The organism is Pseudomonas sp. NLJ1 (assembly GCF_049486705.1).
GTDB lineage: Bacteria > Pseudomonadota > Gammaproteobacteria > Pseudomonadales > Pseudomonadaceae > Aquipseudomonas > Aquipseudomonas inefficax.
On sequence record NZ_CP137735.1, the window covers coordinates 284,231 to 737,658 of the forward strand.

Sequence of the window (453,428 nt, forward strand, 5' to 3'; positions counted from 1 at the left end):
AGCATCGAGCTGGACGCACCGCAGGCGTACTTCGTCCCCAACTCGCAGCTCAAGGCCCTGCGCCGTGAAGCCATCGAGGCATTGACTGCTGCACGGGTTCAGGCACACCCGCGTGGCGGGCGCAAGGCCGAGACCACGCCACCGCCGGTATACCCCGAGTCGCACCTGTCGTTCCTGGCCAACGTGTACAACCAGAAGGCTCGCGACTTCTACCACCGCCACGGCGTGCAGCTGATCGACGCGGCCTACGAGGCCCATGAAGAGCACGGCGAAGTGCCGGTGATGATCACCAAGCACTGCCTGCGCTTCTCCTTCAACCTGTGCCCCAAGCAAGCCAAGGGCGTGACCGGCGTGCGCACCAAGGTGGCACCGATGCAGCTGATCCAGGGTGATGAGGTGTTGACCCTGAAGTTCGACTGCAAGCCGTGCGAAATGCATGTGATCGGCAAGATGAAGAGCCACATCATCGACCTGCCGACCCCGGGCAGCGCGGTAGCCCAGGTGGTTGGGCATATCAGCCCGGAAGACCTGCTGAAGACCATTCCGCGCGGGCCGCATTGATCATTAGCTTGCAAGGGCCCTTTCGCGGCTAAAGCCGCTCCCACAGAAACTGCGCCAGTACCTGTGGGAGCGGGTTTACCCGCGAACACCGGCGTAGCCGGTGCCATCCACCGCGGCGCCCGGTTCGCGGGTGAACCCGCTCCCACAGGGATCAGCGCATCTGATGCTTGTGCAGCAGCCGATAGAAAGTCGGCCGCGAAATACCTAGCACCTTCGCCGCCACGCTCAGGTTGTTGCTGTGCCTGCTGAGCACATCACTCAGCGCCTGGCGCTCGGCCCGGTGCTTGTACTCCTCCAGCGTGCCCAGGGGTTGCTGTACCTGGTCGAGGGTCTGCAACCCCAGGTCCTGTGCCTCGATTTGCCGGCCTTCGGCCAGCACCAGCCCGCGTCGCACCCGGTTGGCCAACTCGCGGACATTGCCCGGCCAGTCATGCCGGCCCATCGCCGCCAAGGCATGGTCGCTGAACGAGCGCGGCCTGCGCCCGGTTTCCAGGCTGTAGAAATGAGCAAAATGATTGGCCAGCATCGACAGGTCGCCATGCCGGTCGCGCAAAGGCGCGGTCACTACCTGCAACACGTTCAGGCGGTAATACAGGTCTTCGCGAAAGCGCCCTTGCTCGATGGCCCTTTCCAGGTCCACGTGGGTAGCCGCCAGAACGCGCACATCCACCGGGATCGGCTGGCTGCCACCCACGCGCTCGATGTGCTTTTCCTGCAGAAAGCGCAGCAGATTGGCCTGCAACTCCAGCGGCAAGTCACCAATTTCGTCGAGGAACAACGTGCCACCATGAGCCGCTTCGATGCGCCCGGCCTTGCGCTGATGAGCACCGGTGAAGGCGCCCTTCTCATGGCCAAACAGTTCCGACTGGATCAAGTGCTCGGGAATGGCCCCGCAGTTGATGGCAACGAACGGCTGCTCGCTGCGTTGCGACTGGCGGTGCAGGGTACGGGCCACCAGTTCCTTGCCGGTGCCGCTCTCACCGCAGATCAGCACTGGCGACTCAGTAGGCGCCAGCTTGCCCAGCAGCTTGCGCAGATCGCGGATCGGGCGGCTATCGCCGAGCAGCTCGTGGCTCGTTTCATCCACCCTCGCCACCCCTTTGCCGCGCAGGCGCGCCATGCCGAAGGCGCGGCCCAGGGTAACCTGCACGCGGGAAACGTCGAACGGCAAGGTGTGGAAATCGAAGAACCATTCACAAACAAAATCGCCGACCGCCGGCATGCGCAGCTGTTCGGCGCTGAGCACTGCAATCCATTCGGTGTGGCTGCGCTTGATCAAGTCCTTGACCCCGTCGGGGCGCCTGAGGTGCGACGCCTGCAAGCGCAGCAGGCCCACATCGCAAGGATGATCCAGCGCGGCACCGAGCATGCAGCTGTGTACATCCCAGCCTGCGCTGCGCAAGCCAGGCAACAAACGGTGGCAGTCATCGCAGGGGTCGACGATGAGCAAACGGCGTTGGGCGGCAGGCTGCTGCATGACCGATCCTTGGCGCCAGTTTTCGGTTTTTTGAAATAAAACAGCAAGTTGTGGCGCCCGATTAACAGTAGCAACGAAGTTGACGGTTCCCAGTACCGTCTGTCTGCCGAATCAATTTTTTACAATACGTGACGGGAATTTTCGCACTTTATCGACATCACATGGCGGCATGGGCAAGAACGGATTCGACCTTGGCAAATTTTTTTACAACCAATGTGTGACTCGCACCCGGACAACGAGCATCAGTACACATAACCCCGCGCTGCACTTCGCGATAACCGAGGCGACTATGAAGCAACGCGGACTTCACCTGGATGTTTGGGACCATAGAGAGACCGAACCATGAATGCCCCGCTCCGTGTCAACGAAGCACTGCTGATTGCCGACCACGCCTTCGAACCCTTCCAGTGCGTAGCCTGGGATGCACCCAACGGTACTGGTGAACTGAGCCTGGCAGTGATCGACCGGACCAGTACCCGCATCGGCAGCAAGCAAGTGTCTTCGCGCATCTACTCCGACCCGGCCCAGTGGGCCAGCCTGATCGAGGAAGTGCGTGCCGAACTGTGCGAAAAAGGTTACGACCTGCAACCGTGGTCAATGCCGAAATAATATCGGCCGGCAAACCAAGTGCGTGCACCGCCACGCACTTGTACAACTTCCGGGTTGCTGTTCTGGCAACTTTTCTTATTGCGACATAGCGTCGCATCGATACTTTTTCAATCCACCAACCTGAACTGTTGCAGGTGCTGGTAATCAGCCTGAAGTTGTTGCGCCAGACGCTGCGCACGGCCCAGGCGCACCGGCGCCAGTTCCATATCCACCAGCAAAGTGGCACACGGCATTGGTTGCACGGCATTCCAGTGCTGCAGGCGACCGTCGGTAAACACCAGGCAGCGCAATGCTTCTTCAGGGTGTGCCCGTTGCCGCGCCTGCAACCAGTGCCGAGCTTGTTCCAGTGCAGCGATCAACGGCGTGCCGCCACCGGCACCCAAGGCTTGCAGCCAGGGTTGCAAAGCGGCCGAGGCCTTCAGGCCGTGGCGCTGCCACTGCGGCGTGCGCCCGCTGGCGGTAAGCAGGGCCAGCCGCGCGCGTTGGCGGTAGGCCTGGTCGAACAGCGCTGCCAGCAGCCCTTTGGTTTGTGCCAGCGCCTGGTGGCGGCGGGTCGAGGCCGACGCATCGACGATTACCAGCCACAGTTCTGCAGGCCTGGCCTGGCGTTGCTGCCAGCACAGGTCCTGGCGCTGGCGTGGCCGGCCCTTGAGCAGAGTCGGCAGCCAGGCCACCCGACCGGCCGCAGCACTGTGCGCCCGGCCTCGGCTGGCCCCGTACTGCTTGCCTGCGCCTGCTTTGGCATCCGCCCCTTTGGCAGGTGGCAGGGGGATGCTCAGGGCTTTTTTGCCCAGTTCGGCACCTCGCGGCGGGCGCCGCTGGCCACCGGCTGCGCTGGCATTGCGCCCCAGTCGCCCTGCCCGCCCTGTGCGCCAGGGTTGCCCGCGCCTTGGCGACCGGGTGGTTGCTCAGGCTGCTGCGGCGCCGAAGGCGGGTTGGCCTGGGGCGTAACGCGCCGGCGATGGCGCAAGGCGAACTCGGCCACTGCATCGACATCGGCCTCTTCGATGGCCTCGCCTCCACGCCAGGCGCAGTGGGCGCGTGCGGCGCGCAGCCAGACCAGGTCGGCGCGCAGGCCGTCGACCCCGGCGGCGTAGCAGCGTTCGGTGATCCAGGTCAGCGCTTGGTCGTCCAGGGCAATATCGGCCAAGGCGTGACGCGCCGCCTGGCAGCGCTCGCGCAATTGCGCCTGAGCCTCGGCCCATTGCGCGCAGAAGGCCTGCGGGTCGCTGTCGAAGGCCAGGCGGCGGCGAATGATCTGCTGACGCGCCTCAGGCTCGGGCAAGCCTTCCAGGGCCACGTTGAGGCCGAAGCGGTCGAGCAACTGCGGGCGCAGTTCGCCCTCCTCCGGGTTCATGGTGCCGATCAGTACGAAGCGGGCATTGTGCCGATGCGAGATACCGTCGCGCTCGATACGGTTGGTGCCACTGGCCGCCACGTCGAGCAACAGGTCGACCAGGGTATCGGGCAGCAGGTTGACCTCATCGACATACAGCACGCCGCCATCGGCCTGGGCCAGCACCCCCGGGGAAAACTGCGCCTTGCCCTGCCCCAGTGCGGCATCCAGGTCGAGGGTGCCGACCAAGCGTTCTTCGCTGGCGCCCAGTGGCAGGGTGACGAACGGGCCCTCACCGAGCAGGTCGGCCAAGCCTCGGGCCAGGGTACTCTTGGCCATGCCGCGCGGCCCCTCGATCAGCACACCGCCAATCTTGGGGTCGATGGCGGTCAGGCACAGCGCCAGTTTCAGGTCGTCGGCACCGACCACGGCTGCCAGTGGAAATTGCACGGGTTCACTCATTTCAAGCCTGTTCCTCGCCGTCGAGCAGTTGTTCCTCGAGGGCTTCGCGGTAGTCGCCCGGCGCCTGCCACAGGCCGCGCTGCTGGGCCTCCAGCAAACGCTCGGTAAGGTCGCGCAGGGCCTCGGGGTTGTGCTCGCGCATGAAATCGCGGGTCGCCGGGTCGAGCACGTAGGCATCGGCCAGCGCCTGGTAATGATGGTCGTCGATCAGCTGCGTGGTGGCATCGAAGGCGAACAGGTTGTCGACCGTCGCCGCCATCTCGAAGGCACCTTTGTAGCCATGGCGCTTGACCCCGTCGATCCACTTCGGGTTCAGCGCGCGGGCGCGGATGACCCGGTTCAGTTCTTCCTTGAGGGTACGGATGCGCGGCCGGTCGGCCTGGCTATGGTCACCGTGGTAACTGGCGACTGCCGCGCCGGACAAGGTTTCCGACGCCGCCAGCATGCCACCCTGGAACTGGTAGTAGTCATTGGAATCGAGCAGGTCGTGTTCGTGGTTGTCCTGGTTCTGCAGCACCGCCTGCACCTTGGCCAGGCGCTGGGCGAACTGGGCGCGGGCCGGGGTACCGTCGTCGCTGGCGCCGTAGGCATAGCCGCCGTGGTTGAGGTAGACCTCGGCCAGGTCATCGCGGCTGTGCCACAGGCGCCCGTCGATGGCGTTCTGCACCCCGGCGCCGTAGGCCCCGGGTTTGGCACCGAACACCCGCCAGCCGGCCTGGCGGGCGGCCTGCTCGGGGTCCACGCCCTGGTCCTGCAGCGCGGCCCGCTCGCTGCGCACGCGGGCGGCCAGGGGGTTGAGATCGTCGGGTTCGTCCAGTGCCGCCACCGCCTGCACTGCGGCATCGAACAGGCGGATGAGGTTGCCGAAGGCATCACGGAAAAAGCCGGAAACGCGCAAGGTCACGTCCACCCGCGGGCGGTCGAGCAGGCTGAGCGGGAGGATCTCGAAATCGTCGACCCGCTGGCTGCCGCTGGCCCACACCGGCCGCACGCCCATCAGCGCCATGGCCTGGGCGATGTCGTCACCGCCAGTACGCATGGTTGCCGTGCCCCACACCGAAAGGCCGAGCTGGCGCAGGTGGTCGCCGTGGTCCTGCAGATGGCGCTCCAGGATCAGGTTGGCCGAGGCGAAGCCCAGGCGCCAGGCGGTGGTGGTGGGCAGGTTGCGCACATCCACGGTATAGAAGTTGCGACCGGTGGGCAGCACGTCCAGGCGCCCGCGGCTGGGCGCGCCACTGGGGCCCGCGGGCACGAAACGCCCGGCCAGCGCCGCCAGCAGGCCATTCATTTCGGCGCTGCCGCAGGCGTCCAGGCTGGGGGCTACCCCTTCGCGCAGCGCCTGCACCACATCGTGCACCGGCTGCCATTCGCTCTGGGCTGGTAACTGTATTGTTCCGCCCAGCGCCTGGTCGATTACTTGCAGCGCCAACAGTTCGAGGCGTTCGCGGGTATCGCCACAGGTGCGCCAGGGCTCGCTACTCACGGCCTGCAACAGCTCGGGGCGTGCGCCCTGCCACGGCTGCCCGAGTTCGCAATCGAGCGGGTCGAAACCCGGAACCAGCGCCTTGGCCAAAGCCCGCAGCAGGCTGGCATTGCCGCCGCGACCGTCGCCACGCTCGACCCGCACCAGCGCCAGCAGGGTATCCAGGCGCAGCCGGCCTTCCGGGGACTGGCCGAACACATGCAGGCCATCGCGAATCTGCGATTCCTTCAGATCGCACAGGTAGGTGTCCAGGCGCGGCAGCCACACGGCGGCATCGTCCAGCTGACCTTCCAGCTGCAGTTCGCGGTCGATGTGGTTGGCCTTGACCAGCTCCAGAATGTCGCGCTGCAACTCGCGCGCGCGCCGCGGGTCGAGCAGCTGTGCTTCGTAGAACTCGTCGGCCAGTTGCTCCAGGTGGCGCAACGGGCCATAGGTTTCGGCACGGGTCAGCGGCGGCATCAGGTGGTCGATGATCACCGCCTGGGTGCGGCGCTTGGCCTGGGCCCCCTCACCCGGGTCGTTGACGATGAACGGGTAGATGTTCGGCAGCGGGCCGAGCAAGGCGTCCGGCCAGCACTGCGCCGACAACCCGACGCCCTTGCCGGGCAGCCATTCAAGGTTGCCGTGCTTGCCGACGTGGATCACCGCGTCGGCGGCAAAGGCATGGCGCAGCCAGAAGTGAAACGCCAGGTAGCCGTGCGGCGGCACCAGGTCGGGGTCGTGGTACACCGCGCTGGGGTCCACCTGGTAGCCCCGCGCCGGCTGAATGCCGACGAAGGTCAAGCCAAAGCGCAGGCCGGCCACCATCAACCGGCCACTGCGGTACATCGGGTCCTGCTGCGGCGGCCCCCAGCGCTCCAGCACGGCCTGGCGGTTGGCCTCTGGCAGGCGCTCGAAGGCGGCCTGGTAATCGGCCAGGCTCAGGCTCTGCGCGCAGGGGCGCAGGTCCAGTTGGTCGAGGTCGTTGGTCACGCCGCCGAGCAACTGGTGGATCAGTTGCGTGCCACTGCCCGGCAAATCGGCCAGCGGATAGCCTTGGGCCTGCAGGGCCTCGAGGATGTTCAGCGCGGCCGCTGGCGTATCCAGACCAACGCCGTTGCCAATGCGGCCATCCCGGGTCGGGTAGTTGGCCAGCACCAGGGCCACGCGCTTCTGCCCATTCGGCAGGCGCGCCAGCTCGACCCAGCGGCGAGCCAGCTCGGCGACAAAATCCATGCGCTCGGGGTGCGCGCGGTAGCAGACCACGTCAGACTGGCTGCGCTCGCTGCGCCACGCCATGTCCTTGAAACTGACCGGGCGGGTGATGATGCGCCCGTCCAGTTCGGGCAAGGCAATGTGCATGGCCAGGTCACGCGCCCCCAGGCCCTGCTCGCTGGCCTCCCAGCCGGGCTGGTTGTCTTGCGCGCAGATGGCCTGCAGTACCGGGATATCGCGACGGAACGGGCGCAGGTTGGGGCGCTCGGGGCTGGACAGGGCAAAGCCGGTGGTGTTGACCAGCACTTCGGCACCCACCTCGTCCAGCCAGGCTTCGACCTGCTCCAGGCAGGCGCTTTCCTTGAGGCTGGCCACGGCGATCGGCAACGGGTTGAGCCCGGCGGCCTGCAGGCGCTGGCAGAACACATCGATGAACGCGGTGTTGGCCGCCTGCAGATGGGAGCGGTAGAACAGCAGCGGCGCCACCGGCTGTTCGGGGTGCCACTGCGGGTACCAGTCCTCCAGCGTGGCGCTGCCCTTGGCCGGGTGATACACGGCGGTGCGCGGCAAAGGCTGCGGCTCGTCCCAGGCATAGTCGCGGCCCAGCCACTGGCTGGCCAGGCAGTTGAACAGGTTGATGGCGTTGGCCTTGCCGCCCTGGCGCAGGTAGTGCCAGAGGCGTTCGGCCTGCTCGCTGCTGACATTGCCCAGGCTGGTCAGCTCCGGGTCCGGACGGTCGTCGCCCGGCACCAGGATCAGCTGCACGCCACGGCCGGCCAGCTCGACCAGTTGCTCGACGCCATAGCGCCAGTAGCCTGCGCCACCGTGCAGCGACACCAGGATGACCTTGGCATGGCGCAGTACCTGGTCGACATACAGGTCGACCGAGGCATGGTTCTGTACCTGCATCGGGTTGGCCAGGCGCAGGCTGGGGTAATCGTCGGGCAATTGCTCGGCGGTGTCGGCGAGCAATGCCAGGTGCGAATCGCCGCTGCAGAGAATCACCAGCTCGGCGGGCGTCTGGCCGAGGTCGGCAATGCTGTCATCCGGCACGAAGCCGCCGGGCTGGGTCCGCAGCAGGTGCATGGGTCAGGCGCCCAGGGCCTGGCGCAGGCGCGCTTCCAGCTGGGCGGCATCGAGGTCCTGGCCGATCAGCACCAGGCGGGTGATGCGCGGCTCGTCGGCGCGCCAGGCGCGGTCGAAGTGCTTGTCGAAACGGGTACCCACGCCTTGCACCAGCAGGCGCATCGGCTTGCCGGGGATGGCCGCGAAGCCTTTTGCGCGCAGGATGCCGAACTCCACCACCAGCTGGGTCAGGGCGTCGAGCAGCAGGCTTTCGTCGGCTTCTGGCAGGTCGATGGAGATGGAGTCGAAGGCGTCGTGGTCATGATCGTCATGGTCATCGCCGTCATGGTGCGAATCATGGTGGGTACGGCGGCCATCGATGTGCGCCTCGGACTCGGCGCCCACGCCCAGCAGCACCTCCAGCGGCAGCTTACCGCTGCTGGCTTCGATCACCTTGACCGCCGGCGGCAGCTCTTCAGCCACCTCGGCGCGGACCTTGGCCAGCCCTTCGGCGTCGATCAGGTCGGCTTTGTTCAGCACCACCAGGTCGGCGCTGGCCAGCTGGTCGGCGAACAGTTCGTGCAGCGGTGATTCGTGGTCCAGGTTGGGGTCGAGCTTGCGTTGGGCATCGACCTGGTCCGGGTAGGCGGCGAAAGTGCCGGCGGCCACGGCCGGGCTGTCGACCACGGTGATCACCGCGTCGACGGTGCAGGCATTGCGGATTTCCGGCCACTGGAAGGCTTGTACCAGCGGTTTGGGCAGGGCCAGGCCGCTGGTTTCGATGAGGATATGGTCCAGGTCGCCACGGCGTGCCACCAGCTCGCGCATCACCGGGAAGAACTCTTCCTGCACGGTGCAGCACAGGCAGCCGTTGGCCAGCTCGTAGACGCGGCCGCTGGCTTCTTCTTCGGTGCAACCGATGCTGCACTGCTTGAGGATTTCGCCATCGATGCCCAACTCGCCGAACTCGTTGACGATCACCGCAATGCGGCGGCCCTGGGCGTTGTCGAGCATGTGGCGCAGCAAGGTAGTCTTGCCCGAGCCGAGGAAGCCGGTGACGATGGTGACGGGGAGCTTGGCCAGTGTTTTCATGTCGCATTGCCCTTGGCAGATTGGCGCGGGCATGCAGGACGACAGCCGCGGGCCATGCCGGCCGGGCTTGTTCGCCACCGGATCACCCCGCCCGGTTGAAAGTCGAAAACGTGACGAGGCAGGTCTCCTGGCTCGCACCGTTCCATGTGCCCGCTGGTGCAGCAGGCTGGCGGGATGACGCCTTCCCGCGCGCGGGCGCAGTGGCTGTGTCGATCCGTTGTCGGTGCTTACAGTTGCGGGGGCAGCCGCGGCTTGTACCGCGTTCCCGTCTTAGCTTCGGCCTGGCCGAAGAACCTCGAAGTGGCAAGGCTACGCAGTGGCTGGCGGGTGGTCAACCATTGCTGTCGGGCTGGCCGACAACAAGTGGCGCAACTGCGTTACAGTGGTGGCTTTGAGCAGCGAGGCCCACCGGTGAAACCCCTGAACAAGCGCGATATGGCACGCCTGGAGCGTGAACTGGTGGTTTGCCTGACCGAAGCCTGCGAAACCGCCAAGGCCGAGATCGTCGGTTTCAGCTGGCTTACCCACCGTCTCGCGCCCGAGGATTTTCCGGCCAGCCTGCGTATTACCTGGGTGTTCGAGCGAGAGGCCGACAAGGCCGCCGCCGTGGCGGGCGACGCGAAGGTGCGCATGCTGGCGCTGACGGGCCTTGCACTGGAGCAGGCCGGCATTCAGCTGGATCATCCGGCCTGGCATGTGCGGTTTGACAGTGAAGAGGCTTGCCAGCAGAGCCACGGGGGTGACTGGAGCAAGCGCTTGATGGGGCGCTGAACCAGGGGCATGCGCGGTCCTACAGGTCCAGCGCACACCTTAAGGGTGCCGCCGGCAATGTGGGAGCGGGTTCACCCGCGAACACGGGCGAAGCCCGTGCCATCCACCGCGTCGCCTGTTTCGCGGGTGAACCCGCTCCCACAGGGCCCGCGGCGCACTCGTGGAACCAGCCTGGGCTTGCAGGCCTATGGCGGCAACTACAGCTTCTATTCGGCCCAGAAAGCCAGCCAGACGGCGCTGGCCCAACAGCAACTTGCCAGGCTGAAACAGCAGCAGCAACGCCAGGCGCGCGAACTGCAGCGCACTACCAGGCCACACCAGCGTGCTCGATCACCTGCGCCAGGCAAACCCGACACTGGCCCAGGGCGACTTGCGCAGCCGCCTGGCACAACTGGGCCTGGATGCGGCCCGCATCGAACTGCCCAGCGGCCTGCTAAGCGGCGGTGAGCGGATGAAGGCAGCACTGGCCGCCGTGCTGTACCGCGAACGGCCACTCGACCTGTTGCTGCTGGACGAACCCGGCAACCACCTGGACCTGCCGTCGCTGGCCGCACTGGAACACATGCTCGGGCAGTTTCGCGGGGCGCTGGTGGTGGCGTCCCACGACCAGGTACTGCTCGACCAGCTGGCGCTGGACGAGTACCTGCACCTGTAGAAGCTGCAATGAATGCATTGCAGGCTATCAATTCGTGACTGGCCGTTCCCGATCTGCCACGGATGTATTATGGTGGCGTGGTGCGCATATAACAGCAGCCCGAGCAATCGGGCACTTGCAAGACAATGAGGGTGTCATGAGCAACGAAAGCATTAATTGGGACAAGCTCGGTTTCGACTACATCAAGACCGACAAACGCTACCTGTCCGTATGGCGCAATGGCGAGTGGGACAAAGGCACCCTGACCGAAGACAACGTACTGCACATCAGTGAAGGCTCCACGGCCCTGCACTACGGCCAGCAGTGCTTCGAAGGCCTCAAGGCCTACCGTTGCAAGGACGGTTCGATCAACCTGTTCCGCCCGGACCAGAACGCCGCCCGCATGCAGCGCAGCTGCGCCCGCCTGCTGATGCCGCAGGTGCCGACCGATGTGTTCATCGAGGCGTGCAAGCAAGTGGTCAAGGCCAACGAGAAGTTCGTACCACCGCATGGCAAAGGCGCCCTCTACCTGCGTCCGTTCGTGATCGGCACCGGTGACAACATTGGCGTGCGCACCGCCCCCGAGTTCATCTTCTCGATCTTCGCCATCCCGGTTGGCTCGTACTTCAAGGGCGGCATGAAGCCGCACAACTTCCAGATCTCCAGCTTCGACCGCGCGGCTCCCCAAGGCACCGGCGCGGCCAAGGTCGGTGGCAACTATGCCGCCAGCCTGCAACCGGGTGCAGAAGCGAAGAAGGCCAACTTCGCCGACGCCATCTACCTCGACCCGCTGACCCACACCAAGATCGAGGAAGTCGGTTCGGCCAACTTCTTCGGCATCACCGCCAACAACGAGTTCGTCACCCCGAAATCGGCTTCGGTGCTGCCAGGTATCACTCGCCTGTCGCTGATGGAACTGGCGCAATCGCGCCTGGGCCTGACCGTGATCGAAGGCGATGTGGAAATCAACAAGCTGGACCGCTTCATCGAAGCCGGCGCCTGCGGTACCGCTGCGGTGATCACACCGATCGGCGGCATCGAGTACAACGGCAAGCTGCATGTATTCCACGACCTGGAAAAGGTCGGCCCGGTTACCCAGAAGCTCTACAACGAGCTGACCGGTATCCAGAGCGGTGATGTGGAAGCACCGGCTGGCTGGATCGTCAAGGTCGCCTGAGGCGCTTTAGCGGTTTGAAGGACGGGGCATGCCAGCGATGGCATGCCCCGTTTTTTTTCGGCTGACCCGGTCAACTTCGGATGGCACCGGCTGCGCCGGTGTTCGCGGCTAAAGCCGCTCCCACAGGTACAGCGCATGCCTGAAACCAGCGCCGTCCCTGTAGGAGCGGCCTTGTGTCGCGAAAGGGCTGCGAAGCGGCCCCAGGATATCCGCACAATGCACAAATCGAGGTACGGCGCAGGCAGGTAGTTCTCATGCAAGGCGACGCTGCATCAGCAGGTGCCGGGCCTTGTCGAAAGCCCAGTTGTACAGCACGGTGTAGGGCAGGATGATCACGAAGAAGCCCAGCTCCACCATGAACGCCTGCAGCAACGAAATCTCCAGCATCCAGGCCGCCACCGGCAGGCACCACACCACCAGCCCGGCTTCGAAGCCCAGGCCGTGCACGAAGCGTACGCTGGCCTTCCAGTGGATGCGCTCGACCTGCACGTAGCGATCGACCAGCGCGTTGTAGACCATGTTCCACAGCATGGCGATCACCGACAGGGTCACCGCCAGCGCTCCCGCCGTCGCCAGCGACTTGCCCATGATCCAGGACAACAGTGGCGCACACAGCAGCACGGCGAACACTTCATAACCGACGGCATGAACCAGGCGTTCGCTGAAAGACACGTTTTTCATTGCAAAATCCATCCATTGCGTGAGTCGTGCTTCCCATCTTCTTTGATAGAACTGATACTCGCGACATAGCTACCATCGGTTTTATCAATACCATGCGTTATTCACCCGAAGCTCTGGTCGCCTTTGTCGAAGCTGCATCGCTGGGTTCGTTTTCCGCTGCGGCGCGCAAGTTGCGCAAAAGCCAGTCCACCATCAGCATCGCCATCGCCAATTTCGAGGTCGATGTAGGTTGCCCGTTGTTCGAGCGTGGCGGCCGTCATCCCACCCTGAACGAGGCTGGGCGGCAGGTGCTGAGCCATGTCGAGGCGATTCTCGATGCCAGCGCCCAGCTCGATGCCCTGGCGGTAAGGCTGGCGGAAAACGTCGAGGCACTGGTCTCGGTAGTGATGTCGGACAGCTACAGCGTTACCTTCCAGGGCGCGGTAATGGCCCGCTTCGCTCAGCACTACCCGCATACCGAGCTGCGCTGCGGCCCGTCGGAAGATGCCGATGTGATCGAGCTGATCCAGCAGGGCCTGGCACATATCGGCATTCTTGCCACCCAGCCCAGCTATCCCGCTGACGTTGCCGTGGCACGCTTGCCCGAGCAGGCAGAGTTTGCAGTGTATGTGGCCAGCGGGCATCCGTTGGCGGCTTTGCCTAAGGTGCAGTCGCAGCACCTGGAGAACGTAAGGCAGCTGTATATAAAGACCTATGCTCCAAGCTTGCACCAGGGGCGTGGCCAGGCCTGGTCGGCACCGGACTACCTCACTCTGCTGGAATTCGCCGTGCGCGGGTTCGGCTGGGCCGAACTGCCCAGGGCATTGGTGGCTCGGTTTGGCAGTGGGCTGGTGGAGCTGCAGGTGGCCGGGTACCCGCGACGGGTTGACATGGATGTGGCCTGGTCGAGCCGTCGCGCGCTCGGGCCGGCCGGGCAGTGGCTGGTGCGACAGATGCTGGGGCAATAGGCCTTTGTCGCCTGCAAGATCCAGGGGCTGCTGAGCAGCCCGTCGCGACGCAAGGCCGCTCCTACAGGGCAGTAAAGCGAAAAATCCTACAACATTTTAGGAAGCCCATCGCTCCCCCGCGAAGGTGTTCCTCGCTAGTGTTTTGGCCGTTGCGTCAAATCACTGGAAAAGGAACTCCTGATGAGCATCAGCAAAACCATCCACATCGCCATGCAGGAAGAGATCCCCAATACCTACGGCACCTGTAATGCCTGCGAACGCTCCGGCCTGCCGATTCTGCTGCTGCGCGAGGCCTACGCCCCACGCCCGGATACAGGGCGCCCCTATCGCCTGGCAGACGATAGCGAAATCATCTTCCACCCGATGCACACCGACCAGTTGCGCCTCCTGCGCCAGGGTTATGTCTACGTACTGCTCGACCAGGAAATCTGGCAGGCCTACGAGGTAGCGGCGGAAGGTACCTTGCAGCGCTTTCCGGTATCGCAGATGCCCTTGGGGCCACCCAGGTCGTTACCCAAGGTATGCGCCACCGAAGGCCACGATGTGATCGCCTCCTTCATCAACATCGATACCCTGCTCTACCGCAAGGCCTGGATCGCCTTCGCCAACGACCCCTGGCCCCGTGCGGTACTCGACCGCTATCGGCAAGGCATTGCCGACAGTGACCCGGGCACCCTCGCCCGCTTCGTCGAAGTGGACCTGAACACCGCACGCAACGACCCTGCCAGCCTCGGCATCGCCATGACCGACAGCTTCCGCTTCGGCCTGGAGCAGGTGCTGGAGTTCTCTACCTTTTCCTCCGCCAGGTTCACCAGCGCTCATGGCTTTTACAGCCGCCTGGGCCGCTGGCATGAAACCCGCACCCATGTACGCAATGTCATCCAGCAGGAACAACTGCCCAATGGCCTGCTGGCGCTGACGCTGCCCGACCCGGTCGGCATGGTCATGGAGCTCAACGCGCAACGCACTGGCTGGGTGCAAGCCCTGCAGGAATGGCGGGCGCAGCCGCAGCGGCACTTCGAATACTTCACCTCGCAAGCACTACTGGGCATCCGCGAACTGCACGCGGCCACGGCGGCCGCGCAGGGTGCCGAGGACGCGCAGCGGGAAGCCCGGCAGGTCAAGCAGTGGAACGACAGCCCGATCGCGGCCAAGGCGTATCTGCCGCCGGTGGACATCGACGCGCAGACCGCACGCAACATCGCGCGCAAACAGCAAGAAGCGCGCGAGCGGCTGGAAGAGCGTTACGACGAAAGCGCCCGCGCCGCGTTCCAGGCCGATTACGACCGCGAACTGACAAACTGGCAGTCGATGATCGACCAGGTTGGCGATCTGTATGCGCGCCACTATGCCAAACGGGCGTTTCAGCAAATCGGTTACCACGACTATGACGCGAGCTCCCCTGTTTCGGTCGAGTACTTCATCCAGATGATGGCCGCCTGCCTGGCCGGCGGGCCCACTGAACCCCTGCCTCAGGAGGGTCAGCCGCTCGGGATCACCCAGCATATCTGGCAGCAGTTGCTGGAAGACGACCGCAGCCTGCTTTACCAGGCGCTGCTGGCCAAGAACCAGAAGCTGATGCAGCAGGTGACCAGCGCGCTGGCCGGGGACGACTTCGGCAAGGTGTACGACATCATCAAGGGCATCGCCGGCACCGCCGATGGCCAGTTGCTGATGATCAAGCCGATACAGGATGCCGTTGGCCAGTTGCTGGCCGCGACCAACAGCGCAGGGAATGCGCTCAGCCAGCACCTGAGTGAACGGACCAAGACCCTGATCGGCCATGTGCATCGCTCGGCGTTTGCCCTGTTCGCCGGGCAGCAGGTAACGCCGTTGCGCGTGTCGCTGACAGTGGGCGAGTACATGAGCCTGCTCAATGAAGCCCTGGAGGCGCGGACCGACGCGTTTCTGCAGCAGGTAGACAAGCAGTTCCGTGATCCCCTGGGCCGCAAGGTGCGGGCCATGGTGCTGAGTGGGGCGATCAATATTGCGGCAGCGGGTAACCGTAGCCAGATGATCGAGGTGATGCTCTGGACGCTGGAAAGCGCCGAGAGTTTGCAGGCGCGGCTAGTTCAATTGCGGGCAAGTGCCGTATCGAGAGCCACTATGCTGGCGCGTACAATTACTGTCGGTACAAACACTTTTCGGCTAAGTGCAGAGGCGGCTCGTAGTTTGGCAAGCGATACGACTAATAGTTTGCGGAGTGCTGTAACAAACACGACAAGCGCCAGCCTGATGCTTGGGCTAGGCGGAATATGGTTCCATCAAGATAGCCTGCGCAAAAATTATCAGGCGCTACTTAAAACTTCCAACGTAGACTCGGAAGCGATCGCCGCAATATGGTCTTCTTCCCTTGGTGTGCTGGGAACAAGCGTAGAGAGTGTGGGACTTACCGCACAGTTACTTCGCCCGAAAAAGCTATGGCCAAGCGCTATTAGCACTGTGAATTTAGGTGAGCGCATCGCTAAGTTCGGTGGCGTCATAGCAGCACTCGCGGGGGTATCTGACGCAGCACAATATGCCTTCGCTGCGCGAAGATCAGCTGACCAGGGGGACGTTGCGTCCGCCCAAACCTATGGTTATGCAAGCGCCATTGCCTTTGCCACGATCTTCCCGGCGGGCTATGCCGCCCTTGTCCCAGGCACATTGCTAGGGCCGCTGGGGATCGCGATAATCTTGGGCTTGACAGCATACGCATTGGCGACCAGGGCGAAGCAAAAAGAATCCTCCGCGACAGAACTATGGGCTCGACGTAGCAGATGGGGGTTACCACCCGAACATCGGTATTGGTGTGAGGCAAAAAGTATTGATTTGGCTATTGGCGCTTTGAATGCCGCAGCTCTTGGCATGAGAGCAGAGGCCTCGATAAAAATTGGCTTCAAACAGGGGGGAAGTGAATCAGTAACCAGTGATAGCAGTACGGTGGCAGCAGGCTTTGTACTGAACGCGTATTTGAGCATGCCAAATTTCACGGTGGGTACTTCACGTTATCAATGGAAGCTGGACTTGCATCGAACCGGGGGAAGCAAAGGAACCATCACCCTATCAGGAGACAGCACTAGATTAGTATTGCCATCAAGCTCAGCACTGAGTGTTGCCGGTGTTTTTGCAGACGACATACTAAACAGCCTACACAAAAGCGTCGACACAGAAAGCAGGATCCTGAACATCCAAGGGGCATTCCCCTTGACAGATCACCACAACGTTACCTCTCTGGAGTTGAGCCTGATTTATTGGCCTGATCCTGATGACGAGTCGGCTCGTGCACAGATAACAATGACAGAGAACAGCATCAGATCTTTGGAGCACCTCAATTGGCCTCCCCATTACTAATCCCTCCTTGCGCGGGCTGGAAGGAGGATCTGCCTGGCCCAGCCACTCCTCCAGTCGTTGACAGGAATTTGGGCAGGCAGATACCAAACCATCAAGATACGATTTACCTTGAAGTGCCTCGCCACCCTATTTCACCTAGAGGTATCCTCTCGGCGCTCTCTCTACCTGCGGCCATATTTACGCTGCAGGTTCCTCATATGATCTTCAAAAGCTGGAGTATTGGCAGCATTGAGCTAGTCATTATTGGAGTTTTTGTGCTGCTCCTTGGCGTTTGGTGTACGTTTTTTGGATTCCAAGTTGATATATGTCCCCCTCGCGACCTACCCATCAGGTTCAACCGTGCGCGCCAGAAAATCTACGCCTACAACTTCAAACGCCAATGGTGGAACCCCCTCGACAAAGGCCAGGTCGTGCCGGTCAGTTACGACTGGTCCCAAGTCCGTGCCGAGCGCTGGTCACAAGCCGGCGCCCTGCCAAACGGCGGGATCATTTTCAAATGGGGTGTCATGCTGTCCATCGTTGCGCCAGGCACGAACAACGTCATCGACCGTTTTCACCTGAGCACCATGGGTGCCGACCAACATGCCTGGGCCTACATCTGCACCTACATGCAGGAAGGCCCCTCAGCCCTGCCACCACCCGGGGAACCCAAGGATCACAACGATGTGCTCTGGTGTGAGTTCGCGCTGCGCCTAGCACCCCGAGTAGTGTGGCCAGCGGAAATGGATCTGGAGTCGAGAACCGCCCCCTGAGCTTACTGTCTTGCGCTGCTCGCTCCGGCCCAAACCCAGGTAGGCCAGCTTCCACCGGTACTACGCGTGACTTGAAGACAATGCGGTCAATGTGGGAGCGGGCATGCCCGCGAACACCGGCGCAGCCGGTGCCATGCATCGCGCTGGATTCTTTGCGGGCACGCCCGCTCCCACAGGGGTTATATGGTCGGCGCCGTGGGGTCGTCCCCCAGCTACTGTCGCAGATGCCCGACCACGATCCGCAGGTAATGGGTGTCATCCGCGACGGGAGCTCCAGCATCCAAGGATCATTGCCACTGTCCGACCACCACACGATTCAGGCCACCGGATGCGCCCAATTTATTGCAAAAAGAAAACAATCTACGTACCAGCAGGAATGACAAACAATGAGCCGCCCAAGACTGCCCCCCCCTGCACTGGCTGGCAAGAGGACTTGCCATCGCCCTTCGATGCACCGACTTTAGAACCTGGCTTGGCTCCCCATACGCCGAACTTTCAAGATGATATTTACCTCGAGATTTGTCGCTCAGCAATGGCGTATCGTGGGATCGTTTCGATATTGGCACTTATCTTTCTGATTTCGATCCTGGTTGACCTTCCTTGGGTGATCAGGCATACAAACCCAACGGACATCGAGAGTGTTCTTCAGGAAATCATCATGCTCTCATTGTCAGCATGGTGCACTGTTGTCCTGTTCCGGGCAGATCTCTCAGCGCCCCGAGACCTGCCCATTCGATTCAACCGGGCCCGTAATAAAATCTACGCCTACAACTTCAAGCATCAGTGGTGGAACCCCTTCGACAAGGGCAAAGTCGTACCGGTCAGTTACGACTGGTTCCAAGTCCGCGCCGAGCGCTGGTCCCAGACCGGCGCACTGCCAAACGGTGGATTAATTTTCAAATGGGGTGTCACACTCTCCATCGTTGCCCCAGGCACAAACAATGTCATCGACCGTTTTCCTCTGGTCACGATGGGCGCCAATGAGCATGCCTGGGCCTACATCTGCACCTACATGCAGGAAGGCCCCTCAGCCCTGTCGCCACCAGGCGAACCCAAAGACCACAACGATGCGCTGTGGTGTGAGTTCGCCCTGCGTTTGGCACCGAAGGTAAACTGGCCGTCCGAGATGGATCTGGAATCGAGAACAGCCCCATGAAGCGTGGCGGGGTAATCCGAGCGGCTCAATCCCCCGTCGGCACGTCTACCACCTTCCAGCTGTCATCCGGATCGAAGCGTTTCATCTCTTTGGCCAGTTTGTCGCCGTGCGGCCCGAGATCTTTCTCGAATACCTCGCCGTCATGGCTGATCATGAAGCTCATCACCCCGGTATCGTCGTACTTGGCCGGCCAGGCAACCATGGCGAAGCCGCGGCTCATCTGGTTACCGATCAGGTAGCTATAGGCACCGCCTGGAGCGGATGGGCCTTGTGCGTCGAGGATGCGGAAGTGGTAGCCATACCAGGCGTCGCCGACCATGTCCTGGCCGAACAGCGGGCCCAGCGGGCTGACCTGGCCATCGCCGTCGTCGTCCCAGTACAGCCCGTCATGCTTGCCGGGCTCGCTGAATATCTTCTGCGCGTACTCCAGCGCACCGTTGCCGTTGTGGTCCTGGGTGGCGTAGTCCATCTGCGCATCGTGGTAGGCCAGCATCGATTGCATGGCACCCAGTTCATTACGGCCAATACGCCGGGCACGGATTTCGGCGCTGCCGGCCTTGAGGTCGAAACGCCAACCCTCGCCGCCTTTGGTCAAAGGTATGGGCAACGTCCAGTGATCACTGCCCACCGCGAGGATGGCCTTGTTTGCCCCCGACATGTCGATGCTGTGCTGCGCGCGATACTGCGCCAGGAAGGTGTCAACATCACTGCGTTGCACACCGCCGCGCGGTATGTAGGTACGCCAGTCATCGCCCAGCAATCGGGCCAGGCGGGCTTCATCAGGTTTCTCCTCGCCCAGCGCCGCAACAAAGGATTCCACGGCCTTTTCCGGTGTCGGGAAGGCCTCTTGCGCAGCCGTCTGGGTTGACCAGGCCAGGCCGGCTGCGATCACCAGCGCCGCTATCGATTGACGGTTCATCGGCGGCCCCCTCCCCCGCGGCGTGCGGGCGCACTGGGCCGGGAAATCTGGTGCCCGGCGGCACGCGATGCGCTCGGGCGCTGGGCGAACGACTGGCTGGTGCGACCACGATTGGCCTGCGCACTGGTGCGTGAGGGTGAACGCACGCCGTCAAAAGCATTGTTACGCGCCCGGCCGGCGGTATTGGAAGGCCGGTTTTGCGCAAGCTGCCGCCCCTGGCCTTCGCCCTGCCTGCGCTGGTTCACCTGGTTGCTCTGCTGCCGAGCCTGGGTGTTGCGGGTTTCCTGCCGGCGGTCGGTTGCCCTCGGGTTGTCGCTACGGGGCTGCATGCGGTTGCCGATAGAATTGCCCGCCTGCGCCTCGCGCATCTGCTGGCGTGCCTGGCGGTTGCTGGTGGCTGGCCGTTCGATGCCAGCCCGGTCCATCGACGCCCTGGCCTTGTCCCGCGCCTGGGCGCGCTGGGCGTCGTCACCGCGGAAGGCAGTACGCTGGGTAGCGCCGTCCAGTTGGCGACCGTACTGCTGGCGGCTGCGGGAGTCGCGGTACGGTACGCCGTCGCGGTTGGCGGCGTTGTGTTGCCATTTGTTCTGGTTGTTGGTGATGCGGTTGTTGGCGTTGATGTTGTTGTAGCGGTTGACGTCGATGTCGATATCGTTGTTGCCCCAGTCACAGTCACCCCACAGCGAGGCAACGATCGCCACGCCGGTACCGAAGGCCAGGCCTGCCACCAGCGCGGAACCGGGGTAGTACATGGGTGGTGGCGGGTAGTATGCCGGCGGCGAAGCCGGGTAGGCCCAGGTGCCGTAAGTGGTGGTCGGGTTATAGCTGGGCACATACACCACTTGGGGGTCGGCCGGCTCGATGATGATGGTGGTGGGCGGGCTGCTGGCTGTAACCACCTGGGCGCTGCTACCGCTGGAGGCCGGTGCCGGTGCCGGGGCGGCCTGCACGGTCACGTTCTGGTACTGGTTGCTTTGCAGGTTGCCGGCGGCCTGGGCCTGGTGACGCAGGCGCTGCACGCCGCCCATGACATCGTCAGGCTGCGCGAGGAAGGCGTCGCCCAGGCGCTGCACCCAGACCGGGTCCTGCCCCAGGGTTGCCAGCACCTGCGGGAAGGCCACCAGCGCTTGTACGCTTGGGTCCCATGGCTGGTTCGCCACCTTCTTGACGGCATCGTCGCCGGTGGCCTTGGGGTTGGCCTTGGACCAGGTCACCGCTTCGCTCACTTGCCCCGGATAAGTGGAGGCCATCAATACCTGTGCCAGCAGCGCATCGGGGTACAGCGCGATGGGCGCAAGCATCTGGTCCAGTTGCTCCTGGGTGAACACCGGGTCCTTGGCCGCGACCGTGTCGGCTTGTGGTGCCGGGTCCGGGGCGGGTACATCCTCTGCCTGCACCGGAGCAGGCGCGGCATTCAGATACAGGATTACCAACAGGACCGCTGTCAATGGGATGCGCATCGCTTCTCTCCATGAGATCAGACCGCGTGGGTTAAGGGTAGCAATGGCGCTGCTTTTGACCAGATGCGAGTGCGCGAAATTTTCGTGTTCCAAGGGTGGGAGTGGTTGCTGCCTTTGAATCCATGACAAGGCTGGGCTGAGATCTGTAATTGACTGTACCGGTCCTTTCGCGGGCACGCCCGCTCCCACAGGTACTCCACATTATTCAAACCCGTGTTGAACCCATCGATAGTCACTATCGAGAATGGCAATTTCTGCCGAACGACATGGCCGAATAACCTAGCTCCATCGACTCGCCGCCCACCACCCCGGCCCCTTGGAGCTACCTGATGAACACCTTGGCCCGCCTGCTGTCCGCCACCCTTGCCGCTATTGCCATCGCCATCATCAGCGGCTGTGCCAGCCACCCCGAACTGCGCCCCTACACCGCCGAAGAAACCCGTCAACTGCAACTGGAATCCTTGCAACGCCGTGGCCTGTCGCTTGACGACTACGAGCAGCAACGGCGGGTAATCCAGCGTGCCGGCAACCTGCCTGTGGTGACCGAAGCTGCCGACGCCGACCGTTCGACCAAAGGCTGAGTGGGCCAGCCAGCGGTTCCCTCCCGTTACCTGCACAGGTATGCTCTACCGCTCAATCGCAAGCCTTCCAGGACGGAGACCATGACCAGGCCCCTTCTGTTGCTGAGTGCTGCACTGCTGTTCAGCCCCGTGCTACTGGCCCAACAGATCAAACGCGAACTGGGCGGCTTCGACTTCACGCTCGGCACCACACCCTCACGCAGCATGGCCCAAGGGCTGATATCTCCCAGCGCCATCGGTGCGTTCCACGGCGGCCTCGACTTCAGCCACCCCAACGGTTGGTACCTCGGCCAGTACGCCCCGAGCATGGGCGTGACGCCCGACTCCACCTTGAGGCTGGACAGTTACCTGGGCTACAAGCACCAGTTCGACAGCAGCCTGGGCTACGAGGTGGGGTTGATCCACTATAGTCAGCCAAACATCGCTGGCCCCGACAGCTATGCCCTGTACGGTGGCGTTTCGGTGCTGGGCAGCCGTTTCGGTGGGGCGCTACGCGACAACCCCGATAACCGCACCGGCACGCTGTTCGCCGACTTCGGCCAACTGCCGCTGTTTGAGGTCGACCTGAGCGTCAAGCTAGCCCATCACCGCCTGGGTACGCCATTCACCATTGATGGTGGCAGCCAGGTGCATGCCTTTTCCGATTGGTCGCTGGAGCTCTCCCGACCCTGGCTCGGCATCGACCTGAACCTGATCTACAGCAACTCCAACCTCAGTGGTGGCGGGTGTGATGCGTATTCGGGCATCAACACCTATTGCGACAGCATGGTCACGCTCAAGGCGCAACGCAGTTTCTTTTAACGCCGCGATGCCAGCGCCAGGGCAATACCGCCCAACACCACCACGCACGCCACCAGCAAGCGCAACGACAATGGCTCGCCGATCAGGCCAACCCCGCCCAACGCTGCAATCACCGGGACGCCAAGCTGCATGGTCGCCGCCTGCTGCGCGCTGATTTGCCTGACCACGCTGTACCACACGGCATAGCCCGCACCCGAGGCCAGCATCCCGGAACCCAGCGCATACAGCAAGCCAAGCGGGCTCAGGTGCCAGCCGGCACCCATTAACAACATCGGCGACAGCAATACCAGGCACGGCAGGCTCCGGGCGAAATTGCCAGCGGTGTCGGCCAGCGGCCGGGGTGAGCCTTTGCCCAGCAGCGTGTACACGCCCCAGGCCACGCCGGACAGAGCCATCAACAAGGCGCTGGCGAAGGGGGGCGCCGCGGTACCGGGCAGCAGCAGCACCAGCAGGCCGGCAAAGGCGATCAGCATGCCCAGCAGCATCCGCGCGGTGACAGGTTCGCCTTTGTACCAGGCGAAGCCGAACATGGTGATCTGCACCGCGCCGAACAGCAGCAAGGCACCCGCGCCTGCGCCCAACTGCAGGTACGCCGCAGAAAACAGGAATGCATAGAGGAACAGCGCCAGGCCGCCACGCCAGCTGCCCCCCATGGCAAGCGCGGGTTTGCGCAGGCGGATCAACAGCAGCAGGAACAGTGCACCACTGGCCAGCCGCACCACGGTGAAGGACGCCGGGTCGATGGCCCCATCCTTCAGCGCGAGCCGGCAGAACACCGAGTTGGCAGCGAAGGCCGCCAGGCTGAAAAGTGCAGGCCAGACCCAGGCCCGGGCCTTGCGGCCGGTGAGCGTTGTGGTGCCGGTGCTCATGGTGTGGTCACCTCTGAGATCAATGGTTGCCATGCTGGTAGGGCGAGCACCGATATACAACATAGTGTTTATCTGACGCCAGCACCGAATCGCCCGGGCCTATATCGCTGCCAACGCCTCGATCTCCACCAGCATGCCGTCCAGCGCCAGCCGGGGTACCGGTATCAGCGTACAGGTCGGTTTCATGCCTGGGCCCCAGGCCTTGTCAGCCTCGGCTACCCACTCATGCAGGCGCGTTTCGGAATGCTCGACGATCAGCAGGGTCAGCTTGAACACCTGGGCCAGGCTGGCGCCTTTCGACTCCAGGGCAATCTCCAGGTTGGCCAGCGCCTGACGCGCCTGCTCGGCGAACAGCGGTGACAGCCGCCCGTTGCGATCCTCCCCGCCCTGGCCGGCGATGAACAGCAGGCGGCTGTCGGCACGAACCTCGGCGACATGGGAATAGGCATTGCCGCTGGGGTCGTACAGGCCATCGGGATTGCTCAGCTGGAACGCGGTTGAATGGCTCACGATAAGCCCTCGATCAGTTGGAGGAGGGACGGAGTATCGAACCTTGAGTCAACTTGAGGTCAAGCGCGGCTTTCAGGAACAGGCTTGCCCGCGAAGCAGGCGCCAGGTGTAAGACGTTTCGCACAGCGCGCTGGCTTCCTTGAACCACGCGTCTGTATGCGCAGTGGCCGCCAGGCGCTAGATTGCAAGGCCCCGGCATGGAGGCCTGCATGCAACAAGGAAAACACCATGAGCAAACATCAATTTCTACTCGCCTACACCATCAAGCCACGCGATCCGGATGCGGATGAATATGATGCGGCACAGGCACGCCAGCATTTGCGCGAGAACATCGGGCTGGATACCGTCGAACACATCGAAACCACCCTTTTGGGGCAGGTTCAGCTAGACAGCGTCACACCTGTTGGCCGGGCCAACGAGGCCGAACGGTGGATCCGCGATCTAATCCACGCGGAGCTCAAGCGCCTGCGTGTGCTGACGAGTGTAAAATTCTATGGCTGCCTGATGGTCGACGGCCTGGGGTCGGCGATCCGTTTCAGCATCGTCTAGCGCAAGGGCCGGCATCAGGCGCCCCCGCGCCTGATGTCGCGCACTGTCATTTTTCCTCCAGCACCGCCCTGCCCTTCACCGCCCGGGGGCCACGCCAGGCCCAGAACAGCAAGCCTGGGAATGGCGCGTAGACCACGAATACGATCCACAGCATCTTGCGCTCGGCGCGCCGGTCACTGCCGATGATGTGCCAGATGGCCCAGATTTCCAGCAGAATCACAAAGGCCGCGATGATGATCCAGATCGTTCCGATTTCCATGAGCGCTCTCCCATTTGGCATGTAATGGGTTGGGTTGCAGAGGCTGCCGAGGGTTCAGATTGATTTGCCTGGCGGCATGGCACCGCGGCCCTTTGTAGGAGCGGCCTTGTGTCGCGATGGGCTGCGCAGCAGCCCCAGGATTTTTGCCCTACAAAGGACCGCAGGGGGCTGCTGCGCAGCCCATCGCGACACAAGGCCGCTCAGGGTGCAGTAACCGCTCTCAATGCCGTGGTGCAGTCTCCAGCGCCGCCTTCAACGCCGGCGCGTCGGCAAATGCCCGCTGGCTCACCAGCTTGCCCTGTTCCAGTTGCAACCACTGCACCTGGCCATCCTGCCCGGGATAACGGCTGGCCACCCGCCCGTCGCGGTCGAGCAGCACCCGGTAGTTGTAATCGCGCATGACGGGGATGGCGAACAGCTTGCTGATCAGCGCCGGCATGCGCTGGATGTCGGCAACGAACACCGCATTGCGCGCTTCCAGATACCCCTCGGGCTGGTCGGCCAGCGCCGCCTTCACCAGCTTGGCACCATCCATGTCGCGCGCCACCAGCAAGATTTGCGTACCGGCGTCGAGGCTGCAGGCCTGGTCGTGCTGGTCGAGCAGCGTCCACGGCGCGAGCCTGTCGCCCGGTTCCAGGGCATTGGCCAGCAATGGCATCAGGCAAAGCAACAGGGCAGTGGCGTACTTCATCAAGGGCATCCTCAGTGACGGGAGCATCAGCATAGCGGCAACGGGCCAGGCCAGACAGGTTGTCTGAACACGACCTGGAACACGACACGGCCACCCGGGAGATTGTCTTTCCCCCGGCCACCCGCCACACTCTCGAGGCCAGCCAGCAAGCGGAGTCCAGAGTGCCCACGCCACGCCAGTTCAGCAAGAAGACCAGTACCAGCAACATGCTGCGGCTGAAGTCCACCAGCGCCAATGCCCAAGCCCCCTATCGGGTCGATTTCGTATTGCTCGAACACTTTTCGATGGCCAGCTTCACGGTGGCCATGGACGTGCTGGTCACAGCCAACCTGCTGCGCGCCGACAGCTTCCGGTTCACCCCGCTGTCGCTGGATGGCGACCGCGTGCTCAGCGACCTGGGGCTGGAGCTGGTGGCCACCGAGTTGTCTGCCGAGGCGCTGAATGAGCTGGACCTGCTGGTGATCTGCGGCGGCCTGCGCACGCCATTGAAGTACCCCGAGCTTGACCGCCTGCTGGGCGATTGCGCGGCCCACGGCATGGCCCTGGGCGGGTTGTGGAACGGCGCGTGGTTCCTCGGCCGCGCCGGGGTGCTGGACGACTATGGCTGCAGTATCCACCCCGAACAGCGTGCCAGCCTGTCCGAGCGCAGCCCGCAGACGCGGATTACCCCGGCCAGCTTCACCCTCGACCGCGACCGCCTCAGCGCTGCCAGCCCCAATGGTGCCATGGAGCTGATGCTTGGCCTTGTGCGCCGGTTGTATGGCGACGGCCTGGCCGAAGGCGTCGAGGAAATCCTGTCGTTCTCTGGTGCCCGCTACCGCCAGGTCGGCCCGGGCGCGAAGAAGTCCATGAGCCTGCATTTGCGCACCATCGTCGAACTGATGGAGAACAACCTCGAGGAAACCCTCAGCCTCGACCAGCTGGCCGCCTACAGCGGGCGTTCGCGCCGGCAGATCGACCGCCTGTTCCAGGCCCAGCTGGGCACCTCGCCGCGCCGTTACTACATGGAGCTACGCATCACCAAGAGCCGCCGGCTGTTGCAGTATTCCGACCTGTCGGTGATGGAGGTGGCAGTGGCCTGCGGGTTTGTTTCGGTGTCGCACTTCAGCAAGTGCTATGCGGCCTACTTTGGCTACCCGCCGTCGCGTGAGCAGCGGTTGGGCGAGTGAGCAGCAAGGCTTCATTCATGTGTCGCCTGAGCCGGCCCTTTCGCGGGTAAACCCGCTCCCACAGGTGCTGTGCAAATCTTTGGGACAGCGGTGATCCCGTGGGAGCGGGTTTACCCGCGAAGAGGCCGGCCCAGGCAATGGAAAACTTTCAGGGGCGGCGCTCGATCTGGATATACCGCAACACCGCATCACAGATCATGGCCTTGTGACGCGCCTTGACCTGCTCGTCGGACAGGTCGATCTGGAAGATCTCGCCAAAGGTGTGGCGGTTCGAAACCCGATAGAAACAGAACGAGCTCATCAGCATGTGCAGGTCGATGACCTCGATGCCGGCGCGGAACACACCTTCCTGCACCCCACGGCGCAAGGTATTGCCCAAGGCCTCGAGCACCAGGCTGCTCATTTCGCGAATCGCCGGCGACTGCTTGACGTACTCGCCGTAGTGGATGTTTTCGGTGCAGATGATCCGCACGAAATCGACGTTGCGGTCGTGGTGATCGAAGGTGAACTCCACCAGCCGGCGGATCGCCTGCTCGGCCGGCAGCGACTCCAGGTCCAGGCTTTGCTCGGTCTTGCGGATATCGCCGTACAGCTTGATCAGGCACTCGCAGTACAGCTGCTCCTTGCTGCCGAAGTAGTAGTAGATCATGCGCTTGGAAGTGGCGGTGCGCTCGGCAATGGCGTCGACGCGGGCACCGGCCAGCCCTTGCTGGACGAACTCGTTGATGGCGGCCTGGAGGATGTCCTCGCGCGTTTTCTCGGGGTTGTTCTTGCGCGTCTTGCGCCCCCCTTCGGTTTCAGGCTGGCCGAGGCTGACTACGGAATCACTCATACCCACTCACAGGCTGTTTATTGGAATGGGGGGATTATCCGTGAGCGCAGCCATGCAGGGAAGCGCGCTGTTGGTCGGGTGGCCACCAGCCACGGCTACTGGCCATCTGCAAACGGCGCCTGCCCAGCCAGGCGCCGGGTCAGTCGCGCTGGGCGGTATTGCGCTCCAGCGGCGGTGTCAGGTGCAGCACGCGGTTGCGCCCGCCTTCGGCCAGCAGGTAGCCCCCCTTGCCATCGGCGACGATCGACTGGGGCGCCTTGAGGAACGACAGCACGGTCTGTCTCGAGCCGTCGGCATCGATGCGCAGCAGCCGGGCTCGGTGGGTGTTGTCTTCGCTGATCCACAGGCCGCGCTGGTCGCAGAACAGGAACGTCGGGTTGCGCAGGCCATCGACCACCACCGGGTCCCGGCCATCGTGGGACAGCGCGCGGACCTTGCCGTAGGCCTTTTCGGTATACAGCAAACGCCCATCGCTGCAGCGGGTCAGGCCTTCGGTTTCGGTCAGGCCGGAGCGCAGCACATCGAGCTGGCCGCTGCGCCAGTCATAACGCATCAAACGGCCATTGCCCTTGCGGTCCTCGATGGCGTACAGGTGCTCACCGTCGTTCCACAGGCCCTGCACGCTCTCGCCGTCGAACAGCCGCGTGACCTGGCCATCGCGGGCCAGGCTGACCGGGGCCAGCCCGCCTTCCTGGCTGAACACCCAGCCACCCTGCGCTGCCACCATGCCGTCTGGCTTGGACAAGTTGTCGATGACTACCACCCGGTCGCCTTCAGCGGTAATCCTGAGGATGCTGCCACGGCCATCATCCAGTTCACGGCTGACCAGCAGGCTGCCATCGGCTTGCGGCAGCAGCGACGCGGCCTTGGTCACATCGCGGTGCAGCACCTCGACGTCCCAGCCGGAGGCAGCCTGGACCGGGTAGAAACTCTGCCAGGCAAAGAAGCCCAGGGTGGCGGTGAGCAGGCCGGCGGTTGCGGCCAAGGCAATAGGAGTGCTGCGCTTGCGCAGGATGTGCAACATGTAGGGCTCCTCGGGAATGCCGGGGAGCCTAGCAAGCGAATGTGAAAAAAATGTCGAAACGGACCAATCGTTACAAAACAAAAGGATATAAAAATAACAAAACAATCTAACCAACAGGAATATAAAAATTGAAAGCCAAACGCCACCTCCTTAGTCTGGGCACATCGTTTCCCTTCCAGCTCAAGGAGCAATGCCCATGCCCGCCCGTGCCTTCTCCCCCCTGCGCCGCCTGTTGATCGGCGGCTTGCTGGCCAGTGTCGCCAGTACCCTGTTGCCCTGGTCCCAAGCCCTGGCTGACGAAACCAGCACTCTGCGCATCGGTTACCAGAAGTTCAACAGCATCAACATCCTCAAGGGCAGCGGCGCCCTGGAGAAGGCCCTGGCGCCACAAGGGGTGAAAGTCAGCTGGCACGAGTTCGCCGCCGGCCCGCAGTTGCTCGAAGCCTTGAGCACTGGCGCCATCGACCTCGGCCATGCCGCCGACGCACCCTCGGTGTTCGCCCAGGCCGCAGGCAAGCCAGTGGTGTACCTGGCCGCCGAGCAACCCTACCCACGCGGCATCGGCCTGGTGGTACGCGAGCAGGACCACCTGGCCAGCGTGCAAGACCTCAAGGGCAAGCGCGTGGCCACTGGCCGCGGCTGGAACGCCCAGTACCTGCTGGCCGTTGCCCTGCAACAGGCCGGCCTCAGCTATCAGGACATCACCCCGGCCTATGTCAACAACGCCGCCGATGCCGTGGCCGCCCTGCAATCGGGCAGCGTCCAGGCCGTGACCCTGTGGGACCCGTTCCTTGCCGCGGCAGAAAGCCAACCGGGCCTGAAGAACCTGCGCGATGGCAGCGGTCTGTCCAACAACCGCACCTTCTACCTGTCCACCGCCAGCTTCGCCGACCAGCATCGCGCCTTGCTGAAGACCTTCTTCGCCGAGCTGGGCAAGGTCAGCCAGTGGGCCAATGCCAAGCCTGCCGAAGTCGCCGCGCTGCTGGCTCCGCAACTGGGGATCAACGCCAGCGTGCTGCAAGTGGCCAGCGAGCGGCGCAACTACAACGCCGTGGCCATTACCCCGCAGATCGTTGCCGAGCAACAGAAGCTGGCCGATACCTTCCAGGGCCTAGGCCTGATTCCACGCAAGCTGCAGGTAGCCGACGCGGTCTACCCGGCTTCCGTGTTGCCTTGAGCGGAGCACGCCCACCATGCCCCGCCCGATCCGCTTCAACGCCTTCAGCATGAATGCCGCCAGCCACCAGTCCCCCGGCCTGTGGCGCCACCCACGTAACACCAGCGTTGCCTTCAACCGCCTGGACTACTGGACCGACCTGGCCCGCCTGCTTGAACGCGGCCTGTTCGACGCCCTGTTCATCGCCGATGTGCTGGGCATCTACGACGTCTACCAGGGCGGCCCCGAAGCCGCCCTGCGCGGTGGCGTGCAGGTGCCGGTCAACGACCCGCTGCTGCTGGTGCCGGCCATGGCCGGGGTTACCGAGCACCTGGGCTTCGGCGTCACCTTCTCGCTCACCTACGAACACCCCTACCCCTTCGCCCGGCGCATGTCCACGCTCGACCACCTGAGCAATGGCCGGGTCGGCTGGAACATCGTCACCGGCTACCTCGACAGCGCCGCGCGCAACCTGGGCCTGGCGCGCCAGCTGGGCCACGACCAGCGCTATGACCTTGCCGAGGAATACCTGCAGGTGCTGTACAAACTATGGGAAAAAAGCTGGGAGGAAGACGCGGTGCTGCTGGAGCGTGACAGCGGACGCTATATCGAACCTGCCCGAGTGCACCCCATCAACCATGTGGGTGAACACTTCCAGGTGCCAGGCATGCACCTGTGCCAACCTTCGCCGCAACGCACGCCAGTACTGTTCCAGGCCGGTGCTTCGGCACGCGGCCAGCAGTTCGCGGCGCGGCACGCCGAGTGCGTGTTCATCAGCGGGCCGACGCCCACGGTACTGCGCCGCTACGCCGACGGTATCCGCCAGGCCAGCGAGGTGGCCGGGCGTGGCCGGGACGAGGTGCTGATCTACGCCCAGGCGCTGTTGATCGTTGCCCCCACCCGTGAGGAGGCCGAGGCGCGCTTCGCCGAGTACCGCAGCCATGTAGACCTGGATGCTGCCCTGGCGCTGCTGTCGGGCTGGACCGGCATCGACTTTGCCGGCCTCGACCCCGATGCGCCGATCGAATACGTCGAGAACGATGCCGGCCGCGCAGCCCTGGCCGCCTTCACCGCCGCCGACCCGAACCGCCGCTGGACCGTGCGCGAGGCTGCCGAATTCATTGGCCTGGGTGGCCGTGGGCCGGTGCTGGTGGGTGCTGCCAGCGAGGTGGCCGACCAGCTGGAAAGCTGGCTGGACCAGACCGGCATCGATGGCTTCAACCTGACCTACGCAGTGCAACCGGACGACCTGGCCCATGTGGTCGAGTTGCTGGTGCCCGAGCTGCAACGCCGTGGCCGCTACCCGCTGAGCTATGCCGAAGGCACCTTGCGCCACAAGCTTTTCGGCCAAGGCGACCGCTTGCCGGAAGAGCACGCAGGCCGACAAGTACGCATTCAACCGGCAAATACCGGGTATTCCAACATTTAATTTGTGGATGGCACACACTCGACCCTATTCTGTCGCCACATCCCCTGCGCCGCACCGGCCGGTGCGGTTCACGGCATGGGGAGAGAACAACAAGTCGAGATCGTCCATGTCGAACCATTCCTACTTCGCCCCCCACGGTGGGCACCCGGCTCAGACCGAGCTGCTGACTGACCGTGCCATGTTCACCGAAGCCTATGCCGTCATCCCCAAGGGCGTGATGCGTGACATCGTCACCAGCCACCTGCCGTTCTGGGACAAGATGCGTATGTGGGTCATCGCTCGCCCGCTGACCGGTTTTGCCGAAACCTTCTCCCAGTACATCGTCGAAGTGGCCCCGGAAGGCGGTAGCGAACGCCCTGAGCTGGACCCGAACGCCGAAGCCGTGGTGTTCATCGTCGAAGGCGAACTGGACATCACCGTCGAAGGCAAGCACCACACCCTGGTACCGGGCGGCTACGCCTTCCTGGCCCCAGGCGCCGAGTGGAGCCTGCGCAACAACAGCAAGTCCAACGTCACCTTCCACTGGCTGCGCAAGCACTACCAGAAGGTCGAAGGCCTGGACGTTCCCGAGTCGTTCGTTACCCACCGTGACAACGCCACCGTCATCGAAATGCCGGGCACCGAAGGCCGCTGGGTCACCACCCGCTTCGTCGACATGGCCGACATGCGCCACGACATGCACGTGAACATCGTCACCTTCCAGCCGGGCGGCGTGATTCCGTTCGCCGAGACCCACGTGATGGAACACGGCCTGTACGTGCTGGAAGGCAAGGCGGTGTACCGCCTGAACCAGGACTGGGTCGAAGTGGAAGCCGGCGACTTCATGTGGCTGCGCGCCTTCTGCCCGCAAGCCTGCTACGCCGGCGGCCCAGGCAAGTTCAGCTACCTGCTGTACAAGGACGTGAACCGTCATGTGCACCTGACGCTGAACCCTAAGCGTTAAGCCCAGGCTGATGCCCGAAAGCCCGCCAACCTGGCGGGCTTTCTGTTTGCCGCGCATACTGAAACACCCATCCCCGCGCGGTACCAGCCATGAACCGCTGCCTGCTGCTCGCCGCCCTGCTGCTGTGCACGCCCGCCCCGGCCGCCGATGACTGGAACCTGGCCTACGACCGCGAAGGCATCCGCGTGTATCTGAGCGCCGCCCCCGACTCGCCCTACCAGCAATTCCGTGGCATCAGCACCATGAATGCCAGCGTTCGTACACTCACCGACCTGCAGGAGAACCTGCGGGTGGCCTGCAAGTGGCTGTACGCCTGCGCCGAGATGCGCTTGCTGGATGTACAGGGCGAAAACACCTGGATATACCTGACCACCAACCTGCCGTGGCCGACGATGCCGCGCGACATCGTACTGAAGGTGACCACCGAGCGGCTTGACGACGGTACCTTGGTGCGGCACCTCAGCGCCGATCCGGGCCGTTTGCCCGAAGAGCCCGGGCTGATCCGCGTGCAGCACTTGTCGGGCGAATGGATCATGAAGCCGCTGGGCAAGCGCAAGACCGAGGTGATCTACCAGTTGCAAGCCGACCCGGCAGGGGATGTGCCGGGTTGGCTGGCCAATCGGTTCGTGGTGGATGCGCCGGTGGTAACCCTCAGAACCCTGAGGGCCGTAGCCGAGCGTCAGCCATGAGGCCCACTTCGCGGTAGTCAAGCGCCCCGGCAAATGCTTGCCGGAGAGCCGCCCGCCAGAATGCCCGGGCTTCAGTCAAACTCGAAGGACGGGTTGCAATGACCGACTTCAGTCGGGTAGGTGCCGTCGGGGCAGGGTGTGCTTGGCACGCCAATGCTGCGGATGGTCCGGCGCCGGGCTTCAGGCTGCTCGGTAGACGCTGCAGTCGTTTCGCTGACAGCAGTATCCGCATCTTCAGGCTCGTTGCCATGGGCTACCTGAACCAGGCCCGCGGCGGCCAGCAAGGTTATGAATGCAATCTTTTTCATAGGGTCTCCGGAATGAGATCAAAGGGGGGCGGAGCAGATCCTATGCTCGGCCCAGTCTGGATGGCTTTAGCCAGAGTCCCCGCAAATCAATCAGAAACCCGCCCCTGCCTTGTGGGAACGATCGAGGCAACAGTCATAGTCCCAAGGCAATCGACGCGTCACCGAACCCCGCTACCGCATTTGCAGCGCTCAGATGCCGCCACCCGCCAACAATTGCGTCATCACTTCGGCCAACGCCTTGACCATCACATCCGCCGTCGGCCGGTGGACGATGACAATTTCATAGCTGTCGACCTCCGGCAGCCCTTGCCCTGCCCCCAGCACCCGGTGCTCGCCAGTCGCCGCCCGTGGCGGCAGCAGGCTGATGCCCATGCCATCGGCGACCGCGGCCTGGATGCCGCTGAGGCTGGAGCTGGTGAAGCTGATGCGCCATCGCCGGCCCATGCCTTCGATGGCGGTGATCATGTCGTCGCGGTACAGGCCGCGGGGCGGGAAAGTCACCAGCGGGATCGGGTCCAGTTCGAAGGCCGGTGTGCGCGCGCTGTCGATCCACTGCAGGCGCTCGGGCCAGCAGGCCACGCCTTCGCGGCTGTTACGCCGCTGCTTGAGCAACACCAGGTCGAGCTCGCCGTTGTCATAGGCCTGGCTGAGGTCGCGGCACAGGCCGCTGGTCACTTCCAGCTTCACCTGCGGGTGCAGCCGGCTGAAGGCCGACAGCGCATTGGTGGTACGCCCGCCCACGAAGTCCTCTGGCACGCCAAGGCGCACAGTCACGCCAACCATCGCCCCGGCCAGGGCTTCGAGCATCTGGTCGTTGAGCGCCAGCATGTGCCGGGCGTAGCCGAGCAGGGTCTGCCCGGCATCGGTCGGCAGCACATCGCGATTGCCGCGCACCAGCAGGCGGTGGCCAACCATATCCTCCAGGCGGCGCACCTTCTGGCTGATGGTCGATTGGGTGGAGTGCAGGCGGGCAGCAGCCGTGGTGAAGCTGCCGCAATCGGCCACCACGACAATGGCGCGCAGCAGGTCGAGGTCGAACAGGGCCCTATTCGATTTCAAGCTGATTGACATCTTGATATTCAACTTCTGAATGGCAAGACTGACTTCTATCACGCCACCTGCTGCACCGCAACGCGCACTGCTAGTCGCCGACCGCTACCCCTTCGCGCCGAGGGTCGGCACCGCCCAACCAGCCCTTGCCACTGCGCTGGATGATCTGCATACCGCTGGTCATGGTCATCGGCGTCACCTCATGCCCCCAGGCTGCCAACTGCCGGATCAGCGCCGGGCTGGCCAACCCCGCCTCCACTTCGGTGCCGGCATTGCGGCTGCCGAAGTTGGGCAGGCCGGCGGCCTGCTGCGGGTCGAGCTGCCAATCCAGCAGGCCGATCAGCGCCTTGTTCACGTAGCCGATGATCTGCGAGCCGCCAGGCGAGCCCAGGCTGGCCACCAGCTCGCCGGAGGCTTGCGAGAACACCAGGGTCGGCGCCATGGCCGACAGCGGTCGCTTGCCCGGTTGCACCCGGTTGGCCACGGGCTTGCCTTGTTCCCGGGGGATGAACGAGAAGTCGGTCAGGTGGTTGTTGAGCAAAAAACCCTTGACCATCAGGTGCGAGCCGAACGCCGCTTCCACCGAAGTGGTCATGGCCAGGGCCTGGCCGCTATCGTCCACCGCGCTGAGGTGGGAGGTGGAAATGCGCAGTGGCGAGCGGTCGGGCGCCAAGGCCAGGTCGGCGCCCTGCGGCTGGCCCGGGCGGGCGCGCTTCATGCTGTACTCGCCAACCAGCGCTGCGCGGCTGGCCAGATAAGCAGGGTCGGTCAAGGCCTTGAGCGGGACCGGCACGTAATCGCTATCAGCCAGGTATTGGGCGCGGTCGGCGTAGGCCAGGCGTTCGGCCTCGGCAACCAGGTGCACCGCCAACGGCGGCGCCTCCAGGCCAGCCGGGGACGAAGTCGCTACAGGCCGCAGCGCCGACAGATCGCGTTGTGGCGAGGCGCGCTGCACGGCTTCGAGAATTCCCAGAGTCTGTAGCACCGTCACCCCACCCGATGATGGTGGCGGCATGCCGCAGATGCGCCAGGCCTTGTAAGGCCCGCATACCGGCTCGCGTTCCTTGGCCTGGTATTGCTGCAGGTCCTGTAACGACAGATAACCGGCATTGGCGTGGCCACGGACCTTGGCCACCATGGCTTCGGCGATTTCACCGGTGTAGAACGCATCAGCGCCCTGCTCGGCAATCTGCTCGAAGGTTTGCGCAAGCTCGGGGTTGCGCAAGGTAGTCCCGACCGCCAGCGGCTTGCCCTGTTCATCCAGGAAGTAGCGGGCCATGGCCGGTGACCGGGCGATGAACGGGTCGCCCGCCACCAGGGCGTGAAGGCGTTCGGAAACCGCGAAACCGTTGCGTGCCAGGGCAATGGCCGGGGCGAACAGGTCGCGCCAGGGCAGCTTGCCGTGCTGCTCATGGGCCAGCTTCAGGGCACGCAGAATTCCCGGTACACCCACCGAACGCCCGCCGATCTGCGCAGCCCTGAATGGCATCGGTGAACCATCGGCTTGCAGGAACAGGTTTTCCGTCACCGCCGCCGGGGCTGCCTCGCGGCCATCGAAGGCCTGCACGCGCTGGCCATCCCAGTAAAGGATGAACGCTCCGCCGCCGATGCCGCTGGATTGCGGTTCGACCAGGGTCAGCACCATCTGCATGGCGATGGCCGCGTCGATGGCACTGCCACCGGCAAGCAGCATCGCCCGCCCCGCTTCGCTGGCCAGCGGGTTGGCAGCTGCGGCCATGTGCCGGCTGGCATGCACTGGTTGCAGGCCAGTGCGGTAGCCGGAGGCCAGTTCCGGTGGCGCCGGCAGCACCTGATCGGCGCAGGCCCAGCCACTGGCGGCTACCAAGCACAAGGCGCCCATCAGGGGGGCGGGGAATGTCATCGTTAAGCTTCCTGCCATTACCTATTCAGCAACGCACTGTGGGTCATGCACAAACTTGACTTCAAGCCCTGGCGTGTTTTTTCTAGGATGCGGGCAGGACACCGAGGAGCTTGCTGGAGGCGGTGATCCTCGGCGACGGTGGGCCGCGGCATGTAGAGACCGTGCGCCGGCTGCTGGCGGCCGGGGCAGATCGGCAGATTGCCGACAAGGATGGAGTGACTGTGCTGGAGCATGCGCGGCAGCGGGGGTATCGGGAGATGGAGGCTTTACTCGCCCGCTGATTTCAAGCCAGGCAATGCCCTTGTAGGAGCGGCCTTGTGTCGCGAAAGGGCCGCAAAGCGGCCCCGGCAATTTTGCAGGAATGCGAAGATCCCGGGGGCGCTTCGCCCCCCTTTCGCGACACAAGGCCGCTCCTACAGGAATTGCGCGTTGGCCAGGCTTTCACCTGCAGGTCAGGCCACTTCTTCGAACGGCAGCCCTACATAGTTCTCGGCAATGTTCACCAGCCCCGCCGGCGAGGTCAGGAAATACTCGCGGTCGGCCTCCTGCATCTTCTGGTCCCAGGCGTCCTTGTGGCTGCCGAAGTCATGCAGCAGCTGGGTCATGAACCAGCTGAAGCGCTCGCCTTTCCAAACCCGGCGCAGGGCCAGCGGCGAATACTGCTGCAACAGGTCGGTGCGCCCTTCGCGGTACACCTTTAGCAGGATGCGGTACAGGTAGTTGACGTCCGATGCCGCCAGGTTCAGGCCCTTGGCACCGGTCGGCGGGACGATGTGCGCGGCGTCACCGACCAGGAACAGGTGGCCATACTGCATCGGCTCGACCACCAGGCTGCGCAGCGGCGCGATGCTCTTTTCCAGGGCCGGGCCGGTGACCAGGCGTGCAGCCACGTCTTCGGGCAAGCGTGCCTTGAGCTCCTGCCAGAAACGCTCGTCGGACCATGCCTCCACCTGCTCTTCCAGCGGCACCTGCAGATAGTAGCGGCTACGGGTGTGCGAACGCTGGCTGCACAGCACGAAACCCCGTTCGTGGTGGGCATAGATCAGTTCGTGGTTGACCGGCGGCGTGTCTGACAGCATGCCCAGCCAGCCAAACGGGTAGACCCGCTCGTACAGCTTGAGGATGCCCTCGGGGATGCTCTGGCGGGAGACACCATGGAAGCCGTCACAGCCGGCGATGTAGTCGCAGTCCACCCGGTGCACCTGGCCGTCTTTTTCATAGGTCAGGTAGGGCCGTTCGCCCTTCAGTTCGTGCGGCTGGACGTTGCTTGCCGAATAGACGATCGGCGCGCCGCTGGCTTCACGTGCCTGCATCAGGTCACGGGTGACTTCGGTCTGGCCGTACACCATTACCGTCTTGCCACCGGTCAGGGCCTTGAGGTCCAGGCGTTGGCGGCGCCCGCCGACCAGCAACTCGACACCCTCGTGTACCAGGCCCTCACGGTCCATGCGCTCGGCCACCCCGGCTTCACGCAGCAGGTCGACCGTGCCTTGCTCCAGTACCCCGGCACGGATGCGACCGAGCACGTATTCGGGCGTCTGGCGTTCGACGATGAGCGTATCGATACCGGCCTTGTGCAGCAGTTGGCCGAGCAGCAGGCCAGACGGACCTGCACCAATAATTGCGACCTGAGTTTTCATTGTTGTTGTCTCTGTGCGGACGATGCCGGCCCTGGACTGGCAGTGGGGCGGCATCTGCTGTTAGGGTTTGCCTTTGCATTTTTACTGGCAAAAACAGCCATGGAAGTGTGCTATTCCATGTATAACCTGCACTTTTACAAAAAACGTTCGATTAACGGACAGGCCTGTACGCATGAAATTCACCCTCCCCGGCGTCCCCCTGTTCAAGCTCTATGGCGAAAACCAGGCCTGGCCCGGCACCGATCTGCTGCACTGCGAGTCGATCCCGGCGCGTAGCCGTTTGCACCACTGGGAAATCAAGCCGCACCAGCATGCCGAGCTGTTTCAGTTGCTGTATGTGCAGCGTGGCCGGGCCGAGGTGGAGATCGAGGGGGGGCGCAGCGCCATCAGCGAAGCGGCGATCCAGGTGGTGCCGCCAATGACCGTGCACGGCTTTCGCTTCAGCGCCGACATTCAGGGGCATGTGTTGACCTTTGGCACGGCACTGGTGGCCAACCTGGAGCAGCGCCTGGGTGCGCCGCTGGCAGTGCTGGCAAAGGCGGCCTGTTACCCGCTGGGCCGCGACCGGGTTCGCCTGCGCAGCCTGATCGAGACTCTGCAGCAGGAGTACCAGGGCAACGCCCCGGCGCGGGCGGCCTTGCTCGAAGCACTGGTGACGGCGCTGATGGTGTGGATCAGCCGCCGCCAGCAACAGGGGCAGGCGCCGCGCAACCGCGATGAACGGGACCGCCAGTTGCTGGGGCAGTACCTGCGCCTGGTCGAGGCGCACTACCGTGAGCACCTGTCGGTGGAAGACTTTGCCGCGCGGCTGAATATTCCGAGTTTGCAGCTGAACCAGCTGTGCCGGGCGCTGAGTGGGCAGACCGCATTGCAGGTGGTGCACCAGCGGTTGCTGCTGGAGGCGCGGCGCAACCTGATCTATACGCGGATGAGCATCGGGCAGTTGTCGGATAGCCTGGGGTTTACCGACCCGACGTATTTTGCCCGGTGGTTCAAGCGGTTGAGTGGGCAGACGCCGAATGGGTATCGCAGGTCGGGGTTGTCTGAGTAATTTTTCGCCTGTGCTGGCCTCTTCGCGGGTAAACCCGCTCCCACATCCTCAAGACCTGTGCACTTCCTGTGGGAGCGGGTTTACCCGCGAAGAGGCCAGTACTGGCAACACTCATCTCGCGCCCCTGCTTGACGTATACGTCAACCTGCCCTCAGGATACCCGCATACCCCACGCCGAGCCCCAGCATGAGCACCCAGACCTACAGTATTTCCGACCTGTCCCGCGAGCTGGACATCACCACCCGCGCCATCCGCTTCTATGAGGAACAGGGCCTGTTGAGCCCCGAGCGCCGTGGCCTGGAGCGTATCTACTCGGCGCGTGACAAGGTCAGTCTGAAGCTCATCCTGCGCGGCAAGCGCATCGGCTTTTCGCTGGCCGAATGCCGCGAGCTGATCGAGCTGTACGACCCCTCCAGCGGCAACCTCAAGCAGCTCAACAGCATGCTGGCAAAAATCGCCGAGCGCCGCGCCCAGCTGGAACAGCAGATGCTCGACATCCACCAGATGCAGCTGGAGCTGGACACCGCCCAGGAGCGCTGCGAACAGGCGCTGGCTGCCACCCTGAACAACAACGACAACCGCTGAACGCCACAGGAAACCCGCCATGCCCTTGCCCAAACACGTCCGCCTGGTCGAAGTTGGCCCCCGCGACGGCCTGCAGAACGAAGCCCAACCCATCAGCGTTGCCGACAAGGTGCGCCTGGTGGACGACCTCACCGAAGCGGGCCTGGCCTATATCGAAGTGGGCAGCTTCGTCTCGCCCAAGTGGGTGCCGCAGATGGCCGGCTCCGCCGAAGTGTTCGCCGGCATCCACCAGCGCCCAGGTGTCACCTATGCGGCGCTGGCCCCCAACCTGCGCGGCTTCGAGGACGCCCTGGCCGCAGGCGTGAAGGAAGTGGCGGTGTTCGCGGCCGCCTCCGAAGCCTTCTCGCAACGCAACATCAACTGCTCGATCAGCGACAGCCTCAAGCGCTTCGAGCCGATCATGGAAGCCGCGCGCAACCACGGTGTGCGCGTGCGCGGCTATGTGTCGTGCGTACTCGGCTGCCCCTATGAGGGCAAGGTCAGCGCCGAGCAGGTCGCCCCGGTGGCCCGCGCCCTGCACGACATGGGCTGCTACGAAGTATCGCTGGGCGACACCATCGGCACCGGTACCGCCGGCGAAACCCGGCGCCTGTTCGAGGTGGTCGCGGCACAGGTACCGCGCGAGCAACTGGCCGGGCACTTCCACGATACCTATGGCCAGGCCCTGGCCAACGTGTATGCCAGCCTGCTCGAAGGCATCAGCGTGTTCGACAGCTCCGTGGCCGGGCTGGGCGGCTGCCCCTATGCCAAAGGCGCTACCGGCAATATCGCCAGTGAAGACGTGGTGTACCTGCTGCAGGGGCTAGGCATTGAAACCGGTATCGACCTGGACCGACTGATCGCCGCCGGCCGCCGCATCAGCAGCGTGCTGGGCCGCGACAACGGGTCGCGGGTAGCGCGGGCGCGCAGCGCGCAATAGGTCATACAGGTGTCACATTGGTGTGGGTGGAGTGTTACCGCCCCCACGTTTTGCAGCAAAAAATCGGGTAACAGGGAAACAAATCGGCAAAATTTCAGGCCGATCGATCTCGACCAAAATCGCTAAGTGCTTGATTTCAAAGGGATTGAAAAAGTTGGCACGCACCCTGCTATATCTCTGGCACAACAACAAAAAGAATGTGACACCCAATAAAAACAACAGGTAACGGCTCTGACATAACAAGAACAACACGGCAGAGGCGTAGCAAGCAGATTTTTTTGGAGTAGACACGCTTTTCAGGGGTACGCCCCGCGGTCTGGCACAGAACAATAAAACTACCTCAAGGTAGCGGCAGCCAGGTTCGGATCAGCAATGATGAAGGCAGGTCAGCGCTCAAAAAAATACGTTTGCTCTTGACCCCGCATGGGGGTCGCCCGCAACACCAGGACAGGCTGACAAAAACAACAACAGGCCGGTCCCAATAATAAAAAAAGAGCAGGCAACAACGCTTTGAGGGGAGCTTCGGCTCCCCTCAGTGCTTCCTGCCCTCTTCCTCCTCCTGCTTTCCCTCGTCCTGCCCTTCGAGCTTGTCCACCAGCAACGGCATCGTGCCCAGCACCAGCAGGGCCAGTATCGTGCTGATCAATGCCGTGGCTTCGCGGCCCATGCCGGCTGCCGTACCGATGGCGGCGGTCATCCACAACCCGGCGGCAGTGGTCAGGCCCTTCACATGGCTTGCGTCCTGGCCGTTCCCCTTGAGAATGGTGCCCGCACCAAGAAAACCGATACCGGCGACAATGCCCTGGATCACCCGGCTCAGCGCCTGCTCATTGGCCCCAGCCATGCTCGGCGCCAGCACGAACAGCGCGGCGCCCAGCGAAACCAGCATATGCGTGCGCACCCCGGCGGCCTTGCCCTTGTGCTCGCGCTCGAAGCCCAACACGGCGCCGAGCAGGGCTGCCATCAACAGGCGGACGAGGATTTGCGTGACTTCGCGAGCGTCGGTGATATCGGCGAATTCGGCCTGGATCGCTTGCCAGATGAGGTCCATTGCGGTTGTTCCCGTGCCTGACATTGGTGTTGCCAGGCCCGGCCTCTTCGCGGGTAAACCCGCTCCCACTGGGATCGCAACACCTGTGGGAGCGGGTTTACCCGCGAAGAGGCCGTGCCTGGCATCTACAAAGACTGACCTATGAACACAGCGCAAAGTGCCGCTCAGCTTCCTGATGCAGCAACCGCCCTCCCCCTGTGGTCCCACCCTGTAACCACTCCCAGGAGGACCACCCCATGCCCGTTGAAATCGACGAATCAACCCGCCGCTGCACCCTCATCGGTGAAGACCTGCGCGTCGAGGGTGATGGCCCGGACATCGAAATCGTCACCGACGAACAGCTGCGCATGTCAGTGGCCCTGCTCGCCGGCCAGCGCGTGCCCATTACCGAAGCAGAGGCCGATGCACTGACCGTCGCGGGTGCGGTGGATAGCCGCAGGCATCTGAAGGCCAGCACGCCAGGCTCGGTAATCTGAGGCCTGGCGGGGCTTGCCCGCAAATCTGATACGGTTTTTATCGCAAAATCTGAGCCTGTGCTGATAACAGCCTCAGGGCCATAGTGCTCATGCCTGATCGAGGCCTGATGAGCACCGAGCCATGAACGATAGAATCCCTTTCACAGAGATCGCCACTGCCCCAGCCAGCCCCCAGCTGCACCGCGCCGACAATGGCATCCATACCCGCAGCTTCACCGGGCTGTACCGCAACCTGCGCATCGGCTTTGCCGGCGCCCTGTTCGTGCTGTTCTTCGGCACCGCCTGGCTGAACTGGAACGGCCGCCAGGCCGTACTGTGGGACCTGGGCAACAGTAAATTCCACATCTTCGGCGCCACCTTCTGGCCGCAGGACTTCATCCTGCTGTCGGCGCTGCTGATCATCTGCGCCTTCGGCCTGTTCGCCATCACCGTGTATGCCGGCCGCGTGTGGTGCGGCTACAGCTGCCCGCAGAGCACCTGGACCTGGCTGTTCATGTGGTGCGAAAAGCTCACCGAGGGCGACCGCAACCAGCGCATCAAGCTGGCCGCCGCGCCCTGGAGCCTGAACAAACTGGCCCGGCGCACGCTGAAGCACAGCCTGTGGCTGGCCATTGGTGTGCTCACCGGGCTGACCTTCGTCGGCTACTTCACCCCGATCCGCCCACTGGCCGCGGAACTGTTCACCTTGCAACTGGGCGGCGTGGCGCTGTTCTGGGTGCTGTTCTTCACCGCCGCCACCTACATCAATGCCGGCCTGCTGCGCGAAGCGGTGTGCCTGCACATGTGCCCCTATGCACGCTTCCAGAGCGTGATGTTCGACAAGGACACCCTGGCGGTCGCCTATGACCCGCGTCGCGGCGAAGCCCGTGGCCCGCGCAAGAAAGGCACCGACCTCCGAGCCCAGGGCCTGGGCGACTGCATCGACTGCACCTTGTGCGTGCAGGTGTGCCCGACCGGCATCGATATTCGCGATGGCCTGCAAATGGCCTGCATCGGTTGTGCGGCGTGCATCGATGCCTGCGACGGGGTAATGGACAAGATGGGCTATGCACGTGGCCTGATCGGCTACAAGTCCGAACGCAGCCTGCAAGGTGGCACCACCCATTGGCTGCGCCCGCGCCTGCTGGGCTACGCTGCCGCGCTGGCGGTGATGATCGCGGCGCTGGTGGTGGCCTTGCAAATGCGTCCGATGGTGTCGCTGGACGTGATCAAGGACCGCGGCCTGTTCCGCGAGAACGCTCAGGGCCAGATCGAGAACATCTACCTGCTCAAGGTCATCAACAAGACCGAAAGCACCCGGCACTACGAGCTGCGCCTGCTCGACGCCGACGGCTTCAGCCTGCAGGGCAAGACTTCATTCATGATCCCTGCCGGTGAAATGAGCGAACTGCCGGTGTCGGTGGCGATGCTCGCCGAGCGCCCGGCCAGCAGCTCGCAGGCGCTGAGCTTCGAGATCAGCGAGCGCGACGACCCCGCCATCCGCAGCGTGGCCCACAGCCGCTTCGTCGCACCGATGAACCGGTGATCCCTTACACTGACTCCACCTTGCCTGCCAGGCTTCGACAGAAGGCCAGAATGAAACGCTACGAACGCTTTGCCGACGACATCGCCGAACTGATCCGCTCCGGGGTGCTGGGCCCCGGCCAGCGCGTGCCCTCGGTGCGCTATGCCAGCCAGACCCACGGGGTCAGCCCGTCCACCGTGTTCCAGGCCTACTACTTGCTGGAGCGGCGCGGGCTGATCCGTGCAAGGCCGCGCTCGGGCTACTTCGTCAACGCCCATGCCCCGCGCCAGTTCAGCGAGCCGCAGGCATTGCAACCGGTCAGCGAGTCCACCGACGTGGACGTCAGCGCGCTGGTGTTCTCGATCCTCGACTCGATCAAGGACCCCAACACCGTGCCGTTCGGCTCGGCCTTCCCCAGCCCCGAGCTGTTTCCGCTGCAACGCCTGTCGCGCTCGCTGGCCAGCGCCAGCCGCAGCATGGACCCGCGCATGGTGGTGACCGACCTGTCACCCGGCAACCCGCAGCTGCGTCGGCAGATTGCCCTGCGCTACATGGTCGGCGGGTTGATGCTGCCCATGGAGGAGCTGCTGATCACCAACGGCGCGCTGGAAGCCCTGAACCTGTGCCTGCAGGCCGTCACCCAGCCCGGTGACCTGGTGGCCATCGAAGCCCCGGCCTTCTATGCCTGCCTGCAGGTACTGGAGCGGCTCAAGCTCAAGGCCGTGGAAATCCCCGTGCACCCGCGCGAAGGCATGGACCTGGGCGTGCTGGCGCAAACGCTGGAAAAGCACCCGGTAAAGGCCGTGTGGTGCATGACCAACTTCCAGAACCCAGTGGGCGCCAGCATGCCGGAAGCGAAAAAGCAGGCACTGGTAGAGCTATTGGCGCGCCATCAGGTGCCTTTGATCGAAGACGATGTGTACGCCGAACTGTACTACGCGCAACAGGCCCCCAAACCGGCCAAGGCCTTCGACACCCAGGGGCTGGTGATGCACTGCGGCTCGTTCGCCAAAAGCCTGGCGCCTGGCTACCGCATCGGCTGGGTGGCGGCCGGGCGCTTTGCGCAGAAGATCGAGCGGCTCAAGCTGATGACCTCGCTGTGTGCCTCGATGCCGGCCCAGGCGGCCATCGCCGATTACCTGCAGCACGGCGGCTACGACCGCCACCTGCGCAAGCTGCGCTATGCCCTGGAAGGCCAGCAGGCCAACATGCTGGCAGCCATCGCCCGGCACTTTCCGGCGCAAACGCGAGTCAGCCAACCGTCCGGCGGCTACTTCCTGTGGTTGGAGCTGCCCGAACGGATGGACGCCCTCAAGCTGTTCCACATGGCCTTGGCCCAAGGCATCAGCATCGCACCCGGCCCGATCTTCTCGCCCACCCGGCGCTTCGGCAACTGCATCCGCCTGAACTACGGCAGCCCCTGGCATGAGGATGCCGAACGGGCCATGGAAACCCTGGGGCGGATCATCCGTTCGTTCTGATGGCGGGCGCCGGGTGAACGACTATCGTTGCCCGATCCGCTACCCCCCGCGTTGACTGGCTATTCGCCAGTTACCGAACAGGCTAAAGTCTGGGCTTCATCTTTGTCGGACTTCGGCATGCCCTCCCGCGACCTGCTTTCACTGCGCCAACAAGTCGAAGCCCTGCAGCAGCAGAACGCGTTGCTGCAGGCCCGCCTGGCAAGCCATCAGCAACACGACCAAAACTTCTATCGCTCGTTGTTCGACACCATGGACGAAGGCTTCTGCATCATCGAGTTCTTCGACGGCCCGCACGGCCCGCTGAGCGACTATGTACATGTGCTGGCCAATGCGGCCTATGCCAAACACGCCGGCATCCCAAACGTGGTGGGGCAGAAACTGCGCGAGATGGTGCCCGATGAGGCCGACGACTGGGTCGCTCGTTATGGCGCGGTGCTGCGCACGGGCGAGCCACTGCATTTCGAGCAGGAGCTGGTCGCCACCGGTCGCGTGTTGTCGGTGACCACCTTCCGGGTAGAGCCTGCCGAAAAGCGCCAGGTGGCGGTACTGTTCAAGGATGTTACCGAACGACGGCGGGCCGAGCTTGCCCTGCAGCGCCTGAACGAGGAGCTGGAAGAACGGGTGAATGCGGCATTGGCAGAACGGGCCAAGGCCGAGGAGGCCCTGCGCCAGGCACAGAAGATGGAAGCCGTGGGCCAGCTCACTGGCGGCATCGCCCACGACTTCAACAACCTGCTGGGCGGTATTCGGGGAGCTCAGGAGCTGATGCGCCAGCGCCTGGCCCAATCGCGTTTCGACAGCCTGGAACCCTTGCTGGAACTGTCCAGCGGTTCGGCGCAGCGGGCCTCCTCGCTGGTCCACCGGCTGCTGGCATTCTCCCGTCAGCAGACCCTGCAGCCCTGCTCCACGCAAGTGGCCGCGCTGGTGTGCGGCATGGAAGAGCTGCTGCGCCGCACCATCGGCCCCGCCATCACCCTGGCCAGCCATTTCCCCCGCCAGCTGTGGCCGACCTTCATCGACCCGCCACAACTGGAAAGCGCCCTGCTCAACGTGTGCATCAATGCCCGCGATGCCATGCCTGCCGGCGGCGTGATCGATATCCACGGTGACAACCTGCTGCTCGACGACGAGCAAGCCCGCGCACTGGAACTGCCAGCTGGCGAATACGTACGGCTGAGCATCATCGACAACGGCAACGGCATGTCGACGGAGGTGGCCGAGCGCGCCGTCGACCCGTTCTTCACCACCAAACCGATGGGCCAGGGCACTGGCCTGGGCTTGTCGATGACCTACGGTTTCGTGCGCCAGTCGGGCGGGCAGCTCCGGGTATTGTCGACGCTGGGCGAAGGCACCCGCATCGAGCTGCTGCTTCCCCGCCACCACGAGCACCCCGAAGCCCCGGCACCCATGCCACCGCGCACATCGCCGGAAAAAAGCAGCACAACCACTCAGCGTATCCTGCTGGTCGAAGACCAGGCTGCCTTGCGCGTGGTCGTCTGCGAGGTGCTGGAAGAACTGGGTTATCGGGTTGATGCATTCGAAAACGGCCCGGCCGCCCTCGCCCATCTACAAGCTGGCGAGCGGCCAGACCTGCTGCTGAGCGATATCGGCCTGCCCGGCGGCCTGAACGGCCGCCAGTTGGCTGAACGCTGCCGCGAGCGCCACCCCGACCTGAAGGTGCTGTTCATCACCGGCTACGACGAAAGCGCGGCGCTCAGTGACGGCCAGTTGTTGCAAGGTACTCAGGTGCTGACCAAGCCGTTCGAGCTGCAAGTGCTGGCCGAACGAGTAGGCATGCTGCTGGAGGATTGACCGGCGCGTTCAGCGCCCGCCGCCCAGGTCGATGAAGCTGCCGGTAGAGTACGAGGCTTTGTTCGAGAGCAGCCAGAGGATGGCCTCGGCCACTTCTTCGGGGTGCCCGCCGCGCCCCATCGGCAAGCCGGGTTCCAGCTTGCTGACCCGGTCGGGGTCGCCCGACAGCGCATGGAACCCGGTGTGGATGTAGCCTGGCCGCACGCCGTTTACACGCACACCCTCGCCTGCCACTTCCTTTGCCAGGCCAATGGTGAAGGTGTCGAGAGCGCCCTTGGAAGCGGCATAATCCACGTATTCGTTGGGCGACCCCAGGCGTGCGGCAACCGACGACACGTTGACGATGGCCCCGCCCTGCCCTCCGTGCCGGCGTGCCATGCGCAGCAGGGCGTGCTTGGCGCAGAGCATGGGGCCGACGACGTTGGTCTTCATGATCTTGAGCAGACGGAATTCGGACATGTCCTCGACCCGGCTTTGCTGGCCGATGGTGCCGGCATTGTTGACCAGCGCGGTCACCGGGCCGAGTTCTTCGTCCACGCGCTGGAACAGCTGGATGACCTCATCCTCGACACTGGCGTCGGCGCGCACGGCGATGGCCTTGGCGCCCAGCTCGCGGACCTGGCCGAGGACGGTCTCGGCGGCCTGGTCGTCGGCGTGGTAGTTGATGCAGATGCGGTAGCCCTCGCGGGCGGCCAGCAGCGCCGTGGCGGCGCCGATGCCGCGGCTGGCACCGGTGATGACGATGACTTTCTCCATGGATCTGCCAATCGTTTGGGAAGGGAGCATCGACAATAGGGGAAAAGGCTGCGCGTGGGAATGACCTTCCTTCAGCTACGGCCTTGGCGTGCCCTGCGTGGGGAACAGCGTCTCGAACCGCGACGTGGCCCGCGCAGCGAAACCCAGCCCCTGGTGCATGATGAAATAGGCGGCGATTTCATGCCGCTCGGCGAAGGCATAGCCTTCCTCCGGGCCGAGCACCATCAACAGTGTATCCAGGGCATCGGCACGCAGCACCGAAGGGTCGACCACCGACACTGCCGCCAGCGCGTGCTTGACCGGCCTGCCGACACGCGGATCGAAGGTGTGCGAATAACGCTGGCCACCTTCCTCGAAATAGTTGCGGTAATCGCCGGCAGTGGCAACGCCGTAGCCATCCAGGGCGATGGCGCGCTCCACTTGCTGCTCGCCCTCGCCACTCGGTACTTCGAGGGCGATGCGCCAGGGCGAGCCATCCGGCTTGCGGCCGACGCCCTTGAGTTCGCCGGTGATCTCGACCAGATAGGCCTGGATACCCAGGGCCGCAAGCCGGTCACCCACCCGATCCACTGCATGACCGGCGAGCATGCTGTCGAAATCCAGCTGCGCCGCCACATCCTTGCACAGCGTTTCGCCAACCAGGTGCAAATGCTGCAGGCCTACCCGTGCCTGCTCCCGTGCCAGCGTGCTGGCGTCCGGCACCTGCCTGCCGCGTGACTGCGGGCCGAAGCCCCACAGGTTCATCAGTGGCAAAACGGTCAGGTCGAAAGCCCCGCCACTCTCACGGAACAGAGACACACCGTACACCAGCAAGTGCTGCATCTCTTCCGGCACCGCCTGACAGGCGCCGGCCGGCAGAGCGTTGAAGCGGGAAACCACGGAATCAGCGCGCCAGTTGGAAAACTGCTTGTCGAGCGCCTCCAGTATCAACTCGACTTCGGCCTTTACCTGCCGCGCATCAGGCGTCTGCGCATTGGGTACGTACTGGATCGAATACGTGCTGCCCATGGTCGGCCCGCCAAAGCGTTCGATCCTTTCGCCGCAGCCATACAGCACCGTCACCAGCATCACCAGCAGGCTTGCGCGCATCATTCGACACCTCGCAGACTCTGGCCGCCCTTTCGCGGCGCAGGCTATTTCACCAGAATTGCGAGATGGCAATTGGCCTACCGTTCATCAGCAAACCTGGTCAAAAATCGAACAAAATCATCATTGAACACTCTGATCTGCGCGGGTGATCAATCATCCCCCTCCCTTTCCGCTTAACGTCCCGGACGCAATAAAACCATCATGTGCATAAGCGCATAGGGGCGTTCTTTGCCCAAAAATTGGAGGACAGTACATGTCTAGCCATTCGTTGCAGAGCGTCGAACGCCTGCAGAGCCGCATCCGCGCCCAGCGCCTGCCGCAACACAAACCTTTCTGGCAGCGCCTGCTGGCCATCGCCTCCTTTTCTCAGCGTAGTTGGCACGGAGGGATCGAGCTCAGGGGATACAAGGAACTGTCCAACGCCACGCCGATTGCCCCGGTCGCGGTCGGAAAAATCCAGCTGGCGATTCCGCTCGGGCGGGGTCGGCGGTTTGTCCAGCCTTGCGTGCAGCCGGGCCAGCATGTACGCAAGGGCGAAGTGATCGGTATTGGCGACAACACCACCGCCTGGGTGCACGCCAGTACTTCTGGCGTCGTGGAACGGATCGATCATGTCTTCGCGGCCGACTCGGCCGAGCCAGTCATGGCCGTCATCCTGAACGCAGATGGCCTGGATGAGTGGATCGAACGCCCGGTGCCGGGCCTGCCACAGACGCCAGAGGCGCTGGTCGAACGCGCATTGCAAATGGGCATAGTCGGCCTTGGTGGGGCGGGTTTCCCAACGGCCCTCAAACTGGCCGGCGCACGGCAGCCCGATCTGCTGCTGATCAACGGTGCCGAATGCGAGCCCTTCCTTACCTGCGATGACCGCCTCATGCGCGAGAATGCCGAAGCGTTGATCGAGGCCGCCGATCATGTCGCCGCGCTGCTGGGAATAACGACAACCCGTTTCGGCATCGAAACCAACAAGCCGGAGGCGATGGCCACGTTACGTGCCGCCGCTCGCCAGGCGCGCACCCGGGTCGAGATATGTCCGCTACCGGAGCGTTACCCGGCAGGTGGGCAGCCGCTGATGATCAAGAGCCTCAGTGGCCGCAACCTGGCCCCGGGGAGCCGGCCCGCCGATATCGGCGTGCTGGCGCTGAATGTCGCAACGCTCTACGCGCTGGGCCGGGCCGTGTTCCAGGGCGAACCACTGACCAGCCGCGTGCTGACGCTGACCGGTGACTGCGAACGCCCGGGCAATGTGCGGGTGCCGGTGGGTTACCCGGTCAGCGAACTGCGCGCGATTGCTGGCGCGTCCGCCACGGGGCAGTTGACCCAGGTTGGCGGCCCGATGATGGGGCTGGCGCTACCGGACGCCAACGCCTTCGTCAGCAAGACCAGCAGTTGCCTGATATTCGGCGCCGAGCGCTACCTGCCGGCTGCTCGCCCCGCCGGCAATTGCATTCGCTGTACGCGCTGCGTGGATGTCTGCCCGATGTCGCTCAGGCCGCTGGACCTCTATGCTGCCGCCGAGCGCCTGGACAAGGCCAGCCTGCAGGAACTGCGCCTGGATGCCTGCATCGAATGCGGCAGCTGCAGCAGCATCTGCCCAAGCAGTATCCCGCTGCGCGAACGCTTCCGCCAGAGCAAGACGGAGGTCCGCGCATGAGCCTGATACGCCACCCCATCCCGCAACGACTGCGCACGGTGATGCTGCTGGTCGTGTTGTGCCTGCTGCCGGGCACCGCCCTGTATGCCTGGCAATTTGGCGTCGTGGTCTGGTTGCAAGTGTTCTGGTGCGTGCTGTTCGCCCTGGGCTTCGAAGCCGCCCTGTTGCGCCTGCGCGGGCAGGACGTACGCGAGGGTTTGAGCGACCTCAGCTGGCTGGTGCTGGGCCTGATACTGGCGCGGGCATTGCCGCTGATGGTGCCGTTGTGGATGATCGCCCTGGCCAGCTTTGCCGCTATCGCACTGTGCAAGCACGCCAGTGGAGGCCTTGGCCGCAACCGTCTCAACCCGGCCATGGTAGGGCTGGGGATCGTTGCCATCTGCTTCTACCAGCAGTTGTACCCCGCGCCATCGAACCATGCCCCCTGGACCGCAACCCTGGACGCCAAGGCGGTTCTGCTCCAACAGCTACAGTTGGTGCCACGCCTGGATCTCGATGCGTTCGCCGGCGCCACTCAACTGGCGCAGAACGATTTCATCCACGTCACCCACAACCTGTCGGGGTTTGGCTACATTGCCGGCGGTTTGCTGCTGGCTTTGCTGCGGGTGATCCGCATCGAGATTCCGCTGGCGATGCTCGCCAGCACAGTATTGCTGTGCATGGCCGCCGGCCACAGCCTGCAGGAAGCCGTGTACAACCTCAGCCTCGGCGGCTACCTCTTCACCGCCTTCTTCATCGCCACCGATCCGGTCACCAGCCCCAATACCCGCGCCGGTCGCATCCTCTTCGGCGTGACCGTCGGCACGCTGACCGAGCTGATTCGCGAATTCGGGCTGTATGCCGATGGCCTCTGCTTCGCAGTGCTGGCCGGCAACCTGCTGGTGCCACAAATCGACCGGTTGGTGCTGCGCATGCAGCGGCCCTGGTACGCAGCAGCCAGTGCCTGACATGGCATTTGCCAAGGGCCAGAGCCTGGGCCCTGTTCTGGCCCGGCTCAATGCCCTGCCGACGCCGGCCCCGCCTTGGCGGTAAAGGGCGGTTTGGCAAACCACACCAGCAGGATCAGCCCGGCGAACACCCAGGTCATCAGGGTGAAGTAGTCCACCGTCGACATCATGTACGCCTGCCCGTTGAGTATCTGCTCCAGCTGCGCATGGCTCTGCGGGCTGGCCCCGCCCAACTGCTCCAGGGTATGCCGCGTGGCCGGGTCGAACTGGCTGATGTGCTCGCTCAGGTAGGCATGGTGCTGGTCCGCCCGGCGAATCCAGATCCAGGTGGTCAGCGACGCCGCGAAACTGCCGCCCAAGGTACGCAGGAAGGTCGCCAGGCCCGAGCCATCGGCAATCTGCTGCGGTGGCAGGTCGGACAGCAGGATGCTCAAGGTCGGCATGAAGAACAGCGCCACACCAATGCCCATGAACAGCTGCACCAGCGCCACATGCTGGAAGTCCACCTCGCTGGTGAACCCGGCACGCATGTAGCAGCTGCTGCCGATCGCCAGGAACGCCAGCCCGGCCAGCACACGCAGGTCGAAGCGGTGCGCGTACTTGCCCACGAACGGCGACATGAGCACCGGCAACAGGCCGATCGGCGCCACCGCCAGGCCGGCCCAGGTAGCGGTGTAGCCCATCTGCGTCTGCAGCCACTGCGGCAGGATCAGGTTGATGCCGAAGAACCCGGCATAGCCCCCCACCAGCACGATGGTGCCGACGCGGAAGTTGCGGTGCGCGAACAGGCGCAGGTTGACCACCGGGTGACGGTCGGTCAGTTCCCAGATCACGAACACCGCCAGGAACACCAGCGAGATCAGGCTGCCGACAATGATGAACGACGACTCGAACCAGTCCAGGTCATTACCCTTGTCCAGCACCACCTGCAAGGCGCCGACGCCGATGATCAGCGTCAGCAGGCCGATGTAGTCCATCGGCTGGCGACTGGTGACCACTGGCCGGGTGCGCATCTGCTGGCGCACCACAGCGGCGGCGAACAGGCCGATGGGCACGTTGATGAAGAAGATCCACGGCCAGCTGTAGCTGTCGGTGATCCAGCCCCCGAGAATCGGCCCGGCAATCGGCGCCACCACCGTGACCATCGCCAGCAGCGCCAGGGCCATGCCGCGCTTGGCCGGCGGGTAGACGGCGATCAGCAAGGTCTGGGTCATTGGGTACAACGGCCCGGCCACCACGCCTTGCAACACGCGAAAACCGACCAGCTCCGGCATCGACTGGGCGATACCGCACAGGAACGAGGCCAGCACGAACAGCAGCGTGGCCCAGATGAACAGCTTCACCTCGCCAAACCGCCGGCTGAGCCAGCCGGTCAGCGGCAGCGCGATGGCATTGCTCACCGCGAACGAGGTGATGACCCAGGTACCCTGCTCGTAACTCACCCCCAGGTTGCCGGAAATGGTCGGCAAGGCCACGTTGGCGATGGTGGTGTCGAGCACCTGCATGAACGTCGCCAGCGACAGGCCGATGGTGGTCAGCAGCAGGCTCGGCGGCGTGAACTGGGCAGCAGCGTTGTTGCTCATCGCTGGGCCGTCTTGCCGGTTGCGCTGTTTTCGTGGATCAGCCGCGCGATAAGGTTGTCGGCTTCGACCAACTGGCGGTCATACACCTGGGTGGTGTAGCTGGCCTGCTGCGGTGGCTGCTGGGCCAGGGTCGGGCCGCTCTGGTCGTGCAGGTCGACCTCGACCACGGTGGACAGGCCGATACGCAGCGGGTGGTCCTTGAGCTGGTCGGGGCTGAGGTGGATGCGCACCGGCACGCGCTGGACGATCTTGATCCAGTTACCGGTGGCATTCTGCGCCGGCAACAGGGCGAAGGCGCTGCCGGTGCCGGCGCCAAGGCTGTCGACCGTGCCGCTGTACCTGACCTCGCTGCCGTACAGGTCGGCGCTGATCTGCACCGGCTGGCCAATACGCATGTCGCGCAGCTGGGTTTCCTTGAAGTTGGCGTCGATCCACACCTGGTCCAGCGGGATCACTGCCATGGTCGCGGTACCCGGTTGCAGGCGTTGACCCAGCTGCACGGTACGCTTGGCGACGTAACCGGTAACCGGTGCCACCAGGGTGGTGCGGGCATGGTCGAGGTAGGCCTGGCGCAAGTCGGCGGCGGCGGCCATTACCTCGGGGTGCGAGGACACCACGGTGTCGTCGACCAGGGCGCTGCTGGTGCTGAGCTGCTGGCGTGCACTGTTGACCGCGGCCTCGGCCACGCTCAGGTCATCGCGGGCGTGGGACAATTCCTCCGCTGCAATCGCGCCGCTGTCGGCCAGCACCTTGCGCCGGTTGAAGTCCTGCCGGGCCTTGCGCAGCTCTGCCTGGCGGGTTTCCAGCTGGGCCTTGAGCGCGTCGACGTTGCTGTACAACCCGCGCACCTGGCGCACGCTGCGCGCCAGCCTGGCTTCGGCAGACTGCAGGGCCACCTGGCTGTCGGCCGGGTCGAATTGCAGCAATACCTGGCCGGCGTGGACCAGGTCGCCATCATCGGCACCGATACTGGTGACGGTGCCGGTGATCAGCGGCGTGATCTCCACCACGTTGCCGTTGACGTAGGCGTCGTCGGTGCTTTCGTGCCAGCGCCCGACCAGGCTGTACCAGGCCCAGGCGCCGGCGCCGGCAACGATCAGCAGCAACAGCAGGCCGAGCAGCCAGGCCTTGCGCTTGCGCGACGGTTCGGGCGCGGCGGAGGGAGTCGGGGTGTCTGCGGGAGTGGCCATGACAATACCTTGGATAATTCGTGACAGGGATCAACGATCGCCGAAGCGGCGTATCGTCAACGGGTCGCCAGCAGCAAGCAGGACCTTGGCCAACAGGCCTTCCAGGGCCTGGAGCTCTTCGGCTGCCAGCGCGCCGCACAACTCGTTCATGGCTGCCGCGCCGATTTCCGGCAGGCGGTCAGCCAGGCGCTGGCCGTCGGCGGTAAGGGCCAAGCGCACCTGGCGACGGTCGTCGGCGCAACGGTTGCGCACGATCAGTTCCTTCTGCTCGAGGCGGTCGAGCATGCGGGTCATCGACCCGCTGTCCAGGCCCAGGTAGCGGCACAGCTCGGCCGGGGTGTCGACCTGGTACTGGGTGACGATGATCAGCACCTTGAACTGCGCGGCGGTGACGCCTTCGGATTCGAGGTGCCAGTCGAGAATGCGGTCCTTCAGGATCGCTGCGCGGCCAAGCAGCATGCCGATGGCACAGGTCTGGAAGTTTTCGGGGGAAAAATGGGCCATCGGCAACTGCTCGGGTAATTGTGTGAAAATATTACTGCCTAGGCAGTGAATGTCAAAGCTTTGATTAGGTTGCTATGGAATATTTCATGATACCCCCTTGCACGGCCCCTGTAGGAGCGCCCCATCGCGACACAAGGCCGCTCCTACAGGGCTTTGCGCCAGCCCCTGCTACAGTGTGCGCAGGCCCAGTGCCTCCACCGCCCCGCAGGCAATGGCCATGCCCACCAGCTCCGCCAGGCTATCGGCCTGCAACCGTTTCATCACTCGCCCCCGGTACAAGTCCACCGTCTTCACGCTGACGCCCAGCCGCTCGGCAATCTCGCGGTTGCTCAACCCCTGGGCCAACGGCACGAACACATCACGCTCGCGCGGGGTCAGGCCATCGATGCGCGCCTGCACCCGGGCCAGCGCCTGGTCGTCCCGGCGTGCCCGCCCGACGCTTTCCAGCGCGGCCTGTACGCTGTCGAGCAGCAACTGATCGTTGTAGGGTTTTTCGATGAAGTCGCAAGCGCCGGCCTTGAAAGCCCGCACCACGATCGGCACATCGGCATGGCCGCTGACGAAGATCACCGGCAAACCCAGGCCACGCTCGCGCATCGCCTGCTGCACCGCCAACCCGCCCAACCCTGGCATGCGCACATCCAGCAGCACGCAGGCCGGGCCATCGTCGACGCAGGCGTCGAGAAACGCCTGCCCGCTGGCGAACGGCAAGGCCTGCAAACCTACCGACTGCAGCAGCCAGACGGTTGAATCGCGCATCCCCTGATCATCATCGACCACATACACTTTCGCTTGCACCGCCTTCTCCCCTTATCCCCTGCTGACCGCCAGGCGGCAGCACAGTACCAGACCGCCATTGTCACCGGCTCGCGCCCACAGGCTGCCGCCAAAGCCTTCGATCAGGCTGCGGCTCATGCTCAGGCCCAGCCCCAGGCCGTCGGCCTTGCTGGTGGTGAACGGCGTGAAGATTTCATCCAGGCGCTCGGGCGCAACGCCCGGGCCCTGGTCGGCCACCTCGACCAGCACGCCGTCGCCATCGCGCGCGGCGCCGAGCAGGATACGTGACGGCCGCTCGCCATGCTGCTCGCGGTTGGCATCGATGGCGTTGCGCAGCAGGTTTACCAGTACCTGCTCCAGCAGTACCCGGTCGGCATACACCAAGGGCAGTTGCGCGCTCATGCGCAACTCGACCACCACCTGGTCACGCGCGGCCTCCCATGCGCACAGGCGCATGGCTTCGCCGGCCACCTCGGCCATGTCCAGCGCCTGCAGACGGCGCGGCCCCTTGCGCAGGAATGCGCGCAGGCGGCGGATCACCTCGGCGGCATGGGTGGCCTGTTCGCTGATGCGCTGCAAGCCCTGCCCCACCCGCTCGCGGGCCTGCGGGTCGCGCTCCAGGCCCTGCAGGTAGCGCTGGCTGGCGTTGGCGTAGTTGACCACTGCGGCCAACGGCTGGTTGATTTCGTGGGCAATACCCGATGCCAGCTCGCCCAGGGTGGCCAACCGGGCACTGTGCGCCAGGCTTTCCTGGGCCTCGATGCGCAGGGTGATGTCGCGTGACACGCTGACCACCTCCACCACCGCGCCGGTGTACGTTTCGCGGATGGCCCGGCTGGCGATTTCGAACCAGCGGTAGCCGCCTGTGGCCTGGCGCACCCGGCAGGTCATGGTGTGGTAGCCGTCCTGGTCCAGGGCGGCGGCGGCCTGGCGCAGCACCTGGCGGCGCTCACGCGGGTGCAGCAAGTTACGCACGGCCATGCCGCGCAGCTGCTCGGGCCACAGGCCAAGCAGGCGGAATGCCGCCGGCGAGGCATCGAGGAAACGGCCGTCGGGGCTGTGCCGGGAGATCAGGTCGGTGGTGTTTTCGATGATCAGCCGGTACAGCCGCCGGGCGCGGCTGGCCTCCCGTGCGCCATGGCGCTCGTCGCTGGCGTCTCGGCAACGCGCCAGCACCCGTTGGCCCTGGTCGTCAGGGATGAAACTCCACAGTACGATGCGTTCACCGACCTGCACTTCGACGTCGGCGATCGCCCGGCGCTGGCGCAGGCATGCGCGCACCAGGGCGGCGCAGTTGCCCGGCAGCCAGCTGGCCAGTGCCGGGCCTTCATCGACCCAGGCCTGCAGCGCCGGGTTGAGTGCCAGTGGCCTGGCGTCGCTGGCCAGCATCAGGCTGGGTTGCGGGTCCTTGGCGAGCAAGGGATAGGCTGTGTTGTCCACGGTAGGCGGCTCGTTGTTATAGTAGTTTTACTATATTGCTATAGTCGATATTCCTAATACCATAGCGACTCGCGTAAAACTGCGACAAGGGGGCGATCCAACATCCGCCTCCCTGCACCCTGAACAGAGCTAACAATCAGCCACCGGGGGCCAAGCGCACAGGTTGTGCCTGCCTCCCTTACAGGATCACCGCATGTCGATCTATGCCCAGGGCCTGATGCCCGCTGCCGTCAACCACGTCGCTCTCACCCCGCTCAGTTTCATCGAACGCACCGCTGCCGTATACGGCAATTACCCGGCGGTGATCCACGGTGCCATCCGCCGCAACTGGCAGCAGACCTACCAACGCTGCCGGCGCCTGGCCAGCGCCCTGGTGGGCCGGGGTATCGGCCGTGGCGACACCGTGGCGGTGATGTTGCCCAACATTCCGGCCATGCTCGAAGCCCATTTTGGCGTGCCCATGACCGGTGCCGTGCTCAATACCCTGAACGTACGCCTGGACGCCGAGGCCATCGCCTTCATGCTGCAGCATGGCGAGGCCAAGGTGCTGATCACCGACCGCGAGTTCCATACCGTCATCGAAGCGGCCCTGGCCTTGCTCGAGCACCCGCCATTGGTGGTGGATGTGGATGACCCGGAGTACGGCGAAGGCCGTGCGGTCAGCGAACTGGATTATGAAGCGTTCCTCGCCGAAGGCGACCCGGACTTTGCCTGGGAATGGCCCGATGACGAGTGGCAGGCAATCTCGCTCAACTACACTTCCGGCACTACCGGCAACCCCAAGGGTGTGGTCTACCACCACCGTGGCGCTTACCTGAACGCGCTGGGCAACCAGATGGTCTGGGCGATGGGCCACCGCCCGGTGTACCTGTGGACCTTGCCGATGTTCCACTGCAACGGCTGGTGCTACCCGTGGACCATCACCGCGCTGGCCGGCACCCATGTGTTCCTGCGCCGGGTCGACCCGCAGAAGATCCTGACCCTGATCCGCGAGCACCGGGTCAGCCACCTGTGCGGCGCGCCGATCGTGCTCAACGCCCTGGTCAACATGCCCGAGGCAGCCAAGGCGGCCATCGAGCACCCGGTGCAGGCCATGGTCGCTGGCGCCGCGCCACCTGCCAAGGTCATCGGCGCCGTGGAAGAGATGGGCATCCAGGTTACCCACACCTACGGCCTGACCGAAGTCTACGGCCCGGTCACCGTGTGCGCCTGGCATGACGAATGGGATGAACTGTCGCTGGAAGAACGCGCGCGGATCAAGTCCCGCCAGGGCGTACGCTATCCGACACTCGACGGCCTGATGGTCGCCGACCCGCAAACCCTCGAACCGGTGCCGCGCGACGGCAACACCCTGGGCGAGATCTTCATGCGTGGCAACACGGTGATGAAGGGCTACCTGAAGAACCCTGAGGCCACCGTCGAAGCCTTCCGTGGCGGCTGGTTCCACACCGGTGACCTGGCCGTGTGGCATGCCGACGGCTATGTCGAGATCAAGGACCGGCTCAAGGACATCATCATTTCCGGTGGCGAGAACATCTCCACCATCGAGGTCGAGAACGCCCTGTACAAGCACCCGGCGGTGCTGGAGGCCGCAGTAGTGGCGCGCCCGGATGAAAAATGGGGTGAAACCCCGTGTGCCTTCGTCGCCCTCAAGCCGGGCCGCGAAGACACCCGCGAAGCCGACCTCACCAGCTGGTGCCGCGAGCACCTGGCCGGGTTCAAGGTGCCGAAGACCGTGGTGTTCGGCGAATTGCCCAAGACCTCTACCGGCAAGATCCAGAAGTACGTGCTGCGCGACCGGGCCAAAGCCCTCTGAACCCGTAGCGGCCTCTTCGCGGGCATGCCCGCTCCCACAGGGATCGCACCAGACCTGAACCCTGCACTGTACCTGTGGGAGCGGGTTCACCCGCGAAGAGGCCCGCCCAGATTTCCCACTTTTTCAAGAGCCCCCAATGACCACCTACACAGCCCCCCTGCGCGACATGCGCTTCGTCCTGCATGACGTGTTCGACGCCCCGGCCCTGTGGGCCCGCCTGCCTGCCCTGGCCGAGCGCATCGACGCCGATACCGCCGATGCCATCCTCGAAGAAGCAGCCAAGGTCACCAGCCAGCTGATTGCCCCGCTCAGCCGCAACGGCGACGAGCAAGGCGTGCGCTTTGCCGCAGGCGAAGTCACCACCCCTGACGGCTTCCGCGAGGCCTGGCACACCTACCGCGAAGGCGGTTGGGTCGGCCTGGGCGGCAACCCCGAACATGGCGGCATGGGCATGCCGAAGATGCTCGGTGTGCTGTTCGAAGAAATGCTCTACGCCGCCGACTGCAGCTTCAGCCTGTATTCGGCATTGAGCGCCGGCAGCTGCCTGGCCATCGATGCCCATGCCAGCGAAACGCTCAAGGCCACCTACCTGCCGCCCCTGTACGAAGGCCGCTGGGCCGGCACCATGTGCCTCACCGAACCCCATGCCGGCACCGACCTGGGGCTGATCCGCAGCCGCGCCGAGCCCCAGGCCGACGGCAGCTATCGCATCAGCGGCAGCAAGATCTTCATCACCGGCGGCGAACAGGACCTGACCGAAAACATCGTCCACCTGGTGCTGGCCAAGCTGCCGGATGCGCCAGCGGGCGCCAAGGGCATCTCGCTGTTTCTGGTGCCCAAGTACCTGGTCGAGGCCGATGGGCGCCTGGGAGCGCGCAATGCCGCCCATTGCGGCTCGATCGAACACAAGATGGGCATCAAGGCCTCGGCCACCTGCGTGATGAACTTCGATGGTGCCGTCGGCTACCTGGTGGGCGAGCCGAACAAGGGCCTGGCGGCGATGTTCACCATGATGAACTACGAGCGCCTGTCCATCGGCATCCAGGGCATCGGTTGTGCCGAGGCGTCCTACCAGAGCGCCGCCCGCTACGCCAACGAACGCCTGCAAAGCCGCGCCGCCAGCGGCCCACAGGCACAGGACAAGGCTGCCGACCCGATCATCCACCACGGCGATGTGCGGCGCATGCTGCTGACCATGCGTACCCTCACCGAAGGTGGCCGGGCGTTTGCCGCCTACGTCGGCCAGCAACTGGACCTTGCACGCTACGCCGAAGACGCCGCCGAGCGCGAGCATGCGCAGCGCCTGGTGGCGCTGCTGACGCCGGTGGCCAAGGCGTTCTTCACCGACAACGGCCTGGAAAGCTGCGTGCTTGGCCAGCAGGTGTATGGCGGCCATGGCTACATTCGCGAATGGGGCCAGGAGCAGCGGGTGCGCGACGTGCGCATCGCGCAGATTTACGAAGGCACCAACGGCATCCAGGCCCTCGACCTGCTCGGGCGCAAGGTGCTGGCCGACGGTGGCCAGGCGCTGGCCAGCTTTGCCGCCGAGGTGCGGGCCTTCAGCGTGAATGCGCCGCTGCACCGTGAAGCCCTGCAAGCGAGCCTGGCGCGGCTGGAGGCCACCAGCGCCTGGCTGCAGGCGCGGGCTGGCGAAGACGCCAACCTGGTCAGCGCGGTGGCGGTGGAATACCTGCAGCTGTTCGGGCTGACGGCGTATGCCTACATGTGGGCGCGGATGGCGGCGGTGGCGTTGGCCAGGCGTGACGAGGATGCTGCGTTTCATGGGGCCAAGCTTGCGTGTGCGGAGTTCTTCTTCCAGCGGGTGTTGCCGCGGGGGTTGGGGCTGGAGGCGAGCATTCGGGCGGGAAGTGGCAGCCTTTATGGGATGACAGCCGAACAATTCTGATCTTCCTGCTCCGGCCTCATCGCCGGCAAGCCGGGCTCCCACAGGGATCGCGCAAGCCCAAGGCCTTGTGCAGTCCCTGTGGGAGCCTGGCTTGCCGGCGATGGGCTGCAAGGCAGCCCCAAGGATCTCAGCAATTTCTTACATGCGCGAAGGGTTCTCAAACGCCGGAAAACCATCATCAATCCGACGAAAACCGGCACAACTGATAGTCATTCGCCATTACCTCGGTTCTCGGGAACCCTCCTGCAAGGGTAGAATGCGCAAAACCCGGAGCCGCAATGAACCACGACCGCCTCAATCCCAGCCCAGACGATGCCATCACCGACGCCGCCGCGAACTGGTGCATGCGCCTGCACGCCGAAGATTGCACGGCGGCCGAGCGCGAGGCGTTCGCCCGCTGGCTGGCGGCCGACCCGCGGCACGCCGAGGAATACCGGGCAATGCTGGAAATCTGGCAAACCGCCGACCTGCTGCCGCGCAATGCCACTGTCATCGACTTCAACCCGCCCGTGCAAAAGGCTGCGCGCCCGGGCAACTGGCGGCCGCTGGCATCCGCCGCCGCGATCGCCCTGGCGGTGCTGCCGCTGGCAGGTTGGGTGGGCTGGGAACAAGGCTGGCTGCCCAATCACTACCAGCACTTCGAAGCCGACGAGCACATGCAGACCGTGCAGCTGAGCGATGGCAGCACGGTGCAGCTCAACCTCAACACCGAGCTCACCTACCTCAACTACAAGGACCAGCGCCAGGTCTTGCTCAAGCGTGGCGAGGCGTTCTTCAAGGTACAGCACGACAGCAGCCACCCGTTCATCGTGCATGCCGGTCGTGGCCAGACCCGCGTCACCGGCACCCAGTTCAACGTGTGGAAGTACCAGGACCAGGTCAAGGTCACCCTGGTGGAAGGTTCGGTACTGGTATCCAGCGACGGCAGTGCCAGCGGCTACCGCCTGGGCCCGGGGATGCAGGCCAGCTACCACAAGGGCGACTTCGAGCCGCAACTGGAGCAGAGCGACGACTACGGCAACAGCCTGGCCTGGCGCGACGGCAAGCTGGTGCTCGACAACCTGAGCCTGGAAGAGGCCCTGCCGGTGATCAACCGCTACCTCGACGCACCGCTGCTGCTGGCCGACGCCAGCACCGGCCGCATCCGCATCAGCGGCATCTACAACACCCGCGAGGTGGGGCGCCTGGTCAACAACCTGCCCAAGGTGCTGCCGGTCTACCTGACCCGCAGCAAGGACGGCAGCACCGTCCTCAACCGCATCTCGCCGCCGCCCGACAAGGGCTGACGCCCTCCCCGTCTTACAGCGTCATCGCCGCCAACCAGCCGAACGCCAGCAGTGGCAGGTTGTAGTGGATGAAGGTAGGCACCACGGTGTCCCAGATATGGTGGTGCTGGCCATCCACGTTCAACCCCGAGGTTGGGCCCAGGGTCGAGTCCGAGGCAGGCGAGCCCGCATCACCCAGGGCACCGGCGGTACCGACGATGCACACCGTGGCCAGCGGGTCGAAGCCCAGCTGCACGCACAGCGGCACGAAGATCGCGGCCAGGATCGGCACGGTGGAGAACGACGAGCCGATGCCCATGGTCACCAGCAGGCCCACCAGCAACATCAGCAAGGCACCAATGCCCTTGCTGTGGTCGATCCACTGTGCCGAGGTTTCCACCAGGCTCTGCACTTCGCCGGTGGCCTTCATCACATCGGCGAAGCCTGAGGCGGCAATCATGATGAAGCCGATCATGGCCATCATCTTCATGCCTTCGGTGAACAGGTCGTCAGTGTCCTTCCAGCGCACGATGCCCGACAGCGAGAAGATCAGGAAGCCGACCATGGCGCCGATGATCATCGAGTCCAGCCACAACTGGACGATGAACGCCGAGGCAATCGCCAGCCCGGCCACCAGCAGGGTCAGCGGGTTGTACTGCACGCTCACCTGCTCCACCTGCTCGATGCGTGCCAGGTCGTAGTCACGCTTCTTGCGGTAGCTGATGAATACTGCCAGCAACAGGCCAGCCAGCATGCCGGCGGCTGGGATGGCCATGGCGTGGGTGACATTCACGCCACTTACGTCGACACCCGCGCGGGCAACGTTGGCCAGCAGGATTTCGTTGAGGAAGATGTTGCCAAAGCCCACCGGCAGGAACATGTACGGGGTGATCAGGCCGAAGGTGATCACACAGGCGATCAGCCGGCGGTCGATGCGCAGGCGGGTCAGCACGTACAGCAGCGGCGGCACCAGCAAGGGGATGAAGGCAATGTGGATAGGCAGGATGTTCTGCGACGACACCGCCACCACCAGCATCAGGCCCACCAGCAGCCATTTGACCTTGCCGCCATTGGCATGGCCCTGGCGGTCGATCATGGCCAGGGCGCGGTCGGCCAGGGCATGGGCCAGGCCGGACTTGGCGATGGCCACGGCAAAGGCGCCCAGCAGTGCATAGGACAGGGCTACCGTAGCCCCGCCGCCGAGGCCGCCGTTGAAGGCCTTGAGCGTACCCTCGATACCCAGGCCACCCACCAGCCCACCGGCCAGGGCCCCGATGATCAGGGCGATGACCACGTGCACGCGGGACAGGCTGAGTATCAGCATGATGCCGACCGCGGCGATCACTGCATTCATGGTTGGCTTACCTCATTGCGACAGAAAAAAAGCGCGCACTGTGCAGCAGTGGGCGGCGGATGTCAAAAACGCCATGTTGCGGCGCATTACCAATGCCTGGTGCGGCCCGGCGGTTAAATTGAACGTTTGAATAAAGAAAAGCCCGCGATGGCCGACACAATCGTCAGCCACACTCTTATTACAAGGGATCCGCCCCCATGCCTTTGCGCCAACTTTCCATCCAGTGGAAGATCACCCTGCTCGCCGGTCTCTGCCTGGCCGGCATCGTCACCCTGCTCGTCGGCCTGTCGCTGTACCGCATGGACCACAGCTCGGACCTGGTCAAGGCCAGCAGCATGCAGATGCTGACCGAGTCGGCGCAGTCGCGCATAGAGTCGCAGGGCGAGGTGCAGGCGCTGAACATCCGCCGCCAGTTCATGGACGCCTACCAGTACGGCGCCGGTTTCGCCCGCCAGGTGCTGTTCCTGCGCGAGCAGGCGGAAAAGCGCTTTCTCGATGCCTTCGACCTGCGCGAGGACATGACCCGCCAGGTGCGCGCCGCCCTGCAGGCCAACCCTGAGCTGCTCGGCCTGTCGCTGGTGTTCGAGCCCAACGCCCTGGACAACAAGGACAGCCTGTTCGCCGGCAAGGCGGAACTGGGCAGCAACGAAACCGGGCGCTTCGCCCTGTACTGGTCGCAACCGCGTGTCGGCCAGCTGACGGCCATGGCCCTGCCCGAGCATGACATGGCCAACACCGAGATCGGCCCCAGCGGCCAGCCAGCCAACACCTGGTGGGTGTGCCCACGCACGTCCGGCAAAGTGTGCGTGGTGGAACCCTACTTCTACGACATCGATGGCCAGCAGGTGCTGATGACCAGCATCGTCTTCCCGCTGGCGGTAGACGGCAAGGTGATCGCCACCCTGTCCATCGACATCAACCTCAACAGCCTGCAGGCACTGAGCCAGGAGGCCAGCCGCGGCCTGTACGAAGGCCGCACCACGGTCGGCATCCTCAGCCCGGTCGGCCTGCTGGCCGGCTACAGCGCCGACGCCAGCAAGCTGGCCCAGCGCTTCGACCAGGTCGACACCGCCAAGGGCGCCGAACTGGTGCGCAAGCTGGCCGACGGCAAGATGACCATCGTCCACGACCAGCAGCGCCTGAAGGTGCTGGCCGCATTCCGGCCGATTCCGGATGCCCAGCCTTGGGGCGTGCTGCTGGATGTGCCGGAAAACGCCCTGACCGGCCCGGCCGAAGCGCTTAAACAGGAACTGGACGCGCTGAACACCAGCGGCACCCTTCTGGAACTTGGCCTGGGCCTGGCGGCGGCGATTGCCGGCCTGCTGATGGTGTGGCTGATGGCCCGCGGCGTTACCCGGCCGATCCTCGGCGTGGCAAGCATGCTCAAGGACATCGCCAGCGGCGAAGGTGACCTGACCCGCCGCCTGACTTACCAGAAGCAGGACGAACTGGGTGAACTGGCCGGCTGGTTCAACCGCTTCCTCGACAAGCTGCAGCCGACCATCGCCGAGGTCAAACGCTCGGTGCAAGCCGCCCGTGGCACCGCCGACCAGTCTTCGGCAATTGCCACCCAGACCAGCGCCGGCATGGAGCAGCAGTACCGCCAGGTCGACCAGGTGGCCACTGCCTCCCACGAGATGAGTGCCACCGCCCAGGACGTCGCCCGCAGCGCCGCCCAGGCCGCGCAGGCCGCCCGCGACGCCGACCAGGCCACCCGCGAAGGCCTGGCAGTGATCGACCGCACCACCCACAGCATCGATGCCCTGGCCGCCGACATGAGCAACGCCATGGCCGAAGTCGAGGGCCTGGCGCAGAACAGCGAGAAGATCGGTTCGGTACTGGAGGTGATCCGTTCGATCGCCGAACAGACCAACCTGCTGGCGCTCAACGCCGCCATCGAGGCGGCCCGCGCCGGTGAAGCCGGCCGGGGCTTTGCCGTGGTCGCGGACGAGGTGCGCAACCTGGCCCAGCGTACCCAGGAATCGGTGGAAGAAACCCGCCAGGTGATCGAGGCTTTGCAGAACGGTACTCGCGAAGTGGTCGGGGCCATGGACAACAGCCACCGCCAGGCCCAGGGCGGCGTGCAGCAGGTTGGCCAGGCCGTCACCGCGCTGCAGCGCATCGGCCAGGCCGTGACGGTGATCACCGACATGAACCTGCAGATCGCCTCGGCCGCCGAGGAGCAGAGCGCGGTGGCCGAGGAAATCAACAGCAACGTGGCGACCATCCGCGACGTCACCGAGTCGCTGTCCGGGCAGGCCAACGAGTCGGCACGGGTCAGCCAGTCACTGAACAGTCTGGCCAACCAGCAGCAGGCGCTGATGGACCAGTTCCGCGTGTGACTGGATCAGGGCCGGCCCTGCCGGCCCTGGCTCAGGCCTCGAACCTGCCCCCGCCGAGAATGCGATCCAGCAGCACCAACGCGCCATGCACATTGGGCCTGGCGCCCATCGGCAACACGTCGGTGCCGGGCAACGTGGCATCGTGATACCCGGACGCCATGACCAACTGGTGCATCTGGTTGCCATTGAGGTAGATGTGGTGGTGCTCCATGGCATAGGACTGGATCAGGCTCAGTGTGCCGCACACCATCGGCGTCGCACTGGACGTGCCGCCGTAGTTGTCTGTGTAGTCCCGATCATCGCCGGACAGGTCCTGCAAGCTGCCATAGGAAAGCGTGACTACGCTGTCACCCCAGGCATTGAGCATGCGGTAAGGGTAATGGTGGTTGGAGTAGGCGTGGGGCTTGCCGTCATACGAGTGGCTGGCGCCCACCAGAATGGTACCTGAATCGCCATGGTCATCGAAGTAACGCCAATTGGCCAGGTCTACGCCTTGCCCCGCCTGGGTACCTCGTTCCGCAAGGGTCTTGCTGCTGCCATTGGCTGCGGCATTGACCACCACCGCACCGCGCTGACTCAGCTGAAGCATGACGGTCCACCAGGCCTTGTCGTGCAAGGACGGCAGCATCGTGCTCAACACATCGATATTTGCAGTCTGGCGATTGATGCCGACAATATCCCCAGGCTCCACATTGCGCAGCAGATCCTTGAGCGCCTGGAAATTGCCCTGGGCGTCTTGCGCGCGGTTGTTGTACAGGTACAGCTCGCTGTCATGGCTGATTCCGGTAACCCCCATGCCGTTGCGCGCGGCCAGAATCACCCCTGCCGAAGCCGTGCCATGGCTGGGGTCATGGTTGGGCTCAAGCGAGATGACTTGCAGGGCGGGGTTGCCGCGCAGGTCTTCATGCTGCGGGTACAACCCACCATCGCTGAAGTGGATACGCGCCCCCTTGCCCGTCACCTTGTTGGCCCAGGCCTTGCGCACATTCAGGCCCTTCCACCGGGGGCCGGGTTCGTCGAGGTAGTTCTGGCGTGATTCGAAGTCGGGCGTGGGCTGAGCATTCTCATAAGCCCTGTTGCCTGCCACCACTGCAGTACCTGTCAGCAAGGTTGCCAGCACCCCCGCCAGCACGAACGCGACAGGGTGTGGTTCCGAAGGTGGCGGCGACATCTGCATGGATACGACATAGTCCAGCGCGGCCAACGACTTGAGCAATGCCAGATAGGTGTCATTGAGCATGCCGGCAGGCTGGTCGAGGTAATAGTGCTGACGTAGTGCCAGGAGCCTGTCATCGTCCACTTCATGCTCGTCCAGCACCGGCCTGAGCGCGATCACCGACTTCAGGTTCGGCCAATAGCGAACCAGCGTCGAGCCCGAGCCTGGCTCCAGGTCGTCAAGGAAGTGCTCATACCCACCGCTAGCGAACTCGATGACCAGTGTCGGGTACGAGGTACCTGGCGCCAACGTGGGAAGCGTTTGCTGAGCGTGATCAGCCACGTCCGCGGGGCCTGCCGCCCGCTTGCGACGCTTGGCGGCAGAAGGCAACGGGACCTTGTCGAGCACGCTGCGGTTGATCTCCTCGACCGCGATATCGAGTACCAGCGGCGGCATGTCGATGACACCGGCCGGCCCGACAGGCCGGTTCATCGCCCGGGCATGTTCATCTCGCAGCACCACCCTTGGCCGGATGGTGTAGATCCCCGCCTCCTCCTCGGCGAACAAAGTGGCTGGGCAGCCGTGGTCACTCGTTTTGCCGGTGTGTGCCTGGGAATAGGCCGAAACCCCTCGGAACGACACCGGGCCATCCGGGCCGGCCCGCTCCAGTTCGTAGCGAATGCGGTTGACCTTGTGCAGGTCTGTGCCAATGCAACGAACATGCAGCTTTCCATCGAATCGGAAGTTGCGGTAATAAATAAAATTCAAGTCCAGCGTCATCAGGAATGCCTCGCAGAATGTGCTTGCCAAACGGCACTGCGCACCTTTGCAAACCGCTGCTCCCACTCGCAGCAGGAGCCCGTTCCATGCTGCTGTCGGCAACGCCTGGGAGGGGTCGTCTACACTTGCCCGCACCTACCCCACGGCAATCGACGAAGGCCCCGATGAAGAAAATTCCAACGCTACTGGCCGGTCTGCTGCTGGCGGTGGGCATGGCCAGCACCGATAGCGCCGCTTCGGCGGAACGGACCACGCCCATTCACTTTGGCGCCATCGGCTGGGAAAGCGGCGCCCTCACCACCGAGATCCTGCGGCTGATCGTGGAGCGCGGGTATGGCTACCCCACCGACACCCTGCCCGGCAGCACCGTCAGCATGGAAGTGGCGCTGGCGCGCAACGACCTGCAAGTAATTGCCGAGGAATGGGCCGGGCGCAGCCCTGCCTGGGTCAAGGCAGAAGCCGCCGGGCAGGTGTTCGCGTTGGGCGATACGGTCAAGAATGCCGAAGAAGGCTGGTGGGTGCCGGCCTACGTGATCGAGGGCGATGCGGCACGCAAGCTGAAACCCGTGGCGCCGGAATTGCGCAGCGTCGAGGACCTCAAGCGCTACCCGCAGGTGTTCCGCGACCCCGAGTCGCCCGGCAAAGGGCGCTTTCTCAACAGCCCCAGCGGCTGGACATCCGAGACCGTCAACAGCCAGAAACTCAAGGCCTACGGGCTGAATGATCTCTATACCAACTTCCGCAGCGGCTCCGGGGCTGCAATGGATGCCGAAATCGGCTCGGCCATCCGCCGTGGCCAACCGGTGCTGTTCTACTACTGGAACCCAACCCCTTTGATGGGGCGTTACAAACTCATACGCCTGCAAGAGCCGCCGTTCGATGCCCAGGCCTGGGCCACCCTCACCGATGCCGGCAACCCCGAGCCCAAGGGCAGCAGCTCGCTGCCGGCCAAATTGTCGATTGGCGTGTCCAGGGCCTTTCGCGAGGGCTACCCGGAGCTGGTGAGCGTGTTCGAGCGGGTCGACCTGCCCATCGACCAACTGAACAGCGCACTGGCCGAGATGAGCGAAAAGCGCACGCCGCCCCGTGACGCTGCCCTCACCTTCCTGCGCGATAATCGCGAAGTGTGGAAAGCCTGGTTGCCTGCGGACATTGCCAGCAAGGTCGAGGGCAGCCTGTGAGCGGCGGCTTCCCTGAAACCCTGCAATTCTCCTTTGCCGACAGCGTCAACCGCCTGGTCGACTGGCTGGTGCTGCATTACGGCGATCACCTGCGCAGCGTCTCGGACCAGTTGCTGCAACTGCTGGTCGGCCTGGAAACCCTGCTGCGCCTGCTGCCGTGGTGGCTGCTGCTGTTGCTGATCGGCCTGCTCGCCTGGCATGCCAGCCGCAGCGTGCTGCGCAGCGCGGTACTGGTGGCGCTGCTGGCCCTGATCGGTATGCTCGGGTTGTGGGACAAACTGCTGCAGACCATGGCGTTGGTGCTGGTCAGTACAGGCCTCTGCGTGTTGGTGGGTGTGCCGCTGGGCATCCTGCTGGCTGCCCGGCCGCTGGCGAAGCGGGTGCTGTTGCCGGTACTGGATGTGATGCAGACATTGCCGGCCTTCGTTTACCTGATCCCGGTGCTGATGCTGTTCGGCCTGGGCAAGGTGCCCGCCGTGTTCGCCACGCTGATCTATGCCCTGCCACCGCTGGTGCGGCTGACCGAACTGGGGCTGAGCCAGATCGACCCTTCGTTGCTGCAGGCCGCCCATGGCCTTGGGGCCAGCCGCTGGCAGCGGTTGCGGCGCATCGCCCTGCCGCTGGCGCTGCCCAGCATCATGGCCGGGCTCAACCAGTCGGTGATGATGGCCCTGTCGATGGTGGTGGTGGCTTCGATGATTGGCGCCCGCGGGCTGGGCGAGGATGTGCTGTCGGGGATCCAGACCTTGAATGTCGGCCAAGGCGTCGAGGCCGGGCTGGCGATCGTCGCCCTGGCCATGGTGATCGACCGGATCAGCCAGGCCTATGGGCGTAACCAGCGCTGAGCAGCACAAGGCTGCGCCTACAGGGTTAGCGCCATGGTTCAAGCATGCGCAATACCTGTAGGAGCAGCCTTGTGCTGCGAAAGGGCCGGGCCTGACAATGCAACCCTGTCAGCCTGAAACCGGACCCACCCGCATGTCCCTCAAAGCCCTGCGCACCCTGGTGACCATCGCCCGTCACGGCACCTTCGCCCGTGCCGCCGATCTGCTCAGCCTCACCCCTTCGGCGGTCAGCCTGCACATCAAGACCCTCGAAGACGAACTGCAGGTGACCTTGTTCGACCGCAGCCGCAGGCAAGTGTCGCTGACCGAAGCCGGCCAGTTGGCGGTGGCCCGGGCCGAAACCATCCTGGCTGCCTATGACGAACTGGCCGACGCCCTGGCCAGCGGCCCGAGCCAGCGCGGCCGCCTGCGCCTGGGGGCGATCCACACGGTGCTGGCGCGGCGCCTGCCCAAGGCGCTGGTGTGGATCAAGGCGCACCATCCGCAGTTGCATGTCAGCGTGGCCTCCGGCATGTCGGCGGAACTGGCACGGCGGGTGGAAGACGGCGAGCTCGATGCGGCGATCACCACCGAACCGGTCAGCCCCTACCCACAAAGCCTGGACTTCACGCCGTTGTTCGAAGACCGCTTCTGGGCAATCGCCAGCCCCGACCTCGCCGGGCAAAGCGTGCCCCAGTTGCTGGCCAGCCAGCCGTTCCTGCGCTTCGACAAGCGTGCCTGGGCCGGCCGACAGATCGAGCAGGAGCTGCGCCGCCAGCATTTGCAGGTGAGCGAACAGATGGAACTGGACAGCCAGGAAGCGCTGGCGCGCATGGCGGTGATGGGCCTGGGCGTGGCAATCATCCCCATGGCCGATGACGACCTGCAACGCTTGCCTCCGGCCACCTGCCTGCCATTTGGCGAACCGCAGCTGACCCGGCGGGTGGTGTTGCTGGAGCATGAGAAGAGCCAGCGGCGGCATTTGAGTGCGGTGCTGAAGACTGCGCTGGAGGCGTGAAGGTTCGCAGGGCCTTGTAGGAGCGGCCTTGTGTCGCGAAAGGGCCGCAAAGCGGCCCCGGCAATTTTGTGGCGATGCCGATATCCTGGGGGCGCTTCGCACCCCTTTCGCGACACAAGGCCGCTCCTACAAGAGCCAGTGTCGACTTCAACCATGCATTTTTCCTCAACAGTCAGTGCAGAAAACAACGTTTTTACAGATCGATCCGTACCAGTAGGCTGTGCCCCGTACCCGACCACGGAACGTCGCCCATGCTCCACTTGCTGCTGACTACCCTGCTGCCGATCATCCTGCTGATTGCCCTGGGCACTTTCCTGCGCCTGCGCGGCTTCCTCGCCGACAACTTCTGGCCCGGCGCAGAGCGCCTTAGCTATTACGTACTGCTGCCGTCACTGTTCCTCCATGGCCTGGCCACCGCCAACCTCGATGGCGTGCCGGTGCTGGGCATGGTCGGCGTGCTGATGCTCTCGACCCTGGCCGGGGCCGTGCTGCTGGTGCTGTACCAGGGCGCAATGAACCATGACGGTGCCGACTTCACTTCGGTGTTCCAGGGCGGCATCCGCTTCAACAACTACATCGGCGCCACCCTTGCAGCAGGTATCTATGGCAGCGCCGGCATCGCCCTGGCGGCGGTGGCCAACGCTGCAATCGTACCCCTGGTCAACCTGCTTTGCGTACTGGTGTTCGCCCGCTTCAGTGCCCGCCATAGCTCACCAGCGACGGTGCTGCGGGCCATCTTCGCCAACCCCTTGATCGTCGGTTGCGCCGGCGGGTTGCTGCTGCGCGCCAGCGGGCTGGGCTTGCCAGCGGGTATCGAACCCACGGTCAAGGCCCTGGGCCAGGCCGCCCTGCCGCTAGGCCTGCTGTGCGTCGGCGCAGCCCTGGGTGGCGCCCGCCTGGGCCAGCAGGTGCGCCCGCTGATGGCAGCGTCGGCATTCAAGTTCCTGGTCATGCCGCTGACCACATGGGGCTTGTGCCGCCTGCTTGGCCTGGGTGGCCAGGCAGCAGTGGTTGCGGTGCTGTTCCAGGCGCTGCCGACCGCCTCGTCTTCTTATGTGATGGCCCGGCAAATGGGCGGTAACGCACCGCTGATGGCGACCATCATCGCCCTGCAGACCGTGGTCGCCGCCGCCACCCTGCCTTTGGTACTGATGCTCGCGCTTGGCTAGACTGTGAACCAGCCCACAGTTCGGGGAGCTTGCATCATGCGCTTTTCGTGGATGGTGATCGGCCTGGCCTCGGCCCTGCTCGCAGGCCCCTTGCACGCCGCCGACCCGGCCAAGGCTGCCGTCGCCGAGGACAAGGCCGAGGTGCTCGAGGAAAAAGTGGTGAATGACACACCACCCCCGAAAAAGGCCGAGACTCTCACACCGGGCGAAGCGCAGGCAGTGGACCCGGTCGGCCAGGCGCCGCTGGATGACAGCATCACCTGCCTGGCCCGCACCATCTACTGGGAGGCCAAAGGTGCCGACGCCGAAGACATGGCCGCCGTGGCCAACGTCGTGCTCAACCGCCTGGGCCACGATGGCTTCCCGGATACAATCTGCGGCGTGGTCAAGCAGGGTGTGGAAAGCAAGGCCTGCCAGTTCTCCTGGTGGTGCGACGGGCGCCCGGACCAGGTCGAAGAAGCGCAACGCTACGGCATTGCCAAGGAAATCGCGCGCAAGGCGCTCAACCAGCAGTTGAAAGACCGCACCGGCGGTGCCTTGTACTTCCACGACCGCAATGTGCGCCCGGACTGGGCCAAAGCCTATCGCCGGACGGCGCAGACCAGGCATTTTCTGTTCTACAAACCGAACCAGGCGGTGGCGCGCTGATACCCACCGGGCGCCGGCAAACGGGCTGACAGCGTTGGTTCGATAAGAATGATTACCAACTGTTCGCACTTTTCCGATGATCAGTGGTCTACTCCCTCTTTTGCCGCCAGCAACGAATGCCGGCGTTTTCATTGCTTTGCACGATCCCGGGCCAAAAGCCCCGGGCTTGTGTAGGATGAGCAGCGCAAACCACGACGCTGCCAGTCATAGGGAGATCCACATGCGCGTCCTGTCATCCGTTGCCGCCTTGTCGTTGGGTCTGGTCGTCTCGGCCGGGGCACTGGCTGCCACCGGCGAAGAGGCGCAACTGATCGATTCGATCAATGTCTACCGCAGCAAGGCCCAGCCCTGCGGTGGTGAAGCGTCGTTGGAGCTGCCACCGCTCAACAGCGATACCCGCCTGGCACTGTCGCCGGAGGGTACCCGCGACCTGCAGCAGGCCATGACCCGCGCCGCCTACCCGATGGTCAACGTGCAGGCCATCAGCCTGTCGGGGCCACGTGATGTGCGCGCGGCCATGCATGCCATCGAGGAGAGTTTCTGCCAGGTGGTGCTCGACCCGCAGTTCGTCGATATCGGCGTCAGCCAGGAAGGCCGCGACTGGCGCATCGTGCTGGCCCGGCCGCTGCTCAGTGGTCGCCTGGGCGACTGGCAGGCCGAGGGGCAGAAGGTGCTGCAGGAAATCAATGCCGCGCGCAAGGTACCGCGCCAATGCGGTGGCCAGCCCTTCGCCGCCGCCCCCGCGCTGAGCTGGAGCACGGTGCTGGCCGGGGTTGCCGCCAACCACACCCGGGCCATGGCCAACCAGAACTTCTTCGACCACATCGACAAGGACGGCCGCACCCCCGGTGACCGGGCAGAACTGGCCGGCTACCTGTATCAGCAGATTGGCGAAAACATCGCCGCCGGGCGTGACACCGCGCGCAAGGTGGTCGATGGCTGGCTGGATAGCCCGGGGCATTGCGCGACGCTGATGAACCCGGACTTTCGTGAGCTGGGCGCTGCGTATGCAGTGGACCCGAAGAGTGACGCAGGGATTTACTGGACGGGGTTGTTCGGGACGCCGCAGTAAGCCCGCTCTCACAGGGCTGCACATGACTCACTGAATCAGCAGGAACCCTGTGGGAGCGGCTTTAGCCGCGAACACCGGCGCAGCCGGTGCCATGCACCGCGGTGGATTCTTCGCGGCTGAAGCCGCTCCCACAGGGAACCGTGCGCGGCTTCAAAGCGGGTTGGTGCCTGCGCGCAGTTCCAGGGCCGTGCAACCAAACCGTCGCCGCACGCACTTGCCCAGGTAACTGGCATCGCCCAGGCCCACTTCATCGGCAATCTGCGCCAGGCTGTGGCTGGAATTGAGCAAGCGCCAGCGCGCCTGTTGCAGGCGCATCTCCAGCCACCAGGCCTTGGCGCTCATGCCATGGCTGGCGTGAAACTGCCGGTCCAGCTGGCGCCGGCTGATGCCCAGCTCCGCCGCCAACTGCTCCGCGGTCAACGGCGTACCCAGGTGATGGCGCATCAACGCTTGCGCACGCTGCACCTGCCTGCCCTGCCCGGCCCCCAGTTCCAGCGAGCGCAAGGCATGGCGGCTATCGCGGGTTTCATCCACCAGCATGTCGGCCAGGCCCTTGAGCGCCCGGGCCCGCCCGCAGGCACGTGACAACAGCGCGACGGCCAGGTCGATGGCGGCGGTGCCGCCGGCGCAGGTGATGCGGCTACCGTCGATGCAATACAGCTGCTCGGTCAGCACCTGCAAATGCGGGAAGGCCGCACGGAATTCGGCTTCGTGGCGCCAGTGCACCACTACCTTGTGCCCCTGCAACAACCCGCAGGCGGCCAACAGGAAAGCGCCGTTATCGACCCCCACCAGCTTGACGCCAGCCTTGCCGGCCTGCCTTAGCAAGGCCCGGTAGCGAGGCGCCAGCGCGGCAGTGGCCATGGCGTTGCGCCCGCCGAACACCACAAGGTAGTCGAAACCGGCCAGCTCGAGCTGGCCTGCGACGGCCTCGACCTGCACCACCGCGCCACTGCTCGACGGCACCGGGTCCAGGGTCAGCCCCGCCACGGTCCAGCTGCAGTAGCGCTGCTGGCTGTAGTCCTCGTCGTCGGCACTGAAACGCAACTTGTCGAGAAAGGCCCCGAACGGCAGCAGGGCAAAATCCGGTAATGGCAAGATCAGCAAGCGGATATCGGGGAGCATTGGCATCGCGTCCAGAAACGACCATTCAATGTCCGGATCATACCCTTGCCGGCCAAGGCCGGCGCCATAGACTGGCGCCCTCCACACCAACAAGGCATTTCCCCCATGGCACTCGACACTTGGCTCATCTACCTGCTGGCGAGCATCGGCCTGTCGCTGACCCCGGGCCCCAACAGCCTGCTGGCCCTGACCCACGGTGCCTTGTATGGCGCACGCCGGACATTGTTCACCATCGTTGGCGGGGTGTTTGGCTTCAGTGCCCTGATCGCCCTGGCCATGTTCGGCCTCAGCGCTTTGCTACAGGCTTCGGCGTCGGTGCTGAGCGTGCTCAAGTGGGTGGGTGGTGCCTATCTGATCTGGCTGGGTATCCAGCTGTGGCGCAGCCCGGGCCTGCACCTGGAACTGACCGCGCAAAGCGCGCGGCTGGGCAATGCCGGCCTGTTCCGCCAAGGCCTGCTGTCGGCCATGGCCAACCCCAAGGTGTTGCTGTTCTATGGTGCTTTCCTGCCGCAATTCATCGACCCGCAGCGTGGGTTGCTGCTGCAGTTCGTGGTGATGGCGGCTACCTTTGCCAGTGTCGAGTTCCTGGTCGAATACCTGCTGGCACGCCTGGCATTTCGCATCCGGCCATGGCTGGCCAAGGGCGGCAAGGGCTTCAACCGCTGCTGCGGCAGCCTGTTTGCCGTGATAGGTGTGGCGTTGCCGCTTGGGCGCTAACACTGCGCAAAGGCTGTCGCGATCCCTGTAGGAGCGGCCTTGTGTCGCGATGGGGCGCGCAGCGGTCCCGGGATATCGGCTTCGTTGCTGATATTGCCGGGGCTGCTTTGCAGCCCTTTCGCGACACAAGGCCGCTCCTACAGGGATCGCGACAACCTGTGGGCTCGCATTCAACCCCGGCGCGCTTTGGCCAGGAAGATGAGCAAGGCCACACCCGGCAACCCCGCCCCCACCAGCGCCACACCCTGCCAGCCAAACTGGCCGAACACCGCACTGGCAACCGCCGAACCGAGCGCCCCACCCAGGAAGATGCTGGTCATGTACACCGCGTTCAGCCGCCCGCGGCTGGCCGGGTCCAGCGCGTACACTTCACGCTGGCCGATGACCATGTTCATCTGCACCGCAAAATCCAGCAGCACGCCGGTCACGCCCAGGCCGATCACGCTGTAGCCCGGTGCCGTCAGCCCCAGCAACAGTGCCGCCGGTGCCAGCAACAACGCCAGCAGCGAACCGGCCCGGGCATGCCCGGCATCGGCCAGGCGGCCGGCCATGGGTGCGGCAACGGCGCCCACCGCGCCCACCAGGGCGAATACCGCGATCTGGCTCTGCGACAGGCCATGCTGGGTTGCCAGGGCCATCGGCACCGCCGTCCAGTAGAGGCTGAACGCCGCGAACATCAATGCCTGGTACAGCGAGCGCTGGCGCAGCAAAGGATAACGGCGCAGCAGCGTGAGCAGCGACAGCATCAGCCCCGCATAGCTGGCCTTGTGCTCAGGCACTCGCCGCGGCAAGGTCAGGGCCAGCAACAGGATGATCGCCAGCATCACCCCGGCAGCGCCAATGAACACCGCACGCCAGCCGAAGTAGTCGGCCACCAGGCTGGACAACGGCCGCGCCAGCAGGATACCCAGCAGCAGGCCGCCCATGATGTTGCCGACCACCCGCCCACGCTGCTGCTCCGGCGCCAGGTGCGCCGCCAGCGGAATGAGCATCTGTACCGCCACGGAACTGAAACCGATCAGCAGTGCATAGCCAAGGAACAGCTGGCCCTGGCCACTGCTGCTGGTCCCCGCCAGCAGCAGGCTGACACAGGCCAGCACGGCAGTAGCCACCATCAAGCGGCGGTTTTCCAACAGGTCGGCCAGCGGTACCAGCAACAGCAGGCCCAAGGCATAGCCCAGCTGCGTGAGCGAAACGATGAGGCTGGCATGCTCGGTGGACAGCCCCAGGTCCGGGGCGATCAGCCCGACGATGGGCTGGGCATAGTAGATATTGGCGACGATCGCGCCGCAGCAGAACGCCAGCAGGGCGACCAGGGCCCGGCTGAGGCCGGTGGCTGCAGGCTGCGCGGCGGCAAGGGAGGGATTCATGCGAGTGTCCTCGGCAATGGCTGGAATATGCCGGCCACCTTACCCAGACGCACTCTTGGCGAGAATCCAGCGCTGGCGCAACAGGGCTTTGCGCACTGCGCAACACTAGGTGCTACGCTGCAGCAAATTTTCGCAAAAGTCGATAAAGGCATTCACCCGCCGCGAACCACGATGGTTGGGCAGGTACAGGGCGTTGATGCTGTCATTGGCCGCGCCAGGGCTGGCCTGCCAATCGGGGAACAGCCGCTGCAGGCGCCCGGCCGCCACATCCTCTTGCACCAGCCAGTCGGCCAACAGCGCGATACCGCTGCCCGCCAGTGCGGTTTCGCGCAACATGTCGGCATTGGCACTGCGCAACGGCCCGCTCACGTCCAGTTCCAGACTGTCCTGCCCACGGGCCAGGCGCCAGGGGCGCCCTTTCTGCCCGTAGCGAAAGCGCAGGCAGGCGTGCTCGATCAGCTGCCGCGGATGCTCCAGCGGTTCACGCCCGGCCAGGTAGCCCGGGCTGGCCACCAGCCAACGCTGGAAGCGACCCAGCTGGCGGCATACCAGCTCGTCATTGGGCGAGGGGTCGCCCAGGCGGATCGACAGGTCATAGCGCCCGTCAAGCAGGTCATCCAGGCGGTCGCTGAGGTCGATGTCCAGCTCCAGAGCCGGATGTATCGCCAAAAACGGCCCCAGGTGCGGGGCGATGACCCGCCTGCCGAACTCCACCGGCAAGCACAGGCGCAGCACACCAACAGGCTCCTCGCCCCGATCGGCGACACTGGCATCGGCTTCGTCCAGGGCCTCGAAAATACCCCGCGCGCGCTCGTAATAACGGGCGCCGGCCTCGGTCAGGCTGACCTGGCGGGTGGAGCGGTTGAGCAAGGTGGCACCCAACGCCGCTTCCAGGGCATCGACCAGGCGCGTCACCGACGATGTCGCCAGCCCGAGCCGGCGTGCGGCGGCAGAAAAGCCCTGGGCATCGACGGTGGCCACGAACATCTTCATCGCCAGGAGTTTGTCCATTTGTTGCCCGTCTTCCAAATCCCGGAAAGTTCTTACAAACAGCCGGGCCGGTCAAGAAGCGCGGCGCACGGCAATTGCGTCCATAGTGGAACCAACCCCTTCCAAACGAGGTTTTCCATGATCCCGACCAACCTGCTGACTGCCCTGCCCCCTTGCGACCCCGCCAGCACCGAACGGGTCGACCAACTGCTCAGCCGCCCGGGCGTGCGTGTTGAACGTATCGTCTCCAGTGGCCAGGCCAGCCCGCCCGGTTTCTGGTACGACCAGGCCGAAGGTGAATGGATCGTGCTGCTCAGTGGCGCCGCCGGCCTGCGCTTCGAACACGAGAGCCACACCCGCCTGCTGGCACCGGGCGATTGCCTGGACATCCCACCGCATCATCGCCACCGCGTGGAATGGACCGCACCCGGCACTGCCACCGTCTGGCTCGCGGTGTTCTACAGCAGCGGCACTCCCTGGCCGGCGTGATTCCGGCAATCGAAAATCGAACGTGGGTTACCCAGCCGACATGAACATCCTGTTTAGTGTAATTTTAACTGCATTTTCTAGACTTTTAGCCACATCTTGCAGAGTTCAACCCTGCGACAATCCGCCCCACAAAATTATGTACCAACTTGTTAATTAGCAAGCTAAGCGATTACACTGCGCGCATTCCACCTGCTGAGATCCCTGGCATGAAAGAAACACCGCGCGCCTCTGGCGCCACAAACATCATCCTGGTCGGCCTGGGCGTGATCATCGCCCTGCTCGGCCTCCTCCTGGCTGCGGGCGGCGTCAAGCTGGCCGGCCTGGGCGGTTCCTGGTACTTCCTGGTCGGCGGCCTGGCCATGGCCATTGCCGGCGTCCTCATCGCTCGCCGCAAACCGGCTGGCGCCTGGCTGTACGCGGCGTTCCTGGTCGGCACTGCCATCTGGGCGCTGGTCGACGCTGGCCTGGTGTTCTGGCCGCTGTTCTCGCGCCTGTTCATGTTCGGCGCAATCGGCTTGGTGGTGGCGCTGGTCTACCCGCTGCTGGCCCGTGCCAATGGTGCCAGCGTCGGCCGCGGTGCCTATGGCATTGCCGGGGTGATGGCCGTGCTGCTGGCGATCGCCGCCGGCAACATGTTCGTCGCCCACCCAAGCGTCGCCCCCACCGGCAAAGGCCCGGGCATGACCCCGGTAGAGGCCGACAAGGCGCAGAAGGACTGGGCCCATTATGGCAACACCGAAGGTGGCAGCCGCTTCGCTGCGCTGGACCAGATCAACCGCGACAACGTCAACAAGCTGAAGGTAGCCTGGACCTACCACACCGGTGACGTGGCGCTCAGCGACGGCAACGGTGCCGAAGACCAGCTGACCCCGCTGCAGGTCGGCAACAAGGTGTTCATCTGCACCCCGCACAACAACCTGATCGCCCTCGATGCCGACACCGGCAAGGAGCTGTGGAAGAACGCGATCAACGCTCAGTCCAAGGTCTGGCAGCGTTGCCGTGGCATGGCCTACTTCGACGCCACTGCCGCCATCGCCCAGCCCACCCAGCCGAACAGCTCGCCAATCACTGTCGCCAGCGTACCGGCCGGTGCCAACTGCCAGCGTCGCCTGCTGACCAATACCATCGATGGCCGCCTGATTGCCGTCGACGCCGACACCGGCGAGTTCTGCCAGGGCTTCGGCAACAATGGCCAGGTTGACCTCAAGGCCGGCCTGGGCGATGTGCCGGACTCCTACTACCAGCTTTCCTCGGCCCCACTGATGGCCGGTACCACCGTGGTGGTCGGCGGCCGCGTCGCCGACAACGTTCAGACCGACATGCCAGGCGGCGTGATCCGTGGTTTCGACGTGATCTCGGGTGAAATGCGCTGGGCCTTCGACCCCGGCAACCCGGAAGATCGCCAGGCGCCGCAGGGCGACAGCACCTACGTGCGCAGCACCCCCAACAGCTGGGCCCCGATGTCCTACGACCCGGCGATGAATACCGTGTTCCTGCCGATGGGCTCGTCGTCCACCGACATCTACGGTGTCGAACGCAGCAAGCTGGACCATACCTATGGCGCTTCGGTACTGGCCCTGGACGCCACCACCGGCAACCAGAAGTGGGTGTTCCAGACCGTGCACAACGACCTTTGGGACTTCGACCTGCCGATGCAGCCGAGCCTGATCGATTTCACCAAGGACGACGGCCAGTCGGTACCTGCAGTGGTAATCGGCACCAAGGCCGGGCAGATCTACGTGCTCGACCGCGCCACCGGCAAGCCGCTGACCCAGGTCGACGAAGTACCTGTCAAGCCAAGCAACATCCCCAACGAGCCGTACTCGCCCACCCAGCCGAAGTCGGTGGGCATGCCGCAGATCGGCGCGCAGACCCTGACCGAATCGGACATGTGGGGCGCAACCCCGTACGACCAGCTGCTGTGCCGCATCGACTTCAAGAAAATGCGCTACGACGGCCTGTACACCGCGCCGGGCACCGACCTGTCGCTGAGCTTCCCGGGTTCGTTGGGTGGCATGAACTGGGGCAGCATTTCCACCGACCCGGTACATGGTTTCATCTTCGTCAACGACATGCGCCTGGGCCTGTGGATCCAGATGATCCCGTCGCAAAACAAGGGCGGTGCCGCTTCCGGTGGCGAAGCATTGAACACCGGCATGGGCGCAGTACCGCTCAAGGGCACCCCGTATGCGGTGAACAAGAACCGCTTCCTGTCGGTGGCCGGCATTCCGTGCCAGGCGCCCCCCTTCGGCACCCTGACCGCCATCGACATGAAGACTCGCCAGGTGGCGTGGCAGGTACCGGTGGGTACCGTCGAGGACACAGGCCCGCTCGGCATCCGCATGCACCTGCCGATCAAGATCGGCCTGCCGACCCTCGGCGGCACCCTGTCGACCCAGGGTGGCCTGGTGTTCATCGCCGGCACCCAGGACTTCTACCTGCGCGCCTACGACAGCAGCAACGGCAAGGAAATCTGGAAAGCTCGCCTGCCAGTGGGCAGCCAGGGCGGCCCGATGACCTACGTCTCGCCGAAAACCGGCAAGCAGTACGTGGTGGTCACGGCTGGCGGCGCGCGCCAGTCGACTGACCGTGGCGACTACGTGATTTCTTACGCCTTGCCGTAACACCGCGTCGCCCCCTTCGCGGGTAAACCCGCTCCCACAGGAACTGCACGGTTTGCAAGGGCAGTGAAAATCCTGTGGGAGCGGGTTCACCCGCGAAGAGGCCTTAGAAGACAACCCGAGATTCAGCAATGCCATCCGCAATTCGCATCACCCCCACCCTGTTGCTGGCCCTGGCCAGCAGCACCGCCCTGGCCGACGGCGACCTGATGACCCGCAGCACCCTGACCGGTGACTGGGGCGGCCTGCGTCACCAGCTGGAAGAAGACGGCGTCAGGTTCACCGGCGACTACAGCGGCGAAACCGCCTACAACGCCCACGGTGGCCTGCACCGCTCGGCGCGCTACTCGCAAAACCTGAAACTGGGCGTGCAGTTCGACCTGTCGAAACTGTATGGCCTGGACAACGGCGGCAAGGTCCAGCTGACCATCAACGACCGCCGCGGCAACAGCGCCTCGGAAGACCTGGTGGGCAACCGCCTGCCGATCCAGGAAAACTTCGGTGGCCTGTACACCCGCCTGACGGAGCTGAGCTACGAGCGCACCCTGTTCACCCCGGCACTCAACGTCAAGCTCGGCTACATGGCCATGGGCAACGACCTCGGTGGCCTGGACAGTGGCATCCTGTGCAACTTCATGAACGCCGGCTTCTGCGGTCACCCGCTGAACATGTCTGGTGGCAGTGGCTGGACCAATTACCCCAATGCCCACCTGGGCGTGCGGGTGAAGTATGACCTGTCACCGTCCTGGCAACTGCGTGTGGCGGCGTTCAACGTCGACCCGGAAAGCAACGGCAACTCCAGCCGCGCCTGGCACCTGGGCCCCAAGCACACCACCGGCACCGTGGTACCGGTAGAGCTGGTCTACAAGCTGCAGGGCGAGCTGCCTGGCGAGTACAAACTGGGCTACTACTACGACAGCTCCGACGTGAAGCGCATCGGCAGCGACGAGGAAGTGTCCGGCCGTGGCGGCCACTACCTGCTGGTCGACCAGGCGGTGTGGAACGACCAGGGCTTGCCGGGCCGCAGCCTGCATGCCTTCGGCCAGTACTCGGCGTCGAGCAAGGCCGCATCGCCATTCACCAAGTGGTATGGCGCCGGCGTGGTGCTGTACAAGCCGTTCGCAGGCCGCCCGAAGGATACTGTGGCCCTGGGCTATGGCCGTGCCGTACCCAACCCGCGTAGCCGCGACGTGCTGGAAGATGCCGCGTTCGATGCCGGGCAGCAGTTCCCCGATATCGACAGCGCCGAGCAGCTGGTCGAGCTGAGCTATGGCTACCAGGCCACACCGTGGCTGAACCTGCGCCCGGATGTGCAGTACATCATCGAGCCGGGCGCGTTCTCCGGGAAGGACATCGACAACGCGCTGGTGGTTGGCCTGCAGGTCAAGGCTACCTTCTGAATACCCGGGGCCGCGCTGCGGCCCATTCGCGGGTGAACCCGCTCCCACAGGTACTGCACAGCCCTTGAGACTGACGAGATCCTGTGGGAGCGGGTTTACCCGCGAAGAGGCCAGCGCAATCAACCCTGCCTGAGGTAATCCACCAGCCTCAGCAACATGGCATCACACCCCCGCAACTGCTCGACACTGACGAACTCATCCGGCTTGTGCCCCTGGTCCATGCTCCCAGGCCCGCACACCACAGTCGGGATGCCCGCCTGGTCGAACAGCCCTCCTTCGGTACCAAACGCCACCGTACCGAACTCATCCGAACCACTGAGCAACGCCACCAGGCGAGCCGCCTCGCTATCCGCTGGCGTGGCCAGCCCCGGATACGCACTCAACGGCTGCAGGCGAATGGCGCTGGCCGCATTGACCTTGCGCATGCGCGGCAGCAATTCGGCCTCGGCATAGGTCTGCAACTGATCGGCCACTGCCTGCGCCTCGAACCCCGGCAAGGCCCGCACTTCGAAATCGAATTCGCATTCCGCCGGCACGATGTTCAGCGCACTGCCCCCCTTGATCACACCGGTCTGCACAGTGGAGAACGGTGGGTCGAAGCGCGCGTCGTGATGCTCCGGCAACGCCAGGGCATCACCGATATCACCCAGCTTGCCGATCAGCTTCGCCGCATACTCGATGGCATTCACCCCATACGGCGCGTACGCCGAGTGGCAGGCCGCGCCATGCACCTGGCAACGCATCGCCAGCTTGCCCTTGTGCCCCAGCACCGGCTTGAGTTCGGTAGGTTCCCCAATCAGGCACAGCCGTGGCTTGTGTGCACGCTGCTCCAGCGCGGCCAGCATCGAGCGCACCCCCAGGCAGCCGACTTCCTCGTCATAGGAGAACGCCAGGTGCACCGGCATGCGCAACGGCTGGACGAGGAACGCGGGCACAGTCGCCAGCACCGATGCGATGAAGCCCTTCATGTCAGCCGTGCCACGGCCATACAGGCGCCCGTCGCGTTCACTCAGGGCAAACGGCTCGACTGTCCAGGCCTGGCCGTCCACCGGCACCACATCGGTATGCCCGGACAGCACCACGCCGCCAACGCCCTGCGGGCCGATGGTGGCGAACAGGTTGGCCTTGGTGCCTTCCGGGTTATGGAACAGTTCGCTTTCCACCCCCAGCTCGGCCAGGTAGTCGCGGATGAAGCTGATCAGTTCGAGGTTGGAATCCCGGCTGACCGTGGCAAAGCCGATCAGCCTGGCCAGCAGCGCGCGACTGGCAGATTCACTCATCGCCCGGCACCCCGTAGCTTGGCGCGGCAGTCGGGTTGAGGGCGCGGGTAACGTAATCCTGCATCTGCGGCCGATACGCCTGCCACAGGCCGTCGAGTACAGCGATCGGGTCAGCCTCGGCCCAGTCCACACGCAGGTCCACTAGCGGCCAGGTCAGCTCGCCGGCGATCTTCAACGCCGCCGAATGCACCGGCCCGGCCTCGCCGCCTGCGGCCATCGCCGCGTGCATGGCGGCCAGCAGGCGGTCGGCCAGATGCCCGCCGGCTTGCTCAAAGGCCTGCACCATCGCCTCGATCACCTGGGTCGAAGCCAACAGGTTGCCTGCCGCCGCGCATTGCTCACCGGCGAGGGCGCAGTGCGTGCCCAAGGCTTCCTTGCCGGTGAACAGCGCCACCTGGCCACGGCTGTCGATCACCGTGACCTGGCGGTACTCGTTCCAGCCATTGGCGCTCAGCACCCGGTCCAGCGCAGCGGCAGGCGGCAACTGGCCCTGTTCCAGGGCATCGAGAATCTGCGGGCCCAGTGCAGGCAGAGTGATGTTCTGGGTGGCGACCGCGCCCACACCGGCCCGCACCCACGGGCAGCGGGCGCCCACGGCGATGCTCGAAGAGCTGATGGCGATACCGACCTGGCCGGTTTCCTGGCAACGACCGATGATGGAAAAAGTCATGTCATGGTTCCTGTTGTGCTGTGCGATACACGGCATTCTGGGATGACCTTGCGGCAGGCGAAACGACCTTTTTCCGAGGGTTTGCAGAGGAAAAAACTATGACCACGAAACGTTCGGAAAAAAACCCGGAAAAGCTGCTGTGGGAACCGCTGCAGGCGGCAGGAATCAAGGCCTTCGCCGTTTTATCGGCAAGCCCCAGCTAAATACTATTTTCGCCATTTCCACGGCATCCCTAGTCTGGCCCCAGGCAACGGCGGTCCTCCAAACCGACCTGACAAAAACCGCCTGAACAAGGGCTCGGACATGACACTGAACAACCTCGAAATCGACACCCTCGTCGTCGGCGCCGGCCAGGCCGGCGTGGCCATGAGCGAACACCTGAGCAAGCTTGGCGTGCCGCACCTGGTGCTGGAGCGCAAGCGTATCGCCGAGGCCTGGCGCACCGGCCGCTGGGACTCGCTGGTGGCCAACGGCCCGGCCTGGCACGACCGCTTCCCGGGGCTGGAATTCGACCTCGACGCCGACGCCTTCGCCGGCAAGGACCAGGTGGCCGACTACTTCGAGCAGTACGTACGCAAGTACAACCTGCCCGTACGCACCGGCATCGAAGTGAAGAAAGTGCTGCGCAACAGCGACCGCCCCGGTTTCACCATCGAAACCAATGAAGGCGTGATTCGCGCCAACCGCGTGGTCGCCGCCACCGGCCCGTTCCAGAAGCCGGTGATCCCGGCCATCGCGCCGAAAGACAGCAACCTGCACCAGATCCACTCTGCCGCCTATTACAACCCCGAGCAGTTGCCAGAAGGCGCTGTACTGGTGGTCGGTGCCGGCTCCTCCGGGGTGCAGATCGCCGAAGAACTGATGCGTGCCGGGCGCCAGGTGTACCTCTCGGTCGGCGCCCACGATCGCCCCCCTCGCGCTTACCGCAACCGCGACTTCTGCTGGTGGCTGGGCGTGCTGGGTGAGTGGGATGCGGAAATCGCCAAGCCTGGCCGCGAGCACGTGACCATTGCCGTCAGTGGCGCCCGTGGCGGCCACACCGTGGACTTCCGCGCCCTCGCCCACCAGGGCATGACCCTGGTCGGCCTGACCCAGTCGTTCGAGAACGGCGTGGCGCGCTTCCAGGACAACCTGGTCGAGAACATCAACCGCGGCGATGACAACTACCTGGCCCTGCTGGATGCCGCCGATGCCTACATCGAACGCAACGGCCTGGACCTGCCGGAAGAGCCCGAAGCCCGCAAGCGCCTGGCCGACCCTGAGTGCATGCGCAACCCGCTACAGCAACTGGACCTGGCCAAGGCCGGCGTCACCAGCATCATCTGGGCTACCGGTTACGGTGTCGACTTCAGCTGGCTGCAGGTAGACACCTTCGACGCCAACGGCAAGCCCCAGCACCAACGCGGTGTAGCCCGCGAGCCGGGTGTGTACTTCCTTGGCCTGCCGTGGCTGTCGCGCCGTGGCTCGTCGTTCATCTGGGGCGTGTGGCACGACGCCAAGCACGTCGCCGGCCATATCGCCACGCAACGCACCTATACCGCCTACCGCGACCGCGAACAACGCGCAGCGGATGAGCAGCAGCAACCCAAGATCAGCAACGTCAGCACCCTCGGAGCCCACTGATGCCTACCCATACTCGCATCCGCATGTTCAACACCAAGGTCACCTACCCTAACCAGACCCTGGACAACGACCTGTGCCAGGCGGTGCGCGCCGGCAACACCATCTACGTGCGCGGCCAGGTCGGTACTGACTTCGAAGGCAACCTGGTGGGCCTGGGTGACCCACGGGCGCAGGCCGAGCAGGCGATGAAGAACGTCAAGCAACTGCTCGAAGAGGCCGGCTCGGACCTGTCGCACATCGTCAAGACCACCACCTACATCACCGACCCGCGTTTCCGCGAGCCGGTGTACAAGGAGGTAGGCAAGTGGCTCAAGGGGGTGTTCCCGATTTCCACCGGGCTGGTGGTGGCCGGGTTGGCCCAGGCCGAGTGGCTGATGGAAATCGACGTGATCGCCGTGGTGCCAGATTCGGTCTGATCGATCGGTTCAACCTGTAGGAGCGGCCTTGTGTCGCGAAAGGGCCGCAACGCGGCCCAGGATTGATGCGCAACACTTGAAATTGCTGGGGCTGCTTTGCAGCCCTTTCGCGACACAAGGCCGCTCCTACAGGGAACGCGCCCACTTTTGAAATGGGCTAGAAACCCACTGTCGCCGACAGCAGGTAGGTACGCGGCGTAGACAGCGTCAGCCCCGGCTCGCTGTCATCCGAAGCTCCGGCCGAGCTCCAGTAGCGGTCGTCCAGCACATTCTCGACACTGGCACGCAAGGTAACCTGGGTGGCATCCACTTTGAACGCATAACGCGCCCCCACATCGTAACGCTCCCAACCGTCGATCTGCTTGCTGTTGTTCTGGTCCAGGTACTGCGAGCTCGAGTGGATGCCTCGCGCCGTCAGGGTCAGGCCGTTCACTCCAGGCACGTCCCATTCCGCGCCGAGGTTGACGTTGTACTCGGGCGTGGCCGGCGCGCGGTTGCCATCGTAGGCACCACCGATGGTGTCGGTCAGTTCACTGTCGATGTACATCACCCCGCCCAGCACGCGCACGCCTTGCACGGGTTCGCCGAACACGCTCAGTTCGATACCGCGGTTGTCGCGCTTGCCATTGAGGCCGAACACCCGCGATGTGGGGTTGGTTTCGTAGGCGGGCTGGCGGATGCGGAAGGCACTGGCAGTGAAGGCAACCTGACCCAGGTCGTACTTGGCCCCCACCTCGACCTGGCGGCTGGTGAACGGCGGGAAGATCTGGTCTTCGTTGACCGATGTCGACGGCGCGATCTTGCCCTGGCTCAGGCCCTCCATGTAGTTGGCATACAACGACAGCTGGTCGCTGACCTTGAGCAGCACGCCGCCCGAAGGCGACACCTTCTCTTCATCGTAGGCGGTATCGCCCTTGATACCGTCGCTCCAGTCATCCACCTGCACCCGCTGCCAGCGCGCCCCCAGGGTCAGCAACAGGCGGTCGTCGAAGAAACCCAGGGTGTCGGCCAGGGCCACGCCGGAAAAGCGGTTTTCCGTGTACACCTCGGGGTCGATGCGGGTTGGCGTGCCAGGTATCGGCGTGGCTATCGGATGGTAGAGGTTGCTGGGCGCCGAGGCATAGCGGGCGCCGCCGTTGGTGAAGTCCATGTAGAAGTAGCTGGCGGCCAGGTTAAGCTCGTGGCTGACCGGCCCGGTATGGAACCAGTTGCGCACGCCGGCCATGGCGGTACGCACGGTTTCATCCCGGGTGAAGTCGCGCGGCTGCACGGTGAAGTCGCCGGCATCGTTGCTGATGGACACGTTGTGGCGCAGGAAGTCATGGTTGCTCTTGCGCGCACCGACCGCGCCATATGCCAGCAGCGACTCGCTGATATCGTACTCGGCATGCAGCGCGCCGAAGGTGTCGTTGGTACGCGCCTTGCTCCAGGCCTGGGCGTAGTTGTGGCGCACGTCGCTGGCATCCGGCACCTTGGCATTGGCACCAACCAGCACCCGCTCCTGCGGTGCATCGGTGTCGCGCTCGGTATGGCCCAGGTCTGCCGAAAGCCGCAGGCGCTCGCCACGAAAATCCAGGCCCAGCACCGCCATTTCGCGCTCGACACGCTGGTGATCCCATTCGGTGTCGCCCGCCTGTTTCACGCCGTTGAAGCGCACGCCGAACTGCTGGCCTTCGCCAAAGCGCCGGCCAACGTCCACCGCGCCGCCTGCCTGGCCAGCAGAGGCATAGCTACCGGTAAACTCGGTTAGCGGCTGGTCACCGGCCCGCTTGGGCTGCACATTGATGCCGCCGCCGACACTGCCTCGCGGCGAGATGCCGTTGATCAACTGGCTGGGGCCTTTGATGATGTCGACCCGGTCGGCCATTTCCATGTCGATCGAGTAGGTCGGCAGGATGCCGTACAGGCCGTTGTAGGCCACATCGCTGTTGAACAGGCTGAAGCCGCGAATGGTGAACTGCTCGAAGCGCCCACCCGCCGGGTTGGTGGCGCGCACCGAGGGGTCGCTGGCGATCAGTTCGCCCAAGGTCCGCGCCTGCTGGTTCTTCACCAGTTCGCTGGTGTAGCTGGTGATGCTGAACGGGGTTTCCATGAAGTCACGCGTGCCCAGCAGGCCCTGTGAACCCTGACGTGCCACCTGGCCACCGGCATAAGGTTGCGTTTCGTTGCCTGCGGCCAGGCCACCGACAATGCTGGTCGGGGCGATTTCCAGCGCACCACTCGCCTGGGGGGCCGGCATCAACGTGAAAGCGCCCTCGCCCACCGGCAACAACTGCAAGCCGCTGCCGCGCAGCAACTGGGTGAAGCCTTCGCCGACACTGTAGCTGCCGGACAGGCCATTGCTCTGCCGGCCGTTGACCAGCGCCGGGTCCAGCGACAGGCTGACCCCGGCCTGGTCGGCAAACTGGGTGAGTGCCGCACCCAGGCTTGTGGCGGGCACCTGATAGCTGCGCCGGGCGGGTTCGTCGGCCCAGGCCGGTGCACACAACAGCAGGCTCATGGCGAACAACGGATGTGCCGCACGCACCAGTGGGCGCAGGCGGCAGGACATGATAACTGGCATTGAACAGGGCTCCCCTTTGTTTGCTCCTACCGGTAATGACCGGTGAGTGGAGAAAAGGGGACAGCCTCATGCACGATTTTCTCGCGCGGCCAGGCTCACCCAGTAACGCGTGCGTGTGTGCACCTGCAACGGCAGGCTGGCGGCGAGCAAGGCCAGCACCCGGTCGGTGTCATCGAGGCGGAACGTGCCGGTCACGCGCAGGGCCTCCAGTTCGGGCGCCCAGCGCAGCACGCCGGGGCGGTACCTGCGCAGCTCGTGCAGCAGCTCGCCCAAGGGGCGATCCTCCAGCCGCAGTACCCCTTCGCGCCAGCCCAGCAGCCATGCGTCCAGGCCGGTGACAGGGCCAACCCCGGCCACTTGCAGGCTGGCCTGCTGCCCGGCCTGCAGCAGCAGCGCCGGGCCTTGCCGCGGCTGCAGGTTGGCCGTGCCCTTGAGCACCGATACCCGGCAAGCCTGATCGACCAGGCGCAGGCACACCTCACCGGCATCCAGCGCGACCTGGCCATACGGCACCTGCAACGTCAGGCTCAGGTTGCCGGGCAACCTGACCGCCACTTCGCCACGCAGCAATGTCAGGCGACGGGCACCCAGGTCGATATCCACCGCACTGTCGCTGTTCAACTGCACGAATGTGCCATCGCTCAGCGGCACTTGTCGGCGCTCCCCGACCGCAGTATGCATGTCGGCAGTCCAGGCTTCCAACGGCAGCTCGCGGCTTGCCAGCCAGGCCGCCGGCAACAATGCCGCCACGCCCAGGGCCTGCTTGAGCAGCGCCCGGCGGCCGGCATCCGGGCGGTCCAGGGTGGCCATGGCCACTGCGCCGGGTAGTGCGGAAAAGCGCTGGCGCAACAGCAGTGCCTTTTGCCAGGCGTGTTCGTGCAAGGTGCTGCTGGTACGCCATTGTTCCAGGCGCTGCAGGTCACTCGCGCTGGCAGCGCCAGAGTCCACCAGCGCCAGCCAGCGGGCGGCGGCCCGCAGTGCCTCGCGGATTTCGGGGGAATGGGTGGTCATTACAGTTCGGCCAGCAGGCAATGCTCGTAGGCCTGCGCCATGTAGCGTTTGACCGAGCGCTCGCAAACGCCCAGGCGCTTGCCGATCTCGGCATAGCCCAGGCCCTCCAGCTGGCTCCAGAGAAAGGCCTTGCGTACCGGTGCCTTGAGGCCGTCGAGCAACTCGTCGAGGGCTTGCAGGGTTTCCAGCAGCAGCCAACGCTGCTCTGGCGAGGGCACATGCTGCTCGGGCAACTGCGCCAGTGCATCGAGGTAGGCTTGTTCCAGGCTGCGCCGCTGGTGAAAGTTGCTCAGCAGGCGCTTGCCCACGGTCAGCAGGTAGGCACGCGGTTCGCGAATTTCTGCCAGCGGCTGCGCGCTGGCCAGGATACGCAGGAAGGTATCCTGGCTGAGGTCGGCGGCATCCCAGGCATTGCCCATGCGCCGCCGCAGCCAGGTTTCCAGCCAGCCGCGATGGGCCCGGTACAGGGCAGGCAGGCTATGCTCCGGTGGCGGCGCGGCGTCGATCATGGGAAAGGCCCTGCGGTGGTGTAAATAAGATTAATTCTAATTTACACCACGCCGCAGAACCAAGCGGTTTGTTACCTGTCAGGCAATCGCCGCATCCACCAGCACCTGCGCTTCCTGCACCAGGCGCTGCAGATGCGCCTCGTCGATGAAGCTTTCGGCGTAGATCTTGTAGATATCCTCGGTGCCCGACGGGCGCGCGGCAAACCAGCCATTAGCGGTCATCACCTTCAGCCCGCCAATCGCCTGGCCGTTGCCCGGCGCATGGCTGAGGATCTGCACGATCGGCTCACCCGCCAGCTCGGTCGACTTCACCTGCTCCGGCGCCAGCTTGCTCAGCAAAGCCTTCTGCCGGGCATCGGCCTTGGCTTCGACACGGGTGGCGAACGGCTTGCCCAGCGCCTCGGTCAGGTCGGCGTAGGCCTGGCTCGGGTTGCGCCCGGTGCGGGCGGTCATCTCGGCAGCCAGCAAGGCCGGGATCAGCCCGTCCTTGTCGGTAGCCCAGACCGAGCCGTCGCGGCGCAGGAACGACGCCCCCGCGCTTTCCTCGCCACCAAAGCCCAGCGTGCCGTCGAACAGGCCCTGGGCGAAGAACTTGAAGCCCACCGGCACTTCGTACAGTTCACGGCCCAGGCGCTGGGTAACGCGGTCGATCAGTCCGCTGGAGACCACGGTCTTGCCAACGGCGGCATCGCTGCGCCATTGCGGGCGGTGGCGATACAGGTAGTCGATGGCCACGGCCAGGTAGTTGTTCGGCTGCAGCAGGCCATCGGGGGTGACGATGCCATGGCGGTCGTGGTCCGGGTCGCAGGCGAAGGCCACGTCGAAGCGTTCGCGCAGGCCGATCAGGCCCTGCATGGCGTAGGGCGAGGATGGGTCCATGCGGATCTGGCCGTCCCAGTCGACGGTCATGAAGCGGAAGGTCGGGTCGACCTCGGTGTTCACCACTTCAAGGTCCAACTTGTAATGCTCGGCAATCGCCGACCAATAGCGCACCCCTGCTCCGCCCAGCGGGTCGACGCCCAGGCGCAGCTTGGCGCCGCGGATGATGTCGAAGTCGATGACGTTTTCCAGGTCGGCCACGTAGTTGCTCACGTAGTCGTGACGCTGGGTGGTGGATGCCTGCAGCGCCTGGGCATGGTCCATGCGCTTGACGCCCGCCAGGTCAGCAGCCAGCAGTTCGTTGGCCTTGGCCTCGATCCACTTGGTCACGTCGCTGTCGGCCGGGCCGCCATTGGGCGGGTTGTACTTGAAGCCACCGCTTTGCGGCGGGTTGTGCGACGGGGTGATGACGATGCCGTCGGCCAGGCCCTGCTCGCGGCCACGGTTATGGCAGAGGATGGCATGGGAAACCGCTGGTGTTGGCGTGTATTCGTCGTCCTTGGACAGCATTACCTGCACGCCATTGGCAGCCAGCACTTCCAGGGCGCTGGCGGTAGCCGGTGCCGACAGTGCGTGGGTGTCGGCGCCGATGAACAGCGGGCCATCGATGCCCTTCTCCTGGCGATACAGGCAGATGGCCTGGGTAATGGCCAGGACGTGGTACTCGTTGAAGCTCAATTCAAGCGAAGTGCCACGGTGCCCCGAGGTGCCGAAGGCCACCCGCTGGGCCGCCACGGCAGCGTCGGGGCGGCCGGTGTAGTAGGCGGTGAGCAGTCGGGGAATATCGACCAGCACGCTGGCCGGAGCCGGCTTGCCTGCCAAAGGACTGAGCGTCATGCAGTAACCTCGAGTTCAACGGATGTTGGTGTTGGAGCGTGCAGTGTACTGAGAGTTGCAATGCCGCGCGATGGGCGGCGGCAAAGAATCAGTGAGCACACCGCATACCCTGTGGGAGCGGCTTTAGCCGCGAAGAATCCAACGCGGTGCATGGCACCGGCTGCGCCGGTGTTCGCGGCTAAAGCCGCTCCCACAGGGTACTTGCCAGCCACCGCGGTGGCTGCTTCGCGGGCTCGCCCGCTCCCACAATGGACCCGAGCATGTCCATCATCTCTGTAATGACCGGCTAGAGTGGTAGCCATACCCCCGAAAACGAGGCCCCATGGCTTTCCACCGCCTGACCCACACCCACCCGCGCCTGAGCATCGCCACTGTGGTCGGCCTGCTCGGCGCCTGGCTGATCCCCGCCAGCGACAGCGTGCAGCACATCCTCGCCGGCTGGAATCTTGGCGTATGGCTGTACCTGCTGCTGGTGCTCTACCTGACCTTGAGCGCCAATGCGGAAAAGGTACGCAAGGTCGCCCGCGTCGAAGACGAAAACGCCGGCCTGGTCCTGCTCACCGTGTGCATCGCCGCCATCGCCAGCCTCGCCGCCGTCACCCTGCAACTGGTGTCCAGCCGTGGCCTGCAAGGCACGGCGCTGGTCGTGCACTACCTCTACACCGGCCTGACCGTGGCCGGCTCCTGGCTATTAATCGGCTGCATTTTCAGCCTGCACTACGCGCGGCTGTTCTATACCGGACAAAACCACGAACCGCCGCTGCGCTTCGCCGATGGCGAGCGCAACCCCGATTACTGGGACTTCCACTATTTCTCGTTCACCATCAGCGTGGCGGTACAAACCTCCGACGTGGGCGTCGCTGGGCGGGGCCTACGGCGGGTGGTGCTGGCGCATTCGCTGGTGGGGTTCGTATTCAATACGGCGATCCTGGGGTTCACTATCAATATTGCAGCAGGACTTCTCGGCTGAGACCGGAGCGTTTACCTACCCGCCCCGAACACTGATATTTCTACCAGTAGACCCTAAGAGATAACCGAACTACATTCTTGCGAGTTACAAAATCCAAGTACTCGCATAGGGCCGTCCTACCATGCGTACCCATAATTTTTTCTATATGAAAGACACGCTTTGCAACGAAACAGGTACCACATCGAAACATTACCTGCGTGCACATGGGTTGGTCTTAGGTGAAAGTGGCTCCAACCTTGCCGCATTTCAACTGCTGCAATGTGATTTAGCGACGACTGTGTTGGGCCTCTCGACGACGCCCGCGAAATATAGATATACACCTTATGGTTTTCGAGAAACGAATGCCCAAATATCCGAACTTGGCCTTGCTGGTCAGCACCTGGACAAGCTCAGCGGATGCTACCCCTTGGGCAATGGGCATCGGTTCTATTCACCTGTGCTCAAGCGTTTCATTCGAGCGGATACACTGTCGCCATTTTCTGACGGCGGAATAAACGCCTATACCTATTGCCAGAACGACCCAATCAATCACCACGATCCCAGTGGACGACTGCGTCAGTGGCTAAGACGAAACGTATCAAGGTTGAATCGCTGGCTTTCCCCCGAAACACCGCCACCCTCCAGAAGAGGCTCTTTGAACACAGATACCATGCTGGAAATAGAGCCGAATGAACTTAGGGAAGTCACCGTCGGCTTGACACAGTGGCTAGCTAGTGATGTGGCAAATCATTTGAGACCTGTGAATAACGCTCTGAGAGTAATAAAAGACCAATGGAACAGGCTACCAGAACCGGTCCAGGAAGTGGTGACAGCCGCCGCGCTGATTGCCCTTGCTCCTCCAGTAGCTACAACTGCTCTGGCCGCAATAAGAACAAGCACGTTTTTACCTGTAACACCGGTTGGTTTCGTTAGAATTCTGGTTAACGGCCCGACCGATGTTGAAAGAGCCGCTCTGGGCTTGCGTCGAGATTCACTTTAAGCCCCGTTGACTGGTAAGGCAGCGTGAACCGCTTCGACCGCTCGTCCGAAAAGAGAGGGGATCGAATGTCGAGTACAGCGGTTCATTTCATCGGGCTGCATGCAGCTATCGACCGAGGAAAACGTTTGCCAGGTAGCCAGTCCCCAAAATACCAACCTGCAAAGGATGTGACCGCTGTCATGCATTAGCACATTTGTCGTATTTGCAGCCGAGAATACTCCGTGACAGGTGCTATGGTTACCTTCCCGGCGGCCGCATCGATGTGGCCACCCGCTCACCACGTCCAGGTACGGACAAGGAGGCTGGCATGAACAAGATGACGTTCCCCAACGCCTGCCAGGTGATGCGCTGGCATTTCCACCCGCTGGGCTTCGAAGCCAGCATGGATGCGCCACGCAGCATGGTCGCGCGGCTGTTCGACCGCGCCACCGGCGAAACCCTGCTGGCGATTGCCGGCATCCCCTGCTCGGCAATCATGGCCGCCGCCGACGTAGAGCGCATCATCGAGGCCGTCGAGGCGGAGATGGATACTTTCATGCCCGCCTTCACCCTGCGCGACGCGGTCTAGCCCGCTGCGGTACTTTCCTGGCGCATGGCCTGCAACTTGCCCATGAACTGCTCGGCCGGCACCGGCTGGCCCAGCAGGTAGCCTTGCAGCGAATCGCAGCCCAGGCGGGTCAGGAAGTCCTGCTGCCTGTCAGTCTCCACCCCTTCGGCAACGATGCGCAGCCCCAGCGCCTGGCCCAGCGCCACGATTGCCGAAACGATCGCCGCATCGTCGCTGTCCTGCTCCAGGTCGCGCACAAAACCGCGGTCGATCTTCAGCTCGTTGGCCGGCAGGCGCTTGAGGTACATCAGGCTGGAATAGCCGGTGCCGAAGTCATCGATAGACAGGTCCACGCCCATGTCGGACAGCCGCTGCAGCACCGTAAGGCTGGCATCGGCGTCGTGCATGGCGGTTGTTTCGGTAATTTCCAGGGTCAGGCAGTTGGCCGGCAGGCTGTTCTGCTGCAGGGCTCGGGCCACGCTGTCGACCAGCCCGGCATGGCAGAACTGGATGGCCGACAGGTTCACCGCCATGCGCCAGCCGTGGTGCCCCTGGTCCAGCCACTGACGCATCTGCCGGCAAGCCTCAATGAGCACCCATTCGCCAATGGGAATGATCAGGCCGGTCTTTTCTGCCAGGCCGATGAAACGGTCGGGCAGCAACAGGCCCTGCTGCGGGTGCTCCCAGCGCAACAACGCCTCGGCACCGATCGGTTGGCAATTCTGGGCGTCGAACTTGGGCTGGTAGTGCAGGCGGAACTGGCGCTGCTCCAGGGCCTGGCGCAGGTCCTGCAGTAACTGCAATTGCTGGCGGGCGTTGCTGTTCATCGACACGTCGAAGAAGCTGTAGCCGTTCTTGCCGGCGCTCTTGGCGTGGTACATGGCAGCGTCGGCATTGCGCAGCAGCTCGTGCTGGTCCTGGCCGTTGCCCGGATACAGGACGATGCCCAGGCTCGCCGTCAGTTGCAGATCATGCTCGGCCACGCGGAACGGCCGTGACACCAGGTTGACCTGCTTGACCGCCACATCCATGGCATCGTTCGGCTCGCGCAACTGCACCAGCAGCACGAACTCGTCGCCGCCGATGCGCGCCAGGGTGTCCTGGCTGTGCAGGTGCCCGCGCAAACGCGCCGCCACGGCCTTGAGCAGCAAGTCGCCGACGTGGTGGCCAAAGGCATCGTTGACTGGCTTGAAGCCGTCCAGGTCGATGAACATCAGGGCAAAGCAGCCGCCCTGCTCCGCTACCTTGGCGATGGCCTGCTCGATGCGGTCGGCCAGCAGGGTACGGTTGGGCAGGTCGGTGAGGGTATCGTGCAGGGCCAGTTGGGTCAGTTCCTGGTTGGCCAGGGTCAGCGAGCGGGCCAGCTCGGCGGTGCGCGCCTCCAGGCGGGCGTCCAGCACCGAGGTGAGCAGAGCCACCGCCAATACCGCCAGGGTGGTGATCAACACCAGGTAGACCAGGCCGTCGCCTTGCAGGCCGCCCCCTGCCAGGGCACCACAGAAGCTGCCTTCGGGGAAGTTCGCCGCGGCCATGCCGGTGTAGTGCATGCCGACGATCGCAAAACCCATCACCACCGCCGCCAGGCCGCGAATCTGCCGCACATAGGGGGTATGCGCGCGCAGACGGAAGGCGATCCACAAGGCCGCTGCCGAGGCGCCCACGGCAATCAGCAGCGAAGCACCGAACAGCGTCGGGTCATAGTCGATGCCCGGCAGCATGCGCAGCGCGGCCATGCCGGTGTAGTGCATGCAGGCGATGCCGGCGCCCATGATCAGCGCGCCAAATGCCAGCTGCTGCCACGGCAGGCTCGGCTGGCTGACCAGCCACAAGGCAAAGCCCGAGGACAACACGGCAATCAGCAACGAGAACGCGGTCAGGGCAAGGTCATAGCCCAGTTCGATGGGCAGGCTGAAGGCGAGCATGCCGATGAAGTGCATCGACCACACGCCGATGCCCATGGCCAGCGCGCCACCCCCCATCCACAGGCAGGCAGCCCGGCCTTTGGCCGTGGCGATGCGGCCGGTCAGGTCAAGGGCGGTATAGGACGCCAGGATTGCCACGCACAGCGAAATCAACACCAGCGAAGAGGAGTAGCTACCGGTCAGCATTGGGAGTTCCAGCGACGGGACGGGAGGCCCGGAAAAAGCTGACGATTGTACTCAAGCTTAGGCGAAACGCACGGGGTTTTTGCGAATGGGAATGGATCCAAAGACTGCGAGGGCCTGGATGGATGCGCGGTAGCTGTAGGAGCGGCCTTGTGTCGCGATCGGGCTGCGAAGCGGCCCCAGCGATCTGTGCTTGTACACAACGTTCTGGGGCCGCTCTGCGGCCCGATCGCGACACAAGGCCGCTCCTACAGGGGGGCGCGACCGCAGGTCGATTCAGTCCTGCTCGGCAAACGCCTGTTCGGCCTGCCAACCACCACCCAGCGCGGCAACCAGTTGCACGCTGGCGACCAGGCGCCCCTGCAGCAGGTTCAACACACTGCGCTCGTTGCTCAGTGCCGTGGTCTGCACGTTGACCACATCCAGGTAGCCGATCAGCCCGGCGCGGTACTGGTTCTCGGTCAGGCGCAGCGACTCGCGGGCGGCATCCAGTGCCTCCTGGCGCACTACCGCTTCATCGCCATACACCTTCAACTGTACCAGCAGGTTTTCCACTTCCTTGAAGCCGTCAAGCACGGTCTGGCGGTACTGCGCCACGGTCTGGTCATACACCGCCACCGTGCGGTCCACCTCGGCACTGCGCTTGCCGGCGTCGAACAAAGTCAGCGCCAGTTGCGGGCCCACCGACCAGTAACGGTTGGGCAGTTCGATCCAGTTGCTGAAGCTGCTGCTGGAGTAACCGCCACTCATGCTCAGGCTCAGGTCCGGGAAGTACGCCGCCCGCGACACGCCGATGTTGGCGTTGGCAGCCATCACGTTGCGTTCGGCCGCAGCGATGTCCGGGCGCCGCTCCAGCAACTGCGAGGGCAAGGCCACGGGAATTTGCGGCAGCGCCGGAATGGCCTTGCTGTCGGCCAGGGCGAAGTCGGCCGGGGCCTTGCCCAGCAACACGGCAATGGCGTTCTCGAACTGTGCGCGCTGCCAGACCAGGTCGATCAGATCAGCCTCGGTGCTTTTCAGCTGGGTACGCGCCTGGGCCACCGCGTCCGGGCCGGCGACACCGGCGCGGTACTGGTTTTCGTTCATCCGCAGGGAACGTTCATAAGCTGCCACGGTGGCTTCCAACAGGCGCTTCTGCTCGTCGATCACCCGCAACTGCAGGTAGTTCTGCACCAGTTCGGACTGCTGGCTGAGGCGGATCGAGGCCAGGTCGGCCAGGCTGGCTTCGGCACTGGCTTCGTTGGCGTTGAGGGCCTCGCGCAGCTTGCCCCACAGGTCGATTTCCCAGCTGACACCGAGCTGGGCGTTGTAGGTGTTGCGAATGCCGCTGCTGTTGTTGGACAGGCTCGAACTGGAGCTGCCGGTGCCCTGGGCCGAGCGGTTCTTGCCGACGCTCAGGTCCAGGCTGGGGAACAGTGCCGCCCGGCTGCTGCGCACCAGCGCCTGGGCCTGACGGTACTGGGCCTCCGATTGCGCCACGGTCTGGTTGCTGCGGTTGAGCTCTTCGACCAGCGCATTGAGCCCGGCATCACCGTAGATTTCCCACCAGGCGCCGCGGGCGATGGCATCGGACGGCGCGGCCTGAGTCCAGCCTTCGGCATGCTTGAACTGCGCCGTGCTGCTCAGCTCCGGGCGGTGGTAGTCCGGGCTCAGGGTGCAGGCACTGAGCAAGGCGACACACAACCCGGCGCCGAGCAGGCGCGAGCCACGCCCACGGGTCAGCGTCTGCAGGGCACGGTGAAGTGGGGTCTGGGCAAAAGTCATAGCGGGGTTTCCAGGGCGGCGTCGGTGCGCACGCCACGCCAACGGTTGAAACGGTGACGCAGGCGGTCCAGGTACAGGTAGACCACCGGTGTCGTGTAAAGGGTGAGGATCTGGCTGAACACCAGGCCGCCGATGATGGTCAGGCCCAGTGGCTGGCGCATTTCCGCGCCTTCGGCGTGGCTCAGCAGCAACGGCAAGGCACCGAGAATGGCCGCCAGGGTCGTCATCAGGATCGGCCGCAGGCGCAGCAGGCAGGCCCGGCGGATCGACTCTTCCGGTGTCAGCCCCTGGTGGCGCTCCAGCTGCAGGGCCAGGTCGATCATCAGGATGGCGTTTTTCTTCACCACGCCGATCAGCAGGAACAGCCCCAGCAGCGAGATCAGGCTGAACTCGCCACCGGTGACGTACAGCGCCAGCAAGGCACCGACGCCGGCCGAGGGCAGTGTCGAGAGGATGGTCAGCGGGTGAATGTAGCTTTCGTAGAGGATGCCCAGCACCAGGTAGACCAGCACCAGCGCGCCAAGGATCATCAGCGGCTGGCCTTCCTGGGTCTTGGCGAAGGCATCGGCACTGCCGCCGAGCCTGGCGATCACTTCCTCAGGCAAGCCCAGCTTGGCCACCGCGCGCTCCAGCGCCGCCATGGCCTGGTCGGGGCTGTAGCCTTCGGCGACATCGAAGGCGATGCTTTCAGCGGCGAACTGGCCTTCATGGCTGACCCGGTCGTTGGCCAGGCTGTTCTCGTAATGGGCGATGGTCGACAGCGGCACGCGTGCCCCGTCGGCGGTAATCACCTGCACCTGCTCGAGGGTGCTCGGGTCCCAGGCGTACTTCGGGTTGATCTCCAGCACCACCTGGTACTGGTTGAGGCTGTCGTAGATGGTGGAGATCTGCCGCTGGCTGTAGGCGTTGTTCAGTACCGTGGTGACCATGTCCATGTCGATGCCCAGGCGCTTGGCCTGGTCGCGGTCGACCACCAGGGTCACCTGCTGGGTGCCGGCGCCATCGCGAGCGTCGATGGCTGTCAGCTGCGGCAGTGCACGCAGCGCCGCCACCACTTTCGGGAACCATTCGCGCAGCGCCGCCAGGTCGCCGCTTTGCAGGGTATAGAGGTACTGCGACGAGGTCTGGTCACGGCCGCCGCCGCCCAGTTGCAGGTCCTGGTCGGCCATCAGGAACAGGCGCCCGCCTGGTACCTTGGGCATTTCCTTGCGCAGCCGCTCGATCACCTTCTGCGCGTCGATCTTGCGCTCGCTGATCGGCTTCAGGCGCACCAGCACGAAGGCGTTGTTGGTGCCGCTGTTGCCGCCGATGAAACCGGCAACGCTCTGCACCGCCGGGTCGGCCAGCAAGGCCCGGCGATACACTTCCATTTTCGGCTGCATCACGCTGAACGACAGGCCGTCGTCGCCGCGGATGAAGCCCATCAACTGGCCGGTATCCTGCTGCGGCATCAGCGTCTTGGGTACCACCACGTACAGGGCGATGTTGATGCCGATGGTAGCCAGCAGGCTGAACAGGGTCAGGCGCTTGTGGCGCAAGGCCCAGCCCAGGCTGCGGTCATAGGCGCCGACCATGCGCTGGTGCAACCGGTCGCTCCAGCGCTGCAGGCGGGTCTGCTCGGCCTGGTGCGGCTTGAGCCAGCGGGCACACAACATCGGTGTGAGGGTCAGCGATACCACCAGCGACACGATGATCGCCGCCGCCAGGGTGATGGAGAACTCCTGGAACAGGTTGCGCACGATGCCGCCCATGAACAGGATGGAGACGAACACTGCCACCAGCGACACGTTCATCGACAGCAAGGTGAAACCCACTTCCCTGGCACCCAGGAAGGCCGCTTTCATCGGCGGCTGGCCGTCCTCGATGTGCCGGGAGATGTTCTCCAGCACCACGATGGCGTCGTCCACCACCAGCCCGGTGGCAAGGATCAGCGCCATCAGCGACAGGTTGTTGAGCGAGAAACCGCACAGGTACATGACCGCGAAGGTGCCCACCAGTGACACCGGCACCGCCAGGCTGGGGATCAGCGAGGCACGCAGGCTGCCAAGGAACAGGTAGACCACAAGGATCACCAGCACCACGGCGATCAGCAGGGTGTGCTCGGCTTCCTTGAGGGTTGCCTTGATCACTGGCGAACGGTCCATGGCCACGTTCAGTTGCACGCTGGCCGGCAGCAGCGACTGCAGGGCCGGCAGCTGCGCCTTGATCTGGTCGACCGTTTCGATGATGTTGGCGCCGGTCTGGCGGTTGACCACCAGCAGCACCGCGCTTTGGTCATTGAAGAAGCCGCTGTTGTAGCGGTTCTCGACGCCATCGGTGATGGTTGCCACATCGGACAGGCGCAGGATGGTGCCGTTCTGCTGGCGGATCACCACGGGCTCGTAGTCCTTGGCGCTTTCCAGCTGGTCGTTGGCGCGCACCTGCCAGTTGCGCTCGGCGTCCTCGACAAAGCCCATCGGCCGGCGCTGGTTGGCGTTGGACACGGCAGTGCGCACTTCATCCAGCGACAGGCCGTACTGGTTGAGCAACTGCGGCTCCACGGCAATGCGCACCGCCGGCAGCGAACTGCCGCCGATCTGCACCTCCCCTACCCCGGGCACCTGGGCCAGGCTCTGCGACAGGATGGTGTCGGCCAGGTCGTACAGCTGGCCTTTCTGCAGCACATCCGAGGTCAGCGACAGCACCATGATCGGTGCCTGCGACGGGTTGATCTTCTTGTAGGTGGGCATGCTGCGCATACCGCTGGGCAGCAGGTTGCGGGTGGCGTTGATCGCCGCCTGCACCTCGCGCGCCGCACCGTCGATGTCGCGACCCATCTCGAAGCCGATGATCACCCGCGTGGAGCCCTGGTTGGAGCTGCTGGTCAGGGTGGTCACGCCGGCAATGCTGCCCAGCTTGCGCTCCAGCGGCGTGGCCACGGTGGACGCCATCACTTCCGGGCTGGCGCCGGACAGGTTGGCCGACACCACGATCACCGGGAAGTCCATCTGAGGCAGCGGTGCCACCGGCAGCAGGCCGAAGCTGACCCCGCCCAGCAGCATGATCGCCAGGCTCAACAGCATGGTCGCCACCGGGCGACGGATGAAAGGACCGGACAGGTTCATGCCTCGGCCTGCTTCACGTCAGTGGCCGGGCGCCAGCGGCGGGCCAGGCGGTCGAAGTACAGGTAGATGACCGGGGTGGTGAACAGCGTCAGCACCTGGCTGACCAGCAACCCGCCGACCATCACCAGGCCCAGCGGCTGGCGCAGCTCGGCGCCGGAACCGGTGGCGAACATCAGCGGCACGGCGCCGAACAGCGCGGCCAGGGTGGTCATCAGGATCGGCCGGAAGCGCAAAAGCGCCGCCTGGTAGATGGCATCGCGCGGGCTCATGCCCTGCTGGCGCTCGGCCTCGAGGGCGAAGTCGATCATCATGATCGCGTTCTTCTTGACGATGCCGATCAGCAGGATGATGCCGATGATGGCGATCATGCCCAGGTCGTTGCCACTGATGAGCAAGGCCAGCAAGGCGCCGACCGCCGCCGACGGCAGGGTCGAAAGAATGGTCACTGGGTGGATGTAGCTCTCGTACAGCACACCCAACACGATGTACATGGTCACCACCGCCGCCAGAATCAGCAGCAAGGTGCTCGACAGCGATGCCTGGAACGCCTCCGCCGCGCCCTGGAAGCGGGTCTGCACGCCTAGCGGCATGCCGATGTCCTTTTGCACCTGCTCGATCACCTGCACCGCCTCGCCCAGCGATGCGCCGTGGGCCAGGTTGAACGACAGGGTCACCGCCGGGAACTGGCCGATGTGGGAAATGGCCAGCTGGGCCTGGCGCTGCTCGATGCGCGCCAGCGCCGACAGGCGCACCTGGCCGCCATCGGTGGCCTTGACGTGGATCGACTCCAGCGCCTGCGGGCCGATCACCGCCGCATCCTGCGACTGCAGCACCACGCGGTACTGGCTGGCCTGGGTGTAGATGGTCGAGATCTGACGCTGGCCGAAGGCGTCATACAGGGCGTTGGTGATTTGCGACACGCTGATGCCCAGGCGGCCGGCCATGTCGCGGTCGATCACCAGGTACACCTGCAGGCCCTTGTCCTGCAGGTCGCTGGCCACGTCGGCCAGTTCCGGGCGCTGCTGCAGCGCCTGCACCAGATTGCCGCTCCACTGCGCCAGCAGGTCGGCGTCGGGCGACGAGAGGCTGAACTGGTACTGGGTCCGGCTGACCCGGTCCTCGATGCTCAGGTCCTGCACCGGCTGCATGAACAGGCGGATGCCCACCAGCCGATCGACTTGCGGCTGCAGGCGGTTGATCACCTCGCTGGCAGTGACATCACGCTCGCCATGGGGTTTGAGGTTGATCAGCAGGCGGCCGCTGTTGAGCGTGGCGTTGTCGCCATCGACACCAATGTAGGACGACAGGCTCTGCACCGCCGGGTCCTGCAGGATCACCTTGCTCAGCGCCTGCTGGCGTTCGCTCATGGCGGCGAACGAGGTGGACTGCGGCGCTTCGGAAATGCCCTGGATCACCCCGGTGTCCTGTACCGGGAAGAAGCCCTTGGGCACCACCATGTACAGGAATACGGTGAGCGCCAGGCTGGCCACGGCCACCAGCAGCGTCAGCGGCTGGCGCTTGAGGACCCACTGCAGGGCGCTACCGTAGTGCCTGATCAGCCAGTCGATCCAGGCGCCACTGGCGCGGTAGAAGCGCCCCTGTTCCTCTTCCCTGGGCTCGCGCTTGAGCAGGCGCGCGCACATCATCGGCGTGAGGGTCAGCGATACCACCAGGGAAATCAGGATGGCCACCGCCAGGGTAATGGCAAACTCGCGGAACAGGCGGCCGACCACATCGGCCATGAACAGCAGCGGGATCAGTACCGCGATCAGCGAGAAGGTCAGCGAGATCAGGGTGAAGCCGATTTGCCGGGCGCCCTTGAGCGCTGCTTGCAGGGGCGTCTCGCCCTCCTCGATGTGCCGGGAAATGTTCTCCAGCATGACGATGGCATCGTCGACCACGAAACCGGTGGCGATGGTCAGGGCCATCAGCGTCAGGTTGTTGACCGAGAAGCCGGCCAGGTACATCACGCCAAAGGTGCCGATCAGCGACAGTGGCACGGCGATCGACGGAATGAGGGTGGCGCTGAAACGACGCAGGAAGACGAACGTGACCATCACTACCAGGGCAATGGCGATCAGCAGTTCGTGCTGCACGTCCTTGACCGCGGCGCGGATGGTCTGGGTGCGGTCGGTGAGCACCGAAACATCCAGGCCAGCCGGCAGGTTGTCGGTGATCGACGGCAGCAGGGCCTTGATGCGGTCGACCACTTCGATGACGTTGGCGCCCGGCTGGCGCTGGATGTTCAGCAGCACCGCGTGGTTTTCATTGGCCCAGGCAGCCAGGCGCTCGTTTTCCGCGCCGTCGACGATTTCGGCCACGTCCTTCAGGCGCAGCGGTGCACCGTTGTTGTAGGCCAGGATCAGGTTGGCGTATTCCTCAGGGGAACGCAGCTGGTCGTTGGCGTCGAGCATCGACACCCGGGTCGGGCCGTCGAAGTTGCCCTTGGGCTGGTTGACGTTGGAAGCGCCGATCAGGGTGCGTACGTCCTCCAGGTTCAGGCCGTTGGCGGCCAGGGCATCGACGTTGACCTTGATCCGCACCGCCTGGCGCTGGCCACCGGCGATGCTGACCATGCCCACACCGCTGATCTGTGCGAGCTTCTGTGCCACACGGGTATCGACCAGGTCGTTGAGCTTGGGCAGCGACATGGTCTTGCTGGAGATGGCCAGGGTCAGCACCGGGGTGTCGGCCGGGTTGACCTTGTTGTACACCGGCGGCGCCGGAAGGTCGCTGGGCAGCAGGTTGCTGGCGGCGTTGATCGCGGCCTGCACCTGTTGCTCGGCAACGTCCATGTTCATGTCGAGGTTGAAGCGCAAGGTCAGCACCGAGGCGCCGCCGGAGCTGGTCGAGGCCATCTGCTCCAGGCCTGGCATCTGGCCGAACTGACGTTCGAGCGGCGCGGTAACCGCGCTGGTCATGACCTGCGGGCTGGCGCCTGGGTACAGGGTCATGACCCGGATGGTCGGGTAATCCACCTGCGGCAATGCGGAAACCGGCAGCAGCTTGTAGGCGATCAGGCCGGCCAGGACGATGGCCAGCATGCTCAGCGTGGTGGCAACCGGCCGCAGGATGAACAGACGCGAGAGGTTCATGCGCCCGCCTTGCCTGCTGCGCTACCAGGCTGTGCTTGACCGGGCTGCACATCGCCAGTGCTTGCCGAACCCTTGGCTTCCTGGCCTTGCAGGTGCTGGCCCGGGGTGGTCGGCACTTGCGAGCTGTCTTCGACAACTTCCACCTTGGTGCCTTCGCGCAGGCGGTCGGTGCCTTCCAGCACCAGGCGGTCGCCGGCCTTGAGGCCCTCGAGAATGACGCTGTTCTCGCCGTCGCTGGCGCCAACCTTGAGCTTGCGGATGTTGACCGTGTTCTGGTCATTGACCACGTAGGCGAAGGAGCCGTCATTGCCGAACTGGATGGCCGCCGCCGGGGCCATGGTCACCTGCTTGAGGGTGTCGGCCAGCAGGCGCACGTTGACGAACTGGTTGGGGAACAGGGCCAGGTCCTTGTTCTCGAAGCGGCCCTTGAACTTGAGGGTGCCGGTGGTGGTGTCGATCTGGTTGTCGATGCTGCCCAGCACGCCGGTGGACTGCAGCTTGCTGTCACTGCGGTCCCAGGCCTCGACCGGCAGGCTGGCGCCGCTGCGGTAGCGCTCCAGCACGGTGCTCAGCTCGGTTTCCGGCAGGGTGAAGGCAACGCTGATCGGCTCGGTCTGGGTGATCACCACCAGCGCGGTGGTGTCGTTGGCCGCCACCAGGTTGCCCAGGTCGAGCTGGCGCAGGCCCACACGGCCGTTGATCGGCGAGCGAATCTGGGTGAAATCGAGGTTGAGGCGGGCGTCGTTGACCTGCGCCTGGTTGGTCTTTACCAGCCCCTGGAACTGCGCCACCTGTGCTTCGGCGGTGTCGAGGGTTTGCTTGGCGATGCTGTCTTCGGCGTACAGGCCTTTATAGCGGGCCAGGTCGACCTGGGCGTTCTTCAGCTGCGCCTGGTTCTGCGCCAGGGTGCCTTCGGCCTGTTGCAGGGCGATGCGGTACGGGCGCGGGTCGATTTCGGCGAGCAGGTCGCCGGCCTTGACCTGCTGGCCTTCCTTGAAGTGGATCTTGACCAGCTCGCCAGCCACGCGGCTGCGCACGTTGACGGTGTTGGTCGCGGTGACTGTGCCCAGGGCCTTGTAGTAAAGCGGGAAGTCGCCCACCCGCACCGGCTCGACGCGCACCGGCACAGGGTCGCTGGAGCCACCAAAGCCCGGGCGGCCGCCCATCATGCCCATGCCCTTGCCACCGCGCCCGCCACCGGCTTCCTTGGGCGCAGGCGCTGCTGCGGGCCACAGCCACCAGGCCAGTGCAGCCACCAGCAGCAGGATCAACAGGCCAACGAGCCAGCGACGAGGGGAACGGGAATTGGACGCTTGCATGGGTTGAACGAACCTTGTTCGGAATGACGACTTGGGGAGGATGAACGATAAGCACTGGCTTCGTTTTAGCAAAGCGCCTTTACCAGAGGTTTACCTTTGCCTTACGTTGCCAAGGGGTTGAACTTTAAATGAAAACGGCCCGGAAATGGTTCCGGGCCGTTTACAGGGTGTTGCCTGGAGCGGTGGCGGGCTGAAAGGTTTCGGTTGCCTGTGCCGGCCCCTTCGCGGGTAAACCCGCTCCCACAGGGATATCACAGCTTTTGAAACCTGTGCCGTACCTGTAGGAGCGGGTTTACCCGCGAAGAGGCCGGTACAGGACTCAGCCGACCTACCCCACAACCCTTACTTCAGCACAGCCAGAGCTGCGTCGTAGTTCGGCTCATCAGCGATTTCGCCAACCAGCTCGCTGTGCAGCACCTTGTCGTTTTCGTCCAGCACCACCACGGCACGGGCGGCCAGGCCGGCCAGCGGGCCATCGGCGATGGCCACGCCGTAGTTTTCGAGGAACTCGCGGCCACGCAGGGTCGACAGGTTCTTCACGTTGTCCAGGCCTTCGGCGCCGCAGAAGCGTGCCTGGGCGAACGGCAGGTCGGCGGAGATGCACAGCACCACGGTGTTGGCCACATCGTTGGCCTGGGCGTTGAACTTGCGCACGGAGGTAGCGCAAGTCGGGGTGTCGACGCTCGGGAAGATGTTCAGCACCTTGCGTTTGCCGGCGTAGTCTTGCAGCGACTTGTCAGCCAGGCCTTCACCTACCAGGGAGAAAGCCGGAGCCTGGGCGCCGGTTTTCGGCAGCTCGCCTTTGACCTGAACCGGGTTGCCTTTGAGAGTCACTTGAGCCATGACGAAATCCTTATGCGGGGTTTGAAAAGGACACTGAGTTAAGCATGAAGGCGGCCGGGTGCCTATGGGGGCAGTGAAATTGTTCTATTACCGGACAATTCTTGTGGACAAAAAAATGCCCGGGTGGCTACAAGCGCCCCGGGCATTACTTTTGCGGATGGCGTATCAGCCCAGCAGGCCGTATACCACCGAGGTCAGCGCAACCAGGCCGACTACCACCACAAACACGTTGGAGGCAGCACCGCTGTATTTGCGCATGGATGGCACGCGGCGAATGGCGTACATCGGCATCAGGAACAGCAGCACCGCGAGGATCGGGCCACCGAGCGACTCGATCATGCCGAGGATGCTTGGGTTGAGGGTGGCGACGATCCAGCATACCACCAGCATCAGCGCGGCAACCACGCGGTCCAGGGCCTTGGCTCCCGGGCGTGCGCCGGCCTTGGTAATGATGCCCTTCAGGCCTTCGCTGGCGCCGATGTAGTGGCCGAGGAACGACTTGGCAATGGCCACGAAGGCGATCAGCGGCGCAGCGAACGCGATGGTCGGGTTGCTGAAGTGGTTGGCCAGGTACGACAGGATCGACAGGTTCTGCGCCTTGGCCTCGGCCAGCTGGGCGCTGCTCAGGGTGAGCACGCAGCTGAACACGAAGAACAGCACCATCACCACCATCAGCAGGTGGGCACGGCGCAGGATCTGGCCGCTACGCTCATCGGCATGCTCACCGTAGCGGCGCTTCTGGTCGACGGCGAAGGCGGAGATGATCGGCGAGTGGTTGAACGAGAACACCATCACCGGAATCGCAAGCCACAGGGTATGCAGGAAGGCCGAGGCCGGCGGCACCTGGGTGGCGCTGTCGAGAATGCCACCGGTCCAGTGCGGCACCAGGTACAGGCCCAGCAATGCCAGGGCAACGATGAACGGGTAGACCAGCAGGCTCATGACCTTGACCGTGGCCTGCTCCCCGCAGCGCACGATGGCCAGCAAGCCGAGGATCAGCACGAACGACAGGATGGCCCGTGGCGGCGGCGCCAGGTGCAGCTGGTGCTCGATGAAGCTGGACACGGTGTTGGTCAGTGCCACGCTATAGATAAGCAGGATCGGGAAGATTGCAAAGAAGTACAGCACGGTGATCGAGGCGCCGGCGGTACTGCCGAAGTGTTCCCTGACCACTTCGGTGATGTCGCCGTCATTGCGCCCGGAAAGGACGAAACGGGTCAGCCCGCGGTGAGCGAAATAGGTCATCGGAAAGGCCAGGATGGCCAGGATCAGCAGCGGCCAGAAGCCGCCAAGGCCGGCGTTGATCGGCAGGAACAGGGTTCCGGCGCCGATCGCTGTGCCGAACAGGCCCAGCATCCAGGTGGTGTCATGACGCGACCAGCTGCCAAGGGTGGCGGGGGTCGATTCTGCAAAGCGTTGTTCAACGCTTGGGGCCTGCTCATTCATTCCGGGTGAAGCTCCACTCGCAAGACTGCAACAGGCTGAGAATGGCGAAATAGACGTTTCGCCCAACTCAACCGAAAAAGGGAGCGCGATTGTGCACGGAAAGGTTGCACTTGCGAAGTCCTTTTCCGAGGAGCGGTTGCACTTGTCTTTACAAGCGGGTTGTGCCGCTGGACTGCAGGAGGGATTTGACAGATGTAGGAGCGGCCTGGTGTCGCGAAAGGGGTGCGCAGCGCTCCCAACGTTTGCAGCTTCGCCGCGAATATTGCCGGGGCCGCTTTGCGGCCCTTTCGCGACACAAGGCCGCTCCTATAGAAGGCCGCGGCCCCATGGACGCGGCCCCGTGCGGTGTTACTTCTGGACGGCGGCGAAGGCTTCGGCAACCCGTTGCAGGTTGGCCGGGCGCAGGCCGGACATGCATACGCGGCCGCTGTCGATCAGGTACACGCCGAACTCGTCACGTAGGCGGCGCACCTGCTCGACGCTGAAGCCGGTGTAGCTGAACATGCCGCGCTGGCGCAGGAAGAACTGGAAGTCCTGGCCTGGCAGCAGCACGGCCAGCGCATCGACCAGCGCCTGGCGCATGTCGAGGATACGCTTGCGCATCACTTCGACTTCCTCGGCCCACTGGGCATTGAGGGTGGCATCGCCGAGCACGCCAGCGACCAGCTGGGCACCGAAGTTGGGCGGGCTGGAGTAGTTGCGGCGTACGGTAGCCTTGAGCTGGCCGAGCACGCTCTGCGCGGTGGCGTCATCGTCGCAGACCACCGACAGGCCGCCGACCCGCTCGCCGTACAGCGAGAAGATCTTCGAGAACGAGTTGCTGACCAGGCACGGCACGCCGGCACGGGCCATTTCGCGGATGGCGTAGGCGTCTTCCACCAGGCCCTCGGCGAAGCCCTGGTAGGCGATGTCGAGGAACGGGATCAGCTGGCGTGCCTTGACCACTTCAACCACCTGTTGCCACTGGTGCTGTTCCAGGTCGGCGCCGGTGGGGTTGTGGCAGCACGGGTGCAGCAGCACCACGCTGTTGGCCGGCAGAGTCTGCAGGGTGGCCAGCATGCCGTCGAAGTCCACGCCACGGGTGGCCTGGTCGAAATACGGGTAGGTATGCACCTTGAAGCCGGCGCCTTCGAAGATGGCGCGGTGGTTGTCCCAGGTCGGGTTGCTGACCCAGACTTCCGACTGCGGGAAGTAGCGTTTGAGGAAGTCGGCACCGACCTTGAGAGCGCCGGAACCGCCCACGGTCTGCACGGTGGCCACGCGCCCGCCGGTCACGGCCGGGTGATCGGCACCGAACAGCAGCGCCTGGATCGCCTGGCGGTAGCTGGCCAGGCCTTCCATCGGCAGGTACAGCGAGGCTTCGTGGTCCTGGCCGGCGATGCGTTTTTCCACCGCATCCACAGCCACCAGTTGCGGCACCACGCCGGCCTCATCGTAGTACAGGCCGATACTCAGGTTGACCTTGTCGGCGCGCGGGTCGGCCTTGAAGGTTTCCATCAACGAGAGGATCGGGTCGCCGGCATAGGCATCGACATGTTTGAACACAGCGTGCAGCTCCTTGGATCAGGACAGTTCGAAAAGGCAGCCCTGAGCATACCCGGAGTGCGGGCTCAGGAACATCAACTATTGTGCAAGGTTGTCTATGCAACATTGCATGGCTGAAGATGAGTTTGCCAATGCGGGCCTCTTCGCGGGTGAACCCGCTCCCACAGGGATATCACTGCCCTTGAAACCTGCGCAGTACCTGTGGGAGCGGGTTCACCCGCGAAGAGGCCGGGTCAGCCAAGCAACTCCTTCAGACCTTGCAACTCCTGCTCGGTCAACGCCACCCCCTCCTCCTCGGCCACCTCGCGCTCGCGGTAACGCCGCTCGCCCGGCATGCGCGTCAGCCCCACCGCCTGCATCTGCTCGACCAGCTCGCGGCTGCGCTGGGCAAACCGCTCGCCCTCGGCCTTGCTCGGGTCGATGACGATGATCAGCTGCCCGGTCCATGGCGTCTTCGCCCCCGGGTGCCCCGACCAGTCGAACTCCCAGGAGAAATGCCCGCCGGTCAATGCCGCCGCCAGCAACTCCACCATCATCGACAAGGCCGAGCCCTTGTGCCCGCCAAATGGCAGCAAGGCGCCACCTTCCAGAATCGCCTTGGGGTCGGTGGTCGGCTCACCATTGGCATCCACCCCCATGCCCTCTGGCAACTGCTGGCCAGCGCGCGCGGCAATCTGCACGTCGCCATGGGCCATGGCGCTGGTGGCCATGTCGAAGACGATCGGGTCATGTTCGGCGCAGGGCGCGGCAAAGGCGATGGGGTTGGTGCCGAACAACGGCTTGCGGGCGCCATGCGGCACCACGCAGGTCATGCTGTTGACCACGCTCAGGGCTACCAGGCCTTCGTCGGCGAATGGTTCCACATCCGGCCACAGCGCGGCGAAATGGTGCGAGTTGTGGATCGCCAGTACGGCGATACCGGCGTTGCGCGCCTTCGCCACCAGAAGTTCACGGGCCGCTGCCAGCGCCGGCTGGGCGAAGCCGCCTGCGGCATCGACGCGAACATAACCGGGCGCCACGTCGCTGACCTTCGGCGTGGCCTGGCCATCGACCCAACCGCTGGCCAATGTCGAAACATAGCCGGGCATGCGGAACACCCCATGGCTATGGGCACCATCGCGCTGGGCGCTGGCGCAGTTGTGGGCCAGTACCCGGGCCACGCTTTCGCTGCAGCCATGGCGCTGGAAGATGGTCTGCAACAGGCCCTGCAGCTCGGTAAAAGGCACGCGCACGACGGTGCTGGTGGAAGGTGCGGACATCTGAAGCTCCTTGTTGGAATTGGAATGGCTACAGCGTTGCAACGACAAAAACTTTCCGGCATGTGACAGCTATCTGTCAAATGTTGACTTGATGACAGAAAACAGCCATTTTCTTTCGCAAGCCTTACCCCTGGAGCAGCAGCATGAGCCAACCGATCAAGCAACGCCTGGAAAACAGCCTCGAAGGGGCCGCTGCTTCGGGCCGCAAGATCGCCAGCTACATGCTCGCCAACCTGCATGAACTGCCGTTCCAGACCTCGGCCAGCATTGCCGTCAAGCTGGGCGTCAGCGAATCCAGCGTCGGCCGTTTCTGCCGCTCATTGGGTTATGCCCATCTCAAGGCGTTGAAGCAAGACCTGCAGAACGACCTGGGCGATGGCCCGTGGCTGGTGGGCGACCGCTTGCAAGATTACCGCCAGAACCAGGACGCCAGCGACAACGCCGGCAGCCTGGAGCTGGAAATAGCCGCCCTGGTGCGCGTGCACGAGTATCGCCAGGGCAGCGCCTGGCACAGTGTCGCCCAGCGCCTGGCGAGCAAACGGCGGGTGTTCATTGCCGGCTTCCAGACCGAGCGCGGCATCGCCATGTGCATGAGCCACCTGCTGCAGTATCTGCGCGATGGCGTGCAGCTGGTCGATATCAGCGCCGGGCACTTTGGCGAAGTATTGCTGGGCCGCGCCGAAGACAGCGCCCTGGTGGTGTTCGAGGCCCGCCGTTATTCCCGCCATGCCCTGCTGTTGTGCCAGAAGGCGCGCGAGGCTGGCATTGCGGTCACCCTGGTGACCGACCCCTTCTGTGACTGGGCCGATGCCAACGCCGACGAGGTGTTCCGCATCCCCACCGAGTTCAACCTGTTCTGGGAATCCACCTCGACCATGCTGTCGTGGGTGCACCTGATGGTCAACGAGGTCTGCAAGAAGCTCGGACCGGATGTTGAAAAACGCTTGGAAGCAACTGCCGCTCTACATAACGAATTCGTCGGCTACACCTCGTGGTCGACGGGAAAACAACAATAGCAAGAGTGCAATGAGGTGCGAGATGAACAAGACCATGGCCTTGGTGGGTGCGTGTGCCCTGCTGCTGTCGGGTACCGCCAGTGCCGAAACCCTGCGCTTCGCCACCGAGGGCGCCTACCCGCCCTTCAACTATGTCGATGCCAATAACCAGTTGCACGGCTTCGACGTGGACATCACCCATGCCCTGTGCGAGCAGATGAAGGTCGAGTGCACGCTGGTGGCCCAGGACTGGGAGGGCATCATCCCGGCGCTGATGGCACGCAAGTACGATGCAGTGGTCGCGTCGATGATCAACACCGAAGAACGGCGCAAGAAGATCGCCTTCACCGACCACTACTACCGCACCCCGCTGACCGTCGCCGTGGCCAAGGACAGCAAGATCAACGACGCCCAGACCAACTTCGACGGCTACACCGTTGGCGCCCAGTCGTCCTCCACCCAGGCCATCTACGCCGAAGACGTCTATGCCAAGGCCGGTGCCGATGTGAAGCTGTACCCGACCATGGACGAAGCCAACGCCGACCTGGCTGCGGGCCGCCTGGACGGTGTTATCGCCGACAAGTTCCCCCTGAACGAATGGATGACCAAGAACGGCGGGGACTGCTGCAAGATCCTCGGCGATGTGGCCAACACCAAGGCCGATGCCGCCATTGCCGTGCGCAAGGACGACGAAGCCCTGCGCCAGCGCCTGAACACCGCGCTGCAGCAGATCGTGGCCAACGGCACCTACCAGAAGATCGCCAGCAAGTACTTCGCTTTCGATATCTACAACTGATCTTCAGGAAGTTTTGCGCACCCCCTGTGGGAGCGGCCTTGCGTCGCGAAAGGGTCGCGCAGCGGCCCCGGCAATCTATGCAGTTGCATGAATCCTGGGGCCGCTACGCAGCCCTTTCGCGACGCAAGGCCGCTCCCACAGAGATCGCACCTACCCGCCCAAGGGGTTTGTCATGCTCGATCAATTGTCCTTGCTGTCCTTCGCCAGTGGAGGTTGGGGCCAGGCGCTGCTGGCCGGCGCGCTGGTAACCGTTTCCCTGGCCCTGGCCTGCCTGCCCATCGGCCTGCCGCTGGGCCTGGTGGTCGCCCTTGCAGCACGCTCGCGCAAGCGCTTGCCGCGGGCCTGGGCCACCACCTTCTCTACCGTGTTCCGTGGCCTGCCCGAACTGCTGACACTGCTGATCATCTATTACGGCTGCCAGATCGCTGCGCAGAAGATTCTCGCGGCCATGGGCTACCAGGGTGAGTTCCTGATCAACACCTTCCTCGCCGCGATGATCGCCTTCAGCCTGGTGTTCGCCGCATTCTCCAGCGAGATCTGGCTGGCAGCCTTCAAGACCCTGCCCAAGGGCCAGCTGGAAGCCTGCTCGGCGCTGGGCCTGAGCAAGCGCACCGGCTTCTTCAAGGTGTTGCTGCCACAACTGACCCGCATCGCCTTGCCCGGCCTGTCCAACAACTGGCTGTCGCTGCTCAAGGACACCTCGCTGGTATCCACCATCTCGCTGGTCGACCTGATGCGCCAGACCAACCTGGCGGTCAGCGTGACCAAGGAGCCGATGTTCTTCTATGGCGTCGCCTGCCTGGGCTACCTGCTGTTCGCCGCCATTTCCGGGCGTGTGTTCGCCTTCATCGAACGGCGCAGCAACCGCCACCTGCAAGGAGCACGCGCATGAGCTTCGAACAACTGCTGGCGCTGGTCCTCGACCCCGACCTGCTCGACCGCTACGGCCCGCGCTTCCTCGATGGCCTGCTGGTAACCGCCAAGCTGGTGGCGATTTCCTTCAGCCTGGGTGCCGTGCTCGGCCTGTTGCTGGCCCTGGCGCGCATGTCGCGCAGCCTGCTGCTGCAGCGCATGGCCGCCGGCTATGTGTACTTCTTCCGCGGCTCGCCGCTGCTGGCCCAGCTGTTCCTGCTGTATTACGGCCTGGGCTCGCTCAAGGGCTTCTGGCAGGACGTCGGCCTGTGGTGGTTCTTCCGCGAGGCGTGGTTCTGCACCTTGCTGGCGTTCACCCTGAACACCGCCGCCTACCAGGCCGAGATCTTCCGCGGCAGCCTGATGGCCGTCGCCCCCGGGCAACATGAGGCGGCACGGGCGCTGAACCTGAAGCGCTCGACCACTTTCTTCAAGGTGATCCTGCCGCAGTCGCTGCTGGTGGCCATCGGCCCGCTGGGCAACGAACTGATCCTGATGATCAAGGCCAGCGCGATCGCCTCGCTGGTGACCATCTACGACCTGATGGGCGTAACCAAACTGGCCTTCTCGCGCAGTTTCGACTTCCAGATCTACCTGTGGGCCGCCGTGCTCTACCTGCTGATCGTCGAACTGGTGCGGCGCCTGCTGAAACACCTGGAAGCCCGCCTGGGCCGCCACCTGAACTGACCGAAGGATACGTTCCATGCATTGCCAGACCCTTGTCCTCGGCGCCGGCATCGTCGGCGTCAGCACCGCGCTGCACCTGCAGGCCCGCGGGCGCCAGGTGATCCTGATCGACCGCGACGAACCAGGCTGCGGCACCAGCCACGGCAACGCCGGGCTGATCGAGCGCTCCAGCGTCATCCCCTATGCCTTCCCCCGGCAACTGGGCGCACTGCTGCGCTACGGCCTGAACCGCCAACCCGATGTGCGCTACAGCCTGCTGCACTTGCCCAAGGCCGCACCCTGGCTGTGGCGCTACTGGCGCCAGTCGGCCCCCGGGCGCCTGGCCGGGGCCGCCGCCGACATGCTGCCGCTGGTGCAGCGCTGCGTAGAGGAGCACGACGCATTCATCGCTGCTGCCGGCCTGGAAGGGCTGGTGCAGGCCAAAGGCTGGATCGAAGTGTTCCGTGACCCGGTGCTGTTCGAGCAGGCCAAGGCCGACGCCAAGGGCCTGAGCCGTTATGGCCTGCAGTTCGAAATCCTCGAATGCGGGCAGTTGCAGGCCCGCGAGCACCAGCTGGACGCCAGCGTGGTCGGCGGCATCCACTGGCTCGACCCCAAGACCGTGAACAACCCCGGCGCCCTCACCCGCGGCTACGCCACCCTGTTCACGCAGCGCGGCGGGCAGTTCCTGCATGGCGATGCGCGCAGCCTGCGCCAGGTCGACGGCCAATGGCGGGTGGACAGCCGCCGCGGCCCGATTACCGCCAACGAGGTGGTGGCCTGCCTCGGCCCGCAATCGGCCGACCTGTTCAGCGGCCTGGGCTACCAGATCCCGCTGGCGATCAAGCGTGGTTACCACATGCACTACAGCACCCGTGACGGCGCGCAACTGGAGCATTCCATCTGTGACACCCAGGGCGGCTACGTGCTGGCGCCAATGGCCCGCGGCGTGCGCCTGACCACCGGCATCGAGTTCGACGCCAGCAGCGCGCCTGGCAACCAGATCCAGCTGGGCCGCTGCGAAGCCCTGGCGCGCAAGCTGTTCCCGGCCCTGGGCGAGCGCCTGGACGACACCCCCTGGCTGGGCCGCCGCCCGTGCCTGCCCGACATGCGCCCGGTGATTGGCCCGGCGCCGCGCCACCCGGGGCTGTGGTTCAACTTCGGCCACGCCCACCACGGCCTTACCCTGGGCCCGGTCAGCGGCCGGCTGGTGGCCGAGCTGGTCACCGGCGAACGCCCCTTCACCGACCCCGCGCCTTACAGCGCGACCCGTTTCGACTGAACCCCTGCGGGAGAACAACAAGATGACCGCACCACTGAGCCTTGCCACCCTTGCCCCCGAACCCGACCTGCGCCCGGTGCTGATCCGCATTGAGGGCCTGAACAAGCACTACGGCGCGTTCCACGTGCTGCGCAACATCGACCTGCAAGTGCGTGAAGGCGAACGCATCGTACTGTGCGGGCCGTCCGGCTCCGGCAAGTCGACCCTGATCCGTTGCATCAACCGCCTGGAAGTTGCCCAGCAGGGCAGCATCAAGGTGGATGGCATCGACCTGGCGGCCACCAGCCGCGAAGCAGCGCAGGTGCGCAGCGACATCGGCATGGTGTTCCAGCACTTCAACCTGTTCCCGCACATGAGCGTGCTCGACAACTGCCTGCTGGCCCCCACCAGCGTGCGCGGGCTGTCGCGCAAGGACGCCGAGGAGCGGGCGCGCATGTACCTGAGCAAGGTCGGCATCGAAAGCCAGGCGCACAAGTACCCCAGCCAGCTGTCCGGCGGTCAGCAGCAGCGCGTGGCGATTGCCCGGGCGCTGTGCATGAAGCCGCGCATCATGCTGTTCGACGAGCCCACCTCGGCGCTTGACCCGGAGATGGTTGCCGAAGTGCTGGATGTGCTGGTGCAACTGGCCGGCACCGGCATGACCATGCTTTGCGTCACCCATGAAATGGGCTTTGCCCGCCAGGTGGCCGAGCGGGTGTTGTTCCTCGAGGGCGGGCAGATCATCGAAGACAGCCCGCCACAGGTATTCTTCAACCAGCCGCGTACCGAGCGGGCCAAGGGGTTCCTGGCGCAGATACTGCACTGAGACCTGTTCCGACCTCTTCGCGGGTAAACCCGCTCCCACAGGTTCATCATTGGTCCTGAAGGCCAAGGTAATCCTGTGGGAGCGGGTTTACCCGCGAAGAGGCCGGAACAGGCAACACCATCATTGCACCGCTGCAAAGACCCAACTGCATCGTTAAATATTATTGACTTTACCTCCCGCCAAACCCACGCCACCACAGGCCCGCATCGGTTTCAGCCCCCAAAAACCGGCGCATTCCCTGCCATCAAGCCCTGCTCCGTCGTTTGACATATCGAACGGCTCTGGCAAGCTATCTACAAGCCCCGACCGGAATCGTCGCCTCCGACGAGCCGGCAGTGCTCGGGGCTACAGGTCGCACCCATGGCCCCGCGCCGTGCACCTGCACAACAACGACAGGCCGAACCTGTCCCAAGGTGACATATGTCCAACAGCAACATTGGCAACAAGCAACCCTCCCTGCGCAAACCCGTCGTCCTGATGACCATGGGCAGCCAAGAGCGAAAAGGCCATGACTACCAGGTCATGACCCACAAATACATCACCCCGCTGGTCGAGTTCTCCGATTGCGTCCCGGTGCTGGTGCCCACCTGCTGCGGCATCGAGGACCTCGAGACCTATCTGGACATGGCCGACGGCGTGTACCTGACCGGCGCCGGCAGCAACATCGACCCGGCCCTGTACGGCCAGGAGAACGAAACCCCCGGCAAAGGCCAGGACCAGAACCGCGACCTGTTCGACATTCCGCTGGTCAAGGCCGCGATCAAGCGTGGCCTGCCGATTTTCGGCATCTGCCGCGGCATGCAGGAAATCAACGTGGCCCTGGGTGGCGACATCTACCAGAAGGTGTACGCCGAGCCTGGCTTCAATGACCACCGGGAAAACCCGGAAGACCCGGTCGAGGTGCAATACGCCCAGGTACACGGCGTGAAGATCAAGCCGGACAGCTGGCTGCGTGACACCCTGGGTACCGACGAGATTCGCGTCAACTCGCTGCATGGCCAGGGGCTGCACAAGCTCGGTGCCGGTATCGAGGCCATCGCCCATGCCGAAGACGGCCTGGTCGAGGCGATCCATGCCCCGAGCATTTCGCCGTTCCTGTTCGCCGTGCAGTGGCACCCGGAGTGGCAAGCGGCGAAGAACCCGGACTCGATCAAGATCTTCCAGGCTTTCGGTGATGCTTGCCGAGCCCAGGTACGCAAGGCGCAAATCAAGCGCCAGCACGCTGCCTGACCCTAGCTTTCCTCTGCTTTGATCGCGGGGCGGCGCAAGGCCGCCCCCGTTTTCCCGGTCACCCTCTGCTGGTCCCAGAACACTTCCCGTGGAAACGGGCGGCGGGCTTGTGCCTGTCTCCGCGATCTTTTTTCTTCCCCGCCTAGAGATACGATGACTGATCGCAGCTGGTCTGCCATCTGGGTATCGGGCATCTCTTGTTGTTCCTTGTGCCGGCCTCTTCGCGGGTAAACCCGCTCCCACAGGAATCTCCGCATCTTTAAGCGCGCCACGGTACCTGTGGGAGCGGGTTTACCCGCGAAGAGGCCGGCACAGGCCACAACACTCCTTCTGCCCCCCTCCACAAAAAAATCTCCCCAAGGGACTAGTCATCGTACAAGTTGTACGATAACTTACCTCCAACGCATAACAACACCCTTCACCCAAGCGCCACAGGATGCCAACAACAATGACTCCACAAGAACTCAAATCCATCCTCTCCCACGGCCTGCTGTCTTTCCCGGTCACCGACTTCAACGCCCAGGGCGACTTCAACCCCGCTGGCTACGCCAAGCGCCTGGAATGGCTGGCCCCTTACGGCGCCAGCGCCCTGTTCGCCGCCGGCGGCACCGGTGAGTTCTTCTCCCTGGCCGCCAGCGAATACAGCCAGGTGATCAAGACCGCCGTCGACACCTGCGCCAAGTCGGTCCCCATCCTCGCCGGCGTCGGCGGCTCCACTCGCCAGGCCATCGAATACGCGCAAGAAGCCGAGCGCCTGGGTGCCAAAGGCCTGCTGCTGCTGCCGCACTACCTGACCGAAGCCAGCCAGGAAGGCGTCGCCGCCCATGTCGAAGCGGTATGCAAATCAGTGAACATCGGCGTAGTCGTCTACAACCGCAACGTCTGCCGCCTGAACGCCGACCTGCTGGAAAAACTGGCCGAGCGCTGCCCGAACCTGATCGGCTACAAGGACGGCCTGGGTGATATCGAGCTGATGGTGTCGATCCGTCGCCGCCTGGGCGACCGCTTCAGCTACCTGGGTGGCCTGCCGACCGCCGAGGTGTATGCTGCTGCCTACAAGGCCCTGGGCGTGCCGGTGTACTCCTCCGCCGTGTTCAACTTCGTGCCGAAGACCGCCATGGACTTCTACAACGCCATCGCCCGTGACGACCACGCCACCGTGGCCAAGCTGATCGACGACTTCTTCCTGCCGTACCTGGACATCCGCAACCGCAAGGCCGGCTACGCCGTGAGCATCGTCAAGGCCGGCGCCAGGATCGCCGGTCACGACGCTGGCCCGGTGCGGACTCCGCTTACCGACCTCACCGCCGAAGAGTACGAACAACTCGCCGCGCTGATGGACAAGATGGGCCCGCAGTAAGCGCCGCCCGCGGCCTGCCAGATGCCGCGCCCGGAGTGGGCCAGCCCCACTCCGGTTACAATTCGTGAGCCCGCACAAAAATAAATAGTGGGAGTACTCCAGCATGCAAGCGACGAAGAAGACGCATGTGCGCTACCTGATCCTGTTCATGCTGTTCCTGGTGACCACGATCAACTACGCTGACCGCGCCACCATTGCAATCGCGGGCTCCAGCCTGCAGAAAGACCTCGGCATCGATGCCGTGACCCTCGGCTACATCTTCTCCGCCTTCGGATGGGCCTACGTGGCTGGCCAGATTCCTGGTGGCTGGCTGCTCGACCGCTTCGGTTCCAAGAACGTCTACGCCTTCAGCATCTTCACCTGGTCGCTGTTCACCCTGCTGCAGGGCTTTGTCGGTGGCCTGCCGGTTGCCTGGGCGGTGGTGACCCTGTTCACCCTGCGCTTCCTGGTCGGTTTTGCCGAAGCCCCGTCATTCCCGGGCAATGCGCGCATCGTCGCGGCCTGGTTCCCGACCCAGGAACGCGGCACCGCCTCGGCCATTTTCAACTCGGCGCAGTACTTCGCCACCGCACTGTTCGCACCGATCATGGGCTGGATCGTGTTCAGCTTCGGCTGGGAGCATGTGTTCGTGGTCATGGGCGCGCTGGGCATCGTGTTCTCCATGGTATGGCTGAAGACCATCTACAACCCGCGCCAACACCCACGCATCAGCCCAGGCGAACTCGAGCACATCGAGCAGAACGGTGGCCTGGTGGACATGGACCAGAAGCGCGGCAACGACGGCCCGAAATGGGGCTACATCAAGCAACTGCTGACCAGCCGCATGCTGCTGGGCGTGTACCTGGGCCAGTACTGCATCAACGCCATCACCTACTTCTTCCTCACCTGGTTCCCGGTGTACCTGGTGCAAGAGCGCGGCATGACCATCCTCAAGGCTGGTTTCATCGCCTCGCTGCCGGCGGTCTGCGGCTTCATCGGTGGCGTGCTGGGCGGGGTGATCTCCGACTGGCTGTTGCGCCGCGGCAACTCGCTGACCTTCTCGCGCAAACTGCCGATCGTCTGCGGCCTGCTGCTGTCGACCACCATGGTGTTCTGCAACTACGTCGACGCTGAGTGGATGGTGGTCGGCTTCATGACCCTGGCGTTCTTCGGCAAAGGCATCGGTGCACTGGGCTGGGCGGTGGTCGCCGACACCTCGCCGAAGCAGATCGCCGGGCTGTCGGGCGGGCTGTTCAACACCTTCGGCAACATCGCCTCGATCACCACGCCGATCGTCATCGGCTACATCATCAGCGCCACGGGTTCGTTCAAGTGGGCCCTGGTGTATGTCGGCGCCAACGCCCTGGTAGCGGTGTTCAGCTACCTGGTGATTGTTGGCCCGATCAAGCGCATCGAGCTGCGTGAAAGCCCAAAGCCTGACGCCGAGCCCGCGGCCGGCAGCAAACTGGCCGGCTCGCACCACTGAGTGAACACGCCCGCGTCGGCCACCCCCGCCGCGGGCGGATGTACAAAAGCCTGAGAAACCTGACAAGTAGGGCCCGAACATGCAGTTGATCGAACATTCCGACTCGCCCCGCTACGTCCGCCTGCACGATGACGACAATGTCGTGGTGGTGGTCAACGATGGCGGCCTGGGCGAAGGCGCCCGCTTCACCGACGGCCTGACCCTGGTCGAGGGCGTGCCACAGAGCCACAAGGTGGCCACCGTGGCCATCGCCAAGGGCCAACCGGTGCGCCGCTACGGGCAGATCATCGGTTACGCGCTGGAAGACCTGCGCCAGGGCAGCTGGGTGCAGGAAAGCCAGCTGGCCATGCCGGCCGCGCCGGAGCTGGACAGCCTGCCACGCTGCGACGCCGTCCCGCAGCCGCTGCCGCCGCTCGAAGGCTTCACCTTCGAAGGCTACCGCAACGCCGACGGCACCGTCGGCACCCGCAACATCCTCGGCATCACCACCACCGTGCAGTGCGTGGCCGGCGTGCTGGAGCATGCGGTCAAGCGCATTCGCAGCGAGTTGCTGCCCAAGTACCCCAATGTCGATGACGTGGTGGCCATCACCCACAGCTATGGCTGCGGCGTGGCGATCAATGCGCGCGATGCCTACATCCCGATCCGCACGGTGCGCAACCTGGCGCGCAACCCCAACCTGGGCGGCGAAGCCCTGGTTATCAGCCTGGGCTGCGAAAAGCTGCAGGCCAGCCAGGTGATGCATGACAACGACCCGTCAGTGGACCTCAGCGACCCGTGGCTGTACCGCCTGCAGGACGCCAGCCTGGGCTTTGTGGAAATGATCGAACAGATCATGGAACTGGCCGAAACCCGCCTGAAGAAACTCGACCAGCGCCGCCGCGAAAGCGTGCCGGCCAGCGAACTGATCCTGGGTATGCAGTGCGGCGGCAGCGATGCCTTCTCGGGCATCACCGCCAACCCGGCGCTGGGCTATGCCGCCGACCTGCTGCTACGCGCCGGCGCCACCGTGCTGTTCTCTGAAGTGACCGAAGTGCGCGACGCCATCTACATGCTCACCTCGCGGGCGGAAAACCAGCAGGTCGCAGACGCCCTGGTACGCGAAATGGACTGGTACGACCGCTACCTGCAGCAAGGCGCCGCCGACCGCAGTGCCAACACCACGCCGGGCAACAAGAAGGGCGGCCTGTCGAATATCGTCGAGAAGTCTCTGGGCTCGATCGTCAAGTCCGGTAGCGGCGCTATCCAGGGCGTGCTCGGCCCGGGTGAACGGGTCAACCGCAAAGGCCTGATCTTCTGCGCCACCCCGGCCAGCGACTTTGTCTGCGGCACCCTGCAACTGGCTGCCGGCATGAACCTGCATGTGTTCACCACCGGTCGCGGCACCCCGTACGGCCTGGCCATGGCGCCAGTGGTCAAGGTTTGCACCCGCAGCGAGCTGGCCCAGCGCTGGCCCGACCTGATCGACATCGACGCCGGGCGCATCGCCAGCGGCCGCTCGACCATCGAGGAGCTGGGCTGGGAACTGTTCCACTACTACCTGGACGTTGCCAGCGGTCGCAAGCAGACCTGGGCCGAACAGCATCGCTTGCACAACGACATAACCCTGTTCAACCCGGCACCGATTACCTGATGCCAACGGCTTGCCCAATTCAACAGTGCAACGCGGCCCCTGTGGGAGCGGGTTCACCCGCGAACACCGGCAAAGCCGGTGCCATACACCGAGTTGCCTGCTTCGCGGGTGAACCCGCTCCCACAGGGACCGAGCAAACGCCTCAAACACGTTCTCTTCCTTCACTACTCTCTAGAGGAGCACCCCATGCCTGAAATCCTCGGCCACAACTTCATCGCCGGCCAGCGCAGCGCCGCTGGCTCACAGCGCCTGCAGAGCCTGGACGCCAGCACCGGCGAGGCCCTGCCCTACAGCTTCGCCCAGGCCACCGAAAGCGAGGTGGACCAGGCCGCCAAGGCCGCAGCCGCCGCCTTCGCCGAATTCCGCCAGCTGGCCCCGGCGCGGCGCGCCGAATTCCTCGACGCCATTGCCGCCGAGATAGACGAACTGGACGACGCCTTCGTCGCCATCGTCTGCCGTGAAACCGCCCTGCCCCCTGCCCGTATCCAGGGCGAGCGCGGTCGCACCAGCGGCCAGATGCGCTTGTTCGCCCAGGTGCTGCGCCGTGGTGACTTCCTCGGTGCTCGCATCGACCTGGCCCTGCCCGAGCGCCAGCCCCTGCCGCGCGTGGATCTGCGCCAGATGCGCATCGGCGTCGGCCCGGTGGCCGTGTTCGGCGCCAGCAATTTCCCGTTGGCCTTCTCCACCGCCGGTGGCGATACCGCTGCGGCCCTGGCTGCCGGTTGCCCAGTGGTGTTCAAGGCCCACAGCGGCCACATGGCCACCGCCGACCTGGTCGGTTGTGCCATCCAGCGCGCCGCCGAGCGCACCGGCATGCCCAAGGGCGTGTTCAACATGGTGTTCGGTGGCGGCGTCGGCGAGTGGCTGGTCAAGCACCCGGCTATCCAGGCCGTCGGTTTCACCGGCTCGCTGAAAGGCGGTGACGCCCTGTGCCGCATGGCCGCCGAGCGCCCGCAGCCGATCCCGGTATTCGCCGAGATGTCCAGCATCAACCCGGTGATCATCCTGCCGGGCGCCCTGGCCAAGCGTGGCGAAGCCATCGCCCGTGAGCTGGCCGGTTCGGTGTGCCTGGGCGCGGGCCAGTTTTGCACCAACCCGGGCCTGGTGATCGGCCTGCAGTCGCCGCAGTACAGCCAACTGCTGACCGAACTTGGCCAGCACCTGGGCCAGCAGGCCGGCCAGACCATGCTCAATGCCGGTGGCCTGCGCAGCTACGTCGGAGGCCTGGAGCACCTGCACGCCCATGCCGGTATCGAGCACCTGGCCGGCCAAGCGCAGGCAGGCAGCCAGGCGCGCGCCCAGCTGTTCAAGGCCGATGCCCGCCTGTTGGTGGAATCTGACCCGCTGCTGCAGGAAGAAGTGTTCGGCCCGACCACCGTTGCCGTGGAAGTGCAGGACAACGACCAGTTGCGCGCCGCCCTGCTCGGCCTGCGCGGCCAGCTGACCGCGACCCTGATCGGCGAGCCGGAAGACCTGCAGACCTTCGCCTGGCTGGTACCGCTGCTGGAAGAGAAAGTCGGGCGGATCCTGGTCAATGGCTATCCGACCGGTGTCGAGGTGTGTGATGCGATGGTGCACGGCGGGCCTTACCCGGCCACATCGGATGCGCGCGGTACATCGGTCGGTACCCTGGCCATCGACCGCTTCCTGCGCCCGGTGTGCTACCAGAACTACCCGCAGGCGCTGTTGCCCGAGGCATTGCGCGACGGTAACCCGCTGGGGCTGCGCCGGCTGGTGAATGGGCAGTGGAGTGACGGGGCGATCTGATCGCCCGTTGAAACCAGAAAGCCCCGCGCATGGCGGGGCTTTTCTTTTGGCTGTGGCTCCACAGGGCTCAAGCTCAAGGTGATCCCTGTGGGAGCAGGCGCGCCCGCGAAGAGGCCGGTACAGGCGACGAAAGCCTCAGGCCCCCTGCGCCTCGGCCTCTTCATGCGCCTGGCGCAAGCGCTCCCGGCTATTGCTCAGGTGCATGCGCATGGCCATCTTCGCCCCTTCGCCATCACGCCGGGCGATGGCTTCATAGATCGCCTCGTGCTCGTGCATCAGCCGGCTCATGTAGTGCGCCTGGTCATCATGGGCCAGCCGCGCCGAGTTCAACCGGGTACGCGGGATGATGCTGGTGCCCAGGTGGTTGAGGATGTCGGCGAAGTAGTGGTTGCCGCTGGCCTGGGCAATGCGCAGGTGGAACTGGAAATCCGCCGACACCGCATCCGTGGCGTGGGCAGCCCCTTCGTTGAGTTCGTCCAGCGCCGCACGCATGCCGGCCAGCTCTTCATCGCTGCGCCGCTGCGCCGCCAGGCCCGCCGATTCGATCTCCAGGGCAATGCGTAATTCCAGCACCGCCAATACTTCGCGCAGGGTGACCACGGTCGCCGGGTCGATGCGGAAACCACCCGCAGCCGGTGCGTCCAGCACGAAAGTGCCAATGCCGTGGCGGGTCTCGACCTGCCCGGCGGCCTGCAGCCGCGAGATCGCTTCACGCACCACCGTGCGGCTGACTCCCTCTTCGGCCATGATCTGCGATTCGGTCGGCAGCTTGTCGCCGCGCTTGAGCTGGCCGCTGCGAATGCGCTCGGTCAGCACCGTGACCAGTTCCTGGGCCAGACTGCGCGGCTTGCGCCGGGTCTTTGCCTGTACCTGCTGCTCTGTCATTGCCCTGTATTTCACCTTGAAAGACAGCGCTCATCATAGCGCAAGCAGTTGTACGATCACATACTCGCAGTGCGGTATTTATTCTCTCGGCTTGCATGCCACCAGTCGATGGTCAGCGACCATGATCTGACGGCAAATTGCTGGCCCCCAGTGCCTGCTTGTGAAGGCAAACTTCGTTTTCCTTCAGATGCTTAGGACAGCAACATGCGAGTACTTCTAGCAACGATGGCCGGCTGCCTGCTGGCCACGCTCGCTTTCGGCGCCCAGGCACGGGCGCTGAGCCAGAACGATCGCCACACCTGCGGCTGGGGTGCGCAGATAGCCGCCGAGGCCCAGCAGGCCAAGCTTTCCGGGGTAACCCTGTATGCCACGCGCAAGAAGCTGCAGGCACGCAAATTCCCCAAACCGTGGATGCGCATGACCGCCTTCGGCATTACCGAACAGACCTACAACAGCCGTTCGCGGATCAAGCCGGCAGCGATCAAGCAGACCTATTACGAGCAGTGCGTGCAGCATGCTGTAGCAAGACGATAACGATTGCCCGCGTACCCTGTGGGAGCGGCTTTAGCCGCGAAGAATCCAACGTGGTGCATGGCACCGGCTACGCCGGTGTTCGCGGCTAAAGCCGCTGCCACAGGGTCCCTGCCAATTCAATTAGTTATGTGCAATTCTATCGCCGCCAGGGTGCACCGGCCTCGAAGCGTGCCTCCATCCATGCCTTGAAAGCCGTCAGGGCAGCACTGTTGAGGCGCGCGGTCGGCCGTACCAGGTAAATGCCTGCCGCCACATCCAGCTGCCATTGCGGCAGCACCCGCACCAAGCGCCCGGCGGCGAGGTCCTCGCCCATCAGCCAGTCCCCTCCCGCCAGGATGCCAACGCCACGTCGCGCCGCCTCCAGCAGCGCTTCGTTGTCATTGCTGCGCAGGCTGCCGGCAACCTTGACACTCACCTGCTGCCCGCCACTCATCAGTCGCCATTCGGGAAAGCTTCGCAAACCACTGAAACCCAAACAGTCATGCCCGGCAAGGTCCTCCGGATGCACAGGTGCGCCATGCCGGGCCAGGTATTCGGGCGACGCACACAGGATGCGCCGATGATCGCACAGTTTTCTGGCCACCAGGCGGTTGTCGGCCAGCTCGCCAATACGGATGGCGGCGTCGAAACCCTCGCCGATCAGGTCAACGAAACGATCGGCATACTCGGCCTCCACCATCACCTGCGGGTGGGCCAGCACGAAATCAGCCAGCACTGCGCTCAACCAGCGCCGCCCCATGGCTGCCGGCAGCGCCAGGCGCAGGCGCCCGCGTACCGCCACCGCCCCCTCGGCAGCTTCCTGTTCGGCCTCTGCTATCAGTCGGTTGGCCTCGCGCACCTTGGCCACCAGCCGCTCGCCTTCATCGGTGAAACGCAACTGCCGCGTACTGCGCTCCACCAGGCGAATGCCAAGGCGCATCTCCAGTGCACTCAGGCGCTTGGACAGCACCGTGGGATGGCGCTCCAACTGGCGCCCGGCAGCGGCAAACGAGCCCTGTTCGTGCAGCGCCAGCAAGGTGGCAAGTTCATCGGCGCGGCGGCTGTCGAAGGCATCCATGGCAAGGCTCGGCACAAGGCTGTGGGTCAGGGATCAGGCAGTAAGGATTAGCGCGCCCTCCGACAGCCCTTGCTCCAGGTCCCCGTGGGCCCTGGCCGCTTCGGCCAGCGGGTAGCGACGCCAGACCCGAGGCTGGATGATACCCTCCGCGACCGCCGCCAGCACATCGTCGGCGCGCTGCTGGTACTCGTCGACCGTGCGGGTGTGTGCCGCCAGCGACGGCCGGGTCAGGTACAGCGAGCCCTTGGCGTTGAGCGTGGCAACCTCGATGGCCGCCGGCGCGCCGGAGGTGCCGCCAAACGACACCAGCAAGCCACGCACCCGCAGGCTGTCCAGCGAGGCTTGCAGCGACACCTTGCCGACACAGTCATAGGCCACGTCCACGCCCTGGCCCTGGGTCAGCTCGCGGACCTGGCCGGCCAAGGTTGTAGCGTCGAACACCAGCACATGGTGGCAACCCGCTGCCTGCGCCCTTGCCACGCTCTGCGGGCGTGATACCACGCCGATCACCGTCGCCCCCAGGTGCCTCGCCCAGGGCGCCATCAGCTGGCCCAAGGCACCGGCGGCACCGTACAACAGCACCTGGCTACCGGGGCCCACGGCATAGGTAGTCTTCAGCAAGTACTGCGCGGTGATGCCCTTGAACAGCACGGCGGCGGCGGCCTGGTCATCCAGCTGAGGCGGCAGCTTGACCAGACGCTCGGCCGGGTACAGGCGGCCACTGGCGTAACCGCCAACCGGGCCCATGGCGTAGGCGACCCGGTCACCCACCTGCACGTCATGTACCCCTTCGCCGACGGCAGCGACCCGCCCAGCCCCTTCCAGCCCCAGCCCGGAAGGCAGGTCCAGAGGGGCGCCGCCCTTGCGCTGCAACAAGTCGAGCGGGTTGACCCCCATGGCCGTCTGCTCCAGCCAGACCTGGCCGGGCCCAGGGGCTTGTGCTTGCAAGTGTTCAAGATGCATGACATCGGCACTGCCGGTGCTGTTGAGAACGATGCGGGTAGCCATGATCGAATCCTGTTGGATGGGTGTTCGAGTCAGGCTAAACAGGCAGCAAAAGTTGAACAATCAGGCGGGATGCAGATGATTTCTGCACCCCTTGCAGCAGGGACCCCCATGAAACGGGTTGCGAGTATAACCCCAACGACTGACACGGTCCTTGTAGGGCGGCCTTGTGTCGCGATGGGGCGCGAAGCGGCCCCAGGTTTTCAGCTTCGAGCAAAGTTTGTCGGGGCCGCTGCGCGGCCCATCGCGACACAAGGCCGCTCCTACAGGGACCGCGCCAGCTTTGGGTATTTGTTAAGCTGATCAAAACCGTAGGAGATGGCCAAGACCATTCGCACCATGGATGAATTACGCAAGATCGACCTCAACCTGCTGCTCGCCCTGCACGCCCTGCTGACCGAAAAGCACGTGACTCGCGCCGCCCTGCGCCTGCACCGCAGCCAACCGGCGGTAAGCCACGCCCTGGCGCAGTTGCGCAAGCACTTCGACGACCCCTTGCTGGTGCGCCAGAACGGCCGCATGGCCTTGACCGCTCGCGCCCAATCGCTGGCCAAACCGCTGCACGACGCCCTGGGCAACCTCAACGGCCTGCTGGCTGCCCCACAGTTCGAACCGGCCAAGGCCCAGCGGCGCTTCAGGCTCTCGCTGTCCGATTATTCCTCGCGGATCATCCTGCCACCCCTGCTGCGCCATCTGCGCCAGGTCGCGCCCGGGGTGGACCTGGCCATCAGCCAGGCCAGCCGCGAAACCATGCTGGCGCAGTTGCTCGATGGTGAACTGGACCTGGCCCTGGGCATCTTCCCCGACCTGCCCCTGGCCATCACTGCACAGCCGCTGTTCACCGACAGCTTCATCAGCGTTGCCGACCGCCAGGTGCTGCCGGCCAGCGGCGGCCTGGCCCTGGACGACTGGCTGGCCCGTCCGCATGTGCTGATGGCCATGCAGCCGGATGCCTTCGATGAAATCGAACGCGCCCTGGCCGCGCAAGGCCTGCGTCGGCGGATTGCCCTGGCCTTGCCGCACTGGAGTGCGGCGGTGGATGTGCTGGCCGGTACCGACCTGATCCTGACCGTGGCCAGCCGCGCGGTGGGCTCGCTGCACCAGCACAGGGCATTGCGCCGGTTCGAGCCGCCACTGGCGATTCCTTCGTTCGATTACCAGCAAGCCTGGCACAGCCGCAAGGACGACGACCCCGGGCATCGCTGGCTGCGGGAGACCGTGTGGGCGTGCAGCCAGCCGGGGCGCTGATCAGCCTTCCGGCTGTTTCACCACAGCAGTGGCACTGGCCGGCGTGCCTGCTGCCCAGGTACCCTGCACCAGCAGCACGCCGCAGAGGATCAGCAGCACACCTGCCAACCTGGCCAGGTTGAGCGGCTTGCCCCCCAGCCCCATCACTCCGAAGTGGTCTGCGACCACCGCCGTGATGATCTGCCCTGCCACCACCAGCACCAGGAAACCCGCTGCGCCCAGCCTGGGGGTGAGCGCAGCGGCACCGGCCACGTACAGCGCCCCCAGCACACCGCCAACCCACAGCCACCAGGGCCCCTGCAGGGCTTTGCCCATGTCCGGCGCCGGCACCCTCAGGACCAGCAACGCGACGATCACCACCAGCGAACTAACCGTCAATGACGTGAACGCGCCCCACAACCAATGCCCCAGCGCCCGACCTACGGCGGCATTACCCGCAGCCTGGAACGGCAGCACGGCACCGGCAAGCAACGCCAGGGCAAAGGGAAGCGCCAGAAGGCACAAGGTCTTGCTGAACATGGCAGTCCTCATTCGTGACATATGTTCAGGCAATGATCGGAAAATTCCCTTTATCCATGGAAATCGAAAGTGTGCACGTACTTTATTCACCACATGGATACACGATCCACAGGTGCCGCGCAGTGAAGCCTGAGCCGTATCTATGGGAGCAACTGTCTTGCTCAAATTCCAGAAGTTGGCGCGATCTCTGTGGGAGCGGCCTTGTGTCGCGAATGGGCTGCAAAGCAGCCCCAGCAATTTCAACTGTTGCGCATCAATCCGGGGGCCGCGATGCGGCCCTTTCGCGACACAAGGCCGCTCCCACAGTTACCGCGACAACCTCGAGAGCAACGCGCTACCTGGACTGCGCCAATGAATGGTCAGCGCGAGGTTTCGACGCGCAGCACTTCGGTGTAGATCGCGTCGACCGTCTGGCCGACCTTGAGGTTCTTCATGCGTGCCTGCAGGTCAGGGTTCTCGACCTTGACCACCTGCAGCTTGCCCTCCGGCGGCAGCAGGCTCACCTCATGTGCCTTGAGGTCGATCTTCTTGATCTGTGACGTGACCTTGACCTGGCGGAATGCCTCGCCACCCGGGTTGGGGTTGTCTGCCGTGGCGCGGATGGTACCGGACTCTTCAGTCGCCTTCGGCGCCCCGCCTACTTCGGGATTCAGCACATAGGCCACCGCACGGGTCACGTAAATGTCGACCTGGTCACCCACCTTGAGGTTAGGCAGCGCCTTGGCCTTTTCCGTGAGCTGGAAGGTCACATCCTTCTTTTCATCAGGGCCTTTCACCGTGACCTGCCGGTTGGCCAGGTCGATGGCCGTGACCTGCGTGGTGACGTGGCTCTCCAGCGCCTCGCTGCCAATGGGAATACCGGCCGCCTGCACCGTGAAGCTGGCGGTGGACGCCAGAGTGGCAAGGGCAACGGCACGAACGAGGGAACGAATCGGATTCATAGGCCTGCTTCCATGTAATCAAGACCGGATAGGTGCGTGAAATGCTCACGCGCCAACAAGCATAGCCGTTACCTGCCGCCTTGCCGGCCCTCTTTTCCCGCGACGCATCTCGTCGCTTTTCCGCCATCCGCACCCTTGCAACAGCAAATGCGAATTCTTTACACTTGATTTACATTTACAAATCATTACTATTCGTGACCTCCAAATACAACAAAGAGTCACCTGTAATGGCAAAAAAGTCTGTTGCCCCAGCATCCATTTCCATGCTGGGCCTGCTGGTTGTGCCTGCTGTTCATGCGGCCGTTCAACCTGAATCGCAGGGTTCCCTCGCCTTGCCCGCCACTGCCGTCACCAGCGCCTACGAGCAGCAAAGCTACAAGGCCAGCGAAAGCCGCAGCGCCATGAAGATCGACGCCCCGCTGCGCGACATCCCGCAAACCGTCAACGTCGTGCCCGAAAGCGTGATCAAGGACCAGGGCGCGCAGTCCATGGAAGATGTGTTGAAGAACGTGCCCGGCGTCGGCCTGTCCAACGGCGACGGCCAGCGCGACCAGGTGACCATTCGCGGCTTCAGCGCCATTGGCGACATGTACATCGACGGCGTGCGCGACGACGCCCTGTACTTCCGTGACCTGTCCAACATCGAGCGGGTCGAGGTGATCAAGGGCCCTGCCGCCGTGCTGTACGGCCGTGGCTCTTCGGGCGGCCTGATCAACAGCATCAGCAAGAAGCCGAGCTTCACGCCCAAGCGTGAAGTCGGCATGAGCTTCGACAGCGAAGGCAAGCGCCGCACCCAGTTCGACACCGGCTGGGCCGACCCGCAAAGCAACCAGGCCTACCGCGTGACCGGTGCCTTCGAGGACAGCGACACCTTCCGCGACGATGGCTACATCGACCGCAAGGCCATCGCGCCATCGGCCTACTTCCGCCTCTCCGACGACCTGGAACTGAACCTGGGCGCCACCTACCTGTACGACAAGCGCCTGATCGACTTTGGTATCCCTGCCCTTGGCAACCGCCCGGTAGATGTGGACCGCGACAAGCGCTTCGGCTCCGGCGATGCCGACCAGGACTACGCCCGCAGCGAGGTGTTCTCGCTGACTGCGAGCCTTGATTACCGCATCAATGACGACTTCACCCTGACCAACACCAGCCGTTACTACCGCTACGACCTGGACCGCAACAACACCTTGGCCGACAGCAGCCCGACGCGATTCGTCACCGCGCCCAACGGCGAACTGCTGGTCAAGCTCAACCGCGGCAACGTCGCCCGCGACGAGTACGGCGTGTTCAACCAGACCGAGCTCAAGCAACAGGCGCAGCTTGCCGGTATGCAGCACAACCTGCTGTATGGCGTGGAAGTGGGCTTCCAGGACAAGCACCAGCGAGTGCTGAGCCAGAACAACGTGGCCCAGGTGCCGGTGTACCGCGACGCCTTGGTGCCGGTACCGGAACATGCCGCCAACCTGTCGTCCAAAGGCACCAACTTCCAGCAGACCACTGGCCTGTATGTGCAGGACATGATCGAACTGAACGAACACTGGAAGGCCTTGGTCGGTGTGCGTTACGACATCTTTGGCCAGGAATACGACGATGACCGCGCGCAGAACGTGGACCTCGACCGTACCGACAAGACCTGGAGCCCGCGTGCCGGCCTGGTCTACCAACCGGATAACATCCAGTCCTACTATGTGTCGGTCAGCCGCAGCTACCAGCCTTCGGGCGAAGTGTTCGCGGTCAGCCCGACCAACCAGCACCTGGAGCCGGAAGAAACCACCAACTACGAAATCGGCGCCAAATGGGACCTGCTCGACAGCCGCCTGTCGGTGACCGCAGCGGTATTCCGCCTCGAGCGCACCAACATGAAAACCGCCGACCCTGCCAACCCCAACCTGACCGTGCTGGCCGGCGAACAGCGCACCGACGGCTTCGAAGCCACCGTCAGCGGGCAGCTCACGGACAAGTGGCAGATCTACGCCGGCTACGCCTACCTGGATGCCGAAATCACCAAGTCCAACAGCAAGACCAACGGCGTGGCCAACGAAGGCCAGACCCCTACCCTGACGCCGCGTAACAGCGCCAACGTCTGGCTGGTGCGTACCCTGACCCCGCAATGGCGGGTGGCCGCCGGCGCCAACTACGTCGACGAGCGCTACACCGCACTCGACAACGTGGTGGTGATGCCGGGCTACACCACCTTCGACGCCGCGCTGCTGTACAGCGTGCCGCAGTGGGATGCCGCGCTGCGCCTGAAGAACGTGTTCGACCGCGACTACTATGCCTCCGCGCACGGTTCGGTGAACCTGATCACCCCGGGTGCACCGCGTACGCTGGAAGCCAGCTTCAACTACCGGTTCTGATCATTGCGCCAGGCGCAAGGCCTTGCCAGGGTGCAAAGGCCTTGCGCTGCTTATCTGGTGCAACGCAAGCGTTCACCGCTTCGCTTGAATGCAATATCCTGCACAGTGCATGGCACCGGCTTTGCCGGTGTTCGCGGCGGTTTATCACCTCGATAAACCCGCCCCCACAGGGACAGCACCTTGCTCGCAATTGCAGAGTCCTGCCCTCGGTAAGGAAAGCATTATGAGCAGTAAACCGACTCGCCCCTACGCATCATGGACGCTGGCCACACTGCTCGCCTTCAGCCTGGCGCTCACCGCCGGCTGTTCCAGCAAAGCCGGCAAGGTCCGGTATGCGACGCCCGCAACAGGCTCCAACTGTTTCGCCAAAGCCGTGCCCACCACCGGCGAAGGCGGCCTCGCGTGGGGCAATACGCTGAGTATTGCCCGGCAAAAATCGCTGAACAACTGCGTGCGCTATGCAAGCCGGTCAGGGGGCACACCGAAGACTTGCCAGGTGGTGATGGCCAAGTGCAAGAATTGAGCGCTTGGCCCGTGGGTTCAACCTCGAATGATCACCACTTCAAGGTATTCACTCGGCACCACCAACGACGACTCGCCCCCCACATTGCTTTCATTCAACAATTGCGTCAGATTCCGCTCCAGCGCCTCCGCCGCCTCCGGTTCCAGCGAGGCAAACGCCTTGTGCACCGGCCCGTACCAGGTGCGGAACACCTCGATGAAATGCGCCGCCGAGCGATAGCGGAAGTTGAAGTGCTGGCGGTTGACTTTCAATTCGCCCAGCGCGCCCTCGAACATCCCGCGCAACTGCTCTTCATCACCCCAGCGCGAGGGCGGTAGAGCCCCGGCTGGTGGCGGTACGTGCCGCCCGAGGGTCTTGAACATCTGCCCGACGAAGCCTTGCGGGGTCCAGTTGGCCAGCCCGATGCGGCCGCCGGGCCGGCACACTCGAGCCAACTCGCGCGCAGCCTGGGCCTGGTCGGGGGCAAACATGACGCCGAAAGTGGAAAGCACGGCATCGAAGGTGCCGTCGGCAAACGGCAAGGCTTCGGCATCGGCAGTCTGGAACACCACGTTGAGGTGCTCGGCCCGCGCCCGTTCTTCACCGCGCTTGAGCAGTTCGGGCACATAGTCGGTGGAAGTGACCCGGCAACCGCGCCGGGCGGCGGCCAGGGTGGCATTGCCGTTGCCGGCGGCGACGTCCAGTACCTGCTCATCCCAGCGCAGGTCACAGGCTTCTGCCAGGCGCTCGCCAACCAGTTGCAGGGTTGTGCCGATTACCGCGTAGTCGCCACTGGCCCATGCAGCTTGCTGGCGGGCTTTGAGGGCATTGGTATCCAAAGGGGTGCTCATGGTCTGCGCCTTCTTGTCGTGCGCGGCCGAGGTCCTTCTGGCGGTCAACGCGCCATGGATTCAGGGGATGGGAACAAAACGCTACGCGCCTGGCAGGCGAAGCGGCAAGAAATAATAAGCGGTGAAGCAAGATCGATTTGGTGTAAACACCAGCGATGAAAGACCTATGAGCTCTATTGGCTCATGCTACCCCTGTGGGAGCGGCCTTGTGTCGCGAAAGGGCCGCACAGCGGCCCCAGCAATATTCGCGTCACCGCAGAAATCCTGGGGCTGCTACGCAGCCCTTTCGCGACACAAGGCCGCTCCCACAAGGCTTGTTCTGCGAGGGAAAGAATACCTGTCAGATATCAGGCGAACTTGGCCCGGGCCGCGTGCAGCTTCTTGTAGCTTTCGATCAGGCGCAGGTGGCGGTCGAGGCCTTCGAGCTTCATGCTGGTCGGGGTCAGGCCATGGAAGCGCACGCTGCCGTCTACCGAACCCAGCACCGCGTCCATGCGCGGGTTACCGAACATGCGGCGGAAGTTGGCTTCGTAGTCGTCCATTTCCAGTTCATCGTCCAGCAGCACTTCCAGCACCACGTTCAGCGCCTGGTAGAACAGGCCACGCTCGACGGTGTTGTCGTTGAACTGCAGGAACGCCTCGACCAGTTCCTTGGCTTCCTCGAAGCGCTGTACCGCCAGGCAGATCAGCAACTTCAACTCGAGAATGGTCAGCTGGCCCCACACCGTGTTCTCGTCGAACTCCACGCCGATCAGCGAGGTGATGGTGGTGTAGTCATCCACATCACAGTTGTCCAGACGCTTGAGCAGCAGCTTGAGGGAACGGTTGTCCAGGCTGTGCAGGTTGAGGATGTCGGCGCGGAACGACAAGGCGCGGTTGGTGTTGTCCCAGATCAGGTCCTCGACCGGGTAGATCTCCGAGTAACCCGGCACCAGGATGCGGCAGGCAGTGGCACCGAGGTTGTCGTACACCGCCATGTACACTTCCTTGCCCAGGTCTTCGAGGATGCCGAACAGGGTCGCGGCCTCCTGCACGTTGGAATCCTCGCCGTGGCCGGAGAAGTCCCACTCGACGAACTCGAAGTCGGCCTTGGCACTGAAGAAGCGCCACGACACCACGCCGCTGGAGTCGATGAAGTGTTCGACGAAGTTGTTCGGCTCGGTCAGCGCGTGGCTTTCGAAGGTCGGTTGCGGCAGGTCGTTCAAGCCTTCGAAGCTGCGGCCCTGCAGCAGTTCGGTGAGGCTGCGCTCCAGCGCCACTTCCAGGCTCGGATGGGCACCGAACGATGCGAACACGCCGCCGGTGCGCGGGTTCATCAAGGTCACGCACATCACCGGGAACTCGCCCCCCAGCGACGCATCCTTGACCAGCACCGGGAAGCCCTGCTCCTCCAGGCCCTGGATGCCGGCGACAATGGCCGGGTACTTGGCCAGCACCTCCTGCGGCACATCCGGCAGGCACAGCTCGCCTTCGAGGATTTCGCGCTTCACCGCGCGCTCGAAGATTTCCGACAGGCACTGCACCTGCGCCTCGGCCAGGGTGTTGCCGGCGCTCATGCCGTTGCTGAGGAACAGGTTTTCGATCAGGTTGGACGGGAAGTACACCACCTGCTGGTCGGACTGGCGCACGAACGGCAACGAGCAGATACCGCGCGCGGTGTTGCCCGAATTGGTGTCGTACAGGTGCGAGCCACGCAGCTCGCCGTCCGGGTTGTAGATGGCCAGGCAGTGCTCGTCGAGGATTTCGGCTGGCAACGCATCACGCGGGCCGGGTTTGAACCACTGCTCGTTCGGGTAATGCACGAACGGCGCGTTGGCCAGGTCCTCGCCCCAGAACTGGTCGTTATAGAAGAAGTTGCAGTTAAGGCGCTCGATGAACTCGCCCAGCGCCGAGGCCAGCGCGGCCTCCTTGGTCGCGCCCTTGCCGTTGGTGAAGCACATCGGCGACTGGGCGTCGCGCACATGCAGCGACCACACATTGGGCACGATGTTGCGCCACGAGGCGATCTCGATCTTCATCCCCAGCCCGGCGAGGATGCCCGACATGTTGGCGATGGTCTGCTCAAGCGGCAGGTCCTTGCCGGCGATGTAAGTGCTGGTGTCCGCCACCGGCATCAGCAGGCCCTGGGCATCGGCATCGAGGTTGTCGACCACTTCGATCACGAACTCGGGGCCGGTCTGCACCACCTTCTTCACCGTGCAACGGTCGATGGAGCGCAGGATGCCCTGGCGGTCCTTCTCGGAAATGTCCTCGGGCAGCTCGACCTGGATCTTGAAGACCTGGTTGTAGCGGTTTTCCGGGTCGACGATGTTGTTCTGCGACAGGCGAATGTTTTCGGTGGGGATGTCGCGGGTCTGGCAGTACAGCTTGACGAAGTAAGCCGCGCACAAGGCCGAAGACGCCAGGAAATAGTCGAACGGCCCCGGCGCCGAGCCATCACCCTTGTAACGGATCGGTTGGTCGGCGATCACCGTGAAGTCGTCGAACTTGGCTTCGAGACGGAGATTGTCGAGAAAATTGACCTTGATTTCCATGCGGGATTACCGTGATTTAAGCGTGCAAAACGAAATTGGCCGGCATTATCCGGGTTTTTCTGCCGGAAGTCCTGTTTGCCTGTACCGGCCCTATCGCCGGCAAGCCAGCTCCCACAGGAACTGCACATGACTTGCGGTCGATACGGTCGAGGTGGGAGCCGGCTTGCTGGCGATAGGACCGGTACAGACTTGCGTATTCCACCGAATTGCTTGCCTGATCCTCTGAACCTGCCCCGCCAGCAGACCAGCGGTCACCTCGCTGTGCTAGCGTTTCTGCACTGGGGAGCACCGTACTCCCCACTCAGAAGAAACCAAGCGACAGCAACCGTTGACGGGCAGGTGAACCATGGAACTACGCATCAACCAGAAGACCTACCAGGTCGAGGCAGACGCCGACACGCCCCTGCTATGGGTGATCCGCGATGACCTGGGGCTGACCGGCACCAAGTATGGCTGCGGCCTGGCCCAGTGCGGCGCCTGTTCGGTGCTGGTAGACGGCAACGTGGTGCGCGCCTGCGTCACCCCGGTGGCCGGCGTGGTCGGACGCGAGGTGACCACCATCGAGGCGATCGAGGCCGATGCCGTCGGCAAACGGGTGGTCGCGGCCTGGGTCGAGCACCAGGTGGCCCAGTGCGGCTACTGCCAGTCCGGTCAGGTAATGGCGGCCACGGCGCTGCTCAAGCATACGCCCAAGCCCAGTGACGCACAGATCGAAGCAGCCATGGTCAACCTGTGCCGCTGCGGTACCTACAATGCCATCCATGTCGCCATGCATGAGTTGGCCCAAGGGGAGAAGGCCTGATGAACACACCAGTCGATACCCCCGCCGAACTGCTGAAGCTGCAACGGGGCGAAACGGTCAACCTGTCGCGTCGGCGCTTTCTTGCCGGTACGGCTGTCGGTGCTCTGGTGCTGGGTTTCGGCCTGCCCATGGGGTCGGCCCGCGTGCAGGCAGCCGCCGCAGCAACCCCGGAGCGCGGCACCCAGGTGCCGGCGTTTCTGGAGATCCGTCCGGACGGCAAAGTACGCCTGCTCAGCCCGTTCATGGAAGGTGGCCAAGGCCCCTTCACCGCCATGGCGCAGATCGTTGGTGAAGAGCTGGACGTCGACCCGGCCAATTTCGTGGTCGACAGCGCGCCGCCCGGAGAAGCCTATGTAGTGATGGAAAACGGCATGCGCATCACCGGCGGCAGCATGTCGGTGCGCATGAGCTACCCGACCATGCGCCGCCTGGGCGCCCTCGCCCGGGCCATGCTGCTGCAGGCGGGCGCCGAGCAGCTGGGCGTGCCGGTCGAAGAACTCTCCACCACACCGGGTCATGTAGTACATACCACGACTGGCCGCTCCATCCCCTACGGTGAGCTGGCCGGGCGTGCCATGGACCTGCCGGTGCCGGACCCGGCCAGCGTCAAGCTGCGCGACCCCAGCCAGTTTCGCTGGATCGGCAAACCGGTACGTCGCCTGGATGCCTACGACAAGTCCACCGGCAAGGCTGTGTACAGCATCGATATCAAAGTCGACGGCATGCTCCACGCTGCCGTGCAGCACGCGCCACGCCTGGGCATGACCGTCGGCAGCCTGCGCAACGAAGACCAGGTCAAGGCCATGAAGGGCGTGCATTCGGTGCATCAGTTGCCTGGCGCCGTGGCCGTGGTTGCCGAACGCTGGTGGCACGCCAAGCGCGCGGTCGAAGCCATCCAGGTGGACTGGAAGGAGCCCGCGGCCGACAGCCCGGTACGGCCGATGCCGGCCGACTTTTCCAGCGATGGCTGGCGCGAACACCTGGCCACGGTCACGGGCCCGGCGCGCGACGACGAAAACCAGGGCGATGTGGCCGGCATGCTGGCCAGTGCCAAGACCCAAGTCGAGGCCACCTACCACAACCAGTACCTCAACCACGCCCAGCTGGAACCGCCGTCGGCTCTGGCGCGCTTCAACCCGGACGGCACCCTGGAGGTGTGGCTGCCCAACCAGGCGCCGGACATGTTCCGTGACGACATCGCCAAACGCACCGGCCTGGCCCCGGCGCAGATCACCCTGCATTCGCCGCTGCTGGGCGGTTTCTTTGGCCGCCACTTCCTGTACGACTCGGCCAACCCCTACCCGCAGGCCATTGCCTTGGCCAAGGCGGTCGGTCGGCCGGTGAAACTCATCTGGAGCCGCGAGGAAGAATTCCTCCGCGATGTACTGCGCCCGGTCGCCGTTGTGAAGTTCCGCGCCGGGCTGGATGCCGACGGCCTGCCGGTGGCCCTCGAAGCAGTGAGCGCCACCGAAGGCCCGACCGAAGCCATCGCCGGCAAGCAAGGCGAAAAGCTCGACCCGACCGCGCTCGAAGGGCTGTCGGGCAAGTCCTACGCGATCGCCAACAAGCGCATCGCGCAGATCTACGTGAAAGGCCCGGCCATGCTCGGCTACTGGCGCTCGGTGGGCAACTCGCTGAACGACTTCTTCTATGAGTCGTTCCTCGACGAGTTGGCCGACAAAGGCGGCAAGGACCCGTTCGAACTGCGCCTGCACCTGCTGCGCGACAACCCGCGCCTGACCAACCTGTTGCAGGCCGTCGCCGAGCTTTCCGGCGGCTGGAAGCGTGGGCCGTTCACCGCCGAGGACGGCAGCAAGCGAGCACGTGGCGTGGCCATGGCCTCGCCGTTCGGCTCGGAGGCAGCGGTCATTGCCGAGGTGTCGATCGAGAACGGCCAGGTCAAGGTGCACGACATCTGGCAGGCCATCGACCCGGGCAGCATCGTCAACCCGGCGATCATCGAGCATCAGGTCAACGGCGCCGTCGCCCTGGGCCTGTCGCAGACGCTGCTGGAAGAAGCGGTGTACGTGGATGGCAAGCCGCGCGCGCGCAACTACGACCTGTACCCGATCCTGCCGCCATCGCGGATGGCCAGGGTGCATGTGCGCATTGTCGAGAGCGGGGCGAAGATGGGCGGTATCGGCGAGCCACCGTTGCCCGCGGTGGCACCGGCGGTGGCCAACGCAGTCGCGCAGCTCACCGGCCAGCGCGTGCGCAGCCTGCCATTGAGCCGCCATACCTTCAGCTGAGCACACAAGGACGCCCCATGACCCATCGCTTCGCAAGAACCGCTTGCTGGCTGGCACTGCCGTGCCTGGTCGCGGCAGGCCTGCTGGCCTGGTACGTCACCCGCGAGCCCGCCTCGCCGTTTGCCGGTACGCAGGCCACGGCCACCGACCCGGCGCTGGTCAGCCGCGGCGAGTATGTGGCCCGGCTCAGCGACTGCGTGGCATGCCACAGCCTGCCGGACGGCAAACCGTTCGCCGGCGGACTGGAAATGGCCACCCCGCTGGGGGCGATCCACGCCACCAACATCACCCCCGACCGCGACACCGGCATCGGTCACTACAGCCTGGCCGACTTCGACCGTGCCGTACGCCAGGGCGTCGCGCCCGGTGGCCGGCGGCTGTACCCGGCCATGCCCTACCCGTCCTACGCCAAGCTCAGCGATGACGATGTCAAGGCGCTGTACGCCTTCTTCATGCACGGCGTGCAACCCGTGCAGCAAGCCAACCTTGCCAGCGACATTCCCTGGCCGCTGAACTGGCGCTGGCCCATTGCCGTGTGGAACGGCCTGTTCGCCGCCACCACGCCATACGCCGAGCATGCCGGGCAGGATGCACAGTGGAACCGCGGTGCCTACATCGTCCAGGGCCCTGGCCACTGCGGCAGCTGCCATACCCCGCGCGGCCTGGCCTTCAACGAAAAGGCCCTGGATGACAGCGGCAAGCCGTTCCTTGCTGGTGCCCTGCTCGACGGTTGGTATGCACCGAGCCTGCGTGCCGACCCCAACACCGGGCTGGGGCGCTGGAGCGAGGCCGAGATCGCGCAGTTCCTCAAGACCGGACGCAACCGGCATGCGGTGGTATTCGGCTCGATGACCGAGGCGTTCAACAACTCTACGCAGTTCATGAGTGACGAGGACCTGGCCGCCATTGCCCGCTACCTGAAGTCGCTACCCGGCGACCCGCAACGCGACGGTGCGCCGTGGCAGTACCAGGCCGAATCGACGCCAGCGTGGCTCGACAGGCCTGGGGCGCATACCTATGCAACCCGCTGTGCGTCGTGCCACGGCCTGGACGGCAAGGGCCAGGCCGAATGGATGCCACCCTTGGCCGGCGCCACCTCGGCACTGGCCAGGGAAGACGCATCGGCGATCAATATCACCCTCAATGGTTCGCAGCGGGTGGTGACGGCCGGGTTGCCCGATGCCTATCGCATGCCGGCTTTCCGTGAGCAACTGAGTGACCAGGAAATTGCCGATGTGCTGGGTTTCGTGCGCAGCGCCTGGGGCAACAAGGGTGGCGCGGTGAATGCGCAGGCGGTGGGCAAGTTGCGCGGGCATACCGACCCGGCCAGTAGTAGCCCGATCATTTTGCATATGCGCTGAATTTGGTGGCTGTGCCGGCCTCTTCGCGGGTGAACCCGCTCCCACAGGATTTGCACCGCTCCTAAGACCTGTGCAGTACCTGTGGGAGCGGGTTCACCCGCGAAGAGGCCGGCACACACCCCCCTTGAACATCAGGTTTAATGGAGTCCCCATGGAAAGCATCGACCTGCTGGTCCTGCGCACCACCCGAGACTGGCTCGCCGCCGGCCACCGTACCTTGCTCGCCACGGTCGCCCGCACCTGGGGTTCCTCCCCCCGCCCGGTTGGCTCGATGATGGCTCTGCGCAGCGATGGCCGGGTGGTCGGCAGTGTCTCTGGCGGCTGCATCGAGGACGACCTCATTCACCGCTACACCAGCGCTTACGGCGGCCCCGGCATGCCCGGCGGCCTGCCCCAGGTGGTGCGCTATGGCGTCAGTGCCGACGAGGCCCACCGCTTCGGCCTACCCTGCGGCGGCACCCTCGAACTGGTCCTGGAATTCGCCCCGTCGCTGCCACACCTCGAGCAACTGCTCGCCGGCCTCGACGGCGGCAACCTGGTACGCCGTGGGCTCGACCTGGGCAGCGGCAAAGCCAGCCTCACCGCCACCAACACGCCCGAACTGTTCAGCTTCGATGGCCGGCACATGCTCAGTACCCTGGGCCCCGGCTACCGCCTGCTGCTGATCGGTGCCGGCGCGCTCGCCGAATATCTGGCGACCATGGCCCTGTTCAATGGCTTCAGCGTTTCACTGTGCGACCCGCGCCCCGAGTACACGGCAGGCTGGAACGTTGCCGGCGTCAACCACCTGGCCGGCATGCCGGACGACGTGGTCCGCGCCTTCGCCCCGGACCTGCGCAGCGCCATCGTCGCTGTCAGCCACGACCCCAAGCTGGACGACCTGGCCCTGCTCGAAGCCCTGCACAGCCCGGCGTTCTATATCGGTGCCATCGGCTCACGGCGCAACAGCCAGCTGCGCCGCGAGCGGCTGATCGAACACTTTGGTGAAAGCGAAGCGTCGTTGCAGCGCCTGCACGGCCCGATCGGCATTTATATCGGTAGCAAGACCCCAGCCGAAATTGCCGTCAGCGTCATGGCCGAGATCCTTGCGGCGAAGAACAATGTCAGCCTGCCCGGCGCGGTCAGCGTGACCCAGGCCAAGGAAGCCAAGCAGCTGGTGCAGCCCCTGTAGGAGCGGCCTTGTGTCGCGATGGGGCGCGAAGCGGCCCCTGTTTTCAGCTTCGCCGCAGATATAGCCGGGGCCGCTGCGCGCCCCATCGCGACACAAGGCCGCTCCTACAAGGGACCGCATACCAGGCTGCAATTTATTGCCACCGCTCCAGGTTTTGCTGCAACAGCTGCTCCGGCAACGCCCCGGCAACGATCTTTTCCATCTCCCTCGCCAGCGCCTCACGCAGCTTCGGCTGGTTACAGGGCGAGTCATGCGACAGCGCCAGGTACAGCCCTTCGCTGGATATCGGTGGCTCCAGCACCTGTACTGTGTCTGCAATCCCCAAGGTGCGCGTCAGCGCCAAGCCGGGATACTGTTCGTACACCACGTAATCGCTGCGCTTGTGCATCAACTTCTCGAATGCCTGCCTGGCACCGGGTACCGCTTCGAGGGTGAGGTTGGCCCGGGCGTAATCGTCGAACTGCTGGCCGTGGCTGTTGTTGACCAGCGTGCCGCCTTTGCGGCCCTTCAGGTCGGCCCATTGCCGGTAGGCAAAGGTATTGTCCTGGCGCACCCAGACAACGCTTGGGGTATGCAGGAATGCCGGGGCAATGAAGTCCATCTGCTGCTGACGGGCCTTGGTCAGGAAATACCCGGCCATCAGGTCGATCCGGCCCGTGCGCACCTCTTCCTGGGCGCGCGACCAAGGCCCGCCATAGACCACCTCGATTTCCAGCCCCAGTTGCTTGCCCAGGTACTTGAGCAGGTCGGCATTGGCACCGATCAGTTGCCGGGGGTTTTGCGGGTCGCGCCACAGGTAGGGGGGGTACTCCGGGTTGCCGGTGGCAGTCAGCCGCCGGCATTCCTCGTGCCCTACCGCCGCCAGCGGCAGCAGCAGGCACGACAACAGCAGCAAAGCGTGGCGAAAGCAGCGCTCGATCATCGACAACCCTCGGCACATGTAACATCCGCAGACCCGGAGCGGTGGCCAAAGGCTGCCACATCCTGTGGTCGACTGCAGCACCCATCTGTGCGTGCTGCAGATAGTCTGGACCATGTATGGCCATCAGGTTGGCCTTTCATCGGTCAGGGGAGCGCCCCTCGGTCTTCAGGCCCCCTGCCGGCGCATCGCCAGGATCGCCGCGCCAAAACCGATGAAGGTCGTGCCCACCACCCTGCTCACCCAGCGCGACAGCGACGGCCGGGTCAGCACGCCCTTGGCCCGTGCCGCCAGCGCGGCATACAGGCTCAGCGAAACCAGCGACAATGCTACGAATATCCCGGTCAGGATCAGGAACTGCGGCAGCAGGGCCGCCCCCTGGTCGATGAACTGCGGGAACAGTGCGGTGAAGAACATGGTCGCCTTGGGGTTGGTCACTGCCGTGAGAAACGCCGACTTGTAAAGTTTAAGCGGCGTGGGCCGGGCCTTGGTCATACCCTCTGCGGCGCCCTGCACCAGCATCGGGCTCTTTTTCAGCAATTGCCGCGCCCCCAGGTAGAACAGGTAGCCCGCCCCCAGGATCTTCACGGCGTTGAACAGTACTTCAGAACTGGCCAGCAGCGCCCCCAAGCCCAGCATGGCGGCTGCCGACAGGCAGAACAGGCCCGAGCCATTGCCCAGCGACGACCAGATCGCGCTGCGTTGGCCATGGGCCAGGCTGTTGTTGATGGCCATCAGTGTGGCTGGGCCAGGGCTGGCGATCGCGATTGCAGCGACCAGGGTAAAAGCGAACAGCGAGTGAGAATCCATTTCAGGCTCGTCAGACAGTCAGGAAAGGCCGCGCGCAAAAGGCGCAGGTTCAGTCGGCATTCTGCCGCTTGGCCGCCTTCTTGGCGATAGCCTTCATCCGCGTTGCCGCCCGCTGCACGGTGGCCATCTTCTCGGGGCGCTTCATGCCCCGCCATTTGCGGATTTCCTCACGGGTACGACCGCAGCTCACGCACAGCTCGCTATTGAGCTGGCACAGCGAGACGCAGGGGTTGTCGATGTCTTTGGCCATGCCGCCACTCAGCCAGGCAATTCTGCCTGCGCGCGCTCGGCGGCGCTGTGGAACACCTGGCGCACTTCCTCGGCCTTGACCTTGCTGACCGATCGGGCAGCCAGCAGCTCGTCGACCACGCGCAAGCCCTGCTCCACGGCGGTGGCCAGTTGATCGCGGTCGGAGGCATCAGCGATATCACCCAGATAAGGAGCGATGAGATACACGTAACGGTCCTGCAGCTTGAGCGCTTCCAGCGCGTCGAGGGCTTTCTGGAACCGATCGGCAGCGGCAGGGCTCATGCTCAATTTATCGAAGTGAATCAGGCTCACACGGTCAGTGGCCATTTGGACGAATCTCCGTTTCCTGGTACGGCCAGGTCCACAAGCAGCAGCGCTTCTACGGTGCTCGGATGTGCAGGCCCGGGGAATGCCCATCAGGGTACCAGAACGCGAAGCAGAAAGGGTCATCCCCCCCAGAACTAAAAGTATTTGGCAGGTCGCGTAATGGACGCCCCGAGGCGTTATCGGGACAGGAGCCGCCGTTTCGTGCGCAGGATAATCGCGCCAGCAATCTCCTCGCCGAGACAGTCATCGAACTCGGTCGCCCACACAACTACAAGCCTGCACCAGCAGGTAAGCCGAAAAGGGGCCTCATCATTCATGGCAAAGGAACACATCACCGAAACGCTCGACCTTGGCGTGACGGACCCCTCGAAAACCGCAGAAGCACGCCAGGACCGGCATTTCGAGGGCAAGCTTGACTGGATCGTCTTTGGTTTCACCAGCCTCCTGGCAATCGCTTTCGTCCTCTGGGGCTTCCTCAACCAGGCCAGCCTCGCCAGCAGAGCCTCCAGCGCGCAATCCTGGGTCATACTCAACTTCGGCTGGTTCTTCGTGCTTACTTCCTCGCTGTTCGTGGTGTTCGTGCTGTGGCTGGCCGCCAGTCGTTACGGCCGGGTCCCGCTGGGCCGTGATGGCGAGCAGCCAGAATTCCGCACGGTGTCCTGGGTGGCGATGATGTTCAGCGCCGGCATGGGCATCGGCCTGATGTTCTTCGGCGTTGCCGAACCGCTGTCGCACTATGTGTCGCCACCACCAGCGACGACCGCCGGGCAGTCCAGCGAAGCGATGCAGGTGGCCATGGCCACCACGCTGTTCCACTGGACCCTGCACCCTTGGGCCATGTACGCCATCGTCGGTCTGGTAATTGCCTATGGCACCTTCCGCCGCGGCCGTTCGCAGCTCATCTCCGCCGCCTTCCGGCCGTTGATCGGCAAGCATGCCAACGGCCCGCTCGGCCGCCTGATCGACATGATGGCGATCTTCGCCACGCTGTTCGGTTCGGCGGCCTCGCTGGGCCTGGGCGCGCTGCAGATCGCTGGTGGCCTGGAATACAACGGCTGGATCGAAAGCCCCGGCAAACTGTTCTACATCTCGATCATCACCCTGCTGACCATCGCCTTCGTCACCTCGGCGGTGTCGGGCATCGGCAAGGGTATCCAGTGGCTGTCCAACACCAACATGGTGCTGGCGCTGGTGCTGGCGGTGTTCGTGTTCATGGTCGGCCCGACCCTGCTGATGCTCAACCTGTTGCCAACCTCGATTGGCATCTACGTCAAGATGCTGCCTGAGATGATGGCCCGCACCAATGCCAGCGGCGGTGAACAGATGAACAGCTGGCTGGCCGGCTGGACCGTGTTCTACTGGGCCTGGTGGATTTCCTGGACGCCGTTCGTGGGCATGTTCATCGCCCGCATCAGCCGCGGCCGCACCATCCGCCAGTTCGTTACCGGGGTGCTGCTGGTACCGAGCCTGGTCAGCCTTGTGTGGTTCACCATCTTTGGCGGCGCGAGTATCGAAGCCCTGCGCGAAGGCGCCTTCCAGCTGGCCAATGGCACGGTCAACAGCAACCACGCGTTGTACCAGTTGCTGGACAGCTACCCGCTGGCCTCGGCGACATCCGTGCTGGTGATGGTTCTGGTGGGTATCTTCTTCGTCTCCGGTGCCGATGCGGCCTCGCTGGTGATGGGCACGCTGTCCGAACACGGCACTACCACGCCATCACGGCGCACGGTGATCTTCTGGGGTGCGCTGACCGGTACGGTGGCGGCGATCATGCTGGCAATCGGCGACCCGCGCGATCCTGGTGAGGCGCTGACCGGCCTGCAGAACCTGACCATCGTCGTGGCCCTGCCGTTCGTGGTGGTGATGGTGCTGCTTTGCCTGGCGCTGTATCGCGACCTGCGCAAGGACCCGATGATGCTGCGCCACCTGCGCGGCAACGAACTGATCGAAAAGGCCGTGTTGTATGGCGCGGTGAAGCATGGCGAAGAGTTCTACATTGTGGTGCAGGAGAAGAAGGCTTCGGCCAAACCGACGTCGGCAGAGGCTGAAGTGACCGGCAACTGATTGGGCAAGCCTGTGAGATCGGGGCTGCTGCGCAGCCCTTCGCAGGCACAGCGTGAGCCGCAAGCTTGCGCTGTACCTGTGGGAGCGGGTTCACCCGCGAAGCAGGCGGCGCGGTCAGCCCTTCAACGCCGCCTCTATCCTGGCCACATCGATCTTGCCCATCTGCATCATCGCCTCGAACGCCCGCTTGGCCGCCGCCCGGTCGGGGTGGCCGATGGCTTCGATGAGGATGCGCGGGGTGATCTGCCACGAAATCCCCCATTTATCCTTGCACCAGCCGCAGACGCTGGCCTCGCCGCCATTACCGACGATGGCATCCCACAAGCGGTCGGTCTCTGCCTGATCCTCGGTGCTGACCTGGAATGAAAATGCCTCACAATGGGTGAAGGCCTTACCTCCATTGAGCCCCACGCAGGGGATCCCCATGACGGTGAACTCCACCGTGATCACGTCGCCCTCCCTGCCCGACGGGTAATCACTCGGCGCCTTGTGCAGGGCTACTACCTTGCTGTCGGGAAAGACCCTGGCGTAGAAGCTCGCCGCCTCCTCGGCGTCGTTGTCGTACCAGAGGCAGACGGTGTTCCTGGCAGTCATGGCCTTGCTCCATGAAAGAGTGTGAGCCTATGAGTCTAGCCCGAGTTGCCGGATGGGTCGCTGCAACATCCTGCAGACATTTCCGACACCAGGTAGTGAACCCGCTTACCAAAAAACGGTCTTTCGCTGACGGTCAACCCACCGACCGGTTCATCGGCCCAGTCACCGGGCCTACTTTTGTCCTGTTTCAGCGAAGACCCAACATGCCCGATTCCCGCCTAACTGCTTCCGCCCTCACTGCCCTGCGCGGCGGCCTGATCGCCAGCCTGGTGACCCTTGCCGCGCCGGTGCACGCCGAAGAGCCTGCCAGCGATGCACGCTGGGTCAGCGATAGCCTGAGCACCTATGTGCGCAGCGGCCCCACCGATGGCCACCGCATTGTCGGTACGCTCAAGTCCGGGCAGAAGCTGACCCTGATCGACACCCAGGGCAACTACAGCCAGGTGCGCGGGCAGAACGGCGATTTGGTATGGATTCTCAGCAACGACCTGCAGTCGGTGCCAGGCCAGAGCGAACGCCTGCCGCAGTTAGATGCCCAGGTCGCGGACCTGACCGGGCAGCTGAAGAACATCGACGACAGCTGGAAGAACCGCGTGCAGGGCATGCAGGAAACCCTCGATTCACGCAAGAAGCTGATAGACGAACTGGAAGCACGCAACAAGGCGCTGAATGAGCAGCTTGACCAGAGCCAGTCGCAGCTGCGCGATACCCAGGCGCGCCTGGGGGACGAGAACAAGCAGGTGATGATGCGCTACATGGTGTATGGCGGCAGCATTGCCGGCGCGGGCTTGCTGGCGGGGCTGATCCTGCCGGCGCTGACCCGTGGGCGCCGGAAAAACGATCGCTGGTTCTGACTGGGCTTTCCTGTACTGGCCTCTTCGCGGGCTTGCCCGCTCCCACAGGTACCGCGCTGGCCTTGAGCCTGATGGAGATGCTGTGGGAGCGGGTTTACCCGCGAAGGGGCCAGTAAGGGCTTACCTGCTACGTGCTTTGTTGTAAATGGTCTTGGCCAGGTCCGCCGAGGCCTGACACTGAGTCATATCACCCTTGGCCTGAGCATCCTTGGCATTTTGCAGGTGGACTTTGAAGTCATGGGCCATGCCGCCATGCATTGCCTGGCCACTGGCCTTGTCGAAATCCTCAAGTTCCTTGATCTTGGCCGCACAGTTGCTCGCCGGGTCTGCGTGTGCGGCAAAACTGAGGACCGAGGCAATCACCAGCAAAGGTATGCATTTCGTGGATTTCATGGAGCGTTCTCCTGGAAAACCTGAAGGGTCGTCGAGATGACATTGGCTCGACGCAGCAAACAGCATAGTCGGCCATACGCCCCGGCGCCTCGCCTCAACCCGGGGACCATGCTCCCTCGGCTAACAGAAAATCGATGAACACCCGCACCCGCAGCGGCATGTGCCGAGCCTGGGGGTAGATCAGCATGAACGGCCGCGAAGTGCCGCCAAATTCGGCGAGCACTTCCACCAGTTCGCCACTGGCCAGTGCATCCTGCACGGTAAAGCGGTAAGCCTGCATCAGCCCGCCGCCATGGCGCACCAGCGTGGCGGTGGCGAGGAAGTCGCCCAGGCAGGTGAACCCACCCTGGGTTTCGATCTCCACCTGCTGGCCCTGCTGGCGAAAGCTCCATGGTGGGTGGCGGCCACTGCTGGGCAGTTCGAACTGGATGCACTCATGTTGCAGCAAGTCGTGTGGTGTTCGTGGCGTGCCGGCACGGGCCAGGTAGCCCGGCGTAGCCACCACCACCAGTTCGGCATCTTCCAGGCGACGCGCCACCAACCGTGAATCGGCCGGCTCGCGGCCACGAATGGCCAGGTCGAATGGTTCCTCGGCAAAGTCGACGTTGCGGTTGCTGACATGCACATCCACCTGCACCTTTGGGTAGCGCTGGCGAAACCGCGGCAGCAGCGGCAACAGCCGGTGGTGGGCATAGGGTGTGGGTGCACTGATGCGCAGCCGACCACTCGGCTCGACTTGCCCACCGGTGACCTGGCGCTCAGCCTCCACCAACTGCCCCAGTGCCTGCCGGCATTGCTGGTAATAGGCCTGGCCGGCTGCGGACAGGCGCATCTGCCGGGTGGTGCGGACGAACAGGCGCACGCCCAGGCGCTCTTCCAGGCGCGCCACGCTGCGGCTGACCGCCGCCGGCGTAACACCGGCCTCCGTGGCCGCAGCAGTGAAGCTGCCGCTGTCGGCGGCCAGGCAGAACAGCTCCAGGCTGCCCAGTTGCAAATCGTCGAAATGGCGGGTCATGACGGCCTGATTGATTACATGATGTATCGATTGAAATGTCCCGCGCCTCATTTTTCAAGTGCTGATTGCAACCTACAGTGGCTTCACACCGAGCCCATGGCTCACTTCACTGGAGATCATGCACATGAATACGCCACGCACCGTCATCATTACCGGGGCCTCGAGCGGCCTGGGTTTCGCCCTGGCCGAGGCCTTCCTCGAACGCGGCGACAACGTGGTCGGCAATGCCCGCAGCCAGGCCCGCCTTGAGCAAGCCGCCGCCCGCCTCGGCAACCCATCGCGCTTCATCGGCGTGGCTGGCGAGATCGCCGAACCGGGCACGGCGCAGCGCCTGTTCGCCAGCGCCGAGCAAGCCTTTGGTGGGGTCGACTTGCTGATCAACAACGCCGGCATCTTCATTGCCAAGCCATTTGCCGACTACAGCGAAGCGGATGTCGAAGCCCTGGTCGGCACCAACCTCAAGGGCTTCTTCTACCCGGCCCAGGAAGCGGCGCGGATCATGACCAGGCAAGGGCATGGGCAGATCATCGCCATCACCGCCTCCATCGCCTTGCAACCGGACACCCGCGTACCCGCCCTGCTGCCGGTACTGGTCAAGGGTGGCCTGAACCAGGCGGTGAAAGGCCTGGCCCTGGAACTTGCAGCCAGCGGCGTGCAGGTGAATGCGGTGGCACCGGGGATCATCGATACGCCGCTGCATGGCGGCAACACGCAAGGCATGGGCGCGCTGTCGCCCAGTGGCCGCACCGGCTTGCCACAGGATGTTGTGGATGCAGTGTTGTACCTGGCCGACTCACGCTTCGTCAGCGGCGTGATCCTGCCGGTGGATGGCGGTAGCACCGCTGGCACCTGGCATTGAACCGAGGAGCGAGCAACCATGCCCTATGTCCATATTCGCGTGACCGATGAAGGCGTGAGCGCTGAGCACAAGCGCCAGCTGATCGAACAGACGACCCGCATGCTGCAGCAGGTGCTGGGCAAGCCGCCGGCCAGTACCTTTGTGGTGATCGAGGAGGTGCCGACCGATAACTGGGGGGTTGGCGGGGAGACAGTGACTGCGGTGCGGGCGCGAGAGCGGGGGTGACCCAGGGGCCGCTTTGCGGCCCAATCGCCGGCAAGCCAGCTCCCACAGGATCACCACAGGCCTGAACATTGTGGGGTCCCTGTGGGAGCTGGCTTGCCGGCGATGGGCTGCACAGCAGCCCCCTACTGGCGCAACCGCTCCAACGCCTGCAACACATACCCCGTGGCCCGCTCCATCTGCCCTTCCCGGCAAGCAATACCCAATTGCCGCCACAACCCCGGCCGCAACGGCCGGCGGGCAATGCGCCGGTCCAGCTCGGCCGCCTCCCCCTCCTGCGGCAGCAGCGTCGCCCCATACCCGGCCCCGACCAGGCTCTTGATCGCATCGTTGTAGTTCAGCTCGATTCGCGGCTCGGGGTACAAGCCCGCGGCCGCGAACCACTCACCGGTCACCCGCGAAAGCTGGGTGCTGCTGTCGTTGAGGATCAACGCCCGCTGCGCCAGCCAGGCCGGCGTGACCCTGGCCGGCGGCTGCCAGTCGGCCGGCACGTAGGCCAGGATCGGGTCGCGCCGCCAGGGCGTAACCGCAAGCCCTTTGCCGGCCACCTGTGGCAAGGCCACCAGGCCGATATCCAGCGTGCCCTCGCGCAGGCGCGCCAACGAAGCCTGGGAGGTCAGCACCTGTACCTGCACATCGATCCCTGGGTGCACCGTACGCAGGTGCTCCAGCGCCTGCGGCAGCAGGTGCGCGATGGCACCGGTGGAAGCGCCCAGGCGTACCCGGCCGGTCAGGCCCTCGACCTGCCGGCGCACTTCATCCAACGCCAGGTCGGCGTCAGCCAGCAGGCGGCGGGCACGTGCCAGCAGGGTTTCACCGATGGCCGTGGGCCGCACCTGGCCGCGAGTGCGGGTAAGCAACGGGGCGCCGATGCGCGCCTCCAGCTCGGCCACGTGCAGGCTGATGGTGGGCGGTGCCAGGTTCAGCTGGCGAGCGGCTTCGGCAAAGGAGCCCAGGTCGGAGATGGCCACCAGGGTGCGGAGGCGGTCGAGGCTGATTTCGCGCATGGGCCAAACTCATTCAGAAAAGATGAACATGTCGATCATCATATTCAAATTTTCTTTACCAAAGCCAAAAGCGAACATAGGCCATCCCTCCCCGACCGGACTTTGACCATGCACACCCCTGTTGTCTTCATCGACGGTGACCAAGGCACCACCGGCCTGCAGATTCATGCCCGCCTGCAAGGCCGTAGCGACCTGCGCCTGCTGACCCTGCCCGAAGCCGAACGCAAAGACCCGCAACGGCGCCGCGAGGCAATCAACAGCGCCGACATCGCCCTGCTGTGCCTGCCCGACGATGCCGCCCGCGAGGCCGTGGCGGCGATCCATAACCCGCAGGTGCGGGTGATCGACGCAAGCTCCGCGCACCGCACCAGCCCAGGCTGGGTCTATGGCCTGCCGGAGCTCGACGAGCAACAAGCCGAGCGCATCGCGCACAGCAAGCGCGTCAGCAACCCTGGCTGCTACCCTACCGGCGCCATCGCCCTGTTGCGGCCACTGGTCAAGGCCGGCCTGCTGCCAGCGGATTACCCGCTGAACATCCACGCCATCTCCGGCTATTCCGGTGGTGGCCGCGCCGCAGTCGAACGGCATGAACAGCCCGCCGCCGGCAAAAACCCAGCCCTGCAACTGTACGGCCTGGAGCTGGCGCACAAGCATGTGCCGGAGATCCAGCAGCACGCCGGGCTGTCGGCGCGGCCGATGTTCATGCCCGGCTACGGTGCCTACCGCCAGGGCATCGTGCTGAGCATCCCGCTGCAGTTGCGCCTGCTGCCCGGCCAGGTCAGTGCCGAACAGCTGCAGGCCTGTCTGCAGCAGTACTACCAGGGTGCCCGCCATGTCCAGCTGATGCCCCTGCACCAGCACGGCGCAGCGCCGAACCTCGACCCCGAGGCGTTGAACGACAGCAACGACCTGCGCCTGGCGCTTTACGCCAACCCTGAGCATGGCCAGGTGCTGCTGACCGCAGTGTTCGACAACCTCGGCAAAGGTGCTTCCGGTGCGGCGGTGCAGAACCTCGACCTGATGCTCGGTGCATTGCAGGTACAAGGCTGACCGACAAAACCGGTTAGACTGTACAGCCCGCGCCCGCATGGCGCGGGCCGTCCATCTACCCGCCGGAGCCCACCCCCCGATGTTCATCCTGAGCCGCCTCGACAGCGTGCCGCCTGAATCTTTCCAGAACCAGATCCGCGAACTGGTGATCCACCACGTTGGCGAACTGAGCAGCGTCGCAATCAGCGCCGACAACCCGCTGTACCCGCTGTACCAGTACGGCGTCGGCATGGAGGTGCACCAGTACCTGCAAGCGCTGGACGGCACCCGCGGCCTGGCCGTGGCGCTGACCCTGGCGCTGGACGCCGAGGCGCCAGACCAGTTGCTGGGTTTTGCGCTGTCATTGCCGGCCGAGGACGATGAACAGGCGTGCGCCCTGGCGTTCCTGGCCGTGCGCGCCAGCCATTGTCGCCAGGGCATCGCCCGTGCCCTGCTGGGCGACCTGCAGGCACGCCATGCCTGCGTCGAACTGAACGCCTTCGCCGGCCAGGTACCGTGGTTCGAGGCGATGGGCATGCAGGTGGTTGCCGCCAACGGGCCGCAGGTACTGATGAGCAGTACCGGCCAGGCTAGCGGCGCGCTGATCGGGCGGCTGGATATAGCGCCGATCTACCAGACAGCGGAAGTGATGCAGATCCATACCTACCTGCTCAACCAGCAGGGTGAGGATGCGATGATCGAAGCGGAACAGATGCGGGATGAGCGGCTGGACGAACTGACCGCTCAGGCCCAGGAGTGTGTACGGCAGCGCAAGACCGTGCATTGATCCAAGGACTTCTTCGCGGGTAAACCCGCTCCCACAGGCCCGGTGACATCCCTGTGGGAGCGGGTTTACCCGCGAAGAAGCCGCAACGCCCCGTCAGCCATGCACCCAACGCCGATGCAGCCCACGCGCCAGGGCATCCAGCACAAACCCCAGCACCCCGATCAGCAGCACCATCGCCATCAGCTCGGAATACGCCAGCCGGTCGCGGGTATCGAGAATGAAGTACCCCAGCCCAGCACTGACCCCGAGCATTTCGCACGGCACCAGCACGATCCACAGAATACCGATGGCCAGGCGCACGCCGGTCAGCACATGGCCGATCACCCCGGGCACGATCACCTTGCACAAGGTTTCCCAGCGCGTGGCGCTCAAACTGCGGCTCAACTGCAACCAGCGCGGGTCCAGTTGCCTTACCCCGGCCGCCGTGTTCAGCAAGATCGGCCACAACGCAGCAAATGCCAGCAGGAAGTAGATAGGCTGGTCCCCCACGCCCATCAGCATCACCACCACCGGCATCCACGACAGCGGCGAGATCATGCGCAGGAACTGGAACGCCGGCGTGGTCGCCGCCTCCAGGTGCCGGTAGCTGCCCACCAGCAAGCCCAGTGGCACGCCGATCAGCAGCGCCAGCAGCAGCCCGACCAGGATACGCTTGAGGCTGACCCAGATATGCCCGTACACCTCGCCCTGCCCAAGCAACTCGATCAGGCTGGCCAGGGTCGCTGCTGGCGAAAAGCGTGCCGACAAGCCATCGGCCTGGCCGAACAGCGCGACACCGGCCCACCACAACAGCAACAAACCCAGCAACCCGGCCAGCCCCAGGCCGGCATGAACGACATGCGTGCGCATCAGACCGCGAACTCCTCGCTACGCTCGAAGTTATCGGCGATTCCGAACACCGACGGCCCGCCAACGCTGGCGATGGCGTTGCGCACGAAGCGGTCGTCGACCAGATCGCGGGCGGTATGCGCCGGGTCCAGGCCGGCCAGGAACGCGTTATCGCCCTCGATCAGGGTGGTTTTCAGGCGCTTGACCAGTTCTTCGGTGTAGCTGGGGAACGGGTAAGGCTGGAAATCGATGCGCTTTTCGTCCCACTGCTGGTGGCGAATGGCGCCGCTGGCAATGTAACCGGCACGGTCCTCCGCGGCCGGGGCCAGCACTTTGCCAAGCACTGCTGGTTCATGCGGGGTGTACTTGTTGGGGCCGGCTTTGGACAACAATGCAGCGGCCTCGGCGCGGTGGTCACGGGTCCAGTGCTGGGCCTTGACGATGGCGTTGACTACCTTCTGCGACCACTCCGGGCGGTTGTTCAGGTCGTGCTCGTGCATGAACACCACACAGCAGGCGTGGTTGCGCCACACATCGCCGGTAAAGCGCTGCACCCGGCCGACCTTGAGGTTCTCGGCCAGGGCGTTGAATGGCTCGGCGACGATATAGCCGGCGATGCGCTTGCTGGCCAGCGCCGGCGGCATGTCGGATGGCGGCAATACCAACAGGTTGACTTCGTTGCCGGCCAGTGGCGCATTGGCCGGCTTCGACACCGGGGTCAGGCCGTTGTCGTTGAGCATCTGTTGCAGCACGACGTTGTGGATCGAGTACCAGAACGGGATGGCCACGGTCTTGCCGCCCAGCTGCTTCATGTCGTTGATGTCCGGGGCCACGGTCAGGCCTGAACCGCCCACATGGTTCCAGGCCACCACCTTGGCCGGCACCTTGCTGCCGTAACGGGCCCATACGGTCATCGGCGACAGCAGGTGAATGACATTGACCTGGCCAGAGATGAACGCCTCGATCACCTGGGCCCAGCTGCGCAGCAGCACCGGGCGCTCGACCTTGATGCCCTCGGCCTCGAACAGGCCGTTGTTGTGCGCGACCAGCAGCGGCGTGGCGTCAGTGATTGGCAGATAGCCGATACGCACTGGCGCGTCGGGCTCGGCGGCGGCACGGGCCTGCAGGCTCGACAGCAACGGCAGTGCACCGGCAGCCGTGAGCATGGCGCCGAGCTTGAGGAAATCGCGACGCGAAGAAGAGGAACAGCAGTCATCCATGCACATGGACAGCCTCCGAGGGCAATGGGGTTGGAGTAGGTTCGACTGTGCGGCTTGCCCGCCGAAGGGTTTTGAGTATTTCGATGCGCAAGGCGCCCAGCTCCTCGACCCGCTGCGTCCGTGGTTGCGGCAGGTCGATGTGCCACTGGCCGAGGGTGTGCGCTGGGTGGTTGCCCAGTAGCAGTACCCGGTCGGAGAGCAGCAGGGCTTCGTCGATATCGTGGGTGATCAGCACCGCCGCCGTGTTGTGGGTGGCGATAAGTTTCAGCAGCAGTTGCTGCATGTCGGCCCGGGTCACTTCATCCAGCGCGCCGAACGGCTCGTCGAGCAACAGCACTTCGGGCTGGCGGGCCAGGCAGCGGGCCAGCGCGGTGCGCTGGGCCATGCCGCCAGACAACTGCGCCGGGTACTGGCCGCGGGCATGGGCCAGGCCCACGGCGGCAATCGCATGGTCGATGCGCGCGCGCCGTTCGGCGGCGGCAAGTTTTGGCTGGCGGGCAAAGTCCAGGCCGAAGGCGACGTTCTTTTCCAGGTTCAACCACGGCAACAGGCTGGGGTCCTGGAAGGCCACCGCCAGGCGTGGGTGCGGGCCTTGCAGCGGTTGGCCGTGCAGGGTCACGCTGCCACCGCGGGGCTGCTGCAGGCCGGCCAGAACCCGCAGCAGGCTGGACTTGCCGACCCCGCTGGGGCCGAGGATGGTCACCACTTCGCCGGGGGCCAGTTGCAGGTCGAACTGCGCCAGCACCGCCTGCCAGCCACCCTCGCGCGGGTAGCCCAGGCTGATGTCGCGGGCTTCGAGCAACACTGGGCTCATGCCGCGCCCGCCTGGCGTTGCAGTTCGGCGCGCAGTTGCACCAGGCTGGGCGTGACGATCGGCACGAAGGCCGACTCGCGCCAGCGGCGGGCAAAGCCTTCACCGTACTCGCTGAGGTAAGCCTTGCCACCACTGGCCTGCAACTCTAGCTGTACGGCGTCGGCAGCGCTTTCGGCCAGGGTGATGCGCAGCTTGAACAAGGCTGCCGGCTGCTGCTGGAAGCGGCCATCGAGCAGGCCCTGCTTGAGCTCGCTCACGGTGTTTTCCAGGCGCTCGCCGAGCACCTGGCGTGCTTCGTCGAGGAAGGATGCACGGCCATGCAGGTGTGCCTGCACTTCCGCCAGTGCCCGCCGCGCCAGGCCAATGGCCATGCCGCACTGCAGCGCCAGGAAAGCCGGGCGTACCCGAGGCAGGAACTCGCGGGCATTTTCGTGCAGCAACCAGCCGCGCTGCAATTGCACCTGGTGGAAGGCCAGTGCCGCGGTGTTGCTCGACTGCAGGCCCATCAGTTGCAGGTCGTCGGAACGCTCCAGGCCCTGCGCGTCGGATGGAATGGCCAGCACGAACGGTGCTCCACCGGCTTCGTCTTCGATAGCCGCAGCCACCACGAAGCCGCTTTTGCGCAGGTTGGTCACCCAGTGCAGGCGCCCTTCCAGCTGCCAGCCATCGGCTGCCGGGCGGCCGCGCACCTGCAGCGCTTCGATGCCGGACAGGAACTTCATGGCGTTGGACAGCCCGGTGGCGCCGGCCAGTTCGCCAGTCAGCAGGCGCGGCAACAGGTGCTCGCGCAGGGGCTGGTTGGGGCTGTGCAGCAGGTATTCGATGAAGGCGCGCTGGCCCCAGCAGACGAACGCCGCTGCCAGCGAGCGGCTGGCGATTGCGGCGATGGCCTCGACCGCGTTGGTCACTTGCCCGCCCGTGCCGCCCAGGGCCGGGTCGACACCGACGCGCAGCAGCTGCGATTCGGCGATTTGCGCCAGTACCAGCTGCGGCTCGCAGTGGCCCCGGTCAATGGCCTCGGCATTGGCATCCAGCCAGTGTCGAAATGCACAATCTTGCATGGTCTTGCTCCTTTTGGGACGCCGGGGCCGCTGTGCGGCCCGTTCGCGGCACAAGGCCGCTCCTACAACGACCGCATCATGGCCGCTAGCAAACAGGGTCTATGCAGATGGCTGCCAGCGGTACTTGCCGAGCTCGTCATTGAGCGGCGTCTGGGCGAACACATTAGCAAAGTTGCACAGGGTTGCGAGGCTTACGCCCAGAATCACCTCCAGGGCGTTGCCTTCACTGAAGCCGGCGGCGCGGAAGGCCTGGTAAGTGTCCTCGCTGACATTGCCACGGGTGGCGATGACTTCGCGGGCGAACGCGGCCAGGGCTTCATAACGGGCATCGGGCAGCTCGCCACGGGCACGCAGGGCATCGACCACCTCCTGCGGCAGCTTGGCCTTGTTCAGGGCCACGGCCGTGTGGCCGGCCACGCAGAAGTCGCAGCCATGCTGGGTGGCGGCAATCAGCTGCACCACTTCACGCTCAGCCAGGCTCAGTTCGGATTTGCCGTTGAGTGCCGAAACGGTCACGTAGGTTTCCAGCGCCGCCGGGGCATTGGCCAGCACGCCCAGCAGGTTGGGGATGAAGCCGGAATTCTTCTGCGCGTTCTCGAGGAACGGGCGGGCCGCTTCCGGGGCGCTTTGCAGCGTGTGTAAAGTAATGCGCGCGGACATGGAGTAGTCTCCTTTGATGGGTGTCACTACAGTCTGTTGGTTATAAGAACTACCCTCCATATTCATCAGTCGCCTTTCCTTGCTCTAGAGTCTTTGCATTAGATGATTTCATCCAGCCACCTTGTCGATTGGTTATTAGAGGGCCTGGAGCTCGATGCCAGCCTGTTCCATGTAGGCCGCTACTGCGGCGGCTGGCACGCCAGCACCGAAGGCATGGGCAGGGCCAGCTTCCACCTGGTGGTGCAAGGGCATTGCTGGCTGCACATCGACGGCCAGCCCGAGGCACTGCGCCTGGAGGCCGGCGATGCGGTGTTCCTGTTGCGCGACCTCGGCTATCGCCTGGCCAGCGACCAGGACCCGGCCAGTGCCTGCACCCAGCCGCGCCAGCAGATGCAGGCCATGGACGTCGACGCGGTCGATGGCGTGGGGCTGGTATGTGGTTTCTTCCACTTCAGGCCGGGCTTGTCGGCGCTGATCGTCGACGGCCTGGCCGACTGGATATTGCTACGCGCCGATGAACCGGCCGGCCATGCAGCGCGGGCGTTGTTCGAGCTCATTCTGGAGGAATGCCGGCGCGCCGCCGGGCCGTCACAGACGTTGCTGGAGCGGCTGACGCACTTGTTGTTCCTGTATGTGCTACGCCAACAGGTGCATGCCGAGCAGCCATTGGGCGGGCTGGTCGCCCTCGCCCGGCAACCGGCGTTTGCCGGGTTGCTGGAGCAGTTGATCGAGCAACCGGGGCATGCGTGGACGCTGGAAAGCATGGCCGCCTGCACGGGGTTGTCGCGGTCGGCGTTTTTCAAGCGTTTCAACGAACTGGCCGGACAGTCGCCTGGGCAAGTACTGCTGGCGTTGCGCATGCGCCATGCCAGCCAGTTGCTGCGGGCGGGGCATACCGTGGAGCAGGTGGGGGCGCAGGTGGGGTATCAGTCGGTGGCGGCGTTTACCCGGGCGTTTGCCAAGGCGGTGGGGGTGCAGCCGGGGGCGTATCGGCGGCAGCATGAAGGGCGTTAGCCTGCACTGGCCTCTTCGCGGGTGAACCCGCTCCCACAGGGGTATCACAATCTCTGAAACTTGTGGGGTACCTGTGGGAGCGGGTTTACCCGCGAAGAGGCCAGCGCGGGCGACAATTCAGACCTCGGTGAGCGGAATATCTCCTGCCCCTTTACCCTCCCGCCGCTCACCCATCCACGCATTGACCTTCTGCCCGAACTCGGCCGGCGCCTTGCGCCCGAACCGCCGCGCCAAGTCAAGGATGGTCTGCTGCGCCAGGGCCTCTTCCATGCGCTTTTGCGCCCCCAGCATCACCGCATGGATCGCGCACATGCCCTCGGTCGCCCAAGCCGGCGGCGAACCCTCGAACAGGCTGCAACGTTCGCGAATTTCGCGGCAGTCGAAGATCTTCTTCGGCCCGTCGATGGCATTGACGATATCCAGCACGGTGATTTCATCCGACGGCCGCGCCAGCCGGAAGCCACCGCGCACGCCCTCGGTGGCAGCCACCAGCCCGGCACGGGCCAGCTTGGTGAAGACCTTGGCCAGGTACTCCTGGGGCACCCCCTGCAACTCGGCCAGGTCGCGCACGCTGGACTCGCGCGAGTCGCCCCGCTCGTCCACCAGGAACAGCAGGCAATGGATACCGTATTCGACGCCAGCACTGTAGAGCGACATATCTATCTCCGACCAATCTTGTCGCAAATGATACGCCTGTAGTACCTGCTCCGCAAAGTGCGCAGCTGCCGACGGCCGGCCGCTTTCATCCATTTATTCCAGTAAATACGGCTGTTCCGGCCAGGAAATGGCGGTGCGAAGTGTCGCCCTTCTGAAAAAAAGACTTGCAGGCACAAACTACGATCAATACAGTCGTAGTTACTCGAGAGGCACACAACCCGCCCTCGAAGCCCCCTTTCGAACCTTGCGGAGCACCTTCATGAACTCGAACATCCTCATCATCGGTGCCGGCTTTGCCGGTGTATGGAGCGCCCTGAGCGCTGCGCGCCTGCTCGATCAGGCCCAGCGTGCCGACATCAGCATCAGCGTCCTTGCTCCGCAGCCTGAACTGCGTATCCGCCCACGCTTCTACGAGGCCGACGTGCACGGCATGAAGGCCCCGCTGGGCGAGCTGTTCGAAGCCGTGGGCATTCATTTCATTCCGGGCAACGCCGACAGCATCGATACCGAAGGGCGCAGCGTCAGCTACACCGACGCCCAGGGGCACCGCCAACAGATCGCCTACGACCGCCTGATCCTCGCCGCTGGCAGCCAGGTCGCACGCCCGGCAGTGCCTGGCCTGGCCGAACATGCATTCGATGTCGACCAGATGGAATCGGCCATGCGCCTGGAACAGCACCTGGTCGGCCTGGCCGCCCTGCCCGCTTCGCCCGCACGCAACACTGTGGTGGTTTGCGGTGGTGGCTTCACAGGTATTGAAACGGCCACGGAAATGCCTGCCCGCCTGCGTGCCATCCTTGGCGCCAGTGCAGCATTGCGGGTGGTGGTGGTCGACCGCGGTGCGCACGTTGGCGCGGCGCTGGGCGCGGGTATCACGCCGTCGATCATCGCCGCCTGCAAACAGGCCGGGGTCGAGTGGAAGGCCGGGGCTTCGGTGGTGGCCGTCGATGCCGGTGGCGTTACCTTGGACAACGGCGACCATATCGCCAGCAACACCGTGATCTGGACCGTTGGCGTCAAGGCCAGCCCGTTGACTGCACAGGTTGCCGGCGAGCGTGACAACTTCGGCCGGCTGAAAGTGGACGACCACCTGAAGGTGCTGGGCCAGGACCATGTGTACGCCACGGGCGACACCGCCTGGGCCGCTGTGGACGAGCTGGGCAACCACGCCCTGATGACCTGCCAGCACGCCATCCCCATGGGCCGCCACTCCGGCAACAACGCAGCGGCTGACCTGCTCGGCCTGCAGCCGGTGTTGTACCGCCAGCCCAAGTACGTCACTTGCCTGGACCTGGGCGAATGGGGCGCGGCCTACAGCGAGGGTTGGGAACGCGAACTGAAACTGCATGGCCAGGAAGGCAAAGACCTCAAGCGCCAGATCAACTCGGTATGGATCTACCCGCCAGCGGCCGATCGCGCCCTGGCACTGGCCGCTGCCGACCCGCTGATCGCGATCGCTTGACCATAAACCTGACAAAACCGCCGCCTGATGGCGGTTTTGTCAATTAGTGTCATGACATGAAATGACCTTTCGAGAATGATGGCCATATGGCATCATTCAAGACAAAAAGAAATCAAGAGGTGAAGCACACAACTGAATCCGCAGCGCTTCCAGAGCCTGGCGCCACTTCCGGTGACCCGGCCATCCGCCCAAGCTCCTGAGGCCTGCACGCCACCATCAAGGAGCATGTCATGCAATCAAGGAATTTGAAGATCGGCATTCGCGCTGCCTGCGTGTTCGCCCTGTTGGGCATCCTGGTCCTGTTCATGGGCCTTGCCGCACTTTACGAAACCCGGCAGATGGACAAGGCCACGGACGAAATCCGGGTCAACTGGATGCCCGCCGTGGTGGCACTGAGCGAGATCAGCAGCAATCTTGGCCGCTCCCGCGCCCTCACCCTGCGTACCGCACTGGACAACAACCCCAGCGAACGCAACCGCAACCTGCAGCTGCTCGACGATACCAATGCCAAGATGAAGGATGGCCTGAAGGCATACCAAGGCACCATCACCGCCGCCGATGACCGCGCCCTGTTCGACACCTTCGATAGCGCGCACCAGCAATACCTCGAACTGCAGACACGCGTGCTGCAGGACATTGCTGCTGGCCGCATGGAAGACGCAAAGCAGCAGATCACCGGCCCTCTGAGCCAGCGCGCCGACAGCATGATGCAAGCCATGGCGGCGCTGATCGCCTACAACGGCAAAGGTGCCGAACAAGCCTCGCAGCGCAGCAGCGACGTGGCTGACGAGGCGTTCATCGCGATCATTGTCTCGCTGCTGGTGATCATGCTGGCGCTGGTCGCCCTTGCCACCGTGCTCACCCACAGCATCGTCGTGCCGCTGGCCGATGCAGTGAGCGTGGCCGAACGCGTGGCGACCGGCGACCTGACCCAGGACATCCGTGTAGTCGGCCGCGACGAGCCTGCCTTGCTGCTGCGCGCCCTGGGCCGCATGCAGGGCAGCCTGCGCGACACCATCCGCCAGATCGCCGCCTCGTCCGACCAGTTGGCCTCGGCTTCGGAGGAACTGCACACCGTCACCGAAGACACCAGCCGCGGTCTGCACCAGCAAAGCGCGGAGATCGACCAGGCGGCCACCGCGGTCAACCAGATGACTGCGGCGGTCGAGGAAGTGGCGAACAACGCCGTGAGCACCGCCGACGCCTCGAAGGGTGCCGACCAGACCACCCGTGATGGCCGCGACCGGGTCAACCAGGCGCTGGCTTCCATCCAGCATCTGGTGGCTGACGTGACCGGCACCTCGGCCGAGATCGAACAGCTGGCCAACAATGCCAACGAGATCAGCCGTGTGCTGGACGTGATTGGCGCGATTGCCGGGCAGACCAACCTGCTGGCGCTGAATGCCGCCATCGAAGCGGCCCGCGCCGGCGAGGCGGGCCGTGGCTTTGCGGTGGTTGCCGATGAGGTACGCGCCCTCGCCCACCGCACCCAGCAGTCGACCGCAGAGATCGAGCAGATGATTGCCGGTATCCAGAACGGTACCGAGCGGGCGGTGACGGCGATGCACAGCAGCCAGGGCCGCGCCAGCGGCACGCTCGAGGTGGCGCAAGGCGCCGGTCAGGCGCTGGAGGTGATTGCCGAGGCGATAGCCTCGATCAACCAGCGCAACCTGGTGATTGCCAGCGCCTCGGAGGAACAGGCGCAGGTGGCGCGGGAGGTGGACCGCAACCTGGTGAACATCCGCGACCTGGCGATGCAGACCTCGGCGGGGGCCAACCAGACCAGTGCGGCGGCGCAGGATCTGTCGCGGTTGGCGGTGGACCTGAATGGCCTGGTGGCGCAGTTCAAGGTTTGAGCTGAAAAAGCCGGGGCCGCGTTGCGGCCCATTCGCAGCACAAGGCTGCTCCTACATGCATCGTGATTCCCTTGCAGGAGCAGCCTTGTGCTGCGAATGGGCTGCAACGCAGCCCCGGTTACAGCAACAACGCTCTATCAGTCATTCACACTCACGACCCGCCCCGCCTTCTCGGCAGCCTTGCCCCGGGTCGCCAGGCAGTAATACAGCGGCACCGTCACCAGCAGGCCGAACAGCCACGAAAGGTCAGCCCCTTCGACGATATTGGAATACGGCCCCACATACAGCGACGTATTGGCAAACGGCAGCTGCACCAGGATACCGCAGGCATAGGCAATGATCGCGTGGTGGTTGAAGCGGCCATAGATGCCGCCGTCGGCACTGAAGATCGAGGCGATGTCGTACTGGCCCTTCTTGATCAGGTAGAAGTCGATCAGGTTGATCGACGCCCATGGCACCAGCACCAGCAGCAGCGCCAGGATCAAACCGATGAACTGGCCGATGAAGTCCGCCGATGCATTCAGCGCCACCATGCCGCAGCCCACCAGAATCACCCCAGCCAGCACCACCCGCACCTTGATGCTCGGTGTCCACTCGGCAATGAAGGTCTGGATCGCGGTCACGATCGACAGCACCGCACCATACAGGTTGAGCGCGTTGTGGCTGATGATGTTGAGCAGGAACAGCACCATCAGGATCGGGCCCAGCCAGCCGGTGGCCTGCTTTACCGCATCCATCGCATCGGTACCTTCCGGCACGCACAGCACCGCCACCGCACCAAAGCTGAAGCACAGGATGGTGCCCAGGGTAGCGCCGAAGTAGGTGGCCCAGAACGGCTTGGCAATGCCCACTTCACGCGGCAGGTAGCGCGAGTAGTCGGAGGTGTACGGCGAGAAGCTGATCTGCCAGATGGTGCCCAGCGACACGGTGGCGATGAAGCCCGACAGGTTGAACGCGCCACGGCTGAAGAAGTCGGCCGGCAGTTCCTGGGCGAACATCATGATGAAGCCGGCCAGCAGCGCCGAACCCATCACCCAGGTACCGATGCGGTTGAGGATGTGGATGAAACGGTAGCCGATCACGCCGATGGCGGTGGCACTCAGCGCACCGATCACGATCGCGCCCGGCATCGGCACGCTCGGGGCAATGCCGTGAATGGTCTTGCCCGCCAGGACAATATTGGAAATGAAGAAGCCGACATAGATCAGCGCGGTGAAGAACACGATCAGCAAGGCACCGTAGCGGCCGAACTGGCCGCGGCTCTGCACCATCTGCGGAATGCCCAGCTGCGGTCCCTGCGCAGAGGCAAGGGCAATGACCACGCCCCCGACCAGATGGCCCAGCACGATGGCGACCAAGCCCCACAACAGGTTCAGGTGGAACACCTGGACCACCATGGCACCGGTGACGATGGGCAGTGGCGCGATGTTGGTACTGAACCAGAGGGTGAACAGGTCGCGCGCCTTCCCGTGGCGCTCGGCAGGTGGAACGTAATCGACCGTGTGATTCTCGACAAACTGGTGTTGCGACGACGGTTGGGACATAGGATTCAGCTCGAAAGGTCGTTTTTATCTTTGTAAGGAAACCGCATCTAGGCGGCCTCTCAGCTGCGGACCATATTATGGTATTCCAAACTTTTGACAACACTGATCCGTAGGAAAAAACGCCCACTGATCCGCTCGCGCAAGCCCTGCGGCAAACCGCCACACCGCTCAAACGCACGGTATACGTGGGCTTGAGCCGTTCATCGCGCAATACCCTTGCTTGAAAATTCCGCTTGCAAAATAGGTATTACGGTATACCATCAGACACATCAACGATAAAAACCGCGGACCACCGCAGCCCTATAGAGGTACACCAGATGATCGACGCAACCATCTACAAGCAGGTTCTGGGCTCCTTCCCGTCCGGCGTTACCGTCATCACTACCCAGGACGACGACGGCTCGGTCGTCGGCCTGACCGCCAGCGCCTTCTCGTCCCTGTCGATGGACCCGCCGCTGGTGCTGTTCTGCCCCAACTACACCTCCGACTCCTACCCCGTGCTGATCAGGCAGAAGCGCTTCGCCATTCATCTGTTGTCCGGTGAACAGCAGGCCGAAGCCTACGCGTTCGCCAAGAAGGGCAAGGACAAGGCCAGCGGTATCGAGTGGTCCCTGAGCGAACTGGGCAACCCGATCCTGGCCGGTGCCACCGCGGTCATCGAATGCGAACTGTGGCGCGAGTATGAAGGTGGCGATCACGCCATCATGGTCGGCAAGGTGCACAACCTGATCGTCCCTGCAGAGGCGCCACGGCCGATGGTGTATTGCCGCGGCAAAATGGCCAGCCTGCCGGCCTTTGCCTGAAGCCTGTTCTGAATCGAGACCGCTGGCGCCAACCCTGCCAGGCGCCAGCCCCTTTCAAGCGTTGAGGAAAGCCCCATGAAATTTTCGTTGTTCGTGCACATGGAACGTTGGGATGAACAGGTCAGCCACCGCCAGCTGTTCGAAGACCTGACCGAACTGACCCTGATGGCCGAGAACGGCGGTTTCAGCACCGTGTGGATCGGCGAACACCACGCCATGGAATACACCATCTCACCAAGCCCGATGCCGCTGCTGGCCTACCTGGCTGCGCGCACCGACAAGATCCGCCTGGGCGCCGGCACCATCATCGCGCCGTTCTGGAACCCGATCCGTGTGGCGGGCGAATGCGCCCTCCTCGATGTGATCAGCAACGGCCGCATGGAAGTGGGCCTGGCCCGTGGCGCCTACCAGTTCGAATTCGACCGCATGGCTGGTGGCATGCCGGCCACCGACGGCGGCAAGGCCCTGCGCGAAATGGTGCCGGTGGTGCGCAAGCTGTGGGAAGGCGACTACGCCCATGACGGCGAAGTCTACAAGTTCCCGACCTCCACCAGCGTGCCGAAGCCATTCAACGCCACCCCACCGATGTGGATCGCCGCCCGCGACCCGGACTCGCACAACTTCGCCGTGGCCAATGGCTGCAACGTCATGGTCACCCCGCTGATGAAGGGTGACGAGGAAGTGCTGGACCTGAAGAACAAGTTCCAGGCTGCACTGGACAACAACCCGGGCGTGCCGCGCCCGCAACTGATGGTGCTGCGCCACACCCACGTGCACAGCCCGGCCGAGCCGGAAGGCTGGAAAGTCGGCGCCCAGGCCATCTCGCGCTTCTACCGCACCTTCGATGCCTGGTTCGGCAACAAGACCACCCCGGTCAACGGCTTCCTCGAGCCAAGCCCGGAATCGAAGTTCGCCGAAGTGCCGGCGTTCGAGCTGGAGAACATCCGCAAGAACACCATGATCGGCACGCCGGAAGAGATCATCGCGCGTATCAGGTACTACCAGGAACTCGGCGTCGACGAGTTCAGCTTCTGGTGCGACAACAGCCTGCCCCACGCCGAGAAGAAGAAATCGCTGGAGCTGTTCATCAAGGAAGTGGTGCCGGCGTTCGCCTGATTTCCCATTACCTGAAGCATTGCGGGACACGCCCGCTCCCGTGGGCCCTGTGGCCCGCGTGAGCGGGCTTTTTTTGAGTATTGATCCGTTGCCTATACCGGCCTCTTCGCGGGTAAACCCACTCCCACAGGACTGGCGCAGACCATGAAACCTGTGGGGTACCTGTGGGAGCGGGTTCACCCGCGAGAGGCCGGTACAGACAGCACAAAAATCAAGGCATCAGCCCACCTTTCGTCCCCCCGCAAGAGAAATTTCCAGCCGCCTCTTGCACAACAAATATTATGGTATACCATCAGACAACAAGAGCTGATAACCCTCACCAGGAGCCACCCATGAGTTTCGAAATCCGCAAGATCGTCACCTACTCCGAAGAGACCCGCATCGAAGGCGGCAAGGCCACCGACAAGCCGGTGACCATGGTCGGCCTGGCCGTCGTGATCAAGAACCCATGGGCCGGGCGCGGTTTTGTTGAAGATCTGAAGCCGGAAATCCGTGCCAACTGCTCGGACCTGGGTGCCCTGATGGTCGAGCGCCTGACCGCAGCCATCGGCGGCGCCGACAAGATCGAAGCCTACGGCAAGGCCGCAGTCGTTGGTGCCGACGGCGAAATCGAACACGCCTCGGCAGTAATCCACACCCTGCGCTTCGGCAACCACTACCGCGAAGCGGTACAGGCCAAGAGCTACCTGAGCTTCACCAACAAGCGCGGTGGCCCGGGCACTTCGATCCAGATCCCGATGATGCAGAAGGACGACGAAGGCCTGCGTTCGCACTACATCACCCTGGAAATGCAGATCGAAGACGCCCCGCGCGCCGATGAAATCGTCGTGGTCCTGGGCGCCTCCGACGGTGGCCGCCTGCACCCGCGCATCGGCAACCGCTACATCGACCTGGAAGAACTGGCTGCCGAAAAAGCCAACGCTCAATAACAACAACCAAGACGGGCCGGGGCGTGGCGTGCTTACCCGCCGCGCCCGACCTTCAAGGAGCGCCCTCCATGATTCAGCCTGTCGCTGAACGCACACCCGCCGGCACCAGCTACCTGTCCGTCGGCCAGGGCCAACCCGTGGTACTGATCCACGGCGTGGGCCTGAACAAGGAAATGTGGGGCGGTCAGTTCGTTGGCCTGGCCAATGACTACCGCGTCATCGCCTACGACATGCTCGGCCACGGCCAGAGCGCGCTGCCAGCCGCCGACATTGGCCTGGAAGGCTATGCCGCCCAGCTCGCCGAACTGCTCGACCACCTGCAGATCGCGCAAGCCACCGTGATCGGCTTCTCCATGGGCGGCCTGGTCGCCCGGGCGTTCGCCCTCGGCTACCCACAACGCCTGGCGGCACTGGTAGTGCTCAACAGCGTGTTCAACCGCACCCCCGAGCAGAGTGCCGGGGTTATCGCCCGCGCCGCCCAGGCTGCGCAGATGGGCCCCGACGCCAACGTCGACGCCGCGCTCGACCGCTGGTTCAGCCGCGAATACAAGGCTGCCAACCCGGCGCAGGTCGCCGCCATTCGCCAGGTGCTGGCGAGCAACGACCCGCAGGGCTACCACACCACTTATTCGCTGTTCGCCACCCAGGACATGTACCGCGCCGCCGACCTGGCCAGTATCCAGGTACCGACGCTGATCGCCACTGGCGAACTCGACTCGGGCTCCACCCCGGCCATGACCCGCCAGCTCGCCGCCAGCATTCCTGGTGCACGCAGCGTGGTCCTCGCCGAGCAACGGCATATGATGCCAGTGGAAGCACCGCGTGAAGTCAACAAGATGCTGCTGGACTTCCTCGCGCAAGCCCGCACCCTCACCGAATCCGCCAAGGGGATTGTTGCATGACCCTCGTTCGTTTCCAGATGTGCATCGACGGCCAATGGCGCGATGCCCAGAGCGGCAAGACCTTCGACAGCCTCAACCCGGCCACCGCCCAGGCCTGGGCGCAACTGCCCGACGCCGACGAGGCCGATGTGGAGCTGGCCGTGCAAGCCGCCCAGCGCGCCTTCGACAGCAAGCAATGGCGCAGCATCACCGCCACCGCGCGCGGCAAGCTGCTGCGTCGCCTGGGTGACCTGATTGCCGAAAACAAGGAACACCTGGCCCAGCTGGAAAGCCGTGACAATGGCAAGCTGATCCGCGAAACCCGCGGCCAGGTCGGCTACCTGCCAGAGTTCTTCCACTACACCGCAGGCCTTGCCGACAAGCTTGAAGGCGGCACCCTGCCGCTGGACAAGCCCGACCTGTTCGCCTACACCGTGCACGAGCCGATCGGCGTGGTGGCCGGGATCATCCCGTGGAACAGCCCGCTGTACCTCACCGCAATCAAGCTGGCCCCGGCCCTGGCCGCCGGCAACACCATCGTGCTCAAACCGTCCGAGCACGCCTCGGCGACCATCCTCGAACTGGCCCGCCTGGCCCTCGAGGCTGGCTTCCCGGCCGGTGTGGTCAACGTGGTCACCGGCTACGGCCCCAGCACCGGCGCGGCGCTGACCCGTCACCCGCTGGTGCGCAAGATCGCCTTCACTGGCGGTGCCGCCACCGCCCGCCACGTGGTGCGCAGCAGCGCCGAGAACTTCGCCAAGCTGTCGCTGGAGCTGGGCGGCAAGTCGCCGAACATCATCTTCGCCGACGCCGACCTGGACAGCGCCATCAACGGCGCCGTGGCCGGCATCTATGCCGCCTCCGGGCAAAGCTGCGTGGCCGGCTCGCGCCTGCTGGTGCAGGACGAAATCTTCGACGAGTTCGTCGAACGCCTGATCGCCCGTGCCAAGCGTATCCGCATCGGCAACCCGCAGGACGACGCCAGCGAAATGGGCCCCATGGCTACCGCGCAACAGCTGGCAGTGGTCGAAGGCCTGGTGGCCGCGGCCAAGGCCGAAGGCGCCAAGCTGCACATGGGCGGCAAGCGTGCCGAGGTCGAGGGTGACGGCTGGTTCTACGAGCCGACCCTGTTCGAGTGCGACAGCAATTCGATGACCATCATGCAGGAAGAGGTGTTCGGCCCGGTTGCCGCGGTAATCCGCTTCAAGACCGAGGAAGAAGCCCTGGCCATCGCCAACGACTCGCAGTTCGGCCTGGCCGCCGGCATCTGGACTCGCGACCTGGGCCGTGCCCACCGCCTGGCCCGCGATGTGCGTTCGGGGATCATCTGGGTCAACACCTACCGTGCCGTATCGGCCATGGCGCCGATCGGTGGGTTCAAGAATAGCGGCTACGGCCGCGAGAGCGGCATCGATTCGGTGCTGGCCTATACCGAGCTGAAGACGGTGTGGATCAACCTGTCCACCGCGCCCATGCCCGACCCCTTTGTCATGCGCTAGGAGATTGCGCCCATGATCGAACCAGGCATCTACAAAGACGTGATGGGCTCCTTCCCGTCCGGCGTCACGGTGGTCACCACCCTCGACGCCGACGGTGGCATCGTCGGCATCACTGCCAGCGCGTTCAGCGCGCTGTCGATCGACCCGGCGCTAGTGTTGTTCTGCCCCAACTACGCCTCCGACACCTACCCCATCCTGCGTGACAGCAAGCAGTTCGCGATTCACCTGCTGTCCGCCGACCAGACCGCCGAGGCCTATGCCTTCGCCGGCAAGGGCAAGGACAAGGCCAACGGCATCGACTGGCACCTGAGCGAGCTGGGCAACCCGCTGCTGGCCAAGGCCACGGCGATCATCGAGTGCGAACTGTGGCGCGAGTACGACGGCGGTGACCACGCGATTATCGTCGGTGCGGTGAAGAACCTGGTGCTGCCGGCCGAACCGGTAACGCCGATGGTGTACCACAAGGGCAAGCTGGGCGCCCTGCCGCCCCTGGGCTGATAGACCTTGAGCTCGGCGTTGGCTTCTTCGCGGGTAAACCCGCTCCCACAGGGATCGCACAGATGCTGAAACCTGTGCAGTACCTGTGGGAGCGGGTTCACCCGCGAAGAAGCCAACGCAAAAGACCCTGTTTAAATCCGGAGTACTGCCCATGAGCAATGAAAAGTACGAACAAGGCCTGCAGATCCGCACCCAGGTGCTGGGCGAGGACTACGTCAACCGCTCGATCCAGAACGCCGACGACTTCACCAGGCCGTTGCAGGAGCTGGTCACCGAATACTGCTGGGGCCACGTCTGGGGCCGCGAAGGCTTGTCGCTCAAAGAGCGCAGCATGATAAACTTGGCCATGATTTCCGCGCTCAACCGGCCCCACGAGCTCAAGCTGCACATTCGCGGCGCCTTGCGTAATGGCCTGAGCCGTGAACAGATTCGCGAGATCCTGCTCCAGGTCGGCATTTATTGCGGCGTGCCCGCGGCGGTGGACAGTTTCCGCCTGGCCCGCGAAGCGTTCGCTGAAGCCGATGCGGAGTCAACCCGTTAACACCGGGCTGTTCGAACCCACGCAAGGAGCACCCAAGGTTCGTGGTGCTGTTGCGGTTGCGGCCGGGCAGCCTCTTTAAGAGCGCACTTGATGAAACGCCAGCCACTCGACGACAGCTTCAAGGTCAACCGCAACCCCGTTACCCTGCGCGAAATCGTGCTCGACAAGCTGCGCGCCGCGATCATGAACTTCCACCTGCTGCCAGGCGACCGCCTGGTCGAGCGCGACCTCTGCGACCGCCTCGGCGTCAGCCGCACCTCGGTGCGTGAAGCCCTGCGCCACCTGGAGTCCGAAGGCCTGGTGGAATTCGCCGACGCCAAGGGCCCGCGCGTGGCCATCATCACCCTGGAAGACGCCCGCGACATCTACGAGCTGCGCTGCGTGCTCGAAGGCCTGATCGTGCAACTGTTCACCCTCAATGCCAAGGCCAAGGACATTCGTGCCCTGGAACGCGCGCTGGAGGTCAACCGCGAAGCCCTCGAGGAAGGCGAGCTGCAACAGGTGCTGGATTCGGTACAAGGTTTCTACGATGTGCTGCTGGAAGGCTCCGGCAACCAGGTGGCGGCACAGCAGCTGCGCCAGTTGCAAGCGCGCATCAGCTACCTGCGCGCCACCTCGGTGTCGCAGGAGAACCGCCGCGGCGCCAGCAACCGCGAAATGGAAAAGATCGTCGAGGCGATCAAGAGCGGTGACCCGCTGGTTGCCCACCAGGCCTCGGTCGACCACGTCCGCGCCGCCGCCAAAGTGGCCCTGGACTACCTGCGCCAGAAGCAGGATGACAACGTCAAGGTGCGCGACATGGTCGAGCCCTTGGCGCTGAAGGATCCACGCATATAAGCCACCCATAGGCGCTGATCATGCCCAACGCCCCGCGCTACTGCCCGCACTGCACCACGGAACTGGCCCGGGGCGTTCCCACAGGCGACACCCACGAACGCCTGCACTGCACCGGCTGCGGCTATATCCACTACATCAACCCGAAGATCATCGCCGGCTGCATCATCGAGCGTGATGGCAAGTACCTGCTGTGCCAGCGCGCCATCCCGCCGCGCCCTGGCACCTGGACTTTGCCGGCCGGGTTCATGGAAGCTGGCGAGACCACCGAGCAGGCCGCACTGCGCGAGGTCTGGGAAGAAAGCGGTGTACGCGCCGAAATCGTCTCGCCGTACTCGATCTTCAGCGTCCCGAAGATCAGCGAGGTCTACATCATCTTCCGCGCCATCGCCACCGAAGAAACCGGGCAGTACGGGCCGGAAACGCTGGCGTACAAGTTTTTCGAGCCGGATGAAGTCCCTTGGGATGAAATCTACTACCCGGCGATCCGGCAGATCCTGGAGCGCTATATCCTCGAGCGACAGGCCGGGGTTTATGGCATCTACATGGGCAATGACGACACTGGCAAAGTGCACTTCATTCGCTAGCCTGGGCCGGCCTCTTCGCGGGTAAAACCGCTCCCACAGGTACGGTGCACACCTTGAGCAATGTGCTATCCCTGTGGGAGCGGGTTTACCCGCGAAGAGGCCGATACAGCCACCAAAAATTCTCGCCAAACGTCTATTCTGGATGCACCCTTAGGGCCTTGCGAAAAAGGACCAGCAGAACACATGGCAAAATGGCTAGACGGCGGCGGGCTGATGGCCGAGCGCATCCGCAACCACGATTGGGCCGCCACCCCGCTGGGCCCTCTGCAGCACTGGCCTGACTCGCTGAAAACTTGCCTGGCCCTGTGCCTGGCCTCGCGCTTCCCGCAAGCCGTACTGTGGGGCCCCGACCTGCTAACCCTGCACAACGACGCTTTCTCGCAGATTCTCGGGCAAAAGCCCTCGGCACTTGGCATCCCCTTCAGCACCGTCTGGCAGGAAGCCTGGGCTGATATCAGCGACCTGGCCAACCGCGCCCTGGCTGGCGAGGCGGTGTACATCGAAGACTTCCCGCTCGTCATCGACCGCAACGGCGGCCCCGAACGGGCCTGGTTCACCTTCTGCTACAGCCCCATCCGCGATCACGATGGCAAGGTGCTGGGCATGCTGGATACGGTCACCGAAACCACCGCCAGCGTGCTCGCCAACCAGCGCCTGAAGTTCCTCGACGACCTGGGCCGCGCCGTGGCAGATGCCACCGACCCGGAGCAGATCCTTGCAACTACCACGCGCATGCTGGTCGAGCACCTGCAACTGTCGAGTTGCGCCTACGCGGTGATGGAACCAGACGAAGACGGTTTCACCATCTGCGGTGACGCCGTGGCGCCCGGCTCGCCGCACCTGCTGGGCCGCTACCGGCTGCAGGACTTCGGCAAGCTGGCGCTCGGCCGCCTGCGCAGTGGCCTGCCGCTGGTCATCCAGGACAACCTGAGCGAGCTATCCCCGGAGGAAGCTGCCACCTTCCAGGCCATCGGCATTACCGCGACCATTTGCATGCCTCTGATCAAAGGCGGCCGGCTGACCGCGCTGATGGCCATCCACGACAAGGCGCCACGCAAGTGGACCTACCATGAGCAGACGCTGATCAGCGAAGTCACCGAGCGCTCCTGGGCGCATATACAGCGGGGACAGGCCCACGCCAAGGTACGCGACGCCATGGCGGCACTGGAGGCACTGAATGCCACCCTCGAACAGCGCGTCGACGAACGCACCAGCCAGTTGTTGCACACAGAAGCCGTGCTGCGCCAGACCCAGAAGCTCGAAGCCATCGGCCAACTGACCGGTGGCGTGGCCCATGACTTCAACAACCTTTTGACCATCATTCGCTCGTCGCTGCACTTTCTGCAACGCCCTGACCTCGATGCACAGCGACGAGAACGCTACCTCCAGACCATATCCGACACCGTCGACCGCGGTACCAGGCTGACCGGCCAATTGCTGGCCTTCGCCCGCCGCCAGGCCCTGAGCCCGCAAGTGTTCGAGGCCGGGCCACGGCTGGAGGCCATGGCCGACATGCTCGACACTGCCACCGGTACACGGATCCAGGTCGAGCTGCAGTTGCCGCAGGCGCCTTGCCATATCCGCGCCGACCTGAATCAGCTGGAAACCGCGGTAATCAACCTGATGCTCAACGGCCGCGATGCCATGGCCGGCGAAGGCACCTTGCAACTGCGCCTGCAGGCCGACCAGCATCTGCCCGCCCTGCGCGGCCAGGCGCCACAACCGGGCCCGTTCGCGGCGATTTCGGTGAGCGACAGCGGTGTCGGCATTGCCGCCGAACTGCTGGAGCGCATCTTCGACCCGTTCTTCACCACCAAGGCACCGGGTGAAGGCACCGGGCTCGGGCTGTCGCAGGTGTTCGGTTTTGCCAGGCAGTCCGGGGGCGATGTGCAGGTGAACAGTGTCCCGGGCCAAGGCACCACCTTTACCTTGTACCTGCCCCAGGAACCACCGCCCGAAGCCTAGCGCTCAACGCCGTCCTTCCGCCAGCATGCGCACGGCCAGGCCCGCCAGTACTGTGCCCATCAGCCAGCGCTGAACCTGCTGCCACAGCGGGCGACCGGCGAGGAACAGGGCGATGGACCCGGCCATGATAGCGATCAGTGCATTGACCGAAACACTGATGGCGATCTGCGTCGACCCCAGCACAAGCGACTGCAGCAGCACGCTGCCATGCCCCGGCTCGATGAACTGTGGCATCAACGACAGGTACATGACGGCGATCTTGGGGTTGAGCAGGCTGGTGGCAAAGCCCATGGTGAACAGCCGCCGCGGGCTGTCGGCAGGCAGATCACGAACCTGGAACGGCGAACGGCCACCAGGGCGCAGTGCCTGCCAGGCCAGGTACAACAGGTACAACGCGCCACAGATGCGCAGCGCGTCGTAGGCAAAGGGCACAGCCATCACCAGGGCAGTGATGCCCAGCGCGGCGCAGAACATGTAGATGACGAAGCCCAGGGCCACACCACCCAACGAAATCAGCCCGGCCTTGCGGCCCTGGCAAATCGATCGGGAGATAAGGTAGATCATGTTCGGCCCTGGGGTAAGGACCATGCCGAGGCAGATCAGGGCGAAGGTGAGCAGCTGTGTGGTTTCTGGCATGGGGCACGTCCTGGATGTGCGTTGAAGTGCTGCGAGTTTATCCGAGGCTTTGCTTGTCGTCTGTACCGGCCTCAACGAATCTGGCCGGCTATCAAACCCAGGGCCACCGTTATCATCGCCACTCCCGACACCCGGCCAACCAGCCTCGCAGCCCCCGGCCGAGTGCTCAACACGGCTTTGGCGCCATAGCCGACCAGCGAGTAGATCACCAGCGAGCTGCACAGGTGCACCAGGCCCAGCAGCAAGATCTGCAGCGGCACCGGCCAGCTCGACTGCGGGTCGGTGAACTGCGGCAACAGGGCCAGGAACAGCAGGAACACCTTCGGGTTCAAGCCACTGACGCAAAACCCCTTCAATGCCCAGCGTGAACCCGACTCCCCCGCCCCGTCCCGCCCAGCCGCCGGCAATGCCGGGCTCAGCAGCAGGTTGCCACCCAGCCACAGCAGGTAGCTGCACCCCGCCAGGGTCAGCAAGGTCAGCGCCAGCGGGTGGCCGGCCAGCAGGCTGCCGACCCCGGCCGCCACCACCAGGGTCGCGAGGAAATGCCCCGACAGCATCCCCGCCACCGCAGGCATAACCCAGCGCCCGCGCATGCCGGCCGAAATGGCATAGGCCCAGTCCGCGCCCGGGGTAATAACGAACAGCATCGACACGGCCCAGAACGCCGTCAGAACACTGAGAGCCACTTGAATCTTCCTTTTCCACTGCTTTGGGATGACCAAAGATTACGGATTCCGCCAAGGGATTTTCTTTCGTATATTCCCCGACAACCTTCAATTACTGGAAGATTCTTCTCGATGGACAGGACCGATCGAAAAATGCTTGCCGAACTGCAAAAAGACGGTCGGTTATCGGTGACCGAACTGGCCGACCGTGTGGGGCTCAGCCTGTCGCCCTGCCATCGGCGCTTGAAGGCACTGGAGGAATCAGGGGCGATTCTTGGTTATCACGCCCGCTTGGCGCCGAGCGCGCTGGGGCTGAACTTTGCCGCGCTGGTGTTCGTGACCCTGCGCGAAGTCACCCGCCAGCCGGTTGCGGACTTCGAAGCGGCGCTGGCTGAAATCCCGCAGATCGTCGAAGCACAGCGGCTGTTTGGCGACCCGGATTACCTCCTGCACGTGGTGGCCAAGGATCTGCCCGCGTTCCAGAAGCTGTATGACGAGCAGCTGACCAGCATTCCCAATGTGAAGCGGTTGAGTTCGACGCTGGTGATGAAAGAGGTGATTCAGGATCGGTTGTTGCCGATGTAGCGTTTTGCCTGTGTCGGCCCTTTCGCGGGTGAACCCGCTCCCACCTCGACCGCATTGATTTCAAGCCATGCGCAGTACCTGTGGGAGCGGGTTCACCCGCGAAAGGGCCAGCACAGGCAGCATTTCTATCCGCCCTGCAAACGCGCACGGCGCACCACCAAAGCACACCGCTTCTCGCCTCCATCAGGCCCAAATCCCTCTAGCCCAAGCCCTCCCGCCCCCTGGCACCCTCCTTGCTACCGTCCCCCGCTTAACCTTTTGTCAGCCTTAGTTTTTTTAACGTTTATGGGCACATATTTACTAATTTCTCGTTGCCCCCGCGCCCCGCATCATCGCTCCAACAAGAACGCGTCGCCCTTCGCCGGCACGCCCCCGGGCAGCTCCCGATGCCCTACCTTGCCTTGGAGTCAGTCATGACCAGTGCAGCCAATTCGGCACCCCTCATAGAAAAACACACGATCGGCTACGTGCCCCCGCAAGACCGCCATGGAAAGGTAAGGGATCTGTTCACACTGTGGTTCGGCGGCAACATCGCGCCGCTACCCATCGTCACCGGCGCACTGGGTGTGCAACTGTTCCACCTGAACCTGGTATGGGGCATCGTCGCTATCCTGGTCGGCCACCTGGTCGGTGGCGTACTGATGGCGCTGCACTCGGCACAAGGCCCGCAAATGGGCATCCCGCAGATGATCCAGAGCCGCGCCCAGTTCGGCTCGCTCGGTGCGCTGCTGGTGGTGGTGATCGCCGGGGTCATGTACATCGGCTTCTTCGCCTCCAACATCGTCCTTGCGGGCAAGTCGCTGCACGGCGTGGTCGATGCCGTGCCGGTGTCGGTGGGCATTGTCATCGGTGCGCTGGGCTCGGGCATCATCGGCATCATCGGCTACCGCTTCATCCACGTGCTCAACCGCATTGGTACCTGGGTGCTGGGTATCGGCATCGTGGTCGGCTTCGGCTACATCTTCAGCCACGTACAGAGTGACGACTTCCTCACGCGCGGCGGCTTCAACCCGGCGGGCTGGCTGGCCACGGTGTCGCTGGCAGCGCTGTGGCAGATTGCCTTTGCGCCCTACGTGTCGGACTACTCGCGCTACCTGCCAGCAGACGTGAAGGTCAGCTCGACGTTCTGGACTACCTACCTGGGCTCGGCCCTGGGTTCCAGCCTGTCGTTCATCTTCGGCGCCGTGGCGGTGCTGGCGATCCCGGCCGGCATGGACACCATGGACGCGGTCAAGCTGGCCACCGGTACCCTCGGCCCGATCATGCTGGTGCTGTTCCTGCTCAGCGTGATCAGCCACAACGCCCTCAACCTGTATGGCGCAGTGCTGTCGATCATCACCCTGGTGCAAACCTTCGCCCACCGCTGGATCCCCACCGCCAGGAGCCGCGCCGTGCTGTCGCTGGTCGTACTGACGGCCTGTTGCGTGGTGGCGGTGTTCGCCTCGGCGGACTTCATCGGCCACTTCGTCGACATGGTGCTGGTGCTGCTGGTGGTGCTGGTGCCGTGGACAGCGATCAACCTGATCGACTTCTATGCCATCCACAAGGGTGACTACGACATCCAGTCGATCTTCCAGGTCGATGGCGGCATCTACGGGCGCTACAACCCGCAGGCACTGATCGCTTATGCCGTGGGCATCGTGGTGCAGATCCCGTTCATGAACACGCCCCTGTATGTCGGGCCGATTTCCGAGCATATCAACGGTGCGGACCTGTCGTGGCTGGTGGGGCTGGCGGTTACCTCGCCGCTGTACTGGTGGCTGGCCAGCCGTGACAGCGCCTACCGTCGCCGGCAGATGAGTGCCAAGGTGGCCATGGGGCACTGATTCAACCAGTGCCGGCCTCTTCGCGGGCTTGCCCGCTTCCACAGGGACACCACAGCCTTCGAGGCCGGTGACATTCCTGTGGGAGCGGGCAAGCCCGCGAAGAGGCCGGTACGGGCAGCACAAAACCCAAGCAGATTTCCATGCTCCATCTATGGGAGCCAATGCGAAAATTTATGTGCGCTGCCCATATCGCCGCTGTGCTGTTCGGCCTGACCGGTATCCTCGGTCACCTGATCGAGGCCGACGCCAGCATCATCACCTTCGGCCGCGCCTCCTTTGCCTTCATCGCCCTGGGCTTCGTCGCCGGGCTCACGGGCGCGCGCCTGCTAGACGCCCTCACCCTGCGCAATCTGCCGGTGCTGGGCCTGACCGGCGCCCTGCTGGCTGCCCACTGGGTAACCTTCTTCATCGCCGTGAAGTTGGCGGCGTGGCCGTGGCCACCCTGGGCTTCGCCAGCTTCCCGGCGTTCATCGCCATGATCGTGCTGGCGACCATCCTGGCGGCGGCGCGCAAGGTACCAGCGGAACAAGGCGATGCCAGCCGCTGCGCGCATTGAATGACTTTCCCCGGCGCGGCTCAATGCACGGCGTGCCTCTACGACGAATGCGATAAAGGCTCGCGTCCAAGATCAGCGCCGCCTAGGGGGTGGAGTGGGGACTGCCGGTGGTCCATAGTTTTCAAGCATCTCATCAAACTTGTCGATCTCCCTTCCAAAACGCACATTCCACATTGCTTTAGCAACTTCAGGCCATGCTGACTCTCCAAGCTGCGCTCTATCGTGCTGAGCAGCGGGAAGCGAAAATCCCGCGAGGTCTGCTTTACTGACTTCGTAAGACTTATAATTTCCGAGCCCCCGTGCAGGCCTAAAAGCTCCAACGCCTAATACAAAGACATTCTGCTTCACTTCATAATTACCAGCCGGCAAATGAGAAATAGGATCACCACTCACAAAATCCGCTGCAAATCCACCAGTTTCAAAATTGTATTTAAGGTCCCATCGATTGTACGCATAGTGTGGAGCAGCTTGCTTATATAATCGTGCGACTACTTTGCTGTTTTCCATTTGCCCTCGATGTATTCCCCTTGCCACCTTCCTGAAGTGCGAAAGCTGTGGATGCAAGCTTGGCGGAAAACCTGCGACTTCCAAAACGGCAATATCCAACTCCATTTGAGGATTCGCTCGCCCCCTGACTCCGTTCCTGTTGAATCCTGAAGGATCAATATAATTCACGGGATCACCGGAACAATATGCGTAGGCATTTACCCCACCACGACCAAACGGGCTCAAAAAGTCGGGACTGACAAAGCGGCAAAGTGATGAACTATATGTACGGCGCCCGTTCCCTAGCAAATAACAGCCACTAAACATGTCTTGCAATTGACCGGCAAACCCGATAAGAGCCAAACATTCCGGGCTGACGGAAAAGCCATAAGGCGTATATGTTTTGGCATGATTGCGCTGGTTATGGAAAGTGGCATTACGAAAGCAAAGATTCATTATAAAGCCGCCCTCGTCGCTTAGAGCATTTACCCTAACAAGAACCCCGTGACTTCAATACTGTCATTTTTAACAGGTTACCTTCCTGAAGCGGAGATACCGCGGGCTCTATCCTCCTTCCGGCAATAAACTGCGGTCAAACATGAACGCCCGCTCACCCTGCGGCGTATATCGATACAACTGCTGCGGCCTACCCAGCCTCGGCTGGTTCTTCTCCCCGGTATCACTCACCCATCCCAATTCGCGCAAGCGCTCCAGGCGTTTGCGCAGCGAGGTGTTGTTCACCGCCTGCCCCAGGCAAGCCTGCACCGCACCTAGCGCATCCAGCACAGTGAACTTCTCCGCCAGCAAGTACAGCGGCAGGCTGCTGTACACCGTCTTCGCCGCCAGCCGCTCACGGGCAAGCTCCACCAACAGGTTGTGATCAAATGGCAGCAGCACCTTGCGCGCCAATACGCTGTCCAAGTCGAAAAACGCCAGTTGCTCGCACTCGACGACCTGCCCCGGTTCGAGCAATGCCAGGTAATAGGTACTGAGCGACCAGCCACGCGGGTCGCGGAAAGCATTGCCCTCGGTCCCCACCTGTTCCATGTAGCACGGTACGACTTGGGCTTTCTCGCGCAGCGCACGTTCGGCGGCCGCTTCCAGGCTGGTGTCGGGGATGCGGCCATTGACGATGACCCCGGGCAAGGCCCATTGGCCGGCATGCGGTTCACGCTCACGACGGTGCAACAGCACTTGCAGATGCTGAGCTTCGGGGGCCATGCGCAGGGCGACGATATCGACGCTGGCCAGGACTTCGACTGTACTCACCGGGCGACTCCTTGTTCAAGCTCATTATAATCCACCAGGGCATCTAAGTAAGGCAAGCAGAAACCCGATATAAAATGGCGCTTGACACACTTAATACACCAGGTGAATTATATAGCCATTCCAGCAAGGAGAACCGCCATGAAGATCGCCAGTTTCGATGTCGACGCCCAGAACGGCTTCACCAGCAACGTGCCGCAAGAACTGCCGGTTCCTGAAGGCGATGAAATCGCGGCAGATCTCAATACCATGGCCTTGCGTGCCGACCTGCGCCTGGGCAGCAAGGACGCCCACCCGGCCAACGCCGCCTGGGTGGTCGCCGACCCCGCACACATGTTGCAACCCCTGTCCCTGGCCAACGCCGACCTGACTTGGGTCAGTCACTGCGTCCCCGGCACTCCCGGTTTCGAGCTGCTGCCCGGCTTGCCTGCTCCCATCGACTACGACTATTTCGTGTGGAAAGGCGTCGAGCCCGACCTGCACCCCTACGGCGCCTGCTACCACGACCTGGCCGAGCGTCGCTCCACCGGGGTAATCGAGTACCTCAAGGTACAGCAGGTAGGTGCAGTGATTGTCGGTGGCCTGGCCCTGGACTATTGCGTCAGGACCACCGCCCGCCAATTGCGCCAGGCCGGTTTCCAGGTGCTTTTGTACCTGCCGGCCTGCCGTGCACTCACCCAGGCAGGCGCCATCGAGGCGTGTGGCGCCCTGGCCGCCGAGGGCGTGATCCTCTGCGGCGACGAAGCGGCGCTGGACTACCAGCTCTCTCTGATCAAGGAAGACCGCCCATGAGCGACAGCGTTTTCGGCCCGCGCATCATCCAGAACCTGCTGGACACCGACTTCTACAAGATCACCATGATGCAGGTGGTGCTGCACAACTACCCCAACGCCGAAGTGGAATGGGAATTCCGCTGCCGTAACGGCGAGAACCTCGCACCTTACCTGGCGGAAATCCGTTACCAGGTCGAGCAACTGGCCGATGTCAGCGTCACTCATGACCAGCTCGCCTACCTGGAAAAGATCCCGTTCATCAAACCGGACTTCATCCGTTTTCTCAGCCTGTTCCGCTTCAACCTGCGCTATGTGCAGGTGGGCCTGGATGCTGCCGGGCAACTGGCGATTCGCGTGCGCGGGCCGTGGCTGCATGTGATTCTGTACGAGATCCCGCTGCTGGCGATCATCAGCGAGGTGCGCAACCGCTACCGGTACCGCGAGGTGGTGATAGAGCAAGTCCGCGAGCGCCTGTATCAGAACCTCGACTGGCTAACGACGGAGGCCAGCGCCGAAGAACTGGCCGGTTTCCAACTGGCCGACTTCGGCACCCGGCGGCGCTTCTCCTACCGGGTGCAGGAAGAGGTGGTACACATTCTCAAACGTGACTTCCCGGGCCGCTTTGTCGGTACCAGCAACGTGCACCTGGCCCGTGAATACCAGCTCAAGCCGATCGGCACCATGGCCCACGAATGGTTCATGGCCCACCAGCAGCTCGGCCCACGACTGGTCGACAGCCAAGCCGCTGCGCTGGAATGCTGGGTGCGGGAATACCGGGGGCTGCTGGGCATCGCCCTGACCGACTGCATCACCATGGACGCATTCCTGGGCGATTTCGACCTGTACTTCGCCAAGCTGTTCGATGGCCTGCGGCACGATTCGGGCGACCCGCTGGCCTGGGCGGAAAAGGCCATTGCCCACTATGAGCGGCTGGGGATCGACCCGAAGAGCAAGACCCTGATCTTTTCCGACGGGCTGGACCTTGCCAAGGCGCTGCGGCTGTACCGGGCGCTGCATGGGCGGATCAATGTGAGCTTTGGCATTGGTACCCGGCTGACCTGCGATATCCCGGGGGTGGAGCCGATGAACATCGTGATCAAGATGACGGCGTGCAATGGGGCACCGGTGGCCAAGATTTCCGACAGCCCGGGCAAGACACAGTGCCGGGATGAGAACTTCGTGGCCTATCTGAAGCATGTGTTCAAGGTGGATTGAGGGTGCCTGTGCTGGCCTCTTCGCGGGCTCGCCCGCTCCCACAGATGTCTCACGGCTCTTGCACGCGGTGCAGTACCTGTGGGAGCGGGTTCACCCGCGAAAGGCCGGTACAGTCACCCCACCTCTTGCAGGCCAATACACAACTCAAGGAACCGCGCCGCCGCCCGCGAGGGCGTCGCTGCATGTGGCATCAGTATCGAAAACCGCCTGACCAAGGGCTCTGGCCTAACCTGCAACCGCTGCAACGCCCCGTCCTCATGCCGGATCGACATCGCCGACACAAAACCGATCCCCATCCCGGCCCGCACCGCTTCCTTCACCCCTTCCACCCCGGCAATCTCCAGCGCCACGCGCATTGCCACGCCGCTGCGGGCAAACGCCCGCTCGACGATCTGCCGCACACCCGAACCACTCTCACGCAGTACCAAGGGGTAAGCCCCCAGCGACGCCAGCGTCTGCCGATCACTGCCAGCCAGCGGATGACCACGCGGCACGATGGCCACGATCTCGTCTTCCCGCCACGCTGTCACCGCCGTGCCCAATGGCAGCTCCTGCCCAGGTGGCCCTTCGATCAGGGCGATATCTACGCTGTCCAGCGCAGCGACAATTTCCGCCGTATTGCCGTTGGAGGTGCTTACCAGCACCTCGGGGTAGCGGGCATGGAAATCGGCAATCAGGTAGGGCAGCAGGTAGCTGGCCGGCGTGGTACTGGCGCCGATGCGCAAGGTACCGCGCTCCAGCCCGCGCATGGCCTCGCGCAACGCCTGGGCTTGACGGAAGGTTTCGCGCAGGCGCTCGGCATGGGCCAACAATTGCTCGCCGGCTGCTGTCAGCCGCACACCACGGCCTGCGCGCTGATACAGGGGCTCGCCAAAAGCTTCCTGCAGCAGCTTGAGCTGGCCGGACACCGCCGGCTGCGACAGGTGCAGAGCCTGGGCCGCATGGCTGATGTTGCCGTGCTCGGCGACGGTGGCGAACGTTATCAGTTGTTCTGGGGTCATGAGTGCAAAATATCAGCTCAACGGATATTTGCCATTCTGAATTACGATTTTTTATAAGCTTATAACCAGATTAACGTAAGCCATGTCGAAACACCTTTCCGGAGGGCTCACATGGCCACGGTTCCATCCACACCCGCCTTGGCGCCTACCCTCTCTACCCGAGGGCGGCTCAATGGCATCCTGTTCGTCGCGCTGTTCGCGCTTGCGGTCACCCAGCTGGCCGCCCTGCCCGCCATCGCCAACCTGGGTATCAGCCCGCTGATTGTCGGTATCGTCGCCGGTGCGCTTTACGGCAATGCACTGCGTGATGGTTTACCGGCCAGCTGGGCGGCGGGTATCAACTTTTCCGCCCGCGGCCTGCTGCGCATTGCCGTGGCCTTCTTCGGCCTGCGGGTAAGCCTGCAGGAAATTGCCGAAGTCGGCTGGTCCGGGCTCATCGTGTCGTTGCTGGTGGTTTCCAGCACCCTGCTGATCGGCCTGTGGTGCGGCATGAAGCTGTTCAAGCTGGACCGCGATACCGCCTTGCTGACCGCAGCCGGCAGCGCCATCTGCGGCGCCGCAGCGGTTCTGGCCTTCGAGTCGGCCCTGCGCAGTGCACCGCACAAAAGCGCCATGGCGGTTGGTAGCGTGGTGCTGTTCGGCACCCTGTCGATGTTCCTCTTCCCATTGGCGATCAATGCCGGCTGGCTGCAACTGGACACCATGGGCGCCGGGCTGTTCCTGGGTGGCACCATTCACGAAGTGGCCCAGGTAGTCGGTGCGGCCAGCAACGTCAGCCCCGAGGCCACGCATATCGCCACCATCGTCAAGATGACCCGGGTGATGCTGCTGGTACCGGTGCTGCTGGTGGTCGGGCTTTGGATCAGCCGCGCGCGCCAGCCGGGCCAGGCACAGGGTAACGGGCGCATCGCCATGCCCTGGTTCGCCTTCGGCTTCCTCGCGCTGGTGTTGGTGAATTCGCTGCAGGTGCTGCCCGACAGCGTGACGCAGGTGGTCAACAGCCTGGATACCTTTGCCCTGACCATGGCCATGACCGCGCTGGGCATGGAAACGCGCTTCAGCCAGATTCGCCAGGCCGGGCCGCGGGCGCTGGCCACCGGGGCGATTCTCAACCTCTGGCTGGTGTTTGGCGGCGTAGCGATTACCTTGGGTGTGCAGAGGCTGTTGGGATGACTTGAGACCGAGTCGCCTGCTTCGCGGGTAAACCCGCTCCCACAGGTATCGCGCTGCCTTCAGAACCTGCGCCGTACCTGTGGGAGCGGGTTTACCCGCGAAGCAGGCGGCTCGGTCTCATGAGGTTTTTGTTGCCCCCCCTCGTTGCCGTCCGCATTTCTCGGTATGGTGTTGTCAAAGAAGGATGTTTTACCCGCACAGGAAAGACTTAGATGCCTCAACGCAATGTCATCAATGCATCCGTCAGCCCCAAAGGCAGCCTGGAGACGCTGTCACAACGTGAAGTGCAGCAACTGAGTGAAGTCGGTACCGGTAGCCTTTACACCCTGTTCCGCCAGTGCGCCCTGGCCATCCTCAACACCGGCGCCCATGTCGACAATGCCAAGACCATCCTCGAGGCCTATCAGGACTTCGAGGTGCGTATCCATCAACAGGACCGCGGCGTGCGCCTGGAGCTGCTGAATGCCCCGGCCGACGCCTTCGTCGATGGCGAAATGATCGCCAGCACCCGTGAAATGCTGTTCAGCGCCCTGCGCGACATCGTCTACACCGAAAGCGAGCTGGCCAGCCAGCGCATAGACCTGGAAAGCTCCCAGGGCATCACCGACTATGTCTTCCATCTGCTGCGCAACGCCCGCACCCTGCGCCCGGGCGTGGAGCCGAAGATGGTGGTGTGCTGGGGTGGCCATTCGATCAGCAGCGAGGAATACCAGTACACCAAGAAGGTCGGCCACGAGCTGGGCCTGCGCAAGCTGGACGTATGCACCGGCTGCGGCCCGGGTGTGATGAAGGGCCCGATGAAGGGCGCCACCATTGCCCACGCCAAGCAACGCATGCACGGCAGCCGCTACCTGGGCCTGACCGAGCCCGGCATCATCGCCGCCGAAGCGCCCAACCCGATCGTCAACGAACTGGTGATCCTGCCGGACATCGAGAAGCGTCTGGAAGCCTTCGTTCGTGTCGGCCATGGCATCATCATCTTCCCGGGCGGTGCCGGCACGGCCGAGGAGTTCCTCTACCTGCTGGGCATCCTCATGCACCCGGACAACCAGGAGCTGCCGTTCCCGGTGGTACTCACCGGCCCGCGCAGTGCCGAGCCGTACCTGCAGCAGTTGCACGCGTTCGTCGGCGCCACCCTGGGTGAGGCGGCGCATCGCTTGTACGAGATCATCATCGATGACCCGGCGGAAGTTGCCCGGCACATGGTCGAAGGGCTCAAGGCGGTGAAGCAGTTCCGCCGCGAGCGCAACGATGCCTTCCACTTCAACTGGCTGCTGAAGATCGAGGAGAGCTTCCAGCGCCCGTTCGACCCGACCCACCAGGCCATGGCCGACCTCGACCTGCGCCGCGAGCTGCCGGCCCACGAACTGGCCGCCAACCTGCGCCGGGCGTTTTCCGGCATTGTCGCCGGCAACGTGAAGGACAAGGGCATCCGCCTGATCGAGGAACACGGGCCGTATCAGATCCGTGGCGACAGCGCCGTGCTGGACCCACTGGGCCGGCTGTTGCAGGCGTTCGTCGACCAGCATCGGATGAAGCTGCCTGGCGGGGCGGCGTATGTACCGTGCTACCAGGTGGTGACCTGATTCGCCCTGACTGAATTGTAAGTTTGCCGTCATGCCCCTGTGGGTTGCTCCTCGATAGCCTGAGTGCCGAGATGACTGACCTACAGAGGTTCGACGATGAAAACCTTTCTTGCTGGCGGCGTATTGCTGCTGTTGCTGACTGGCCAGGCGCTGGCCTATTCCGATAACCGTGCCGAGCAGGTGCTGACCGAACACCAGCAAGCGATTTCGGCGTATGCGGCCAAGGCTGGCAAGCCGATGCCGACGGTCGAGGATTACCGTTATGGCATGAAGCTGGACATTGCCAGTTTTCGTGCGACAGTCCGACGATCCGAAGACCTGCATCGTTGTACCGAAGCTGATGACCTTCGAAGACAGCCAGGGACGCTTGCAGACCATTCGTTACAGTGCGCAATCGCAGTGCATCAATAACAAGTAGCCGCTTAATCTTGCTATTGCTATTGCTATTGCTATTGCTGTTGCTGTTGCTTCGGCTTTTGCTTCTGGCACGCGATAGTTCAGGCGCCGCAGATTGCGACTTCAGGAGGCCGAGCGAAGGGACTGCGGAGGGAGGTGACGGGCATGGATGCCCGTCAAGCGCTGAGGCCCCATGGATGGGGCCTGCAGCGCGTACTCCCGGTAGCAGGCCCGTAGCGAGGGGACCCCGGAGCGAAGCGCAGGGGCCGGATGATAGGAGCCAGCGTTTTTTGGTTACTTTTTGTCGCGTTTGACAAAAAGTGACTCGCCGTAAGGGCGAAAAGGTGCGTATGCGTCGCCATCGTAAATGGACTGTTCGCTATATAAAAACCGTCGCTTAAGCTTTTTGGCTTTTTGGGATGTGGCATTCACATCGAGTAGACATTCATTCGCGATGGTGGCGCAAAGTCACCTTTCCGCCCTTACGGCGGGTCCCTTTTTGTCGTGGCAAAAAGGAACCAAAAACCGTCGGCTCCCATCATCCGGCCCCTGCGCTTCGCTCCGGGGTTCCCTCGCTACGGGCCAGCTCCCGGGAGTACGCGCTGCAGGCCCCATCCATGGGGCCTCAGCGCTTGACGGGCATCCATGCCCGTCACCTCCCTCCGCAGTCCCTTCGCTCGGCCTCCTGAAGTCGCAATCGGCGGCGCCTGAACTTTCGCGTGCTTAGAAGCAAAAGCAACGGCAACGGCAGGAGCAAAGGCAGGAGCAAAGGCAAAGGCAAAGGCAAAGAAAAAACTGCTACTGGCTGAGGTGGGCCATCGGCCGTTCGACAAAGCGGATGCTGTCGCGCCCATTTCGTTTGGACTGGTACAACGCCACATCCCCCTGCTCGATCAAGGCCGCCAGGCTCGTCGGCGGCTGGTCGAACAGGTTGACGCCGATGCTCAAGGTGACCGGCTGCGGCGTAGGCACCGTCTTGCTGGCATGCTGCTGGAACTGCTCGCGCAGCAGTCCGCCCAGCTCCATGACCTGCTCGCTGTTCGCCCCACACAGCAGAATGACGAACTCATCACCGCCCAACCGCGCCGCCAGCGCGCGCTCGGGCAAAACCATACGAATCATCTCGCTCAGGGCAATCAGCAAGCGGTCCCCTGCAACATGCCCGTGCAGGTCGTTGACCAGCTTGAAGTTGTCGATGTCGATCAGTAGCAAGGCCCCGGGCTGCGCCGAATCCACTGCCTTGAAGAAAGGCCCCGCACGCACCTCCAGTGCACGCCGGTTGTACAGCGCCGTCAACGGGTCACGGGCCGCCAGACGGGCAATCCGCGCCTCGCGCCGGTAGCGCACGGTGCCGGTCATCGACAAGGCAATCAGCATGATCGCCATCGCACCTTCGACCAGGGAAACCTGAATGATCAGCCCGCCGAAAGTGGCCAGGTCAATCAGCGTCCCCGGCGTGATCGCAATGATCGCCTTGGCCACATAGAACACCCCATGAACCAGCAACACATAGCGCAACTGCACGGCGCCAACACTCAACGACTTGCCATGCGGCCGCAACAGCCAGCTGGCCTTGAGCGTCAACAGCGCCACCAGCAACGAGTTGACCATCAGCATTACCTTCGACCACTGCGGCCCCACAGGCAACAGCAGCAAGGCGAACCACACCAGCACGACCGATAACCAGATACGCGACAGCCGCACCTGGGTGAAGCGCAACACCCCCATCAGGAAGAACCAGTGCGCCACCACCAGCAAACCGTTGGCGAACCAGATACCGATCAGCACCAGACCGATGCCGCGCAGCAAGGCCAGGGTGGAACCAATCGTGATGGTGGCAAAGCCTGCACTCCAGAACAGCAGCGATGAATCGCGAACGCTGCGCCACTCGATCGCCAGGTACAACGCGGCCGCGCCAGCCAGGGCAATGGAGATAGTCAGCATGGTGGGTGGATCAAGCGCCATGAACGGATTGGCCTGTCTGGTTGACGGGGAAAAGGCCCGATTGTATGCGCTCGTGATGACTTTTCAGAGGAGCCTTACACCACCAGCCTGCAAATGATAGCCCAGCCCTGGCCAATACCTGTATGAGTGAATGTCATATTGACATCAGCCTGTCATTTGCACCACAAAAACTGCTGTCGTTATGACAACACACCAGCGCAAAACGCCCATCTGCAAGGGCTTCCCAGCTGGCACGAAAGCTGAACCATTCTCTTTCGCCACTACCTGCCTTGCGGAAATAACCATCATGAAAAATATCCTCCTCCCTCTGGTGATGTCCCTGTCCATCGCCCTGCCCGCCTGCGCCGACGAGGTGCTCTCGGAAAGCCCCGACAACACGGTGGGCTATGGCGCCGGGGGCGTCACCGGCCTGATGGTTGGCGCCGCGCTCGGCGGCCCTTTCGGCGCCATCGCCGGTGCAGCCTTGGGTGCAATTGGCGGCGCCGCCGTGCAACAAGGCAGCGGGCACAGCGACGCGGCCTACGTGGTACGCCATGACGACGGCAGTACCCAGCGCTATCGCTCGCCCAATGCCCGCTTCAAGCCCGGTGATCAGGTGCAGGTGAGTGGTACTCGCCTGGTCCCGGCGCAGTAATGCGCACCGCTCAACCTGGGGCCGGTGCTGACGGTGCTGGCATCGTGGGCGATCCTGAGCGAGGAGATTTCGCTGTATCAGGTCGTCGGGTTGGCGGTGGTGTTGTTTGCGGTGTCGCGGCTCAAGCCGCGGGGCAAACAGGAAACCAAGGTGGCACAGCCTGGCGCGGCCCCTGTAGGAGCGGCCTTGTGTCGCGAAAGGGCTGCAAAGCAGCCCCGGCAATAGCGGCGGTGACGCTGAACTCGAGGGGCCGCATTGCGGCCCTTTCGCGACACAAGGCCGCTCCCACAAAAACGCTTGAATCCCCTCAGAGGACCCGTTTGATCAGCGGCTCCAGCCGGCTATAGCGCAGCCGCCGCAAGAACCTGCGCACTTCCTTGGGGTGCTCGGCCTTTACCCCCAACTCCTCGGCCGAGCCGATCTTCGGCGCATGCCGGCGCAGCTCGGCCAGCTCTGCTTCCCGTGGCCCCAGCCATTGCCCTTGTGGGTCATCGATCAGCAGGCCATTCTCCAGATCGAGGTTGAAGCCGCGCGGGTTGAGGTTGTTTCCGGTCAGCAGCGAATAACGCTGGTCGACCCACACACCCTTGGCATGAAAAGTATGCCCGGGGTCGTTCCAGATCCGCACCTGCAGCTGGCCGCTGGCAATTGCCGCGTGGCGACGTCGGGTAAAGGCGCGCAGGTTGTCTTCGTACAGGTAAGGCAACGCGCCGCTCGCACTGAACGGCTCGCCGGGGGCTATGTAAAAGTCGTTGGCCGTGCGATCACCAACGATCAGTTCCACCCGCAAGCCACGCGCCAGGGCATGGTCGAGCTCGCGCATCAGCACCCGGGGCGGGTTGAAATACGGCGTGCTGATGATCACCTGCGTACGCGCCGCCGCCAACAAGGCGCACAGTGCCCTGTTCAGCGGGTTGCCACGCCCCACACCCAACAGCGGGACAACCCGCAGGCCCTGCCCCGCCCCGCTGGTCGGTGCCTCATAGGCCATGCGCCGCAGCCGCGCGCGCAAGCGCCGGATGTCGCCGCGCAGGCTACGGGTGGAGGGTGGCGCCGGCAGATCGAGGCGCGGTGTGGCGGTGTGGTGCAACAGGCGCCGTACCAGACCGACCATTGCGTCGGCCAGTTCTGGAGACTGGAACAGGTGGTAGCGGTCCAGGCGGTAGCGGTCGAAACGGTGCAGGTACACATTGTTCAGGCTCGCGCCGGTGTAGATCACGCAGTCGTCGATGATGCTGCCCTTCAGGTGCAACACGCCGAACAGCTCGCGGGTCTGCACCGGTACGCCATGGATGACGATGTCCAGCCCATGGTGCTGGCGCTGGGCCTGGTACCAGGCAGCATTACCCGGCTGGCGACCGGCGCCCAGCAGGCCGCGTCGGGCACGGAACCAGTCGACCACGATGGTGATTTCCAGCCCCGGCCGCGCGGCCTTGGCCTGGTACAAGGCATCCAGCACTTCCTGGCCGGCCTCGTCTTCCTGCAGGTACAGCGCAACGATGACGATACGCCGGGTTGCGGCGCGGATGCGCTCGAGCAGGCAGGCGCGGTAGGCCTTGGCATCGGGCAGCACCTGGATCGACTCGGCCGACATGGCGTAGCCTGGCAATGCCGCCAGCATGGATTCGGGGTTCACGAACGATCACCTTCTGTGTGCAATCACTGTCGAGCATCAGCTTGCACAGGAAGATTGAAATGGTCCAGCCCCCGGAGAGCATGGGGCTGCTTTGCAGCCCTATCGCGACACAAGGCCGCTCCTACAGGTATCGCGCAAGCCAGAAAGGCTACGCAGGGCCTGTAGGAGCGGCCTTGTGTCGCGATAGGGGCGCAAAGCGCCCCCATTTCTGACGAAGCTATTTCAGGTCAAAGCGATCCAGCTCCATCACCTTCTCCCAGGCCGCCACAAAGTCCCGCACGAACTTGCCGCCGCCATCGCCACTGCCATACACCTCGCTCAACGCCCGCAACTGAGCATGGGAGCCGAACACCAGGTCAACCCGGCTACCGGTCCACTTCAACTGTCCGGTCTTGCGGTCGCGCCCTTCGAAGGTTTCGTTATCCGCCGAGGTCGGTTTCCATTCCACGCCCATGTCCAGCAGGTTGCGGAAGAAGTCGTTGCTCAGGGTACCGACCTTGTCGGTGAACACGCCCTGCTGGCTGCCGCCATGGTTGGCGCCGAGCACCCGCAGGCCGCCGATCAGCACGGTCATTTCCGGCGCGGTCAGGGTCAACAGCTGGGCCTTGTCCAGCAGCAGCTTCTCGGCCTTGACGCTGTAGCGGGCCTTGGTGAAGTTGCGGAAACCATCGGCCAGCGGCTCCAGCACGGCGAACGACTCGACGTCGGTTTGCGCCTGGTAGGCATCGGTACGCCCCGGGCGGAACGCCACGCGGACGTCGTGCCCGGCGTCCTTGGCGGCCTTTTCCACTGCCGCAGTGCCGGCCAGAACGATCAGGTCGGCCAGGGAGATCTTCTTGCCACCGGCGTTGAACTCGGCCTGGATCTTCTCGAGCGCCGCCAGCACTTTGCCTGTGCCCTGGTTCGCCGGCCAGTCCTTCTGCGGCGCCAGGCGCAGGCGGCCACCATTGGCCCCGCCACGCTTGTCCGAACTGCGGAAAGTCGATGCCGCCGCCCAGGCTGTGGCCACCAGCTCGCCAACGCTCAGGCCCGCCGCCAGCACCTTGGCCTTGAGCGCGGCAATGTCCTGCTCGCCCACCAGCGGGTGGTCGACTTTTGGCAGCGGGTCTTGCCACAGCAGCTCTTCGTCGGGCATTTCCGGGCCCAGGTAGCGCGCCAATGGGCCCATGTCGCGATGGATCAGCTTGTACCAGGCGCGAGCGAAAGCGTCTGCCAACTGATCAGGGTTGTCCTTGAAGCGGCGGGCAATCGGCTCGTAGACCGGGTCGAAGCGCAGCGCCAGGTCGGAGGTGAGCATGGAAGGCGCGTGGCGTTTGCCCGGGTCATGGGCATCCGGCACGGTGCCTGCCCCCTTGCCCTCCTTCGGCCGCCACTGGTGGGCACCGGCCGGGCTCTTGGTCAGTTCCCAGTCGAAGTTGAACAGGTTGTTGAGGTATTCGTTGCTCCATCGGGTGGGAGTGGAAGTCCAGGTCACTTCCAGGCCACTGGTGATGGTATCGCCCCCCTTGCCGCTGCCGAACTTGTTGGCCCAGCCCAACCCCTGCAGCTCGAGGCCTGCAGCTTCCGGCTCCGGGCCGACGTTGTCGGCAGGGCCTGCACCGTGGGTCTTGCCAAAGGCGTGGCCACCGGCGATCAGGGCCACGGTTTCCTCATCGTTCATGGCCATGCGGCCGAAGGTGTCACGGATGTCCTTGCCCGAGGCCACCGGGTCGGGGGTACCTTCCGGGCCTTCCGGGTTCACGTAGATCAGGCCCATCTGCACGGCGGCCAGGGGGTTTTCCAGGTTGCGCTCGCCCTCCAGGGTACGGCCCTGCTCCTCGGGGTGCTTGGCCGGCTCCGCCACCAGGTCGCCCTTGCCAGGCGGCTGGGCCTTGCCGTAGCGGGTGTCACCGCCCAGCCAGACCTTTTCCGAGCCCCAGTACACATCTTCGTCCGGCTCCCACACATCGGCACGCCCGCCGGAGAAGCCGAAGGTCTTGAAGCCCATGGATTCGAGGGCGACGTTGCCGGTGAGCACGATCAGGTCGGCCCAGGAAATCTTGTTGCCGTACTTCTGCTTGATCGGCCATAGCAGGCGCCGGGCCTTGTCCAGGCTGACGTTGTCCGGCCAGCTGTTGAGCGGGGCGAAGCGCTGCTGGCCGGAGCCTGCACCGCCCCGACCATCGCCGATGCGGTAGGTCCCGGCGCTGTGCCAGGCCATGCGGATGAACAGCGGGCCGTAGTGGCCGAAGTCGGCGGGCCACCAGTCCTGGGAGTCGGTCATCAAGGCGGTCAGGTCTTTCTTCAGGGCCTGGAAGTCGAGGCTCTTGAATGCCTTGGCATAATCGAAATCCGGGTCCATCGGGTCGGACTTGGAGGAATGCTGGTGAAGAATTCTCAGGTTGAGCTGGTCAGGCCACCAGTCACGGTTGGTGGTGCCGCCACCTGCGGTTTGATGGAACGGGCATTTCGATTCGTTCGACATCTGCGGGTACCTTTGGGTCGGTTATCCAGATTTCCGGTCTATGCCAGGTGTTCTTTCAGCCGAGCGCGTGGGCTCGTGCTACCCCTCATCAGGTCTACACGGGGCTTGCGAAGCTGTCACGACGGGATTGCCGCGGTCTTGCACGCAGGTGCTGACACGCCGCCCGCTCGCGGAACTCGCGGGGCCACGGGAAAGACTAGCCGAGCTTGGACAGAGTTCTAATAGAGTGGCTATTGAGGGGTGATAGGTTGGCTCTGTCAGCTTTTCTGTGCCGGCCTCTTCGCGGGTAAACCCGCTCCCACAGGTACTGTACAACCCTCAAGAATTGTACTGGTCCTGTGGGAGCGGGTTTACCCGCGAAGAGGCCGGCACATCCATACAAGGCAACCAAGCTGTCCGTATGCTCCAATACAACGCCAACCCTTCCAATCCGGAACCCGTACCCTCATGAATCGCAACGACCTGCGCCGCGTCGACATGAACCTGCTGGTACTGTTCGAAGCCCTGATGATCGAACGCAACCTGACCCGGGTCGGCGAAAAGCTGTTCATCACCCAGCCCACCGTCAGCGCCGCCCTCGCCCGCCTGCGCGAACTGTTCGACGATCCGCTGCTGATCCGCAACGGCCGGGCCATGGAGCCCACGCCAAGGGCCATGCAGATCTTCACCGAACTGGGGCCGGCCATGGATGTGATTTCCGCCGCCATCAGCCGCGCCCGCGAGTTCGACCCGGTCAACAGCTGCAACGTGTTCCGTCTGGGCCTGTCGGACGATGCCGAGTTCGGCCTGTTCCCGGCCCTGCTGCAGGCCCTGCGCGAAGAGGCCCCGAACATCAGCGTGGTGGTGCGCCGGGCCAACTTCCTGCTGATGCCAGGCCTGCTGGCCAGCGGCGAAATCTCGGTGGGCGTGAGTTACACCACCGACCTGCCGGCCACCGCCAAGCGCCGCAAGCTGCGCAACATCGGCGTGCGGGTGCTGCGCGCCGATGACCGCCCGGGCCCGCTGACCCTCGACGAATACTGCGCCCGCCCACATGTGATGGTGTCGTTCTCCGGCGACATGAGCGGCAATATCGACCTAGACCTGGCGCGCATCGGTCGCTGCCGCAAGGTAGTGCTGGCGGTGCCGCAGTTCGGCAGCCTGCGCGCCCTGCTGCGCAACACCGAGCTGATCGCCACGGTGCCGGACTATGCCGCCTGCGCCCTGGCCGACGACGGCAGCCTGCGCGCCGACCCGGCGCCGTTCGACATCACCGAGGCGGAACTGTCGATGGTGTGGAGCGGCGCCCAGGACAATGACCCGGCCGAGCGCTGGCTGCGTGAACGCATCCTGCAGTTCATGGCCACACAGTGATGCATCGACTTCATCGATAGCTACCATGAATGCCATCAAGTTCCGCTGCGCCAAGCCCGGGCGGAAGATGGCGGCATTCACTGATTGATGAGGCCTCCCATGAAAACCGGCATGATCGCTGCCCTGCTCGCCTTGCTGGCCGCCCTTGGCGGTTGTGCCAGCCCGGCCGCTACCGACGCGCAGCCCTACGGGCACTTCTATTCCGCCACGGCCATTTCCAGTGTCGCCCTGGCCCCCGGCCAACGGGTGGCGGTACTGCTGGGGCGTGACGCCGAAGCAACCCTCGAATACCTCGACAGCCATCGTACCCAGGCAGCGGCGCCGGCCCAGGGCCCGCGGGGCCCTGCTGCGACCCTGGGCAGCGAGAGCCAGGCGTATGACTGGCTGGCGCGATCACTGGCGCAGCAATTTGCCGAGGTGACTTTCTACGACGACCTGGATACCTTGCTGGGCGATCACCCGGATGTGATCGTGTTGCTGGACACCGAAAGCCGTCTGGCTAGTGCAGGTATCGAAAGCCGGGTGGTGGCGCGCTTTTTCGATGACCAGCTGACCTATATCGGCCGCGCTGAAGGGCGGGCCAGCAAGCGCCTGGGCGATGTGGCGCGGGTGGTCGAGGATGAACGTGCCGTGCAGGCGGATGCGCTGCGGGACTTTGACGATTCGTTGCAGGCGTTGTTGAAGGGTCGGGTTTGAGGGCCCTTTCGCGGGTAAACCCGCTCCCACAGCTGCGCTGTACCTGTGGGAGCGGGTTTACCCGCGAAGAGGCCACTACAGGTTGTCACTTACCCCGCTGCATCCACGCCGCCCCCAGCCCACTGAGGCAAATCACCGAGATACCCACCAGGCTCAGGGTATCGGGCACCTGGCTATAGACAACCAACCCAAGCAACCCGGCAAACACGATCTGGCAATAACTGAACGGTGCCAGCAAGGCCGGCGCCGCATGGCGGAAGGCCTGGGTCAGCAGCAGATGCGCAGTCATGCCAAAGCCACCCAGCGCCAGCATCAGCAGCGCATGGTCCCAACGCGGCACCTCCCAGAAGAACGGCACCAGCGCACTCATCGCCAGGGTGTTGCACAACCCCGCATAGAAGTTGCTGGTGGTCGGGCTGTCATGCGCTGCCAGGATGCGCGTCAGCAACTGATAGAAGCAGAAACCCAGCGCCGAACCGAACGGATACAGGATGGCCGGGGTGAACATCGCCCCGCCCGGGTGCACCACCACCAGCACGCCGATGAAGCCCATCACCACCGCCACCCACTGCCCCACCGTCACCCGCTCCTTCAGCAGCGGTGCCGACAGCGCGGTGACCAGCACCGGGGCAAGGAAGTTGACCGCCGTGGCCTCGGCCAGCGGCAGGTACTGCAGCCCGGTGGTGAACAACAGGCTAGTACTCAGCAGGCTCAGGGCACGTAACGTCTGCAACAGCGGGCGGCGGGTGCGCAGCACGTTGAGGCCGGCCTTGGGCAGGAAGATGCCGGCCATGAGCAACGTGTGCACCACATACCGCGCCCACACCACCATGATGATCGGGTACAGGCCACCGAGGAACTTGGACAGGGCATCGTGACTGGCGAACAGGAACGTCGCCACCACCACCAGGGCGATGCCGCGCAGGGGTTGGTTGACTCCGGACAGCGGTGTGCTGGAACTCATGGCACTCTCGATGACGGCGCGGCTGGATGCGGCGCCCGGGGAAGGCCGCGCAGGCGTTGCCTGGCGGATGCAACAGTTCGGATTCTAGAAGAGATGCCGGAGAATAAGGAAGTTCAATTGCCGCTAGCGAGGCCGACTGCAATTTCTGTTCGCTGATCGACCACTTTCCGCCCCGCGCGCATGGCCCGTGCAGTGCTGATCGCCGACTATCGAATGCGAACCCTGCACACCCTACAAGGAATTTTAATGCAAAGGCTCACCACCCGTAACGGCCTGGACCTGCCCGCGATCGGCCTGGGCACCTGGCCAATGACCGGCAGCGAGTGCACCCAGGCCGTGCGCCAGGCGCTTGAAGTGGGGTACCGGCACATCGACACCGCCACTGCCTATGACAACGAAGCCGCCGTCGGCCAGGCCCTGCGCGACAGCGATGTGCCGCGCGAGCAGATTCACCTGACCACCAAGGTATGGTGGGATCGCCTGGCGCCCAAGGCCATGCGCCAGTCGCTGGAGAGCAGCCTGCGCGCGCTGGGTACCGAGCAGGTCGACCTGTTCCACATCCACTGGCCCGGCCAGGACTGGGACCTGGCCCGCAGCATCGAAACCTTGGTGGCCCTGCGTGACGAGGGCAAGGCACGCAGCATCGGCGTCGCCAACTTCCCGTTGGGGCTGCTGCGCCAGGTGGTGGAAACCCTGGGTGCACCCTTGTCGGCGATCCAGGTGGAATACCACGTGCTGCTCGGCCAGCAACCGCTGCTGGACTATGCCCGCCGCCACGACCTGCTACTCACCGCCTACACCCCGCTGGCCCGGGGGCAGGCTGCGGCGCAGCCGGTGATCCAGGCGATCGCCCGCAAGCACGGCGTACTGCCCAGCCAGGTGGCGCTGAAGTGGTTGCTGGACCAGGACAGCGTGGCGGTGATCCCCAAGGCCGGCAGCCGCGAGAACCAACTGGCCAACCTGGCGGCGTCGGACGTGCAACTGGATGACGAGGACCGCGCGGCGATCGCCGGGTTGCCGAAGGACCAGCGGGTGGTGAGCCCGGCGTTTGCGCCGGACTGGAACAGCTGACCCTTGATCAAGCCTTGAAAGCTTGCACGGCCGATGTGGGAGCGGGTTCACCCGCGAACACCGGCGCAGCCGGTGCCAGCCACCGTGTCGCCTGCTTCGCGGGTGAACCCGCTCCCACAGGTACTGCGCCGGGCAACACTACGCCGGCGTCATGACCTGCTTCAACCGCTCGTTCGCCGGTGCCGGTCGCCCATACAGGTAGCCCTGGAAGTGCGAGCACCCCTCCGCCGCCAACCGGCGCATCTGCTCCTCCGACTCCACCCCCTCGGCCGTGGTCTTGATCATCAGGCTGTTGGACAGGTCGGTAATGGCGCGGATGATCGACATCGCCTCGCGGCTGTCGCACATGTCATGCACGAACGACTTGTCGATCTTGATCCGATCGAACGGGAACGAACGCAGGTAGCCCAGCGAGGAATAGCCGGTGCCGAAATCATCCAGCGAAATGGACACGCCCAGGTCCTTCAGTGCACGCAGGGTACGCACGTTTTCCTCGCTGTTGCCCAGCAGCACCGACTCGGTGACCTCCAGCTCCAGCCGCTGTGGCGGCAGGCCGGAGTCGGCCAGCGCCAGAGCCACGCTGTGCACCAGGTTGGCATTCTTGAACTGCACCGCCGATAGGTTGACCGACACCGTCTGCTCACTGTCCCAGCTGGCCGCCTCCTGGCAGGCCAGGTTCAGCGCCCGGGTGCCAAGTTCATGGATCAGGCCGGTTTCCTCGGCAATGGGGATGAAGTCCATGGGCATGACCATGCCGCGGGTCGGGTGGTCCCAGCGCAGCAACGCCTCATAGCCGGTAACGCTGCTGGTCTGCTGGTCGACCACCGGCTGGTAGTGCAAGTGCAACTGGCCCAGGTGCAGCGCGGTGCGCAGGTCGGTTTCCACCAGGCGGCGCTGGCGGGCGGCGACGTCCAGTTCGACGTTGAAGCACTCGTAGCGGTTGCGACCGTTGCGCTTGGCCTCGTACAGCGCCATGTCGGCGTAGCCCAGCAGTTGCTCGGCCTGGTCGCTGTCATCAGGCGCAATGGCGATGCCGATGCTCACCCCCACCGTGAATTGGTGCCCCTCGATCTGGAACGGTGGGCAGATCGCATTGATCAGGCGCTGCGCAGTGTTGCATGCGGCGTCCCGGCCTTCGAGGCCGGTCAGCACCACGGCAAACTCGTCACCGCCCAGGCGGGCCAAGGTGTCGTGTTCGCGCAGCTCGCGGCGCAGGCGCTTGCCCAGCGCGCGCAGCAGCTTGTCGCCAAAGGCGTGGCCCAGCGAATCGTTGATGTTCTTGAAGTTGTCCAGGTCCAGGCACAGGGCGGCGGTCAGCTTGGCGTGCTCGCTGTCACGCACCAGCGCCTGGCGCAGGCGTTCGTTGAACAGGGTGCGGTTGGGCAGCCCTGTCAGCGCATCGTGGTGCGCCATGTGGTGGATCTGCGCGTGGGCGGCCAGCTCTTCGGTGGCGTCTTCGGCAACGAACAGCACGTAGTCGGCCTGGCCTTCACGGTTCTGGCTAAGCAAGGCGCGGCTGCGCAGGGTGCGTGGGCCACAGGCCGTGTCGACCCGGGTTTCGGCGGCATGGCCCTTGGTGCTGCGGGCACCACGGGCCAGTTGCTGCTCCAGGTAACCGGCAACGCCCGGCCCCAGGCATTCGCCGGGCAACTGCCCGATCATGCTGCGCTGCGGCCCGCCGAACAGGCGTTCGGCCTGCTGGTTGGCCAGCAGGATGCGCTGGCTTTCCAGGTCCTGGACAATGACGCTGGCGGGGATGTTGGCAATCACCGAATCAAGGAACTGCGACAGCTTGGCCATTTCCTGGCTGTACTGCTCGGCCAGTTCCTTGGCCTGCAACAGTTCCCGCTCTTGCCGGTGGTGCTCGGAAATGTCGCGGGTGACCTTGGCGAACCCCACCAGTTGCCCGGCATCGTCGTGCACCGCGTCGATCACCACATGGGCATGGAAGGTCGTACCGTCCTTGCGCCGCCGCGAACCGACCTCTTCGAAGCGCCCGGTGCTGCGCGCCTGCTCCAGGTTGAGCGCGGGCAGCCCTGCGGCGCGCTCGGCATCGGTGTAGAACAGCGAGTAGTGCTGGCCGACGATTTCCTCGGCCAGGTAGCCCTTGGCGCGCTGGGCGCCGGGGTTCCAGTTGGCGACGATACCTTCGGGGGTGAGCAGGTAGAAGGCATAGTCCACCACACTCTGGATCAACAGCCGGTACATGATGTCGGGGCTTGCGACTAGCGACATGATCTTTACCTGGGCCTTCGAAAGGCATGAAAAGGATTGGTGGCATTATGCCTTCGAAGACAATTTTGTGAAGTAGTTCACAAAAAGCCACGATCCCTTCAATTTGCGAGCGAAGGCTGGCAACCCTCAATGGCGGGCGCCCGTCACCAGGAAATTGAGCAAGCCCGGTTCGTCATCCAGGGCTATGGCCTGCGCCGGGCGCGACAGCGCGGCCAACACGCCATTGCAGAAGGCCACAGCAGGCGTGTCCTGGGCGTAACAGCGCATCAGCCAGTCGCCCTCGCCGCCCAGCAGTTGCAACGCCACCGCCCGGCCGATGCCCTGTCGGCGGTACTTTTTCAGGATGAACAGATCGGCCAGTTCGAAGGCGTCGATGCCTGGCAACTCGCTGCGTTCGACCAGCACGAAACCAGCGATGAAGCCGTCTGCCAGCACCAGGTACGCGCCCCAGCCATCGGCCTGCCAGTAACGTTGCAGGTGCTCGTCATGGATATAGAAGCGGCCGTCCACTTCGACGTCTTCCTGCTCCCAGTCCGAGGACTCGTAGGCGTAGAACTGGTAGAGGTTGCGAATCAGCGAGGCCTGGTCGGCAGTGGTTGCCAGCAGTTCGATGGGCAGCATGGTGCGGGGGCTCGGGTAAAAAGGCGGATTCTAGATCAAACGCCCCTGGCAGCAAAAAGCCCAGGCCCTCCCCGCACGGAAAGGCCCAGGCAAAACAAACACGACATATCACTCATTGATTGGCAAGGCCCCTGTGGGAGCCTCGGCGTCTGGACAGGTGCGACTCAGCGGTCGTCGCTGTGAATCGACGAGGGGTGCCGACAAAGGCCGTCGACCTCGATGTCCATGTACGGGAACAGCGGCAGCTGCATCAGCGTATCGTGCAGCGCCTCGACGCTGGGTACATCGAACACGCTGTAGTTGGCGTAGTGCCCGGCAATGCGCCACAGGTGGCGCCAGGTGCCTTCGCGCTGCAGGCGCTGGGCCAGTTCCTTTTCGTCGGCCTTGAGCCGGGCGGCCTTGGCCGGGTCCATGTCGACCGGGAGTTTCACGGTCATCTTCACGTGGAACAGCATGCGGGTTTCTCCTTTCTCTGATTTGCCGCGAACTCTGTGGGAGCGGGTTTACCCGCGAACACGGGCGAAGCCCGTGCCATCCACCGTGTCGCCTGCTTCGCGGCTGAAGCCGCTCCCACAGGGGTTGTTTGTTCTTTCAGCCAGCGTGACTCAGCGGCGGGCGAAGCGCGCCAGGCGCTGTTCATCCAGGGTCAGGCCAAGGCCTGGGGTACGTGGAATGTGCAGCTGGAAGTCGCGGTACTGCGGCGGCTCGTTGACGATTTCTTCGGTCAGCAGCAGCGGCCCGAACAGCTCGGTGCCCCAGGTGAGCTGGCGCAGGGTCAGGAAGGCATGAGCCGAAGCCAGGGTGCCGATCGAGCCTTCGAGCATGGTCCCGCCATACAGGGCGATGCCGGCAGCCTCGGCGATTTGCGCGGTGCGCAATACAGCGCGCGGGCCGCCGTTCTTGGCTATTTTCAGGGCGAAGATGCTGGCCGCGCCGTCGGCGGCCAGGCTGAAGGCGTCCTCGACGCTTTCGATCGACTCGTCGGCCATGATCGGCGCCGGGCTGCGCTGGTTCAGGCGCACCTGGCCGCTGCGGTTGATGCGCGAAATCGGTTGCTCGATCAGGTCGATGCCGTTGTCGCCAAGCACCTGGCAGGCATGGATGGCCTGGGACTCGTCCCAGTACTGGTTGACGTCCACCCGCACGCTGGCCCTGTCGCCCAGCTCGCGCTTGATCGCCACCACATGCTTGAGGTCCTGGGCCAACGGGTTGGCGCCGATCTTCAGCTTGAACACCCGATGCCGGCGAATCTCCAGCATGTGCAGGGCTTCGGCGATGTCGCGGGCGGTGTCGCCGCTGGCCAGGGTCCAGGCCACTTCCAGGCTGTCGCGCATGCGGCCACCCAGCAGTTCGCTGACCGGTAGGCCCAGGCGCTTGCCCTGGGCATCGAGCAAGGCGCTCTCGATACCCGACTTGGCAAAGGTGTTGCCCTTGGCCAGCTTGTCCAGCTTGAGCATGGCGGCGTTGATGTTGTCTGCCGGCAGGCCGATCAAGGCCGGCGCCAGGTGCGCATCGATGTTCGCCTTGATGCCCTCGGGGCTTTCGTAGCCATAGGCCAGGCCGCCGATGGTGGTGGCCTCGCCGATGCCTTCCACGCCATCGCTGCAGCGAACGCGCAATACCACCAGGGTCTGCTGCTGCATGGTGTGCATCGCCAGCTTGTGCGGGCGAATGGTCGGCAGGTCGACGATAATTGCCTCGATACGTTCAATCAGCGCGCTTGTCATTGTTGCCAGGTCCCGTAGTTTCGGGCTGCCAGCCGCAGGCCCGAGTGGTGCATTTACTTGCTTGTTCAAGGATTGCGCGAGACCCTGATAGCCGTCCAATATCGAATGAATCTCCCACCATACCCCGGAGGTCTGATGGAGCTGCGCCACCTGCGTTACTTCAAGGTCCTGGCCGAAACCCTGAACTTCACTCGCGCCGCCGAGCTGCTGCACATTGCCCAGCCACCGCTGAGCCGGCAGATCAGCCAGCTAGAGGACCAGCTCGGTACCTTGCTGGTGGTGCGCGAGCGCCCGCTGCGGCTGACCGAGGCGGGTCGCTTCTTCTATGAGCAGAGCTGCACGGTGCTGCAGCAGCTGGAGAACATCAGCGACAACACCCGTCGTATCGGCCAGGGCCAGCGCCAGTGGTTAGGGATCGGCTTTGCCCCCTCGACCCTGTACAAGGTGCTGCCGGAGCTGATCCGTGAGCTGCGCGAGGACAGCGAGCTGGAACTGGGCCTGAACGAAATGACCACGCTGCAGCAGGTGGAAGCACTGAAAAGCGGGCGCATCGACATCGCCTTCGGGCGCATTCGCATCGATGACCCGGCCATTCACCAGCAAGTGTTGTGCGAGGACCCGCTGGTGGCCGTACTGCCCAAGGGCCACCCGCTGGCGGGCAGCCCGCTTACACTTGCCCAGCTGGCTGGCGAGGCGTTCATCCTCTACCCGGCCAACCCGAGGCCCAGCTATGCCGACCATGTGCTGGCACTGTTCGCCCACCACGGCATGAGCATCCGCGTCAGCCAGTGGGCCAACGAACTGCAGACCGCCATCGGCCTGGTAGCCGTTGGCGTGGGCGTGACCCTGGTGCCGGCGTCGGTGCAGCAGCAGCACCGCACGGATATCGAATATGCCGGCCTGCTCGACAGCGGCGCCGTCAGCCCGATCATCCTCAGCCGGCGCAAGGGCGACGTGAGCCCGATCGTGCAGCGCTGCCTGGCATTGATTGCACAACAGGCCGAATGCAGGTGTGCTCCGGCAGGATCAACGGACTGGCTGAATACCTGACCCTGTGGGAGCGGGTTCACCCGCGAACACGGGCGAAGCCCGTGCCATGCACCGAGTTGCATTCTTCGCGGGTAAACCCGCTCCCACAAGGTCCGCGTCTGTCTGTAGGAGCACTCCGTGTCACCCCCCCGGTAATCATCAACCGACAGGAAAACCCAGCATGATTCACGGCAAGACACTGCAAGCATGGTGCAGCTCCCACCCCCTGATCGAAGACCTGGTGGCGCTGCGCGAAACCCGTTGGTTCAACCCGCACATCGCCCCTGCCGCCCAGGCCCTGGCCGATGTCGGCCTGAGTGCCGCCGATGTCAGTGCTGCCAGTGCGCGGCTGGCACGCTTTGCCCCTTACCTGGCCAAGGTGTTCCCGGACACCGCCACCAGCGGCGGCATCATCGAGTCGCCACTGCGCCCGCTGCCCGCCCTGCACGGCACCTTGCTGCAGGCGGCAGCCCTGCCAGCCAGCGGTTCACTCTGGCTCAAGGCCGACAGCGAGCTGCCGATCTCCGGTTCGATCAAGGCCCGTGGCGGTATTCATGAAGTGCTCAAGCATGCAGAAGACCTGGCCCTGGCGGCAGGCCTGATCAGCCTCGACAGCGATTACCAGGTACTGGCCAGCGACCAGGCCCGGCAGTTCTTCAGCAAGTACAAGGTTGCAGTCGGCTCGACCGGCAACCTCGGCCTGTCGATCGGTATCATGAGCGCCAGGCTGGGTTTCCAGGCCACCGTGCACATGTCGGCCGATGCCCGACAGTGGAAGAAGGACAAACTGCGCGCCCATGGCGTGAACGTGGTCGAGTACGAAAGCGACTACAGCGTGGCGGTGGAGCAAGGGCGCCAGCAGGCGGCTGCGGACCCGAGCTGCTACTTCGTCGACGACGAAAACTCGCCACACCTGTTCCTCGGCTATGCCGTCGCGGCCGAGCGGCTGGCTGCCCAGTTCGAGGCCGCGGGAATCAAGGTGGATGCCGAACACCCCTTGTTCGTCTACCTGCCCTGCGGGGTCGGCGGCGGCCCGGGTGGCGTGGCGTTCGGCCTGAAGCTGATCTGGGGCGACCATGTGCACTGCATCTTCGCCGAGCCCACCCACTCGCCATGCATGTTCCTGGGGGTGTATAGCGGTTTGCATGACGCCACCAGCGTGCAGGATTTTGGCATCGACAACCTGACCGCCGCCGACGGCCTGGCGGTAGGCCGCCCTTCCGGTTTTGTCGGCAAGGCGATGCAGCGTTTGCTCGATGGTTATTACACGGTCAGCGACGAGACGCTGTACCGGCTGTTGGTGCTGGCCCATGACCAGGAGAACGCGCGGCTGGAGCCTTCGGCGCTGGCGGGGATGCCGGGCATGGTGAAGGTGCTTGAATCGCCCGAGTACCTGGCGCGCATGGGCCTGTCGGCTGGGCGCATGGAGCGGGCCACGCACCTGGTGTGGGGGACTGGAGGCAGCATGGTGCCGGAGGCAGAGTTTGCGGCCTATCTGGCTAAAGGGCGGGGCTGAAATAAATATTGGGGGGCAGCGCTGTACCTGTGGGAGCGGGTTCACCCGCGAACACGGGCGAAGCCCGTGCCAGCCACCGCGGTGCCTGCTTCGCGGGTGAACCCGCTCCCACACGGATCGCGCCAGCTTTCAGATTCGAGTAAGGCAGTTGCTCTTTTGCTGCTAGGCCGGCAGGTGACCGCCGCGCAACCAGTCGATAAACCGCGCAAACAACTCCGACTGCGAGTTGATCTCCAGCTTCAGGTACAGATTCTTGCGGTGCATGCGCACCGTCTCCGGCGAGATGCCCAGCTCCAGCGCGGTGGACTTCACCGAATGCCCACGCAAGATCATGTGCGCCACCTCCCGCTCACGGTCGGTCAGCACCTGGCAGCCGAAACTGTCGAACGCCGCCTGCAGGCTGCCACGCTCCGCCAGTGCGGGGCCGGGCTCCAGATGGTGGCGGGCGTAGCGCCCCAGCAGTTCGCGTACCATCGGCTCCAGCGCGCGCAGCAGGTCGATCTGCCCTGTACCCAGGCGCGTGCCGCTGCAGCCCTGGAACAGGCTCAACGACAACTTGCGGCCAGCGCTGAGGTCGACGATGTAATAGCTGTCTTCACTGCAACCGGTACCCAGGTAGTAGGCCTTGTAGTAGTCGCTGTCGAAGAAGTTGTCCGGGGCGATTTCCTGCAGGTGGTAGAAGCCCTCGGCCAGGCCGCTCTGCACGGCCAGGCAGAACGGGTCGAGCAGGTAGCCGGCAGTGAAGTAGCGCTCCAGCACGGCGGCGCGGTGCAAGTCGGGGATGCCTTGCTGGTACAGCAGTTGCGGTGCCCGCCCCTGGCACTCGAGGCTGATCATCATCGATTCCACCTGCACCAGCTGGCCGATGGCAGCCGCCACGTGCGCCAGCGCCTCGGGCGTTTCGCTGTGGGCCAATGCGCGCTGCAGCGCCGCATGCCATTGCTGCAGCGCACCCAGTGAAAGGGTAAGCGGAGTGTCGGAAGAGGCCTGGGTCATGCCCGGCAGTCTAGCCTGCCAGGCAGGCCCGCGCACAGCCCTTTGCGCCAGGTTCATCGGCCTTGGTACAGGCCAAGCGCCGTGAGTTCGCGCGCGGTTTCGAGGATGCACTGGCGCAGGGTTTCGACGATCTCGTCCACCTGCGCATGGGTGATGATCAATGGCGGTGACATCACGTTCAGGTGCATGATCGGCCGCACCAGCAGCCCATTGGCCTGGGCCTTGCTGTGGATGCGTTCGCCGATGTTCACTTCGTCGGCGAACAGCGCCTTGCTGGCCTTGTCGGCAACGAACTCGACACAGGCCATCAGCTTCATGCAGCGCACATCCCCCACCAGCGGCAGCTCGCGCAGGCTTTGCAGGCGCTGTTCCAGGTAGCCGCCGACGTCCTTGACGTGCTCCAGCAAATGCTCGCGCTCGATGATCTCGATGTTCTTCAGCGCCGCGGTGCAGCACACCGGGTGACCACTGTAGGTGAAACCGTGGGTGAAGCAGCGGCCCTTGCCCGGCTCGGCGATCACTTGCCAGATGCGCTCGGAGAAGATGCACGCCCCCAGCGGCAGGTAGGCCGAAGTCAGGCCCTTGGCGGTAGTGATGATGTCGGGGGTCACGCCGAACAGTTCCTCGCTGGCGAAGAAGGTGCCCAGGCGCCCGAACGAAGTCACCACTTCGTCGGCGACGAACAGGATGTCGTAGGTCTGGCACAGCTGCCACATGCGCTGGAAGTAGCCCTTGGGCGGAATGATCACCCCGCCCGAGCCCATGATCGGCTCGGCGAAGAACGCCGCCACGTTGTCGGCCCCCAGCGAGAGGATCTTGTCCTCGAACTCGGCCACCAGGAAGTCGAGGAACTCGGCCTCGTCCATGTCGTGCGGCGCGCGGTACGGGTTGGGGTTGGACACGTGGTGGATCAGGTCGTGGTGATAATCGAACTCCGGCACCCGGTCAGCGGCCTTGTTGCCGATCGACATGGTCAGCGTGGTGGAGCCGTGGTAGGCGTTGTAGCGGGCGATGATGTGCTTCTTGTGCGACTTGCCACGGCAGTTCTGGTAGTACTGGATCAGCCGGTAGGCAGTGTCGACCGCGGTCGAGCCGCCAGTGGTGAGGAACACATGGTTCAGGTCGCCCGGTGCCAGTTGCGCAAGCTTCTGGCACAGCTCGATGGCCACATCGTTGGCCATGTCGGAGAACGGGTTGGAATAGGCCAGCTGGCGTACCTGGTCGGCGATGGCCAGGGCCATTTCCTCGCGGCCCAGGCCAATGTTGGTGCACCACATGCCGCCGACGGCATCGAGGAAGCGGTTGCCGTAGGTATCGCGGATGTAGGCGCCCTCGCCGGCAACGATGTTCAGCGCGCCTTGCTCGCGGTGCTCATCGAACACGTGGTAGCCGTGCATGTAGTGGGCCTTGTCGGCTTCCACCAGCGGGTCGTGGGCAATGGCGAATGCTTTGCTTGGGGTGGCCATGGGCAGCTCCTTGGCAGTGATCGTTGGGCAGTGTTCAGAAACCGGCCTTGACCGTGCTCCAGACCCGGGTGATGGCGCGCATGTCCTTCGGGCTCTGGGTTTTCTGTGCGAACAGGCGCTCGCGGGTTTGCGCGTCGGGGTAGATGGCCGGGTCCTGGCGGATCTCGTCGCGCACCAGCGCGGTGGCGGCGGCATTGCTGTTGGCGTAGTGGATGTAGTCGGTGACCTTGGCCATGGTCTGCGGCTGCAGCAGGAACTCGATGAAACGGTGGGCGTTGGCCGCGTGCGGCGCATCCTTGGGGATGTACAGGTTGTCGAACCAGATCAGCGAGCCTTCCTGAGGGATGAAGAACGACAGCTTGATGTCCTTCTTCGCTTCCACCGCGCGGGCCTGGGCGGTGGCGTAGTCACCGGACCAGGTCAGGGCCAGGCAGACATCGCCATTGGGCAGGCTGGTGAGGTAGTTGACCGAGTCGAACTTGCGGATGTACGGGCGAATGCCCAACAGCAGTTGTTCGGCCGCCTTGAGGTCGGCCGGCGATGCGCTGCGTGGGTCCTTGCCCAGGTACTGCAGGGCCAGCGGAATGACTTCGGTCGGTGCGTCCATCAGGGTGACGCCGCAGTCGGCGAAGCGCGAGACGATCTTGGGGTCGAACAGCATGGCCAGCGAGCCGATGGGGGCATCGGGCATGCGTGCGGTGATCTTGTCGACGTTGTAGGTTACCCCCGAGCTGCCCCAGGTGTAGGGCGCCGAGTATTTCAGGCCGGGGTCATAGCCTTGCAGGTTGTTCACCACCTGCTGGTCGAGGTTGTGCCAGCTGGGCAGTTGCTGCTTGTCCAGCGCCTGGAACACCCCGGCACTGATCAGCGGGGGTGCCAGGGCAGCGTTGAGCATGACCAGGTCGTAGCCGGAGCGGCCGGTGAGCAGTTTGGTCTGTACCGTTTCGTAGCCGTCGAAGGTGTCGTAGATGACCTTGATGCCGGTGGCCTTCTCGAAGTCGGCCAGGGTGGTTTCGCCGATATAGTCGGTCCAGTTGTACAACCGCAACGTGTTACCGCTGTCCACCTCTGCCGCCTGGGCCAGGCTGGCACCAGACGCCAGCATCAGACCGCCAATCACCTTCAGTACCTTGCGCATGGCAACTCCATCGTGTGAGTGCTCGGGATCGAGCCGATGGAGGCACTATCGAGGGATTTGCCGAAGGGGGACATACCCCGAATGTGTGGGTGGTCGTTTTTTGGAAGGTGGCGTTGGGAGGGCGGCAGAATGTCGTATGCCGACAGAATTCTGGGGCTGCTTTGCAGCCCTTTCGCGACACAAGGCCGCTCCTACAGGTTGCGCGGATCCTGTAGGAGCGGCCTTGTGTCGCGATGGGCCGCAACGCGGCCCCAGTGGACCGCGCAGGGATAGTCAGGCAAGCGGGTAAAGCGCCTCATCAAACTGCTCCAGGCGCGGGAACACCAGTGGCTGGTCATCCGCCAGCTGCTCCAGGCGCTGCCGATACTGCTGCAGAAAACCCTGCCGCGCCTCATCGCTGATATACGGCACATGCCAGGCCACGAACGGCGGCAGCACCTCGAACCCGACATAGGCCAGCGTGCCGCGCAGGATCGGCCGCAGCATGTCCTCCAGTGGCCCGTGAATGGCTCCATCACCAAACATGTGCTCACGCCCGCCCAGAGTCACGGTCACCAGCGCTTTCTTGCCCGCCAACCCGCCCTGGTCGTAGAAGCGCTTGCCGCCATAGCACACCCCCGACACCAGCACCCGGTCGATCCAGCCCTTGAGCATGGCCGGCGCCGAGAACCAGAAGATCGGGAAGTTCAGCACCAGCAAGTCGGCCCACAGCAGCTTGTCCAGCTCCTGCTGGATATCCGCGGCAAGGGCCCCGCGCTTGACCCCCTGACGCTGCTCCAGGGCATACACCAGATATTCCGGGTTCTCGCGCTGGCTGAAGTCATCGGCGCTGGCCACCGGGTTCCAGCCCATGGCGTACAGGTCGCTGACCTGCACCTGGTGGCCCTGGGCGCGGAAGGTTTCCACGGCCTGGTCACGCAGCGCAGCAGTGAACGATTGCGGCTCGGGGTGAGCATGGACGATCAGTACATTCACAAACATTCTCCTCACACAAAACAGGTTGTCTTCCAGCTGTGGCTCAGCACTGCACCGCTTTCACCTCGACGAACTCCGCCAGGCCCTCCTCGCCCCACTCGCGCCCGTTGCCCGACTGCTTGTAGCCACCGAACGGTGCCTGGTAGTTGAACCCGCCACCGTTGATGAAGCACTGCCCTGCGCGTATCTGCCGCGCCAGGGCCAGACCGTGCTCGCGGCTACCGGCCCACACCGCACTGGACAGGCCGAACGGCGAATCGTTGGCCAGGGCCAGCGCCTGCGCCTCATCGGCATAGGGGATCAGGCACAGCACGGGGCCGAAGATTTCCTCCTGGGCGATACGCATGCGGTTGTCGACGTCGGCGAACAGCGTCGGCGCCACGTAGAAGCCGCGCTCGAAACCGCCTGGCGCATCACCGCCGCACAGCAGGCGAGCGCCCTCCTCCTGCCCCAGGCGAATGTAGTCGAGCACGGTGCGCCGCTGGCCTGCCGAACACATCGGCCCGAGAAAGCTGGCCGGGTCACGCGGGTCACCCATGACCAGCGCACGGGTCTCGGCCTCGGCGATCTCCAGCGCCTCGGCGTAGCGGCTGGCCGGCAGCAGCATGCGGGTCAAGGCCGTGCAGGTCTGCCCCGAGTTGATCATCACGTCCTGCACGCCATGCCGCACCGCCGCGTGCAGGTCGGCATCGGCGGTGATCAGCAGCGGCGACTTGCCGCCCAGCTCCAGGCACACCCGCTTCACCGTCGGCGCGGCCGCCTGGGCCACGCGCACCCCGGCGCCGGTGGAGCCGGTGAACGACACCATGTCCACCTGCGGGTGCCGGGCCAGGGCCTCGCCAACCTTGGCCCCCGGCCCGCTGACCAGGTTGAACACCCCGGCCGGCAGGCCGATGGCCTCGATCATCTCGGCCAGCAGGAACGCATGCAGCGGTGTTTCCTGGCTGGGCTTGGCCACCACCGTGCAGCCAGCGGCCAGGGCCGGCGCCAGCTTGCCAATCATCTGGTGCAGCGGGTAGTTCCACGGGTTGATGAACGCGCACACACCAACGGCTTCGCGGTACACCAGCGAGTTGCCGACTTCGCGCACCTCATCCATCAGCCCGGCCAGTTCGGCGTACTGCTCCAGCCCGGCAATCGGGCCCTCCACCTGTACCGCCTGGCACCACTGCACCGGCATGCCCAGCTCATCGGTAATGACCGAGGCCATTTCCGCCGCGCGGCTTTTCAGCTGTGCGGCCAGCGCCGTTATGTACCCGGCGCGAACGCTGGACGCTGTGCGCGACCAGCCATCGAAGGCCCGCCGCGCAGCCATCACCGCCCGTTCGACATCAGCCTCGGCGCCCAGAGGCACGCGGCCGATGGCCTGTTCGGTGGCTGGGTCGATCACCTCGGCCATGCCCTGCCCGCTCGGCACCTGCCAGGCGCCGTCGATGTACAGCCGCGCATACTCACGCATGGGCCTGCCCCTGCATCAATGCGGCGGCGCAGCGGGCGATGCGCCGGCAAGCGTCGGCCAAGGCCTCGTTACCCAATACCAGGCCCAGGCGGATATGCCCGGCAGCGCTGGGGCCGAAGGCTTCGCCGGCGAGCACCGACACGCCCTGGCTGTCGAGCAGGCGATCAGCGAAGGCCTGGGCGCTGAGGCCGGTCTCACGGATGTCGACCATCACGAACATACCGCCATCGGGCTTGAGCACCTTGATGCCCGGGCAGTCGGCCAACTGCTCGCACACCAGGTCGCGACGCTGGCGATAGGCTTCGCGCATAACATCCAGTTCCGGTAGTTGCTGCTCCAGTGCGACCACGGCGGCGTCCTGGATGAAGTCCGGCGAGCCGTACAGCATGCACAGGGCGAGGTTTTCCAGGTGGGAGGCCAGCTCGGCCGAACCGACCACCCAACCCACCCGCCAGCCGGTCATGGCATGCGACTTCGACAGGCTGTTGAGGGTGGCAGTGCGCTCGGCCATGCCCGGCAGGCTGCCAGGGCTGACATGCTCGCCGTCGTACAGCAGCTCGCTGTACACCTCGTCAGAGATCAGCCACAGATCGTGGGCGATGCACAGTTCGGCAAGCGCTTCCCAGGTGGCACGCGGCAGGCTCGCCCCCGAGGGGTTGTGCGGGCTGTTCAGGGCCAGGGCGCGGGTGCGCGGGGTGATGCGCGTAGCCACGTCACGCGGGCACACCCTAAAGCCGTTCTCCGGCTTGACCGGCACCGGCACCACCTTGGCGCCACAGGCCCCGAACACGGCCTCGTAGGTCACGTACATGGGCTCGGCGACAATCACCTCGTCACCCGGGTCGAGCACGCATTGTGCCACGCAGTACAGGGCGCACTGGGCCCCCGCCAGCACCGTCACATGGTCGGCATCGACGGCCTGGCCGCTGCGCTGCCGGTGGCGATTGGCGATGGCCTGGCGCAGCGCCAGCTTGCCGCGCACATCGGCGTAATGGGTATGGCCCGCATGCAGGCTGTCGATGGCCGCCTCGACGATTGGTGCAGGGGTGTCGAAGTCCGGGTCACCCACCGACAGCAGCAGGATATCCTTGCCCTCGGCCTGCAGCGCCAGGGCGCGGTAGTGGATGTCCCAGGCCGCGGCCCCGTCGCCGGCGATGCGTTGAGTGAGCTTGGCGTAGCGCATGGCAATCTCCCTTCATTGGCGGTTTCAGTCGACGAGAATCTTCGGGTTGGAACTGCCCCATACGGTGTACAGGTCGGCGAGCAGCGCGCCGTTGATTTCTTCCATCTCGGCCTGGGTGATTTCGCCCCCGGCCTGTTTGCCGAACAGCACTACTTCGTTGCCACCCTTCACATCGGGGAAGTCGGTGACATCGACCATCAACGTGTTCATCGACACCTTGCCCACCACCGGCACACGGTGGCCGTTGATCAGCACATGGCCCTTGTTGGTGAACACCCGGCGATAGCCATCGGAGTAGCCGACGGTGATGTTGGCCAGGCGCGAATCCCGCGTCAGGGTGAAGGTGCGGTCATAGCCGACGGTGTTGCCTGCCGGGTAGCTGTGCACCGCTGCCACGTGCGACTTGAACTGCATGGCACGTTGGTATTCGGTGTGCGTCGGCACGGTGTCGCCGAACAGCGCGCCGCCGGTGCGCACCATGTCCAGGCGCGATTCCGGCACTTCCAGCGTAGCGAAGGAGTTGGCGGCATGCAGGGTGAGCTTGCTGCGATCAAGTTTGGCGTGCTTGATCAGCCAGTCGGTCTGCTCGTTGAACGCTGCCAGGCCCTTGCGCACATCGTCCTTGTCTTCCACGGCGAAGTGGGTCATCAGCGCGACCAGCTCGAGGTGCGTCTGGTCGGTGATCTGCAACGCTTCACCCCGGCCGGACCAAGTGGTCATTTCCACACCGTTGCGGCTCATGCCACTGGAATTGAGCGCCATGTGAATGCGCAGCTTCTTGCCGTGGCGTTCGGCGATGGCATCGAGCTGGCGGGCGAACTCGGCGCTGCCGACCAGTTCCTCCATGTCGTACTGCAAGGCATCTTCCACTTCGCTGAGGCTGGCCAGGCGTACCCGCACCAGTTGCCCGGTGAAGCCGCTGGCGCGGACCACGCGGGCCTCTTCGTTGCTGGCCACCGCCACGCAAGGCACGCCCTGGGCGATGATCGACGGCATGACCAGGCCGATACCGTGGCCATAGGCGTCGGCCTTGAGCACGGCGCACAGCTTGGACTTGCCGCCCAGCTCGGCCTGCAAGGTACGAATGTTGTGTTGCAGCGCGCCGGCACTGATTTCGACCCAGGCGTTGCTGTTCTGCGCGGTCAGGGCAGTGGTGCCGTTGTCCATGGACAGGGGTGGTGCAGCATACAGCGGGGCCTGGCCAGTGATCAGCAGAGCGAGGGATGCAGCCAGGAGGGTACGGCGAAATGGCATGGTGGCTTCTCTTGTTATTCGTGGTGTCTGCCGTTTAGCAGACGCAGGTGTGTTTGAGTTCGATAAAGGTGACGCCGGGCGTGGCGAAACCACTGGCCAGATCGGCCTGCAGCGCGTCCAGGTCACGCGGCTGGCGCACCGCGCAACCGAAAGCACGGGCCAGGCCGATGAAGTCCGGGTTGCGCGGCAGTACGCCGACCGGCTCGATGTCCAGGCCGAGCATGTCGTCGCGGATCTGGCCGAGGGCGTCATTGTTCCACAACAGCACGACCAACGGTCGGTCCAGCTCCTCCACTGCCGTGGCCAGTTCTTGGGCGGTGTAGAGGAAGCCGCCGTCGCCCACCAGCACCAGGCCGGGGCGGTGGTCGCTGGCGAACATGCCGCCGATGCCGGCCGGCAGGCCGTAGCCGAGGGTGCCGTAGCCGGTGGGGTGCAGCCAACTGCGCGGCGCCCGGCTGGCAAAGGCGTAGTTGCCGGTATAGGCAAGCTGGGTCATGTCGCTGCTGATGAAGGCATCATCGGGCAGCACGGCGGCAATGCGGTCGAGAATTGCCTGGTGCACGGCCTGCAGCGGCGCATGCCCGCTGCGAATGGCCTGGCGCAGGCTGGCCACGGCTTCGCTGGCCTGGGCCGGGTCACGGTCCAGCGCTGGCAGGTGCTCGAGCAGGCCGGCCAGGGTTTGCCGGGCATCGCCGTGCAGGGCAATGGCACAGGGGTAGAAGTCGTTGAACTTGCGCGGGTCGATGTCCACGCGCAGCAGCTCGCCACTGATTGGCAGGCGCTCGCGCCAGAAGTCGGTATCGGCCATTTCGGTACCCACTGCCAGCACCACGTCGGCCTGGCTGATCAGCTGCCAGCCGGGCTCGACGCACAGGCTGGCGCCGGCATTCAGTGGCGCGTCCACTGGCAGCAGGCCCTTGCCGGCCACGCTGGTGAACAGTGGCGCTGCCAGCCGGGTGCTCAGTTGCTGCAGTTGCTCGGCCGCATGCAATGCCCCACCACCGGCAATGATCATCGGGCGCTTGGCGGCGGCCAGCTTCACGGCGGCCTGGTCGAGGATGTCGCGGCACGGCTGGCCGCGCCCGGGGCGGCGCACCACCTCATCGCTCCAGTCACGACTGACCGGCGCCGCCAGCACGTCCAGCGGCACCGAGATGTGCACCGGGCGCGGCCGTTCGCTGTCGAACACGGCCCAGGCGCGGGCAATCAGTTCGGGCAGGTCGTCGCCGCGCAGGGCCACGGCGGAGAACGCGGTAATCGGCGCGGTCATGGCGCGCTGGTCCTGGGTTTCGTGCAGGCAGCCCCAGCCCTTGCCCAGGCTGGCAGTATGGTTGACGCTGGAAATCACCAGCATCGGAATGGAGTCGGCATAGGCTTGGCCAATGGCAGTGGCGGCATTGGTCACGCCTGGGCCGGTGATGACGAAGCACACCCCTGGTTTGCCGCTTACCCGGGCATAGCCGTCGGCCATGAAGCCGGCGCCCTGCTCGTGGCGGGTGAGTACATGACGGATACCGCTGCCCGGCAGACCACGGTACAGCTCCAGGGTGTGCACGCCGGGGATGCCGAATACCGTCTCCACGCCATAGTTGGCCAGCAGGCGCACCAACGCCTGGCCGGCAGTCTGGGTGGGCTTATTCATCTCGTTCTCCTTGCACTTGGCCGAGGCGGATCAGCGCATCGACCGCGGTGGTGCCGTGGGCACCGACCATCAATGGGTTCACATCCAGCTCCAGCAGTCGCCCGGCGTTTTCGCAGGCGTAGTCGGCCACCGCGCGGATTGCCGCAACCAATGCGTCGAGGTCGGCGGCCGGGCGGCCACGGAAGCCTTGCAGCAGGCTGGCGCTGCGCAGGCTGAGCAGCGCGGCACGGATGGCGTTGTCGGTGGTCGGCAGCAACAGGCTGACGCTGTCCTTGAGTAACTCGACCAGCACGCCACCGGCACCAATCACCAAAGCCAGGGCGAAGTCGTGCTCGCGCTTGATGCCGACGATCAGTTCGGCCAGCGGCGGCTCGGCCATCGGCTCTAGCAGCACCTGGTCGAACGCTACCAGCGGGGCGTAGGCGGCGATGCGCTGGCGCATCTGTACCAGTGCAACCTCCAGGGCGGCAGCATCGCGCAGGTTCAGCGCCACCGCACCGGCTTCGGTCTTGTGCGGCAGTTGCGCGCTGACCGCCTTCAATACCAGCGGATAGCCGACCCGGGTGGCGTCTGCCACAGCGCGCTCGGGTGTACTCAGTACCCCGGCTGGTACTGGCAGGCCGAAGGCACGCAAGGCTTGCTTGGATTGCCATTCGTCCAGCAGCTGGCCCTCGCCCACGAGGGCCTGTGGGCACAGCGGCACCCGCGTAGCCTCACCTTGCTCCAGCAGCCGTTGGCGGTTGCGCTGGTAGGCGACGATGCGGCCCCAGGCTGCCAGGCCATCCTCCACACCCTGCAGGGCGGCGATGCCACGCGCGTGCAAGCGCTCGCGCGCCGAGGCGGGCAATAGCTCCGGGAACGCCGAGGTGACGAAGCCGATCTTGCCGTGGCGTTCCAGCGCATCGCAGTACAGCGCCAGCAGCAGGTCGCATTCCTTGCGTTCGCCGGTGAACGCCGCCGGGTAGTCCAGCACCAGCATGGCCGCGTCGGCTGCACCGCTCAGGGTGCTGTCGAGCATGCGTTGCAGGGCCGCTGCATCACCCCAGATGGCCGTGGTGAAATCCAGCGGGTTGACCAGGTTGGCATAGGCCGGCAGCACCTCGGCCAACTGCGCCACCTGCCCTTGTGAGAGCTTCGGCAGGACCAGCTGGTTGCGCTCGGCATAGTCGGCGATCAAGCCGGCATCGCCACCGGAACAAGCCAGGGCGATCAGCTCGCCATTTACCGGCAAGCGCCCACAGGCGGCGGCCTTGAGGGTTTCAACAAAGCTCACCGGACCACTGACGCGGATCACGCCCAGGCGCTGGAACAGGCTGTCGTACAAGGCATCGGAGCCGGACAGCGAGCTGGTGTGGCTGAGCGCCAGTTCGGCGCCTATCTGCGACACACCGGTCTTCAAGGCAATGATCGGCGTGCCCTGCTGCAATGCCTTGCAGGCGGCACGGGCGAAGCCCGGCACGTTCTTCAGGCCTTCCAGGTGCAGGCCGATGGCGGTTACCCGTGGGTCGTCGAGCAGCACGTCCATCAGCTCGGCCACGCCCAGTTGCGCCTGGTTGCCGACCGAGGCCATGTAGGCCACCGGCAGCGAGCGGTCGCTCATCGACAGGTTGTAGGCAAAGTTGCCGCTCTGGGTGAGGATTGCCACGCCCTTCTCCACCTGCTGGCCACCATGGGCTACCGGCCACAGGGCAGCGCCGTGCAGGTAGTCGAGCAGGCCGTAGCAGTTGGGGCCAAGCAAGGCCATGTTGCCGGCGGCGGCGAGCAGGCGCTGCTGTAGCTGGCGGCCCTCCTCGCCGCTTTCGGCGAAGCCCGAGGCATAGCAGATGGCGCCACCGGCGCCGCGTGCGGCCAGTTCGGCAACGCACTGCAAAGTCAGCTCGCGGTTGGTGGCGATGAACACCGCGTCCGGGGCATAGGGCAAGTCGGCCACCCGCGCCACACAGGGGATGCCTTCGAGGCTGTCATGCTGCGGGTTGACCAGCCACAGCTCGCCGCCAAAGCCACCTTCGGCGCAGCGCTTGAGCGCCCGCGCCATGCTGCGCCCGCCGACGAAGGCCAGGTGCCGGGGGGCCAGCAGGCGCTTGAGGTTGTCACGAATCGAATGCGACATGGGTGTTCTCCTGGCGCTCAGCGCAGCAGCGGGCGCAGCAGTTCGCGGGCGATGATGTGTCGCTGGATTTCCGAGGTGCCTTCCCAGATGCGCTCGATACGTGCGTTGCGCCAGATGCGCTCGACCGGCCCTTCATCCATCAGGCCCATGCCGCCGAAGATCTGTACGGCTTCGTCGGCAACCTTGCCCAGCACCTCGCTGGCGAACAGCTTGGCCATGCCGGCCTCGCCGTCGGTCATGCTGCCCTGGTCCATTTTCCAGGCGGTATGCAGGGTGAGCATTTCCGCGGCGCGAATCTGCGTGGCCATGTCGGCCAGCTTGAACGACACACCCTGGTAGCTGCCGATGGCCTGGCCGAACTGCTTGCGGTCGGCGGCCCACTGCAGCGACAGGTCGAGGGCACGCTGGGCCTGGCCCACGCAGTTGGCGGCGACCATCACCCGGCCGGCGGTCAGCCAGGCGTTGGCCACCTCCCAGCCCTTGCCGACCTCGCCCAGCACCTTGCTGGCCGGCACCCGGCAGTCGTCGAAGAACAGCTCGTAGGTGTGGTAGCCGCGGTTGCTCACGCACTTGGGGCCGCGGCGGATGGTCATGCCCGGGGTGCCACGGTCGACCAGCAAGGCCGTTACCGCATTGCGCTTGCGCCCGTTGTGCTCGTAGGTGTCGGTGACGGCGAAGACAATGGCGAAATCGGCGTGGCCGGCATGGCTGATGAAGTGCTTGCTGCCATTGATGACGAAGTCGTCACCCTGGCGCACGGCACGGGTCTTGATGGCGTTGGCATCGGAGCCGGCGCCCGGCTCGGTGAGGGCAAAGCAGTCGATCTTCTCACCTTGCACGCAAGGCAACAGGTAGTCGTTGATCTGCTCGTCCTTGCAGGCCATGAGGATTTTCGATGGCCGCGCGACGAACACGTGCAGGGCCCAGGACACCTTGGACAGCTCGCGCTCGATCAGCGCCTGGGACAGGTAGTCCAGGCCACCGCCGCCGACTTCCTCGGGCATGTTGAAGGCATAGAACCCGGCGGCGATGGCCTTGCCGCGGATCTGCGCAGCCAGCTCGGGCGACACGGCATCGGCGCGGTCCACTGCCTCCTCATGGGGCAGCAGCTCCTTGGCGACAAAGCTGCGTACCGCTTCCACCAACATTTCTTGTTCTTGGGTCAGTTGGAAATTCATCTGCGAAGGTCCTGGTGAGGGTCGGTTATCGGGTTACTGGCCAGTAAAACGGGGTGCGCGGCGTTCCACCGACGCTTGCAGCGCCTCGGCACCGTCCTGGCTGCGGCCGCACAGCAGGCCGGCCTGGCGCTCGGCTTCCAGCTGTTCGGCCAGGGTGCGCCGGGCACCATCGCGGATCAGCCGCTTGGTTTGCGCATAGGCGAAGGTAGGGCCATTGGCCAGGCGGCCGGCCAGCTCAGCGGCCACGGCGGGCAGTTGCTCATCAGCGCAGACTTCGCTGACCAGCCCGGCCGCCAAGGCACGTTCGGCACCCCACAGTTCATCGAGGAACAACAGGCGCTTGGCCTGCTCGCTGCCGATCAGCCGTGGCAGGTGCCAGCTGGCACCGGCATCGGGGCTGTAGCCCATGCTGGTGTAGCCGGCCTTGAAGCGCGCCGAGGCCGCGGCGATGCGCAGGTCGCAGCACAGGCTGAGGTCCATGCCACCGCCCACGGCGGTGCCGTTGATGGCAGCGATGGTGGGCTTGTCCAGGCTGTGCAGGCGCAACATCAGGGCATGGGCGGTTTCGGTCCAGCCATAGCTTTCCAGGGTGCCCTGGGCCTCGGCCGCGGCCCATTCGGCCAGGTCGGCACCGGCGCAGAAGCTGCGGCCGCTGCCGGTCAGCACCACCACGCGCACGACCGGGTCGCTGTTGCAGGTTTCCAGCAGGGCGTGCAGTTGCTTGAGGGTGGGGATATCCAGCGCGTTGCGCTGCTCGGGGCGGTTGAGGGTGATCCAGGCAACGCCGGCTTCGACCTTGCTCAACAGTGACGACGACGGGGTGGTCATGGGGGGCCTCGGTGTTGTTGTGATGGTTTTGGGAGGGCTTGATGAGGGAGATACTAAACGAGTGTTCAGCAAGGCGGGATGGGCTGTTACAACTTCGCACAACTCGGTTTTTGTTGTTACACCGGGGGTTTTCGCCGTGGCATTTCATAGCCTGTGAGATCGCTCGGCGCTTCGCGGATGTTCGCCTGGGTATTTTCATTGCCTGTGAGACCGAGCGCCGCGCGGGCGGCGCTTCGCGAGTGCTTGCCGTTACATTTGCTGCGCTTGTGAGACCGAGCGCCGCCCGCGCGGCGCTTCGCGGGACAAGCCCGCTCCCACATTTGTTGCAACGTGCCGAACCTGTCAGGCCATGGTTGTCAGCCTTGTTGGCTTGACTCGGCTTCTCAGCTGGCACTGCTGCCGCTTCACCCGTCTCAAGACATGTACCAAGGCTGGCAACGCCTCTCCCACAGGCATGGCCACGTTGCAACAAATGTGGGAGCGGGCTTGTCCCGCGAAGCGCCGCGTGGGCGGCGCTCGGTCTCACAGGCGCAGAAAGTATCAAGGCGAATACCCGCGAAGCGCCGCGCGGGCGGCGCTCGATCTCACAGACAATAAAAATGCTTCGCCAAACACTTACAACCAACGCCCCACGGCATCAAACCCCCGGCGCACTAGGCTCGAAGGCCCCCTGCCGACGACGGTTGACGAAGAAGTACGCCGCGTAGCACAGGGCAATGAAGCCAAAGCCCCAGTACAACGACGGCCGCTGGGTTTCATCCAGCGCCAGGAACACGAACAGCGAACTGCACAGGGTGATGCACAGCAGCGGCACCAGCGGGTACAGCGGCGCGCGGTACTTCAGGTCCTGCAACTGCCCGCCATCACGCAGCCAGGCCTTGCGGAAGCGGTACTGCGCAAGGGCGATGACGATCCAGGTCACGGTGCCGGACATGCCACTCACCGCCATCAACACCATGAACAGGGTGTCGGCGGCAATGAAACTGGTCATCAACGAGATCAGCGCAAAGCACAGGGTGATGCTCAGCGCCCGCAACGGCACGCCACGCTTGCTCAGCGGCGACAGGCTTTTCGGCGCCATGCCGCTCTTCGACATGGCCCACAGGATGCGCGTGGAGGCATACAGCCCGGAGTTGCCCACCGAGAGGATGGCGGTGAGGATGACGAAGTTCATCAGGTCGGCGGCAAAGGGAATGCCGACCATGTCGAACACCTGCACGAAGGGGCTCTCCATCAGCCCGGCCTGCTCGAACGGCACGATGGCCGACAGCACGGCAATCGCCAGCACGTAGAAGATCAGCACGCGGAACACGACGTTGCGCACGGCCCGCGGGATGCTCTTTTCCGGGTGCTCGGTCTCGCCAGCGGCCACCCCCATGATCTCGCAACCCTGGAAGGCATAGACCACGGTCATCATCACCGCGAACACCGCCGACAGGCCATGAGGGAACAGCGACTCGCCCATCAGGTTGTCCAGCATCGGTGCCGGCGCCCCGCTGCTCAGCGGGATGGCGCCGAAGATCACCAGCAGGCCGACGATGATGAAGCCGACGATGGTCGCCACCTTGATCCCCGAGAACCAGTATTCCGCCTCGCCGAAGGCGCGGGTGGCCAGGGCGTTGAGGCCGAACAGCACGACCACGAACAGCGCCGACCAGTACCAGATCGGCACCTCCGGGAACCAGCGGGTCATCAGCATGCCGGCGGCGGTGAACTCCAGGCCCACGGTGGTGGCCCAGCTCATCCAGTACACCCAGCCGATCATGAAGCCGGTGGCCGGGCCGATGAACTTGGTGGCGTGGGCCTGGAACGAGCCGGATACCGGCATCTGCACCGACAGCTCACCCAGGCAGACCATCACCAGGTACATCAGCAAACCTGCGACCAGGTAGGCCAGGATCGCGCCTACCGGGCCACCCTGGTTGATGGTCACGCCCGAGCCCATGAACAGCCCGGTGCCGATCACCCCGCCCAGCGACAGCATGAAGATGTGCCGGCTTTTCAGTGCGCGGGTGAGCTGGATCTTTTCGTGAGTGTCAGTCATGGCGCACCTCGCCATTGCGGCTGGTGCCGCGCGGTGTGCTGTGAAGGAGGGGCTGAGCGCTACGGCATGTCATTATTCTTGTCTCCAATAAGCCTCATGGACCGCGTGCAACACGGTTGCCATGGATTATTGGAAACGGATGTAAGGTGCCGTTGTACGAACGGATCGAAGATGTAAAAAGTCGTAACTTTTTTGTACGTCAGCTCTGGATCAGCTGTTCCAGGGTGGCGCGGGCTTGGGCGAGCTCGGTGGCCAGCGGCTCGCCGAGCGCTTTCAATGCCTGTTCGTCATGCTGCCTGGCTGCGTCTTCAAGGCGTCGCAACAGCGCAGCCAGGCCAGAAAAACCCAGGGAGTCGCAACTGCCGGCCAGGCGGTGGGCCAGGTGCAACACTTCGGTAAAGTCCTGGGCCGGCAGCGCCTCGGCCAACGCCGTGGCGTGCTGCTCCAGCGACTGGCGCAACACCTTCAGCAGGCCTTGCAGCTTCTGTTCCCCCAGCAGAGAGCGGTGGGTGCCCAGCAACGACCAGTCGATTGCTGCGTCGACCTCCGTCTCTTCAGCGGGCGCCGCTTCGGCCAGCGCCTGGCGCAGGTTGTCCAGCCGCAGGGGCTTGGCCAGCACCCCCTGCATGCCGGCGTCCAGATAACCCGGCACTTGCCCCGGCTGCACGCCAGCCGTCAGGGCCAGGACCCGGCTATGGCGGTTCGGCCCGGGGGTGACACGCAGCTGCCGGCACAGCTCCACCCCACTGATGCCGGGCAGGTGCACGTCGAGCAGGATCAGGTCGAAGCGCCGCTGCGCGCAGGCCTGCAGGGCTTGCCCGGCGTCTTCGGCAAAGCTCACCCGGTGGCCATCGCGCAGCAGCAGCCCGCCGGCCACCTCGCGGTTCAATGCCACATCCTCGACTACCAGGATGTCCAGGCTGGCCAGGGGCGAAGGGGCTGGTGAACTGGCCAGCAGTGGCTGCCCGCGGGCCATGTCGAGCTCGAACCAGAAGCGACTGCCCTGCCCTTGCACGCTGTCCAGGCCAATGCAGCCCCCCAGTTTTTCCACCAGGTGCTTGCAGATCGCCAGGCCCAGGCCGGTGCCGCCGTAGCGCCGGGCCACCGCCTCGCTGGCCTGGACGAAGCGGTCGAAGACCCTGGCCTGCACAGCCGGCTCGATGCCGATACCATTGTCGCTGACCGACACCCGCAAGCGCTGCGAGCCCTGGTCACTGGCCAGTACCTGCACCGCAAGCCGCACCTCGCCGTGTTCGGTGAACTTGATGGCGTTGGCCAGCAGGTTGCTGAGCACCTGGCGCAGATACTGTTCGGCACCGTGCTGGTACTCGGCCAATTGCTCGTCGATTTCCAGTTGCAGGGCGTCGCCGTTGTCCCTGGCCATGGGGTCGAGCAGCGCCAGCACTTCCTGGCACAACTGGCGTAGCGAAAAACCGACCAGCTCGGCGCGGCTCTCACCCTCCTCGAGGCGGGCGAAATACAGCACCTCGTTGAGAATCGCCAACAGCCCCTCGCCGGCCTTGTACAAGGCCTCGACGCGCTGGCGGTCGGCCGCCTCCAGCCGGCCGCCGCGCAGCAGCTCGGCCATGCCGAGAATGCCGTTGAGCGGTGTGCGCAGCTCATGGCTCATGGTCGCCAGGAACCGTGACTTGGCCAGGTTGGCGGCTTCAGCCTCGTCCTTGGCCCGGGCCAGGCTGGCGGTGCGCCGCTCGACCATGGCTTGCAGCTCGTCGCGCTTGTCCTGCAACGCCAGGCGGTCGCGCTCGCGGCGCTCGATGTCACTGAGGATGGCGCGACGCATGTCATCCAGGGCATTGGCCACGGTGTCGATCTCGTCCGGGCGTGCCGAGGTGCGGCGCCCCAGGCGCAACGGTTCCTGCCACTGGCCGGCGCCAATACGCCGGGCGAACTCGGCCATCACTTGCAGGTGGCGGGTGACCAGGCGGTAGAACAGCCCCGACAACGCCACCGCCAGGCCACACAGGAACACGCCCATCCATAGCAGGCTGGCAAGGCCTGTGGCATACAGCCGCCTGTGCACCGCGCCCAGGTCGATGCTCACTTCCAGCTCGCCCAGGTGCCTGGCCGGCCCCGAGGGCGGCTGGTAATCGAGGGGAAAGCGTTCGATGCGCAGCGGCCCCTTGGGCTCGGCCACGCCGCGCAGCAGCTGGAAGTCGTCGCTGACCAGGCGCACCCGGGCGACATCGGAAAAGTCCACCAGGCCGCGCAGTTGTGTATCCAGCTGTGCCTCGTCCAGGTCCCACAGGCTGCGCTCCAGGCTAGCCAGGTAACCCGCCCGGATCAACGCCATACGCGCCTCGATATCGCGCATCTCGCGGCGGTATTCGAAGTACAGCTGTACCGAGCTGGCCAGCACGGTGAAGCACAGGCTGAACAGCAGGATGAACAGCAGCAGGCGACGCAGCAAGCCATCGGTGCGCAGGCGGATCATCGGGAGTCCGCCGGCAGGTTGACCATGTCGCGGTAGGTCACTTCGCTCTGCTCCAGCCAGCGCTCGATCTCGCCGGCCTGGTTCATGCGCAGCAGCTGTGCGTCGATTTCGTCCATATGCTGGCTCAAGGGCGATTGCCGTGATATCGCAACGCGCAGGTAGTCCACGCTCAGGGCCGTGGGCAATACGCGAATGTCCTGCGCCCCGGGCAGGTTTTCGATGAACAGCTGGCCGGTGCGCCGCTCCTGGATCACGTAGTCGATGCGCCCACGGATCAGCTTGCCGAAGTTCTGCTGGCTGGACGACACCCGTTCGATATTCTGGTGGCGAGCGACGAAGCGGTCGAATTCGGCGCCGTAGCTTTCGCCATACAGCAGGCCGCCGCGGTAGCTGGCCAAGTCCTCCAGGCGCTGGAACTGCACTGGCCGCAGGCGGTTGTAGAACACCGCCACTTCCTCGCGCACCACCGGCACCGTGGAAAAGCGCATGCGTTGGTCACGCTGGTCGCTGTTGTAGGCCAGCACCACGTCCACTCGCCCGGCGGCGGCGTCCATCAGGCAGCGTTTCCAGTTGCCCAGCACCACGGTCTGCACCTCGTAGCCCATGCGCGCGAACAGCTCTCGCACCACGGTGGGGGCCAGGCCACGCACCTGGTGGCCGTCACTCCAGGAAATCGGCGGGTACACCGGGTAGTCGCAGTAGCGCACCGGCTGCCTTGCACTGGCATGCATGGCGAACATTGCCAAGGCCAGCACCCAGGCGCTGCGGGTCATGCCGCCACGCTGGCGGTGAACAGGTAGCCGGTGCCGTGGATGGTGATGATCAGCTGGGGCTCGGCCGGGTCGTCGTGCAGCTTGCGCCGCAGGCGGCCGACCAGCACATCGATGGAACGGTCGTTGGGCACCCACTCGCGGTTGCGGATCTGGTCCATCAACTGGTCGCGGCTGAGGGTGTGGCCGCTGTTGCGCAGGAACACGCTGAGCAACTGGAACTCGCCATGGGTCAGCAGGGTCTGCCCGCCACGGGCGTCGATCAGGCGCCGACGGTCGGTGTCCAGCGCCCAGTCGGCGAACTGCTTCAGCGATTGCGCGCAGGCCGGCGCCGGGTGCACCTCGCGGGCATGGCGCACACGGCGGATCAGGTTCTTGGCGCGGGATACCAGTTCGCGGGGGTTGAGCGGTTTGATCACGTAGTCGTCGGCGCCGCATTCCAGGCCGACGATGCGGTCGATGTCGTCGTTGCGGCCGGTGATGAGGATGATGCCGACCTCCGAACGTACCCGCAGCTCGCGGGTCAGGGTAAGGCCGTCCTTGCCGGGCAGGCGGATGTCCAGCAGCACCAGGTCGACATCCTGGCTGCCGAGCAGGGCTTCGGCCTTTTCCGCGGTGTCGGCGCAGTGCACGTCATAGCCTTCCTGGGACAGATAGGCCTGCAGCAAGTCACGAATAAGCGGATCGTCATCGACGATCAATACCCGAGGCGTCATTGCGTGTCGTCTCTTTTATTATTGGTGTTGTTCTACACACTCGCGACAGCAGCGTACTCGTTACTGAACAGGCGATCAACAGCCCTCCGGCGGGCTGAAGCGGCGTCGGCCACCGGCCTGCAGGCCATCGACCCAGGCCTCGCAGATCAGCACACCCTGCTCGGGGGTGAAGGTACCGGGGTTGAGCCCCGACTCCAGCCAAAGGCCGTCGAGCAAGGCGCTCAGGCTGATGGCCGCGAGGTCGGCATCGAAGCCCTGCCAGCCCTCCTCGTCGGCCAGCGTGGCCAGCAGCCCGCTCAGTTCATTGCGGTACTCGCCATAGGAATGGTCATGCACCTGGTTGATCGCATCGGCGGTCTTCACCGCGCCCCAGAACGCCAGCCAGGCGTCGAGCAATTGCGGGTCGAGCAATTCGGCGCAGAACGAGGCGCGGAAGAACGCCGACAACCGTTCGCGGGCATTGGGTGCGGCCTGGGCCATGGCCTCGCGCAGCAGGCCCATCACCCGGCCGGTGACCGCCATGTAGGCTTCGGCCACCAGCTCATCCTTGCCGGCGTAGTGATGGCTGATCAACCCGACCGAAACCCCGGCCTCGGCCGAAATCTTGCGGATCGACGCGCCCTGGAAGCCATGGCGCTTGAGGCATACCAGGGTTGCCTCGACCAGGTTGGCTTTGCGCAATTCCGGCAGCATGCGGTGGTAGCGGGCTTCCTGGTTCATCGGCGGCTCTCGGGCTAGGGGCTGGACTGAACGACTGTACAACAAGCCGGACTGCGTGATAAACCCTTGGCACCCATGCCCACAACAACAAAAGCGGCTGCCATGAACGACCTGATCACACGTGACCTGGACCAGGGCCTGCTGACCCTGGCCTTCAACCGCCCCGACAAGCTCAACGCCTTGAACACCGCCATGTACCAACAGCTGGGCGACCTGCTGCTGGCGGCAGGTGAAGACCCTGATGTCGAAGCCATCATCATCACCGGCGGGCCCCACTGCTTTACTGCCGGCAATGACTTGCGCGACTTCCTCGACAACCCGCCCGCCGATCTGGACAGCCCGGTGTTTCGCCTGATGCGGGTGGTGATGGGCCTGGACAAACCGCTGATTGCCGCGGTCAGTGGTGCGGCGATCGGCATCGGTGCCACCTTGCTGTTGCATTGCGACCAGGTGCTGGTCAGCCGTACGACCAAGCTGCGCATCCCTTTCGCGCCGCTGGGCGTGTGCCCGGAGTTTGGTTCCAGCCTGCTGTTGCCGCGTTTGCTTGGCCATGCCCGGGCGGCTCGCCTGCTGCTGGCAAACGAGTTGCTCGACGGCGAACGGATGGTGGCCTGGGGGCTGGCGAATGAACTGCATGAAGACGGTGAACAGTGCCTTGCAGCTGCAAGGCGACTGGCGCGGCAGATGCAAGGCTACCCGCAGGCGGCGCTGCGCATCAGCAAGCGGCTGCTCAAGGATGGCCAGCGTGAGGAGCTGGAGGCCACGGTGGCACGGGAAAGCCGGTTGTTCGTCGAGTGCTTGCGTACTGAAGAAGCACGCGCAGTACTGCGTAGGCTGATCAAGGATTGAAAACCCGGGGCCGCGATGCGGCCCATCGCCGGCAAGCCAGCTCCCACCTCGACCACACCGGCCTCAAGCCATGTGCAAATACCTGTAGGAGCGGCCTTGTGTCGCGATGGGGCGCGAAGCGGCCCCAGGTTTTCAGCTTCGCAGCAAAGATTGCCGGGGCCGCTGCGCGGCCCATCGCGACACAAGGCCGCTCCTACAAGGGCCAGTGCTGGCTTGAATAAATATTCAAGACAGTTGCTCCCACCTCGACCGCGCTGCACTCAAGCCATGCGCAATCCCTGTGGGAGCCAGCCCCCATCTCGACCGCATTGACCTCAAGTCCTGTGCAGTACCTGTGGGAGCTGGCTTGCCGGCGATGGGCTGCAAAGCAGCCCCATGAAAACGCAGAAATACCTGGATCGCTAATACCCGGTCATCTCCAGATACCCCCGCCCACCGGCACTCCCGGTCAAGCGTACCGGCCCCTCCCAATACGGGAACCGCGTCTCCATCCAGGCCTGCGATTCCACAGCCTCGACCTGCACATCAACGCCATGCCCCGGCACCTGCACCTGCCACCGCGTCGGCACCTTTTTTCCATTCTTCTGCCGCGCCCAGGCCAGCGCCTGCAGCTGCACCTGTGCACCCTGCAGCACCACCACCTCACCCTGCGGGCCAACCCAGGTCCCGGCGCGATACGCCGCCCCCTGCACCTCGCGCACCTGGAACAGCATCAGCCTGGCGCCACTGTCCAGGTGCAGGGAGAACCAATCCCACCCCGTCTGCCAGGCAGCCAGCGGCTGGCTGCTCCATTCCCGGTCCAGCCAGGCTTGGCCGGTGACAGCAATGCACTGGCCGTCACGCTGCACTTCCCCACTTACCCGATAGAACGGCTGACTGTAATAGTACGATGCCTGCCCTTTGCCGGACTTCTCGCTGTAGCCCTGGTCCCCGTGCAGCACCAAGGGCCGATCACTGCGCAGTTGCAGGTCATAGCGAAAGCCTTCACCACCGGCGACCATTTGCAGATTTTCGATGCCATTGCTGCCCTTCAACGACCAGTCATTGATCCACGCCCGGAACGGCTGGGCCTGCACTCCGGCCTGGCCGATACCCCCGCGCGCCAAGGTTTCGCCAGACCGATGACCACCGGGACCAGTCAGCGCCGCATGCCCCATCCACAGGTTCGGGCTGTTCCAGCCGGCAGTCTCGTGGCCTGGGCGCAGGGCCGAGCGAAACAGCGTCCATTGCACGCCCCAGTCCCGTCCCTGGAAATCCTTGAGGTTGGCGGTGACATACCACCATTCGATGCGAAAGCCATCGTGGGCCCCGTGGTCACGCGGAAATTCCAGGCGATGGCCGCGGCTTACCTGGCTGAATTGGCCCGCCTGCTGCCCGAGCCCGGCATAGCTTTGCTCGGCGGGCTGGTCACAGCCGCCCAGCAACCCACATAGCAACAGCCAGGCGCTAGGTTTCATCGGCAAACGGCCTCAACAGTTCCCGCGGCTGGCGACGCGCCAGCTGCCACAGCGGCCAGGCGCTGGCCAACAGGCTGGTAAGCATGCCCAGTAAGGCCAGTTGCAGCAGTTGCGCAGGGAACACATGGAGCGGCAAACGCCAGCCGAATGCCTGCACGTTCACCACCGCTACCAGGCACCAGGCCAGCAGGATACCCAGCGGAATCGCCAGCAGCACGGTAAGGCTGCTCAGCAGCAGTGTCTGGCCGAGGCTCAGCCACACCAGGTGCATGCGCCGCACGCCCAGTGCCCACAGCGGCGCCAGCTGGCCCAGACGGGTCTGGCCCAGGGTCAGCAGGTTGATGAACAGCGCCACGCCTGCCACGCCAAGGGTGAGGCTGTTGAGCGCGGCGGTGGCGGCGAAGGTGCGGTTGAACACATCGGTGGACCAGCGTTTGAGACGCGCCTGCTCGACCACGCGGCCCTCGCCCAGGGCGAAGCGCTGTTGCAATGCTGCCTCGAGCGCGGCCCCCTGGTCGGCCGCCAGATCGACACTCAACCCGGTCAGGGTTGCCTGTGGCCAGTGCGCGCGCAGCCAGCCGGCATTGACCAGCATGTGCCCTTGGGGGTTGCCGTAATCGGCATAGATACCCACAACGCTCAGGGCTGGCGAAGTGTCTGCGGGTAGCCTCAGGTGATCGCCCAGTTGCAGCTTCAGTCGCCTGGCCAACTGTTCACTGACCATCACGGCTTGCCCGGCGGCCAGTTGCTGCCAGGCCTGCTCTTGCTGCTCTAGCAATGGCCAGCGGGTGCGATAGACGGGGTGATCGACAATGCCCTGGACCTGCACCGGCCAGCCCTGCAGCTGTGTTTCCAAACGCCAGCCGGGCAGTACCACACCCACCGAAGGTTGCTGCCCGAGCCACTCGACTATCTGCAGGCCCTGGGCGGTGTCCCTTGGCGTGACATACAGGTCGGCGGACAGGCGCAGGTCAAGCCAGCCGACAAAGGTCTTGCGAAAGCCCTCGGTCATGCTGCCCACCCCGACACTGGCGGCCAGCGCCAGCAACAGTGCCATCAACGCCAGGCTCAGGGCTGGCAGTTGCTGGCGGCTGTCGGCGACGAACCATTGCGACAAGGGCCGTCGACAATGGCCCGCCAACCAGGCCAGCACCCGGTCGAGCAAGGCCGGCAGCAACAGCGCCGCCGCCAGCAGCAGCGCGGCCAGCATGGCGAAAGCGCTGGGCAGGCTATCGCCGAGCACGCCACAACCCAAGGCCAGCAACAGCATCAGGCCGGCCAACAGGGCCTGGCGCCGCAACCAAGGCCCCTGCGCCAACCGCCACGCCTGAGGTTGTGCCAGCGCCAGCAACGGTAACCGCGCCGCACGCAGTACACTGCCCAAACCCGCCAGCAGCGCCCCCAGCACGCTCACCAGCACGCCCATCAGCCACCACCCTGCGGGCAGGCTCAGCGCCCCGGCGACCTGGGCGCCATATAGCCCGCGCAAGCTGGCGGCCACATCGGGCAGCAACCACGCGGCCAGCCCGTAACCACTGGCCACGCCGGCCAGACCGCCCAACACCGCGAACAGCCCCAGCTCCAACATCAAGGCGCACAGCAGGGTTTGCAGGCCGATTCCACAGGCGCGCAGGTTGCGAATCAGACTGCGCCGCTGTTCCAGTGCCAAACCGATTGCAGCATGGGCAATGAACAGGCCGACGACGAACGCCAGCAGGCCCAGGGCGGTCAGGTTGAGGTGGAAGCTGTCGGTCAGCCGCTGCAAGCCACCATCGTCCTGCCGGGGTTGCAGCTCAAGGTACGGCGCGATATCTGCGGGCAACTGCCCCGGCGTGGCGGCCAACAACAAGCGCGACAATTGCCCGGGTGCACGCAGCAACGCCTGGGCATGGCCGATATCGACCACGATCACCCCCGGCGCCAGCGCTGGTTGTAGAACCAACGGCGGCAGCAGCTGCCCTTCGCTGTCGCGCACTGACGCCCCGGGCTCTGCATGCAGCTGGCGCAAGGTGTCCGGCCCGACCCAGGCTTGCCCGGGCATGCCGATGAAGGCCTGCAGATCGAACGTTTGCGGCTGCACACCGGCGATGCTGCTGGCCGGCGGCAGGCTCAACGGCTCGATGCCGATCAAGCGCACGGCGCGCGCCGGCTCACCAGCAAAGCGCAGGCGCCCTTCCAGTACCGGCGTCACCGCCCAGCCCAGCCTGCGCAACTGCACGTACAACGCCTGGTCGAAGCGCTCGCCACGGCGCGGCACCAGTTGCGCCTGCAGCGGCCCGGCCAGCACGGCGCTGGCCCGGGCATAGTCGCTGCGTGCCTGGCTGTTCAGCGCCTGCACGCCGGTCCACAGCGCCGTGGCCAGCCACAAGCCGGTGAAGATGCTGAAAAACTGCACGCGATGGCGCCGCCAGTGACTGAGCAGCGCCAGCAGGGCCAGCGATAGAAGTCTCATCCGCCCGGCTCGGGCCGCACGCGGCCGGCCTGCAGGTAACACCGTTGTTGCAAGCGCGTCGCCAGCCGCGGGCTGTGGGTCACCACCAGCACCCCACTGCCAGCCTCGGCGACCAGTTGCAACAGCAGGCTCAACACCTCATCGCTGCTGGCTTCATCGAGGCTGCCGGTAGGTTCGTCGGCCAGCAACCAGGCCGGGCGCCCGGCCAGGGCGCGGCCGATGGCGACCCGCTGTTGCTGGCCGCCAGACAATTGCTCCGGGTAACGCGCCAGCAAATCCGCCAAACCCAGGCGCTGTGTCAGGTAGGCCAGCCAATCGGGATCATGCCGACCGGCCAGCCGGGCCTGGAACGCAAGATTGGCCCCCACGGCCAGGCTGCTGATCAGGTTGTACTGCTGGAACACCAGGCCGATGCCCTCCCGCCGCCACAACGCCAGCGACGCCTCGGAACGGCTGTCGAGCGGGGTATCGTCGATCAAGATGCGGCCACTGTCGGCACGGTCCAGGCCGGCCACCAGGTGCAGCAAGGTACTCTTGCCGCTACCCGACTCGCCCATCAGCGCCAGGCTGCTGCCGCGCGCCAGGCGCAGGTCGACACCCTGCAGCACGGGGAGCGGGCCCTGGGGGGTGGGGAATGATTTGTGCAATTGCTCGATGACCAGCATCGACGGGCCTTGGTGAGTTCAGGGGTCTTCTTAGGAATAGCAGGTTCATGGCGACATAGGCGTGCTCGTGGACTCAACTTGCATCGGTCCATCAGCAAATTCCATCACCACGCCGCCGCCATGAACAAATCTTCATTTTGCTGGCAAGCGCCCTGAGCACGGGGCACACAGCCAATACCAGCCTACCGCCAGCCGGCACTCGTCTTGAGGGTACGGTACGGGTTGCGTAGCATCCGCGGCCCGATCGCGCACGTACAACCACCGCGTCACCTGTAGGAGCAGCCTTGTGCTGCGAATGGGCCGTCATGGCCTGCAGAACTACTAGGGTGCTGCCGCCCGCTTCGCAGCACAAGGCTGCTCCTACAGGCACTGCTACCCTCAGGACAGAGTCACCAATGCCGCAACCCATCCCACTCAAGGACCACGAAAAGGAAAAGCACCTGGTCAACCGCCGGCTTCTGGCCTGCGCCGCCCTGGTCTTCAGCCTGGTCGCCGTCCTGGTGGGCCGGCTCTATGTGCTGCAGGTGCTGCAGCACGACCAGCAGACTGCCGTGTCGGAAAACAACCGCGTGCACGTGCTGCCCATCGCCCCCGAACGCGGGCTGATCTACGACCGCAACGGCGTGGTGCTGGCCGACAACAAGCCCAGTTTCGATCTGACCATGACCCGCGAGCGGGCCGGCGGCGACACGGCCAAGGTGCTCGACACGCTAGCCCAGGTGCTGAACCTTGGCGAAGACGAACGCAAGCAGTTCGACAAGGACCTGCGCCGTGGGCGCAAGCCGTTCGAGCCGGTGACCCTGATGGTCGGCCTGAGCGAAGAGCAGATCGCCCTGGTGGCGGTGAACCAGTTCCGCCTGCCAGGCCTGGAGGTGGAACCACAGTTCATCCGCGAGTACCCGCTTGCCGAGCATTTCGCCCACTCGGTGGGCTATGTGGGGCGCATCAACGAGAAAGAGGCCAGGACACTCGACAGCACCGAATACCGGGGCACCCAGTCGATCGGCAAGACTGGCATCGAGCACTTCTACGAAAGCCAGCTGCATGGCCACGTGGGCTACGAGGAGGTCGAGACCAACGCCCAGGGCCGGGTGATGCGTGTGCTCGACCACAAGGCCCCGACGCCGGGCCAGGACATCGTCCTGACCCTGGACGCCCACCTGCAACTGGCCGCGGAAAAGGCCCTGGGTGACCGCCGCGGTTCGGTGGTGGTGCTCGACCCGGCCAATGGCGACGTGCTGGCGATGGTCAGCAACCCCAGCTTCGACCCCAACCTGTTCGTCAAGGGCATCAGCTTCAAACAGTACGCCGCCCTGCGCGATTCCATCGACCGCCCACTGTTCAACCGCGTGCTGCGCGGCCTGTATGCCCCCGGTTCGACGGTGAAGCCGGAGGTGGCCATCGCCGGTCTCGACAGTGGCGTGATCACCCCGGGCAGCCGGGTGTTCGACCCCGGCTACTACGAGCTGCCCAACTACGACCACAAGTACCGCAACTGGAACCGCAGCGGCGATGGCTGGGTGGATATGTACACCGCCATCATGCGTTCCAACGACACCTACTTCTACGACCTGGCGCACAAACTGGGCATCGACCGCCTGCACGACTACATGGCCGAGTTCGGCCTGGGCCAGAAGGTCTCGCTGGACATGTTCGAGGAGGCATCCGGGCTGATGCCCTCGGCCGAATGGAAGCGTGCCACCCGGCGCCAGGCCTGGTTCCCGGGCGAGACGCTGATCCTGGGTATCGGCCAGGGCTACATGCAGGTAACCCCGCTGCAGCTGGCCCAGGCCACCAGCCTGCTGGCGAGCAAGGGCGTGTGGCACCGCCCGCACCTGGCCATGACCGTGGGCGGCGATGCGCCGGTAGACCCCAACCCGATGCCCGATATCGTGCTGCACGACAGGCGCGCCTGGGACCAGGTCAGCCAGGGCATGCAGATGGTCATGCACGACCCGCGCGGCATCGCCCGCGCTGCCGCGGCTGGTGCGCAGTACCGGATTGCCGGCAAGAGCGGCACCGCGCAGGTGGTGGCGATCAAGCAGGGCGAACGCTACAACCGCAACAAGACGTTGGAGCGGCACCGTGACAACGCCCTGTTCGTCGGCTTTGCCCCGGCGGATCACCCGAGTGTGGTAGTGGCGGTGATGATCGAGAATGGTGAAGCCGGTGGGCGGGTGGCAGGGCCGGTGGTGCGGGAGGTGATGGATGCCTATCTGCTGGATGAGCAGGGGCATCTGAAGCCGCAGTATGCGGGTGGGGTAGTGCCTCGCAGCGTGCCGCACACTTAGGATCTTTGGGGCCGCTTCGCGCCCCATCGCGACACAAGGCCGCTCCTACAGGTTCGGCGTACCCAAACAGGCAGCGCAATCCTTGTAGATACTCTGTTGGCGGTCAAGCTTTTCTGAGGTGTTCAGAGCTGAAAAGCTTGGCCGTATCAAATGGCTCATCCCCGCGCATGCATGCCCAGATGCCTGTCAGGTACTTGCGCATGACAGCAGCTATAGCCTGCATTTTCTTCTTGCCCCTGTTGACCAACGACTCGTAAAAAGCCTTCGCATAAGGGTCGTAGCGCACTGCGGTCAAGGCAGGCATGTACATGGCTGCCCGTAGATAAGCATTCCCACTTTTGCCGAGTCTGCCGGGCTTATCAATGCTCGTTCCCGATTGGGTCTGTCGAACATCGAGACCCGCGTGGCGAGCTACCTGCGAGGACTTGAGTATTTGAGGAAGGATGGTCAGTTCAGCCAATGCCGCAAGTGCCGAGACTTCTCCCATCCCAGGCCCTGCGAGCAGCTGCTTGTACTGCCGAGTAAGCGTCGGACACTGGGCGACCAGCTCGCGGCCCGCCTTACGAAAGCGCTCAATTCGATTATCCAGTGAAGCAATCGCTTCCTCCTGATCCTCGATCAGCATCGACACGGTTGTAGCGGTCGCCTGCAATGCATGCAGTTCGTTCTTCGCCCTTGTACGATGCCCCACCAAACGATTGATGTGTCGCCCCAGAGCCCTCAGCTCAAGCTGCACAAGGCTTGGAGGTGTCCACAAGCGCGGTGTCATACGCTCGCCGTACTCGGACAGCAGTTGAGCATCTATTGCATCGGTCTTGCTGTTCACCAGCATTAGTTTGGCGAAATTGTGGAAGCTCTTGGGGTTGATCACGGATACAGGAAGGTCAGCCGCATGTAGCTCAAGGGCCAAGTCCAGGTAATAGATTCCGGTCGCCTCCATCACGATCGACTTGGGTTTGAGTGCCAGCAGCTTTTTCACCGCAGCCTTACGGCCTGCAGGGGTTTGAGCGATATCCCACTGTCCGGCCGGACGCCCATCTTTACGCACCGCAACGACCGAAGTACGTGAGCCGATATCGACGCCAACCCAGACACTCATTTCTTCCCTCTCCAAGCGAGTTAGGTAACAATGGCCTCCGGTTCCCCGACCTCGAACTTCATGCTGCTGCAACCTTGTAATGCGAAGTCCGACTTGTCGGCTTCTCGATACTCTTCGCAGTGGGCAATGAGGCGGGGGGCCTCTCTACATACAAGGTCAGGGGCAATGCCTGCCTTCAGGAGCGATCGGCCTCCCCGGAAGTGCTTCTTCAGCCCGACGAGAATAACCTCTCCCGCTAGGCCAGACACAACATACAAGGAGCGACCTTGTGTCGCGATGGGCCGCGCAGAGCGGCCCTTGCCCATAAAAACACAAAAAGGAATATTAATATGAAATCTTATTCCTTTTTAACCACTCCCTGACCCTCTATAAATATCCCAACTGCACAGCCGCCAACAGCTGGCCAACTGTCTGCAGCGCAACACACGATCAACAGGTAACGCCCACACGGCAACAGCGCCGCAACCATCAAAATGCGCTAACCAGTTGAAATAAAAAAACATTAAATCTCGGCACGACGATTGCTCAAGCAAAGTCCCCCGCTCAACCCGAACCGGAGACTTGCCCATGAGCACCCCACTGAACGTCGTAGCCCTGTCTGGCGGCACTGCCCGCCCGTCGCGCACCTTGGCCCTGACCGAGGCGATCCTCGCCGAACTGGCCCAGCACCTGCACATCAAGCCGCACCTGATCGAGCTGGGCGAGATCGCCCGCCCACTGGGCAGCGCCCTGTGGCGCAGCGAACTGCCCGAGGCCGTGGAACAGCAACTGCGCCTGGTGGAAAAAGCCGACCTGCTGGTGGTGACCACGCCGGTGTACCGTGGCAGCTTCACCGGCCACTTCAAGCACCTGTTCGACCTGATCGGCCAGGACGCCCTGGTCGACACCCCGGTGCTGCTGGCCGCCACCGGCGGCAGCGAGCGCCACGCGCTGGTGCTCGACCACCAGCTGCGCCCACTGTTCAGCTTCCTGCAAGCCCTGACGCTGCCCATCGGCGTGTTCGCCAGCCAGGCGGAAATGGCCGACTACCGGGTGTCCAGCGCAGCCCTTGCCGCCCGTATCCGCCTGGCCGCCGAGCGCGCCGTGCCGCTGTTCGGCGCCCATCATGCGCTGCGCAAGAGCGCCTGAGGAGCGGCCATGAATGCACCTGTGAATACCCCCCAACGCCCTGCCCTGGCCATCGCCCGCGAACTGGCCGGGCAGTTTGCCCAGACCGCGGTCGAGCGCGACGAGCGCGGCGGCACGCCAAAAGCCGAGCGCGACGCCCTGCGTGACAGCGGCCTGCTGTCGCTGGTGATCCCGCAGGCCTTCGGCGGCCAGGGTGCCAGCTGGCACGACACCTTCGCGGTGGTGCGCGAGTTCGCCCGGGTCGACAGCTCAGTCGCCCATGTGTTTGGCTTCCATCACCTGATGCTGGCCACCGTGCGCCTGTTCTCGCGCCCGGACCAATGGCAACCGTGGTTCGAGCAGACCGCCCGCAAGCAGTGGTTCTGGGGCAATGCCCTGAACCCGCTGGACACCCGCACGGTGGTCAAGCACTTCGATGGCTGGTGCGAGTTTTCCGGCAAGAAAAGCTTCTGCTCCGGCGCCAGCGACTCGGAAATGCTCATCGCCTCGGCGGTGGACGAACGTGCCGGCGGCAAGCTGTTGATCGCCGCCATCCCCAGTGGCCGCACCGGCATCAGCCTGCACCGCGACTGGAACAACATCGGCCAGCGCCAGACCGACAGCGGCAGTGCCACCTTCGAGCGGGTACGGGTGGAGCACAACGAACTGCTGCTCGACCCGGGCCCCCTGAGCACGCCGTTTGCCGCCCTGCGTCCGCTGATTGCCCAGTTGCACTTCGCCAACCTGTTCCTCGGCATCGCCGAGGGGGCGTTCGAGGAGGCCCGCCAGTACACGCTCAAGGAAAGCCGGCCGTGGTTCCGCTCCAGCGCCGCCAGCAGCGCCGAAGACCCATATGTGCTGCGCCATTACGGCGAGTTCTGGGTCGGCCTGGAGAGCGTGCGCCTGCTGATCGAACGGGCCGCACGCCAGCTCGATGCTGCCTGGGCCAGGGAGCACGCCCTCACGGCACAAGAGCGCGGCGACCTGGCCCTGGCCATCGGCACCGCCAAGGTCGCCGCCAGCCGCCATGGCCTGGACATCTGCAACCGCCTGTTCGAAGTCACCGGCGCACGCGCAACTCATGCCTCGCTGCGCTTCGACCGGCACTGGCGCAACCTGCGCACGCAAACCCTGCACGACCCGGTGGACTACCGCATCCACGAACTCGGCGAGTGGGCCCTCAACGACAAGCGCCCTGCCCCATCCTTCTATTCCTGAGGATTGCCCATGCAACTGCTGACCCTCCCCCCGTCCCCGACTCTGGCCACCTCGATCCGGGCCACCGCACAGGTTTTCGAAGACCCCCGGTCACAGGCCCTGCTCGCCCACCTGCAACAGGTCGCCCCCAGCGAGGCCAGCGTGCTGATCATCGGCGAAACCGGCACGGGCAAGGAGCTGGTCGCACGCCACATCCACAACCTCAGCGGCCGGCGCAACGGCCCGTTCGTCGCGGTCAACTGCGGTGCCTTCTCCGAATCGCTGGTCGAGGCGGAGCTGTTCGGCCATGAAAAAGGCGCCTTCACCGGGGCTTTGGCGGCCAAGGCCGGCTGGTTCGAGGAGGCCAACGGCGGCACGCTGTTCCTTGACGAAATCGGCGACCTGCCGTTGCCGATCCAGGTCAAGCTGCTGCGCGTGCTGCAGGAGCGCGAAGTGGTGCGGCTGGGGTCGCGCAAGAGCATCCCGATCAACGTGCGGGTACTGGCGGCGACCAACGTGCAACTGGAAAAGGCCATTAACGCGGGGCATTTCCGCGAAGACCTGTACTACCGGCTGAACGTGGTGACCTTGCAGTTGCACCCATTGCGCGACCGCCCCGGGGACATCCTGCCGCTGGCCCGACATTTCATTCGCAGCTACAGCGACCGGCTGGGCTACGGGCCGGTGGAGCTGAGCGCCAAGGCCCAGGCCAAGCTGGTGGAATACAGTTGGCCGGGCAACATCCGCGAACTGGAGAACGTGATTCACCACAGCTTGCTGACCTGTGGCGACGGTACGGTGCAGGCGCAGGACCTGCGCTTGTCCAACCTGCGTATCGAACGGCAGGAAGAAGAGCCGGCGGGCAATGGTGTGGAGGATCTGCTACAGCGAGCGTTCAGCCGCCTGTACGAAGAGCAGTCGGGTGACCTGTACGAGAAGGTGGAAAATGCCCTGCTGCGGTCGGCGTATCGGTTCTGCCATTACAACCAGGTGCATACCGCGCAGTTGCTGGGGTTGTCGCGCAACATCACCCGCACCCGGCTGATTGCGATCGGCGAGTTGGTGGTGAACAAACGGCGGGGGCAGGAGCAGCAGGTGCTGGATAACCGGGTGGTGCGGTTGTCGATCTGAACGCTTGTAAACCTGTGCCGGCCCTTTCGCGGGTAAACCCGCTCCCACAGGGGCCGCGCCAAGCTTGAGATCGGCACAGTACCTGTGGGAGCGGGTTTACCCGCGAAAGGGCCGGCACAGACACCCAAATTGCTAGTTCTGGTCGCCTCCGCGATCATCCCCAACATCATGGTCAGCCCCATCATCAGCGCCATGCCCTACACCGTGGGGCTCGCCCACGTCGTGATTCGCTTCGTGATTCGCCTCATGGTTGGCTTCGTGATTGGCTTCATGATTTGCTTCGTGGTTGGCCTCGTGGTCGGCGCCATCATCAGCACCATTGCGCCCGCGACCATCATGGCCAGGGCCGCCATGCCCACCACCATCGCCACTATGCCCGCTGCCACTGCCGCCGTGGCCACCACCCGAGCCACCGCCGCCGCTACCACCTCCTCCACCGCCATGACCACCGCCGCCACCGCTACCACCACCTCCGCCGCCATGGCCACCACCACCGCCGCTGCCTCCGCCACCACCACCGTGACCGCCACCGCCGCCACCACCTCCACCTCCACCATCCTTCGCATACGCGCTGGAGGTACCGCCAATGGAGTCCGGCACCAACACGGCCGAAGCCGACAACACTGCACCGATAGCCAAAGCCAACAAGCATTTCCTGAGCATCATGATCCTCCGCTTGGAGTAACACCGGGTTGCACTACGCACCCTGTGATTTGCGGCCCCCCATGGGGCGACCTGCTAGCCAGTGCGGCCTTCCATCTGCAGCGGTGAACGAGATCCTTCAGGGCCTTGCCGGCCAAATATTTCAGGATGTTTCCTGATTTTTTAGCGTAGCCACGCCGCTGCGCTTGTCACCGACCGGTCATCAGAATGGCTGGCCCGCCAAAAGCCACTGCACCATGGCCTGGCGAGCCGGACTGCTCAGGATGCCGCGCGGGGCATCAGCTCATACGGGTGCTTCCACCCTGGCAACGCCTGGATTCGCGCCTTCCATGCCTCGATGTGGGTGAACTGCGCCAACGCAATGCCAGTGTCCTCCGGCATGAACACATACCCGGCCAACGACAGGTCAGCGATCGTCAGCCGGCCACCGACCATGAATGGCGTCTTCGCCAGGTGCGCGTCGACAATACGGTAGGCCGCCACGGCACGTTCACGCAGGAACCGGGTCACATCCGTTTCACCGGTTTTCTTCAGGCAGAAAAGAAAGCGCAGCGCCGCGTAGTAACTGGTGAACTTGTGGTTGTCGAACAGCATCCAGCGCCAGATCTCGCGCTTTTCGTCTTCGTCGCGGGGGCCGAACTGCCCGGTTTTCTCCGCGAGGTAGTCAAGGATCAGCGCAGACTGGGTGAAGGATTTGCCGGCGTGCTCCAGCACCGGCACCTCGCCCTGCTCGTTCACTTCGTCGCGCCAGGCTTGTTCGCGTGTCTGGCCATTGAAGAAGTCGACGAACACCGGCTGCCAGTCCTGGCCGGTGAGCTCAAGCATCAGGGCCGCCTTGTAGGCGTTACCGGATTCGGCGAAACAATGCAGCTTGTAGTCGGGCATGAGTGAGAACCTTCAGTGTCCATTGAATGATTGGGCCATCAGCCCGAGCAGATCACGCCTGGCTCGCCAGGGTCAATGGTCCCCGTGGGAGTTGGCTTGCCGACGATGGCGGCAAAATAGCCCCGGCAATCTCCAGCGTGAACAAGGGAACTACCACCCCATCTGTGCTTTCTTAAACACTGAGTGGTTCCAATTACTTGCGCTTCACGCTACTGGAGAACACACCATGCGCCACCTACTCCTCGCCCCTGCGCTGCTGCTCCTGCTGCCTGCCGGTGCTGCCCTGGCTGACGTCGACGCAGGCGACGTCGCAACCTCGGCCGGTGTTTCCGCCTCGCTCTACTCGACCTTCAAGGACGACAAACGGATCATCCCGGCGCGTGACGAGCTTTCGGCCTACGTCGCCAGCGGTGGTGCAATCCGTGGCGCCTATGTGGAGTCGGCGCTGGAACAAGCCCGCAAGGACAACCCTGGCCTGCAGGCCAATGATGAAGAGCTGGCCCGGGCCCTCCTCTCGCAGGATGACCGCATAGCCGATCATTGATTGAGGTAAGCCTGCACCGGCCTCTTCGCGGGTAAACCCGCTCCCACAGGGGACCGCACCGGGCTTGAAGTCGGTGCGGTTCCTGTGGGAGCGGGTTTACCCGCGAAAGGGCCGGCACAGATAAAACCTCAACCCCAGCCATCCATGCGCATGGTAGCCCTTACCAGCCGCTGCTCTTCCTGCTCTATCTCCCGCAAACTGTCGCGGATCCCGTTGATATGTTCGCGCGCCGCGCGCTGCGCCTGCTCGGGAAGCTGCTCCATCACTGCCTGATACAACCGCGCATGCTGGCGGTCGATCTGGCGCTTCTGCGCCGGCCGGCAGTAGAGGTTGTTGACCGAGGCGAACACCGTGTTCAAGGTCAGGTCACTGAGCGATTGCAGGGTATGCACCAGCACCGGGTTGTGCGACGCCTCGCTGATGGCCCGGTGAAAGGCATGGTCGCGACGGGCATGTTCACGGGCGTCTGCCACTTCGGGGGCTTCGTGCGCAGCCAGCATTTCCTCATAGCGCCGACGAATCAGCAACCGGTCGACCTCGGTGGCCCGTAACGCCGCCAGACGCGCCGATTCGGCCTCCAGTAACGCCCGCACTTCCAGCAGGTCGAACAGTGTGCGCGGCTGCGAGCTGAACAGGTGCATCAACGGCGTGGCGCCCGCCTGGCCCGTCAGGTCGGCCACGAACGAGCCCCGCCCCTGCTCGGTGTCGATGATGCCGCGCCCGCGCAGGATGCGCAGGCCTTCACGCAGCGCCGAGCGCGAGCAGCCCAGCTTTTCCACCAGGCGTCGCTCCGACGGCAGGGCCTGACCCACCTTGAGCACGCCGTCGACGATCAGCCGCTCGACCCGTTCGGCCACCTGATCAGCGACCTTGGCCTTGCCTTCAGTACCCACTACGTACTCTCCTGCTGGTAGGACCACTTAAACCACCTGCCTCAATCTAGCCGGGCGAAGCCGTCAATGACCAGTACCGCCCGCAAAAACTGGTAGGACCAGTAAACCTCGCACTCGACCCAGGCCGCAGCCACGCGCAGGCTGCAAGGGTGAGCGCTTTGCCAACAACAACAAATACCGTTGCCGAGTGAGCCGATGAATATCCTGTACGACGAACGTGTCGATGGCGCGCTGCCCGATGTGGACCGGGGCGCCCTGCTGCAAGCGCTGCGCGCTGACCTGCCGGACCTCGAGATCCTGCACCGCGAGGAAGACCTCAAGCCTTATGAGTGCGACGGCCTCTCGGCCTACCGCACGGTGCCGCTGCTGGTGGTGCTGCCCGAGCGCCTGGAGCAGGTGCAGACGCTGCTCAGGCTCTGCCACCAGCGTGGCGTGCCGGTGGTGGCACGCGGCGCCGGTACCGGCCTGTCGGGCGGCGCCCTGCCACTGGCCAAAGGTATCCTGCTGGTGATGGCGCGCTTCAATCGCATTCTCGAGGTCAACCCGCAAGGCCGCTTCGCCCGTGTGCAGCCCGGCGTGCGCAACCTGGCCATCTCCCAGGCGGCCGCGCCCCACGGCCTGTACTACGCGCCGGACCCGTCCTCGCAGATTGCCTGCTCCATCGGCGGCAATGTCGCCGAGAACGCCGGCGGCGTGCACTGCCTGAAGTACGGCCTGACCGTGCACAACCTGCTCAAGGTGGAAATCCTCACGGTCGAGGGCGAACGCCTGACCCTCGGCAGCGATGCCTTGGACAGCCCCGGTTTCGACCTGCTGGCACTGTTCACCGGCTCCGAAGGCATGCTCGGCATCGTCACCGAAGTCACCGTCAAGCTGCTGCCCAAGCCCCAGGTGGCGCGGGTGCTGCTGGCCAGCTTCGACAGCGTCGAGGACGCCGGCCGGGCAGTGGCCGAAATCATCGCTGCCGGGATCATCCCCGGCGGCCTGGAGATGATGGACAACCTGGCGATCCGCGCCGCCGAGGACTTCATCCATGCCGGCTACCCGGTGGACGCGGCGGCCATCCTGCTGTGCGAGCTGGATGGCGTCGAGGCCGATGTACACGACGACTGCGAACGGGTCGCCGCCGTGCTGGGCCAGGCCGGTGCGCGTGATGTGCGGCTGGCCTGCGACGAGGCCGAGCGCGTGCGCTTCTGGGCTGGGCGCAAGAACGCCTTCCCTGCGGTGGGGCGCATCTCGCCAGACTACTACTGCATGGACGGCACCATCCCGCGCCGCGAACTGCCGCGGGTGCTCAAGGGCATCAGCGAACTGTCCGACGAATACGGCCTGCGCGTGGCCAACGTGTTCCATGCCGGCGACGGCAACATGCACCCGCTGATCCTGTTCGATGCCAACCTGCCAGGCGAGCTGGAACGTGCCGAAGCCATCGGCGGCAAGATCCTCGAACTGTGCGTGGCCGTGGGCGGCAGCATCACCGGCGAGCACGGCGTGGGGCGCGAGAAGATCAACCAGATGTGCGCACAGTTCAACAGCGACGAAATCACCCTGTTTCATGCGGTGAAGGCCGCCTTCGACCCACAGGGCCTGCTCAACCCCGGCAAGAACATCCCTACCCTGCACCGCTGCGCCGAATTCGGCGCCATGCACGTGCACCATGGGCAATTGCCCTTCCCCGAACTGGAGCGTTTCTGATGAGCATGGACCGCGACATCAGCCAGGCCCTGCTGGAGCAGGTAAACCAGGCGCTGAACCAGGCCACGCCACTGCGTATCCAGGGCGGCAACAGCAAGGCCATGCTCGGCTGCCCGGTGGCCGGCGAGGTGCTCGACACCCGCAGCCACCGTGGCATCGTCAGCTACGACCCGACCGAACTGGTGCTGACTGCCCGCGCCGGTACGCCGCTGCGCGAGATCGAGGCGGCGCTGCACGAAGCTGGCCAGATGCTGCCCTGCGAACCACCGCACCTGGGCCCCGACGCTACGCTGGGTGGCATGGTCGCGGCGGGGCTGTCGGGCCCAAGGCGGCCGTGGGCCGGGTCGGTGCGCGACTATGTGCTGGGCACGCGGGTGATCACCGGCCACGGCAAACTGTTGCGCTTTGGTGGCGAAGTGATGAAGAACGTTGCCGGCTATGACGTGTCGCGGCTGATGGCTGGCAGCTTCGGCTGCCTCGGGTTGCTGACCGAGGTATCGCTGAAAGTGCTGCCACGCCCGCGCCAGTGTCTCAGCCTGCGCCTGCCGATGGGCCGCCACCAGGCGTTGGCGGAGCTGGCCGAATGGGGCCAGCAGCCGCTGCCGATCAGCGCGGCCTGCCATGACGGCGATGCGCTGTACCTGCGCCTGGAAGGCGGCGAAGGCTCGGTGCAGTCGGCACGCCAGCGCCTGGGTGGCGAAGCGCTGGACAGCCGCTTCTGGAGCGACCTGCGCGAGCAGCGCCTGGCGTTCTTTGCCGGCCCCGCGCCGCTGTGGCGCTTGTCTGTGCCCAACACCACCGGCGAGCTGGAGCTGCCCGGCCAGCAGCTGATCGACTGGGGTGGCGCGCAGCGCTGGCTGAAGTCCACGGCACCGGCGCAGGACATTCGCGAGCGGGTCGCCAGGGTCGGTGGCCACGCCACCTGCCATGCCCCTGGCGCTGCCAGCAGCCCACCGCTTTGCGCTTTGCTGATGCGCTACCACCGTGCGCTCAAGCAGCAACTCGACCCCCAGGGGGTGTTCAACCCTGGCCGCTTGTACCCGGACCTGTGAGGCCGAACCATGCAAACAAACCTGAGCGAAGCCGCCCGGCAACTGGCCCGCGCCGACGAGGCCGAAAGCATCCTGCGCTCCTGCGTGCACTGTGGTTTTTGCACCGCCACCTGCCCCACCTACCAGCTGCTGGGCGATGAACTGGACGGCCCACGCGGACGCATCTACCTGATCAAGCAGATGCTCGAAGGCGCGCCGATCACCGCCAGCACCCAGTTGCACCTGGATCGCTGCCTGACCTGCCGCAACTGTGAAACCACCTGCCCTTCCGGGGTGAAGTACCATGACCTGCTGGACATCGGCCGTGGCTTTGTCGAACAGCAGGTGCCACGGCCGCTCGGCCAGCGCCTGCTGCGCCAGGGCCTGCGAGCAGTGGTGCCACGCCCCGCGCTGTTCAAGGCCCTGACCCGAAGCGGCCAGGCCCTGCGCCCGCTGTTGCCGGCCACGCTCAAGCGCAAGCTGCCGGCGCGGGTCACCGCCCCCGGCCAACGCCCCGCACCGCGCCATGCGCGTCGGGTGTTGATGCTGGAAGGCTGCGTGCAACCGGCCCTGTCGCCCAACACCAATGCCGCCGCCGCACGCCTGCTGGACCGCCTGGGCATCAGCGTGGTGCCGGTTCAGCAGGCCGGCTGCTGTGGCGCGGTGGATTACCACCTCAATGCCCAGGAGCAAGGCCTGCAACGGGCGCGGCGCAATATCGATGCCTGGTGGCCTGCCATCGAAGCCGGCGCCGAGGCCATCGTGCAAACCGCCAGCGGCTGCGGCGCGTTCGTGCGTGACTACGGCCATCTGCTGGAAAAGGACCCGCGCTACGCCGCCAAGGCCGCACGGGTCAGCGCCCTGTCCCGCGACCTGGTGGAGGTGCTGCGCGACGAGCCGGTCGAGCAACTGGGCCTGTGCGCCGAACAGCGCCTGGCCTTCCATTGCCCATGCACCCTGCAGCACGCGCTGAAGCTGGGGGGTGCGGTGGAGGCGTTGCTGACACGCCTGGGCTTTACCTTGACCCCGGTGCCGGACGGCCACCTGTGCTGCGGCTCGGCCGGCACCTATTCGCTGACCCAGCCTGAGCTGTCGCTACAACTGCGCGACAACCGCCTCAACGCCCTGGAAAGCGGCAAACCGCAAGTCATCGCCACCGCCAACATCGGCTGCCAGGCCCACCTCGACGGGGCCGGGCGCACACCGGTGCGGCACTGGATCGAAATCGTCGAAGCAGCCTTGAACCCGGAGAACCACCATGCATAGCAAGCCCGTTATCGGCCAGGCCGAAGTCGCCCGCGTGCTGACCGCCGCCCGCCAGCAAGCCCAGGCGCAACAATGGAACGTGACCATCGCCGTGGTCGACGACGGCGGCCACCCGCTGGCCCTGGAGCGCCTGGACGGCTGCGCGCCGGCCAGTGCCTACATCGCGATGGAAAAGGCCCGCACCGCCGCGCTGGGGCGCAAGGAGACGCGGGATTACGAGGAAATGGTCAATGGTGGCCGTACCGCTTTCGTCACCGCGCCGCTGCTGACCAGCCTTGAAGGTGGCGTGCCACTGCGGGTGGATGGGCAGGTGGTGGGGGCGATCGGCGTGTCCGGGGTCAAGTCCGAGCAGGATGCCCAGGTGGCCAAGGCCGGGGCGGCTGCCCTCTGAATCCTGTACCGGCCTCTTCGCGGGTAAACCCGCTCCCACAGGTGCTGCACAGGCCTCGGGCTTTGTGAAAGCCCTGTGGGAGCAGGTGGTCCCACAGTACTGCGCAGGTCTCAGGCCCTGTAGAAGCCCTGTGGGAGCGGGTTCACCCGCGAAGAGGCCGGCAAAAGCAACAGTTATCCAGAAGACTGAACATCGAGCGAACAGACAATGCCAAACCATCCACTCCAGATCGCCCCCACCCTGCAGCGTTTCATCGAAGACGAAGTCCTCCCCGGCACCGGCATCGAAGCCCGCACCTTCTGGCAAGGCTTCAGCGCCCTGGTCCACGACCTCGCGCCGCAGAACCGCGCCCTGCTCGCCGAACGCGAGCGCCTGCAGGCGGAGCTGGACAACTGGCACCGCCAGCACCCCGGCCCGATCCGTGACATGGCCGCGTACCAGCAGTTCCTGCAACACATCGGCTACCTGGTAGAGCCCCCGGCCAGCGTGCAGGTCAGCACCCGCAACGTCGACCGCGAGATCGCCGTGCAGGCCGGCCCGCAACTGGTGGTGCCACTGAGCAATGCCCGTTACGCCCTCAACGCCGCCAACGCCCGCTGGGGCTCGCTGTACGACGCCCTGTACGGCACCGATGCCATCGCCGAGACCGATGGCGCCGAACGTGGCCAGGGCTACAACCCGCGACGCGGCGCCAGGGTGATCGCGTATGGCCGGCAGTTTCTCGACACCGCTGCCCCGCTCGACGGTGCGTCGCACAACGATGCCAAGGCCTACGCGATCAACCAGGGCACGCTGCAGGTAACCCTGGCCGACGGCCGCCAGGCAGGGCTCAGGCACCCCGCGCAACTGCGTGGTTACCAGGGTGAGCCGAACACGCCAACAGCAATCCTGCTGCAGCATCACCAGCTGCATTTCGAAATCCAGGTCGACCCGGCCAACGCCATCGGCCAGCAGGACCCGGCCGGGGTCAAGGACATCGTGCTGGAGGCTGCGCTCACCACCATCATCGACTGCGAAGACTCGGTAGCCGCCGTGGATGCCGACGACAAGGTCAACGTCTACCGCAACTGGCTCGGCCTGATGAAAGGCAACCTCAGCGAACAGGTCAGCAAGGGCGGCAAAACCTTCGACCGCACCCTGGCCGAAGACCGTCACTACCACGGCGCAGACGGCCAACCACTGACCCTGCCAGGCCGCTCGCTGCTGTTCATCCGCAACGTCGGCCACCTGATGACCAACCCGGCCATCCACGACCGCGATGGCCGGGAAATCCCGGAAGGCATCCTCGATGCTGTGGTCACCAGCCTGATCGGCCTGCATGACCTCAAGCGCCGTGGCAACTCCCGCGAGGGCAGCCTGTACATCGTCAAGCCGAAGATGCACGGGCCGGCCGAGGTGGCCTTTGCCGACCAGCTGTTCGGCCGCGTCGAAGCCCTGTTGGGCCTGCCCGCACACACGCTGAAGATGGGCATCATGGACGAGGAACGGCGTACCAGCGTCAACCTCAAGGCCTGCATCGCCAGCGCCGCGTCACGGGTGGTGTTCATCAACACCGGCTTCCTCGACCGCACCGGCGACGAGATGCACACAGCCATGCAAGCCGGTGCCATGCTGCGCAAGGGCGACATGAAAGGCAGTGCCTGGATCCAGGCCTACGAGCGCAGCAACGTACTGGTGGGGCTGGCCTGTGGCCTGCGCGGCAGGGCGCAGATCGGCAAGGGCATGTGGGCCATGCCCGACCTGATGGCGGCCATGCTCGAACAGAAAATCGCCCAGCCCAGGGCCGGTGCCAACACGGCCTGGGTGCCCTCGCCCACCGCCGCGACGCTGCATGCGCTGCACTACCACCAGGTGGATGTGGCGGCCGTGCAGCAAACGCTGGAACAGATAGACCTGAATGCCCAGCGCGCCGAGTTGCTGCATGGCCTGCTCAGTGTCCCGGTCAGCCCCGAGCGGGCCTGGAGCGCAGCCGACATCCAGGCCGAACTGGACAACAACTGCCAGGGTATCCTCGGTTACGTGGTGCGCTGGGTCGAGCAAGGGGTCGGCTGTTCCAAGGTGCCGGATATCCATGACGTGGGCCTGATGGAAGACCGCGCGACCCTGCGGATTTCGGCGCAGCACATTGCCAACTGGCTGCACCACGGTGTGGTCGATGCCGACCAGGTCGAGGCGACCTTGCAGCGCATGGCCCGCGTGGTCGACCAGCAGAATGCCGGGGACCCGGCGTACCGGCCGATGGCCGCCGGTTTCGAGGCATCGCATGCTTTCCGCGCGGCGCGGGAGCTGGTGTTCAAGGGGCGTCAGCAGCCCAGTGGCTACACCGAACCGTTGCTGCATGGCTGGCGTTTGCGCTTCAAGCAGGAAGTCGGCCGCTGATGCCGACAGGGGCCGCTATGCGGCCCGATCGCCGGCAAGCCAGATCCCATTCGTACTGCACAGGCCTCAGGCCTGGTGTGATACCTGTGGGAGCCGGCTTGCCGGCGATGAGGCCGGGGCAGGTGTAATCAACTTTGCGGATCGACCACCACCGGCTCGCCTATCGCATAAAAATGCCCGCCCGCCACATAGTGCAGGCTGCGCCACTGCGGGTCGGCATGCTCGTAGGCCCAGTGGCCATCACGGAACACCCGGTCATCGGCCCAGGCCGCTACCACCTCGCCAATGAACAGGTCGTAAGTGTTCTGATTGTGCGGCTCGTCGATCACCCGGCACATCAACCAGGCCGAGCAGCCCTCCACCAATGGCGCTGCATGCCCCTCGACCCGCGCCAGCTGCACACCAATGTTGGCGAGCTTGTCGGGCTGGTCGAACAGGCTGCGGGTACCCACCTGATGGGTCAGCTGCGCCTGCGCCGCGGTTGGCACCTGGATCACGAACCAGCCACTGCCCTCCACCAACTGCCGGGTGCGGGCGGTCTTGTCGAGCACCACGGTCACCTTGGGTGGGTCGAAATCCAGCGCACAGGCCCAGGCAGCTGCCATCACATTGTCCACCCCTTCGTGGCTGGCCGACACCAGCACCGTCGGACCGTGGTTCAGCAGGCGATAGGCCTTTTGCAGGTCGACGGCTTGGAAATGGCTGTTCATGACAATCCTCGGCAAGGCGGATAGCGGGCGGCAGATTGTGCCGCAGGCGCCGTCCTCCCGCCAGCTTGGGTGTCATTCCGGTATCTTCAGAAAAGCCCTACGCACCGCTCGGATGCGTCCTACTTGTTGCCCCTGCCTACTGAAAACATGATCGGCACTGGATGACGCAAGGTCGCGATCCAGAGGAGGCTCCGCATGCACCTGTACTCCCGCCCCACCGCCGAATTGCGCAGTACCCTGCGCGAACTGCTGGCCCATGACATCAGCAACCCGGAACAAGACCCCCACTTGTCGGGGGTGATGTTCTTCTGCGCCACCGATGAACGCTCCCGGCAACTGATCGAGCGTATCGAGTTGCTGGCCAGCGAGGTGTTCTTCGACCCGAAAGGGCGAGCCATTAGCGAGCATATGAAAGCGGCTGCAGTGGAAGGCGTGCGCATCAAGCGCAACCGCAAGGCGCCGGCGGACGAGACGGTGATACGTATCGCGCTGGCGGACAAGGGCTACATCACGGTGAGTACTGCCCGGATCTGAGCATCAGCTTGCGGTCTAGCTCTTGTAGGAGCGGCCTTGTGTCGCGAAAGGGCTGCGCAGCAGCCCCGGGAATTCAGCCTGAACGCAGATATCGCCGGGGCTGCTACGCAGCCCTTTCGCGACACAAGGCCGCTCCTACAAAGCCAATCCGCTATCCTGAGCACTTCCCCGCTCCGGACCGCTCCATGGAACTGCACATTCGCCTGGAAGGCCGCAAAGGCCTGGCCGACCAGCTTTACCAGCAACTGCGCGCCGGTATCGACAGCGGCCACCTGGCCGCCGGCACCCAACTGCCGCCCAGCCGCCTGCTGGCAGAGCAGTTGGGCGTGTCGCGCAAGACCGTCGCCGAGGCCTATTCCCGGCTGACCTACGACAACCTGCTGAGCGGCGTGGTCGGCCGGGGCACCTTCATCACCCCGCGCCAGCCGCTGCGCAGCAGCGAATCGACCACCACTCCCCTGGCCGGTGCCGCGTCGCTCGAGCGCTGGCAGCAGCGCGCCACCGTGCTGAGCCAACGCCAGCTGGAGGCTCCCTCGCGTTACGACTTCATCGGCGGGGCCTCGAGCAAGGCGCAGTTCCCGTTCGACCAGTGGCGCAGTTGCCTGAACCATGCCCTGCGCTGCAGCCAGCGCCACCCCGAGCGGCAGTTCCCGGCCCAGGGCCTGCCAGAGCTGCGCGAGGCCATCGCCCATCACATCGCCTACGCCCGCGGCGTGCACTGCAGCGCCGCCGACCTGCTGGTGTGCAACGGTGCCCAGCAGGCTCTGGACCTGATCGCCCGGGTACTGGTCGAGCCAGGTTGCCAGGTGGCCATGGAAGACCCCGGCTACCCGCCGGCTCGGCAACTGTTCCTGGCCCTGGGCGCGCGACTGCAATCGGTACCGGTAGACGATGAAGGGCTGTGCGTGGAACAGATCGCCGACGGCACCCGGCTGATCTACGTGACGCCCTCGCACCAGTTCCCGCTGGGCATGCCGATGAGCGAGCCACGCCGGCACGCCCTGCTGGCACGGGCCGCCGAGCTGGGTGCTTTGATCATCGAAGACGACTACGACTGCGAGTTCCGCTACCACGGGCCAGCCGCAGACGCGTTGCAGCGCCTCGACCGCCATGGCCTGGTGGCCTATGTGGGGACCTTTTCCAAGACCTTGCTGCCCGAGCTGCGCCTGGGCTACGCCATACTGCCGCCCGCCGTGCTGAAGGCCGCCTGCGTGGCCAAGCACCTCAGCGACTGGCACAGCCCGACCCTGTTGCAGTGGGCACTGGCGCGCTTTCTCGGCGAAGGCCACCTGAACAAGCACATCCGCCGTTGCCACGAGGTCTACAGCGCCCGTCGCGAACGCATCCTCGCGCGATTGGGTGGCGACCTGGCACCGTGGTTCAGCGCCATCCCCGCCAGCGCCGGCTTCCACCTCAGCGCCCTGGCCAAACCTGGGGTCGATGTCGAGCTGCTGGCCAACCTCGCACGCAAGGTGGAGGTCGGCCTGTACTCGCTGGCGCCGTTCTTCAGCGAAGCGCCAGTGCGCCCTGGGCTGTTGCTGGGCTTCGGCGCCATCGAGCTGCTGGACATCGACCCGGCGCTGGACCGGGTGCGCGACACCCTGCAGCGCCTCAGTTGACCGGCGCGGCCTTGCCCGCCGTTACCGGGCGGGCAATCGCCGCAGCATAACCGCGTGGGTTGAAGCACGCGGTAACCACCAGCATCGCCACCACGGTCACGGTCAGCAGCGTCCAGGAGGCCTGGAAATCACCGCTCGCGTCGCGCAACCAGCCAGTAATGTACGGCACGATGCCGGTGATGATGAAGCCGATGCCCTGTACGAACGCCGCCAGGCTGCCAGCCTCGGCAGGCGTTTTCAGGTGCTCCAGGGTCAGCGTCAGGCTCTGGCTGAAGCAGGCACCCAGGCCGAAACCGATCATCGCCACCCACAGCCCTGCGGCCAGCGTGGGTGCCAGCAGCAGGCCGAGGAAACCCGCCAGCTGGATCGCCAGGGCCAGCCACAGGCCCGGGCGCCGGTCTGCCCAGCGCCGCAGCAATAGCGGCAAGCCCAGTGCGCCGGCCACCTGGAAGATGGTCATCAGGCCAACCAGGTCGGCGCCGCCCTGGGCGCTGCCGCCATGCTCGATGTGATAGGCCGGCAACCAGGCCACCATGCTGGTGTAACCTCCATTGATCAAGCCGAAGTACAGCGCCAGCAACCAAGCCCTGCGCGTACCGAACCAGTGCCCGCCGGTGGCACCGGCCAGCTTCGGCGCCTCCTGGCGTGGCCGCAGCACGGCCCAGGCCAGCACCGCCAGCACTGCCGGGATCGCCCACAGGCCCAGGCCGACCTGCCAGTGGCCGAAGTAGCCACTGATGTGTGGCCCGAGCACGGCGGCCAGGCCGCCGCCGCTCATCAGCGCTGCCGAATACAGGCCCATCGCCCCCGCCAGGCGGCCGGGGAACCAGCGGTTGACCAGCCCCGGCATCATGCCCTGCACTACCGCCACCCCCAGGCCGGCGACCACCGCACTGGCAATCAGCGCCCAGGCGCTGTCCAGTTGCAGGCGCCACAGGCAAGCCAGGGCAATGGCTGACAGGCCAGCGAGCATGCCGCCATGCTCACTGATCCAGCGCCGCAACCAGGGTTGCAGCAAGGGCACCAGGCCCATGCACAGCACCGGCAACGCCGTCAGCAACGCCGCCTGCTGGTAACCCAGGCCAGTGCTGGCGCGCATGGGTTCGAGCAACGGGCCGATGCTGGTCAGTATCGGCCGCAGGTTCAGTGCCAGCAGCATGACCAGCAACAGGTTCAATGCCGCTCTCATTGTGCGTTGGCCTGTTTCCATTCAAGGTACAGACCGGCCTCGCCGCTGGGCTTCAAGGCGCGCAACGGCAGGCTCTGCTGCTGAGGCGGGCGAGCCATCTGCGCATATACCGCCGCAGTGGACAAGCCGTAGGGTTCGCCCTCGGCGTTGTCGTAGGCAAACCAGGCCCGCTCGATGCCGCACAGGTGCATGGCCGCCAGGCACATCGGGCACGGGTGGCCGGTGGCGTAGATCTCGGCGCCATCCAGGCGCGCCTGGCCCAGGGCGTGGCTGGCCTTGCGGATGGCCTGCATCTCGGCGTGGGCGGTGGGGTCCTGGGTGCTGTGAATCTCGTTGACCGCACGCGCCAGCACCTGCCCCTGGTACACCAGCACAGCGCCGAAGGGCCGGCCACCGGCCTTGATGTTGGCGCGGGCCAGGTCGAGCGCTTCGCGCATGTAGCGTTCTTCGGACATGAATCGGTTCTCCTGTTGCAAGACCTGGTCATTATCCGGCCTTGGGCGGCCTGGCAGAAATGAAGAGATTGGATGCCTGTCAGTGGCCTCCAGAATGGTCGATTGGCCTCCCGCTTATGCGCGCGATTGGCTATCGGGCAGGCCAACGGGCGGCGCTACAGTAGCGCCATCCCCACCCCACACCCTTTGGAGACAGCCATGCACAACCGTATCGAATGGGCCAAGCACGCCCCCGAGGCCTACAAAGCCATGGTCGGCCTGGAGCAGGCCCTGGCCAAGAGCGGCCTGGAGAATTCCCTGCTGGAACTGGTGCGCCTGCGAGCTTCGCAGATCAACGGCTGCGCCTATTGCGTCAACCTGCACGCCAACGATGCGCGCAAGGCCGGTGAGACCGAGGCACGCCTGCAGACACTGTGCGTCTGGCAGGACACCGCCTACTTCACCCCGCGCGAGCGTGCTGCGCTAGCCTGGGTGGAAAGCCTGACTCGGCTGCCCGAGCACGGTGCGCCGCAGGGGGAATATGAAGCCTTGCAGGCACACTTCGAGCCGGCCGAGGTGGCCAACCTGACCCTTGCAATTGCCACCATCAATGCCTGGAACCGCTTTGGGGTCGGGTTTGCCATGGTGCCGGCCTGATCACTCTTGACTGCCTGTGCCGGCCTCTTCGCGGGTGAACCCGCTCCCACAGGACCCCCACGGAATCTGAAAGTTGCGCTGTACCTGTGGGAGCGGGTTTACCCGCGAAGAGGCCGGTACAGGCAACAGCTCAACGCCCGGCCAACCGCGCCCGGTAGCTGCCGGGGCTCTGCCCGGTCCACTTCTTGAACGCCCGGTGAAACGCACTGGGCTCCTGAAACCCCGTCTGCTCGGCAATCTCGGCAATGCTCAGCTCACCTTCGCGCAGCCGCTCGAAGGCCATTGCCCGGCGCACCTCATCCTTGATCTGCTGGTAAGAACGCCCCTCCCGCTCCAGCTGCCGACGGAAAGTACTGGCACTGACCCCCTGCTGCTGCGCCAACGCCGCCAGCGTCGGCCACTGCCCATAGCGCCGCGCCCGCAGGTGTCGGTACACCTCGGCCACCAGCCCGTTCTGGTTGCGAAAGCGAATCACCAGCCCCTGCGGCGCGCTGCGCAGGAAGACCTTCAGGGCCGCCAGGTCCTGCACCACCGGCAGGCGCAGGTAGGCGCTGTCGAACTCCACCTCGGTGCGCCCGCTGCCCAGGCGCAGGTCCGGCCCCCACAGCAGCAGGTCGTCCTCCTGGGCCGGGCGCGATACCGCCAGCTCGGTGCGGTCGATGGCAATCCGCCGCCCGGCCAGCCAGCACAGCATGCCGATCATCAGCACCAGGTAGGTTTCCTCGGCATACACCCGGGTCAGCGGGTCGGCGATGCTCGACTGCACGCTGATCAGCGCCCGCCCGCCACGCACCGTCAGGCTGCCGCGCAAATCGCGCAGGAACAAGCCAAAACCGCCCATGCACTGGCGCAAGGCCTTCTCCAGGTTCGGCTCCAGGATCAGGCCCCGGCAGATCAGCGCGAAACTGCCCAGCGGCATGCCGTGGCTGTCGAGGCGGAAGAACTCGTCGTCCAGGCGCTGGATCAGCGCCAGCCACAGCTGGGCGAAGGCCTTGGCCGGCACACGGGCCTGGGGCTGCTGGAGCAGTTGCGGGTCGATGCCCACCGCACGCAGCTGCGCATCGCGTTCGGCGGGGCAGTCGCGCAGGGCGTGGAGCATGGCATTGAGGAAGTACACGGCGACCGAATCGCTATCGCGCATGGCGGTTTTCGCTGTCTATGCTGAGTGGCAAAAAGTGCCAGGTTGTCTGAACAGTTCCGGCATAGGCTGCAACAGTGCCTTTGCCTAGACTCGGTCCCACTCCGGGATCGCCGGCCATTCTCGCAGAGCCTGGCCCGGTCCCGCCATGCCTTCGCAATCGGAGCCCCTATGAGCAGCGCAGAAATCTACGTCGTCAGTGCCGTCCGTTCAGCCATTGGTGGCTTTGGCGGTTCCCTCAAGGACCTGCCGCTGGCCGACCTGGCCAGCGCCATCACCCGTGCCGCCATTGAGCGCTCGGGCGTGGCCGCCGAGCAAATCGGCCACTTGGTGATGGGCACGGTGATCCCCACCGAACCGCGTGACGCCTACCTGGCCCGCGTAGCGGCAATGAACGCCGGCATTCCCAAGGAAACCCCGGCATTCAACGTCAACCGCCTGTGCGGCTCGGGCCTGCAGGCCATTGTCTCGGCGGCCCAATGCCTGCTGCTGGGCGACACAGATGTAGCCGTGGCGGCGGGCGCCGAATCCATGAGCCGTGGCCCGTACCTGCTGCCGCAGGCCCGCTGGGGCGCCCGCATGGGTGACCTGCAAGGCATCGACTACACCGTCGGTGTGCTGCAGGACCCGTTCGAACATTTCCATATGGGCATCACTGCCGAGAATGTTGCGGCCAAGCACGGCATTACTCGCGAAATGCAGGACGAACTGGCCCTGACCAGCCAGCGCCGCGCTGCCCGCGCCATTGCCGAAGGCCGCTTCGCCAGCCAGATCGTTCCGCTGGAACTGAAAACCCGCAAGGGCAGCGTGCAGTTCAGCACTGACGAGCATGTACGTGGCGAGGTGACCGCCGAACAGCTGGCAGGGATGAAGGCGGTGTTCAAGAAAGACGGCACCGTTACCGCCGGCAACGCCAGTGGCATCAATGACGGCGCTGGCGGCCTGGTACTGGCCAGTGGTGATGCGGTGCGCCGCCTGGGCCTGAAGCCGCTGGCACGCCTGGTGGGCTATGCCCACGCCGGCGTCGAGCCTGGACTGATGGGCCTGGGCCCGATCCCGGCCACCCGCAAGGTGCTGGAGAAGACCGGCCTGAAGGTGCAGGACCTGGATGTGATCGAGTCCAACGAAGCGTTCGCCGCCCAGGCCTGCGCAGTGGCCCGCGAACTGGGCTTCGACCCGGAAAAGGTCAACCCCAACGGCTCGGGCATTTCCCTGGGTCACCCGGTGGGCGCCACCGGCGCGATCATCGCCACCAAGGCCATCCATGAGCTGCAGCGCATCCAGGGCCGCTACGCCCTGGCCACCATGTGCATCGGCGGCGGCCAAGGCATCGCCGTAGTCTTCGAGCGCGTCTGAGGAAACCTGACACATGAGCATTGAACAGATTGCCGTGATCGGCGCCGGCACCATGGGCAACGGCATTGCCCAGGTATGCGCGGTGGCCGGCTACCAGGTGCTGCTGGTGGACGTTTCCGACGCGGCGCTGGAGCGCGGCGTGGCCACCTTGAGCAAGAACCTCGAGCGCCAGGTCAGCAAAGGCACCCTCGATGCGGACAAGGCTGCGGCCGCGAAAACGCGTATCCGCACCAGCACCGACTACACCCAGCTCAGCGGCGCGCAGCTGGTGATCGAGGCCGCGACCGAAAACCTGCAGCTCAAGCAGCGCATCCTGCAGCAGGTAGCCGCCAACGTCGCCGCCGACTGCCTGATCGCCACCAACACCTCGTCACTGTCGGTCACTCAGCTGGCGGCCAGCATCGAGCACCCCGAGCGCTTCATTGGCGTGCACTTCTTCAACCCGGTGCCGATGATGGCGCTGGTCGAGATCATCCGTGGCCTGCAGACCAGCGACAGCACCTACGCCCAGGCGCTGCTGGTGACCGAAAAGGTCGGCAAGACCCCGATCACCGCCGGCAACCGCCCGGGCTTCGTGGTCAATCGCATCCTGGTGCCGATGATCAACGAAGCGATTTTCGTGCGCCAGGAAGGCCTGGCCAGTGCCGAGGACATCGACACCGGCATGCGCCTGGGCTGCAACCAGCCGATCGGCCCGCTGGCCCTGGCCGACCTGATCGGTCTGGACACCCTGCTGGCGATCATGGAGGCCTTCCATGAAGGCTTCAACGACAGCAAGTACCGCCCTGCCCCGCTGCTCAAGGAAATGGTCGCGGCCGGTTGGCTGGGGCGCAAGAGCGGCCGCGGTTTCTTCACCTACTGAGGAGCGAATGCCATGCCCCCGGTCAATGCCGCGATGCGCTGTGCCAACTTTGAAGAGCGACGTGACCGGGCCATGGCGCTGTTTGCCGAAAAGGGCTTCGGTCAGGTCAGCATGCGCGAGCTGGCGGCCCATGTGGGGCTTACCGCGGGCTCGCTGTACCACCACTTTCCCAGCAAGCAGGACTTGCTGTACGACCTGATCGAGGAGTTGTACGAGGAGTTGCAGGCCACCCTGGACCAGGGGCGCCGAGCCATGGCTCGCGGCGCGTCGGCGTTGAGCTGCCTGATTGCCGCGCACTGGCAGCTGCATGCCGAGCGGCCCATGCAGTTTCGCCTGGCTGAGCGTGACTTCTGTTGCCTGAACGACAACCAGCAGGCGCGCCTGGCCTTGTTGCGCAAGCGCTATGAGGCGGGGTTGCTGAGGTTGATCGCACCGCAGGCGAAGTTGCAGGGGGAAGCCCTGGTGGCCACGGCGCATGTGGTAGCGACGCTGCTGAACCAGTTGCCGGGGTTGCTGAAGGCCTTGCCCGAGGAACAGGGGCTGGGGTTGATGGAAAGCATGCTGGTGGGTGGGCTGGAGCGGACCCTGCGCTAGCCTGTTCCGGCCCTTTCGCGGGTAAACCCGCTCCCACAGGAACAGTGCAAGTCTCAAGGTTTGCACAGCTCTTGTGGGAGCGGGTTTACCCGCGAAAGGGCCGGTGCAGGCTAGCGCAGAAGTGCCTGGATCTGCTCGTGCAAGGTATCCAGGTCAAACGGCTTGGCCAGGATCGGCGCCCGGCGGGTGATCGGGCTGCCGGACTCGAGGATCTCCGCCGGATAGCCGCTGATGAAGATCACCTTCAGGTCCGGCCGCAACTTCACCGCCGGCTCGGCAATGTCCACCCCGGAAATCCCGCCCGGCAAGCGGAAGTCCGTGACCATCAGGTCGAGGTGCGGCTTGCTTGCCAGGATCGCGAACGCCTGCTCGCCATCCTCGGCCACCAGCACGTGGTAGCCCTCGCCTGCCAGGTAATCACGAAGGATCATGCGAATCGCCGGTTCGTCCTCGACCACCAGCACTACATCTTGTGCATCTTCACTCATGTCAACGCCTTGAAATATTTACAGCTGGCCATCAGACCCCAGGCTCATGCAGAGGTTGCCCGTGCCTGGTCGTTTTGTTGTTCGCAGGTTGCCAGTGGCAATTGCAAGGTAAAGGTGGCGCCTTTGCCCTCTTCACTTTCCACCAATATGCGCCCGCCATGGGCCTGGACGATCTGCTCCGATATGTACAGCCCCAGGCCCAACCCACCACTGGCCTGCTGGGTGGCGACCCGCTCGAATTGCTGGAAGATGCGCTGCTGGTTGGCCGCGCAGATACCGATGCCATGGTCCTGCACCTGCACGCAGGCCAGGCCGTCCTGCTCGAACACCCGCACCTGCACCGGTTTGCGCTCCCCATAACGCAAGGCATTGGACAACAGGTTGGCCAGCACTTGCTCGATGCGAAACTCGTCCCACTCGCCCTGCAGCGGCTCGCAGCGTTGCAACTCGATCTGGGTGTCCAGTGCACTGGCCTGGGCGGCAAAGTTCTCCACCAGGCCACGCACCAGCAGGCCCAGGTCGAACGCCTTGGGCCGCAGCGACAGTTTGCCGGTGCGGATGCGCGATACATCGAGCATGTCTTCGACCAGGCGGATCAGGCTGTTGATCTGCCGCTCGTCGCGCTCGACCATGGCCTGCAGCTTGTCGCCGCTGAAGGCGGCAAGGTTACCGCGTGCCAGGTGCAGCTTGCGCAGCTGGGTTTCCAGGATCAGGCCATTGAGCGGAGTGCGCACTTCGTGGGACACGATCGACATGAAGTCGTCGCGCATGCGCACGGCATGCTCCAGTTCACTGCGCGCCGCTTGCAGCTGGGCCAGTAGCTGTTCCTGCTCCTGGCGGCTGCGCTCCAGGGCCTGCAACTGGCGGTCGAGCACTTTGCGCTGGCGGTACAGGTCGACGAACACCGACACCTTGCTCTTCACCGCCAAGGTGTCGAGCGGCTTGTGCAGAAAGTCCACCGCGCCGCTTTCATAACCCTTGAACGCGTAGTTCATCTCGCGTCCGGCGGCAGTGACGAACACGATGGGGATGTTGCGGGTCTTTTCCGTGCCGCGCATCAGCTCGGCCAGTTCGAAACCGTTCATGCCCGGCATCTGCACATCGAGGATGGCCAGGGCGAACTCGTGCTCGAGCAACAGCGACAACGCTGCCTCGGCCGACTGGGCCTGATGCACCTCGCGGTCTTGGCCCTGGATCAGGGCGTCGAGGGCCAGCAGGTTTTCTGGCAGGTCGTCGACGATCAGCAGTTTGGCGATGGTGTGGCTTAGCATGCGCTTTGTTCCAGGGCCGCGAGCAATTGCTCGATGCCACTCAGAGAAAGAATATGGTCGGGCTGGTGCACCGCCAGGGCGGCCTCCGGCATCAGCGCCACCTGTGCGTCGCGAGGGTCCTGGACCACGGTCCGGCCCCCATTTTGCTTGATATAGGCCAGGCCTTCGGCGCCATCTTCATTGGCCCCGGTGAGCAGCATGCCCAACAGGCCGGCACCGTAGGCATCGGCGGCCGACATGAACAGGTAGTCAATCGCCGGCCGGGAAAAGTGCACCGGCGGCTCCTGGCTCAACGACAGGGTCAGGTCACGCTCCACCGACAAGTGATAACCCGGCCCGGCCACGTAGATCTGCCCGGCGCGCAGCGGCTGCTTGTCACGGGCCTCGCACACTGGCCGCTGCAGGCGGCGCTGCAGCACCTCGGCCAGCTGGCTGTGGCGGTCATCCGGCAGGTGCAGCACGCATATCACCGGAATGCCGAGGCCGGCCGGCAACGCGCCCAGCACGCTGAACAGCGCCGTAACGCCGCCCGCCGAGGCGCCGATCACCACCGCGTGCACGCCTTTCATGACTTGCGGTAGATCCGTTCGGGCTTGACCAGCGGCTCGAAGCGCTCGCTGTAAGCGGAAAAGTCCACCGACTCCTTGCTGCCCAGCACCAGGAAGCCGCGGTGGCAAAGGGATTCGTGAAACAGGCCCAGGGCCCGGTCCTGCAGTTCCTTGTTGAAGTAGATGAGCACGTTGCGGCACGACACCAGCTGGGTTTCGGAAAACACGCTGTCGGTGGCCAGGCTGTGGTCGGCGAAGGTCACGTTGTCACGCAAGGTGCTGTCCATGATGGCGTTGCCGTAGGCCGCCGTGTAGTACTCGGCAAAGTCCCGCCGGCCACCGGCAATGCGATAGTTTTCGGCGTATTCGCGCATGCTCTGCATCGAGTAGATGCCCTGCTTGGCCTTGTCCAGCGAATGCGGGTTGATGTCGGTGGCGTAGATGATGGTGCGCTCCAGCAGGCCCTCCTCGCGCAGCAGGATGGCCATCGAATACACCTCCTCGCCCGTGCTGCAGCCGGCAATCCACACCTTGATCGACGGCCAGGTACGCAGCAGCGGCACCACTTCGTTGCGCAGCGCCAGGTAGTGCCCCGGGTCGCGGAACATCTCGCTGACCGGGATCGTCAGGTACTGCAGCAACTGCATGAACATGCCAGGGTCGTGCAGCACGCGCTCCTGCAGCGCCGACACCGTGAGGCAGTCGAACTGACGCAGCGCATGCAGGATCCGGCGCTTGATCGACGCTCCGGAATAATTGCGGAAATCGTAGCTGTACTTGAGGTAGATGGCCTCGATCAGCAGGCGGATTTCGATATCGGTGTTACGTTCGCTAGTCAAATTCGCTCCAGTTGCGGCAGCCACACTCGGATCAGCGAGAACAAGCGGTCCAGGTCGATCGGTTTGGCCAGGTAGTCGTTGGCGCCGGCCTGCAGGCAACGCTGCTGGTCATCCTTCATCGCCTTGGCGGTCACGGCGATGATCGGCAGCTTGCGCCAGCGGGCTTGCTGGCGGATCAGCCGGGTGGCCTCGAAGCCGTCCATTTCCGGCATCATCACGTCCATCAGCACCAGGTCGATGTCGTCATGCTGCTCCAGGCGCTCGATGGCCTCGCGCCCATTGCGGCCGATTTCGACGATCGCGCCCTTGTGCTCCAGCGCGCTGGTCAGGGCGAAGATGTTGCGTACATCGTCGTCCACCAGCAACACCTTGCGGCCTTCGAATACCTTGTCGCGGCTGCGCGCGGTCTTGAGCATGCGCTGGCGTTCGTTGGACAGCTGCGACTCGACCTTGTGCAGGAACAGCGTCACTTCGTCGAGCAAGCGCTCCGGCGAGCGGGCGCCCTTGATGATGATCGAGCGCGAGTACTTGAGCAGGTCGGCTTCTTCTTCGCGGGTCAGGTTGCGCCCGGTATACACGATCACCGGCGGGAAAGCCCGGATGTCTTCGGCAGTCATGCGCTTGAGCAGCTCGTTGCCGAGCATGTCCGGCAGCTTGAGGTCGATGATCATGCAGTCGTAGATATTCTCGCGCAGTAACGCCAGGGCATCCTGGGCCATGGCCACGGCGGTGATCTCGACATCGTCGTCACCGATCAGGCGGGCGATGCTTTCGCGCTGCAGGTCGTCGTCCTCCACCAGCAGGATGTGCTTGAGCTTCTGAGTCAACTTGGCTTCCAGGCGGGCGAACACTTCCTTGAGTTCTTCGCGGCTGGTGGGCTTGACCGCGTAGCCGACGGCGCCCATGTGCATGGCCGCCTCGACCCGGTCTTCCACGGAAATGATGTGCACCGGGATGTGCCGGGTATTGGCCTGTTCCTTCAGGCGCTGCAGCACGGTCAGGCCGGAATGGTCAGGCAGGCGCATGTCCAGCAGGATCGCATCGGGGATGTACTGGACGGCCAGCTCGAAGCCTTCGTCGGCGCCCTGCGCCACCAGGCAGCTGTAACCCAGTTCGTGAGCCAGGTCGAAGAGGATGCGGGCGAAATTCGGTTCGTCCTCGATCACCAGGATGCAGCGGTTGCCGAACGGCGCTTGCTCGCGGTCGTCGGCAAACGCCGGCTGCGGCCGTTTCGGCGCTGCGGCCACCGGCACCTGCGGCGCGGGTGGCAAGGTATCGACGGCCGGGCGCAGGCTGAGCGGTTCGATGTCCTGCCCCACGCGCTCATAGCGCTCCGGCAGGATCAGGCTGAATACGCTGCCCTGGCCGGGGCTGCTGTCGACGCTGATCTGTCCGCCCAGCAGGTGCGCCAGGTCGCGGGAAATGGACAGCCCCAGGCCGGTGCCGCCATAGCGGCGGTTGCTGGTGCCATCGACCTGGTGGAAGGCGCCGAAGATCGCCTCCTGCTGGTCGACAGCAATGCCGATACCGGTATCGCGCACGGCAAAGACGATGCCGTGGTCGGGCTGGTAGCCGATGTTCAGGCTGACCTGGCCGCGCTCGGTGAACTTGATGGCGTTGGACAGCAGGTTCTTGAGAATCTGCTCCAGGCGCTGGCGGTCGGTGAACAGCGTGGCCGGCACCTGCGCCTCGGTGGTCACCTCGAAGGCCAGGCCCTTGTGCCCGGCCAGCGGCTCGAACATGCCGCGCAGGCCTTCGACCAGGCGTTCCACCTGGGTGTTTTCGGGGCGCACTTCGAGCTTGCCGGCTTCTACCTTGGCGATGTCGAGAATGTCGTTGATCAGGTTGAGCAGGTCGTTGCCGGCCGAGTAGATGGATTCGGCGAACTTGACCTGCTCGTCGCTGAGGTTGCCCTCGCCGTTCTCCGCCAGCAGCTTGGCCAGGATCAGCGAACTGTTCAGCGGCGTGCGTAGCTCGTGGGACATGTTGGCGAGGAATTCGGACTTGTACTTGCTCGAACGCTGCAGCTCATCGGCGCGCGCCTGCAGTTCGTCCTGGGCATGCAGCAGCTCGTCGTTCTTGCGGTCCAGCGCTTCGGTGCGCTCGGACAGCTGCTCGTTGGTCTGCTCCAGTTCCGCCTGCTGGGTTTCCAGGTGGGCCTGGGACTCCTTGAGCACGCGGGATTGTTCTTCGAGCTCTTCGTTGGCGGTTTTCAGCTCTTCCTGCTGCACTTGCAGCTCTTCGTTCAGTTGCTGGGTCTCGGCCAGCACTTCCTGCAGGCGCTGCCGGTAGCGGGCGCTTTCGATGGAAATGCCGAGGTTGCCACCGACCTGCAGCAACAGTTCCTCGTCACGCTGCTGCAACGGCCGCAGGAAGCCCAGCTCGACGATGCCGTTTATCTGCCCGTCGTCGCGGGCTGGCATCAGCAAGGCACTGCGCGGCTGGCCGCGGCCCAGGCCAGAACTGAAGTGGAAGTAGCCTTCCGGCAAGTCGTCCAGGCGCAGCAGCCGCCCTTCGCGCACGGCCTGGGCCAACAGGCCCTCGTGGTCGCCCAGCACCTGCTGGCGAGCCTGCTCCTCGGCATCCAGGCCATAGCTGGCCACGCGCACCAGGCGGCCGTGCTCGTCACGCACATACACCGCGCCCACCACGCTGCCCAGGTAAGCGCCGAAGAAGCGCAGGATATTGTCACCGAGCATGGGCAGGGTCAGCTGCCCCAGCACCTGTTCGGCCAGCTGGGTCTGGCCGTTGCGCAGCCAGGCCTGGTGCTCGAGGACCTCGGCCGCGCGCTGCTGGGCCTGGAAATTTTCATCATAGGTAGTCGACAGCGCCACCAGGTCGCGCCGCCCGAGGTAGGCCAGCAAAGCGCTGAGGCCAACAATGAACAGCACGAAGGCCGACATGACCGTGACGGTCACACTGTTGACCCTCTCGTTGCGCGTCATGCGCAACTGTTGTTCGCTGCTGATCAGGTTGTCGAACTCCTTGCGGATCTCGTCGGTCAGGCGCTTGCCGCGGCCGTTGCCGACCAGGGCGCGGTAATCACCCTCGTTGCGGCGCAGCTCGATCATCTGGCTGCCAAAGGCATTCCAGGCCTGCTGCAAGGCGATCAGGCGGTCGATACGTTCGACCTGTTGCGGATTGTCGCCAACCATGCCGCGCAGGCTCTGCAGGCTGTCGATAATGCGCGGTTTGGCCACCTCGTAAGGGTCGAGGAAACGCTCGTCGCCGGTGATCAGGAAGCCGCGCATGCCGGTTTCCATGTCGATCGACAGTTTGACCGTTTCGTTGGCATTGCCGATCACCCGGTCGGTGTGCTCGACCCATTGCAAGGCGGAAAGCAGGTAGTTGATCACCGCGACGAAGGCCACGGCCCCCAGCAGGCCTACCCCCAGTGGCAGGCCAACGTTGCGGCTCAACAGCTTGCGGAAGCTTCGCTGGTCCATCGAGGCTGCTTGAATCATGTGAAAACGCCCGAGCTAAAAAGTCCATTGAAAAGTGTGGCGGATCAGTCTTTGTCATTATCTGCCACTGCGCCGTCCTGTTAAGCGAGTCTAACCAGCTTTGCCGGGTCTGGCAGGGCATTTAGCCAGTATTTGAAGGTAGCGTGCGCCAATCGTTCCATCTGATTGCAGGGCCCGGTATCCTCGGGAACTTCTGCTGCCATCCGGAGCACAGATTAAAGACATTCATTCGTACAGGATCCGAACCATGCACCTTCTGGTAGTCGAAGACGACGACATCGTACGCATGCTGATGGTCGAAGTGCTCGACGAACTGGGCTACAAGGTCATCGAGGCAGAGCATGCCAGTGCGGCGCTGCGCATTCTCGAGGACCCGGGCCAGCAGCTGGCGCTGATGGTGACCGACGTGGGGCTGCCGGACATGCGCGGCGAAGAGCTGGCGGGCAAGGCGCGCGAACTGCGGCCGCTGTTGCCGGTGCTGTTCGCCAGTGGCTATGCCGAGAGTTTCGATGTGCCGGAGGGCATGCACCTGATCGGCAAGCCGTTCAGTATCGACCAGTTGCGGGAGAAGGTGCAGGCCATTCTGGGTAGCCCATGAAATCGGTGACGCCTGCTTCGCGGGTAAACCCGCTCCCACAGGGAACGCGCAGCCCTGAAGCTGGCGCTGTACCTGTGGGAGCGGGTTTACCCGCGAAGGGGCCGGAACAGGCTGTACACCTCACAGCTCCCGGCGCAACAGGTAGCTATCCATGATCCACCCCTTGCGCGCCCGCTCCCGCTCACGCACTTCGAGTATCTGTGCCTTCACCGCCTGCAACGGCCCGGCAATCAGCACCTCATCCGCGGTGCCCAGGTAAGCACCCCAGTAGATCATCAGCGCCGGGTCATCAAGCCGCGCAAACGCGCACTGTCCGTCGAGCATCACCAGCACATTGTCGATTTGCCCCTGCCCGGCCAGGCGCCGCCCTGGCAAGACGGTCAGCGGCTCACCGACACGATTGAGCGGCACCTGATGACGCGCTGCCAACGCCTGCACGCTGCTGATGCCCGGAATTACCTGCAGGCGCAGCGCTACACCACGCTCACGGACCAGGCCAAGGATGCGCAGCGTGCTGTCGTACAGCGTCGGCTCGCCCCACAGCAGAAAGGCGCCGGTTTCACCGTCGCCGACCTCCTGCTCGATCAGTTGGGCATACAGCGCAGCACGCTGCCGGTGCCAGTCCTGCAACGCGCCCAGGTAATCATCCGCCTGGCCATCGCGAGCAGGGTCGGCCACCTGCACCAGGCGGTAGCCGCCCTCGGGCCGGTAGCGTTGCACAATGGCCTTGCGCAGGCGCACCAGTTCGTCCTTGTCGCCGCCTTTGTCGAGCACGAAGAACACGCTGGCCTGGCGCAGCGCATCGACCGCCTCGTAGGTGACCTGGCGCGGGTCACCCGGGCCGATGCCGATCAACAACAGGTCTTTCATTGCCCTGCCCTGTGCGGGAACCAGCAGCCATTGTCAGGTGGCTGCCGATATTTGGCAAAGCAACCCGTCAGAAGATGGAGAAGTTGTAGCTGACAATGACCCGCGTCTCATCCATGTCACGCGCCCACTTTTCATAGTTGCTGCGGTAAGTGGAATTACGCAGGCGCACGCTGACGTCCTTGAACGTGCCACTTTGCACCTGGTACTTGAACTCGGTGTCGCGTTCCCACTCCTTACCTTCGGCCGTGCTGCCCGGCACCTTGATATTGTCACCGTTGATGTATCGGGTGAAGAAGGTCAGCCCGGGCACACCCAGGGCCTTGAAGTCGTAGTCATAACGCACCTGCCAGGAGCGCTCCTGGGCAGCGGCAAAGTCGTTGACCTGGGCATAGTTGACCAGGTACGGGTTGCTGCCATCCAGGTACGGCATGGCACTGTCGCCATACATGCGCTGCCAGCCGGCACTGAGCTTGTGGCCACCCAGGCTGTAGCCGAGCATGCCGCTGAAGGCGCGATGGTCGATTTCGCCAGCTCGGGCATTGCCGATGTCATCACTCTTGATCAAGCGCAGGTCTGCCGACAGGGTGCCCAACGCCAATGGCTGGCTGGCCACCATGCCGAGGAAGTGCTGGCGGTAGATGTTCTCCAGCTTGGCCACCTGGTACTGGGCGCTGAAGCGCTCGTTGAAACGGTAATCGACACCGGCCAGGTCAAAGTGGTCAGCCTCGATATCGCAGGCATAGCGCTTGTTCTTGCAATGCACGCGAATGTCCTGGCGGTCAGTGGAATCCCGTGCGGTGTACTTGTCCAGGCGGGCCAGGGTGAACTTCAGGTCGCGCACTTCTTCGGAAGTGAGCATGGCGCCATGGAACATGGTCGGCAGCAGGCGGCCATCGTTGTATTTGAGCAATGGCACATCCGGCATCATCGAACCGTACTTGAGCACGGTATTGGAAACCTTGACCTTGGCCGCCAGGCCCATCTTCGCGTACTGGTCCGCCGAGTGGCGCGGGTCGTGGCCGGAAGACGGCAACAGGCCGCTGTTACTGTCCGCCGGGCTGGAGTCAAGTTTGAAACCGAACATGCCCAGCGCATCCACGCCAAAACCTACCGGTCCCTGGGTATAACCCGACTGCACATTGAGGATGAAACCTTGTGCCCATTCTTCGCGCTTGGACGCACCCTGGCTGGAACTGCTGTGGCCGTCACGAAAATCCCGGTTGAAATAGACATTGCGTGCTTCGACCTTTGCACTGCTGTCTTCAAGAAAACCGGCGGCCTGGGCATTGACGCCGGCACACAACAGGAACAGGCCGGCAACACGACGCCCGGGGGCGAGGGGGAAAGGGGCAAACATGGGAGAAAACATCCAGAATAAGGCGAGTAAACAACCTGTGGCACGGGTTGGCCACGGTACTGCGAGGGGGCCGAACAATAGCCGGCCATCATCTGAAATTATCGCGCGATGGCTCTGGCACGGGCCATTGGACCATGGTCTAAGCGCGCCGCAAGGCAACCTCGGAAAAACCGGACAATACCGCACGCAAAACTAGGAAAGTTCCCGGCTTACTTACAAAAAGTTTGCAGTTTACCCAATACCCGCGAATGACTACACTCGATATCAGCGAACAGCGGAACCCACCCGCGTGGCCGGCGTTTTTATTCTTCTTCAATGTTCGTCACGCCCTGCCACGACCGACGTACAGGAGTGATTACAGTGTCCAGACTTGCAGAGTTTCGTGCTGCCGAAAAAGCGCTCCAGGAACAGATGGCGCAACTGGAAGCGTTGAAAAAGGATGCCGGCCTCAAACGCGAAATCGAATTCGAGCAGAAACTAGTCGGCCTGATGAAAAGCTACGACAAGAGCCTGCGCGATATCATCGCCATCCTCGACCCGAAGGCAGTGACCCGGGTTTCCAGCGCAGCACCCAAGCAACAGCGCCGCGCGCGCGTGGTGAAGGTTTACACCAACCCGCACACCGGCGAGCGGATCGAGACCAAAGGCGGCAACCACCGTGGGCTCAAGGCCTGGAAAGAACAATACGGAGCCGCCACGGTAGAAAGCTGGGTACGCTGATGAAACGTCCACACGTACTTCACACTTTTTTCACAAGGGCTGGCTCAGTATCGAGACAGCTAAAGGACTAGCGACCCCATCACGCGCCCGCACATGCGGGCCTCTAATTCCAGCGCCCTGCCTCGTGCAGGGCGCTTTCATTTGCGCAATCGGCACACTGCCGTATCATGGCCAGCCTGTCTGTTTTGCCGGTGCCCTGCGCCCGGCCCCGTCTCAGGAGTTCCCATGAGCCTGCACGATCTGCAAACCCTGCCTGGCGTCACCGCCCAACCGGACACCGCCACCGCCCAGTTCGTTTTCAACCACACCATGCTGCGGGTCAAGAACATCGAGAAGTCCCTGGACTTCTACACCCGCGTGCTGGGCTTCCGCCTGGTGGACAAGCGCGACTTCCCCGAAGCTGCCTTCAGCCTGTACTTCCTGGCCCTGGTCGACCCGGCGCAGATCCCGGCCGATGACAGCGAACGCCACCAGTGGATGAAGTCGATCCCCGGTGTGCTGGAGCTGACCCACAACCACGGCACCGAGAACGATGCCGACTTCACCTACCACAACGGCAACACCGACCCGCGCGGCTTTGGCCACATCTGCATCTCGGTACCGGACGTACGCGCCGCCTGCGCGCGCTTCGAGGCCCTGGATGTGCCGTTCCAGAAGCGCCTGCAGGACGGGCGCATGAACCACCTGGCCTTCGTCAAGGACCCGGACGGCTACTGGGTCGAAGTCATCCAGCCGACCGAGCTCAAAGGCTGAGCGTCATCGCGGCTCGCTCGTCGGGCCGGGAACTCCCGGCCCCTTGCTGTGGTATATGAAGGTAACTGCTTCACATGCCACAGCGAGGTAAGGACGATGCAATCTCTTCACTGTGAATATCGCAAGCACACCATCACCGCCAGCGTGATGCCCCACCCCGATTCCCCCCTCCCCTATGCCGCCGGGTGCCTGATCACCGACCCCGACGGGCACACCAGCAGACGCATGTCGATGCCGATGAAGTTCTTCTCCGACCTGGAGAATGCACAGCACGTGTCGCTGGCTCATGGCCGGGCGCTGGTGGATCAGCAGCTGGATGAAGGGCACAAGGTGTTCTGACCTTGTCGATGCCTGTGCCGGCCTCTTCGCGGGCTTGCCCGCTCCCACAGGGACCTCACAGACTCTGAAATCTGTGCAGTACCTGTGGGAGCGGGCAAGCCCGCGAAAGGGCCGGCACAGGAATAATCAGATATCCCGGGCGTACGCCACCGCCGCCTCGACCTGCTCCGGTGTCGGCCGCACCCCGGTGTAGAGCACGAACTGCTCCAACGCCTGCAGCGCGATCACCTCCAGCCCGGTGATCACCGGCTTGCCCAAGGCCCTCGCCCGCCTGATCAACGGTGTGCTCTCGGGCATCGCGACCACATCGAACACCCGCGCCGCCGCGGCGATGGCATTCTCGGAAAACGCCAGCTCCTCGGCCTCGGGGCCACCCGCCATGCCGATCGGCGTCACGTTCACCAGCATGGGTGGGCACAGGTCGCCCAGCTCCGGCACCCAGCGATAACCACACACATCCGCCAACTGCCGCCCGGCCTGCTCGTTGCGCGCAACGATGATGCCTTCGGCGAACCCGGCATCGCGCAAGGCACTGGCTACCGCCTTGGCCATGCCGCCACTGCCGCGCAAGGCAAAAGCAGTGCTCGGGTCCACCTGGTGTTGCGCCAGCAACTGGCGCACGGCCAGGTAATCGGTGTTGTAGGCCTTGAGGTGGCCATCGGTATTGACCAGGGTATTGACCGACTCGATGACCGCCGCCGATGGGTCGATCTCGTCGACCAGGGCCATGCAAGCCTCCTTGTACGGCATCGATACCCCGCAACCGCGGATACCCAGAGCGCGGATGCCCGCGACTGCCGCCGGCAGGTCATCGGTGCGCATGGCCTTGTAATAGAAATCCAGGCCCAGCTGCTGGTACAGGTGGTTGTGAAACCGTACACCGAAGGTGCCAGGGCGACCGGCCAGGGAGATGCACAGCACGGTGTCTCTGCTCGGAGTTGCCGACATAACCTGCTCCTTTGTCATAACTGAAACGTTTGTTCAGCGTAACAGAGGTAACCGCTGGTCGTCCCTTGCACAACCATTACCGTTCCCCGTGCTCAGCTGACGAAGAGTGGAGGTATTACGGCCCGCCGCGCTAGCAAATGTTGATGGAACCAATGACCACTATTGAGGAAGTTGATTTCAAACCGCCCAGCCAGCTGCGTAAGGTAGAGCCATGTTTTACAGGAGGTCCACATGGCCACTATCCACATCATGTCCGTCGTCGGCAGTGCCGTCCCCGCTTCGCTGCGTGAGCAGGGCCTGCTGGCATGCTGGTACCTGGTGCGCAACGGCGAAGCCGTAAGCGGCCCGATGCCGACCCTCGCCTCGGCCCAGGCCCTGGTCGAACAGTTGCAACCAGGCACCTTTGTCGCCTGACCCGTATTTGTTGTGCGTTGCTCCCTACGCCCTTCTGGCCCGCCTACCTGGCGGGTCTTTTTTTGCCTGGGCGTTACGCCTGCACCTCCCCGCCGCAGGTAGTGAACAATGCCAACAACGCGGCCAACTCATGTTCGCGCTGGCCATAGCCCGCGCCAGGCAGGCTGGCCCAGATCGGCGCGGCCTTGGCGATCGCCTGGGCAATGCGGCCGGCCTTTATCAGTGCCAGCGCGCCGCATTCGCTCAACAACTTGATTGCCGCCAGGTCCTGGGCCTCAGGGGTAAACCGGCCATTGAAGCCATAAGCGCTGACGATGGCCTCCCAGGTACCGGCCAGAATCTGGTACCGCCCCGCCGCAGAACTGTGAATGCCGTACCTCGGCAACCACACTTTCTGCTTCGGGTGCCTGCTGTAGTCGTTGAACAGTTGGCCGCCGACCAGGACGTTGTAACCGTCGTCACTGGCAGCGATGGTCGAGGTACCTTCGGACCAGGCCAGCGTGTCCAGGAATGCGAGCACGTTCGCGCCGCCGGCAGCGGCAGAATGCAATCGAGCCATGTTGTCTCCATACAGAAGAGCCCATACGCATGGGCGTGAACAGAATTGACTTGCGGGACGCCTCACTCACCCTGCTTCCCGCGCAGGCGGGCTACCCCCTCGCCCTGGACGATGACCTGCCGGGGGGGATGGCCGCCGCGACTGGTGAGCGCTTCGATCTTGCCTTCAAGGCGCCCTACGGTTACCACCAGTTCATTGCGCTCCTTGGCAAACTGATCGGCCCTGGCCTGCGCTTCTCTTCGGGCGTCACGCTCGATATCGAGCAGCTCGTTCAGGCGCCGGACCACGCCAATGTCAGCGGTGTCCATGGCACGGTCAGCCGCATCCCTGGACAGCCACTTGCGCAGCCAGAGGAAGGCGCCCAGCAACACGGTGCCAGTTCCGCCCAGCCAGGTGATGGTGCCTGGGCCGAGGTCAGTCGGGTCCATGAAAACCTCATTTCGAATGGTGATGTCGTAAGCCGGGAGAACGGTGTCTCGGTGGCTTTCCTTGCTTGCAGATTTAATTTAGCCTACAGCTAATATCATGACAAGGGAAATTTAGCTTTAAGCATATTTAGCAGCAAGCTAAACACTGGCATGCTTCGCCCCATGGACATCTACGAAATTCGCAAGCACAACCTGGTCAAGCTGATCGGCACCCAGAGAAAGGGATCCTGCGCAGAGCGCTGGGGGATGGCACCTGCGCACCTGAGCCAGATCCTTTCGGACAAGACAGCGAAGAACCTGGGCGATGATGTGGCGCGCAGAATCGAAGGTATCGAGGGCTTGCCGCGGGGGTGGTTCGACGCAATGGCAGTGGGCGACCAGGCGCTGTCGCCAGCCGAGGCCGGCGACAGCAAGCTGTCCGCAGCCGACCTGGTCAAGCAGATGCTTGCCAGAAGCGGCAGAGGCATCCCTGAAGAAACCCGGCAAAGGCTACTGGCCGCTGCCGAGGAGCCGGCAGACTCGACGCTGGTGGCTTCTGAGCTTGTTCGGCCAGGCCTGGTGGGTGACGAAGTGTGGATTGCCCACTACGACGTCCGCGCGGCCATGGGCGGCGGGCAGATCCCCCACGACTACCCCGAGATGTTCAAGGATGTTCGCGTCAGCCCAAGCCACCTGCGCGAGCTGGGCGTGGAGTTCAGCGAGCACCACCACCTGAAGATGGTGACCGGTTGGGGCCAGTCGATGGAACCGACCATCAAGCACCGCGACCCGCTGATCGTGGACGTCAGCATCCGCGAGTTCGTCGGCGATGGAATCTACTTCTTCTCTTGGGGTGACCACATCTACATCAAGCGCCTGCAGATTGCCGACGAAGACCATTTCGAGATGATTTCCGACAACTCGCGGCACAAGGACCGCATGATTCGCCGGGACGAGACCTACATCCAGGCCAGGGTGCTGCTGGTGTGGAATGCGCACCTTGTGTGAAGCGAAGCCCGCCACCCCGGCGGGCTTTTTCTGACTTTCAGAAAGGTGCCGCCTCCTCGACCTGCTGCTCGCTGTCCCGCTCGACGACAAAGTCGTCACGCTCCTCCACGCTGCCACGCTCCCAGCGCACCGTCACGCTCTCGTCGTCGTTGAAGGTCAGTTCCAACTCGGGCGTCTCAGCCAGCACGCCCATCACCTCCTCCCACTCGGCATCGCCGTCGGTATCCAGGCGATGCACCGTCACCCACCGCTGCGTCTGCGCCAGCGGGTGGTTGATCATCGCCGACACGCGCAAGCTCAGGCGCTCTATTCCAGTCATTTCCTGGCGCTGATTGGGCGGAGATTTCATGTGATCAGACATATTCTTATCCTTGAAGCTGTATATTCGTACAGTGCTCATGGAAAGCTTATCTCACTGCCAAATCAAGCGTAAAGCCCACCTGAGGAAAATTTTCGCCGACAGGTAATTTGCCGCCCGGCGAAATATTTTTAGCTTTGAGCTATTGACTTGTATTTAGCCTGTCGCTAAATTTCAATCCAGCAGCCGCCACCCTGCTGCTGCGGTACCAACCACCATTTCCATTCAGGAGTTGTCCCATGAGCGTAGATATTCGCAACCTCACCATCGCCGTTCCGGTAGCCGAATCGTCGATCACCACCGTAGCGACAGAACTCACCGGCAGCGAAGCGATTGCCCAATACCCGGACTACGTGACAGTGCTCAGCGACGGTTCGGTCCAGTTGTTCGCCCCCACCAAAGGCGCTTCGAGCAAAAGCACCCGCAGGACCCGCTGCGAGTGGTCGGAGCCGAAATACTGGACGCTGGCCAGCGCTCAGGATCACTGGAATCGCCAGGAAATGACGCTGACCAAGGTCAACTGGGCGCAGAAGGTGGTCATCGCGCAGATGCACGTTTACGCTGACGACAGCCCGCCCGTGAAGGTGTTCTGGAAGAAGGGCGACATCACCCTGGGGTTTCGGCAGACCTACAACCAGGCAGATCCTGTGAATTCGACGGTGCTCAAGGGGGTACCGCTGGGGGCGAAGTTCCAGGTGAGCATCCACGCCACCTCGGCAGGCGTTATCAACGTTACGGCCACGTGCAATGGAGTGACCGGTTCGTCCGGCGACCTGCAGTTCGACAGCACCTGGGCCGCGCGGCTATTCGAGTTCCACGGCGGGGTCTACAACCAGGTGGACTACACCGATACAACGCCCGCCAATGACGGCTCGATCTGCATCATCAGCGACCTCGCGCTGATTCATGCCTGAACCCAGGCACCCGGCACGCATCCCGATGCCCTGCAACTCAGCGCAGGTTGCATCGGGATCGCCCTGGATCGACCGTTAAGCTTGAACTGGCGCTCAAACTTCCTGCTTTTCGGATGAACTAAGCTATTCGGATGTCTTTTTTCAGAGCAGGGTCAGGCCCCCATGAGACTGTTCGATTTTATTGAAAACGGTATGGAAGCGATTCTTCAGGCTTGGGAAAACTACGCCCGCTCGGTTGAAACAGACCTGCCGAAGCAGGACTCGGTCGGCCTGCGCAATCATGCCGAGAAGATGCTGCGCACCGTGGCCGCAGACATGAGACTGCCCCAGAGCAGGCAACAACAGGCCGAGAAGGCACAAGGGAAAGGCCCCAGGAGTTCCAGCGAAACCGCAGCGCAGACCCACGCGGTAGCTCGACTGATAGCCGGGTTCTCGATGGACCAGATGGTGTGAATACCGGGCATTGCGCGCAAGCGTTCTGTCACTGTGGCTTACCCAGGAGTCGTTCGCAGAGGCGCACCATGTCCAGGACATGATCCGGTTCAATGAAGCGATTGACCAGGCGCTCGTAGAGTCGATCGCTGCGTACGGAACAGCAGTCGAGGCGACCCGCAAGATGGTGCTCGCCGTGCTCGGTCATGATTTGCGTTCACCCTTGGGCGCGATACTCATGGCTGGCGGGCTGATCCAGCGGCAGCCGGGGCTGGATGAAAAGGGAAAGCGACTTGCTACCCAGGTTTGTACCAGTGCACATCGAGCAAATGTCATGATCAACGACCTGCTGGACCTGGCCCGCTGCAACCTGGGGACTGGTATTCCAGTGGATTTGCGGAAAATGGATTTGAATGCAATCTGCCAGGCTGTCATCGACGAGCTGCGCACGGCGTTCCCGCACGCGCGGATCATCCTGGATGAGCAGGCGCACATCACGGGCCAATTCGACCCTGACCGCATTGCTCAGGTGTTCTCCAACCTGATAAGCAATGCTCTGCGCCATGGCGATGCAACGGCCCCGATCAAAGTCACGGTGGCCAGGGTGGAGGGTGTTCCACGGGTCAGCGTTCAGAATTCCGGAGCACCTATCCCACCCGAGGTGATGCCCTACCTTTTCAAGCCGGAAGGAAGATACTCGAGCTACTCAGCCGGAGAGCGGGGCTCTGCAGCGGGGCTCGGCCTTGGTCTGTTCATCGCCTCGGAGATCGTTGCAAACCACGGTGGAAGAATTGAGGTGGAATCGACCGAAGAGCAAGGGACGACCTTCGAGGTTGTTCTGCTGTCTTCGGTAGAGTGACGATTGGTACAGGACAGGTACAGGATTAAATTTCGTTCACGTTGCGCCCTTTAGTCATAAGGCATTCGACAGCAATTCAGCCATACTCCAGAATGCAGCGGTTTTTGGGGGAAAACCCTTGCACAGCCAACGACATACCAATTTTTAGTGAGCCTCAACGTGAAAACATCCCTGTCCATCCTCGGCCTGCTGCTGTTGCTCACAGGTACTGCGACCCTTCCGTCGACCGCTGCTGCACAACCCCCGGCCCAGGTTCAACGGGACCCGTCCAAGTTGCATCTCGCCTCGGGCAGCGCCCTGCTGATCGACCTGAACACCAACCAGGAGTTGTATTCGAGCCACCCCGACCGCGTGGTACCGATCGCCTCGGTGACCAAATTGATGACGGCGATGGTAGTGCTGGATGCCAAGCAGTCCATGGATGAGATGCTCACCATGACCACTGCCAACAACCCGGAAATGAAAGGCGTGTATTCGCGAGTGCGGCTGGGCAGCCAGCTCGACCGCCGCGAAACCTTGCTGATTACCCTGATGTCATCGGAAAACCGTGCAGCCAACACCCTGGCCAACCATTACCCCGGCGGCTACCCGGCGTTCATCAAGGCGATGAACGCCAAGGCCCGCAGCCTGGGCATGGCGCACACCCGCTACGTCGAGCCGACCGGCCTGTCGACGCAGAACGTGTCCACGGCCCGTGACCTGGCCAAGCTGCTGATGGCATCGCGCAAGTACCCGATGCTGAGCGAGCTGTCGACCACCCGCGAGAAGACCGTGGCCTTCCGCAAGCCCAACTACACCCTGGGCTTTCGCAACACCGACCACCTGGTGAACAAGAGCAACTGGGACATCAAGCTGACCAAGACCGGCTTCACCAATGAAGCCGGGCACTGCCTGGTGCTGCTGACCCGCATGGACAACCGCCCGGTGGCCATGGTGATCCTCGATGCCTTTGGCAAGTACACCCACTTCGCCGATGCCAGCCGCATGCGTCAGTGGCTGGAAACCGGTGCCGCCAAGCCGGCGCCGGCGGTGGCCATGCAGTACAAGGCAGAGCGGCAGAACAAGGGGCGCCTGGCGGCCGAATGACCGCAGCCTGATGCTACCAGGCCCCTGTAGGAGCGGCCTTGTGTCGCGATGGGCTGCAACGCAGCCCTGACGATTTTTGCATTTATGCCAACATCCCGGGGCCGCTTCGCGGCCCATCGCGACACAAGGCCGCTCCTACAGGGGACCGTGTCAGCTGTCAGGCCGTGGTGCTGACCATCCCGCCTGCACTGCTGCCGCCCGTTTTCTGCAGTGCTTCGAGCAGTTGCGCGGTGGCCTGCATGATTTCACCATTGATGGTCGCGATGCTCGCCTGCTTGCCGGTCACGGCTGCCAGCTTGGTCGTCTCGTCCATCTTCTGAGCCATCAACTGGGCCAGCTGCTTCTGTTCCTCTGCCAATTGCTTCTGCAACTTCTTGATCATCTCGCGCAATTGCCTGATGTGCGCAGGCTCTGAACTCTCACTGCTGCCCTGGGCACCTTGAGCCTGGCCACCAGCGGTCACTTTCGAGGTTTCGGCCTGAGCGCCGGCCGCACTCTCTTCAATCTTTTGCGCATCCTGGCTGTCGGTGGCCTGGATTGTGTTCGCCGCCTGGGGCGTGGTGCGGATGCTGACTGCTGCAATACCTGTCATGTCTTTCTCCCTGCGTTGCAAATAGGTCCTTGGGTTGTTCTGCCTATCGGCAGACAGGCGCAAGCCTTTAGCCCCCCTGTTGCAATTGCCCGGTTACCCGCCAGTAAATTCCCCACCGTTTGGCTCGTTCCACCCAATGTACAAGCGCAGGCGCCGGCCTCTCCCGGCGAGCGTCAACATTCGACCATTATGGAACCGCAGCCATGAGCCAGTCTGCAAACCCGGAAACCATCAAGGACCTGATCGGCGTGGGCTTCGGCCCTTCCAACCTGGCCCTGGCCATCGCCCTGGAAGAACTCGCCGAGTCCCAGGGCCATGCCCTCGACGCGCTGTTCATCGACAAACAGCAGGACTATCGCTGGCACGGCGAAACCCTGGCCACCCAGAGCGAGCTGCAGATCTCGTTCCTCAAGGACCTGGTGTCGCTGCGCAACCCCACCAGCCCCTACAGCTTCGTCAACTACCTGCACCAGAAGCAGCGCCTGGCAGACTTCATCAACCTCGGCACCTTCTACCCCTGCCGCCTCGAGTACAACGACTACCTGCGCTGGGCCGCCGAACACTTCGCCACCCAGGCGGTATATGGCGAGGAAGTGCTGCGCATCGAGCCGGATGTGCAGGCAGGCCGGGTCGAGCACCTGCGCCTGGTATCGCGTGACGTCCAAGGCCGCGAATACAGCCGCCGAACCCGTTCGGTGGTGGTCGGTAGCGGCGGTACGCCGAAAATTCCGGAAAAGTTCGGCGCCTTCAAGGACGACCCGCGGGTTTTCCATCACTCCCAGTACCTGAGCAGCCTGAACAAGCTGCCCTGCACCGCCGGCAAGCCGATGCGCATTGCCGTGATCGGTTCGGGCCAGAGCGCAGCCGAGGCGTTCATCGACCTCAATGACAGCTACCCATCGGTCAAGGTCGACATGATCCTGCGCGGTTCGGCCCTCAAGCCTGCCGATGACAGCCCGTTCGTCAACGAGATCTTCTCGCCAGACTACACCGACCTGGTCTATAACGAACCGGCCGACCAGCGCAGCAAGCTGCTGGGCGAATACCACAACACCAACTATTCGGTGGTGGACCTCAACCTGATCGAACGCATCTACGGCATCCTCTACCGGCAGAAGGTCGCCCACCAGTACCGCCACAACGTGCTGTGCCGGCGCCAGGTCGAAGCCGTGGTGGCCACTCGCGAAGGCCTGGAGCTGACCCTGCGCGACCTCGCTACCGGCCAGCAGCAGACCCACCGCTACGACGCGGTGATACTCGCCACTGGCTACGAGCGCCGCTCGCACCGTGACCTGCTGGCGCCCCTGGCCGGCTACCTGGAGGACTTCAGCGTCGACCGCAACTACCGCGTGCTGGCCAGCCCCGACCTGCAGGCCTCGGTGTACCTGCAGGGCTTCTGCGAAAACAGCCACGGCCTGAGTGACACCCTGCTTTCGGTGCTACCGGCGCGCGCTGCTGAAATTGGCCGCGCGCTGTACCAGGACCTCGCCCATCTGCACGGCAAGCCGCAACCGGCAGTGGCCCTGACCCGCGCCTGATCCCCTGCAAGACCAGCACTGCCCTCAAGGCATGTACAGGGCCTGTAGGAGCCGCCTTGTGTCGCGAAAGGGCTGCAAAGCAGCCCCGGCAATTTGTGCACCTGCGCTGAAACCCTGGGGCTGCTGCGCAGCCCTTTCGCGACACAAGGCCGCTCCTACAGGATCGCGCCAGATTTCAGGTTCCTTTGCATCCTGAAACATTTACTTGCATTTAAAACGGCAGGTTTTCGATTCTCATTCGTCCTTATCAATACAGCCCCTCTTTGGCTGGGCACACGCTCGACTCCCCATTGCAGAAGACCGTCAGATGGCCAAATCACCGAAAAAATCCAAATCCAGGCTGTGGTTCCTGGTCCACAGCTGGCTCGCCTTGCCGATCTGGTTCTTTGTCCTGATCGTCTGCTTCACCGGCATGCTCGCCGTGGTCAGCCAGGAAATCGTCTGGCTGGCCGACCCGGCCGTGCGGGCCAACAAGCCCGACGCCGACGCCGAACGCCTGAGCTTCCAGCAGGTACTGGATGCCCTGCACAAGGCCGAGCCGGACATGGTGGTGGAGCGGCTCAACCAGCCCGACGGTTCGCACTTCGCAGTCAAAGCCAATGTCACCCTGCCTGACGGCACCAGCCCGACGTTGTATGTAAACCCCTACACCGGGGCCATTCAGGGCAAGACTCCAGACTTCAACTTCGAAGCCTTCACCCGCGCCCTGCACGGCTGGTGGCTGGTGCCGTTCACCAACGGTTTCAGTTGGGGCTGGTACCTGGTGTCGCTGCTCGGCCTGCCCATGCTGGCTTCGCTGGTCACCGGCCTGGTGGTGTACAAGAAGTTCTGGAAGGGCTTTTTCAAGCCGGTGCGGACCGGCCATGGTTCGCGGATTTTCTGGGGCGACCTGCACCGCCTGGCCGGGGTCTGGTCGATCTGGTTCATTGCCGTCATATCCATCACCGGCACCTGGTTCCTGATCCAGGCGATCCTGGCCGACAACCACATCACCATATCCAGCCGGCCCATCGTGCCGGTGATCGCCCGTGAGGATGTGCCGCAAACCCCGAATGGCAGCCCGGCAGCGCGCATCGACCTGGATGAAGCAGCACGCATCGCCGGCCTGGCGGTGCCGGGGCTGGAGATCAACTTCATCTCGCTGCCAGCCACCGCCTACAGCCACATCACCCTGGCGGGGCCAGGCTGGTATCCGCTGATGTTCCAGAGCGCCTCGGTAAACCCGTACACGCGTAATGTCGACAGCCAGTTCCTGATCAGCGACCGCTCCGCCCTGGAGTTCGTCACCGAGTCCATGCGCCCGCTGCATACCGGCGATTTCGGCGGCCTGCCGATCAAGCTGGTGTGGTTCTTCTTCGGCCTGGTCCTCACCCTGATGGTGTTCAGCGGCTTGCTGATCTGGACCAAACGCACCGCCCAGGCCACCGCCGCCGCCCTCAAGCGCAGCGAGCGCACGCCGCGCCTGGCGCGTAATGAACCCATCGTGGAGATCCGCCCATGAGCCAGGCCCAAGCCGTGCCCGTCAGCCCGCGCAAGCAACTGTGGCTGAAATGGCGCTTTCACCTGAACATCCTGCTGATCCTCATCCCGCTGGGCTTCATGCCCAAGTACTTCGCCGACGCCAAGCTGTTCCGCGGCGAAGCGGGGCTCGGCGCCAATGTGGTCAATGACATCCAGGTCGGCCCCTATACCCTGGACCTGGCCGAGATGCGTGACGAGCCCCCCCGCGCCGACGGCCCGGCCGGCCACTTCAAGGTCTTCAATGCTTCGCTGTGCAAGGCCTGCGTCAACGGCGTCAAGGCGGCCTACCTGCGCATCGGCAAACCGCGCAGCCTGCGCGCCGCCGGCACGATTTTCTTCGGTGCGCCGTACAACATGGGCACCTCGTTGCCGATCCCGCCACGCACCAAGCCCGACGCGCAGGTCTGGATCACGCTGGAAGGCTGGGACGGCAGCATGTACCAGGCGTCGGTCCCCCTGGCCAAGGCATCGCCAGCCACCGTGGCCTGGCTCGAGAAACAAGGAGGCAAGAAATGAAACATCTGTTGCGCACCCTCGCCCTGCCCTTGCTGGTGCTGGCCGCCGGCCCGGCCCTGGCGCACAACCCGATGTGCGAATGCGAAGAGCTGCCTGGCGGCCAGGTCAAATGCACCGGCGGCTTCTCGGACGGCAGCGGTGCCCCCGGGGTAACCCTGGATGTGATCGGCTACGACGAACAGGTGCTGGTCGGCGGCAAGCTCGGTGATGACTCGACCCTGACCTTCAAGCGACCGGATGGTGAGTTCTATGTGCTGTTCGATGCCGGCCCCGGGCACGTGGTGGAAGTCGACTACGCTGATATCGCCCAGCCATGAGCCGCGCCCAAGTGATTCGCCCGGCCGGTGCCGGGCACGAAACCCTCTACGTGCTGCTGGTCAGCCTGCTGATCGTGGTACTCGCCACCAGCGTGGTGCTGCTGCGCGGCGAACGCGAGGATGAACAGGCCATCGCCAGCCACCAGATCGACGCCCGTCGCGACCTCACCGCCGCCGAGCAAGGCCTGTATACCGACCTGCGGGTGGCCTTCGACGAAATCCAGCTGCTGCGTGAGGAAACCGCCGCCGCGCCCAGCGTGCAGGCTCTGGCCGAGGAAGGCCTGCCGCCGTTCGTGGTCGATGCCGGCAGCCAGAGCCGCGGCAGCCACCAATGGTCGTGGCTGGAGCCCGGCGCCTACCTTGGCCGCAGCCAGGCCCCGGCAGTGGCCGGCAGCCTGCTGCTGATCCTGCCGGCCGACAGCACCGCTCAGGCCGATGTCTGGCTGCGCCGCGACAGCGCCGCCGTGCCCCCGGACGACCTCGGCCAGGCCGCCCTGATCGCCGCCGGCTGGCAGCAGGTGGTCAGCCATTACGACGCCGGGGTCACCCGCGAACACCGTCACTGAACCCAAGGACTCCCCCATGCTCCGCTCCGCCCTCGCCCTGCTCCTGGCCCTAGCCCTGCCGGCACAGGCCCTGGCCGATAACGGCAAGCCCCTGCGTATCGGCATTACCCTGCACCCCTACTACAGCTATGTGAGCAACATCGTCGGCGACAAGGCCGAAGTGGTGCCGCTGATTCCGGCGGGGTTCAACCCCCATGCCTACGAGCCACGGGCCGAGGACATCAAGCGCATCGGCACGCTGGATGTGGTGGTACTCAACGGCGTCGGCCATGACGATTTCGCCGACCGCATGATCGCCGCCAGCGAAAAGCCCGGCATCAACACTATCGAGGCCAACCAGAACGTGCCGTTGCTGGCGGCCACCGGCATTGCCGCCCGCGGCGCCGGCAAGGTGGTCAACCCGCACACCTTCCTGTCGATCAGCACCACCATCGCCCAGGTCAACAACATCGCCCGCGAACTGGGCAAGCTCGACCCGGACAACGCCAAGCTGTACACGCAAAACGCTCGCGCCTATGCCAAGCGCCTGCGCACACTGCGTGCCGACGCGCTGGCCAAGGTCACCGAGGCGCCCAGCGCCACCTTCCGGGTCGCCACCATCCATGCCGCCTACGACTACCTGGTGCGTGACTTCGGCCTGGAGGTGACTGCGGTGGTCGAGCCAGCCCATGGCATCGAACCCAGCCCTGCCCAGTTGAAGAAGACCATCGACCAGCTCAAGGCGCTGGACGTGCGGGTGATCTTCTCGGAAATGGACTTCCCGTCGGCCTATGTCGAAACCATCCAGCGTGAATCCGGCGTGCGCCTGTACCCGCTGACGCACATTTCCTACGGTGAATACACCAAGGACAAGTACGAAGTGGAGATGAAGCGCAACCTCGATACCGTGGTCCGCGCCATCCAGGAGAACCGCGCATGACCGCCGCCGCCAACCTGGTGACGGCCTGCGGGCCGCGCATCGAGTTCGCCGGCATCGACCTGACCCTGGGCCGCACCCGCATCCTCGAACAGGTCAGCTTCAACGTCGCCGCCGGCAGCGTGCACGCCATCGTCGGCCCCAACGGCGGCGGCAAGAGCTCGCTGATCAAGACCCTGCTTGGGCAGATGCCGCACCAGGGCCAGCTGACCCTGCACTGGCCCGGCGAACGCGAAGTGATCGGCTATGTGCCGCAGGCGCTGGAGTTCGACCGTGGCCTGCCGATGACCGTCGACGACTTCATGGCTGCCATGTGCCAGCGCCGCCCCGCCTTCCTCGGCCTGTCGCGCCGGGTGCAGCCGGCCATCGACGCGGCCCTGGCGCGGGTCGGCATGCTCGACAAGCGCAAACGGCGCATGGGCGCGCTTTCCGGTGGCGAACGCCAACGCGTGCTGCTGGCCCAAGGCCTGATCCCCGAGCCGCAACTGCTGGTGCTGGACGAACCGATGTCAGCCCTGGACGAAGCCGGCATCCAGGTGTTCGAACAACTGCTGCAAGGCTGGCGCCAGGCCGGCACCACCGTGCTGTGGATCGAACACGACCTGGAGGCCGTGATGCGCCTGGCCGACCGGGTTACCGGCCTGAGCCGCCAGGTACTGTTCGACGCCCCACCCGCCCAGGCCCTGACCCCGGAGCGCCTGCTCGGCCTGTTCTCCGTTCACCCGCGTAGCGAGAGCCTTGCCTGATGAGTTTTGAAATCTTTCGGCAAACGGTCCAGGACTGGGCCACTGCCGGCTACCTGCCCGAGGCGCTGGCCTACGGCTTCGTGGTCAACGCTTTGCTGGCCGGTTTGATGATCGGCCCGGTGCTGGGCGGCCTGGGCACCCTGGTGGTGGTCAAGCGTTTTGCCTTCTTCTCCGAGGCGGTCGGCCATGCCGCGCTGACCGGCGTGGCCATCGGCATCCTGCTGGGCGAGCCCTACACCGGCCCCTACGGCAGCCTGTTCGGCTACTGCCTGCTGTTCGGCATCTTGCTCAACTTCCTGCGCAACCGCACCGGGCTGTCGCCGGACACACTGATCGGCGTGTTCCTGTCGGTGTCGCTGGCGCTGGGCGCGAGCCTGCTGCTGATGCTGGCGGGAAAGATCAACGTGCACATCCTAGAGAACGTGCTGTTCGGCTCGGTGCTGACCGTCAGCGGCCAGGACCTGGTGGTGTTGGGCATCGTCGCGGTGCTGGTGCTGGCATTGGCCGTGCCGCTGTACAACCGCATCATGCTGGCCAGTTTCAACCCACAACTGGCGGCCGTGCGCGGGGTAGCGGTGAAAACCCTGGACTACCTGTTCGTGGTGCTGGTGACCCTGGTCACGGTGGCCTCGGTGAAGGTGATCGGGGCGATCCTGGTCGGGGCGTTGCTGGTGATTCCCGCTGCTGCCGCACGCTTGGTCAGCCAGTCGCTGAAGGGCTTTTTCTTCCTGTCGGTGCTGATCGCCACGCTGAGCACGCTGCTCGGAATCCTGCTGCCAATCGTTTTCGACCTGCCGGTGCCCTCCGGCGCCGCGATCATCCTGGTCGCCGGCATCTGCTTCGCCCTGGCGGCGCTGGCCCGCGCCCTCGTCCCCCGCCTGCAAGGAAACCCGGCATGAACCTGAAACGCCTGACCCTGGCGCTGGCCCTGGCCGGCCTGCCGTCGCTGTCTTTCGCTACGCAAGTGCTGACCACCCTGCCCGTCACCCACAGCCTGGCCAGTGCCCTGCTCGAGGGCACCACGGTACAGCTCGAACGTGCAGCGCCCGCCAACCTGCCTGCCAGCCGCCAACCGTCCTATTTCAGCGGGCGCGGTGGCGCCAGCCTGCACAAGGCGGCACAGCGGGCCGACGCGGTAATCGGCGTGCGCTCGATCTGGCGTGACGACCCGCTGTACCCGATGGCCCGGCGCAGCAATATCCGCATCGTCGAGATCGACGCTGCACGGCCGGTGGATGGCGCGCTGCCGGGTATTGCGGTGAACGGCGACGAGGCCTATGGCGCCTACCCCTGGCTCAACCCGACCAACCTGGGGCGCATGGCCGACGTGGTAGCCAATGACCTGGAGCGCTTGGCACCGGACGACAAGGCGAAGATCCAGGGTAACCTGGCCGGGCTCAAACGCCAGCTGCTGGAGCTTTCGGCCAGCAGCCAGACACGATTGGCGAAGGTCGACAACCTGACGGTGGTGAGCCTGTCGGAGCGGCTGGGTTACCTGGCCAGCGGGTTGAACCTGGATGTGGTCGAGCAACCGCTGCCGGCCGAGTGGGATGCGGCTGCGCTGAAGGCGCTGGGGGATAACCTGAAGGCGCAGGATGTGGCGCTGGTGCTGGACCACCGGCAGCCGGGGGCAGCTGTGGCCGAGGTGATCAAGGCAGCAGGGGCGAAGCTGGTGGTGGTGGAGAGTGACCCTGAGGATGCGTTTGCGGGATTGAAGGCCAGTGTGGATCAGGTAGTTGCCGCTCTGGGCGAAAGCTGATGTTCTCCTCGCAGTCCCACAGGCCTGCACGGTCCCTGTGTAGGAGCGTGCTTGCCGGCCAGGCCACCATTAACGCTTCATGCACCGCTGATAACGCTCGTCCACCCGCCCGGCAAACCACGCCGTGGTCAGCTTGCGGGTAATTTTCGGGCTTTTCAGCTCGATCCCTGGCAGCACCGCCCGTGGCACCGGCTTGCCGGCCGCGGCATCGGCCAGGGCGAACACCCCGCTGTACAGCTTGCTGTCCTCGAAGGCCAGGCTGTCACCCTCCTCCAGCTGGCTGCGGATCTGCGGGTTGCGCAGGCCCAGCTTCGTTCCCAGTTTGCGTGCCGCCTTTTCAGTGGTCCCGGGCATGATCGAACCCGGCGCCACCAAGTCGCCATCCAGCGCCAGCGTCACCCCCGTCACCTTGCTCAGCGCCGCCTGGAATGCCGCATTGCGGCTGGCGTACCAGCCCGCGTTGAAATCGGCAAAGCGGTACAGTTGGCGATCGTAGTTGGCCGAATAGCCTAGCAAGTGGGCGATCCCGAAATACATGCCGCCGCGCCGGGTGAACACTTCCTGGCGAATGCTGCCGTCGTGGCTGTAGGGGTAATCCCGCGCATGCTTTTCGGCAAAGTCGATACTGACCTGCATCGGCCCGCCGGTATGCACCGGGTTCAGCCCGCCCAGCAAGGTCTTGCCCAGCGGCACGCGAGCGATGACTTCATCATACAGTTCGCTCAACTGCTTCTCGCTGCGCACCGCCTGCAGACGTTGCTGGTAGCTCTTGCCATTACCCGACGGCGTCTTCAGTGCACCATCAACCAGCAGCTTGGGGATGTGCAGGCGCGCGGCGCGGCGGTCGATTTCCTCCCGGGCGATACGCCCCAGGTTGGGCACCTGCGGGTCGGCATTGAAGGTCGATTCCTGCTCGGTCACCGCCAGCACCGCACACAGGTTGCTCTTGCTGGGGGCAATACGCTGGGCCTCGAACGCCACCTGAATGTCCCGCGCCCAGCCCTCGCGGTCCTTGGCCTGGGCGGGCAACAGCCGCAGCAGTTGGGCGCGGACCTTGGCCGGGTCCGCCTCGGGTGCTTCCTCGCGGCGCCCGGCGCAGCCTTGCAGCAGCGCCAGGGCCATCAACCCGGCAGCCAGTAACCGGCCGTTCAGGGCTGTTCACCGACCAGGTAAGTCTTGCTGATGTGCCGGAACAGCGGGTGGCTGGCACTGCCCATGAGTTCGAACAAGACCATTTCGCGGGTCACCACCTGCGCCCCCGCGGCCCGCATGCGCGCCAGCCCTGCGGCCTTGCTCGCCGGTGTACGGCTGTCGCAGGCATCCTCGACCACGAACACCTGCTTGCCCAGTACCAGCAGGCCGAGCACGGTCTGCAGCACACAGACATGGGTTTCCATGCCACAGACAATCACTTGCTCACGCGCCATCAAACTTGCTGGCAGGCACTCGGCGGCCACGCAGGAAAAATGGCTTTTCTCCACCACCTCGGCGGTCGGCGCCGCGGCCAGCAGTTCGGCCAAGGTATGGCCCAGGCCCTTGGGGTACTGCTCGGAAATCACCGTCGGCAGTTCCAGCTCGTTCGTCGCCGCCAGCAACCAGCGGGCCCGCGCGCGGGTGCCTTCAGGGTCGCTCATGGCGCCGATGAGTTTTTCCTGGATGTCGACGACCAGCAGCGTGGCCTTGTGGGGATCGATCAGCATTGTCTGCCTCTTGCCTGGGAAAAGGCCTAGCCTCCCCCAGGCAAGCGGTGACGTCAATCAGGCGGACAGCCGAAGCGGTTGCAGCGACGCGGTCAGCGCAGCGAGCACCCGGTCCTCCTGCTCGTGGATGAAGAAGTGGCCGCCGGGGAACATCTGCAGCGAGAACGCCCCGTGGGTTTCCTTGCGCCAGGCCTGCAACTGCTCGTCACTGGCGCGGTCCTGCATGCCGCCCAACACGTGCAGCGGGCACTGCAAGGCCTGCCGCTGGCGGTAGGCGTAAGTACCGCACAGCAGGAAGTCGGCACGCAGGGTGGGCAAGGTCAGGCTCATCAGTTCGGCATTGGCCAGCACTTCCTCGGGCGTGCCCTGAAGCTCGCGCAACTCGCCGATCAACTCGGCGTCGCTCTTTGGCTCGCGCCAGTTCTTGCCGTCGTAGTCCTCGCGGCGGGTTGGCGCTGCGGTGCCGCAGGCGAACAGGGCCAGTGGCGCCGGGCAACCCAGCGCTTGCAGCTCATGGGCAAGTTCAAACGCCAGCAAGGCGCCCAGGCTATGGCCGAGCAGCGCGTAGGGGGTGCTGGCCGCCAGGCGCTGTTCGGCAGCCAGTTGACGGGCCAGGGCCTGCATGTCGGTGTGCAGTGGTTCGGCCATGCGCGCACCACGCCCGGGCAGCTCCACCGGGCGTACCTGCAGCCATGTCGGCAGCTTGCGCCGCCAGCGGCTGTAGACCATGGCGCTGGCCCCGGAATACGGCAGGCACAGCAGGTTCAATGCAGTCACTGGGCGGCGGCTTCGGCCATTTTCTGGCGCAGGCTCAGCGGGCGCATGTCGGTCCAGACCTCATCGATGTAGGCCAGGCAGTCCTTCTTCAGGCCGCTCTTGCCTACGGCACGCCAGCCGTTGGGGATGGCTTTGTAATCGGGCCAGATCGAGTATTGCTCTTCGTGGTTGACCACTACCTGAAACTGGATATCGTCGCGGTCGAAAACGGAAGTCATTGCCTGTCTCCTTGAGTGATGGATTCAAAGTAGACGTAGCATGGGGCGAAAAAATTAGTGGGCCTGACGCGGGCAGGTATTCAGGTGTCACGCAGCAGGTCGTGGGTATCGAGCAAGCGGAAGGCTACCTGCGGGTTGCGCTCCAGCCCACGGCGGATCGCCGCCGGGATCGACTGCCGGGTCTTGCGGCACAGCCCGGGCTGATCATCCAGTTCGATGACGATGCCGCGCATGGTGCGTACCTCGTTGAAACCGGGGGCGATGTGCAGGCGGATGCCGAGATTTTCGTACATCCGCTGCTGCAGGCGTTGCAGGTCTTCCAGGTCCTTGAGGTTTTCCAGGCGTTCGAGCAGGCGCTTTTCTTCCTGACGGGTCAGCAGGAGGATGCGTTGGGCTGCCTGCGGGTGGTCGGCCAGGTGTTCGCGGCCACAGTCGCAGGCGCCAGGAGGGCAAGGTTGGCGCAAAGGGAGTGGTGTGCTCATGGTGCAAGCATAGCCTGTACCGGCCCCTTCGCGGGTCACCACAGGGCTTGGGTATTGTGGAATACCTGTGGGAGCGGGTTCACCCGCGAAGAAGCCCACTCGGTACCGAAGGTCAGAGCTGCACCAACCGCTCACGCAGGAAGTTCACAAACCCCTGCACCGGCCGAGCCACCTGCCGGTGCTGCGGGTACACCGCCGACAGCTGCAGCGCCGGCGGCCGCCACTCATCCAGCACTGTCACCAGCCGCCCATCCGCCAGCGCCTGCCCCACGATGAAGGTTGGCAGATAGGTCACCCCCATCCCGGCAATTGCGGCATCCCTGAGCAGCTCGCCATTGTTCGCCCGCATCCGCCCGACCACCTGGATCGCCTGAGCCTTGCCTCCCTGGCTGAACTGCCACTGCACCTGCCGCGAATGCCCATACGGCAGGCAGTCATGCCCGGCCAACTGCTCCGGCCTGGCCGGCACGCCCCGCGCTTCCAGGTACGCCGGGCTCGCGCAGTACACGCGCTCGACACTGGCGATACGCCGCGCAATCAGGCTGGAGTCCTCCAGCGCGCCAATCCGTAGCGCCAGGTCATAGCCCTCGCCGATCAAGTCCACGGCGCGGTCGCTCAAATCCACTTCCACATCCACCTGCGGGTGCACCTGCAGAAACTCGGTCAGCAGGCAGCCCAGGTGCGCCATGGCGAACGACAGCGGCGCACTCAGGCGCAAGGTGCCACGCAAGGCCTGAGCCTGGCCGCTGATGTCGTGCTCCACCTGCTGCACTTCGCCGAGCAGGCGCAGCGCCGACTGGTAGTAGTGCTGGCCCAGCGGCGTGGCGTCCAGGCGCCGGGTGGAGCGGTTGAGCAGGCGCACACCCAGGCGCTCTTCGAGCTGCATCAGGCGCCGGCTGACCGATTGCTTGGACATGCCCAGACGGTCGGCAGCAGCAGTGAAACTGCCGGCCTCCATCACTTGGGCAAAGATGCGCATGTCTTCGTACGGGTTCATTGTCTCGCTCTTGGTGACAGTCAAACGCTTTATAGCGGCTTTTTCCCATCGATGCATCTCCCTAATCTACGCACAGGTCGCAGCGATGGCCCTGAAGGCCAGGCAAGACGCCCACTACCAACACTTGCATGGAAAAGGATTCGCTCATGAACATTGTCCACAAAGCCCTCACCGCCTCCCTGCTGGCCCTGTCCGTTTCCAGCGCCTTCGCCGCTGGCAGCCCGGGCATTGAACAGCACACCCAGGCCTTCCTCGAAGCCCTGGAACAAGGCGGTGGCAAACCACTGGAACAGCTCAGCCCGAAAGATGCCCGCGCCGTGCTGACCGGCGCCCAGGCATCGGTCAAGGTCGACCTCTCCGGTATCGAGGTGAAGGAACACACCATCAAGGCCAACGGCGAGTCAATCAAGCTGCAAGTGGTACGCCCAGCCAATGTGAAGGGTGAGTTGCCCGTGTTCATGTTCTTCCACGGCGGCGGCTGGGTGCTCGGCGACTTCCCGACCCACCAGCGGCTGATCCGCGACCTGGTGGTTGGCTCTGGCGCAGTGGCGGTCTACGTCGACTACACCCCATCGCCGGAAGCGCACTACCCGACGGCGATCAACCAGGCCTACGCCGCCACACGCTGGGTGGCCGAGCACGGCAAGGAAATCGGCGTGGACGGCAAGCGCCTGGCCGTGGCCGGCAACAGCGTCGGCGGCAACATGGCGGCAGTCGTGGCGCTGAAGGCCAAAGAGGCCGGCACCCCTGCCCTGCGCTTCCAGCTGCTGCTGTGGCCAGTGACCGATGCCAGCTTCGAGACCGCGTCGTACAAGCAGTTTGCCGAGGGGCACTTCCTGACCACCGGGATGATGAAATGGTTCTGGGACAGCTACACCACTGACGCCAATGCCCGGGCGCAGATCTACGCGTCGCCGCTGCGAGCCAGCAGTGAACAGTTGAAGGGCCTGCCGCCGGCGCTGGTGCAAACCGCTGAATTCGATGTGCTGCGGGATGAGGGTGAGGCGTATGCCCGCAAGCTTGATGCCGCCGGTGTGACTGTGACCTCGGTACGGTACAACGGGATGATTCATGACTATGGTTTGCTCAACCCGCTGAGCCAGGTGCCGGCGGTCAAGGCGGCAATGCGTCAGGCGAGCGCCGAACTTAAAGTGCATCTGCAGTGAGTCGATAAGCACAAGACCCGCCTAGGCGGGTCTTGTGCTGCTATTGCGGAAATGGCCCGCAGGCTTCGATGAATCTGCTATCAGTGCGGCTATCTATGGCACCGTCCGCCCCAATGTAGATATCAATACTTGGCCATCTGGGTTTGGCCCGGATGCAGTGCGATCTCCCACGGTTGTTCCAATACAACTCCATGAAAAACTGGTCGTTCGGGAAGATATGCCCTGCACCTCCTGTGGCTTCACCCGGGTAGATCTCACCTTTTGATATATCGTGCTGGACATTCAAGATGTAGCCGAGACGCCCCTGGCCTTTGTCAGAAAAATGAAAACTCACCTGCGGTGTGGCAACATACCAAAAGATGATAGGCGTAAGCATTATCACCACTACCCAGCGCCAGATATACCGTTTCGGTTTATTTGCAGGCGTGATCAACTACGGCACCTCCCCAGCTTGAGCGTGGCAATGCTAACACTTCGGCCATGAGTATCTTGGCTGTAATCCCACCATTTGGGTGCAGCTCATGCAGTTTGACGCCAATGCTGATAGCAACACGATCACCTATGTCATCCCAGGCCCGTAGCCCTTCTATATCAGCAGAACGATGGGGGCCCTTGCGTTCAGCCCACTTTTGAACTTTCCGAATAGAGTCTGATGCAATCTGCTCAAGCCCAGCGCCATCCAGAAGAACACTTTCTGAAAGGCCACCTGCCCGTCCTAAGACGGGCATACCAAGGGAGCTTTTTAAATTTTGCATGTTCCTCTACCGCGTCAAAGCTAGTCAGCTTCTGCATTTTCAGCACGGATGGGTGTGTGATGTTGCGGTTCATTTCCTCGACGATGTATCTGGCCACCTGCTCCATCATGTCAGGATCTTTGCAGATCACAGGCTGCGGCTTATTTCCTGCTAGCGAAGTTTTGATGGGTGAAATCGAGCCGGCTTGACCTGATGTTGCCGCTTGGCTTGCCTGCTGTGTCGCCGAGGGGCTTGCCGCTAAGCCAGGTCCTCCCGTGGCCACGACCCGGTTATTGCCCTCTGGACAGCCACACTTGACCAGCGCCCCATCTACCACGGCTGGTTTGCCTTCGATTTTGAAGAAAGGCTGTCCTTCAACAATTACGCCGGGCTTTTTGCATGCCGGGCACTCAGTCGTCCCATCCCCTTGGCGCAGCGCACGCTGACTGTTCCCCCGATAACTCGTACTGCCAGCTATGCAAACCGCCCCCGTGGTGGTGAGGTCTCCATCGAATGCCTGTCCTTAGCCATTTATCGATATACGTGTCATGAGCAACTCCCTGTATGAAAGCCTCGACGCTATCACCGGTAAAACGGACAGAGACCGAGCGGCGGAGAATTCAGAATTGCCCTACAAATACCCGATCTACTGTCACCTATATAGAGACAGTATTTCCAACAAGACACTGTTTTTTAAGGTTTCTGATGACAGTAAAGTTATCTCCATAGACAGCACGGCAGCCCTAACGGCCCCGGCATTCAAGGAGAATCACCATGCTTACCGTCCGTAGCGCCAAAGACCGCGGCCTGGCCTTCCATGGCTGGCTGAAATCGTTCCACACCTTCTCCTTCGGCCACTACCGCACCCCGGACGAGCAAGGTTTTTCCGACCTGCTGGTGATCAACGACGACCGCGTCATCCCCGGCAAAGGCTTTGGTCAACACCCGCACCGCGACATGGAAATTTTCTCCTACGTGCTGGAAGGCGCGCTGGAGCACAAGGACACGCTGGGCACCGGCTCGGTGATCCGCCCGGGCGATGTGCAGCTGATGAGCGCTGGCCACGGCGTGGCCCACAGCGAGTTCAACCACAGCCAGGTGCAGCCGGTGCACTTCCTGCAGATCTGGATCGTGCCGAACGTACAAGGCGCCACGCCGCGTTACCAGCAACAGCATTTCAGTGCCGAGGAAAAGCGCGGCAAGCTGCGCCTTATCATTTCGCCGGATGGCGCCGAGGGGTCATTGCAGGTGCGGCAGAACGCGCGAGTGCATGCCGGTCTGTTCGACGGTGACGAGCGTGCCACCCTGACCTTGCCGGAAAACCGCCATGCTTATGTGCATGTGGCCCGGGGCAGCATCGAGCTCAATGGGCAAGTGTTGAATGAAGGGGATGGGGTGCGGGTGAGGCAGGAACAAGTGCTGGAGCTGGGCAATGGGGTGGATGCCGAGGTGCTGGTGTTTGACCTGCGGCCGCATGAACTACCTGGCATGCCATAAGGCAGGTCCGGCCCTTTCGCGGGTAAACCAGCTCCCACAGGGACACCGCAGTCTTTGGAATCTGTGGCGTCCCTGTGGGAGCGGGTTTACCCGCGAAGAGGCCGGCAAATCCAACTCAGGGCTCGAACCCTTCGACGATGATCACCTCAGCCTTCGCCACCCCCTGACGATGGCTGCAAGCCTCCTGGTACAACGCGGACCGGTAACACGCCAGCGCCTGCTCGTACGAATCGAACTCGATCACCACGCTACGCTGAGGGGTAGGCCGCCCTTCCACTGCCTCGCTACGCCCGCCACGGGCCAGGAAACGGCCGCCGAATGCCTTGAAGGCAGCCGGGGCGCGCTGGGTGTACTGCTGGTATTGCTCGGGGTCGGTCACGTCCACATGGGCGATCCAATAGGCCTTCATGCGCTCCTCTCCTGTTACGACGATAATTGTGTATGATGGTATACCATAATAATCACCCCGCCACAGTGAGCGTGCAACATGGCTTTCAACACCATCGAAGAACTTCTCGAGGACTACCGGCAAGGCAAGATGGTCCTGCTGGTGGATGACGAGGACCGGGAAAACGAAGGCGACCTGCTGATCGCCGCCGAGCGTTGCGACGCCCAGGCCATCAACTTCATGGCCCGTGAAGCGCGCGGGCTGATCTGCCTGACCCTGACCGACGAACACTGCCAACGCCTGGGCCTGGAGCAGATGGTGCCGGCCAACGGCAGCGTGTTCAGCACCGCCTTCACTGTTTCGATCGAGGCAGCCACGGGCGTTACCACCGGTATTTCCGCTGCCGACCGGGCGCGTACAGTGGCGGCGGCCATGGCCCCCAGTGCCCGCCCTGAAGACCTGGTGCAACCCGGCCACATCTTCCCCCTGCGCGCCCGCGAAGGCGGAGTGCTGACCCGCGCCGGCCATACTGAAGCCGGCTGCGACCTGGCGCGCCTGGCCGGGTTCACTCCGGCGTCGGTGATCGTCGAAGTGCTCAACGACGACGGCACCATGGCCCGCCGCCCGGACCTGGAGGTGTTCGCTGCCCGACATGGCATCAAGATCGGCACCATCGCCGACCTCATCCACTACCGCCTGAGCACCGAGCAGACCATCAAGCGCATCGGCGAACGCGAACTGCCCACCGTGCACGGCACCTTCCGCCTGGTCACCTATGAAGACCGCATCGAAGGTGGCGTACACATGGCCATGGTCATGGGCAATATCCGCCGCGAGCAGCCGACCCTGGTGCGGGTGCACGTGATCGACCCGCTGCGCGACCTGGTTGGCGCCGAATACGCCGGCCCCGCCAACTGGACGCTTTGGGCGGCGCTGCAGAAAGTGGCCGAGGAAGGCGCCGGCGTGGTGGTGATCCTGGCCAACCATGAGTCCTCGCAGGCGCTGCTTGAGCGCGTGCCGCAGCTGACCCAGCCGGTGCGGCCTTACCAGCGTGGGCAATCGAAGGTGTACTCGGAAGTGGGTACCGGCGCGCAGATCTTGCAGGACCTGGGCGTGGGCAAGCTGCGTCATCTGGGGCCGCCGCTGAAATATGCCGGGCTGGCGGGGTATGAACTGGAGGTGGTGCAGAGCATTCCCTTCGAGCCGGGAATGGTCGGCTGAAAATCCATGAACAACTGATTTAGCCGGGCCCTGTGGGAGCGGGTTCACCCGCGAATGCGCCGGTGGCATCACCATCGCATTCGCGGGTGAACCCGCTCCCACAGGGCCCGCGCTGCTTCTGAAAGCACGGAGTGATGGCCGGTAGCCTCATACCTCTTGCGAAAAGTTTGGAATACCATAATATGATATCCCGTAGACCTTGAATCTGCAGGCCGCTATCTACAATCACAAACGGCCACAAGACACTTTGTTTTAGCTGCTCCCCGAACACTATTGGCGGGCGCGCCACAAGCCCCGCCTCGAATAACAAAAAGCAACGAGGGCGTAACCATGCTGTTGAGCAAACGTGTAACCGCAGTGCTGTCCGCCAGCCTGCTGACCCTGGCATGTCAGGCCGCCCAGGCCGCCGACAGCCTGAACTTCGTCAGCTGGGGCGGTACCACCCAGGACGCCCAGAAAGAAGCGTGGGCCGCACCCTTCACCAAAGCTACCGATATCAAGGTCGTCCAGGACGGCCCTACCGACTACGGCAAGCTCAAGGCCATGGTCGAGAGCGGCAACGTGCAGTGGGATGTGGTCGACGTCGAAGCCGACTTTGCTCTGCGTGCCGCCAGCGAAGGGCTGCTCGAACCCCTCGATTTCACCCAGATCAAGCGCGACAAGATCGACCCGCGCTTCGTCTCCGATCATGGCGTCGGCTCGTTCTTCTTCTCCTTCGTGCTCGGCTACAACGAAGGCAAACTCGGCGCCAACAAGCCGGTGGACTGGACTGCACTGTTCGATACCAAGACCTACCCCGGCAAGCGTGCCCTGTACAAATGGCCCAGCCCGGGCGTACTGGAACTGGCCCTGCTGGCCGACGGCGTAGCACCCGACAAGCTCTACCCGCTGGACCTGGACCGCGCCTTCAAGAAGCTCGACACCATCAAGAAAGACATCGTCTGGTGGGGCGGCGGAGCCCAGTCGCAGCAACTGCTGGCCTCGGGTGAAGCCTCGCTCGGCCAGTTCTGGAACGGCCGCGTCTATGCCTTGCAGCAAGACGGTGCACCGGTGGGCGTGAGCTGGAAGCAGAACCTGGTCATGGCCGACTTCCTGGTCATCCCCAAAGGTGCCAAGAACAAGGACGCTGCCATGAAGTTCCTGGCCAACGCCAGCAGCGCCGAAGGCCAGGCCGAGTTCGCCAACAAGACCGCCTACGCGCCGGTGAACGTCGACAGCGTGGCCAAGCTGGACAAAGACCTGGCGCAGAACCTGCCGACCGCCTACGCCCAGGACCAAGTCACCCTCGACTTCGCCTACTGGGCCAAGAACGGCCAGGCCATCGCAGCCCGCTGGAATGAGTGGTTGGTCAAATGAAAGTCGCCATCAACGCCCTGCATAACGCGCAAGGTGCCCCCACGGGCACCGGTGCCCCGGGAACGGCCCCCCGCCGCGTCAGCCTGAGCCAGCGCTGGAAAGGCAGCCGCAATTTGCTGCCGGCCCTGCTGTTCCTTGGCCTGTTCTTCTTTGCCCCGCTGGCCGGCCTGCTGCTGCGCGGGGTGCTGGAGCCAACGCCGGGCCTGGGCAACTACGAGCAGCTGTTCGCCAACTCGGCTTATGCGCGGGTACTGTTCAACACCTTCTCGGTGGCCGGCGTGGTCACCCTGATCAGCGTGCTGCTGGGCTTCCCGCTGGCCTGGGCAATTACCCTGGTGCCCAAGGGCTGGGGCCGCTGGTTGCTGAACATCGTGCTGCTGTCGATGTGGACCAGCCTGCTGGCGCGCACCTACTCGTGGCTGGTGCTGCTGCAGAGCTCGGGGGTGATCAACAAGGCGTTGATGGCCATGGGCATCATCGATGCCCCGCTGGAAATGGTGCACAACCTGACCGGCGTGGTGATCGGCATGAGCTACATCATGATCCCTTTCATCGTGCTGCCGCTGCAGGCGACCATGCACGCCATCGACCCGATGGTGCTGCAGGCCGGCTCGATCTGCGGCGCCAGCCCGTGGACCAATTTCTGGAAGGTGTTCCTGCCGCTGTGCCGTTCGGGGCTGTTCTCCGGGGCACTGATGGTGTTCGTGATGTCGCTCGGTTACTACGTCACCCCGGCCTTGCTGGGTGGCGCGCAAAACATGATGCTGCCCGAATTCATCATCCAACAGGTGCAGTCGTTCCTCAACTGGGGCCTGGCCAGTGCCGCCGCCGCACTGCTGGTGGTGATCACCCTGGTGCTCTTCTACCTGTACCTGAAGCTGCAGCCGGAATCCCCGGTCGGCAACGCGAGGTAAACCGCCATGCTCCTGTCTCCCAATGCCATGGGCCGCCCGCTGCGTACGGGCCTGTACCTGACCACCGGGGTTATCGCGGCCTTCCTGCTGCTGCCAGTGGTGTTCATCGTGTTGCTGTCGTTCGGCTCGTCGCAGTGGCTGGTGTTCCCGCCACCGGGCTGGACATTCAAGTGGTACGGCCAGTTCTTCTCCAACCCGGAGTGGATGGACGCCGCGCTGGCAAGCCTGAAGGTGGCCGTGCTGACCACCATCGCCGCCGTGCTGCTTGGCCTGCCCACCGCGTTCGCCCTGGTGCGTGGCCGCTTCCCGGGCCGCGAGCTGCTTTACGGGCTGTTCACCATGCCGATGATCGTACCGCTGGTGATCATTGCCGTGGCGGTGTACGCGCTGTTCCTCAAACTTGGCTACACCGGCACGCTGTTCGCCTTCGTGGCCAGCCACGTGATCGTCGCCCTGCCCTTCACCATCATCTCGATCATCAACTCGCTGAAGCTGTTCGACCAGTCGATCGAGGATGCCGCGGTGATCTGCGGGGCCTCGCGCCTGCAGGCGATCTTCAAGGTGACCTTCCCGGCTATTCGCCCGGGGATGATCGCCGGCGGCCTGTTCGCCTTCCTGGTTTCATGGGATGAAGTGGTGCTGAGCGTGATGATGGCCAGCCCCGACCTGCAGACCTTGCCGGTGAAGATGTGGACCACCCTGCGCCAGGACCTCAGCCCGGTCATCGCTGTGGCCTCGACCTTGCTGATCGGCCTGTCGCTGCTTGTCATGTTCATTGCCGCCGCCTTGCGCCGGCGCACCGAAAACGCCTGAGCGCGGAGAAAACAACAATGAGTGCAGTGATCAAAGACAACGCGCACGGCAAGACCCTGGTCAGCCTGCGTGGCCTGAACAAGCACTACGGCGACTTCACCGCCGTGGATAACCTCGACCTGGAAATCCAGGACGGCGAGTTCCTGACCTTCCTCGGCTCCAGCGGCTCGGGCAAGTCCACCACCCTGTCGATGCTGGCTGGCTTCGAAACGCCGAGCAGCGGCGAGATCCTTGTCGATGGCCAGTCTCTGGTCAACGTGCCGCCGCACAAGCGCGACATCGGCATGGTGTTCCAGCGCTATTCGCTGTTCCCGCACCTGAACGTGCGCGACAACATCAGCTTCCCGCTGGCCATTCGCAAGCTTGGCGCGAGCGAAACCAGCAAGCGCGTCGACGCCATGCTCAAGCTGGTGCAACTGGAGAAATTTGCCCACCGCAAGCCGTCGCAGATGTCCGGCGGCCAGCAGCAGCGCGTGGCGATTGCCCGAGCACTGGTGTACGAACCGCGCATCCTGCTGATGGACGAACCGCTCGGCGCGCTGGACAAGAAACTGCGCGAAGACCTGCAGGACGAACTGCGCCAGTTGCACCGGCGCCTGGGCATCACCATCGTCTACGTCACCCACGACCAGGAAGAAGCCATGCGCCTGTCCCAGCGCATCGCCATCTTCAGCCATGGCAAGATCGTTGGCCTGGGCACCGGTTACGACCTGTACCAGAACCCGCCGAATGCCTTTGTCGCTTCGTTCCTGGGCAACTCCAACTTCCTGCGGATCAAGGCCAGCAGCAATGGCGCCGGCAGCTTCGAGGGCCAACCGGTGGCCATCCGCCTGACCCCGGGCCTGGCCGCTTCGCAGGATGCGCTGATCATGGTACGCCCGGAAAAGGCCCTGGCCCTGACCGCCGAACAGGCCGCGCGCGAGCCGCTGCCGGCGGGGTGGAACGAGGTCAGCGCCAAGGTTGGCGAAGTGCTGTTCCTGGGCGAGAGCCAGACCTGCCATGTGGTGACCGCAGGCGGTACCGAGCTGACGGTCAAGGCTTTGTCGGCGGCGGGCATGCCGATGCAGCCGGGGGATACTGTGAAGGTGCGCTGGGCGGTGGCGGATGCGTGCATCTATACCGAGTGGGCAGAAAGTGACCTGAGCAAGTCCGCCGGGGCGCATTGACATATTGAGTGCTGCGACGCCTGGCAGATCGAGCGCCGCCCACGCGGCGCTTCGCGGGGCAAGCCCGCTCCCACATTTGTTGCAACGTGGCCATGACTGTGAGACAGGCGTTGCCCGCCTTGGTGGAGTGTTTGAGACTGGCGAGACGGCAGTAGCGCCAGCCGGGGAACCGCGTCGAGGCGACAAGGCTGGCAACCATGGCCTGACAGGTTCGGCACGTTGCAACAAATGTGGGAGCGGGCTTGCCCCGCGAAGCGCCGCGCGGGCGGCGCTCGATCTACCAGGCGCTGCACGACTCAAGATGTGAGCAACACCGTCACATTATCATCACGCCACTGTCGTAATCTGCCGGCCAACTCTATGCCATAGGTCTTCCGGCATGCCTCGCCTGCTTGTCTTGCTGCTCACCTTGCTGCCGCTGGCGACCCTGGCCGAGCCCGCGCACCTGCGTGTGCAAGGTTCCAACACCATTGGCGCGGCCTTGCTGCCAGCGCTTGTGCAAGGGCAACTGCGCGCACAGCAAGCCACCGCCATCGAACAACACCCGGGCAAGCGGGCCAACGAGACTGTCATCACCGCTATCGATGCACACGGCCAACCCTTGCGCGTCGACATCGCAGCCCATGGTTCCAGCACCGGCTTCGTCGCCCTGGGCCATGGCGAGGCCGACCTTGCCGCCGCGTCGCGGCCGATCAACGACAACGAAGCAAGCCAACTGCAGGCGTTGGGCGACCTGCGTGCCGCTGCCGCCGAACAGGTCATCGGCCTGGACGGCGTCGCGGTCATCGTTCACCCCGACAACCCGCTGCCACGGCTCACCACGGGGCAACTGGCACGGATTTTTGCCGGGCAGATCCAGCGCTGGGAGCAATTGGGCGTTTCCGGCGGGGCCATCCACCTTTATGCTCGTGACGACCGCTCCGGCACCTTTGAGACCTTCAAGGCGCTGGTGCTGGAACCCCAGCACGGCGAACTGTCGTCCAAGGCCCAACGCTTCGAGTCCAGCGACGAGCTGGCCGCGCGAGTGGGCGCCGACCGCCAGGCCATCGGCTTCAGCAGCCTGGCGGCGGTGCACGGGGCAAAGGTGCTGGCGGTGGCCGAGGGTGACGCGTCGGCCATGCTGCCGGAGCGTGCACTGGTTGCCAGCGAGGATTACCCGCTATCGCGGCGCCTGTATTTCTACCTGCCGGCCAACCCCAAGCCCCAGGCCAAGGCGCTGGCCGATTTCACCCAGAGCCCGGCGGGCCAGGCGATCGTCGCCCAGCAGGGTTTCGTTTCGCAGCAGATCAAGGCCCAACCTGTAGCCCTCCAGGCCGACATGCCCCCGCGCTATCGCACCCTGGCCCAGCAGGCGCAGCGGTTGAGCGTGAACTTCCGCTTCCAGGAAGGCAGCGCCAGCCTCGACAACAAGGCCCTTCGCGATGTGCAGCGGGTTGCCGACTACCTGCACCAAGCGGGCAAGCTGCAGCGCAAGGTGGTGCTGGTGGGCTTTGGCGACCCCAAGGAAACGCCCGGCCGCGCCGCCCTGCTCTCCCGCCTGCGGGCCCAGGCGGTGCGCCGCGAGCTGGCGCGCGATGGCGTGGAGGTGCTGGAGGTGACGGGGATGGGGGATGAACTGCCAGTGGCAGGGAACGAACTGGAGCAAGGGCGGTTGCGGAACCGCCGGGTCGAAGTGTGGGTTTATTGATCTTGAAGCAGTACATATCCCTGTGGGAGCGGCCTTGTGTCGCGAAAGGGGTGCGCAGCGCCCCCAGGATCTTCTTGTCACCGAAGAATTGCCGGGGCCGCCTTGCGGCCCTATCGCGACACAAGGCCGCTCCCACAGTCGACCGCGCTGACCGTCCGCTTGAGGGCGGCCCTGGCAAAGAAATGTAACAGCTGCCCATTCGGCATCACCGGCAAACGGGTCTAGGCTCAAGCCCATGTGATACCGGGCCCCTCTGACGGCTGCCAGGCCGCCATGTCGGATCACTGTTGCCATGCAACGTCGACATTGAAGGAGGGGCTCATGACAGCTCTGCAGACATTCCTCACCACCCCGTTCCTCGGTACCAGCGCCTGGTTGTGGCTGCTGTTCATGGGCATCGTCATCGGTTTGCTGGTACTCGACCTGGGCGTGCTGCACCGCCACGACCGGGAAATCGAAATGCGCGAGAGCCTGCTGCTGTATTCGGGCTATTTCAGCGTCGGCGTGCTGTTCGGCGCCGGGGTCTGGTACCAGTTGGGCGCGCAGTCGGCGCTGGAGTTCTACACCGGGTTCCTGGTCGAGCAGTCGTTGTCGATGGACAACGTGTTCGTCATGGCGATGATCTTCAGCTATTTCGCCATCCCCCGCCGCTACCAGCACCGCGTGCTGTTCTGGGGCATCCTCGGGGTGGTGTTCCTGCGGGCGATCATGATCGGCGTGGGCGCGGCGCTGGTGCAGAATTTCGCCTGGGTGCTGTATGTCTTCGGAGCCTTCCTGCTGTTTACCGGGGTGAAGATGGCGCTGTCGAAGGAAGGCAGCCATCCCGACCTGGCCAACAACCCGATCCTGAAGTTCGTGCGCCGGCACATGCGGGTCACCGAGCAGATCCACGGCTCGCACTTCTTCGTGCGCCAGACCCCGCCCGGGCAGCACAAGGCGCTACGCCATGCCACCCCGCTGTTCATGGCACTGGTGCTGATCGAACTGGCCGACCTGGTATTCGCTGTCGACAGCGTACCGGCAATATTCGCTATCACCCAGGACCCATTCATCGTCTATACCTCGAACATCTTCGCCATCCTCGGCTTGCGCTCCCTGTATTTTGCGCTGGCGGCGCTGATGCACCGGTTCGTTTACCTCAAGTACGCGCTCGCGCTGGTGCTGATCTTCATTGGCTGCAAGATCTTCTACCACGGCATGGTGGGCAAGGTGCCAGCGTTGCTTTCGTTGGGGGTGACGTTCGGGTTGTTGCTGGGTGGGGTGGTGGTTTCGTTGGTCAAGACGCGGGGGGAGAAGGTGGCTGTCGTGGATCAGCCGCTCGAGCACCCAGCAAATGCCGATCGTACAGTCGCGCAGAAAGAGGATGACCCGCAGATGCGGGTCTGACTCCCCTACTTGAACTTAAATAACGCCCATACAATCACCATCCAGATGCACCCAGTCATGTTTAGCCAGGCTGAAATTTTCAACCTGCGTTTAAGCTTCTTCGGAAACGCATTTAGCTCGCCAGCATCCAGTTGACCCATTCGCAGCGCTAGCCACGGAAATGCCACTAACCCACTTGCCGTACATAGCGTCATCCAGCGCCACTTGAATGACCCACAACCCCAATAACGCTTGATGCTTTCAAAATAGGGGTTACTGGTGATGGCCGAGCAGGCGACGTCATAATCTTTGGTCAACGTTGAAACAGCACTAAGGACTAGTCCTGGTATGGCGATAGCGAAAGGACTTAATAGAAGCGCCACTTTAGCAAGTGGTTGCCAGCCAGTAATGTCAATCACTGGTTGCCTCGTAAATAAACTCGCCCACGGATTCACCGAGCTTCCCGCCCAGCACTCCCCCAGCCGTGCCGCTGGCGCCCACCAATACAATGCCGCATACCGGCGCAGCCAGACCTGCCGAGCCCATTGTAACAGCGGCACAAATTGTTCCGGATAGGAGGTTTGCTCCTAAAGTGCTAGCCATTGCTCCGGCAGTTCCAGTAGCAAAACCTCCCGTCTCGGTCAGTCTGACTTTTTTACAATCCTCAGTCTCCCCTGCCCGACAAACTTCTTGCACTTTCAGATACGAAGAAGTCCCACCCAACCCAATCGCAGCGTAGCCACCGTACTCAAGAAACTTGCTGAGTCGCGCCACCTTGTCCAGATGCGTCGCATACCCCGGAATCTGCCCCGGCCCGCCGGCCTTCGACCAGTGGTGCACAAGGCTCTTGGTCGAAATGTTCAAGCTCTTCTTGAGCCGTTCATAGTTCCCTAGGTTCAGCTGCTTGTTAAGCAATGCCGCTTTCAACTGTCCATCCAGCTGCTGGAGCAGTTTTCGCCGTTCGGCAAAGAAACTTTGGCTGTTCAGATGGCCATGCTCCATAAACTCGCGCTGATGCAGGTGTTCGATACTGGTCAGCGTATGACTGACCTGCTTCAGCCCCTGCTCCAGCATGTCCTTGCCCACGCCCATGGACTGGCTGGCATTACTGAGCAAGCCGGCGATTTCGGCCTGATGCTCCATCATGAAGTCCGCTTCGGCGAAATCGAGCACCGCCAGCGCACGGCGTGCATGCTGCGCTGCCGCCATCAACTGGCCTTCCTCGCGGGTGCAAGCATCACCATTGTCAGGGTCACCGATAACGAAGATTTCCCCCGCCTTGAAGCCTTGATCAAACGTCGGGTTAAGCCGCTGCAGCCGGGAGATTGGCAACGTGGCATCGTGCTCGGCCAGTTGCAGCAGCACCTGTGCGAATGACATGCGCCGAGGCACTACATAGAACCCGGGCTCCAGGGTTCCGGGCAACGCACCTGCTACGGGTTGGGAGAAACGTTCGGGGTAGACCGCGGCTGATGGCGCGGCAGAGTGGCTATTCGCGCGCCCTGCAAGGGAACGCAGGGGCGGAAATGCTTCATCCAACGGTGCGACCACCCGATTGCTGCCCGGTGGACAGCCACAGACTACCAGTGCACCGTCCATGGCCACCCGGCGGCCATCGGAAATGAAGTGGTCCACCCCTTCAGCGACCATCCCCTCCTGCCCGCAGAGAGGGCATGGCGTGGTCCGATCACCTTCGCGCAGCACCATTCGGCCCTCGTCAAGATATCCGGCGCCCGTCGCAATACAGACGGCCCCCGTTGTGGTGACATCGCCATCTACTGCCTGACCTTTTCCCCCGAGACTGGTGCGCATATGCAAACTCCCTGTGCATGGTTGAGGTTGAAAACCTAACATCAGCAAGGGAGGCTCAAGTGGCTTGAGTCGAAATTCAGATGTTTCTTACAAAGTCTGAGATGAGCAAGCTCATGGGTCTGCTGGCGACGAAGGCGGCCAAGGATCTGGTGGTGGACCTAAAGACGCAGTGAACCGTCAAGGGCCTCTTCGCGGGCTTGCCCGCTCCCACAGGTATTACGCACAGCTTGGAGGCGGCACAGTACCTGTGGGAGATTGCCCAGCCCTTTGGGCTGCGCTATCGCACAGAAAACTGAACTCGCAAGCGATCCTCGTACTCTGTGGGAGCGGCTTTAGCCGCGAAGAATCCAACGCGGTGCATGGCACCGGCTGCGCCGGTGTTCGCGGCTAAAGCCGCTCCCACAGGGTCCCTGCTAATTCAATGAGTTATGTGCAGTTCTATGAGAGCGGGCAAGCCCGCGAAGAGGCCGGAACAAGCCGGCAAAATCACCGCCCGCTACGCAACATCTCCGCCGGCACGTACTTGCCGATCTCATACTTGCCAATCGCCGCCCGGTGCACTTCATCCGGCCCGTCGGCCAGGCGCAAGGTGCGCTGCATGGCGTACATGTAAGCCAGCGGGAAATCGCCACTCACCCCCGCCCCGCCATGAATCTGGATAGCCCGGTCGATCACCTTCAGTGCCACGTTCGGCGCCACTACCTTGATCTGCGCAATCTCGCTGCGGGCCACCTTGTTGCCGACCGTGTCCATCATGTACGCCGCTTTCAGCGTCAGCAGCCGGGCCATGTCGATCTCCATGCGCGAGTCGGCAATCTTGTCGACGTTGCCGCCCAGACGCGCCAGTGGCCGGCCGAAGGCGGTACGCTCCACCGAGCGCTTGCACATCAGTTCCAGCGCGCGCTCGGCCATGCCGATCGAGCGCATGCAGTGGTGGATACGCCCCGGGCCAAGGCGCCCCTGGGCAATCTCGAAGCCACGGCCCTCACCGAGGATCACGTTCTCGTACGGCACCCGTACGTTTTCGAAGAGCACTTCGGCGTGGCCGTGAGGTGCGTCGTCATAACCGAACACCGGCAGCGGCCGGACGATTTTCACCCCGGGCGCATCGGTGGGCACCAGCACCATCGAGTGCTGCTGGTGGCGTGGCCCTTCAGGGTCGGACAGGCCCATGAAGATCATCACCTTGCAGCGCGGGTCGCAAGCGCCGGAGGTCCACCACTTGCGACCGTTGATTACCCATTGGTCACCGTCACGCACGGCAGTGGCGGCCATGTTGGTGGCATCCGAGGAGGCCACATCCGGTTCGGTCATGGCAAATGCCGAACGGATCTCGCCACGCAGCAGCGGCTCCAGCCACTGGCGCTTCTGCGCTTCGCTGCCATAGCGCACCAGCACTTCCATGTTGCCGGTGTCCGGCGCCGAGCAATTGAACGGCTCCGGGCCGAGCAACGAACGGCCCATGATTTCCGCCAGCGGGGCGTATTCCAGGTTGCTCAGACCGGCACCGTATTCCGATTCGGGCAGGAACAGGTTCCACAGCCCTTCGGCGCGGGCCTTGGCCTTGAGTTCTTCCATGATCGCGGTGGGCTGCCAGCGGTCACCCTCGGCGACCTGGCGCTCGAACACCGCCTCGGCGGGGTAGACATAGGCGTCCATGAACGCGCTGACGCGCTCACGCAATGCCTGGACCTTGGGCGAATAGGCGAAATCCATCGGGGCTACCTTCACGGTTCGAAGTACATGGGCCAGAGCCTAGAGCAGCATGTCCCCATCCACCTAGTCTATTTTCCGCGTGTATAAACATTCATAAGCGATATATGATCAACCCATAATTCCAACAAAGAGCGGCGCCCATGAACCTCAGCAAGGTCGACCTCAACCTGTTCATCGTGTTCGATGCTATCTACACCGAAGCCAACCTGACCCGCGCCGGGCAGATCGTCGGCATCACCCAGCCGGCGGTATCCAACGCCCTCTCGCGGCTGCGCGAAACATTCAATGACCCGCTGTTCGTGCGTACCGCGCAAGGCATGGTGCCGACGCCCATGGCGCAGAACATCATCGGCCCGGTGCGCAATGCCCTGGCCCTGCTGCGCACCTCGGTGCAGGAAAGCCGCATCTTCAACCCGCAACAGGCCAACAAGACCTTCCGCATCAGCATGACCGACCTGACCGAAGCGGTGATCCTGCCGCCGCTGTTCCAGCGCTTGCGCCGCCTGGCCCCGGCGGTGCTGATCGAAAGCTTTTTGTGCAAGCGCCGCGAGACCACCAAGGAACTCGCCGCCGGCCGCCTGGACTTCGCCATCGACGCACCGTTGAACACCGACCCGCAGGTGCGCCACGTCAAACTGATGCAAGACCGCTATGTCTGCGCCCTGCGCCAGGGCCACCCGCTGGCCGACAGCAAGTTGACCCTCGACAACTACCTGGGCATGACCCACATCCATATCTCCAGCCGCCGCAACGGCCTGGGCTATGTCGACCTGGCTCTGGGCAAGATGGGCGTGCAGCGCAAGGTCGCCTTGCGCTCGCAGCATTACCTGATGGCCTCGCAGGTGTTGCAGCAGACCGATATGGCGATGACCGTCCCCGAGCGCTTCGCCCGCCGCCATCAGTTGCGTTACCAGCCACTGCCGGTGGAGGTCCCTGCGCTGGAAACACACCTGTACTGGCACGAAAGCACCGATCAGGACCCGGCCAATCGCTGGATGCGCGAGCAAATCACCGAGTTGTGCGAACGTGTGGTGGCCGAGGAACAGAGGGCCTTGGAACCGTCCTGAGGATGGCTGACGAGGGGCCTTGCTTGCCTGCTTCTGGAGCGGAGAAAAAATTTCCACTTAAATGCCATTAGAGAGAAAATTTTCTTGCGTATCTTTTGAATAAGCGCACTGGAAGCGAAAAATATCTCTCAAGCAGCGGGTACGCTTGCTCCAACGATCGCCGATTTGACGGCGACAGAAACGGACCCGCCACAATGCCTAGCGCCCCGCTCTACTTCGACTACGCCGCCACCACTCCGGTCGACGACCGGGTCATCGAAACCATGCTCGCATGCCTTGGCAATCAGGCCAACTTCGGCAACCCTGCGTCCAGTGGCCATGCCTTCGGTCAGGCAGCCCGCCACACTGTGGAGCAGGCCCGCCAGCAAGTGGCCGAACGCGTTGGCGCGCAGGCCGGTGCATTGGTCTGGACCTCGGGTGCAACCGAGTCCAACAACCTGGCGCTCAAGGGCATTGCTCAAGGCCTCGACCAGCCCGGGCACCTGATCACCAGCCAGCTGGAACACAAGGCCGTGCTCGACACGGTGGTAGAACTGGAACGCCAGGGCTGGGCTGTCACCCGCCTGGCACCGGATGCCGCCGGCCTGATTCAGCCTGCTGCAGTGCAGGCGGCGCTGCGCGCCGATACCCGCCTGGTGTCGCTGATGGCGGTCAACAATGAGCTGGGCACGATTACCGACTTTGCCGCAATTGGCGAACAGGTACGTGCCCACGGTGCCCTGCTGCACGTGGATGCGGCGCAGGCAGTGGGCAAACTGGCCATTGACCTGGGCACGATGGCCGTGGACCTGATGTCGTTCTCGGCGCACAAGGTGTATGGGCCCAAGGGCATCGGTGCGCTCTACGTCGGGCCACGCGCTCGCACGCTGATGCGGGCGCAGATGCACGGCGGCGGCCATGAGCAGGGCCTGCGCTCCGGCACCCTGGCAACCCACCAGATTGCCGGCATGGGCAGTGCCTTTGCCCTGGCCGGCCAACCCGGCGACAGCGAACACCTGCGCCTTGAGCAACTGGCCAGGCGCTTGCGCGAAGGCCTGCTGGCCCTGCCCGGCGTTACCCTCAACGGCTGCGCCAAGCAACGCATTCCCCATACGCTGAACCTGTGTATCGACAGCAAGGGTTTCAACAGCGCGGCGCTGGCCAGCGAACTGGCGTTGTCAACCACCTCGGCCTGCAACTCGGCGAGCAATGCGGCCTCGCATGTGCTGCTCGCGCTGGGGCTGGATGAATGCCAGGCACGCAACAGCGTGCGCCTGAGCATCGGCCGCTTCACCAGCGAGGCTGAAGTGGACAAAGCGCTCGAAGTGTTTGGCCGGGTGCTGACAGCGGCGTCAGCGGCACTTTGGTGAAGCCGCCCTAGAACAGCCGGCTGTCCGGGGTGAAGTCCTCGACCTCGAGCCTGGCGCTGTTTGCCTGCGGATGGCGCGGGTTGAACAGGTAATTGGTGGTGCTGGGCATGATCGCGCTCGGCACCGGCAGCAGCAATGCCGAGCACTCATCCAGAAAGCGGTTGCCCAGGCCCCGAGTCAGTTCGGTCTGGCTTGACCAGCCAGGCTGCAAGGCGGGCAACTGCGCTTGCGAAACGGTATCGGGCAACTCGATACGCAGCAGCCGCATGGTGGTGGGGAAATCCTCAGGGTCGATCTCCAGGTGCACCAGCACCTCGAGCATCGCCCCGGCCGGGCTGGTGGCTGCATACACCACTGGCCGGCCCGCCTGGTGCCAGCGGCCGCTGACACGCAAGCCGCCTGTTCCGCTCAAGTCTGCATAGGCGCTGATACGCCACAGAATCACAGGCCGAAGCCCTCGGCGATCTGCAGCAACATCTCTTCGACCTGGGTGGTGCCCTGCTGGGTAGTGAGCATCTGCATCGGCGTAAGCCCCGAGAAGCGCTCCTTGGGCTTGGACAGCCAGCGCTTGGCCTTGCCTGCCTCACCGAACACGGCTTCGGCCATGGCGGTGATATGGGCCGAGCGGAACAGCCGGTCACTTTCTTCCACGGTCAGTGGCTGGTCACGTTCAATGCGGGTTTTCAGTGTGCGCAAGGGAATGATCTGGTCACGCTCCACAGGGGTGAACACGCCGAGTTCGGTCAGTTTCACCAGCCAGGTGGCAGCGAAGCCATCGGTGATGCGGGTGTGGATTTCGAAGTCACTGGCGAGTTCGGGGATTTCCAGCAGTGCATGCAGGCGCGCCCGGTACTCGTGGTAACCGTTGTCGCGAAGCACTTCGGCAAGCATGGCTCTCTCCTTTCCGGCGTTTGCCGACAAGTATGCGGCATATGCCGGACATATGCCAGTTCATGAGGCCTGTGAAAGTCTTGAAGGCGATGCCATCCTGTAGGAGCGACCTTGCGTCGCGAAAGGGCCGCAGGGCGGCCCCGGGCAATCTCACAAGAAGGTGAACACCTGCGAAGCCGGCAACCGCGACTTGTTCAAGCCAGCGTTGAAGTCCGTCTCGCTGCGATACCCCAGGCTGAGAATGACCACACTGGTGAACCCACGCTCGCGCAAGCCCAGCTCGGCATCGAGGACCTTGCTGTCGAATCCTTCGATCGGCGTGGCATCCAGCCCATGTGCTGCAGCCCCCAGCAAGGCAGTACCCAACGCCAGGTAGGTCTGCTTTTCCATCCAGTGCTGCACGTCCTTCTGATCAAAGCGGTGCAGGTCGACGTAGTGCCGGCGGCTCTGGTTTTGCCCGGCACGCGCCTGATCATCGCGGAAGCGGCCATCGGCAGCTTCCTGGTCGAGCACGGCATTGAGGTGCGCTTCGGTCATCTCGGTGCGGGTGCAGAACACGATCACATGCGAGGCATCGAGGATCTTCGGCGAATTGTAGGCATAGCGCTCTGTGGTGCTCTTGGCCAGGCGGGCCTTGCCTTCGGCGCTGTCGGCAACGATGAAATGCCACGGCTGCGAGTTGACCGAGGACGGGCTGTGGCGCAGTTGCTCGAGCAGAGCATCAACAGTGGCCTGGGGAATACGGCGCGAGGCATCGTAAGCTTTGGTGGTGTAACGGCGCTTGGCCAGCGAGACGGTATCCATGCAACAACTCCGGGAATGAACAGGGGATTTGCCAAGCATCTTATCTTTCCTGCAGAAAAGAAAAACCGGCACAATGGAGCAACACTTTCATCCCAGGAGTGAAAATGCTGCGCATCGCCGACCTCGAACTGTTCGTCCGCAGCAGCGTGCTGGGCAGCTTTACCGCCGCCGCCCACGAGGCTGAACTGCTGCCGGGCCAAGTGGCCGCCGCGATCAAGCGCCTGGAGCGCGACCTGGACGTGCGCCTGTTCGCCCGCACCACCCGCAGCCTGCGCCTGACCGCCGAAGGCGAGTTGTACCTGCCGACTGCCCTGAATGTGCTGGAGAGCCTGCGTCAGGGGCGTGAAGACCTGCATGGCAACGCCAACACCCTGCGCGGCACCCTGCAGGTATCGGCACCGTCCGACTTGGGCCGCAACATGTTGCTGCCGTGGTTGAGCGCCTTCCGTCGCGAGCACCCGGCCTTGCACCTGCGCTTTCTTCTGTCCGACCAGATCGCCGACCTCAACCGCGACCCGGTAGACGTGGCGATCCGTTATGGCCTCAACCAGGACGCCAACTACATTGCCCTGCCACTGGCCGACTGGAACCGCCGGGTGCTGGTGGCCGCGCCCGACTACCTGGCCCGTAATGGCCGCCCGCTCACGCCCGATGCCCTGCAGCAGCACGCCTGCCTGCTGTACATGCAGCACAACCGGGTCTACGACAAGTGGCGAGTGGGCAACCGCACCGTGCAGGTGCGCGGGCCACTGGTCAGCGACGATGCCGACGTGATCCGCCGCCTGGCCTTGCAGGGCGAAGGCATTGTCTACAAGTCGTGGCTGGACGTGAGCGCCAACATCGCCGCCGGCGAGCTGGAAATCATCCTCCCCGAGCACCTCGGTGAACCCGCACCGGTCACCCTGGTGTGCCCGCACCGCAAGCAGCTCACGCCCGCGGTGGCGCAACTGCACCTGTGGCTGCGCGAACGCTTCGAAGCCTTGCGCAACCGAGCGCTGACCAACGGCTGCACAATCGTTCCAGACTGAGCCTGGCCACTGCGCTAAGGTAGCGATTTCTGCCACGGCACGCCCCCATGAGCAACTGGATCGACCTCAAGCAAGACGCCGACACCGGCATCGAGTCGGTCCGCGCGCATTTCGTCGGGCATGCCTACGACCCGCACTGGCACGACAGCTTCCTGGTTGGCGTTACCGAGCAAGGTGTGCAGCAATTCGATTGCCGGCGAGTACGCCATCGCAGCACGCCGGGGCACGTATTTCTGCTGGAGCCCGGTGAAATCCATGACGGCCATGCGCCCACCGAGGACGGCTTCACCTATTCGACCCTGTACCTGGAACCCACCTGGGCGGACAGCCAACTGCGGGCACTGTTCGAACACGCGCCGGGCGACAGCCTGCCCAGCTTCGCCGATACCTTGTGCCACGATGAGCGCCTGGCGCGTGCCACTGCCCTCGCCTTCCAGGCCGTGCATACCCAGGACTTGCGCATAGTCCGGCAGACGGCCATGGACGACCTGCTGACCTGCCTGACCCGCCACCTGCACTGGCGCCGACGCCTGAACCCGGACCCGCGCCTACCGCTGACCGCGCAGCGCGCGCGGGATTACCTGCACGCCAACCTGGAGCGCGACATCGGCCTGGAAGACCTGGCCCAGGCCTGTGGCATCGACCGCTTCCGCCTGACCCGCGCGTTCAAGGCCGCATTCGGCCTGGCGCCACATGCCTATCTGATCCAGCTGCGCCTGGCCCGGGCGCGGCGCCTGCTCGCCCGGGGCCAGACACCCACCGAAGTGGCAATGGCCCTGGGCTTTGCCGACCAGAGCCACCTGGGGCGCTGGTTCCGCCGTGCCTACCAGCTGACCCCGGCCGACTACCGCAGGCGCTGCTCAAACCTTCCAGACTGAAAGGCTGCGGGCAGCGAGCATGGTGCTTCGTTTATCCGGAGCCCTTGATCATGTCGCAGTCGTTGTTGCCCTTCATCCTGTTTGCCCTGGTGTCCAGCATCAGCCCGGGGCCGACCAACCTGTTGATACTCGCCCATGGCGCCCGCGTTGGCCTGCGCGCGAGCCTGGCGCCGATCGTGGCGGCCTGCGGCGCAGCAGCGGCGATCGTGCTGATGGTGGGCCTGGGGCTGGGTGAACTGCTGCTGCGCCACCCGCTGGCCCAGCAGTTGATGAGCTGGGCCGGGGTTTTGTGGTTGAGCTGGCTGGCGTGGAAGATGCTGCGCAGTGCTGCCGCCCCGCTGCAGGCGGCCACGGCGCAAGGCTTCAGTGCACTCAGTGCGGCCTCGTTGCAGGTGGTGAACCCCAAGGTGTGGTTGATGGCCGTGGCGGTGGTCGGAGTGTTTGCCGCGCCGTCGTTGCCGGTATGGCAACTGGCGCTGGTGTTCTTGCTGATTGCCCTGCCATGCATGGCGGCGTGGGCGCTGCTGGGGATGGGCAGCGCGCGATGGTTGCAGGCACCGCGGCGGTTGCGGGTGTTCAACCAGGTGTTGGCGGGGGTGTTGTTGATTTCTGCGTGGGCTGCTGTACTGGCTTGAGCCTGAAACAGGTGTTCCCACAGGCCTGCAGAGAGCCTGTAGATACTCTGTTGGCGGTCAAGCTTTTCTGAGGTGTTCAGAGCTGAAAAGCTTGGCCGTATCAAATGGCTCATCCCCGCGCATGCATGCCCAGATGCCTGTCAGGTACTTGCGCATGACAGCAGCGATAGCCTGCATTTTCTTCTTGCCCCTGTTGACCAACGACTCGTAAAAAGCCTTCGCATAAGGGTCGCAGCGCACTGCGGTCAAGGCAGGCATGTACATGGCTGCCCGTAGATAAGCATTCCCACTTTTGCCGAGTCTGCCGGGCTTATCAATGCTCGTTCCCGATTGGGTCTGTCGAACATCGAGACCCGCGTGGCGAGCTACCTGCGAGGACTTGAGTATTTGAGGAAGGATGGTCAGTTCAGCCAATGCCGCAAGTGCCGAGACTTCTCCCATCCCAGGCCCTGCGAGCAGCTGCTTGTACTGCCGAGTAAGCGTCGGACACTGGGCGACCAGCTCGCGGCCCGCCTTACGAAAGCGCTCAATTCGATTATCCAGTGAAGCAATCGCTTCCTCCTGATCCTCGATCAGCATCGACACGGTTGTAGCGGTCGCCTGCAATGCATGCAGTTCGTTCTTCGCCCTTGTACGATGCCCCACCAAACGATTGATGTGTCGCCCCAGAGCCCTCAGCTCAAGCTGCACAAGGCTTGGAGGTGTCCACAAGCGCGGTGTCATACGCTCGCCGTACTCGGACAGCAGTTGAGCATCTATTGCATCGGTCTTGCTGTTCACCAGCATTAGTTTGGCGAAATTGTGGAAGCTCTTGGGGTTGATCACGGATACAGGGAGGTCAGCCGCATGTAGCTCAAGGGCCAAGTCCAGGTAATAGATTCCGGTCGCCTCCATCACGATCGACTTGGGTTTGAGTGCCAGCAGCTTTTTCACCGCAGCCTTACGGCCTGCAGGGGTTTGAGCGATATCCCACTGTCCGGCCGGACGCCCATCTTTACGCACCCCAACGACCGAAGTACGTGAGCCGATATCGACGCCAACCCAGACACTCATTTCTTCCCTCTCCAAGCGAGTTAGGTAACAATGGCCTCCGGTTCCCCGACCTCGAACTTCATGCTGCTGCAACCTTGTAATGCGAAGTCCGACTTGTCGGCTTCTCGATACTCTTCGCAGTGGGCAATGAGGCGGGGGGCCTCTCTACATACAAGGTCAGGGGCAATGCCTGCCTTCAGGAGCGATCGGCCTCCCCGGAAGTGCTTCTTCAGCCCGACGAGAATAACCTCTCCCGCTAGGCCAGACACAACATACAAGGAGCGGCCTTGTGTCGCGATGGGGCGCGCAGCGGCCCCCGGCGATATCCGTTGTAACGCTGAAATCCGGGGCCGCTGCGCGCCCCATCGCGACACAAGGCCGCTCCTACAAAGAACGCGCCAGCCCCAGATCAGTGCGTCAGCGCCTCGCGGAACCGTCGGGTGCTGGCAACGGCCAGCAGCAACCCGGCCACCGCCACACTACCGCCCACCAGGCCGATATCCGCCACATCCGACTGGCTGCTGACGATACTGCCCAGCAAGGCGCCACCGCCAATGCCGATGTTGTAGATTCCCGAGAACAGCGCCATGGCCACATCGGTGGCATCGGACGCCAGCTTCAGGGTCTTGGATTGCAGCGACAGGCTGAAGCTGAGGATTGCCACCCCCCAGAACATGCTCAATGCAGCGAACATGTAGAAGTTGCCCGACAGCGGCAACAGCAGCAACAGGCACGCCGCCAGCAGGCCGATCGAGCCCACCAGGAAGCCATGTGGGAAGCGGTCGCTGTAACGGCTGAACAGCAACGAGCCGAACACCCCGGCACCGCCGAACAGCAGCAGCAACAGCGTGGTGCGCTCACCGCCTATCTGCGCCACGTGCAGGGCGAACGGCTCAATGTAGCTGTAGGCGGTGAACTGCGCGGTAATCACCAGCGTCACCAGCACATAGGTGATCACCAGCGCAGGGCGCTTGAACAGGATCGGCAGGCTGCGCAACGAGCCCGAGTTCTGGCTGGGCAGCAGCGGCAGCGACTTCATCAGGCACAGCATGGTCGCCAGCGCCACCCCGGCAATGCTCAGGAAGGTGATGCGCCAGCCCAGCGCTTCGCCCACCACGCGGCCAAGCGGGATGCCAAGGACCATGGCCAGGGTGGTGCCGGTGGCCAGCAGGCCCAGCGCCTTGGCCTGCTGACCCGGCGGCGCCACGCGTACCGCCAGGGAGGCGGTGATGGCCCAGAACACCGCATGCGCCAGGGCAATACCGATACGGCTGACCAGCAACATGGCAAAGCTCTGTGACAACCACGACAGCATATGGCTGACGATGAACACCAGGAACACGAACAGCAACAGCCGCCGCCGCTCGATGTTGCGGGTCAACAGCATCATCGGCAGCGAGGCCAGCGCCACCACCCAGGCGTAGATGGTCAGCATCAGGCCGACCTGCGCGGTGCTCATGTCGAAGCTGCGGCCGATGTCGCTGAGCAGCGCCACCGGGACGAACTCGGTGGTGTTGAAGATGAAGGCCGCCAGGGCCAGGGCAACGACGCTCAGCCAGCTGCCGCTACCCGCCGTGGGTGGCATGTTGGTGGGTATGGGTCCGTTCATGGGTGAAAACCGCTTCTCCGCAGGCATGGCAACAGGACGCACATCAGCCACCCGCGTTCCGGGGTGTCGATGCACGCTTTGTTATTTGAAGGAATGCCCGGCATGGTACGCGTCAAGCCGGGGGCTCACAACCGCGAGGCGGGCAGAAGGAGTAACATGCGCGCTTTGTGCGAACGCGTATGCAACAAGGAGCCCGATCCGCTCATGGACCAGCAGCACTCCCAGCAGCAACAGTGGCAGCAGGCAATCACCGCCTATGCCCAGGCCGTCAACGACTATGTCGCGCAGGGCCGCGCGCAAGGCTGGGATGACCTCGAAGAGCCCCTGCCACAAGCCACCGAGCATTTGCTCGATGCCTGGCTGCAAGCCCTGCAGGCAGCCAACCGGCCTGGCATCGAAGCCTCCGAGCAGCAAGCCTTCCGCGAAGCCTGGCCGCCCGCCCACCACCCGTTGCTGCCGCTGATCAAGGAGCACGGGCAAGGCATTGGCAATGTCCTGCTGCTGGAGGACGGTAGCCTGCTGGCTCGCATCGGCATGCCGCATGACAAGGGCCAGGTGGTGCGCATTGACAACCTGGGGGTGACCCCGGTGATCGGCGTCGATCACTTCGGCCGCTGCCCGGCCCGCCGCTATTTCGCCCTGGCCAATGCCGAAGGCATACGCGTGACCGATGGCTGGGGCGGCCCGCAGGTGCTGCGCCTGGCCTGGCCCACGGGGCTGGAGGGGTTGCCGCCGGGTTACCCGTTCGAGCCATTCGACCTGCCGCCCACACCGACCACGTTGATTCCCTTCCCGGATGGCCAGCGGGTGCTGCTGGTGAGTGCCGAGGGTATCTTCCTGCTGACGCGCCACGGCGCGACCCGCCTGCTGCCGCACCAGGTGCGAGTGCTCGACGAGCTGGACGAAGGCACCGACCCCGACGACATCAGCCTCGGGCTGAGCATGGAGCACGGTGCGGTATCGGTGGATGGCCGGTTGATCGTGGTTGGCGAGCAAGGCAGCCGTCACCTGGTGCTGGATGACCAACTCAAACCCGTGGCGGCGATCGGCCCGGCCAGCGAGTATCCGCACTTTGCGCTGTTCAACCGCGCGGGTGACCAGTTGATAGTCAATGCCTGCCATTTCTACAGCGGTGCCACGCAGGCCGTCAGGGTGGCCGACTTGCCGGGGCTGGATACCGACTACTACAGCCAGGACCCGCGTACCCCGCTGGTACAGGATGGCGCACGGGTGTATGCCGGCGTGGCGCGCGACGGTGAGTATATCGTGGGGGATGCCTATGGTTACCTGCGCGCATTTGGCGAGGATGGCGTGGAGCATTGGCAGCATTACCTGGGGTCGACCATCAGTGCGCTGGATATCAGTGCGGACGGGCGTACGCTGGTCGCGGCGAGCCATGCCGGGTTCGTTTCGGTGATTGCCCTGGACAGCGGGCGGCCGGCCTGGCAGATCGGTACCGGGGCGCATGGCGAGGTACGGCGGTGGTTGTTCTGGAAAGGCTGGGACAGGGCATTGGCCTGGTAACAGATCCAGCTTCTTCATTTCCTGTACCGGCCTCTTCGCGGGTGAACCCGCTCCCACAGGGAACATCACAGACGCCAAGGTCTGTGCAGTCCCTGTGGGAGGGTTCAACACAGACCCTGAAACCTGCACGATACCTGTGGGAGCGGGTTCACCCGCGAAGAGGCCGGTACAGGCAACCAATCAGCCCTGCAAAGTGGCCATGTCGATGACGAACCGGTACTTCACATCCCCGGCAATCATTCGCTCAAAAGCCTGGTTAATATTGCGGATATCCAGCAACTCGATATCACAACGAATCGCGTGCTCGGCACAGAAATCCAGCACTTCCTGTGTCTCGGCAATACCACCGATCAACGACCCCGCCAGCACCCGGCGCTTCATCACCAGATTGGCCGCATGCACTGCCGGGTCGATCGGCTCGATCAGGCCGACCAGGATGTGCACACCATCGAATTTCAGGGTTTCCAGGTACGGATTGAGGTCGTGCTGCACCGGGATGGTGTCGAGCAGGAAGTCGAAATGGCCCGCTGCGGCGCGCATCTGCTCGGCATCGGTGGACACGATCACATGGTCGGCGCCCTGGCGGCGGGCTTCCTCGGCCTTGGCCTGGGAGCGGGTAAACAAGGTCACTTCGGCGCCCAGGGCCTTGGCCAGCTTGATAGCCATGTGGCCAAGGCCGCCCATGCCGAGGATGCCGAGCTTGTGGCCAGGGCCGACACCGTGGTGCTTGAGTGGCGAATAGGTAGTGATGCCGGCACAGAGGATTGGCGCGGCGCTGGGCAGGTCCATGCCGGCCGGGATGCGCAGCACGAAGTGCTCGCTGACCATGATGCTGCTGGAGTAACCGCCCATGGTGTTGCTACCGTCGACCCGGTCCGGGGTGGCGTAGGTCATGGTCGGCCCTTCCAGGCAGTATTGCTCCAGGTCCTTGGCACAGGCTTCGCAGTGGCGGCACGAGTCGACCATGCAACCAACGCCAACCAGGTCGCCGACCTTGTGCGCGGTCACTTTGTCGCCCACTGCGGTGACGCGGCCGATGATTTCGTGGCCAGGCATCAGCGGGTACACGGCAATGCCCCATTCGTTGCGCGCCTGGTGAATGTCAGAGTGGCACACGCCGCAGTACAGGATATCGATGGCGACGTCGTCAGGGCGCGGGCTGCGACGTTCGAAGGTCATGGGAGCCAGAGGGCTGGTGGGGGTCTGGGCGGCGTAACCGATGGCGGTATACATGCAGGGCCTCGCTATGAAGTGAAACGATTCAGGCGGCGCATTCTGCGCGCCATGCGCCGCCTCGCCCACGGCTGATTCTCCGGCATGCATGCCTTATTCTCCGAAGATGCCATGCAGCACCTGGCACCGAGCACTCATTCTGCGATGATTAGGCTGTCTGATCCTCTGCCCAGGTCCATCATGCAGCTGACCCGCCACGTCGACGCCAATGCGCCGCTTTGCACACTTATCCGCAGACTCGCCACACATCCGGGTTTCGTGCCCACGCACCTGCCCCAGGTGCAGGTGCTGAGCTGGGACCACTATGTGGCCAGTAGCCCACAGATCTACGAACCCAGCCTGATGATCCTGGCCCAGGGCAGCAAGCTGGCGCGCCTGGGGCCGCGTACCCTGGAGTACGGCGCCGGGCATTACCTGGTTCAGGCATTATCGGTGCCGTTCATGTGCGAAACCTTCGCCACCCCCGAAGCACCGTTGCTGGGCGTGGCAGTGGACATCGACCGCGGCGTGCTGGGCGAACTGGTGCAAAGCATGGCCCTGGCGCCCGACACCGCGGTGCAGGCGCAAACCCCGCAGTCGATGACCTCGGCAGCACTCGATGCGCCGATGCGCGAAAGCGTGGAGCGGCTGCTGTTCTGCCTGCAGGACCCAGTAGACGCCAGGGTGCTTGGCCCGGCGCGGGTACGCGAGGTGCTGTACACCGCCTTGCGCGGTCCACAGGCGGGCGTTTTGCGGGCCTTGGTGGAGCAGCAAGGGCACTTCGCCCGTATCGGCGCCGCCCTAGCGCACCTGCGCGAGCACTACACCGAGCCGCTGAGCGTCGAAGCGCTGGCCGCGCGCGCCAACATGAGTGTTTCGACCTTTCACGAGCACTTCAAGCGCTGCACCGACATGGCACCGATGCAGTACCTCAAGCGCCTGCGGCTGCTGAAGGCGCAGCAGATGCTGATCGGCGAAGGCCTGGGGGTGGCGCAGACCGCGCACCGGGTGGGGTACCAGAGCACCTCGCAGTTCAGCCGCGAGTACAAGCGCCAGTTCGACCGCAGCCCGGGGGATGAATTGCCGTCCCGGAGCCTGCCGGTGTGATCGCCTGCCCTGGCCTCATCGCCGGCAAGCCAGCTCCCACAGGGATTGCACATGGCTTGAAACCGATGCGGTCGATGTGGGAGCAACTGTCTTGGATATCTCTATCAAGCCAGCACTGGCCCTTGTAGGAGCGGCCTTGTGTCGCGATGGGCCGCGCAGCGGCCCCGGCAATCTTTGTTGCGAAGCTGAAAACCTGGGGCCGCTTCGCGCCCCATCGCGACACAAGGCCGCTCCTACAGGTATTTGCACATGGCTTGAGGCTGGTGTGGTCCAGGTGGAGCTGGCTTGCCGGCGATGGGCTGCAGAGCAGCCCCGGCACTCTCAAGGCTTCATTGCCGCTCGACCATCGCCACTATCGCTGCCTGCAATTCGGCCTTGGCCTGCCACACCTCCAACTCCCCCGCCGCAGCCGCCTGCGACAAGGCATCCGCCGCGCCCACCAACAGGCGCATGCCCGCCACCCCAATCTCGCCACTGGGCGAAAAACCGGCCAGCGCCTCGCGGCATTTGTCCAGAAACGGCTGTTCATAGGCCCGCTTGAGCGCCTCCATTTCCGGCGACCCGGCCAATGCCGCCGACACTCCGGGTATCTCCCGCCCCTGGCTCATCACACAGTCCACGTATGCCTCGGCAATCACACCGGCGCGGCTGGCCAGGCTGGCGTCACAATGCGCCAGTGCCTGCTCCAGCATCCGCGACTGTCGTGCATCGTATTGCTGATACAGCGCCACCAACAACCCGGTGCGGGTCTCGAAATGGTCATAGACCACCGGCTTGGTCACCCCCGCCTGCTCGGCCAAACGGCCCAGGCTCAAGGCATCAGTGCCCTCGTCCCGTACAAGCTGCCAGGCTACATCGAGCAACTGCCGGCGACGCTCGTCGCGGCTCAGGCGCTTGCGCGAGCGGGTTTGATCATCGCTTGACATCGCTTACCTACCAAAAGTAACTTACTAAACGTAACTTACCTTGAGTATATAGCGCTCCGGGTAGTCCTGCATCTCGTCTTGGAGACCCCGCCATGCACGCCCTGATCGTCGTCGGTCATCACGACCCGCAATCCCTCACCCATGCCCTTGCCCGGCAGATCGCCGACGGCCTGGCCAACACCGGCCACAGCAGCGAAATCGCCGACCTGGCAAGTGAAGGTTTCGACCCGCGTTTCGGCCTGGCCGACCACGCAGTGCACCGCAGGCAGGCAGCCCCGCCGACGGATGTACTCAGGGAGCAGGCGCGCATCGAACGCGCCGATGCGCTGGTGCTGGTCTACCCCATCTATTGGTGGTCACTGCCGGCCTTGCTCAAAGGCTGGGTCGAGCGGGTGTTCAGCAATGGCTGGGCCTTCGATTATGAAGAGGGCATCACCGTCAAGAAGCTGCGCGGCATGAAGGTGCACCTGGTCGGCGTCGCCGGTGCCGATAGCGGTACCTTCGAGCGGCATGGTTATGGCGAGGCAATGCGCGTGCAGATCGAGCACGGCATTTTCGACTACTGCGGCGCCGAGGTACTCAGCTCCACCCTGCTGGACGACAGCGAAGGCGCAGCCCCGGCAGCGCATCTGCACACCGCACGCACGCTGGGCGAGCAGATGTTCGCAGACTGCGAGGCCATGGCCTGAATCAGCTCGACAGCGGCCATTGTGCCAATGGCCAGTAAGCACCCTTGCGCGACTCGTACAGTGTGAAATGGCGGGCGGTGAGGTAGAAATCCGGCGCGCTGCTGGCCTCTGGCGGCTGGCCGCGGTAATCCCTGGCCAGCGTCAGGTGCGGGCGATACTCACGGCCGGCCGCTTCCACCCCCAACGGCAGCAGCGCCTGCTGCAAGCTGTACACCAGTTGCAACAGGGCCGGTGGGGTCTGTTGCGCCTCCAGCACCAGGGCGCTGGCCCGCTGCCACACCTGCAAGCGGTCCAGTACCAGCCGCGGTGCTGCGGACGACACCGAAAGCTGGTCGACCGCCGCGCAAATTGCAGGCACCTGAGCGGTATCCACATCGCCCAGAAACAGCAATGTCACGTGGAAGTTGGTGGCTGGCACCGGCTTGCCGCTGCGCAGGTTCAAGCCACGTCGCCACTGGGCCAGGGCGCGACGCTGAGCCTCGCTGACCGGCAAGGCGAAAAACAACCGCTTGAATGGTTTTTCGATACGTCCGCTGACCGATGTCATCGTGCTGTTCCTCAAGGCGTCCATTGAGCAACTGGCAGTTCTACCAGTTTCGCGGGCAGCCCTCCCACCATACGCTGGAGCTTCCATTCACTATCTGGATACTGACATGAAAGCGCACCAGCACATTCAGAATACCGAGTCGTCCATGCAAGCAACGCTGAATTGGGATGGGCATGACCGGGAGTTCAAGACTAACGAATTAGATACAAATGTCAGTTTTGGCAACCGCACATTTCTCGGCGTTCAGTACACGGAGGGGTCGGATAGCGCTTATAGCTTCGTAGTCCTGAAAATCCCGGAACACCGCCTGGTTGAAGGCGCAGCCCTCACCATCGGTGCGGGCGAGGAAGCCGAGATCAGCGCCTATTTCGGTTCGACTTCGATTGATCGTTCAGGCTGGGCGACCGGGGGTGAAATCAAGATCACCCAGATGGATGAGACTTCCAAGGCATTCAGCGCAACATTCCACTACACCATCGAAGATCCCATGGGCCGCGTTGAAATTGTGAATGGCTCACTGTCCTTGTCGCTGGCCAACCATGCAAGGCACAACAGCGTTGGTACTGGCCGGGTTCAGGCTAAACTCGATCCGGTGATAATCCCGTCGCTGGGCAACCTTGACGCTTCAACCATCGCATTCAAGGATCTCCAAGACGGGCGCATCCGACTCCTCGCGACCCAGCACGTGGAGCAGGCTTCCCAGGGCATCTTGATGATGTTCAATGAACAACATGCACGCCTGTTCTATTTGATCGGCAATGTGATCCATGACATGGTGGGTGGCAGCCTGAAATACCAGTGGGACGTGCAGAAAAGGACCCTGACCGCCACATTCACTGATTATGTCGTTAGCTACAAAGGCATTGAGCACCGCATTACGGATGGCAGCATCGAGGTGACTCTGGCCTGATGCATCGCCATGCAGACCTCGGTACGGCGGTGACGCTTGTACCAAGGTCTGCCATCGCTGCGTAACATTCTCCTACAAAGCAACGGCTCGATTGTTTATGCTGGCGGGCTTAGCCATCACGCATGGCCATTACTTGACGTATCCGCCCATGAAAATCGCCTTAGTCCTCATCTTCGTCCTCTCGATCGCCTATGTTCACCTGCGCGGTCGCGTTCGCCACAAGCTGACCCGTCAGTTGGGCGACCACTCCAGCTTCCTGGCCCCGGTCAACAGCTTCCTGTACCTGTTTTCCAGGCACCCGGCCAAGCCATACCTGCCGGTAGAGGCCTTCCCCGAACTGCAGACGCTGCAGGACCACTGGCAGGAGATCCGCGAGGAAGCCCAACAGCTGCTGCATGTAGGCGAAATCAAGAAATCCGACAATTACGATGATGTCGGTTTCAACTCATTCTTCAAGACCGGCTGGAAGCGCTTCTACCTGAAGTGGTACGGCGAAAGCCACCCGTCGGCGATGACCCTGTGCCCACGCACCACCGAGTTGCTCAAAGGCATCGGTACGGTCAAGGCCGCCATGTTCGCCACCCTGCCGCCAGGCGCCAAGCTGGTGCGCCACCGTGACCCGTATGCCGGCTCGTACCGCTACCACCTGGGCCTGGACACGCCGAACGACGACGGTTGCTACATCGACGTGGACGGCGAGAAGTATTCCTGGCGCGATGGCGAGGGTGTGGTGTTCGACGAGACCTACATCCATTACGCGGCCAATACCACCGAGCACAACCGCATCATTCTGTTCTGCGACGTGGAACGCCCGCTCAAGTACCGCTGGGCAACCGCATTCAACCGCTGGTTCAGCCGCAACGTCATGGCCGCTGCCGCCGCACCCAACGATGCCGGCGACAAGACCGGTGGCATCAACCGGCTGTTCACCCGCATCTACAAGATCCGCGAACGTGGCAAGGCGCTGAAGAAGCGCAACCGCACGCGCTACTACCTGGAGAAGTGGGCGTTCGTCGCGGCCTTGGTGCTGATATTCATCTACATCTGATCGGTGTGGGAGCGCGCAGCCCAAGAGCCTGCGCGCAACCAACCAAAGTACAAGTCTCACACTTCCCACTCTTCGACTAGCCTGAAAGCTCCACTCGCAACCTCCCCAAGGTGAAGACGATGAGCATGATGGACTGGGACGCCTACCGTAAGCAGTTGATGGCCGGCATCGGCGATCTCAAGCAGCTTTCTCCTGACACCGTGGCCGGCTACATGACCGCCAGCGGCGCAGGGGCCAAGACCAACCACCTGGACGCCAAGACCCGCGAGCTGATCTCCCTTGCCGTGGCCGTGACCACACGCTGCGATGGCTGCATCGCCGTGCATTCGCAGCAAGCCGTCAAGCATGGCGCCAGCCGCGAGGAAATCGCCGAGGCCCTCGGCGTGGCCGTGGCGATGAACGCCGGCGCCGCGCTGGTCTACTCGGCACGTGCCATGGATGCGGTGGGCAAGGCCAACGGCTGAACGCAAATGGCGGCGCCGCCCTTGCGCGACGGCGCCGCGCCACCCAGACTGGGCGGCCCAGCCCTTGCAGGAACCCGCATGATCCACATCCGCCCAATGACGCCGGAAGATTTCGAACGCTTCTGGCCCACCTTCCAGGCCGTCGTACAGGCCCGTGAAACCTACGCTTTCGACCCGGCGCTCAGCTTCGATCAGGCCCGCCAGCTGTGGCTGGAACTACCCATGCGCACATTCGTGGCCGAGGAAGACGGCCAGATGCTGGGTTCGTATTACCTCAAGGCCAATGCCGCCGGGCCCGGTGGGCACGTGGGCAACTGCGGCTACATGGTCTGTGAACCGGCACGCGGCCGCGGCGTTGCGCGGTTGATGTGCGAACACTCACAGAAACAGGCACGCCAGGAAGGTTTCCTGGCCCTGCAGTTCAACTCGGTGGTAGCCACCAATGAGGTGGCAGTGGCGCTGTGGCACAAGCTGGGCTTCGATACCGTTGGCCGCTTGCCCAAAGCCTACCGCCATGCCCGCCTGGGGTTGGTGGACTGCCTGGTGATGTACAAGTGGCTGGCGGACGAGCCGGTAGTGGAGAAGCCGCCACTGCTGATCGGGCGCAAGAACATCGAGGCACGGGTGTCGCGGCGGCGCGGGCGCTGACTTCTTCAGGCCGCCCCTGCTCGACGAAGGTCTATGGTAAAGTCGCGCCCTTTTTGAACATGCCGGGATATCGCTGCACATGACCCCCATCCTCCGCTTCCTCAACCGCACCAGCCTGGTGACGCAAATCGTCATCGGCCTGATCGCCGGCATCGCCCTGGCCCTGCTTGCGCCCGCCATCGCCCGCGACATGGCCTTCCTCGGGAAAGTGTTCGTCAGCGCCCTGAAGGCGGTGGCACCCGTGCTGGTGTTCATCCTGGTAATGGCCTCGGTCGCCAACCACCGCCACGGCCAGGAAACCCATATTCGCCCGATCCTCTGGCTGTACCTGCTGGGTACCTTCAGCGCAGCAGTGGTCGCCGTGGTCGCCAGCATGCTGTTCCCGTCGAGCCTGGTGCTGAGCACCGGCGACGCTACGCTGAGCGCGCCAGGCGGTATCACCGAGGTGCTGCAGAACTTGCTGCTGAGTGCGGTCGACAACCCGATCAACGCCCTGCTCAACGCCAATTTCATCGGTGTACTGACCTGGGCCATCGGCCTGGGCGTGGCCCTGCGCCATGCCGGCGAAACCACCCGCACCGTGGTCGAGGACCTGTCCAACGGCGTGACCCTGATCGTGCGCGTGGTCATCCGCTTCGCCCCGCTGGGCATCTTTGGCTTGGTCAGCGCCACGCTGGCCCAGTCGGGCCTGGACGCCCTGCTCGGCTACCTGCACCTGCTGGCGGTGCTGATCGGCTGCATGCTGTTCGTGGCACTGGTGATGAACCCGCTGATCGTGTATTGGAAAATCCGCCGCAACCCCTACCCGCTGACCCTGCTGTGCCTGCGCGAAAGCGGTATCACTGCGTTCTTCACGCGTAGCTCGGCGGCCAACATTCCGGTCAACCTGGCCCTGTCGGAGCGCCTTGGCCTGCATGAGGACACCTATTCGGTATCGATCCCGCTGGGTGCGACCATCAACATGGCCGGTGCCGCCATCACCATTACCGTGCTGACCCTGGCGGCGGTACATACCCTGGGTATTCCGGTGGACCTGCCGACTGCCGTGCTGCTCAGCGTGGTGGCGGCCGTCTGTGCCTGCGGCGCCTCGGGTGTGGCCGGTGGCTCGCTGCTGCTGATTCCGCTGGCGTGCAGCCTGTTTGGTATCCCTAGCGAAATTGCCATGCAGGTGGTGGCGGTTGGTTTCATCATCGGCGTGCTGCAGGATTCGGCCGAGACGGCCCTGAATTCTTCGACCGATGTACTGTTTACCGCGGCGGCGTGCCAGGCCGAAGAGCAGCGTAGCGCTTGAGATTGCCGGGGCCCTGTGGGAGCGGGTTCACCCGCTCCCACAGGTGTCAATTGCCTAACGCGACGGCATTACCTACCCTAGTGGCCTTTCCCCAGCAATGAGACAGGGCCATGTCAGAACACGAAACCGCAGGCGAAGGCCGCTTCAACAGCATCGAGATCCGTATTCTCGGCTCGCTGATCGAGAAGCAGGCCACCAGCCCGGAAAGCTACCCGCTGACCCTCAACGCCCTGGTCCTGGCCTGCAACCAGAAGACCAGTCGCGAGCCGGTGATGAACCTCACCCAAGGCCAGGTCGGCCAGGCCCTGCGCGCCCTCGAAGGGCAAGACATGACTCGCCTGCAGATGGGCAGCCGCGCCGACCGCTGGGAACACCGGGTGGACAAGACGCTGGAACTGGTGCCGGCGCAACTGGTGCTGATGGGCCTGATGTTCCTGCGCGGGCCGCAAACCCTCAACGAACTGCTGACCCGCAGCAACCGCCTGCACGAGTTCGACGACACCGAGCAGATCCAGCACCAGCTGGAGCGCCTGATCTCGCGCGGCCTGGCGTTGCACCTGCCACGCCAGGCCGGCCAGCGCGAAGACCGTTACACCCATGCCTTGGGCGACCCGGCGGAAATCGAGGCCATCCTGGCCGCACGGCAGCAGGAAGGTGGGGCACGCAGCAGCGGCGCCAATGTGTCGGAAGAACGCATCGAAGCCCTCGAAGCCCGCATCGCGGCGCTGGAGGCACGCCTGGCCGAACTGGAAGGCTGAGCCGTCACGGCTCGGGGTCGGGGAAGTTGCGGCAGCTCTTGCGCTCGGCCAGCTCCCGGTCACTGGGGCGCTGGTCGACGAACACGGTGCGGCCGTCGGCGTAGATTTCCAGGTAGCCCCAGTGCAGGTCCTGCTCCTGCTGCCCGGGTTTTGGGGGGACTAGCCACCAGGGTTCGCGGCTGATCAGGGTCATGGGTGTGGTTCCTGAGAGGTCTATCGTAATCATAGACACCCTCAGGCTCTGTTTTGCTTGTGCCGGCCCTTTCGCGGCTAAAGCCGCTCCCACAGGGATCTGCACAATTTTCAGAATCTGCGCAGTACCTGTGGGAGCGGCTTTAGCCGCGAAGGGGCCGGTACAGGCTTACGCCGGTGCCGAAGTGCGGATCAGGTGGTCAAACGCCGCCAGCGATGCCTTGGCGCCCTCACCCACCGCAATCACGATCTGCTTGTACGGCACAGTCGTCACATCACCCGCCGCAAACACACCGGGGATGCTGGTCTGGCCCTTGGCATCGACGATGATCTCGCCACGCGGCGACAGCTCGACGGTGCCTTTCAGCCAGTCGGTGTTCGGCAGCAGGCCGATCTGTACGAAAATGCCTTCCAACGCCACTTCATGCTGCTGGTCGGTGGTGCGGTCCTTGTAACGCAGGCCGGTCACCTTTTCGCCATTGCCCAGCACTTCGGTAGTCAGCGCACTAGTGATCACCTTCACGTTCGGCAGGCTGTGCAATTTGCGCTGCAATACCGCATCGGCACGCAGCTGGCTGTCGAACTCGATCAGCGTCACCTGGGCGACGATACCAGCCAGGTCGATGGCCGCTTCCACACCCGAGTTGCCACCACCGATCACCGCCACGCGCTTGCCCTTGAACAGCGGGCCGTCGCAGTGCGGGCAGTAGGCCACGCCACGGGCGCGGTATTCCTGCTCGCCCGGCACGTTCATTTCCCGCCAGCGGGCACCGGTGGCCAGGATCACGGTCTTGGCCTTGAGCGAGGCGCCGCCGGCCAGGCGTACTTCATGCAGGCCGCCATCGGTGGCCGGGATCAGCGCCTCACCGCGCTGCAGGTTCATGATGTCCACGTCGTACTGCTTGACGTGTTCTTCCAGCGCCGTGGCCAGCTTCGGCCCTTCGGTTTCCTGTACCGAGATGAAGTTCTCGATGGCCAGTGTATCGAGCACCTGGCCGCCGAAACGCTCGGCCGCAATACCGGTGCGGATGCCTTTACGCGCGGCATAGATGGCTGCCGAAGCGCCGGCTGGACCACCACCGACCACCAGCACGTCGAAGGCGTCCTTGGCGTTGATCTTCTCGGCCTGGCGAGCACCGGCGTTGGTGTCGATCTTGCCGAGTATTTCTTCCAGGCCCATGCGGCCCTGGCCGAACACTTCACCGTTCAGGTAGATGCTTGGCACCGCCATGATCTTGCGCGATTCCACTTCCGCCTGGAACAGCGCGCCGTCGATGGCCACGTGACGCACGTTGGGGTTGAGCACCGCCATCAGGTTCAGCGCCTGGACCACATCCGGGCAGTTCTGGCATGACAGCGAGAAGTAGGTTTCGAAGGTGAATTCACCTTCCAGCGCCTGGATCTGCTCGATCACTTCGGCACTGGCCTTGGACGGGTGGCCACCGACTTGCAGCAGTGCCAGCACCAGCGAAGTGAATTCGTGGCCCATGGGGATGCCGGCGAAGCGCAGGCTTATGTCGGCTCCCGGGCGGTTCAGCGAGAACGATGGACGACGGGCGTCGGTACCGTCCGCGCTGAAGGTAATGAGGCTCGACAGGCTGGCAATTTCCACCAGCAGGTCGTGCAATTCGCGGGACTTCGCGCCGTCGTCGAGGGAAGCAACGATCTCGATCGGCTGGGTGACCCGCTCCAGGTAGGTTTTCAGTTGCGATTTAAGCGTGGCGTCCAACATACGGGCGATTCCTTTTTCAAAACTCGGATACAAAAACGCCCAGGCGAGGTCGCCCGGGCGTTTGACGGGGCGGCAAGTACTTCAGCTTTGGCGGCTGCTTACCGCCCGCGACTGGCACATGGACTCAGATCTTGCCGACCAGGTCCAGCGATGGCGCCAGGGTGGCTTCGCCTTCTTTCCACTTGGCCGGGCAAACTTCGCCTGGGTGAGCGGCAACGTACTGGGCAGCTTTAACCTTGCGCAGCAGTTCGGCAGCATCGCGGCCTACACCACCGTCGTTCAGTTCGACGATCTTGATCTGGCCTTCCGGGTTGATCACGAAGGTACCGCGATCGGCCAGGCCGGCTTCTTCGATCAGCACGTCGAAGTTGCGCGAGATGACGTGGGTCGGGTCACCGATCAGTGGGTACTGGATCTTGCCGATGGTGTCCGAAGTGTCGTGCCAGGCTTTGTGGGTGAAGTGGGTGTCGGTGGACACGCCATAGATTTCCACGCCCAGCTTCTGGAACTCGGCGTAGTTGTCGGCAAGGTCACCCAGCTCGGTCGGGCAGACGAAGGTGAAGTCGGCCGGGTAGAAGAACACGACAGACCACTTGCCTTTCAGGTCGGCTTCGCTGACCTGGACGAACTCGCCCTTGTGGTAGGCGGTGGCGTTGAACGGTTTGACCTGGCTGTTGATGATAGGCATGAGAGACGCTCCTTCATGGGGTTGGAATCAGTTGATGGAGAGAATCCTAACCGCTGGTCCCGATAAAGGCTCATTGGCAAAGCTCATGCTTATGATTGGTTTTGGCTATAACCGAGGTTTATTAATAGAAGGGAATGGGCTGAGCAAAGGATTGCGGGGGTACGTGCTCGTGCAGGACCAGCTTTTTGTGGGAGCGGCCTTGTGTCGCGAAAGGGCCGCGAAGCGGCCCCAGCAATCTGTGCATCATCGCCGTGATCTTGGGGCCGCTTCGCGGCCCTTTCGCGACATAAGGCCGCTCCCACAGGGACCGTGCTCAGCGGGTGGCTGTGCGCATGGTCACGAACTCTTCGGCTGCTGTCGGGTGCACGCCAATGGTTTCGTCGAACTGCTGCTTGGTCGCACCGGCCTTCAGGGCAATGCCCAGGCCCTGAATGATCTCGCCGGCGTCAGGGCCAACCATGTGGCAGCCCAGTACCTTGTCGGTCTCGGCATCGACCACCAGCTTCATCAGAGTCTTTTCCTGAATATCGGTCAGCGTCAGTTTCATCGCACGGAAGCGGCTCTCGAATACCTGCACCTTGTGCCCGGCCTCCAGTGCCTGCTCCTCGGTCAGGCCCACGGTGCCAATGGGCGGCTGGCTGAACACTGCGGTCGGGATGTTCTGATAGTCCACCGGCCGGTATTGCTCGGGCTTGAACAGGCGCCGGGCCACGGCCATGCCCTCGGCCAAAGCCACCGGAGTCAGTTGCACGCGGCCAATCACATCGCCAATGGCCAGGATCGACGGCGCGGTGGTCTGGTACTGCTGGTCAACACGAATGTAACCACGGGCGTCCAGCTCGACGCCGGTGTTTTCCAGGCCCAGGTTGTCCAGCATCGGGCGCCGGCCGGTGGCATAGAACACGCAATCGGTGACCAACTCGCGGCCATCCCCGAGGGTGGCCTTGAGGCTACCGTCCTCGAGCTTGTCGATGCGCTGGATGTCGGCGTTGAACTGCAGGTCGAGGCCGCGCTTTTCCAGTTCTTCCTTCAAGTGCGTGCGCACCGAACCGTCGAAGCCACGCAGGAACAGGTCGCCACGGTACAGCAGCGTGGTAGCGGCCCCCAGGCCCTGGAAGATGCCAGCGAACTCGACAGCGATGTAGCCACCGCCCACCACCAGCACCCGGCGTGGCAGGTCCTTGAGGTAGAAGGCTTCGTTGGAGGTGATGGCCAGTTCCTTGCCCGGAATGTCCGGCACCTGTGGCCAGCCACCGGTGGCGATGAGGATGTGCTCGGCAGTGTAGCGCTGGCCTTCCACTTCCACTTCATTGGCACCGGTCAGGCGCGCATGCCCCTGCAGCAGGGTGACCCCGCTGTTGAGTAGCAGGTTGCGGTAGATGCCGTTGAGGCGCTCGATTTCCCGGTTTTTGTTGGCAATCAGGGTGCCCCAGTCGAAATGCCCTTCTTCAAGTGTCCAGCCGAAGCCTGCGGCCTGCTCCAGTTCGTCAGCGACGTGTGCGCCGTACACCAGCAGCTTTTTCGGCACGCAGCCGACGTTGACGCAGGTACCGCCCAGGTAGCGGCTCTCGGCCACTGCCACCTTTGCGCCGAAGCCGGCGGCAAACCGCGCCGCGCGCACACCGCCGGACCCGGCACCAATCACGAACAGATCAAAATCGTAGGCCATGTATTCACTCTCCTAGGCAGGCGCCCAGCATAACGCCGTTGGCCGCCGCAAACAAAAAAGCCACCCCGAAGGGTGGCTTTCAGACCAGCAGGGCTTATCAGTAAGCCTTGCCAGTCTTGTAGTAGTTCTCGAAGCAGAAGTTGGTCGCGTCGATGTAGCCTTCCGCGCCACCACAGTCGAAACGCTTGCCCTTGAACTTGTAGGCAATCACGCAGCCGTTCTGCGCCTGTTGCATCAGGGCGTCGGTGATCTGGATCTCGCCACCTTTGCCCGGCTCGGTGTTGGCGATGATGTCGAAGATATCCGGGGTCAGGATGTAGCGACCGATGATCGCCAGGTTCGACGGGGCATCTTCCGGCTTCGGCTTCTCGACCATGTTGGTGACGCGGAAAATGTCGTCACGGATCATGTCGCCGGCGATCACACCGTACTTGTTGGTTTCCTGCGGATCGACTTCCTGGATGGCGACGATCGAGCAACGGAACTGGTTGTACAGCTTGACCATCTGGGTCAGTACGCCGTCACCTTCCGGGTTCACGCACAGATCGTCCGCCAGCACCACGGCGAACGGCTCGTCACCGATCAGCGGGCGGCCGGTCAGGATGGCGTGGCCCAGGCCTTTCATTTCGGTCTGGCGGGTGTAGGAGAACGAGCATTCGTCGAGCAGGCGACGGATACCAACCAGGTATTTTTCCTTGTCGGTGCCCTTGATCTGGTTTTCCAGCTCGTAGCTGATGTCGAAGTGGTCTTCCAGAGCACGCTTGCCGCGCCCGGTGACGATGGAGATCTCGCTCAGACCGGCATCCAGTGCCTCCTCGACGCCATACTGGATCAGTGGCTTGTTGACCACCGGCAGCATTTCCTTGGGCATGGCTTTGGTAGCGGGCAGGAAGCGGGTGCCGTAACCGGCTGCCGGGAACAAGCATTTCTTGATCATATACGTCCTTACAAAAGGCTAGGCCTGTGGAATTCGGCGCAGTCTAATCAGGCGGCAGTCACCTTACAATGCCCTACCTGTGGCCGATCGATGGGAAGATAGAGATAACCCAGTGTAGATAGTTCCGATGGATCGTAAATATTGCTGTCATCAATGACCGTTGGATGACAGCAGATCGGGGTTGCCTTTACCGGCCTCTTCGCGGGTAAACCCGCTTCCACAGGTACTGCACAGCATTCAGAGCCTGTGGCGATCCTTGTGGGAGCGGGTTTACCCGCGAAGAGGCCGGTACAGGCAATACATCAGCTACCAGTCCCCTGCCCGATCAACACCCCATCGACCTTCTGCCCATACAGGTTCACCCCGTCGTTGGCATGGAACTTCGCCCGCGTCTTCTCGATGGAGCCTTCCACCAACCGCGGATCCTGCGGCCGTTCATGGCGGTTGACCCAGGCCGCCACATCCCAGGCCTGCTGATCACTCAGGCTGCCAGGCTTGCCCAGCGGCATGTTGTACTTGATGAACGACGCCGCAGTGTTGATGCGGTGCATGCCGGCGCCCCAGTTGTAGGAGTCTTTGCCCCACAACGGCGGCATCACATACTCGCCCGCCACCTTCTGCCCCTCGCCGTTGTCGCCGTGGCAGATCGCACACTGCTCGCGATAAACCTGCTGACCACGCTTGAAGTCGTACCCGCCCTTGGGTTGCGGCACCTCCGGGTACCCGCGCCCGGCAATTTCCACACCGGTCGGCGCCTTGGTGGAAAGCCAGTACGAATACACTGCCAACGCCGTCATCTGCGGGCTGTCTGCAGCCGGTGGCTTGCCGTTCATGCTGAACTGGAAGCAGCCCTGGATACGCTCGGCGTATGTGTTGACCTTGTCGTTTTTCTTGCGGTACGCGGGGTACATCGGGTACGCCCCCCACATCGGCGCGGAATGCGCCAGCCGCCCCTGGTCAAGGTGGCAGTTGCTGCAGTTCATGCCATTACCCACGGCCTCGGGCATCAACCTGCGGGTGTCGACGAACAAGGCGTGCCCCTCGCGCACCATCTTGCCAAAGGCATTGTCAGGCAACTCGCTTTCCGCTGGCGGCACGAACTGCGGTGCAGCCTGCACGCCAGGCACTTTCAACTGTGACTGGTCTTCCATGGCGATCTGGGCGGCCTGGGCGCTGCCCATGGCCAGCAGCAGCAGGGCTGGAATCATCGGTTTCATGGCTTGACCTCCTGGCTGGCTGGGCGGGCGAAGAACTCGGCGACGGCCTTGATCTCGTCATCGGTCATGGCCTTGGCCACACCGACCATCAGTTGGTTGGGGTCATTGCTGCGGGTGCCGTCACGCCAGGCATTGAGCTGCGCCACCAGGTAACTGGCGGGCTGACCTGCCAAGGGCGGGAAGTGTTCGCCAACCCCGCCGCCGCCCGGGCCATGGCATTGCACGCAACCAGGAATCTGCCGGCTCCAGTCGCCGTACAGGGCCATGCGGGTGGTGGGGTCATCGGCGATCTGCTGGCGACGCAGGTCGCCTGCTGGGTCTGCCGGCAGGCTGGCCAAATAGGTGCTGACCGCCTTGATCTCATCCTCGGTCAGGGCCTTGGCAAGTGGCTCCATTACCGGCTGCTTGCGGCTGCCGCTGCGCCAGTCATGCAATTGCTTGCTGAGGTAAGCGGCCGGCAGCCCGGCCAGGCGCGGGAAGCCGGCAGCGGCAATGCCCTTGCCGTCCGGCCCATGGCAACCCAGGCAAGCCATGGCGGCGGGGTTGGCCCCGCCCTGGGTGAAGACTTTCTGGCCATCGGCGGCATGCGCCGCGGGCCAGGCCAGGATCAGCAGGCTGCCGATCACGACGCGACTCAACGGTGTCATCACGAATCTCCTTTTCTATTGTTATATGCTTAGGCTTAAAACATATAAGCAAAAGGAGCGCGATCAGTTGCCCTGGATCAACTCCCGGAGATGCATTGGGTGGCGGCGGTGCGCACATCGCCCAGGCGCAGCGGGAAGTTGTTCAACCGCTCGTGCAGCTTGATACTGCTGCCGCTGCCACGCTTGTCGATATCCACCAGCGCCGCGGGGCCCGCGCCCGAGCTGATCTTCTGCGGCACGATCAGCCGCAGGCCATCGCCACGCTGCTCTTCCACCAGCGGGTCGCGGCTATCGGCCAGCTTCTGCTTGACGCAATCGGCATACGCGCGCGGAGACTTGCCGGAGATCACATCCAGCGTTTCACGCGACTGTTCCAGTTCCGTAACACTCACACAGCCACCCAGCGTCACCGCCAACGCCGCCACCATCCATTTCATTTACAGCACCTCTGCCTTCAAGAATCCGCTTCGACCACAGCCAGGCCATTTTGCTCCCTGCTTTGGCAGTTTTATCTACGCCTGGCGGAACAGCGCGGCAGTGTAACCCGACATCGTGGTATCTTTCGCCTTTGCAGAACCAATCCTTGCGGAGCATCACATGAAATTCGTACACCAGCGCGAGCACTTGAACGAGGACGACATCGTCGTCATCGAGTGTTCCCAGCGCTGCAATATCCGCCTGATGAACGACGCCAACTTCCGCAGCTTCAAGAACGGCGGCCGTCACACCTACCACGGTGGCCATTTCGAAAAGTTCCCGGCGAAAATTACCGTGCCCAGCACCGGTTTCTGGAACATCACCATCGATACCGTGACAACCCGCCCGATCTCGGTCACCCGCAAGCCAACCTTGACCCACAAGATCAAGATCATCCGTCGTTCATCGTCGAAACTCAGATAAGGCCACCATGACCCAGACCACCAAGTACGTCATCAAGTACAAGCTCGACGGCCAGCGCCGCTGGGACTTCGCGCTGATGCCCGACGCCTCCCGCGAACAAGCCCTGGAAGCCCTGCGCAAGATTCATGGCGAAGATGCCGAGAAGATCAGCGACATCCAGGTCAGCAAGGCCTTGTAAACACCCGCCCCGCCCTACAGTTCGCCCGCGCAAGGAGAATCGCATGAGCAACTGGCCCGATAGCCGCATCCTCGACCTGCTGGGCATCGAGTTGCCCATTCTGCAGGCCCCCATGGCCGGTGCCACGGGCTCGGGCATGGCCATTGCCGTAGGCCAGGCGGGCGGCCTGGGCGCCCTGCCCTGCGCCATGCTCACGGGCGACCAGGTGCGCGCCGAGATCACCGCCTTCCGCGCCGGCTGCCCGGGCCGCCCGTTGAACCTGAATTTCTTCTGCCATCAGCCACCTGCGTCCGATACCGAGCGCGATTTACGCTGGAAGCAGGCACTCGAGCCCTATTACAACGAAGTAGGTGCCGACTTCGCGGCGCCCATGCCGGTGTCCAACCGCGCGCCTTTCGACGAACAGAGCTGCCAGCTGGTCGAGCAACTGCGCCCGGAGGTAGTGAGCTTCCACTTCGGCCTGCCCCAGGCCGACCTGCTGCAACGGGTAAAGGCCAGCGGTGCCAAGGTACTGTCCAGCGCCACCACCGTGGAGGAAGCCGTATGGCTGGAGCACCGCGGCTGTGATGCGATCATTGCTATGGGCTATGAGGCGGGCGGACATCGCGGCATGTTCCTCAGCGACGATATCACCAGCCAGATCGGCACCTTCGCCCTGGTGCCGCAGGTGGTTGATGCGGTCAGCGTGCCGGTGATTGCCGCCGGCGGCATTGCTGACCACCGCGGCCTGTTGGCGGCACTGGCCCTGGGTGCTTCGGCCGTGCAGATCGGAACGGCTTACCTGTTCTGCCCCGAAGCCAAGGTCTCGCCGGCACATCGCCAGGCCCTGGACAGCGCACCCGCCAGCGACACGGCGCTGACCAACCTGTTCACCGGCCGACCGGCGCGTGGCATCAACAACCGCATCATGCGCGAACTGGGGCCGATGAGCGACCTGGCGCCGCGCTTCCCACTGGCCGGCGGGGCGTTGATGCCTTTGCGGGCGATTACCGATCCGCAGGGCAATAGCGACTTCAGCAACCTGTGGTCGGGGCAGGCGCTGCGGCTGGGCAGGCATATGCCGGCGGGTGAGTTGACCCGGGAGATTGCCGAAAAGGCGCTGGCGATGATTGGCCGACAGGCATCTGCATAAGCAGGCTAGGCCCCTTCGCGGGTGAACCCGCTCCCACACATTCGAATAGTGTGCCGGCCCTGTGGGAGCGGGTTTACCCGCGAAAAGGCCTGGCCTGCTTGCGCATTACCTTGCCTCTTCCCGGCCCAAGGCCTATCGCTATATAGTTAAGGATATAACGATAACCTCCCAGGAGTTGTGTTGATGTGTACCCGCCCTTCCTATGTAGCCGCGGCCACCCTGGCCACCCTGCTCGCCTTCAACACTGCCTGGGCCGATGAAGTCCAGGTCGCGGTCGCTGCGAACTTCACAGCCCCGATCCAGGCCATTGCCAAGGACTTCGAAAAGGACACCGGCCATAAACTGGTCGCCGCCTATGGCGCCACCGGCCAGTTCTACGCACAAATCAAGAACGGCGCGCCGTACGAGGTATTCCTCGCTGCCGACGACAGCACCCCTGCCAAGCTCGAGCAGGAAAAAGCCATTGCCCCGGGCTCGCGCTTCACCTACGCCATCGGTACCTTGGCCCTGTGGTCGGCCAAGCCCGGCTATGTCGACGCCAACGGCGAAGTACTGAAAAAGAACCAGTTCAAGCACCTGTCCATCGCCAACCCGAAAACCGCACCTTACGGCCTGGCCGCCACCCAGGTGCTGGACAAGCTGAAGCTGACCGAAGCCACCACGCCCAAGCTGGTCGAAGGGCAGAACATCACCCAGGCGTTCCAGTTCGTCTCCACCGGCAACGCCGAGCTGGGCTTTGTCGCCCTGTCGCAAATCTACAAGGACGGCAAGGTCGAAAGCGGCTCGGCCTGGATCGTTCCCTCGTCCCTGCATGAGCCCATCCGCCAGGACGCGGTAATCCTCGAAAAAGGCAAGGACAACCCCGCTGCCAAAGCTCTGGTCGACTATCTGAAAGGCCCGAAAGCCGCGGCAGTGATCAAATCCTACGGTTATGAAATCTGATGCCACTGGACGCCAGTGACCTGGGTGCCATCTGGCTGACCGTGAAACTGGCCAGCCTGACCACCCTGATCCTGCTGATCGTCGGCACGCCCATCGCCTGGTGGCTGGCGCGCACGCGCTCGTGGCTGCGCGGGCCGGTAGGCGCGGTAGTGGCCCTGCCGCTGGTGCTGCCTCCCACGGTGATCGGTTTCTACCTGCTGATCGCCCTCGGCCCGCATGGCTGGCTGGGCCAGGCGACCCAGGCGCTGGGCCTGGGCAGCGTGGTGTTCAGCTTCACCGGCCTGGTGATCGGCTCGGTGATCTACTCCATGCCGTTCGTTGTCCAGCCACTGCAGAATGCCTTCGGCGCCATTGGCCAGCGCCCGCTGGAAGTAGCCGCCACGCTGCGCGCCGGCCCTTGGGACACCTTCGTCCACGTAGTGCTGCCGCTGGCCCGCCCAGGCTTCATCACCGCCAGCATCCTCGGTTTCGCCCACACCGTGGGCGAATTCGGCGTGGTGTTGATGATTGGCGGCAACATCCCCGACAAGACACGCGTGGTCTCGGTGCAGATCTTCGACCATGTCGAGGCCATGGCCTATTCGCAAGCACACTGGCTGGCCGGTGCCATGCTGGTGTTCTCGTTCCTGGTGCTGCTCCTGCTATACGCTGGACGCCGCGGCAAAGCCGGTTGGAGCTGAAATGAGCGCATCGATTGTGGCGCGTCTGAAAATGGCGCGCGACGACTTCACCCTGGACGTCGACCTGCACCTGCCCGGGCGCGGCATCAGCGCGCTGTTCGGCCACTCGGGTTCTGGCAAGACCAGCTGCCTGCGTTGCCTGGCCGGGCTGGAACGGGCCGCCAGCGCCTACATCGAAGTCAACGGCGAAGTCTGGGAGGACAGCGCCCGCGGCGTCTTCCAGGCACCGCACCTGCGCCCGGTGGGCTACGTGTTCCAGGAGGCCAGCCTGTTCCCGCACCTGTCGGTACGCGGCAACCTGGAATTCGGCTGGCGGCGGGTGGCCGCTGCCGAGCGCAAGGTCAGCCTCCACCAGGCCTGCCAGCTGCTGGGTATCGGCCATTTGCTGGCACGCCGCCCGGCAACCTTGTCCGGTGGCGAGGCGCAGCGGGTAGGCATTGCCCGCGCCCTGCTCAGCAGCCCGCGCCTGCTGTTGATGGACGAGCCGCTGGCTGCACTCGACGGGCCGCGCAAGCGCGAGATACTGCCCTACCTGGAGCGCCTGCACGATGAACTGGAAATCCCGCTGGTGTATGTCAGCCATGCTCAGGAAGAAGTGGCGCGGCTGGCCGACCACCTGGTGTTGCTGGAGCAAGGCCGGGCAGTGGCCAGCGGCCCGATCGGCGAAACCCTGGCCCGCCTCGACCTGCCGCTGGCCCAGGGCGAGGATGCCGGGGTGGTATTCGAGGGCCTGGTGGTGGGGCACGACCCGCACTACGACCTGCTCGACCTGCGCCTGCCCGGTAACGACGGGCCACTGTTGCGTATCGCCCACCCTGCCCAGGTGATTGGCAGCACCTTGCGGGTCAAGGTGCAGGCCCGTGACGTCAGCCTGGCCCTTGCAGCCGACAGTACTTCGAGCATCCTCAACCGCGTGCCGGTACGCGTGCGCGAAAGCCGCCCGGCAGCCAACCCGGCTCATGTGCTGGTCAGCCTGGACGCCGGCGGTAACGCCTTGCTCGCGCGCATCACCCGCTTTTCGGCAGACCAGCTCGGCCTGCACGCAGGCCAGGTGCTGTTTGCCCAGATCAAGTCGGTAGCGCTGCTGGGCTGAGCATCGGCCCCGTCGCTGGTGTCCATTGATCAGTGACCTGATCGAGGCCTGCCAGCCATGCTTGAATGCCCCCTGCCGCCCACCCTGCACTATGTCGACGACAGCCAGCCGGGCCTGACCCGGCGCCGCTGGAGGGGCCGTTTCATCTACCTGGATGCCGACGGCCAACGGGTGCGCGACAGCGATACCCTCGCCCGCATCGCTGCACTGGTAATCCCCCCGGCCTATACCGAGGTGTGGATCTGCGCCGACCCGCAAGGCCACCTGCAAGCGACAGGTCGCGATGCCCGCGGCCGCAAGCAATACCGCTACCATGCGCAGTGGCGAGAAGTACGCGACCAGCACAAGTACGGGCGCATGCTGGCGTTTGCCCAGGCCCTGCCGAAACTGCGCGCGCAACTGCACGCCCACCTTGCCCGGCCCGGCCTGGACCGGGAAAAGGTGATGGCGCTGGTGATCAGCCTGCTGGATCACACCCTGATCCGCATCGGCAACCAGCGCTACCTGCGTGACAACCAGTCCTATGGACTGACCACCCTGCGCAATCGCCATGTGGAGGTGAAGGGCAGCAGCATCCGCTTCCAGTTCCGCGGCAAGCGCGGCGTCGAGCACAACGTCAGCCTCAACGACAGGCGCCTGGCCAACCTGCTCAAGCGCTGCATGGAGCTGCCCGGGCAAGCGCTGTTCCAGTACCTGGACGACAACGGCCAGCGCCACAGCGTCGGCTCCAGCGAGGTCAACCAGTTTCTGCAGCAGCTGACCGGCGCCGACTTTACCGCCAAGGACTACCGCACCTGGGCCGGCAGCAGTCTGGCCCTGGACCTGCTCAGGCCCTTGGCCTGGGAGCCCGAGAGCGAAGCCAAACGCCAGGTCGCCGCGATCGTACGCCAGGTAGCATCACGCCTGGGCAATACACCGGCGGTGTGCAGGCGTTGCTACATCCACCCGGCTGTACTTGAACACTATGCCCTGGGGCGGTTGGCCAACTTGCCGAAGAACCGTGTACGCAAAGGCCTGGACCGTGAAGAAGTAGCCTTGCTGCTATTTCTTCAGGCACTCGAGGAACAGGATGACCATTAACCCGGTCTATTCAACCCATCATGCGAAGAAATTTCCCATTGACCGCCAAGCACCCTATTCTTGCCACCGAGCACCTTGGCCGACAACCCGCTGGCGGTTTGCTTCGGCACCTGCGACTGAAGACACGCAACAGAATTTGTCTGTCGGGGAATTACTATCCGCCGAAAGCGTCTTTAATGAGAAGGAAGAGGGACAAGCTCCCGCCGCCGTGGCAACTAGCTCGACGGACTTTTATATCACCAAGGAGAACTACATGCTGATACTCACCCGCAAGGTTGGCGAAAGCATCGTCATCAACGATGACATCAAAGTCACCATTCTGGGCGTCAAAGGGATGCAGGTGAGGATCGGTATCGATGCACCGAAAGACGTCCAAGTCCATCGCGAAGAGATCTTCAAGCGCATCCAGGCCGGCAGCCCGGCCCCGGAAAAGCACGACGACTCGCACTGAGCGACCTGCTTCACGTTGCCTCAAGCCGCACGGACGCGCTTGATCGCCCCGCGCCTCAGGTGCCCAGCAGTTCGCGCACCTTGGCGATCATACAGTCCATGTCGAACGGTTTGTCGAACACCGCGGCGAACAGTTCCGGGCATCCTTGGTTGGCCTGCGCGCCACTCATGAGGATGACCGGCAACTCGCTCAACTCCGGGTCTTCACGCATCGAGCGCACCAGCTCCTCGCCGTTGAGCAGCGGCATCATGTAGTCGGTGATCACCAGCTGAACGCGCTTTTCCTTCAGCGCCTCGAGCGCCTTGCAACCGTTGCTCGCCTTTTCCACCAGGAAGCCTTCGTCCTCCAGGGCGAAACCGAGGATGTCGGCAATCAGGTACTCGTCATCGACGATCAGGATGGTGTTCATCGTCCGCCCCGTCACCCGCTCCCCTGCGGCACCGGCGTTCCCGAGAGCACACCACAGGCGCCTTCGAACGCTTTGCGCAGGGTAATGCCCTGCGGCCTGATCAACAGCTCGTGCAAGGCAGGGTCATGGTGGCTGTCACGCACTTTGAGGATCGACAGCATACGTCGCAGCTGCGAGTCCAGCTCGACGAAGCGCATCAGCATCAGGTTGTCGACGATACTCGACAGGTCCGGGGCCGGGGCGCTGATTTCCGCGCCGAAGATGTCGCGCATTTCCCAGGTCAGCATCACGCTGACATTGCGCGCGCGCAGCTCACCGACCAGGGCGCGAAAAAACGCATTGAGCCGCGCCGGGTCGCTGGCCAGGCGGCTGAACGCCCCCAGGCTGTCGATCAGCACACGTTTGCTGCCTTGCGCCTCGACCCGCTCGAGCAGGCGTGCACCGACCTGGTCCAGCAACCCCTCGGTGGTCGGCTGCCAGCACAGCTGCAGGCTGCCGCCCTGCTCCAGGGCGGCAAAATCGTAACCCAGCGACGCGGCCTTGATACGCAGGCGCTCCGGCGTTTCGTAGAAGCCGAAATGCAGCCCCGGCGCCTGCGGGCTGCTGGCACCGAGGAAGGCAAGGCCCAATGACGTCTTGCCAATACCCGAAGGCCCGATCAGCAAGCTGACCGAGCCCGTGGCCAGCCCGCCACCTAGCATTTCATCCAGGGTTGCCACCCCGCTGCCGATGCGCTCCAGGGTGGCGTTGCCCGCCTGGCTGGGGTGGCTGAACAGCGACTCCAGGCGCGGGTATACATGCATGCCGCCTTCATCGATGAGGCACTCGTGGCGCCCCGACAATGCCGCACTGCCACGCGTCTTGCGCAGCTGGACATGGCGCACGGCACGGCTGCCGTACAGTTGCTCGCCCAGCTCGATCACGCCGTCGACCATGGTGTGCTCCGGGCTGCCTTCTTCCAGCCGGGCGCTGGTCAGCAGCAGTAAGGTGCAACCGGCAAAGGCCGCATGACCCTGTAGTTCGGAGACGAATTTCTTGGTGTCCAGCGCGGTTTCCGCACGCACCCGGGCATTGAGCACGCCATCGACGATCAGCAGGCTGGCCTGCTGGCGGGCGATTTCCTGGCGCAGCAGCCGCACCACAGCGTCCAGGCCTTCCTGCTCCAAGGTGTCGAAGGCACTGACGAACTGGATCGTGTCGCCGACCAACGCCGGGTCGAAGAACTCCAGGGTCGCCAGGTACTGGAACAGCCGCTCGTGCGACTCACTCAGCAAGGTAGCCACCAGCACCCTGCCCCCACTGCGCACATGCGCACAGGCCAGCTGATTGGCGAGGATGGTTTTGCCGGCCCCCGGCGGGCCCTGAATGATGTAGGACGCGCCAGCCACCAGGCCACCCTGGAGCAATGCATCGAGCCCGTCAATACCGGTAACCAGCCGCCTGAGTGCCTGTGCCATGATGTTCTACCTGTGGAGTTGGCTATCGGTCTGGCCCTGATAGATTGGCAAGTAAAGCTGCATGCAAGTTCCCCGGCCGGGCTCACTGTCGACGCGAATGGCACCACCGCTCTGCCTGGCAAAACCATAGACCTGGCTAAGGCCCAGGCCAGTACCCTTGCCAAAGGGCTTGGTAGTGAAAAACGGTTCGAAAATACGCGGCAGTACCGCTGGCGCGATGCCCTCGCCGCTGTCTTCCACCTCGAAACGCACAAACCCGCCGTGCAGGCCTTCAAACTTGCCGGTCAGTTCGACCACATCGACGGTCAAGCCGATCCGGCCCTGCCCCGTGATGGCATCGCGGGCATTGAACAACAGATTGAGTAGCACCATCTGCAATTGCCCGGCATCCACCTCGATCAAGGGCAGGTCCGGTTGCAACAGCACCTTCAGCTCAATCGAATCAGGCAGCGCATGCTCCAGCAGACCACGGGTGGCGGCAACAAGGTTCGCCGGGGCGACGCAAGCCACATCAAGCTTGCGGTGGCGGGCAAAGCTGAGCAACTGCTGGGTCAGTTCGGTGCCACGCTGCCCGGCATCGAGAATGTGTTGCAGCATGCGCTTGGCGCGTGCCGGGTCCTGGGTGGACAGCGCCAGCCGCGCCGAGCTGATGATGATGGTCAACATGTTGTTGAAGTCATGTGCCAGGCCACCGGTCAACTGGCCGAGGGCCTCCAGCTTCTGTGCCTGGAACAGCTGGGCGCGCACCGCGTCCAGTTGCAGCGCCGACTCGCGACGGTCGGTGATATCCCGGGTCACCTTGGCCAGGCCGACGACCTGGCCCTGGTCATCGCGGATCACATCCAGGGCGGCCAGCGCCCAGAATTGCGTGCCATCCTTGCGTACGCGCCAGCCCTCATCCTGCGCCACACCCTGCTCCAGCGCCTGACGCAGCAAGCGTTCCGGGCGGCCCTCGGCGCAATCCTGGGGGGTGAAGAACAATGAGAAATGCTGGCCGATCACTTCATCGGCACGGTACCCCTTGATGCGTTGAGCGCCTGCGTTCCATGACACTACATTGCCGGACGGGTCGAGCATGTAGATCGCGTAATCCACCACCGACTGAACCAGCTGTTCATAGCGGTGGGCAGGCATGATGGGGTGGTCGAGGCAATCAGCTGAAACCATGCGAGCTCCACCGGCACAGCAGGAGAGAAAAGAGAGCGAAGTTCAACGCCCGGGCTCAACCAGCACCGGGCTGATGCGCCGTGGCATCGCCACTTTCAGCAACCATAAGCCGACCAGCAGGATAAACCCGCCACCGGCCAGGGCCATCAGCCGCTGCGGTTGAGGGTGTTCGGCATCGAACCCCAGCATCAGCAGGTAAGCGCCCAGGCTGATCAGGCTGAGGTAGAGAAACGCCCCCAGCACGACCACCAGCGCGAACAACAGTCGCCAGAACAGCCGCGGGCGCACGATGCGCTCGGAAGTACCGGACTGAGCCATCACTGCACACTCTTGGATCCAATAAAGGGGCAACAGTGGCGTAATGACAGCAAGGTGTCAATTGCCCGTTCGATCGACCCTTCATTCTGTTGATCATAGGCGCTGTGGTTGACTCAACTATAACAATGGGTTATAAAGCGCGCTTGATTGCGAAGCCCTTCTGCTTAGAAGCGAGCTGGTCGTTACGGCCCATTCAAGCGTGCGAGTGTGGTGGAATTGGTATACACAGCAGACTTAAAATCTGTCGGCGTGAGCCTTGCGGGTTCGAGTCCCGCCACTCGCACCAAATTTCTAGCGAAGGCGCCCGTGTGGCGCCTTTTTGCTGCTCGCCAGCAATCCTTTGTGCAGCTGCTACAGTGGTGCTTGTACCCGCCCACTGGAACGCCGCCATGCGCTACTCCCTGTTCGATGGTCAACGCGACATCATTATCCTGATTGCCCGTGTGCTGCTGATGATCCTGTTCGTCTTGTCCGGCTGGGGCAAGTTGACCGGGTTCGAAGGCACGGTCGGCTACATGACTTCACTCGGCGCCCCTGCCCCCATGCTGGCAGCGGCAGTTGCCGTGCTCATGGAGTTCGTCGTGGCCATCCTGCTGATCCTCGGTTTCTACACCCGGCCGCTGGCCTTCCTGTTTGCGCTGTTCGTGCTGGGCACGGCGCTGTTGGGCCACCCGTTCTGGAACATGGTCGACCCTGAGCGCAGCGCCAACATGACCCAGTTCCTGAAAAACCTCAGCATCATGGGCGGCCTGCTGATGCTGGCAGTGAGCGGCCCTGGGCGTTTCTCGGTAGACGGGCGCTGAGTCAGTCGTCTTCGCAGTCGTCGAACCAGGCTGGGTGATCGCGCTCCTCGTCATCGAGGTCATCCAGCGTTTCCTCGTCTTCCTCCACTTCGTCCTCGGCGCCTTGGGCATCCGCTTCAGGCTCGATATCGTCGTAGAGGAATTCATGATCAAGCAGGTGATCGTGCTCGGGTTCGTGCAGGTCGTCTTCGTCGTGCATGCTGGCTCCTGGGCGGGTGGCAGGCCTGTATAGGCTGATCGGCTGCGCAGGTCAATGCATTACCGCTTAATGCTCGGTTAACCCGCAAGGTCCAGTCTGCAGGCTCTCCCTTCAAACGTCGCTTGCCCGCCTCCCATGGCGGGCTTTTTTATCCCCTGGTTTTGCCCTTCGTCCAGCCTTGGCAAATCACAGTGAACCGCGCCCATGCTGGCCAGGCTCGCAAATGATGCAGGACCTGTCGTTTTTCAAGGAGAAAGCCCATGGCTGTATATATCGACAACCTCATCATCACCACTCCCGTGCCGAAGTCCGCGACCAACCCGGTAGCCCTGGAATTGACCGGCGCCCAGGCGCTGGCGACCCTGCCTGAAGTCATCGCCCGGCTGAGCGACGGCTCCATCCGTATGACCGCCCCCACCAAGGGCGCCTCCAGCAAAAGCACCCACCGCACCCGCTGCGAGTGGAAGGAGCCCGCGTACTGGGCGCTGAACAGCGCCGCCAGGCATCGCAATCATCAGACCATGACACTGCAGAAAGTGAACCTTGCGCAAAAGGTGGTCATTGCCCAGATGCACGTAAAAGACGACGACAACCCGCCCATCAAGGTGTTCTGGAACAAGGGCAAGATCACCGTGGGCTTTCGCACCGAATTCAACCAGACGGCCACGAGCAGCAGCACGGTGCTGGCCGACGTACCGCTCGGCGCCCGTTTCGATGTCAGCATCGATGTGACAAACAACGGCGCCTGCACGGTCAGCGCAAGCTGCAACGGCCGTATTGGCAGCACATCGCCCCAGCAACTGGGGGCGACCTGGGCGACGCGCACGCTCAAATTCCATGGGGGGTATACAACCAGGTGGACTACACCGACACCACGCCTGCCGAGGACGGTTCGGTATGCGCCATCAGCCAACTGGAACTGAGCCATGCATGACAAGCTCATGACCTGACCTTCACGAAATACTGACATCCGGGTGGGCACACTGGCCCTGCTCCGTATGTTCTTGCAGCCCGCCGCATTATTGCCGCGGGCTTTTCTTTTTGTGGCGAGCCTAACGCAGAACCCCGTAGGAGCGGCCTTGTGTCGCGATGGGCTGCAAAGCAGCCCCAACAAAGTTATGCGCCCCGCTGAAATCCCGGGGCCGCTCTGCGGCCCTTTCGCGACACAAGGCCGCTCCTACAAGTGCCCGTGCAGGGCAGGTACCTGCTGCGTACAAGCCTCCAACCCCAGACCATGACCTGAAGCAGTTTTGCCCCACCAGGCAAGGGCTATGCTAACCCCTGCGATAACCCAAGCTTATTCGGATGACACGGAGGCTCATATGAAAGCTGCTGTTGTTGCACCAGGCCGTCGCGTGGATGTGGTGGAGAAAACCCTGCGCCCTCTCGAGCACGGTGAAGCGCTGCTGAAAATGCAATGCTGCGGTGTGTGCCACACCGATCTGCATGTGAAAAATGGCGACTTCGGTGATAAGACCGGTGTAGTGCTAGGCCATGAAGGCATCGGCGTGGTCCAGGAAGTAGGGCCAGGCGTCACCTCGCTCAAGCCGGGTGACCGTGCCAGCGTGGCATGGTTCTACCAGGGCTGTGGGCATTGCGAGTATTGCACCAGCGGCAACGAAACCCTGTGCCGCGAAGTGAAGAACTCCGGCTACACCGTGGACGGGGGTATGGCTGAAGCCTGCATCGTCAAGGCCGACTACTCGGTCAAAGTGCCCGACGGGCTCGACTCCGCTGCCGCCAGCAGCATTACCTGCGCCGGCGTAACTACCTACAAGGCGGTAAAGATATCCAACATCCGCCCCGGCCAATGGATCGCCATCTACGGTCTTGGCGGCCTGGGCAACCTTGCCTTGCAATATGCCAAGAACGTCTTCAACGCCAAAGTGATCGCCATCGATGTCAACGAAGAGCAACTGCGCTTCGCCAGCGAGATGGGCGCCGACCTGGTCGTCAATTCACGCACCGAGGATGCCGCCAAGGTCATCCAGGCCAAGACCGGTGGCGCCCATGCCGCCGTGGTTACCGCCGTTGCCAAGGCTGCCTTCAACTCGGCCGTTGATGCCCTGCGCGCAGGTGGCCGCCTGGTTGCGGTCGGCCTGCCGTCGGAAGCCATGAACCTGAATATCCCGCGCCTGGTGCTGGACGGTATCGAAGTGATCGGCTCGCTGGTCGGCACTCGGCAAGACCTGCAGGAAGCTTTCCAGTTTGCGGCGGAAGGGAAAGTGGTGCCGAAGGTGACCCTGCGGCCGATCGAGGATATCAACCAGATCTTCGAGGAGATGCTGGAGGGCAAGATCAAAGGGCGGATGGTGATTCAGTTCGAGGAGTGATGGCTCAAGTGCGCTGGCTGTTGGCGCAGCGCACGCTACCCTTTTGCATTCAAGCGCAGGCGGTCAGAAATGGCTTCCGGCCCACCAGATAAAGCGAACCAATGGGCGCACCTTGCTCTCTAGTTACAGGTAAGCGCTCGAATCCCCGCCTGGCAACCAGCCTGGCATGGGGTAGCACGTGGTTTGGAAGGGAGTGGCCAATATGACGGAAGAAGAAGCAAGGGATGTTCTTGAGCGAATCGAGTACGAACTCAGCCTTCATCAACCCTGCACCGCTACGCGTATAGTAATCCACGACCTCGGCTTATGGGCTCGCCTTGAGAAGGCCAGCGGCGGGCCCATCAGCATCGCCAATGGCTGTACGCTATTCGACAGGCCCGTGTTGCTGGAGCCGAAATGCGATGCCTCATTCACGGTTTTATCCAGGTCTTGAGTTTAGGTTGCTACATAAGCAGAGCTGGTTAGCCCCCCGGAGTGAACATGAGCATCCGCAGCTTGGCGAAAAACCTGCCACCCGATCCGGACAATGACGGCTGGGTGCTTGGATGGGGCGTACTGAGAGACCGGCATCCCTGGCATTTCGTCGATGTTTATGCCGACCAGAAGACTGCCAGGGCCGAGGCGGAGTGCCGCGGGGTTGGCTATGTTGTGGAGTTCGGCTCACACCGCCTGGGATCGGATGAGTTCGTGTGCGGGAGGTGCCCGCCTGAAGGCTAGCGTGTACCGAGTTCATCACCGGCCTGGACGCCGACCAGCCGGCACTCTACAGGCACCTCCTTGGCCTCACATGTCCGTGAACCGCCGGCGCGTCAGGAACAATACTACGCCCAACGGCACAGCTAGCAACGTCAGCAGCTCCAAGTCAAAACCCAGGACCTGCTGCTGGCCGACGCTGAAGATCCCGACCAGTCCTGCTGCAAGTAGTACCAGACCCAGCCACTTGCGCAGCCGGTATGGTTTTAAAAACTGAACGAGGATCGCGCCCAGCATCATCAGGGCGACCGTCTGCAGGATGTAGGGCATGTGCAATTCCTCAGACCTTGATGACCAGCGTCACGCCAGAGCGTTGTGGGCCAATCCCGCCATGAACCTCTCCCTCGATACTGATCAGCACATCACCTGCATGCAAGCTAGGCAACGCCCCTTTCAAGTACCAGTTCATACCTGTCGTCACGACTGCACCCGAGGCCCAGCCAATGACCGGCCCTGCCAACGCGCCCACCTTCCCGGCAGCACCACCGGAGGCCGCAGCGATCCCCTTGGCAACGTTGCCTCGCACGGTGTTGATGGCATCAGCCTGCTGTCGAGTCAGTGGATTGGAAATGCGGACTGTCAGCAGACATGGCAGATTTCGGGCCTGCATCCGGTCGTACATATCGACGACCATGCTGTTGACTTGATAATGCGCGCGTTTCGCCTCACCAAAGTGCAGCTCACGCAGTCGGCCTCGATCGCTTTCCATGAGTGTGATTTTCGAGAGACTGAAGACGATCCCTTCATCCGTCGTGTATTGCGTGGTCTTCTCGACCTTCATGCGCGTATCCATTCGTGCAAAAGGGGGATTTTCTACAAGCGATGGGTGAGATGCAAATGGTCTTTTGGTGGGTTTCTCTTGAACGATTCACGAGGACCTGCACTTGTGGCCGATGCCTTGCGCATCGGCCGACATGCTCCGGCCGGCGCTACCCCTTGGTCAGATCAACCAATGGCGTCTGCCGCACCTCGGTTTCGTGCCCACCTTGTATCTCGCCAACCTGCTTCAAAGCCTTGTCCACTGCCATTTTGTCCGCCAACAAGCTGTAGCTGATATGGAACTGCCTGTTTTCCTTCGGCCCGATCGTCGGCACCAGATTCAGTGGCCGCTGGTAACGGCGGTTGTAGGAGAAGCTCGTCCCTGGCTCCAGCCCCGTCACATAACCCTGGCCTTGGGTATCGGTATTTTTCCACAGGGAAAATACAGGCAGTGTCCGAGTATTGAAGCCGACCGAAACGCCCAGATTGCCAGCCTTGTCATGCAATACGGCCAACGTATTGCCCTGGGCGTCGGCATACGGCACCACGTTATAAACCGTTTCGTCATAGTCCCTGGTGGGTGCTCGGTAGGTTTGCCAATCAGGCAAATCGGCCCTGGCCTTGTCGTTGAACGGTGACACCTGTTTCACGGGTGCGGCGAACCGTGCGCCCTGCTCCAGAAACGGAGTGCTGAAATTACTGTGATACAGCGCCTGGTATTCCTTCGGATAATCACCGTTGTTGGTCAGGGTGTCGTTGAGGGCGAACATCACGCTGCCCGGCTCGGTGACCAATTCGGTAACGACGGAGAAGTCGACCTTCTTGAACGCCTGCTCTTTCAGTTCGCCACGCAAACTGATGGCGTATGGTGGCTTCTCATCGATGTGCAGGGTGACCTTATTCGCAGGTATGTTGGCGGCCCGACCGTGCAAGGTCAGCAGCTCGCCATTGTCGACGCCGGGGTGGCCAACCCATTCGTAACCGCAGCGGGCGACCAGTTCGTTGAAACCCTCCAGCCAGCCAAGACCATTGCGCCCATTGAGTTCGATGAAGGACGGGTTGACTACCTCCTTGACCGGCGAATCCCAGCCCATGCGCACATTACCGACCGACGCCTGCAAGACGTTCATTCCGCGGGTCGGCACTACCGAAATTTTCATCGTACCGTTATCGATGTCGACGATGCTGACACCCTCTTGCCGGCCTCCGTGCAAAGTGCGCAAGGTAACGCTGAAGGGCTTGTCGGTTTTTACGCCAAGTTGCTGGCTGGTGATCTGCCAGTTCTGGGCGGCTTTGTCGGTGTCGAGCAGAACGTAATCCCAGGCCATGGTGTGGGAGGCCGCAGACAGGGCGCCGAGAGCAACGAAGAATTTGAGGAGGGGCATGACAGGTTGCCTTTCTTGGAGTTGTGCCCCTTTTATAGACACGAAGAAACGTTTCAGCAAGCTAGCCAAGCGATGCTTTCGATCGGTACGGGTTTCGCTAGCCATTTTCAGGGAGTAGCCTCGGCACAGTGAATCTTTCGAACCCGATCAGGTAATCAACCTTGTGAAGGCATCAGAGAGACAGAAAAAATTGCCCCACTCGATAGAATTTTCATTGCCATGCCAGACGGTTTTCCTGATTTGCCCTCGCTGAACGCGTTGCGTGTTTTTGAAGTGGTGGCTCGCCGCTTGAACTTCCGTGTTGCTGCCGAGGAACTGGGCGTGACCCAGGCGGCAGTTGCCCAGCACATACGCGGGCTGGAGGCGAGCCTGGATCTGCGTTTGTTTGAACGCCTACCCCGGGGCTTGGCGTTGACTGATGCGGGCCGGGGTTACAGCGCAAGCATCCGCAGTGCACTGGCGATGATCGACGAGGCAACACGCCTGCTCAGGCCACAGACTTCTCACCTGACAGTCAGCGTTACACCTACCTTCGCCTCGAAATGGCTGATTCCCAGGCTCGGCAATTTTGCGCAGCGTCATCCAGACATCGATTTGCGTGTGCTGGCAACCGATCGACTGTCGCACTTCAGCACCGATGGCGTGGATATCGCTGTCCGCTACGGCAAACCCGAATTCGGAGCAGGTTTGAATAGCGAGCTGCTGATGGAGCAGCGAATCGTTGCGGTGGCCAGCCCTAGGCTGTTCGAAGGCAGCGAAATACCTGCCAGTTTTGCTCAGTTGCAGGACTTCGTCATGTTGCACGATGCCCATAATTTCTGGCCTCAGTTCCTTGCAGAGCTGTTCCCGCATCACCTGCAACCCACCGCCAGAAACTTGCGCTTCAATCAGACCTCATTGGCCATTGAGGCGGCAATCAGCGGCCAGGGCATTGCCTTGGCCAACCCTGCGTTCGTCGGAGATGACATTACCGCAGGCCGGCTGATGCAGGTTTTTACCCAGCAACTCAGGGTCGACAAGTCGTTTTATCTGGTCTGGCCACGCAAGATGAAACAGCCGGACTCATTGAGCGTCGTACAACACTGGCTCAAGCAGCAAGCTGCCGATAGTTAATCTATCGTAACAGTGAAGTTTAGCTGTCTCCCTCACCAATGGTACTGCTGCTAAGGTGAATGCACCTGAAAAACCAGCATTGAGAGATTGGAGGCAGCATGTCAGTAGAAAAAGTTGCGATCATCGCGGCAGGCGGCAGCGGCATGGGCGCTGCGGCAGCACGACGCCTGGCCGCCGAAGGCTTCAAGGTGGGTATCCTCTCCTCCTCGGGCAAGGGCGAGGCGTTGGCTGCCGAACTCGGCGGTATTGGTGTAACCGGTAGCAACCAGTCGGTTGAAGACCTGCAACGCCTGGTCGACGCTGTCGTGGAGAAGTGGGGCCGTATCGATGTGCTGGTCAATAGCGCCGGCCATGGTCCGCGCGCGCCAATCCTGGAAATCAGCGACGAGGATTGGCACAAGGGTATGGATACTTACCTGCTCAATGTCATTCGCCCGACTCGCCTGGTGACGCCTTACATGCAGCGTCAGAAAAGCGGAGTGATCATCAACATCTCCACTGCATGGGCGTTCGAACCCAGCGAGCTGTTCCCGACTTCTGCCGTATTCCGCTCGGGCCTTGCCGCGTTCACCAAGATATTCGCCGACAATTTCGCCGGCGATAACGTGCGCATCAACAATGTCCTTCCTGGCTGGATCGACAGCTTGCCGGCCACCGAACAACGCCGCGATAGCGTGCCGCTCAAGCGCTACGGCACCAGCGAAGAGATCGCTGCGACCATTGCGTTCCTTGCTAGCGAAGGCGCGGCCTACATCACCGGGCAGAACATCAGGGTCGATGGCGGCGTTACACGCAGCATTTGATCGCCCGTGGACGCAGCTGGCGATCCCGGTCGGCCACGTGCGCAACCCTTATCGGCTCATGCAGCTGTCCACCTTGGACGAGCAAGGATAGCTCGCTTCCAGGACGGTGAGCGCTCAACAGTTCTGCCAAAAGAAAAGGCACCCGAGCAGACTGTGTGAAAACCTAGCAATCTGCCCGGCCCTTTAAGAGAATGCTCCGTATCGAAAGATACGGAGCATTTTTCGTTATGGCCTACATACAAGGAGAGTCTCGCAGCCAGACCAGCCTGTTCCCGGTCTCGCTGGAGGAATTGATCCCTGAAGATCACCTCGTACGGGTCATCGACCTGTATGTAGCCAAGCTGGATCTGGGCCTGCTCGGCTTCGAAAAAGCCCAGCCGAAGGCCACTGGGCGCCCAGCCTATGACCCCGCCGATCAGTTGAAGCTCTACCTCTATGGCTATTTTCAGCGCATCCGTTCATCGCGGCGCCTGGAAGCCGAGTGCCAGCGCAACATCGAAGTGATGTGGCTGATCAACCGGCTTAAACCCGACTTCAAGACCATCGCTGACTTCCGCAAAAACAACAAAGCTGCTTTCGTCACGACATGCCGGGCTTTTGTGCAGTTCTGTCGAGCTGCCGGTTTGATTGCCGGTGACCTGGTTGCGGTCGACGGCAGTAAGTTTCAGGCAGTCGCTTCCTCGCGACGTCACCTGACTTGAATCAGCTCAGCCGTCGCTGCGGGAGCATCAGAGAAGAAGCGCATAGAAGCAGTGGAAGAGGATGTGATCATCCTTCCCGACAGCTTCTACGACATGAACACCTGGGACCTCGATGCAGCGCCCGAGTCGACCAGGCGCCGGTGGCGGGCGGACATCAACGAAAAGCTGAACGGAATGGTGGAAGAGGCACTGGAAAAGGTGAGGATGATCCTAGAGGTTGAGGGCTTGCTTATGAGTCATGCGGCGTAATCGCCTATTGACATCAGTGAGCGACTGAGCGAAATTACTCCCATCCTGTCATTCCTGCGCGTGTTGAGGAGTGGCACACCAGAACCCGGCCACTGAGCCGGGTTTTTTATTGCCCGAAGAGGGCCTCAAGAGGCACAGAACTGCGCCGGTCTTATTAATTGTCCCGATGGTCTGTTATTTTACCCTATGTCAGGCTTAGGGCGCATACTCGCTTTAGCTCAGATTTTCTGAGTTATTGAGAGGTACTTATGTCTAGTGACATTACCAAACCAAATGGATCCCCGGGACTTGAATTGGAAGTTGAAGAAGGTACAGAAAAGCGTGAGGGGTTGGACAAATCTAGCCCAGAGGATAGGGACGACTATATCGATCCCGACGCTACACCTAAACAAGAACCTGATTCCCCTGAACGTCAAAAAGCTTCAAATATGGAAAAGTTCAGTAGTCAGCAGACTGGTTGGACTTATCCTGGGCGCCGTTGGTAGAGGCACCCAACCACGTACGGCTCTTTCACCACATAAGCTCCTCGAAGCTGGCTACCCTCTAGTCTACACCCCAGATGATGACAAGCCAGGCCTTGATAAAGGTCCGGAGAGTGACCGGAGGCAGATGCGTACACATGATGGATCACTCGCTGAGTAATTCATTTATTTGAGCTCGGAAAACCGGGCTCATCAGAGGTTTATATGACAGATAAAACATCGCACCAGGGTGAAAGAAGCTCTGGCGAAAATACATCTCCCCAAGGCCCAAGGGCGGAAGGAAGTAAGGGTGCCAACACCGAGCGGGCTTCAAAGGCAGAGCTCTATAGTCGGCACGACAAGGTTGCTGAGAAAGATGTCAAAAATGATCCGCGAAAGTCGTGAAGTAGAACATTTGAGCTGATTGAAGCACCCAATAAATTGGGAAAGCGCTAATAAATCACTTGCTAGCCGCCTTCGGGCGGTTTTTTGTTCTGGTGAATTGTCTTCCCATCAGATCAACGGTTGGCCATGAGCAACGTCACACGAATTCGCCATGAGCTTCCGGTAAGCACGGATATCGACCATGCGGTGGCAGAGTTCGATGCCGCTCTGGTCAAAGCCATTGATGCAGCCAAGGATGCCGGGCTGCCGCAGGGACTGCTGGTCGGCCTGTTGCACGGCCACGCCCACGCCGAATCACACAAGATGGTGGCCAAATGAACGTGGTTGAGCGGAAACGGCGGGAGCGAGAGGAGCCGCACGCCTCCGGCGAGTGCATCTGCGCGAACTGTCAGCATGAATGGGTAGCGACTGCCCCGGTAGGTGTCACGCAGATGGAGTGTCCGGAGTGCGGTACCCATCGCGGCGCCTTCAAGTATCCATTTGGTCCGCAGCCAGGTGACGAGGCATTCCACTGCAACTGCGGCTCAGAAACGTTTTTCATCATGCGCAAGCCAGGCCAAGCCAGTGGCGCAGTGCACTGCTATGGCTGTGGTGTAGAGGCGACCGGCTGGTTTAAGTAGGTATCCCATGACAACGAAGCAACCCGACTGGGAGGCGATGGAACGAGCCTACCGGATCGGGTCGCCCAATGCTGCATGAGCGTGCTCACGCTCAGACCAGCATCATATTCATGATTAACGCTTCAATGCAGTGGATTGATCTGTTGGCACCGGCTACCTTGATGCTTCACGCAAGGAGTCCGGACATGGCAGATAAATATGTTGGAAGAATAGTTGGGCTTGGCACGGATAATGTCGAGTACGTCATCTACATCTACCAAGACGAGACGGTCGAGCGCTCTTCGAGCGGCATGGTTCGACATGAAGGCTTGAAGCATTTCGAAATGCAAATGGGTGGTGCCGTGAACAAGATCTCCGAAACGGAGTACGAGATCGTTGCTACTGGAGTGAGGGTCACTGTGCATGATGATAAGAGCTAATCGGGTCGGCCTCTCGTGCGAGCGCTTGAAATGGAATGCCGCATGGCAGCCAGATGGAGCAATCACCATGCATAGCTTGCGTTGAGCCAATCGCCTTTCGGCTAGTACTCCCTCCTGCACTGAATAGACTCCTGCCGTCCCGGCACCGCAACATCATTTCAAACACAAGGTGACCTATGGATAGGCCGTATCCTCCATCGTCACTGCTTGAACTGTCCGAGCTATCCGACTTCGGTATCCGCTTGGCTCCTGCCCCTGAAATATGGGATTGGCTTAAGGCCGAGATTCTTGCCGACACCGGCAGCATCCATAACCCAGAGCACGCCCACCTGATCGACGCCAACATCGGCGTGCTCTGGGCATCGACTGGGTTCGCCAAACAGGGGCGGGTCGTCCTTGGCCAGGCCGAGCAGCTGATGTTCCGCGCTGGCGGATGGCAGGAGGCCCGGCAAGAGCAGCAGATGCGAGAATGGTTCGGCGAGGAGCCGGACTACCTCATCACCCTGGCCGCCGACTACTGCTCCCAGTGCACCGATGCTGAGTTCTGCGCCCTGGTCGAACACGAGCTGTACCACATCGCCCAGGTAACTGATGAGTACGGCGCACCCAAGTTCACACAGGACGGGCTACCCAAGCTGTACCTGCGCGGCCATGACGTCGAAGAGTTCGTCGGAGTGGTACGGCGCTACGGTGCCAGCGAAGAAGTCCAGCAGCTGATCGACGCTGCAAGCCGGCCGCCCGAGGTGGCCAAGATCAACATTGCGAGGGCCTGCGGAACCTGTCTACTGAAGTCGGCCTGATTTTTGGACAGGTTTGGACGGATGAACGCCTATGGCAGCCCTATCAAGTGAGGTGAAGGTCTTCGTAATTCAGGCCTTGGCCTGCTTCGATACGCCTTCCCAGGTGGCCGAGTCGGTACAAAAGGAATTCGGTTTGACCATCACCCGGCAGCAGATCGAGTCGCACGACCCCACGAAGGTCTCTGGGAAGGGGTTAGCCGCCAAGTGGAAGCAGCTCTTCGAAGACACTCGCAAGCGCTTCCGCGAAGACATCACTGAAATTCCCATCGCCAACAAGGCCTACCGTTTGCGCGGCCTCAATAGGATGGCTGACAAAGCCGAAGGAATGCGGAACCTGGCTCTGACGGCGCAACTGTACGAGCAGGCGGCCAAGGAATGCGGCGACATGTACAGCAACCGCAAGATCGAACCCGACAAGCCCCTGGGCTCCCAGGCGGACCAGCAGCACGCCGTTGCTGAGTACAAGCTGGAGCCAGACGAAGGTGTCCCGACTACCCCGTACCTATGACCCGCCGGTGAAGTTGACGCCGAAGCAGGCGAACATCTACGTTTGGGGCTTTCAGCCCGAGGCGCGTTTCCGTGATGCGGTGTGCGGGCGTCGATTCGGCAAGACCTTCCTCGGCAAGGCAGAGATGCGCCGCGCGGCCCGGCTGGCTGCGGAGTGGGGCGTGAGCGTCGAGGACGAGATATGGTATGGCGCGCCGACGTTCAAGCAGGCCAAGCGGGTCTTCTGGCGCCGGCTGAAGCAGGCCATCCCAGAGGCCTGGCGCGCAGCCCGGCCGAACGAGACCGAGTGCTCGATTACCCTCAAGTCCGGCCACATCATGCGTGTGGTCGGCTTGGACAATTACGACAACCTGCGGGGCTCCGGCCTGTTTTTCGTCCTGGTGGACGAATGGGCGGACTGCCCGTGGGCAGCCTGGGAAGAAGTGCTCAGGCCAATGCTCTCGACCTGCCAGTACAAGATCCCCCAGACCGGGGAGTCGAGAAAGGGCGGGCATGCGCTGCGGATCGGGACCCCGAAGGGCTTCAACCACTGCTATGACACCTACCGCGACGGGCAGCCGGGCGGTGAGCCGGATCACAAGAGCTGGCAGTACACCTCGCTGCAGGGCGGCAACGTCCCGGCCGATGAACTGGACGCTGCCCGCCGCAAGATGGACCCGCGCACGTTCCGTCAGGAATACGAGGCCGGCTTCGAGAACTACGCCGGAGTCGTGTACTACACCTTCGACCGGGCCGAGTGTCGCACCAGTGAGCGCATCAGGCCGGGTGAGGCCGTGCACATCGGCATGGACTTCAACGTCATGAAGATGGCTGCGGTCGTGTACGTGGTCCGGGAAGGCCTGCCGCTGGCGCTGGATGAGTTCCACCCGGTGCGGGACACGCCCGAGATGATCGAGAAGATCAAGGTTCGCTTCTCTGGCCACAGCGTCTCCGTGTACCCAGACGCTAGTGGCCAGAACACCAGTAGCAAGAACGCTAGCGAATCGGACCTGTCCCTGCTCAAGAAGGCCGGCTTCTCCGCGAACGATCTTTCCAACGGTGCCGCGGTTAACCCCTGTCACTCTGGCGATATCCAGTTGGGAGTTCTTTTGCGCGTGAAGCCGGCGGATCTGGCGAACCTGATCCGGCGTTACCTTGGCGTTCGGGTGAAATACCCCCTCAAGCTTTGTGCCGTGCCGAACCTTGTCAGCCTCATTGTCTTTGTGAGAGCCCCAGGCCAAGTTCTCAGCCCTTGAGTTCATTTGATCCCCGTCAAGGTGCCTGACAACCTCCCCCTCACCAGGAACGAAAGCCTCTGCGACCAGCCGGTGGATGTTCCTTTTGGATTGATCGGGACCATCGCAGAGGCAAACCGCTGGATATCCTGCGCTCATGCTTTGAGCCAGGATCCGGCCTTCAATCAACTTTTCGCCACGACCGAACTTCACGTATCTGCTGATCGAGCGGACGCGGCCCAGGTTACTCACCTCGTAGAGGCCTACAAAGCCCCGAACCGGACGCCATCTTTCTTCCTGATCATTGACAGTGCAGTCCTGGCCGCGGGCGCTATCGCGCACCTTCTTGCTAACGACCTTCATGCGTAGCTCCCCATCATGTCGGCAGCATCCAGCGCAGCAGCCTCGGTTTCGAAGTGAGCCGACAGCACCAGCCGCCAGCAGGCGTTGAACACGTCGCGGTACAGCGGCTCGAATGCGGTGTCGTCCATGTTCGCCCAGCTGATCGACTTGGCTTCCTTGCGCACTCCATCTGGCGTCTGCACCAGGTGAAAGTGGCCAGCCTCAATGGTCACCCACTCGCGGAAGGCCTCACGGCTCTTGTCCACCACTGGGAAACGATCGGCGCGGTCAGCCTCGAGCTTGGCGATGTAGCACTCCACGGCGTTTGTGAGCTGCCCAGGGCGCTGGTTCAGGTCTTCGAAGTACTTGGCCAAGCCCCAGATGCCTCGCAGCTCCTGCCGAGGCACAAGGCCTCCCGCAGGCTCCCAGTACTCCCATGCCAGATCCAGCATGGAGAAGAACTTGCGGTGGAATTTGGCGTTGCGCATCTTGGTGAACTTGCCGTGGATGACCTGGCCAGCCTTCCAATGCTGGATGGTTTCGCGGTCAGCGTCGGTTGCCGGCACCAGGCCATGCGAGGTACGGATCAGTGCGAGCTCAGCCATTGGCCTTCTCCTCGATCTTCACGCACTCGAAAGTGCGCTTGCCGACGTAGAACTTGCCCAGGCGCTCACACTCGGCAGCGACTGTGTGATGTGCCCAGACCCAGCCGATGGAGATGCCAACGATCAGCGCGAAGAGGAGACCGAATTTATCCATGGGATGCCTCCTTGGCCATGGCCGCCCGGTATCCGGCTAGCTCCGCGATGTCTCGGTGGTAATCGCGGAGCGTTACCGGATGCATGTCTTCCGGTTTCTGCCCTGCATACTTCTGGTTCATCTCGCCAGCCAGCGAAGCGATGCACTCGCTCAGTGCCGTGCGCAGCGCCTCATTCTCGGCCTTGAGCTGGTCGCGCTCTCGATTGGCGTTGATGAGCTGGGCGGATAGGCAATCGCATTCGCCTCGCCACTCCCCGGTGATGTCGTGCACGTCGCCGGTGTCGCCGCAGGTCCAGCAGAATGGTCCGTGGCGCCAGGTTTCAAGCTCTTGTTCAAGCTCTCGCTCTTTTTTGCTGCGACTGGTCGACAACCGCTCGATTTCCGCGAGCAGGGCCAAAACGTCGACTGCACGAACGGCGAGAGCAGGGAAAGGATTGCCGTTGCCGCCAGGATGGTTGTTAGCAATTGCGCGCTCGGCCGAAACGCGGAGCTCACTGCGCATCTTGTTGGTGTCCATCAGTGCTTCTCCTCGGCAGCTTCCATCTCGTCGAGCTTCTTCATGACCCGGGCGAGCAACTGCGCGTGCTCTTCCTCGGTCTCGCAGATCACCGGCACGAACAGCACGCCGTGCTTCGCGAACGTCTGCGCGAGAATCAGAGCGGCGCGGATCTTCTTCATCGGGCTCATACACCCTCCCCGGCCGGCTGCCCGGCGCGCTTGATGTTCAACTTGGCCAGCAGGTGTGCACGGTTCATGCTGCCTCCTTGCGAGCATTGAGCTTCTCGACGAACTTGGTTAGTGCCCATTCACAGCGGCTCATTTGGCTGTGCATGGCGGTCTTCTCTGCATTGGCCTCCCGGCTCACCCCGGCCAGGTAACGCTCTCGCACGCTGCGGTCCATAGCGGCCACCGCTGAGCTCTGGGCGATTTCGTAGATATGCAATGCGCCGGGGTGTGGCTGCTTCATGCCGACACGCAGGTAGCCGTGGTATGCGTCTTTCCCGAGCCCATGCTCGATCAGGCCATGCAGCTCGTGAGTGCTGAACTCGACGGTGCGCCCGGCATACAGGACAAGCAGCCGTGCACCGCCGACGCCTGGGAACATGAACTGCATATCGCCATAGGCGATAACCACCGGGCATCCGGTCGCGGCGCTAGCGTCCATGGCCTTTTCGCGCTCGATTTCCGTTGGGTGAGGGCCTTTCACCTCAACGAACAGGCCGGCCCGAGGCAGGTAAAAGTCAGGCAGATAAGCGCCATGCCGGGTTTTCACCAGGCGCGGCTCGTACAGCCAGTCGATATTCAGCGCGTCCATCATGTCGGCCCAGCGCGTTTCGGAGTGGGAGCGCATGAGGTAGCCGCCACGCGCGAAGATTGTTTGACCCATCAGAAGCTACCCCCTGGCTTGAAATCGTTGAGCATCGAACGAGATGACCGCCGTGCCGGCTGTGCGGAAGCCTGCTGCTGTTCACGCGATCCGGCGTAGTTGGTGAAGCGGGCGAATTCACCCTGGTGCTGCAATAGGCAGTGCCCGGTCGACGCGTGGCGGTGCTTCACTACGTCGATTTCAGTAACGCCGCTTTGTCCAAGATCGGAATCTGCATCCCGGTGCGCGATCAGGATGATGTCGGCGTCCTGCTCGATCTCGCCGGAGTCGCGCAGGTCCGACATCTGCGGCTTTTTGGTTGTGCGGGTCTCGATGCTTCGGTTGAGCTGGGCCAGAACGATAACTGGCACGTTCAGCTCCTTGGCCATGCCCTTGATCCCGCGGCTGATCGCTCCGAGCTCGAGGTTGCGATTCTGCTGGCGGCTACCTGCCTCTGGCGCGATCAGCCCGATGTAGTCGATGACGATTAGGTCCAAAGGCTTGGCCTTGTGCTGGAAACGCGCGATGTTGCGGATGCGGCTCAGCGGAAGGCCGCCCTTCTGGCAGATACGCAGGTCGGCGTCACGCATACGCCCGACAGCGGCAGTGATCTTCTGGATCTGCTCACCGTCACCCATGGCCTTGCCAGTGTCGATGTTGCCCAGCGTTACAGCCGAGGCAGACGCCAGGCTTCGCTTCGACAGCTCCTTGCCGGACATCTCGAGCGAGAACACCAGCGCGGACTTGCCGTTGCGGATTGTCAGATGCTCGGCAATCCCCAGGCCCAGGGTTGTTTTGCCAGTCCCTGGCCGCCCGGCGATGATAATTACGTGAGAGCCGCGCAGGCCCTGCAGCAGCTCATCAAGATCAGCCAGCCCGGTGGAGTGGCCATTGATGCCCTGTCCGTTGAAGCGGTCGTCCATTTCATCGATGACGGGGCCCAAGGCCTCGGCCAGGCTGATAACGTCCGACTCGTCATCTTCGCTATTTAGCGTCATGACGGTTTGCTGGACATCCGCGATGATTCCGGCGATGGGGCGCGCATGAGTCGCCATATCGATGATCGACTGCCCGATCTCGCTGATCTGGCGCGCCTTGTAGCGCTCAGAAACGATCCTGGCGTACTCATGGACGTTGGCCACGGACGGAACAGAGCGCATGAGCTCAGAAGCTCGAACGATGGTGAGCTCACCGCTGCTGAGCGTTGGGCGGATGTCCGACAGGGCTACCGGGTCAACTGGTCGGCCTGCCGACCGAGCGCCCAGGATCATGCTGAATAGGTCGGCGGCATCAGGGTCGTAGAAGTGCTGGACGGATACCTTGGCGCCGATAGATTCGATCAGGTCAGGCTGGTGCATCAGGGCGCCGACGACGCCGTGTTCGGCCTCCTCGGAGACCAGTGGGCGAGTCTCGATCATTGCTGAGCCTCCAGAACCTTGAGCACCTTGTCCTGGCGGGTCAGGAACTCAATATCGGCGGTCCAGCCACGGTCGTTCTGGCCAACCCAGTGCTTGTTGGCCAGGCAGAGCATCCAGACGAAAGCATGCACGTCGACCACATCAATCGCATACGCGATGACAACCGGTGGAAAAACCTGCGGCTGCTTACACCGAAAGACAACCGAGCGCATCGAGTTGTTACCAGGAAGCCGCCAGCGAGCGGTGTTACAGGCGTGTACTGGGATGGCCGCAAGAACAAGTGGGTCGTTCAGATATTTCGAAACCGCAAGGTTCACTACGGCGGTTACCACAGCACCATAGATGCCGCCGCAGTAGCTGCGGACGAACTTCGCGCCACGCTTGATCAGCAAAGCCGCAGCCTGACCACCAACCTGCCGCGACCGGCGGCGTGGAGACCATCCATGAACCTGATCGACTGCTACGTCACGAAGATCCTCGGCGAGCCGTACCGCAAGTTCGGCTACTGGTGGGTTGATGTCGAGTACGAATCGGAAGGCCGCGCCGGCACAACAAAACTGATGTTTGGAACCCGGAAATCTGCTCGCGAGGCGAAGGCAGGATTCCAATTCTTGGCCTGAGGACGAGACATGATCACCCCATTCAAGGCCTACACCCTGGGCGAGGACTTCGCCGTCAGGGAGGTCACCATCGTGCGAAAAGGTCTGTTCTGCACGGACAGCAAAGGCGTGAAGCACCCGAAGCCGAAGCTGTTCACCAGCCCCAAGGCTGCGCAGGACAAAGCCAGGAAGTGGCTGGCTGACCGAGAGGTGCAGCTTGCAAAAGAAAACGCGCTGCACGAGCAGCGGAAGAAGATCGTCGAATCCTACTGATCACCGCCGGGTACGGCAGGAGCCCTATATGGAACCAGAAATCATCCACATCCCGGAGCTGGCCAAGATCCTCGGCAGGTCAGAATCGGCCATCCGCAGCGCGCGCCAGGCCGGCGCCGCCTGGCTGCCACCATTTTTCAAGCAAGGCGCCAGGGTTTGCTGGAGGGTCAGTACTGTCCGTCAGTTCCTGCAGGAGTACGAAAGCGGCCTGCACGCGCCGGCTCGGCCCGGGCGAAAGCGTCAACCACCACCCACGTTGGCCAGCGTGCGCTAGCCCAGCTTGTCGGCCAGGGTGTCGGGGCACAGATGCGTGTATCGCTTGAGCATGCTCAAGGACTTGTGCCCCGTGATTGCGCTCACTTCCATCATGGACAGCCCCTTTTCGAACAACCTGGACGTGCCCTCATGCCGCAGGTCGTGAAAATGCAAGTCGCCAACATTGGCTGCTCTGCACGCGCGGGTGAAGTACTGACTCACCGAATGCGGCGCCAACGAGAACACCTTGCCATCCATGCGGGCTGGAAGCGACTCGAGCAGCTGCCGGGCACGAACCGATAGCGGAACGAGGCGCCGGCTACCGTTCTTGGTGTCTTCCAAAATCGCGTGCTTCGGCTTCACGTTCTCCCGGCGAAGCGTCAGCAGCTCACTACGACGCATTGCCGTTTCAACCGCGATACCGATGATCGCCGGCATCTCAGCGTGAATATCGCCTGCCGCTTTGATCACATCCTTCAGCTCTTGGGCACTGGGCCGCCGATCGCGAGACTTCGCGCCCTTCGGCATCCTCAGCTTCGCCACCGGGTTGCTCAGCCCCTCAATACCCCAGTCCTTGATGGCCACCGTATAAAGGTGGCTGATCACCGCCAGGTCGAGCTTGACCGTTGCGGTGGACTTCCCTTCCTTGAGCTCATCATCCCTGTATGCAGCCATATCGCTTGACCGGATCGCGGCCAGGCCTTTATTCGCCAGCTTGTTCAGCTTCCACCTGTTGATGCGGGTCTGCTCTTGCTTGGCTCCCTTCTTCATCGAAGTCACCTCCCGCGAGTATCGGTCGAGCGCTTCCTTCAGCGTGGTGTTCTCCGCCTCTCGCATGTCGACGAACCGCGCGCGCGACATGTCGCCCTCGATCTCGGCCGCCCAGCGCTGGGCCTCTGCCTTGGTGTCGAAGGTCGCGGATAGAGTGGGATATCCTTTTCGGCGGATCTTGGTCCGCCATGCCCGTTGGGGCGCTGCTCGATAGTGGCCATGCACCGGATTTTGCCGGGGACACCGGGGACATGCAATTTCTTCCGGTGTCCCAGGATTGTCCCAAAAGCGTGGGAATCAAAAATCCGCAGGCACAAAAAAACCCCGCAACCTCAAGGGCTGCGGGGCTTTCGAATATGGAGGCCGAGGTCGGAATCGAACCGGCGTAGACGGATTTGCAATCCGGAGCATAACCACTTTGCTACTCGGCCTCAAAGGTCGGATCTAGCAGCTTGCGCTTCGCTATCTCCTTGAAACGCTGAACCTTTTTCAAAGTTTGCTGCGTTTCGATGGGCGCCATTATGTCTTCATTCCTTTAACCTTGCAACCCCCTGAACGAAAAAAAATTTCAACGGGTTCAAGGTGTTAGCGCAGGCGGCCGAGTTTACTCCACAAGCCCACCACTGTGTTCTCCACGGTGCCACTGGCAGCCATGCCGATTCGCTCCTGCAGGCTCTTGCGTTCGGCGTAGTGCAGGTGGAACAGGTTGGCGTTGCGCGCGCGTTCGCTGAGGTACTCGTCGCTGGTCTGCAGCTCGTCCACCAACTTGCGGTTGAGTGCCGCGACGCCCAGCCAGACTTCGCCGGTGGCCACTTCGTCGATGTGCAGCTGCGGGCGATAGCGGGCAACGAAGTCCTTGAACAGTTGGTGAGTGATGTCCAGGTCTTCCTGGAACTTCTCCCGGCCTTTTTCGGTGTTTTCGCCGAACACGGTCAGGGTGCGCTTGTATTCCCCGGCGGTCAGCACTTCGAAATCGATGTCGTGCTTCTTCAGCAGGCGGTTGACGTTGGGCAGCTGCGCCACTACGCCGATAGAGCCCAGTACAGCGAACGGTGCACTGACGATCTTCTCGCCGATACAGGCCATCATGTAGCCGCCGCTGGCGGCCACCTTGTCGATGCACACAGTCAACGGGATGCCGGCCTGGCGAATGCGCGCCAGCTGCGATGCGGCCAGGCCGTAGCTGTGCACCAGGCCGCCACCGCTTTCAAGGCGCAGCACCACCTCGTCACGCGGGGTGGCGAGGGTCAGCAGCGCGGTGATTTCGTTGCGCAGGCTTTCGGTGGCAGAGGCTTTGATGTCGCCATCGAAGTCCAGCACGAAGACCCGGCCCTTTTCCTCGGCCTTGCCCTTCTTCTGCCGCTTGTCCGCCTTGGCCTGCTGCTTACGCAAGGCCTTGAGCTGGGCCTTGTCGAGCAGGCCGGATTCCAGGCGCTCGCGCAGGTCCTTGTAGAACTCGTTCAGGCGGGTGACCTGCAATTGCCCACCCGATTTGCGCCGGCCCTTGCCGCGCAGCCCGGCGATGGCCGACAGCACTATCAGGATGGCGATGACCAGGGTGGCGGTTTTGGCGAGAAAGCTTGCGTATTCAGCAAGAAACTCCACGTTGACTCCTTAAAGACTTGCGCCACTACGGCGCGTAACTGTAGCAAGCATACCGTTGCGCCTGAGGTGCTGCCAGCCGCGGTAAACGCTGGCAACATCTTTCAAACAACCTTTTCAAACGCTTGTATGTTTTTTCGTTGACAGCCCGTGTGCCGCATCCTAACCTCGCAGCAACCTCCAACAGGCCGGAACCTTTCGTGGGCAACCTCTACCTGATCCGACATGGCCAAGCCTCCTTCGGCGCCGCTGACTACGATGTCCTCTCGCCCGTGGGTGTGCGCCAGAGCCAGGCCCTGGGTGACCACCTGGCCCAGCTCGGGGTACGGCTGGACCGCTGCGTGGCAGGCGACCTACGCCGCCAGCAGGATACCGCGCGCCTGGCGCTGGAAGCATTGCAGGCCAATGGCTGCCCGGTGCCGGCTGTTGAGACCGATGCAGCCTTCAATGAGTTCGATGCCGATGGCGTGATCCGTGCGCTGTTGCCCGGGCTGCTGCCGCAGGAGCCCGACGCCCTGCACATCCTGCGCAATGGCGCGCAGCATCGCAGCGAGTTCCAGCGCCTGTTCGCACTGATGGTGCAGCGCTGGCACGATGGCGAACATGCCGATGATGGCCTGGAGACCTGGCAGGCGTTCACCGCCCGCGTGCAAGGCGGCCTGCAGCGTGTTCTCGATGCAGCCGGGAGCGGTGACAACATCGCCATCTTCACCTCGGGCGGCACCATTGCCGCCCTGCTCCACCTGGTTACCCGTATTACCCCCGGGCAGGCGTTCGCGCTGAACTGGCAGATCATCAACACGTCGCTCAGCCAGCTGAAGTTCCGCGGCCGCGACGTGGCACTGGCTTCCTTCAACAGCCAGGCCCATGTGCAGCTGTTGAAGGCGCCGGAGCTTGTCACCTATCGATGAGCCCGGCTTGTTGTGTCCCTGCGGGGACGTGTAAATCACTCTATAAGGAATGCGCCATGACCTCCGTAGCTGATGCCGTCAAAAAGATGCAAGAGAAGTTCAACCCATCCGCTGCCGCCGGCCTGGACCTGGTGTTCGGCTTCAACATCACCGACGAAGACAAGCATTACGCGCTGATCGTCAAGGACGGCACCTGCAACCTGCAGGAAGGCGAAAACCCGGATGCCAACTGCACCCTGGTGATGGACAGCGAAACCCTCAAGGGTATCGTCAGCGGCGAAACCGACGGCATGCAAGCATTCATGGGCGGCAAGCTGCGCGTTGAAGGCGACATGATGCTGTCGATGAAGCTCAGCGAGCTGTTCCCGTCCTGAGGACAGGCGATAGTGCTGATGGAAAAACCGAAGCCTGACCGGCTTCGGTTTTTTTTTGCCCGCCTGTTCAGGCCCTATCGCCGGCAAGCCAGCTCCGACAAGGTCAGCACCTGCCGGCAGAACGCCGCCGCACCTGTGGGAGCTGGCTTGCCGGCGATAGGGCCAGTCGCTTCATCAAGGCAGTTGATCGGGCAGCAACACCCTCACCTATATGGCACCTGGCACGCTTGTCCCAATCCTTGCACGCCATTAGATTAGCCAATAGTCCTTGCGATCGAGAATAAGGAAAACGCATGACACTCACCGACCAGTCCACCCAGGTACGCCCCGGCGAAGAACTCGACGCGGCTGTCATCGCCCCTTACCTCAAGGCCAACATCCCCGGCCTGGATGGCCTGCCGAGCATCAGCCAGTTCCCTGGCGGCGCCTCCAACCTCACCTACCTGGTCAGCTACCCCGGCCGCGACTTGGTGCTGCGCCGCCCACCGTTCGGGCAGAAGGCCAAGTCGGCCCACGACATGGGCCGCGAGTTTCGCATCCTCAACCAATTGAACAGCGGCTTCCCCTACTGCCCCAAGGCCTATGTGCACTGCACCGACAGCAGCCTGATCGGGGGCGAGTTCTACGTGATGGAGCGGGTCAAGGGCATCATCCTGCGCTCGGATATTCCGGCTGAGCTGGACCTCGACGCCAACCGCACCGAGGCCCTGTGCAAGAGCTTCATCGACCGCCTGGTGGAACTGCACCAAGTGGACTACGAGGCCTGCGGCCTTGCCGACCTGGGCAAACCGGAAGGCTATGTGCAGCGCCAGATCGAGGGCTGGACCAGCCGCTATGAAAAGGCCCTGACCCCCGATGCCCCGCGCTGGGAACAAGTGACCGCGTGGCTGCACGAGAAAATGCCCGCCGACCACCCACGGCCCGCCATCGTGCACAACGACTACCGTTTCGACAACGTGATCCTCGATGCCGACAACCCTATGCGCATCATCGGTGTGCTGGACTGGGAAATGGCCACCCTCGGCGACCCGCTGATGGACCTGGGCAACAGCCTGGCCTACTGGATCGAAGCCGACGATCCGGCGCCGGTGCAGCTGATGCGTCGCCAACCGAGCAACGCGCCGGGCATGCTCACCCGCCGCCAGTTCGTCGATTATTACGCCGAGCGCGCCGGCATCCGCCTGGACAACTTTGATTACTACTATTGCTATGGCCTGTTCCGCCTGGCCGGCATCGTCCAGCAGATCTACTACCGCTATTACCACGGCCAGACCCAGGACAAGCGCTTCGCCCAGTTCATCCACATGAACCGCTTGCTGGAGCAGATGACCTTGCAGGTCATCGCCAAGTCCAGCCTCTGAGCCCCGACCTCGACGACGGATAACAAGGAAAACAGCATGTCCAAGACCCACCTGTTCGACCTCGACGGCAAGATTGCCTTCGTTTCCGGCGCCAGCCGTGGCATCGGCGAGGCCATCGCCCACCTGCTGGCCCAGCAGGGTGCCCATGTGATCGTGTCCAGCCGCAAGCTCGACGGTTGCCAGCAGGTGGCCGAGGCCATCATCGCCGCCGGTGGCAAGGCAACGGCGGTGGCCTGCCACATCGGTGAACTGGAGCAGATCCAGCAGGTGTTCGCAGGCATCCGCGAACAGTTCGGGCGGCTGGACATCCTGGTCAACAATGCCGCTACCAACCCGCAGTTCTGCAACGTGCTGGATACCGACCCAGGGGCTTTCCAGAAGACCGTGGACGTGAACATCCGCGGGTACTTCTTCATGTCGGTAGAGGCCGGCAAGCTGATGCGCGAGCAAGGTGGTGGCAGCATCATCAACGTGGCGTCGATCAACGGGGTTTCACCGGGCCTGTTCCAGGGCATCTATTCGGTGACCAAGGCGGCTGTCATCAACATGACCAAGGTCTTCGCCAAGGAGTGCGCGCCGTTCGGGATCCGCTGCAACGCCTTGCTGCCGGGCCTGACCGACACCAAGTTCGCCTCGGCACTGGTGAAGAACGACGCCATCCTCAATGCCGCGCTGCAGCAGATCCCGCTCAAGCGCGTGGCCGACCCCAAGGAAATGGCCGGCGCCGTGTTGTACCTGGCCAGCGATGCTTCCAGCTACACCACCGGTACCGCACTCAATGTCGACGGTGGTTACCTGTCCTGATCAGGCTTTTACTGCAACCAGGGTATAGCTCAGGGGCAGGCGTGCGGGCTGCTCGCGCAGGCGATATTCACCGTCGTCGCCCTTGACCATCTGGCCCGGCAGCGCCTCCCAAGGGATGCTCTGGTGCTCGACCAGGGCGGTCAGCTGCAAGCCGTGGGCCAGCACGGCGCTGATCACCTCGCCCAGGCCGTGGTTCCACTCGTGGGTTTCGATGTGCGAAAGGCGCTGCTCGGTTTCGACGTAGGTCTGGTCGTTGTGCCACACCGTCGGCTCTTCGTGCTCGAAATACGGGTATTCGAGTTGGAGGCGGTCCTGGTGGTCTTCGTTGACTGCCATCAGCATCGGGTGCCCGTCGCGCATGAACAATCGCCCACCCGGTTTCAGCAGTGCCGCGACAGTGCGTGCCCACGGTTCGATGCGAGGCAGCCAGCAGAGCGCGCCGATGCCGGTGTAGACCAGGTCGAACGTGCCGGCTGGCAGTACCTTGTCGGCGACGTAGACATCGGACTCGACATACGCGATGGATGTGGCACAGCGCTGGGCCAACGCACGCGCCTCGGCCAGCGACGCCGCGGAATAGTCCAGACCACAGGCCTTGGCGCCAAGGCGCGCCAGCGAGAGGGTATCGGTGCCGATATGGCACTGCAGGTGGACGACATTGAGCCCGTCGATGTTGCCGAGCAATGGCAGATCGAAGCGTACTGTTTCGGAGAGGTGTCCGGGATCCTGGACGAGCCGTTCGACTTCGTAGTCGTTCGAAGCAGCGTGCAGCGGGGCACGTTCATCCCAGCTGGCGCGGTTGAGTTGCAGCGAGCGGTCCATGGTGTCGTCCTTGATTCGGGGGGGCTCATGCTAGCCTCCACCAATCTTCCAGCGACAGAACCGAAGTGCTAAAAATTGTAAAGCTGGTGCGGTCACTGTGGGAGCGGGTTTACCCGCGAATGCGGTGTTGAATGTATCGACGCATTCGCGGGTGAACCCGCTCCCACAGGGGAATGTGTTTTGACGTTACAGGCAGGTCGCCGCCGCCGCCCGGCGCTGCAGGGCCACGCTGTCGTTCTTCTGCGCGTAGTAATCCACCCGCGCCCCACCCGCCTGCGGGTACACATCCACGAACGCCTCGGCCTCACGGGTATACACCGTGAACCCGCCCTGCTTGCGCGGTTCCAGATAACCACTGGCGTCGTCGCCGAACACCTTCTCTTCCTGCCAGCTGAACTGGATGCACTGGGCCACCAGGTCCGGCGCCTTGTGCGAGTCGAGCTGCGCGGTCGGCTTGCCGCCGCGGGCCGTTTCCATGGTCGCAGAAGCACAACCGACCAGCATCAGCGCCGCGGCCATCGGCAGAATCGCACGCATGTTCCATCCTCAGGGTAAAAAAGAAGGCGACTCTAGCACTGGCAAGCATCGCGAGTGAATTGTCGCGCGCAGGTGGCGGTCGCAGATAAGGCATTCCGTCACAAGGAGATCGTCATGAAATTGCACTACCTGCTGTTCGCCGCCCTTACCTGCCTGCCCCTCGCTGCCACCGCAGCTTCCTCCAGTGAAGAAAGCATCACCGCGCCAGAAACCCACAACCGCGAACTCAAGGTCGGCGACAAGGCACCGGACCAATACAAACGCGATGACCAGGCAATCAAGGACTGGAAAGCCAAAGGCCTGCCCGCGCCGGAAAAGGAAAGCCACTGGGTAAACATGGGGGGGCGTTACGTGCTGGTGCAGATCACCAACGGTGTGGTGCTGGCGATTCAGCCAAGCCACTGATTCCAAACTCTCCCCGCCGCTCATCGCTGGCACGACAAATTTTTGCCTGCCAGCGAAACCAAATGGATCCTTTCCAGTCTCAGAGGGTGTGCCGTAAACCTTTGCGGATCAAGGACCTATATCGTGATGACCCGTCTTGCAAGCCTTTCGCTGATTGCCGTTGTCCTGCTGACCGCAGGGTGCCATAGCCATCGCTACCATGACGACGACGATGGCTGGCGTGACCGTGACCGTGACCATCGCCACCACCATCGGCATGACCGCGACGACGATGATGATGACAATCGTCGCTATCGTGGTGACCGCTACTACCGCTGAAGCGTCTTTTTCAACCCTGGCCAGCCGCCCGTTGCGCGGCACCTTAACCTGATGATTCCTTTGAGGTTCGTATCATGCGTCTGACTCTGCCTTCCCTTGCCCTCGGCCTGCTGCTGTGCCAGGGCGCTTTCGCCGGTGACGGTACCGCCGCCATTGGCGGTGGCCTGGGTGGTGTTCTGGGTAACGTTGTCGGTCAACAGATCGGCGGCAAGACGGGGGCGGCCATCGGCGCCGGCCTCGGCGGCGCAGCCGGCAGTGCGGTAGGTGCACGCAAGGGCAACCGTACCGAAGCCGCCATCGGCGGTGGCCTGGGTTCGGCCGGCGGTTCGCTGCTGGGCGGCGCGGTAGGCGGCAAGACCGGCTCCACCGTGGGTGCCGGCATGGGTGGCGCAGCCGGTGGTGCCATCGGCAACCACCTGGGCGACAACAATGGCAAGCACCGTCACCGCCACCGTCACTGATCGGGTGAATCCGGGGCTGCTGTGCAGCCCCTTTTCTTGCAGCACATCAACACCTCCTTCAGCACAATCCGGCACACTGGCTGCTACTGTCTATCGTGCCCCCGTGTGAAGGAACACCCCCTCCCCATGAACCAAGAGCTACTCTGGGTCCTCGGCCTGCTGGCCATCGTCATCGCCCTGTTCGTCATCAACCGCCCGCGCATGGACGTAGTCGCGCTGCTGGTAATCCTCGCCCTGCCGCTGTCGGGCATCCTCACCGTGGAACAAGCGCTGGCCGGCTTCAGTGACCCCAACGTGGTATTGATCGCCGCCTTGTTCGTGATCGGCGAAGGCCTGGTGCGCACCGGCATTGCCTACCGCATCGGCGAATGGATGAGCGAGCGGGCCGGCAACAGCGAGGCGCGCCTGCTGGTGCTGCTGATGGTGGCTGTGGCGGGACTGGGGTCGATGATGAGCTCCACCGGCGTGGTGGCCATCTTCATTCCGGTGGTGCTGAGCATCGCCGCGCGCCTGCAGCTTTCGCCCGCCCGCCTGATGATGCCGCTGGCCTTCGCTGGCCTGATCAGCGGCATGCTCAGCCTGGTGGCCACGCCGCCCAACGTGGTGGTACACAGCGAGCTGGTGCGCCATGGCGAAGCGGGCTTCAGCTTCTTCAGTTTCACTCCGTTTGGCCTGGTGGTGCTGGTGCTGGGCATCGGCTACATGCTGTTGACCCGGCAATGGCTGAATGGCGAAGTACGCAAGGACGGCCGCGTGGAAAGCCGCCGTACCCTGCTGGACCTGGTGCTGGACTACAAACTCAACGGCCGTGAACGGCGCCTGCGCATCCGCCCCAACTCACCGCTGATCGGTCATACCCTGGGCGAGCTGGAACTGCGCACCCGGCATGGCGCCAACGTGATCGGCATCGAGCGCCAGCACAAGTTCACCACACGGGTGATCGCCGCCAGCTCCAGCACCGTGCTGCACCAGGGCGATGTGCTGCTGCTCGACCTGTTCGCCAACCGCGACGACCTGCGCAGCCTGTGCCAGACCATGCAACTGGAGCCGCTGCACTTCAAGGCCGCCTATTTCATTGACCAGTCCCAGGAGCTGGGCATGGCCGAGGTCTTGCTGCCACCAGGGTCGAAACTGCTCGGCAAGAGCATCCTCGAACTGGCCTTCCGAACTCGCTTCGACCTCAACGTGGTCGGCTTGCGCCGCGACCAGGTGGCGATCGAAGAACAACTGGTGGAAGAAAAGCTGCGCCTGGGCGACACCCTGCTGGTCGTCGGCCCGTGGAAAGCCGTGCGCCAGCTGCAAAGCAAGCCCAAGGACTTCCTGGTACTGAGCCTGCCCGCGGAAGTCGACTTGGTCGCGCCCGCCCGTACCCGTGCGCCACAGGCGTTGCTGAGCCTGGCGGTGATGGTCGGGCTGATGGTCAGTGGCGCGGTCCCCAATGTCATTGCCGCACTGATCGGCTGCCTGCTGATGGGCGCAGGCCGCTGCATCGACATGAACAGCGCCTACCGGGCCATCCACTGGCAAAGCCTGGTGCTGATCGTGGGTATGCTGCCCTTTGCCCAGGCATTGCAGAAAACCGGCGGCATCGACCTGGCGGTGGGCGGCCTGGTCAGCGTGCTGGGTGATGCCGGCCCCAACGCCATCCTTGCCTGCCTGTTCGCAGTCACGGCGGTGATCGGCCTGTTCATCTCCAACACGGCCACTGCGGTACTGATGGCACCCGTGGCAGTCAGCACCGCAACGCAGCTGGGCATGTCGCCCTACCCGTTCGCCATGACCGTGGCGCTGGCCGCCTCGGCGGCCTTCATGACCCCGGTGTCATCGCCGGTGAACACACTGGTACTGGGCCCGGGGCAATACCGCTTTGCCGACTTCGTCAAAGTTGGTGTGCCGTTCACCGTCCTGGTGATGCTGGTGACCGTGTTGATGGTGCCGTGGTTCTTCGGGCTGTGAGGTGACAGGCCTCGAATGAAGGCAATTTGGCATTATCGCGAGCGATTGCGGCAGATTGACATCAAGTCCCCTGTCGAAACACACTTACGCGCAATTGCCCCAGGTGCTTCAAGCCGTTGTCCTGGATTTCGTTTCCGCCTTGCCGGTCGAGCCCATGGTTTTTCCAGCCCAAGCGCGCTTGTTGCACTACGTCGTTCTACTCGGCCTGACCTTTGCCCTTACCTTGGGCGGCATCCTGGCCCGCCCGATCGAATCCTTGTCGCTGTTCTGGCCGGTCAATGCAGTACTGGCCGGCGTACTGCTGCGCTACCCCCGCCAGGCCACACTCACGGGCTTTGCCCTGGTCTGGCTGGCCATGGTCGGCGCCGACCTGCTGTGCGGCAGCGCCTGGGTACCGGCGCTGTGGTTCAACCTGTGCAACCTGGGCGTGGTAGTCACCCTCTGGCTGATGCTCTCGCGCTTGCCGCGCCTGCACCGGCGCATGCGTACTCCCCACGGAGTACTCCGTGTGTTCGGCGCCTGTGCCGCCGGCGCGATAGTGGCGGCCAGCATGGCGGCGGCAATGGCCACGCCGTGGTTCGAACAGTCGTTGCGCGCAACCTGGCTGGCCTGGTTCAGTGAACAATTCTCGACCAGCGTACTGGTGCTGCCAGTGCTGCTGACGGCGCCTTCGGCACGAGCACTGATGCGCGGTGGTGCCCAGGCCATCCGCCTGGCGCCGTTATTGGTGCTGCTCGCATCGCTGGCGTTCAGCATTGCCTTCGGCGGCCCCGGGGCCATCGCCTTCCCGATTGCCGCGCTGCTGTGGTGCGCCTGGACTTACTCACCGTTCCTGGTCTCGCTGTTGACACTCACCGCTGGCAGCACACTGATCGTGGCGGTGGCGCAGAACCTCATGCATTTCAGCTTGCCGCAAAGCGAGCTCGGGGTGAGCACCCTGATGTCGGCGCGCCTGGGCATCGCCATGCTGGTGCTTGGGCCGCTGGTGGTCGCCTGCGTCAGCCAGGCCAACCGCAGCCTGATGGCCCGCCTGGCGCATCAGGCCACCATCGACCATCTCACCGGCGTGCTGACCCGCAGCGCTTTCACCCGCCGCGCCAACGCGCTACTGGAAAGCCGCCAGCAACACGCCCAGGCACTGCCGCTGACCCTGATGATGCTGGACATCGACCACTTCAAGTCGATCAATGATGCCCACGGCCATGCGGTCGGTGACCAGGTGCTGCGCCAGTTCGCCAGCACCTTGCAGGACCAGTTGCACGATGGTGACCTGTTCGCCCGCCTGGGCGGCGAGGAATTTGTCGTGGTCCTCCCGGGCCTGGCGCCAGGTCGGGCCAAATTCACTGCCGAACGCCTGCGCCGCGCCGTGCAGGACCTGCATGTGCTGCAGGCCGACCAGCATCTGCAAGTTACCGTGAGTATCGGCCTGGCCGGTTGTGCCGCCGATGTGCCGGCCCCCACCCTCGACGAACTGCTGGCGCGCGCCGACCAGGCGCTGTACCGGGCCAAGGCCCATGGCCGCAACCGCGTCGAACAGGCCGAGCCGCAACGCCAGGTGATATGAACTAGCCGCCCAGCAGGTCCCACGTCAACTTGGCGATCAGCACGCACAGCAGCACCAGGAACAGCCCGCGCACGAAACCCGCGCCCTTGCGCACCGCCAGCCAGGTACCGGTCAGCGCGCCGAGGATGTTGCACACCGCCATGGGCAAGGCGATGGCGTACAGCACGTTGCCTGATGGCACGAAGAACACCAGCGCCGCCAGGTTGGTGGCGATGTTCACCACCTTGGCCGACGCCGAGGCGTGCAGGAAGTCCAACGCGAAGAAGCGGATGAACAGGAAGATCAGGAAACTGCCGGTACCCGGCCCGAACAGGCCGTCGTAAAAACCGATCGCGCCACCGATCAGCACCGCCAGGCACTGCTCCTTGCGGCCTATCCTTGCGGGTTTGTGCAGCGTGCCGAAGTCCTTCTTGCAGAACGTGTAGATGGCCATCAACACGATCAGCACCAGTACCGCCGGGCGCATCACGCCGGGCGGGACCAGCGACACCGTGGCGGCACCGGCGAACGACATGACGAAGGCACTGAGCGCAGCCGGCACGATCAACCCCCAGTCCAGCGTCACCCTGCGAATGAACGAACGCGCAGCGAAGGCCGTGCCGCACACCGATGCCAGCTTGTTGCTACCGAGCAGTGCCGCCGGTTGTGCGGTGGGCAGCACGTTGAACAAGGCCGGGATCTGGATCAGCCCACCGCTCCCCACGGCGGCGTCGATCAGCCCTGCTGCGAAGGCGAATACGGAGAGCACAGCGATATCCATCATGGCGCGGTTCCAGGCAGTGAAGACGCTTGCAAGGCTAATCAAAGTGCCGCGCTTGTGTTGAAATGCCATATTGCAAAAACTGCAACAAGGAGCAGGCAATGGCATTGGACATGCTGCGGGAAATCCAGGCGTTCGTCAGCGTGGCGCACAAGCGCAGCTTCGTCGCCGCCGCCCGCGCCCTGGGGCGCTCACCTAGCGCAGTCACCCGCGCAGTGCAAACCCTGGAAGACAACGCCGGGAGCAAGCTGCTCAACCGCAACGCCAATGCCGTGACCCTGACCGAAGCCGGCGAGCGCCTGCTGCCTCACGCTGAACGCTTGCTGGATGTGCAACGTGATGCTGCCGACGAACTGGCCGCGCTAAGCGGCAGTGCACAAGGCTGGATCCGCTTCGCCGTGCCGCAAGTGCTGGGTGAACATGTGCTGCCCCAGGTGCTTGCCGAGTTTTCCCGCTGCCACCCACAGGTAACGTTGGACGTGCAGTACAGCGACGGGGCCCTGGACCCGCTGCAAGGCAAGTTCGATTTCGTGGTGCGCGGGGCCTTCCCGCAGTCGAGCGAATTGATCGGCTACCCGCTGTGGGATTACCGCCGTCACCTGTATGCGAGCCCGGAATACCTGGCCCTGGCCGGCACGCCAGAACAACCCGAGGACCTCGAAGGCCACGCGCTGATCCTGCACACTGCCCCGCGCATCCTCAAGGCCTGGCACTTCTGCCGCGACGATGAGATCACCAGCCTGCGCCCCAGGCCCAGGCTGCGCCTGGACTCAGGTGACGCGGTGTACCACAGCACCCTGGCCGGTGCCGGCATTGCCCGCCTGGCCGCCTGGGTCGGCGAAGCGCAGGTCAAGGCCGGGCGACTGGTGCGGGTATGCCCGCAGTACCGCCTGACCTCCAGCAACGGCCAGGACCCGCAGATGCACGCCGTGTACCCCGCCGGCGAGTTGCCAGCGCGGGTACGCGACCTGCTGGCAGCCCTGCGCCGCGCCGGCCTGGCCTACTGAAACATCCTCTTAAATCGCTGTTCAAATTCTGCTCAATTTAACAGAGCCCGCCGCGGGCCTGGCTTGCAGCACTTTATCCACAGACCTACCCACGTTTTTTGTGGACAGTTTTCCCAGTGCAAAGAAAGACTTATCGTACAAACAGGCAGGGCGAATCGGCCAACAAAGAAGGAGAATGGGCCCGCCCGGGGGACAGGCAGGCCGCGAGGGAAATAGGCTGGTGAATGTCAGCTTGGCGGAATGGTGCCAAGAATACCAATCAGAATGGTCAGCAGCAGAAAACCACCCAGGAATAGCGCGAGCTTGCCCATTGGAACCTCTACAAGTGTGATGCGGGAATGGGCGTATTGTCGGGCTTGGGCTGATACCGTTACAGATTCAGGTTTATGGAAAAAAAGCGGATCAGATGCGAGGCACCGGTTCTTCTGTGGGAGCGGCCTTGCGTCGCGAAAGGGCCGCACAGCGGACCCAGGGTTTCGATGCATCCCTCAACATTGCCAGGACCGCTTTGCGGCCCTTTCGCGACGCAAGGCCGCTCTCACAAGAGCTGCGTACCTGGAGCGAACGCGCACATCAGGTCAGCGGCTGAAGCTTCTGCGCAGGCAACCAGCCATACTCGTCATTGCCATGGTGTCTGCACCAGACCCAGCCATTGAGCGGGCGCACCATCTGCACCAACTGCCCCGGGTCGGCATCCAGTTCATGCGCCGAGTAGTGGTCCAGCGCCCTGCCCTGGCACATGCTGAGCCACTCGATCAATTGGGCCGGCACCCAGCCGGGCTCCTGGCCAGTGCAGGTGCAAAGGTACCAGTCCTGCCAACCAGGCTCGCCTTCGTAGCGTGGGCCAATGTTCAGCAAGGTGCCCTTGGCGAAGCGGATGGGCCGCGGGTACTCACTGCGGTGAGATTCAATCACAACGTAATGCATGGGCCTCTCCTTGGCCGGGAAACCAATCGATCGTAGCAGAAGCGGCAAAACCGGCTGCCAGCCGGTATTTGTATCTTCATGTGTACAGATTGAGACTTGATACACAGGAACGTTTCCTGCAGGCCGAGCGGACACATCCTCGATACAGCCGTCATCTTTACTGGCCCCATCAACCCGCACCGATGGCTTCGCCAAGGAGATGCCCGATGTCCGCCCGCCACTCGACCACCGCTCTGCCACGCCGCTTCAGCCGTACGCTGCTCGCCTGTGCCCTGCTGCCGCTTGGCCTGCTGGCGGCGAACATGGCCACGGCTGCACCGCTGCAGGCCCAGCCAGCCGCCACGGCGGCGGATGACTTCGGCCCGCTGAAACACATTAACGCTGGCGTGCTCGATGTGGCCTACGTAGAGCAAGGCCCCGCCGACGGCCCGGTGGTGATCCTGCTGCATGGCTGGCCGTATGACATTCACAGCTTCGAGCAAGTTGCACCCGCCCTGGCGGCAAAGGGCTACCGGGTGTTGGTGCCCTACGTACGTGGTTACGGGCAGACCCGCTTCCTGTCTGCGGCAACCCCACGCAATGCCCAGCCCTCGGCACTGGCCAGCGACGTGATCGCCTTCATGGACGCGCTGCATGTCCAGCGTGCCGTGCTCGCCGGTTTCGACTGGGGCGCACGCACTGCCGACATTGTCTCGGCGCTGTGGCCAGAGCGGGTAAAGGCGCTGGTATCGGTCAGCGGCTACCTGATCAGCAGCCAGGAAGCCGCCAAGGCCCCTCTGCCCCCCAGCGCAGAGTTGCAGTGGTGGTACCAGTACTACTTTGCCACCGCGCGCGGCCAGGCCGGCTATGACAAGAACCGCCATGCCTTCGCCAAGCTGATCTGGCAAACCGCCTCGCCCAAGTGGGCCTTCGATGACGCCACCTTCGAGCGCAGCGCCAAGGCCCTGGACAACCCCGACCAGGTGGCGATCACCGTGCACAACTACCGCTGGCGGCTGGGGCTGGCCCAGGGCGAAACGCGCTACGACCCGCTCGAGGCCAGACTGGCCAGCTTCCCCAGCATCGGCGTACCGACCATCACCCTGGAAGGCGACGCCAACGGCGCCCCGCACCCGCCGGCCGAAGCCTATGCGCAGCGCTTTACCGGCAAGTACGAGTACCGGCTGATCAGCGGCGGCATCGGCCACAACCTGCCGCAGGAAGCGCCGCAGGCGTTCACCCAGGCGGTGGTGGATGCGGACCATCTGTAGCTTGCGGAGCGGCAATTGCTACATAAGGTTTCGAAAAGAACGGCAGGTCCTGGTTTGAACTGCGTCGAGGGCCTGCATTATCGAAAACCGATTGTGCCCAGCTATCGCGCGGTGTTGAGGCGGATTTGAAAGACACGATCTGAAATGCGGCTTGTAGGATCTTTTACCTCGAAATGTAGGAAGAATCGAAGCACTGAGATTTGCCTGTATGAAACATCAGTTTCTCCAGCAAATTCGAGCTGCTACGGTCCAGTTTTCCTACAACGGCACGGAAGCCTACAGCATGAGAAAAGCATGGATCCGTTCAATACCTCGGCCCTGAAGTTACAGAAGAGTTTGCTTAACCTGCGCCTTGAGCGTGACCGCCTGAGAAGGGAGGGCAAGGACAAGGAAGCGGACGAACTCGCGGCACCGATCGCGCGGATGGAGGCAGCTATTCAAAAACTGCCGGATGGCATGAAGCCGGTGACCCTGCAGTAAAACCTGGGGGAGCAGGGTTCACCCGCCAACACGTTCGAAGCTGAGGGCTTTGCTTGAGCCGGCAATGATTCTGGTGCAGCCATTTGCCGAGAATCGGACTTTGCACCAGCCATCAGAGATTTGTAGCCTGCGCTGGCTTCTTCGCGGGCACGCCCGCTCCCACAGGATCTTCACAGTACTCAAGAACCCCGCAGCGGCCTGGTGGCCGCCGCAGGGCGCGGCTCACTGCTCCGAATGGTCGATCTTGATGGTTGGATCACCACCACTGACCAGCGAACTGACCGTGGTGTTCGACCAGTTCACTCCTTCGAGCTTGATCGACACATCAGCGCTGCTGGTATCACTGCCGGGTGTGAACTTGCCCTGGGTGCTGACCTGCAAGGTCGACTCGCCACCGACCGTGGTGATCTTCAGGTAGCTTTCGATCGCCGAAAGCGATTCGCCCTGCAGCAGGGCACTCAGGTCCAGGCGGTCGCCTTCTTCAGCATTGAAGTTCCTGATCACGTCATGGCCAGTATCACCTGCCGACCACACGAAGGACTCGGCGGTGCCGCTGCTGCCGGTGACGGTGCTGTCACCTGCCCCCACGAACAGGATGTGGTCATCGCTGCCAAGCAAGGACGAGGAGCTGCTGTCCGATGCGTCGCCCGCCATCAGCGACATCGTGCTCATCGACGTCGAGGCTGCATCACCATGGGATGTCACCACGAACGAGCTGCTTGCCGAATCACCATCGTGGTCAGTGCCGATGACATGGACCGTGAAGTTCAGGTCGCTGGCAGGTTTCTCCTCTACATAGGTAAGTTTGGTGAAGGTGGTGTCAAGCGTACTCTTGCTCGGGGCTGCCAAGGTAATCGTGTCGAAGGCGTGCCCGGCAAGGCCCGTGAAGTCACTGGCCAGAATCTTTATGGCCTCGGAGCCAGAGGTGATGGTGTACGTCTTCGTTGCTTCATGCACAACACCATTGGCGTCCTTGTAGGAGGCAATGATATCGACGTCACCGCTGACCTGAAGCCGCGCAATGCCCAACGTGACCTCTTTCATCGAGATGGCGTGCTGCTGGGCATCGGTGAACGCCACGGAGAACATCTCGTTGGCAGAGAAGTGGTTGTTACCCACCCCCAATCCATTGCCGACATTGATCGTCGGTTTCCCTGTAGCACTGGCCAAGGCTTCGAACGTGGCCGTTATGCCGCTATTGAAAGTAACAGACAAGGTTGAGGTATTCCCGGACTTCAAACCTTCCAGGTTGAACGTGTCTCGGCTACCTTCACGCACGCTGTTCTGGGTGACGGTGTAGTGCCCATCCGCTCCCAAGGCAAGCGTGAACACCTTCGTGGTACCGTCGAAGACTTCCACCGTGGCGCCGCTCGCATCCGTTGCCTTGCTGCTCCAGCCCGAAGGCAGGCCAACGATGGTGCCGAACTTCAGCGTACCCATGCCATCACCGCCCGCCAGGAAGTGCGTGTCGCCAACCGCCGTGTACCCGACAGTGTTCCACATGCCGGCATTGTCACTGGTGGCGAAGGTCGGGCTGTCGTCTTCGACACTGATGGTCAGCGTGCCGGTCGATGAAGTGCTGCCGTCGGTAACGCTGACACCAACGTTGAAGGACAGTACATCCTCGGCCGCCTGGTTCGGATGATCGAGTGGCCCCTTCAGCTCCACGGTGTAATTGCCGCCGTTGTCGATCCTGATTTCGATCACATCCTTGCCACCGGCCGTGCCGGTCAGGGTCTTGCCGCCATTGGACAACGCCCATTGCACACTCTGGCCAGAGGATGTCAGCGCTGTCGATGGTACTGCCAGGCTGACCGAGAGGTTGGCTGACGGTGTGTCGATATCGCTGATTGTCAGCTTGCCAATGTACGACTTGCTGTCGCTTTGGTCGGCTGGTGAACCGACGGTGTCTTTGTTCCCGCCGATCAGCCCCTCCTCGGACACCAGCGCGGCACCCGAAGTGATGGTTGGCGTGGCGTTGGTCATGCCCACCGCAACGCTGGCGCCCGGGACCAGGTTCTCGAACACCTTGCTACCCGTGCCATTCTGCGTGATCTGGTCGATGCCCACGGACACGCTGCCACCACCCACGAAGACACCGTCGGGAATGGCACCTTTCACCGTGCCGGTGGTGCTGCCCGCCGCCACCATGATGGTCAGGCCATTATCCAGCTTGATGGTCAGGCCGCCATGGTTGCTTGCACTCATGCCCGCCGGCGCTTCCAGATTGACCGTGTAGGTCACCTCCTGGCCCTTGGCTGCCGGGTTGGGCGAAGCGCTCAGCACGACCGTCACGGTGTTGATGGTATCGGTGACCGTGAGGGTCGTGGTGGCACTGGTGTTCAGGTTCTCGAAGTTGTGGTTGCCCACATTTGTCACGCTGATGGTCTGGGTTTCGCCGTCCTTGAAGACGTCATCGCCCTGCGCCACGAATGGTGCGGTGGTCGCGGTGGTGGCGTCCTTGGCGAAGCTCAGGGTCTGGCCGTTGCTCAGGGTGACGGTGAACGCCTGGCCTGCCGGGTGGCTCAGGGTGCCGGTGATGGTCGTGGTGTTGCCTTCCTGCACGGTATTACCGGTGAGGGTCAGCGTCACTTCATCGCCGCCATTCGGCGTACCCGGGGTGCCAGGGTTGCCTGGAGTGCCCGGTTCGTCGGTGATCTGCAGAGTGACCGGGTCGCCTTTGACCAGGTTCTCAAAGACCTGTTTGCCCGTGCCTTGCTCGGTGATCCCGGAGATGGCGATGCTCGGCGCACTGCTGCCGACATAGACGTTATCTGCCAGGTTGGCGGTTTGCGAGCCAGTAATTTCCCCGGCCGGAATGTGAACGATCTTGCCATTGCTCAGTGCGATATCCAGGCCGCCATGCTGGGTCAGGTCGGCACCGGCCGGGCCGGTCAAGGTAATGGTGTAAGTCACCGCCTGGCCTTCCACCGCCGGGTTCGGCGAGATGCACAGCTCGGCCTTCACGGTGTCGACGGTGTCGCTCACGGTGACCGTCGTGGTGGCACTGGTGTTCAGGTTTTCGAAGTTGTGGCTACCGGCATCGGTCACGCTGATGGTCTGGGTTTCGCCGTCCTTGAACACGTCATCGCTCTGCGCCACGAACGGTGCGGTGGTCGCGGTATGCGCGCCCTCGGCAAAGGTCAGGGTCTGGCCGTTGCTCAGGGTTACGGTGAACGCTTGGCCTGCCGGGTGGCTCAGGGTGCCGGTGATGGTTGTGGTGTTGCCTTCCTGCACGGTGTTGCCCGTCAGGGTCAGCGTCACTTCATCGCCGCCATTCGGCGTGCCTGGGGTGCCAGGGTTGCCTGGCGTGCCTGGTTCGTCGGTGATCTGCAGGGTCACCGGGTCGCCTTTGATCAGGTTCTCAAAGACCTGGGTGCCCGTGCCTTGCTCGGTGATCCCGGAGATGGCGATGCTTGGGGCACTGCTGCCCACATAGACGTCGTCCGCCAGGTTAGCGGTTTGCGAAGCGCTGACCTGGCCCGCAGGGATGTTGATCACCTCGCCGTTGCTCAGGGCAACGGACAAACCACCGTGCTGACTCAGGTCGGCACCGGCAGGACCGGTCAGGGTGATGGTGTAGGTCACCGCCTGGCCTTCCACTGCCGGGTTCGGCGAGATGCTCAGCTCGGCCTTCACAGTGTCGACGGTATCGCTCACGGTAACGGTCGTGGTAGCGCTGGTGTTCAGGTTTTCGAAGTTGTGGTTGCCCGCATTCGTCACGCTGATGGCCTGGGTTTCGCCGTCCTTGAAGACGTCATCGCTCTGCGCCACGAACGGTGCGGTGGTCGCAGTGGTGGCGTCCTTGGCGAAGGTCAAGGTCTGACCGTTGCTCAGGGTGACGGTGAAGGCCTGGCCCGCTGGGTGGCTCAGGGTACCGGTAATAGTGGTCTGCCCCCCTTCCTGCACGGCATTGCCGGTCAGGGTCAGCGTCACTGCATCGCCGCCATTCGGTGTGCCCGGGGCGCCAGGATTGCCGGGGGTGCCCGGCTCGTCGGTGATCTGCAGAGTCACCGGGTCGCCTTTGACCAGATTCTCGAAGACCTGTTTGCCCGTGCCTTGCTCGGTGATCCCGTTGATGGCGATGCTCGGGGCACTGCTGCCCACATAGACGTCGTCCGCCAGGTTAGCGGTTTGCGAAGCGCTGACCTGGCCCGCAGGGATGTTGATCACCTCGCCGTTGCTCAGAGTGATGGACAAACCACCGTGCTGACTCAGGTCGGCACCGGCAGGACCGGTCAGGGTGATGGTGTAGGTCACCGCCTGCCCTTCCACTGCCGGGTTCGGCGAAATGCTCAGCTCGGCCTTCACGGTGTTGATGGTATCGGTGACCGTGAGGGCCGTGGTGGCGCTGGTGTTCAGGTTTTCGAAGTTGTGGTTGCCCGCATTCGTCACGCTGATGGTCTGGGTTTCGCCGTCCTTGAACACGTCATCGCTCTGCGCCACGAACGGTGCGGTGGTCGCGGTGGTGGCGTCCTTGGTGAAGCTCAAGGTCTGGCCGTTGCTCAAGGTGACGGTGAAGGCCTGGCCCGCTGGGTGACTCAGGGTACCGGTGATGGTTGTGGTGTTGCCTTCCAGCACGGCGTTGCCGGTGAGGGTCAGCGTAACTTCGTCACCTCCATTCGGAGTGCCTGGAGCGCCCGGGTTACCAGGGGTGCCCGGCTCATCGGTGATCTGCAGGGTGACCGGATCGCCTTTGATCAGGTTCTCAAAGACCTGTTTGCCCGTGCCTTGCTCGGTGATCCCGTTGATGGCGATGCTTGGGGCACTGCTGCCCACATAGACGTCGTCCGCCAGGTTGGCGGTTTGCGAAGCGCTGAGCTGGCCTGCAGGGATGTTGATCACCTCGCCGTTGCTCAGCGCGATGGACAAACCACCGTGCTGACTCAGGTCGGCACCGGCCGGGCCGGTCAGGGTGATGGTGTAGGTCACCGCCTGCCCTTCCACGGCCGGGTTCGGCGAAATGCTCAGCTCGGCCTTCACAGTGTCGACGGTATCGCTCACGATGACGGTCGTGGTCGCGCTGGTGTTCAGGTTTTCGAAGTTGTGGTTGCCCGCATTCATCACGCTGATGGTCTGGGTTTCGCCGTCCTTGAACACGTCATCGCTCTGCGCCACGAACGGTGCGGTGGTCGCGGTGGTGGCGTCCTTGGTGAAGCTCAAGGTCTGGCCGTTGCTCAAGGTGACGGTGAAGGCCTGGCCCGCTGGGTGACTCAGGGTACCGGTGATGGTTGTGGTGTTGCCTTCCAGCACGGCGTTGCCGGTGAGGGTCAGCGTAACTTCGTCACCTCCATTCGGAGTGCCTGGAGCGCCCGGGTTACCAGGGGTGCCCGGCTCGTCGGTGATCTCCAGTATCACCGGATCGCCTTTGACCAGGTTTTCAAAGACCTGTTTGCCTGTGCCTTGCTCGGTGATGCCGGAGATAGCAATGCTCGCAGCACTGCTGCCCACATAGACGTCGTTCGCCAGGTTGGCGGTTTGCGAAGCGCTGATCTGGCCTGCAGGGATGTTGATCACCTCGCCGTTGCTCAGCGCGATGGACAGACCACCGTGCTGACTCAGGTCGGCACCGGCAGGACCGGTCAGGGTGATGGTGTAGGTCACCGCCTGGCCTTCCACTGCCGGGTTCGGCGAAATGCTCAGCTCGGCCTTCACAGTGTCGACGGTATCGCTCACGGTGATCGTCGTGGTGGCGCTGGTGTTCAGGTTTTCGAAGTTGTGGTTGCCCGCATTCGTCACGCTGATGGCCTGGGTTTCGCCGTCCTTGAAGACGTCATCGCTCTGCGCCACGAACGGTGCGGTGGTCGCAGTGGTGGCATCCTTGGCGAAGCTCAAGGTCTGGCCGTTGCTCAGAGTAACGGTAAAGGCCTGGCCTGCCGGGTGGCTCAGGGTAGCGGTGATGGTCGTGGTGTTGCCTTCCTGCACGGTGTTGCCAGTGAGGGTCAGCGTCACTGCATCGCCGTCATTCGGCGTGCCTGGAGTGCCAGGGTTGCCTGGGGTACCCGGCTCATCGGTGATCTGCAGTGTCACCGGATCGCCTTTGACCAGGTTTTCAAAGACCTGTTTGCCGGTGCCTTGCTCGGTGATGCCGGAGATAGCGATGCTTGGGGCGCTGCTGCCGACATACACGTTGTCCACCAGAACATCCGATTGTGAGCCACTGTTCTGCCCGGCTGCGATGTGGACCACCTTACCGTTGCTCAGCTCGATATCCAGGCCGCCATGCTGGGTCAGGTCGGCGCCGACCGGGCCAGTCAAGGTAATGGTGTAGGTCACCGCCTGGCCTTCCACTGCCGGATTCGGCGAGATGCTCAATTCGGCCTTTACGGTATCGACGGTGTCGCTCACGGTAATCGTCGTGGTGGCGCTGGTGTTCAGGTTTTCGAAGTTGTGGCTACCGGCATCGGTCACGATGATGGTCTGGGTTTCGCCGTCCTTGAACACGTCATCGCTCTGCGCCACGAACGGTGCGGTGGTCGCGGTATGCGCGCCCTCCGCAAAGGTCAGGGTCTGGCCGTTGCTCAGGGTTACGGTGAACGCTGGGCCTGCCGGGTGGCTCAGGGTACCGGTGATGGTCGTGGTGTTGCCTTCCTGCACGGTGTTGCCCGTCAGGGTCAGCGTCACTTCATCGCCGCCATTCGGTGTGCCTGGAGTGCCAGGGTTGCCGGGGGTGCCCGGCTCGTCGGTGATCTGCAGGGTCACCGGGTCGCCTTTGACCAGGTTTTCAAAGACCTGTTTGCCCGTGCCTTGCTCGGTGATCCCGGAGATGGCGATGCTTGGGGCACTGTTGCCGACATAGACGTTGTCCGCCAGAACACCCGACTGCGAGCCACTGATCTGCCCGGCTGCGATGTGGACCACCTTACCGTTGCTCAGCTCGATATCCAGGCCGCCGTGCTGGGTCAGGTCGGCGCCGGCCGGGCCGGTCAGGGTGATGGTGTAAGTCACTGCCTGGCCTTCCATCGCCGGGTTCGGCGAAATGCTCAGCTCGGCCTTCACGGTGTCGACGGTGTCGCTCACGGTAATCGTCGTGGTGGCGCTGGTGTTCAGGTTTTCGAAGTTGTGGCTACCGGCATCGGTCACGATGATGGTCTGGGTTTCGCCGTCCTTGAACACGTCATCGCTCTGCGCCACGAACGGTGCGGTGGTCGCGGTATGCGCGCCCTCCGCAAAGGTCAGGGTCTGGCCGTTGCTCAGGGTTACGGTGAACGCTGGGCCTGCCGGGTGGCTCAGGGTACCGGTGATGGTCGTGGTGTTGCCTTCCTGCACGGTGTTGCCCGTCAGGGTCAGCGTCACTTCATCGCCGCCATTCGGTGTGCCTGGAGTGCCAGGGTTGCCGGGGGTGCCCGGCTCGTCGGTGATCTGCAGGGTCACCGGGTCGCCTTTGATCAGGTTTTCAAAGACCTGCTTGCCCGTGCCTTGCTCGGTGATCCCGGAGATGGCGATGCCTGGGGCACTGTTGCCGACATAGACGTTGTCCGCCAGGACGCCCGACTGCGAGCCACTGACCTGGCCCGCAGGGATGTTGATCACCTCGCCGTTGCTCAGGGTGATGGACAGACCACCGTGCTGACTCAGGTCGGCACCGGCAGGACCGGTCAGGGTGATGGTGTAGGTCACCGCCTGGCCTTCCACTGCCGGGTTCGGCGAAATGCTCAGCTCGGCCTTCACGGTGTTGATGGTATCGGTGACCGTGAGGGCCGTGGTGGCGCTGGTGTTCAGGTTTTCGAAGTTGTGGTTGCCCGCATTTGTCACGCTGACGGTCTGGGTTTCGCCATCCTTGAACACGTCATCGCTCTGCGCCACAAACGGTGCGGTGGTCGCGATGGTGGCGTCCTTGGCAAAGCTCAGGGTCTGGCCGTTGCTCAGGGTGACGGTGAAGGCTTGGCCGGCCGGGTGGCTTAGAGTACCGGTTATGGTGGTCTGCCCCCCTTCCTGCACCGCGTTGCCGGTCAGGGTCAGCGTCACTGCATCGCCACCATTCGGCGTGCCTGGAGTGCCAGGGTTGCCTGGCGTGCCCGGCTCATCGGTGATCTGCAGGGTCACCGGGTCGCCTTTGATCAGGTTTTCAAAGACCTGCTTGCCTGTACCTTGCTCGGTGATGCTGTTGATGGCGATACTCGGAGCACTACTGCCGATATAGACGTCGTTCGCCAGGTTGGCGGTTTGCGAAGCGCTGATCTGGCCCGCAGGGATGTTGATCACCTCGCCGTTGCTCAGGGTGATGGACAGACCACCGTGCTGACTCAGGTCGGCACCGGCAGGACCGGTCAGGGTGATGGTGTAGGTCACCGCCTGGCCTTCCACTGCCGGGTTCGGCGAAATGCTCAGCTCGGCCTTCACGGTGTTGATGGTATCGGTGACCGTGAGGGCCGTGGTGGCGCTGGTGTTCAGGTTTTCGAAGTTGTGGTTGCCCGCATTTGTCACGCTGACGGTCTGGGTTTCGCCATCCTTGAACACGTCATCGCTCTGCGCCACAAACGGTGCGGTGGTCGCGATGGTGGCGTCCTTGGCAAAGCTCAGGGTCTGGCCGTTGCTCAGGGTGACGGTGAAGGCTTGGCCGGCCGGGTGGCTTAGAGTACCGGTTATGGTGGTCTGCCCCCCTTCCTGCACCGCGTTGCCGGTCAGGGTCAGCGTCACTGCATCGCCACCATTCGGCGTGCCTGGAGTGCCAGGGTTGCCTGGCGTGCCCGGCTCATCGGTGATCTGCAGGGTCACCGGGTCGCCTTTGATCAGGTTTTCAAAGACCTGCTTGCCTGTACCTTGCTCGGTGATGCTGTTGATGGCGATACTCGGAGCACTACTGCCGATATAGACGTCGTTCGCCAGGTTGGCGGTTTGCGAAGCGCTGATCTGGCCCGCAGGGATGTTGATCACCTCGCCGTTGCTCAGGGTGATGGACAGACCACCGTGTTGAGTCAAATCGGCACCGGCAGGACCGGTCAGGGTAATGGTGTAAGTCACCGCCTGCCCTTCCACTGCCGGATTCGGTGAGATACTCAGCTCGGCCCTCACGGTGTCGACAGTATCGGTCACAGTGAGGATAGAAGTTGCACCGGTATTGAGGCTGCCAAAGCCATGATCGCCGGCATTGGTGACGGTGATGTTCTGGATTTCACCGTCCCGGAACACATCATCGCTCTGGGCAGTGAACTCACCGGTCGTTGCGACCGTTTCACCTGCTTTGAACGACAAGGTCTGGCCATTGCTCAGGGTCACCGTGAAATCCTTGCCTGCCGGCTGGCTCAGGGTACCGGTAATACTGGTCAGGCCCCCTTCCTGCACATTGGTGCTGCTCAGGGTCAGCGTGGCCGCAATGGGCTGAGGCTCGGGTTGTACCTCAGGTACCTGCTGTACCGGTGTCGAATTGCCGACGAATTCCCGAGTCGGTTCAACAGCAACGCCAAGTGGCCCGGTGGGGAAACCAATGGTGGGGGCAACCGACCCGCCCACTGCGTCAAGCATCACAAACGAGTGGCCGCCCCCGATGCCACCAGGGTTCGCACCTGCCCCCGTTGGGCCTGCTGCGGTCGCTTCGAGCGCGGTTGTCGGGTCAGCACCGGCGGCGATGGCTTGTTGCAACTCGTCGACGGAGGGTGCGGCCTGCGCACTGGCTGCGCTCAGGTCGGCCACGCTATCTGGAGCATCGGCGCTCCACTGGGTATCGCGCCCCAGATCGAGGATGCGTCCATCGGCCAGTTCCAAGCTCACCGCGCCACCGGGGCCGGTCTGGATCTGTTCACCCGCGAACACTCGATCCCCTTCCACAAGCACACGCTGGGTGCCCTCTGGGGAAATGGCGATTACCTGGCCAACAACACTTTTGACTATGGCGATGCTCAAGGCGGCTCTCCCGGGTAACGTGTGCGATTGGCTTCCATGTTCGGCCATGCTTCGAGTGTTGTCGGCTGGCTACAAGGATGGTTTATTTTTATTGGTGCTTGTTTTTTGGCGTCAACTATCAGTCTTTTAAATTCAACTTTTATATAACACCGCTATCGATCCCACTTACTCAATAATATGCAACAAAACAAATAATGGCCTAATGACATTTTGGTATTAAAGGCTACATTTTTTGCTTCTACCTGCACTTTCAAGCATGCTGCTCGAAATTCGGGAAATTGATAGTAGCCGCAAAAATGCGAGTGTTACTCGTTTCCTTTATTCCGGTTGGCCTTACCCGTTCCGTGCCTGTGCAAAGCCTGCACTAAGTGTCAGGTTCTGAAACAGGCCCAAACTTGTTCAGGCCAGCCGATGGTCTGGAATCACGAGGTGTTCAGCAGCGACCCGTTGCTTTTCAGAGCCAGTTCGAGGCTGCTCGGCCATCTACGTAAGTTATACAACCATTATGACGCGACAAGATATTGGCTCGTACCGAGTGCAAAATATTGGCGCATGTAAAATTGCACGCCGGTCATGAGAACCCATCAACAATCCGACGGGAACCGACACGTACAGTTATCGTAATGGGGCAACGGTAGATCACCCGGATAGACTCAGTCGTCTACAGACCGGTTACCGGACAATGAATTTATGCGGGTTGGTGTGGAAGCAAATTTGTCGGGCTATTACAGTCAGACGCGAAAGCCTGTAAACGTGAACGAGCGGCAAGCTTATCGCACTGAACCCATTCCGCGATTGGAACGCTGGTCGAGCGCGCAACTCGCTTCAACCTGCTCGTCCATCTACCTCACGAGGGAGGCCAAAGGCTTGCTCCCGGGTGAAGGAGCAGGCCCAAGAAACAAAAAAGCCCTGAATAAATCAGGGCTTTAATGAGGAATGATGGCGGAAGCGTAGAGATTCGAACTCTAGGATAGTTGCCCATCGACGGTTTTCAAGACCGTTGCCTTAAACCACTCGGCCACGCTTCCAGCTCGTTTTGCGGCCGCCATAATACCGTAATGAAACAAGCTGTCAAACTCTCTGTGTCGCGGGTTGCGGCAGCTCTGATAGACTCCTAGCATCTGAACGTCTGAAAACCACAGGTTTACCAAGGAGTGTCGCCATGCGCGAACAGGATTACGCCGTACACCACGGCCAGCAGGTCGAGCAGCAGGAGATCAGCAAGGTCCTGCGCAACACGTACAGCCTGCTGGCGCTCACCCTCGCCTTCAGCGGTGTCATGGCCTTCGTGGCCCAGCAGATGCGCGTCGGCTACCCGAACGTGTTCGTGGTGCTGATCGGCTTCTACGGGCTGTTCTTCCTTACCAACAAGCTTCGTGATTCGGCCTGGGGACTGGTGTCCACCTTTGCCCTCACCGGTTTCATGGGCTTCATCCTCGGCCCTATCCTCAACCGCTACCTGGGCATGGCCGGTGGCGCCGAGGTGGTCAGCTCGGCATTTGCCATGACTGCTCTGGTCTTCGGTGGCCTGTCGGCTTATGTGCTGATCACTCGCAAGGACATGAGCTTCCTCAGCGGCTTCATCACTGCGGGCTTCTTTGTCCTGCTGGGCGCTGTCGTGGCCAGCTTCTTCTTCCAGATCAGCGGCCTGCAACTGGCGATCAGCGCTGGCTTCGTGCTGTTCTCGTCGGTCTGCATCCTGTTCCAGACCAGCGCGATCATTCACGGTGGCGAGCGTAACTACATCATGGCGACCATCAGCCTGTATGTGTCGATCTACAACCTGTTTGTCAGCCTGCTGCAGCTGTTTGGCATCATGGGTCGTGATGACTGATTGAATGCTGCAATAGAAAGCCCGCTTCGGCGGGCTTTTTTTGTGGGAGCGGGTTTACCCGCGAACACCGGCGCAGCCGGTGCCAGGCACCGCATTGGTTTCTTCGCGGGAGAACCCGCTCCCACAGGGTCCGCGCAGGTTTCAGGCTTGAACAAACAGTACCAATAACTGACCATGAAGTCAGATAAACGGGCAAATGGTCGTCGATCATGCCGCCATCGTGCTTTTCTCTACCCCAATTCGCCATCACCCCGTAGAATGCGCTCCTTTTTTCTCCGGGGCAGCTTTTCGCAATGAGCTCACACGAACACAGCCCAGGCGCGGCGGCGCCTACCAATGAACTGGTGCTTGGTCTGGAGGACAAGCCACGGCTGTTGATCGGCCTGCTGGCAGCGCTGCAGCACCTGCTGGCGATCATCGTGCCGATCGTCACCCCTGGCCTGCTGATTTGCCAGGCGCTGGGTGTTTCGGCACGGGATACCAACCTGATCGTCTCCATGTCGCTGGTCATTTCGGGTATTGCCACCTTCGTCCAGTGCAAACGCTTCGGGCCGTTCGGTGCCGGGCTGCTGATCGTCCAGGGCACCAGCTTCAACTTCGTCGGCCCGCTGATTGCCGGCGGGGCGCTGATGGTCAAGCAAGGTACGCCGGTAGAAGGCGTGATGGCGGCCATCTTTGGCGTGGTAATCGCCGGCTCGTTCGTCGAGATGGGCGTGTCGCGCATCCTGCCCTTCGTCAAACGCCTGATTACCCCGCTGGTAACTGGCATCGTGGTGCTGATGATCGGCCTGACCCTTATCAAGGTCGGGCTGATCAGCATGGGCGGTGGTTTCGGCGCCATGGCCAATGGCACCTTCGCCAATGGCGAGAACCTGCTGCTGTCGGGCGTGGTGCTGGCGATCATCGTCATCCTCAACCGTATCCCGGTGGTGTGGATGCGCAGCTGCGCCATCGTTATCGCCCTGGCGGTCGGCTATGCGCTGGCCGGCTACCTGGGCCGCCTGGATTTCACCGGCATGCATGAAGCCGCGCTGTTCCAGGTGCCCACGCCGCTGCACTTCGGCCTGAGCTTTTCCTGGGCACTGTTCATCCCGATGCTGGTGATCTACCTGGTAACTTCGCTGGAAGCCATCGGTGACGTTACCGCCACCAGCAAAGTGTCGCGCCAGCCGGTCGAGGGGCCTGTGTGGATGCAGCGGATCAAGGGCGGTGTGTTGGTCAATGGGGCCAACTCGCTGCTGGCCGGCTTGTTCAACACCTTCCCAAGCTCGATCTTTGCCCAGAACAATGGCGTAATTCAGCTGACCGGGATCGCCAGCCGCCATATCGGAATGTGGATTGCCGTGATGCTGGTGCTGCTGGGGCTGTTCCCGAGCGTTGCCGGGGTGATTCAAGCGGTGCCGGAACCGGTACTGGGTGGTGCGGCCATGGTCATGTTCGGAGCGGTTGCGGCTTCGGGGATCAATATCCTGGCCAGCACTCGCCTGGACCGTCGTGCCCTGCTGATCATCGCTGTGTCCCTGGCCTTGGGCCTGGGCGTGGCGCAGGTGCCGGAGTTCCTGGCGCATATGCCGGCGGCGATTCGCAATGTGCTGGAGTCGGGCGTGGCTACTGGAGGAATCTGTGCCCTGGTGTTGAACTGGTTCCTGCCGGAGAGCAAGGAACAGGCTTGAGCCTGGAGACAGATGCTTTACAGAAAGCCCGCCCCGCCATGCATAAGCGGGCGCGGGCTTTTTTGCTTTATCATGGCACCATTCCTTTTGCATGAGTTACCCATGAAATTCGCTATCGCGGTGTTCTCCCCGGCCCATGCGCCCTCCTCGCGGCGCGCCCTGCGCTACGCCGAGGCGGTACTGGCCGGCGGGCATGAGATTGCCCGGCTGTTCTTCTATCAGGACGGGGTACACAGTGCCTCGGCCAACGTGGTCGCCCCCCAGGATGAGCTGGATGTGGCCGGCCAATGGCGTGCCTTCATCGAGACCAACCAACTGGACGCAGTGGTGTGCATCGCCGCCGCCCTGCGCCGCGGCGTGCTCGACGAGGCCGAGGCCAACCGCCACCAGCGCCCGGCCGTGAACCTGCCCAAGCCTTGGGAACTGTCGGGGCTTGGCCAGTTGCATGAGGCGGCGCAGGTTGCCGATCGCCTTGTCTGCTTTGGAGGCGACTGAAATGACCAAATCCTTGTTGATCATCAGCCGTCAAGCGCCCTGGAACGGCCCATCGGCCCGCGAAGCATTGGACATCGCCCTGGCGGGCGGCGCGTTCGATCTGCCGCTGGGCATGCTGTTCCTCGACGACGGGGTGTTCCAGCTCGCTGCGGACCAGCAGCCCACCGCTGTGCAACAGAAGAACCTGGCCGCCAACTTGCAGGCGCTACCAATGTTCGGCGTCGAGGAACTGTTCGCCTGCAGCCACAGCCTCACTCGCCGCGGCCTGGCAGCCGACAACCTGGCGCTGCCTGTGCAAGTGCTGGACGATGCGGCCCTGGCCGCACTGATCGCCCGTTTCGACCAGGTGGTAACGCTCTGATGACGACCTTGCATGTAATTGCCCACTCCCCATTTGGCGACGAGCGCCTGGCCAGCTGCCTGCGCCTGCTCGGTGCCGACGATGCCCTGCTGCTGTGCGGCGATGCGGTGTATGCCCTGCGCAGCGGCAGCGAACCGCACCGCCAGCTGCAAGCCGCCGGCCTGGCCCAGCGCCTGTTCGCCCTGGAAGAAGACGTGCAGGCCCGCGCCGCCGACAACGAACTGGCCAAGGCCGTGGACTACTCCGGGTTCGTCGAACTGTCGCTGCATTACGACAAGGTCAACAGCTGGCTATGAATACCCTCAACGTTGGCGATCAGGCGATCGCCCTGGACAAGGACGGCTTCCTGGTCGACCTGCAAGACTGGTCGCATGCCGCCGCCGAGGCTTTGGCCGAGCGCGAGGGCATCCCGCTGACGGCGGACCACTGGGAAATCCTCGAACTGCTGCGCCAGTTCTACCAGGAATACCAGCTGTCCCCGGCCACGCGCCCGCTGATCAAGTACACAGCCCTCAAACTGGGGCCTGACAAGGGCAACAGCCCGCACCTCAACCGCCTGTTCAACGGCACTCCCGCCAAACTGGCCGCCAAGCTGGCAGGCCTGCCCAAGCCGACCAACTGCATATGACAGAACCTCTCCCGCTTACCCTGGAAACCCCAGCCGAACACCCATTCGCCGAGTTCGTGCGCATCCTTGGCAAAGGCAAGCGCGGCGCGCGTGGCCTGACCCGTGAAGAAGCCCGTACGGCCATGACCCTGCTGCTGGAAGGCAAAGTCGAAGATGCCCAGCTTGGTGCCTTTCTCATGCTGCTGCGGCACAAGGAAGAAAGCGCCGAAGAACTGGCCGGCTTCACCGAGGCCGTGCGCGCCCACTTGCAGGCGCCTCACATCGCCGTTGACCTGGACTGGCCCACCTATGCCGGCAAGAAGCGCCACCTGCCGTGGTACCTGCTGGCTGCCAAATGCCTGGCCGACAATGGCGTGCGCACCTTGATGCACGGTGGCGGTGCACACACTGCCGGGCGCATGTACACCGAGCAGCTTCTGTCCTTGCTGGAAATTCCGCTGTGCCGTGACTGGGCTGCGGTCAGCCGCGCCCTGGACGAGCAGCGCCTTGCCTTCTTCCCGCTGCAGGACTGGGCGCCGCAGTTGCAGCGCATGATCGACCTGCGCAATACCCTGGGCCTGCGTTCGCCCATCCATTCGCTGGCCCGTGTACTCAACCCGCTGGCTGCGCGCTGTGGCCTGCAAAGCATCTTCCACCCCGGTTACCAGGCAGTGCACCGCGAGGCCAGCCGCCTGCTGGGCGACCATGCCGTGGTAATCAAGGGTGATGGCGGCGAGATCGAGGTCAACCCCGATGTCATCAGCCATCTGTACGGCACCACCACCGGTGAAACCTGGGACGAGGAATGGCCAGCGCTGAGCGAACGCCGCCACGTGAAACCGCCAAGCCTGGAGCCGCAGCAATTGCTGGCGGTCTGGCGCGGCGAGGCCGAGGACAGCTACGGTGAAATGGCTGTGGTCGCGACCATCGCCCTGGCCCTGCGCGGCCTGGGCCAGGACCGCGAGCAGGCTTTCGCCACGGCACGTGGTTACTGGGGTGCACGCAACCAATCGAATAAGTAGATAGCAAGAGCGCAGTCTTTGCGCTAGTTATTCGAACGTTTTTCCCTAGACTGGGCTCCAACGACAAACAACTTTGTTCCGAGGAGCTCACCATGGGCCTTTTGATCGACGGCCGCTGGCATGACCAGTGGTATGAAAACGGCAAGGACGGCACGTTCAAACGCGAGAATGCCCAACGCCGCAATCAGCTGCCTGCTCCCGAAGCTGGCCGTTACCACCTGTACGTCTCGCTGGCCTGCCCATGGGCTCACCGCACCCTGATCTTCCGCGCCCTCAAGGGCCTGGAGCCATTGATCGACGTGTCGGTGGTCAGCTGGCTGATGCAAGACCATGGCTGGACTTTCGACCAGCAGCAAGGCTCTAGCGGCGACCACCTCGACGCGCTGCAGTACCTGCATCAGCGCTATACCCAGGATGACCCTCACTACACCGGCCGTGTAACCGTACCAGTGCTGTGGGACAAGAAAGAGAAACGCATCGTCAACAACGAGTCGTCGGAGATCATCCGCATCTTCAACAGCGCGTTCAACGAACTGACCGGCAACACGCTGGACCTCTACCCAGAGCCGCTGCGCCCGACCATCGAAGCGCTGAACGGGCGCATCTATCCGGCGGTGAACAACGGCGTGTATCGCGCAGGCTTTGCCACTACGCAGGACGCCTACGAGGCTGCGTTTGACGAAGTGTTCAACGAACTGGACTACTTGGAAGACCTGCTGAGCCGCAATCGCTACCTGGCCGGGGAATACCTGACCGAGGCCGATGTGCGCCTGTTCACCACCCTGGTGCGCTTCGATGCGGTGTACCACGGGCACTTCAAGTGCAACCTGCGTCGCCTGAGCGATTATCACAACCTGTCGAACTGGCTGCGTGAGCTATACCAGTGGCCGGGGGTGGCGGGCACAGTGGACATGGAACATATCCAGAAGCACTACTACATGAGCCACAAGACCATCAACCCGAACGGGATCGTGCCTAAAGGGCCTTTGCAGGACTTTGGCCTGGCACATGATCGGGAGCGGTTGACGGGCAAGGGGATCTGGCAGGTTTGAGACTGCAGGGGCTGCTTTGCAGCCCATCGCGACACAAGGCCGCTCCTACAGGGCATCGCTGTTTCCTGTAGGAGCGGCCTTGTGTCGCGATGGGCCGCAACGCGGCCCCAACGATTTCAGCTGATCTGCGAACCTTCGAACCAGGCCAGCTTGTCACGCAACTGCACCACTTCCCCAACAATCACCAGGGTCGGTGCGTGCACTTCATGCCGGGCCACCAGCTCCGGCAAGTCGGCCAGGGTACCGGTAAACACGCGCTGATTACGCGTCGTCCCCTGTTGCACCAACGCAGCCGGGGTGTTGGCCGCGCGGCCATGGCGAATCAGCTCGGCACAGATGGTCGGCAACCCTACCAGGCCCATGTAGAACACCAAGGTCTGTGCCGGTGCCACCAGGTCATTCCAGGGCAGGTTGCTGGTACCATCCTTAAGGTGCCCGGTCACGAAGCGGACCGACTGGGCATAGTCACGGTGCGTCAGCGGAATCCCACCATAGGCGGAACACCCACTGGCCGCGGTAATGCCCGGCACCACCTGGAAAGGGATGCCCTGCTCGGCCAGCTCTTCGATCTCTTCGCCGCCCCGGCCGAAGATGAACGGGTCGCCGCCTTTCAGGCGCAACACACGCTTGCCCTGCCGGGCCAGATCGACCAGCAGGCGGTTGATCTGGTCCTGAGGCACTGCATGGTCGGCGCGACGCTTGCCCACGTAGATGCGCTCGGCATCGCGACGACACATCTCGATGATCGCCGGTGCTACCAGGCGGTCGTACAGCACCACGTCAGCCTGCTGCATCAGGCGCAAGGCACGGAAGGTCAGCAAGTCCGGATCGCCCGGGCCCGCACCCACCAGGTACACCTCACCACCCTGCTGCACCGGTGCACCGTCGACCATGGCCTGCAACAGGCGCTCGGCCTCGGCGCCTTGCCCGGCCAGCTGGCGCTCGGCAATCGGCCCCTGAAACACGGTTTCCCAGAAGCCACGGCGCTGGTTGACGTCCGGGTACAAGCCCTTGACCTTGTCGCGAAAGCGCGCGGCCAGGCCGGCCAGCTCGCCGTAGGCGGACGGGATCCAGGCCTCCAGCTTGGCGCGAATCAAGCGCGCCAGCACCGGTGCATCACCGCCACTGGACACCGCAACCACCAACGGCGAACGGTCGACGATCGCCGGGAAGATCACCGTGCACAGCGCCGGCGCATCCACCACGTTCACCGGCAGGCTAAGGGCCTGCGCATCCGCCGACACCTGGGCATTGAGCCCAGGGTCGTCAGTGGCGGCGATCACCAGACGACAACCGACCAGGTCGGCAGCCTGATAGCCGCGCACCAGCACCTCGCCGCCACCTTCCCGGGCCAGCGCGGCCAACTGGCCGTCGACATCCGGGGCCACCACGCGCAGCGCGGCGCCGGCATCGGCCAGCAGGCGCGCCTTGCGCAAGGCAATCTCACCGCCGCCAACGACCAGCACGCGGCCGCCCTGCAGCTTGTGGAACAGCGGCAGGTAATCCATTTAGCGGATAACCTCGACGCCGCCCATGTAAGGCTTCAGCACTTCCGGCACACGGATCGAACCGTCGGCCTGCTGGTAGTTTTCCAGTACGGCAACCAAGGTACGGCCTACGGCCAGGCCGGAGCCGTTGAGGGTGTGCACCAGCTCTGGCTTGCCGGTTTCCGGGTTGCGCCAGCGGGCCTGCATGCGACGCGCCTGGAAGTCGCCGCAGTTGGAGCACGAGCTGATTTCGCGGTACTTGTCCTGGCTTGGCACCCACACTTCCAGGTCATAGGTCTTCACGGCACCAAAGCCCATGTCGCCGGTGCACAGGGCCAGCACGCGATACGGCAGCTCCAGCAACTGCAGCACGCGTTCGGCGTTGGCAGTCAGGCCCTCCAGGGCTTCCATCGACTTGGACGGCTCGACTACCTGCACCATCTCGACCTTGTCGAACTGGTGCTGGCGGATCATGCCGCGGGTGTCACGGCCGGAAGCACCGGCTTCGCTGCGGAAGCACGGGGTATGGGCAACCAGCTTCAGAGGCAACTGTTTGGCGTCGAGGATTTCACCGGCCACCAGGTTGGTCAGCGACACTTCGGCGGTCGGGATTAGATAGAAATCGGCCTCGCCTTCGCGGCTGATCTTGAACAGGTCTTCCTCGAACTTCGGCAACTGGCCGGTGCCCTGCAGGGCCGGGGCCTGCACCAGGTACGGGGTGTAGTGTTCCTCGTAGCCGTGCTCGCCGGTATGCAGGTTGATCATGAACTGCGCCAGGGCGCGGTGCAGGCGGGCGATCGGGCCACGCAGCACGGCAAAGCGGGCGCCAGACAGCTTGGCGGCCGCTTCGAAGTCCAGGCCACCGCTGACTTCGCCGAGGGCGACATGGTCCTTGATTTCGAAGTCGAAGGCCTTCGGTGTGCCCCAACGGCGCACTTCGACGTTGTCCTCTTCGCTGGCGCCGACCGGTACGCTGGCGTCCGGCAGGTTGGGGATGGTCAGCAGGATGCCATCCAGTTCGGCCTGGATGCCGTCCAGTTCGGCCTTGCCAGCAGCCAGTTCGTTGGCCATGCGCTCAACGTCGGCCATCAGCGGCGCAATGTCCTCGCCCTTGGCCTTGGCCTGGCCGATGGACTTGGAACGGGCGTTACGCTCGGCCTGCAGCTGCTCGGTGCGGGTTTGCACCGCCTTGCGGCGCTCTTCCAGTGATTCGATGCGCGCGACATCCAGGCTGAAGCCACGGGAGGCCAGGCGATCCGCCACTTCCTGAAGTTGGCCGCGTAACAGTTTGGAATCGAGCATATCGTTCTCTCGTTATGTGTAGGTGTTGGTTCAGAATCGGGTCAGGCACAGGCCGGCCCAGGTTGCGAGCAGCCCGCCCACCACGCTGATACCGGTGTAGCCCAAAGCCAGAGGCACTTGCCCGCTTTCCAGCAGGCGTACGGTATCCAGCGAAAAGGAGGAAAAGGTCGTCAGGCCACCGAGGAAGCCGACGATCAGCCCGGCGCGCAGTTCGACCGGCACGACCGGCTTGTGCAGGAACAGGCCATAGAGCAGGCCGATCAGCAGGCAGCCGACCAGGTTGACCGCCAGCGTACCGAGATAGAAGTGCCGTGGCCAGTGGGCAGCCACCCAATTGGTGGTAGCGAAGCGCAACAAGGTACCGGCAATACCACCCGCGCTGACGGCGGCAATCAGTGCAATCACGGTTTTCTCCGCTGGCGGGGGCTGTTGCGGTCAAGGTCGGCCAGGTGGCGCAGCTTCTCGCCAATCTTCAGTTCCAGGCCACGAGGCACCGGCTGGTAGTACTGGCGCGGCTCGAGCTCGTCGGGGAAGTAGTCTTCGCCGGCGGCATAGGCGTCGGGCTCGTCATGGGCATAGCGGTACTCGTCGCCATAGCCCAGCTGCTTCATCAGCTTGGTCGGCGCGTTGCGCAGATGCAGCGGCACTTCCAGCGAGCCGTGTTCGGCAGCCTCGCGCAGGGCGGTCTTGAAGCCCATGTACACCGCATTGCTCTTCGGTGCACAGGCGAGGTAGGTAATGGCCTGAGCGACCGCCAGCTCGCCCTCGGGGCTGCCCAGGCGCTCTTGCACATCCCAGGCCGCCAGGCACAGGCTGAGCGCGCGCGGGTCGGCGTTGCCGATGTCTTCGCTGGCCATGCGCACCACGCGGCGGGCGATGTACAGCGGGTCGCAGCCGCCATCCAGCATGCGCGCGAACCAGTACAGGGCGCCATCGGGGTTGGAGCCGCGTACCGACTTGTGCAGCGCGGAAATCTGGTCGTAGAACGCCTCGCCACCCTTGTCGAAGCGGCGGCGGCTGTCACCGAGCAGGCTCTGCAGCATCTCGACGTCGATCTCGCTGCCGTCTTCAGCCAGGTCCGAGGCGTTTTCCAGGAAGTTGAGCATGCGCCGGCCATCGCCGTCGGCGGCGGCCATCAACATCTTGAAGGCGTCATCGCCAACCCGCAGGTTGCGCTTGCCCAGGCCGCGCTCTTCAGTCAGCGCACGGTTTACCAGTTTGCGCAGCGCCGCCTCGTCCAGGCTCTTGAGCACATACACCCGTGCCCGCGACAGCAGTGCATTGTTCAGCTCGAACGACGGGTTTTCGGTGGTGGCGCCAATGAACAGCAAGGTGCCGTCTTCGACATAGGGCAGGAAGGCATCTTGCTGCGACTTGTTGAAGCGATGCACTTCGTCGACGAACAGGATGGTACGCCGGCCATACTGGCCAGCCTGCTGCTTGGCCACCTCGACCGCCTGGCGAATCTCCTTCACACCAGCCAGCACCGCCGACACCGTTTCGAAGTGCGCATCGCAGAACTGCGCCAGCAGCCGCGCGAGGGTGGTCTTGCCCACCCCCGGCGGCCCCCAGAAGATCATCGAGTGCAGCGCCCCCTGCTCCAGCGCCTCGCGCAGCGGTTTGCCGCGCGCCAGCAGGTGCTCCTGGCCGACGTACTCGTCCAGGTTGGACGGGCGCAGGCGGGCGGCCAGGGGCTGGGCGACGGGTTCGCTTCGAAACAGGTCCATGGCGAGCTCTGGTTACTCCTTGATGACGTCCGCGCCTTTGGGGATGTCGAACTTGAACTTGCTGTCCGGCACCGCCTGGTTGGCTTTCACGCCATTGAACAGGATGTTGGTGCGCTGGCCGACGCTGTCGATCAGCTGCATGTCGTTGATCAGGCCCTTGCGGAACGACACGCGCAGCGAGTCGAACAAGGTGTCCTTGGTCTTCGGCTTGAGGGTGAAGTCCATCACTTCGCCCTGCTCCTTCGAGCTGATGTCGAAGCTCTGGCTGATCTTCGACACGTCACCGGACAGCAGCAGCGCCGGGGTCTGGTTCAGGCGCTGGTCGAGCTTCTTGATGGTGGCCTGCTCCAGGTCCGGGTCCCACAGGGTGACGTTCTTGCCGTCGGATACCACCACCTGCTCCTGCGGCGCATCGGTGTGCCAGTAGAACAGGCCTGGGCGCTTGACGGTCATCTTGCCGGATGTTTCCTGCAAGCTGGTGCCGCCGGCGTCCAGGGTCAGCTGGGAAAAGTTGGCCTCGATGGTCTGCGACTTTTCCAGCAATTGGGTCAGTCGTTGTACGTCTTGCTCACCGGCCTGAGCCGATAGGGTGGCCGACACAGAAGCCGCGGCCAGGGCAGAAACCAACAGCATGCGAATCGCGCGCATGGGAGTCCTCATCGAGCATTGAAAAGGCCGGGCGCCACCGTTGGCGCCCGGCAGGGTGTTCGTCAGTCGCGCGGGCCGCCCGGGGCAATCACTTCCCGCGAGCCGTTGCTGTTCATGGGGGTGACCACGCCGGCCATTTCCATGGCTTCGATCATGCGGGCGGCGCGGTTGTAGCCGATCTTCAGTTTGCGCTGCACGGCCGAGATGGACGCACGGCGGCTTTCCAGCACGAACTGCACGGCCTCATCATACAGGGCGTCGCTTTCCGAATCTTCGCCATCGCCACCACCGCCGCCGCCTTCGAAGCCGCTGCCGGCCTCCTCGACGCCGTTGAGGATGTCGTCGTTGTAGTCCGGGGCGCCGCGCAGCTTCCACGCTTCCACCACGCGGTGCACCTCGTCGTCGGAGACGAACGCGCCGTGCACACGAATCGGCAGGCTGGTGCCCGGCGGCATGTACAGCATGTCACCGTGGCCCAGCAACTGCTCGGCACCACCCTGGTCGATGATGGTCCGCGAGTCGATCTTGCTCGACACCTGGAACGCCATGCGGGTCGGGATGTTGGCCTTGATCAGGCCGGTAATCACATCCACCGACGGGCGCTGGGTAGCGAGGATCAGGTGGATACCGGCCGCCCGTGCCTTCTGGGCGATACGGGCGATCAGCTCTTCGACCTTCTTGCCGACGATCATCATCATGTCGGCAAATTCGTCGACCACCACCACGATGGTCGGCAGGGTTTTCAGCGCAGGCGGCTCGTCGTCCATGCTCTCGCGGCGATACAGCGGGTCATGGATGATTTCGCCGGCTTCCTGGGCGTCCTTGACCTTGCGATTGAAGCCGGCCAGGTTACGCACGCCCATGGCCGCCATCAGCTTGTAGCGCCGCTCCATCTCGGCCACGCTCCAGCGCAGGGCGTTGGCAGCGTCCTTCATGTCGGTAACCACCGGGCACAGCAGGTGCGGGATGCCTTCGTAGATCGACAGCTCGAGCATTTTCGGGTCGATCATGATCAGCCGCGCGTCTTCAGGGCTGGACTTGAACAGGATCGACAGGATCATCGCGTTCACGCCCACCGACTTACCGGAACCGGTGGTACCGGCCACCAGCAGGTGCGGCATCTTGGCCAGGTCGGTGATCACCGGCTTGCCGCCGATGTCATGGCCCAGGGCCAGGGTGACCGGCGATTTCTGTTCGTCGTACTGCGGTGTGGCCAGCACTTCGGAGAACCGCACCATCTGCCGGTTTTCGTTGGGGATCTCGATACCCACGGTGGTCTTGCCGGGGATGACTTCGACCACACGTACACTGGTCACCGCCAGCGAACGCGCCAGGTCCTTGGCCAGGTTGGCGATGCGGCTGACCTTCACGCCGGCGGCTGGCTGGATTTCGTAACGGGTAATCACCGGGCCTGGATGGATCGAGTCCACCGTCACTTCCACGCCGAACTCCTTGAGCTTGATTTCCAGCAGCTGGCCAACACCGGCCAGGGATTCGGGCGAGTACTCGATCTTCTTCTGTTCGGCCGGATCGAGGATGGAGATCGATGGCAAGGTGCCTTCCACCGCGCTGTCGACGAACAGCGGCGCCTGTTTCTCCTTCATCACCCGCTTGCTCGGCTCAGGCGCCCTGGCGGGTGTCGGCGGCACGATCATCGGGGCCGCGCCAGGTTGCTCGCGGGAGATAATCGGCTCACGTGCTGCCAGCGACTCGCGCGGCACCACAGGCTCGCGTGACAGGGTCGGCTCACGCGGCTCGACCGGCTGGGCAGGTGCCTCTTCACGTTTGAAGATACGCTCGCGCAGCGCCGGCTTGGCCGGCTCGCGCTTGTCGGCAGCCGTCGGTGCGGCCTTGACCACCACCGGCTCGTCCTCGCGCAGTTGCGCCTCCAGGCGCTTGCGCTCGTTGCGTGCTTCCCACCAGCGGTTGGCAGCGCCCTGCACCAGTTCGAACAGGTCGAGGGTGATCTTGCCGGTCAGGTCCATCACCTTGAACCACGACAGGTCGGTGAACACGGTCAGGCCGAACAGGAACAGGGCAATGAACATCAGCGTGCTGCCCTGCACGTTCAGCAGGTTGCGCGCCAGGTCGCCGAGGCTCTCGCCCAGTGCACCACCGGCGGAGAACGGCATGCTCGCAGCCGGGTGGAAATGGATATGCGCCAGCGCCGCACCCGACAGCACCAGGAACACCAGGCCGATCAGCCGCCAGGAGAACAGCCAGCCGCTCCAGTCCCAGGGCTGGTGCCGTTCGCGGAAGATCTGCCAGGTCTTTATCGCCAGCAGCAGCGGGAAGATGTAGGCGAAGTACCCCAGCACCATGAACAGGATGTCGGCGAAGTAGGCGCCGGCACGCCCGGCGGCGTTCTGCACCTGGTCGACGTTGCTGGTGTGGCTGAAGCCCGGGTCCGACGTATCGTAGGTCAGCAGCGCCATCCACAGGTACAGGCACAGGGCGCCGACAGCGATCAACGCACCTTCCTTGAGGCGATAATGCAGCTGCTGCCGCCACAGGGGGACAGGCAAGGGAGCTGGAGTTGCGGTGGATTTCTTCAAAACGCGTCTATTCCTGCGCGTGCTGCGCGTCCAATAGTGATCGGCCGACGGTGCGGCCAATGAACCACTACTTTTAACATTACTGCCCGCCCACTGCCATGACGGCACGCCGTAAGGAGCTTGAGTGGGGGCGACTTTCGTATACCTGCAATTTGAGCACGCATTGTCTTCTGTGACAAAGGCTTATGCTGTGTTTTTGCACAGGTGTGACAGCAAATGTAGCGGATGGTGCCTGCGGGTTCATGAATGTGTAGGAAATTGCCTATTTTGATCGCCTGTGCAGGCCTCTTCGCGGGTGAACCCGCTCCCGCAAGTAGCCCACTCAGCCTTCAGCACCTGTGCAATACCTGTGGGAGCGGGTTCACCCGCGAAGAAGCCAAAGAGATTGACCCTGCTTTTCACCCGCGCCATGCTGACCTCTCCCCTCCCCCACCGCACACTAGACCATGCTCACCTGGCTGACCCGCGACTCGCTCACCTTCCCACCCCTGGAAAAGGCCCTGCACGAACCCAACGGCCTGCTCGCCGCCGGCGGCGACCTGAGCCCCGAGCGCCTGGTGCAGGCCTATCGCCATGGCTGCTTCCCGTGGTACCAGGATGGCCAGCCGATCCTCTGGTGGTCACCCGACCCGCGCACGGTGCTGCTTCCGGACCAGCTGCACGTGTCGCGCTCGCTGGCCAAGCTGATGCGCCAGGGCCGCTACCAGGTCAGCTTCGACACCGACTTCCCGGCGGTAATCGCCGCCTGCGCCGCGCCACGCGACTACGCCGACGGCACCTGGATCACCGACACCATGCGCGCCGCCTATTGCGAACTGCACCGACGCGGCATCGCCCATTCAGTGGAAGTGCGCCAGGACGGCGAACTGGTTGGTGGCCTTTATGGCCTGGCCATAGGCCAGCTGTTCTTCGGCGAATCGATGTTCAGCCGCGCCGACAACGCCTCCAAGGTCGGCTTCGTGACCCTGGTCAACCACCTGCGCGAGGCCGGGTTCGTCCTCATCGACTGCCAGATGCCGACCAACCACCTGCACAGCCTGGGTGCCCACGCCATCAGCCGCGCCGAGTTCGCCGGCTACCTGGCACGCCACCTCGACCAGCCCAACAGCGCCACATGGCTTCCCTAGGCGAGTTCCCATAGCTGGCTTACACTTAAAGCAAAGTCTCACCGAGGGGGTTGATCATGACAGAGTTGGCGCGGTTGAAGTTCTATGCCACTCAGCCCCACTCCTGCAGCTACCTGCCCGACGAACAGGCCACCACGCTGTTCCTCGACCCCAGCCAGCCGATGGACGTGCACGTGTACGCCGACTTGTCGGAAATGGGCTTCCGCCGCAGTGGCGACCACCTGTACCGCCCGCATTGCCAGAACTGCAATGCCTGCGTCCCGGCACGCATCCCGGCGGCGCGCTTCATACCCAACCGCCAGCAACGGCGCATCCTCAAGCGCAACGCCGACCTGACCGTGACCGCGGCACGCCCGGCATTCAAGGAAGAGTACTTCGAGCTGTACCGGCGCTATATCGAAACGCGCCACGCCGACGGTGACATGTACCCGCCCAGCCGCGACCAGTTTTCCACGTTTCTGGTACGCGACCTGCCGTTCTGCTGGTTCTACGAGTTCCGCCTGGAAGGCCGCCTGATGGCGGTAGCGGTGTGCGACCTGCTGCCCAACGGCCTGTCGGCCGTGTATACCTTCTACGAGCCGGACGAAGAACGCCGCAGCCTGGGCCGCTTCGCCATCCTCTGGCAGATCACCGAAGCCCTGCGCCAGGACCTGGAGGCGGTTTACCTGGGTTACTGGATCAAGAACTGCAAGAAAATGAACTACAAGACGCAATACCGGCCTATCGAACTGTTGATAAATCAGCGCTGGGTCACCCTCAACTGAAAGGCATTGGCTTGACACACAATTTTCGGGCATAATCCACGCCACTTTTTTGCCCGGTGCGGTTATGCGTCGGGCCAACACTGGATCCGAGGGCTCTACTGCATGTCGAAAGAAGACAGCTTCGAAATGGAAGGTACTGTCGTCGACACCCTGCCCAACACCATGTTCCGCGTGGAGTTGGAAAACGGGCACGTCGTAACCGCGCACATCTCCGGAAAGATGCGCAAGAACTACATCCGTATTCTCACTGGCGACAAGGTCCGCGTCGAACTGACGCCATACGACCTGAGCAAGGGCCGCATCACCTACCGTGCGCGCTAAGCTCATGCCATGAAAAAGCCCGGCCATGTGCCGGGCTTTTTTGTGCCTGTCAGGTTGTAGGGGCTGCTTTGCAGCCCTGTGGGAGCGGGTTTACCCGCGAAGAACCCAACGCGATGGATGGCACCGGCTGCGCCGGTGTTCGCGGCTAAAGCCGCTCCCACAGGTACAGCCCTGCCCCTCCGTCACGCGACCTCAGCCGTGGTCTCGAAGTCGAACACCAGCTCGCCATCGCGCAGGTCGACGTGCACCACGCCACCATGCTCGGCCAGTTCGCCAAACAGGATTTCCTCGGCCAGCGGCCGCTTGATCTTGTCCTGGATCAGCCGCGCCATCGGCCGCGCACCCATCTGCACGTCGTAGCCCGAAGCCGCCAGCCAGCCGCGCGCATCATCGCTGACTTCCAGCAGCACACGCTTGTCTTCCAGCTGCGCCTGCAGTTCGATAAGGAACTTGTCGACGATGCTCTTGATCGTCTCGTGGCTCAGGCGGCCGAACTGGATGATGGTGTCCAGACGGTTGCGGAACTCCGGCGTGAAGCTCTTGCGGATGACTTCCATGGCATCGGACGCATGATCCTGATGGGTGAAGCCGATCGAGGCCCGCGCGGCGGTTTCTGCGCCAGCGTTGGTGGTCATGATCAGGATCACGTTGCGGAAGTCGGCCTTGCGCCCGTTGTTGTCGGTCAGGGTGCCGTGGTCCATCACCTGCAGCAGCAGGTTGAAGACTTCCGGGTGGGCCTTCTCGATTTCGTCGAGCAGCAATACGCAGTGGGGTTGCTTGGTGATCGCCTCGGTCAGCAAGCCACCCTGGTCGAAGCCAACATAGCCAGGAGGCGCACCGATCAGGCGAGACACGGTGTGGCGCTCCATGTACTCGGACATGTCGAAGCGCACCAATTCAACGCCCAGCGCCTTGGCCAGCTGCCGCGCCGCTTCGGTCTTGCCGACGCCAGTCGGGCCGGCGAACAGGAACGAACCGACGGGCTTGTCCGGCGACTTGAGGCCGGCGCGGGACAGCTTGATGGCGGTGGCCAGCGAATCGATCGCCTGGTCCTGACCAAATACGGTCAGCTTCAGGTCACGCTCGAGGTTGCGCAGCAGCTCCTTGTCGGAACTGGTGACATGCTTCGGCGGAATCCGCGCGATCTTGGCGACGATGTCTTCGACCTGCGGTACGTCAATGCGCTTGACGCGGTTGGCCTCCGGCTGTAGCCGCTGGTAGGCCCCGGCTTCGTCGATCACGTCAATGGCCTTGTCCGGCATGTGCCGGTCATTGATGTAGCGCGAGGCCAGTTCAGCTGCGGCGCGCAAGGCTTCGTCGCTGTACTCGATGTTGTGGTGGCTTTCGAAGCGCCCTTTCAGGCCACGCAGGATGCCCACGGTGTCTTCGACCGATGGCTCGCTGACATCGACCTTCTGGAAGCGCCGCGCCAGGGCACGGTCCTTCTCGAAGATGCCGCGAAACTCCTGGAAAGTAGTCGAACCGATGCAACGGATCTCACCGGACGACAGCAGTGGCTTGAGCAGGTTGGACGCATCCATCACCCCGCCAGACGCCGCACCGGCACCAATGATGGTGTGGATTTCGTCGATGAACAGGATCGCCTGCGGGCGCTTGCGCAGCTCGCCGAGCAACGCCTTGAAGCGCTTCTCGAAATCGCCACGGTATTTGGTACCAGCCAGCAGTGCGCCGAGGTCGAGGGAATACACCACGCTCTGCGCCAGCAGATCGGGCACCTGGCCATCGACGATGCGCTTGGCCAGGCCTTCGGCAATGGCGGTCTTGCCCACGCCTGCCTCACCCACCAGCAGCGGGTTGTTCTTGCGCCGGCGGGCAAGGATTTGCGCCACGCGCTCCACTTCCTGCTCGCGACCTACCAGCGGGTCGATACGGCCGGCACGGGCCAGTTCGTTCAGGTTGCTGGCATAGGCATCCAGCGGGTTGCTCGAAGAGGCGGTCTCGCCGCCCTCTTCGTCCTGCATTTCCTGGTCGCTTTCGGAATGCGAACCATGGCCCGGCACCTTGGAGATGCCATGGGCGATATAGTTGACCACATCGATGCGCGCCACGCTCTGCTGCTTGAGCAGGAACACGGCCTGGCTTTCCTGCTCGCTGAAGATCGCCACCAGCACGTTGGCGCCAGTGACTTCACGCTTGCCGGAGCTTTGCACGTGGAACACGGCACGCTGCAGTACACGCTGGAAGCCCAGGGTCGGCTGGGTTTCGCGATCTTCGTCGTTGACCGGGATCAGGGGTGTGGTGGAATCGATGAACTCTTGCAGGTCGTGCTTGAGTTTGTCCAGATTGGCGCCACAGGCGCGCAGAACGGTCGCGGCAGCCTCATTGTCAAGGAGTGCCAGCAGCAGATGTTCGACGGTCATGAACTCATGACGCTTCGAACGGGCCTCCTTGAAGGCAAGATTGAGGGTGACTTCGAGCTCGCGGTTTAACATAGCTTCACCTCATACCCAAGTGGTCGGCGATTAACCGTCCTTCTCGATTTCACAGAGTAGCGGATGCTGGCTTTCCCTGGCGTATTGGTTGACCTGCATAGCCTTTGTTTCGGCGATGTCACGGGTAAACAATCCGCACACTGCCCGCCCTTCGGTATGGACGGTCAGCATGATCTTGGTCGCCAGCTCGCGGTTCAGATTGAAGAACGTCTCGAGCACTTCGACGACGAAATCCATCGGCGTATAGTCATCGTTGAACAAAACCACCTTGTACATCGGTGGCGCCTGCAGGATCGGCTTGGCTTCCTGAACTGCAAGACCTGAGCCGTCGTCCTCATTCGATTGCGGGCGATCCTGATTGAATGTTAGTCGAATCTCACTAGGTGCATGCATGGAAAGAATTTCATCATGAGCGTCAGGTTAAGGTTGTGGGTTGACTGCGAAGGGCACGGCCAGGGCAGGCGCCGGGCGACCTTGACTATCGGCAAAACGGTGTTACAACCAATAAGAACCCACCGTGGTCGATAAAGATCCGCGCAGTCAACCAGATTTTTCGCAAGGTTCGTATGCGGATGAAGTGGATGATACTCCAGTGATGGAGTCCTTTGCAGAGGGACATAGGGATGGCAAGCGGTAAAGTCAAGTGGTTCAACAATGCCAAGGGCTACGGATTCATCAATGAAGAGGGCAAGGACGAAGACTTGTTCGCTCATTATTCAGCCATCCAGATGGACGGTTACAAGACGCTCAAGGCCGGCCAGGCTGTGAGCTTCGAGATCATCCAGGGCCCCAAAGGCCTGCATGCGGTGAATATCAGCAGCGCGAGCGCTGCCACTGCCGTAAGCCCACAGAAGACCAGCAGCACTGCCGACGCCTGATCGGCCGCGTCGCCTGCCGGCAAACGAAAAACCGGCCGCTTCCTTGACAGAAGCGGCCGGTTTTCATTGCCTTACATGTGCTTGATCATTTCATCGCCAAAGCCTGAACTGCTCACCAGCGTGGCGCCGTCCATCAGGCGCTCGAAGTCGTAGGTCACGGTCTTGGCGGCAATCGCGCCGTTGGTGCCCTTGATGATCAGGTCGGCCGCCTCGGTCCAGCCCATGTGGCGCAGCATCATCTCTGCCGACAGGATCACCGAGCCCGGGTTGACCTTGTCCTGCCCTGCATACTTGGGCGCGGTGCCGTGGGTGGCCTCGAACATGGCCACGGTGTCGGACAGGTTGGCACCCGGCGCGATGCCGATACCGCCCACCTCCGCTGCCAGGGCATCGGACAGGTAGTCACCGTTGAGGTTGAGGGTGGCGATCACATCGTACTCGGCCGGGCGCAGCAGGATCTGCTGCAGCATGGCATCAGCGATGGCGTCCTTGACGATGACCTCGCGCCCGCTTTTCGGGTTCTTGAACTTCATCCATGGCCCGCCGTCGAGCAGTTCGGCACCGAATTCGTCACGCGCCACCTCGTAGCCCCAGTCCTTGAAGGCGCCTTCGGTGAACTTCATGATGTTGCCCTTGTGCACCAGGGTCAGCGATTCGCGGTCGTTGTCCACCACATACTGCAGGGCCTTGCGCACCAGGCGCTTGGTGCCCTCGCGGGACACCGGCTTGACGCCAATGCCACAGTCCTGGTCGAAACGGATCTTGGTGACGCCCATTTCCTCCTTGAGGAACTTGATCACCTTGTTCGCCTCGGGCGAGCCGGCCTTCCACTCGATGCCGGCATAGATATCCTCGGAGTTCTCGCGGAAGATCACCATGTCTACATCGCCCGGTTTTTTCACCGGGCTCGGCACGCCCTGGAACCACACCACCGGGCGCAGGCACACGTACAGGTCCAGCTGCTGGCGCAGGGCCACGTTGAGCGAACGGATGCCACCGCCCACCGGGGTGGTCAGCGGCCCCTTGATCGACACCACGTAATCCCGCACGGCATCCAGGGTTTCCTGGGGCAACCAGGTGTCCTGGTCGTAGACTTGCGTGGCCTTCTCGCCGGCGTACACCTCCATCCAGGCAATCTTGCGTTTGCCGCCGTAAGCTTTCTGCACGGCGGCGTCGACCACCTTGATCATTACCGGCGAGACATCGACGCCAATCCCGTCGCCCTCGATGTAGGGAATGATCGGGTTGTCAGGCACGTTGAGCGAATGGTCGGCATTGACGGTGATCTTGGCGCCGTCGGTCGGAACCTTGATTTTCTGGTATCCCATGCTTGCACTACTCCGCTTTCGGGTGTGATTGGTCATCGTTCGATCCAATGAGACTAAACCACATCTGCCGAGGTGCAAGGCATGCGACAACCGACCACATTGCGGGTACGTCTTTGGTCTTATAAATGGGCCGATATCACTTGGCCTTGCTGATTAGCCCGAATGGTTTGGTATACTCCGCCGCGACCGAAGGGTCATCGGGGCGATCCCTAGGAAAAATGCGGACCGCCCTTGGCCATGAATGGACACATAGCCTGGCCATAAAGCCTGGGTTGTTACCGCAGCTCAGCACTTGACGCTCGACTGATGCATCCACCATCACCGCTCGCAGCCTCTCGACTTTCCGCTCATGGCGTTGCCAGGGCGATGCGCCTACCCTGCGCACCACGAGACTCGAGCACGCTCAGCACACAGAGAGTTAACCCGCATGCCCACCCGTTCCAAGATCATCTATACCTTCACCGACGAAGCCCCCGCCCTTGCCACTTACTCGCTGCTGCCGATCATCGAAGCCTTCACCGCTTCGGCTGACATCGCCGTCGAAACCCGCGACATCTCCCTGGCTGGCCGTATCCTCGCCGCCTTCCCGGAGCAACTGGGCGCAGAGAAGCAAGTAGGCGATCACCTGGCGGAGCTGGGCCAGCTGGCTACCACCCCGGAAGCCAACATCATCAAGCTGCCGAACATCAGCGCCTCGGTACCGCAGCTGAAAGCCGCGATCAAGGAACTGCAGGGCAAGGGCTTCAACATCCCTGACTACGCCGACGAGCCGGCCACTGCGGAAGAAAAAGAATCCCGCGCCCGCTACGACCGCATCAAGGGTTCCGCCGTGAACCCGGTGCTGCGCGAAGGCAACTCCGACCGCCGCGCGCCGCTGTCGGTCAAGAACTACGCCCGCAAGCACCCGCACAAGATGGGCGCCTGGGCTGCCGATTCCAAGTCGCACGTTGCCCACATGACCCAGGGCGACTTCTACGGCAGCGAGAAAGCCGCACTGATCGAAGCTGACGACAGCCTGCGCATCGAGCTGGTCGGCAAAGACGGCAACACCACCGTACTGAAAGAAAAGACTGCGGTAAAAGCTGCCGAAATCATCGACTGCGCCACCATGAGCCGCAAGGCCCTGAAAGCCTTCATCGCCGAGCAGATCGCCGATGCCAAGGCCTCCGGCGTACTGCTGTCGGTACACCTGAAAGCCACCATGATGAAGGTTTCCGACCCGATCATGTTCGGCGTCATCGTCGAAGAGTTCTATAACGACGTGCTGGCCAAGCATGCCTCCGCCCTGGCTGAAGTTGGCTTCAACGCCAACAACGGCATCGGCGACCTGTACGCCCGCATCAAGGACCTGCCAGCCGAGAAGCAGGCCGAGATCGAAGCCGACATCCAGGCCCTGTACGCCCAGCGTCCGGCCCTGGCCATGGTCAACTCCGACAAAGGCATCACCAACCTGCACGTGCCGAGCGACGTCATCGTCGACGCCTCGATGCCAGCCATGATCCGTGACTCGGGCAAGATGTGGAACGCCGCTGGCGAACTGCAGGATGCCAAGGCGATCATCCCGGACCGCTGCTACGCCGGCATCTACCAGGCCACCATCGAAGACTGCAAGGCCAACGGCGCCTTCGACCCGACCACCATGGGCAGCGTACCGAACGTCGGCCTGATGGCACAAAAGGCCGAAGAATACGGCTCCCACGACAAGACCTTCCAGATCAAGGCAGACGGTGTCGTGCGCGTGGTCGACAGCAAAGGCAAGGTCGTTCTCGAGCAGAACGTCGAAGCCGGTGACATCTTCCGCATGTGCCAGGTCAAGGACGCGCCGATCCAGGACTGGGTCAAGCTGGCCGTCAACCGTGCCCGCCTGAGCGACACTCCTGCAGTGTTCTGGCTGGACCCGGCCCGCGCCCACGACGGCGTGATGATCGAGAAGGTGCAGAAATACCTGAAGGATCACGATACCACCGGCCTGGACATCCGCATCCTGGCACCGGTAGACGCCATCAAGTTCTCCCTGGCCCGCATCCGCGAAGGCAAGGACACCATCTCGGTGACCGGCAACGTGCTGCGTGACTACCTGACCGACCTGTTCCCGATCATGGAACTGGGCACCAGCGCCAAGATGCTGTCGATCGTGCCGCTGATGAACGGCGGTGGCCTGTTCGAAACCGGCGCCGGCGGTTCGGCACCGAAGCACGTACAGCAACTGGTGGAAGAGAACTTCCTGCGTTGGGACTCGCTGGGTGAATTCCTGGCCCTGGCCGCTTCCCTGGAGCACCTGGGCAACACCTACGACAACCCGCGCGCCAAAGTCCTGGCCAACACCCTGGACCAGGCCACCGGCAAGTTCCTCGACACCAACAAGTCGCCTTCGCGCAAAGTCGGTGGTATCGACAACCGCGGCAGCCACTTCTACCTGACCCTGTACTGGGCCCAGGCCCTGGCTGCGCAGAACGACGACGCTGCCCTGCAGGCACGCTTCGCGCCACTGGCCAAGACCCTGACCGAGAACGAGGAGACCATCGTCGCCGAGCTCAACGCCGTCCAGGGCAAGCCGGCCGACATCGGTGGCTACTATGCCCCGGATGCCGAGCTGACCGCCAAGGTGATGCGCCCAAGCCAGACCCTGAACAGCGCCATTGCTGCCCTGTAAGGTTCGCTTGAAGTAACAGCACAAACCCCGGCCACGCACCGGGGTTTGTGCTTTCTGGATAAACGATTTCTGGCCGCAGCGCGGACCCTGTGGGAGCGGGTTTACCCGCGAATGCGATGGCGAATCCACTGACGCATTCGCGGGTAAACCCGCTCCCACCAGGGCTGTGCAGGCCTCTAAGGAGCTGTTCATGACCTGGCAACCCCATATCACCGTCGCCACCATCGTCGAACACGAAGGCAAGTTCCTCTTCGTCGAAGAATTCAAGGCCAACCAGCACGTCTTCAACCAGCCCGCCGGCCACCTCGAACCCAACGAGACCCTGCCCCAGGCCGCCCTGCGCGAAACCCTCGAGGAAACCGCCTGGGAGGTCGAGCTCACCGGCGTGGTCGGCATCTACCTGTACACCGCCCCAAGCAACGGCGTGACCTACCAGCGCATCTGCTTCGCCGCCCGCCCCGTGCGCCATCACGCCGACCTGGCACTGGACAGCGACATCGTCCGCGCCGTGTGGCTGACCCGCGACGAACTGCTGGCCGACCCCGCCCGCTGGCGCAGCGAACTGGTGCCACGCTGCCTCGACGACTACCTCAAAGGCCCCTTGCACAGTCTCGACCTGCTGCGCGACTGACGCGCCGCCGCAGGTTTGATAGAATCGGCGTTTTTCCCCCTTGATACACACCGGTAACCATGACCAGCCCAGCACTCAAAGACCCCGCCAAGACCCGCGTCATCGTCGGCATGTCCGGCGGCGTGGACTCTTCCGTCTCCGCCCTTCTGCTCATGGAGCAGGGCTACCAGGTGGAAGGGCTGTTCATGAAGAACTGGGAAGAGGACGACGGCACCGAATACTGCACCGCCCGTGAAGACCTGGCCGACGCCCAGGCCGTGTGCGACCGCATCGGCATCAAGCTGCACACCGCCAACTTCGCCGCCGAATACTGGGACAACGTATTCGAGCACTTCCTCGAGGAGTACAAGGCCGGCCGCACGCCCAACCCGGACATCCTCTGCAACCGTGAAATCAAGTTCAAGGCGTTCCTCGACTACGCCCTGTCGCTGGGTGCCGACCTGATCGCCACCGGCCACTACGTGCGCCGCCGCGACACCGGCGAACTCACCGAACTGCTCAAGGGCCTGGACCCGAACAAGGACCAGAGCTACTTCCTGCACGCCGTCGGCGGCAAGGAAATCGCCCGCACCCTGTTCCCGGTCGGCGAACTGGAAAAGCCCGAGGTACGCGCCATTGCCGAAAAGCACGGCCTGGCCACCGCCAAGAAAAAAGACTCCACCGGCATCTGCTTCATCGGCGAGCGCCGCTTCAGCGACTTCCTCAAGCAGTACCTGCCGGCCCAGCCGGGCAACATCGAAACCACCGACGGTGAAGTGATCGGCCGCCACCACGGCCTGATGTACCACACTATCGGCCAGCGCCAGGGCCTGGGCATTGGCGGCCTGAAGGACGCCGGCGACGAGCCGTGGTACGTGCTGCACAAGGATCTGACCCGCAACGTTTTGGTGGTCGGCCAGGGCAATGAACACCCATGGTTGTTCTCCCGCGCCCTGCTCGCTTCGGAAATTTTCTGGGTCAACCCGGTCGACCTCAGCAGCCCGCGCCAGCTCACCGCCAAGGTGCGTTACCGCCAGAGCGACCAGCAGTGCACCCTGGAACTGACCGAAAGCGGTTACCGCGCGGTGTTCGACGAACCGCAGCGCGCCGTTACCCCAGGCCAGTCGGTGGTGTTCTACGACGGCGAAGTGTGCCTGGGCGGCGGCGTTATCGAAGCTGCCGAGCCGTGGAGCCCGCGCGCATGAGCAACCTGCAGGAGCAGCTGATTGCGTTGGGCGGTGTGTTCCAGGCCGCAGTACTGGTCGACCGCATCGCCCGCACCGGCCAGGCCAGCGAGGCCAACATCGGCTGCATGCTGGGCAGCCTGCTGGTCCGCGACCCCAAGGACACCCTGGAGGTGTTCGGCGGTGACGACCTGAATTTGCGTGACGGCTACCGCGCGCTGGTCGGCGCGCTGGAGCGCGACCCCAGCAGCCTGCAGCGCGAGCCGTTGCGCTACGCCCTGTCGATGCTGGGCCTTGAGCGCCAGCTGAACAAACGCGGCGACCTGCTCGACACCATTGGCAACCGCCTGCCGCAAATCCAGTCCCAGGCCGAGCATTTCGGCCTGGTTCATGAAAACGTCATCGCTTCCAGCGGAGCCTTGTACCAGGACACCCTGAGCACCTTGCGTCAGCGCATCCAGGTGCATGGCGACATGCGCTTCCTGCAGCAGGCGAGCAACGCCTCGAAGATCCGCGCCCTGCTGCTGGCCGGCATCCGCGCCGCACGCCTGTGGCGCCAGCTGGGCGGGCATCGCTGGCAGCTGGTGTTCAGCCGCCGCAAGCTGCTGAACGAACTGTACGACATGATGCGTTCGCCTTCCTGACCCTGTGGGAACGGGTTCACCCGCGAATGCAATGTTGGCTCTACCACTGCATTCGCGGGTAAACCCGCTCCCACAGAAGCCATGACGTGCGTTTTAAGGCCCGACCTTTGGTCAGCCACCCGACTCGGGCGCAATTTTCATGTATGATATGCGCCCTTCCAAAAGCCTGACTGTCCGAGAACACCCCATGCAGCTTTCTTCGCTCACTGCGGTTTCCCCTGTAGACGGCCGTTATGCCGGCAAAACCCAGGCCTTGCGCCCCATTTTCAGCGAATTCGGCCTGATCCGTTTCCGCGCCCTGGTCGAAGTGCGCTGGCTGCAGCGTCTGGCCGCCCACCCGCAGATCGGCGAAGTGCCGGCGTTCTCCGCCGAAGCCAACGCCCTGCTGGACAGCCTGGCCACCGACTTCAAGCTCGAGCACGCCGAACGCGTCAAGGAAATCGAGCGCACCACCAACCACGACGTCAAGGCGATCGAATACCTCCTCAAGGAGCAGGCCGCCAAGCTGCCTGAGCTGGCCAAGGTCAGCGAGTTCATTCACTTCGCCTGCACCAGCGAGGACATCAACAACCTGTCCCACGCCCTGATGCTGCGCGCCGGCCGTGACGAAGTACTGCTGCCGCTGATGCGCCAGATCGCCGACGCCATCCGCGCCCTGGCCCATGCCCACGCCGACGTGCCGATGCTGTCGCGCACCCACGGCCAGCCGGCTTCGCCGACCACCCTGGGCAAGGAACTGGCCAACGTCGTGTACCGCCTGGAGCGCCAGATCGCCCAGGTTGCCGCCGTGCCGCTGCTGGGCAAGATCAACGGCGCCGTGGGCAACTACAACGCCCACCTGTCGGCCTACTCGCAGATCGACTGGGAGCAGAACGCCCGCGCCTTCATCGAAGACGAACTGGGCCTGCAGTTCAACCCGTACACCACCCAGATCGAGCCGCACGACTATATCGCCGAGCTGTTCGACGCCATCGCCCGCTTCAACACCATCCTGATCGACTTCGACCGCGATGTGTGGGGCTACATCTCGCTGGGCTACTTCAAGCAGAAGACCGTTGCCGGCGAAATCGGCTCGTCGACCATGCCGCACAAGGTCAACCCGATCGACTTCGAAAACTCCGAAGGCAACCTGGGTATCGCCAACGCGCTGTTCCAGCACCTGGCCAGCAAGCTGCCGATCTCGCGCTGGCAGCGTGACCTGACCGACTCCACCGTGCTGCGCAACCTGGGCGTGGGCTTTGCCCACAGTGTCATTGCCTACGAAGCCAGCCTGAAAGGCATCGGCAAGCTGGAAGTCAACGAAGCCCGCATCGCCGCCGACCTGGACGCCTGCTGGGAAGTGCTGGCCGAGCCGATCCAGACCGTGATGCGCCGCTTCAACATCGAAAACCCCTACGAGAAGCTCAAAGAGCTGACCCGTGGCAAGGGCATCACCCCGCAAGCGCTGCTGACCTTCATCGACGGCCTGGACATGCCAGCCGAAGCCAAGGCCGAGCTCAAGCAGCTGACCCCTGCTACCTACATCGGCAACGCGGCAGCACAGGCCAAACGCATCTAAGCTGACCGTCGCGTTCAACGCCCGGCCTGGCCGGGCGTTTTTATTCCCGAACGAAAATTACATTTTTTCAATAGGTTGAACATGAATCCTGATACTCCACTGCAGCTGCTTGGCGGCATCTCGGCCCGCGAATTCATGCGCGACTACTGGCAGAAGAAGCCGCTGCTGGTGCGCCAGGCATTCCCCGATTTCATCAGCCCGATCGACCCCGACGAGCTGGCCGGCCTGGCCCTGGAAGAGGAAGTAGAGTCGCGTATCGTGCTGGAACACGGCGCGCACCCATGGGAACTGCGCCGCGGCCCGTTCACCGAAGATACCTTCGCCGAACTGCCGGAAAAGGACTGGACCCTGCTGGTGCAGGCCGTGGATCAGTTCGTCCCGGAGGTAGCCGAACTGCTGGAAAACTTCCGCTTCCTGCCCAGCTGGCGCATCGATGACGTGATGATCAGCTTCGCCGCCCCTGGTGGCAGCGTCGGCCCGCACTTCGACAACTACGACGTGTTCCTGCTGCAGGGCCACGGCCAGCGCAACTGGAAAATCGGCCAGATGTGCAGCAGCGACAGCTCGCTGCTGGAGCACGCCGACCTGCGCATCCTCGCCGACTTCGAGCAGAGCGATGAGTGGACCCTGGAGCCGGGCGACATGCTCTACCTGCCACCACGCCTGGCCCACTACGGCGTGGCCGTGGACGACTGCCTGACCTACTCGGTAGGCTTCCGCGCGCCAAGCGCCGCCGAAGTGCTGACCCACTTCACCGATTTCCTCGGCCAGTTCCTGCCCGACGAAGAACGCTACAGCGACGCCGATGCCCAGCCGGTCAGCGACCCGCACCAGATCCAGCACGACGCCCTCGACCGCCTGAAGGCGCTGCTCGACAAGCACATGGGCGACAAGGACCTGCTGCTGACCTGGTTCGGCCAGTTCATGACCGAGCCGCGCTACCCCGAGCAGATCGTCGGTGAAGAGCTGTCCGAGGAAGAGCTGGTCGATGCCCTGGAACAGGGCGCCATCCTGATCCGCAACCCGAGCGCGCGCCTGGCCTGGTCCGAATTCGAAGAAGACCTGCTGCTGTTCGCCAGCGGCCGCAGCTGCCCGCTGCCAGGCAAACTGCGCGAGCTACTGAAGCTGGTTTGCGCGGCCGACGCCCTGCACATCGACAACCTGGGCGAATGGCTGCAGGATGAAGATGGCCTTATGCTGGTTCAACAGCTGGTCAAGCAAGGAAGCCTGGGATTCGCCAATGAATAAGATTCGTGTGCGCCTCGCCGACTGGCACAAGGACAACGCCGATATCCGCCGCATCCGCGAAGCAGTGTTCATTGCCGAACAGCACGTTCCGCCGGAGCTGGAATGGGACTCGGATGACCCGACCGCCGTGCACTTCCTGGCCCTGGAAGGCGACTACCCGATCGGCACCGCGCGCCTGCTGCCTGACGGCACCATTGGCCGGGTCTCGGTGCTGAAGGACTGGCGCGGGCTGAAGGTGGGTGACGCGCTGATGAACGCAGTGATTGTCGAAGCACAGAACCGCGATCTGAAGCAGCAGATGCTCAGCGCCCAGGTGCACGCCACGCCGTTCTACGAGCGGCTGGGCTTTCGCGTAGTCAGCGAAGAGTTCCTCGAAGCCGGCATCCCGCACGTGGACATGGTGCGCGACTCGCGCGCCTGATCCATGATCTGCCCACAGGGGCCACCACAAATCCTGAATATTGTGGGGGGCCCTCTGTGGGAGCGGGTTCACCCGCGAAGAGGCCGGCACAGCCAAGACACCCCTCCTGACAAAAAACCTGTACATCCATCCAGATAAAACTTGCCTCCGCGCCCCCGCTTGCGCATCCTATCGCCCATCAACCCCGATGAAGCGTCCCCGGCCATGCGCCTGTTCCTCTGCGAAAAACCCTCCCAGGCAAAAGACATCGCCAAAGTGCTCGGCGCCACCCGCAAGGGCGATGGCTGCTGGCAAGGCACCGACGTCTGCGTGACCTGGTGCATCGGCCACCTGCTGGAAATCGCCCCGCCTGACAGCTACGACGAACGCTACAAGCGCTGGAACCTGGCCGACCTGCCGATCATCCCGGAAAAGTGGAAGATGCTGGTCAAACCCAAGACCGCCAGCCAGTTCAAGGCAGTCAAACGCCTGCTCGGCGAAGCGCGCGAACTGGTGATCGCCACCGACGCCGACCGCGAAGGCGAAATGATTGCCCGCGAACTGGTCGAGCATTGCCGCTACCGCGGCCCGGTGCAGCGCCTGTGGCTGTCGGCGCTGGACGACGCCTCCATTCGCAAGGCCTTGGCGCGACTGCTGCCGGGTCACGAAACCTTCAACCTGTACCACTCGGCGCTGGGCCGCTCGCGCGCCGACTGGCTGATCGGCATGAACATGAGCCGACTGTTCACCCTGCTGGGCCGCCAGTCGGGCTATCAGGGCGTGCTGCCGGTGGGCCGGGTGCAAACGCCGACTTTACGCCTGGTGGTCGACCGCGACCGCAGCATCGCCGACTTCGTGCCGGTACCGTTCTGGGCCATCGATGTGCAGCTGGAGCACGCAGGCCAAGGCTTCAATGCCCAATGGCGCGCACCCGAGGACGCCTGCGACGACCAAGGCCGCTGTCTGAATCAGGCCCTGGCACAACAGGCCGCCACGGACATCAACCAGGCCGGCACTGCCCGGGCCATCAAGGTGGCCACCGAGCGCGTACGAGAAGCCGCGCCCCTGCCCTTCGACCTGGGCACCCTGCAGGAACTGTGCTCGAAAAAGTTCGGCCTCGGCGCCCAGGAAACCCTCGACATTGCCCAGGCCCTGTACGAAACCCACAAGCTGATCACCTACCCGCGCAGCGACTGCGGCTACCTGCCGCAAAGCCAGCACGCCGAAGCGCCAGCCATCCTCGCCGCCCTGCAACGGGCCGATGCCAGCCTGGCGCCGCTGCAACCCTACCTGGAGCCGCAGCGCCGTTCACGGGCGTGGAACGACGCCAAGGTCAGCGCCCACCACGGCATCATCCCCACTGCCGCCGCCAGCGACCCGTCGCGCCTGCCCGCCAAGCACAAGGCGGTGTACACCCTGATCCGCGCCCGCTACCTGGCGCAGTTCCTGCCCAACCACGAGTACGACCGCACCCAGGCCGACTTCGACTGCGCCGGCCATGCCCTGCGTGCAGTAGGCAAGCAGATCGTCGAACCAGGCTGGCGCCGTGCGCTACCCGAGGCGCTGACCCCGACCAAGGGCCGCGAGGCAGCACCGGCCCAGGTACTGCCGGCGCTGCACGAAGGCCAGGACTGCACAGTGCAGGGCCTGCAACTGAAGGACCTGTGGACCCAGCCGCCCAAGCCATTTACCGAAGGCGACCTGATCAAGGCAATGAAGAACGTCGCCAAGCTGGTGGACGACCCGCGGTTGAAGCAGAAGCTCAAGGAAACCACCGGTATCGGCACCGAAGCCACCCGTGCCAGCATCATCCAGGGGTTGCTAGACCGCGGCTACCTGGTGAAGAACGGCAAGGCGCTGTCCGCCACCCCTGCGGCCTTCAGCCTGATCGACGCCGTGCCACGCGCCATTGCCGACCCTGGCACCACGGCTATCTGGGAACAGGCGCTGGACATGGTGCAGAGTGGCGAGATGACGCTGGAGGAGTTCGTCGCCCGGCAGTCGGCGTGGATGGGCAAGCTGGTCGAACGGTGCAGCGGCATGCGCATGACCATCAGCGGGCCGGCAGCCGGGGCAGCGCCGCCGTGGAAGAAGAAGCGTCGAGGAAATGGAAAGAATAAAGCGGCTGGAAGCAAGGCTGCCAGCAAGCCGCGGCAGCCTCGGAGAAAGGCGACAACCTGAAGTTTTTGCACTATCAGGTCCGGCCTCTTCGCGGGTAAACCCGCTCCCACAGGTACAGCGCCAACCTCGAGACCTGTTATGACCCTGTGGGAGCGGGTTTACCCGCGAAAGGGCCAGGACAGGTATCACAACAACCCCAGCTAAACCATCAACCCCGACCATGCATTGGCACCATGAAATTTACCTGCTAAATTTTCATGAAAATAAACACAATAAATTTCATGGAATCCCTGCATGTTCAAACAGTCCGCCCAGCACATCGCCAGCTACTATGCCCAGACCTACCCCGCCAGCATTCCCCTGCACCCTACCCTGCAAGGCAGCCACGACACCGAAGTCCTGATCATTGGCGCCGGCTTCAGCGGCCTGCACACCGCCTTGCGCCTGACCCAGGCCGGCAAGCGTGTAACGCTGCTGGAAGCCAGCCGCGTGGCCTGGGCCGCGTCCGGCCGCAACGGTGGCCAGGCACTGCTCGGCTGGTCGTGCGACATGCCGCCGCTGGAGAAGGCCTTGGGCGTCGAACGCACCCAACGCCTGTGGGCCAGCATGTGCTGGGCCGCCGATGAAATGCGCGAATTGCCCGAGCGCCATGGCTTCGACATCGACTACCGGCTGGGCAGCCTGTGGACCGCCGTGCTGCCGCGCCGGGTGAAGATGCTGGAAGAAGCCCTGCACGAGGCCGAACACAAATGGGGCTACGACGCCCTGCGCCTGATCGGCCGCGACGAGCTGCCGCAATGGATCGACAGCCCGCGCTACCAGGCTGCGCTATACGACGCCAAAGGCGCCCACCTCAACCCACTGAAGCTGGCCCAGGGCCTGGCCAGTACCATCGAAGCGGCTGGCGGGCGAATCTACGAACAAAGCCAGGTGCTCGACTATCAACAGACCGGCAGCGGCTACATCGCCCGCACCGCGCGTGGCGAAGTGCGCAGCGACGTCCTGGTACTGGCCTGCAACGCCTACATCGACCGCCTCGACCGCAGCCTGTCACGCCGCCTGCTGCCCGTCGGGTCCTACCAGGTGGCCACTGCGCCATTGGACGCCGACTTCGCCCGTTCGCTGCTGCCGCGCAACAGTTGCGTGATCGACAACCAGTTCGTGCCCGATTACTTCCGCCTTACCCCTGACCACCGCCTGCTGTTCGGTGGCGGCTGTACCTACCTGGGTGGCATCCCCAAGGATGTCGCCAGCGCCACCCGCCCGTACCTGGAGCGGGTGTTCCCGCAACTGGCCGGGGTAGCCATCGACTACGCCTGGGGCGGCCATATCGATTGCAGTATCCAGCGTACCCCGGATGTCGGCCGCGAGGGCCAGCGCTACTGGCTGCAGGGTTTCTCCGGCCATGGCGTGCTCCCTACACTGGCGGCGGCGCGTGCGGTCAGCGATGCCATTCTTGGCGACGACGACCTGCTGACGCTGTACCAAGGCATCGACAACGGCCGCTTCCCCGGCGGCGATCTGCTGGCGGCACCGCTGGAAGCCGCTGCCAAGTGCTGGTACCGAATGCGCGACCGCGTCTGAAGGGCAATTTGTATCACCTGTGCGGGCCTCTTCGCGGGTAAACCCGCTCCCACATGTCATGTACGGATATCAAGACCTGTGCAGTACCTGTGGGAGCGGGTTCACCCGCGAAGAGGCCCGCACAGGATCACCACAGGCTGCAAATACTGTGCAGTACCTGTGGCTGGCTTGCCGGCGATGAGGCCGGTACTGCAAATACAAATTCCAGTGCCGGGATAAATTCCTCCTATGCTCAATAGCTCCCTTCGCTCCCTGCACCCAGGAGACACGACATGAGCTATGTAACCACGAAGGACGGCGTACAGATCTTCTACAAGGACTGGGGCCCGCGTGACGCACCGGTCATCCACTTCCACCACGGCTGGCCGCTCAGCGCCGACGACTGGGATGCGCAGATGCTGTTCTTCCTCGCTCAGGGTTACCGCGTGGTCGCCCATGATCGCCGTGGCCATGGCCGCTCCAGCCAGGTATGGGACGGCCACGACATGGACCACTACGCCGACGACGTGGCGGCGGTTGTCGCTCACCTGGGCATCCAGGGCGCCGTGCATGTCGGCCACTCGACCGGCGGTGGCGAAGTGGTGCGCTACATGGCCAGACACCCTGAAGACAAGGTGGCCAAGGCCGTGCTGATCGCCGCCGTACCGCCATTGATGGTGCAGACTCCCGGTAATCCTGGTGGGCTGCCCAAATCCGTCTTCGACGGCTTCCAGGCCCAGGTCGCCAGCAACCGTGCGCAGTTCTACCGGGATGTGCCGGCCGGGCCGTTCTACGGCTACAACCGCCCAGGTATCGAAGCCAGCGAAGGCATCATCGGCAACTGGTGGCGCCAGGGCATGATCGGCAGCGCCAAGGCCCATTACGATGGCATCGTGGCGTTTTCCCAGACCGACTTTACTGAAGACCTGAAGGGCATCCAGCAACCGGTACTGGTGATGCACGGCGATGATGACCAGATCGTGCCTTATGAAAACGCCGGGGTGCTGTCGGCTAAGCTGCTGCCCAATGGCTCGCTCAAGATCTACAAAGGCTACCCGCATGGCATGCCGACGACACATGCCGATGTGATCAATGCGGACTTGCTGGCGTTTATCCGTAGCTGATGTGATGGCCTGTACCAGCCTCTTCGCGGGTGGACCCGCTCCCACAAGGACCGCACAAGTCTTCAGATGTGCATATAACCTGTGGGAGCGGGTTCACCCGCGAAAGGGCCGGCACTGGCAACACACCTCCCCCAGGATTACCATGTCACCCTTCTAGTGCGGCCCTTTGCCGCCCCTTGCCTCCCTGCCTGCCAGAACCCCATGCCCTTCGAACTCACCGTAGAACCCCTCACCCTGCTGATCCTGGCCTTGGTCGCCTTCGTCGCCGGTTTCATCGATGCCATCGCCGGCGGTGGCGGCCTGCTAACCACCCCGGCGCTACTCACCGCCGGCATGCCGCCGCACCTGGTACTGGGCACCAACAAGCTCAGCTCTACCTTCGGCTCGGCCACCGCCGGTTTCACCTACTACAGGCGCAAGCTGTTCCACCCGGCGCAATGGCGCCCGGCATTGTTCGCCACCTTGGTCGGTGCTTTGCTCGGTGCAGTGATCGCCCACTACATGCCGGCCGAATGGCTGAACAAGATGTTGCCGGTGATCGTCTTCGCCTGTGGCGTCTACCTGCTGTTCGGCGGCACGCCCAAGGCGCCGCTGGATGCCGATGCACCGATCAGGAAAAAGTGGCAAGTGCCGCAAGGCTTCACCCTGGGCTTCTATGACGGCGTGGCCGGTCCGGGTACCGGGGCGTTCTGGACGGTGAGCACCCTGCTGCTCTACCCCATCGACCTGGTCCGGGCCAGCGGCGTGGCGCGCAGCATGAACTTCGTCAGCAACATCGCAGCGCTGACGGTGTTCATCATTTCCGGGCAGGTGGATTACATCGTCGGCCTGTGCATGGGCCTGTCGGTGATGGTCGGCGCATTCTTCGGCGCACGCACGGCGATCAGTGGCGGCAGCAAGTTCATCCGCCCGGTGTTCATCACCGTGGTGCTGGCATTGACCGTGCGCCTAGCGTGGCAGCACTGGCTCGGCCAAGCCTAGGCGACGCGCAACGTAGAGATCGATCAGGTACCGGGCAATCGACCGCCCGGCCGGCAGCGGCGGCAGGTCGTGGACGCTGAACCACTTGGCATCCTCGATCTCGTCCGGCTGCATGACGATATCGCCGCCGGCATACTCGGCATGGAAGCCCAGCATCATCGAATGCGGGAACGGCCAGCACTGGCTGCCGATGTACTGGATGTTCTTCACCTCCACCGCCACCTCTTCACGCACTTCGCGCACCAGGCAGTCCTCGGCCGACTCGCCCGGTTCGGCGAAGCCTGCCAGGGTGCTGTACACCCCAGTGACGAAGCGAGGCGAACGCGCCAGCAGAACTTCGTCGCCTCGGGTCACCAGCACGATCATGCTCGGCGAAATGCGCGGGTAGCTGCGCAGGTCGCACGGCTGGCAGTACATCGCCCGCTCCCAGCGAATCTGCGTCATTGCCTGGCCGCAGCTGCCGCAGAAGCGATGCTCGCGGGCCCAGGTGCCAATCTGCGCGGCGTAGCCCAGCACTTTGTAGGTGTCGAAGTCACCCTCGAGCATGAACGCGCGCAGGCCGCGCCAGGCGCAGCCGGGCAGGTCGGTGGCGCTGCGCAGCTCCAGCAGGAACACCGGCTGGCCGTCGAAGTGGCCGATGCCGTGCTCGCACAGCACGTCGAGGTCCTGGCGCTTGAGCCAGTCGCGAGGGAACAGCGCGCCGTTGTCGTCCACCAGGAACCCTTCCGGGCTGCGGGCCACGGCCAGCCCCCCGGTGATCTGCGGGTCGAGTACTGCGGTAGTCCAGCGTGCTGACATGTCGGGGGTTCCCTTACTGCGCGTCCCCCGGCCTGATCAGTCGGCGAACGTCGGTTTCTGTTTGCTCATGTGCGCCGCCACCGCCACGCGCAGGTCTTCGGACTGCAGCATCGCGGCGTTCCAGGTGGCGATGTATTCCAGGCCATCGTCGATGCGATGGTCACGCATGTAGCTGAGCATTTCCTTGGTGCCGGCCACGGCGATCGGCGATTTTGCGGCAATCTCGCCGGCAATGGCAAAGACCCCGTCCATCAGCGCGGCCTGATCATCATAGACCCGGTTGACCAGGCCGATGCGCAGCGCCTCTTCGGCCTCGACATTGCGCCCGGTGAAAGCCAGCTCACGCATCATGCCGTCACCGATGATACGAGGCAAACGTTGCAGTGTGCCGACATCGGCGGCCATGCCCATGTCGATTTCCTTGATCGAGAACTGTGCGTCGCTGCTGCAGTAGCGCATGTCGCAGGCCGAGATCAGGTCGATCGCGCCGCCAATGCAGTAACCCTGCACCGCGGCCAGTACCGGCTTGCGGCATTTGTCCACGGCATTGAACGACGCCTGCAGGCGCAGGATGGTGCTGCGCAGGAAGCGTGCATTACGGCCCACATCCTTGCCCATCTGCCCGGCCAGCGAAGCCAGCATCATCAAGTCGATACCAGCGGAAAAATGCTTGCCGGCACCGCTGATCACAACCGCCCGCACCGCATCGGTGTCGTCGACCCAACGGAAGATGTCGACAATCTCCTCCCAGAAGGCCGCGTTCATCGCATTGACCTTTTCCGGGCGGTTGATCTGAACGTGGGCGATGCTGTCGGTCAGTTCGACCTTGAATGCGCTGTACTCGGTCACGGGCGGCACTCCTGCGGGTGAAGGGTTCATGGCACGGATGGTAACCCAGCCCGATGACCGCACTTGTGCCAAAAACGGGACTTTACGCCTTGCCTAAGACGCGCCGATCCGGCACCGTGCGCCATCGCCGAATCATAAGGATACAAATTCATGTCGCGCTCCCTGACCGGCGCCCTCGCCCACAGCTTTCTGGGCCAGTCGCCGCTTTGGTACAAGGCAGTCATCTGCCTGTTCCTGGTGCTCAACCCGCTGCTGCTGGTGACCGTCGGCCCGGTCGCTGCCGGCTGGGCACTGGTGCTCGAATTCATCTTCACCCTGGGCATGGCACTGAAGTGCTACCCGCTGATGCCTGGCGGCCTGCTGCTGGTCGAAGCCCTGCTGTTGCAGATGACCACTCCGCAAGCCCTTTACGAAGAGCTGCAGCACAACTTCCCTGTGATCCTGCTACTGATGTTCATGGTCGCGGGCATCCACTTCATGAAGGAACTGCTGCTGTTCCTGTTCTCGCGCATTCTGCTGGGTGTGCGTTCGAAGGCGATCCTGGCGTTGCTGTTCTGCGTGCTGTCGGCATTCCTCTCGGCGTTTCTCGATGCGCTGACCGTCACCGCCGTGATCATCAGTGCCGCGGTCGGTTTCTATGCGGTGTACCACCGCGTCGCCTCCGGGGCCAACCCGCGCGAAGACAGTGCGCTGGACAGCGACCAGCAGGTCGCACAGTTGCACCGTGAAGACCTCGACCAGTTCCGCGCCTTCCTGCGCAGCCTACTGATGCATGGCGCGGTGGGTACCGCCCTGGGCGGCGTGTGCACACTGGTGGGCGAGCCGCAGAACCTGCTGATCGGCCATGAGATGGGCTGGCACTTTGCTGACTTCTTCCTGAAGGTGGCACCGGTGTCGCTGCCGGTACTGGGCGCCGGCCTGCTGACCTGCGTGCTGCTGGAAAAGCTGCGCCTGTTCGGCTATGGCACGCTGATGCCCGAGCCGGTGCGCCAGGTGCTGGCCACTTACGCCGCCGAGGACGATGCTGCGCGCACCACTGCCCAGCGCATCGCGCTGTGGGTGCAAGGGTTGGCCGCACTGATCCTGATCGTCTGCCTGGGGCTGCACGTTGCCGAGGTCGGCCTGATCGGTCTGATGGTGATCGTGCTGATCACGGCGTTCACCGGCATCACCGACGAACACCGCCTGGGCCGTGCCTTCCAGGACGCCATGCCGTTCACCGCATTGCTGGTGGTGTTCTTCGCCGTGGTGGCGGTGATTCACCAGCAGCAACTGTTCAGCCCGTTGATTGCCTGGGTGCTGGCACTGCCGGCCGAGCAGCAACCGGGCATGTTGTACCTGGCCAACGGCCTGCTGTCGGCGATCAGCGACAACGTGTTCGTTGCCACCATCTACATTACCGAGGTGAAGCAGGCGTTCCTCGATGGCGGCATGAGCCGCGAGCATTTCGAGACGCTGGCGGTGGCAATCAACACCGGCACCAACCTGCCGAGCGTGGCGACGCCGAATGGGCAGGCGGCGTTCCTGTTCCTGCTGACTTCGGCGATTGCGCCGCTGATCCGGCTGTCGTATGGGCGCATGGTGTGGATGGCCTTGCCCTATACCGTAGTGATGGGTGGGCTGGGGTGGTGGGCGGTGACCTACTGGCTGTGAGGTAGCCTGCACCGGCCTCTTCGCGGGTAAACCCGCTCCCACAGGTATTGCGCCAGGCTCAAAGGCTGTGCAGTACCTGTGGGAGCGGGTTTACCCGCGAAAAGGCCAGCACAGGTTTGCGCTGTCGATTCTGCTGCCCGCCATTCGACTTTCCAATCCCGTACAACTTTTGCCTCTCGCCCGCATCGAAACACAGGTAAGCCCCGTCCGTGTCAAGGAGGTTCACCATGGCGCTACGCACCACGTTGCTGTTTTCCTGCATGACCCTGGCCCTGCTCGGCTGCGCCGGCAACGATCACCCGGCACCGCCGCGTACCCAGCAGGTCGACCTGCAACGCTACCAGGGCACCTGGTACGAACTCGCGCGGCTGCCGATGTTCTTCCAGCGCAACTGCGTGCAGTCCGAGGCGCACTATGGCCTGCGAGAGGACGGCCGCATCGATGTGACCAACCGCTGCCAGGAAAAAGACGGCCAGTGGAACCAGGCCAAGGGCATCGCCGAAGCCCAGCAACCGGGCAGCACCGACAAGCTCTGGGTGCGCTTCGACAACTGGTTCAGCCGCCTCGCGCCCGGCCTGACCAAGGGGGAGTACTGGGTGCTGTACCACGACAAGGACTACCGCGTAGCCCTGGTCGGCCACCCGAACCGCGAATACCTGTGGCTGCTTTCGCGCACGCCCGCAGTCACCGACCAGCTGCGCGAGCAACTGCTGACGATTGCCCGGGAGCAAGGCTATGACACCAGCAACCTGATCTGGCGGCAGGCCGAGTAGCGGGCCATCGACGGCATGCAGCAATCAGGCTAAGGTGTGCGCCCTGGCGTTGCTAGGCTGAAACAAGGAGCCTGAACATGGACCTGCTGTTCCTCGGCACCTCCGCCGGCGTGCCGACCAAGGCACGCAACGTCAGCGCTACCGCCGTGATCGAAGCCAGCGGCAGCCACTGGTACCTGGTCGACTGTGGCGAAGGCACCCAGCACCGGCTGCTGCACACGCCGCTGTCGATCCGCGACCTGCGCGCCATCTTCATCACCCACGTGCACGGCGACCATTGCTTCGGCCTGCCGGGCCTGCTGGCCAGCGCCGGCATGAGCGGGCGCACCCAGCCGCTGGACCTTGTCCTGCCCGCTGCCCTGCACGACTGGGTGCGGCAGGGGCTGGTGGCTAGCGATACCTTCTTGCCATTCGAACTGCGCCTGCTGCCCGTGGAAGAGCTGGTCGAGTGGCGCAGTGATGCCGTGCAAGTAACCAGCGTGCAACTGTCGCACCGGGTACCGAGCGTCGGCTTCGTTTTCACCGAGCTCAACCCCGAACCACGCCTGGACATTCCGCGCCTGGAAGCCGATGGCATCCCCCGCGGCCCGCTGTGGGGCGACCTGGCCAAGGGCCTGACGGTGCAGCATGGCGGGCGGCGGCTGCATGGCAGCGACTACTTGCGCCCTTCGCGCCCGCCGCGGCGGGTGATCGTGTGCGGCGACAACGACAACCCCGAGCTATTGGCCGACGCAGCCAAGGGCGCGGACGTGCTGGTACACGAAGCCACATTCACCCAGGCGGTGGTCGAACGCACGGGGGTTACCTTCGGCCACAGCACCGCGGCTGCGGTGGCGCGCTTTGCCGAAGCTGCGGGCGTGCGCAACCTGGTGCTGACGCACTTCAGCGCCCGCTACCAGAACGACCCACGGCGCAACCCGAGCATCGACAACGTGCGCGACGAAGCCCTCGCCCACTACAGCGGGCAGCTGACCCTGGCGCAGGACCTGCAGCGCTATCACATCGGGCGCGATGGCTGTCTCGAGCCGGCGGGATGAATTGTGGAGCTTCGCAGATGCTCGCCACAACATCTTCATCGCCTGTGAAATCGAGCGCCGCCCGCGCGGCGCTTCGCGGCACAAGGCCGCTCCCACATTTGTTGCAACGTGGCCATGCCTGTGAGAGAGGCGTCGCCCGCCTTGGTGCATGATTTGAGGCAAGTGGGGCTTCGGTAGCGCCAGCCAAAAACCCGCGTCAAAGCGACAAGGCTGCCAACCATTGCCTGACAAGTGTGGCACGTTGCAACAAATGTGGGAGCGGCCTTGTGCCGCGAAGCGCCGCGCGGGCGGCGCTCGATTTCACAGGCGATGAAGATGTTGTGGCGAACACATGCGAAGCCCTCCACAACCCACCGCTCCACTATGCCGCCAACCGCCCACTGGCAATCGCCTCCGATGCCGCAAGCATCGCGCGCAGCAACACCGCGCAGCCTGCAGCCAGGTCCTCGGGCGTGGCGTTCTCGATCTCGTTATGGCTGATACCGTTCTCGCACGGCACGAAAATCATCCCCGCCGGCCCGAGCTCGGCCAGGAAGATCGCGTCGTGCCCCGCGCCGCTGACGATGTCCATGTGCGGCAGGCCCAGCGCCTGCGCCGATTCGCGCACGGCATCGACACACCCTTTATCGAAGTACAACGCCGGGAAATCGGCCGTGGGTACCAGTTCGTGGCTCAGGCCATGCCTGGCACAGGTCGCTTCGATCACCGCGCGCACATCGGCAATCATCGCATTCAGCTGCTCACCCTCCAGATGACGAAAATCCAGGGTCATGCGCACTTCGCCCGGGATCACGTTGCGCGAGCCCGGGTAGGCCTGCAGGCAACCCACCGTGCCACAGGCATGGGGCTGGTGGCCGAGGGCGGTGCGGTTGACTGCCTCCACCACCGCCGCCGCGCCGACCAGTGCGTCCTTGCGCAGGTGCATGGGCGTTGGGCCGGCATGGGCCTCGACACCGCGCAGGGTCAGGTCGAACCATTTCTGGCCCAGCGCGCCCAGCACCACGCCAATGGTCTTGCGCTGATCCTCGAGGATCGGGCCCTGCTCGATATGCGCTTCGAAATAGGCCCCCACCGGGTGGCCTGATACAGCGCGCGGGCCGGCGTAGCCGATGGCGTTCAACGCCTCGCCAACGCTGACACCCTGGGCGTCGCGCTTGGCCAGGGTTTCCTCCAGGGTGAACTTGCTGGCGAACACCCCAGACCCCATCATGCACGGCGCAAAGCGCGAGCCTTCCTCGTTGGTCCACACCACCACTTCCAGCGGCGCTTCGGTTTCCACGCCGAGGTCATTGAGGGTGCGGAGCACTTCCAACCCGGCCATCACCCCGAAGCAGCCGTCGAACTTGCCACCGGTGGGCTGGGTGTCGATATGGCTGCCGGTCATCACCGGGGGCAGCTTGGGGTTTCGCCCCGGGCGGCGGGCGAAGATGTTACCGACGGCGTCGATACTGACTGTGCAACCGGCGGCCTCGCACCACTGCACGAACAGGTCGCGGGCCTGGCGGTCGAGGTCGGTCAGGGCCAGGCGGCACACGCCGCCCTTGGCGGTGGCACCGAGGCGGGCCAGGTCCATCAGGGACTGCCACAGGCGGGTGCTGTCGATGTGGGGGGCGGTGGTCTTCAGGATGTCTTTGACTGGGGTCACGAGTTTCTCCTTAAGGCTTTTTGTTTTCTGTGCCGGCCTCTTCGCGGGTAAACCCGCTCCCACAGGTACAGTGTTGGCCTCGGGACCTGCGCCGTACCTGTGGGAGCGGGTGAGCCCGCGAAGAAGCCAGCGCGGTCTCACGGCAAGGGCTTGGCCACCCGCGCCGGGCTGCGCGCGACCACGCCGGCGAAGAGGTAATACAGCGCCCCACCCAGCAGCGAACCGGTGAACCAGCCGTAGTCGTAGAACCAGCTGAAACTGTCGTTGCCAATGGCCATTACTGTCAGCGCCACCGGCAACGCAAAGGCGGCAAAGCCGGCCCAGTTCCACGCCGGGTACACGTCGTCACGGTACAGCCCGGCCAGGTCCAGCTTCTGCCGGCGGATCAGGAAGTAGTCCACCACCATGATCCCGGCAATCGGCCCCAGCAGGCTGGAATAGCCCAGCAGCCAGTTGGAGTACACGCTTTCCAGGCTAAGGTCGGAGACAATCCAGCCCAGCTTCTTCAGCAACTCGTGTCCCATCAGCGCCAGGCCGATGAAGCCGGTCAGCCACACCGCGCGGCTGCGCCCGATCAGGCGTGGGGCGATGTTCTGGAAGTCGTTGGTCGGCGACACGATGTTCGCCGCGGTGTTGGTCGACAGCGTGGCGATCACGATCAGCGCCATGGCCAGGGCCACCCAGAACGGGCTGTGGATCTTGCCGATCAGGCTGACCGGGTCGGACACGGTCTCGCCAACCAGCGACGCCGAGGCAGCGGTCAGCACCACGCCCAGCGCGGCGAACAGGAACATGGTCAGCGGCAGGCCGAAGATCTGCCCGAGAATCTGGTCCTTCTGGCTGCGGGCGTAACGGCTGAAGTCGGGGATGTTCAGCGATAACGTGGCCCAGAAACCGACCATGGCGGTAAGCCCGGCGCAGAAGTAGCCGAGCATGTTCGCCCCTTCCGGGCGCTTGGGCGGCTGGGCCAGCAGTTCGGTCATCGACATGTGCGGCAAGGCCCAGAACAGCAGGCCGACGCCGACCGCCACCAACAGCGGTGCAGAAAGCGTTTCGAGCCACTTGATCGACTCGGCGCCGCGTAGCACCACCCACAGGTTAAGGCACCAGAAGACCATGAAGCCGATCACCTCGCCGGTGCCGCCCAGGGCCTTCCAGCCGTCGAACACCGAGCCCAGGAACAGGTGGATGGCCAGGCCGCCGAACATGGTCTGGATGCCGAACCAGCCACAGGCAACCACCGCGCGGATCAGGCATGGCACGTTGGAGCCGAGGATGCCGAACGACGAACGCAGCAGCACCGGGAACGGAATGCCGTACTTGGTGCCAGGGAAGGCATTGAGGGTGAGCGGGATCAGCACGATCAGGTTGGCCAGCAAGATCGCCAGCAAGGCCTCGCCCACGCTGAGGCCGAAGTAGGCGGTGAGCACGCCGCCAAGGGTGTAGGTGGGCACGCAGATGGACATGCCCACCCACAGGGCGGTGATATGCCACTTGTTCCAGGTGCGCTGGTGCACCTTGGTCGGGGCGATGTCGTGGTTGTAGCGCGGGCTGTCGAGGACATCGCTGCCCTCGGACAGCTCGAACAGGCCATCCTGCTCGACCACTTCCGATCTGCTCTGCTGCATGGGGCTTGCTCCAGATGTTCTTGTAGTTGTTTGCCCATCGGGTTGATGCGATGGCCGGAGTACACACGCTTCATGTGCTTGAAAATCTCGACCAGATTTTCATCTTGTCAAGTCAGTCAAAGTTTCAAAAAACCCCGCAATCAGCACTGCAAAACAAATAAATTCTTTAATTTCAATGAGTTAAAAACCACAAAATTAATGGGAAAATTTTCTTGCTGAATGCCGTATCTGCATCTAGCCTCCAATCTTGTCAGGCCTGACAGGATTAACCTCCCTGCCCGCCCTGCGCCAAGACAATTCCAAGAACCGGCCCAGACCGGTCAGCCTGCGAGGAAAACGGCATGTCCCTGTTGATCCGTGGCGCCACCGTGGTCACCCACGAAGAGAGTTACCCCGCCGATGTCCTGTGTGCCGATGGCCTGATTCGCGTCATCGGGCAAAACCTCGAACCACCCAGCGACTGCGAGATCCTCGACGGCAGCGGCCAGTACCTGATGCCCGGCGGCATCGACCCGCATACCCACATGCAGCTGCCGTTCATGGGCACCGTGGCCAGCGAGGACTTCTTCAGCGGCACCGCCGCAGGCCTGGCCGGTGGCACCACCTCGATCATCGACTTCGTCATCCCCAACCCGCAGCAGTCGTTGCTGGAGGCTTTCCACACCTGGCGCGGCTGGGCGCAGAAAAGCGCCAGCGACTACGGCTTCCACGTCGCCATCACCTGGTGGAGCGAGCAGGTGGCCGAAGAGATGGGCGAACTGGTGGCCAAACATGGGGTGAACAGCTTCAAGCACTTCATGGCCTACAAGAATGCGATCATGGCCGCCGACGACACCCTGGTGGCCAGCTTCGAGCGCTGCCTGCAACTGGGGGCGGTGCCCACCGTGCATGCCGAGAACGGCGAACTGGTGTACCACCTGCAGAAAAAACTGCTCGCCCAGGGCCTGACCGGGCCGGAAGCCCACCCGCTGTCACGCCCATCCCAGGTCGAGGGCGAGGCAGCCAGCCGCGCCATTCGTATTGCCGAGACGCTGGGCACGCCCCTGTACCTGGTGCATGTTTCCAGCCGCGAAGCGCTGGACGAAATCGCCTATGCCCGCGGCAAGGGCCAGCCGGTGTACGGCGAAGTCCTGCCCGGCCATCTGCTGCTGGATGACAGCGTCTACCGTGACCCGGACTGGGCCACCGCCGCAGGCTACGTGATGAGCCCACCGTTCCGCCCGCGCGAACATCAGGAGGCACTGTGGCGCGGGCTGCAGTCGGGCAACCTGCACACCACCGCCACCGACCATTGCTGCTTCTGCGCCGAGCAGAAAGCGATGGGCCGCGACGACTTCAGCCGTATCCCCAACGGCACTGCCGGCATCGAGGACCGCATGGCGGTGCTGTGGGATGCCGGGGTGAACAGCGGGCGCCTGTCGATGCACGAGTTCGTCGCGCTGACCTCCACCAACACTGCGAAGATCTTCAACCTGTTCCCGCGCAAGGGTGCCATTCGTGTTGGCGCCGACGCCGACCTGGTGCTGTGGGACCCGCAAGGCACCCGCACCATCTCGGCCAGGACCCACCACCAGCAGGTGGACTTCAACATCTTCGAAGGCCGTACCGTGCGCGGCATCCCCAGCCACACCATCAGCCAGGGCAAGGTGCTCTGGGCCGATGGCGACCTGCGCGCGGAAAAGGGCGCGGGGCGGTATGTGGAACGGCCGGCGTATCCGTCGGTGTATGAGGTGCTGGGGCGCAGGGCTGAAGTGCAGCGGCCGACGCCCGTGCAGCGTTAAGGCCATTGGGGCTGCTGTGCAGCCCATCGCCGGCAAGCCAGCTCCCACAGGAATAGTGCTGCTCTCAAGGGCATTGCTCTCCTGAGAGCCAGCTCTAAAGGGCATGGCTCTTCTGACAGAACCAGCTCTTGCTGGGATGGCACTGCTCTCAAGAACAACACTGTACCTGTGGGAGCTGGCTTGCCGGCGATTGGGGCGCAAAGCGCCCCCATTCCAAGCCAAATACAAGAAAGAGAGGCTACAACCGTGATCGACGCCCTGAACCACTTGCCGCGCCCCCGGGCCGGCGCCGACCAACTGGCCGAGCGCTTCAGCGACCTGGCCCCACCCCTCACCGCCCGCCAGGCCGCCGTCGAAAGCGCACGCTGCCTGTATTGCTATGACGCCCCTTGCGTCAATGCCTGCCCCAGCGACATCGACATCCCGTCGTTCATCCACCGCATCAGCGACGAAAACCTGCAAGGCGCCGCCGAGCGCATCCTTTCGGCCAACATTCTCGGCGGCAGTTGCGCCCGTGTCTGCCCCACCGAAATCCTTTGCCAGCAAGCCTGCGTGCGCAACAACGCGCAGGAATGCGCACCGGTGCTGATCGGCCAGTTGCAGCGCTATGCCCTGGACAATGCCCACTTCACCGAGCACCCGTTCCAGCGCTCGCCGGCCACCGGCAAGCGCATTGCCGTGGTCGGTGCCGGCCCCGCCGGGCTGTCGTGTGCCCACCGCCTGGCCATGCATGGGCATGATGTGGTGGTATTCGAGGCCTGCGACAAGGCCGGTGGCCTCAACGAGTACGGTATCGCCCGCTACAAGCTGGTGGACGACTATGCCCAGCGTGAAGTGGAATTCCTGCTCGGCATCGGTGGCATCGAAATTCGCCATGGCCAGCGCCTGGGTAGCAACCTCGGCCTGGGCGAACTGCGCGACCAGTACGACGCAGTGTTCCTCGGCCTGGGCCTGAATGCCGTGCGCCAGCTCGGCCTGCCGGAGGAAGAAGCCCCCGGCCTGCTCGCCGCCACCGCGTACATCCGCGAACTGCGCCAGGCCGACGACCTGAGCCAGTTGCCCCTGGCCGACCGCTGCCTGGTGATCGGTGCCGGCAACACCGCCATCGACATGGCCGTGCAGATGAGCCGCCTGGGTGCCCACGACGTCAACCTGGTGTACCGCCGCGGCCATGCCGACATGGGTGCCACCGGCCACGAGCAGGACATCGCCAAGGCCAACCAGGTACGCCTGCACACCTGGGCCCGCCCCGATGCCGTGCTGCTGGACGACAGCGGCAAGGTGCGCGGCATGCGCTTTGCCCGCACCGAGCTGGCAGACGGCCGCCTGCGCGACACCGGCGAAACCTTCGAGCTGGCCGCCGATGCCATATTCAAGGCCATCGGCCAACGTTTCGACGACGCCAGCCTCGGCGACCCGGTGGCCGCACAACTGGCGCGCATTGGTGAGCGCATCCGCGTCGACGAAAGGATGCAAACCAGCCTGCCGGGCGTATATGCCGGCGGCGACTGCACCGCCCTGGGCCAGGACCTTACCGTCCAGGCGGTGCAACACGGCAAGCTGGCCGCCGAAGCCATCCATGCCCAACTCATGCTCAACGTGGAGGCTGCGTAAATGGCCGACCTGTCCATCGAATTTGCCGGCATCAAGGCACCCAACCCTTTCTGGCTGGCTTCCGCACCGCCAACCGACAAGGCCTACAACGTGGTCCGCGCCTTCGAGGCCGGCTGGGGTGGCGTCGTGTGGAAAACCCTGGGCGAAGACCCGGCGGCAGTCAACGTGTCGTCGCGCTATTCGGCGCATTACGGCCCCAATCGCCAGGTGCAGGGCATCAACAACATCGAACTCATCACCGATCGCTCACTGGACATCAACCTGCGCGAAATCACCCAGGTGAAGAAAGACTGGCCCGACCGCGCGCTGATCGTTTCGCTGATGGTGCCGTGCGTGGAAGACTCGTGGAAGTTCATCCTGCCGCTGGTGGAGGCCACCGGGGCCGATGGCATCGAACTGAACTTCGGCTGCCCGCACGGCATGCCGGAGCGCGGCATGGGTGCGGCGGTCGGCCAGGTGCCGGAGTACGTGGAAATGGTCACCCGCTGGTGCAAGACGTACTGCTCGCTGCCGGTGATCGTCAAACTCACGCCGAACATCACCGACATCCGCCAGTCGGCCCGCGCAGCGCACCGTGGAGGGGCCGATGCGGTGTCGTTGATCAATACCATCAACTCGATCACCAGCGTCGACCTTGATCGCATGGTCGCCCACCCCATCGTCGGCGACCAGAGCACCCATGGCGGCTACTGCGGTTCGGCGGTGAAACCGATTGCCCTGAACATGGTGGCGGAAATCGCCCGCGACCCGCAAACGCGCGGCTTGCCGATTTGCGGTATTGGCGGCATCGGCAATTGGCGTGACGCCGCCGAGTTCATGGCCCTGGGCAGTGGCGCCGTGCAGGTATGCACGGCAGCGATGCTGCACGGCTTCCGCATCGTCGAGGACATGAAGGACGGCCTGGCGCGCTGGATGGACCAGCACGGGCACCGCAACATCGAGGCGTTTCGCGGCCAGGCGGTGGGGCATACCACTGACTGGAAGTACCTGGACATGAACTACAAGTCGGTGGCGCACATCGACCAGCAGGCATGCATTGGCTGCGGGCGCTGCCACATTGCCTGTGAGGATACTTCGCACCAGGCGATTGCCAGTACGCTGAAGGCAGATGGCACGCATGCCTACAGCGTGATCGAAGCGGAATGCGTGGGCTGCAACCTGTGCCAGATCACCTGCCCGGTGGAGAGCTGCATCGAGATGGTGGCGCAGGATACCGGCAAGCCGTACCTGAACTGGACGCAGGATCCGCGTAACCCCTACCGCGAGGCCAGTTGAAACCCATTGGGGCCGCTGCGCAGCCCTTCGCGGGTGAACCCGCTCCCACAGGGACCGCGCCGCTTGTGAGGGCAGCAAGACACCTGTGGGAGCGGGTTTACCCGCGAAGGGCCGCGCGGCGGCCCCGACCTCAAGGCTCCAGCCCGATCCCCCGCAAGATCACGCTGGTCACCGTCTGCACCGAACTTTCAAAGGCCATGTCCGACAACGCCTCGCCGCCATTGAGCAAGGCCACCTGGTAACCAAAGTCGGCATAGTGCTGGGTCGAGGCCCAGATCATGTACAAAAGCGCCGACGGCTCCACCGGCAGGATGCGCCCCTCCTCCACCCAGCGGCGGATCTTGGCTTCCTTCAGCTTGGCCCAGGGCACCAGGCTTTCATCCAGGTTCACCCCCAGTACCGGCGCCCCGTGCAGCATCTCTTCGGCCCAGATCTTCGAACCCAGCGGCCGCGAGCGCGAGTGGCCCATCTTCGCCCGGATGTAACTAGTCAAAACCACGCGCGGGTCGTCGAAATTCTCGAAGCACAGCGCGTCCTGCTTCCACACATCCAGCAGGTCCTGCAGCACCGCACGGAACAGGTCGTCCTTGGTACTGAAGTAATAATGCAGGTTGGAACGCGGCAACTCGGCCTGCTCGGCGATATCGCCCATTGAGGTGGCACCATAGCCCTTCTCGGCGAACACCTTTTCTGCCGCCTGCAGGATCTTCTCGATATTGCGCCGGCGAATTTCGATCTTGTGGTTGGCCATCAGGCTTGGGCCGTCCACACCGCCAGGTCATGACCATCCGGGTCGATGAAATTGAACTCGATGTTGTCGATCTGCCGATCAGTACCGCGAATGCCCATGTGTGCTCCGTGCCGAAGGGGTTTGCCCTAGTCTACTCCGCTTACTCCAAGCCGGCGCAATCCCTGTAGGAGCGGCCTTGTGTCGCGATCGGGCTGCAAAGCAGCCCCGGCAACTCATGCAGCGAGGCTGAAATCCTGGGGGCGCTACGCACCCCTTTCGCGACACAAGGCCGCTCCTACAGGGGAGACCGCCACCTGACCTAACCACCACTCGCACGATCACGCACCGGGCACTGTGCCCGGTGCAGGTTCAGTGCAGTGTTGATGATGCCGATATGGCTGAACGCCTGAGGGAAGTTACCGAGCATGCGCTGGCCCGTCGGGTCGTACTGTTCAGCCAGCAGGCCTAGGTCGTTGCACAGGCCGGTCAGGCGTTCGTACAGTGCCTGCGCTTCTGCCTGGCGGCCCAGCAAGACATACACGTCGGCCAGCCAGAACGAACACACCAGGAAGGTGCCCTCCCCGGGCGTGAGGCCGTCGCTGCAACTGTCACTGTCATAGCGCAGCAGCAGCCCGTTTTTCAGCAGGCGCTGCTCGACCTGTTCAAGCGTGCGCAAGAAGCGCGGATCAGCCGCCGGCAGGAAGCCGGTCAGGGCGATGTGCAACAGGCTGGCGTCCAGCTCGGTCGAGCCATAGGCCTGGACGAAAAAGCGGCCGCTGGGGTCCAGGCCCCGCGCGCACACCTCACGATGAATGTCGTCAGCCACCTGGCGGTAATGCTGCCCGCGCTCGCGGCCCTCCTCAGTGGTGTCGGCCAGCCCTGCGGCACGGTCGAAGGCGACCCAGGCCATGACCTTGGAGTGCACGAACTGCTGCCGGCCGCCGCGCACTTCCCAGATGCCTTCGTCCGGCTCACGCCAGATCCGCTCGACGTAAGGCAGGATCAGCCGGGAGATGGCAGCGCTGCGCGGGTGCCGGGGCAAGCCGCCCCTGATCGCCTGAGCCATGGCGTCGGCGAGTTCGCCATAGATATCCAGCTGCATTTGCTGCGACGCTGCATTGCCCACCCGCACCGGTTGCGAGTGCTCGTAACCGGCCAGCCACGGCAAGCTGTATTCCTGCAGGTCGCGTTCGCCAGCCAGGCCGTACATGATCTGCATCTGCTCGGGGTTGCCGGCCACCGAGCGCAACAGCCACTCGCGCCAGGCCTGGGCTTCGTCGAAGTAGCCGAGGTTCATGAAGGCCAGCAGGGTCATGGTCGCGTCGCGCAGCCAACAGAAGCGGTAGTCCCAGTTGCGCTCGTGGCCGATGCGCTCGGGCAGCGAGGTGGTGACGGCGGCAACGATGCCGCCGGTAGGTGCATAGGTCATGGCCTTGAGGGTCAACAGCGAGCGGCGCACCAGCGCGGAATATGGACCCACTTGTGGGCAGCGGGCGGCGAAGGCCTGCCATTGGTCGATGGTTTGCGCCAGCGCTTCGTCGCTATCACAGCCAGGCTGCACCGGCAGGTGCGAGGGCTGGTGGCACAGGCTGAACACCTGGCGTTCGCCTGCGCCGACACGAAAGCGGGCGACGGTGTGCTGGTCGCGGGCATGCGGCAGGACGGTGCTGCGCAGGATCAGCCGGTCGGGGCCGGCGACGGCGCTGAGGGTCAGCGGGTCGAGCCGTTCTACCCAGGGCACGCTGCGGCCATAGTCGAAGCGCATGACCAGGTCCATCTCGAAATTGGTTTCGCCAGCGAGGCCCTCGACGATGCGCACCAGCGAGTTGACCTCGCTCAGCGGCATGAAGTCGAGCACACGGGCGCGGCCGGTGGCGGTGACCCAGGTGGTTTCCAGCACCAGGGTGTCGTCCAGGTATTGGCGGCTGCTGTGTTCGACCGGGTCGCAGGGGGCCAGGCGCCAGCGGCCGTTTTCCTCGTTGCCCAGCAGTGCGGCGAATACCGCGGGGGCGTCGAAGCGTGGCAGGCACAGCCAGTCGAGCGAGCCATCGCGGCTGATCAGGGCGGCGCTGCGGCAGTTGCCCAGCAGGGCATAGTCTTCGATGTGGGCAGGCATTGGAGCTCCTTGAGTGGCTGCCTGTGCTGGCCTCTTCGCGGGTGAACCCGCTCCCACAGGTACATCACAGGCCTTGAAGCCATCGGTATCCCTGTAGGAGCAGCCTTGTGCTGCGAAGAAGGCAGCCCAAGGCTGGCACATCTCAACTGGCTTACTGGCCCTTTCGCAGCAGAAGGCTGCTCCTACAAGTCGGTGCTGCACCTGTGGGAGCGGGTTCACCCGCGAAGAGGCCGGCACAGGCTCTACAAAAACCTCACCCCAAGCGATGCCACTCGCGCTTGTCCCGGGTCAGCAATTCATTGCCGGCCTCGGGCCCGTCTTCACCGGCCGGGTACTCATGCACCTCGCCACCCTGGGCCCAGGCATCGAGGAACGGCTGCACCGCGCGCCAGCCGTTCTCGATGTTGTCAGCCCGCTGGAACAAGGTCTGGTCACCGGTCAGGCAGTCGTAGATCAGCGTCTCGTAGCCGGTCGCCGGGGTCATCTTGAAGAAGTCCTTGTAGGCAAAGCCCAGCTCGACATTCTCCATCACCAGCTCCGGCCCGGGGCGCTTGGCCTGCAGGTCGAACCACATGCCTTCGTTGGGCTGGATCTGGATTTTCAGGTAATTGGGCTTGGGCCGCTCCAGCTCCGACTCGCGGAACTGCGCATAAGGCGCGGGTTTGAAGCAGATGGCGATTTCGGTATCGCGCACGCTCATGCGCTTGCCAGTGCGCAGGTAGAACGGCACGCCAGCCCAGCGCCAGTTGTCGATCATCACCTTCAGCGCCACATAAGTCTCGGTCTGGCTATCAGCCGCGACGTTGGCCTCGTGGCGGTAGCCGGGCAACTGCTTGCGCCCCTGCCTGCCGGCACTGTACTGGCCACGCACGGAGTTTTTCAGGGCCATCTTGGTCGACCACGGGCGGATGGCGCCGACCACCTTGGCCTTTTCGCTCCGCACGGCATCGGCGGCAAACGCGGCCGGGGGCTCCATGGCCACCATCGCCAGCAACTGGAACAGGTGGTTGGGCACCATGTCGCGCAGGGCGCCGGTGCTGTCGTAGAACGCGCCACGGGTCTCGACACCGACGGTTTCCGCGGCAGTGATCTGCACATGGTCGATGTAGTGGTTGTTCCAGAACGATTCGAACAAGCCGTTGGAGAACCGGCTGACCAGGATGTTCTGCACCGTCTCTTTGCCCAGGTAATGGTCGATGCGGTAGATCTGCCGCTCGCCCATCACCTTCAACAGGCAGGCGTTGAGCGCCTCGGCGCTGGCCAGGTCGGTGCCGAAGGGCTTTTCCACCACGACCCGGCGAAAGCCGCCGGCCGATTCGTCGAGCAGCCCGGCCTGCCCCAGGCGCTGCGCCACCTCGGGGAAGAAGCGCGGCGAGGTCGCCAGATAGAAGATGGCGTTGCCATGGCGGGTTGTGTCGATGCGCTTGGCGAGCGCCTGGTAAGTGGCTGGGTCGAGGAAATCGCCGGTCTGGTAATCCAGGCGCTTGGCCAGCCGTGCCCAGAGCTTGTCATCCAGGCATTTGGCCGTGCCCTCGCCACCTTTGTCACGCTCGGCCATGAACGCATGCAGGCGGCCGGCGAATTCCTCGGCGGTGGCCGGGTTGTGGTCGACACCGACGATGCGCAGATTGCGGTCGAGCAGACCGTCACGGCTGAGGTTGTAAAGCGCCGGCATCAGCAGGCGCTTGACCAGGTCGCCATTGGCGCCGAACAGGAACAGGGTGCATGGCGGAGCAGCCGGAATGCTCTGTCTGGTCATTCGCCTTTCTTCTCGACATGGCCACCAAAGCCCAGGCGCATGGCCGAGAGAATCTTGTCGCCATAGGTGCCCTGCTGCTGGCGCGAGCGGAAGCGGGCGAACAGCGCGCTGGACAGCACCGGCACCGGCACCGCCTGTTCGACGGCGGCGTCGATGGTCCAGCGGCCTTCACCGCTGTCGGACACCGAGCCACTGAACTGCGACAGCTGCGGGTCGGCTACCAGCGCATCGGCGGTAAGGTCGAGCAGCCACGAGGTAACCACGCTGCCACGCCGCCACACTTCAGCGATTTCGGCCACGTTCAGGTCGAAACGCTGGTCCTCCGGCAGTTCGTTGCCGCCCTTGCTGCGCAACAGGTCGAAACCTTCGGCGTAGGCCTGCATCAGGCCGTATTCGATGCCGTTGTGCACCATTTTCACGTAGTGCCCGGCGCCGGGTGGGCCGGCATGGATGTAGCCGTGTTCGGCACGCTGGTGCTCGCCACTGCGGCCATGGGTACGCGGAATGTCACCCACGCCCGGAGCCAGCGCCTTGAACAGGGGTTCCAGGCGCTCGAATACATCCTTTTCGCCACCGATCATCATGCAGTAGCCACGGTCCAGGCCCCACACGCCGCCCGAGGTGCCGACGTCCAGGTAATGCAGCCCACGCTTGGCCAGCTCGGCGGCGCGGCGCATGTCGTCCTTGTAGAACGTGTTGCCGCCGTCGATGATCGCATCACCCGGCTCCAGCAGCTCGGCCAGTTGGGCGATGGTCTGCTCGGTGGGCTCGCCGGCGGGCAGCATGACCCACACGGCACGCGGTGCTTTCAGCTTCTGGACCAGCGCACCAAGGTCGTGCGCGCCTTGGGCGCCCTCGCCCTCCAGGCCAACAATGGCCTCGCGGTTGCGGTCATGCACCACCGTACGGTGGCCGGCGCGCATCAGGCGCCTTGCGATATTGCCGCCCATGCGGCCCAGCCCGATGATTCCCAGTTGCATGAGCCGATGCTCCCCTTTCGAAATAAATGACAACACAATCCAGCTTTTCAGATTAGTCCAGCGAACCGATCGAGGGTTCAGCGACGAACGGCGAGACCACGATAAACAAAAAAGTTCCCAAGACCTGCGAAAGAATTCAAAATGCGCCCGCCGGAAGCGTCTACGCTTTAACTTGTCACCAGCCAAAACCGCGAGGTGTGCTCATGGGTACCTTGATGCCTGCAACCCCAACCCAGACCCTCTATGTCTCCGTGCGCCGTGATGAGCTGCGTAAACTGAAGGACGAACGTGACCAGCTGCGTCAGCAGGTCGCCCAACTGAACCTGCTGCTGGCGCAAGCGCGCACAGACGACAAGGCCGTCAGCCTCTGAACCTACCCCGTCCCTGTGGGAGCTGAACTGCTCCCACATCGCTCAATCAATCAGCCAGCTATTATCGCCATTTTCCAGGGTACCGCCATGACTGGTGGCATCGCCGACCCTGGCAAGCGGCTGCCCATCATCCATCATCAGTGCCGAGCCGGTGGTAATCATCGCCCCACACCCGAGCCTGTCGCCAACCCTGGCGGCTGCCCTGCCGTTGACAAAGAACAGGCTGGAGCCGCTGCTGATGCTGGTCGGGCCGCACAATGGGCAGTGGTGAGGGTGACCCAGCAGAACGATGGCAGGCATTTTTGCCACTCCCGAATCATGTGAGGCGCCAGGCACGCATGCCGGCAGCGCCAATCAGAATGTTTTCGACAGCCGCCAGTGCACGACCTGGCCATCGATCTCAGGAAAAGGTACCTGGTGCATGAACACCTGCTCGCCCACCATGCGCTCGACGCAGACGTAGTAACCGGGCCATGGGCAAGGCGTGCCGGAAGGCCAGCCTGGGGCATCCTCGCGCCTGGCGGTTTCCGGGTCGCGGAACTGTTTGCCCAGGCGTCGGTAACGCGCCCTTTCGACCAGCGCCTGCGGGTAAAAGTGGGGAGCGCTTTCCAGGGCATCACCCTGCACAGACCATAAAAACGCCACCAGTGCCGCCTCGAAGGCCCAATAACCCAAGTGGTCACTCCGCGCTCGGGTGTGGCGCTCGTGCCAGTAGCAACCGTGCGCATTGGCGTACCACTGCCCGAGATAGTGCATGAGCGCGTCATGCTGCGCGGGGCCTTTCAGGTCGAGGCTCTCCAACAAGGCGCCGTAAGGTTCGGGGTGAAGCAATGAGGTGCCTGGGTAGGCCTTGCCCAGCCGCTGGAACAGGCGATGCAGCAGCAGGTCGGAGCTGCGCTCGTCGTCCTGGTTCAGCCAGCCCAGTACCTGGTCGACACGCTCGGGGTAACCGCACAGCACCGCCAGCGACAGCAGCCACAAGGCAAGCCGGTATTCATCCGACACCCAGGGGCGCAACTGTTCGCGGGTTGCCGGATACGCCGAAAAATGCCGGGCGAACTGGGCAAACGCATAGTCTGCATAGGCCTCCACCAGTTCCATCGGCTCGCCACCGGAATACCGCTGCACTGCCAGCTCCAGTGCCATGTGTGCCCAGTCGCGGCTAAGGCCACGGTAGTGATGCCTGTGCTCGGCTGGCCCGATCAGCAATGCCTGGGCGTCAGGGTCGGCGAATTCCTGCTCTTTTTCACGCGTCGAAGCCAGGTAACGCTGCTCGTCCATCCACGGGTCGCGCTTGATGCTGTCGAACTGGCCCATTGGCCCTCCCGCACGCTATAAGCCTTTCACCAAGCGCCAAACCAGAGAGCGCCCATTTTCGCTCGGCATCTCTATGCCTTGCATGAATGTCTGGGGCCCCACCGCCCATTCATCGCATACCCACACCCCCGTGCGCGGGCAAATTTCGCCCGACTTGGCAAGCGCATCCGAATACGGCGCGCTTTGCAGTTGTTCAGGGAAGCTTTTGATAACTTGACGCTTGCGAGCATCGTCTACCAAATCCTTCGGGTAGTACGGAAGATCTCTATAGGGCGTATCGTCGACGCCCCACAACACAGTGACCAATCCTGCCTCAAAGGCCCAATAGCCAAAGAAACCCGCATCGCTTCGTGCCTTGTGCCGGTCATGCCAATAACAGTTGCGCATGCCCCGGTACCACTGCTTCAGGTAACTACGCACTGCCTGTTGCTGCTCATCCTTCTCAGTAGTCACGGCATTGAGCAATTCATGGTAGGGGCGCTCATGAATCAACGTACTCCCGGGGATCGTCACCCCCACACGGGAAAACAGTTGCCGCAACAGGATGTCCTCACCGTCATCTGGGGCTTCACTCAAAAAACCTGCGATTTGCCTGATGCGCCCGGGCTTGTTGAACAGCACTGCAAACGATAGAAGCCAGAGTGTGTACTGATAGGCATCCGGCTCCCACAGTTTCAAGCTGAAAGCCGGATAAGCTTGCTTGTGACGTTGGAATTGGGAAAACATGTGGTCCACATAAAACTCAAGAGACTCAACGGGCTCCCCCCCCGAATAAAGTGCTACTAGCAATTCCAGAGATTCAAAGCACCAATCCCAACTCAACCCTTCAACACTTACGTAATCTGGGCGTTCCAACGCTAAAGAATCTTCAGCCTTTAGCTCCACATAGTATTTTTTCCAAAAATCAACAGAGTCGAGATAGGCTGCCTCTTGCAGCAAAGGCTCACGTTTGATCTCATCAAATTTCTTCATTTTCGGACCCTACTGAATTACATCACCTATAGATCTCGCTGGCGAACTCCCGCTCTTTTTCACAGATCGAGGCCAGGTAATGCTGCTCGTCCATCCACGGGTCGCGCTTGATGCTGTCGAATTGGTCAATCGCCCCCTGCACGCTATAAGCCTTTCACCAAGCGCCAAACCAGAGAGCGCCCATTTTCGCTCGGCATCTCTACGCCTTGCATGAATGTCTGGGGCCCCACCGCCCATTCATCGCATACCCACACCCCCGTGCGCGGGCAAATTTCGCCCGACCTGGCAAGCGCATCCGAATACGGCGCGCTTTGCAGTTGTTCAGGGAAGCTTTTGATAACTTGACGCTTGCGAGCATCGTCTACCAGATCCTTCGGGTAGAACGGAAGATCTCTATAGGGCGTATCGTCGACGCCCCACAACACAGTGACCAATCCTGCCTCAAAGGCCCAATAGCCAAAGAAACCCGCATCGCTTCGTGCCTTGTGCCGGTCATGCCAATAACAGTTGCGCATACCGCGATACCACTGCTTCAGATAACTACGCACTGCCTGTTGCTGCTCATCCTTCTCAGTAGTTACGGCATTGAGCAATTCGTGGTAGGGGCGCTCATGAATCAACGTACTCCCGGGGATCGTCACCCCCACACGGGAAAACAGTTGCCGCAACAGGATGTCCTCACCGTCATCTGGGGCTTCACTCAAAAAACCTGCGATTTGCCTGATGCGCCCGGGCTTGTTGAACAGCACTGCAAACGATAGAAGCCAGAGTGTGTATTGATATGCATCAGGCTCCCACAGCTTCAAGCTGAAAGCCGGATAAGCTTGCTTGTGACGTTGAAACTGGGAAAACATGTGATCCGCGTAAAACTCAAGCGCTTCAACGGGCTCGCCCCCCGAATAAAGAGCAATGAGTAACTCCATAGACTGAAAGCACCACCTCCAGCTCAACATCTTGACATTTACATACTCAGGACGCTCAAGCTTGAGAAAAGATTCAGCTTGGCGCTCTACATAATTCTCCTTCCAAAAAGAAACACTATCGAGATAGGCTGCCTCTTGCAAAAAAGGCTCACGTTTGACCCGATCAAATCCAGTCATTACACACCCCTATTTGATCACTTCACCGATAAATTTGGCATTTCCGTCGAGCTTGACTATTTTCGTTACCGCACCACTTTCATCTACGATCATTAACCAACGTTCATATCCGGCGAATGCAACTTCTTCCGCCTGTTTTTTCCCAAGATTCAAGTCAAGTCTCGGCTCAATCCACGCATCACTCATCTGCCTGGCACTCGGAAACCCCTTACTCCCCTTTGTAACCGGCAAACTACCCGGCGAAAACGCGCCCCCCGTTCGATACTTGGTCTCGGTAATGATGAACGGCGGCGGTGGATGGGCATTACGATAGACGCCATCCAGCCCGCGCCCGGTGGGTTTCATTTGCAGGCTGCGGGGCCCACGAGCGACCGACAGCAGGTTCTCATGGCCTTTGCCGAGCATGTACTGATCACTGACCACCTCCCCATAAATGCCCTTCTGCGCCCGGGTCGCCGTGGAATGATCGAACACGTGCACATTGGCGCCATGCGTGGCGGCAGCCGCAGAGGTGGGCACTGGCGGGCCGAGCGCACCTTCGGGGCGCTCGAGGTAACGCGGACGCATGCCAATGCCAGAAGTCACCCGCCCACCACTCATCGCCATGGGCACCGGCTTAGGAGCATGCACCCCGGCCTGCGCAACCTGCGCGGGCAGATCGCTGGCCTGTTCCAGCACCTTGGCCAACCTGGCGTCGAGTTGCATCAGCGCCCGTGGGATTTCCCGCACTGCATGCACCTGTACCGCGTAGAACTGCGCTTCCATGGCCTGCAGCCGCACCAACAGGTGCGCGGCCGCCTGGTTGAAGGGCCAGTTGCCCAGATAGCTGCGAAGCTTTGCCGTTGCAGCGATGACCTTGGTCAAGAACTGGTTCAGATAGGCCAGCAAGTCCTTTTCATAGCTCGCGAACCTGACCTGGCGCAGCCAGAACTCCACGCTGCCGCGGGTGAACTTGCCAAGAAACGCAACCACGGTCCGCAAGATGATCTGGCTTTCACGGATAAGCAGCAGGCACAAACCTCGCAGAAACGCTGCGGCTTCCTGCCCAACCAGTGCACCTGCCACCGAGCCCACGGGCGTACCCACCGCCCCCACCACAGCACCGATGATCGGCGCGATCAAGGTAATCAGGCAGGCTACCAGCAGCACCCACTCCTGCCACTGTGGCGGCTGCGCCGCTGCCTGGCTGTCATCCGCCGTGTAGCGCTTGCCCAAGCGCAGGCACACTGCAGCCAGGTCACGGGCGCTGAGCACGATCACCACCCCAGGCACCAACGACAGCAGCATGTCGGCAATGACCACGCTCAGTGGCCGTTCCTCGGCAAACTCGCCCAGCACCAGGTCACGCAGCCAGCCAAAGCCGCCTGCCACCCTTTCCACCGCTTCATCCAGCCAGTCAGCAGCGGAGTTCATGACTGGCCACCTGCCGAGGTGCAGCCGGCAAGCAATGCCTGCAAGTCAGCATCCGGCTCGGTTGCGGTCGTCAGCTGCAGCGAGCCTTGGCCAACCTCGTAGCGCACCTGGGCGCTGCAACCGGGAGTAACGCCAGCCAGGCGGGCATAGCCGTTCTGGTCGACCATACCCTGGCGCTGGGTGCCATCGGACAACGTCGCCACGTAGGCCGTGCCCGCAATTGGCGTACCGTCGGCATGCACCAGGCGAAACTCGATTTCCTCCTGCGACGGTGCAGGCGGCTCACCGTAACGTGCAGGCGCCTTTACCTGGGCGATGGCATGCAACAGCAGTGGCTCGGGGCAACCGATTTCGATGCGGCCATCACCCAGCTTGATGAACGCCCCGCCGCAACTCAGGGTCAGCGACGTTCGGCTATCGATGTGCACATGGCCGTGATGGCTGGTGATCGACACATCGTCATTGGCATCGACCCGCAGTTGCCCGCCGACCTGCACACGCTTGTCCTGCGCGACCTGCTCGCTGGCCTCGAGGCCAACCATCACGCTCAACGCCCCGCCAACGGCCAACGACTTGCCCAGGCCTATGCTTTCGACTTTGCCAAGGGCGACCGTTTCGCTCTTGCTGGCGCCGACCTTGACACTGCGGTTGCCACCTATGTGCACCACTTCGTCATGCTCGACGCGCTCGCTACGATCATTGCCGATGAGCGTGGTTTCATTGTGTTTCACGACGTTGTTCTGGTCGCGCTCGGCATGAATGAATACTTCCTGCCGCCCCAGTTCGTCCTCGAAGCGCAACTCGTTGAAGCCATCGCCTTTATGGGTCTGGCTCTTGATGGTCATGCGGGTCTTGTGTTCGGGCAGGTCGTAAGGCGGCAGCTGGTCACCGCAGTAGGTGCGCCCGGTGATCATCGGCTGGTCAGGGTCGCCATTGACGTACTGGACAATCACATCCTGGCCAATACGCGGAATGGCCATCGAACCCCAACTGCCACCGGCCCAGCCTTGCGACACCCGCACCCAGCAGGAACTGAATTCGTTGTTGCTGCTTTCACGGTCCCAGGGGAAGCTGACCTTGACCCGCCCCCACTGGTCGCAAAAAATCTCTTCGCCCGGCGGGCCGACCACGGTGGCCATGTGCGGGCCATCGATGCGCGGCTTGGCCAAGGGTGCCGGGCGCCATTCGGCCATGCCTTGCACCAGCAGCGCATCGTTCACATAGCGGGTACCTTGTTCGGCGCCAGCGGCTTCTTCCTGCAGGCTGGTGAACTGCGTACCTTCGTGGCACAGGCTGATTACGCGCCAGTGCACATTGAGGTCTTCACGCGGGTGGCCGACGAGGGTGAAGCTCAGGCCTGGCTGCAGGCGCACGTCATCGCCCTGTACTTCGGCCAGGCGGGCGTCATGACGCAGCGCCGTCAGCCGCGTTTCAGTGAAGGGCTTGCCGACCGCATCGCGCTTGTAGCGCCCCGGGTAATCAAAAAACTCATAGTCCAGCGACTGGTGCGTGATTCCGCTGGCCTGGGCCTTGTGCTCCTGGCGATAGGCCGGGTTGGTGAAGGTGTAGTCGCGCTGCACCTGCTGCGCAGTACGCACCTGCTCGCAGTAGCGCAAACGCCGCAGGCAAGCACGGGCCTGGTCACCACCGCTACTGGCGTGGTACAGCACCTTGTCAGGGCCGAGATCATCTTCATCCAGCCAAAGCGCTTCATCATCTACGGGCTTTAGCGTGCCCCGGCTGAGCAACCCAAGCGATAGCAGGCGATCGGTAACGATCAGCGTGTGGTGCCTGGCGCAGTGTGCAAAGCGGTAGACGAAGCCCTCTTCAGCGGCAAGGCGATGGATGAAGTCGAGGTCGGTTTCCCCCGCCTGGACACAAAACTCACGCACCTGGTGATCGGCGCTGCTGTTGAGCTCGAATCGGGTAATGCCCTGGCGCTTGAACATCAGTTCAAGAATCTGCGGCACGGTTTTCTGCTGGAAGATGCGCCAGTTCGAACGCAAGCGGGCACGGGCCAGTTGCGGCTCGACCACAGCGTGGTAGCGCGTGCGACAGAAGCTGGTTTCACCCTGGCTGAAGGCGCTGACCAGGCCATGCACATGGCGCAGTGGCCGATCTGCGCAATAAAGGGTGAATAGCGCAGGCTTATCGAGCACCTGGCCGAAGTCGACATCACTGTCGTAGCTGACAAGTTCAAGGCTCAGTTCAAATGGCTGGCTGATAGCTTCTTCCAGCTTGAATGAAACCACTTCGAACTCCGTGCGCCCGGCGAGCGCCTGAAATCCGAAACGAAAGTCCGACTGTTTCATGAGTTGCTCTACCCGCCATCATGCTTACCGGCGAAAAAACAACCACATCCTGGCTTTCTTCAAGATGAGTACGTCGAATGAAAATTGCCCGTCGCTAACGTTCAAGCCGTCTAGATCCGTGGCATTGGCGGACTTGACCGATGACGACAGTGAGGATGAGGCAGTGACTGAAGAGCAACTTAAACCGTACCGCCCCGCCATGACAGGAACGATGGGTTTCATGCATTGAGGATTTCGTAGGAAACTTCCTAAAGCATCAACTTACAAACTTTTGCGCGTGCGAGTCCGCTCACTGAAACACCAGAAATTCAAGCCAGGAAAATAATAAATACAGTTACTGAAAAGTTCGCGAAACAGCCCCTTTCATTTCATCCTGAAATCACTTGGATTCCGAAATGCACCATTCTGTTGGAGGGCGATGACCTTGGCACCCCTCAAGCGCACCAAAAAGGTGCATGACTGACAGCAATTGGGGCATGCCGTCTGCCCCCATCCACCGCTCCGCCCCTGCATTCACCTCCGGTCACAACCGCCAACGTTTGCGTCTACTCCGCGGCATGACAATAGTGACCAGCGGGTCACATTTTTACCTCTTTCTCTCCTACACTCGGGTTTCGGCCCGCCATTTGCTCATCGGAAGAGTGACGAAAAAAAGTCGAACTTTACGGAACGCGGGCAGGTCAGGAACTAAGTAGGCCAAACGCAAAGGGACTTCCCAGCCTCGGCCCACACACCCCACCAGCCCAATCGCCTTCGGCGGGAATGCCGATCGCGCCGTGCCTGCGCGCACGACCCTGGGGCATGGAACGCACTACGCAGAATCCAGAAACAGAGAGAACCAACACGAAACATCGCCACGGGTGCCAGCACCCGGCCAAGCATAGGGACGGAGAGAAGTATGATCAGTGCCGCTGTCGAGCCTCACGTAGATTCATTCAACCCGAACAACCGCGAGCCGCTCACCCCGGACTTCGCCACGACAGGCAAGGCACCCGGCGCCCAGCGCCAGCACAACCGCAACAAGCGCAAGATATTGTTCGTGACCTCGGAAATCGCCGACCTGGTGAAAACCGGTGGCCTGGGCGACGTGTCGGCAGCCCTGCCCCGTGCCCTGGCACATCTGCACGATGTGCGGGTGCTGATCCCCGGCTACCGCCAGGTGATGGAAAGCGACAACCCCATCCACATCGTCGGTGAACTGGGTGGCCATGCCGCCTTGCCGCCGTGCAAGATCGGGCGCATGGACATGGCCGACGGCCTGGTCATCTATGTGCTGATCTGCCCCGAACTGTACCAGCGCGACGGCACCCCCTATGGCGCCAACAACGGCCGCGACTGGCCCGACAACCACATCCGCTTCGCCCGCCTGGGCCTGGCTGCCGCCGAAATCGCCGCCGGCGAAGGCAGGATCCACTGGAAGCCCGAGGTGGTTCATGCGCACGACTGGCCAGCAGGCCTGGCACCGGCCTACATGCACTGGCGCGGGCTGAGCACGCCAACCCTGTTCACCATCCACAACCTGGCCTACCAGGGTGTGTACAGCCGCGGCTGCAGCCCGGAACTGGCAATCCCCGAGCACGCCATGCAGCAGGAAGGCATGGAGTTCTACGGCAAGCTGTCGTTCCTCAAGGCCGGCCTGGCCTACGCCAGCCATATCACCACGGTCAGCGCCACCTATGCCCGGGAAATCACCACTCCGGAATTCGGCTGCGGCCTGGACGGCTTCCTCGCCAGCAAGGCCCAGCAAGGCCTGCTCGGCGGCATTCCCAATGGCATCGACGAAAGCTGGGATTCGGCCACCGACAAGCACCTGCAGCACAACTTCAGCATCAACGACTGGGAAGGCAAGGCGCGCAATGCCCAGGAAGTACGCGAGCTGTTCAAATTGCAGCCCTCCGAAGGCCCACTGTTCGCCGTGGTTTCGCGCCTGGTCTACCAGAAAGGCCTGGACCTGACCCTGGGGGTGGCCGACTACATCGTCGAGCAAGGCGGGCAGATCGCGATCATCGGCCGTGGCGAGCCCGAAGAAGAGCAGGCCATGCGCGAACTGGCGCTACGCCACCCGGGCCGTATCGGCGTGCGCATCGGCTTCAACGAAACCGACGCCCGGCGCATGTTCGCCGGCAGCGACTTCCTGCTGATGCCGTCACGCTACGAGCCATGCGGCCTCAGCCAGATGTACGCGCAGCGCTTCGGCTCGCTGCCGGTGGCGCGCAACACCGGCGGCCTGGCCGACACCATCGAGTGCGGCGTCACCGGTTTCCTGTTCAACGAGTCCACCGTCGAAAGCTATCGCGAGGCACTCAGCCGCGCCTTCTATGTATACGGCAAGAAGGACCTGCTGAACGCCATGCGCTGCCTGTCGATGACCCAACCGTTCAACTGGTGCCAGGCCGTGGAACCCTACGCACGGCTGTACGAAGACCTGGTCAAGCAGGCCCAGCACAGCCACTACTGAACGGGGAGTTGAAGATGCACAGGCATGGCGCACACCTGCTGGACGCCACGTCGACGCGCTTCGCCCTCTGGGCGCCGGATGCGCGCAGCGTGAGTGTGGAACTGGAGCAGCAGCCGGCCATCGAGCTGTTGCCCGACGATGAAGGCTGGTACACCGGCGTGGCCCCGTGCCAGGCCGGTGACCGTTATCACTACCGTATCGACGGTGAACTACAGGTGGCCGACCCCGCCTCGCGCTACCAGCCCGACGGCGTGCAGGGGCCGAGCCAGGTGGTGGATGTGGCCAGCTATGCCTGGCAACACCCCTGGCAAGGCCGGCCCTGGCACGAAGCGGTCATTCAGGAGCTGCATGTCGGCCTGCTCGACGGCTACCAAGGGGTCGCCCGGCAACTGCCGCGCCTGGCCGAGCTGGGCATCAGCGCCATCGAGCTGATGCCGCTGGGGCAGTTCCCCGGCGAGCGCAACTGGGGTTACGACGGCGTGCTGCCCTATGCGCCGCAAAACACCTACGGCAGCCCCGAGCAGCTGTGTGCGCTGGTCGACCAGGCCCACGGCCAGGGGCTGATGGTGCTGGTCGATGTGGTGTACAACCACTTCGGCCCCGACGGCAACTACCTGCACCAGTACGCCAGCCCGTTCTTCCGCGAGGACCGGCAGACCCCATGGGGCGCAGCCATCGACTTCCGCCGCCCGCAGGTACGCGAGTACTTCATCCAGAACGCCCTGATGTGGCTGTGCGACTACCGCTGCGATGGCCTGCGCCTGGATGCCGTGCACGCTATCGACCAGCCCGACTTCCTGGTCGAGCTGGCGCAAAGGGTACGCGCTGCCGTGGAGCCGGGCCGCCACGTGTGGCTGGTCCTGGAGAACGAGCACAACCAGGCCTTCCTGCTGGAACAAGGCTTCGATGCCCAGTGGAACGACGACGGCCACAATGCCTTGCATGTGCTGCTGACCGGCGAAACCGAAGGCTACTACGCCGACTACCAGCAGCGCCCCATCGACCAGTTGGCCCGCTGCCTCGCCGAAGGTTTCGTGTTCCAGGGCCAGGCCAACCGCCATGGTACGCCCCGCGGCGAGCCCAGCGGGCACTTGCCGCCCAGCGCCTTCGTGCTGTTCCTGCAGAACCATGACCAGGTCGGCAACCGCGCCCTGGGCGAGCGCCTTACCCGCCTGTGCCCGCCGCAGGCGCTGCGGGCGGCCACCGGGCTGTTGCTGCTGGCGCCGATGATCCCGCTGCTGTTCATGGGCGACGACGATGGCAGCTGCCAGCCGTTCCTGTTCTTCACCGACTTCCATGACCAGCTGGCCGACGCCGTACGCGAAGGCCGGCGCGGCGAGTTCGCCCATTTCACCGCCTTCGCCGACCCCGAGCAGCGCCAACGCATTCCCGACCCCAACGCAGAACAGACCTTCGAGGCCTCCCGCCCGCAAGCCAGGGAAGTGATCGCTGGCTGGCACGGGCTGTATCAGCACCTGCTCGAGCTGCGCCGCCGCCATGTGATCCCGCACCTGCCCGGCAGCCGCGCGCTGGGCGCCGAAGTACACGGCGACAAGGCCCTGACCGCACGCTGGCGCCTGGGCAACGGCACCACCCTGCGCATTGACCTCAACCTGGCCGCTACCCCGCAGGAGATCGAGTTGCCCGCGCCCGCCAACCGACTGTTCGACAGCAGCGACACCCGACACCCCGATACCCATCTGGCCGCATACAGCTGCGTGGTCAGCCTGCTTTCCCCTGCCCAGGAGCGCCCATGAGCGAAACCGCCCTGCACCGCCTGGCCACCCGCGTCGGGCTGAGCCGCGACTGGATCGACGCCAATGCCCGGCCCCAGCGAGTCAGCGACGAGGTGCTGCGCAACATCCTTGAAGGCCTTGGCCATCCCGCTTCCGATGACGCCGCCATTGCCGCCAGCCTGCGCGCCGTGGACGCTGCCGAAGACAGTGAGCACCTACCGCCGCTGCTGACCGCCGACCTCGGCCAGCCACTGCCACTGGCGCGCTATTTCAGCGCCGCCAGCGTCGCGCACTGCACCCTGGAGGACCACAGCGCCCTCACCTTCAGCCTCGACGACCAGGCCCAGCTGCCCGGTGCGTTGCCCATCGGCTATCACCAGGTGGAAATCGACAGCCGCCGCTTCACCGTGGCCGTGGCTCCGCCACGCTGCCACAGCCTTGAAGACCGGGTGCAGGCACCGCCCCCGCGCTGCTGGGGCCTAGCGGTGCAGCTGTACAGCCTGCGCCGGCCCGGTGATGGCGGCTACGGCGACTGCCTGGCCCTGGAACAACTGGCCCGCGCGGCCGCCGAGCGTGGTGCCGATGCCTTGGCCATCAGCCCGATCCACGCCCTGTCGACCATCGACCAGACGCACTACAGCCCCTACTCGCCCTCCAGCCGCCTGCTGCTCAATACCCTGTACGCCAGCCCAGCCGCACTGCTGGGCGAGCGGGAGGTGCGCGTGGCCATAGAAGCCTGCGGCCTGGAGCAACAGCTGGACGACCTTGAGCAAGGCCCGCTGGTCGACTGGCCGCGTGCCGCCAGCGCCCGCATGCGCCTGCTCGAAGCCCTGTACCAGGGTTTCAGCCAGGGCGACCACCCGCTGCGCAAGGATTTCGACAGCTTCCGCGAAGCCGGTGGCCAGGCCCTGGAACACCACTGCCGCTTCGAGGTGCTGCAGGCCCAAGCCGTGGAGCACGGCCTGGGTGCCGACTGGCGCCACTGGCCCAAGACCTGGCATGACCCGTACCACCCGGAAGTGGAGGCCTTCGCCAACGCCTACCCGGCCAAGATCGAGTTCCATGCCTTTTGCCAATGGCTGACCGAACGAGGCTTGCAACGCGCCCAGGAAGCAGCGCGCGGCAACGGCATGGCGGTCGGCCTGATCGCTGACCTGGCAGTGGGCGCCGATGGTGCCGGCAGCCAGGCATGGAGCCGGCAGGACGAACTGCTGGCAGGCCTGAAGGTGGGCGCACCGCCCGACATTCTCAACCGTGCCGGCCAGGACTGGGGCATCTGCGCCTTCTCGCCCGAAGGCCTCAAGCGCAACGGCTACCGCGCCTTCATCGAAATGCTGCGGGCCAACCTCGCCCACGCCGGCGGCCTGCGCATCGACCATGTCATGGGCCTGCGCCGGCTGTGGCTGATCCCGCAGGGGGCCAAGCCCAGCGAAGGCGCCTACCTCAACTACCCGCTGGACGACCTGCTGCGCCTGCTGGCGCTGGAGTCGGTGCGCCACCAGGCGATCATCCTTGGTGAAGACCTGGGCACCGTACCGGACGGCCTGCGCGAGCAACTGGCGGCCAAGGCCGTGCTGGGCATGCGCGTGCTGCCCTTCGAGCAGACCCAGCCCGGCCACTTCAGGCCGATTCTCGACTGGCCGGACAACGCCCTTGCCACCACCGGCACCCACGATCTGGCGCCGTTGGCCGGCTGGCTGGAAAACCGCGACATCGACTGGAGCCACCGCCTGCAACTGATCGACGCTGCCACCGAACTGCACTGGCGCCACGAGCGGCAGAAGGAGCACGATGGCCTGCGCCGCACCCTGGAGGCCAACTACGGCCCGCTGCCGGACAACGACGCGCTGATCGACGCGGCCATCCGCTACGTTGGCCACACCCGCGCACCGCTGGTGCTGGTGCCGCTGGAAGACCTGCTGGGCTGCGACGAGCAACCCAACCTGCCGGGCACCACCGCCGGCCACCCCAACTGGCGCCGACGCTTTGCCCGGCCGGTACGTGAACTGCTCGACGATGAAGACGCAGCAAGGCGCCTGGAGCTGTTGGCCCAGGCCCGCGAACAGGCGTGGGAGCGTGACCGATGAAAGCGCTGACCGCGACCCTGCGCCTGCAGTTTCACAGTGAATTCACCCTCGATCACGCCGCGCCGTTGGTGCCGTACTTCGCCCAGTTGGGTATCAGCCACCTGTATGCCTCGCCCATCCTCAAGGCCCGCGCCGGCTCGCGCCACGGCTACGACGTGGTCGACCCGACCTGCGTCAACCCCGAGCTGGGCGGCGAAGCGGCGCTGCAACGGCTGGTTGCCGCCCTGCGCCAGCACGGCATGGGGCTGATCCTGGACACGGTGTCCAACCACATGGCCGTGGGCGGTGCCGACAACCCCTGGTGGCAGAGCCTGCTGGCCTGGGGCCGGCGCAGCCCGTATGCAGAATTCTTCGACATCCAGTGGCACTCCAGCGACCCACTGCTGGCCGGCCAGCTGCTGTTGCCGTTCCTGGGCAGCGACTATGGCGTGGCGCTGAAGAATGGCGAGATACCGCTGGAGTTCGACAGGCAAAATGGGGTGCTGCAAATCGCCCACTACGAACACCGCTTCCCGATCTGCCCGGTCGACTACGGCTGGCTTCTCGCCCTCAGCCCGGACCCGGCCCTGAATGCCCTGGCCGAACGCTTCACCGCGTTGAACGCATCGGCCACGCCGCTGGCCGACGCCCTGCCCCTGCACGCCGAACTGGCGCTCCTGGTCGCTGAAGGTGCCGACCTCGAATCGGCGCTGCAGGCCTTCGACAGCCGCAACGAGCATGGCTTCAAGCGCCTGCACCTGCTGCTGGAACGCCAGACCTACCGCCTGGCAAGCTGGCGCACGGCCGCCGACGACATCAACTGGCGGCGCTTCTTCGACATCAACGAACTGGGCGGCTTGCGCGTCGAACGCGCGGTGGTGTTCGAGGCCACCCACGCCAAACTGTTCGAACTGATCGAGCGCGGCCTGGTAGACGGCCTGCGCATCGACCACATCGACGGCCTGGCCGACCCGCGCGGTTACTGCCGAAAGCTGCGCCGGCGGGTCGATGGCCTGCTGGCACGGCGGCCGTTGGACGCTGCCCTGGAGCACTTCCCGATCTACGTGGAGAAGATCCTCGGCGCCAACGAGCACCTGCACCGCGACTGGCTTACCGATGGCACCACCGGCTATGACTTCATGAACCAGGTCTCGCTGCTGCAGCACGACCCGGCGGGCGAAGCAACACTGACCGAGCTGTGGGCCAATGTGAGCGAACGCCCCGACTTCCCCGAAGAAGTGCGTCAGGCCCGCCACCTGGTGCTCAATGCCAGCCTGGCCGGTGACTGCGAGTCGGTGGCCCAGGCGCTGTTGCAGGTGGCGCGCAACGACCTGATGACCCGCGACCTGACCCTGGGCGCGATTCGCCGCGCCTTGCAG

At 63.7% G+C, this 453,428-nt stretch carries 414 protein-coding genes, 3 tRNA genes, 8 pseudogenes and 1 riboswitch (2 of these 426 running past the window's edge); of the genes and pseudogenes, 228 read left to right on the forward strand and 197 right to left on the reverse strand.

Annotation, left to right across the window (positions count from 1 at the left end; translation table 11 throughout):
- Window positions 1-561, forward strand: the 3' end of a protein-coding gene (locus R9B85_RS01265) for a peptidase U32 family protein (RefSeq protein WP_112254056.1). The gene continues 1,440 nt to the left of window position 1, outside the view; only the last 561 of its 2,001 coding nucleotides appear in the window; its start codon lies beyond the left edge, outside the window; the stop codon is at window positions 559-561.
- Window positions 562-712: 151 nt separating this feature from the next.
- Here the strand turns inward: R9B85_RS01265 and R9B85_RS01270 are convergent, their stop codons facing one another.
- On the reverse strand, window positions 713-2,038 hold the full coding sequence (locus R9B85_RS01270; protein WP_112254057.1) for a sigma-54 dependent transcriptional regulator: 1,326 nt from the start codon (window positions 2,036-2,038) through the stop codon (window positions 713-715).
- 342 nt (window positions 2,039-2,380) lie between these two features.
- On the opposite strand from R9B85_RS01270, the gene R9B85_RS01275 reads away from it, so the two are divergent.
- Window positions 2,381-2,647: a hypothetical protein gene (locus R9B85_RS01275; protein WP_013972506.1), complete on the forward strand. Its 267-nt coding sequence runs from the start codon at window positions 2,381-2,383 to the stop codon at window positions 2,645-2,647.
- A 107-nt stretch (window positions 2,648-2,754) separates the two neighbouring features.
- Here R9B85_RS01275 and R9B85_RS01280 read toward each other — a convergent pair whose 3' ends face one another.
- From R9B85_RS01280 to cobW, 4 genes are all read right to left on the reverse strand, one after another.
- A complete protein-coding gene (locus R9B85_RS01280; protein ID WP_137164793.1) occupies window positions 2,755-3,321 on the reverse strand; it encodes a VWA domain-containing protein in 567 nt (188 codons plus the stop codon).
- Between the two features lie 101 nt (window positions 3,322-3,422).
- Window positions 3,423-4,445 carry an ATP-binding protein gene (locus R9B85_RS01285; protein ID WP_423770749.1) on the reverse strand — a complete coding sequence of 341 codons (1,023 nt, stop codon included), beginning with the start codon at window positions 4,443-4,445 and terminating at the stop codon, window positions 3,423-3,425.
- Between the two features lies 1 nt (window position 4,446).
- Window positions 4,447-8,208: a cobaltochelatase subunit CobN gene (gene cobN, locus R9B85_RS01290; protein WP_423770750.1), complete on the reverse strand. Its 3,762-nt coding sequence runs from the start codon at window positions 8,206-8,208 to the stop codon at window positions 4,447-4,449.
- A 3-nt stretch (window positions 8,209-8,211) separates the two neighbouring features.
- Window positions 8,212-9,279: a cobalamin biosynthesis protein CobW gene (cobW, locus tag R9B85_RS01295; RefSeq protein WP_003247913.1), complete on the reverse strand. Its 1,068-nt coding sequence runs from the start codon at window positions 9,277-9,279 to the stop codon at window positions 8,212-8,214.
- Window positions 9,280-9,379: 100 nt separating this feature from the next.
- Window positions 9,380-9,592: riboswitch (cobalamin riboswitch) on the reverse strand.
- Window positions 9,593-9,690: 98 nt separating this feature from the next.
- On the opposite strand from cobW, the gene R9B85_RS01300 reads away from it, so the two are divergent.
- The 3 genes and pseudogenes from R9B85_RS01300 (at window position 9,691) to R9B85_RS01310 (ending at window position 11,861) form a co-directional block, all read left to right on the forward strand.
- Window positions 9,691-10,050, forward strand: a complete 360-nt coding sequence (locus R9B85_RS01300; RefSeq protein WP_112254063.1) for a hypothetical protein — start codon at window positions 9,691-9,693, stop codon at window positions 10,048-10,050.
- Window positions 10,051-10,215: 165 nt separating this feature from the next.
- Window positions 10,216-10,705: pseudogene (locus R9B85_RS01305) on the forward strand (AAA family ATPase); the annotation flags it as partial.
- Window positions 10,706-10,841: 136 nt separating this feature from the next.
- A complete protein-coding gene (locus R9B85_RS01310; protein WP_013972500.1) occupies window positions 10,842-11,861 on the forward strand; it encodes a branched-chain amino acid aminotransferase in 1,020 nt (339 codons plus the stop codon).
- A gap of 252 nt (window positions 11,862-12,113) precedes the next feature.
- Here R9B85_RS01310 and R9B85_RS01315 read toward each other — a convergent pair whose 3' ends face one another.
- Window positions 12,114-12,542 carry a multidrug/biocide efflux PACE transporter gene (locus R9B85_RS01315; RefSeq protein ID WP_112249497.1) on the reverse strand — a complete coding sequence of 143 codons (429 nt, stop codon included), beginning with the start codon at window positions 12,540-12,542 and terminating at the stop codon, window positions 12,114-12,116.
- A gap of 92 nt (window positions 12,543-12,634) precedes the next feature.
- Here R9B85_RS01315 and R9B85_RS01320 point away from each other — a divergent pair, with 92 nt between their 5' ends.
- From R9B85_RS01320 to R9B85_RS01335, 4 genes are all read left to right on the forward strand, one after another.
- A complete protein-coding gene (locus R9B85_RS01320) occupies window positions 12,635-13,489 on the forward strand; it encodes a LysR family transcriptional regulator (RefSeq protein WP_112249498.1) in 855 nt (284 codons plus the stop codon).
- Between the two features lie 180 nt (window positions 13,490-13,669).
- On the forward strand, window positions 13,670-16,822 hold the full coding sequence (locus R9B85_RS01325) for a T6SS effector BTH_I2691 family protein (RefSeq protein ID WP_423770751.1): 3,153 nt from the start codon (window positions 13,670-13,672) through the stop codon (window positions 16,820-16,822).
- A 197-nt stretch (window positions 16,823-17,019) separates the two neighbouring features.
- A complete protein-coding gene (locus R9B85_RS01330; protein WP_243432512.1) occupies window positions 17,020-17,574 on the forward strand; it encodes a DUF6708 domain-containing protein in 555 nt (184 codons plus the stop codon).
- Window positions 17,575-17,902: 328 nt separating this feature from the next.
- Window positions 17,903-18,730 carry a DUF6708 domain-containing protein gene (locus R9B85_RS01335; RefSeq protein ID WP_423770752.1) on the forward strand — a complete coding sequence of 276 codons (828 nt, stop codon included), beginning with the start codon at window positions 17,903-17,905 and terminating at the stop codon, window positions 18,728-18,730.
- A gap of 25 nt (window positions 18,731-18,755) precedes the next feature.
- On the opposite strand, the gene R9B85_RS01340 is transcribed toward R9B85_RS01335, so the two are convergent.
- Both R9B85_RS01340 and R9B85_RS01345 read right to left on the reverse strand, forming a co-directional pair.
- Window positions 18,756-19,649, reverse strand: a complete 894-nt coding sequence (locus tag R9B85_RS01340) for a DUF2950 domain-containing protein (RefSeq protein WP_112252954.1) — start codon at window positions 19,647-19,649, stop codon at window positions 18,756-18,758.
- Window positions 19,646-21,109, reverse strand: a complete 1,464-nt coding sequence (locus R9B85_RS01345) for a DUF3300 domain-containing protein (protein WP_112252955.1) — start codon at window positions 21,107-21,109, stop codon at window positions 19,646-19,648. The genes R9B85_RS01340 and R9B85_RS01345 overlap by 4 nt, the downstream gene beginning before the upstream one ends.
- 329 nt (window positions 21,110-21,438) lie before the next feature.
- On the opposite strand from R9B85_RS01345, the gene R9B85_RS01350 reads away from it, so the two are divergent.
- Complete coding sequence (locus R9B85_RS01350; protein ID WP_215521278.1) at window positions 21,439-21,690, forward strand: hypothetical protein; 252 nt, start codon at window positions 21,439-21,441, stop codon at window positions 21,688-21,690.
- A gap of 81 nt (window positions 21,691-21,771) precedes the next feature.
- Entirely contained in the window at window positions 21,772-22,491 is a 720-nt protein-coding gene (locus tag R9B85_RS01355; protein WP_112252957.1) for a TorF family putative porin, read from the forward strand.
- On the opposite strand, the gene R9B85_RS01360 is transcribed toward R9B85_RS01355, so the two are convergent.
- Together R9B85_RS01360 and R9B85_RS01365 are read right to left on the reverse strand one after the other, a co-directional pair.
- On the reverse strand, window positions 22,488-23,360 hold the full coding sequence (locus R9B85_RS01360; protein WP_112252958.1) for a DMT family transporter: 873 nt from the start codon (window positions 23,358-23,360) through the stop codon (window positions 22,488-22,490). The genes R9B85_RS01355 and R9B85_RS01360 overlap by 4 nt on opposite strands.
- 99 nt (window positions 23,361-23,459) lie before the next feature.
- Complete coding sequence (locus R9B85_RS01365) at window positions 23,460-23,870, reverse strand: RidA family protein (RefSeq protein WP_423770753.1); 411 nt, start codon at window positions 23,868-23,870, stop codon at window positions 23,460-23,462.
- Window positions 23,871-24,098: 228 nt separating this feature from the next.
- Here R9B85_RS01365 and R9B85_RS01370 point away from each other — a divergent pair, with 228 nt between their 5' ends.
- Window positions 24,099-24,419: a hypothetical protein gene (locus tag R9B85_RS01370; protein WP_112252960.1), complete on the forward strand. Its 321-nt coding sequence runs from the start codon at window positions 24,099-24,101 to the stop codon at window positions 24,417-24,419.
- A gap of 46 nt (window positions 24,420-24,465) precedes the next feature.
- On the opposite strand, the gene R9B85_RS01375 is transcribed toward R9B85_RS01370, so the two are convergent.
- Both R9B85_RS01375 and R9B85_RS01380 read right to left on the reverse strand, forming a co-directional pair.
- On the reverse strand, window positions 24,466-24,678 hold the full coding sequence (locus tag R9B85_RS01375; protein WP_112252961.1) for a PLDc N-terminal domain-containing protein: 213 nt from the start codon (window positions 24,676-24,678) through the stop codon (window positions 24,466-24,468).
- 220 nt (window positions 24,679-24,898) lie between these two features.
- Window positions 24,899-25,369, reverse strand: coding sequence for an FAD/FMN-containing dehydrogenase (locus tag R9B85_RS01380; RefSeq protein ID WP_423770754.1), 471 nt, complete (start codon window positions 25,367-25,369; stop codon window positions 24,899-24,901).
- Window positions 25,370-25,530: 161 nt separating this feature from the next.
- Between R9B85_RS01380 and R9B85_RS01385 the strand changes: the two genes are divergently transcribed.
- On the forward strand, window positions 25,531-26,538 hold the full coding sequence (locus R9B85_RS01385; protein ID WP_375149495.1) for a GlxA family transcriptional regulator: 1,008 nt from the start codon (window positions 25,531-25,533) through the stop codon (window positions 26,536-26,538).
- Between the two features lie 148 nt (window positions 26,539-26,686).
- Here the strand turns inward: R9B85_RS01385 and R9B85_RS01390 are convergent, their stop codons facing one another.
- Both R9B85_RS01390 and R9B85_RS01395 read right to left on the reverse strand, forming a co-directional pair.
- Window positions 26,687-27,370 (reverse strand): TetR/AcrR family transcriptional regulator, encoded by a 684-nt coding sequence (locus R9B85_RS01390; protein ID WP_133972030.1) that lies wholly within the window; start codon window positions 27,368-27,370, stop codon window positions 26,687-26,689.
- 139 nt (window positions 27,371-27,509) lie between these two features.
- On the reverse strand, window positions 27,510-28,394 hold the full coding sequence (locus R9B85_RS01395) for an SMP-30/gluconolactonase/LRE family protein (protein WP_215521276.1): 885 nt from the start codon (window positions 28,392-28,394) through the stop codon (window positions 27,510-27,512).
- Between the two features lie 196 nt (window positions 28,395-28,590).
- Here R9B85_RS01395 and R9B85_RS01400 point away from each other — a divergent pair, with 196 nt between their 5' ends.
- The 4 genes from R9B85_RS01400 to R9B85_RS01415 all read left to right on the forward strand — a co-directional run bounded on the left by R9B85_RS01400 (window position 28,591) and on the right by R9B85_RS01415 (window position 32,611).
- The gene (locus R9B85_RS01400) at window positions 28,591-29,571 is read left to right on the forward strand and encodes an aliphatic sulfonate ABC transporter substrate-binding protein (RefSeq protein ID WP_326434201.1); all 981 of its coding nucleotides are present in this window, start codon (window positions 28,591-28,593) and stop codon (window positions 29,569-29,571) included.
- A gap of 16 nt (window positions 29,572-29,587) precedes the next feature.
- Window positions 29,588-30,979, forward strand: coding sequence for an LLM class flavin-dependent oxidoreductase (locus R9B85_RS01405; protein ID WP_112252528.1), 1,392 nt, complete (start codon window positions 29,588-29,590; stop codon window positions 30,977-30,979).
- A gap of 106 nt (window positions 30,980-31,085) precedes the next feature.
- Window positions 31,086-31,922, forward strand: a complete 837-nt coding sequence (locus R9B85_RS01410) for a bifunctional allantoicase/(S)-ureidoglycine aminohydrolase (RefSeq protein WP_013972924.1) — start codon at window positions 31,086-31,088, stop codon at window positions 31,920-31,922.
- Window positions 31,923-32,011: 89 nt separating this feature from the next.
- Entirely contained in the window at window positions 32,012-32,611 is a 600-nt protein-coding gene (locus R9B85_RS01415; RefSeq protein ID WP_112252529.1) for an START domain-containing protein, read from the forward strand.
- A 71-nt stretch (window positions 32,612-32,682) separates the two neighbouring features.
- Here R9B85_RS01415 and R9B85_RS01420 read toward each other — a convergent pair whose 3' ends face one another.
- From R9B85_RS01420 to ggt, 3 genes are all read right to left on the reverse strand, one after another.
- Window positions 32,683-32,919 (reverse strand): hypothetical protein, encoded by a 237-nt coding sequence (locus R9B85_RS01420; RefSeq protein ID WP_112252530.1) that lies wholly within the window; start codon window positions 32,917-32,919, stop codon window positions 32,683-32,685.
- A gap of 189 nt (window positions 32,920-33,108) precedes the next feature.
- Window positions 33,109-33,990 (reverse strand): LysR substrate-binding domain-containing protein, encoded by an 882-nt coding sequence (locus R9B85_RS01425; protein ID WP_112252531.1) that lies wholly within the window; start codon window positions 33,988-33,990, stop codon window positions 33,109-33,111.
- A 70-nt stretch (window positions 33,991-34,060) separates the two neighbouring features.
- On the reverse strand, window positions 34,061-35,851 hold the full coding sequence (gene ggt / locus R9B85_RS01430) for a gamma-glutamyltransferase (protein WP_423770755.1): 1,791 nt from the start codon (window positions 35,849-35,851) through the stop codon (window positions 34,061-34,063).
- A gap of 107 nt (window positions 35,852-35,958) precedes the next feature.
- Here ggt and R9B85_RS01435 point away from each other — a divergent pair.
- Window positions 35,959-36,132: pseudogene (locus tag R9B85_RS01435) on the forward strand (ankyrin repeat domain-containing protein); the annotation flags it as partial.
- A 171-nt stretch (window positions 36,133-36,303) separates the two neighbouring features.
- Here R9B85_RS01435 and pobA read toward each other — a convergent pair.
- The gene (gene pobA, locus R9B85_RS01440; protein WP_112252533.1) at window positions 36,304-37,491 is read right to left on the reverse strand and encodes a 4-hydroxybenzoate 3-monooxygenase; all 1,188 of its coding nucleotides are present in this window, start codon (window positions 37,489-37,491) and stop codon (window positions 36,304-36,306) included.
- 172 nt (window positions 37,492-37,663) lie between these two features.
- On the opposite strand from pobA, the gene R9B85_RS01445 reads away from it, so the two are divergent.
- From R9B85_RS01445 to R9B85_RS01455, 3 genes are all read left to right on the forward strand, one after another.
- Window positions 37,664-38,542, forward strand: a complete 879-nt coding sequence (locus tag R9B85_RS01445) for a helix-turn-helix domain-containing protein (protein WP_112252534.1) — start codon at window positions 37,664-37,666, stop codon at window positions 38,540-38,542.
- A gap of 186 nt (window positions 38,543-38,728) precedes the next feature.
- Entirely contained in the window at window positions 38,729-39,127 is a 399-nt protein-coding gene (locus tag R9B85_RS01450; protein WP_112252535.1) for a MerR family transcriptional regulator, read from the forward strand.
- 19 nt (window positions 39,128-39,146) lie between these two features.
- Entirely contained in the window at window positions 39,147-40,046 is a 900-nt protein-coding gene (locus R9B85_RS01455) for a hydroxymethylglutaryl-CoA lyase (protein WP_112252536.1), read from the forward strand.
- Between the two features lie 532 nt (window positions 40,047-40,578).
- Here R9B85_RS01455 and R9B85_RS01460 read toward each other — a convergent pair.
- Window positions 40,579-41,097 (reverse strand): MgtC/SapB family protein, encoded by a 519-nt coding sequence (locus R9B85_RS01460; protein ID WP_112252537.1) that lies wholly within the window; start codon window positions 41,095-41,097, stop codon window positions 40,579-40,581.
- A gap of 236 nt (window positions 41,098-41,333) precedes the next feature.
- Here R9B85_RS01460 and R9B85_RS01465 point away from each other — a divergent pair, with 236 nt between their 5' ends.
- From R9B85_RS01465 to R9B85_RS01480, 4 genes are all read left to right on the forward strand, one after another.
- Window positions 41,334-41,573 carry a DUF3203 family protein gene (locus R9B85_RS01465; protein WP_423770756.1) on the forward strand — a complete coding sequence of 80 codons (240 nt, stop codon included), beginning with the start codon at window positions 41,334-41,336 and terminating at the stop codon, window positions 41,571-41,573.
- Between the two features lie 121 nt (window positions 41,574-41,694).
- Complete coding sequence (gene ccoG, locus R9B85_RS01470; RefSeq protein ID WP_207878911.1) at window positions 41,695-43,098, forward strand: cytochrome c oxidase accessory protein CcoG; 1,404 nt, start codon at window positions 41,695-41,697, stop codon at window positions 43,096-43,098.
- 50 nt (window positions 43,099-43,148) lie between these two features.
- Window positions 43,149-44,558, forward strand: coding sequence for a GntR family transcriptional regulator MpaR (gene mapR / locus R9B85_RS01475; RefSeq protein ID WP_112252541.1), 1,410 nt, complete (start codon window positions 43,149-43,151; stop codon window positions 44,556-44,558).
- 117 nt (window positions 44,559-44,675) lie between these two features.
- Window positions 44,676-46,370 carry a response regulator gene (locus R9B85_RS01480; protein WP_423770757.1) on the forward strand — a complete coding sequence of 565 codons (1,695 nt, stop codon included), beginning with the start codon at window positions 44,676-44,678 and terminating at the stop codon, window positions 46,368-46,370.
- 9 nt (window positions 46,371-46,379) lie between these two features.
- Here the strand turns inward: R9B85_RS01480 and R9B85_RS01485 are convergent, their stop codons facing one another.
- On the reverse strand, window positions 46,380-47,126 hold the full coding sequence (locus R9B85_RS01485) for an SDR family oxidoreductase (protein ID WP_112252543.1): 747 nt from the start codon (window positions 47,124-47,126) through the stop codon (window positions 46,380-46,382).
- Window positions 47,127-47,201: 75 nt separating this feature from the next.
- Window positions 47,202-48,218 carry an FAD:protein FMN transferase gene (locus R9B85_RS01490; RefSeq protein ID WP_423770758.1) on the reverse strand — a complete coding sequence of 339 codons (1,017 nt, stop codon included), beginning with the start codon at window positions 48,216-48,218 and terminating at the stop codon, window positions 47,202-47,204.
- A gap of 250 nt (window positions 48,219-48,468) precedes the next feature.
- Here R9B85_RS01490 and rsxC point away from each other — a divergent pair, with 250 nt between their 5' ends.
- Window positions 48,469-49,869, forward strand: a complete 1,401-nt coding sequence (gene rsxC / locus R9B85_RS01495; RefSeq protein ID WP_375149453.1) for an electron transport complex subunit RsxC — start codon at window positions 48,469-48,471, stop codon at window positions 49,867-49,869.
- The gene (locus tag R9B85_RS01500) at window positions 49,866-50,816 is read left to right on the forward strand and encodes an RnfABCDGE type electron transport complex subunit D (RefSeq protein WP_112252546.1); all 951 of its coding nucleotides are present in this window, start codon (window positions 49,866-49,868) and stop codon (window positions 50,814-50,816) included. Before rsxC ends, R9B85_RS01500 begins: the two co-directional genes overlap by 4 nt.
- A gap of 47 nt (window positions 50,817-50,863) precedes the next feature.
- Here the strand turns inward: R9B85_RS01500 and R9B85_RS01505 are convergent, their stop codons facing one another.
- The 5 genes from R9B85_RS01505 to R9B85_RS01525 form a co-directional block, all read right to left on the reverse strand.
- Window positions 50,864-52,399: a DHA2 family efflux MFS transporter permease subunit gene (locus R9B85_RS01505; RefSeq protein WP_112252547.1), complete on the reverse strand. Its 1,536-nt coding sequence runs from the start codon at window positions 52,397-52,399 to the stop codon at window positions 50,864-50,866.
- Window positions 52,396-53,589, reverse strand: a complete 1,194-nt coding sequence (locus R9B85_RS01510) for an HlyD family efflux transporter periplasmic adaptor subunit (RefSeq protein ID WP_112252548.1) — start codon at window positions 53,587-53,589, stop codon at window positions 52,396-52,398. The genes R9B85_RS01505 and R9B85_RS01510 overlap by 4 nt, the downstream gene beginning before the upstream one ends.
- Window positions 53,590-53,619: 30 nt before the next feature.
- Window positions 53,620-54,093 (reverse strand): MarR family winged helix-turn-helix transcriptional regulator, encoded by a 474-nt coding sequence (locus R9B85_RS01515; RefSeq protein ID WP_112252549.1) that lies wholly within the window; start codon window positions 54,091-54,093, stop codon window positions 53,620-53,622.
- 168 nt (window positions 54,094-54,261) lie between these two features.
- Window positions 54,262-54,891 carry a response regulator transcription factor gene (locus R9B85_RS01520; RefSeq protein ID WP_112252550.1) on the reverse strand — a complete coding sequence of 210 codons (630 nt, stop codon included), beginning with the start codon at window positions 54,889-54,891 and terminating at the stop codon, window positions 54,262-54,264.
- Window positions 54,892-54,903: 12 nt separating this feature from the next.
- Window positions 54,904-56,310 carry a sensor histidine kinase gene (locus R9B85_RS01525; protein WP_207878903.1) on the reverse strand — a complete coding sequence of 469 codons (1,407 nt, stop codon included), beginning with the start codon at window positions 56,308-56,310 and terminating at the stop codon, window positions 54,904-54,906.
- A 193-nt stretch (window positions 56,311-56,503) separates the two neighbouring features.
- Between R9B85_RS01525 and R9B85_RS01530 the strand changes: the two genes are divergently transcribed.
- The 3 genes from R9B85_RS01530 (at window position 56,504) to R9B85_RS01540 (ending at window position 61,318) form a co-directional block, all read left to right on the forward strand.
- Window positions 56,504-58,126, forward strand: a complete 1,623-nt coding sequence (locus tag R9B85_RS01530) for an acyl-CoA synthetase (protein WP_112252552.1) — start codon at window positions 56,504-56,506, stop codon at window positions 58,124-58,126.
- 136 nt (window positions 58,127-58,262) lie between these two features.
- Window positions 58,263-60,032, forward strand: a complete 1,770-nt coding sequence (locus R9B85_RS01535; protein WP_423770759.1) for an acyl-CoA dehydrogenase C-terminal domain-containing protein — start codon at window positions 58,263-58,265, stop codon at window positions 60,030-60,032.
- Between the two features lie 278 nt (window positions 60,033-60,310).
- Window positions 60,311-61,318: a FecR family protein gene (locus R9B85_RS01540; protein ID WP_423770760.1), complete on the forward strand. Its 1,008-nt coding sequence runs from the start codon at window positions 60,311-60,313 to the stop codon at window positions 61,316-61,318.
- Window positions 61,319-61,331: 13 nt separating this feature from the next.
- Here the strand turns inward: R9B85_RS01540 and R9B85_RS01545 are convergent, their stop codons facing one another.
- A complete protein-coding gene (locus tag R9B85_RS01545) occupies window positions 61,332-62,651 on the reverse strand; it encodes a Na+/H+ antiporter family protein (RefSeq protein ID WP_207878897.1) in 1,320 nt (439 codons plus the stop codon).
- A gap of 518 nt (window positions 62,652-63,169) precedes the next feature.
- Between R9B85_RS01545 and R9B85_RS01550 the strand changes: the two are divergent.
- Both R9B85_RS01550 and R9B85_RS01555 read left to right on the forward strand, forming a co-directional pair.
- Window positions 63,170-64,135 (forward strand): annotated as a pseudogene (locus R9B85_RS01550) (HAMP domain-containing protein); the annotation flags it as partial.
- Between the two features lie 102 nt (window positions 64,136-64,237).
- On the forward strand, window positions 64,238-64,993 hold the full coding sequence (locus R9B85_RS01555) for a methyl-accepting chemotaxis protein (RefSeq protein ID WP_370290277.1): 756 nt from the start codon (window positions 64,238-64,240) through the stop codon (window positions 64,991-64,993).
- Between the two features lie 31 nt (window positions 64,994-65,024).
- Here the strand turns inward: R9B85_RS01555 and R9B85_RS01560 are convergent, their stop codons facing one another.
- Window positions 65,025-66,917: a S8 family peptidase gene (locus tag R9B85_RS01560; protein ID WP_423770761.1), complete on the reverse strand. Its 1,893-nt coding sequence runs from the start codon at window positions 66,915-66,917 to the stop codon at window positions 65,025-65,027.
- Window positions 66,918-67,093: 176 nt separating this feature from the next.
- On the opposite strand from R9B85_RS01560, the gene R9B85_RS01565 reads away from it, so the two are divergent.
- The 6 genes from R9B85_RS01565 to R9B85_RS01590 all read left to right on the forward strand — a co-directional run bounded on the left by R9B85_RS01565 (window position 67,094) and on the right by R9B85_RS01590 (window position 72,841).
- Window positions 67,094-68,110 (forward strand): ABC transporter substrate-binding protein, encoded by a 1,017-nt coding sequence (locus R9B85_RS01565; protein WP_112252557.1) that lies wholly within the window; start codon window positions 67,094-67,096, stop codon window positions 68,108-68,110.
- Window positions 68,107-68,955, forward strand: coding sequence for an ABC transporter permease (locus R9B85_RS01570; RefSeq protein ID WP_112252558.1), 849 nt, complete (start codon window positions 68,107-68,109; stop codon window positions 68,953-68,955). The genes R9B85_RS01565 and R9B85_RS01570 overlap by 4 nt, the downstream gene beginning before the upstream one ends.
- A 133-nt stretch (window positions 68,956-69,088) precedes the next feature.
- Entirely contained in the window at window positions 69,089-69,952 is an 864-nt protein-coding gene (locus R9B85_RS01575; protein ID WP_112252559.1) for a LysR family transcriptional regulator, read from the forward strand.
- A 251-nt stretch (window positions 69,953-70,203) separates the two neighbouring features.
- A complete protein-coding gene (locus tag R9B85_RS01580; RefSeq protein WP_112252560.1) occupies window positions 70,204-71,121 on the forward strand; it encodes an AEC family transporter in 918 nt (305 codons plus the stop codon).
- A 36-nt stretch (window positions 71,122-71,157) separates the two neighbouring features.
- Window positions 71,158-71,769: a cell wall hydrolase gene (locus tag R9B85_RS01585; protein WP_423770762.1), complete on the forward strand. Its 612-nt coding sequence runs from the start codon at window positions 71,158-71,160 to the stop codon at window positions 71,767-71,769.
- Window positions 71,770-71,989: 220 nt separating this feature from the next.
- The gene (locus tag R9B85_RS01590; protein WP_112252562.1) at window positions 71,990-72,841 is read left to right on the forward strand and encodes a CAP domain-containing protein; all 852 of its coding nucleotides are present in this window, start codon (window positions 71,990-71,992) and stop codon (window positions 72,839-72,841) included.
- 150 nt (window positions 72,842-72,991) lie between these two features.
- On the opposite strand, the gene R9B85_RS01595 is transcribed toward R9B85_RS01590, so the two are convergent.
- The gene (locus tag R9B85_RS01595; protein ID WP_252378760.1) at window positions 72,992-73,966 is read right to left on the reverse strand and encodes a GlxA family transcriptional regulator; all 975 of its coding nucleotides are present in this window, start codon (window positions 73,964-73,966) and stop codon (window positions 72,992-72,994) included.
- A 105-nt stretch (window positions 73,967-74,071) separates the two neighbouring features.
- Here R9B85_RS01595 and R9B85_RS01600 point away from each other — a divergent pair, with 105 nt between their 5' ends.
- A complete protein-coding gene (locus tag R9B85_RS01600) occupies window positions 74,072-74,683 on the forward strand; it encodes a LysE family translocator (protein ID WP_207878889.1) in 612 nt (203 codons plus the stop codon).
- 170 nt (window positions 74,684-74,853) lie between these two features.
- Here the strand turns inward: R9B85_RS01600 and R9B85_RS01605 are convergent, their stop codons facing one another.
- Both R9B85_RS01605 and R9B85_RS01610 read right to left on the reverse strand, forming a co-directional pair.
- Window positions 74,854-76,053 (reverse strand): MFS transporter, encoded by a 1,200-nt coding sequence (locus R9B85_RS01605; RefSeq protein ID WP_112252565.1) that lies wholly within the window; start codon window positions 76,051-76,053, stop codon window positions 74,854-74,856.
- A 105-nt stretch (window positions 76,054-76,158) separates the two neighbouring features.
- Window positions 76,159-77,064 (reverse strand): LysR family transcriptional regulator, encoded by a 906-nt coding sequence (locus tag R9B85_RS01610; protein ID WP_112252566.1) that lies wholly within the window; start codon window positions 77,062-77,064, stop codon window positions 76,159-76,161.
- 117 nt (window positions 77,065-77,181) lie between these two features.
- Here R9B85_RS01610 and R9B85_RS01615 point away from each other — a divergent pair, with 117 nt between their 5' ends.
- The 3 genes from R9B85_RS01615 (at window position 77,182) to R9B85_RS01625 (ending at window position 81,553) form a co-directional block, all read left to right on the forward strand.
- Window positions 77,182-77,532, forward strand: a complete 351-nt coding sequence (locus R9B85_RS01615; RefSeq protein ID WP_112252567.1) for a cupin — start codon at window positions 77,182-77,184, stop codon at window positions 77,530-77,532.
- A gap of 206 nt (window positions 77,533-77,738) precedes the next feature.
- Window positions 77,739-80,156, forward strand: a complete 2,418-nt coding sequence (locus tag R9B85_RS01620) for a glucose/quinate/shikimate family membrane-bound PQQ-dependent dehydrogenase (RefSeq protein ID WP_207878887.1) — start codon at window positions 77,739-77,741, stop codon at window positions 80,154-80,156.
- Between the two features lie 128 nt (window positions 80,157-80,284).
- Window positions 80,285-81,553: a carbohydrate porin gene (locus R9B85_RS01625; RefSeq protein ID WP_112252569.1), complete on the forward strand. Its 1,269-nt coding sequence runs from the start codon at window positions 80,285-80,287 to the stop codon at window positions 81,551-81,553.
- Between the two features lie 119 nt (window positions 81,554-81,672).
- Here R9B85_RS01625 and argE read toward each other — a convergent pair whose 3' ends face one another.
- On the reverse strand, window positions 81,673-82,833 hold the full coding sequence (gene argE, locus R9B85_RS01630; RefSeq protein WP_423770763.1) for an acetylornithine deacetylase: 1,161 nt from the start codon (window positions 82,831-82,833) through the stop codon (window positions 81,673-81,675).
- Window positions 82,826-83,503: a DUF1028 domain-containing protein gene (locus tag R9B85_RS01635; protein ID WP_207878884.1), complete on the reverse strand. Its 678-nt coding sequence runs from the start codon at window positions 83,501-83,503 to the stop codon at window positions 82,826-82,828. Before R9B85_RS01635 ends, argE begins: the two co-directional genes overlap by 8 nt.
- Before the next feature lie 303 nt (window positions 83,504-83,806).
- Between R9B85_RS01635 and R9B85_RS01640 the strand changes: the two genes are divergently transcribed.
- Together R9B85_RS01640 and R9B85_RS01645 are read left to right on the forward strand one after the other, a co-directional pair.
- The gene (locus R9B85_RS01640) at window positions 83,807-85,126 is read left to right on the forward strand and encodes a flavin-containing monooxygenase (RefSeq protein ID WP_112252572.1); all 1,320 of its coding nucleotides are present in this window, start codon (window positions 83,807-83,809) and stop codon (window positions 85,124-85,126) included.
- Window positions 85,126-85,542 (forward strand): RidA family protein, encoded by a 417-nt coding sequence (locus R9B85_RS01645; RefSeq protein WP_025338851.1) that lies wholly within the window; start codon window positions 85,126-85,128, stop codon window positions 85,540-85,542. The genes R9B85_RS01640 and R9B85_RS01645 overlap by 1 nt, the downstream gene beginning before the upstream one ends.
- Before the next feature lie 157 nt (window positions 85,543-85,699).
- On the opposite strand, the gene R9B85_RS01650 is transcribed toward R9B85_RS01645, so the two are convergent.
- The 4 genes from R9B85_RS01650 to pgm form a co-directional block, all read right to left on the reverse strand.
- A complete protein-coding gene (locus R9B85_RS01650) occupies window positions 85,700-88,105 on the reverse strand; it encodes a TonB-dependent siderophore receptor (protein ID WP_423770764.1) in 2,406 nt (801 codons plus the stop codon).
- 66 nt (window positions 88,106-88,171) lie between these two features.
- On the reverse strand, window positions 88,172-89,116 hold the full coding sequence (locus R9B85_RS01655; protein WP_112252575.1) for a FecR domain-containing protein: 945 nt from the start codon (window positions 89,114-89,116) through the stop codon (window positions 88,172-88,174).
- A complete protein-coding gene (locus R9B85_RS01660; protein ID WP_112252576.1) occupies window positions 89,116-89,625 on the reverse strand; it encodes a sigma-70 family RNA polymerase sigma factor in 510 nt (169 codons plus the stop codon). Before R9B85_RS01660 ends, R9B85_RS01655 begins: the two co-directional genes overlap by 1 nt.
- 78 nt (window positions 89,626-89,703) lie before the next feature.
- A complete protein-coding gene (gene pgm, locus R9B85_RS01665) occupies window positions 89,704-91,341 on the reverse strand; it encodes a phosphoglucomutase (alpha-D-glucose-1,6-bisphosphate-dependent) (RefSeq protein ID WP_375149466.1) in 1,638 nt (545 codons plus the stop codon).
- Window positions 91,342-91,663: 322 nt separating this feature from the next.
- Between pgm and R9B85_RS01670 the strand changes: the two genes are divergently transcribed.
- The 3 genes from R9B85_RS01670 to R9B85_RS01680 all read left to right on the forward strand — a co-directional run bounded on the left by R9B85_RS01670 (window position 91,664) and on the right by R9B85_RS01680 (window position 93,858).
- Entirely contained in the window at window positions 91,664-92,311 is a 648-nt protein-coding gene (locus R9B85_RS01670) for a DUF1345 domain-containing protein (protein ID WP_013972973.1), read from the forward strand.
- 121 nt (window positions 92,312-92,432) lie between these two features.
- Window positions 92,433-93,290, forward strand: coding sequence for an RHS repeat-associated core domain-containing protein (locus tag R9B85_RS01675; RefSeq protein ID WP_243432390.1), 858 nt, complete (start codon window positions 92,433-92,435; stop codon window positions 93,288-93,290).
- Between the two features lie 307 nt (window positions 93,291-93,597).
- Window positions 93,598-93,858 carry a DUF1652 domain-containing protein gene (locus R9B85_RS01680; RefSeq protein WP_013972974.1) on the forward strand — a complete coding sequence of 87 codons (261 nt, stop codon included), beginning with the start codon at window positions 93,598-93,600 and terminating at the stop codon, window positions 93,856-93,858.
- On the opposite strand, the gene R9B85_RS01685 is transcribed toward R9B85_RS01680, so the two are convergent.
- From R9B85_RS01685 to R9B85_RS01725, 9 genes are all read right to left on the reverse strand, one after another.
- Window positions 93,855-95,945, reverse strand: coding sequence for a putative bifunctional diguanylate cyclase/phosphodiesterase (locus tag R9B85_RS01685; RefSeq protein WP_313855263.1), 2,091 nt, complete (start codon window positions 95,943-95,945; stop codon window positions 93,855-93,857). The genes R9B85_RS01680 and R9B85_RS01685 overlap by 4 nt on opposite strands.
- Window positions 95,946-96,218: 273 nt before the next feature.
- Entirely contained in the window at window positions 96,219-97,706 is a 1,488-nt protein-coding gene (locus R9B85_RS01690; protein WP_313855265.1) for an efflux transporter outer membrane subunit, read from the reverse strand.
- Entirely contained in the window at window positions 97,703-100,810 is a 3,108-nt protein-coding gene (locus R9B85_RS01695) for an efflux RND transporter permease subunit (protein WP_112252582.1), read from the reverse strand. Before R9B85_RS01695 ends, R9B85_RS01690 begins: the two co-directional genes overlap by 4 nt.
- Entirely contained in the window at window positions 100,807-103,905 is a 3,099-nt protein-coding gene (locus R9B85_RS01700) for an MdtB/MuxB family multidrug efflux RND transporter permease subunit (RefSeq protein ID WP_423770765.1), read from the reverse strand. Before R9B85_RS01700 ends, R9B85_RS01695 begins: the two co-directional genes overlap by 4 nt.
- Window positions 103,902-105,224: an MdtA/MuxA family multidrug efflux RND transporter periplasmic adaptor subunit gene (locus R9B85_RS01705; protein ID WP_207878872.1), complete on the reverse strand. Its 1,323-nt coding sequence runs from the start codon at window positions 105,222-105,224 to the stop codon at window positions 103,902-103,904. Before R9B85_RS01705 ends, R9B85_RS01700 begins: the two co-directional genes overlap by 4 nt.
- 342 nt (window positions 105,225-105,566) lie before the next feature.
- Window positions 105,567-106,067, reverse strand: a complete 501-nt coding sequence (gene tpx, locus R9B85_RS01710) for a thiol peroxidase (protein ID WP_347932196.1) — start codon at window positions 106,065-106,067, stop codon at window positions 105,567-105,569.
- 165 nt (window positions 106,068-106,232) lie between these two features.
- Entirely contained in the window at window positions 106,233-107,513 is a 1,281-nt protein-coding gene (locus tag R9B85_RS01715) for a serine/threonine transporter (RefSeq protein ID WP_112252585.1), read from the reverse strand.
- A gap of 348 nt (window positions 107,514-107,861) precedes the next feature.
- Window positions 107,862-109,058, reverse strand: a complete 1,197-nt coding sequence (locus R9B85_RS01720; protein ID WP_375149470.1) for an aromatic amino acid transaminase — start codon at window positions 109,056-109,058, stop codon at window positions 107,862-107,864.
- A gap of 233 nt (window positions 109,059-109,291) precedes the next feature.
- A complete protein-coding gene (locus R9B85_RS01725; protein WP_112252587.1) occupies window positions 109,292-110,317 on the reverse strand; it encodes an Ldh family oxidoreductase in 1,026 nt (341 codons plus the stop codon).
- A 143-nt stretch (window positions 110,318-110,460) separates the two neighbouring features.
- On the opposite strand from R9B85_RS01725, the gene R9B85_RS01730 reads away from it, so the two are divergent.
- The 11 genes from R9B85_RS01730 to R9B85_RS01780 all read left to right on the forward strand — a co-directional run bounded on the left by R9B85_RS01730 (window position 110,461) and on the right by R9B85_RS01780 (window position 123,228).
- Window positions 110,461-111,333, forward strand: coding sequence for a MurR/RpiR family transcriptional regulator (locus R9B85_RS01730; protein ID WP_112252588.1), 873 nt, complete (start codon window positions 110,461-110,463; stop codon window positions 111,331-111,333).
- Window positions 111,334-111,355: 22 nt separating this feature from the next.
- Window positions 111,356-112,108 carry a transporter substrate-binding domain-containing protein gene (locus R9B85_RS01735; RefSeq protein WP_112252589.1) on the forward strand — a complete coding sequence of 251 codons (753 nt, stop codon included), beginning with the start codon at window positions 111,356-111,358 and terminating at the stop codon, window positions 112,106-112,108.
- 172 nt (window positions 112,109-112,280) lie between these two features.
- Window positions 112,281-113,000, forward strand: coding sequence for an ABC transporter permease (locus tag R9B85_RS01740; RefSeq protein ID WP_004376260.1), 720 nt, complete (start codon window positions 112,281-112,283; stop codon window positions 112,998-113,000).
- Window positions 112,997-113,707 carry an ABC transporter permease gene (locus R9B85_RS01745; RefSeq protein ID WP_025338833.1) on the forward strand — a complete coding sequence of 237 codons (711 nt, stop codon included), beginning with the start codon at window positions 112,997-112,999 and terminating at the stop codon, window positions 113,705-113,707. The genes R9B85_RS01740 and R9B85_RS01745 overlap by 4 nt, the downstream gene beginning before the upstream one ends.
- A 16-nt stretch (window positions 113,708-113,723) precedes the next feature.
- On the forward strand, window positions 113,724-114,968 hold the full coding sequence (locus R9B85_RS01750; protein WP_112252590.1) for an NAD(P)/FAD-dependent oxidoreductase: 1,245 nt from the start codon (window positions 113,724-113,726) through the stop codon (window positions 114,966-114,968).
- Window positions 114,969-114,990: 22 nt separating this feature from the next.
- A complete protein-coding gene (locus R9B85_RS01755; RefSeq protein WP_286675479.1) occupies window positions 114,991-115,773 on the forward strand; it encodes an amino acid ABC transporter ATP-binding protein in 783 nt (260 codons plus the stop codon).
- Between the two features lie 420 nt (window positions 115,774-116,193).
- Entirely contained in the window at window positions 116,194-117,003 is an 810-nt protein-coding gene (locus tag R9B85_RS01760) for a gamma-glutamyl-gamma-aminobutyrate hydrolase family protein (protein WP_015270696.1), read from the forward strand.
- A gap of 448 nt (window positions 117,004-117,451) precedes the next feature.
- Window positions 117,452-118,363 carry a 5-dehydro-4-deoxyglucarate dehydratase gene (kdgD, locus tag R9B85_RS01765; RefSeq protein WP_112252593.1) on the forward strand — a complete coding sequence of 304 codons (912 nt, stop codon included), beginning with the start codon at window positions 117,452-117,454 and terminating at the stop codon, window positions 118,361-118,363.
- Between the two features lie 103 nt (window positions 118,364-118,466).
- The gene (locus tag R9B85_RS01770; protein ID WP_112252594.1) at window positions 118,467-119,828 is read left to right on the forward strand and encodes an MFS transporter; all 1,362 of its coding nucleotides are present in this window, start codon (window positions 118,467-118,469) and stop codon (window positions 119,826-119,828) included.
- Window positions 119,829-119,907: 79 nt separating this feature from the next.
- On the forward strand, window positions 119,908-121,461 hold the full coding sequence (gene garD, locus R9B85_RS01775; RefSeq protein ID WP_423770766.1) for a galactarate dehydratase: 1,554 nt from the start codon (window positions 119,908-119,910) through the stop codon (window positions 121,459-121,461).
- A gap of 186 nt (window positions 121,462-121,647) precedes the next feature.
- Window positions 121,648-123,228 (forward strand): aldehyde dehydrogenase (NADP(+)), encoded by a 1,581-nt coding sequence (locus R9B85_RS01780; protein ID WP_112252596.1) that lies wholly within the window; start codon window positions 121,648-121,650, stop codon window positions 123,226-123,228.
- Between the two features lie 135 nt (window positions 123,229-123,363).
- Here R9B85_RS01780 and R9B85_RS01785 read toward each other — a convergent pair whose 3' ends face one another.
- The gene (locus R9B85_RS01785) at window positions 123,364-124,113 is read right to left on the reverse strand and encodes a FadR/GntR family transcriptional regulator (protein WP_112252597.1); all 750 of its coding nucleotides are present in this window, start codon (window positions 124,111-124,113) and stop codon (window positions 123,364-123,366) included.
- A 204-nt stretch (window positions 124,114-124,317) separates the two neighbouring features.
- On the opposite strand from R9B85_RS01785, the gene R9B85_RS01790 reads away from it, so the two are divergent.
- On the forward strand, window positions 124,318-124,647 hold the full coding sequence (locus R9B85_RS01790) for a hypothetical protein (RefSeq protein ID WP_112252598.1): 330 nt from the start codon (window positions 124,318-124,320) through the stop codon (window positions 124,645-124,647).
- A 136-nt stretch (window positions 124,648-124,783) separates the two neighbouring features.
- On the opposite strand, the gene R9B85_RS01795 is transcribed toward R9B85_RS01790, so the two are convergent.
- Together R9B85_RS01795 and R9B85_RS01800 are read right to left on the reverse strand one after the other, a co-directional pair.
- Complete coding sequence (locus R9B85_RS01795; protein WP_112252599.1) at window positions 124,784-125,704, reverse strand: LysR family transcriptional regulator; 921 nt, start codon at window positions 125,702-125,704, stop codon at window positions 124,784-124,786.
- A 33-nt stretch (window positions 125,705-125,737) separates the two neighbouring features.
- Window positions 125,738-126,712, reverse strand: a complete 975-nt coding sequence (locus tag R9B85_RS01800; protein WP_112252600.1) for a quinone oxidoreductase family protein — start codon at window positions 126,710-126,712, stop codon at window positions 125,738-125,740.
- 336 nt (window positions 126,713-127,048) lie between these two features.
- Here R9B85_RS01800 and R9B85_RS01805 point away from each other — a divergent pair, with 336 nt between their 5' ends.
- Entirely contained in the window at window positions 127,049-127,957 is a 909-nt protein-coding gene (locus R9B85_RS01805; RefSeq protein ID WP_112253231.1) for a LysR family transcriptional regulator, read from the forward strand.
- Here R9B85_RS01805 and R9B85_RS01810 read toward each other — a convergent pair whose 3' ends face one another.
- A complete protein-coding gene (locus tag R9B85_RS01810; RefSeq protein WP_112252601.1) occupies window positions 127,958-128,476 on the reverse strand; it encodes a DMT family transporter in 519 nt (172 codons plus the stop codon).
- Window positions 128,477-128,835: 359 nt separating this feature from the next.
- A complete protein-coding gene (locus R9B85_RS01815; RefSeq protein WP_112252602.1) occupies window positions 128,836-129,417 on the reverse strand; it encodes a hypothetical protein in 582 nt (193 codons plus the stop codon).
- 227 nt (window positions 129,418-129,644) lie between these two features.
- Between R9B85_RS01815 and R9B85_RS01820 the strand changes: the two genes are divergently transcribed.
- Together R9B85_RS01820 and R9B85_RS01825 are read left to right on the forward strand one after the other, a co-directional pair.
- Entirely contained in the window at window positions 129,645-131,777 is a 2,133-nt protein-coding gene (locus tag R9B85_RS01820; protein WP_181457347.1) for a TonB-dependent receptor, read from the forward strand.
- Between the two features lie 223 nt (window positions 131,778-132,000).
- Window positions 132,001-132,300, forward strand: a complete 300-nt coding sequence (locus tag R9B85_RS01825; protein WP_112252604.1) for a hypothetical protein — start codon at window positions 132,001-132,003, stop codon at window positions 132,298-132,300.
- 17 nt (window positions 132,301-132,317) lie between these two features.
- Here the strand turns inward: R9B85_RS01825 and R9B85_RS01830 are convergent, their stop codons facing one another.
- Both R9B85_RS01830 and R9B85_RS01835 read right to left on the reverse strand, forming a co-directional pair.
- Entirely contained in the window at window positions 132,318-133,130 is an 813-nt protein-coding gene (locus tag R9B85_RS01830; RefSeq protein ID WP_112252605.1) for a class I SAM-dependent methyltransferase, read from the reverse strand.
- Between the two features lie 347 nt (window positions 133,131-133,477).
- Window positions 133,478-135,664: an OsmC domain/YcaO domain-containing protein gene (locus tag R9B85_RS01835; protein WP_423770767.1), complete on the reverse strand. Its 2,187-nt coding sequence runs from the start codon at window positions 135,662-135,664 to the stop codon at window positions 133,478-133,480.
- Window positions 135,665-136,010: 346 nt separating this feature from the next.
- Between R9B85_RS01835 and R9B85_RS01840 the strand changes: the two genes are divergently transcribed.
- The 4 genes from R9B85_RS01840 to R9B85_RS01855 all read left to right on the forward strand — a co-directional run bounded on the left by R9B85_RS01840 (window position 136,011) and on the right by R9B85_RS01855 (window position 141,247).
- Window positions 136,011-136,466 (forward strand): (2Fe-2S)-binding protein, encoded by a 456-nt coding sequence (locus tag R9B85_RS01840; protein ID WP_112252607.1) that lies wholly within the window; start codon window positions 136,011-136,013, stop codon window positions 136,464-136,466.
- On the forward strand, window positions 136,466-138,715 hold the full coding sequence (locus tag R9B85_RS01845) for a molybdopterin cofactor-binding domain-containing protein (protein WP_423770768.1): 2,250 nt from the start codon (window positions 136,466-136,468) through the stop codon (window positions 138,713-138,715). Before R9B85_RS01840 ends, R9B85_RS01845 begins: the two co-directional genes overlap by 1 nt.
- A gap of 17 nt (window positions 138,716-138,732) precedes the next feature.
- Window positions 138,733-140,076 (forward strand): c-type cytochrome, encoded by a 1,344-nt coding sequence (locus tag R9B85_RS01850; protein WP_423770769.1) that lies wholly within the window; start codon window positions 138,733-138,735, stop codon window positions 140,074-140,076.
- 151 nt (window positions 140,077-140,227) lie between these two features.
- The gene (locus R9B85_RS01855; protein WP_112252610.1) at window positions 140,228-141,247 is read left to right on the forward strand and encodes an XdhC family protein; all 1,020 of its coding nucleotides are present in this window, start codon (window positions 140,228-140,230) and stop codon (window positions 141,245-141,247) included.
- A gap of 133 nt (window positions 141,248-141,380) precedes the next feature.
- Here the strand turns inward: R9B85_RS01855 and R9B85_RS01860 are convergent, their stop codons facing one another.
- The 4 genes from R9B85_RS01860 to R9B85_RS01875 form a co-directional block, all read right to left on the reverse strand.
- Window positions 141,381-142,169, reverse strand: a complete 789-nt coding sequence (locus tag R9B85_RS01860) for a substrate-binding periplasmic protein (protein ID WP_112252611.1) — start codon at window positions 142,167-142,169, stop codon at window positions 141,381-141,383.
- A gap of 165 nt (window positions 142,170-142,334) precedes the next feature.
- A complete protein-coding gene (locus R9B85_RS01865) occupies window positions 142,335-142,976 on the reverse strand; it encodes a LysE family translocator (protein WP_112252612.1) in 642 nt (213 codons plus the stop codon).
- A gap of 49 nt (window positions 142,977-143,025) precedes the next feature.
- On the reverse strand, window positions 143,026-143,226 hold the full coding sequence (locus R9B85_RS01870) for a DUF1289 domain-containing protein (RefSeq protein WP_112252613.1): 201 nt from the start codon (window positions 143,224-143,226) through the stop codon (window positions 143,026-143,028).
- Between the two features lie 8 nt (window positions 143,227-143,234).
- The gene (locus tag R9B85_RS01875) at window positions 143,235-143,552 is read right to left on the reverse strand and encodes a hypothetical protein (protein ID WP_112252614.1); all 318 of its coding nucleotides are present in this window, start codon (window positions 143,550-143,552) and stop codon (window positions 143,235-143,237) included.
- 315 nt (window positions 143,553-143,867) lie between these two features.
- On the opposite strand from R9B85_RS01875, the gene R9B85_RS01880 reads away from it, so the two are divergent.
- Window positions 143,868-145,616, forward strand: coding sequence for a BCCT family transporter (locus tag R9B85_RS01880; RefSeq protein ID WP_112252615.1), 1,749 nt, complete (start codon window positions 143,868-143,870; stop codon window positions 145,614-145,616).
- Window positions 145,617-145,730: 114 nt separating this feature from the next.
- On the opposite strand, the gene R9B85_RS01885 is transcribed toward R9B85_RS01880, so the two are convergent.
- Entirely contained in the window at window positions 145,731-146,210 is a 480-nt protein-coding gene (locus tag R9B85_RS01885; protein ID WP_112252616.1) for a VOC family protein, read from the reverse strand.
- A 203-nt stretch (window positions 146,211-146,413) separates the two neighbouring features.
- Between R9B85_RS01885 and R9B85_RS01890 the strand changes: the two genes are divergently transcribed.
- Window positions 146,414-147,064, forward strand: coding sequence for a TIGR04211 family SH3 domain-containing protein (locus R9B85_RS01890; protein WP_423770770.1), 651 nt, complete (start codon window positions 146,414-146,416; stop codon window positions 147,062-147,064).
- A 120-nt stretch (window positions 147,065-147,184) separates the two neighbouring features.
- Here R9B85_RS01890 and R9B85_RS01895 read toward each other — a convergent pair whose 3' ends face one another.
- Window positions 147,185-147,457 carry a hypothetical protein gene (locus R9B85_RS01895; protein ID WP_196178189.1) on the reverse strand — a complete coding sequence of 91 codons (273 nt, stop codon included), beginning with the start codon at window positions 147,455-147,457 and terminating at the stop codon, window positions 147,185-147,187.
- A gap of 94 nt (window positions 147,458-147,551) precedes the next feature.
- A complete protein-coding gene (locus R9B85_RS01900; RefSeq protein ID WP_215521258.1) occupies window positions 147,552-148,472 on the reverse strand; it encodes a LysR family transcriptional regulator in 921 nt (306 codons plus the stop codon).
- A 124-nt stretch (window positions 148,473-148,596) separates the two neighbouring features.
- Between R9B85_RS01900 and R9B85_RS01905 the strand changes: the two genes are divergently transcribed.
- Together R9B85_RS01905 and R9B85_RS01910 are read left to right on the forward strand one after the other, a co-directional pair.
- A complete protein-coding gene (locus R9B85_RS01905) occupies window positions 148,597-149,331 on the forward strand; it encodes an SDR family NAD(P)-dependent oxidoreductase (protein WP_423770771.1) in 735 nt (244 codons plus the stop codon).
- Window positions 149,332-149,349: 18 nt separating this feature from the next.
- Window positions 149,350-149,556 (forward strand): tautomerase family protein, encoded by a 207-nt coding sequence (locus tag R9B85_RS01910; protein WP_061551649.1) that lies wholly within the window; start codon window positions 149,350-149,352, stop codon window positions 149,554-149,556.
- 122 nt (window positions 149,557-149,678) lie between these two features.
- Here R9B85_RS01910 and R9B85_RS01915 read toward each other — a convergent pair whose 3' ends face one another.
- Window positions 149,679-150,560, reverse strand: coding sequence for a LysR family transcriptional regulator (locus R9B85_RS01915; protein WP_207879037.1), 882 nt, complete (start codon window positions 150,558-150,560; stop codon window positions 149,679-149,681).
- A 108-nt stretch (window positions 150,561-150,668) separates the two neighbouring features.
- Here R9B85_RS01915 and argC point away from each other — a divergent pair, with 108 nt between their 5' ends.
- A complete protein-coding gene (argC, locus tag R9B85_RS01920) occupies window positions 150,669-151,610 on the forward strand; it encodes an N-acetyl-gamma-glutamyl-phosphate reductase (RefSeq protein WP_215521256.1) in 942 nt (313 codons plus the stop codon).
- Window positions 151,611-151,689: 79 nt separating this feature from the next.
- A complete protein-coding gene (locus R9B85_RS01925; protein WP_215521255.1) occupies window positions 151,690-152,376 on the forward strand; it encodes a GNAT family N-acetyltransferase in 687 nt (228 codons plus the stop codon).
- 93 nt (window positions 152,377-152,469) lie between these two features.
- Here R9B85_RS01925 and R9B85_RS01930 read toward each other — a convergent pair whose 3' ends face one another.
- The 5 genes from R9B85_RS01930 to R9B85_RS01950 all read right to left on the reverse strand — a co-directional run bounded on the left by R9B85_RS01930 (window position 152,470) and on the right by R9B85_RS01950 (window position 156,959).
- Entirely contained in the window at window positions 152,470-153,225 is a 756-nt protein-coding gene (locus R9B85_RS01930; RefSeq protein ID WP_112252622.1) for an ABC transporter permease, read from the reverse strand.
- Window positions 153,225-154,430 carry an ABC transporter substrate-binding protein gene (locus R9B85_RS01935; protein WP_112252623.1) on the reverse strand — a complete coding sequence of 402 codons (1,206 nt, stop codon included), beginning with the start codon at window positions 154,428-154,430 and terminating at the stop codon, window positions 153,225-153,227. Before R9B85_RS01935 ends, R9B85_RS01930 begins: the two co-directional genes overlap by 1 nt.
- Window positions 154,417-155,238, reverse strand: coding sequence for an ABC transporter ATP-binding protein (locus R9B85_RS01940; RefSeq protein ID WP_423770772.1), 822 nt, complete (start codon window positions 155,236-155,238; stop codon window positions 154,417-154,419). Before R9B85_RS01940 ends, R9B85_RS01935 begins: the two co-directional genes overlap by 14 nt.
- Window positions 155,235-156,299: an acyl-CoA dehydrogenase family protein gene (locus tag R9B85_RS01945; RefSeq protein ID WP_112252625.1), complete on the reverse strand. Its 1,065-nt coding sequence runs from the start codon at window positions 156,297-156,299 to the stop codon at window positions 155,235-155,237. The genes R9B85_RS01940 and R9B85_RS01945 overlap by 4 nt, the downstream gene beginning before the upstream one ends.
- 99 nt (window positions 156,300-156,398) lie before the next feature.
- Entirely contained in the window at window positions 156,399-156,959 is a 561-nt protein-coding gene (locus R9B85_RS01950; protein ID WP_112252626.1) for a carboxymuconolactone decarboxylase family protein, read from the reverse strand.
- A gap of 102 nt (window positions 156,960-157,061) precedes the next feature.
- Here R9B85_RS01950 and R9B85_RS01955 point away from each other — a divergent pair, with 102 nt between their 5' ends.
- Entirely contained in the window at window positions 157,062-157,973 is a 912-nt protein-coding gene (locus R9B85_RS01955) for an AraC family transcriptional regulator (protein WP_112252627.1), read from the forward strand.
- A 117-nt stretch (window positions 157,974-158,090) separates the two neighbouring features.
- Here the strand turns inward: R9B85_RS01955 and R9B85_RS01960 are convergent, their stop codons facing one another.
- Complete coding sequence (locus R9B85_RS01960) at window positions 158,091-158,630, reverse strand: RrF2 family transcriptional regulator (RefSeq protein ID WP_112252628.1); 540 nt, start codon at window positions 158,628-158,630, stop codon at window positions 158,091-158,093.
- Between the two features lie 259 nt (window positions 158,631-158,889).
- Between R9B85_RS01960 and R9B85_RS01965 the strand changes: the two genes are divergently transcribed.
- Window positions 158,890-160,092: an NAD(P)/FAD-dependent oxidoreductase gene (locus R9B85_RS01965; protein WP_112252629.1), complete on the forward strand. Its 1,203-nt coding sequence runs from the start codon at window positions 158,890-158,892 to the stop codon at window positions 160,090-160,092.
- 230 nt (window positions 160,093-160,322) lie between these two features.
- Window positions 160,323-161,948: a methyl-accepting chemotaxis protein gene (locus R9B85_RS01970; protein ID WP_112252630.1), complete on the forward strand. Its 1,626-nt coding sequence runs from the start codon at window positions 160,323-160,325 to the stop codon at window positions 161,946-161,948.
- Window positions 161,949-162,085: 137 nt separating this feature from the next.
- Here the strand turns inward: R9B85_RS01970 and R9B85_RS01975 are convergent, their stop codons facing one another.
- Entirely contained in the window at window positions 162,086-163,492 is a 1,407-nt protein-coding gene (locus tag R9B85_RS01975; protein WP_112252632.1) for a purine-cytosine permease family protein, read from the reverse strand.
- A 317-nt stretch (window positions 163,493-163,809) separates the two neighbouring features.
- On the opposite strand from R9B85_RS01975, the gene R9B85_RS01980 reads away from it, so the two are divergent.
- The 10 genes from R9B85_RS01980 to R9B85_RS02025 all read left to right on the forward strand — a co-directional run bounded on the left by R9B85_RS01980 (window position 163,810) and on the right by R9B85_RS02025 (window position 173,145).
- Entirely contained in the window at window positions 163,810-164,295 is a 486-nt protein-coding gene (locus R9B85_RS01980) for a flavin reductase family protein (protein ID WP_112252633.1), read from the forward strand.
- Window positions 164,296-164,370: 75 nt separating this feature from the next.
- Entirely contained in the window at window positions 164,371-165,411 is a 1,041-nt protein-coding gene (locus R9B85_RS01985) for an LLM class flavin-dependent oxidoreductase (protein ID WP_112252634.1), read from the forward strand.
- 332 nt (window positions 165,412-165,743) lie between these two features.
- Window positions 165,744-166,340, forward strand: a complete 597-nt coding sequence (locus R9B85_RS01990; RefSeq protein ID WP_003258678.1) for an amino acid synthesis family protein — start codon at window positions 165,744-165,746, stop codon at window positions 166,338-166,340.
- A gap of 68 nt (window positions 166,341-166,408) precedes the next feature.
- Window positions 166,409-167,242 (forward strand): alpha/beta fold hydrolase, encoded by an 834-nt coding sequence (locus R9B85_RS01995; RefSeq protein ID WP_112252635.1) that lies wholly within the window; start codon window positions 166,409-166,411, stop codon window positions 167,240-167,242.
- Window positions 167,239-168,720: an aldehyde dehydrogenase gene (locus R9B85_RS02000; protein ID WP_112252636.1), complete on the forward strand. Its 1,482-nt coding sequence runs from the start codon at window positions 167,239-167,241 to the stop codon at window positions 168,718-168,720. The genes R9B85_RS01995 and R9B85_RS02000 overlap by 4 nt, the downstream gene beginning before the upstream one ends.
- Before the next feature lie 12 nt (window positions 168,721-168,732).
- Window positions 168,733-169,218: a flavin reductase family protein gene (locus R9B85_RS02005; RefSeq protein WP_112252637.1), complete on the forward strand. Its 486-nt coding sequence runs from the start codon at window positions 168,733-168,735 to the stop codon at window positions 169,216-169,218.
- Between the two features lie 151 nt (window positions 169,219-169,369).
- Window positions 169,370-169,759 (forward strand): carboxymuconolactone decarboxylase family protein, encoded by a 390-nt coding sequence (locus R9B85_RS02010; protein WP_207879046.1) that lies wholly within the window; start codon window positions 169,370-169,372, stop codon window positions 169,757-169,759.
- Between the two features lie 90 nt (window positions 169,760-169,849).
- On the forward strand, window positions 169,850-170,596 hold the full coding sequence (locus R9B85_RS02015) for a GntR family transcriptional regulator (RefSeq protein WP_063913667.1): 747 nt from the start codon (window positions 169,850-169,852) through the stop codon (window positions 170,594-170,596).
- A 20-nt stretch (window positions 170,597-170,616) separates the two neighbouring features.
- Window positions 170,617-171,180 carry an NUDIX hydrolase gene (locus R9B85_RS02020; RefSeq protein ID WP_112252638.1) on the forward strand — a complete coding sequence of 188 codons (564 nt, stop codon included), beginning with the start codon at window positions 170,617-170,619 and terminating at the stop codon, window positions 171,178-171,180.
- A 183-nt stretch (window positions 171,181-171,363) separates the two neighbouring features.
- The gene (locus R9B85_RS02025; RefSeq protein ID WP_423770773.1) at window positions 171,364-173,145 is read left to right on the forward strand and encodes an ATP-binding protein; all 1,782 of its coding nucleotides are present in this window, start codon (window positions 171,364-171,366) and stop codon (window positions 173,143-173,145) included.
- Window positions 173,146-173,148: 3 nt separating this feature from the next.
- Here the strand turns inward: R9B85_RS02025 and R9B85_RS02030 are convergent, their stop codons facing one another.
- Window positions 173,149-173,781, reverse strand: coding sequence for a LysE family translocator (locus tag R9B85_RS02030; RefSeq protein ID WP_112252640.1), 633 nt, complete (start codon window positions 173,779-173,781; stop codon window positions 173,149-173,151).
- A gap of 71 nt (window positions 173,782-173,852) precedes the next feature.
- Window positions 173,853-174,467, reverse strand: a complete 615-nt coding sequence (locus R9B85_RS02035; RefSeq protein WP_112252641.1) for a LysE family translocator — start codon at window positions 174,465-174,467, stop codon at window positions 173,853-173,855.
- A gap of 111 nt (window positions 174,468-174,578) precedes the next feature.
- On the opposite strand from R9B85_RS02035, the gene R9B85_RS02040 reads away from it, so the two are divergent.
- The 3 genes and pseudogenes from R9B85_RS02040 to R9B85_RS02050 all read left to right on the forward strand — a co-directional run.
- Window positions 174,579-175,031 carry an Lrp/AsnC family transcriptional regulator gene (locus tag R9B85_RS02040; RefSeq protein ID WP_207879057.1) on the forward strand — a complete coding sequence of 151 codons (453 nt, stop codon included), beginning with the start codon at window positions 174,579-174,581 and terminating at the stop codon, window positions 175,029-175,031.
- A gap of 413 nt (window positions 175,032-175,444) precedes the next feature.
- Window positions 175,445-176,857, forward strand: coding sequence for a purine-cytosine permease family protein (locus R9B85_RS02045; RefSeq protein ID WP_207879053.1), 1,413 nt, complete (start codon window positions 175,445-175,447; stop codon window positions 176,855-176,857).
- A gap of 140 nt (window positions 176,858-176,997) precedes the next feature.
- Window positions 176,998-177,338 (forward strand): annotated as a pseudogene (locus R9B85_RS02050) (EamA family transporter); the annotation flags it as partial.
- Between the two features lie 147 nt (window positions 177,339-177,485).
- Here the strand turns inward: R9B85_RS02050 and R9B85_RS02055 are convergent.
- Both R9B85_RS02055 and R9B85_RS02060 read right to left on the reverse strand, forming a co-directional pair.
- The gene (locus R9B85_RS02055) at window positions 177,486-178,355 is read right to left on the reverse strand and encodes an RHS repeat-associated core domain-containing protein (protein ID WP_112252644.1); all 870 of its coding nucleotides are present in this window, start codon (window positions 178,353-178,355) and stop codon (window positions 177,486-177,488) included.
- Window positions 178,356-178,463: 108 nt separating this feature from the next.
- On the reverse strand, window positions 178,464-179,168 hold the full coding sequence (locus R9B85_RS02060) for an NUDIX hydrolase (RefSeq protein WP_313855317.1): 705 nt from the start codon (window positions 179,166-179,168) through the stop codon (window positions 178,464-178,466).
- Between the two features lie 138 nt (window positions 179,169-179,306).
- Between R9B85_RS02060 and R9B85_RS02065 the strand changes: the two genes are divergently transcribed.
- Both R9B85_RS02065 and pncB read left to right on the forward strand, forming a co-directional pair.
- On the forward strand, window positions 179,307-179,957 hold the full coding sequence (locus R9B85_RS02065) for an isochorismatase family protein (RefSeq protein WP_112252646.1): 651 nt from the start codon (window positions 179,307-179,309) through the stop codon (window positions 179,955-179,957).
- Window positions 179,954-181,153, forward strand: coding sequence for a nicotinate phosphoribosyltransferase (gene pncB, locus R9B85_RS02070; RefSeq protein ID WP_423770774.1), 1,200 nt, complete (start codon window positions 179,954-179,956; stop codon window positions 181,151-181,153). Before R9B85_RS02065 ends, pncB begins: the two co-directional genes overlap by 4 nt.
- A 113-nt stretch (window positions 181,154-181,266) precedes the next feature.
- Here the strand turns inward: pncB and R9B85_RS02075 are convergent, their stop codons facing one another.
- Window positions 181,267-182,154, reverse strand: a complete 888-nt coding sequence (locus tag R9B85_RS02075) for a LysR family transcriptional regulator (RefSeq protein WP_423770775.1) — start codon at window positions 182,152-182,154, stop codon at window positions 181,267-181,269.
- 111 nt (window positions 182,155-182,265) lie between these two features.
- Here R9B85_RS02075 and R9B85_RS02080 point away from each other — a divergent pair, with 111 nt between their 5' ends.
- The 3 genes from R9B85_RS02080 (at window position 182,266) to R9B85_RS02090 (ending at window position 185,331) form a co-directional block, all read left to right on the forward strand.
- Window positions 182,266-183,327: a YeiH family protein gene (locus R9B85_RS02080; RefSeq protein ID WP_423770776.1), complete on the forward strand. Its 1,062-nt coding sequence runs from the start codon at window positions 182,266-182,268 to the stop codon at window positions 183,325-183,327.
- A gap of 212 nt (window positions 183,328-183,539) precedes the next feature.
- Entirely contained in the window at window positions 183,540-184,913 is a 1,374-nt protein-coding gene (ppnN, locus tag R9B85_RS02085) for a nucleotide 5'-monophosphate nucleosidase PpnN (protein ID WP_085623623.1), read from the forward strand.
- A 340-nt stretch (window positions 184,914-185,253) separates the two neighbouring features.
- Complete coding sequence (locus tag R9B85_RS02090) at window positions 185,254-185,331, forward strand: DUF2790 domain-containing protein (protein ID WP_252378776.1); 78 nt, start codon at window positions 185,254-185,256, stop codon at window positions 185,329-185,331.
- A gap of 776 nt (window positions 185,332-186,107) precedes the next feature.
- Here R9B85_RS02090 and R9B85_RS02095 read toward each other — a convergent pair.
- Complete coding sequence (locus R9B85_RS02095; RefSeq protein WP_112252664.1) at window positions 186,108-187,253, reverse strand: GGDEF domain-containing protein; 1,146 nt, start codon at window positions 187,251-187,253, stop codon at window positions 186,108-186,110.
- 307 nt (window positions 187,254-187,560) lie between these two features.
- On the opposite strand from R9B85_RS02095, the gene R9B85_RS02100 reads away from it, so the two are divergent.
- Window positions 187,561-187,908: a hypothetical protein gene (locus R9B85_RS02100; RefSeq protein ID WP_181457348.1), complete on the forward strand. Its 348-nt coding sequence runs from the start codon at window positions 187,561-187,563 to the stop codon at window positions 187,906-187,908.
- Window positions 187,909-188,215: 307 nt separating this feature from the next.
- Here R9B85_RS02100 and pssA read toward each other — a convergent pair whose 3' ends face one another.
- Window positions 188,216-189,544 carry a CDP-diacylglycerol--serine O-phosphatidyltransferase gene (gene pssA, locus R9B85_RS02105; RefSeq protein ID WP_423770777.1) on the reverse strand — a complete coding sequence of 443 codons (1,329 nt, stop codon included), beginning with the start codon at window positions 189,542-189,544 and terminating at the stop codon, window positions 188,216-188,218.
- Between the two features lie 217 nt (window positions 189,545-189,761).
- Entirely contained in the window at window positions 189,762-192,008 is a 2,247-nt protein-coding gene (gene katG, locus R9B85_RS02110) for a catalase/peroxidase HPI (protein WP_423770778.1), read from the reverse strand.
- A 447-nt stretch (window positions 192,009-192,455) separates the two neighbouring features.
- Here katG and R9B85_RS02115 point away from each other — a divergent pair, with 447 nt between their 5' ends.
- Entirely contained in the window at window positions 192,456-193,361 is a 906-nt protein-coding gene (locus R9B85_RS02115) for a LysR family transcriptional regulator (RefSeq protein ID WP_207879847.1), read from the forward strand.
- A 99-nt stretch (window positions 193,362-193,460) separates the two neighbouring features.
- Window positions 193,461-194,057 carry a hypothetical protein gene (locus R9B85_RS02120; protein WP_112252670.1) on the forward strand — a complete coding sequence of 199 codons (597 nt, stop codon included), beginning with the start codon at window positions 193,461-193,463 and terminating at the stop codon, window positions 194,055-194,057.
- A gap of 85 nt (window positions 194,058-194,142) precedes the next feature.
- Here R9B85_RS02120 and R9B85_RS02125 read toward each other — a convergent pair whose 3' ends face one another.
- Window positions 194,143-195,021, reverse strand: a complete 879-nt coding sequence (locus tag R9B85_RS02125; protein ID WP_112252671.1) for a DMT family transporter — start codon at window positions 195,019-195,021, stop codon at window positions 194,143-194,145.
- A 246-nt stretch (window positions 195,022-195,267) separates the two neighbouring features.
- Here R9B85_RS02125 and R9B85_RS02130 point away from each other — a divergent pair, with 246 nt between their 5' ends.
- Window positions 195,268-196,092: an aldo/keto reductase gene (locus tag R9B85_RS02130; RefSeq protein WP_423770779.1), complete on the forward strand. Its 825-nt coding sequence runs from the start codon at window positions 195,268-195,270 to the stop codon at window positions 196,090-196,092.
- 138 nt (window positions 196,093-196,230) lie between these two features.
- Here the strand turns inward: R9B85_RS02130 and R9B85_RS02135 are convergent, their stop codons facing one another.
- From R9B85_RS02135 to R9B85_RS02150, 4 genes are all read right to left on the reverse strand, one after another.
- A complete protein-coding gene (locus tag R9B85_RS02135) occupies window positions 196,231-198,327 on the reverse strand; it encodes a putative bifunctional diguanylate cyclase/phosphodiesterase (RefSeq protein ID WP_207879841.1) in 2,097 nt (698 codons plus the stop codon).
- Between the two features lie 126 nt (window positions 198,328-198,453).
- The gene (locus R9B85_RS02140) at window positions 198,454-198,948 is read right to left on the reverse strand and encodes a GNAT family N-acetyltransferase (protein WP_207879839.1); all 495 of its coding nucleotides are present in this window, start codon (window positions 198,946-198,948) and stop codon (window positions 198,454-198,456) included.
- 164 nt (window positions 198,949-199,112) lie between these two features.
- Window positions 199,113-199,403 (reverse strand): muconolactone Delta-isomerase, encoded by a 291-nt coding sequence (gene catC, locus R9B85_RS02145; protein WP_013973066.1) that lies wholly within the window; start codon window positions 199,401-199,403, stop codon window positions 199,113-199,115.
- A 150-nt stretch (window positions 199,404-199,553) separates the two neighbouring features.
- Window positions 199,554-200,675 carry a muconate cycloisomerase family protein gene (locus tag R9B85_RS02150; protein WP_313855332.1) on the reverse strand — a complete coding sequence of 374 codons (1,122 nt, stop codon included), beginning with the start codon at window positions 200,673-200,675 and terminating at the stop codon, window positions 199,554-199,556.
- 135 nt (window positions 200,676-200,810) lie between these two features.
- On the opposite strand from R9B85_RS02150, the gene catR reads away from it, so the two are divergent.
- Together catR and R9B85_RS02160 are read left to right on the forward strand one after the other, a co-directional pair.
- A complete protein-coding gene (gene catR / locus R9B85_RS02155) occupies window positions 200,811-201,725 on the forward strand; it encodes an HTH-type transcriptional regulator CatR (protein WP_207879835.1) in 915 nt (304 codons plus the stop codon).
- A 160-nt stretch (window positions 201,726-201,885) separates the two neighbouring features.
- Window positions 201,886-203,220 (forward strand): D-serine ammonia-lyase, encoded by a 1,335-nt coding sequence (locus R9B85_RS02160; protein WP_423770780.1) that lies wholly within the window; start codon window positions 201,886-201,888, stop codon window positions 203,218-203,220.
- 162 nt (window positions 203,221-203,382) lie between these two features.
- Here R9B85_RS02160 and R9B85_RS02165 read toward each other — a convergent pair whose 3' ends face one another.
- From R9B85_RS02165 to R9B85_RS02240, 16 genes are all read right to left on the reverse strand, one after another.
- A complete protein-coding gene (locus tag R9B85_RS02165) occupies window positions 203,383-204,216 on the reverse strand; it encodes a helix-turn-helix transcriptional regulator (RefSeq protein ID WP_243432486.1) in 834 nt (277 codons plus the stop codon).
- A 53-nt stretch (window positions 204,217-204,269) separates the two neighbouring features.
- Window positions 204,270-205,682, reverse strand: coding sequence for an aminotransferase (locus tag R9B85_RS02170; RefSeq protein ID WP_252378734.1), 1,413 nt, complete (start codon window positions 205,680-205,682; stop codon window positions 204,270-204,272).
- A 34-nt stretch (window positions 205,683-205,716) separates the two neighbouring features.
- Complete coding sequence (locus tag R9B85_RS02175) at window positions 205,717-206,820, reverse strand: polyamine ABC transporter substrate-binding protein (protein ID WP_423770781.1); 1,104 nt, start codon at window positions 206,818-206,820, stop codon at window positions 205,717-205,719.
- A gap of 273 nt (window positions 206,821-207,093) precedes the next feature.
- A complete protein-coding gene (locus tag R9B85_RS02180; RefSeq protein ID WP_112253233.1) occupies window positions 207,094-207,795 on the reverse strand; it encodes an NAD(P)H-dependent oxidoreductase in 702 nt (233 codons plus the stop codon).
- A gap of 43 nt (window positions 207,796-207,838) precedes the next feature.
- Entirely contained in the window at window positions 207,839-209,254 is a 1,416-nt protein-coding gene (locus R9B85_RS02185) for an aldehyde dehydrogenase family protein (protein ID WP_423770782.1), read from the reverse strand.
- Window positions 209,247-210,437: a pyridoxal phosphate-dependent aminotransferase gene (locus R9B85_RS02190; protein WP_252378732.1), complete on the reverse strand. Its 1,191-nt coding sequence runs from the start codon at window positions 210,435-210,437 to the stop codon at window positions 209,247-209,249. Before R9B85_RS02190 ends, R9B85_RS02185 begins: the two co-directional genes overlap by 8 nt.
- 24 nt (window positions 210,438-210,461) lie before the next feature.
- On the reverse strand, window positions 210,462-211,691 hold the full coding sequence (gene alr / locus R9B85_RS02195) for an alanine racemase (protein WP_112252684.1): 1,230 nt from the start codon (window positions 211,689-211,691) through the stop codon (window positions 210,462-210,464).
- A gap of 34 nt (window positions 211,692-211,725) precedes the next feature.
- Entirely contained in the window at window positions 211,726-213,333 is a 1,608-nt protein-coding gene (locus R9B85_RS02200; protein WP_112252685.1) for a 5-guanidino-2-oxopentanoate decarboxylase, read from the reverse strand.
- The gene (locus R9B85_RS02205) at window positions 213,326-215,443 is read right to left on the reverse strand and encodes an acetate--CoA ligase family protein (RefSeq protein ID WP_423770783.1); all 2,118 of its coding nucleotides are present in this window, start codon (window positions 215,441-215,443) and stop codon (window positions 213,326-213,328) included. The genes R9B85_RS02200 and R9B85_RS02205 overlap by 8 nt, the downstream gene beginning before the upstream one ends.
- A 17-nt stretch (window positions 215,444-215,460) precedes the next feature.
- Window positions 215,461-216,621, reverse strand: coding sequence for an acyl-CoA dehydrogenase family protein (locus tag R9B85_RS02210; protein WP_039613897.1), 1,161 nt, complete (start codon window positions 216,619-216,621; stop codon window positions 215,461-215,463).
- A 33-nt stretch (window positions 216,622-216,654) separates the two neighbouring features.
- On the reverse strand, window positions 216,655-217,449 hold the full coding sequence (locus R9B85_RS02215; protein WP_286919416.1) for an enoyl-CoA hydratase/isomerase family protein: 795 nt from the start codon (window positions 217,447-217,449) through the stop codon (window positions 216,655-216,657).
- Window positions 217,450-218,086: 637 nt separating this feature from the next.
- Window positions 218,087-219,493 carry an amino acid permease gene (locus R9B85_RS02220; RefSeq protein WP_207879023.1) on the reverse strand — a complete coding sequence of 469 codons (1,407 nt, stop codon included), beginning with the start codon at window positions 219,491-219,493 and terminating at the stop codon, window positions 218,087-218,089.
- A 199-nt stretch (window positions 219,494-219,692) separates the two neighbouring features.
- The gene (locus tag R9B85_RS02225) at window positions 219,693-221,945 is read right to left on the reverse strand and encodes an ATP-binding protein (RefSeq protein WP_423770784.1); all 2,253 of its coding nucleotides are present in this window, start codon (window positions 221,943-221,945) and stop codon (window positions 219,693-219,695) included.
- Window positions 221,942-222,718 (reverse strand): substrate-binding periplasmic protein, encoded by a 777-nt coding sequence (locus tag R9B85_RS02230; RefSeq protein WP_313855351.1) that lies wholly within the window; start codon window positions 222,716-222,718, stop codon window positions 221,942-221,944. Before R9B85_RS02230 ends, R9B85_RS02225 begins: the two co-directional genes overlap by 4 nt.
- Complete coding sequence (locus tag R9B85_RS02235) at window positions 222,715-223,431, reverse strand: response regulator (RefSeq protein WP_012271826.1); 717 nt, start codon at window positions 223,429-223,431, stop codon at window positions 222,715-222,717. The genes R9B85_RS02230 and R9B85_RS02235 overlap by 4 nt, the downstream gene beginning before the upstream one ends.
- A 75-nt stretch (window positions 223,432-223,506) precedes the next feature.
- Window positions 223,507-224,151: a TetR family transcriptional regulator C-terminal domain-containing protein gene (locus R9B85_RS02240; RefSeq protein ID WP_112252691.1), complete on the reverse strand. Its 645-nt coding sequence runs from the start codon at window positions 224,149-224,151 to the stop codon at window positions 223,507-223,509.
- A 102-nt stretch (window positions 224,152-224,253) separates the two neighbouring features.
- On the opposite strand from R9B85_RS02240, the gene R9B85_RS02245 reads away from it, so the two are divergent.
- Window positions 224,254-225,000, forward strand: a complete 747-nt coding sequence (locus R9B85_RS02245; protein WP_423770785.1) for an enoyl-CoA hydratase — start codon at window positions 224,254-224,256, stop codon at window positions 224,998-225,000.
- A 401-nt stretch (window positions 225,001-225,401) separates the two neighbouring features.
- On the opposite strand, the gene R9B85_RS02250 is transcribed toward R9B85_RS02245, so the two are convergent.
- Genes R9B85_RS02250 through R9B85_RS02260 form a run of 3 tightly spaced genes read right to left on the reverse strand, consistent with a single transcriptional unit; the run spans window position 225,402 to window position 229,574 of the window.
- Entirely contained in the window at window positions 225,402-226,457 is a 1,056-nt protein-coding gene (locus R9B85_RS02250) for a lipocalin-like domain-containing protein (protein ID WP_423770786.1), read from the reverse strand.
- Window positions 226,447-228,909: an ABC transporter permease gene (locus tag R9B85_RS02255; protein WP_207879015.1), complete on the reverse strand. Its 2,463-nt coding sequence runs from the start codon at window positions 228,907-228,909 to the stop codon at window positions 226,447-226,449. The genes R9B85_RS02250 and R9B85_RS02255 overlap by 11 nt, the downstream gene beginning before the upstream one ends.
- Window positions 228,906-229,574, reverse strand: coding sequence for an ABC transporter ATP-binding protein (locus R9B85_RS02260; protein WP_423770787.1), 669 nt, complete (start codon window positions 229,572-229,574; stop codon window positions 228,906-228,908). Before R9B85_RS02260 ends, R9B85_RS02255 begins: the two co-directional genes overlap by 4 nt.
- Window positions 229,575-229,969: 395 nt before the next feature.
- Between R9B85_RS02260 and mrdA the strand changes: the two genes are divergently transcribed.
- Window positions 229,970-231,865, forward strand: a complete 1,896-nt coding sequence (gene mrdA / locus R9B85_RS02265) for a penicillin-binding protein 2 (RefSeq protein WP_423770788.1) — start codon at window positions 229,970-229,972, stop codon at window positions 231,863-231,865.
- Between the two features lie 103 nt (window positions 231,866-231,968).
- Here the strand turns inward: mrdA and R9B85_RS02270 are convergent, their stop codons facing one another.
- The gene (locus R9B85_RS02270) at window positions 231,969-232,964 is read right to left on the reverse strand and encodes an IS110 family transposase (RefSeq protein WP_423770366.1); all 996 of its coding nucleotides are present in this window, start codon (window positions 232,962-232,964) and stop codon (window positions 231,969-231,971) included.
- A gap of 567 nt (window positions 232,965-233,531) precedes the next feature.
- On the opposite strand from R9B85_RS02270, the gene msuE reads away from it, so the two are divergent.
- Genes msuE through sfnR form a run of 3 tightly spaced genes read left to right on the forward strand, consistent with a single transcriptional unit; the run spans window position 233,532 to window position 236,399 of the window.
- A complete protein-coding gene (msuE, locus tag R9B85_RS02275; protein ID WP_025338724.1) occupies window positions 233,532-234,092 on the forward strand; it encodes an FMN reductase in 561 nt (186 codons plus the stop codon).
- Between the two features lie 9 nt (window positions 234,093-234,101).
- A complete protein-coding gene (locus R9B85_RS02280; RefSeq protein ID WP_112252697.1) occupies window positions 234,102-235,289 on the forward strand; it encodes an acyl-CoA dehydrogenase family protein in 1,188 nt (395 codons plus the stop codon).
- Window positions 235,290-235,298: 9 nt separating this feature from the next.
- Window positions 235,299-236,399, forward strand: a complete 1,101-nt coding sequence (sfnR, locus tag R9B85_RS02285; protein ID WP_085593485.1) for a sigma54-dependent transcriptional activator SfnR — start codon at window positions 235,299-235,301, stop codon at window positions 236,397-236,399.
- A 197-nt stretch (window positions 236,400-236,596) separates the two neighbouring features.
- Here sfnR and R9B85_RS02290 read toward each other — a convergent pair whose 3' ends face one another.
- Window positions 236,597-236,947 (reverse strand): hypothetical protein, encoded by a 351-nt coding sequence (locus tag R9B85_RS02290; protein ID WP_390899116.1) that lies wholly within the window; start codon window positions 236,945-236,947, stop codon window positions 236,597-236,599.
- Window positions 236,948-237,320: 373 nt separating this feature from the next.
- The gene (locus tag R9B85_RS02295) at window positions 237,321-237,947 is read right to left on the reverse strand and encodes a glutathione S-transferase family protein (protein ID WP_423770789.1); all 627 of its coding nucleotides are present in this window, start codon (window positions 237,945-237,947) and stop codon (window positions 237,321-237,323) included.
- A 226-nt stretch (window positions 237,948-238,173) separates the two neighbouring features.
- Here R9B85_RS02295 and R9B85_RS02300 point away from each other — a divergent pair, with 226 nt between their 5' ends.
- Window positions 238,174-238,491, forward strand: a complete 318-nt coding sequence (locus tag R9B85_RS02300) for a DUF2388 domain-containing protein (RefSeq protein WP_003260922.1) — start codon at window positions 238,174-238,176, stop codon at window positions 238,489-238,491.
- A gap of 128 nt (window positions 238,492-238,619) precedes the next feature.
- Here the strand turns inward: R9B85_RS02300 and glcC are convergent, their stop codons facing one another.
- The gene (gene glcC / locus R9B85_RS02305; RefSeq protein WP_423770790.1) at window positions 238,620-239,384 is read right to left on the reverse strand and encodes a transcriptional regulator GlcC; all 765 of its coding nucleotides are present in this window, start codon (window positions 239,382-239,384) and stop codon (window positions 238,620-238,622) included.
- A gap of 195 nt (window positions 239,385-239,579) precedes the next feature.
- Here glcC and glcD point away from each other — a divergent pair, with 195 nt between their 5' ends.
- The 5 genes from glcD (at window position 239,580) to R9B85_RS02330 (ending at window position 246,146) form a co-directional block, all read left to right on the forward strand.
- The gene (gene glcD / locus R9B85_RS02310) at window positions 239,580-241,079 is read left to right on the forward strand and encodes a glycolate oxidase subunit GlcD (RefSeq protein WP_112252701.1); all 1,500 of its coding nucleotides are present in this window, start codon (window positions 239,580-239,582) and stop codon (window positions 241,077-241,079) included.
- Window positions 241,079-242,131 (forward strand): glycolate oxidase subunit GlcE, encoded by a 1,053-nt coding sequence (gene glcE / locus R9B85_RS02315; RefSeq protein ID WP_423770791.1) that lies wholly within the window; start codon window positions 241,079-241,081, stop codon window positions 242,129-242,131. Before glcD ends, glcE begins: the two co-directional genes overlap by 1 nt.
- Window positions 242,132-242,140: 9 nt before the next feature.
- Window positions 242,141-243,376, forward strand: a complete 1,236-nt coding sequence (glcF, locus tag R9B85_RS02320; RefSeq protein ID WP_215521234.1) for a glycolate oxidase subunit GlcF — start codon at window positions 242,141-242,143, stop codon at window positions 243,374-243,376.
- On the forward strand, window positions 243,369-243,767 hold the full coding sequence (locus R9B85_RS02325; RefSeq protein WP_112252704.1) for a heme-binding protein: 399 nt from the start codon (window positions 243,369-243,371) through the stop codon (window positions 243,765-243,767). Before glcF ends, R9B85_RS02325 begins: the two co-directional genes overlap by 8 nt.
- A 207-nt stretch (window positions 243,768-243,974) precedes the next feature.
- A complete protein-coding gene (locus tag R9B85_RS02330) occupies window positions 243,975-246,146 on the forward strand; it encodes a malate synthase G (RefSeq protein ID WP_423770792.1) in 2,172 nt (723 codons plus the stop codon).
- Window positions 246,147-246,274: 128 nt separating this feature from the next.
- Here R9B85_RS02330 and R9B85_RS02335 read toward each other — a convergent pair whose 3' ends face one another.
- On the reverse strand, window positions 246,275-246,856 hold the full coding sequence (locus R9B85_RS02335) for a flavin reductase family protein (protein ID WP_207879865.1): 582 nt from the start codon (window positions 246,854-246,856) through the stop codon (window positions 246,275-246,277).
- 195 nt (window positions 246,857-247,051) lie between these two features.
- Between R9B85_RS02335 and R9B85_RS02340 the strand changes: the two genes are divergently transcribed.
- Window positions 247,052-247,390 (forward strand): hypothetical protein, encoded by a 339-nt coding sequence (locus R9B85_RS02340; RefSeq protein WP_112252707.1) that lies wholly within the window; start codon window positions 247,052-247,054, stop codon window positions 247,388-247,390.
- A gap of 185 nt (window positions 247,391-247,575) precedes the next feature.
- Complete coding sequence (locus tag R9B85_RS02345; RefSeq protein ID WP_112252709.1) at window positions 247,576-249,009, forward strand: PLP-dependent aminotransferase family protein; 1,434 nt, start codon at window positions 247,576-247,578, stop codon at window positions 249,007-249,009.
- Here the strand turns inward: R9B85_RS02345 and R9B85_RS02350 are convergent.
- Complete coding sequence (locus R9B85_RS02350; RefSeq protein ID WP_112252710.1) at window positions 249,002-250,198, reverse strand: cyanate transporter; 1,197 nt, start codon at window positions 250,196-250,198, stop codon at window positions 249,002-249,004. The genes R9B85_RS02345 and R9B85_RS02350 overlap by 8 nt on opposite strands.
- Window positions 250,195-250,653, reverse strand: a complete 459-nt coding sequence (locus tag R9B85_RS02355; protein ID WP_112252711.1) for a nucleoside deaminase — start codon at window positions 250,651-250,653, stop codon at window positions 250,195-250,197. Before R9B85_RS02355 ends, R9B85_RS02350 begins: the two co-directional genes overlap by 4 nt.
- Before the next feature lie 198 nt (window positions 250,654-250,851).
- Here R9B85_RS02355 and R9B85_RS02360 point away from each other — a divergent pair, with 198 nt between their 5' ends.
- Complete coding sequence (locus tag R9B85_RS02360; RefSeq protein WP_112252712.1) at window positions 250,852-251,289, forward strand: carboxymuconolactone decarboxylase family protein; 438 nt, start codon at window positions 250,852-250,854, stop codon at window positions 251,287-251,289.
- Between the two features lie 130 nt (window positions 251,290-251,419).
- Here the strand turns inward: R9B85_RS02360 and R9B85_RS02365 are convergent, their stop codons facing one another.
- Window positions 251,420-252,430, reverse strand: a complete 1,011-nt coding sequence (locus R9B85_RS02365; RefSeq protein WP_215520664.1) for an AraC family transcriptional regulator — start codon at window positions 252,428-252,430, stop codon at window positions 251,420-251,422.
- A gap of 168 nt (window positions 252,431-252,598) precedes the next feature.
- Between R9B85_RS02365 and R9B85_RS02370 the strand changes: the two genes are divergently transcribed.
- Genes R9B85_RS02370 through R9B85_RS02380 form a run of 3 tightly spaced genes read left to right on the forward strand, consistent with a single transcriptional unit; the run spans window position 252,599 to window position 255,239 of the window.
- Entirely contained in the window at window positions 252,599-253,783 is a 1,185-nt protein-coding gene (locus tag R9B85_RS02370; RefSeq protein ID WP_112252714.1) for an acetyl-CoA C-acyltransferase family protein, read from the forward strand.
- Between the two features lie 13 nt (window positions 253,784-253,796).
- Complete coding sequence (locus tag R9B85_RS02375) at window positions 253,797-254,645, forward strand: 3-hydroxybutyryl-CoA dehydrogenase (protein ID WP_112252715.1); 849 nt, start codon at window positions 253,797-253,799, stop codon at window positions 254,643-254,645.
- Window positions 254,646-254,657: 12 nt separating this feature from the next.
- Window positions 254,658-255,239 (forward strand): TetR/AcrR family transcriptional regulator, encoded by a 582-nt coding sequence (locus R9B85_RS02380; protein WP_423770793.1) that lies wholly within the window; start codon window positions 254,658-254,660, stop codon window positions 255,237-255,239.
- 110 nt (window positions 255,240-255,349) lie between these two features.
- On the opposite strand, the gene R9B85_RS02385 is transcribed toward R9B85_RS02380, so the two are convergent.
- The 5 genes from R9B85_RS02385 to R9B85_RS02405 are packed head-to-tail and all read right to left on the reverse strand — an operon-like array spanning window position 255,350 to window position 261,849.
- A complete protein-coding gene (locus R9B85_RS02385) occupies window positions 255,350-255,727 on the reverse strand; it encodes a response regulator (protein ID WP_112252716.1) in 378 nt (125 codons plus the stop codon).
- Between the two features lie 44 nt (window positions 255,728-255,771).
- Window positions 255,772-256,998, reverse strand: a complete 1,227-nt coding sequence (locus R9B85_RS02390) for a hybrid sensor histidine kinase/response regulator (RefSeq protein WP_207879855.1) — start codon at window positions 256,996-256,998, stop codon at window positions 255,772-255,774.
- Window positions 256,992-257,567, reverse strand: coding sequence for a chemotaxis protein CheB (locus R9B85_RS02395; RefSeq protein WP_423770794.1), 576 nt, complete (start codon window positions 257,565-257,567; stop codon window positions 256,992-256,994). Before R9B85_RS02395 ends, R9B85_RS02390 begins: the two co-directional genes overlap by 7 nt.
- Entirely contained in the window at window positions 257,564-258,385 is an 822-nt protein-coding gene (locus tag R9B85_RS02400; protein ID WP_003259474.1) for a CheR family methyltransferase, read from the reverse strand. Before R9B85_RS02400 ends, R9B85_RS02395 begins: the two co-directional genes overlap by 4 nt.
- Window positions 258,382-261,849 (reverse strand): response regulator, encoded by a 3,468-nt coding sequence (locus R9B85_RS02405; protein ID WP_313855378.1) that lies wholly within the window; start codon window positions 261,847-261,849, stop codon window positions 258,382-258,384. The genes R9B85_RS02400 and R9B85_RS02405 overlap by 4 nt, the downstream gene beginning before the upstream one ends.
- A gap of 247 nt (window positions 261,850-262,096) precedes the next feature.
- Between R9B85_RS02405 and R9B85_RS02410 the strand changes: the two genes are divergently transcribed.
- Entirely contained in the window at window positions 262,097-262,447 is a 351-nt protein-coding gene (locus R9B85_RS02410) for a response regulator (protein ID WP_112252720.1), read from the forward strand.
- Window positions 262,448-262,567: 120 nt separating this feature from the next.
- Here the strand turns inward: R9B85_RS02410 and cobF are convergent, their stop codons facing one another.
- Both cobF and R9B85_RS02420 read right to left on the reverse strand, forming a co-directional pair.
- Window positions 262,568-263,317, reverse strand: a complete 750-nt coding sequence (cobF, locus tag R9B85_RS02415; protein ID WP_112252721.1) for a precorrin-6A synthase (deacetylating) — start codon at window positions 263,315-263,317, stop codon at window positions 262,568-262,570.
- A gap of 67 nt (window positions 263,318-263,384) precedes the next feature.
- Entirely contained in the window at window positions 263,385-264,674 is a 1,290-nt protein-coding gene (locus R9B85_RS02420; protein ID WP_252378720.1) for an OprD family porin, read from the reverse strand.
- 360 nt (window positions 264,675-265,034) lie between these two features.
- Here R9B85_RS02420 and R9B85_RS02425 point away from each other — a divergent pair, with 360 nt between their 5' ends.
- From R9B85_RS02425 to R9B85_RS02435, 3 genes are all read left to right on the forward strand, one after another.
- Window positions 265,035-265,394 carry a histone-like nucleoid-structuring protein, MvaT/MvaU family gene (locus R9B85_RS02425; RefSeq protein ID WP_112252723.1) on the forward strand — a complete coding sequence of 120 codons (360 nt, stop codon included), beginning with the start codon at window positions 265,035-265,037 and terminating at the stop codon, window positions 265,392-265,394.
- A gap of 225 nt (window positions 265,395-265,619) precedes the next feature.
- The gene (gene gloA, locus R9B85_RS02430; protein ID WP_112252724.1) at window positions 265,620-266,147 is read left to right on the forward strand and encodes a lactoylglutathione lyase; all 528 of its coding nucleotides are present in this window, start codon (window positions 265,620-265,622) and stop codon (window positions 266,145-266,147) included.
- Window positions 266,148-266,243: 96 nt separating this feature from the next.
- Window positions 266,244-266,486 (forward strand): hypothetical protein, encoded by a 243-nt coding sequence (locus tag R9B85_RS02435; protein ID WP_013973119.1) that lies wholly within the window; start codon window positions 266,244-266,246, stop codon window positions 266,484-266,486.
- 126 nt (window positions 266,487-266,612) lie between these two features.
- On the opposite strand, the gene R9B85_RS02440 is transcribed toward R9B85_RS02435, so the two are convergent.
- Window positions 266,613-267,434 (reverse strand): shikimate 5-dehydrogenase, encoded by an 822-nt coding sequence (locus tag R9B85_RS02440; RefSeq protein ID WP_375149180.1) that lies wholly within the window; start codon window positions 267,432-267,434, stop codon window positions 266,613-266,615.
- A gap of 231 nt (window positions 267,435-267,665) precedes the next feature.
- Here R9B85_RS02440 and R9B85_RS02445 point away from each other — a divergent pair, with 231 nt between their 5' ends.
- Window positions 267,666-267,848: a hypothetical protein gene (locus R9B85_RS02445; protein ID WP_313855385.1), complete on the forward strand. Its 183-nt coding sequence runs from the start codon at window positions 267,666-267,668 to the stop codon at window positions 267,846-267,848.
- Window positions 267,849-267,921: 73 nt separating this feature from the next.
- Here R9B85_RS02445 and R9B85_RS02450 read toward each other — a convergent pair whose 3' ends face one another.
- Together R9B85_RS02450 and R9B85_RS02455 are read right to left on the reverse strand one after the other, a co-directional pair.
- Complete coding sequence (locus tag R9B85_RS02450) at window positions 267,922-268,407, reverse strand: glycoside hydrolase family protein (RefSeq protein WP_252378717.1); 486 nt, start codon at window positions 268,405-268,407, stop codon at window positions 267,922-267,924.
- A gap of 62 nt (window positions 268,408-268,469) precedes the next feature.
- Window positions 268,470-268,835: a chemotaxis protein gene (locus R9B85_RS02455; RefSeq protein WP_252378716.1), complete on the reverse strand. Its 366-nt coding sequence runs from the start codon at window positions 268,833-268,835 to the stop codon at window positions 268,470-268,472.
- A gap of 162 nt (window positions 268,836-268,997) precedes the next feature.
- On the opposite strand from R9B85_RS02455, the gene R9B85_RS02460 reads away from it, so the two are divergent.
- Entirely contained in the window at window positions 268,998-269,822 is an 825-nt protein-coding gene (locus R9B85_RS02460; RefSeq protein WP_112252728.1) for a S24 family peptidase, read from the forward strand.
- 37 nt (window positions 269,823-269,859) lie between these two features.
- Here the strand turns inward: R9B85_RS02460 and R9B85_RS02465 are convergent, their stop codons facing one another.
- Window positions 269,860-270,183 carry a DUF1654 domain-containing protein gene (locus R9B85_RS02465; RefSeq protein WP_112252729.1) on the reverse strand — a complete coding sequence of 108 codons (324 nt, stop codon included), beginning with the start codon at window positions 270,181-270,183 and terminating at the stop codon, window positions 269,860-269,862.
- 236 nt (window positions 270,184-270,419) lie between these two features.
- On the opposite strand from R9B85_RS02465, the gene R9B85_RS02470 reads away from it, so the two are divergent.
- The 3 genes and pseudogenes from R9B85_RS02470 to pbpG all read left to right on the forward strand — a co-directional run bounded on the left by R9B85_RS02470 (window position 270,420) and on the right by pbpG (window position 273,471).
- On the forward strand, window positions 270,420-271,094 hold the full coding sequence (locus tag R9B85_RS02470) for a polysaccharide lyase family 7 protein (protein ID WP_112252730.1): 675 nt from the start codon (window positions 270,420-270,422) through the stop codon (window positions 271,092-271,094).
- Between the two features lie 162 nt (window positions 271,095-271,256).
- A pseudogene (locus R9B85_RS02475) lies at window positions 271,257-272,385 on the forward strand (sensor histidine kinase).
- 159 nt (window positions 272,386-272,544) lie between these two features.
- Window positions 272,545-273,471 (forward strand): D-alanyl-D-alanine endopeptidase, encoded by a 927-nt coding sequence (pbpG, locus tag R9B85_RS02480; RefSeq protein WP_112252731.1) that lies wholly within the window; start codon window positions 272,545-272,547, stop codon window positions 273,469-273,471.
- Window positions 273,472-273,628: 157 nt separating this feature from the next.
- On the opposite strand, the gene R9B85_RS02485 is transcribed toward pbpG, so the two are convergent.
- A complete protein-coding gene (locus tag R9B85_RS02485; protein WP_112252732.1) occupies window positions 273,629-274,063 on the reverse strand; it encodes a hypothetical protein in 435 nt (144 codons plus the stop codon).
- 203 nt (window positions 274,064-274,266) lie between these two features.
- Here R9B85_RS02485 and R9B85_RS02490 point away from each other — a divergent pair, with 203 nt between their 5' ends.
- The 9 genes from R9B85_RS02490 (at window position 274,267) to R9B85_RS02530 (ending at window position 281,942) form a co-directional block, all read left to right on the forward strand.
- Window positions 274,267-275,601 (forward strand): lysine N(6)-hydroxylase/L-ornithine N(5)-oxygenase family protein, encoded by a 1,335-nt coding sequence (locus tag R9B85_RS02490; RefSeq protein WP_423770795.1) that lies wholly within the window; start codon window positions 274,267-274,269, stop codon window positions 275,599-275,601.
- 307 nt (window positions 275,602-275,908) lie between these two features.
- Window positions 275,909-277,102 (forward strand): PepSY-associated TM helix domain-containing protein, encoded by a 1,194-nt coding sequence (locus R9B85_RS02495; RefSeq protein WP_112252734.1) that lies wholly within the window; start codon window positions 275,909-275,911, stop codon window positions 277,100-277,102.
- Window positions 277,099-277,638 (forward strand): thiamine pyrophosphate-binding protein, encoded by a 540-nt coding sequence (locus R9B85_RS02500; RefSeq protein ID WP_112252735.1) that lies wholly within the window; start codon window positions 277,099-277,101, stop codon window positions 277,636-277,638. The genes R9B85_RS02495 and R9B85_RS02500 overlap by 4 nt, the downstream gene beginning before the upstream one ends.
- Window positions 277,635-277,955: a hypothetical protein gene (locus R9B85_RS02505; protein ID WP_112252736.1), complete on the forward strand. Its 321-nt coding sequence runs from the start codon at window positions 277,635-277,637 to the stop codon at window positions 277,953-277,955. The genes R9B85_RS02500 and R9B85_RS02505 overlap by 4 nt, the downstream gene beginning before the upstream one ends.
- A complete protein-coding gene (locus R9B85_RS02510; RefSeq protein ID WP_207879589.1) occupies window positions 277,952-278,521 on the forward strand; it encodes a DUF6162 family protein in 570 nt (189 codons plus the stop codon). Before R9B85_RS02505 ends, R9B85_RS02510 begins: the two co-directional genes overlap by 4 nt.
- A 16-nt stretch (window positions 278,522-278,537) precedes the next feature.
- A complete protein-coding gene (locus R9B85_RS02515) occupies window positions 278,538-279,440 on the forward strand; it encodes a metal ABC transporter substrate-binding protein (protein WP_025338673.1) in 903 nt (300 codons plus the stop codon).
- Window positions 279,437-280,183: a metal ABC transporter ATP-binding protein gene (locus tag R9B85_RS02520; protein WP_133973584.1), complete on the forward strand. Its 747-nt coding sequence runs from the start codon at window positions 279,437-279,439 to the stop codon at window positions 280,181-280,183. The genes R9B85_RS02515 and R9B85_RS02520 overlap by 4 nt, the downstream gene beginning before the upstream one ends.
- Entirely contained in the window at window positions 280,183-281,082 is a 900-nt protein-coding gene (locus tag R9B85_RS02525) for a metal ABC transporter permease (RefSeq protein WP_013973136.1), read from the forward strand. Before R9B85_RS02520 ends, R9B85_RS02525 begins: the two co-directional genes overlap by 1 nt.
- Complete coding sequence (locus R9B85_RS02530; protein WP_112252740.1) at window positions 281,079-281,942, forward strand: metal ABC transporter substrate-binding protein; 864 nt, start codon at window positions 281,079-281,081, stop codon at window positions 281,940-281,942. Before R9B85_RS02525 ends, R9B85_RS02530 begins: the two co-directional genes overlap by 4 nt.
- Window positions 281,943-282,011: 69 nt before the next feature.
- Here R9B85_RS02530 and R9B85_RS02535 read toward each other — a convergent pair whose 3' ends face one another.
- The 6 genes from R9B85_RS02535 to R9B85_RS02560 form a co-directional block, all read right to left on the reverse strand.
- Window positions 282,012-283,064: a DUF1615 domain-containing protein gene (locus R9B85_RS02535; protein ID WP_207879596.1), complete on the reverse strand. Its 1,053-nt coding sequence runs from the start codon at window positions 283,062-283,064 to the stop codon at window positions 282,012-282,014.
- Window positions 283,065-283,090: 26 nt separating this feature from the next.
- Window positions 283,091-283,642: a hydrolase gene (locus tag R9B85_RS02540; protein ID WP_112252742.1), complete on the reverse strand. Its 552-nt coding sequence runs from the start codon at window positions 283,640-283,642 to the stop codon at window positions 283,091-283,093.
- A gap of 57 nt (window positions 283,643-283,699) precedes the next feature.
- Window positions 283,700-284,419 (reverse strand): thioesterase II family protein, encoded by a 720-nt coding sequence (locus R9B85_RS02545; RefSeq protein WP_112252743.1) that lies wholly within the window; start codon window positions 284,417-284,419, stop codon window positions 283,700-283,702.
- Window positions 284,416-284,637 (reverse strand): MbtH family protein, encoded by a 222-nt coding sequence (locus tag R9B85_RS02550; protein ID WP_003256222.1) that lies wholly within the window; start codon window positions 284,635-284,637, stop codon window positions 284,416-284,418. The genes R9B85_RS02545 and R9B85_RS02550 overlap by 4 nt, the downstream gene beginning before the upstream one ends.
- Window positions 284,638-284,717: 80 nt before the next feature.
- Window positions 284,718-285,119: a hypothetical protein gene (locus tag R9B85_RS02555; protein WP_112252744.1), complete on the reverse strand. Its 402-nt coding sequence runs from the start codon at window positions 285,117-285,119 to the stop codon at window positions 284,718-284,720.
- A 112-nt stretch (window positions 285,120-285,231) separates the two neighbouring features.
- The gene (locus tag R9B85_RS02560) at window positions 285,232-286,116 is read right to left on the reverse strand and encodes a LysR family transcriptional regulator (RefSeq protein WP_112252745.1); all 885 of its coding nucleotides are present in this window, start codon (window positions 286,114-286,116) and stop codon (window positions 285,232-285,234) included.
- 146 nt (window positions 286,117-286,262) lie between these two features.
- Between R9B85_RS02560 and R9B85_RS02565 the strand changes: the two genes are divergently transcribed.
- The gene (locus R9B85_RS02565) at window positions 286,263-287,282 is read left to right on the forward strand and encodes an alpha/beta hydrolase (RefSeq protein ID WP_112252746.1); all 1,020 of its coding nucleotides are present in this window, start codon (window positions 286,263-286,265) and stop codon (window positions 287,280-287,282) included.
- Window positions 287,283-287,322: 40 nt separating this feature from the next.
- On the opposite strand, the gene R9B85_RS02570 is transcribed toward R9B85_RS02565, so the two are convergent.
- Genes R9B85_RS02570 through R9B85_RS02580 form a run of 3 tightly spaced genes read right to left on the reverse strand, consistent with a single transcriptional unit; the run spans window position 287,323 to window position 288,494 of the window.
- On the reverse strand, window positions 287,323-287,715 hold the full coding sequence (locus R9B85_RS02570) for a hypothetical protein (RefSeq protein WP_313855405.1): 393 nt from the start codon (window positions 287,713-287,715) through the stop codon (window positions 287,323-287,325).
- On the reverse strand, window positions 287,696-288,037 hold the full coding sequence (locus R9B85_RS02575) for a polymorphic toxin type 44 domain-containing protein (RefSeq protein WP_390899117.1): 342 nt from the start codon (window positions 288,035-288,037) through the stop codon (window positions 287,696-287,698). The genes R9B85_RS02570 and R9B85_RS02575 overlap by 20 nt, the downstream gene beginning before the upstream one ends.
- Complete coding sequence (locus tag R9B85_RS02580; protein ID WP_423771051.1) at window positions 287,946-288,494, reverse strand: PAAR domain-containing protein; 549 nt, start codon at window positions 288,492-288,494, stop codon at window positions 287,946-287,948. The genes R9B85_RS02575 and R9B85_RS02580 overlap by 92 nt, the downstream gene beginning before the upstream one ends.
- A gap of 296 nt (window positions 288,495-288,790) precedes the next feature.
- Here R9B85_RS02580 and R9B85_RS02585 point away from each other — a divergent pair, with 296 nt between their 5' ends.
- Entirely contained in the window at window positions 288,791-289,513 is a 723-nt protein-coding gene (locus tag R9B85_RS02585) for a pirin family protein (RefSeq protein ID WP_112252747.1), read from the forward strand.
- A gap of 115 nt (window positions 289,514-289,628) precedes the next feature.
- On the opposite strand, the gene R9B85_RS02590 is transcribed toward R9B85_RS02585, so the two are convergent.
- Window positions 289,629-289,922, reverse strand: coding sequence for a DUF1330 domain-containing protein (locus R9B85_RS02590; RefSeq protein WP_112252748.1), 294 nt, complete (start codon window positions 289,920-289,922; stop codon window positions 289,629-289,631).
- A 78-nt stretch (window positions 289,923-290,000) separates the two neighbouring features.
- Between R9B85_RS02590 and ribBA the strand changes: the two genes are divergently transcribed.
- From ribBA to R9B85_RS02625, 7 genes are all read left to right on the forward strand, one after another.
- On the forward strand, window positions 290,001-291,122 hold the full coding sequence (ribBA, locus tag R9B85_RS02595) for a bifunctional 3,4-dihydroxy-2-butanone-4-phosphate synthase/GTP cyclohydrolase II (protein ID WP_112252749.1): 1,122 nt from the start codon (window positions 290,001-290,003) through the stop codon (window positions 291,120-291,122).
- 330 nt (window positions 291,123-291,452) lie between these two features.
- Window positions 291,453-292,478 carry an ABC transporter substrate-binding protein gene (locus R9B85_RS02600; RefSeq protein ID WP_025339643.1) on the forward strand — a complete coding sequence of 342 codons (1,026 nt, stop codon included), beginning with the start codon at window positions 291,453-291,455 and terminating at the stop codon, window positions 292,476-292,478.
- Window positions 292,475-293,392: an ABC transporter permease gene (locus tag R9B85_RS02605; protein WP_015270844.1), complete on the forward strand. Its 918-nt coding sequence runs from the start codon at window positions 292,475-292,477 to the stop codon at window positions 293,390-293,392. The genes R9B85_RS02600 and R9B85_RS02605 overlap by 4 nt, the downstream gene beginning before the upstream one ends.
- A gap of 6 nt (window positions 293,393-293,398) precedes the next feature.
- Complete coding sequence (locus R9B85_RS02610) at window positions 293,399-294,205, forward strand: ABC transporter permease (RefSeq protein ID WP_112252750.1); 807 nt, start codon at window positions 293,399-293,401, stop codon at window positions 294,203-294,205.
- Window positions 294,206-294,222: 17 nt separating this feature from the next.
- The gene (locus tag R9B85_RS02615) at window positions 294,223-295,371 is read left to right on the forward strand and encodes an ABC transporter ATP-binding protein (RefSeq protein WP_112252751.1); all 1,149 of its coding nucleotides are present in this window, start codon (window positions 294,223-294,225) and stop codon (window positions 295,369-295,371) included.
- Between the two features lie 379 nt (window positions 295,372-295,750).
- A complete protein-coding gene (locus R9B85_RS02620; RefSeq protein ID WP_207879602.1) occupies window positions 295,751-297,058 on the forward strand; it encodes a substrate-binding domain-containing protein in 1,308 nt (435 codons plus the stop codon).
- A gap of 321 nt (window positions 297,059-297,379) precedes the next feature.
- The gene (locus R9B85_RS02625) at window positions 297,380-298,444 is read left to right on the forward strand and encodes a TerC family protein (protein WP_423770796.1); all 1,065 of its coding nucleotides are present in this window, start codon (window positions 297,380-297,382) and stop codon (window positions 298,442-298,444) included.
- 5 nt (window positions 298,445-298,449) lie between these two features.
- On the opposite strand, the gene R9B85_RS02630 is transcribed toward R9B85_RS02625, so the two are convergent.
- The 3 genes from R9B85_RS02630 to R9B85_RS02640 all read right to left on the reverse strand — a co-directional run bounded on the left by R9B85_RS02630 (window position 298,450) and on the right by R9B85_RS02640 (window position 301,951).
- A complete protein-coding gene (locus R9B85_RS02630) occupies window positions 298,450-298,842 on the reverse strand; it encodes a hypothetical protein (RefSeq protein WP_133295872.1) in 393 nt (130 codons plus the stop codon).
- Window positions 298,835-300,235 (reverse strand): PAAR domain-containing protein, encoded by a 1,401-nt coding sequence (locus R9B85_RS02635; protein ID WP_112252754.1) that lies wholly within the window; start codon window positions 300,233-300,235, stop codon window positions 298,835-298,837. Before R9B85_RS02635 ends, R9B85_RS02630 begins: the two co-directional genes overlap by 8 nt.
- 486 nt (window positions 300,236-300,721) lie before the next feature.
- Window positions 300,722-301,951: an acyl-CoA dehydrogenase gene (locus R9B85_RS02640; RefSeq protein WP_112252755.1), complete on the reverse strand. Its 1,230-nt coding sequence runs from the start codon at window positions 301,949-301,951 to the stop codon at window positions 300,722-300,724.
- Between the two features lie 140 nt (window positions 301,952-302,091).
- Between R9B85_RS02640 and R9B85_RS02645 the strand changes: the two genes are divergently transcribed.
- The gene (locus R9B85_RS02645) at window positions 302,092-303,018 is read left to right on the forward strand and encodes a LysR family transcriptional regulator (RefSeq protein WP_112252756.1); all 927 of its coding nucleotides are present in this window, start codon (window positions 302,092-302,094) and stop codon (window positions 303,016-303,018) included.
- A 194-nt stretch (window positions 303,019-303,212) separates the two neighbouring features.
- Window positions 303,213-304,367: a cysteine desulfurase family protein gene (locus tag R9B85_RS02650; protein ID WP_112252757.1), complete on the forward strand. Its 1,155-nt coding sequence runs from the start codon at window positions 303,213-303,215 to the stop codon at window positions 304,365-304,367.
- A gap of 7 nt (window positions 304,368-304,374) precedes the next feature.
- Here the strand turns inward: R9B85_RS02650 and R9B85_RS02655 are convergent, their stop codons facing one another.
- From R9B85_RS02655 to nfsB, 3 genes are all read right to left on the reverse strand, one after another.
- Window positions 304,375-304,812: an RES family NAD+ phosphorylase gene (locus R9B85_RS02655; protein WP_015270851.1), complete on the reverse strand. Its 438-nt coding sequence runs from the start codon at window positions 304,810-304,812 to the stop codon at window positions 304,375-304,377.
- On the reverse strand, window positions 304,809-305,258 hold the full coding sequence (locus R9B85_RS02660; protein WP_207879609.1) for an antitoxin Xre/MbcA/ParS toxin-binding domain-containing protein: 450 nt from the start codon (window positions 305,256-305,258) through the stop codon (window positions 304,809-304,811). The genes R9B85_RS02655 and R9B85_RS02660 overlap by 4 nt, the downstream gene beginning before the upstream one ends.
- A gap of 150 nt (window positions 305,259-305,408) precedes the next feature.
- On the reverse strand, window positions 305,409-306,062 hold the full coding sequence (gene nfsB / locus R9B85_RS02665) for an oxygen-insensitive NAD(P)H nitroreductase (protein WP_085624491.1): 654 nt from the start codon (window positions 306,060-306,062) through the stop codon (window positions 305,409-305,411).
- A gap of 104 nt (window positions 306,063-306,166) precedes the next feature.
- Here nfsB and R9B85_RS02670 point away from each other — a divergent pair, with 104 nt between their 5' ends.
- The 3 genes from R9B85_RS02670 to R9B85_RS02680 are packed head-to-tail and all read left to right on the forward strand — an operon-like array spanning window position 306,167 to window position 308,603.
- Window positions 306,167-307,090 (forward strand): LysR family transcriptional regulator, encoded by a 924-nt coding sequence (locus R9B85_RS02670; RefSeq protein ID WP_207879611.1) that lies wholly within the window; start codon window positions 306,167-306,169, stop codon window positions 307,088-307,090.
- Between the two features lie 47 nt (window positions 307,091-307,137).
- Window positions 307,138-307,968 carry an AraC family transcriptional regulator gene (locus R9B85_RS02675; RefSeq protein WP_423770797.1) on the forward strand — a complete coding sequence of 277 codons (831 nt, stop codon included), beginning with the start codon at window positions 307,138-307,140 and terminating at the stop codon, window positions 307,966-307,968.
- 50 nt (window positions 307,969-308,018) lie between these two features.
- Window positions 308,019-308,603: a LysE family translocator gene (locus tag R9B85_RS02680; protein ID WP_112252760.1), complete on the forward strand. Its 585-nt coding sequence runs from the start codon at window positions 308,019-308,021 to the stop codon at window positions 308,601-308,603.
- 57 nt (window positions 308,604-308,660) lie between these two features.
- On the opposite strand, the gene R9B85_RS02685 is transcribed toward R9B85_RS02680, so the two are convergent.
- Together R9B85_RS02685 and R9B85_RS02690 are read right to left on the reverse strand one after the other, a co-directional pair.
- Entirely contained in the window at window positions 308,661-309,656 is a 996-nt protein-coding gene (locus R9B85_RS02685; RefSeq protein ID WP_085627414.1) for an IS110 family transposase, read from the reverse strand.
- A 388-nt stretch (window positions 309,657-310,044) separates the two neighbouring features.
- Window positions 310,045-311,244, reverse strand: coding sequence for a sugar transporter (locus R9B85_RS02690; RefSeq protein WP_112252761.1), 1,200 nt, complete (start codon window positions 311,242-311,244; stop codon window positions 310,045-310,047).
- A gap of 204 nt (window positions 311,245-311,448) precedes the next feature.
- Here R9B85_RS02690 and R9B85_RS02695 point away from each other — a divergent pair, with 204 nt between their 5' ends.
- Window positions 311,449-312,768 carry a hypothetical protein gene (locus R9B85_RS02695; RefSeq protein ID WP_423770798.1) on the forward strand — a complete coding sequence of 440 codons (1,320 nt, stop codon included), beginning with the start codon at window positions 311,449-311,451 and terminating at the stop codon, window positions 312,766-312,768.
- A gap of 180 nt (window positions 312,769-312,948) precedes the next feature.
- Here R9B85_RS02695 and calA read toward each other — a convergent pair whose 3' ends face one another.
- Window positions 312,949-314,001 (reverse strand): vanillin reductase, encoded by a 1,053-nt coding sequence (gene calA, locus R9B85_RS02700; RefSeq protein WP_215520650.1) that lies wholly within the window; start codon window positions 313,999-314,001, stop codon window positions 312,949-312,951.
- A gap of 180 nt (window positions 314,002-314,181) precedes the next feature.
- Between calA and R9B85_RS02705 the strand changes: the two genes are divergently transcribed.
- Window positions 314,182-315,087, forward strand: coding sequence for an AraC family transcriptional regulator N-terminal domain-containing protein (locus tag R9B85_RS02705; protein WP_423770799.1), 906 nt, complete (start codon window positions 314,182-314,184; stop codon window positions 315,085-315,087).
- A gap of 329 nt (window positions 315,088-315,416) precedes the next feature.
- Here R9B85_RS02705 and R9B85_RS02710 read toward each other — a convergent pair whose 3' ends face one another.
- Window positions 315,417-316,013 (reverse strand): TetR/AcrR family transcriptional regulator, encoded by a 597-nt coding sequence (locus R9B85_RS02710; RefSeq protein WP_423770800.1) that lies wholly within the window; start codon window positions 316,011-316,013, stop codon window positions 315,417-315,419.
- 92 nt (window positions 316,014-316,105) lie between these two features.
- On the opposite strand from R9B85_RS02710, the gene R9B85_RS02715 reads away from it, so the two are divergent.
- Entirely contained in the window at window positions 316,106-316,702 is a 597-nt protein-coding gene (locus R9B85_RS02715; protein WP_423770801.1) for an NAD(P)H-dependent oxidoreductase, read from the forward strand.
- A gap of 1 nt (window position 316,703) precedes the next feature.
- Here R9B85_RS02715 and thpR read toward each other — a convergent pair whose 3' ends face one another.
- Window positions 316,704-317,249, reverse strand: a complete 546-nt coding sequence (gene thpR / locus R9B85_RS02720) for an RNA 2',3'-cyclic phosphodiesterase (protein ID WP_423770802.1) — start codon at window positions 317,247-317,249, stop codon at window positions 316,704-316,706.
- Between the two features lie 106 nt (window positions 317,250-317,355).
- Here thpR and R9B85_RS02725 point away from each other — a divergent pair, with 106 nt between their 5' ends.
- From R9B85_RS02725 to R9B85_RS02750, 6 genes are all read left to right on the forward strand, one after another.
- A complete protein-coding gene (locus R9B85_RS02725) occupies window positions 317,356-318,159 on the forward strand; it encodes a hypothetical protein (RefSeq protein WP_423770803.1) in 804 nt (267 codons plus the stop codon).
- Window positions 318,160-318,307: 148 nt separating this feature from the next.
- Window positions 318,308-319,207 (forward strand): lipid A hydroxylase LpxO, encoded by a 900-nt coding sequence (gene lpxO / locus R9B85_RS02730; protein ID WP_207878260.1) that lies wholly within the window; start codon window positions 318,308-318,310, stop codon window positions 319,205-319,207.
- A 119-nt stretch (window positions 319,208-319,326) separates the two neighbouring features.
- The gene (locus R9B85_RS02735; protein ID WP_013973174.1) at window positions 319,327-319,671 is read left to right on the forward strand and encodes a carboxymuconolactone decarboxylase family protein; all 345 of its coding nucleotides are present in this window, start codon (window positions 319,327-319,329) and stop codon (window positions 319,669-319,671) included.
- A 78-nt stretch (window positions 319,672-319,749) separates the two neighbouring features.
- Window positions 319,750-320,319 (forward strand): GNAT family N-acetyltransferase, encoded by a 570-nt coding sequence (locus tag R9B85_RS02740; RefSeq protein ID WP_112252766.1) that lies wholly within the window; start codon window positions 319,750-319,752, stop codon window positions 320,317-320,319.
- 79 nt (window positions 320,320-320,398) lie between these two features.
- Window positions 320,399-321,610 carry a serine/threonine transporter SstT gene (sstT, locus tag R9B85_RS02745; protein ID WP_252378348.1) on the forward strand — a complete coding sequence of 404 codons (1,212 nt, stop codon included), beginning with the start codon at window positions 320,399-320,401 and terminating at the stop codon, window positions 321,608-321,610.
- A 110-nt stretch (window positions 321,611-321,720) separates the two neighbouring features.
- Window positions 321,721-322,368 carry a YceH family protein gene (locus R9B85_RS02750; protein ID WP_112252768.1) on the forward strand — a complete coding sequence of 216 codons (648 nt, stop codon included), beginning with the start codon at window positions 321,721-321,723 and terminating at the stop codon, window positions 322,366-322,368.
- Window positions 322,369-322,372: 4 nt separating this feature from the next.
- On the opposite strand, the gene R9B85_RS02755 is transcribed toward R9B85_RS02750, so the two are convergent.
- From R9B85_RS02755 to R9B85_RS02790, 8 genes are all read right to left on the reverse strand, one after another.
- A complete protein-coding gene (locus R9B85_RS02755; RefSeq protein WP_013973178.1) occupies window positions 322,373-322,561 on the reverse strand; it encodes a hypothetical protein in 189 nt (62 codons plus the stop codon).
- Window positions 322,562-322,729: 168 nt separating this feature from the next.
- Entirely contained in the window at window positions 322,730-324,292 is a 1,563-nt protein-coding gene (gene ahpF / locus R9B85_RS02760; protein WP_112252769.1) for an alkyl hydroperoxide reductase subunit F, read from the reverse strand.
- A 124-nt stretch (window positions 324,293-324,416) separates the two neighbouring features.
- Window positions 324,417-324,980, reverse strand: coding sequence for an alkyl hydroperoxide reductase subunit C (gene ahpC / locus R9B85_RS02765; protein WP_004375926.1), 564 nt, complete (start codon window positions 324,978-324,980; stop codon window positions 324,417-324,419).
- 313 nt (window positions 324,981-325,293) lie between these two features.
- Entirely contained in the window at window positions 325,294-326,649 is a 1,356-nt protein-coding gene (gene gorA / locus R9B85_RS02770) for a glutathione-disulfide reductase (protein WP_112252771.1), read from the reverse strand.
- Between the two features lie 97 nt (window positions 326,650-326,746).
- Complete coding sequence (galU, locus tag R9B85_RS02775; RefSeq protein WP_085590936.1) at window positions 326,747-327,586, reverse strand: UTP--glucose-1-phosphate uridylyltransferase GalU; 840 nt, start codon at window positions 327,584-327,586, stop codon at window positions 326,747-326,749.
- A gap of 302 nt (window positions 327,587-327,888) precedes the next feature.
- Window positions 327,889-328,803, reverse strand: a complete 915-nt coding sequence (locus R9B85_RS02780) for a c-type cytochrome (protein ID WP_112252772.1) — start codon at window positions 328,801-328,803, stop codon at window positions 327,889-327,891.
- The gene (locus tag R9B85_RS02785; protein ID WP_112252773.1) at window positions 328,800-329,450 is read right to left on the reverse strand and encodes a c-type cytochrome; all 651 of its coding nucleotides are present in this window, start codon (window positions 329,448-329,450) and stop codon (window positions 328,800-328,802) included. Before R9B85_RS02785 ends, R9B85_RS02780 begins: the two co-directional genes overlap by 4 nt.
- Window positions 329,451-329,527: 77 nt before the next feature.
- Entirely contained in the window at window positions 329,528-329,887 is a 360-nt protein-coding gene (locus R9B85_RS02790) for a hypothetical protein (RefSeq protein WP_112252774.1), read from the reverse strand.
- Between the two features lie 160 nt (window positions 329,888-330,047).
- Here R9B85_RS02790 and R9B85_RS02795 point away from each other — a divergent pair, with 160 nt between their 5' ends.
- From R9B85_RS02795 to csrA, 8 genes are all read left to right on the forward strand, one after another.
- Window positions 330,048-330,350, forward strand: coding sequence for a DUF1883 domain-containing protein (locus R9B85_RS02795; protein WP_003250918.1), 303 nt, complete (start codon window positions 330,048-330,050; stop codon window positions 330,348-330,350).
- 7 nt (window positions 330,351-330,357) lie between these two features.
- Entirely contained in the window at window positions 330,358-330,528 is a 171-nt protein-coding gene (locus tag R9B85_RS02800) for a hypothetical protein (protein ID WP_181457351.1), read from the forward strand.
- A 43-nt stretch (window positions 330,529-330,571) separates the two neighbouring features.
- On the forward strand, window positions 330,572-331,660 hold the full coding sequence (locus tag R9B85_RS02805; RefSeq protein ID WP_423770804.1) for an NAD(P)H-dependent flavin oxidoreductase: 1,089 nt from the start codon (window positions 330,572-330,574) through the stop codon (window positions 331,658-331,660).
- Window positions 331,661-331,843: 183 nt separating this feature from the next.
- Window positions 331,844-332,602, forward strand: coding sequence for a molybdate ABC transporter substrate-binding protein (gene modA, locus R9B85_RS02810; RefSeq protein ID WP_112252776.1), 759 nt, complete (start codon window positions 331,844-331,846; stop codon window positions 332,600-332,602).
- The gene (gene modB, locus R9B85_RS02815; RefSeq protein ID WP_112252777.1) at window positions 332,602-333,282 is read left to right on the forward strand and encodes a molybdate ABC transporter permease subunit; all 681 of its coding nucleotides are present in this window, start codon (window positions 332,602-332,604) and stop codon (window positions 333,280-333,282) included. The genes modA and modB overlap by 1 nt, the downstream gene beginning before the upstream one ends.
- 1 nt (window position 333,283) lies before the next feature.
- Entirely contained in the window at window positions 333,284-334,375 is a 1,092-nt protein-coding gene (modC, locus tag R9B85_RS02820; RefSeq protein WP_423770805.1) for a molybdenum ABC transporter ATP-binding protein, read from the forward strand.
- Window positions 334,376-334,432: 57 nt separating this feature from the next.
- Complete coding sequence (locus R9B85_RS02825) at window positions 334,433-335,455, forward strand: DNA topoisomerase IB (protein WP_215520643.1); 1,023 nt, start codon at window positions 334,433-334,435, stop codon at window positions 335,453-335,455.
- Window positions 335,456-335,708: 253 nt separating this feature from the next.
- A complete protein-coding gene (gene csrA / locus R9B85_RS02830) occupies window positions 335,709-335,906 on the forward strand; it encodes a carbon storage regulator CsrA (RefSeq protein WP_004375914.1) in 198 nt (65 codons plus the stop codon).
- A gap of 55 nt (window positions 335,907-335,961) precedes the next feature.
- On the opposite strand, the gene R9B85_RS02835 is transcribed toward csrA, so the two are convergent.
- The 4 genes from R9B85_RS02835 to R9B85_RS02850 are packed head-to-tail and all read right to left on the reverse strand — an operon-like array spanning window position 335,962 to window position 339,257.
- Window positions 335,962-336,315: a response regulator gene (locus tag R9B85_RS02835; RefSeq protein WP_112253236.1), complete on the reverse strand. Its 354-nt coding sequence runs from the start codon at window positions 336,313-336,315 to the stop codon at window positions 335,962-335,964.
- An 11-nt stretch (window positions 336,316-336,326) separates the two neighbouring features.
- The gene (locus tag R9B85_RS02840) at window positions 336,327-337,772 is read right to left on the reverse strand and encodes an ATPase domain-containing protein (RefSeq protein WP_423770806.1); all 1,446 of its coding nucleotides are present in this window, start codon (window positions 337,770-337,772) and stop codon (window positions 336,327-336,329) included.
- Between the two features lie 6 nt (window positions 337,773-337,778).
- Window positions 337,779-338,939: a two-component system sensor histidine kinase NtrB gene (locus R9B85_RS02845; protein WP_423770807.1), complete on the reverse strand. Its 1,161-nt coding sequence runs from the start codon at window positions 338,937-338,939 to the stop codon at window positions 337,779-337,781.
- Between the two features lie 42 nt (window positions 338,940-338,981).
- Complete coding sequence (locus R9B85_RS02850) at window positions 338,982-339,257, reverse strand: hypothetical protein (RefSeq protein WP_423770808.1); 276 nt, start codon at window positions 339,255-339,257, stop codon at window positions 338,982-338,984.
- A 201-nt stretch (window positions 339,258-339,458) separates the two neighbouring features.
- Here R9B85_RS02850 and R9B85_RS02855 point away from each other — a divergent pair.
- Together R9B85_RS02855 and R9B85_RS02860 are read left to right on the forward strand one after the other, a co-directional pair.
- Window positions 339,459-339,543 (forward strand) — tRNA-Leu (locus R9B85_RS02855).
- 103 nt (window positions 339,544-339,646) lie between these two features.
- Window positions 339,647-340,060: a DoxX family protein gene (locus R9B85_RS02860; protein WP_423770809.1), complete on the forward strand. Its 414-nt coding sequence runs from the start codon at window positions 339,647-339,649 to the stop codon at window positions 340,058-340,060.
- A gap of 1 nt (window position 340,061) precedes the next feature.
- On the opposite strand, the gene R9B85_RS02865 is transcribed toward R9B85_RS02860, so the two are convergent.
- Window positions 340,062-340,259, reverse strand: coding sequence for a hypothetical protein (locus R9B85_RS02865; RefSeq protein ID WP_025339680.1), 198 nt, complete (start codon window positions 340,257-340,259; stop codon window positions 340,062-340,064).
- Window positions 340,260-340,519: 260 nt separating this feature from the next.
- On the opposite strand from R9B85_RS02865, the pseudogene R9B85_RS02870 reads away from it, so the two are divergent.
- The 3 genes and pseudogenes from R9B85_RS02870 (at window position 340,520) to R9B85_RS02880 (ending at window position 343,309) form a co-directional block, all read left to right on the forward strand.
- A pseudogene (locus tag R9B85_RS02870) lies at window positions 340,520-341,193 on the forward strand (polysaccharide lyase family 7 protein).
- Between the two features lie 388 nt (window positions 341,194-341,581).
- Window positions 341,582-342,592, forward strand: coding sequence for an alcohol dehydrogenase AdhP (gene adhP / locus R9B85_RS02875; protein ID WP_252378341.1), 1,011 nt, complete (start codon window positions 341,582-341,584; stop codon window positions 342,590-342,592).
- A 480-nt stretch (window positions 342,593-343,072) separates the two neighbouring features.
- Window positions 343,073-343,309: a hypothetical protein gene (locus R9B85_RS02880; RefSeq protein WP_112252787.1), complete on the forward strand. Its 237-nt coding sequence runs from the start codon at window positions 343,073-343,075 to the stop codon at window positions 343,307-343,309.
- A gap of 66 nt (window positions 343,310-343,375) precedes the next feature.
- Here the strand turns inward: R9B85_RS02880 and R9B85_RS02885 are convergent, their stop codons facing one another.
- The 3 genes from R9B85_RS02885 to R9B85_RS02895 all read right to left on the reverse strand — a co-directional run bounded on the left by R9B85_RS02885 (window position 343,376) and on the right by R9B85_RS02895 (window position 345,489).
- The gene (locus R9B85_RS02885; RefSeq protein WP_112252788.1) at window positions 343,376-343,615 is read right to left on the reverse strand and encodes a hypothetical protein; all 240 of its coding nucleotides are present in this window, start codon (window positions 343,613-343,615) and stop codon (window positions 343,376-343,378) included.
- A gap of 10 nt (window positions 343,616-343,625) precedes the next feature.
- The gene (locus R9B85_RS02890; protein WP_181457352.1) at window positions 343,626-344,126 is read right to left on the reverse strand and encodes a hypothetical protein; all 501 of its coding nucleotides are present in this window, start codon (window positions 344,124-344,126) and stop codon (window positions 343,626-343,628) included.
- A gap of 148 nt (window positions 344,127-344,274) precedes the next feature.
- Window positions 344,275-345,489, reverse strand: coding sequence for an aldose 1-epimerase family protein (locus R9B85_RS02895; RefSeq protein WP_423770810.1), 1,215 nt, complete (start codon window positions 345,487-345,489; stop codon window positions 344,275-344,277).
- A 219-nt stretch (window positions 345,490-345,708) separates the two neighbouring features.
- Here R9B85_RS02895 and R9B85_RS02900 point away from each other — a divergent pair, with 219 nt between their 5' ends.
- The 9 genes and pseudogenes from R9B85_RS02900 to R9B85_RS02940 all read left to right on the forward strand — a co-directional run bounded on the left by R9B85_RS02900 (window position 345,709) and on the right by R9B85_RS02940 (window position 352,802).
- Window positions 345,709-346,602 (forward strand): LysR substrate-binding domain-containing protein, encoded by an 894-nt coding sequence (locus R9B85_RS02900; RefSeq protein ID WP_423770811.1) that lies wholly within the window; start codon window positions 345,709-345,711, stop codon window positions 346,600-346,602.
- Window positions 346,603-346,700: 98 nt separating this feature from the next.
- Window positions 346,701-347,405, forward strand: a complete 705-nt coding sequence (locus R9B85_RS02905) for an SDR family oxidoreductase (RefSeq protein ID WP_112252791.1) — start codon at window positions 346,701-346,703, stop codon at window positions 347,403-347,405.
- A gap of 227 nt (window positions 347,406-347,632) precedes the next feature.
- A pseudogene (locus R9B85_RS02910) lies at window positions 347,633-348,100 on the forward strand (transposase); the annotation flags it as partial.
- 69 nt (window positions 348,101-348,169) lie between these two features.
- Entirely contained in the window at window positions 348,170-348,355 is a 186-nt protein-coding gene (locus R9B85_RS02915) for a hypothetical protein (RefSeq protein ID WP_243432328.1), read from the forward strand.
- A gap of 992 nt (window positions 348,356-349,347) precedes the next feature.
- A complete protein-coding gene (locus R9B85_RS02920) occupies window positions 349,348-349,539 on the forward strand; it encodes a hypothetical protein (RefSeq protein WP_112252792.1) in 192 nt (63 codons plus the stop codon).
- Window positions 349,540-350,026: 487 nt separating this feature from the next.
- Complete coding sequence (locus R9B85_RS02925) at window positions 350,027-350,260, forward strand: hypothetical protein (RefSeq protein WP_026031959.1); 234 nt, start codon at window positions 350,027-350,029, stop codon at window positions 350,258-350,260.
- 176 nt (window positions 350,261-350,436) lie between these two features.
- Window positions 350,437-351,060, forward strand: coding sequence for a putative metallopeptidase (locus R9B85_RS02930; protein ID WP_207878284.1), 624 nt, complete (start codon window positions 350,437-350,439; stop codon window positions 351,058-351,060).
- Between the two features lie 31 nt (window positions 351,061-351,091).
- The gene (locus R9B85_RS02935) at window positions 351,092-351,568 is read left to right on the forward strand and encodes a DUF2280 domain-containing protein (RefSeq protein ID WP_207878286.1); all 477 of its coding nucleotides are present in this window, start codon (window positions 351,092-351,094) and stop codon (window positions 351,566-351,568) included.
- Window positions 351,543-352,802, forward strand: coding sequence for a terminase (locus R9B85_RS02940; protein WP_353844708.1), 1,260 nt, complete (start codon window positions 351,543-351,545; stop codon window positions 352,800-352,802). The genes R9B85_RS02935 and R9B85_RS02940 overlap by 26 nt, the downstream gene beginning before the upstream one ends.
- 12 nt (window positions 352,803-352,814) lie before the next feature.
- On the opposite strand, the pseudogene R9B85_RS02945 reads toward R9B85_RS02940, so the two are convergent.
- From R9B85_RS02945 to R9B85_RS02980, 8 genes and pseudogenes are all read right to left on the reverse strand, one after another.
- A pseudogene (locus R9B85_RS02945) lies at window positions 352,815-353,144 on the reverse strand (NUMOD4 domain-containing protein); the annotation flags it as partial.
- Window positions 353,141-353,728, reverse strand: coding sequence for a DUF1367 family protein (locus tag R9B85_RS02950; protein ID WP_112252794.1), 588 nt, complete (start codon window positions 353,726-353,728; stop codon window positions 353,141-353,143). The gene R9B85_RS02950 and the pseudogene R9B85_RS02945, both read right to left, overlap by 4 nt.
- Entirely contained in the window at window positions 353,721-353,882 is a 162-nt protein-coding gene (locus R9B85_RS02955) for a hypothetical protein (protein WP_181457354.1), read from the reverse strand. Before R9B85_RS02955 ends, R9B85_RS02950 begins: the two co-directional genes overlap by 8 nt.
- Window positions 353,875-354,399, reverse strand: a complete 525-nt coding sequence (locus R9B85_RS02960; RefSeq protein WP_207878288.1) for a hypothetical protein — start codon at window positions 354,397-354,399, stop codon at window positions 353,875-353,877. Before R9B85_RS02960 ends, R9B85_RS02955 begins: the two co-directional genes overlap by 8 nt.
- The gene (locus tag R9B85_RS02965) at window positions 354,399-354,569 is read right to left on the reverse strand and encodes a DUF1382 family protein (protein ID WP_181457355.1); all 171 of its coding nucleotides are present in this window, start codon (window positions 354,567-354,569) and stop codon (window positions 354,399-354,401) included. Before R9B85_RS02965 ends, R9B85_RS02960 begins: the two co-directional genes overlap by 1 nt.
- 64 nt (window positions 354,570-354,633) lie before the next feature.
- On the reverse strand, window positions 354,634-355,269 hold the full coding sequence (locus R9B85_RS02970; RefSeq protein WP_215520636.1) for a hypothetical protein: 636 nt from the start codon (window positions 355,267-355,269) through the stop codon (window positions 354,634-354,636).
- Window positions 355,269-356,666: a DnaB-like helicase C-terminal domain-containing protein gene (locus R9B85_RS02975; RefSeq protein ID WP_423770812.1), complete on the reverse strand. Its 1,398-nt coding sequence runs from the start codon at window positions 356,664-356,666 to the stop codon at window positions 355,269-355,271. Before R9B85_RS02975 ends, R9B85_RS02970 begins: the two co-directional genes overlap by 1 nt.
- A complete protein-coding gene (locus R9B85_RS02980; RefSeq protein WP_353844707.1) occupies window positions 356,663-356,797 on the reverse strand; it encodes a hypothetical protein in 135 nt (44 codons plus the stop codon). Before R9B85_RS02980 ends, R9B85_RS02975 begins: the two co-directional genes overlap by 4 nt.
- A 312-nt stretch (window positions 356,798-357,109) precedes the next feature.
- On the opposite strand from R9B85_RS02980, the gene R9B85_RS02985 reads away from it, so the two are divergent.
- Genes R9B85_RS02985 through R9B85_RS02995 form a run of 3 tightly spaced genes read left to right on the forward strand, consistent with a single transcriptional unit; the run spans window position 357,110 to window position 357,812 of the window.
- Window positions 357,110-357,286: a hypothetical protein gene (locus tag R9B85_RS02985; RefSeq protein ID WP_165605144.1), complete on the forward strand. Its 177-nt coding sequence runs from the start codon at window positions 357,110-357,112 to the stop codon at window positions 357,284-357,286.
- Window positions 357,287-357,295: 9 nt separating this feature from the next.
- The gene (locus R9B85_RS02990) at window positions 357,296-357,538 is read left to right on the forward strand and encodes a hypothetical protein (protein WP_061203120.1); all 243 of its coding nucleotides are present in this window, start codon (window positions 357,296-357,298) and stop codon (window positions 357,536-357,538) included.
- Between the two features lie 28 nt (window positions 357,539-357,566).
- The gene (locus R9B85_RS02995; protein WP_060709531.1) at window positions 357,567-357,812 is read left to right on the forward strand and encodes a helix-turn-helix transcriptional regulator; all 246 of its coding nucleotides are present in this window, start codon (window positions 357,567-357,569) and stop codon (window positions 357,810-357,812) included.
- On the opposite strand, the gene R9B85_RS03000 is transcribed toward R9B85_RS02995, so the two are convergent.
- From R9B85_RS03000 to sohB, 3 genes are all read right to left on the reverse strand, one after another.
- Window positions 357,809-358,789 (reverse strand): tyrosine-type recombinase/integrase, encoded by a 981-nt coding sequence (locus tag R9B85_RS03000; protein ID WP_181457357.1) that lies wholly within the window; start codon window positions 358,787-358,789, stop codon window positions 357,809-357,811. The two genes, R9B85_RS02995 and R9B85_RS03000, sit on opposite strands and share 4 nt — an antisense overlap.
- A gap of 132 nt (window positions 358,790-358,921) precedes the next feature.
- A tRNA-Cys gene (locus R9B85_RS03005) sits at window positions 358,922-358,995 on the reverse strand.
- A 154-nt stretch (window positions 358,996-359,149) separates the two neighbouring features.
- Window positions 359,150-360,169: a protease SohB gene (gene sohB, locus R9B85_RS03010; protein WP_112252801.1), complete on the reverse strand. Its 1,020-nt coding sequence runs from the start codon at window positions 360,167-360,169 to the stop codon at window positions 359,150-359,152.
- Window positions 360,170-360,366: 197 nt separating this feature from the next.
- Here sohB and R9B85_RS03015 point away from each other — a divergent pair, with 197 nt between their 5' ends.
- From R9B85_RS03015 to R9B85_RS03030, 4 genes are all read left to right on the forward strand, one after another.
- Entirely contained in the window at window positions 360,367-361,077 is a 711-nt protein-coding gene (locus R9B85_RS03015) for a histidine phosphatase family protein (RefSeq protein ID WP_112252802.1), read from the forward strand.
- A gap of 56 nt (window positions 361,078-361,133) precedes the next feature.
- Window positions 361,134-361,451, forward strand: coding sequence for an SCP2 sterol-binding domain-containing protein (locus tag R9B85_RS03020; RefSeq protein ID WP_207878297.1), 318 nt, complete (start codon window positions 361,134-361,136; stop codon window positions 361,449-361,451).
- Window positions 361,452-361,744: 293 nt separating this feature from the next.
- Window positions 361,745-362,812 carry a phosphotransferase family protein gene (locus tag R9B85_RS03025; protein WP_423770813.1) on the forward strand — a complete coding sequence of 356 codons (1,068 nt, stop codon included), beginning with the start codon at window positions 361,745-361,747 and terminating at the stop codon, window positions 362,810-362,812.
- A 36-nt stretch (window positions 362,813-362,848) separates the two neighbouring features.
- Window positions 362,849-363,616, forward strand: coding sequence for an SDR family oxidoreductase (locus R9B85_RS03030; protein ID WP_112252804.1), 768 nt, complete (start codon window positions 362,849-362,851; stop codon window positions 363,614-363,616).
- Here R9B85_RS03030 and R9B85_RS03035 read toward each other — a convergent pair whose 3' ends face one another.
- Window positions 363,617-364,438 (reverse strand): class I SAM-dependent methyltransferase, encoded by an 822-nt coding sequence (locus tag R9B85_RS03035; RefSeq protein WP_207878325.1) that lies wholly within the window; start codon window positions 364,436-364,438, stop codon window positions 363,617-363,619.
- 186 nt (window positions 364,439-364,624) lie between these two features.
- Entirely contained in the window at window positions 364,625-364,975 is a 351-nt protein-coding gene (locus R9B85_RS03040; RefSeq protein WP_423770814.1) for a hypothetical protein, read from the reverse strand.
- Between the two features lie 114 nt (window positions 364,976-365,089).
- On the opposite strand from R9B85_RS03040, the gene R9B85_RS03045 reads away from it, so the two are divergent.
- The 5 genes from R9B85_RS03045 (at window position 365,090) to R9B85_RS03065 (ending at window position 369,679) form a co-directional block, all read left to right on the forward strand.
- Window positions 365,090-365,380: an RcnB family protein gene (locus R9B85_RS03045; protein ID WP_112252807.1), complete on the forward strand. Its 291-nt coding sequence runs from the start codon at window positions 365,090-365,092 to the stop codon at window positions 365,378-365,380.
- Between the two features lie 126 nt (window positions 365,381-365,506).
- Window positions 365,507-365,698: a hypothetical protein gene (locus tag R9B85_RS03050; RefSeq protein ID WP_112252808.1), complete on the forward strand. Its 192-nt coding sequence runs from the start codon at window positions 365,507-365,509 to the stop codon at window positions 365,696-365,698.
- 74 nt (window positions 365,699-365,772) lie between these two features.
- Window positions 365,773-366,159: a glycine zipper domain-containing protein gene (locus R9B85_RS03055; protein WP_423770815.1), complete on the forward strand. Its 387-nt coding sequence runs from the start codon at window positions 365,773-365,775 to the stop codon at window positions 366,157-366,159.
- Window positions 366,160-366,285: 126 nt separating this feature from the next.
- Entirely contained in the window at window positions 366,286-368,115 is a 1,830-nt protein-coding gene (locus tag R9B85_RS03060) for an SLC13 family permease (RefSeq protein ID WP_423770816.1), read from the forward strand.
- Between the two features lie 139 nt (window positions 368,116-368,254).
- A complete protein-coding gene (locus R9B85_RS03065; RefSeq protein ID WP_423771052.1) occupies window positions 368,255-369,679 on the forward strand; it encodes a diguanylate cyclase in 1,425 nt (474 codons plus the stop codon).
- Window position 369,680: 1 nt separating this feature from the next.
- Here R9B85_RS03065 and R9B85_RS03070 read toward each other — a convergent pair whose 3' ends face one another.
- Window positions 369,681-370,442: a sulfite exporter TauE/SafE family protein gene (locus tag R9B85_RS03070; protein WP_423770817.1), complete on the reverse strand. Its 762-nt coding sequence runs from the start codon at window positions 370,440-370,442 to the stop codon at window positions 369,681-369,683.
- 98 nt (window positions 370,443-370,540) lie between these two features.
- Between R9B85_RS03070 and R9B85_RS03075 the strand changes: the two genes are divergently transcribed.
- Window positions 370,541-371,446, forward strand: a complete 906-nt coding sequence (locus R9B85_RS03075) for a LysR family transcriptional regulator (protein WP_112252812.1) — start codon at window positions 370,541-370,543, stop codon at window positions 371,444-371,446.
- A gap of 573 nt (window positions 371,447-372,019) precedes the next feature.
- Here R9B85_RS03075 and R9B85_RS03080 read toward each other — a convergent pair.
- The gene (locus R9B85_RS03080; RefSeq protein WP_215520631.1) at window positions 372,020-372,373 is read right to left on the reverse strand and encodes an SH3 domain-containing protein; all 354 of its coding nucleotides are present in this window, start codon (window positions 372,371-372,373) and stop codon (window positions 372,020-372,022) included.
- A gap of 206 nt (window positions 372,374-372,579) precedes the next feature.
- On the opposite strand from R9B85_RS03080, the gene R9B85_RS03085 reads away from it, so the two are divergent.
- Entirely contained in the window at window positions 372,580-373,623 is a 1,044-nt protein-coding gene (locus tag R9B85_RS03085) for an alpha/beta fold hydrolase (protein WP_423770818.1), read from the forward strand.
- A 294-nt stretch (window positions 373,624-373,917) separates the two neighbouring features.
- Window positions 373,918-374,103 (forward strand): hypothetical protein, encoded by a 186-nt coding sequence (locus R9B85_RS03090; protein ID WP_112252816.1) that lies wholly within the window; start codon window positions 373,918-373,920, stop codon window positions 374,101-374,103.
- Between the two features lie 222 nt (window positions 374,104-374,325).
- Here the strand turns inward: R9B85_RS03090 and R9B85_RS03095 are convergent, their stop codons facing one another.
- A complete protein-coding gene (locus R9B85_RS03095; RefSeq protein ID WP_423770819.1) occupies window positions 374,326-383,946 on the reverse strand; it encodes a retention module-containing protein in 9,621 nt (3,206 codons plus the stop codon).
- 940 nt (window positions 383,947-384,886) lie between these two features.
- Window positions 384,887-384,974, reverse strand: a tRNA-Ser gene (locus R9B85_RS03100).
- A 134-nt stretch (window positions 384,975-385,108) separates the two neighbouring features.
- Here R9B85_RS03100 and R9B85_RS03105 point away from each other — a divergent pair.
- The 8 genes from R9B85_RS03105 (at window position 385,109) to R9B85_RS03140 (ending at window position 390,990) form a co-directional block, all read left to right on the forward strand.
- Window positions 385,109-385,780, forward strand: a complete 672-nt coding sequence (locus tag R9B85_RS03105; protein WP_003251184.1) for a Bax inhibitor-1/YccA family protein — start codon at window positions 385,109-385,111, stop codon at window positions 385,778-385,780.
- Between the two features lie 293 nt (window positions 385,781-386,073).
- Window positions 386,074-387,453 (forward strand): nucleobase:cation symporter-2 family protein, encoded by a 1,380-nt coding sequence (locus R9B85_RS03110; RefSeq protein WP_112252818.1) that lies wholly within the window; start codon window positions 386,074-386,076, stop codon window positions 387,451-387,453.
- Window positions 387,454-387,555: 102 nt separating this feature from the next.
- Window positions 387,556-387,948 carry a sulfurtransferase complex subunit TusD gene (tusD, locus tag R9B85_RS03115; RefSeq protein WP_112252819.1) on the forward strand — a complete coding sequence of 131 codons (393 nt, stop codon included), beginning with the start codon at window positions 387,556-387,558 and terminating at the stop codon, window positions 387,946-387,948.
- Between the two features lies 1 nt (window position 387,949).
- Window positions 387,950-388,309 (forward strand): sulfurtransferase complex subunit TusC, encoded by a 360-nt coding sequence (gene tusC / locus R9B85_RS03120; RefSeq protein WP_112252820.1) that lies wholly within the window; start codon window positions 387,950-387,952, stop codon window positions 388,307-388,309.
- Window positions 388,309-388,605 carry a sulfurtransferase complex subunit TusB gene (tusB, locus tag R9B85_RS03125; protein WP_112252821.1) on the forward strand — a complete coding sequence of 99 codons (297 nt, stop codon included), beginning with the start codon at window positions 388,309-388,311 and terminating at the stop codon, window positions 388,603-388,605. The genes tusC and tusB overlap by 1 nt, the downstream gene beginning before the upstream one ends.
- A complete protein-coding gene (locus R9B85_RS03130) occupies window positions 388,602-388,937 on the forward strand; it encodes a TusE/DsrC/DsvC family sulfur relay protein (protein WP_112252822.1) in 336 nt (111 codons plus the stop codon). The genes tusB and R9B85_RS03130 overlap by 4 nt, the downstream gene beginning before the upstream one ends.
- Window positions 388,934-389,938 carry a glycosyl transferase family protein gene (locus R9B85_RS03135; RefSeq protein WP_207878309.1) on the forward strand — a complete coding sequence of 335 codons (1,005 nt, stop codon included), beginning with the start codon at window positions 388,934-388,936 and terminating at the stop codon, window positions 389,936-389,938. The genes R9B85_RS03130 and R9B85_RS03135 overlap by 4 nt, the downstream gene beginning before the upstream one ends.
- 92 nt (window positions 389,939-390,030) lie before the next feature.
- Window positions 390,031-390,990: a glutathione S-transferase family protein gene (locus tag R9B85_RS03140; protein ID WP_207878311.1), complete on the forward strand. Its 960-nt coding sequence runs from the start codon at window positions 390,031-390,033 to the stop codon at window positions 390,988-390,990.
- Between the two features lie 116 nt (window positions 390,991-391,106).
- Here the strand turns inward: R9B85_RS03140 and cysG are convergent, their stop codons facing one another.
- From cysG to R9B85_RS03170, 6 genes are all read right to left on the reverse strand, one after another.
- Window positions 391,107-392,498, reverse strand: coding sequence for a siroheme synthase CysG (cysG, locus tag R9B85_RS03145; protein ID WP_423770820.1), 1,392 nt, complete (start codon window positions 392,496-392,498; stop codon window positions 391,107-391,109).
- Window positions 392,499-393,779, reverse strand: a complete 1,281-nt coding sequence (gene serS / locus R9B85_RS03150) for a serine--tRNA ligase (RefSeq protein ID WP_112252826.1) — start codon at window positions 393,777-393,779, stop codon at window positions 392,499-392,501.
- A 30-nt stretch (window positions 393,780-393,809) separates the two neighbouring features.
- Window positions 393,810-394,184 carry a fluoride efflux transporter CrcB gene (gene crcB, locus R9B85_RS03155; RefSeq protein WP_085621936.1) on the reverse strand — a complete coding sequence of 125 codons (375 nt, stop codon included), beginning with the start codon at window positions 394,182-394,184 and terminating at the stop codon, window positions 393,810-393,812.
- Window positions 394,181-395,506, reverse strand: a complete 1,326-nt coding sequence (locus tag R9B85_RS03160) for a replication-associated recombination protein A (protein WP_028613325.1) — start codon at window positions 395,504-395,506, stop codon at window positions 394,181-394,183. The genes crcB and R9B85_RS03160 overlap by 4 nt, the downstream gene beginning before the upstream one ends.
- Before the next feature lie 12 nt (window positions 395,507-395,518).
- Entirely contained in the window at window positions 395,519-396,154 is a 636-nt protein-coding gene (gene lolA, locus R9B85_RS03165; RefSeq protein WP_112252829.1) for an outer membrane lipoprotein chaperone LolA, read from the reverse strand.
- Between the two features lie 62 nt (window positions 396,155-396,216).
- The gene (locus tag R9B85_RS03170) at window positions 396,217-398,769 is read right to left on the reverse strand and encodes a DNA translocase FtsK (protein ID WP_370289981.1); all 2,553 of its coding nucleotides are present in this window, start codon (window positions 398,767-398,769) and stop codon (window positions 396,217-396,219) included.
- Window positions 398,770-399,155: 386 nt separating this feature from the next.
- Here R9B85_RS03170 and aat point away from each other — a divergent pair, with 386 nt between their 5' ends.
- The 3 genes from aat (at window position 399,156) to infA (ending at window position 400,921) form a co-directional block, all read left to right on the forward strand.
- Window positions 399,156-399,836 (forward strand): leucyl/phenylalanyl-tRNA--protein transferase, encoded by a 681-nt coding sequence (gene aat / locus R9B85_RS03175; protein ID WP_207878315.1) that lies wholly within the window; start codon window positions 399,156-399,158, stop codon window positions 399,834-399,836.
- A 56-nt stretch (window positions 399,837-399,892) separates the two neighbouring features.
- A complete protein-coding gene (locus tag R9B85_RS03180; RefSeq protein WP_013973288.1) occupies window positions 399,893-400,600 on the forward strand; it encodes an arginyltransferase in 708 nt (235 codons plus the stop codon).
- Between the two features lie 102 nt (window positions 400,601-400,702).
- Window positions 400,703-400,921, forward strand: a complete 219-nt coding sequence (infA, locus tag R9B85_RS03185) for a translation initiation factor IF-1 (protein WP_002553999.1) — start codon at window positions 400,703-400,705, stop codon at window positions 400,919-400,921.
- 182 nt (window positions 400,922-401,103) lie between these two features.
- On the opposite strand, the gene clpA is transcribed toward infA, so the two are convergent.
- Both clpA and clpS read right to left on the reverse strand, forming a co-directional pair.
- Window positions 401,104-403,374 carry an ATP-dependent Clp protease ATP-binding subunit ClpA gene (gene clpA, locus R9B85_RS03190; RefSeq protein WP_112252832.1) on the reverse strand — a complete coding sequence of 757 codons (2,271 nt, stop codon included), beginning with the start codon at window positions 403,372-403,374 and terminating at the stop codon, window positions 401,104-401,106.
- A 30-nt stretch (window positions 403,375-403,404) separates the two neighbouring features.
- Window positions 403,405-403,767: an ATP-dependent Clp protease adapter ClpS gene (clpS, locus tag R9B85_RS03195; RefSeq protein WP_013973290.1), complete on the reverse strand. Its 363-nt coding sequence runs from the start codon at window positions 403,765-403,767 to the stop codon at window positions 403,405-403,407.
- 230 nt (window positions 403,768-403,997) lie between these two features.
- Between clpS and cspD the strand changes: the two genes are divergently transcribed.
- Window positions 403,998-404,252 carry a cold shock domain-containing protein CspD gene (gene cspD / locus R9B85_RS03200; protein ID WP_112252833.1) on the forward strand — a complete coding sequence of 85 codons (255 nt, stop codon included), beginning with the start codon at window positions 403,998-404,000 and terminating at the stop codon, window positions 404,250-404,252.
- Between the two features lie 71 nt (window positions 404,253-404,323).
- Here the strand turns inward: cspD and icd are convergent, their stop codons facing one another.
- Window positions 404,324-405,580, reverse strand: coding sequence for an NADP-dependent isocitrate dehydrogenase (gene icd, locus R9B85_RS03205; protein ID WP_215520626.1), 1,257 nt, complete (start codon window positions 405,578-405,580; stop codon window positions 404,324-404,326).
- Between the two features lie 427 nt (window positions 405,581-406,007).
- Between icd and R9B85_RS03210 the strand changes: the two genes are divergently transcribed.
- The 11 genes from R9B85_RS03210 to R9B85_RS03260 all read left to right on the forward strand — a co-directional run bounded on the left by R9B85_RS03210 (window position 406,008) and on the right by R9B85_RS03260 (window position 419,666).
- Window positions 406,008-408,233: an NADP-dependent isocitrate dehydrogenase gene (locus R9B85_RS03210; RefSeq protein WP_112252834.1), complete on the forward strand. Its 2,226-nt coding sequence runs from the start codon at window positions 406,008-406,010 to the stop codon at window positions 408,231-408,233.
- A 190-nt stretch (window positions 408,234-408,423) separates the two neighbouring features.
- Window positions 408,424-408,864 carry an NUDIX hydrolase gene (locus R9B85_RS03215; RefSeq protein WP_025339778.1) on the forward strand — a complete coding sequence of 147 codons (441 nt, stop codon included), beginning with the start codon at window positions 408,424-408,426 and terminating at the stop codon, window positions 408,862-408,864.
- A 59-nt stretch (window positions 408,865-408,923) separates the two neighbouring features.
- Window positions 408,924-410,048 carry a tRNA 2-thiouridine(34) synthase MnmA gene (gene mnmA / locus R9B85_RS03220; RefSeq protein WP_025339779.1) on the forward strand — a complete coding sequence of 375 codons (1,125 nt, stop codon included), beginning with the start codon at window positions 408,924-408,926 and terminating at the stop codon, window positions 410,046-410,048.
- Complete coding sequence (hflD, locus tag R9B85_RS03225; protein ID WP_015270973.1) at window positions 410,045-410,671, forward strand: high frequency lysogenization protein HflD; 627 nt, start codon at window positions 410,045-410,047, stop codon at window positions 410,669-410,671. The genes mnmA and hflD overlap by 4 nt, the downstream gene beginning before the upstream one ends.
- 187 nt (window positions 410,672-410,858) lie before the next feature.
- Window positions 410,859-412,229: an adenylosuccinate lyase gene (purB, locus tag R9B85_RS03230; protein WP_112252835.1), complete on the forward strand. Its 1,371-nt coding sequence runs from the start codon at window positions 410,859-410,861 to the stop codon at window positions 412,227-412,229.
- An 81-nt stretch (window positions 412,230-412,310) separates the two neighbouring features.
- Window positions 412,311-413,477 (forward strand): cupin domain-containing protein, encoded by a 1,167-nt coding sequence (locus R9B85_RS03235; RefSeq protein ID WP_112252836.1) that lies wholly within the window; start codon window positions 412,311-412,313, stop codon window positions 413,475-413,477.
- Window positions 413,470-413,898 (forward strand): GNAT family N-acetyltransferase, encoded by a 429-nt coding sequence (locus R9B85_RS03240; protein WP_112252837.1) that lies wholly within the window; start codon window positions 413,470-413,472, stop codon window positions 413,896-413,898. Before R9B85_RS03235 ends, R9B85_RS03240 begins: the two co-directional genes overlap by 8 nt.
- Window positions 413,899-414,102: 204 nt before the next feature.
- Complete coding sequence (locus tag R9B85_RS03245) at window positions 414,103-416,058, forward strand: DNA topoisomerase III (RefSeq protein ID WP_423770821.1); 1,956 nt, start codon at window positions 414,103-414,105, stop codon at window positions 416,056-416,058.
- A 234-nt stretch (window positions 416,059-416,292) separates the two neighbouring features.
- A complete protein-coding gene (locus R9B85_RS03250) occupies window positions 416,293-417,582 on the forward strand; it encodes an NAD(P)/FAD-dependent oxidoreductase (protein ID WP_112252839.1) in 1,290 nt (429 codons plus the stop codon).
- 272 nt (window positions 417,583-417,854) lie between these two features.
- Window positions 417,855-418,685 carry an alpha/beta fold hydrolase gene (locus R9B85_RS03255; protein ID WP_112252841.1) on the forward strand — a complete coding sequence of 277 codons (831 nt, stop codon included), beginning with the start codon at window positions 417,855-417,857 and terminating at the stop codon, window positions 418,683-418,685.
- 201 nt (window positions 418,686-418,886) lie between these two features.
- A complete protein-coding gene (locus R9B85_RS03260; protein WP_112252842.1) occupies window positions 418,887-419,666 on the forward strand; it encodes a TSUP family transporter in 780 nt (259 codons plus the stop codon).
- Here R9B85_RS03260 and nudC read toward each other — a convergent pair.
- Both nudC and R9B85_RS03270 read right to left on the reverse strand, forming a co-directional pair.
- Window positions 419,634-420,464 carry an NAD(+) diphosphatase gene (gene nudC, locus R9B85_RS03265; protein ID WP_112252843.1) on the reverse strand — a complete coding sequence of 277 codons (831 nt, stop codon included), beginning with the start codon at window positions 420,462-420,464 and terminating at the stop codon, window positions 419,634-419,636. The two genes, R9B85_RS03260 and nudC, sit on opposite strands and share 33 nt — an antisense overlap.
- Before the next feature lie 36 nt (window positions 420,465-420,500).
- Window positions 420,501-421,313, reverse strand: a complete 813-nt coding sequence (locus R9B85_RS03270) for a crotonase/enoyl-CoA hydratase family protein (protein ID WP_112252844.1) — start codon at window positions 421,311-421,313, stop codon at window positions 420,501-420,503.
- A 150-nt stretch (window positions 421,314-421,463) separates the two neighbouring features.
- Here R9B85_RS03270 and nhaB point away from each other — a divergent pair, with 150 nt between their 5' ends.
- The 3 genes from nhaB to R9B85_RS03285 all read left to right on the forward strand — a co-directional run bounded on the left by nhaB (window position 421,464) and on the right by R9B85_RS03285 (window position 424,776).
- Window positions 421,464-422,966 (forward strand): sodium/proton antiporter NhaB, encoded by a 1,503-nt coding sequence (gene nhaB, locus R9B85_RS03275; RefSeq protein WP_423770822.1) that lies wholly within the window; start codon window positions 421,464-421,466, stop codon window positions 422,964-422,966.
- 227 nt (window positions 422,967-423,193) lie between these two features.
- Window positions 423,194-423,739: a lipocalin family protein gene (locus tag R9B85_RS03280; RefSeq protein ID WP_207878321.1), complete on the forward strand. Its 546-nt coding sequence runs from the start codon at window positions 423,194-423,196 to the stop codon at window positions 423,737-423,739.
- A gap of 77 nt (window positions 423,740-423,816) precedes the next feature.
- Window positions 423,817-424,776 (forward strand): ribonuclease Z, encoded by a 960-nt coding sequence (locus R9B85_RS03285; RefSeq protein WP_313855538.1) that lies wholly within the window; start codon window positions 423,817-423,819, stop codon window positions 424,774-424,776.
- A 361-nt stretch (window positions 424,777-425,137) separates the two neighbouring features.
- Here R9B85_RS03285 and R9B85_RS03290 read toward each other — a convergent pair whose 3' ends face one another.
- Window positions 425,138-426,421, reverse strand: a complete 1,284-nt coding sequence (locus R9B85_RS03290; RefSeq protein WP_112252848.1) for a Zn-dependent hydrolase — start codon at window positions 426,419-426,421, stop codon at window positions 425,138-425,140.
- Between the two features lie 137 nt (window positions 426,422-426,558).
- Window positions 426,559-428,049: an NCS1 family nucleobase:cation symporter-1 gene (locus tag R9B85_RS03295; RefSeq protein WP_112252849.1), complete on the reverse strand. Its 1,491-nt coding sequence runs from the start codon at window positions 428,047-428,049 to the stop codon at window positions 426,559-426,561.
- Window positions 428,050-428,390: 341 nt separating this feature from the next.
- Here R9B85_RS03295 and hydA point away from each other — a divergent pair, with 341 nt between their 5' ends.
- The 3 genes from hydA to preA all read left to right on the forward strand — a co-directional run bounded on the left by hydA (window position 428,391) and on the right by preA (window position 432,719).
- Entirely contained in the window at window positions 428,391-429,830 is a 1,440-nt protein-coding gene (hydA, locus tag R9B85_RS03300; protein ID WP_423770823.1) for a dihydropyrimidinase, read from the forward strand.
- 246 nt (window positions 429,831-430,076) lie between these two features.
- The gene (locus R9B85_RS03305; RefSeq protein ID WP_112252851.1) at window positions 430,077-431,444 is read left to right on the forward strand and encodes an NAD(P)-dependent oxidoreductase; all 1,368 of its coding nucleotides are present in this window, start codon (window positions 430,077-430,079) and stop codon (window positions 431,442-431,444) included.
- Complete coding sequence (gene preA, locus R9B85_RS03310) at window positions 431,445-432,719, forward strand: NAD-dependent dihydropyrimidine dehydrogenase subunit PreA (protein WP_112252852.1); 1,275 nt, start codon at window positions 431,445-431,447, stop codon at window positions 432,717-432,719.
- A 130-nt stretch (window positions 432,720-432,849) separates the two neighbouring features.
- On the opposite strand, the gene R9B85_RS03315 is transcribed toward preA, so the two are convergent.
- The 4 genes from R9B85_RS03315 to gnd all read right to left on the reverse strand — a co-directional run bounded on the left by R9B85_RS03315 (window position 432,850) and on the right by gnd (window position 438,343).
- Window positions 432,850-433,470 carry a TetR/AcrR family transcriptional regulator gene (locus R9B85_RS03315; RefSeq protein WP_112252853.1) on the reverse strand — a complete coding sequence of 207 codons (621 nt, stop codon included), beginning with the start codon at window positions 433,468-433,470 and terminating at the stop codon, window positions 432,850-432,852.
- 298 nt (window positions 433,471-433,768) lie between these two features.
- Entirely contained in the window at window positions 433,769-435,565 is a 1,797-nt protein-coding gene (locus tag R9B85_RS03320; RefSeq protein WP_112252854.1) for a glycoside hydrolase family 15 protein, read from the reverse strand.
- Between the two features lie 253 nt (window positions 435,566-435,818).
- Entirely contained in the window at window positions 435,819-437,324 is a 1,506-nt protein-coding gene (gene zwf / locus R9B85_RS03325) for a glucose-6-phosphate dehydrogenase (protein WP_313855544.1), read from the reverse strand.
- Window positions 437,321-438,343, reverse strand: coding sequence for a phosphogluconate dehydrogenase (NAD(+)-dependent, decarboxylating) (gnd, locus tag R9B85_RS03330; RefSeq protein WP_181457372.1), 1,023 nt, complete (start codon window positions 438,341-438,343; stop codon window positions 437,321-437,323). Before gnd ends, zwf begins: the two co-directional genes overlap by 4 nt.
- Window positions 438,344-438,507: 164 nt before the next feature.
- Between gnd and R9B85_RS03335 the strand changes: the two genes are divergently transcribed.
- Window positions 438,508-438,675 (forward strand): DUF6026 family protein, encoded by a 168-nt coding sequence (locus R9B85_RS03335; RefSeq protein WP_235874622.1) that lies wholly within the window; start codon window positions 438,508-438,510, stop codon window positions 438,673-438,675.
- Window positions 438,676-438,717: 42 nt separating this feature from the next.
- Here the strand turns inward: R9B85_RS03335 and R9B85_RS03340 are convergent, their stop codons facing one another.
- The 6 genes from R9B85_RS03340 to R9B85_RS03365 all read right to left on the reverse strand — a co-directional run bounded on the left by R9B85_RS03340 (window position 438,718) and on the right by R9B85_RS03365 (window position 445,789).
- Complete coding sequence (locus R9B85_RS03340; protein ID WP_423770824.1) at window positions 438,718-438,975, reverse strand: PAAR domain-containing protein; 258 nt, start codon at window positions 438,973-438,975, stop codon at window positions 438,718-438,720.
- Between the two features lie 54 nt (window positions 438,976-439,029).
- Window positions 439,030-439,992 carry a PoNe immunity protein domain-containing protein gene (locus R9B85_RS03345; protein WP_423770825.1) on the reverse strand — a complete coding sequence of 321 codons (963 nt, stop codon included), beginning with the start codon at window positions 439,990-439,992 and terminating at the stop codon, window positions 439,030-439,032.
- A 15-nt stretch (window positions 439,993-440,007) separates the two neighbouring features.
- Window positions 440,008-440,964, reverse strand: a complete 957-nt coding sequence (locus tag R9B85_RS03350) for a PoNi-like cognate immunity protein (RefSeq protein WP_375149330.1) — start codon at window positions 440,962-440,964, stop codon at window positions 440,008-440,010.
- A gap of 143 nt (window positions 440,965-441,107) precedes the next feature.
- The gene (locus R9B85_RS03355; RefSeq protein WP_196180805.1) at window positions 441,108-442,064 is read right to left on the reverse strand and encodes a PoNi-like cognate immunity protein; all 957 of its coding nucleotides are present in this window, start codon (window positions 442,062-442,064) and stop codon (window positions 441,108-441,110) included.
- 9 nt (window positions 442,065-442,073) lie between these two features.
- Entirely contained in the window at window positions 442,074-443,477 is a 1,404-nt protein-coding gene (locus tag R9B85_RS03360) for a hypothetical protein (protein ID WP_375149331.1), read from the reverse strand.
- Window positions 443,474-445,789: a type VI secretion system Vgr family protein gene (locus R9B85_RS03365; RefSeq protein ID WP_423770826.1), complete on the reverse strand. Its 2,316-nt coding sequence runs from the start codon at window positions 445,787-445,789 to the stop codon at window positions 443,474-443,476. Before R9B85_RS03365 ends, R9B85_RS03360 begins: the two co-directional genes overlap by 4 nt.
- 898 nt (window positions 445,790-446,687) lie before the next feature.
- On the opposite strand from R9B85_RS03365, the gene glgA reads away from it, so the two are divergent.
- The 4 genes in view from glgA to R9B85_RS03385 are tightly spaced (at most 14 nt apart) and all read left to right on the forward strand, a layout consistent with a single transcriptional unit that may run on beyond the window.
- The gene (gene glgA / locus R9B85_RS03370) at window positions 446,688-448,247 is read left to right on the forward strand and encodes a glycogen synthase GlgA (protein WP_112252857.1); all 1,560 of its coding nucleotides are present in this window, start codon (window positions 446,688-446,690) and stop codon (window positions 448,245-448,247) included.
- 14 nt (window positions 448,248-448,261) lie between these two features.
- Entirely contained in the window at window positions 448,262-450,004 is a 1,743-nt protein-coding gene (treZ, locus tag R9B85_RS03375) for a malto-oligosyltrehalose trehalohydrolase (RefSeq protein WP_423770827.1), read from the forward strand.
- Window positions 450,001-452,070 carry a 4-alpha-glucanotransferase gene (gene malQ / locus R9B85_RS03380; RefSeq protein ID WP_423770828.1) on the forward strand — a complete coding sequence of 690 codons (2,070 nt, stop codon included), beginning with the start codon at window positions 450,001-450,003 and terminating at the stop codon, window positions 452,068-452,070. The genes treZ and malQ overlap by 4 nt, the downstream gene beginning before the upstream one ends.
- Window positions 452,067-453,428: the start of a malto-oligosyltrehalose synthase gene (locus tag R9B85_RS03385; RefSeq protein ID WP_423770829.1), read on the forward strand. It continues 1,413 nt past the right edge of the window; only the first 1,362 of its 2,775 coding nucleotides appear in the window; its start codon is at window positions 452,067-452,069; its stop codon lies beyond the right edge, outside the window. The genes malQ and R9B85_RS03385 overlap by 4 nt, the downstream gene beginning before the upstream one ends.

Excerpts from the sequence above, each read along its gene's own strand:
- R9B85_RS03035 (WP_207878325.1), bottom strand. The coding sequence starts at position 364,438 with ATGGACCGCTCGCTGCAACTCAACCGCGCCAGCTGGGATGAACGTGCC.
- R9B85_RS02450 (WP_252378717.1), bottom strand. The coding sequence starts at position 268,407 with ATGGCTCGATTGCATTCTGCCGCTGCCGGCGGCGCGAACGTGCTCGCA.
- R9B85_RS01670 (WP_013972973.1), top strand. The coding sequence starts at position 91,664 with ATGGCTTTCCACCGCCTGACCCACACCCACCCGCGCCTGAGCATCGCC.
- R9B85_RS02750 (WP_112252768.1), top strand. The coding sequence starts at position 321,721 with ATGTCAGAACACGAAACCGCAGGCGAAGGCCGCTTCAACAGCATCGAG.
- preA (WP_112252852.1), top strand. The coding sequence starts at position 431,445 with ATGGCCGACCTGTCCATCGAATTTGCCGGCATCAAGGCACCCAACCCT.
- R9B85_RS01410 (WP_013972924.1), top strand. The coding sequence starts at position 31,086 with ATGTCGAACCATTCCTACTTCGCCCCCCACGGTGGGCACCCGGCTCAG.
- glcF (WP_215521234.1), top strand. The coding sequence starts at position 242,141 with ATGCAAACAAACCTGAGCGAAGCCGCCCGGCAACTGGCCCGCGCCGAC.
- R9B85_RS02370 (WP_112252714.1), top strand. The coding sequence starts at position 252,599 with ATGAGCAGCGCAGAAATCTACGTCGTCAGTGCCGTCCGTTCAGCCATT.
- R9B85_RS02470 (WP_112252730.1), top strand. The coding sequence starts at position 270,420 with ATGAGCGTAGATATTCGCAACCTCACCATCGCCGTTCCGGTAGCCGAA.
- R9B85_RS01315 (WP_112249497.1), bottom strand. The coding sequence starts at position 12,542 with ATGAAAAACGTGTCTTTCAGCGAACGCCTGGTTCATGCCGTCGGTTAT.
- R9B85_RS02640 (WP_112252755.1), bottom strand. The coding sequence starts at position 301,951 with ATGGATTTCGCCTATTCGCCCAAGGTCCAGGCATTGCGTGAGCGCGTC.
- R9B85_RS02005 (WP_112252637.1), top strand. The coding sequence starts at position 168,733 with ATGATCGAACCAGGCATCTACAAAGACGTGATGGGCTCCTTCCCGTCC.
- hflD (WP_015270973.1), top strand. The coding sequence starts at position 410,045 with ATGAGCAACCTGCAGGAGCAGCTGATTGCGTTGGGCGGTGTGTTCCAG.
- R9B85_RS02955 (WP_181457354.1), bottom strand. The coding sequence starts at position 353,882 with ATGGATAAATTCGGTCTCCTCTTCGCGCTGATCGTTGGCATCTCCATC.
- adhP (WP_252378341.1), top strand. The coding sequence starts at position 341,582 with ATGAAAGCTGCTGTTGTTGCACCAGGCCGTCGCGTGGATGTGGTGGAG.
- R9B85_RS01545 (WP_207878897.1), bottom strand. The coding sequence starts at position 62,651 with ATGAATGCAGTGATCGCCGCGGTCGGCATCATGCTGATACTCAGCCTG.
- R9B85_RS03285 (WP_313855538.1), top strand. The coding sequence starts at position 423,817 with ATGGACCTGCTGTTCCTCGGCACCTCCGCCGGCGTGCCGACCAAGGCA.
- R9B85_RS02525 (WP_013973136.1), top strand. The coding sequence starts at position 280,183 with ATGAGTTTTGAAATCTTTCGGCAAACGGTCCAGGACTGGGCCACTGCC.
- R9B85_RS02045 (WP_207879053.1), top strand. The coding sequence starts at position 175,445 with ATGACCAGTGCAGCCAATTCGGCACCCCTCATAGAAAAACACACGATC.
- alr (WP_112252684.1), bottom strand. The coding sequence starts at position 211,691 with ATGCCATTTCGCCGTACCCTCCTGGCTGCATCCCTCGCTCTGCTGATC.
- R9B85_RS03240 (WP_112252837.1), top strand. The coding sequence starts at position 413,470 with ATGAATAAGATTCGTGTGCGCCTCGCCGACTGGCACAAGGACAACGCC.
- R9B85_RS01340 (WP_112252954.1), bottom strand. The coding sequence starts at position 19,649 with ATGAACCGTCAATCGATAGCGGCGCTGGTGATCGCAGCCGGCCTGGCC.
- R9B85_RS01790 (WP_112252598.1), top strand. The coding sequence starts at position 124,318 with ATGCGAGTACTTCTAGCAACGATGGCCGGCTGCCTGCTGGCCACGCTC.
- rsxC (WP_375149453.1), top strand. The coding sequence starts at position 48,469 with ATGTCTAGCCATTCGTTGCAGAGCGTCGAACGCCTGCAGAGCCGCATC.
- R9B85_RS01935 (WP_112252623.1), bottom strand. The coding sequence starts at position 154,430 with ATGTGCATGGATGACTGCTGTTCCTCTTCTTCGCGTCGCGATTTCCTC.
- R9B85_RS02680 (WP_112252760.1), top strand. The coding sequence starts at position 308,019 with ATGTCGCAGTCGTTGTTGCCCTTCATCCTGTTTGCCCTGGTGTCCAGC.
- R9B85_RS02485 (WP_112252732.1), bottom strand. The coding sequence starts at position 274,063 with ATGACAGGTATTGCAGCAGTCAGCATCCGCACCACGCCCCAGGCGGCG.
- gloA (WP_112252724.1), top strand. The coding sequence starts at position 265,620 with ATGAGCCTGCACGATCTGCAAACCCTGCCTGGCGTCACCGCCCAACCG.
- R9B85_RS02625 (WP_423770796.1), top strand. The coding sequence starts at position 297,380 with ATGACAGCTCTGCAGACATTCCTCACCACCCCGTTCCTCGGTACCAGC.
- R9B85_RS01715 (WP_112252585.1), bottom strand. The coding sequence starts at position 107,513 with ATGAATGAGCAGGCCCCAAGCGTTGAACAACGCTTTGCAGAATCGACC.
- R9B85_RS02390 (WP_207879855.1), bottom strand. The coding sequence starts at position 256,998 with ATGCTAAGCCACACCATCGCCAAACTGCTGATCGTCGACGACCTGCCA.
- R9B85_RS01285 (WP_423770749.1), bottom strand. The coding sequence starts at position 4,445 with ATGAGTGAACCCGTGCAATTTCCACTGGCAGCCGTGGTCGGTGCCGAC.
- R9B85_RS01610 (WP_112252566.1), bottom strand. The coding sequence starts at position 77,064 with ATGGACAAACTCCTGGCGATGAAGATGTTCGTGGCCACCGTCGATGCC.
- R9B85_RS03070 (WP_423770817.1), bottom strand. The coding sequence starts at position 370,442 with ATGATGGATATCGCTGTGCTCTCCGTATTCGCCTTCGCAGCAGGGCTG.
- gorA (WP_112252771.1), bottom strand. The coding sequence starts at position 326,649 with ATGGCCTACGATTTTGATCTGTTCGTGATTGGTGCCGGGTCCGGCGGT.
- R9B85_RS01490 (WP_423770758.1), bottom strand. The coding sequence starts at position 48,218 with ATGATGCGCGCAAGCCTGCTGGTGATGCTGGTGACGGTGCTGTATGGC.
- R9B85_RS01555 (WP_370290277.1), top strand. The coding sequence starts at position 64,238 with ATGGAGCAGCAGTACCGCCAGGTCGACCAGGTGGCCACTGCCTCCCAC.
- R9B85_RS02985 (WP_165605144.1), top strand. The coding sequence starts at position 357,110 with ATGAACCTGATCGACTGCTACGTCACGAAGATCCTCGGCGAGCCGTAC.
- R9B85_RS03340 (WP_423770824.1), bottom strand. The coding sequence starts at position 438,975 with ATGCCTGCCATCGTTCTGCTGGGTCACCCTCACCACTGCCCATTGTGC.
- R9B85_RS01345 (WP_112252955.1), bottom strand. The coding sequence starts at position 21,109 with ATGCGCATCCCATTGACAGCGGTCCTGTTGGTAATCCTGTATCTGAAT.
- cspD (WP_112252833.1), top strand. The coding sequence starts at position 403,998 with ATGGCAAGCGGTAAAGTCAAGTGGTTCAACAATGCCAAGGGCTACGGA.
- R9B85_RS01325 (WP_423770751.1), top strand. The coding sequence starts at position 13,670 with ATGAGCATCAGCAAAACCATCCACATCGCCATGCAGGAAGAGATCCCC.
- R9B85_RS02555 (WP_112252744.1), bottom strand. The coding sequence starts at position 285,119 with ATGAGCACACCACTCCCTTTGCGCCAACCTTGCCCTCCTGGCGCCTGC.
- thpR (WP_423770802.1), bottom strand. The coding sequence starts at position 317,249 with ATGACATCGGTCAGCGGACGTATCGAAAAACCATTCAAGCGGTTGTTT.
- R9B85_RS02975 (WP_423770812.1), bottom strand. The coding sequence starts at position 356,666 with ATGATCGAGACTCGCCCACTGGTCTCCGAGGAGGCCGAACACGGCGTC.
- modA (WP_112252776.1), top strand. The coding sequence starts at position 331,844 with ATGTGTACCCGCCCTTCCTATGTAGCCGCGGCCACCCTGGCCACCCTG.
- R9B85_RS01770 (WP_112252594.1), top strand. The coding sequence starts at position 118,467 with ATGCAAGCGACGAAGAAGACGCATGTGCGCTACCTGATCCTGTTCATG.
- R9B85_RS02530 (WP_112252740.1), top strand. The coding sequence starts at position 281,079 with ATGAACCTGAAACGCCTGACCCTGGCGCTGGCCCTGGCCGGCCTGCCG.
- R9B85_RS01975 (WP_112252632.1), bottom strand. The coding sequence starts at position 163,492 with ATGTCCCAACCGTCGTCGCAACACCAGTTTGTCGAGAATCACACGGTC.
- R9B85_RS01945 (WP_112252625.1), bottom strand. The coding sequence starts at position 156,299 with ATGCAAGATTGTGCATTTCGACACTGGCTGGATGCCAATGCCGAGGCC.
- R9B85_RS01370 (WP_112252960.1), top strand. The coding sequence starts at position 24,099 with ATGAGCAAACATCAATTTCTACTCGCCTACACCATCAAGCCACGCGAT.
- R9B85_RS01890 (WP_423770770.1), top strand. The coding sequence starts at position 146,414 with ATGCCCGATTCCCGCCTAACTGCTTCCGCCCTCACTGCCCTGCGCGGC.
- R9B85_RS02600 (WP_025339643.1), top strand. The coding sequence starts at position 291,453 with ATGCTGTTGAGCAAACGTGTAACCGCAGTGCTGTCCGCCAGCCTGCTG.
- serS (WP_112252826.1), bottom strand. The coding sequence starts at position 393,779 with ATGCTCGATTCCAAACTGTTACGCGGCCAACTTCAGGAAGTGGCGGAT.
- R9B85_RS01655 (WP_112252575.1), bottom strand. The coding sequence starts at position 89,116 with ATGACCACCCATTCCCCCGAAATCCGCGAGGCACTGCGGGCCGCCGCC.
- R9B85_RS02325 (WP_112252704.1), top strand. The coding sequence starts at position 243,369 with ATGCATAGCAAGCCCGTTATCGGCCAGGCCGAAGTCGCCCGCGTGCTG.
- R9B85_RS01600 (WP_207878889.1), top strand. The coding sequence starts at position 74,072 with ATGGCACTCGACACTTGGCTCATCTACCTGCTGGCGAGCATCGGCCTG.
- R9B85_RS02995 (WP_060709531.1), top strand. The coding sequence starts at position 357,567 with ATGGAACCAGAAATCATCCACATCCCGGAGCTGGCCAAGATCCTCGGC.
- R9B85_RS03245 (WP_423770821.1), top strand. The coding sequence starts at position 414,103 with ATGCGCCTGTTCCTCTGCGAAAAACCCTCCCAGGCAAAAGACATCGCC.
- R9B85_RS01530 (WP_112252552.1), top strand. The coding sequence starts at position 56,504 with ATGTCGATCTATGCCCAGGGCCTGATGCCCGCTGCCGTCAACCACGTC.
- R9B85_RS02090 (WP_252378776.1), top strand. The coding sequence starts at position 185,254 with ATGACCTTCGAAGACAGCCAGGGACGCTTGCAGACCATTCGTTACAGT.
- R9B85_RS02075 (WP_423770775.1), bottom strand. The coding sequence starts at position 182,154 with ATGACCCCAGAACAACTGATAACGTTCGCCACCGTCGCCGAGCACGGC.
- R9B85_RS02965 (WP_181457355.1), bottom strand. The coding sequence starts at position 354,569 with ATGAGCCCGATGAAGAAGATCCGCGCCGCTCTGATTCTCGCGCAGACG.
- R9B85_RS01450 (WP_112252535.1), top strand. The coding sequence starts at position 38,729 with ATGAGCACCCAGACCTACAGTATTTCCGACCTGTCCCGCGAGCTGGAC.
- R9B85_RS01590 (WP_112252562.1), top strand. The coding sequence starts at position 71,990 with ATGCGCGTCCTGTCATCCGTTGCCGCCTTGTCGTTGGGTCTGGTCGTC.
- R9B85_RS02845 (WP_423770807.1), bottom strand. The coding sequence starts at position 338,939 with ATGGTTTCAGCTGATTGCCTCGACCACCCCATCATGCCTGCCCACCGC.
- pgm (WP_375149466.1), bottom strand. The coding sequence starts at position 91,341 with ATGACGCTCAGTCCTTTGGCAGGCAAGCCGGCTCCGGCCAGCGTGCTG.
- R9B85_RS01580 (WP_112252560.1), top strand. The coding sequence starts at position 70,204 with ATGCTCCACTTGCTGCTGACTACCCTGCTGCCGATCATCCTGCTGATT.
- nhaB (WP_423770822.1), top strand. The coding sequence starts at position 421,464 with ATGTCGCGCTCCCTGACCGGCGCCCTCGCCCACAGCTTTCTGGGCCAG.
- icd (WP_215520626.1), bottom strand. The coding sequence starts at position 405,580 with ATGGGATACCAGAAAATCAAGGTTCCGACCGACGGCGCCAAGATCACC.
- R9B85_RS01680 (WP_013972974.1), top strand. The coding sequence starts at position 93,598 with ATGAACAAGATGACGTTCCCCAACGCCTGCCAGGTGATGCGCTGGCAT.
- R9B85_RS01270 (WP_112254057.1), bottom strand. The coding sequence starts at position 2,038 with ATGCAGCAGCCTGCCGCCCAACGCCGTTTGCTCATCGTCGACCCCTGC.
- R9B85_RS03360 (WP_375149331.1), bottom strand. The coding sequence starts at position 443,477 with ATGAACTCCGCTGCTGACTGGCTGGATGAAGCGGTGGAAAGGGTGGCA.
- R9B85_RS01380 (WP_423770754.1), bottom strand. The coding sequence starts at position 25,369 with ATGAAGTACGCCACTGCCCTGTTGCTTTGCCTGATGCCATTGCTGGCC.
- hydA (WP_423770823.1), top strand. The coding sequence starts at position 428,391 with ATGTCCCTGTTGATCCGTGGCGCCACCGTGGTCACCCACGAAGAGAGT.
- R9B85_RS02850 (WP_423770808.1), bottom strand. The coding sequence starts at position 339,257 with ATGGCTCAGTCCGGTACTTCCGAGCGCATCGTGCGCCCGCGGCTGTTC.
- R9B85_RS01740 (WP_004376260.1), top strand. The coding sequence starts at position 112,281 with ATGCTCGATCAATTGTCCTTGCTGTCCTTCGCCAGTGGAGGTTGGGGC.
- R9B85_RS01825 (WP_112252604.1), top strand. The coding sequence starts at position 132,001 with ATGAGCAGTAAACCGACTCGCCCCTACGCATCATGGACGCTGGCCACA.
- R9B85_RS01360 (WP_112252958.1), bottom strand. The coding sequence starts at position 23,360 with ATGAGCACCGGCACCACAACGCTCACCGGCCGCAAGGCCCGGGCCTGG.
- calA (WP_215520650.1), bottom strand. The coding sequence starts at position 314,001 with ATGTATACCGCCATCGGTTACGCCGCCCAGACCCCCACCAGCCCTCTG.
- garD (WP_423770766.1), top strand. The coding sequence starts at position 119,908 with ATGCAGTTGATCGAACATTCCGACTCGCCCCGCTACGTCCGCCTGCAC.
- catC (WP_013973066.1), bottom strand. The coding sequence starts at position 199,403 with ATGCTGTTCCACGTGAAGATGACCGTGAAACTCCCGGTCGACATGGAC.
- R9B85_RS02585 (WP_112252747.1), top strand. The coding sequence starts at position 288,791 with ATGCTTACCGTCCGTAGCGCCAAAGACCGCGGCCTGGCCTTCCATGGC.
- R9B85_RS02200 (WP_112252685.1), bottom strand. The coding sequence starts at position 213,333 with ATGAATAAGCCCACCCAGACTGCCGGCCAGGCGTTGGTGCGCCTGCTG.
- R9B85_RS01585 (WP_423770762.1), top strand. The coding sequence starts at position 71,158 with ATGCGCTTTTCGTGGATGGTGATCGGCCTGGCCTCGGCCCTGCTCGCA.
- R9B85_RS02660 (WP_207879609.1), bottom strand. The coding sequence starts at position 305,258 with ATGCTTGCCGAAGTGCTTCGCGACAACGGTTACCACGAGTACCGGGCG.
- R9B85_RS01455 (WP_112252536.1), top strand. The coding sequence starts at position 39,147 with ATGCCCTTGCCCAAACACGTCCGCCTGGTCGAAGTTGGCCCCCGCGAC.
- R9B85_RS02130 (WP_423770779.1), top strand. The coding sequence starts at position 195,268 with ATGCAAAGGCTCACCACCCGTAACGGCCTGGACCTGCCCGCGATCGGC.
- R9B85_RS02120 (WP_112252670.1), top strand. The coding sequence starts at position 193,461 with ATGAAAACCGGCATGATCGCTGCCCTGCTCGCCTTGCTGGCCGCCCTT.
- R9B85_RS01390 (WP_133972030.1), bottom strand. The coding sequence starts at position 27,370 with ATGAGTGATTCCGTAGTCAGCCTCGGCCAGCCTGAAACCGAAGGGGGG.
- ribBA (WP_112252749.1), top strand. The coding sequence starts at position 290,001 with ATGGCTTTCAACACCATCGAAGAACTTCTCGAGGACTACCGGCAAGGC.
- R9B85_RS01805 (WP_112253231.1), top strand. The coding sequence starts at position 127,049 with ATGGATGAATTACGCAAGATCGACCTCAACCTGCTGCTCGCCCTGCAC.
- R9B85_RS02235 (WP_012271826.1), bottom strand. The coding sequence starts at position 223,431 with ATGACGCCTCGGGTATTGATCGTCGATGACGATCCGCTTATTCGTGAC.
- R9B85_RS02380 (WP_423770793.1), top strand. The coding sequence starts at position 254,658 with ATGCCCCCGGTCAATGCCGCGATGCGCTGTGCCAACTTTGAAGAGCGA.
- R9B85_RS01575 (WP_112252559.1), top strand. The coding sequence starts at position 69,089 with ATGTCCCTCAAAGCCCTGCGCACCCTGGTGACCATCGCCCGTCACGGC.
- R9B85_RS03140 (WP_207878311.1), top strand. The coding sequence starts at position 390,031 with ATGGGCCTTTTGATCGACGGCCGCTGGCATGACCAGTGGTATGAAAAC.
- R9B85_RS02865 (WP_025339680.1), bottom strand. The coding sequence starts at position 340,259 with ATGCACGACGAAGACGACCTGCACGAACCCGAGCACGATCACCTGCTT.
- R9B85_RS02260 (WP_423770787.1), bottom strand. The coding sequence starts at position 229,574 with ATGCTGGTCATCGAGCAATTGCACAAATCATTCCCCACCCCCCAGGGC.
- R9B85_RS02140 (WP_207879839.1), bottom strand. The coding sequence starts at position 198,948 with ATGCTGCCCATCGAACTGCTGGCAACCACTGCCGACCAGGCCTCGCTG.
- R9B85_RS01515 (WP_112252549.1), bottom strand. The coding sequence starts at position 54,093 with ATGGCCCATTTTTCCCCCGAAAACTTCCAGACCTGTGCCATCGGCATG.
- R9B85_RS01820 (WP_181457347.1), top strand. The coding sequence starts at position 129,645 with ATGGCAAAAAAGTCTGTTGCCCCAGCATCCATTTCCATGCTGGGCCTG.
- R9B85_RS01725 (WP_112252587.1), bottom strand. The coding sequence starts at position 110,317 with ATGTCCGCACCTTCCACCAGCACCGTCGTGCGCGTGCCTTTTACCGAG.
- tpx (WP_347932196.1), bottom strand. The coding sequence starts at position 106,067 with ATGGCTCAAGTGACTCTCAAAGGCAACCCGGTTCAGGTCAAAGGCGAG.
- R9B85_RS02295 (WP_423770789.1), bottom strand. The coding sequence starts at position 237,947 with ATGCCCGACTACAAGCTGCATTGTTTCGCCGAATCCGGTAACGCCTAC.
- mapR (WP_112252541.1), top strand. The coding sequence starts at position 43,149 with ATGAAACGCTACGAACGCTTTGCCGACGACATCGCCGAACTGATCCGC.
- R9B85_RS01880 (WP_112252615.1), top strand. The coding sequence starts at position 143,868 with ATGGCAAAGGAACACATCACCGAAACGCTCGACCTTGGCGTGACGGAC.
- aat (WP_207878315.1), top strand. The coding sequence starts at position 399,156 with ATGCTCACCTGGCTGACCCGCGACTCGCTCACCTTCCCACCCCTGGAA.
- R9B85_RS01650 (WP_423770764.1), bottom strand. The coding sequence starts at position 88,105 with ATGCCAGTTATCATGTCCTGCCGCCTGCGCCCACTGGTGCGTGCGGCA.
- R9B85_RS02935 (WP_207878286.1), top strand. The coding sequence starts at position 351,092 with ATGGCAGCCCTATCAAGTGAGGTGAAGGTCTTCGTAATTCAGGCCTTG.
- R9B85_RS02460 (WP_112252728.1), top strand. The coding sequence starts at position 268,998 with ATGGACATCTACGAAATTCGCAAGCACAACCTGGTCAAGCTGATCGGC.
- R9B85_RS02800 (WP_181457351.1), top strand. The coding sequence starts at position 330,358 with ATGACCCAGACCACCAAGTACGTCATCAAGTACAAGCTCGACGGCCAG.
- R9B85_RS02840 (WP_423770806.1), bottom strand. The coding sequence starts at position 337,772 with ATGGCACAGGCACTCAGGCGGCTGGTTACCGGTATTGACGGGCTCGAT.
- R9B85_RS02095 (WP_112252664.1), bottom strand. The coding sequence starts at position 187,253 with ATGCTGACTATCTCCATTGCCCTGGCTGGCGCGGCCGCGTTGTACCTG.
- R9B85_RS02805 (WP_423770804.1), top strand. The coding sequence starts at position 330,572 with ATGAGCAACTGGCCCGATAGCCGCATCCTCGACCTGCTGGGCATCGAG.
- R9B85_RS02620 (WP_207879602.1), top strand. The coding sequence starts at position 295,751 with ATGCCTCGCCTGCTTGTCTTGCTGCTCACCTTGCTGCCGCTGGCGACC.
- R9B85_RS02755 (WP_013973178.1), bottom strand. The coding sequence starts at position 322,561 with ATGACCCTGATCAGCCGCGAACCCTGGTGGCTAGTCCCCCCAAAACCC.
- cobF (WP_112252721.1), bottom strand. The coding sequence starts at position 263,317 with ATGAAAGACCTGTTGTTGATCGGCATCGGCCCGGGTGACCCGCGCCAG.
- R9B85_RS02360 (WP_112252712.1), top strand. The coding sequence starts at position 250,852 with ATGCACAACCGTATCGAATGGGCCAAGCACGCCCCCGAGGCCTACAAA.
- R9B85_RS01875 (WP_112252614.1), bottom strand. The coding sequence starts at position 143,552 with ATGGCCACTGACCGTGTGAGCCTGATTCACTTCGATAAATTGAGCATG.
- tusD (WP_112252819.1), top strand. The coding sequence starts at position 387,556 with ATGAAATTCGCTATCGCGGTGTTCTCCCCGGCCCATGCGCCCTCCTCG.
- R9B85_RS02205 (WP_423770783.1), bottom strand. The coding sequence starts at position 215,443 with ATGTCGCATTCGATTCGTGACAACCTCAAGCGCCTGCTGGCCCCCCGG.
- mnmA (WP_025339779.1), top strand. The coding sequence starts at position 408,924 with ATGACCAGCCCAGCACTCAAAGACCCCGCCAAGACCCGCGTCATCGTC.
- R9B85_RS02740 (WP_112252766.1), top strand. The coding sequence starts at position 319,750 with ATGATCCACATCCGCCCAATGACGCCGGAAGATTTCGAACGCTTCTGG.
- R9B85_RS01990 (WP_003258678.1), top strand. The coding sequence starts at position 165,744 with ATGAGTTTCGAAATCCGCAAGATCGTCACCTACTCCGAAGAGACCCGC.
- R9B85_RS01985 (WP_112252634.1), top strand. The coding sequence starts at position 164,371 with ATGAAATTTTCGTTGTTCGTGCACATGGAACGTTGGGATGAACAGGTC.
- R9B85_RS02920 (WP_112252792.1), top strand. The coding sequence starts at position 349,348 with ATGAGCAACGTCACACGAATTCGCCATGAGCTTCCGGTAAGCACGGAT.
- R9B85_RS01830 (WP_112252605.1), bottom strand. The coding sequence starts at position 133,130 with ATGAGCACCCCTTTGGATACCAATGCCCTCAAAGCCCGCCAGCAAGCT.
- R9B85_RS01815 (WP_112252602.1), bottom strand. The coding sequence starts at position 129,417 with ATGAATCCGATTCGTTCCCTCGTTCGTGCCGTTGCCCTTGCCACTCTG.
- R9B85_RS02575 (WP_390899117.1), bottom strand. The coding sequence starts at position 288,037 with ATGCAAAATTTAAAAAGCTCCCTTGGTATGCCCGTCTTAGGACGGGCA.
- pobA (WP_112252533.1), bottom strand. The coding sequence starts at position 37,491 with ATGAAAACTCAGGTCGCAATTATTGGTGCAGGTCCGTCTGGCCTGCTG.
- R9B85_RS01535 (WP_423770759.1), top strand. The coding sequence starts at position 58,263 with ATGACCACCTACACAGCCCCCCTGCGCGACATGCGCTTCGTCCTGCAT.
- treZ (WP_423770827.1), top strand. The coding sequence starts at position 448,262 with ATGCACAGGCATGGCGCACACCTGCTGGACGCCACGTCGACGCGCTTC.
- R9B85_RS02335 (WP_207879865.1), bottom strand. The coding sequence starts at position 246,856 with ATGAACAGCCATTTCCAAGCCGTCGACCTGCAAAAGGCCTATCGCCTG.
- R9B85_RS01965 (WP_112252629.1), top strand. The coding sequence starts at position 158,890 with ATGAACTCGAACATCCTCATCATCGGTGCCGGCTTTGCCGGTGTATGG.
- R9B85_RS02715 (WP_423770801.1), top strand. The coding sequence starts at position 316,106 with ATGCACGCCCTGATCGTCGTCGGTCATCACGACCCGCAATCCCTCACC.
- R9B85_RS03365 (WP_423770826.1), bottom strand. The coding sequence starts at position 445,789 with ATGAAACAGTCGGACTTTCGTTTCGGATTTCAGGCGCTCGCCGGGCGC.
- R9B85_RS02780 (WP_112252772.1), bottom strand. The coding sequence starts at position 328,803 with ATGAAACCGATGATTCCAGCCCTGCTGCTGCTGGCCATGGGCAGCGCC.
- R9B85_RS01925 (WP_215521255.1), top strand. The coding sequence starts at position 151,690 with ATGTTCATCCTGAGCCGCCTCGACAGCGTGCCGCCTGAATCTTTCCAG.
- R9B85_RS01835 (WP_423770767.1), bottom strand. The coding sequence starts at position 135,664 with ATGGAAATCAAGGTCAATTTTCTCGACAATCTCCGTCTCGAAGCCAAG.
- R9B85_RS01810 (WP_112252601.1), bottom strand. The coding sequence starts at position 128,476 with ATGTTCAGCAAGACCTTGTGCCTTCTGGCGCTTCCCTTTGCCCTGGCG.
- R9B85_RS01755 (WP_286675479.1), top strand. The coding sequence starts at position 114,991 with ATGACCGCACCACTGAGCCTTGCCACCCTTGCCCCCGAACCCGACCTG.
- R9B85_RS02420 (WP_252378720.1), bottom strand. The coding sequence starts at position 264,674 with ATGTTTGCCCCTTTCCCCCTCGCCCCCGGGCGTCGTGTTGCCGGCCTG.
- R9B85_RS03110 (WP_112252818.1), top strand. The coding sequence starts at position 386,074 with ATGAGCTCACACGAACACAGCCCAGGCGCGGCGGCGCCTACCAATGAA.
- R9B85_RS01615 (WP_112252567.1), top strand. The coding sequence starts at position 77,182 with ATGATCCCGACCAACCTGCTGACTGCCCTGCCCCCTTGCGACCCCGCC.
- R9B85_RS03250 (WP_112252839.1), top strand. The coding sequence starts at position 416,293 with ATGTTCAAACAGTCCGCCCAGCACATCGCCAGCTACTATGCCCAGACC.
- R9B85_RS02250 (WP_423770786.1), bottom strand. The coding sequence starts at position 226,457 with ATGAAACCTAGCGCCTGGCTGTTGCTATGTGGGTTGCTGGGCGGCTGT.
- infA (WP_002553999.1), top strand. The coding sequence starts at position 400,703 with ATGTCGAAAGAAGACAGCTTCGAAATGGAAGGTACTGTCGTCGACACC.
- R9B85_RS02735 (WP_013973174.1), top strand. The coding sequence starts at position 319,327 with ATGAGCATGATGGACTGGGACGCCTACCGTAAGCAGTTGATGGCCGGC.
- R9B85_RS02125 (WP_112252671.1), bottom strand. The coding sequence starts at position 195,021 with ATGAGTTCCAGCACACCGCTGTCCGGAGTCAACCAACCCCTGCGCGGC.
- R9B85_RS02355 (WP_112252711.1), bottom strand. The coding sequence starts at position 250,653 with ATGTCCGAAGAACGCTACATGCGCGAAGCGCTCGACCTGGCCCGCGCC.
- R9B85_RS03085 (WP_423770818.1), top strand. The coding sequence starts at position 372,580 with ATGTCCGCCCGCCACTCGACCACCGCTCTGCCACGCCGCTTCAGCCGT.
- R9B85_RS03040 (WP_423770814.1), bottom strand. The coding sequence starts at position 364,975 with ATGCGTGCGATTCTGCCGATGGCCGCGGCGCTGATGCTGGTCGGTTGT.
- R9B85_RS02560 (WP_112252745.1), bottom strand. The coding sequence starts at position 286,116 with ATGAACCCGTACGAAGACATGCGCATCTTTGCCCAAGTGATGGAGGCC.
- R9B85_RS03050 (WP_112252808.1), top strand. The coding sequence starts at position 365,507 with ATGACCCGTCTTGCAAGCCTTTCGCTGATTGCCGTTGTCCTGCTGACC.
- R9B85_RS01405 (WP_112252528.1), top strand. The coding sequence starts at position 29,588 with ATGCCCCGCCCGATCCGCTTCAACGCCTTCAGCATGAATGCCGCCAGC.
- R9B85_RS03355 (WP_196180805.1), bottom strand. The coding sequence starts at position 442,064 with ATGACTGGATTTGATCGGGTCAAACGTGAGCCTTTTTTGCAAGAGGCA.
- R9B85_RS03280 (WP_207878321.1), top strand. The coding sequence starts at position 423,194 with ATGGCGCTACGCACCACGTTGCTGTTTTCCTGCATGACCCTGGCCCTG.
- R9B85_RS02675 (WP_423770797.1), top strand. The coding sequence starts at position 307,138 with ATGAGCAACTGGATCGACCTCAAGCAAGACGCCGACACCGGCATCGAG.
- R9B85_RS02160 (WP_423770780.1), top strand. The coding sequence starts at position 201,886 with ATGATTCACGGCAAGACACTGCAAGCATGGTGCAGCTCCCACCCCCTG.
- kdgD (WP_112252593.1), top strand. The coding sequence starts at position 117,452 with ATGACTCCACAAGAACTCAAATCCATCCTCTCCCACGGCCTGCTGTCT.
- R9B85_RS02565 (WP_112252746.1), top strand. The coding sequence starts at position 286,263 with ATGAACATTGTCCACAAAGCCCTCACCGCCTCCCTGCTGGCCCTGTCC.
- R9B85_RS02615 (WP_112252751.1), top strand. The coding sequence starts at position 294,223 with ATGAGTGCAGTGATCAAAGACAACGCGCACGGCAAGACCCTGGTCAGC.
- R9B85_RS01995 (WP_112252635.1), top strand. The coding sequence starts at position 166,409 with ATGATTCAGCCTGTCGCTGAACGCACACCCGCCGGCACCAGCTACCTG.
- R9B85_RS02040 (WP_207879057.1), top strand. The coding sequence starts at position 174,579 with ATGGACAGGACCGATCGAAAAATGCTTGCCGAACTGCAAAAAGACGGT.
- R9B85_RS02280 (WP_112252697.1), top strand. The coding sequence starts at position 234,102 with ATGAATGCACCTGTGAATACCCCCCAACGCCCTGCCCTGGCCATCGCC.
- R9B85_RS02515 (WP_025338673.1), top strand. The coding sequence starts at position 278,538 with ATGCTCCGCTCCGCCCTCGCCCTGCTCCTGGCCCTAGCCCTGCCGGCA.
- R9B85_RS01625 (WP_112252569.1), top strand. The coding sequence starts at position 80,285 with ATGCCATCCGCAATTCGCATCACCCCCACCCTGTTGCTGGCCCTGGCC.
- R9B85_RS02375 (WP_112252715.1), top strand. The coding sequence starts at position 253,797 with ATGAGCATTGAACAGATTGCCGTGATCGGCGCCGGCACCATGGGCAAC.
- R9B85_RS01335 (WP_423770752.1), top strand. The coding sequence starts at position 17,903 with ATGCGCCCAATTTATTGCAAAAAGAAAACAATCTACGTACCAGCAGGA.
- R9B85_RS01980 (WP_112252633.1), top strand. The coding sequence starts at position 163,810 with ATGATCGACGCAACCATCTACAAGCAGGTTCTGGGCTCCTTCCCGTCC.
- R9B85_RS02890 (WP_181457352.1), bottom strand. The coding sequence starts at position 344,126 with ATGAAGGTCGAGAAGACCACGCAATACACGACGGATGAAGGGATCGTC.
- R9B85_RS01690 (WP_313855265.1), bottom strand. The coding sequence starts at position 97,706 with ATGACTTTTGCCCAGACCCCACTTCACCGTGCCCTGCAGACGCTGACC.
- R9B85_RS01635 (WP_207878884.1), bottom strand. The coding sequence starts at position 83,503 with ATGACTTTTTCCATCATCGGTCGTTGCCAGGAAACCGGCCAGGTCGGT.
- ahpC (WP_004375926.1), bottom strand. The coding sequence starts at position 324,980 with ATGCCTATCATCAACAGCCAGGTCAAACCGTTCAACGCCACCGCCTAC.
- malQ (WP_423770828.1), top strand. The coding sequence starts at position 450,001 with ATGAGCGAAACCGCCCTGCACCGCCTGGCCACCCGCGTCGGGCTGAGC.
- R9B85_RS02300 (WP_003260922.1), top strand. The coding sequence starts at position 238,174 with ATGCGCCACCTACTCCTCGCCCCTGCGCTGCTGCTCCTGCTGCCTGCC.
- R9B85_RS03335 (WP_235874622.1), top strand. The coding sequence starts at position 438,508 with ATGGGTACCTTGATGCCTGCAACCCCAACCCAGACCCTCTATGTCTCC.
- R9B85_RS02930 (WP_207878284.1), top strand. The coding sequence starts at position 350,437 with ATGGATAGGCCGTATCCTCCATCGTCACTGCTTGAACTGTCCGAGCTA.
- R9B85_RS02690 (WP_112252761.1), bottom strand. The coding sequence starts at position 311,244 with ATGAACGGACCCATACCCACCAACATGCCACCCACGGCGGGTAGCGGC.
- R9B85_RS02710 (WP_423770800.1), bottom strand. The coding sequence starts at position 316,013 with ATGTCAAGCGATGATCAAACCCGCTCGCGCAAGCGCCTGAGCCGCGAC.
- R9B85_RS02790 (WP_112252774.1), bottom strand. The coding sequence starts at position 329,887 with ATGAAATGGATGGTGGCGGCGTTGGCGGTGACGCTGGGTGGCTGTGTG.
- R9B85_RS01735 (WP_112252589.1), top strand. The coding sequence starts at position 111,356 with ATGAACAAGACCATGGCCTTGGTGGGTGCGTGTGCCCTGCTGCTGTCG.
- R9B85_RS01800 (WP_112252600.1), bottom strand. The coding sequence starts at position 126,712 with ATGGCTACCCGCATCGTTCTCAACAGCACCGGCAGTGCCGATGTCATG.
- R9B85_RS03055 (WP_423770815.1), top strand. The coding sequence starts at position 365,773 with ATGCGTCTGACTCTGCCTTCCCTTGCCCTCGGCCTGCTGCTGTGCCAG.
- R9B85_RS02025 (WP_423770773.1), top strand. The coding sequence starts at position 171,364 with ATGGCAAAATGGCTAGACGGCGGCGGGCTGATGGCCGAGCGCATCCGC.
- R9B85_RS01640 (WP_112252572.1), top strand. The coding sequence starts at position 83,807 with ATGACACTGAACAACCTCGAAATCGACACCCTCGTCGTCGGCGCCGGC.
- R9B85_RS03030 (WP_112252804.1), top strand. The coding sequence starts at position 362,849 with ATGTCCAAGACCCACCTGTTCGACCTCGACGGCAAGATTGCCTTCGTT.
- R9B85_RS01885 (WP_112252616.1), bottom strand. The coding sequence starts at position 146,210 with ATGACTGCCAGGAACACCGTCTGCCTCTGGTACGACAACGACGCCGAG.
- R9B85_RS01395 (WP_215521276.1), bottom strand. The coding sequence starts at position 28,394 with ATGTTGCACATCCTGCGCAAGCGCAGCACTCCTATTGCCTTGGCCGCA.
- R9B85_RS02535 (WP_207879596.1), bottom strand. The coding sequence starts at position 283,064 with ATGGCCCTGGCGCTGCTGCAAGGCTGCGCCGGGCGCCGCGAGGAAGCA.
- R9B85_RS01375 (WP_112252961.1), bottom strand. The coding sequence starts at position 24,678 with ATGGAAATCGGAACGATCTGGATCATCATCGCGGCCTTTGTGATTCTG.
- R9B85_RS02000 (WP_112252636.1), top strand. The coding sequence starts at position 167,239 with ATGACCCTCGTTCGTTTCCAGATGTGCATCGACGGCCAATGGCGCGAT.
- R9B85_RS02340 (WP_112252707.1), top strand. The coding sequence starts at position 247,052 with ATGCACCTGTACTCCCGCCCCACCGCCGAATTGCGCAGTACCCTGCGC.
- R9B85_RS02500 (WP_112252735.1), top strand. The coding sequence starts at position 277,099 with ATGAGCCAGGCCCAAGCCGTGCCCGTCAGCCCGCGCAAGCAACTGTGG.
- R9B85_RS01865 (WP_112252612.1), bottom strand. The coding sequence starts at position 142,976 with ATGGATTCTCACTCGCTGTTCGCTTTTACCCTGGTCGCTGCAATCGCG.
- sstT (WP_252378348.1), top strand. The coding sequence starts at position 320,399 with ATGACCCCCATCCTCCGCTTCCTCAACCGCACCAGCCTGGTGACGCAA.
- R9B85_RS02795 (WP_003250918.1), top strand. The coding sequence starts at position 330,048 with ATGAAATTCGTACACCAGCGCGAGCACTTGAACGAGGACGACATCGTC.
- zwf (WP_313855544.1), bottom strand. The coding sequence starts at position 437,324 with ATGACCAGACAGAGCATTCCGGCTGCTCCGCCATGCACCCTGTTCCTG.
- R9B85_RS01595 (WP_252378760.1), bottom strand. The coding sequence starts at position 73,966 with ATGCTCCCCGATATCCGCTTGCTGATCTTGCCATTACCGGATTTTGCC.
- R9B85_RS02950 (WP_112252794.1), bottom strand. The coding sequence starts at position 353,728 with ATGGCTGAGCTCGCACTGATCCGTACCTCGCATGGCCTGGTGCCGGCA.
- R9B85_RS02215 (WP_286919416.1), bottom strand. The coding sequence starts at position 217,449 with ATGACCACCCCGTCGTCGTCACTGTTGAGCAAGGTCGAAGCCGGCGTT.
- sfnR (WP_085593485.1), top strand. The coding sequence starts at position 235,299 with ATGCAACTGCTGACCCTCCCCCCGTCCCCGACTCTGGCCACCTCGATC.
- R9B85_RS02880 (WP_112252787.1), top strand. The coding sequence starts at position 343,073 with ATGAGCATCCGCAGCTTGGCGAAAAACCTGCCACCCGATCCGGACAAT.
- R9B85_RS02165 (WP_243432486.1), bottom strand. The coding sequence starts at position 204,216 with ATGACCCAGGCCTCTTCCGACACTCCGCTTACCCTTTCACTGGGTGCG.
- R9B85_RS02065 (WP_112252646.1), top strand. The coding sequence starts at position 179,307 with ATGAAGATCGCCAGTTTCGATGTCGACGCCCAGAACGGCTTCACCAGC.
- R9B85_RS01705 (WP_207878872.1), bottom strand. The coding sequence starts at position 105,224 with ATGCAAGCGTCCAATTCCCGTTCCCCTCGTCGCTGGCTCGTTGGCCTG.
- R9B85_RS01420 (WP_112252530.1), bottom strand. The coding sequence starts at position 32,919 with ATGAAAAAGATTGCATTCATAACCTTGCTGGCCGCCGCGGGCCTGGTT.
- csrA (WP_004375914.1), top strand. The coding sequence starts at position 335,709 with ATGCTGATACTCACCCGCAAGGTTGGCGAAAGCATCGTCATCAACGAT.
- R9B85_RS03135 (WP_207878309.1), top strand. The coding sequence starts at position 388,934 with ATGACAGAACCTCTCCCGCTTACCCTGGAAACCCCAGCCGAACACCCA.
- R9B85_RS02650 (WP_112252757.1), top strand. The coding sequence starts at position 303,213 with ATGCCTAGCGCCCCGCTCTACTTCGACTACGCCGCCACCACTCCGGTC.
- R9B85_RS03160 (WP_028613325.1), bottom strand. The coding sequence starts at position 395,506 with ATGGACCTGTTTCGAAGCGAACCCGTCGCCCAGCCCCTGGCCGCCCGC.
- R9B85_RS02270 (WP_423770366.1), bottom strand. The coding sequence starts at position 232,964 with ATGAGTGTCTGGGTTGGCGTCGATATCGGCTCACGTACTTCGGTCGTT.
- R9B85_RS01500 (WP_112252546.1), top strand. The coding sequence starts at position 49,866 with ATGAGCCTGATACGCCACCCCATCCCGCAACGACTGCGCACGGTGATG.
- R9B85_RS01905 (WP_423770771.1), top strand. The coding sequence starts at position 148,597 with ATGAATACGCCACGCACCGTCATCATTACCGGGGCCTCGAGCGGCCTG.
- R9B85_RS01320 (WP_112249498.1), top strand. The coding sequence starts at position 12,635 with ATGCGTTATTCACCCGAAGCTCTGGTCGCCTTTGTCGAAGCTGCATCG.
- R9B85_RS01460 (WP_112252537.1), bottom strand. The coding sequence starts at position 41,097 with ATGGACCTCATCTGGCAAGCGATCCAGGCCGAATTCGCCGATATCACC.
- R9B85_RS01310 (WP_013972500.1), top strand. The coding sequence starts at position 10,842 with ATGAGCAACGAAAGCATTAATTGGGACAAGCTCGGTTTCGACTACATC.
- R9B85_RS03345 (WP_423770825.1), bottom strand. The coding sequence starts at position 439,992 with ATGGGCCAGTTCGACAGCATCAAGCGCGACCCGTGGATGGACGAGCAG.
- pncB (WP_423770774.1), top strand. The coding sequence starts at position 179,954 with ATGAGCGACAGCGTTTTCGGCCCGCGCATCATCCAGAACCTGCTGGAC.
- R9B85_RS03350 (WP_375149330.1), bottom strand. The coding sequence starts at position 440,964 with ATGAAGAAATTTGATGAGATCAAACGTGAGCCTTTGCTGCAAGAGGCA.
- R9B85_RS01940 (WP_423770772.1), bottom strand. The coding sequence starts at position 155,238 with ATGAGCCCAGTGTTGCTCGAAGCCCGCGACATCAGCCTGGGCTACCCG.
- R9B85_RS02170 (WP_252378734.1), bottom strand. The coding sequence starts at position 205,682 with ATGGCCACCCCAAGCAAAGCATTCGCCATTGCCCACGACCCGCTGGTG.
- R9B85_RS01675 (WP_243432390.1), top strand. The coding sequence starts at position 92,433 with ATGCGTACCCATAATTTTTTCTATATGAAAGACACGCTTTGCAACGAA.
- R9B85_RS01605 (WP_112252565.1), bottom strand. The coding sequence starts at position 76,053 with ATGAATCCCTCCCTTGCCGCCGCGCAGCCTGCAGCCACCGGCCTCAGC.
- cysG (WP_423770820.1), bottom strand. The coding sequence starts at position 392,498 with ATGGATTACCTGCCGCTGTTCCACAAGCTGCAGGGCGGCCGCGTGCTG.
- R9B85_RS02030 (WP_112252640.1), bottom strand. The coding sequence starts at position 173,781 with ATGCCAGAAACCACACAGCTGCTCACCTTCGCCCTGATCTGCCTCGGC.
- R9B85_RS02115 (WP_207879847.1), top strand. The coding sequence starts at position 192,456 with ATGAATCGCAACGACCTGCGCCGCGTCGACATGAACCTGCTGGTACTG.
- R9B85_RS02100 (WP_181457348.1), top strand. The coding sequence starts at position 187,561 with ATGAAAAATATCCTCCTCCCTCTGGTGATGTCCCTGTCCATCGCCCTG.
- R9B85_RS01860 (WP_112252611.1), bottom strand. The coding sequence starts at position 142,169 with ATGATCGAGCGCTGCTTTCGCCACGCTTTGCTGCTGTTGTCGTGCCTG.
- R9B85_RS01565 (WP_112252557.1), top strand. The coding sequence starts at position 67,094 with ATGAAGAAAATTCCAACGCTACTGGCCGGTCTGCTGCTGGCGGTGGGC.
- R9B85_RS01745 (WP_025338833.1), top strand. The coding sequence starts at position 112,997 with ATGAGCTTCGAACAACTGCTGGCGCTGGTCCTCGACCCCGACCTGCTC.
- R9B85_RS02440 (WP_375149180.1), bottom strand. The coding sequence starts at position 267,434 with ATGTCGGCAACTCCGAGCAGAGACACCGTGCTGTGCATCTCCCTGGCC.
- R9B85_RS02330 (WP_423770792.1), top strand. The coding sequence starts at position 243,975 with ATGCCAAACCATCCACTCCAGATCGCCCCCACCCTGCAGCGTTTCATC.
- R9B85_RS02135 (WP_207879841.1), bottom strand. The coding sequence starts at position 198,327 with ATGTCGCTAGTCGCAAGCCCCGACATCATGTACCGGCTGTTGATCCAG.
- R9B85_RS02345 (WP_112252709.1), top strand. The coding sequence starts at position 247,576 with ATGGAACTGCACATTCGCCTGGAAGGCCGCAAAGGCCTGGCCGACCAG.
- R9B85_RS02385 (WP_112252716.1), bottom strand. The coding sequence starts at position 255,727 with ATGAGTGAAGATGCACAAGATGTAGTGCTGGTGGTCGAGGACGAACCG.
- R9B85_RS02255 (WP_207879015.1), bottom strand. The coding sequence starts at position 228,909 with ATGAGACTTCTATCGCTGGCCCTGCTGGCGCTGCTCAGTCACTGGCGG.
- R9B85_RS01620 (WP_207878887.1), top strand. The coding sequence starts at position 77,739 with ATGAAAGAAACACCGCGCGCCTCTGGCGCCACAAACATCATCCTGGTC.
- R9B85_RS01950 (WP_112252626.1), bottom strand. The coding sequence starts at position 156,959 with ATGTCCGCGCGCATTACTTTACACACGCTGCAAAGCGCCCCGGAAGCG.
- R9B85_RS02010 (WP_207879046.1), top strand. The coding sequence starts at position 169,370 with ATGAGCAATGAAAAGTACGAACAAGGCCTGCAGATCCGCACCCAGGTG.
- R9B85_RS01845 (WP_423770768.1), top strand. The coding sequence starts at position 136,466 with ATGAACACACCAGTCGATACCCCCGCCGAACTGCTGAAGCTGCAACGG.
- ppnN (WP_085623623.1), top strand. The coding sequence starts at position 183,540 with ATGCCTCAACGCAATGTCATCAATGCATCCGTCAGCCCCAAAGGCAGC.
- R9B85_RS01785 (WP_112252597.1), bottom strand. The coding sequence starts at position 124,113 with ATGACAGAGCAGCAGGTACAGGCAAAGACCCGGCGCAAGCCGCGCAGT.
- R9B85_RS01970 (WP_112252630.1), top strand. The coding sequence starts at position 160,323 with ATGCAATCAAGGAATTTGAAGATCGGCATTCGCGCTGCCTGCGTGTTC.
- ccoG (WP_207878911.1), top strand. The coding sequence starts at position 41,695 with ATGAACGATAGAATCCCTTTCACAGAGATCGCCACTGCCCCAGCCAGC.
- R9B85_RS03090 (WP_112252816.1), top strand. The coding sequence starts at position 373,918 with ATGGATCCGTTCAATACCTCGGCCCTGAAGTTACAGAAGAGTTTGCTT.
- R9B85_RS02015 (WP_063913667.1), top strand. The coding sequence starts at position 169,850 with ATGAAACGCCAGCCACTCGACGACAGCTTCAAGGTCAACCGCAACCCC.
- galU (WP_085590936.1), bottom strand. The coding sequence starts at position 327,586 with ATGATCAAGAAATGCTTGTTCCCGGCAGCCGGTTACGGCACCCGCTTC.
- lpxO (WP_207878260.1), top strand. The coding sequence starts at position 318,308 with ATGAAAATCGCCTTAGTCCTCATCTTCGTCCTCTCGATCGCCTATGTT.
- R9B85_RS03235 (WP_112252836.1), top strand. The coding sequence starts at position 412,311 with ATGAATCCTGATACTCCACTGCAGCTGCTTGGCGGCATCTCGGCCCGC.
- cobN (WP_423770750.1), bottom strand. The coding sequence starts at position 8,208 with ATGCACCTGCTGCGGACCCAGCCCGGCGGCTTCGTGCCGGATGACAGC.
- R9B85_RS02490 (WP_423770795.1), top strand. The coding sequence starts at position 274,267 with ATGAGCCAGTCTGCAAACCCGGAAACCATCAAGGACCTGATCGGCGTG.
- R9B85_RS01915 (WP_207879037.1), bottom strand. The coding sequence starts at position 150,560 with ATGCGCGAAATCAGCCTCGACCGCCTCCGCACCCTGGTGGCCATCTCC.
- R9B85_RS02435 (WP_013973119.1), top strand. The coding sequence starts at position 266,244 with ATGCAATCTCTTCACTGTGAATATCGCAAGCACACCATCACCGCCAGC.
- R9B85_RS02510 (WP_207879589.1), top strand. The coding sequence starts at position 277,952 with ATGAGCCGCGCCCAAGTGATTCGCCCGGCCGGTGCCGGGCACGAAACC.
- R9B85_RS02895 (WP_423770810.1), bottom strand. The coding sequence starts at position 345,489 with ATGCCCCTCCTCAAATTCTTCGTTGCTCTCGGCGCCCTGTCTGCGGCC.
- R9B85_RS02455 (WP_252378716.1), bottom strand. The coding sequence starts at position 268,835 with ATGGACCCGACTGACCTCGGCCCAGGCACCATCACCTGGCTGGGCGGA.
- R9B85_RS02540 (WP_112252742.1), bottom strand. The coding sequence starts at position 283,642 with ATGCTGATCGATCCCCACAAGGCCACGCTGCTGGTCGTCGACATCCAG.
- mrdA (WP_423770788.1), top strand. The coding sequence starts at position 229,970 with ATGCCGCAACCCATCCCACTCAAGGACCACGAAAAGGAAAAGCACCTG.
- R9B85_RS01350 (WP_215521278.1), top strand. The coding sequence starts at position 21,439 with ATGAACACCTTGGCCCGCCTGCTGTCCGCCACCCTTGCCGCTATTGCC.
- R9B85_RS02550 (WP_003256222.1), bottom strand. The coding sequence starts at position 284,637 with ATGACTTCCGTTTTCGACCGCGACGATATCCAGTTTCAGGTAGTGGTC.
- R9B85_RS03210 (WP_112252834.1), top strand. The coding sequence starts at position 406,008 with ATGCCCACCCGTTCCAAGATCATCTATACCTTCACCGACGAAGCCCCC.
- R9B85_RS02605 (WP_015270844.1), top strand. The coding sequence starts at position 292,475 with ATGAAAGTCGCCATCAACGCCCTGCATAACGCGCAAGGTGCCCCCACG.
- clpA (WP_112252832.1), bottom strand. The coding sequence starts at position 403,374 with ATGTTAAACCGCGAGCTCGAAGTCACCCTCAATCTTGCCTTCAAGGAG.
- R9B85_RS02175 (WP_423770781.1), bottom strand. The coding sequence starts at position 206,820 with ATGCGCAAGGTACTGAAGGTGATTGGCGGTCTGATGCTGGCGTCTGGT.
- R9B85_RS02365 (WP_215520664.1), bottom strand. The coding sequence starts at position 252,430 with ATGCGCGATAGCGATTCGGTCGCCGTGTACTTCCTCAATGCCATGCTC.
- R9B85_RS01445 (WP_112252534.1), top strand. The coding sequence starts at position 37,664 with ATGAAATTCACCCTCCCCGGCGTCCCCCTGTTCAAGCTCTATGGCGAA.
- R9B85_RS01730 (WP_112252588.1), top strand. The coding sequence starts at position 110,461 with ATGAGCCAACCGATCAAGCAACGCCTGGAAAACAGCCTCGAAGGGGCC.
- argE (WP_423770763.1), bottom strand. The coding sequence starts at position 82,833 with ATGAGTGAATCTGCCAGTCGCGCGCTGCTGGCCAGGCTGATCGGCTTT.
- R9B85_RS02590 (WP_112252748.1), bottom strand. The coding sequence starts at position 289,922 with ATGAAGGCCTATTGGATCGCCCATGTGGACGTGACCGACCCCGAGCAA.
- R9B85_RS02230 (WP_313855351.1), bottom strand. The coding sequence starts at position 222,718 with ATGACCCGCAGCGCCTGGGTGCTGGCCTTGGCAATGTTCGCCATGCAT.
- R9B85_RS03295 (WP_112252849.1), bottom strand. The coding sequence starts at position 428,049 with ATGCAGCAGAGCAGATCGGAAGTGGTCGAGCAGGATGGCCTGTTCGAG.
- R9B85_RS03060 (WP_423770816.1), top strand. The coding sequence starts at position 366,286 with ATGAACCAAGAGCTACTCTGGGTCCTCGGCCTGCTGGCCATCGTCATC.
- R9B85_RS01645 (WP_025338851.1), top strand. The coding sequence starts at position 85,126 with ATGCCTACCCATACTCGCATCCGCATGTTCAACACCAAGGTCACCTAC.
- R9B85_RS02925 (WP_026031959.1), top strand. The coding sequence starts at position 350,027 with ATGGCAGATAAATATGTTGGAAGAATAGTTGGGCTTGGCACGGATAAT.
- R9B85_RS01750 (WP_112252590.1), top strand. The coding sequence starts at position 113,724 with ATGCATTGCCAGACCCTTGTCCTCGGCGCCGGCATCGTCGGCGTCAGC.
- R9B85_RS02645 (WP_112252756.1), top strand. The coding sequence starts at position 302,092 with ATGAACCTCAGCAAGGTCGACCTCAACCTGTTCATCGTGTTCGATGCT.
- R9B85_RS02610 (WP_112252750.1), top strand. The coding sequence starts at position 293,399 with ATGCTCCTGTCTCCCAATGCCATGGGCCGCCCGCTGCGTACGGGCCTG.
- R9B85_RS01485 (WP_112252543.1), bottom strand. The coding sequence starts at position 47,126 with ATGGAGAAAGTCATCGTCATCACCGGTGCCAGCCGCGGCATCGGCGCC.
- R9B85_RS02635 (WP_112252754.1), bottom strand. The coding sequence starts at position 300,235 with ATGCGCACCAGTCTCGGGGGAAAAGGTCAGGCAGTAGATGGCGATGTC.
- R9B85_RS03080 (WP_215520631.1), bottom strand. The coding sequence starts at position 372,373 with ATGCATTACGTTGTGATTGAATCTCACCGCAGTGAGTACCCGCGGCCC.
- R9B85_RS02835 (WP_112253236.1), bottom strand. The coding sequence starts at position 336,315 with ATGAACACCATCCTGATCGTCGATGACGAGTACCTGATTGCCGACATC.
- R9B85_RS02860 (WP_423770809.1), top strand. The coding sequence starts at position 339,647 with ATGCGCTACTCCCTGTTCGATGGTCAACGCGACATCATTATCCTGATT.
- R9B85_RS01855 (WP_112252610.1), top strand. The coding sequence starts at position 140,228 with ATGGAAAGCATCGACCTGCTGGTCCTGCGCACCACCCGAGACTGGCTC.
- R9B85_RS01870 (WP_112252613.1), bottom strand. The coding sequence starts at position 143,226 with ATGGCCAAAGACATCGACAACCCCTGCGTCTCGCTGTGCCAGCTCAAT.
- R9B85_RS02970 (WP_215520636.1), bottom strand. The coding sequence starts at position 355,269 with ATGGGTCAAACAATCTTCGCGCGTGGCGGCTACCTCATGCGCTCCCAC.
- R9B85_RS01840 (WP_112252607.1), top strand. The coding sequence starts at position 136,011 with ATGGAACTACGCATCAACCAGAAGACCTACCAGGTCGAGGCAGACGCC.
- R9B85_RS02705 (WP_423770799.1), top strand. The coding sequence starts at position 314,182 with ATGCAGCTGACCCGCCACGTCGACGCCAATGCGCCGCTTTGCACACTT.
- R9B85_RS02505 (WP_112252736.1), top strand. The coding sequence starts at position 277,635 with ATGAAACATCTGTTGCGCACCCTCGCCCTGCCCTTGCTGGTGCTGGCC.
- R9B85_RS02960 (WP_207878288.1), bottom strand. The coding sequence starts at position 354,399 with ATGGACACCAACAAGATGCGCAGTGAGCTCCGCGTTTCGGCCGAGCGC.
- R9B85_RS01425 (WP_112252531.1), bottom strand. The coding sequence starts at position 33,990 with ATGTCAATCAGCTTGAAATCGAATAGGGCCCTGTTCGACCTCGACCTG.
- R9B85_RS02225 (WP_423770784.1), bottom strand. The coding sequence starts at position 221,945 with ATGATCCGCCTGCGCACCGATGGCTTGCTGCGTCGCCTGCTGCTGTTC.
- R9B85_RS02990 (WP_061203120.1), top strand. The coding sequence starts at position 357,296 with ATGATCACCCCATTCAAGGCCTACACCCTGGGCGAGGACTTCGCCGTC.
- R9B85_RS01330 (WP_243432512.1), top strand. The coding sequence starts at position 17,020 with ATGATCTTCAAAAGCTGGAGTATTGGCAGCATTGAGCTAGTCATTATT.
- R9B85_RS02220 (WP_207879023.1), bottom strand. The coding sequence starts at position 219,493 with ATGACTGACACTCACGAAAAGATCCAGCTCACCCGCGCACTGAAAAGC.
- R9B85_RS02670 (WP_207879611.1), top strand. The coding sequence starts at position 306,167 with ATGCTGCGCATCGCCGACCTCGAACTGTTCGTCCGCAGCAGCGTGCTG.
- R9B85_RS01695 (WP_112252582.1), bottom strand. The coding sequence starts at position 100,810 with ATGAACCTGTCCGGTCCTTTCATCCGTCGCCCGGTGGCGACCATGCTG.
- R9B85_RS02520 (WP_133973584.1), top strand. The coding sequence starts at position 279,437 with ATGACCGCCGCCGCCAACCTGGTGACGGCCTGCGGGCCGCGCATCGAG.
- R9B85_RS01960 (WP_112252628.1), bottom strand. The coding sequence starts at position 158,630 with ATGTCGCTCTACAGTGCTGGCGTCGAATACGGTATCCATTGCCTGCTG.
- R9B85_RS01850 (WP_423770769.1), top strand. The coding sequence starts at position 138,733 with ATGACCCATCGCTTCGCAAGAACCGCTTGCTGGCTGGCACTGCCGTGC.
- R9B85_RS03215 (WP_025339778.1), top strand. The coding sequence starts at position 408,424 with ATGACCTGGCAACCCCATATCACCGTCGCCACCATCGTCGAACACGAA.
- R9B85_RS01795 (WP_112252599.1), bottom strand. The coding sequence starts at position 125,704 with ATGGATGCCTTCGACAGCCGCCGCGCCGATGAACTTGCCACCTTGCTG.
- R9B85_RS02190 (WP_252378732.1), bottom strand. The coding sequence starts at position 210,437 with ATGCGCTACGCCAAGCTCACTCAACGCATCGCCGGCGACGGGGCCGCG.
- R9B85_RS02900 (WP_423770811.1), top strand. The coding sequence starts at position 345,709 with ATGCCAGACGGTTTTCCTGATTTGCCCTCGCTGAACGCGTTGCGTGTT.
- katG (WP_423770778.1), bottom strand. The coding sequence starts at position 192,008 with ATGTCGAACGAATCGAAATGCCCGTTCCATCAAACCGCAGGTGGCGGC.
- R9B85_RS03105 (WP_003251184.1), top strand. The coding sequence starts at position 385,109 with ATGCGCGAACAGGATTACGCCGTACACCACGGCCAGCAGGTCGAGCAG.
- R9B85_RS02185 (WP_423770782.1), bottom strand. The coding sequence starts at position 209,254 with ATGCGTGAGTATGCGCGGCTGTACATCGACGGCGCCTGGCAGGTGCCG.
- R9B85_RS02825 (WP_215520643.1), top strand. The coding sequence starts at position 334,433 with ATGCTTGAATGCCCCCTGCCGCCCACCCTGCACTATGTCGACGACAGC.
- clpS (WP_013973290.1), bottom strand. The coding sequence starts at position 403,767 with ATGCATGCACCTAGTGAGATTCGACTAACATTCAATCAGGATCGCCCG.
- R9B85_RS03025 (WP_423770813.1), top strand. The coding sequence starts at position 361,745 with ATGACACTCACCGACCAGTCCACCCAGGTACGCCCCGGCGAAGAACTC.
- R9B85_RS01355 (WP_112252957.1), top strand. The coding sequence starts at position 21,772 with ATGACCAGGCCCCTTCTGTTGCTGAGTGCTGCACTGCTGTTCAGCCCC.
- R9B85_RS02080 (WP_423770776.1), top strand. The coding sequence starts at position 182,266 with ATGGCCACGGTTCCATCCACACCCGCCTTGGCGCCTACCCTCTCTACC.
- R9B85_RS02905 (WP_112252791.1), top strand. The coding sequence starts at position 346,701 with ATGTCAGTAGAAAAAGTTGCGATCATCGCGGCAGGCGGCAGCGGCATG.
- R9B85_RS01910 (WP_061551649.1), top strand. The coding sequence starts at position 149,350 with ATGCCCTATGTCCATATTCGCGTGACCGATGAAGGCGTGAGCGCTGAG.
- R9B85_RS03260 (WP_112252842.1), top strand. The coding sequence starts at position 418,887 with ATGCCCTTCGAACTCACCGTAGAACCCCTCACCCTGCTGATCCTGGCC.
- R9B85_RS02210 (WP_039613897.1), bottom strand. The coding sequence starts at position 216,621 with ATGAATTTCCAACTGACCCAAGAACAAGAAATGTTGGTGGAAGCGGTA.
- R9B85_RS01955 (WP_112252627.1), top strand. The coding sequence starts at position 157,062 with ATGATTTCATCCAGCCACCTTGTCGATTGGTTATTAGAGGGCCTGGAG.
- glcD (WP_112252701.1), top strand. The coding sequence starts at position 239,580 with ATGAATATCCTGTACGACGAACGTGTCGATGGCGCGCTGCCCGATGTG.
- R9B85_RS01540 (WP_423770760.1), top strand. The coding sequence starts at position 60,311 with ATGAACCACGACCGCCTCAATCCCAGCCCAGACGATGCCATCACCGAC.
- R9B85_RS03255 (WP_112252841.1), top strand. The coding sequence starts at position 417,855 with ATGAGCTATGTAACCACGAAGGACGGCGTACAGATCTTCTACAAGGAC.
- R9B85_RS03315 (WP_112252853.1), bottom strand. The coding sequence starts at position 433,470 with ATGGCCAACCACAAGATCGAAATTCGCCGGCGCAATATCGAGAAGATC.
- R9B85_RS01780 (WP_112252596.1), top strand. The coding sequence starts at position 121,648 with ATGCCTGAAATCCTCGGCCACAACTTCATCGCCGGCCAGCGCAGCGCC.
- R9B85_RS01465 (WP_423770756.1), top strand. The coding sequence starts at position 41,334 with ATGCCCGTTGAAATCGACGAATCAACCCGCCGCTGCACCCTCATCGGT.
- modB (WP_112252777.1), top strand. The coding sequence starts at position 332,602 with ATGCCACTGGACGCCAGTGACCTGGGTGCCATCTGGCTGACCGTGAAA.
- R9B85_RS03075 (WP_112252812.1), top strand. The coding sequence starts at position 370,541 with ATGGCATTGGACATGCTGCGGGAAATCCAGGCGTTCGTCAGCGTGGCG.
- glgA (WP_112252857.1), top strand. The coding sequence starts at position 446,688 with ATGATCAGTGCCGCTGTCGAGCCTCACGTAGATTCATTCAACCCGAAC.
- R9B85_RS02350 (WP_112252710.1), bottom strand. The coding sequence starts at position 250,198 with ATGAGAGCGGCATTGAACCTGTTGCTGGTCATGCTGCTGGCACTGAAC.
- R9B85_RS01685 (WP_313855263.1), bottom strand. The coding sequence starts at position 95,945 with ATGCTGACCGGTAGCTACTCCTCTTCGCTGGTGTTGATTTCGCTGTGC.
- R9B85_RS01480 (WP_423770757.1), top strand. The coding sequence starts at position 44,676 with ATGCCCTCCCGCGACCTGCTTTCACTGCGCCAACAAGTCGAAGCCCTG.
- R9B85_RS01275 (WP_013972506.1), top strand. The coding sequence starts at position 2,381 with ATGAATGCCCCGCTCCGTGTCAACGAAGCACTGCTGATTGCCGACCAC.
- R9B85_RS01760 (WP_015270696.1), top strand. The coding sequence starts at position 116,194 with ATGTCCAACAGCAACATTGGCAACAAGCAACCCTCCCTGCGCAAACCC.
- R9B85_RS03130 (WP_112252822.1), top strand. The coding sequence starts at position 388,602 with ATGAATACCCTCAACGTTGGCGATCAGGCGATCGCCCTGGACAAGGAC.
- R9B85_RS02410 (WP_112252720.1), top strand. The coding sequence starts at position 262,097 with ATGCACCTTCTGGTAGTCGAAGACGACGACATCGTACGCATGCTGATG.
- R9B85_RS02695 (WP_423770798.1), top strand. The coding sequence starts at position 311,449 with ATGGACCAGCAGCACTCCCAGCAGCAACAGTGGCAGCAGGCAATCACC.
- R9B85_RS01660 (WP_112252576.1), bottom strand. The coding sequence starts at position 89,625 with ATGATCGACGCCGCGCCGCCACCGGAGCATAGCCTGCCTGCCCTGTAC.
- R9B85_RS01505 (WP_112252547.1), bottom strand. The coding sequence starts at position 52,399 with ATGAGCAACAACGCTGCTGCCCAGTTCACGCCGCCGAGCCTGCTGCTG.
- R9B85_RS01400 (WP_326434201.1), top strand. The coding sequence starts at position 28,591 with ATGCCCGCCCGTGCCTTCTCCCCCCTGCGCCGCCTGTTGATCGGCGGC.
- R9B85_RS02885 (WP_112252788.1), bottom strand. The coding sequence starts at position 343,615 with ATGCCCTACATCCTGCAGACGGTCGCCCTGATGATGCTGGGCGCGATC.
- R9B85_RS02725 (WP_423770803.1), top strand. The coding sequence starts at position 317,356 with ATGAAAGCGCACCAGCACATTCAGAATACCGAGTCGTCCATGCAAGCA.
- purB (WP_112252835.1), top strand. The coding sequence starts at position 410,859 with ATGCAGCTTTCTTCGCTCACTGCGGTTTCCCCTGTAGACGGCCGTTAT.
- ggt (WP_423770755.1), bottom strand. The coding sequence starts at position 35,851 with ATGACATTCCCCGCCCCCCTGATGGGCGCCTTGTGCTTGGTAGCCGCC.
- R9B85_RS02785 (WP_112252773.1), bottom strand. The coding sequence starts at position 329,450 with ATGACACCGTTGAGTCGCGTCGTGATCGGCAGCCTGCTGATCCTGGCC.
- R9B85_RS02240 (WP_112252691.1), bottom strand. The coding sequence starts at position 224,151 with ATGAACCAGGAAGCCCGCTACCACCGCATGCTGCCGGAATTGCGCAAA.
- argC (WP_215521256.1), top strand. The coding sequence starts at position 150,669 with ATGCACACCCCTGTTGTCTTCATCGACGGTGACCAAGGCACCACCGGC.
- catR (WP_207879835.1), top strand. The coding sequence starts at position 200,811 with ATGGAGCTGCGCCACCTGCGTTACTTCAAGGTCCTGGCCGAAACCCTG.
- cobW (WP_003247913.1), bottom strand. The coding sequence starts at position 9,279 with ATGAAAACACTGGCCAAGCTCCCCGTCACCATCGTCACCGGCTTCCTC.
- R9B85_RS02445 (WP_313855385.1), top strand. The coding sequence starts at position 267,666 with ATGGCCACTATCCACATCATGTCCGTCGTCGGCAGTGCCGTCCCCGCT.
- R9B85_RS03320 (WP_112252854.1), bottom strand. The coding sequence starts at position 435,565 with ATGCCTGCCCACATCGAAGACTATGCCCTGCTGGGCAACTGCCGCAGC.
- R9B85_RS02395 (WP_423770794.1), bottom strand. The coding sequence starts at position 257,567 with ATGAAAGGCGTGCACGCGGTGGTGATCGGCGCCTCGGCGGGCGGCGTT.
- R9B85_RS01930 (WP_112252622.1), bottom strand. The coding sequence starts at position 153,225 with ATGCGCACGCATGTCGTTCATGCCGGCCTGGGGCTGGCCGGGTTGCTG.
- R9B85_RS02150 (WP_313855332.1), bottom strand. The coding sequence starts at position 200,675 with ATGACAAGCGCGCTGATTGAACGTATCGAGGCAATTATCGTCGACCTG.
- nudC (WP_112252843.1), bottom strand. The coding sequence starts at position 420,464 with ATGTCAGCACGCTGGACTACCGCAGTACTCGACCCGCAGATCACCGGG.
- R9B85_RS02685 (WP_085627414.1), bottom strand. The coding sequence starts at position 309,656 with ATGAGTGTCTGGGTTGGCGTCGATATCGGCTCACGTACTTCGGTCGTT.
- R9B85_RS03020 (WP_207878297.1), top strand. The coding sequence starts at position 361,134 with ATGACCTCCGTAGCTGATGCCGTCAAAAAGATGCAAGAGAAGTTCAAC.
- R9B85_RS01510 (WP_112252548.1), bottom strand. The coding sequence starts at position 53,589 with ATGGCCACTCCCGCAGACACCCCGACTCCCTCCGCCGCGCCCGAACCG.
- nfsB (WP_085624491.1), bottom strand. The coding sequence starts at position 306,062 with ATGGATACCGTCTCGCTGGCCAAGCGCCGTTACACCACCAAAGCTTAC.
- R9B85_RS01415 (WP_112252529.1), top strand. The coding sequence starts at position 32,012 with ATGAACCGCTGCCTGCTGCTCGCCGCCCTGCTGCTGTGCACGCCCGCC.
- msuE (WP_025338724.1), top strand. The coding sequence starts at position 233,532 with ATGAGCACCCCACTGAACGTCGTAGCCCTGTCTGGCGGCACTGCCCGC.
- modC (WP_423770805.1), top strand. The coding sequence starts at position 333,284 with ATGAGCGCATCGATTGTGGCGCGTCTGAAAATGGCGCGCGACGACTTC.
- R9B85_RS03180 (WP_013973288.1), top strand. The coding sequence starts at position 399,893 with ATGACAGAGTTGGCGCGGTTGAAGTTCTATGCCACTCAGCCCCACTCC.
- tusB (WP_112252821.1), top strand. The coding sequence starts at position 388,309 with ATGACGACCTTGCATGTAATTGCCCACTCCCCATTTGGCGACGAGCGC.
- glcE (WP_423770791.1), top strand. The coding sequence starts at position 241,079 with ATGAGCATGGACCGCGACATCAGCCAGGCCCTGCTGGAGCAGGTAAAC.
- R9B85_RS02405 (WP_313855378.1), bottom strand. The coding sequence starts at position 261,849 with ATGATTCAAGCAGCCTCGATGGACCAGCGAAGCTTCCGCAAGCTGTTG.
- R9B85_RS02465 (WP_112252729.1), bottom strand. The coding sequence starts at position 270,183 with ATGTCTGATCACATGAAATCTCCGCCCAATCAGCGCCAGGAAATGACT.
- R9B85_RS03045 (WP_112252807.1), top strand. The coding sequence starts at position 365,090 with ATGAAATTGCACTACCTGCTGTTCGCCGCCCTTACCTGCCTGCCCCTC.
- tusC (WP_112252820.1), top strand. The coding sequence starts at position 387,950 with ATGACCAAATCCTTGTTGATCATCAGCCGTCAAGCGCCCTGGAACGGC.
- lolA (WP_112252829.1), bottom strand. The coding sequence starts at position 396,154 with ATGCGCGCGATTCGCATGCTGTTGGTTTCTGCCCTGGCCGCGGCTTCT.
- R9B85_RS02495 (WP_112252734.1), top strand. The coding sequence starts at position 275,909 with ATGGCCAAATCACCGAAAAAATCCAAATCCAGGCTGTGGTTCCTGGTC.
- R9B85_RS01895 (WP_196178189.1), bottom strand. The coding sequence starts at position 147,457 with ATGAAATCCACGAAATGCATACCTTTGCTGGTGATTGCCTCGGTCCTC.
- R9B85_RS02245 (WP_423770785.1), top strand. The coding sequence starts at position 224,254 with ATGAACGACCTGATCACACGTGACCTGGACCAGGGCCTGCTGACCCTG.
- R9B85_RS01700 (WP_423770765.1), bottom strand. The coding sequence starts at position 103,905 with ATGAACCTCTCGCGTCTGTTCATCCTGCGGCCGGTTGCCACCACGCTG.
- R9B85_RS02020 (WP_112252638.1), top strand. The coding sequence starts at position 170,617 with ATGCCCAACGCCCCGCGCTACTGCCCGCACTGCACCACGGAACTGGCC.
- R9B85_RS02055 (WP_112252644.1), bottom strand. The coding sequence starts at position 178,355 with ATGAATCTTTGCTTTCGTAATGCCACTTTCCATAACCAGCGCAATCAT.
- R9B85_RS01900 (WP_215521258.1), bottom strand. The coding sequence starts at position 148,472 with ATGACCCGCCATTTCGACGATTTGCAACTGGGCAGCCTGGAGCTGTTC.
- ahpF (WP_112252769.1), bottom strand. The coding sequence starts at position 324,292 with ATGTTGGACGCCACGCTTAAATCGCAACTGAAAACCTACCTGGAGCGG.